This window comes from Winogradskyella schleiferi (genome assembly GCF_013394655.1).
Taxonomy (GTDB): domain Bacteria; phylum Bacteroidota; class Bacteroidia; order Flavobacteriales; family Flavobacteriaceae; genus Winogradskyella; species Winogradskyella schleiferi.
The window spans coordinates 1,642,501-2,103,873 of sequence record NZ_CP053351.1 but is presented as its reverse complement, the minus strand read 5'-3'; the positions used below and the strand labels follow the sequence as shown (position 1 = coordinate 2,103,873).

Here is a 461,373-nt window from a genome sequence, read left to right as displayed (position 1 = left end):
GATTGCCAGCCACGACAGGCTCGCTGATAGAGCTACTGTGAAATTCTGTAACATTATCTAACCAATCTTTACTTTTATTCCATACGTTTTGTTTTCCAGATGTAACTTCATCGCCAGGCATTCCCGGCATTTCTCTGCTAGTGACATTGTCCGCATAAAGCTCGTTGATGCATTCCATGTTTTTACCTTGTTCGCACATTTCTTTCCATTTCTTTGCAACATTCCAAGTGCTCATAATTGTTTTGATTTTAAATTAGTGCTTTAAAGTTAATGAAAAGTTGTTACGATTTTTTATAAATATTGGATAGGTTTACTATTGCAATAATTAAAAAGCCCTGAGGACTACTCAAGGCTTTTAAAATTGTAAGTTGAAATGGTAATTTATCTAAGGCTTTGTAGATCTAATAGTTACTGAAGTAATTAATAGGGTTTTAATGTGAGCTGTACTTAAATTTTTTAAAAATAACTAACTCTTACTGCTAATTCAGTGCGGATTTATAAGTTTCCAAGCAGCGTTCTCTGGCTTCCTTATGGTCAACCATTTTTTCTGGATAGGCATCGGTTCCATATTCTGAAACCCATTTTTTGATGTACTTTTTGTCTTTGTCAAATTTATCAATTTGTGTTGTAGGATTAAAAATCCTGAAATAAGGCGCGGCATCTACACCACAACCAGCAACCCATTGCCAATTGCCCACATTACTTGACATTTCATAATCGTGAAGTTTTTCCGCAAAATAAGCTTCTCCCCATCGCCAGTCTATCAATAGATGCTTGCATAGAAAACTACCAACGAGCATGCGTACTCTGTTGTGCATAAATCCAGATTCGTTGAGTTGACGCATTCCAGCATCAACTAATGGATAACCGGTTTTGCCTTCGTACCACTTTTTAAATTCTTCTTCATTGTTTCGCCATTCAATCCGATCATATTTTGATTTAAAAGCTTTATCTGTAGTCTCTGGAAAGTGCCAAAGGATAGCCATAAAAAATTCACGCCAAATAAGTTCTTGCCAAAAAGTCTCGTTATTTTCAGCAATGGCTTTTTTAATCATTTTCCGAACACTAACCGTTCCAAAACGTAAATGTGGTCCTAATCTCGACGTTGATTCTTTCGCCGGAAAATTTCGGGTGTCTTCATAATTTTGAATCAAAGTTGGTGTCACCTCATAAGGTGTAATTTCTTGACTCGATTTTTCAAAACCTATATCTGATAAGCTTAAATTAGGCAGTCTACTATGTTGAATTAAATTATCTAAATACGAATTGGTATAAAATATTTCTAGATCAATAGCTTTAAAATTCTCTTTCCAAGTGCGCATATATGGTGTGTAAACTAAGTAAGGATCTCCATCTTTTTTTACAACCTCGCTTTTTTCAAAAATGACTTGGTCTTTATAAGTTTTGAATTCGATATCATGCTTTTCCAGGAGTGATTTTATTTGCTCATCCCGTTCTTTAGCATAAGGTTCGTAATCGTGATTAGTAAAAACTGTTTCAATGTCATAGTCTTTAAATAATTGTTGGAATACAGTTTCTGGCTTACCTTTAAATATGGCAATACTACTATCATGTTCGTCTTGTAATGTTTGCCTCATAGTTTGAAGCGTTTCATGAATAAACGTCACGCGAGCATCGTCTATCGGTAAGCTTTCCAGTATTTCAGTATCGAATATAAAAATAGGCATCACAGGAAAATCGCCCTTAAGCGCTTCAAAAAAACCAAGATTATCATCCAATCTTAAATCTCTTCTAAACCAGAAAATGTTTATTTTTTTACTCATTGATAGTTTTAAATTTTTCAGATTAATTGCAATTGGTAAGCTCTTTTTTAATTCCCCTTTGTCCTGCGCACATTTCCCCTAAGTGGAAATGTTGACGGTAGTCAATTTTTGGTTTTTCGTTTATTCAGTGGTTACTCTGACAACTTAATAATAAAAATAACTTTTTACCCATCATACTTCCCGAATAATTCTTCCAATTTTTTGGTTCTGTAATTAAAGATTTCTTCCAATTTTGGCTTTACTAAAATAGGGTGTACGAGTTGCCCTAGGAATCCCATAGGCACTTTATAATCGATAATATCTTCCATTTCAACTCCACCCTCAATTTCCTTTATAAAATGTTTATGATGCCAAAGTGCATAAGGTCCAAATCGTTGTTCATCTACAAAATATTGCTGGTCTTTTACGTGTGTTATTTCTGTTACCCATTTGGTTTTGATGCCTAAAACAGGTGTGACGATGTACTGAATAATTTGTCCTGGAAACATTGGTCTATCTGCACCAGAGAGAATATTAAAACCCATATAATCTGGTGTTATGGTTTTTAAATTAGCTGGACTTGAGAGAAATTCCCATGCTTGTTCAACTGAAATTGGCAAATTTTGCGTTTTATGTAGCGTGTATATTTTCATGTACGTATTATAAATTTAGAATGATGTCAAAACATGGTAGCTGAGCAAAGTCGAAGCTAATTATTGAAAACAATATAACCGTTCAACGATGTAGCAATACAAAGCCAGATTATATAAGGAAGCAGTAAATATTTTAAACTGTGGAGTTTGTCATTTCTAAAAGTGATAAAAAAATAGACAATTACCAAGGTGAGTAAAATGATATTGGCGAATCCCCAATTTATCAAATGCTGATTGAAAAACAAATAGTTCCAACTGACATTTAACAAAACAGCAACAACATAAACAGACATGACGAATTTGGAATTTCGAATTGAGAACAAATAGGTCAAATAGATTGAAAAGCAAAGCATTATAAGTGTCCAAGCGGCACCAAATACCCAACCTGGAGGCGTCCATGGTGCTTTATTTAAGCTGGTGTACCAATCGCCAGTAACAGCATCTCCCATAAACCAGTTTCCTAACGCAAGTCCACCAAAATTGATAATTAGGAACAGTATGAACAGATAGAGTTTTTTCAATTTACTGCTCTTTTAATTTTTCAATTTTATCTATTACTAATTGTGCTTCTGCATATTTTTTATCACTTTCGGCTCTATTAGTAGAGGAAAGCTTATGCCAATCTGCCATTAATTTGTCGTACTTCTTTTGAAGCTTTTCTATTTCTGAAGGTTTTTTAAACAGTCCAAACATAATTCTCTATTTTAAATATTTTGTAATTCTTGAGCTCGTAGGACTTGTGATAGAATAGTAGTAGTTTAAAAATTCACCGTTTTCATCTATTAAGTACTTCTGGAAATTCCATTTTACTTTAGAATCTTGTTTACCATTGATAAACTTCTTAGTCAGCCAAGCATATAAAGGATGTTGATTTTCTCCCTTAACTTCAATTTTCTCCGTAATTAAAAAATTAACACCATAATTCTTTTCACAAAAATCTTGAATTTCCTCAGAGCTTCCTGGCTCCTGCGTACCAAATTGGTTGCATGGCACTCCCAGAATTGCTAGCCTATTTTCGTAGGTATCCTGTAACAATTGTAAATCTCTATACTGAGGTGTAAATCCACACTTCGAAGCGACATTTACAATGAGTAATTTTTTGCCTTTAAATTGATGTAAATCTATAGGTTCTCCTGATAAGCTATTAATTTGAATATCGTAGAACGGTATTGTTGCTTTGTTCTTCACATCTTTGTCTGTTACATTAATAGTGCTGATAAAGGTTTTGAGCGGATTCATTCTTTATAATTTGAAACTCACAATACCACAATCCATTTCAAATATTTGACCGGATAAGGAGGCTGCTTTTTCTGACAATAGAAAACCTGCCATATCTGCAACTTCTTGTGGTTGTAAATATTTTTTAAGAGGGTGTCGTTCATTCATATTTTCAATCATGCGCTCATTACGCAATAACTTTGAAGCCAATTCGGTATCAGTTACCGTGGGTGCAATAGCATTAACTCTTATTGTTGGAGCCAATTCTGCACCTAAGGATTTTGTTAAACCTTCGATGGCAGATTTTGAAACTGCTACACTTGCATGATACGGCATTCCAAGTTTGGCTGCAACGGTACTAAAAAGAACAATGGACGGTTTATTGCCATTTTTTAGTGCTTTTAAATACTTCTGTATTGCTTTAACTGCTCCGATAACATTAATTTCAAAGTCATTTTTAAAATCGTCAATACTTAATCGGTCAATCGGTTTTAAGTTAATGCTTCCAGGACAATATACTAAACCGTCTGCTTCTTCAATATCAGGTAATTCTTCAGTTAGAATATCACAACTGTAATGTTTCAGATTAGGGTGCGATTCTTCCGGTGCTGTTCTACTGATATTAATAATCTCATCATAAGAAGAAAGCAAAGCTTCAACAATAGCTTTGCCAATACCTTTGCTTCCTCCAATAATAATTAATCTGCTCATATATTTAAGATGCTGTTAAGGGACGTCCTTTTAAACGTTTTTCGATTTTTTGCTTAATCAATGTTAAACGCTTCATTAAATCCATGAGTTTAGAATCTTTCTTTTCCTTATACAGTTCGTTGACCTCTAAGATGATATCTTTAGCTTCTCTTGCGGCCAAAATTCTATCACTTGTGGTCTTAAATGAAAACTTTCGGTTTTCAAATTCTATAGCTTTCTCTATTGTCTCCATAGTCTAATTATTTATATAGTTTTGCAATTCTACAATTTTTGAAGCGTCATTAAATTCGCCTCCATAATAAGTTGTTACCGTTGCAGAAGTATCGTCTTTTACGCCTCTAGATGAAACACATAAATGTTTGGCATCTATAATTACGGCAACATCTTCGGTTTCTAAAACCGTTTTAAGTTCATTGGCAATCTGGTTAGTTAATCGTTCCTGTACTTGTGGACGTTTAGCATAATATTGAACTATTCGGTTTAATTTAGAAAGTCCAATAACTTTACCAGATGATTTATAAGCTACATGTGCTTTGCCTATAATAGGCACAAAATGATGCTCACAATTAGAATAGAAAGTTATATTTTTTTCTACTAACATCTGATTGTATTGATATTTATTTTCGAACAATGCCACTTTTGGTTTGTTTTTAGGGTCTAAGCCCGAAAATATTTCTTCAATATACATTTTTGCAACACGGTCTGGTGTGCCTCTTAACGAATCATCATTTAAATCAAGACCAATAACATCCATTATTTCGGAAAATAATAACGCAATGCGTTTTTTCTTTTCCTCATTTGACATTTTGAAAGCGTTTGCTTTCATTGGTGTATCTAAATTTGTGAATAGATGATCGTCTCCAATATCTTCCGGACTAAAGCCGTTTAAATTGTGACCATTTTTTTTGGGAATCGTTTCTGTAGTCATAGAATCTTTTTAATGTGCTGTTTCTAAGTACTCCAAGCTTAAATCAAAGCACGAGTTAGCGTTTTGAAATAGAGTTATTAGTTATTGTTCTTTGTCTTGAGCATTTAAATCTGCCTTTGTCAAATGTTCTTTTTTTACTGTGTTTAGTAGCTCTTCCTTGCACACGCGCTCTCCATAATCTGAAGCTACTTGGTTTTAATTCTCTTCGCATTATAGCAATCACATCTTGCTCTTTCAAACCAAATTGAAATGTAATGGCCTCAAAAGGTGTGCGATCTTCCCATGCCATTTCTATAATACGATCAGTTTCTCTTTCTCCTAAATTCATATCAGATCTTGAGGCATTGCATACTGCATATCATATTTTACTTTTTCGTTCAAAAGCTTATCGAAGAATTTTTTGTTTTCTTTAAATGTCTTACTATTTCTGAACCGAACAAACCGACCTTGTGCATGAATACTAGAACCGCTTGTTTTATAAATTACTAATTGATAATAGGGTATAACCCAAGTAAAATTCTTTAAACCTTTGTTTATCATGACAAGTATACCCTTAGGTCGCATCTCTATATTGGCGTAATTGACATCAGACACCTTGTTCATCATCGATTTCATATTCGGACTTACATCATCAATAATCATCCGTTTAGATCCTACGCCTCCTAATTTCAATTTCTGTACCAAACTAAAGGAATTGCCAATTATATCTTTTATAATTTGCTTATGTTTAGGGTCGTGATATGTAGTTTCTAATAGCATAGTTAATCAAAGTTACAAAATGTTTAACCTTTTACATAGAAAGTTAAACAACTTTAACAGATAATTAGGATTGACAAGTTTTACTCCGTAAAGTTTTATCTCAATCGTCTTTAAGTAAGCGATTTCGTTCACTTATAGTATGTCGTTTTAGAATCCTAAAACTTTCACGTCGTACGTCCGGATCATCTTTCATATTCCATAAAATATCGCTTGCCCTTTTTCGATTTACTTTAATATCCACAATAGGTTCTGGGTAATCTTCGCCTAGCTTGAAGTTATAGAACGCCTGTTCCATCTCTGTCATAAGATAAGGTTCGTGTACAAAAATGGTATCGAGCACTTCAAGTTCTGGAACCCATTTTTTTATAAAAATAGCATCAGGATCGTACTTCAAACTATTTATTGTAGGATTGTAAATCCTTAGATTGTTTATACCTGTTTCTCCCGCTTGCATTTGCAATTGCGGAAAGTGGATGCCTGGCTCAAAATCCAAAAATTGTTGAGAAAGGTGCGTTGTTGCATCTTGCCATGGTTGCCAAAGGATATGGGTAAAAAAAGAGGCCAACATGGCGCGCATTCTAAAATTGACATAACCCGTTTGGACAAGGCAACGCATACTCGCATCCACTAAAGGAAATCCAGTTAAACCTTCTTTCCAAGCTTTTTGGTAGCTTTCTGAAATTGTTTTTTTTAGTTTATGATAGCCCTTATTAACACTTGCTTCTTCCATGGTATGTTCCATTTCAAACTTCTGAATAAAATGGGCTTGCCAGCGTAAACGTGATATAAATGCACCAATGTGCCGTATGTCCTTAGCGTTCGTTTTAAGTTCTTTGGCCTTTTGAAAGACTTGTCTTATTGATAAATTTCCCCAAGCGATGTAAGGCGAAATACGACTGCAACTATGTCTTGATGCTTCTGGTTTGGAAATATTGAGCATGTAATTTTCATGTCGAGTTTGAAAAAAGGTGTTGGCATATTTCCATCCGTTGGTACTTCCTCCTTTTTGAAAAATTGTATTTGCTGACGTTTCTAAATTAGCAACCTTAAAGACGCTTTCCAAGTCTTCAATAGCTTTATCATCCAACAATTGGTTTTCTTTGGGTTGAAAAACTTCTACTGCGCTATTCATATAGGTTTCCCAGTTTTCGAACCAATGATCTCTATTTTTCAAACCGCGTCTAACACCATTGTTTGCGTTTTCTATCCAATCGATAAAATTATTTCTGCAATAACGTGTGAATTCTTTATCCCTATTGTAAGTTACCAATAAACCTGTTTCCATATGGGAATACACCGCGTCTACGCGATAAAATTCTTGTATCTGATTAAATGCGCTGGTAACATCGCTGACGACAGCTAATATTTTTGTGTTGTATGGTTCTAATTGTGTGTTAAGGTCACGTATGGATTCTTTGATGAAATTAAAATGACGCGAGCTGTAATGTTCGTCATTGAGTAGCATATGTTCAAAGACATAGAGCAGAAGGGTAGGTTTGCCTGTTTTTAAGGCGTTCGAAATCGCTTCATTATCCTGAAGTCTTAAATCACGTTTTAACCAAACTACATTTATGTGTGTTCTATTGCTCATTATCTAAATTTTCAAAAAATGCTCGTGCCGCCTCAAAGTGCTTTTCTTTCGTTGCTGTGTCCATCTTGTCAAATGTTCCTATGAGCATCCCTAATCTTGGATTGCTCAAAAAGAAATCTCTATGTTTATCCATAAATGTCCAAAACAAACCGTCCCAAATAGGTTGCCAATCACCTTTTTTATAGTCGCTCATTTTCATAATGTAATTGCTACCGCTTATGTAGGGCTTTGTGGACATTAATCCGCCGTCCGCAAACAAACTCATACCATACACATTTGGTACCATTACCCAATCATAAGCATCAATGAATAGCTCCATAAACCATTGGTAAACCTCGTCTGGATCAAATTCGCACAACACCATAAAATTCCCTAAAAGCATCAAGCGTTCAATATGGTGGGCGTAACCCGTTTTCAATACTTTTTTAATGACATCGTCAATAGGTTGAATTCCTGTAGAGCCCTTATAAAATGAATTTGGAATTTTACGCTTGAATCCCCAAAAATTTCTATTGCGTTCTTCCGTCCCTTTAACTTCGTAAACACCTCGTATAAACTCTCGCCATCCCATTATTTGCCTTACAAATCCTTCGGTTGAGTTGATGGGAATTTCATTTTCCTTTGCATAATCAATTGCTTTGTGTATGACCTGTTCCGGTTGAAGCAAACCAACATTAATCAATGGCGACAATACGCTGTGGTTAAGTATATGTTCGTTTCGTACAATGGCATCTTCATAGATTCCAAATTCATGGAATCTGATGTTTAAAAATTGTTGAAACCAAGCTTCTGAAGTCTCAAAATCATTGGGATAAAGAGCGAACTCCGTTAACTGACCATAATGATTTTTGAAATGTTTATTGACATAAGTTTCGGCTTCTTTATGATAATCTGTTTTATCTGGAAATTGAATGTTTGGTGGTGTTTTGTCTTTCGGATATTTTTTTCTGTTTTCTGAATCATAGGTCCATTTTCCGCCTTCGGGCTCTTTCGCAACCATCAGAATATCACGTTTTTTTCGCTGCTCTTTATAAAATGACGTTTGAAAGAATTTCTTTTTATTAGGTTTAAAGAATGAACTTAAGTCTTCCTTTGTATTAATGAATAATGGATTTTCATACCATTCAATTGTTATTTCTTTAGCAACTGATTTAATATGTTTTTCAAGCCAATTGTCAGTTGGGTCTGTAATATGAAGGGTTTCAATTCCATCTTCAATAAGTGTTGGAATTAATTGTCTCACATCTGAGTGCTTTTCGATAGCTTCAATATAGTGAACAGTTTTATTTTTTGATTTTAAATACGTTTCATAGCATTTCATTGTAGCACGATGAAATGCTATTTTTTGCTTGTGGAATTTATAGTGTTTGAAAAACAGGAATTCTTCAACCAAATAAATGGCGCAGTCTGCATCTAAAATAGCTGCGTTCTTAAATAGTTGATGAGGGAAAATTATTATGATTTCTTTGTCTTTCAATTTCTTTAATAGTTTTAGCGATTAGAATAAAGTGGGTTGCAACCATAGTTTTCTGAACTTTCCGTTTTCGTCATAACGGGCAGCCTGCAATTCCACATTAAATTTGCGATCTCTGGGATCGTTACCAACTCCTGCTACATACAGCCAATTTCCATAATTACTGTGAACATCATAGTCAATTAACAAGGATTCAAAATAGGCTGCACCAATGCGCCAATCCAGTTGTAATTCTTTGGCAAAATAGGACGCTACGTTTTGGCGACCTCTATTGCTCATCCAACCGGTTTTTTTAATTTCTAACATATTGGCATTTACAAAGTCGGAATTTGTTTTTCCTTGGATCCATTTTTCAACCTGAACTTTATCGGTACTCCAATTGTAATTTTTATTCAGAATGCCGTCAATCTTAAAGATTTGATTGCCATATTTTAATGACACATATTTAAAATAGTCACGCCAAATAAGTTCGAAAATTAACCAATATGTGGATTGGTTTTTATAGTGCTCAGCTTCAAATTGTTTTACTTTCCAATAAATGGTTCTAGCAGAAATGGAGCCATTTGCTAACCATGCTGAAAATTTTGAGCTGTAGTCAGATCCAACTAATCCATTTCTTGTTTTTTTATAAAATCCTAATTTCTTAGTGCTAAAAAAGTAATCATTTAGGCGATTTAAAGCTTCGGATTCGCCTCCTTTAAAGGGAAATGCAGTGTTTGGATGGGTTTCAAAATGTTCAAACCCCAAATCTTTTAATGTTGGAATTTCAGTGGTATTCTCAATTCGATTTTCCTCAGCACATTTGTTAATTTTTAATTCTTTTCGAATGTCTATATGCTTTTCAAGTTTCTTTCTAAAAACAGTAAAAACTTGTGGTGTTTTGGCAATCTCAAAATTGATATCCTCAGGATGATATAAAAATTGATTGTAATAGGAATGAAACTCAACGTTGTCGAGTTTTGATTTTAGATGGTTCTCTACATTGACTTCCTCCTGTGTCCATTCCCTTTGAAAATATATAGAATTTATTTCAAAGTGCTCACAAATTTCTGAAATTTTAGCTTCTGGAAAATCATGATAAATCAGTAAATCAATATTTAAATTCCTAAGCTGAAATTTTAAGTTTGTAACGGTTTCGATTAAAAATTGCGCTCTATATTTTTCGGTTTTTTTAAATCCGAACCTATCGAAAGTGAATTGACGTGGATCGAAACAGTAAACAGCAATAAGTTGGTCACAATTTTTTTGAGCTTCAAATAAAACCTCATTATCAATGGTTCTTAAATCATTTCTAAACCATACTAAATTGATGTTGTCTTTTGTCTCCTGCATTTTTCACTACAATATTTTACCTTGTCCCAATCTTTTTTCCATTTCTTCCGCCATATAAAAGATCTACTACAAACTGGACAAATTTTCGTTGGAAGATTCGATTTTTTAACTGCTTTCATTTATTGACCAAAGCATTTATCATTCCGCTAAAAACAAACGCATGAAATGGTAATACGGAATACCAATACAATCGTCCCCAAACGCCTTTCGGTCTAAAAACAGCGCGTTGGTAGAGTTGGCCTTTTACAATTTTGAATTCTAACCACGCTTCGCCTGGTAAACGCATTTCTGCAAAAAGTAAAAGTCGTTTTTCATCTTTATTGGCATATAAAACCCGCCAAAAATCTAAAGCATCGCCTGCCTCTAAATAGGTGTCACTTGTTCGTCCACGTCGTAAACCAACGCCTCCAAAGAGTTTGTCCATATAACCTCTTAGTTTCCATAGTCCGTTAAAACTATACCAACCCGTTCTGCCACCAATAGCCCAAATTTTATTTAGGGTATAGGTTTCATCAGTTACTTTTCGGTGTCTTACGTCTTTAAAACAACCGTATTGTGGTATTTCAACATGCTTCGACAATTGATCTTTAAACCGTCCACTGCTTACTGCATCCTTCCAACTCGATACCACTGTGTTCTGTTCTATTCTTTGAAAGGCTAAATTCACTGCTGTTTTGTAATCCATGGGTTGGATACCAATAATTTTATTGATATCACTTGGCTTACCAATGACTTCCACTTTCATGCTATCTACTAAAGCAGAAGCCAATTGGAAGGATGTTGATGTCACAAAATATAACCAATAAGAGGATAGTTTTGGAGTTAAAACGGGTAGTGTAACAATATATCGTTTTAAGCCTCTTACCTCTGCAAATTGCAATAGCATTTGTTTGTAAGTCAATATTTCTGGTCCATAAATATCGTAAGCGTTGTTGTGCAGTTCTTGTTTTCCCAGTCCACCAGCTAAAAAATTAAGGACATCCCTAATACCGAGCGGTTGGGTTTTAGTATTCAACCATTTTGGTGTGATCATAAAGGGCAACTTTTCTACAATATCCCTTATAATTTCAAAAGAAGCACTTCCGCTACCGACGATAATTCCGGCTCTGAAAGTGGTTAACGCATAGCTATCGGATTGCAATGTGTTTTCAACCTGTAATCTCGATTTTAAGTGTTTTGAAAGCGATTCATCGTTTACAATTCCACTTAAGTAAATCACTTGTTTACAATTAGTCGACTTAACAAGATTTTTAAAATTCTGTGCGCATTGTCGCTCTAAATCTTCGAAATCATCCGAATTCGTGGACATGGAATGTATTAAGTAATACGCAGCATCAATGTCGTCGGGAATTTTATCGGGTTCAGGATCTAGAAAATCGAGTTTTATAAAAGAACAAAGCGGATTGTCTTCTATTTCATCGGGAATACGATTTAAATCACGTACACAGCAAATGAGTTCATGCTCGTCCTCGAGCAGTTGTAGTGCTAATCTTCTGGCAATATAGCCTGTTGTTCCTGTGATTAAAATTCGCATTAGTCATTGGTGTTTACAAATTCTGGTTTTGGTCTTTGGTACTCTAAACGTTCCTTTAACGCTGGTATAGCGTAGCCATCGAGTCCATTAATCGTTGCTATTTTGCCTTTGGATAAGTTCAAGAATCCATCTTTCTCCATTAGCGCATCTTCAATGTAAAGTTTTTCGATTTTCCCTATTACTAAAATTGTATTATTGGCAGCAATAGGATATTCTTCAACATATTGCATTGCTATCTGAACCGGTGAATGTTTCACAAATGGAGCAGAAAATCTATCTTTATAATCTTCTATCAGCTTTGTAACGTCGAATTCAGAAATGTGACCATCATATTTAGCGGAAGTATGATGAGCGTCCTCTAAAATAGCATTGTGAATGTGATTAATAGTGTATTCACCTGTTGCTTTAATATTATGATATGTATTTCGCATTACAGTTGTTGGTCTTAGAAAAAAGCCCAATAATGCAGGATTGGAACCCAAATGCGTCACCGAACTAAACACAGCGACATTGCTAATATCATCTTTACTTTTAGTACCTATTAAATTTGCAGATTTATAACCAGAACAGCTATTAATTAAGTTGATTCTGTACACATGGTGCATCTGATCTAAATCATCACCGCTAAATTCTGCCATCTATAGATTTATAAAATTATTGATTTTTACGTTTTGCGCTTTTAAATCGAACATTAAATTATACAATCCAAAGAAGGTTCTGTTAATATAAATAAAATGTTGTGAACCTCGATTGCCGTTCATGTTTCTTAATTCGGTGCTTTTAGAATAGCGTTGGCCCATTTCTGTAATTTGATTGAAAAATTCAGGATTTGAAAAATCAAATACTTCAGAATGCAATGGTTTTGTAAAAAGACTCAGCAGTTCATGAAACATAGCACTAAAGAATTCAATTTCTTCCTTGGAATCATCTTTTCTAAGGATTTCCAATTCATACATTTTTTCTGAGAATTTCTTAGGATCATTGATACAGTCTTTATTGGCCAATTCAAAATAAGGCACATAAAAATCTTCGGGAATGGTCTTCATACAACCAAAATCAAGTGCAATTAAATCTCCAGAATCAGAAACTAGGAAATTTCCAGGATGTGGATCCGCATGGACTTTTCTCAAATTATGAATTTGAAACATATAAAAATCCCAAAGCGCTTGACCGAGTTTGTTCGATATATCTGTGTCGGTATTATGGGCTACAAATTCCGAAAGATGTTCACCTTTCATATAATCCATAGTGATGATGCGTTCTGAAGAGTATTCCTCGTAATACGTCGGAAATTTCAAATTCGGAATATGTTGACAAGCTTCAGCCACAGTTTTGCTTTGCTCAATTTCCAATATATAATTGGTTTCTTCTGTGAGTTTATTTTCAACTTCCTTAAAATATTTATCAGAATCTTTTCCTTTAATATTAAACATTTTTATGGCAATTGGTTTTACTAAAGCCAAATCAGAAGCAATACTTTCCGCAACTCCAGGATATTGGATTTTCACAGCAAATTTTTTCCCATCCTTCTCTGCCAAGTGGACTTGACCAATACTGGCAGCATTTACTGAAGTTGCGTTGAAAGTATCAAATAGTTCTTCGGGATGTTTCCCAAAATATTTTTTAAATGTTTTTATAACTAAAGGTGGTGATAAAGGTGGCACTGAAAATTGGGATAATGAAAATTTTTCAACATACGCCTGTGGCAAAATGCTCTTCTCCATACTGAGCATTTGTGCAACTTTCAAGGCACTTCCTTTAAGTTTTTTTAAGCTATCATAAATATCCTCTGCATTATTTTCATTAAGTCTATTTTTGGCATCTTCTTTAGAATTTACCATTTTGTCGCCATAATACTTTAAGTAATTGACACCAACTTTTGCACCAGTCGAAACTAATTTAGTGGCTCGCGATATTTTAGTAATTGGAATGCTATCTATGGTTTTCATATCCGTTATACAGGTTTCAGTAATCGTTTAGTTAAAGTGCATTTTTTCTTTGTACAAAAATTTGCCAAAATCTATAATGCTTTTTATAGGTGTGGTGTCCATTAAATCAAAACCTGATTTAAGAGATTTCTCGATAAAAATATCTGTCTTTTCAAAAGAAGCAGAGGTGTCATCCAACCAAAATTTCATAGTGACCAATAATTGGAGCCAAGCGGATTCTTTTAAGGTGCGATTCTGGAACTTTTCCAATTGCTCTTGTTTCAAATCGATAGTCTCTATTCCTAATTGTCCAACGTAATTGGTAAAACTTTTCTTTAAGTGTTTTAATACTTTTAAGGATTCCATTTTATTTCTGTTAGAGTCCAGAACGTGGACAACATAACTTCTGTTTGCGGTTAGAATCTCGAAAAATGTATAATAAAAACTCAACATCTTATTTCTTGCATCAAAAGAATGATAGTCTTCACTTTTTTCTAAAGCAGCTATGGTATGATCGAAAAATATTTTGAAGATGGATTGCTCTAAAGCTTCGAAAGTACCATAAAACTCATAGAATTTTTGCTCATCAAAATTGTTGTCTTTTGCAAATGCATATACTGATTTTGGCTTATGGTTATGTGTCAGAATATAATCCATATAAAAATCTATAAGATCGGATTGTTTGATTGCTTTTTTCTTAGCCATTATTAATTATTTTTAATTATGATGGAAAGATACGAAATGTTTAACCTAAATTAATAATAGTTAAACAAAAATTAACAAGAATTTATTGGTTATAGCTGTTTTGGTTTGGCTGTACTAGTTTTAACACTACAAGTAAAGACTAATAATGCTTTCAAGTTTCACAATTGTTTTGATTTTTAAAACATATGAGGTTCGTTATCATTTTAAGTATTCCTTAACATATATGGTTTGGCTTTAGCCTTAACTTTAAACCAATAAAAACAAACACTTAAAAACTAATCATTATGAAAAAACTAGTACTATTTACATTTGCCTTCACGTTGATGCTTTCGGTAAATGCACAAATTGAAACACCACAGCCAAGTCCTGCGGCGAAGATTGAACAAGTTGTAGGTTTAACGGATGTAACGCTAGAATACTCTCGACCAAGCATGCGAGGTAGAGAAGTTTTTGGAAATTTAGTGCCCTACGATAAAATGTGGAGAGCCGGAGCTAATAAAAATACCATTATTACGTTCAGCAATCCAGTTACTGTGGGAGGGAACGAATTGAAAGCAGGTTCTTACGCTGTATTTATTAAACCTTCAGAGAAAACTTGGGATGTTTATTTTTATTCGGATACCGAAAATTGGGGAACACCACAAAATTGGGATGACTCTAAAGTTGCTGCCAAAGCCACTGTTGACGTCATGGAAATTCCTGCAAATGTTGAAACATGGACTATTAGTTTTGACGATTTAACTAATGATTCCGCTCATTTAGGTATGATGTGGGCTAACACTTATGCTGCTGTAAAATTTGAGGTTCCGACTGATAAAGCAGTAACTTCTGCTATTGAAAAAATAATGGCTGGTCCTTCAGCGAATGACTATTATGCTTCTGCTGTATATTATATGAATGCTGATAAAGATTTGGACAAAGCTAAAGAGTGGATGGACAAAGCCATGTCTATGGTAAAAGAACCAAGATTTTGGCAACTAAGACAACAGTCTTTGTTATATGCAAAAATGGGAGATACTAAAAATGCCATTGCTACTGCCAAAAAATCGCTTGCTAAAGCTGAGGAAGCAGGAAATGCTGATTATGTAAAAATGAACAAAGACTCTTTAAAAGAATGGGGAGCGAAGTAATTATTTAGAACAAAGATTGCTTCAATTCTAAAACTTAGAAATCAATACAGAAAACGCAACTCAGATGAGTTGCGTTTTTTTTATTTATAGTTTAAATCGATTAAGCTTCTGATTTCATCTAAAGTTTTAATCAGTTGTCGGCTGCTTTCAAAAGTCATAATATCACTTTCAGTTTTGCCATCTCTAAGTAATTGATTAAAATGTTCAATTTCATAACTGTAGCCAATAGTTTTATAGTCGAAATCCTTTACTTCTGTATTTCCGTTTTCATCAATTAAGGTAACCGTTGAAGGTTCATGGAAACGACCATTGATTTTTATGATGCCGTTTTCACAATAAAAAATAGCTTCTGTATTCGTTTCTTCTCGTAATGTGCTGTTTAAAATGGCTTTGGTGTTTTCATATTGAAAAACCATGTGACATTCTGAATCGGCTCCAGAATCAAAAAATTTCGCTTTAGCGTCTATAGTATTTGGTTTCCCTAAGGTTGAAAGTGCAGCAAAGACAGGATAAATTCCTATATCCAACAAGCTGCCACCTCCAACGGATTTGTCGAAAAGTCTAGAGCTTTCATCATAAGTAGGATGAAACCCAAAATCGGCTTCAAGTTTTATTATATTACCAAAGTGTTTTTTATTGAATAGATTTTCCACATATTCAAAATGTGGTAGAAAAGCCGTCCATAAGGCTTCCATCAAGAGTGTGTTGTTTGCTTTGGAAACTTCAATCATCTCATTCACTTCATCCAAATTCATAGCGAATGGCTTTTCGCACAATACCGCTTTTTTATGGTTTAGACATAATATAGTATGCGCTTTATGAAAACTATGTGGTGTTGCGATGTAAATGGCATCAATATTTGGATCTGATGCTAGTGCTTCATAGCTTCCGTAAGCGTTATTTGCATGAAATTCATTGGCGAAATCTTGAGCTTTTTCTAGACTTCTCGAAGCAATACCAAATAAATTACAATTAGAAACTGTGCTTAAATCGCTAGCAAATTTTGAAGCTATTTTACCAGCTCCAATAATTCCCCAATTAATTATTTTTGACTTCATTAAACTGTTTTTTTAGGTAATATGGGCTGCAGTATATGAGCAATAAGGATAACAAGTATGCACCCAAATAAATTCAACCATAAATAAGGCATCCATTCTAACCACCAACCAATAACCACAATAGCTTGTGTGATTAGTGCTCCGGTAAATACGGCATTTCCTTTAATATGTTTAAAGAAGAAAGCCAGTAAAAATATACCCAAAACATTGCCGTAAAAAATAGAACCTATAATATTAACGAGTTGGATTAAATTTTCTGCTAAATCTGCAAAACACGCAATAATTATAGCAACGATTCCCCAGCCCAAGGTGAACCATTTCGTCATCTTTACCATGTGGTCCTCGCCTTTATCTTCATTAAGATTTCTACCGTATAAATCCATAGATGTTATGGTAGCCAAAGCATTGATTTCTGAGGCCGTCGAAGACATGGCTGCAGATAAAATTACGGCCAATAGTAAACCAATCAATCCTATAGGAAGATGGTTTAATATAAATCGAATAAACATATAATCCCTGTCATTGGTCTGGGTATCTTTTGCAGCGTCGTTATATAAAGCATCTAGCTCGGCAAATTTCTCATTGTAAGTTTCGCTTTCTGGATTGGATTCTAAATTATTAACTTCGGCTTGAAGTTTATCATAAGCCATTGCATAATCTGGATCAATAGCTTTTTTAATCAAAAATTTAGAGCGTAAACGATAAGATTTTTCTAATATATTTAAGGCCGCTAATCGTTTTCTTGATGCATTGTCATCGCTTTCCGATTTTGCTAATTGTAAGGATACTTTGTTTTTTAAATCGAACAGTTCTGCTTGTTGTTCTTGAAGCGCTCTGTAATCGTCTCCATAATCAGAGGCTAAAACCGTCTCTGTGGATTTATCTATAAAATTTAAAGGGGAAGGGTTAAACTGATAAAACACAAAGACCATCACACCAACCAATAAAATGAAGAACTGCATGGGCACTTTAAGCATCCCGTTGAACATTAGTCCCATTTGCATTTCCTTGACAGATTTCCCAGAAAGGTAACGTTGTACTTGGCTTTGGTCTGTGCCGAAATAGGAGAGCATTAAAAACGTTCCGCCTATTAAACCGGTCCAAACGGTATATCTATTTTCCAAATCGAAAGAGAAATCCAAAACTTGCATTTTGCCGGTTGCTCCAGCAATATCAATAGCATCTTTAAAAGAAACGTCTTCAGGAATTAAGTTGATTATGATTACTAAAGCGGCCACCATTCCTGCAAAAATCACAAACATTTGTTGCTTTTGGGTGACTGTAACGGCTTTGGTGCCTCCTGAAACGGTGTAGATAATGACTAAAACACCAATGATAATATTTAAGGTCACGATGTTCCAGCCTAAAACGACGGATAGAATAATTGCAGGTGCAAAAATGGTAATTCCTGCAGCTAAACCACGTTGGATTAAAAAGAGAATAGCCGTTAAACTTCGGGTTTTGAGGTCGAATCTGTTTTCGAGAAACTCGTAAGCTGTATAAACCTTAAGCCTATGGTAAAGTGGAATAAATACCAGGCAGATGATAACCATGGCAATGGGAAGTCCAAAATAAAATTGGACAAATCCCATACCATCGGAAAATGCTTGACCTGTTGTAGAAAGGAATGTGATTGCACTGGCTTGGGTTGCCATTACAGAAAGCCCAATCGTCCACCATTGTGTGGTGTTTCCGCCTTTTATGTAATCTTCTGCATTTTTTCGACCTCTGGTTTTCCAGGTGCCATAACCAACTATTGTGGCTAAAGTAGCAATCAAAACCGTCCAATCAATCCAATCTAAAGTTTGAGGCATTATATTTTTTTATGCAAATGAGGCGGTTATAAAGTAAAACAAAACAATATAAAGTGCATTGGCGATTAAAACTGCCGTGTACATCTTATTCCATTTTTGTTTTGGTTCTTCTTGATTTTGGTGGTTCATGTTGCTAGCTTTTAGTTAGTTGTTGTTAGTTGCTTTAAGTTATTAGTGAAGAAAAAGTCAATTTTTGAATGACCGTTTATCGGCTTTTTCTGCGGATAGTAAGTTAGTAAATAATCTGAAAGCACCTGAGACTCCAGCAGGAAATTCTCTAAAAAAACTTAATCCTGTATAAATATAGTTGCCTTTTCCGTATTTGGCTACCAACAAAGCGCCTTTTTTTGAAGACTCTCCTTTGTCGTTTGAAGCTAGTAATGGCGTGAATTCTTCAGACCAATTATCTGGAAAATACAAACCACGTTCCTGTACCCAACCTTCAAAGTCAGTACTCGTAATTTTATTCGGAAAATTTAAAATCGGATGATTGGGCTCTAGGATTTTCACTTCTGCATTTTCGTCTGTAACTCGGTCTCGAGATAATTCTAAATTATAAGGCGCTAGGTTATCGACTTTGATTCCTCGACTGGTGTTGTACTGAACGATTAAATTTCCACCATCACTCACATAATCCAACAAGAATTTTTGTTTGAATTTTAAGTCATCCACGATATTATACGCTCTGATGCCAACCACAATCGCATCAAAATTTGAGAGATTTTCAGGTAAAATCTGTTCGGGTTTGATGATGGTGACCTTATAACCAATTTGTCTTAAGCTTTCAGGAACCACATCGCCTGCACCTTCGATATAACCAATATTGGTGCCTCGTTTTTCTATATCCAATCGTACCACTTTGCTTTCACTTGGCATTAAAACCGTCTGGAACGGCATATGTGCATAATCGATTTCTATAAGCTCGTCCGTATAAAATTCGCCATTAATATGAACCATGGGTGTGATTAAACCTTCACTCTGATTTTTTGGAGGAATAACGGTAAATACCACTTTTTGAATATCACCTTTATTAACAATTTCAACTTTTTGCTTTTCAGGATAGACTTCCCAATCGTTAGGGTAAGCCATTTGCACATAACCTTCAATGATATCTTTACCAGCTTTTATGGTAACTTCGATTTCTTTCTGATTATCATTTTCAAAAATATAAACTTCATCACTTAGACTGGCTGAAACCGCAGGAATGATTTCAAATGGACGGTATAATTCGCCTTTTTCGGGTTTAGAATAGCGATAGATGACTGGTTTTCTAATATCGATTGGTGTGCCTTCAATCATTAAATTAAAATCCACATAAACTGCTCTTGGTGTTTCTGGCAGACCAATCAATTCTTGGTTGTTTACGCTGTACATGCCTAAAGTACTTTGCTTGTTTAACCAATATGGTGTCGTGTAATTGCTGTTATTTGGAATTGTAATGCCTTCTTCAAAATTCAACTTTTGGTTAGATGGTAAGGCTATGTTTTTTGAAATACCGTTACTTAATGTCGAAAGTTGATAAGACACTAAATCGATGTTGGCTTCGCTTCGGTTTAAAACTTCCATATCTAGAGTGACCTCAGCATTGGGCGCGGCATTTGGGCTTTTGGCAGAAACTTCCATATACAATCCAGTGCTGGCCTCAATGATGGTTTTTATTTCATTTGTTTTTATTGTTCTCCAATGGTCATTTTTTAAGTTTTGAAGCAATTTATAGGCCTCTAAAAGTTGTGGTAAATGTGACGCAGGATTTTTAAAGTTGAAATTGTTCTCAACGGATTTCAAAATAGTTCCGATAGCATTTCCACCATCAACACGATTCCAAGAGGTGTCAATACCATAAAATATGTCGTTGTTGTCATCCAAAGGTTCGCCTTTTAAAAACTCAATATATTCTTGTTGGGAACCGCGTTGCGATAACCGCCCAAAACCTTGACTTAGATGCTGACTACTGGCCAAAGCAGCAACTTCGTTATTAGACATACCTTTGCTTGGGTAATACTCGCCAATATCAAAATTGAGCATATTACTTTTATCCAGTTTGTCAAACTCTTCTTGACTTCCGTATCTCCACCAAGAGGTGTTGTAAAATAAGCGTTTTGGTTGCCATGTCTTGATAAATTCCAATTGCGATGGATATTTTGAAGCATCATTGGCCAAATCAAAAGCTTCCATACTCAACATCGCAGAAGCCGTGTGATGGCCATGGGTTTGTCCAGCTCTTCTATGGTCAAAACGGTTGATGATAACATCTGGTTTAAATTCTCGGATGGCCCAAACGACATCTGATAATACCTCATCTTTGTTCCAAATCTCTAAAGTTTCATCAGGATGTTTTGAATACCCAAAATCGTTGGCTCTTGTAAAACGTTGTTCGCCACCATCGACACGTCTTGCGGCTAATAATTCCTGTGTTCTTATGACGCCTAAAAGTTCCCTGATTTCTGGCCCAACAAGGTTTTGGCCGCCATCGCCACGAGTTAAAGATAAATAAGCAGTACGCGCTTTAACTTCGTTGGACATGTATGAAATGAGTCGTGTATTTTCATCATCTGGATGTGCGGCAATGTAAAGAACCGAACCCAAAACATTGAGTTTTTGAACCGCTTCATAAATGTCTGAAGCATTGTATTTTTTTGGTTGTTGAGCTTGTATTGAAAGTATAGAGCTTATAAAAAGCAGAAGACAGAGTCTCATGTGATGCATGTGGAAATTAGTTAGTTGTGCTCCAAATATAGGAAAGTTGAATGTTTTTCAAATTTTTTTAGGTTTAGTTTAACGGTTGAGTTTATAGAACTTTTAATGTTAGTTTAGATTGTTTGTTGGGGATTAATTAATCTGAATGCTATTTTGTTCGCTTTATTCTTTTGTATTAGTTGAGAATTAATTTTAGTGAGTGTGAAATTTTTTGTGCTTTACTTGTTTTTTAGCACAGTACTTTGTTGTAGCACGTTTTTATTTATTCAATCGTTTTTTATCCTTTCTCTGATTAACAGAAAACTCATAATTGTAATAATACTTATTCCAACTACTAACAATCCGTATTTAAATAATCCTGTTAAAAAAAATGTTGGAAATCCACCATAGCGTCCTTTTTCCGATATTTGAACAAGTTCAGAAATGATGTTAGAATTCTCTAACAAAAAAAAGCAGGCAATACAGACTAAACTAATTATATAAAGTCTTAAAATTTTAAATTTTTTTTTATTCCGATTTAATGTCATCGTCAGTATGAAATTTTCCATCTGAACCAGCAGACGTTATTAAAATTCCTTTTCCGTTTTCCGTAATCGTAAATTCATATTCTCGATTCCAAGCGTCTTTTTTCCAATCTTGTCTTAAAGGACTATTTCCGATTAGTTTATTCAGTTCCGTTGGATATTTTCCTAAATTTTCTTTCCAATTTTACATTCTGTCGCTCATTTCCAATATTTCTTTTTTCGTTTTTTCTGGAAATACAGATTTTCTTTGATAAGTAAAAAACAGAATAGCACTTATGCTTCCAATTACTATAACAGACAGAAACATCAATGCACTTGGTTGCATAAAATATTTTTGAATCGGTCTTTTAATTCCGTCTTCTTTTTCTTTTTTAGTTATTCGCTTTTGATGTTTATAATCTTCACGAATTAAAATTTATGGGTTTTAAAAAAAGCTATTCTTCCGTTTCTTCCATAGTATGATACACATTCTGTACATCATCATCTTCCTCTAGCTTCTCCAATAATTTTTCAACATCTTCTGCCTGTTCTGGGGTAATCTTTTTGGTCACTTGAGGAATACGTTCAAAACCAGATGAAATAATTTCAATATTATGAGTTTCTAAATACGACTGAATGTTTCCGAAACTTTCAAAAGGTGCATAGATCATAATGCATTTTTGCTCGTCGCCATTTTCATCTTCATCAGTATCCTCGAAAATTTCTTCAACGCCAAAATCAATCAATTCCAGTTCCAATTCTTCCAGATCAAAATCCTTGTCTTCAATTTTAAAATTGCAGGTATGGTCAAACATAAAAACCACAGAGCCAGAGGTTCCTAAACTGCCGTCGGTTTTATTAAAATAAGATCTCACATTGGCAACCGTTCGCGTATTATTGTCAGTCGCCGTTTCTATAAGTACCGCAATGCCGTGTTGGGCATAGCCTTCAAAAACCACTTCTTTATAATCGCCTTGGCTTTTATCACTTGCACGTTTAATGGCACGCTCTACATTGTCTTTGGGCATATTTACGGCCTTGGCATTTTGTATCACTGCCCTTAAACGGGAATTACTATCAGGATCAGGACCACCTTCTTTTACGGCCATTACAATGTCTTTACCAATACGTGTAAAGGCTTTGCTCATCGCAGACCAGCGTTTCATTTTTCTTGCTTTTCTAAATTCGAAAGCTCTTCCCATTTTAAAATTTATTTTTAGTTCCCACGCAAAATGGGAATCATGTTATTGAGTACTTAAAGTGCCTTAAGTTGAATTGTTCTGAAGGCATAGCAAATTTAATAAAATATTGAAAGTGTATGAGCATGATTGATAGTAAATCTTAATCGATTAATTTTCGAAAGAAATGACTTATGAATACCAAGTAAAAAGTAACAAGAATTAAGTATAAATTGGGAAACTAAAAGAAATTACGGACACTCAAAAAATTGAGATTATAATGTTTTGAATGTTAATTGTTGTATTTAATTATTCCAAACTCCAAACACCTAGCTCCAAACTTAGTACTGCCTACTGAACACTGAATACTGAGAACTGATCACTCCTCAACCTCAACAATATCCTCAATAGCTTGTGCCAATTTAAAGTCTTTATCCGTCACACCATCGGCATCATGAGTAGATAATGAAATTTTAAGAACATTATAAACATTGCTCCAATCCGGATGATGGTTTAAAGCTTCACACTCAAAAGCAATACGGCTCATAGCACTAAAGCAATCTTTAAAATTATCGAATTCAAATTCCGCATGGATGGCATTATCATGGTATTCCCAATCTGGAAAATGCAATAATTTTTTTTCTATTGTATCGTCGTCTAATTTCATAGTTGTGTATTAAATGTAATGATTTAGTTTAAAAATAACACAAAATAACTAATTTAGGATTGAAAAGTTTCTGTTTTTCCATAGAGACTGAGACTGAGACTGAGACTGAGACTGAGACTGAGACGAGACTGAAAACTCATATAGAAAGTTCCTCCAAAACCACCTCACTAGTAATCTGCAAATGCTTCGGCAACTTATTAAACTTCGGGAGCACAGCTAAATAACGATCGTCATTTGTAGTAAAAACCTGTTTTAGTACCACTTTTTTTTCAGTGATAATGGCTAAAACCTCTTTTATAAATTCATCATGATGCACCAAATCCGTACTTCCCAAGTGAAAGACACCATACTTATTTCGATTAATGATATAATGGATTTGCTGCGTTATTTTCTTATCGAGCGTTACATTCATTATTAAATTCGGAAATACTTCCACAGTTTCATTTTCTGAAATAGCTTCTTTTAATTCCTGAATTCTCGGCGAACCCGCACCAAAAACCATGGGAAGTCTAATGATGGCGATCTGTTTTTTAGGCATTCGCAAAAGCAAATTTTCAATCTTTATTTTGAAATGACCATAAACACTATGACTCAGCGTTTTGTCCAATTCATAACTAGGATATTGGCTGTAGGCATCAAAAACATTGGCAGAAGACAAAAAGATTAATTTACAGGAAGTAACAGCAACGTATTCTGCAATATGTTGATGGGCGATAACCTGAGCATTAAAATCACCTCGTAATGCTGATATGATTATGGATGGTTTTATAGACTCAAGAATTTCATAAACATCATCTTCTTCAACATTGTACTGAATGAACTGTTGATTTGATTTGTATTCCTTTTTTTCAACACGATACGTACCAAACGTTCTAAAATAAGGGCCTAATTCCTTATAAATCGCATTGCCTATATAACCGCTGGCTCCAAGAATAAGTATGCGATGTTTTTGTTCAGTTTCCTTCTTCATTCAATCAGACTACATTCAAAAAATTATCCTTCTACTCGTTTATAGAAAGGTGGTTTTACAACGGTTGCCGGAATCGCATTTTTACGCACTTGAATAAATATCTTACTATCCACTTTAGAAAATACCTTTGGCACATAACCCATACCAATACCTTTGCCCAAACTCGGACTCATGGTACCTGAAGTGACATTGCCAATGGTGTTTCCGTTGCTATCTACAATATCATAACCTTGACGTGGAATGCCACGCTCGTCTAATTGAAAGGCAACTAATTTTCGTTCTGGTGTACGTTCTTTTTCGGCTTGTAAAGCATCACTATTGGTAAAATCCTTGTTGAATTTACAAACCCAGCCCAAACCAGCTTCAATGGGAGAAGTAGTTTCATCAATATCATTACCGTACAAACAGTAGCCCATTTCCAGACGCAAAGTATCTCTTGCGGCTAAACCAATAGGCTTTATGCCATAATCCGCGCCTGCTTCAAAAACCTTATCCCAAATTTGTTTGACCTCAGAATTTTTACAATAAATTTCGAAACCGCCACTTCCCGTATAGCCAGTTGCAGAAATAATAACGTGATCAATCCCTGCAAAATCACCAACTATGAAATTATAGAATTTTATGTCCGACAAATCATGGCTCGATAAGGACTGCATCGCTTCAATCGCTTTTGGACCTTGAATAGCAAGTAAAGAATAATTTTCACTAAGATCTTTCATCTCGGCACCGACATCGTTTTTAGAAGAAATCCAGTTCCAATCTTTTTCAATATTGCTCGCGTTCACAACCAGTAGATACGTCTCATCTTTCACTTTATAAATGATCAAATCGTCAACAATACCACCATCATCATTTGGTAAACAACTGTATTGTGCTTTTCCGACGTCCAATTTAGAGGCATCATTGCTTGATACTTTCTGAATCAAGGCTAAGGCATTTGGGCCTTCAATTAAAAATTCGCCCATATGGGAGACATCAAAAACGCCAACTGCTTTTCTTACCGTTTCGTGTTCTGCGTTTACACCTTCATACTGAACTGGCATATTGTAACCAGCAAAAGGGACCATTTTTGCATCAAGTGCCTGATGTGTTGCGGATAAAGCTGTATCTTTCATTCTAAGTCGATTTTCAAATTAAAGTTGGGCAAAATTAAGCAAATTTTTAGCTATTGTTCAAAAATCCAATAGCCATTCGTCAATAGCTTTATCATCAGAACCGTGCAAAACCGAAATATCTCCTGTAGATTCAAAAACAACAGCTTTGACTTCGGATAATTGGATGACGTTAGCTTCGCGTAACTTGGCTTTTATGTCGGATTCAGTAACTTTACATTTCTCTAAACTCCCTTCAATAATTTTACCATTTTCCATGAGTAAAGTCGGTTTATTATCCATTATCTTTTGAATTGGTCGCCATTTTCTGGCTGCAGCCACAACCATTTGTAAGAGATATATAATCGCTAAACCTGTAATACCATGTTGCAGTGAGACCGATTTAGAAATTACGGCCGTTGCCAAAACTGAGCCAATAGCGACGGTCATTGCAAAATCGAAACTAGACATTTTTGAAAAACTGCGTTTACCGCTAATTCGTGTTAGAATAACCAAGGCTATATAAATGCCAATTGCTGTAAGTACAATAGCAAAAAAACCATCTATTGAAAATTTAAACCATTCTTTCATATTAATTTTGTTTTAATTGTTCTTCCTTAAATTTTTTAATTTGATCCTCAGCACGTTTCAATTCATCTTTTGTGGGGTAAGGCCGTTGTTGAAGTTCTCGATCTTCAGGTTCATAACTTAAAATGGTCAATAACGGAAAATGATCCGAATTGATATCGTCACAGCGCTTTACTTTTCGGAGTTTAAATTCACTGGAGATAAATATATGATCCAATGGCCATCTCATAATATAACTGTCTGCGCTATACGTATTGTAAAGTCCACGTCCTTTTCTAATATCCAACAACCGACTAACGTTCTGAAATAGTTTTGAGGTTACAGACCAAGCGACATCATTAAAATCGCCTATCACTACTACAGGATATTTAGAGTCTAACGCCAATTTTGCAATCATCATCATCTCAGTATCCCTATCCGACGATGTCGGGTTTTCTTGAGGCATTGGTGGCGTTGGGTGTATGGCAAATAATTGAATAGTGTCGTTACTGGTTAATTTAATTTTAGTGTGAATTGAAGGCACACTATCGCTAACCAAATAATGGACTGTGGGCTCAATTAATTCAAATTTAGAATAGAGTAACATACCATAAGTATTCGCTTTGGGCACTTCTACTTTATCTATATAAGTTGGATTGAGGTCGCCGTTTATGGCTTTCATCCATTTGCTATTGGTTTCGGTATATAACATCACGTCAGCATCAATCGTTTTATGCATGGTCTTCAGCATGTTGTATTTATCATTTTCTTGAAGAACATTGGCCGTAAATAAACTTAATAGAGGTTTTGTCTTTTCAGAATTAAGAACTTCATAATCAGCAAAAGCCGTATATGGAAAAATTTTAGAAAATTGATATATCGCACATAGTATGAGTACTCCCATAAACAGATAATCGCGCCATTGTTTAAAATCGAATTTAATAATGTAAAACAGAATCGCAGAAACCGTTAAAAATGTAAGTTGCAGATGTGGAAAATCAAACATTCGAATCCACCAATAATCCAATGCTACAAAAGGCAATAAGGTAAATAAGATAGCGATAAAACCAAAAACGGTTAACGCAGTTTTAAGTTTGGAATTGGTCATGTTTTGGTCAGTTAAGGTATCAATATAATCTATTTTTAAGAAATAACTTTGGTTTTCTTTAAATGCGTTAATTGTTTTACCTATTGCATTATAAAAGCGTTAAGCTTAGTCTTAAATTTGAAATATTATTAATTGCAAATAGAAAATCTGCTTCAGCTAATGAGTGAGAATACCTTTTCATTCTGAGCTAACTATCAAAGGTATAACAGTAGTTTCTAGGTGCGAAATAGAATAAAAATTTACCTAAAAAGTATAAGTTAATTTAAACCTTATAATATGAATGATCTATATAAAGCATGTTTAGAAGCATGCCAGAATTGTTTAGTCGATTGTCGCATCTGTTTAAGTGAAATGGCAGGACAGGACAGTATGAACGACTGTCCAAATTGCTGCATTGAATGTATGGATGCTTGTGATGTTCTAATTAAAAAGATAGCATCAAATAGTGCTTATGTAAAACAATACGCGTTGTTATGTGCTGAAATATGCGAGTACTGTGCAGACCATTGTGAAGCACACGACCACGAGCATTGTAAAAATTGCGCTGCATCTTGTAAAAGATGCGCAGAAGAATGCAAAAAAATTGCAGCATAACCTAACTTATAAATTACTTATGGAGACTACAGAAGACCTTATTGGCAAAGACGCCATAGATAAAATAGCTAAACTTTTAGACAATAATAAATTAGCCATGATGGCTACAAAATTGGACAGTATGCCCTTTTCGGTATGTCCAATGACTACACAAGAAATTGATAGCACTGGAAAACTTTGGTTTTTTACAGGAAAAGACAGTGAACATTATAGAGAGTTACAAAAAGATGAGCGATTGCATTTAACCTATGCGAATCAAGATGATCAAGAATATTTGTCTATTTATGGCAAGGCAAAAATCACGGAGAATAAGCAAAAAATTGACGAGCTTTGGTCGTCATTTTTAAAAGTGTGGTTCAGTGGAAAGGACGATCCAAATTTGGCGTTGCTATGCGTTACCATCGAAGATGCTTATTATTGGGATCAAAAACATAATAAAGCTGTTACCATTTTCAAAATGGCAAAATCCGCTATTACCGGAGAAAAAAGCGATACAAATGATCAAGGAACACTTAATATAAAATAGAACATGGCTATATTAGGAAATATTATTAAAGGTGTCATCGATTTAAAAGACACCTTTTCTTCTGAGACTATTCATGCAGAAGTACAAGAAAAAGTGTTGAAAGAGTTGTTAGAAAAAGCAAAAGACACACAATTCGGGAAGCATTATAAGTTTGACGACATTTTGGAATCCTCAGACAATCAAAAAACCTTCGCTGAAAAAATACCTTATTTTGATTATAATAAAATTAATGACGAATGGTGGCACAAACTTCATAATGAAGAAACCGATGTCACATGGCCCGGAAATCCATCCTATTTTGCTATAAGTTCTGGAACTACAGGAAAAACAAGCAAACGGATTCCAGTGACTGATGATATGATTGAAGCGATAAGAGACGCTGGAATTAAGCAAGTTTTCGCATTAAAGAATTTTGAACTTCCCGCCGATTTTTTTGAAAAGGAAATCATGATGTTGGGTAGTTCTACCGATTTGGATGAAAAAGACGACCATCTCGAAGGTGAGATTAGCGGTATTTCAGCCAGTAATATTCCAACGTGGTTTAGAGGCTATTATAAACCTGGTATTGAAATTTCCCAAATTGAAGATTGGGACGAACGTGTGCAACGGATTGCAGAACGTGCCGAGGAATGGGACATTGGAGCACTTAGCGGTATTCCGTCGTGGATAGAATTGATGCTTCAAAAAGTAATAGAATATCATAACCTAGATAATATTCATGACATCTGGCCAAATCTTCAAGTTTACACTTCAGGAGGTGTTGCCTTTGGACCTTATAAGAAAAGTTTTAAGGCTTTATTAGGAAAACCCGTTACGGTTATCGATACGTATTTGGCTTCTGAAGGTTACATTGCCACACAAGTTAGACCAGAAACCGATGCCATGCAACTCAATACTGATAATGGTATTTATTTCGAATTTGTGCCTTTCAAACCCGAATATATAAACGAGGATGGCTCATTAAAAAATGAAGCACCAGCCTTAAGCATAAGTGAGGTTGAATTAAATCAAGATTATGTATTAATAATCAGTACGGTCAGTGGTGCTTGGCGATATTTAATAGGAGATACTATAGAATTTACTGATGTGGAACGTGCCGAAATTAAAATTACAGGTCGTACCAAATTCTTTTTAAATACCGTTGGTTCGCAATTATCCGTAAATAAAATGGACGCTGCCATGCGAGAATTGGAAGAAAAATTCGATACCACAATTCCTGAATATACTATATGTGCCAAACGTGGCGAGGATGGTGAATTTTATCATTATTGGTATTTAGGTTCGGAATTGGAAGGTGTTGAGAATTCTGAAGTTGCCAATGCCTTGGATGAAAGTTTAAAGAGTGCAAACAAAAATTATAAAGTCGCTAGAAGTAAAGCTTTACATGGCGTAAAAGTAAAGGTAATTTCTCCGGAACGATTTTATGACTGGAATGAACGCAATAAGAAAAAAGGCGGACAAGTTAAAATGGAACGGGTTATGGGAGAAGATAAATTTGCAGATTGGGAAGCGTTTGTTAACGAGGAATAAAAACAAATAATTGATTAATAGCGTGTTATGGGTAAGGATAAATTTTACGGATTGGGAAGTCTTTATTAACAAAGGTCAAACTTTGAATTTACCTGTTTCGCGCTTTTTTTGTCCATTAAAAGACTTTTTATAATCAATATGAAGAATTGATTTTAAAATGATTTTAAGACATTTAAATCGGAGAAGAGACTTATCCTATAATTTAATTTCTAATTCGCATCACGATGATCCACCAATTCCATAATCTCTTCTGGAGACAGGTAATACTTTTGGATCCTATTTTTATAAGATTGCGTGATTTCGGCATGGTTCAGAATAAAATCCTTCGTTTTTAGGATATAATCTTCCATACCATGCGCAACCGCAAAACTATCCGCACAGCGCTCAGCTTCAACAATTGAATTTTCAGAAAGTACATACTTAATACCAAACCAAATAAGATTTAATTTACTTCGGTGTTGATAATCCATAATATGTCCCAATTCGTGACCAATCCATCCTATAAAAATATCATCAGGAATCTGTCGTGTAGAAAATTCCTTATCGGCAATCTTAAATTTTTCACTTATTAAAATTACATAATTTCTATTTTTTCTACTTCTGAAAAAACTCCCAAAAGTAGGTCTCGCTTGCATCGTTGATTTTTTGATATTTTTTTTAAACCGAAATTCAATTTTAGTACTATCGAGTTGAGGATAGTAAGACATAGCCGTTTTTACGTTGGTTTTAATGTCTTCAGGAATCTTGTGCTGTGCACTCATATTTTGGAATGTAATTAGTAAAGTTAGGACTATGAAATGTTTCATAATTATGAAATGTAAGTGTAATGCTTTGTTTTCCTTAAAGGGTTTGGTAAAAATGTTGACCCATTTAGTTGATGGATAATTCGAATCAATATCATTTTATAAATTTCCGATTCGCTACAAATGGTAGCAGTATAAAACTATTATATATAGTATTTTTGTTCCAATAAATATCATAAACAAAAAGGAGGAAAATTAGTTGTCATTTCAACGTACCCAAGAAAAATTAAAAATACTTGCAGATGCTGCAAAGTATGACGTATCGTGTTCGTCAAGCGGAAGTAAACGATCAAACACCAATAAAGGATTAGGAGATGCCTCAGGTATGGGGATTTGCCATTCTTATACTGAAGACGGTCGCTGTGTGTCCTTACTTAAAATTTTATTGACCAATCATTGTATTTTCGATTGCGCTTATTGTGTCACCCGAAAAAGCAATGATATAAAACGTGCTGCTTTTAAAGTTCAGGAAGTGGTGGATTTAACCATCAATTTTTACCGTAGAAATTATATAGAAGGTCTTTTTCTCAGTTCTGGGATTTTTAAGAGTGCCGACTTTACCATGGAACGTTTGGTTGCCGTGGCTAAAAAATTACGTTTAGAGGAAAACTTCAATGGTTATATCCATCTCAAATCCATTCCTGGAGCTTCCGATGAATTGATGCGTGAAGCCGGACTCTACGCAGACCGATTAAGTGTAAATATTGAAATTCCAACAGAAGCTGGGCTAAAAAAACTGGCTCCAGATAAAAAACGGGAAGACTTTATTAAACCGATGGTTAAAGTTAAAAATGAAATCATTCAATATAAGGCCGAAAAGAAAATCTTAAAAAGCACGCCTAAATTTGCACCTGCTGGTCAAAGTACACAAATGATTATTGGTGCAAGTGGCGAAAATGATTTTCAAATTATGCAAACCTCTAATTTTTTCTACAAAACCTATAATTTGAAACGTGTGTATTACTCTGGTTATGTGCCTATTAGTTATGATAATCGCTTACCGCAAATTGGAAGTGCTGTGCCAATGCTTCGCGAAAATCGTTTATACCAAACCGATTGGTTGATGCGTTTTTACGGCTTCGATGTGAGCGAAATTTTAAACGAGCAACATCAACATTTAGATTTGGAAGTCGATCCAAAATTGGGTTGGGCCTTGCGGAATTTGCATGAATTTCCCGTTGATGTCAATACAGCGGACAAACGTATGCTAGCCAGAATTCCAGGATTGGGTATGAAATCTGTTTATAAAATTTTGAATGCCAGACGTTTTAGAAAACTGAATTGGGAACACCTCAAAAAAATCGGAGTAGCACTTAATAGAGCACAATATTTTATGGTTTGCGATAGCCATCAGTTTGAAAAACGGGATTTAACTTCGGAAAAAATAAAAGGGTTGATTCTTCAAAACTCAACAAGTAAATACCAGAAAAGTTTAAGTAATCAATTGAATTTATTTGGATAAAGAATGAAAAATAAAAACTTGATTTATGATGGTACGTTCGATGGCTTTTTGTCGGCTATTTTTTATGTATTTGAACATAAATTAAAATCCGCTAGCATTCAAAATGAATTTGTGGTGCAGCAAGGTTTATTCTCTGAGGTTGAAAGAATCATTACAGATGAAGGTAAAGCAAATCGGGTTTGGAAAGGCATAAAATCGAAATTATCTTCTCGAGGTAGTTATCAATTATATTATGCATTTTTGAGCGAGCAAAGTGGAGTAGAGGCGTTATTGTTGGATTATATAAGATATGCGTTATCTAAAGTAACACCAGTTGATAAAGATTATGCGCATCCTTCAGTTTTAAAAATAGCCCAAATTGCCAAATCCGTAGGACGGGAAAAACACAGAATGGAAGCCTTTGTAAGGTTTCGTTTAACTAAAGATGATATATACTTCGCCAATATAGAACCAGATTTTAATGTGCTTCCCTTAATTGAAAAGCACTTTAAAAGACGTTACGCAGACCAAAAATGGGTCATTTATGATATTCGACGAGGCTACGGTTTGTATTATGATTTAGAAACCGTCGAAATCGTGAATATGGATTTTCCTGCAAATTTCGATTTTACAAAAACAGATGACGAATTTTTCTCCACCCAAGAATTCGAATTTCAAAAACTATGGCAAGATTATTTTAAAGCTACCAATATCGCATCCCGAAAAAACATGAAACTTCATGTCAGGCATGTACCCAAACGCTATTGGAAATATTTGAGTGAAAAACAACCGAATTAATCTTCCAGTTTAGCAACATAAGCGGTTGCCCAATCTTCAATACGCGGTCCAAAACACTCTAAAATGGCGTCAACACCAATCACACTTCCTTTTGCCAATCGTCCTAAAACAGCAATCGGTACATTAGGTTGATCATTTGGTGTAATCACATAACCATCCTCGGAAGTTTCTATGCCCAATTCTGAATGTATGGGTTGAATTAAATCATTTTGAAGTAAGCTTTTTACTAAGTCCGTGTTTATTTCTAATAATTTTGGAGCGTCCAAAATACTATTAATCATTACTGAACAGCGCACAATTTTGTTTTCTGCGTTTGTCAATAGCCATCCATCGGACTCTAATTCGATATGAGGATCATTCACAAAATCTAGGTTTAGAACATTGGCATCTACCAAAGCTAAAACTTGCTGCATACTTTCAATTGGTGGACCATATGAATATCGCTTACTGCGTTCATCTAAATCGATAACCTTTTTAATAGTTTTACTATTCGATTTCGCATGCGAAAAAGCGGCATATAATGTCGGTTGGCAATGGCGCCATACTTGTCCAATACAAAAATCCAATGAGACAGGAATTTCTCCCAACGCCATATCAATATAGGTTTGAATAAGCTTGTCAATTGGGATATTTTCATCCTGAAGTAATTCATGTTGAAAATCATCATTTTTTAGCCAATTAGTAACTATTGCTTCGAGTTCTATAGCGGAAAACTTGTGAGCAAATGCTTTTTCCTTTAAATCAAGAAATATGCGCGATGCAATTGTGGCCATAGGTTTGGTTAAAAAGTCGATAGTATGAACTTCTTTTTCGGTTTGTGCAACGGCTTCAATTTCAGCTTTAAAAAATCCCAATTCTTTATTGGTAGGTTTGTACCAGTTGTCTATGATTTCATTTAGAGGTTTTGGTACCAATGGTAGGCCATCCAAAGAAAAAGGGATAAGTGTTAAGTGCTGTTTTTTTACTTTATAATAAACCGTCTTTAAAGTGGCATTATCCACAACCTTAAAATTCCCGAAGTTATTGATAACAAGATAACGCATCACGTCAATCATTCCAAGGCCAAAACCTCTAATACCCATAGTGATATCAGTTGTGTTTTTTACAACATTCAAATTTGAAACTGGATACGGATTTTCAAAAACTGATACATTAGTTTTCGATTTAGCATATGATTTCCATGTTTTCATTTGTTCTGAAAGTTCCGTGGGTTGGTGGCCAATAGTGAGAAGTACATCATCGCAAACCCAAGATTCAGTATTAGTGCGAACGATGACTTTACCATTGTCGTTGTAGTCTATGGATTGCACTTCCACACTAATAATCTTAAAAGTGTTTAATATTCCTAAGGATTTTTCAATGGAATCATAACGCTCATTGAGATATCGACCAAGTTTATTCCTTGAAGGAAATGTATCATTTTCTGAAGGTTGTAATGAAAAATTGCACCACTGGTGATAAGATGGAAATCCTTTAACAATTATATTCCCGTACTTTATTTTGGGTCTCTTTTCAATACCACTAAGCGCACGTTCCGTAATGTTAATCCAGTTAGAATCTGGTTGTTCTTCTTTCCATACATGGCCAGCACCAAGCGTTTCTGAAGCTTCAAAAACAACTATTTCAACCGTTCTATTTGATTTTGATAAATCAATTAAAAGGTTCTCTAAAGCGTACAAACCTCTAGGTCCAAAGCCAATTATTGCTAGTGTTTTCATAGTCTATTCAAAGTATCAAAAAAACCACCTTGATTTTTCAAAGTGGTTATTATATGTATTATAGTGTTCAAATCAGAATTGATATCTCACGCCTAAACCAATATCAAAATCCAGATCATCTCTAACATCACCAAAACCAAATTCTGGTCTAAAATCCAATGATAATAAAAGTGGAAAATCAAAATTATATTCAATACCAATATCACCTGCTAAAAACACAAAAGTTTCGTTATAATCTTTATTATTGTTACCGTTATTATCAAAGTAGTAATTGTCGAAACTGTAAGACCCAAGCCCTCCACCAGCTCCAGCATACCAATTAAAACCGCCATCAATATTCCATACCCATTGGTAAAGTCCAGCTAATTTGAAACCATTATAATTTCTTCCACTTCTCCATCCTAAATCCAATTCCAGTCTATTATTGTCTCCTAGAGCACGTTGGTAGGATACCTCTGTCCCAAAACCATCACTATCACCAATTCGCAAGCCAATCGCATTTTTTGAAATGTCTTGTGCGTTAGAAACTGTTATAGATCCAAAGAGTATTGCACTTAATAAAAATAATTTCTTCATAATAAAATTGAGTTTTAATTGTTAGTTTTAGCAATCTTAAAATTGCTTTACAATGTCCCGTCAAAGTTATGAGTATATTGAATAGTTAACTTTAATTTTAAGATAAAATTATAACGTTTTTAAGTCAATTTTTAACCCTTATGCAAAATGTAGATAGTAAGAAGCTCGAAAGCCTGAAAAACAAACTGAAAGGCGAGCTACATTTTGATGATTTGATGCGAAAATTATACGCCACAGATGCATCAGTGTACAGAAAATTGCCCTTGGCTGTTGCTTTGCCTAAGGGCACTGAAGATATCAAGCATTTAATTGACTTTGCCAAGATTTACAACACCTCGTTGATACCAAGAACCGCAGGAACCTCCTTAGCTGGTCAATGTGTAGGAGAAGGTATTGTGGTTGATGTATCTAAATATTTCAATCGAATTTTGGATGTTAACGACACGGAAAAAACAGTAACCATTCAACCTGGCGTGGTAAGGGATGAATTGAATAATTACCTCAAACCTTTTGGCTTATTTTTTGGACCTAATACATCAACGTCTAACCGTTGTATGATTGGTGGAATGGTTGGTAATAATTCTTCAGGAACTACCTCGATTCAATATGGCGTGACTCGTGATAAAGTTTTAAGTCTCAAAACCATCTTGAGCGATGGAAGTGAAGTGGAATTTTCGAGTTTAACTATTGAAGAATTTCAGACGAAAACAAAGTTATCATCACTTGAAGGCACAATTTATAAAACCCTATTTAAAGCCTTAAAGCCTGAATATATACAGCGTCAAATAAAAGAAAATTTCCCAAAGCCAACGATACACAGAAGAAATACAGGCTATGCCATTGATGAATTGATAAATTCTGACGTGTTCACTAGCGCTGAGTCACTGAGCGAAGCCGAAGTGAGTCGAAGTACAGATTTCAACATGTGCCAGCTTTTATCAGGAAGCGAGGGAACTTTGGCATTTACTACTGAAATCACTTTGCAATTAGATGATTTGCCACCAACAGAAAGTGCGATGATAGCGCTTCATTTTGAAAGTATTGAAGCCTGCCTAAAGTCAGTTTTGCATCTTATGCAGCATAATTTGCATACCTGTGAAATGATGGACGATTCCATTCTGAATTTGACCAAACACAACAAAACACAACAAGAAAACAGAGCATTTATACAAGGGAATCCTGTGGCGATTTTAATGTGTGAGCTTAAAGCCAATTCAACGGCGGAACTTCAAATTGAGATTGATGCCTTCTTGACAACCGTAAAAACCTTAAATCTGAGTTACGCAAATCCAGTTTTAAAAGGTGATGATATTAATAAAGCCATAGAATTAAGAAAAGCTGGACTAGGACTTTTGGGTAATCTCATTGGCGATAAAAAAGCGGTAGCGTGCATAGAAGACACAGCAGTTGCGCTTGAGGATTTAGAACATTACATTTCAGAGTTTACGGAATTGATGACCTCCTACAACCAAAATGCGGTTTATTATGCTCACGCTGGAGCAGGAGAGCTACATTTACGTCCCATTTTAGATTTAAAACAATCTGAAGACGTTAAGTTGTTTAGGGAAATAACGACTGCAGTTGCCCAATTAGTAAAGAAATACAATGGTTCAATGTCTGGTGAACATGGTGACGGTATTGTAAGAGCAGAGTTTATCCCAATGATGATTGGTGATGACAATTATCGAATTCTGAAACAAATTAAATCCGCGTTCGACCCAAGTAATATTTTTAATCCACATAAAATAGTAGATGCTTATCCGATGGATAAAAATCTGCGTTATGAGGCTGATAGAATAGAACCTAAAATTGAAACTATTCTGGATTTTTCGAGTTCCGAAGGCATTTTGCGTGAAGCCGAAAAGTGTAATGGTTCTGGTGATTGTAGAAAATTACCCGAATTTGGTGGCACAATGTGTCCAAGCTACCGAGCTACAAAGAATGAAAAAGATACCACAAGAGCGAGAGCAAATGCCTTACGTGAATTTTTGACCATTCCGACAGCTATCGGGACTGACAAAGGAAACAAATTCAACCATAAAGAATTAAAACAAGTTTTCGACTTATGCTTGAGCTGTAAGGCTTGTGCAAGTGAATGTCCAAGTAGTGTGGACGTGGCAAGTTTAAAAGCGGAATTTCAATACCAATATCAAAAAGCTAATGGTATTTCATTCAGGACAAAATTATTTGCTTTTAATAATAGTATAAATGGTTTTGCGAGTCGAGTTCCTAGACTTACAAATTTTATGTTTTCTAATGGATTTACCAGTTCAATTATAAAATCTATAGGAGGAATTGCTAAAGAACGTAGTTTACCTCTATTGTCAATCAAAACTTTAAATGACTTATATGAAAAATCTAAAAACCATTTATATAGCCTTATTCAAATAAAAGAAATATATTTGTTTAATGATGAATTCACAAATCATTTAGAGTCGGAAATTGGTCTTGATGCCATCACACTTCTAACACGTTTAAACTATAAAGTAAACATCATATCACATTCACAATCTGGTCGCGCAATGATCTCTAAAGGTCTACTTGAAGATGCGAAAAAAGTAGCTGATGAAAACGTTTCAATATTCAAAACTATAATATCTAATCATACACCTTTAATCGGTATCGAACCTTCAGCGATATTAACTTTTAAAGATGAATATGTTCGATTGGCAGACGATAAAGAGGCAGTAAAAGAAATTGCAAAACACACTTATTTAATAGAGGAATTTATTCAGCAAGAAATTAAATTGGGAAATATAAATTCAGAACAATTCACAAAAGAGAAGAAAATCATCAAATTCCATGGACATTGTCATCAAAAGGCTATGTCTAATCAGAAATCGAGTTTTGATGTTTTGAATTTACCCGATAACTACAAGGTCACGATTATTCCAAGTGGTTGCTGTGGCATGGCTGGTAGTTTTGGATACGAAAAAGAACATTACGAAGTAAGCATGCAAATTGGAGAACAAACCCTATTTCCAGCAGTAAGAAAGGCATCAGATGAAACAATTATTGCTGCAAACGGAACGAGTTGCCGACATCAGATTAAAGATGGAACAGGTAGAGTAGCGAAGCATCCTATTACGATTTTAAGAGAAGCATTATTAAAAAAATAATGCAATTGTCATTGCGAGGATTTAGAAATTCAATTCTGAATATTATATGGGTTGCATTTATGAGAATTTCTACCTTAGGTTGCCAATAGACGATAACTATTTTTTCTCTTTATTCTTCTTCTTTTCAGTCTTTGGTTGCTCAACAATAGTTATTGCCGCAATCAAATCCTTAAAATTCATATCTTTCAGTTCTTCATCAGCATAAAATGCAGACAATTTATCCTTATTGTAATTGTAAATTTTCCAACGTTTAAACTGATATTCTAAAGCCGTAAAGTTTTCAACCCAATCACCGGAATTTAAATATGTAGTTTTACCGTTTTTCTTTTCTATACTTAAAATTTTTGGTTGATGGATATGACCACAAATAACATAGTCATAACCATTCTCAATAGCTAAGTCAGTCGCTACTTTTTCAAAATCATTGACGTATTTTACAGCACTTTTTACACTATTTTTTATTTTCTTGGATAAGGAGTAGCGCTCATTACCCAATCTATCTGAATACCAATTAGCTATTTGATTAATTCGAATAAGAAAATCATAACCATAGCCTCCGAGTTTCGCCAGCCACTTTGCATTTTGAATGGAAATATCAAAAACGTCACCATGAAAAAACCAAGCCCGTTTTCCATCTAAATTTAAAACCAACTTATTGACAATCGAAATATTTCCAATTTCAGTATCGGCAAACTTGCGTAACATTTCATCATGGTTTCCTGTAATGTAAACTACTTCTGTACCATTAGCTGCAAAATCCATTATTTTTTTAATGACACTGAGGTGAGATTTAGGAAAATAGCGTTTTTTGAATTGCCAAACATCTACAATATCACCATTTAAAATCAGTTTTTTTGGTTCGATACTATTCAAATAAGTTAATAACTGTTTGGCATGGCAACCATGCGTTCCAAGGTGAACGTCAGAGATAACCGCTATTTCAACTTTCCGTTTGAGTTTCATGATATAGAAATCATTAATGCAAATAACTTCAATATTTCTAGGATGCGAGTTAAGTTATAATTAACTAATTATAAGTAAACTGTTATTAAAATATGACCTGAATGTTATGGGATTTAATCACGACTATTTTCGGGCTGTAGGAATGAAATATGGTATGGTATTTTCGTTTTTATAATATTACAATTACATTAGCATAAAATAAATTGCAATGGCAGGAAATTCCTTCGGAAAATTATTTAAACTGACTACATACGGCGAATCGCATGGAAAGGCGATTGGCGGCATTATTGATGGCTGTCCTTCAGGATTGAAACTCGATTTTGAAGCGATTCAAAATGAATTAGACAGAAGAAAACCAGGTCAGTCCAAAATTGTGACCCAACGTAAAGAACCGGATACGGTTGAGTTTTATTCCGGTATTTTTGAAGGGGTGACCACTGGAACACCAATTGGGTTCGTGATTCACAATACCAATCAGAAATCAAAAGACTATTCGCACATCAAAGATGTCTATCGACCAAGTCATGCCGATTATACTTACCATAAAAAATATGGCGTTAGGGATTATAGAGGTGGAGGACGAAGTTCTGCTCGTGAAACGGCCTCTCGAGTGGTTGCTGGTGCGATTGCTAAACAAATGATTAGCGCTATTAAAATAAACGCCTTTACGTCTTCGGTTGGCGATATTTTTATTGATAAACCGTATCAAGATTTGGATTTTGGTAAGATTGAATCTAATGTCATTCGCTGTCCAGACGAAGCTACAGCCGAAAAAATGATTGCAAAAATTGGAGAAATCAAAAAGCAAGGCGATACCATTGGAGGTACCATTACCTGTGTGATTCAAAATGTACCCGTCGGATTGGGAGAGCCCGTTTTTGACAAACTACACGCAGAACTCGGCAAGGCCATGCTTTCCATAAATGCCGTAAAAGGTTTTGAATATGGAAGCGGATTTTGTGGCGCAAAAATGAAAGGTAGTGAACATAACGATTTATTTAACGAAGACGGAAGTACAAAATCCAATTTATCAGGAGGCGTACAAGGTGGTATTTCCAATGGAATGGACATTTATTTCAGAGTGGCTTTTAAACCGGTAGCTACAGTAATTCAAAAACAAGATGCATTGAACAGTTCCGGCGATATCGTTGAAATGCAAGGCAAAGGACGACATGATCCTTGTGTGGTGCCAAGAGCTGTGCCTATAGTAGAGGCTATGGCTGCTTTGGTTATTGCAGATAATTTGCTGCTGCGTAGACAAGAGACTCGTGAATGGTAACCAAATTTCTGCGTATGACTGTCGGCAGACAAGATAGCAGAAATCTCTTTGTATCCATAAAATACCATAAAAGCTTTCAAAACCTTTGAGATTTAGGACATATTCAAAATAAATTTAAGTTAATTAAAAAGATTCCCATTTAGGTAGGAATGAGATACTGAAATAAATTCAGCATAAAATGAAAAAACTAGCACTACACTGGAAAATAATAATTGGAATGGTACTCGGAATCATTTGGGCTTTATTATCGAGCACATTGGGTTGGAGCGAATTTACAATCAATTGGATTGATCCCTTTGGTACGATTTTTATTAATTTATTAAAGCTTATTGCAGTGCCATTAGTACTGTTCTCAATTATTGGTGGTGTTGCAAATATTGGTGATCCGTCTAGTTTAGGTAGAATGGGAGGAAAGACCTTAGGTATTTACTTGATTACCACTATTCTTGCTATTTCATTGGGCTTGCTTTTGGTTAATGTTTTTAAACCTGGAGCTTTAATCGATCAACAAAGCCGAATAGACAATCGTATCAGTTATGAAATTTGGGCAGATGCTGAAGGTTACGAAATTAAGGATGGCATAAATTATCTTCAAGATCCTGAGTTTTTTGAGCGTGCGCAGGAAATCTCAGAATTATCTAAAAGTGAACTCAGGGAAGCTGCTGTTGCCGATAAAATGGAATCAGTTGAAAAACGTAAAGAAACGACACCTTTACAGCCCTTGATAGATATTGTTCCAAGCAATTTTTTCCATTCGCTTTCTGACAATGGATTAATGCTACAAATTATATTTTTTGCGGTTTTCTTTGGGGTTTGCTTATTGTTTATTCCAACAGATAAATCACAGCCTGTACTAAACATAGTCGATGGTATCAATGAAGTCTTTTTAAAAATGGTGGATATCGTAATGCAAGCCGCTCCATTTTTTGTTTTTGCGCTATTAGCTGGTGTGGTTAGTAAAATGGCAGGTGATGATATCGGTAAAGTGGTAGAGATATTTAAAAGTCTTAGTTGGTACTCATTAACCGTTTTGGTTGGCTTATTACTTATGATTTTTGGTGTGTATCCAATGGTACTTAAACTATTCGTGAAAAAAATTCCGTATAAAGGATTTTTTAAGGGAATGGGTCCTGCACAAACTTTAGCATTTTCTACATCGAGTAGTGCAGCAACATTGCCTGTAACCATGGAATGTGTGGAGCAAAATTTAGGCGTTGATAAAAAAGTAACCAGTTTTGTTCTCCCAATTGGCGCGACGGTCAATATGGATGGTACCAGTATGTATCAAGCAATTGCTGTTGTTTTTTTAGCGCAATTGCATATGATTGATTTAACAATAGGGCAACAAATAACAGTTGTGTTAACGGCAACCTTAGCTTCCATTGGATCTGCAGCTGTGCCAAGTGCTGGTTTGGTAATGTTAATTATTGTATTGAGTTCCGTAGGATTAAATCCGGCTTGGATTGCTATTATTTTTCCTGTAGATAGAATTTTGGATATGTTTAGAACCGTTGTGAATGTAACGGGTGATGCCACCGTTTGTTCCATTATTGCAGATGGTGAAGATCTACTGGATTATAAAGAGCATGAAAATCCGTCGGAAACTTTTGATTTGGATTCATGATGATAGAAAAAAATCAAATTTCAAATTTAGTTTCAGTCGATTGGCTTCATACAAATATGAATGCCTCAAATTTAATCATCTTAGATGCTACGATCAATAAAGTAGTGGATGAAATTGCAATAAGAATTCCGAACGCTAGATTCTTCGATATTAAACAAAAATTCAGTGATACTTCTGCACCTTTTCCAAGCACCTTGCCTTCAAAAGAACAATTTGAAAAAGAAGCAAAAAACCTTGGCATAAATAACAATTCCATTATCGTGGTATATGATGATAAAGGTGTTTACTCAAGCGCTAGGGCGTGGTGGTTGTTTAAGGTTTTTGGGTTTAATGATATAGCAGTTTTAGATGGTGGATTGCCAGAATGGAAACTGAATAATTTTCCTGTTGATTATTATACTGACGAAATCTATTCTAAAGGAAATATTGGGATGGATTTAAATTCAAAATTAATGACCAATTTTGAAGGTATACATCATTTTATTGAAGACGAAGAGGCGCAAGTAATAGATGCACGCTCAGAAGCACGTTTTAAATGTCTCGTTGATGAACCTAGAGTTGGGTTGCGACGTGGAACTATTCCTAATTCAATGAATTTGCCTTATACCAAATTGTTTGATGGAAATACTTTCAAATCAATTGATCAATTATCAATTATCTTTAGTAATTTAGAGATGGGAAAAAATAAAAGGACTCTAGTTTTTAGTTGTGGTTCGGGTATTACGGCTTGTATTTTAGCGTTGGCGGCCACACTTTGTAATTATAAAAATTTAGTTGTCTATGACGGTTCATGGACAGAATATGGAAGCTTAATTGAATAAACAATGAAAACAATTGATTGGACGAAGGACGAACTCGTCGCTTATATTTTATTATTTGCTGCCAATGCAGATTTTAATGAATCTGCTGAAGAACGTGAATTAATTATTTCTAAAGTAGATAGGCAAACATTTCAGGAGATTCATGAGGAATTTGAGACTGATAACGACTATCAAGGTCTTAAAAAAATTATGATAAGTTTAAAGCAACATCAATATGATAAAGAAGATATCGATTTGCTCATGGAAGATATTAAAGCTTTATTTTTTGCTGATGGTGATTTCGACATCACAGAACAAAATATGCTGATTTGTCTTAACCGATTATTCAAAACTGTTTAAACAGCGGTTTCTTTTCAATTTGGGCAATTTAGGGTTTATTTCTTTAACTGCATTAGGTTTCATGTTTTCTAATTCATAATTCCCGATTCTAACTCTTACTAGTCTTAACGTAGGAAAACCAACTTTTGCGGTCATTTTACGTACCTGTCTAAACTTACCCTCAGTTAATGTTATAGTTAACCATGATGTTGGCCCATGCTTTTCATCTCTTACAAAACGGTCCACAATGTGAGAAGTGTCTTCTAAAAGCTCGGCTTTACATGGTTTCGTTTTATAAATTTTTCCATCTACTGAAATATCGATTCCATTTTGCAAGTCTAAAATCGCTTTTGATGTTATTATGCCATCAACCATTACATGGTATTCTTTTTCGATTTTAGAACTCGTGATGTAATTACTGAATTTTCCATTGGTAGTCAATAATAATAAACCTTCTGATTTTTCGTCTAAACGACCCACAGCCATAACATCATCAGTAAACTCCTGTAATTCTGATAGAAGTTTCTTGTTTCGCCTTTTATTTTGATGATTAACAAACTGGCTTAAATAGCCGTAGGGTTTATAAATTTTGTAATACCTGTGTTTCATTACCACCAAGTTATGAAACATTTTTTTATATCGGAATTACTATATTTCAGCCAAACCATAGGTGAACGCTTTGAACTAATATGTTCTCCAATAGAAATTATAGCAGTATCATAATCAAGCCAATCGACATTATGATGAGGAATAATTAGCCAATCTAACTTTTTTGGGATATAGAATTCTAGCTTTTCAAAAGTAGAAATAGCTTTAAATGATACATAGAAACCACTTATACATTTTGTGTTAAGTGGTTCTATATTAATTTCGGAATTATTGTGAGGCAAAAATAATTGGGCTTTAAAACACAATTTTTGTTGCATGTGAGTAGTATTGATATTTTGGCTTATAAGTTGTTTTTGGGTTACTTTATTAAAGAGTAGCGGAAATTGTTTGGTTTTTAATTTATCTAATTTGTAGTCCAATGTATCTCTGCGATTCGGACCAATCCAATAGGAGAGGGGATTGCTATAAGTTTGAAGAGTGTCATAGAGATAAAATTTATAAACGATTTCTAAATGAAAAGATTTTTCATTTGAACCATAAATGGCATCAAGCTCGCCAATAGTTCTTTGCTCTTCTTGAATTTGAATATTCTCTATTATCCATTCTACTGACGCATCCTGTCTAAGCTGAAAAAACACAAATTCCTCAACTAACTTTCCTAACCGTTGGTTTTTAAACTCTAAAATTCCAAGACTTAAAGCTTCAAGTTTTGAACTGAGTTTAATCTGTTCAATAGCTTTAAAATAATTGATGTTAAATAACGAAAAAGATTTGTCGTATCCTTGGAATCGTAATAATGTACATTTATCCATTGCACATTAAATATATGCATAAATTAAACAAAATTGTCGTTCTCAGTTGTTTTATCAATGTTAGGATCTTTTGTATGTAAAGTCTTTTCTATTCCTGAACTATCAATATTAAAATAACTAAGAACTTCTGTTACTGTTTTAATATGTTCTGTTTTATTACCATTTACGATAATGGCGCCTTTAAATGATTTTGGATTATTTTCTAATATAGTCACATAATCATTGGTATCAAAATTTGAATCTTTTTCTGCGTTTTCAACTTCCGAAAAATCGATGAATTCCTTAATATCTGTTTTGAGTTCTTTTGCCAATTCTTGCCATTGGGTCGGTGTAGGCATGGTTTTACTAAGGTTAATCATTAAAATATCTTTACCTGATGATTCTAAATAACCTTCTAATTGTTTACCAAAATCAGATTCACTCGCATAAATACAATTTATTTGTCCTTTATCTCTACTTATAACTCCCATATATTTAAAATGTTTTCATTTTGTCATTTCGCTTTTCTAATTGTCGTAAAAGTTCGTTTACAGTTTCAGATATGGCATCATTGAAATTGTCATGCGACGATTCTGCAAACAAACGAGGACCAGGTGCTCTCAATCTAATGCCACACTTTTTTCCTGTTTCATCACTACTTGTGTTTTCTGATTTGAAAAAAACGTCTGCTCTTATTACAAAATCATAGCGTTTAAACAGGTTTTCTAACTTCTCTTTTGCAAAAGCTTCGAGTCTTTCACTCTTAGCAATATCGTGATATTCGAATATTATATTTTTCATATGGGTCTAGTTTTCTTTAATGTTTTATAAAATTAAAGATATCCTTACAGTTGGCTTGACTTAAATCAGATAATATTTGACGTAATAACATTGAATCATAAATTGAAAAGATAAAAAGCGTTTTGACATTTTTCCTAAACATATTTTCTTAGACTGAAGCACTTCCTGAAAATTTATAGAATGTTCCAAAAAATTATAATACTATGCTAACTGCACGTTAAACAATAAAAATATTGAAAACCTAACTTATGTCATATTTTTTCTTTTCAACAAAACCTAACTTTCAGGTGTAATTTTTAAGGAATTCTAACCATATAAAATCTCTTAGTTTATGAAAGTTTTTGATAATAAGCACATTAAGAATGTAGCTTTTGTTGGCACACATCGCGCTGGCAAAACCACACTGTCTGAGACCATGTTGTTTGAAGCAGGTCTAATTAACAGACGAGGCACCGTAGAACAACAAAACACAGTATCTGACTACCATGAATTTGAGCACCAACGCGGTGCTTCTGTTTTTTCAACACCTTTGCATACAGAATGGCGTAACTATAAAATCAATATCATAGATACTCCAGGATTAGATGATTATATTGGCGAAATCATATCTTCTATCCGCGTAGCAGATACTATAGTTACTGTCATCAATGCTAAGCATGGAGCAGATATTGGAACGGAAATTATCTGGAATTATGTTGATCGATACCACAAACCAACGCTTTTCGTCATTAATAAAATTGATAGTGAAAAAGCCAATTTTGAAACGAGCGTTAAGAGCCTTCAGGCACTGGTAGGAAATAATGCAGTATTAGTTCAGTATCCTATTAAACTAGATGGAGCTCAATGTATTGTTGACGTACTTAAAATGAAATGTTACAAATTTGGTCCAGAAGGAGGGAAACCTGAGAAATTAGAGATTCCTGAAGATCAATTGGAATATGCTAAACAACTTCAAAATGAGCTTGTAGAAAAAGCAGCTGAAAACGATGAAGAGTTAATGGAACTCTATTTTGATAAAGGAACACTTAACGAAGATGAATTAAGACAAGGTATTAAAATGGGCATGTTAAATCATGATTTATTTCCTATATTTTGTGTTTCTGCCTTAAATGATATGGGATCAGGTCGTTTAATGGGCTTTATTGATAATGTTGCTCCTTCAGCTTCAGATTTAAACCCAGAACAAACCATAGAAGGTGATCTTATAAAATCTGATGTTAATGCAGATGCCTCACTTTTTGTATTCAAAAATATATATCAACCAAATTTAGGACAAATTACCTTTTTTAAGGTGATGTCTGGTCAAGTGAAGGTAAACGATAAATTATTTAACACAAGGACTGGTGAGTCTGAAACCTTAAACCAACTGTACATTATGGATGGTAGGCAAAAGCATTCGGTACAAAAGTTGAATGCTGGTGATATAGGTGCCACCACTAAATTAAAATATACAGAGACTAACGATACCTTGGCAACACATGCTGAAGCTGGTACTATAAAACCAATTAAATTTCCTCAACCAAGACTCGTAAAAACGGTTTTTGCAGAAACAGCTACTGAAGAAGAAAAACTAAGTGATGCTTTAAGAAGTATTAGCAGTCAAGATTTGACAATAAATTTAAGCTATAACAACGAAACACATCAGACGTTAATTGGTACACAAGGAGAGCTGCATTTAGCTACTTTAAATTGGCTATTAGAGCATGTTTATGACGTAAAAGTAAAGTTTGAAGCTCCTAAGATATCGTATAGAGAAACCATTCAACGCAGTGCAACGGCAAATTACAGACATAAAAAACAGAGTGGTGGATCTGGTCAATTTGGTCAGGTACATTTGAAAATAGAACCTTATTATGAAGGTATGCCAGAACCAGAGGGTTTTTCGCTTAGAGGTAAAGAGGTTGTGGATTTGCCTTGGGATGGCAAGTTGGTATTTTATAACTGTATCGTTGGTGGCGTTATAGATCAACGCTATTTACCTTCTATTATGAAAGGTATTTTAGAAGTTATGGAATCTGGACCATTAACTGATTCCTATATAAGAGATGTGAGAGTGATGGTTTATGATGGCAAAATGCATGCTGTGGATTCTAATGATATATCATTTAAAATTGCAGGTTCTTACGCATTTAAAGACGCATTTTTAAATGCGAATCCTAAGCTTTTAGAGCCAACAGTAAAAATGCAATTGCGCGTGCCAGAACAAATGATTGGTGGTGTAATGACGGAATTACAAAGTAGACGAGCATTAATTCAAGGTATTGAAACAGAAGCACATTTTCAAATACTTAATTGCACAATTCCTTCTGCAGAACTAACCGATTTTTCTAGTCAATTGCGTTCATTAACTCAAGGTAGAGCTACTTATTCTTCGCGATTTGATAGTTATAGTGCTGTACCAAATCATATACAAAAACAATTAGTAAAAGAAAAAGAATTAATAACCACATAAAACACACGAGATATGCTAAGTAAAGTAATGTATTTAAGCGACTTAAAGTTTAATATAGACACGTGGAAACGTGAATTACGCTTTCATTTTAGTGAAATGGATACTTTTCAAGAAAAATTAGAAGAAATTGTACCTAGAGTTGAAGATAATTTTTCTAAAAAGAAACTCGAAGTATTTCAGAACCGCATTATGATAGAAAAGGATGCTATTTCCAAATTGATGCACAGATGCCGAAATAAAATAGCGAATATTAATAATACTGATTTTAATGAAAATATTGATGGTCGTCTTCAAAATGAGCAACACACGCTTAAGGAAGATATGCGCACCTATATTAAACTGCATTATGATTTAAAAGAAGAACTTATGGATTTCTTTCTTGAAGTATTATAGTTTTGTCCTAACTAACTAAATTAAAAAACCACAAGTTTTGAGCTTGTGGTTTTTTATGATTACTATTTAATAATTAATTTTTGTATTCGTTTATTCCCAGAGGTAGTTCTAAGCTCCACAATATAGATGCCAGAACTCAAATGACTAACATCTACAATTTGTAGTGATGATGTTACATCTAACGGTGTCGTTAAAATAACGCGACCATGAATATCGAAAAGTTTTAACGATGTTTCCTCCTCCAATTGTCCTGTCACCTCAACGGTACGATTGGTTTGATTAGAGGAAATTTTCAGGTCTTCGAAAGAAGAATTGTTGATACTTAACACTTCGCCTTCAAATCTTAAATAAAAGCGGCCAGCACCAGATAAGTCTGTGTCTGTAGTGAATGTATAATTTCCAGAGTTTAACAGTGTAAAAGTATTATTAAACGTGTCTTCTAAATAAACGTCTACAGTATCGGGTAAATCCGTCTCAAATATACTAATCGTTATTTCTTGTCCTTGATTTGCACTAATTCCCAATGCAACCGTAATATTACTTAAAGCGGAAGCACTTAATGCTTGAACCGCAAAAGGTGTACCTGAATCGTTCTCAACCAGATAGGAATAAATGGAGAAAGGTGGTGACCCACCGTATAATGCGGCGTCGTATCCAGGATCTAAACCTTGTGTAGCATTACTGTTAAAGTAAAAATCAGTAGAGTATTCATTCGCTGAATTGGTTGTATTAGCTCTTAGCTTAATATGACCATGGTGTGCTGTATTTGTTGATCTCCCAGATATAAAATCATCTGTGGTTCCAGACATACGCATTAGAGGTGTAAATGAAATTTGACCACCTAAATTCTTACTTTTCACTATGAAGCCTTGTCCTGGTGCAATTAATTGTCCTATTGTTGCGCTATTTAAAACAGTCCAGCCGTTGGATGCGTCTCCATCATAACCATAAATTGCTTGATAAGAACCCGTATCTAATTGTGACGAGTTTTGAGCAAAGAACATATCAAAATCAAGATAAGATGTATAAGGATTTCCAACTAAATTCCATCCACCACTCGATGAACCAGAATTTGAAATGCTAACAGGCACTATATCGGTTTCAATACCACCATAAAAAGTCAGTGTTGTTCCATATAGACCGTCTTCTGATGCATCTCTTGCGGCTCTATAACCTTTTCCAGAAACTAAATCTGTATTGGCATTTGTTACCGTAGAGTATATGCCATAGATACCTGTAGGTTCGTCTAAAGGCCCAAATACTTTCTGATTTGAATTATTAGGATTTTCATATAGATTTGGATTTCTTGTTGCAAAATCTCCAAAATCATCGCCATTTACAGGGGAAGAAATAAGATCATTACCATTGAAAGCATTGACATGTCTTTTGTAAAATATATTACCTGTGCTAGTGCCAGTTACGATTAAACTCGAATATTTATTTGAAATAGAATTCAGCACCACTTGACCGTTAACGGTTAGATTACCATTCACAGTTAAGCTTCCTCCTTCAAGAATTTCAATACTACTTCCAGAACCTACTTCGTAATCTCCATTTATAACCATAGTTTCATCTATACCAATAATCATATTTTTACAATCAGATGGTGCCGTAAAAAGAGTTCCAGTACTTTTAAAGTAGGTTTTATAACCATCAGTAAATTCTGCTTCAACTTCCACATCAAGTCCATCAGAATCCAACCCTGTTAACGTAATAGTTTGTGGGCTAGTGGTAATTGGAAACGATTGTCCATTAACAACTAAGGAACCAGTTTCAGGAGGATTGGTATAGCTTACGGTTAATTCTTGTGAATATGTATTGTCAATATTGTTGCAAGCTGTTTGTGTTCCAGCTACAATAGCATCGATTGTTGTTAAGTTATCATAAGGTAGAAACTGCATTAAACTAGCTTTGGGAGTTGTATTTACATCTTGCCCATTACTAAATTGAGTGTTTCCACCTCGACCTCTTAAGTGAATACGAAATAAATCGTGAACACCATCACTAAACAATTGCAATCTGATTGCTTCGGCATATACTGGTGCGTCATTTGTGCCGTCCCATTCATATATTGACGCGCTAGTATAGTTATTTCCTGTACTATTATCAATCCATCCACCTTGATCTTCTTCAATGGTGTGCCAAACCCCATTTCTTAAATAGCTTACACGCCACATTGTATATTGTTGGCGTTGATTTGGATAGGCGCCTCCAAATGTAATGTAATTCACAAATTTTGGTTCAGGCCAATCTACTCTCCAGAAGAATCCATTTTCAGCATCTACTGTACCTAAATTATTACCAGATCCGCTGTAAGGCACTCCATATTCTGAGTAAGGTGTGATAATTTTATAGTCATTTACTGACGGATCATATAGAATATCTAAAGGTGTACCGCGACCATTACTTACAGATCCGCTGAGTTGTGCCGAATGTAGTAAGGCTAAATTACTAACCGGATTTGGACCATTAGGAGTATTTGTACTATTTCCGTCTAACTGATTTATCCAAGTGTCTATGAGATCCACAGCAGGTTGATCTACAATTGATTTAGCTAGAGGAGGCATCATAATAGCTGGATTTACGCTATTCATTCGATGGTGTAGTATAGATTTTGATGCATCGCCTGCGTACACTATTTTTTCATTTGGGTCTATTCCTAAAGGATTTAAGATCGTAGAGGTCAATAATTCGGTAGCTTCAAGACTATTAAAAATTCTTAAATCAAATTCAGCTCTGTTACTATTATCGTGTCTATGGCAATAAGCACAATTTAAATCTAAATAAGACCTTGCCTTTTCATCTAAAGTTGCACTTGTATCTTGAAGGGATTTATTTGATAATATATCTGGAGTATCGATATCAGAAATAGATTCATCGATAATACCTAGATGACTTAAGGTTACTAATTGGTTTCCAACTTGACCATTGGAATCATAGTTTGAGTAATCATAGTCTGTATTTAAATATCTGGCTTTTAGTCCAAGCCCTCCTTTATTTGCATCGTTATGGCAATCGATACATTCCGAAACCGAAGGAAAATGCCATAATTGGGTTCTAGTTCCTCCTGTAGTTGTAGTAATATCAACGGGTTCGTCTAATCTAGCAGTTTGTAGTATAGCATCCGTCTGGGCGTCATTCCAATTATAACTTAAAAAATACATATTACCGTCGTTACCCATAATAGAGAAACGGGTTTCTATTTTTCTTGTAATAGATGGATTATTGTCATCTATTCGTAATTCGAAGTGTTTAATTATAACCGTACCTGCAGGAAATTCCCAATCGCCATATTCAGAATATTTTATTTGCTCATTTGGACCACTGTGTACTCCGTCATTATTTGGTACTGCAATCCAACGTTTTTTTAATGCACCATCGGACCAGAAAGATTCATAAAGTTCATAAGGAACAAAACCATCAATGGGTTCTAATGTAGATAAATTAGAAAAGACACCAGTCTCAGATAGTAATATAGGTGCAGCTCCACCGTCATTAACATCATCATCTATCAGTTTGTATATTGGACCAGAATTGTCGAGTGTTAAAAGAAAAAGCTCTCCATCATTATCCTCTCCAAAAGAAATGACATTTGTCAATGTTGCAATCTCAACATAGTTTCCCGTATTAATATCTACAGAAAATATTTCATCTCCACTTCCATAATCTGCACAAAGGTATTTTCCATATAATTCTGGTATGCCAGTACCACGATAGACAAAACCACCAGTAATGGAGTTAGCATTAGAACTTGTAAAGGCAGTCATTGGTCCTTGATGTGACATCTCATTAAAAAGATTTCCATTAGGATCACAACCAGGTCCATCAATGACTCCTTCATGTTCTGGCCAGCCATAGTTCGCACCAGATTGTAATATATCTATTTCTTCTTGAGAGTCCAGACCTACGTCACCTATATAAAAGGTGCCCGTTAGTCTATCTTTAGTCATCCTAAAAGGATTTCTCAATCCTATGGCATAATATTCTTCATAAAAATCACCAACTTGATAAACATCATTTGGATCTGGTGTAGTCAAATTTAGTTGCCCATATAAGCTTGTTGTAGAACCTGGATTGCTATCTGAAAAAGGGTTGTCATTTGGTATAAAATATTCCTCTCCAGAAATTTCACCAGCTAAATATTCGGGGCAATTTGGGTTGCTAGCATTATAAAGTGGATTAAGTATTGGAGCTGATGGCTTTTTTCTTATTGGAGCATGACTAATTGATCCACCTCTCTTATCAACATCGAGTCTTAAGACGCCACCTGCAAGATTATTTGTAATATTTTGGGCTCTACTCCAAGATCCCATTTCACCTGTAGTGAGATATAAAAAACCATCATCACCAAATTCCAAACCACCTCCATAATGTGTAGTCCCATACATCTTGTTTCTTAAAATTGTTGTTCTTGAATTCGTTACAACTGTCATGGTTGACGGATTGACTTCAAATCTTTCTAATATTAAAAAGTTACCTTGATATTCATTATCACTATAATTACATCCTTGACCAGTATATTGATTGAATGCAGGAAGATCTTGACCACAACCATTTTTTGTTGCATAATAAATATAGAAATAATTCTTTGGATTGGTTGGAGCATCAAATTCTGGATGTATTGTTAAGCCTAAGAATCCACCGTCGGAAACCAAACCTACTTCACCAGAAAGATCAAGTAGCACATTTTTTGTTGTAGTAGATTCGTCATTATCAAATGAAAAAATGACACCATTAAGTTGACCAAGTACAACTGTTTCTTGGTTAGGTACCATATTAAATGTTATGGGATAGAAAAAATCTAAATTAGGAAAGGCAACCCTATAGGTGGCATCTAATTCAGTATCCACAGATTCTGGAAATACACCATTAGCAAATGGAGCAATTGTTTTTGCGGTATTTAGACCAGAGCCCGAAAAATAGGGAATAGCACTAAATAGAAACACTGAAGTAAAAATGACTAAAATAACTCTAACCTTAAAAGATTTGGGTTTCATAAAGGCTTTTAAACTTCCAAAGTGTTCTTTGGAAATATAATTTTTCATAGTATATGGTAGATGTATTGATTAATAGCTATGTAAATGTATCAATTAAAGGCAATATGAAGAGACTAATTAGGGTAAAGTAATGAACATTTCGACAAATGTTCATTATCATCGATTATTGTAAGTGTCACGACTTTAGGATGTTATATTTAAATAAAAAAGTGTGTTTTCATATTTAAAACACACTTTTCTAAACTATTTCAACTCTTTTTATTATTGAATAATCAATTTTTTAATGCGCTTTTGGTTGCCTTCTGAAACTAATTCAACGATATAAATACCAGCACTTAACTGAGCAACATTAATTATTTGCTGCGTAAGTGTAATGTCAAGATTTTCAGAGTTTATAATCCTACCGTTAATATCGTAAAGTTTAAAATCTGTGCTATTTTGTAGTTGCCCATCTATAACTATTGCGTTTATATTGGAATTGGCATAAATACGTAATTCGTCTAAAGACTGTTTAGTAACATTTAGTAAATCAGACTCTATTCGCAAATAAAAGCGACCAACTCCAATAACATCACTTAAAGTAGTGAATGTATAATCTTGATTCGTTAATAGGGTAAAAGTATTTGTTAAAGCATCTTCTAAATATACGTCAATACCATTTGGCAGTGTTGATTCTGATAGGGTAATGGTTACTTCTTGTCCTTGTAATGCACTGATTCCTAAAGGGATTGTGGTATTATCAATTTCAGTTGTTTCTATGGCTTGTATAGCCATAAAGTCACCAGTATCGCCTTCTATTAAATTTGAGTAAATAGAAAATTCTGGTGCATTGCCACCAAATAGGGCTGCATCGTAACCTGGGTCTAAACCTGAGGTTGCATTTTCATTAAAATAAATAGCAGTACTGTATTTTTCTAAAGATGAGTTGGTCATTTCAAGCTTAATATGGCCATTTGATATGCCAGACGATGGACTTCGACCAAGAATAAAATCATCTGTCGCTCCTTTTACGCGCATATCTGGAGTGAATGACAATGTTCCACCACCAGATTTCACTTTCACAAAAAAGCCTTGTCCTGGTGCAATAAGTTCTCCAATACTTAGATTGTTCATTATGGTCCACCCATTAGAGGCATCTCCATCAAAACCATAAATAGCTTGATAAGCTCCCAAATCTAACTGTGCTTTATTAAGATTGAAAAACGTTGTGAAATCCATATAAGAAGGATAAGGATTACCAACTAAATTCCAGCCACTAAAAGACATTAAAGATTCTGTTATTGGCAATGTGAAACTTCCGGTTTCAACAGCGCCTGTAAATGTTATAGTAGTGCCACTAATAGCATCCTCAGTAGCATCTCGTGCTGCTCTATAACCAACACCTTTGTCTAAAATTGTAGCAGCATTGGTGGTTGTTGCGTATATTTGATATGTTCCATTTGGCTCGTCGAATGGTCCGAATAATTTCTGACTTGTATTTCCAGGGTTTTCATAAATATTAGGATTTGCTGTTGCGAAATTTCCAAAATTCTGACCTGCAAATGGTGAAGACACCAAGTCGTTACCAGTAGACCCATTACTAAAAGCATTGATATGCCGTTTGTAAGATACATCGCCTGTACTTGTACCTTCAACAATTAAACTTGAAAATTTAGTAGATATTGATTCTAAAATTAAAGAACCATTATTAATCAGATTACCATTAACTGTTAGGCTTGCACCTTCTTTGACAATAATAGTTGCTCCAGTATTTATTTCTAAATCGTTAACTTCAATATCGGTGTCTACATCAATGATATAGGTTCCGTTAGCAATAATTATATCTTTGCTACCAGATAATTCATCTGGCCCATCGCTATAAATCCAAGATCCGTTACAATATATTGTAGTGTTGACAGGAATGGTAACACCACAGTTATTTCCAGGAGATAGATATTGTATCAATGTCGCCTTTGGCGTAGTTGAACTATCATTGACAACGCTAGACGTACCACCACGGGCTCTTAAATGTATACTAATAACATCATTATAACCATCGCTATACAATTGCACTCTTAAAGCATCTGTCTCGATAGGGTTTTCGGTCGCTCCTCCCCATTCATAAATGCCGCTGTCAATCCAACCGCCTTGGCCTTCATCTAATACAAACCAATTGCCATCTAATCGGTAACTAATTCGCCACATGGTGTTTGGTTGAGGCTGATTTGGGTATGTGCCGCCAAAAGTGATATAATTAATATATTTTACATTAGGCCAATTAACTTGCCATTTATATGCATTATCAACATCTGGTGTACCGATATTTAAATTATGTGAAACACCATATTCGTTGTAACTAGTAGTTAAATGGTAATCATTAATTGAGGGATCATATAAAATATCTAAAGGAGTACCTTTACCGACATCTACACTTCCACTCAACGTAGCTTCAGGAAGTAATGCTAAATTAGAATTATCATCGGGAACGTTATCTGGAATATTACCTAAACTACACTTAGTTGGTGCCTCAAAGAAATCTTCCTCACTATAAGTACAAGTGGCATCGTCTGTAAAAAACACATTCAAATCTACATCAATTCCATCAGCGTTAAGACCTGTTAAGGTAACAGTTTGAGGACTAGTTCCTATTGAAAAAAGCTGTCCGTTAACATTTAAACTTCCTGTTGCTGGCGGATTTGCGTAACTCACTACAATGTCTTGAGAATACGTATCCGTTAATTCGTCGCAGCTGCCTTGCGTACCTAGTGAAACATCTAGAATAGGGCAGTTATGAAGATAGATGATTTGAAGTTTTGCTGGACTACCACCTTCATATGAGCTTGCTGTGCGTCTGCCAGACCCTGAAAACATAAAAGATATAGGGTTGCCAGAAATCCAACCAGGTTGAGCAATGACTTCATCAACTATAGCTTTTAAATTCGGTGTTCTCGCATTAAACACTTCAATATCGTTCGATCCCCATCGTTTTATATCAGTCCAAGGTATTGAGTTTGTTGTGGGTGTCCGGGATGAAATATCATTCGTAGTATTACTAAAAGTGGCACTGTTGATCGCTAATTCGCCATGGACTAATAGACTCGTAGGATCGAGATAACGATTAAAATTATCTGATGTAAACTGAATATAAGCCCGCAAAACTGTAGCTGAGTCTGGTAATGAAAGTTCATTAAATCGAACACCAACAATTTGCTCCTCTGAATCATAAATGAGCTCTAGATCAGAACTGTTTAGATACATGGAACCAGATGCAACGTCTTCTTCTGCATCATCGTTACCAGAACTTACGGCAATAGTTAAATCCTCTATAATATTTATATCTAAACCATTACAGTTACAAGATCCATCTTCAATATCATAAGCCGTTAAAGGATCCCCATCATCACAAGGTGTATTAACTTCTGGACAACTCGTATCTACGGAATTTTGAATTGTAACCACATCTCCTGTTGAAGGATTAAAAACATCTAATAGTGATGGTAAAGTAAAAGGATCTGTATTACTAACTTCGCCAACGGAAACGGCGTTATTAACATTTATGGTTCTCATCTCGATTTTGAGAGGGTCAACGAAAATAAGTTTAAACTGATTGAAAGAACCCGAATTCCTAGTCCAACTTTTATCATCATCATTCGTCCGTAATGGCGCGCCCCAACAACCTTCACCTGTGTAAACCGTACCATTGGTTTGTTCAGTTACAAAGCCTTCATCATTATCTGGTCCGGAAGATGGCATAATTGGCCATGTGGTTTTAGTCATGTGAGAATCGCATTCTACTACCAAACGCACGCCTTCATCATAGAATAATTGTGCCCAGGCATTATATTGATTGTTGTTTTCAGCTTTCCAAGCAGCATGCGGTCGCAATGGTTTATGATATTGCGCCATTTTCCATGTCGTACTTGAATTAGATGATAAATCGCCTTCTAACCACGTTTTTTGATTCCCCAAAACTGAAATTTCAGAGTTAAGCGTATAGGCTCTGATTAAGTCATTTCCGAAAGTTATGGCATAATAAGAATCTGAATTTGGTGTGTCGAATAACTTATAAATCGTTGTAGCATCAGATTCGTGATTTCCTCTTGCGGGAATGATTGGAAACATCCTCCCATCACTGGCGATGGTTGATTGCCAATCCTCAAACCAATTTTGCCATTGGGAAGAAGTATTGTTGTCAGTCATGTCTCCACCAAAAAAGACAGCATGCGGTTTTAACTTTGCGACTAAAAGGTTCGCATTTTCTCGTGGCGTTCTATTGTTTCTAGAATCACCACCAGCAATAAAAGAGAGTCGACTATTATCATCTGGCGCTGTTCTAAACCAAAATCGTTGGCTGGTGCTGTTGCTATCATTAATAACAAAATAATAATTAGTATTTGGTAATAATCCGCTTAAACGAACAAATTGATTATCCATCCCTTGATGGGAAACGGATCTATCTACGGTTTTAGAATTATTGTATAATAAATGATTGGTTCCATGATCCACAGTATCATAATACAAAATAGGAGTGGAGCCAGACACTTGATTCCAACCTATGGTTATGGTCGAAGAGGGATCATCTACAATCATGATACGATACTTGTCCGTATCTGCATAACCTAAGAATACACTTAAGAACAATAAAGCCGAAATAAATTGTTTAGTTTTCATGCAATGCGATTATTTGGGGTTGTTCAGTTCTTTTTAATTCTAGCAAAAGAACTATTAATGGCAATATACCATGTGCCAATCTGTAAACGGTTAAATAGGTTGAACCATGTATGGTACTTGATATAAAATCAATGTTGAAACCAGAAATAAGTCTGGCAAAAGCTGTAGCAAATCCCCAAATTATCATATACCATAGCGCATATTTGGATAATTTTGGAACAAATACCATTAAAGCTAACAAAACATCCAAAAAGCCAACCATAAATAAAAATTGAGTTGCTTGTGTTTCATTAACGCCAAGAATCGTAATGGTCATATCTATGAAATATCCTGGTCTATATGGAAATCCGATAGCTAATAACCCATGTGGAATAAAAGTAAGTGCAATGGCTACCTTTAAACCAAAAATTAGATTCTTGTTTTGTGGATTCATTTTAATATTTTTCCATAGCAAAAAAGGTGCAGTCAATTGAATACTCATCTCAAAAAGTTGAAGAAAATCATAATTCCTATCCTTTACCATACAAATGGCCAACAGAAATAATAACCATAACCCTAATCCAACAAAAAATCGTTTTAATCGTATCCACTTAATTTGATTCCAAAACAAACAAAAAATTGCAGCAATTAAAAAAATGATACTATTCAGTTTTGTCCACCCTTCAATCCAGCTATTTACTGTTGAACTTGTAGCGTATTCAAACCAAGTATAGTTAAAAACACCTTCTACAATGGGAGTGAGTAAACTTTCATCCCAAAGTATTGCTCTGTATGGACCACCAAAAAAATACAACTGGTAGGCTCTACCGATAAATACGGTAAATGCACATAATTTTACAAGCGATATTATTTTAGGTTTATTCATTTAGAGCACTTAAAACTACTCATTTTCTTACCAAAGAAATTTTATAATCGACTAATTGAATAAAAATCCTTTGAATTGAAAAATTTAACATAATTTATACGTTTAAAAGCCTATGAATCATGAGGATCTAGACTAAATACAGATTTCAAAGTGGTCTTTTATTTGACTTTTTTAGAGTCAGAAATTTAAAACTTGTTACATAAAATTTTAAAAAAAGAACGGATATTTTACGACATACGTTTTACAACGTTGAACTCATCACGCCATTATCAAAAATGGGTCAGATTTGCAAATCTAGTATCAGGAATTTAGGTCTCTAAAATTCAATAAAAATAATTTTTGCTTATCATAAAATGTTAATATATAGGTTTTTAAAATTTATTAATTATTGTGATACTTTAAGTAAATTCAAACTTAATTCTATTTGATTATTTAGTCTGGTGTTTTATTAAGATAAATTTGTAAGAGAAAATTTATTCAAGCTAGAGACTGATGCAACGTATGACGCTTTATTATATTTTCAATTTAATAACCATCGTGATGTTTAAATGAAACTTAGAAAACCTAATATTTTATTAACGATCTTCATCATTAAGTTTTATGGATGATATCTCTTATAAGAATCAGTATTAAAACAAAAAAGTGATGGTTGACCATCACTTTTATTTACGTAATCGAAATAATTACGATTTTAAAAAATCTAATAAAATTTTATTTAATTGATTGTGTTGTATAATATTCAATCCATGTGGACCATTTTTTATCACTTCATATGTGTTATTGGCAATTTCTTTGGCAGCTTGATCTCCTGCTGTTGCCTTAGGTACAATATTGTCAGCATCACCATGAACAATTAGAGTAGGTACATCTACATTTTTAAGTTCTGGTCTAAAATCAGTCTCTGCCCAAGCCTTGGCGCATTGTATTGTAGCAATTGGCGATGCATGGGAAGCAATGCTCCAATCGAAATGTAATTGCGCTTCACTTACTGTTTTATCATCGTCTTTAAAGTTATAGAAGTTTTTATGAAATCCTTTAAGAAAGCCAACACGATCGGATTGAAGAGCGTTTAATATATCTTCTAAATCTTTTTGAGGGACACCATTAGGGTTATCATCTTTTTTAGCCACTACAGGAATAATGGAACTTATAAGTGCTGCCTTGGTAATATTATGGGTACCAAAATCTGTACAATAACGAACAACTTCTCCACCTCCCATTGAAAATCCAACAAGAATGACATTTTCTAATTCCAATTGCTGAATTATAGCGTTTAAATCTGAAGCCAAAGTAGAGTAGTCGTAGTCCCTGAATGGTGCTGAGGAATTACCAAAACCACGGCGATCATAAGCAATACATCGATAACCAGCTTCAACAATAGCCCAAATTTGATGTTCCCAAGATTTATGACTTAATGGCCAACCATGAATTAATATCACAGGTTGTCCGTGTCCGTAATCTTCAAAAAATAAATCAATATTTTACGTTTCTGTCTTGTTTGTTAAAAATGGCATAAGTTGTTTATATTATTTTTCGTGATTTTCTGCATCTTCCAAGTGATCATTATGGCCACTACCTTGACTATATAGTTGATTTTCTTCATCTTTTATTTTCGTGGTACGCTTACTTGGAATTGTTCTACCAGGAACATCTAGATTTTTACCAGTAAAGTCTACTGGGCGTTCCCTGTTCTCTAATTGTACATCGTCACCTTTGTGATCTTTGCGTTGGTCAACGTTGCGTTCTCCCAATTTTTCTAAATCTTCTTTTGTAACATCGGCGTTATAGGCCTTATTTTTATTTTCATTTTTCTCCATAGTTCAATTTTTTAGTTTTTTAAAACTAAACATTGATGAAGAATTTAATTAGCTGATATGATTATAATGTTTGCTGGTTTAGTATAAATACACGGCAAATAGAAAGGAATCCTTAACATTATAAATATCTAAGTGAGAAGATTTTAGTATGGAAGATTTCCAAATAGTTTATATAGTGAATATAACAGAAGTACGTAAAGCAATAAACAATACCTTAAACAAGCTATATAATATGAAACCAACATGAATCACAGTATAGGAGAAATATAAACTAATGTTTCTACCGCTAAAAGTAGTGTTCTATTTCAGTATTCAGAAGTTTATTAATTTAAAAAAAGCACTTATCGATAATAGCTCTGACTAGTTCCTCTAGTACAAGCACAATTACTTATACCTTGTAAGAAATCTAGGCCAATAGTGACCATGTGTGTACCGGAATTGTAACCAGATAAATCATTTATGGTTAGCTGATAAGAATAAGCAAAAAAGAACTTATTGAATGTGATTCCGCCCATCGGCCCAACATTTAAGGGTTTAAAAAACTGGTCATTAAGAAAACGATATGAAGCACCAACAAAATAATAATCGCCTTTTCGGTTAAACTTTCGGTATTTAAAATTAACATCTGTACTAGAACGTTTGTCACTATCAAACATTTGAAAAAACACAGATGGTTCGAATTCCACATCTTTGTTTTGCTTACTTTTTATGACGAATCCTGAATACAATTGATAATTTAAAAGCTCAATTGGTTCTGCGCCTTCATAATCATTAAGGTCCTTTTTCATAAGATTATTAGCATTCAAACTCAAATAAAATGATTTCCATCGGTATAAGAATCCTGCGTCAAAATTATTATTGGAAACACCTCTGTCATCCGTTATTGCAGGATCTAATATTGGTATGTCGTAAGTGGTATTAAAATCTTCAATGGCCACTCTGAAATTATTATTGTTATAAGATAATCCAAAGGATAGGTACTGTTTAGACTTATAGTCTAAGGTCAAATGGTGCGCGAAAGAAATCTTAACGCCCTTTTGGTGTGTATTTCCATTTCTATCATTATAAGCCGAAATACCAACTCCAGAACGGTTTCCTAACCTAAAATCGCCATAAAAGGATTGATTGTCAGGTGCGTTTTTAATACCAACCCATTGTGTTAATCCGTTAACCCTTATTTTTAAATTATCTCCAATACCTGCATACGTTGGCGAAATAACAAAATCGTTATCCGCTAAATATTGCGTAAATACAGGTAGGTTCAATTCTTGTCCATAGCCATTTGCAAAGACCAAAAAAAGAATATATAGTGTGAGTTTTTTCATAATGTTATCTTTTTATTGTGCTTTGCTATTATCTATAAAGTGTAAAATGTCCAACAAAATCTTTGTCATGTGAAGCATCATTCGTTTGAACAACAAACCAATAATCTCCCATTGGTAATTCCTTTCCGTTATATTTTCCATCCCAAACCTCACCAACATGGTAAGTCGCAACTTTTCTTCCGTAACGATCAAAAATATCGAAGGTTAGATCAGGATAGTTTTCGGTACAACCAGGTGCCCACGTGTCATACTGTCCATCTCCATTTGGCGTGAACCAATTTGGGATACAGATGTCTTCAAATTCCAATTCTATTTGAGCCGTTGCAAAACAACCACTACTATCAGTTACAGTAACCTCGTACATTCCAGATTCGGTAATGATATATGAGTTCTCATCACCATAATCTTCGCCGTTCATTGTAAATTGATAATTACCGTCACCACCAGAGGCATTGGCAATAAATTCATTTAGTTCTCCTTCGGTTAAGGTTAAAGTTACAGCGTCGGAAGCTTCAATATCAAAGAATTCTGTCGATTGAATACAGCCATTGGTATGTCTTACTTCTATATAATGATCCGTCCCAACAGGTATATTGTAGAAAATGTTACTTTCCTGATACGTTCCACCATTCAGTGAATAATCAAGTTGCGTTAGATCATCGATAGACGCATCGACCGTAACGGTTACTGCATTTCCTTGCGTATTGTTTTCACAAATATTCTCGATAATGATTTCTGGTAGAATACTCACGGATTCTGGGAATGTAATGTTCCATTCCGATTCACAGCCTTCTGCATCCCTAACAAATACAATATGGTCTCCACCAACTAAACCAGTAAAGTCGAATTCACTTTGTGTCGCATTTCCTGTTGTATAAGGACCGTCATAATCATCGAGGCTTACACTATAAGGCAATGTGCCACCAGAAATTTCAATACTAAATTCTCCATCTGCATTTCCTGTACAAACTTCTGGGAAAAATGAATCGGCCACGATACTTAATATCACAGGGTTTGGTTCAGAAATATCGAAATTGAATGTTAAGAAACAGCCCAATTCATCTTGTACAATGATTTCATAATTGCCAGGCTCTAAATTTTCAAACGTATTAGTTTCAAAAAATTGGTTGAGTTGTGGGGAAATAGCATATTTAATGACACCTGTTCCTCCAGTTGCCGTAATTTCAACAGATCCATTATTATTTCCGGCACAACTTACATTGTTGACTACAATAGTCGCATCAATTGGAGCATCTGGTTCTGTAATGCTAATTGGAGCAGAAGTCGCATCACAATCGCCACTTTCTACATACACCACATAGTCACCAGCAAATAGTTCCGTGAAATACCCAGGACTATCTTGAGTCGCAGTAACCGGGTTTCCTAAATTATCTTGAAGTGTGTAGGTGTAGTTTCCTAATCCACCAATTGCTGTTGCTAAAATTGAGCCGTTATTGTCTCCAGCACAGTTAATGGTCGGATTTATAGATTCTAAAGCCACTTCTAATGTTAGTAAAGGGTCAACCGAAATTTCATTAGAAACATTAGTTACACAACCATTAGCATCTTGAACATAATAGGAGTACGTCCCATCTGACACAGGGAATGTAGTGGAAGTAGTAAACGTTCCTAAGATTGGTGCAAAAGAAGCATTTGCACTGTATGAATATAGGCCTGTTCCACCAGTAGCACTAAGTGTTAACGTAGATTCTGTTAAACAGGTTTGAGTTGTTGTTCTTACTAAACTAGCTTCGATAGGTTCCGGTTCGGTAATTACGATGTTTACAGATGAAAATTCACAATCGTAGCCATCAGTAATTCTTACGAAATAAGTTCCAGGTCCTAAGTTTTCAAATACATTAGAGGTTTGTGGACCAGAAACACTTGGTGTTGGTAAAACTGTATTCAACGTGTAGGTGTAGTTTGTGCCTTGACCACCAGTAACATTCGAAATTGTTATACTGGCATCTTGATCTCCAAAACAAGATAAAACCGTTGTGCTCGGCGTAAATGTCGCTGTTATTGGCGTTGGAGTTTCTAATACAATGGTTTCAGAAACAATACAACCTCCAGCATCTCTAACATTAACGGTATAAGTTCCAGCAGATAATGCTGTAAATGAACCGTTAGATGAGTATGCAGCGGTTGCAGCTCCTGTTAATTCATATTCGTAATCACCCCAACCACCTGTAGCGACAGCAGTAATTGTACCTTCGTTGTCATTACAGGTCACATTGGAAGTTTCCGAAACGTTGAGTGTCATGGCTTCTAAAGGCGATGCAATAATCACATTGGAAGTAGCAGAACAGAAAGGAATATCTGTTTCTGTAATCGCTACTGAAAATGTTCCGGCTTCCATTCCTGTTACAATTTCTGGATTTGTGGATGTGTTTGCATTTACAACTCCTGTTACTGAAGCCCCTAAGTCATCAAAGACTTCATAAGTATAAGCACCTGAATAATTGGCAATATCTAAGTCGAATGATCCAGAGTTATCTCCGAAACAAGTAATCTCATTTGGTGTTAATGTAAATGTAGGGAGTATGGCTTCTGACACTGCGATTGAAACTTCTTCAGTACAAGCCGTTACTGAATCTGTAATCGTAATGGTATAACTTCCTGATGGTACACCTGAAAACACATTTCCTGAAATACTTATTGAAGCAGAATTTGGCAAAATACTATATGTATAGGAGCCAGATCCACCAGAGCTAGTAACTGTAATTTCCCCATCATCATTATTACAGGATGGTTGCGCGGTAACTTCTGGAGTAATGGCAATTGGTGCAACAATATCCACTGATACTGTGTTTCCACAACCATTGACATCTTGAATCTCTACAGTATGCGTTCCAGAATATAAATTTGAAAGTGTAAAAGGGAAGGTTTGTGTTTGAAACGCTCCACCATTAATACTCACACTATATGGAGGAATTCCTGCAGTATCTAAATTCACGTCAATTTCATATTCGCCTTCGCCAACCGTACATTGATTGTTAAAACTTGTAGAGATCACAGGAGTCGCATCCATATCCACAACTTGAACAGGACTTGTTACGATACAATTATAGGCGTCAATAACATGAACATAATAACTACCAGCATCCAAATTAAATGTACTTGAAGCATTCCAAGCAGTATCTGATGGGAGTGGAGCAGTAGCGGAAGTTGTAATCTGATATTGATAAGGTGGTGTTCCATTTGAAGCCACCGCACTAATAACTCCAGAGTTAGGATCACAATTAGCGTTGTTGTCAATGGAAACTGCTAACTCTAAGAGAAATGCAGATTCCGTAATATTAAAAGGAACGGTAACCACACCACATCCAGCATTTGGACCAGAAGTTTCGCTAATGGACACAAAATAATTCCCAAATGGTAGTGGTCCCAAATCGGTTACATCTATTGAACCATTGGCTGGCACAGATCCGGTTCCTGAAACGCCAGTTGAAGTTAAACTTAAAGCATCAAATATCTCATAACTAAGATTAACGGCACTTCCATAAACACTATTCACTGTAAATGAAACGTTTCCATCTGCACTTCCTGTACAGGTAATATTATTGGCACTAACAGCTGTTGCGGTTAATGTTGAATTCGTTGGAATTGGCACCGTAGAAGGTTCATAATAACTACAATTTGTAGATTGATCATACACAATAAAGGTATACAGCACACCAGGCGTTAAGCCAGTAAATGTTGCTGATTGACTTCCTGTAGAATCTTCAGCTATCCATGTTCCAACTGGATAAACAGTTGTTGGGCCTTCATAAATAGCAAAGAAGAATGGTCCAGCACTAGCTAAGGAAGAGCCAATACTGACTTCAACAGTTCCTCCCAAGGCACAATCAACCGTTGCCGTGACATCGATATCTAAATCCGTTGGAGGCGAAGCTACCAATACATCTTGAACCAAGATAGAACAACCATTAGCATCGACTACATTGATTTGATATAAACCAAAATCAACAACATCAAAACTTACGGAGGTCGATCCTGTATTGTTAAGTTCAGAGTTTGAATACCCATTAGTTCCAGTAACAAAATAGTTGTATGGCGCTGTTCCACCTGTTACAGAATTAACAATAACTGAACCTTGAGAAATCCCTCCAGCACCACAAGTAATATCAATAGCATCGTAATCTATAGCGATAGCATCAGGTTGATCAATGGTTACTGTTTCGTTTGCCGTACACATTTTCGAATCTGTGACGGTTATTGTATATGTTCCTGCTGGTAAGCTAGTCGTTTGTGTTCCGAAATCTGTTCCTGTGGTATCATTGTTTACGTTAATAACAAAAGGAGGTGTTCCGACTGAAGTATCAATAGTAACATCGATTGCTCCGTTGGTATCTCCATTACACAAAATAGGTTGTGTTTGTGTAACTAAACTTATAGCAGGCAATGATAATGGATTCACGGTAAGTTCTGATGATTCGGCAGTACAGCCGTTGGCATCCGTAATTTGAAACTGGTAGGTTCCAGCAGTTCCTGTTGAATATGTAAATGGCGTTCCTGTAGCGCCTAAAGATGAGTAAGTCCCTCCATTAATAGAAACTGAATAGGTGTATGGCCCAGGACCAGTAATGGCTCCCGTAATCAAAGCATCTGGTGTGGCAGTACAATCTAAATCTTCCGTTAAAACAACAGTTAAGGTTGGTGTAGGAATTGGGTCAATAGTGTAAGATTCACTATACACACAGTCATTTTCATCTTTAACTTGAAACGTATACGTACCAGGTTCTAATCCTGAAAAATCAGTTGAAGTTTGATATGAGGTAACAGCTGAAGCAGGAGCTGTGATTTGATATTCTAAAATTCCTGTACCTCCTGTTGTCCCTATTATGGAAACTGTCGCTGCGTTTGAAGGACAAGTTACTGGTGAATTATCAAACATTAAATCCGTTGGAGGATCTAAGGCTTCAACAGTAATTTGATTCATTGCTGATGAACACCCACTGTCGTCTTTTACAATGATAGTGTATGTCCCTTGTGTTAAATCATCAAATATATTACTCGTTTGAAAATTAATACCATCAATACTATACTCATATGGCGCATTTCCACCTGTAACTCCTGTCACAGTTATCGTTCCATCTGATATACAAGTGAATGGTGCCGTTAAATCCGCAGTTCCTGTAATAACAGTTGCCGAATTAATAGCAATCGTCTGTGGACTGGTTTCACATACATCAGAACCAGACGTATATTGCACTACGATATCATAATTTCCAACACTTAAGCCTGTAAATGCATTTGAATTCACAAAAGTGGCGCCTCCATCAATACTGTAAGCAAGACTATTTCCATTAGCATTGGTCACATTAATCGTTAAAGCTCCGGAATTATCTGCATCAGCACATAAAATATCTGTTGTATTGACGCTGAAATCGGGTTGGGAAATGGCCTCAACTGAAATGGATACATCAGTACTACAATTATTGGAATCAGTCACTAAAATATTGTAAACTCCAGCCGAAGTCACTACAATCTCTGGTACAGACTGGAAATCTGTAGCACCATTTACAAAGTAATAATAAGGCGGTGTTCCTCCGACAGGATAAACAGTAATCTCTCCATCTGTACAATTTAAAGGATTTGTTAAAGCTACTGTTGCTGTTAATAAGTCTGGTTCAACAATAGTGATGTCTTCCGTGAAAGTACAACCATTTTCAGATTCGATGGTTGCCTTATAAGTTCCAGGATTTAAATTTTGGAATGTATAATTATTGTCAACAATAGGTCCTACGCTATTCACGGTAGTCGCACCTTGTGAAATTGAAAAGGTATATTGAGGATCGACGTCATTTGCCGATAAGTGAATACTTCCTTTGTCGCCATGACATAGTGGTTGAGTAATCGTTGTTGTACCAGTAAATTCTCGATCTCTAATTTGAACGTCAGGTACTGTAAATACACATGGGTTAGTTGAAACCCCAACTTGTCTTACGTAAATAGTATAGGTTCCAGCAGTGCTTATCGAAAACACATTAGAATCTTGAAAATTTGTACCGTCGATACTAAATTCATAGTTAGAAGGCACGTTATTTACAATGATACTTCCGTCTGTATCACATATAATATCTGTAGCATTGACCGTTGGATTTAATACATTTTCGTAGACATTGAAGTAGAATTGATTAAAACAACCTCCAGGATAATTGATAGTAATACGATATTGACCTGCTGTATCTACCAAGAAGCCTGCTTCGCTTGGAATGGTATTCCAAATACATGAATCATCTTCATTAGCACAATCAGGATCTGATACGGCATCACAACTCGTTTCATCAAGTACTTCCCATATTACTGATGTTGCATCTGATATGTTGGTTTGAATGAGTCTTGTATCATCTGCGCCACATAAAAATATATTTGGTAATTCCTTTCCATCGTTTGGACAAATGACTACTTCATCTGCATAAGGAATTACAGGATTGGTAGTGTTCGCACCAAAGAGTTGTACATTAAATTGCTGTACAATGGATTGACAAGGCGCAATAGCAGTATTATAGGAATAATAAGTACCAGTTTCTGTAACTGTTATCGTTTGTGAAGTTCCAATTACAGGAGTTCCTGTTGGACTCGTGGACCATGCATAGGAATCATAGCCATTGGCAGCTGTTAGCTCTAGGCTTTCTCCACAAAGAATTTCGCTATATTCAAAAGTACAATCGAGATCAGCTAAAAAGTTAGTAGCCTGTGGCGAAATTAAACAGCCTGTATTGCTACTTAAACTTGGGTCATCTGTAATTGTGAAATTAGGATTTAAAGTACCCTGATAGGTTGCATAAGCTTGGTTGTTTATTATGTTAGAACAAGCATCTTCCAACTGACCACAATCATCAACAACTTGAACTTCAATTCGTATTTCATATACAGGATCATTCTCCTCAACAAGAGAATCATCAATACTTAAAACAAGTTCTCTTGTGGTAGGATCATAACTAACCACCGAAACTCCTGTTGGTAGCACTAGATCTGTAGGATGGTTATAAATGATATTTATAGGAAGGATGTCCCTAATTGTAAAATTTGTAGCATCGTCATTACCTGTGTTTTGAAACCCGATCACATAATTCAAAGACGACCCTAAACCGACTAGTTGTCCGCCAATATCATTGCCCATATCATCTTCAACAATCTTTGTCAATACAATGTTAGGCGCGATAATTTCAATGGCAAATGCACTAAAATAATAATAGTAGATATCTAAATTACTTCCCAAACTAATATCAGCTGAGGTGGCATTATTGGCTATCAGCGAATTGCCAGGATTTGGAATATTTATAATTCCTGCATCAAAACCTAAAGTATTAGAACTGCTTGGCGTTCTGTTGGTAAATAATTCAGACGTGTTGGTAACGGGATTAATATCTGAAACCGAACTATTAAAAAAGTTGTTTCCTGGTCTTATGGTTGTTCCTGCATTATTGGTAACACTAATGGTACTACCATTAAGTCTTAAATAATCTCCAGAATAACCTCTATCGCCTTCAATTGTACTAAATGCAAATTTTGCACGAACTGGACCAGTAGGAATAGTATTAAATCCACTTACAGGAAAGGTTTCATTTATCACACTTGTGATTTTAGTAAATCCATCAAAAGAGGTAATATATTTACTTGGTAACGTTGGATCTTCGTATACTACAAATAATGACCAACCAGCAGAAAGTCCTTCAGAATTGGGTTTTGGACCTACTAATGTCGAAATGTTAGCAACAGAATAACTCCCTTCTGGATCTGGTAATGCCGTAAGCATATCTGTAACATCGTGATAATAAGCGTAAGTATTTGACTGATTATTATTAGAAGCATTTTGATAATAAATCTCTGTACCAGTAATATCGACATATTCTTCACCAGGCACTTTGAATTTTACATCCGAAATGGGTTCATCACCATCAACCACAGCACTCCAATATAGACCAGCGTAGACAATGACATAACAATCGTTATCACTTGGCACTTCTAAGCTAGCACTACTAGAGTTAAATGTACTTCCATCACCATCAATATCTACATAAACCGCAGCGTTCACACCATCATTGGTTGCATTTCCATTGTAGGGATCGGAAACATGTAATCCCACATTACTGTTTCCAATTAATAAAATGTCTCCTTTAATGGCTTGGTCGTACCTTGGAGAAAATGGTACAAGATTTTGAGCAAACATTTGCTGTCCTATTATAAGGAAAAGCGCAAGTATCGCAATTCTAGAAAAAGTAGGTTTTTTCATGGTGTTGGTTTTAATTCTTCACTTTTTTCTCGGGGCAGAGAAGCAAGTAAAGAGAGGCTTAACTCTAATTAATTTTCAATTTTAACAATAGACATTTTCCCATTATATGGTCTGTCTCCTTTTGTTTTTAAGGCTTCATTAGCATTTCCGATATTTTCAAATTTATCATAGAATATGTAATACTTACTTGTGTTGACATCATGGAAAAAATCGACATTAGATCGACCAGACGCAACAACATTGGTCACAAATTCATTTCTTTTGGTTGTGTCGCTATGCACAGCTATGATTAGGTAATAGCCACTTTCAACATTATCAATATTTTTTAGAATTTTAATATTATTACCTAAAACTTCCCCAAAATCGAAGTCTTCAGCTTTTAAAGGTTTATCACTTAGTTTTGTGGTTTGTTTTATGTTTTTCAACATTGCTCTATCTTGGCTATATCTATCTTCTTCATTATTGAAAGCGGCGCGTTTAATACGTCTTCTTTTTTCAAATTCTGTGGCCACTTTGATAGCTTCCAGTTTTTTATCTAATTGAGCTTTTAATTCAATCGCTTTTAATTGTTCGGATTTTAAACGCTTTATTTCTTTTTTGTAAAACAAGTTGACTTCATCTAAAGCATATTCTCCAACTTCGGTTCTTTCTTCGTAAAGCTTATTTAATTCATCAATCTTTTCACTTCTAGTTTTGATGACGTTTTCTAAATCTGATTTAATAGCATTAAGTTTGTTGTTTTCCGCAGTTACACTTTTAAATGGTTTTGGTTGAACTGTAATTCCTTGGTCACTTAAATCATTTTCTTCTTTAAGATCCTTGAGGTCTTGATCTTTTATATCAACGATATCATTAAACTGTTCAAACAATTCATTTTGAATAACTTTAGAGGCCTCTGTAATTTTCGTTATGCCTTGCATAGACTTCGCAAGCTCGTCTGTTGGATTAGAAATAGCATCTTCTTTAGCTCTTTGCTCTGCTAATAATTTTGCTTGTGCATCGGCTTCCGCTTTAGCTTTTTGTTCTGCTATTAATTGAGCTTGGGCGTCGGCTTCTTCTTTAGCCTTTTGCTCTGCTAATAGCTCAGCTTGTGCATCAGCTTCGGCTTTAGCTTTTTGTTCTGCCAATAATTTGGCTTGCGCATCAGCTTTGGCCTTAGCCTTTTGCTCTGCTAATAATTTTGCTTGTGCATCGGCTTCAGCTTTAGCTTTTTGTTCTGCTATTAATTTGGCTTGGGCGTCGGCTTCTGCTTTCGCTTTTTGTTCTGCTAACAGTTTGGCTTGAGCTTCAGCTTCTGCTTTCGCTTTTTGTTCTGCCATTAGTTTAGCTTGCGCATCAGCTTTGGCCTTAGCCTTTTGCTCTGCTAATAGTTTTGCTTGTGCATCAGCTTCTGCTTTTGCTTTTTCTGCTTCGAGTCTTGCTCTTGTTGCCGCTCTTGCTTCAGCCTTTTTTTCTGCTTCAATTTGGTCGAGTTCTGCCTGTACTTCAGCTAATTCTTTTGCTTTCTGTTCTTCAATTATCTTGGCTTTAGCTTCAGCTTCTTGTTGTGCTCTTTGCTGGGCTGCTATAACTTCTGCTTGTTCGTGGGCTTTCGCTTTTGCTTTTTGTTCTGCTACTAATTTTGCCTGCTCATCAGCTTCAGATTTTGCTTTTGAAACGTTAGTTCCAAGTTTCGTGTCATTAGTTGATTTACGACTTGCTGTTCTGGATTTTGAAGATTTAGAAATACGACGTCTTTTGTTTCCTCCCGAAATAATACTGCTTACTTCATCTTCACGACTATAATCATAATAATTATCGTTTTTGAATCGGTAAGCCAAGGTGATTTCATGTGAAGACCCAAAATTGTTTAAATTCCCAAAAGTTCTTTCATAATTATATTCAATTGCAATTTGCTTCGTGATATTAATTCCAACACCTCCAGAAGCTCCATAAAGTGTATTATAGCCGGCTTGTGCCCAGATTCCTTTAGGTACAGTTACCATAGCAACTCCAGAAATGATGGTTTCATCTTTCTGAAAATCGGATCGTACTAAAGCTGTAAACTTACTTTCGTCAAAAAAACCTCTGCTACTCATGTAACCTGTGTACATGACGTGTGCTTGAATACTTTGTTGTGGATTATCTTCAATCATGGCCGAAGTTTCAAAATTATATAAGACCAAATTGTTAAATGATAATCCAAAATCTAAAAACTCCGTGCCGTAATTAATACCAGGATTAATGGTCATTAGAAAGTTCTCTGGTACATTCTGCAGTGAAGGATCATCAAAATTGGTAACTACATTTCCTGTATTTACACCACTTTTATAGGCGCCAATATTAATACCAAACGTAAGATTACTATCCTGACCTAATTTAGCATTATAGGCAAAATTCAAAATACCACCGAAGGTGGTAAGTACGCCATAATTTTGTTGAAACAATCCCAAACCTGCTCCCAAGTTTTCCCCAAAACGCCCTGAATAACTGGCTAAATAGGTGAGTGGTGCGTTATCGAATTGTACCCATTCACGCTTATTGTAAATACTGATGAACTTGGTTTGTTCCCTAACGAAACTGAATGTTGGATTTATAGTATATCTATTAAACGTCAAAGAATTCCTCGTGGGAATTGCAAGCGAAACCACTCCATCATCTTCTTGAGAATAGAACGTCTGTATAGAACAGGTGCATATTATTAATATCAAAAGATATTTTTTCATATCATTTCACTACGGTTATAGAACCTTTTTTTGTTTCGTTATCAGGCGTTGTGATGATGTAATAATACACTTGACTGATATTTGTTAAGTTTAAATCGTTTTCTGGCCAATTGTTTTGATAATCATTGGTTTGTAAAACTACGTTTCCACGATTGGTCATTATAATAACTTCGGTATTAGTGCCACTGACATATGCTGGCGGTATAATCCAAGTATCATTGATTAAATCCCCATTTGGGCTAATGATATTTGGTATTTTTTCGACATCTGGAAAAAGATCTAGGGCTTCTTCAATACTAAATGCATATTCCATAGAGGCTTCACAACCTGTGGTTTCAGAAATGACTACTTTATAATCGCCGAATTCGGTAGCTTCGAAAGACGCATCAGTTGCGCCTGAAATAGTTGAGTTGTTTAAATACCATTCATATGTTGGGTTTTGCGCTGTAGTGGTTACACTCACAACTAATGATTCGTCTGAAAGCATTTCATTATATTCTGGAACATCGATAGTGCTTTCAAATAATTCGCTAACCAACTCTATAGAACCCGAAGCAGAACATTCTCCTAAATCTACTTGAACTGAAAACGTACCAGATTCATTGGTTTGGTACATTTGGGTTGTGGCATCTGGTATAATATTGCCATCCTTAAACCATTGATACGTGTTTCCTCCTATAGTACTTAAAGTGGTAAGCCCTTGTTCAGGACAAAATGGATTTCCTAAACTAGACGCAATAGTAGCATTGGCTTCTCCAGATACAGCTTCGCTAATGGTAACCCGATTAGAAAATGAATTGGAGGTACAAGTGCCGTAATTGGTCTCTACAAAGTAAGTGCCATTAGTATTTACAGATAGTGTTGGCCCTTCTGCCACAAAAACAGAGGTTGTAGGACTCGTTTCTTTATACCAACTAAACGTAAGGTTTGGATAGAGTAGTGGTGAGTCGTTTGATCCATTACCAGGATTGTCAATCGTTAATAAATAACTGCCACCAGTACAGAATGCACCAGTAGATACTAGATTGTTAATAGTAAAAGGTGAATCCTGTGTTTTATAATAAGCTGCAAACGGAACAGATCTAGAACTTGTAGCGGCTGGTGAAGTACTTTTAATTCTAATACGGTAATTCTCTCCTGCCGTTGACTCTGGAAATGAAAAATCAAACGTTGCAGGAGAAACTGTTATCGCTCCTGTCGCAGAAGTATATATAATAGTTGGATCAGTAAACTCACCATCTGAATCAGATAATTCTACAATAAATTGATTTGAAGCATTCAATAATGACTCTGGTGAAAAAATAAAGGTAGCATTAAAGGAGTTAAACGAATCGCTCGCACATGCTTGGCTAAATCCTAAATTTGGTGTACCAATAACCATTTGCGCATTGCCATGTTTTGATAAAACAACGGCAAAAAGGCAAAATCCAATTATGAATTGAGTTAGGGAAGTAGGTTTAAGCATTAGTTTGGGATTGTAAAGTTTTTCGTCTATACGCTATTTAGGGTTGGGTATGTATTATAATTATTAATCAAATTGTATTTATTAATCATCCTCTTCATCATCAAATAAATCATTTGAAGCAATAATTTTATTAATTCTTAATCTAAAATCTGGATACCTGCTGTCATGCGAATCGATAAAAGTTTCGGAATCTGGACCTTTTGAATACACATTATCAAAAGCTCTACTTCCATACCAACTTTCTAAATCATCATTATTGGCATTATTTTTTAGATAAATATTGCCCTTACAATTATTAAAATAAGAGTATTCGAATTTTATCTTAGACAAGTTTTCATTGTTAATAACGATTCTCTCATCAAATATAACCGCTGGTTTAAAGCCAGAAATAACACTCTTACTCATTGTAAAGGACACATCTGGACCAATAAATATAGCTTCTTGCACCAGTCCAACTTTTATATCCGATTTTAAATCGTCACTTACATTGATCAATGTCAGATTTCTAGCAATAACATTGGTTTCTTTCTTTGAACTATCTGCATCCTCTTTTAAATCATAGGAGCTTACGTACAAACAACGCGATCCATCAGGACTTGATATGTAAGGTGATCTAATCGCCAATGAATTTTTAAGATTTGATTGAGCTCCATAATTAAAATTAAAGTCATTTTTATTAGATCTGTAAGAAACAGCTTTTATTAAATCCACTTCACCACCTAAAATATTAAAGGAGTTACCTTGACAGTAGCTAACCATAACTTTATCTATCTCAGTCTTTAGTCCAACTCCTGCTAATGTAAGTCCACTAAAATTACCAAAATCCTTGGTCTTTTTTCCAGCATATTCAATTCTAACATACGATAGCATTCCAGAATTATCATTGGTATTGTCACCACCATAACTAATGTTTTCTGTGGATGAAGGCTTTAGACCATAGTTTAAAGAAGCAACCTTCCCAAATGTATTAATGGGTGCATTACCTAGAATAAAGATGCCTCCCCAATCTCCGGGCTTTTTATCTGCTCTATTAGATGTAAAGATGATAGGATCCGTTGGATTTCCCTCAGCCAAGATTCTAGAACCCTTACTGATTGTTAAAGATCCTTTAGTTTTATAATCACCAAGTATTACAGTGCCAGCCTCTATTGTTAAAGTTGCACATTCTGTAACAAATACATCACCTAATAAAAGGTATGTATTCCTTTTGGTCAATGTCGTACTTTCTGAAATGTTGCCTGTTAATATTTGTGTTGGTTCTTCATAGTTGGCATTATTGGGTTTGAAGTCTGTCCAAGTGTTCAACCAATTATTGTAACCAGTAATTCCTTTTTCTTGTTGGGCAACTAAATTACCGAACACTAAAAGAAAGAAAAGTGACGAGAGTGTAATTTTTTTCATAGTAGGTAAATTTTAAGTTTAGATTAATGAGGGCTTTTAAACTATATGACACCAAACATAACAACAATACCTATGAAACACAAATAATATCGACGAAATACACAATATTATTTTAATAACAGGTATATTCTTACAATAAACTGCTATTTATCGACATTATGTAGTGTTCATTAAAAATGAAGAAAGAAAATGTTGGACTAAAAAAAACCTTGCCAAATTATAGACAAGGTTTAAAACACATATAATAAATAAAACTAACTAATCCTTTTTAAAATCGTCGTAAGTGTGTAAGGCTTTTAAAGTAGATTCATAAAATAATATTGCTGCAATTAAATCTGTGGTGTCGGAATAAGGTAGTATCTTTTTTTGAAATTCTATTGTACTATCGAAATAAGAGACAGAGGCATCAATATTATCTTCTAAAGCCTTTTTATTATCTTTTGTATCCGGTATTCCTAAAGACTGCATAGTAACTCCAGGCTTGGTCGCAAATGCAATATTTGGCAAAATATTTACAATAACTTCAATCCGTTCTATATAAAGAACAAGTAGATCGCCTTTCTTTAGCTTTTTTAGGTCCTCACGACTGTGATATTTTGAAATATTTACTTTGCCACTAATAATACTTTGAGTCTCATTCTTTTTTTGAGCAAAACCCATGCTTATCATTAGAAAAAAAATAGCACAAAATAAAGTAGATTTGGTATTCATATTCACGCTTTTAAATTAATCTTAGTGCAACAAATCTATACAATTTATTAAATAAAACAATTTTATTTTGACATTTTTAGTGAAATATTTTTGCATATGAAATGCATATTTAGGGGTTAAACGGCTTGTTTACTGGATAAAACGCATATTTTATCGGTGAAATACTTTTTTATTTTTTAGACGATTTTTTCAACTTTATAGAGCTAAATCTCAATGAATTTCAGAAAATAGATCTCAATCCTACATGTCATTTTTAACTAAAATCATCAAGAATCTTTAGTATAATATAACCCATGAATTTTATCTTTTAATGAACACTTCATGTTCTCATTTTCAGATGGTAATAACTTACTTTATAGGATTAATTCTTTCTAATTGTTTAAAGTCCTTCGCTTTTACATAGTCATATTATCAGAAGTAGATTCGATAGTATTTCATCGTGAAAATTGGTTTGTTTTTTCGGTTCGTCGTAAAAATGAGGCTTAGAGAAGATTTTTAAGGGTTTCGGTTAAAAAAGCCTGAATTTTGGTTTAATCTAAAGGCTTGTTCCCATGAAAAATCTTATTCTACTTTTTTGTTTCGTTTGTTTTTATAGCGCTTTTAATCCTATTATGGCGCAAGAATCACATACTAATTCAGATTTTAAACTTCCTATATATGATCGTGCGGAAGATCAATTAAGAAATACAGATACGATTCCAGATTTTAGATCTAAAACGAATCAATTGAAATTAACTGGTGTTATTTATCAGAGTGATGGTGTCACTCCAGCTAAAGATGTGATTTTATATATTGAACAACCTGATGAAGATGGTGATTTTGAATTAAGAAATAAAGGTGATGCACGTTACGTTTTACACAGAAGTTGGGTAAAAACTGATGCCGACGGTAGATATACGTTTTACACTTTTGTTCCAGGAGGTGATAGAAGATTCAATCAGCTACAACAAGTACACCCAATTGTAAAAGAAGCATCGAAACAAGCTTATGTCCTTGAAACGTTTCTTTTTGATGAAGACCCTTTGTTAACAAAAACGTGTCGCAAACGTATGGCTAAAAAAGGTGATCCAACCAGAATCTTAACTCCTAAAGAGGTTGATGGAATGTTAGTTGCTGAACGTAATATTGTATTAAAAAGCTAAGCATTAAACAATTTAATATTTATATAGCATCCTAAAGTATTTGGGATGTTTTTTTGTTTTGTATAAGCTAGTCTTCGATAGTTTCCAGCTAAAATCAATTCCTAATATTTCTTAACTATATTTAGGTCGCTTAAGTAGTCTACTTTTAAGACTTAAAATTACCATTCTTGATGTATAACCAATCCTTTTACTTCGCCCTTTCTATGCTGGAGTCCTTTTAGAATGGAAAAAAGCAAAAAAATAGCAGGTGCATAATCCTAATAGTCATATTTCCCAGCCATCACAAGTCGATGAAGTGTGAAAATCCATATGCAATTATCCCAGATTAAAGTAAAATTACCGACAACACCAATTCCACAAATAATGAAGTTGAAGAATTCGCAAAATTAATAAAGACGCTTTTAGGGAAACTGAAATGCTGATGCAAAATGTCGTAACTGATATAAGATAATAGAATCCTGAAGTTTCGGGAAAGAATTTGGCTTAACAACTGATAAAAGAATAATAATCCTTCTGCCATTTTTTTTATTCCAAATGTGGGAATAGTAAGATATCATTTTCAAAACTATTGAAAATTAGATAACACCATTACTTTCAGAGTACACTGGATGGTTTAACCAGACACCAATAATCCTAATCTTTTAAATAGTTTTGATATTCACTTGGAATCTTATCAATAGATTTAATTTCTATATCTTTATAAAAAACTTCGGCGCCTTCACTTTGTATCTGTATTTTCCCTCTAGTTAAGGGCACAAATCCTTCTTCATGTTTTTGTCTAGAATTATATAGCGTCATCATTACCTTACCATTGACAATATGGATACTGGTGCCATTAAAAGTGATTAATTCAATGCTATTCCATTTTCCGTTCTCCTTTTCATTATCTACAGCTATTTTGGTATTACCCGTATAAAATTCTCCGTTTTGATCATAAAACATCATAGTCTTTCCATTTTCTTCAGCCTTTTTTGCGGGTATATCTGCCGCAGCTCCTCCAAGAGCATAATAATCTCCCATATCTCCTTCTTGAATTTGTAACTCTTGGGAACGCATCCAAACATTCCAAAATTTCCGATAAGGACCAACACAATGGTATAATAAACCGCTATCTCTTAAATTTTCCAGTCTAGGCTCCCATTTTTTCTTACCCCATTTCACTTTCAATTTTAAATGGTAATTTTCGTATTCCTGTTTTGTTGTTAAAGCACCATAAATTTCACCCGTAATATGTGCAGTATGTTTTCCGTTTTTATCTGCAATAAAATTGAATACTTTTTTCGGGTCGTTATTCAAACCTAAAGGCTCACCCTTTATACCATTACTATTTGGATCTATAATTGGTAAATCTTTTACTGTTTTATTTGGTACTCCTATGAATATATCCCAAGTGTTATTTGGTTCTCCTGCTAATAATGAAGTCCATTTATCGGAAAGAGTAGTGGCTTGTTCCATTCCAGAAGCCCATTTAATACCAGCCTCTAATTGTTTTAATAGACGCTCATCAGCATAAGATTCTGTGGTATGGCCAAGTCCTGTATAAAAAACTCTAGCTCCATCATAATGGTGATACCAGGTAATAGGATGTGTAATTCCCATTTGTTCACCGGAATAAGAATTTTCGTCTAAAGTTGCCAATACGTTGACATGTTGTGCAACGGGATTTAAAAAATTATACCATTCATCAAAAAACACTTCGCTATCATTGAGATGCTCTACTGCTTTGTGCTTGTGTGACTTATTAATATGTAGCGTAGCTTTTTGTGCTTTTGGGTGACTTCCGAAAGTAGCTCCTAATAAATTCACATACCATTCCCAATCCGCTTCTGTATCAGCAGCAGAATGTATGCCAACAAATCCTTTTCCATTGGTCAAAAATGATTTCATTGCATTTTGCTGTCCATCATTTAAAATATCTCCTGTGGTATTCAGGAAAACCAGAACATCAAAATTTGACAAATTCTTTGGATTAAATAAACTTGCGTCTGCCGAAAAAGTTATGTTCCAATTATTCTCTGTGGCCATTTTATTTAAGGCTTGTTTTCCGGATGCAATGGATTTATGCTTGTAGCCTGCAGTTTTTGAAAACACGAGAATTGAAGTATTTTGAGAGCTCGAAGTATGAAACACCATAAACACGAATAAAAGCATTAGTTTTTTTAACATATTTATATATTGCTACAGTTGAATTGACTAAGATATGAATTTAACTGAGTTCTATAAAAACACTTTTATATTAATTATTTGTGTTCGTATTTGTACGTAATGCGTTAAGTATTCTTTTTGTTTTCACTTACTTTACAGCCTTAAAATCAAGTTCAACATAATGATATATCTAACAACCGCTCAACAATCTGCAACAGAAACTGTAGCAGAGTCTGTTTCCAATTATTACAACACATTTCTTGAGGTTTTACCGCGAATAGCCCTAGGGATTCTTATAATTATTGTAGGAGTCCTCATAGCAAAACTACTCACAAATATTTATAGAAAACGTATTTTAAAAAAAGCCAACGATCCTTTGATGGCAAGGTTTTTAGCGCAATCTATAAAGATCATCTTAACGCTAATTGCAATTTTAATAGCGCTTCAAGTGGCTGGTTTAAGTGGTGTGGCCACAGGTATTTTAACGGCTGCTGGTGGAGCTGCGATTGTATTGGGTTTTGCATTTCAGGATATAGGAAAAAACTTTTTAGCTGGAATTATTTTAGCTTTTAATAGACCATTTAACATTAATGACACTATTAAAGTAGCAGATTTGTTTGGGAAGGTTAAAGCATTAAATTTCAGATATATGCATATGAAAACTTTTGATGGTAGAGATATTTACGTTCCCAATAGTGACGTTCTTACAAAGCCTGTTGAAAACTATACCGCTGACGGCTTCTTTAGAAATGATTTCGTAGTTGGTATTGGTTACGAAGACGATATTGATGCTGCCAAACAAATAATTAATGTCATTTTAGATAATAATAAGGATATTATTCACGATCAAGACCATGAAAATTTTGTGTTTGAGGATGAACTTGCCGCAAGTACTGTAAACTTAAAAGTATTTTTCTGGGTAAATACATTAGACTATAGAAAATCTGCTATTGTCGTAAGAGGTAACCTTATTAGGGAAGTGAAACAAAAACTAGAAGATGAAGGTATTAATTTACCTGCCGATATCAAAGAGCTTAAGTTGTATGGAAATGAGAAAGATATCCCTTTACGAGTAATTCAAGATGCTGGTAATTCAAGTGAACAAGGTAAAACTGTATAATGTTTAAATCATTTTATGGATTGTAAAATACCAATGATTATTTACACAAACGCTTTCATTTATTATCAATGCTTGACTCTAACTGGTTTCAATTTAATAAAACCAAGTGTATCTAAAAATCTTATAATAAGATATGTGACATCAATTTCGTACCATTTGACGCCAAAATTGGCTCTACTCGCATGCTTATGATGATTATTGTGATAACCTTCGCCCATCATTAAAAAATCGAAACGAAACAGATTCTTACTTGTATTTTTCATTTTAAAATTTACATAGCCATAAATATGTCCAAACCAATTAATGATGACGCCATGGATTGGTGCCATTAAAAACGTGATGGGCAATAATAACCATTGCCACCAAGCGGTTGTAAAAAAAGCGAAGAAAAGGATATACAACGCAATCCAAAGCAATCTTGAAACGCGGGAACTTGCGAAACTATCAAATCCTTTCCATTGCGGCACATTTTTCGTAAAACGCTGATCGACAGCAATTCGTTGTTGATTGATATCCTGATAAATTGTTTTCGTTTTCCACATCATGGCAAAAACATTATCGTCATAGGATGGAGAATGTGGGTCTTTTTCTGTATCTGTGTAAGCATGGTGCATGCGATGCATTATACCATATCCGTAAGCACTTAAATAACTGGATCCTTGAAATACCCATGTAAGCACAAACGTTATACGTTCCATGGTTTTGGACATCGTAAACACTTGATGTGCTGCGTAACGATGCAAGAAAAATGATTGAAAGAATAAACCGCCATACCAAAGCACCAAGACAAAAAGAATAATAATCATAACTTTTTTTTTACAAAGTTAAGGGCATAATGTATGCCAAACAATGAACTTAGGTCAATAAAATGGAATTGGATTTAGTTATAACTTTAAATACCAAAACTGATTATCAAGCAGAATTTTAATTAATTATAATATTCAAACACGTTTCCGAATTCGGCTTAAGGCTTGCGCGGTGACACCAATATAGGAACTGACATATTTCAAAGGAATGTCTTTTAAAAGTTCTGGACGCTCTTTGAATAATTTCTTGTAACGTTCCTCTGCTGTAAGGTTCAACAAGTTTTGTTCTCGTTTAGATTTTAATAAGAAAAGACGTTCTGCTGTTAATCTGCCAATGAGATTGCCAATTTGAGTGTTGTTATATACCAATTGCAAATCCTTATAAGTGATGCTTAAAAGCGTTGTTTCGGAAAGTGCTTGCAATTGGTAAGCTGAAGGTTTTTGAGTTAGAAAAGAGTCATAAGCACTTATAAATTCATTTTCAAAACTAAATCCAAAAGTGATTTCTTTCTCAGGGTTTTCTTTGGGAATAAATAATCTAACCATACCAGATTCTATAAATGAGATGTGGTTTTCAATGCTATTGAGTTTTAAAAAAACGGTTTTCTTTTTAATCACGCGACGCTGAAGTTTGGACGTAAAAAAATCCCAATCCGCTTCCGATATTGTTGCTATTTGATCTAAGTATGCTTTTATTTGTTGCACTTTAGTTGAGCTGGCATTATGGTTTAAGTAATGGTTCTAAAGTTTCCCAAACCGTATTCGCAATAATTTTATGACCTTCAACAGTAGGATGTATCCCGTCACTCTGATTAAGTTCTGCAATACCACCAACATCCTTTAAAATAAATGGAATAAATTCTATATTATTTTTTTCAGCCAATTCTGCGTACATGGTTCTAAATTCAGACGTATAGTCTTGTCCCATATTCGGTGGTAATTCCATGCCAGCAAGGATAATAGTTGTTTCTGGACTTGTTTGTTTAACTTCATCTATAATTGCTTGGAGATTAGTACGTGTCTCAGTCAGCGTGACGCCTCGTAAGCCATCATTGGCGCCAAGTTCCAATAAAAATATAGAAATCGGTTGCTTAAGCACCCAACCGATACGGCTTTTGCCTCCAGCTGTGGTTTCTCCGCTTAACCCTGAATTGACTACGGTATAATTCAAGTCTAACGAATCAATTTTTCGCTGTAAAACAGCAGGAAATGCATCTTTACTGTCATCCAATCCCATACCAGCTGTAATACTATCTCCAAAGCATAAAATAGTTTTGGTTTTGGTAGTCTCCGTCGCCAGCTCTTCCGATTGTTCTGTAGAGGAGGTTTCAGGTGTTGTTTTTTCAGATTTATTGTTCCCACAAGCCAAGAGCGAAAAGGCCATGATAAAATAACAAAACTTTAAGATTTTATGGGCATTTGCGATTGGTAAATATGACCGCAATTGTTTATTTTGAGCCTTCAACATAAGTTGTATCTAAATTAAAATATTTATATGCCAAATATATTAAAGATTACTGGGCTAGAAAAGACATATTCTAGTGGTAACAAACAATTAACGGTTTTAAAGGACATCACATTTGAAGTTGAGAAAGGACAAACGTTTTCTATCGTTGGGCCTTCAGGAAGTGGGAAAACCACGTTGTTGGGATTATGTGCGGGACTTGATGAGCCAAATTCTGGAACTGTAGAATTATGCGGACAGGATTTAAGTCGCTTAAACGAAGACCAACGTGCGCAGCTGCGAAATAAGGAAGTTGGATTCATATTTCAAAATTTTCAATTGTTACCAACGCTGACTGCTCTTGAAAATGTAAGTGTTCCGCTAGAATTGCAAGGAAATACCGATGCCATTAAAAAAAGTATGGAACTACTGGATAAAGTGGGCTTGGCAGACCGTTTTCATCATTATCCTTCCCAGCTTTCAGGTGGAGAACAACAGCGTGTGGCTTTAGCAAGGGCTTTTGCCAATTCGCCCTCTATTTTGTTTGCTGATGAGCCTACAGGTAATTTAGATGAAGAAACGGGAGAAAAAGTGATTAAATTATTATTCGACCTTAATAAAGAAGCTGGAACCACTTTAGTCATAATTTCACACGATTTGGATTTAGCCAATCGCACGCAGCAAATTCTTAGACTTAAAGGCGGAAAAATATTAACCAATCTTCGTACTGAAGCCGTTTAAATACATTCCAAATTAATATGAATCAAAAAACTATTTGGCTATTCAAAATGGCATGGAGAGATGCCAAAGCGAGTAGAGTACGTCTGCTCTTATTTATGGCTTCTATTATTTTGGGTATTGCCGCTGTGGTCTCTATTCAACTTTTTAGTACAAATCTTAAGGATAATATCCAATTGCAGTCCAAGGCTTTAATGGGAGCTGATTACATTATTGACTCCAGACAAGTGCCAACCGAAAGAGCCCAAGCCATTATAGACTCCTTACAACCGGATGCTTCCGAAGTTAATTTTGTGTCCATGATTGCCTTCCCAAAAAATGGAGGTACAAAACTAGTAAAGGTTCGTGGTTTAGAAGGCGGCTTTCCGTTTTACGGAACTATTGATACGCAACCTGCTTCAGCGGCAGCTACTTACCAAGAGTCTGGTGGTGCTTTAGTTGATGCTACATTATTATTACAATTTAATATAAAACCAGGCGATTCAATTAAAGTCGGCGAGTTAACCTTGCCTATTACTGGTGCATTAAAAGCTATTCCTGGAAGTACGGCAATATCAACATCTGTGGCGCCTCCAGTTTTAATTCCGTACCGTTTAATTAAGGATACTAAACTTATACAATTTGGAAGTCGAAAAGAGTATCAATACTTCTATAAAGTATCAGATACTTTGAATTTAAAACGTTTTGAAGATAAGATTGATCCTATGTTGAAAGCTGAAAGTGCGGATTTAGATACACACACCAGCACAAGTAGACGTTTAGGGAAACGCTATGACAATGTAGGTAAATTCTTGAATTTGGCGGCTTTTATTGCACTGTTGTTAGGGTGTATAGGTATTGCGAGTTCGGTTCATATTTATATCAAGGAAAAGCTCAAGGCGATTGCAGTTTTAAAATGTATGGGAGCTTCCAGACTACAAAGTTTCCTGATTTTTCTGATTCAGATTTCAGGGATCGGTATTATTGGTGGTTTGTTTGGAGCGCTTATTGGCATTGGGCTCCAAGAATTATTCCCCTATCTGTTAAAGGATTTTTTACCTTTTGATGTGGAAATTAGCATCTCAGCACAACCTATTTTTATGGGTGTTTTTCTTGGGCTTTTTATGTCTGTATTATTTGCACTTTTACCATTATTGAGAACTTGGTATGTATCGCCATTAGAAGTGTTACGTGTAGATGAAAAAGCGGCACAAGAGCCCAAAAAAGTAAGATATTTGGTATTTGCGGCTATTATACTTTTTCTATTTTTATTTTCATTTTGGTTACTTAACGATGCCATTTATGCCCTTGGTTTTGTGGCAGCTACTTTTATAACGTTTAGTATTTTAGCTGGTGCAGCTCTGCTTTGCATTAAAGGAATTCGGAAGTTTTTTCCTAAACGTTGGGGTTTTACATTACGCCAAAGTTTATTGAATTTATTTAGACCCAACAATCAAACCGTTGTTTTGGTCGTTGCCATTGGTTTGGGTACGTTTTTAATAAGTACTTTATATTTCACCAAGGATATTTTATTGACTAAATCCGAAATAGACACTTCTGCGAACGCCAATATGATTATTCTGGATGTGCAAACGGAACAGCGTGAAGCAGTAGAGCAATTGATTACTTCAAAAGGTTTACCCGTAATTGATAATATTCCATTAGTAACTATGCGATTGCACAGCATAAAAGGGGAATTGGTTAATGCCTTGCGACAAGATTCCACGACACAGATAAAGCGCTGGGTGTTAAACCATGAGTTTAGAACCACTTATCGTGATTCTCTAACGAGTTCAGAAGAGTTACAAGAAGGTGTCTGGACTCCTGAACTAAATTCTGATGATCCTGTAGTGATTTCCATTTCAGATAATTTGGCATTGGATTTAAATATTGATGTAGGAGATGCTATTGTGTTTAATGTGCAAGGCGTTCTTATGGAAACGACCATAGGAAGTATTCGCAAGGTTGATTGGCAACAGCTAAAACCAAACTTTTCAGTTGTATTTCCAAAAGGCGTATTGGAAGATGCACCACAATTTAGTGTGATGGCGACTAATGTTCCAAATCAAGAACGTTCAGCAACCTTACAACGTGAATTGGTGGCGAAATTCCCAAATGTTTCTATAATAGATTTAAGACAAGTTTTTACCATTGTAGAAGATATTCTGGATAAAGTGACGTGGATCATTAACTTTATGGCATTCTTTAGTATACTCACAGGTATCATTGTGTTGATAGGTTCAGTACGCACAAGTAAATATCAACGTATTAAGGAAAGTGTATTACTTAGGACCTTGGGAGCAAAGAACACACAGATTTTACAAATTTCAGCATTTGAATATGTATTTTTAGGTTTAATTGGAAGTTTGGTCGGCATATTATTAGCATTATTAAGCAGTCTGTGTTTGGCGTTATTGGTGTTCAAAGAGCCATTCGCACCATCAATGATTCCATTTTTAGTGTTTTTACCTGGTATTACGTTATTGGTTTTAGGAATTGGATTGAGCAATATTCAAACGGTATTGCGAAGTTCACCATTGGAAGTTTTAAGACGTGAAGGGTAACGAATTACCGTAAAAAAGCACACACACCTTTTTGAATTTCTTATATTTGCAGAGCAGATCAAATTTTTTACCAAAGCCAATAATACAAAACCAATGTTTAAAAATTTAATAAATAAATTATTCAATTCAAATAAAACAAATGGAATCCAAGAGGGTACCGTGAAGTTTTTCAATTTCAAAAAAGGATTTGGATTTATAACCCTTAAAGATTCCGAAGAAGAAATCTTTGTACATAAATCTAACCTAGTCGATAAAATCAGGGATAAAAACCGCGTCACCTTTAACATAGAACAAAGTGATAAAGGACCGATTGCAACTAACGTACGCGTCATTAAGAAATAAAGTTTTACAGCATAGATAACATGAGAAAACCATCACCACGATGGTTTTTTTGGTTTATTAATATGGCGTAATGTTTTTTAAAGGATCAAATTATACTATGATTCGATGATAATGCTTGAATTACTTTCCCTTAAATCAGTTCTTATAACTAGAAGTAGTTAAAACTTCCTAAAATTTTTATTTGAACTAATTTATAAATCGATTGCGATAATTATCCTTTAGTATTTCATATAATTTTATAGTAGTAAACCAAAGAGGTTTGCATTAAACAACTAATTAAAACTCAAGAATTATGTCTAAACCATGGCAAGATAAAGCAAAAGGTAATTGGAATATTGCTAAAGGAAAATTAAAACAAGAATGGGGAGAACTTACTGATGATGATCTAGATTATGAAGAAGGTAAGGAAGACGAACTATTAGGTCGAATTCAGAAACGTACTGGAGAATCAAAGGAAACCGTAAATGACTTCCTTGATGATTTAAAGTATTGATTTCTAGAATTTATAAAAAAATTAAAAATCTCGCAGCAGCGGGATTTTTTTATGGCCATCGTTGGTTTAAATCAATTTGGTTACAAAACAAAATTTACCAATAGTATAAAAGAAACAAAGAGAATGAAGATTTTTTAAGTCTTGATTCTCTTTGATATCATAATTTCCTACAGTTGGCATTAACCGACGAAGTACAATGGGTATAATTTCAGCTGTTTAACTTAAGCACCCCAATTATGATGTTACTAAATTAAGGAAAATAATGATAAGTTCCAAATAAAAGAGGCTATAATTTTTGAGGTTTTATGCATTTTAAGCTTATACGCTTGGTGTATTCAAATGTACATATTTAAGAGTGTGGAGGAAAAGAAGGACAGACCAATCTAAAATTTATTATATAACTTAAAAGCGCGTCACACGGTTTGAACATTTAAACTATTTTTATGAAAATAAATACACATTCAAATTTAGAAGTATATTTACTAAACCTTTATACTAGTTTATGCAATCATTACAAGAACTTTTAGATTACGTGATTTTATCAGTGGGTGACTATTCGCTAAAAGTGAGTATGATTGTAAAGATTTTGATAATTATTCTGATCACAAGATTACTATTGTGGATCATTAAAAGAATGCTTTTTAGACGTACAGATGTTAACGAACATGAAAAAGGGAATATCCAGGCGGTTTATCAAATAATACGCTATATCATATGGATCATCACTTTTGGTTTGATATTGGAAACACTAGGGATAAAAGTGACGATTTTACTGGCTGGTTCGGCCGCCTTACTTGTTGGTATTGGGCTTGGGTTGCAACAAACTTTTAATGATATTATTTCTGGAATTATTTTGCTTACAGAACGTTCTATAAAAATCAATGATGTGTTGGAAATTGATGGTATTGTGGTTAAAATACAAACCATAGGGATAAGAACGTCCAAAGGTCTTAATACTGACGATATTTCAATCATTATCCCGAATTCCTTAATAACAACAAGTAAAGTCATCAATTGGAGTCATCAGAATGACAAAACCCGCTTCAGGATTGATGTTGGTGTCGCTTATGGGAGTGATGTGGATAAGGTAATCCGTATTCTCGAAGAAAGTGCATTTGAGCATCCCGATGTCTATGACCGGGAATTAACACAAGGCAGGCTTATGGGTTTTGGCGCTTCGTCATTGGATTTTCAACTGTTATTTTTTAGTAAGAATACCTTTGGGATTGGTTCTATTAAAAGTGATATCAGACGAAATATTGTAAAGAAATTTCAAGAAAATGAGATTATAATAGCCTTTCCTCAACTCGATGTGCATTTCAAGAAAAATGAAGAGGATTCCCAATAACGGCTTATATTACTTAAAACCTAATTTAAATCTTCAACAAAACAGGTTTCAAAATCTTCTGAACATCAACACTGTTTTTCTGTGGAATCAGAAACGTGTTTAAATCGTCAATATGATTGATTTTTTCTTCTTTGTCTATAAAACCATAACCTAAATATTCGCCATCTTTTATCATCACAAAACCTTCTTCATTGTGATTTCTGCCCTTTTCTTTCAGTACGATATTTTTCTTTTGATTGAACATTTCGTGTATTGCGTCAAGAACCCTGTTGTTATAGGCTTCAACCGTTTCTTCATCCCTACAGATGCCTTTACAGTTTTTAATACTATAATGTGAGCATTCTGAAACGGCTTCCTGTAGATGACAATATTTAGGACATAGATTATAACGTTCGCACAACTTTTCCAAATACGACCGTACATCCCGAACATTAAAAAATGTAATGATAGGATTTGGTACCAAACGTGCTTTATTGCTTGCCAAATGCAAAATCCCTTTTCTATCTTCATAAGAAAAAATGGCAAACGATTGAATGGTACGTTTTGCCGAAACATTATAAACAGGAAAGTGATGCTTGATTGCTGCATCTTCCATTAACAAAGCAATTAATTCACTACCTGAAATTTCAAAATCAATGTCTCTGGTTTCCCTCACCATTTGTAGCGACTTTTTAGTTTTGCTATAAAAATGACTGAGCACTCGTTTTTTAATGTTGATAGCTTTACCAACATAAATGACTTTTCCTTTTTTATCCTTAAAATAATAAATACCAGCTGCATTTGGTAAAGCTTCAAAAACTGCCTTGGGAAGGTTAGGAGGTAAGGTCGCTTCTCTAGAATTCTTGTTTAAAAATTCTTTAAAAACGTCATTAGCCTTTTGTTGACTTAATAATATTTCAAATAAAATGACCGTAGCTTCAGCATCGCCTCTAGCTCTGTGTCTATCCACTAAATTGATGTCCAAAGCTTTACATAATTTCCCCAAACTATAAGAACGATGGCCTGGAATTAAACGTCTGGATAAACGAACCGTACACAGTTTCTTTCTGGTAAATTCCATTCCAATACGTTTAAATTCGCCACTTATAATGTTATAATCAAAGTTGACATTGTGGGCCACAAAAATGGTGTCGTCGGTAATGTTCAAAATATCTTGGGCTACTTCTTCAAAGATCGGTGCATCTGCAACCATACCGTTATCAATTCCTGTGAGTGCCGTGATATGGGTAGGAATATAACTTTCTGGATTAATGAGCGATGTAAACTCGTCAATGACCGTTGTACCATCATATTTAAAGATGGAAATCTCGGTCATGCGATTTCCTTGTCCTGTGGTTTCTACATCGATGATGGTATAGATCATAGTCTCATTATTATTCCGCGTTTTTCCAAGTTTCCCTTAGATAGTTTAAATCTTGTTTCATAGAGTTGAAAACAGCTTCTTTGTCCATTGTTAATTTTGAAAGCCCCTTTTCGGCACCTCCTAAATCATACTCTAAGTGTAATGACACAGGCACATTAATTTTATAGGATTTGAGTATTGAAAAATAGCGCTTAAAATCTACCATACCTTCGCCAAGAGGTACGTTTTCAATTTGCCATTTACCGTCTTTATAATCCCATTTAAAATCCTTGATAACTATAGAATTAATATAAGGTCTAATGCGTTGTAAACCCAGTTCCCAACTGCCAGCACCTTCAACAACGGCATGTCTGATATCATATTGACAACCCATATGTTTACCATTGGTAGTTTCCAAAATGGGAAGCAAATCCCAAACAGGTGCACCAACATGTTTTCCTGAATGATTTTGATAACCACCAATTAATCCTAATTCTTCATTCAATTTTTCTAAATCGTAGGCTTGAGCTCCAAACTTTAACTGACTTTCCTGAATGGACCGGTCATCAGGATATTTTAACCAATCCGTGCGGTAATGTGTAAAGCCTAACTGGCTGGCGATTGCCAATACGGTTCTGTTAACGTTATCGTTTATATCCCAAACATTGGTGGACATCATGCTCGTTTTAAGACCATGATTTTTTATAGCTTTTACAGCTTTTGGTAAATCCGTCTTGACATTTTTTGGTAACACATGGCCTTTTCGCCTAACGGTCAAATCCAGTCCATCGAAACCCATTTCTGCAGCTGCTTCGGACATGGCATTATAGTCCAAAAACTGAAGATGTTTCGAAAACAGATGTACTTCGAGTTGGTCCTCAGGAAACAAAATTGTTTTGTCCAATGCATTTTGAAATTTGAATAAAGGCATTGCCGCCAATCCCATGGCAGAAAGTTTGGTAAATTCTCTTCTTGAATATGTATTTTTAAACTTACTCATATAGTATTGAAGTTTATCACTTAATTTACTTGAACAGCAAGTTAATGACTTTAAATGAAATATTGAAAACGATATAATGTTCCAACTTATGTTTTTACATGATTTTACAAGTTTTTAAAACTATAAATAACCTGAATTAAAATTGAAATCGTGGGATATAAAACCCCAGTTAAACTTGTAATAAAGTTATAAGTTTTTTTAGAATATGGTAATTTTCCCATAACCGTTTTTCTATTTTAATATTTTTATTCCCATAAATTATAGGAATCGTAAAGTACACGTTATTATTAGTATTTGAGCAATATTTTTTGTACTTTGTTGAAATACAATGACACCATCCATTAGTATCCTTTATTTTATTAACACTGAATTTATTTCATTTTTTAGATTTCAAACTCACCTCAAACTATTGGGTTTATAACTTTCTAAAAAACACTATTAATTGTAAAACTTATAAAAACCGCTTATGCCAAAATTAGATTTCTCAGCTTATGATACCAAGGGCTTTTACGACGAAATGTTTGATGAAAACAATAATATAAGACCTAATTATCAATTATTTGCAGAACGGCTGCAGAATATGAGTCAGAAAAAATTAAACACACTTCAACATGCCACGGACAGAGCACAGCTCTCATTTGGAATGACTTTTAATGTGTATAGTGACAACCAAGGCATAGAGCGGATACTTCATTTAGACATCATACCCAGAATTATAGCTAATAACGAATGGAATCACCTTGAAAAAGGACTACAGCAACGCATTAAAGCGCTCAACCTTTTCATTCAGGATATATATAATGACCAAAATGTGTTTAAGGATAAAATTATTCCTAAAGAAATGATTCTGTCTAGTGTTTCCTATTTAAAGGAATTAGTCGGTTTTAAACCACCAAAGGATATTTGGTGCCATATTACAGGTTCTGATTTAATCAAAGGTGGAGATGGCATGTATTATGTGCTTGAGGATAATTTAAGATGTCCTTCAGGTGTCTCGTATATGTTAGAAAATCGAGAAATTTTAAAACGAACATTTCCTGAGTTATTCGAAAAACTCGATGTAAAACCAGTTTATAATTACACCCATACTTTAAGGGATACTTTAGAATCGCTAGTTGATATTGATAAACCGACTGTTGCAGTTATGACACCAGGAATTTATAATTCGGCTTATTTTGAGCATTCCTATTTAGCACAACAAATGGGAGCAGAGTTGGTGGAAGGACGCGATTTAATTGTTAAAAATGATATGGTTTACATGATTACGACCAATGGTCTGAAGCGTGTGGATGTAATTTACCGTCGTGTGGATGATGATTTTATTGATCCAGAAGTCTTTAATAAGAAATCTTTATTAGGTACACCTGGTCTTTTTAGGGCCTATCTCAAAGGCAACGTGGTTTTAGTCAATGCACCCGGAACAGGCGTTGTGGATGACAAGGCGGTTTATGCCTATATTCCTAGAATCATTAAATACTATATGGGTGAAGATATGATTTTGCCTAATGTAAAAACGTATATATGTGATGAAAAGGATGATTGCAAATATGTGATTGAAAACATTCATAATTTGGTAGTGAAACAAACTGATGCTTCCGGCGGATATGGGATGCTGATTGGACCAAAATCCACTAAAAAAGAGCAAGAGGAATTCATTGCAAAAATCAAGAACAAACCAAGAAATTATATAGCCCAACCGATGATTAACTTATCAAGGGTGCCAACAATAGCAGACAATACCATCGAAGGACGCCACGTAGATTTAAGACCTTATGCTTTGTATGGAGAGGATATAAAAATTATTCCGGGAGCATTGACACGTGTGGCACTGAAAAAAGGGTCTATAGTGGTCAATTCATCTCAAGGAGGAGGCAGTAAAGATACTTGGGTTTTAAATAGTTAAAAAAAAATTTATGTTAGGAAGAGTCGCAAACACTATATATTGGATGAATAGATATCTTGAACGTGCAGAGAATTACGCACGCTTTATGGATGTGAATTATAATTTGTCATTGGAATTACCACCTAATGAAGTAGAGCAGTGGCAGCCACTAGTTCTTATTACAGGCGATTGGGAATTGTATGAATCGCTATATCCGAATGTTGAAAAAAGCAAGGTTATTTATTTCTTGACCTTCGATAAAGAAAACCCGAATTCTATTTTTAATTGTATCCTCAATTCAAGGGAAAATGCAAGAGCCGTAAGAGCAGAGATAACAAAAGAAGTATGGGAACAAATAAATGCGCTTTATTATTTAGTAAAAAACGCAGCAGCTAAAAAAAATCAATCGGATAAAGAATTGAGGCGTTTGTTTACCGATATAAAAAATGGTTGTCAATTGGTTTACGGAATGTACTATGCCACAATTTCCCGTAACGAAGGTTGGCATTTTGCAAAATTGGGTCAAATAATTGAACGTGCTGATAAAACCTCTCGGGTTTTAGATGCTAAATATCATTTGTTATTAAAGTCACCAAAATTAATTGGGTCTTCATTAGATTTAATTCAATGGGCTGCACTTTTAAAATCGGTTAGTGCTTTTGATATGTACAGAAAAAAGAATGGAAAACTCACGTCTTCAGGAATTGCAGAATTCTTGATTTTAGATACGGAATTTCCACGTTCTATATTAGCTTGTTTATTGAGTGCGGAACGTTGTCTGATTACTCTCTCTGGTAGTTCTGTTGGTTTTAGTAACAATGCACAACGGCAATTGGGTGTTTTAAAATCCCAGTTGGAATATGCAGATATCAATGATATTATAGCCAATGGCATGCATGAATATTTGGATAATATCCAATTGAAATTAAATGATATTTCTTCGGCTATTTATAATTCATTTTTTTCGATAGAACCTTATGTTCAAAATCAGTCTCAGAGTCAGGTGCAATAGAAAATGGTTAGGTTTAGTTTGGTGTGATAAAATTAAAAAGAAGAAAGTTCAAACCAGACCCAGACCTTATTGTGAACTTCTAAAAGAGACACTTCGACTTCGCTCAGTGTGACAGCATTAAAACTATTGAACATAAAGTGTAAATGATATTCAAAATCACACATCAAACCGAATATGTTTTTGATTCAGAAGTATTTCTGGAACCACATTATTTGAGGTTTCAACCAAGGCAAACAGCTTATGTGGATGTCAATGACTTTTCTATTGAAATATCACCAAAGCCCACAGGACAAAAAATCATCTTAGATGAGGAACAAAATGTTTTAAACTTTTGTTGGTTTGAAGATACGACTGATAGGCTAAGTATTACAGCAACAACACTATTGGAAACCAAAGCCTTTAATCCATTTGAATTTCTTATTTATCCGTTATATTATAATCAGCTTCCGCTTCAATATGAAACCCCTCAGAGCAAATTATTGTTTTCAAGTTTAGAAGGTCAACTTATATCAGAAGAACTTTTGGATTATGGAAATGCGATTATAAAAACTTCTAATTTTAGAACCATTCCTTATCTAACCTTACTTACCAAACAATTACATGATGATTTTAAGGTGGAATACAGAGCCGTCGGTTCGCCATTGTTACCCGATGAAACCTTTCAATTAAAAAAAGGATCTTGTCGCGATTTGTCTTGGATGCAAATACACCTTTTAAGACAACAAGGTCTTGCAGCCCGTTTTGTAAGTGGCTATTATTATTTTGATATGGAACACCCTGAATACGAATTACATGCTTGGGTGGAGGTTTTTTTACCAGGAACAGGTTGGCTTGGTTTAGATCCCAGTCATGGTGTTTTAACTGGAAATACGCATTTCCCGATAGCTTCAAGTGCCAATTCCATACAAACTATGCCAGTTTCGGGAGGCATTCGAGGTAGTGCGACTTCCAAACTCATCACTAAATTATTAATTGAAAAATTATAATTTAATGGTGCTTAATTACTAATTTTGCCCGATATTTTAATTAAATACAATAGCGTTTCGTCGTTATCATAACATGAAAATATTTCAATGCGGTAACTGTAAATCCTCTTTGTTTTTTGAAAACTACAGTTGTGACAACTGTGGCCAATTAACAGGTTATAGAGCTTCAGATCGTATGATGCTCAGTTTTTCGCCTGATATAGCGACTCTTATTTCAGATCGAGATCATAAGGAATACAAGTATTGCAAAAATAAGGAATACAATGTATGTAATTGGGTCATTGAAAAAGATGATCTTGAAGATTATTGTAGTGCCTGTCAATTAAATAGAACGATACCAAATCTTTCGAATGCCAATTCAGATAATTTTGACAATTGGAAAAATCTTGAAGTAGCTAAACATCGCCTCATTTATCAACTTCAAAAAATAGGTTTGTCCTTACCGAGTAAATTGCAAAATGAGGATGGCTTATGTTTTGATTTTGTTGAAAAACTCGGTAATCCCAAAATAATGACAGGCCATGCCGATGGCGTTATTACAATTCTGATTAAAGAAGGAAATTCAGTTTCTAGAGAGCAAGCCCGAAAAGATATGACAGAACCCTACAGAACTTTGGTTGGGCATTTAAGACACGAAGTCGGTCATTATTTCTGGGATCGCTTAGTGAGAGATAACCCGAAAGTGCTCGCAGAATTTAGAACTATTTTTGGAAATGAAGAACTAGATTATTCTCAAGCACTTCAAACGTATTACAAGGAAGGTGCACCTAAAGATTGGCAAAAATCATACATAAGTGAGTACGCAACTTCTCATGCGTGGGAAGATTGGGCAGAAACTTGGGCCCATTACTTGCATATTATGGACATGGTGGAAACTGCTTATTTTTTTCGACTTAATGTAAAACCAAAATTTAACAATAAAGCCTTAACTACAAAAGTGTCGTTTGATCCTTATACTAAATACAACTTTGATGTCATTGTCAGAATGTGTGTGCCGTTATCATTGGCCGTAAATAGTATCAATAGAGCTATGGGAATTCCTGATGTCTATCCGTTTGTGATTTCGTCAGTAATTATAGAAAAATTGAGATTTATTCATCAGTTATTGCTTCCTAAACGTTAGGGATTATGAAATAGAAATTACTGTTGCGATTGACTCTGCATTTGATTGAGATGTGATGTTGCCGGTCTCAAATCCACTGAAACTTCCATTTTGTTTTTACCCATACTGTAAATAACGCCTTTTAAAGGTGGTACGTCATAATAATCTCTACCATGCGCCACTACAATATGCTGGTCTTTTGGAATTTGGTTATTTGTTGGATCGAAATCCACCCATCCAAAATTCGGGAGATAAACAGAAAACCATGCGTGGGACGCATCAGTTCCAATTAATTTTTCTTTTCCTTTTGGTGGAACAGTTTCTATATAACCACTAACATATTTAGCAGGCAAACCCATAGATCGAACACAGGCAATGGCTATTTGTGCAAAATCTTGACATACGCCTTTTTTGGCTACCATCACTTCTGTTAATGGTGTTGCAATATTTGTGAATCCTGGTACAAAATCAAAATCGGTGTAAATCCGCTGCATTAGTTCGTACGTCGCTTCATAAAATGAACGTTCTGGTTTAAAAGATATGGATGCATAATTGGCGATATCTTCATTTCCTTTTGAAATTAGAGGCGAAGGCATCACAAATTGTCGTACATCAATACTATCAGCATCTGTTTTTTTTAAATGTTTTAAGGTGTCTTCAATAGTGATTTTTTTTCCTATCGAAAATTGTTCGGCATTAAATTGAGCCTCATAATTTCGTTCTACTTTGCTTCTTGCAATAACCACCAATTCCTTATGATGTTGTTGTATAGAGAAACGCGTGACCGCATTCCCGAAAAAATCCAGTCGTTCTGAGAGGTCTGTTGGCGTAGGAGAGATTTCTAATTTATAATCCAAAAGTGTTTGACCTGGAAAACTTTTAGGTTTTATAGTGGTCATATTATGACAAAATGAAGCTCCATGCTCGTAGGTATATTTCGTTTTGTGCCAAAGATCGAAAATCATATTAAGTCGTTATATTACGATCAACCAACTGTTTTTGTGGTTGTGAATGATTAAAATAAGTATCTGAAATAGACAACGACGTTGTATGTAATAAATCACTTAACTCTGAAAGGGAATGATCTAAGTTGTCACGCATATTGGATTCTGGATTGATCGTTAACAAGTCTGTTATATTTAATCCTTCCATTTTTGAAATAACAATGTTCATGTTCTGCTGGCAAATCGTTAGTTCTGCATTTTTATTTGTTACAGGTAACTTATCAATGTCTTTTTTTAATCGGTGCATTTGATAGGTTAATGATCTAGCATATTCTTTATCTAAAATGATTAAATTCAAAACGTTTTCTAAACTTAGATAGGAGTTATAACTATATCTGTAGATGTTCAAACTTTCATGGCTGTTTAATAAGGATTCTAAAATTTCATATTCTAATTCCTCATCATAATTCACAATCAACAACGCTCGAAACTTTTCTATATTCATAGCACTATTCTCTAGCTGTAAACCAATAAAGTAGAGTAGGAGCCCTTGACGTACTAAAATACTCTCTTCGGTCAGGGCCATAAAAGCGATGAGTCTGGTAATGATTTTATCAAAGAAATTCGTCAGTTTAAAAACGGTGTAACTATCTTCCTTTTTTAAAGTTTTTATATGCTTCTGTATGCCATCAAAAACACGCCACATATCCCTAGACCACAAATTACGTAACGAATAATAGGAGGTGTTGAAACTTTGCATGGATTGCGCAAAACTACCCACTTTATTTTCATCTAAAATAATTGCTTTTATTTCTTTGAGTGGATTATTCAGTACCTCATCATTTTCGGACATAAATCCGGGAAAGGTGGATGTAATTTTTGTTATGGATTGAAATAGTATTTTAAGGCTTTCAGATTCCGGCTTTCGATCATTGTATTGGGCATGTGTCATCTGACTTAAGACCATTCGTAAATATCTGGCAGTTACCAAAGCTCTACCAATATAGCGACCTGACCAAAATAAATTTTCTGCCGTATTACTAGGAACATCATTCAATCCCGTTGATGCACTGGAATTCGATTTGTTCCAAGAATAATTTTGAAGATTTGGCTGTGGCAAGTCATTGACCACCCAAAAATCTTTACTGGTTCCACCTCGTTGATTAGAAACAAACAATTCTTCCCGTTCTGGAGCCACTCTAACCAAACCACCTGGCATCACGGAATAACTAGAATCTTTAGCAATGGCAAATGTTCGACATGAAATTTTACGAGGTTCCAGTTCGCTTTTTACAAAATTTGGTGCGGTGGAAAATGATATTTTTTCCTGTGCCACAAATTTATGTGGATAATTCAAAATTTCTTTTTTAAGATTCTCGAGTGCTTTTTTGTCTAAAAATTCACAAAAATAGATATGCTCTCTATTGGATCTATCAATTCGTTTTACTACAAAGGACGATAAATCTTCCAGCACGTGTTTTCGTTCTTTTTCTTGACCACACCACCATGAGGCTATTTGTGGAAGCATTAAGTCTGCATCTAAAAAATACTTACAAATATTTTTCATGAAAGGATTCAAAGCAGGATTTTCCAATACACCACTACCAATAGGATTTACAATGGTCACATTTTGCAAACGCACGGCTTCCAATAAACCAGCGACACCTAAATAAGAATCTTCTCGTAATTCTAAGGGATCCATAAAGCTGTCGTCAATTCGTCTTAGAATAACATCGACTTGTTTTAACCCTTTTAAGGATTTTAACCAAACTTTGCCGTGTCTTACGACTAAATCATTTCCTTTAACTAGTGGATGCCCTAAAAATGAAGACAGATAGGAATGTTCAAAATAGGTTTCATTATGCGGTCCTGGTGTTAGAATTACAACCATGGGACTTTCTACATTTGTAGTTGCCGAATTGAGTAACAACTCGTTTAGGTCGTTAAAGAAATTAGAAGGTTGGGCAACATTGATATTGGTATATAGCTCTGGAAAAATTTTACTAGTAGAAAATCGGTTTTCCAAAGCATAACCCATACCAGAAGGTGCTTGTGTTCTATCATTTACAACCCACAATCTGCCATCTGGACCTCTCGCTAAATCTGCAGCATATATTAAAAGCTGTTTAGACGTTTTATACTGAATTTTATCGCAAGACCTTAGAAATCCACTATGGGCATAAATGACTTCTGGAGGAATAATACCGTTTTTAAGCAACTCTCTTTTTCCGTATAAATCTTTTAAAACAAGATTTAATAGTTCCGCACGTTGTTGAATGCCTTTTTCAACCTTATTCCACTCATTTTGATGAATAATATAAGGAACAACGTTTAAATCCCAAGGTCTGTTTAATCCTTTTGGGTCGTTGTAAACATTATAAGTAACGCCATTCTCTGCCAAAAGCCAATCGATCTCTGTTTGCTTTAAAGCTAAATTTTCAGGGCCTATTTTAGATAAATTCTGAGACAATACTTTCCAGTTGTCTTTTATGTCCATTTTGGACGTGAGCAATTCATCATAGCGTGTAGATGCCGAAAAATAGTTTTCAAATAAGGTTTTTGTTACGGTCTTCATATAATATGCAACAACGCTATTTATTTTTTACGTAAATCTAAAGTATAAGGAAATTCAAAATTAACTGGTAATTCTTTATAAGAAAAACGTTTTGAGCTACTTTTTTCTTGAACGCTTCTGGACGTCGGTTCTGTATCAAAAGTCATATTTTCAAAAGGACTAATTTCTCCTTGTGTATGTCCAAATTCCCAAAAACGGTTAATTCTTCTCGATTCTGCTTCAAAACTATTCACAGGATGCACATCATAAGATCGACCTCCAGGATGCGAAACAAAATAGGTACAACCACCAATGGAACGCTTGTTCCAAGTATCGACGATATCAAAAACCAAAGGTGTATCTGCTTCAATTGTTGGGTGTAATGCAGAATACGGATTCCATGCCTTGTATCGAATGCCAGAAACATATTCGCCTTTTACACCTGTACTTTTTAATTGCACTTTTACGCCGTTACAGGTTAATACATAACGTTCATCGACAAAATTAGAGACTTTTACTTGCAGTCGTTCCAAAGAAGAATCAACGTATCTGGCTGTTCCACCACCAGTCATTTCTTCTCCTAAAACATTCCAAGGTTCAATGCCTGCTCTTAATTCTAAGTGGATCGTATTGATTTCTACCATGCCATGAAGTGGAAATCTAAATTCGAAAAATGGATTAAACCAATCTTCTTCAAATTGGTAACCTGCTTTATTCAATTGAGAGACAATGTCCTTAATATCTTCACGAACATAATGTTCTATCAAAAATTTATCATGCAATTCCGTTCCCCAACGCACCAAGTTATGTTCATAAGGTTTTTTCCAGAACCAAGATACCAAGGCTCTTACCAATAGCATTTGAACTAAACTCATCTTTGGATGTGGTGGCATATCAAAACCACGCAATTCCAAAATACCCAAACGTCCTGAAGACGAATCTGGCGAATATAATTTATCGATACAGAATTCCGCTCGGTGTGTGTTTCCTGTTAAATCCGTCAATAAGTGTCGGAACAAACGATCTGTTAACCAATACGGCACTTCACCTTTTTTAGGAATTTGACTAAAGGCAATTTCCAATTCATACAAATTATCTTGACGTGCTTCATCTACTCTTGGCGCCTGACTTGTAGGTCCAACAAAAGAACCAGAAAATAAGTAACTTAAACCTGGATGATGTTGCCAAAAAGTTAATAAACTGCGTAACAAACTTGGTTGTCGCAATAGCGGACTATCCGCAGGACTTGTACCTCCCAGCGTCACGTGGTTTCCTCCACCAGTGCCAGTATGCTTACCATCTAGCATAAACTTTTCTGTACCTAATCGGGATAATTTGGCTTGTTCATAGAATGTAAAAGTGTTGTGGCATAAATCTTTCCAATTGGTTACCGGATGCACATTGACTTCAATGACACCTGGATCTGGTGTTATTTTAAGCGATTCCAATCGGTTATCTTTTGGTGGATCGTAACCTTCCATGATTACAGGAATTTTTAGTTCTTTGGCTGTAAATTCGATAGCCGCAATTAGATCCAAAAAGTTCTCAGCCGAGTCCAATGGAGGTAAAAACAAATACAATTTACCGTCTCTTATTTCTGAACAGATAGCCGTTCTTACAAAATAATTAGGTTGATCAGTATCTAATCCTTTTTCTAAAAATTCTTTATGTCGTTTTTTAACAATATCCCTAAAACTTGGTAAACGCTTCTTTTGAGAAAATAAATCGGGTTCATAGGATGGGAAAACTTCGTGTTCTGATTTTTCCAATAATGAATTTAATGGCAATCTTAATCCCATTGGTGAATTTCCTGGTGTTAAGAATAAGTGTTGTCTTCTAAACTCCCATTCACTAGTGAACCATTTTCCTTTTGTACGGTTTAAAGGCAATAAATACCCAACAGGTGTTGACGTGCCATTTTCGAGAATCTCCTTTAATTTGTTTTTTACTAAAGTATTGTCTCGGTCCTTTGTAGGGTCGATGTCTATTGGAAGGTTGCCGTGTTCCCATAAAAAGTAAAACGCATCTTCAAAACCGGGTAAAATATGTGCTTTGGAAACACCTAAATAGGTCGTTAAGGTTTCTAAAAATAATTTATCCGTATCAGGCGGTACTGTGTAGTCATCGGCATAAGTGGCCAAATACTTTTTGTTGTACCAAATAGGTCTTTGATCTTTTCGCCAACAAATTTCTATTTGCCATCGTGGTAAAGGTTCGCCTGGATACCATTTTCCTTGGGCATGGTGTAGCACACCACCTTTTCCAAATGCATGGTGCAATCGCTTGGATAAATCTTTAGCTAGTTGACGTTTGTGCGGTCCATCTGCATCCGTATTCCATTCAGGAGATTCCAGATCATCAATAGAAATAAAAGTCGGTTCGCCACCCATGGTTAGGCGCACGTCATTTTTTTGTAATTGCTTTTCTACTTTATGACCGAGTTTATCAATGGCTTTCCATTGGTCTTCGGTATAAGGTTTTGTAACTCTTGGCGATTCAAAAATTCGTTTTACGGAGTTTTCAAAAAAGAATTCCGTTTCACATTTATCGGTCATACCAGATACAGGTGCAGCACTTTCAAAAGAAGGTGTGCAGGCCAAAGGAATATGACCTTCGCCAGCGAGTAATCCAGACGTGGCATCAAAGCCGATCCAGCCAGCACCTGGCAAATAAACTTCTGCCCAAGCATGTAAATCTGTAAAGTCCTCTTCAGGACCAGATGGCCCATCCAATGATTTTTCATCCGAACTTAACTGTACCAAATAACCCGAGACAAATCGTGCACCAAAACCTAAATGTCGTAAGGTTTGCACAAATAACCACGCATAATCCCTACAAGATCCTGTTTTTGTCTCTAAAGTTTCTTCACAGGTCTGTACACCAGGATCCATTCGGATGTTGTAATTTAAATATTCATAAATCTTTTGATTGACATGAATTAAGAAATAAATGGTTTTTCTAGGTGTATAATCCAGAGTTTTTAAAAATTCTTTTAACAATTTGCCTTTATCCGTAATTTCTAAATAAGGCTGTAATTCCTTTTTAACTGTTTCTGAATATTCAAAAGGAAATTCTTCCGCAGACTCTTCAATAAAGAAATCAAAGGGATTGATGGTTTTTAAATCCGCAATAATTTCAACATCGATTGATAGTTCATCGGTTTTATCTGGAAATACCAAACGCGCCACATAATTACCAAATGGGTCTTGTTGCCAATTGAAGAATTGGTTTTCAGGCTTTATTTTTAAGGAATAGGATTCAATTGGTGTTCTGGAATGAGGCGCAGGACGTAATCTAAACACATGAGGTGATAATGAGACTTTACGATCGTACTTATAGGTGGTTTTGTGGGATATTACAATTTTTAATGCCATAGATTAGAATAGATATTATAAATGAAATAGCTCGGAAGCTACTAAATTCAGAAACAAATTTAAGTTTTTAAAATAAGGAAAAAGTATTGAAATCACACGTTTATTTCACTTTTTACGAAAAAATATGTTAAAAGCAGAATAGACTATTAATTTAGGAATAAAAACATTAAAAAATACTCAATTCAGAATATGTGGTGACATCCTCAAGCAGTTCCATGCCTCTAAAGGAATTGCCGTGCTTATTTAATTTTGGACTCCAAACGGCAATTGCATAATTATTCGGATAGAGCGTTACGATGCCACCACCAACGCCACTTTTACCAGGTAAGCCTACTCGAAAGGCAAACTCGCCAGATTCGTCGTAAAAACCACAGGTTAGCATTAAGGCATTGATACGTTTTGATTTTGTTTTCGAAATAATTTTTGAACCATCTGATATTTTATGACCATTATTGGCTAAAAAGGTAAAGGTCTGTGACAGTTGCTGACATGTCATTTCTAAAGAACACATATCGAAATAGAAATCGAGTACTTCTGCGGGTTCGTTTTTAATATTTCCAAAGGATTTAATAAAATTACAGAGTGCAACATTTCTGTAACCGGTTCTTTTTTCGGAATCGGCTATTTTATAGGAGTAGGTAAGATGTGGTAAGCCACTCAAGTCCCTAACAAAATCCAAAAATTCCTTCTTGGCGTTGTCGAGATGTGACATTAATATGTCGCAAATCACGATGGCACCGGAATTTACAAACGGATTACGTGGAATGCCCTTGTAGGTTTCCAATAATAACAAGGAATCGAATTTAGTGCCAGAAGGTTCCACATCGACGCGTTTCCATAAGTCTTCTCCAATAATTTTATATGCCAAGGCTAATGATAGTACTTTGGCAATACTTTGGATTGAGAATTTTTCCTGATGATCACCAATTCCAAAACTGCTGCCATCGATGTTGGTCATATGGACTCCAAATTTTGTAGGATCTATGTTGGCGAGTTCAGGAATATAGGTCGCTAATTCCCCTTCGTCTTTAAGTAAACGTACTTTATTATAAGCGGTTTCTATGATGTCTTTGTAGTAGGATGTCATGAATTTAATGGTCTATAGAAAATTGAGCGAAGGTAAGATTAAATTTTGGGTCTTATTGGTATAATATTCAAATGGTTTATTGAAATTTTAAGTTACAGGACATATTCCGGGTTTCAATCCCAAGTATTTTCCAATTTTATATTAAATGATTCGCTCATAATTTAATATAAGTGTTAAGGAAGAGTCCTTTAAATGACTTTCTTTATTTACTCGGAAGAAGCTCCAGATGCTGAAATATTTCGTAAAGTTTGCGAAATCATATCAAGAGTGTCATTGTGATCGTTAACATTATGTCTATCTGCCAAATAGAAAGGATCGTTATAGATTATAATGACGTCTCCGTTGCTCTCTTCGTAGATTAACAGTTTTTGAGGTAAATCTAAAGCTATGGTTTTTGACTCGGACATCAAAGGTGTTCCTAAAGCAGGATTTCCAAAAATAATTAGTTTAGCTGGTGTCAATGTCAGGGAAGCGCTTTGTGCATTGGCTTGATGATCTAATTCTGCCATTACAGACACCTTTTCTAGTTTATTTATAGTTTCTACAATTAAATTATAGGTCGTATTAAAGTCATTTTCACTGGCAACGGAAATAATTCCATTGCCCTGTCGTGGAGTTACCGCGTTTAGAATCGCGTCTTTGTTGGTTGCACTATTAACAATATTTGTGAGTGCATTTTCAATCATTTCCGTAGTTGAAATGTTACCTAAATTATATCTCTTAACAAGGTAATTAACAGAATTATAGGCGACCACAGTATCCCCATCTTCCTCAGTATATACCGTAATACGTTGTGGTAAATCTAATCCAGCTTTAATATTATTTTGCATAATAGGTGTTCCTAACTTTGGATTTCCAAAATACACGGTCCGTGTAAAATCTAAAGATAATCCAATGTTTTCAGCATTTTCAGAATGATTGATTTCTGCAACAATCCCAATGTTTTCATTGTCATTTAAAGTTGAAATAATGGCATTGTAAACACTGGCAGGAGACTGGTCAGTTTCTATGTAACCTATGCCATCCGTATCTGGGAAGGTATTCATAGGGTTTTGGTTGTTCTCATTACTATTTTTGCAAGTTGAAGATAATAACAGCAGACTGAACAGGATAGAGGTAAATTTTAAACTTATCATTTCTTTTATTTCATATGGTTAGGTTTCAATATACTGACGATTACATGTTTATTGTATCATTATAGCGTATAATATTGACGTAATTCATTTTATTATTATCAACTAAAATAAAAAGTTTTGATATTAATGAATTGGGTTATGTAATATTTAATCAATAAGTTACGACCAAATACTAAAAATAATATTGGAACGATTGGTAATAAAAAAAACGATATCTTAATCTTGTAAATAATATTTCAGGATATCAATCATTTGTAAACACTTGTGCAGTTTCTTAAATGGTTAATTTCCTTTAGTAATGGGTTAAAATTGTTGTTTTTTAAACCTGATTATCTGTGTAATTTTAGGGTCTAAGTTATTGAATGAAACATAAAGTAATTGACTTTTGAAGTCGCTAAAAAGAAACATTCGGTACGACTAACTCAAATATAAAAGCCCTAGATGTTATCGAGGGCTTTTGTAGTTCTTTATGGTTATCACTTTCTGATGTAAGAATTTTCGATAGCGAACCCGCTTATGATACGCCTATGACCCGCTTTAGACAGAGAGAAGACCCGAGGGAGAAAGTCTATACATATCATATCTCACTTTTGTAAATTATAAGTTATTTTTCAGCTTTCACCATCAGGATGTCGATCGTTCGTTAATGGTCGTGCAGTTCTAGCACCTGGAATATCAAGATTTTCTTTCGCATAATCAGGTTCGTTTTTATGCTTTTTAAGTAATTCGGCTTTATCATAAACCTGATTTTTGGTTTCAGATCTGCTATCTGCATTTGTTGTACTCTTTTTAAAATTTTCAGGTCTGTCTGAAGTGTTATGGTCTTTGCTTTTCATATCTTTAGGTTTTAATCAAATTTATAAATTAAGTATTGTGCTTGTTGACTTTAAACCTTATTATATTAATGCTTTTAATAAAATTGAGGCTATATGAGATCCATGATACTTCCTTCAGAATGAAAACATTGATAAATTACTAATTTGAATACTATTATAAAACCACTTAAAAAAAACAATATCATGAAAACTACAATCCTGATGCTTTGCTTATTAATAGCATTCAATAGTATCGCTCAAAGTGATAACCACACAGATTCCTTAAACCTTAAAACAGTTGATGACCTTGCCTTTATGAAAGGCACATGGAAAGGCGATGGCTGGATTATGATGAACAGGGAGCGTAAAGAATTCACACAGACCGAGACTATTGATTCTAGAGTGGATAACACCATCCTTGTTATTGATGGAATTGGGATTGCGAAAGATAGTAGCGCTGTTGAGCCAAAGGTTGTACATAATGCTTTTGGCGTCATATCTTATAACGAGACCTTAAAATCAATTACTATGCTCTCTTTTTCTTCAACTGGAGGGAAAATGGAAAACGAAATGAGGCTGATTGGAGACATGAAATTGGAATGGTCTTTTAAAGATGAACGTGGAGGTACCGTGAGATTTAGAGAAGATTTTTCTGAAAACGGTTTATGGATTGAAAAAGGGGATTACTCTTTTGATGGCAACCAATGGTTTCCATTTTTTGAGATGAGATTGGAGCGGCAGGATGATAAATGGTAGTTTCCTTATCCGAAATGATAAAAAGTCATGATCGTAAAAAAGATTAGGTTATCGTTTATCAATGTCTTTAAACAGTATAAAAACGCTTCAAAAAAACATTTACTTTGGTGTCTTAACGCATTAGATATCATTTAAAAAAATACAAGAACCAAAACTGATGAAAATCTGTATTGCACAAACAAAATCCTTAAAAGGAAAGGTTCAACACAACATTCATAATCATCTACAATTAATTGAACGCTCAATACCATTTCATTCAGACTTAGTCATATTCCCAGAGTTGTCCATCACAGGTTATGAGCCAGATTTAGCCAAGGAACTGGCGACAACTTTTGAAAATGACATGTTTAATCCATTTCAAGAAGTGTCTGATAAAAACGACATCACTATCGGTATTGGAATGCCTACCAATGGAACAGAAGGTACCTTTATCAGTATGCTTATTTTTCAACCGAGAACACAACGAACGGTCTATTCTAAACAACTATTACATGCGGACGAAAAGCCCTATTTTGTTTGTGGAACCCATCAAACCTACTTACATATTAAGGATAAGAAAATTGCTTTAGGCATTTGCTGTGAAACCTTACAACAAGAGCATATTTTAAATTCCAACAAAAATGGTGCAGACCTTTATATTGCAAGTGTAGCCAAATCAAAAGCTGGTGTTGATAAAGCTTATTCTCACTTTTCAAAAATGGCAAATGAATTTAATACACCTATTCTAATGTCTAATTGTATAGGCATTTGTGATAATTTTTTAAGTGTTGGTCAAAGTGCAGTATGGAATAATAAAGGCGATTTATTAGAGAAACTTGACGACGAAAGTCAAGGACTATTGATCTATGATACTGAATTGGAAACAGTAGAAATTCATCAATTAAAAATCGCGAAAGGTCAATTATCCGATTTAGAAGCCGTATTTCAAATGTATCTCAATGCCAAAGATGAACTGGAAAATAATGGCATTTATCAATGGACAGCTAATTATCCTACACATGCTATCATTGAAAATGATTTAAAAAACGGCACCCTTTTTACATTGAAAAATAGTAACGAGCTAATTGGAGCCATCAGTATTAGTGAAGAACAGGAAAAAGAATATCAATCCGTTAATTGGAAATTTAATGCTTCAAAAGTATTGGTAATTCATAGACTTGTTGTAAATCCAAAACATCAAAATAAAGGTCACGCTAGAACCTTAATGGATTTTGCTGAAAATTTAGCCAAGGAAAATAATTATACGTCCATAAGATTAGATGCTTATTCTCGAAATACAAGCGTCCTTAAATTTTATAAAAAGCGCAATTATATCATTCGAGGAGAGGTCAATTTTCCGGAACGTGAACATGTTTTTTATTGTATGGAAAATGAACTAATAGAACTAAAACCGAAAAAACAATAGTTATGAAAACAGCAATAACCTCAGTCAGCGGACAATTAGGCTCAGCAATAGCAAAGCAACTTATTCAGGAAATAGAAAAAGAAAATGTCATTGGAATTGCATGATCACCTGAAAAAGCGAAACATCTTGGTATTAAAATAATAAAAGGAGATTACAATAATCGTGAAGAATTTGACGAAGCATTTGTTGGAATTGACACGGTTATGTTGCTTTCTGGAATGGACGAACCTCATCAACGAATTCAACAGCATAGAAACGTCATTGAAGCTGCAAAGAACAATGGAGTAAAAAAGATAGTTTACACCAGTATTATTGGAACAGAAGAAGGTAATGCTTTTAGTCCAATTGTACAAAGTAATCGTCAAACTGAAAAAGACATTCAAAATTCAGGATTAGATTGGGCAATTGGTAGAAACGGAATTTACATCGAGCCCGATTTAGAATACATAGATACGTATGTAAAAGAAGGTGAGATTAGAAATTGTGCTGGCGAAGGCAAATGTGCTTATACAAGTAGAACTGAATTAGGATATGCTTATGCTAACATGCTTACAGATGATAAGTATAACGGACAGATTTACAATTTGGTTGGAGAACCAATTACGCAAGCGCAATTAGCAGATTCCATTAATCAAGTTTATGGAACAAATCTCATATTCAATTCGGTTTCTGTTGAAGCTTACACGAAAGAAAGGAAAGCAGAGTTAGGGGATTTTATGGGAACCATTATTGCGGGAATTTATGAAGGTATACGAAATGGAGCTAATAATGTTAATTCAGATTATGAAAAAGCATCTGGAAGATCACATAAAACAGCTTTAGAGATTATAAAGGAATTTAAGCCTAAAATTAATGATTGGAAACCTTAAACCTTAACCACCATTTTTCCCGAATTCTTTCCATCAAATAAATCGATAAACGCTTGTGGAATATTCTCAAAACCTTCAACTATAGTTTCAGAATACGTAAGTTTATCTTCTGCTAACCAATTTGATAGCTCATTGATAGCTTCTGGGAATTTATCTTCATAATTGGAAACTATGAAGCCTTGCATCAGTGCGCTATTCTTAATTAAAAATGGTCTTACACTTACACTTTTAGGCGTTTCGGTATTGTTATAAACGGCTATGGCTCCACAATTAATAGTTCTGGAAAATTTATTGATATTAAATAATACAGCATCGGAAATTTCTCCACCAACATTATCCCAATACACATCCACACCATTTGGTGCGGCTTCTTTGATGGCAGCTCTCATGTCTTCAGTGGCGTTGTAATTGATACCTGCATCAAAGCCAAATTTAGATTTAAGCATTTCAACTTTTTCGTCAGTTCCAGCGATGCCAATAACTCTAAGTCCCTTTATTTTCCCAATTTGCCCAACGACACTACCAACAGCTCCTGCAGCACCGGAAACGACCAAAGTTTCTTCTTTTTCAGGTTTCCCGATTTGGGTCAATCCGCAATAAGCCGTTAAACCTGTCATGCCCAATATACCCAAATAGGCGCTCAAGTCAGCTTTTGAAGGATCTACTTTAGTGAGGCCTTCACCTTTAGAGACCTGTTTTGTTTTCCAATCCAACATCCCTCTAACATCATCACCTACATTAAATTTATCGTTTTTAGAATCGATGACCTTAGCGATAACAAGCGAATGTATAGGTTTTCCTACTTCAAAAGGTTCAACATACGATTTGGCATCGCTCATCCGTCCTCTTAAATACGGATCAACGGAAACGTAAAGCGTTTCTAGAATGAGTTCGCCATCACTGCAACTTAGCTCAGTGTCTTCTTTTTTAAATTCGAAATCTGAAAGTGTTGGTTTTCCTTCTGGTCGGTTTTTTAATAAAATAGTATGAATCATGGTCTCGTTTGTTTTAGAGCTGATATACTTTTACTAATCTAATGGGAATGGTTAATTCGTAGAAGAGGATTTTAAACCAATTTAAAGTTATTTGTGTAGTAATACCTTTATATATCAATTTTAAAGTACCTCTATTCAAAAATATATAAAATTAAACCTCTTTTAGCAGCTTTAACAAAGGTTTAAGCTTGGTTAAATGATGTTCCCATATCATTTACAATAGAATCACTTTATGCGATTACTAGTGATTAAAATGTTAATAGTCAAATTAAAAATCAGAAAACCTTGAGCACTGTATCTTAATGATTGTTTTTTTAGTATATTTATATTCAGTTAGTTACAAACATCAAAAATCTGTATTATGGAAAATTCACCCGTAGTCAATTTTCATTTTCAAGTGGAAATGGAATCTACTGAAATAGGCTTTTCTGAAGTAAGCGGTCTCAAAGCAAAAAACGAAGTCCTAAAATACCGAAGTGGTGCAGATAAGGCTTATAGTTATACTAAAATTCCTGGACTTCGAAAGTATTCGAATATCGTTTTAAAACGTGGCGCGCTAAAAGATGATAACGAAAATTTTATTTGGTTTAATGAGGTTGGATTGGTTGCTGAACGACGCGATGTAACCATAAAATTACTGAACCATCAACATGAACCCACTATTGTATGGCAGGTTAAAAACGCTTGGCCTGTTTGTTTTGAGTTTTCAGAGCTCAACAGTATTAAAAGCGAGATTTTAATTGAAACTTTAGAGCTTGCGCATGAAGGATTTGTAGTTCAACGTTTAGATAGCTAACCATGGCACAAATCGATTATCCACCATTGAATATGCATTTTGTTGTTCATTTCAACAGGAAAGAACTTGTGGCAGATGTAAATTTTCAATCTGTTCAAGGACTTCAGGTTAGAGTGGATAAAACGGACGGTAAAGAGCGTGTTCATTATGGAAACATCATTTTAAAACGTGCTTATGAACCCAGTTCAAAATTGGTCACTTGGTGTATGGACGTCATAAAAAAAAGGCAAAAGCTGCCCGTAAATCTCATTGTAAAACTTCTAAATGCAGAACATGAGATGTTAAGCGGTTGGAAAATAGAAAAAGCCATGCCAGTGGCTTGGAGCGTAGAGGAATTGCATGCCCAAGAAACAAAAATCCTAATTGAAACTATTGAGTTAGAACCACAATACTTTTATGTTCTGGATCATAATGGAAAAATTATCGCACCTTCAAATTCAAAATAATGCATCTTAAATAGCATATTATGGCTGCTAAATATAAAGTTCCAGGTATTTATGTTGAAGAAGTGCCTAAAATTCCAACTTCAATAACCGAAGTTCCAACGGCCATTCCTGTTTTTATAGGTTATACAGAAAAAGCGCTGAACAATGGCAGAAACTTAATAAACGAAGCCTTCAAAATTAATACGTTGTCTGAATACGAGCATTGTTTTGGTGCTGCATTCCATTCAAAATTCGATATTCTCAAACCCGAACCATATGATACTCGACCTACAACACTTCTTAATGGAAAAGATTATGTAATCGATTTTAAGCCCTATACCAAATCGTTTATGTATGCTAGCATCAAATTATTCTTTGCAAACGGCGGACAATCCTGTTATATATTATCTGTTGGAACCTTTGAAGGTAAAACCCAGTTAGATGTTAGTGCTGAAGATCTTTTAGGTAACACGACTGGAGGTGGACTTAAGCGCTTATCAAATGTTCCTGAACCGACCATAGTTGTGATCCCTGATGCTGTAAGCTTAGAAGACGAGTGCTTTCAGGTTTACCAACATGTTTTAACCCATTGTTATACAATGCAAAACCGTTTTGCCATATTGGATATTCATAATGGTTATATGCCAGTATCAAATGGACCTAATTCAAATGACATCATAACCAATTTTAGGACAAAAATAGGAACTAATGCTTTAAGTTTTGGAGCTGCGTATTATCCTTGGTTGCATACCGTTATTTTTGAAAAAAGCGAGGTAACCTTAGCGCATATTAATTTAGATATAAAGCGTCTATCAAATTTATTACCTGAAGCTGATGCACGTGATATGATAAAGACCGCATTAAACTCCACTGATTTAAATGAAAAAGATAAAAAGCTGCATTTGGGACTTTTGGCTTTGAGTCCAACCTACCAAAGTGTTATAGAAGCCATTCTTAATCTAATGAATCTTCTGCCGCCTTCACCTGCTATGGCAGGAATTTACACCAGCGTTGATGTCACAAGAGGTGTATGGAAAGCACCTGCGAACGTTAGTGTGGCTTCCGTAATAAAGCCTGCGGTAAACATAAATAATAACGAACAAGCGTATTTAAACATTGATGCAGTTTCAGGAAAATCTATTAATGCCATTCGGCTTTTTCCTGGCCGTGGAACCTTGGTTTGGGGAAGCCGTACCTTAGATGGTAACCATAACGAATTTAGATATATCAATGTTAAAAGAACGATAATAACATTTCAACAATCCATTTCGCTGGCTTTGCGCGCCTATAGTTATGAACCCAATAATGCCAACACATGGACCAGAATTGAAAGCATGATCACTAACTATCTCAACCAAAAGTGGCGGCAAGGTGCTCTTGCAGGTGCTTCGCCTAATGAAGCGTTTGGCGTTAATGTTGGTTTGGGAAGCAGTATGACCAATACGGATATTTTAGAAGGAAGATTGAATGTAATAGTTTATGTGGCGCTGCTTAGACCTGCTGAATTTATAATTATGAATTTTTCAGAAAACATGCTGGAAGCTTAAGTATGTTATGATATCTTGAAACGATATGATGGTGTCACTTAATGAGGCTTATATTCGCAAAAGTTGACTTCGGAATTACAAAGTGGTATTTATCAAATCTCAGAATACCTGATATTTATTACAATATTCTATAATTTCTGAGGTCGATTTCAATTCCAGTTTTTTAAGAATATTTTTTCGGTGCACACTAACCGTTTGAACACTTAAAAAAAGCTGCAATGCTATATCCTTGGTTGTCCGACTGTTTGCTAATAATTTAACCACTTCCAATTCTCTTTTAGTTAAGAGTTGTTGTAATGATTCAAAAAAATAATTTTTATGAAATAAGGTTTCAAACTTATTATCTGCATTTAAGAATTTACAAGTTCCTATAATGGGCTTAGGTATATTATCGCCTACGACTGAATTATGTGAATAGCCTATGATAGGCTGCCCACTTGGATCAAAAAAAATAGGTGTCTGCTGAACGTACATATTTTTAAACTTATTATTGCCATTTTTAATTCTATAATTCCAAGTGTAAACAACTCTTTGGCGTTGCTCTATACTTAATTGATTCATTGTAAATATCATAAGATCTTCAAAAACCTTTAATAATATAGGCAAATCTTGAGGGTGGTAATGCGATAAGTAATAGTTGAGCCCTTCATTGAGCATTCTATCTCGATCTAATCCCAAGGTTTTTTCAAAATCATTCCCAATATATTCATAGGAGTGCTTAGACGTATTGGTAACAAGTATAAAAGACTCTAAAGGAGGTGTATGGTTATCGAGTTTTTTAAGATTTTCGATGTACTCCATTACCACCTTTCCATCGTATTGGTGGTCTGTATTGAAGATTTTTTTATAAGAAACTATGGCTTCATTCATGAAACTTCAATTTTCATGTAGGCCACAAAATTGGTAGATGTAGTAGTGTAAGATAACCAAAATAAGCCAAATATTCAAAAAATACCCAATTATGGGTATTGTAAATCAATGAATAATTCATGAAATTTAAGAGCTATTAATTTCAAAACTATGGATTATGAGAACTTTCACGAATTCTCTGGCTCTTATTTTTTTATGTTTATGCACCTTAGGGTGCTCTGAAGACGATTGGCTACAAGGGGCTGATTATGAAGTTGACGTCACCTTTACTGGAGATATAGATGAGTTTGATTAGTTTCTGGATATAGATGGTTACGGAGAACAAGCGTCTTTTAATCCTTTTGGAACGTCGTCGTTTACTAGCGAGAACATGGAATTAAATGCTGGACCAACCTATTCTTTTAGTCAAGGAGGATTGGATGAAATGTCTGTTTATTTTTCAGTCAGGCCGCAACCACCAAGTACAGAAGACTATAATCTGTCTATAAATATTGAAATACGCAAATTTGAATTCAATGACGATACAGGTGTTGAATCAGAATTTGAAATTATAAATTTCACAAAAGATTATGCAAGAACACCATCAGCCGAGTCTGATTTGATTCTGTTTAAGATTAGTACAACAAAAGAGGTTAGAACCTATGAATGTGGAGGTAACTGCCAATAAATTCGATTTTTTACTAGTTTAATACTAAGCTATAGACACCTCAAAAACTATTATAGCGACCTATTTTGATTTATGTTTTTAATCCATTTTAAAACCAATGAATCATGCAAAATTTTACAAAATTTATTTTAGTTGCTGTAGTGCTGTTTTTTCCATTAATAATGCTATCACAAACCTCCATTAGCTTAAATGGGTCTTCAGATTATATAACTATACAAAATGAAACTTCATTAGACATAAGTGGTAATTTTACCATTGAAACGTGGATAAAACCAAATGATATTAGTGGTGAAAAAACAATACTGATTAAAGGCAATAATGGACAATGTGGAAACTACGGGCTTTTTATAAAAGATAATAATCTGGCCTTTGTATCTGCAGGAGATTGTAATTGGGCAGTTAGCAGAGGTCCAAATTCAGTACTTCAAATTGGGATATGGCAGCATGTGGCTGCCGTTTCAAACGGGAACAATGTAAATCTTTACATTAACGGAACTCTCACGGACACGTTAGTTAGAAACGCCGCGGCTGGAGCTGTTAATAATGATGACCTATGGATAGGGCGTTCTGTTTTCTCAACAACCAATTTCTTTTTTAATGGGTTTATTGATGAAGTGAGAATTTGGGACGACATAAGAACACTTCCAGAACTTCAAAACAATATGAATACGGAACTTTCTGGTGTAGAACCCAATCTAGTGGCTTATTATAAATTAAATGATATTGAAACAGGCTGCGATGTTGAAGATTGCAGTATAAATGAGAACCATGGCGTTAGAATTAACATTAACGACAACACCAATCCGCCACAATATAACAGTGAGCAACCATCAAATTTAATAAATGTGGCTTGTGGTGTGTCTTTTAATGATTGTATCACATTTCAAGGAGAGTTTCAATTATTTGTTGACGATGTTATGCTGAATTTTCAACAAGGAAATGCAGTTAGTTTTTTGAATGACGAAATACAAGTCACTGAAACAATTCAAACACTTCAATTTTATTATGCAAATAGGATTCAAATTGTAGATGAATATTACGATTTTTTAGAAAGCCTTTGTATAACTTATCCTGAGTTTTTTCAGGTGACTTATACATTTGACGATGTTCTTTACAAATATTTAGGATCTTTTAGAGAACAAATACACATGTACTTAAGGGATTATTTAAGGGAATATCCAGAGAAAGAACCACAATTTTTAGCAGCTTTAGACCTAAATAATCCAAACGCAAGTAGCTACTATAATATTTGGAGTGATTATGGTATTTTAGTCGTGGATAATCATAGCTTAAGTCCATTACAACTGTCCGTTATTGCCAACATACTGGCCACAATACCGGAAGGTATTACCAACTTAGAGGTTATTTTGTTTCGCGAGTTTTATACTGATAATTTCGAAAATGCCATATATATTACTCAGTTTGTAAGTGCCATTAACTCATTTGGAAATCCAATAGGAACTTGGACAGAAAATGGATTTCCAGAGGGTTCAGGATCCTATATATCAGATCAGTTTTCAATTGCCTTAAGTCATGAAATATGCCACACTATTGACTCAGACTATATTTTAAATAATTCCCGACTTTTAAATTGGAAAACAGCATTATTAACTGAAGCAGGTACCAGCTACAATGAGTTTCTAAGAACTAGAGTTTTGGATATTGGCGGTAATGATTTTTTTCAGGTATATCCACAAGAGTTTTTTGCTTCCTTAGCCAATATGTATTTCAGTAATTCATTTTTAACACTTGAGGTAGCAATTGAACGCTTCAATAATGGTTATGAACAACCAATTAATCAATTTCTATTAATGTTAGACGTACTTTCTTCTGAATCAACAAATAGTCAATTTTATACTATAGATGCAAACTCAAACATCGCTATAACATATCATACGATAGAACGAAATGATGATGGTTTTATAACTGAACTTTATATTACTGATGAATGTTCTTTGCAATTTGCTTATGACGCAAATAATTTTGTAGAGAGTATGATTGTTCCAGATTTAAGCAGTAACATCTGCAATCCAAGTTTACATATATCTGATACACCTTCAATAAAAAGTCTGAGCATTTATCCCAATCCTACGAACGGAATTTTGAATTTAAAATCCAATACCGAAAATGAAGATTTTAACATTAAAATATTTGACGTCTACGGCAAAATAATAAATGAATTTGAAGCGGTTAAAGAAGTAAATATCAAACAGCTTCATAGCGGAATTTATTTAATGGAATTAGAAAGTAATCTAAACAGAACCAAAGCAACGAGAAGAATAATAAAAATATAAATAAATGTCTAACCTTAAAAAAATGTAACTTATGGAAGCAAAACTATTTTTTTTCTTGCTCGTACCAGTATTAACTTTTTCACAAATTCAGATAGGTTCTGATATTGATGGCGAAGCTGCTGAAGATTTTTTTGGAGAAAGTATTAGCTTATCTTCAAATGGCACTATTATGGCAGTAGGTGCTTCGGATAATGATGGCGTCAATGGAATTGATTCAGGTCATGTAAGGGTTTTCGAGAATCAAGGAGGCACTTGGGTACAAATAGGCGCAGATATTGATGGAGAGGCAGCAGAAGATTATTCTGGTGTCAGTGTAAGTTTATCGAGCGATGGGAGTATTGTTGCTATTGGTGCTTGGGATAATGATGGCGTCAATGGAACAAATTCCGGTCATGTCAGAGTTTACGAGAATCAAGCTGGCACATGGGTACAAATAGGTGCCGATATTGATGGAGAGGCCACAAATGATTTTTCAGGAATTAGTATCAGCTTATCCAGTGACGGAACAATTTTAGCCATTGGAGCAGACAATAATAATGGCATAAATGGAATAGCCTCTGGCCATGTCAGAATATTTGAAAACCAAGGTGGAAATTGGATTCAGATTGGTGGTGACATAGATGGAGAGGCTGCAGATGATTATTTTGGAAATAGTCTGAGTTTGTCTAGTGATGGCAGTATTGTTGGTATAGGAGCGTTAGCTAATGATGGTATTAATGGCATTGATTCTGGACACGCGCGTGTTTATCAAAACCAAGGCGGCAATTGGGTGCAAATAGGTGCCGATATTGACGGAGAAGCCGCTGATGATTTTTTCGGCTCAAGTGTTAGTTTGTCTTCTGATGGTAGTAGAATTGCTATAGGATCGAATGAAAACGACGGTATAAATGGGACGGATTCAGGTCATGTGAGAGTTTATGAAAATCAAGGTGGCAATTGGATTCAAATTGGTGCTGATATTGATGGTGAAGCTGCAGATGATGGTTCCGGTGTTAGTATAAGCTTGTCTGGTAATGGCGATGTAGTAGCTATTGGTGCTTTTTTTAATGATGGCGTCAATGGCACAGATTCTGGTCATACCAGAATTTATCAATTACAGGCTGGTAATTGGATGCAAATGGGAATGGATATCGATGGTGAAAGTGCTGATAATTTCTCAGGGTATTCCGTAAGTTTGTCATCTAGCGGAACGATACTCGCAGTCTCGGGAGACAGTGACACCAACGGCTTAGATGCTGGACATGTTAGGGTTTTTAATATAGCATCAGTTTTATCAACTCATCAACTAGATTCGTTTAATTTTTCAATCTATCCAAACCCAGTTAAAGATATATTAACCATTGAATTGCATGATCATATTGAATTACAAACTATCAATATTTATAACATGCTAGGTCAAAATGTGGGTATTTACAACACATTAAGAATTAACACTAGTCATTTGCAAAGCGGCATTTATTCATTGGAAATTGTTACTAGCCAAGGCACATATGCGGACCGCATGATTAAAAAGTGAATTCACATTTACAAATTATATATACAATGCCTAAAACTCGATTTGAATAAAATCGAGTTTTCAGTTTCTATTTAAAAATCTAAAAAGACTTAAATTTATAAGAATCATGGATTAAAAAGATAGTATCTTTAGATATTATCAAAGAATTTACTAATTAGATCTTACCATCATGCTAAAAAACGTACTATTAGAACGCGACATCTACGCCTCAGAAGAACATAAAATGATGCAACAAATGATTCAAGATTTCATCCACAATGAAATGATTGATAAAACTGAAGAATGGGAAAAAGCAGGCATGGTAAGTCGTGATATTTGGGAACGTGCAGGTGAGTTGGGTTTACTATGTATTGATATGCCAGAAGCGTATGGTGGCAGCGGACTGGATTTTAGTTTTTGTGCGTTGTTGATTGAAGAAATGAATAAAGAAGGTATTACAGGTCCTGGCTTTTCTTTACATTCTGATATCGTCGCTCCATATCTTTTAAAATATGGAACTGAGGCCCAAAAACAAAAGTACCTTCCAAAAATGGCCACAGGAAAAATGATCACGTCCATCGGAATGACCGAACCCAACTGTGGTAGTGACCTAAAAGCCCTAAGAACAACAGCAGTGGATAAAGGCGATCATTATGTAGTCAATGGACAGAAAACCTTTATTACAAACGGTTATATGTGTGATATGTCCATAGTCGCCGTAAAAACCAATTCTGGAACTGATAATGAAGGTGTGTCATTATTGATTATAGAAACTGCTTTCGAAGGTTTTACCAAAGGTGTCCCTTTCAAAAAAATAGGTTTAAAAGCCCAAGATACTTGCGAGTTGTTTTTCGACAACGTCAAAGTCCCAAAGGAAAACCTGCTGGGAGAAGAAGGTATGGGGTTCAAAATAATGATGACGGAATTGGCACGAGAACGTCTATCAGTTGCAATTGCAGCCATTGGTGGCGCAGAAGGCGCAATTGAAAAAACCATTGAATATACCTCTACTCGAAAAGCGTTTAAGCAAGCCATTGCGGAATTTCAAAATACCCAATTCAAACTCGCCGAATGTGCAGCCCAATTGCAAGTCCACCAAGCATTTATTGATCGCTGTACGTCATTAGTTACTACGCATCAACTTACTGCCGAAAACGCTTCCATTGCAAAATATTCAGCTACAGAAATGCATGGCAAAGTCGTCGATGAATGTTTACAGTTGTTTGGAGGTTATGGTTATATGTGGGATTATCCCATTGCTCGTATGCATACCGATAATAGGGTCGCCAGAATTTATGCTGGCACCAACGAAATCATGAAGGTTTTGATCGCTCGTGGATTGTTTAAAGAATTGTTTCAGGAAATAAAAGCTACTGCAAATCAGTACAAAAAATAATAAATTCCATAATAGAGCAAGTTGTCAAAATATATAGATACCTATCAATTATGGTTTTGCTGTAAATTAGGAGTACTTAAATAGTTATTCGTCAATAAAATAATTTAAATTTTTTAGCTTTAAAAATTACGATAACGTTTTCGTAACTGGCTGTTTTGCAGCTCATTTCTTTGAATTATTTATAATTACGATTTAATTATTTCATTTACCTGAACCAGCACGTTCAAAAATTTCATATTTGTAAGTGTTATAGTATTATTTCTGCATTATTAATAAAAATCAGACCTTCAAAATAGAGACTTCGTAAATCACAGGTCATATTCATTTTAAAATATTTCTTCAAAAACTCAATTATTTCTCGTAAACCACTAATTACGCTACTCTTCACGCTTTGGTGCTATCTCATAAGAGAAAATGGATAATTATACTAAGGTATAATATGATTTCTGTCATAAAATAGAAAACACACCTAAAGTAAATTTGTACAAGAAATAAATATTATCATTATGAATATATCACACATAGAGCACTTAGGAATTGCCGTAGAAAATTTAGATGAAGCCATAAAATACTATGAACAGGTATTAGGAATGAAGTGTTATTCTATAGAAGAGGTTGTCGATCAGAAAGTGAAGACAGCCTTTTTTTTGGTAGGTAACACAAAGATTGAGTTGTTAGAAAGCACCTCGCCAGATGGCCCAATAGGAAAATTTATTGCTAAAAAAGGACAAGGCATACATCATATAGCATTTGCTGTTGATAATACAACAGAAGCACTGAAAACGGTGGAACAACGCGGTGTCACTTTAATTGATAAAACATCTAGAAAAGGAGCAGAAGGCTTAGAAATTGGATTTTTACACCCAAAATCAACCTTAGGCGTACTCACAGAACTATGTTCAAAACCAAAATAATTTGATATAACATTTAGATAAGTAAAGAAAATTATGGCAAATCAAGATAAAATTAACGAGCTCATAGAAAAAAGAGCAAAAGCAAAGTTGGGAGGCGGAGAAAAACGTATAGATTCTCAACATGCTAAAGGTAAACTAACGGCTCGTGAGCGTATCGATATTCTTTTAGACGACGATAGTTTCGAGGAATTTGACATGTTTGTAACTCACAGAACTAAATCTTTTGGATTAGATAAACAAATATTCCTATCGGATGGTGTAGTCACTGGACATGGAACAATTGACGGAAGAGTGGTTTACATTTTTGCACAAGATTTTACAGTATTCGGAGGTTCACTTTCTGAAACTTATGCCTTAAAAATATGTAAGGTCATGGATATGGCCATGAAGATTGGTGTTCCTGTTATAGGATTAAATGATTCTGGTGGCGCACGTATTCAAGAAGGTGTACGATCTTTAGCAGGTTATGCTGAGATTTTTCAACGTAATATTATGGCATCTGGTGTTATTCCTCAGATTTCTTCCATATTAGGGCCTTGTGCAGGTGGTGCAGTGTATTCGCCGGCATTAACCGATTTTACGATTATGACCGAAGAGACGAGTTATATGTTTGTAACAGGTCCTAAAGTTGTGAAATCGGTAACAGGAGAAGAGGTCACTGCAGAACAACTAGGTGGTGCTAAAATTCATTCAACACGATCTGGAGTTTCACACTTCTTAGCAAAAAATGATGAAACGAATTTATTATTGATTCGTAAAATTTTAAGTTATATGCCTTCTAATAATTTAGAAGAAGCACCTATACTATCATGTGATGATCCAATTGATAGACTGGAAGATGCCTTAAATGAAATTATTCCAGAAAATCCAAATCAACCTTATGATATTGTTGATGTAATTTCAATTATTGCGGATAAAGGAGAGTTTACCGAAGTTCATAGAAACTATGCCAGAAATATTTGTGTAGGTTTTGCAAGGTTTAATGGACGTCCTGTTGGAATTGTGGCAAATCAACCTAAATATTATGCAGGTGTTTTAGATATCGATGCCTCTAGAAAAGCGGCGCGGTTTGTTCGTTTTTGTGATGCTTTTAATATTCCTATTGTAACACTGGTTGATGTTCCTGGTTTTTTACCTGGAACAGGTCAGGAATATGGTGGAATTATACTTCATGGCGCTAAATTATTATTTGCCTATGGTGAAGCTACCGTACCTAAAGTAACAATCACGTTGCGTAAATCTTACGGTGGAGCACATGATGTTATGAGCTGTAAACAACTAAGAGGTGATGTGAATTATGCTTGGCCAACTGCAGAAATTGCAGTTATGGGAGCTAAAGGCGCTGTCGAAGTTTTAGAAGGCTCTAATATTAGAAAAATAGAAGATGCCGACGAGAAACAAGAATATATTGACAAAAAAGAAGATGAATATACAGAACGATTTGCCAACCCTTACCAAGCCGCAAAATATGGATTTATTGATGATGTGATTGAGCCACGAAATACACGTTTCAGAATCATTAGAGCATTGCAATTACTACAAAATAAAAAAGATATAAATCCACCTAAAAAACACTCAAATATTCCACTATAATGACACAGTTACTATTATATACAGATCCAATAAGCGAAGGCTACGTTATACTAATTACCGGATTATTAATTGTTTTTAGCGCCTTGGTAACACTTGCGCTTTTCTTCAATTTTGGGTTACCAGTTATGCTATATGTCTATAAGATAATCACCAAAGGCAAAGACAAAAAAATTAGCGAAATAAAGGTAAAAGGCGACAGTAATTTTACGGGAGAACTTTCGGCTGTAATTGGTGCTTCAATTCATATGTACTTAAGTGAGCAGCATGATATTGAAAGTGGGATCCTTACCATAAAAGAAGTTAAAAAAGCATATTCACCTTGGAGTTCTAAGATTTATGGAATTCAAAATAGATTATAAGAAATGAAAAGTTATAAATTCAAAGTCAACGAAAACGGATATACCGTTAATATAAAATCCCACGAAGATAATGTAATCAATTTAGAGGTCAACGGTACATCTTATGATGTGATAATGCAAGCGGAAATCAAGAAATCTAAAACGCCAACTTTAGTTCGTGCCGCTTCAAAACAACCGTCTGTGCCTTTAAAAGTGAATCCAAAATCTACAAAGACTAAAATTGTAGCGCCAATACCTGGTACCATATTATCGCTCAATGTAAAGGTTGGAGATACTATTAAAGAGAACGATTTATTATTAGTGCTAGAAGCCATGAAAATGGAGAATAATATAGTCGCAGAAAAATCTGGAGTTGTATCGTCTATAAAGGTTGAAGTAGGACAACAAGTATTGCAAGATGCTTTATTAATAGAACTCGAATAAAATTTCAATGTCAGGTTATTCAATAAAGAAAACTAATCATTATTTAAAATTAAAAAATGAAGAAACTAATTATAGTATTTAGTGCTATCTCATTGCTTGTTTTTATTAGACCAGTACTTGGCTTAGGCGCAAATACAAACGCAACTAATTCCTCTGTATCAATAGAACAGGTTGATATTACAGAGGAAGAAAGTATATTCGATGAAGCCATAGATGGCATAAAATCGTTTTACAGTTATACAGGATTTGCAAATTCAACTTCTGGAAATGTCATTATGATTATAATAGGTATCGTTTTTATCTATTTAGGTATCAAATTCGATTACGAACCCTTGTTGTTAATTCCAATTGGTATAGGTGTTATATTGGGTAATATTCCTTTTGTAGCTGGTAACCAAACAGGTATATATGAAACAGGATCTGTTTTAAATTATCTTTATTTTGGAGTGGTAAAAGGGGTTTATCCACCACTAATTTTCTTGGGAATTGGAGCTATGACCGATTTTTCATCGCTTATAGCCAATCCAAAATTAATGCTATTGGGAGGTGCTGCACAAATTGGTGTATTCGCAACCTTTTTAGGAGCGTTATATTTAGGGTTTAACCTTCCAGAAGCTGGAGCTATCGGAATTATAGGTGGAGCAGATGGCCCAACAGCTATATTCCTTTCCTCCAAATTAGCAAACGGAATTAACATATTGCCAGATGGTACAACCGTTAAAAACTTAATCGGTCCTATTGCTATTGCGGCATATTCTTATATGGCATTAGTTCCTGTTATTCAACCACCTTTAATGCGTATGTTAATTTCAAAGAAGGACAGAAAGATTAAAATGAAACCACCAAGAGCGGTAACTCAAAAGGAAAAAATGATTTTTCCTGTGGTCGCTTTAATTTTAACCTTGTTTATCTCGCCAAGTGCCTTACCATTATTAGGTATGTTATTCTTTGGTAATTTATTAAAAGAATCCGGAAGAACAGAACGTTTAGCAGACACGGCAAGAACTAAGTTAATTGATATCGTAACGATTCTCTTAGGTGTAACTGTTGGTGCCTCAACCCAAGCCGATATCTTCATCACTAAAGATTCAATGTTAATCTTTGGACTTGGCGCCATATCTTTTGTTATTGCGACTTGTGGAGGTTTGTTATTTGCTAAATTCATGAACCTCTTCCTAAAAGGCGATAATAAGATAAATCCATTAATTGGTGCCGCTGGAGTTTCGGCCGTACCAGATAGTGCAAGAGTGGTTCACCATGAAGGTCTAAAATCGGATCCTCATAATTATTTGCTCATGCATGCCATGGCACCAAACGTTTCTGGGGTTATTGGCTCTGCAATTGCAGCAGGTATTATTTTGAGTTTCTTAGGATGAAATATTAATTAATTATTATAATATATCAGAACACTAAATTTTACATTATGAAAATACCAAATATAAAAACAGCAAGCGAGGCTGTAAAGCTCATAAAATCCAACGATCGTGTATTAATACAAGGCGGTTCTGCAACACCACAGACATTAATAAAAGCCATGGTGGCGAGAGCACCAGAATTAAAAAATGTTGAAATCGTACATCTACATACCGAAGGTGAAAGCGGTTATGCAAATCCCGATTTGCGCGAAAGTTTTCACACCAAAGCTTTTTTCATAGGTGGAAATGTTAGAAAAATGGTTGGTAATACTGTAGATTACATTCCAATTTTCTTAAGTGACATCCCAAGTTTATTCCGTGAAGGGTATATGGATTTAGATGTCGTTTTAGTCAACGTTTCACCACCCGATAAACATGGTTTTTGTTCCTTAGGCGTTTCTGTGGATATTGTCATTGCTGGAATTGAAAAAGGAAAAAAAATCATTGCGCAAATTAATCCCAAAATGCCGCGTACGTTTGGAGATGCATTGGTGCATTTAAACAAATTTGATGCTTGCGTTTTAGTCGATGAAGATATTCATGAAATGAAATTTGTTGCACCTTCTAAACAAGAAGAAGCCATTGGTAAAAATATTGCCGGAATTATTGAAGATGGCGCAACGCTTCAAATGGGAATTGGAGGGATTCCAAATGCGGTTTTAACCTTTCTAACAAATCATAAAAACTTAGGAATTCACACAGAAATGTTCTCTGAAGGCATTGTAGATTTAGTAGAAAAAGGCATTGTCAATGGATCTCAGAAAAAAGTAAATCCTTATAAGATTATTTCTGGTTTTGCTATGGGAACTCGTCGTTTGTATGATTTTATGGATGATAATCCTGAAATTGAAATGAATGATATTGCTTATGTTAACGATACAGCTATTATTCGACAAAATCCTAAAGTAACAGCCATTAATTCAGCTATTGAAATTGATTTCACTGGTCAGGTTTGTGCCGATTCTATTGGTACAAGAATGTTTTCTGGTGTTGGTGGTCAAATGGACTTTATGCGCGGTGCAGCATTATCTAAAGGGGGAAAACCAATTATTGCCATTACATCCACAACTTTAAAAGGTGTTTCAAAAATTGTACCTTCGCTAAAACCGGGAGCAGGTGTTGTAACCACGAGAGCACATGCAAGATACGTCGCAACGGAATATGGTATTGCTGAACTATTTGGTAAAAGTTTAAAAGAACGTGCACAATCGTTACGGGATATTGCACATCCTGACGCTAGGGAAGAATTAGATAAAGCTATTTTCGAAAGATTTGGAAGTAGTTTAATGGTATAATAAAATTGAATAATAGTATATATTATGAACAATAAAACTAAACCACTTTTTTCAGAATTTCCACCAGTTTCAACAGAACAGTGGATGGAAAGAGTGACAGCCGATTTAAAAGGTGCTGATTTTGATAAAAAACTAGTTTGGAAAAACCTCAGTGGTATCAATATACAGCCTTGTTACAATAGTGAAAGTGACATTACACAGCTTAAAAATACAGGAGAAAACTCCCAAACTTTAGTGAATTATCGTACGGTCCCTGTGTGTTGTGCAGAAACTGGAAACGATTTAGCTCAAAAAGCGATTGAAGAAGGTATTACTGGATTGATTTTTCAATTAATAGATAAGGTTCCTGTTGCAGAACTTTTAAAGGATATCGATTTAAACACCATTACGGTTTCTTTTGAGATCTATAATAATGCCATAGATTTTACCAAGGAATTGGTGGCGTTTGCAAAAGGAAAGGATCTTAAAGGTTACATTAACACAAGTATTATTTCCAATTATGTAACCACAGGTACTTTTGATGACAATCAAATTAAAATTGCTGCAGAATTAATAAAGTTAACTAGTGATTTCCCTAAGTTTAGAGCTCTTACCATTTCAGGAACCGAGTATTTAGATTCAGGTGCCAATCAAGTACAAGAAATTGCTTATACCTTAAATTCATTGGTGTTTTTAACTGAAAAACTGAAAGCAAAAGATGTTGAAGTTCAAGATGTATTCAACAACTTAAACGTTCTTTTGGCCATTGGTTTAGAGTATTTTGTTGAAATAGGAAAGTTTAGAGCATTTAATAATTTATTAGCTGAAGTCATTGCAAAATATGGTGTTACAGACTACGATAAGACCATAACGGCGAAAACCTCTATTTGGAGCAAATCCATTACAGATGCCGAAACCAATTTATTACGTTGTACTACAGAAGCTATGTCTGCCATTTTAGGGAATGTAGACGGTGTTTTAATTGATCCTTACGATAAAGAATTCAAAAGTGCTTCTGAGTTTTCAAGCCGTATAGCAGGTAACATCACCACTATTTTAAGAGAAGAATCTTATTTTGGTAAAGTGTCTAATCCGGTTGATGGGTCTTATTACATAGAAGAAGTCAGCACTAAAATAGCTGAAAAAGCATTAGAATTATTCAAATCTATTGAAGCGGCAGGAGGATTTTATAAAGCTTTTGAAGATGAAACCATTCAACAACAAATTGCTGAAATTCGTTTACAAAAACTGAAATTAATCAGTCAACGTAGAACACCATTGGTTGGTGTAAACAAATATCCTAACCTAATGGAAACTGTAGATGCTAGTTTACTTTCTACAGGCACTTCAGCCAATCCGAAAGTGTTAACACCAAGAAGAGCATCTTTGGAAATTGAAGCGATTAGAAGAAAAACTGAAGAATTTGTTTCAGCTACAAATAAACGTCCAATCGTAGAATTGGCTAGCTATGGTAACTTAACCATGCGTAAAGCAAGAGCAGCTTTTGCCTACGATTTTATAGGCGTTAGCGGTTATAACGTCTTACAGGAAAAAAGCTTTGAAAGTGCTGAAAAAGCAGCAGAGTTAAGTGCTAAATCAGATTCAGACGTTGTTGTGATGTGCAGCTCAGATGAAGATTACAATGAAACCGCATTGACTTTTATTAAAACTTTTAGAGCATTAAATAGCACTAAAGTGTTATTAATAGCTGGAGCACCAACGAATATGGACGAATTAACTGAAGCTGGATTAGATGGATGTGTAAATATGAGATCTGATGTCATTACGGCAATTTCTAGCATTCAAAAAAAAGTCCAACAAACCATTAAATCTTAAGACGTATGCAACCCGATTTTTCAGATATAAAATTAAATTCAGCTGTGAAACAAACAGTTGAACCTTCAAAAAGCCAAGACATTTGGAATACACCTGAAGGCATTCCCGTAAAAAAACATTTTACAAAAGATGATATTGCCGATGCAGAGCACTTAAGTTTTTCTGCTGGTGTACCACCTTTTTTAAGAGGTCCTTACAGCGCTATGTATGCGATGCGACCTTGGACAATTAGACAATATGCAGGTTTTTCAACTGCGGAAGAGTCCAATGCATTTTACAGAAGAAATTTAGCAGCAGGACAAAAAGGATTGTCCGTGGCATTCGATTTAGCCACGCACAGAGGTTATGATTCCGATCATCCGCGTGTCACAGGTGATGTTGGTAAAGCTGGTGTTGCCATAGATTCTATTTTAGATATGGAAATTTTGTTTGATCAAATTCCATTAGATAAAATGTCGGTGTCTATGACTATGAATGGCGCAGTACTGCCAATTATGGCCTTCTATATAGCTGCAGCTAAGAAACAAGGCGTTTCATTGGATCAACTTTCAGGAACCATTCAAAATGATATTCTAAAGGAATTTATGGTGCGTAATACCTACATATATCCACCATTACCTTCTATGAAAATTATTGGTGATATCTTTGATTATACCACTAAAAATATGCCGAAGTTTAATTCCATTTCTATTAGTGGTTACCATATGCAAGAAGCTGGTGCTACGGCAGATATTGAATTGGCATACACTTTAGCCGATGGTATGGAATACATCAGAACAGGTTTAAAATCTGGTTTAAAGATTGATGAATTTGCACCACGATTATCGTTCTTCTGGGCTGTTGGTATGAATCACTTTATGGAAATTGCTAAAATGCGTGCCGCACGTATGCTTTGGGCAAAAATCATAAAATCATTTAATCCAAAGAACCCAAAATCAATGGCATTGCGTACGCATAGTCAAACGTCTGGTTGGAGTTTAAGTGAGCAAGACCCTTTTAACAATGTCGCTCGTACGTGCATTGAAGCGATGGCTGCGACCTTAGGAGGCACACAATCATTACACACCAATGCTTTGGATGAAGCGATTGCATTACCAACAGATTTCTCTGCTAGGATTGCACGTAACACCCAAATCTTTATTCAAGATGAAACTCAGATGACGAAATCTGTCGATCCTTGGGCTGGTTCTTATTACGTGGAATATTTAACACAAGAAATAGCGAAGAAAGCTTGGAAATTGATTGAAGAAGTCGAAGAACTAGGTGGTATGGCAAAAGCTATTGAAACTGGAGTTCCTAAATTACGTATTGAAGAAGCTTCTGCTCGCAAACAAGCGCGTTTAGATTCTGGTCAAGATATTTTAGTTGGCGTGAATAAATTTAAAACAACTGAAAAATCGAACATACAAATTTTAGAAGTTGACAATACGGTTGTTAGAAATTCTCAAATTGAACGTTTAAATAAAATGAAAGCTGAGCGTAATTCAGAAGTGGTTGCGGCTAAACTTAAAGCCTTAGAAGCCTGTGCTGGAGGCGCTAAAGGCAATTTACTGGAACTAGCAGTTGAAGCTGCTGAAAATTTTGCCACTTTAGGTGAAATATCTGATGCATTAGAAGTTCATTTTGGAAGACATAAAGCAGATACTAAATTAATAAGTGGTGTGTACGGAAAAGAAGTCGATAACGATAGTACGTTTGCAAAAGCGCAGCAATTAGCTGATAAATTTGCAGAAATCGAAGGTCGAAGACCACGAGTTATGATTGCAAAAATGGGTCAGGATGGACATGATAGAGGCGCCAAAGTTGTGGCTTCTAGTTTTGCAGATTTAGGTTTTGATGTGGATATGGGATCATTATTCCAAACGCCTGAAGAAGTGGCGAAACAAGCCATTGAAAACGATGTTCACTTTGTAGGTGCATCGAGTTTAGCGGCTGGTCATAAAACATTAATTCCTCAATTAATTGGCGAATTAGAAAAATTAGGCCGACCAGATATTATGGTTTTTGCAGGAGGCGTTATTCCTGCACAAGATTATGATTATCTATTAGAAAGAAAAGTTGTTGCTATTTTTGGTCCTGGAACTGTGATTTCAGAAGCAGCAATGACTATTATGGATAAATATTTAGAACAGGATTAGAGAACCTGGTTAATATTAGTAGAAAAGCTCGAACATTGACCTGTTTGGGCTTTTTTTATTTTGAAAATAATTAATGACGTTTAACAGTAAGTCAATTGAATAGAAAGAACAATTTTTAAATCAATACTTTTTCCAATGCGTAGTCGCAGTCGCACATATCTTATCGCTACCGTCAACTTTTATGGTATGCTCAAAAGCATTTGGAAATGACAATACTTTTGTTTGAGACAAAACGGTATCACCATATTGCGCTTCAGCAATAAAACGACCATCTATGGTATGTAAATAATAATGATCAACAATATCTTCTGGTATAGACTCAATAACCCATTGTAAATATCTAATATTATTCACGTGCTTATTCATGTCTGTATCAAATCGGTTAACTTTAAACTCATTGGTATGATCGGCAATGTCTATCGCATTAATCTTTTTCTTAATATCATGCTCAATAGAGGAGGTGTTAAAGTAAGACCACTTTTCTTTAATGTCATTAAAAATAGGGAGTGGTCGTCGTTTTTCAATATCAAAGAAAACCCATAAGCCTTTAGCTCTGCCTATAATATTTTGGTTATCATCAAAAATTATATTTTCTCTATAGCCTTTAATAGAGGAGTAGTGGGATAACCAAGTTCTAATGGTGATTTTTTCTTTATAACTAGGGTAGCGGTCCATTTGTAAAATTCCAGACACTAAAACCCAACCTACTTTTTTTTCGAATAGATCAAACAAACTATGATTAATAGCATAGCAGTGGTCTGCGGCAGTTTCTTCTAATAAGCCTAGCATAATTGTAGGTGTTGCCAAGCCTAGTTCATTCATTTCAAAATATCTCAATTCAAATTGCTGATCAAAATAATTATCAAACTTCATTTTGAACAATTTTATTTTAAAACGATTTTTTAAACTTATCTATGATTTGCTGTGCCGCTTTAACGGGAGAGATTTCTGCAGCAATAACTTCTTTTTCTAAAATGGAAAGTTCACTTTTAATATCTTTTGAATTGTAAAACAGCCGCTTTAATTCTTCATTAATATTATTATACATCCATTTTATTTGTTGATGGTTTCTATTTTTTAAGAAATAACCATTAGCATCAACATGCGCTTTGTACTTCAAAATTTCTTTCCATACATTGGATATGCCAATGTTCTTAACCGAAGAAGCGGTGCTTACCACAGGACTCCATCCAGATTCCGATAAAGGAAAAATATGTAAGGCATTTTGATATTGTCTTTTTGCGATTTTACTCTGGGTAATATTATCGCCATCAGCTTTATTAATCACCAGCATATCTGCCATTTCCATAATGCCTTTTTTAATGCCTTGCAATTCATCACCAGCACCAGCTAACATTAGTAATAAGAAGAAATCCGTCATACCATGAACGGCTGTTTCAGATTGACCAACACCAACCGTTTCAATTAAAATAACATCATATCCTGCAGCTTCGCAAAGTAACATGGTTTCGCCTGTTTTGTTTGCGACACCTCCTAAAGTATCTCCTGAAGCAGAAGGTCTAATATAAGCGTTTTGTAAATTAGCCAATTCTTCCATTCGGGTTTTATCTCCTAAAATGCTACCTTTTGAACGTTGACTACTTGGATCTATGGATAAAATTGCGACTTTATGACCTTCTTTAACTAAATACAACCCAAAAGCTTCTATAAACGTACTTTTTCCAACGCCGGGAACTCCTGTAATACCAATACGAATTGATTTGCCTGAACTTGGTAAAATCTCTTGAACGATTTCTTTAGCCAATAATTTATCACTTTCTAAATTACTTTCTATAATTGTGATTGCTCGAGATAAAATGACACGATCACCACTTAAAATCCCGTCTATGTAGGCCTTTGGACTTAGTCTGTTTTTGGGTTTATAGTTTTTCATTTTTTAGATAGGAAAGCTCACTATATTTTTGAAGTTACGTGCCTCACAAAGATACTCATAATGAAAATTAATACCATAAATTATGGTCAATTTTACACGGATAAATCTGTTTCAATATATAGTAGATATGCACTAGTATATTCATTTTAATTTAACAGTATACGCATACACAATAAATTTATTTTTGGATATGAATACTTTTAGATTATTCGTAAATGAGATATAGATATTAGACAAATAACAAAGCTTAAAAAAATGAATATGAACCACTAAGCATGTAATTTAGTCAGCAAGGACTATAAGATTAAACCATTTTTTCGTTAGGCATTATAAATTTGCATACGGTAGCCAACCATTAATACAACCAAATAATTATTTATCCTTAAAGAGTTTTTTAATAGCATTCAAAAAATGATCTTCCAGTTGATTAAGAGATTTTGGATTTGTCGCTTTCAAAGCGGTTGATGCAATAGGTCTATCTTCAGACGATATGCTAAGGTCATATACAGCAGCCTCTATATTGTAAGTAATTATTACTTTTTTATCGTAAGTTAAGTCGTTTTCATCCTTGCGTTGGCTGGTGAGATTCAAAGGTTCCAAAGAATTCATATAATTATGTAAAGTTTTGGCATTAACAGTATCAATATTCTTTGATTTCTGTGAAGCCAATAAAACCTTATCAATGTTTTTTGATTTACAACGGGTAACAAATTCATTGATTTCGTCCTGTGTGTGATTTTCTTTATATTCAATTTCAGGAAATAGCGCGTTCATTTTCAAAGCCGTAATGTCTTTTTCTGCAAAGAGCTTCGCCATCTTATTTTCAAAACGCCTTTGAAGTTCTTTATCTTCTGTACTGGCATAAACTAATATACGGTCAAATGTTTGTGTTTTAAATTCTTGAGATTGCCATAGAGATGGAATAATCTTGGACGAAGAGCAACCCGTACATATTAATATTAATAGGAGTAATCGAGTAATGATTTTCATGAAATGAGTTTTATGCAAGATACTAAAATTGGTTTTTATTTCTTGTCGCGAATCAATTGAAAAATCACGTTGAAATTATAGTTCATTTGTCAAAACCAAGTCTAAAAAACAATTCAATTACTTCTTACAGATTTTAAACCAAAAATTGGAGCGCGTTATTAGTTCAATTCATTTAAGTAAACCCTTATTCCGCCTCATGTAATAAGTCTAAATCAAGTTCATTAAAATTATGTGCCGCTTTAACCAAAAGGGTAGAACCAATGGATTCAAATAAATGATTGGTTTTTAAAACAAATTCGGCTTGTTTCTCAATATTGTAATCTGGAATACCGATAATAGTCAAATTTGTGGCTTGCGATTCTTCTTCAATAATCTTATAAAATGTTTTTTGCTCCACAGCATTATTGATAATCTTGATGTCCACATTGACACGTAAATCCTCAACCAAAGTCCTGATTTTAGATTCAATAATAGTGACATCAATATTGTTATTGTTTACAAAAAGCACTCTGATATTCGTGTGGTTCCATTTTGGCGAAGCAATAATAAAACGTGCAATATTAAGCATCATCACAGCATTTTTGCTATCGGTTTCTCGCCACCAAAAATCCACAGAACTATAATTCCCGAATTTCGTTTGTTGATCAAAATCCAAATACAATAAATTATAATCGAGATATAATAAGGTTTGAGTCATCTTAGAGTATTCTGTGGAATTCTCAATACCTTTTGGCCATCCCATCATAATTGTGTTGGGTTCAACACCTGAAAAACCAAAGGTGGATGCAATATTGGTAATACCATTATAGATATTATCCACTTTTATCTGTCGTGCAAAAATGCCAAGTTCCTGAAACTTATCATCCCTAATAACTTGATCGGTTTTCCTTAAAGGTGGCAAACTGTTTTCCTTATCTAAAATAAGCTTAAAATTGGTCACAATACCTGTACGCCCAGAAACGGTTTTGCATAATTCCAAAAGATACGACTGATGGTCGCTTTTACCGCTAAACAAAATAATATTAGGGTTCCAATTGGAGTTTTCTTCAATTTGGGCATCAATCTTTTTCAGGCCTTTATTCACTACGTTTTCCCAAACACTTTTCCAAACATCATTCGACTGTAGTTTTACTTCTTTGCGCTGTAATCTAAAATACATTGCACTAATAACAGCCAAAGCCGCTATCATTGCCATGATATCCAATTTGAACATCACGACGAAACAAGCAATAAACCCAATTAAACCAATCCAACGTTTCACTTTAAAAGAGGGTTGAAAATCAGGGTTCGCCCAGCTTTCAAGAAAAAAAGAAATATTTATAAAACCATAAGCGGTTAAATAAAACATGGAAACCACACGTGCAATGATATCCAATTCTCCAATTAGAATTCCAACTTCAGCAATAATAAAAGCAAGAAACAGCGCATTGACAGGGTCGTTATTGATCCCTTTTCCTTTACTGAATAGTTTCGGTGTCACTTTATCCATAGACATAGCCTGCAAAATTCTTGGACCACCAAGAATACCTCCTAAGGCAGAGGATAAGGTCGCGCCCCAAATTCCCGCAACAACCGCAGGAGCAAAGAGTGCTATTTTCATTAAGATATTATAATCTGTTTTTAATAAGTCCGAATCTATAGTAAATGCCATAAAAACGGCAAGCGCGATATAGACCAAAAGTCCAACGCCAATAGCGTATAAGGTACCAAGAGGAATTGATTTTTTTGGATCTTCTAAGTCGCCACTCATGGCAATTCCAGCCGTGAAACCAGTAACTGCAGGAAAAAACACGGCAAATACGACTTCTAAGGGCACTGCGCTTTCAGTTGAAAATAAATTGATGGATTTTGGTGCAAATTCTGTAGAACCTAAAAATATAGAGATTAGAGAAACGATAATGGCAGCTAGAATAATGAATTGGGTTTTTAGTGCTGCCGATGTACTAATAAGCGCTAAAGCGGACAATGACAAAAGGGCAATTGTGCCAGTTAATCTTAAATCATTGATGGCTGTTCCAAATCCGAAATAGGCATTAAAACTTTCGGCAAAACCAATAAGATAAAGGGCGATTGAAAACGCAGTGCCTACAAATATGGCAATACCAATAGAGCCACCAATAGGAACGCCCATACTCCGAGATAACACATAATAAATACCTCCAGCACCAATTTTCTTATCGGTTGCTACCGAAGATACACTAAGACCTGTCGTTACTGCAATAACATGTGCAATGATGATGATGATAATGGCGCCAATGAGACCAGCATTACCAACAACCCAGCCCAAACGCATATACATAATAACACCAAGAATAGTCAAGACAGAAGGCGTGAAGACACCTGCGAAGGTTCCGAATTTCTTTTTTTTTGGCATTATAAGAATTTCATTTTTTGGGGATAATTTCAGGAAGTCAATATAACTATTCTTTTCAGTATTCAAGAAAGGTCTAATAAATAATTTTGATAGGATACTTCCACTTAACAGCTAGTCAGGCTGTTAGAATTTTTGATAATGAACCCTAAATTTAAACGTGTTGAAATCAATTCATAAATGGTAAGCACAAAAAAAGCCCTCAAAATAAAAACAAATATTTTAGTAGGTCTGGGCATCACATATAAAATAAGCTTTAAGTAAAGCGTAGAGCAAAAACAAGTTCCAGTATATTTCTTTTTAAATCATTAGAAACCCTGTTATCTTTGATGTTAGGATATTAATATCTAATACCGTTATGAGCAGAGGTTTTGTAAAAGAGGACGATCAAGAAGAAACGCCCATTATACCGCCTAGGGCTGCGTTGCCCGCTAGTGTCACCAATTACGTGACACCCGAGGGGATGGAACAATTATTAGCTGAAAGAACCGCTCTTGAGGGGCAGCGCGAACTGGATAAAGATATGGACGAACAACAGCGCAGGAGGGAACTCGCTGTCATTGATGGGAAATTTGCGCTATTGCAAGAGCGCATAGCATCTGCCCGAATTCTACAACCTAAGAAACAAAATCAAGATGAAATACGATTTGGAGCTCAGGTCACTTTAAACATGAACAACCAAGAACAAGTATTTCAAATTGTAGGCGTAGATGAAGCAGATGTTGCCCGAAAAAAAATAGCGTTTACCGCACCCATTGCCATGGCGATTACTGGAAAAAAAGTTGGAGATGTGGTAGAATTTAAGTTGGGAAAAGAGAATCGGACGATCAGAATAATAAAAATTAGCTATACTTAAATCTGGTAAAGTTGCTTAGGTAGTTCTGAGAAAATAGAAGTTAACCACGTTTTTCATGCAATCTATCTTTGAAAAATTTTCATTCCGCCTTAAGTCGTCGGATGAATATTCACTCCTTAAGTCATATTGGGTAATACCACAGCATGACTATAGGTGTTAACAAAAGTTTAAAATTTAAGAGAAGCTGACATTGTGGTTTGCTTTTTGCGTTACATCTATTGCAAAAAGAAATACTCATGAAAAAACCAAAAACGGCATTCTCCATTTTAGACCTTGCCTTAGTATCTCAAGATCATTCATTAAAACAAACTTATGACGGCGCACTGCAGTTAGCACAAAATGCTGAGGCTTTTGGCTACACGCGTTATTGGCTTGCCGAACATCATAATGCAACAAACATAGCCAGTAGCGCGACTGCTGTGCTCATGGCTTATATTGCTCAAGGCACTCAAACCATTCGCGTCGGGTCTGGTGGCATTATGCTTCCCAACCATTCACCATTGATTATTGCCGAGCAATTTGGAACCCTCGGCTCCTTATATCTTGGTCGTATAGATTTAGGATTAGGACGAGCACCAGGAACTGACAGAGAGACGGCTCACGCCATAAGGTCAGATTTTATGCAGGCCGCACATTCATTTCCCACTGAATTAGAAAAATTAGAAACTTATTTTTCCGCAGAAAATGCCAATGCTAAAGTAAGAGCCACAGTGGCCGAAGGCGTTGAAGTTCCTATTTATATTTTAGGATCGAGTACCGATAGTGCACATTTGGCAGCAAAAAAAGGATTGCCTTATGCTTTTGCCAGTCATTTTGCAACCACCCATTTATTTGAAGCTATAAAAATTTATAGAGAAGAATTTCAACCTTCAAAAGAATTACAGAAGCCTTATGTAATGGCAGGTGTTAATATTATTGTAGCAGAAACTGACGAAGAAGCCCAACGTTTATCTACATCCTTGATTCGTATGATTGTGGGTATATTCACTGGGAAACGTGATTATGTGCAACCACCAACAGCAATGACAGCCGACCTCAAGGAAATTATGCAACATCCACAGGTGCAGCAGATGCTAAAATACTCATTTATAGGGAGCAAAGCCTCTGTTAAAGAGCAGGTTAAGGCCTTTTTGGAACAAACTAAAGCTGATGAACTCATAGCGGTAACACATATTTATGATATAAACGATAGAATACGTTCCTATAGATTATTCGCGGAGATTATGAATGAATTGAATTAAAATACATGGCGTTTAGCTTTTAAGCCTGAAGCTTAAATCACTAGATTTTAATTTACCAACTAGAATTCCGCTTCGATTTACCTTCTTCAACTCATAATTATATAGTTAAAATTACTTATCTTACCATAAACTCAATATTTAGTCCGTTAATTATAAAGTATGCTTAGTATTTACAGATTATTGCTTACACAAACACCAAAAGGCACGCCTAATCCAGGGGAATCGAAGCCCATAGATTTTTCAGATCCGTTTGAGGTCATTGTGTTTATCATTTTACCCATTCTTATTATTGCCTTCTACTTTCTATGGAGAAAGAAAAATCGCGGAAAGAATAAATAGTGTCATCCCATAATCTTGTGATGACTCAATCTTTGATTTTACGATTTGTAAACTGAACTATGGCGTCTAAAATAGTTGACGTATTGAACACCTTATTTTTTCAATTCATCCGCATCATTTTACAATTCAGAAGTTCATTTTTTCCACATTATCAATCTTTTATGATATTTGTACTGTAAAATTAGAATAACAAAACGCTAGTAATCATGGTAAGCACGAAAAAAAAGCCCTCAAAAGGAAAACAAATCTTTAGAATCGTCTTACTTGTTGGTACGTTGATATCTTTATGGTTCGTCCCATGGATCTTAGTAAAAGCTTGGATACTTCCCTTACCAGATACGGTTCAGGAACAAGTGGACCAGACGTTGAGTTATGGATTTGATGGTGTCATCGTATATGTAGATGAAGCCGGTAAGCCACCAGCATTCTACACGGCTGGTTATCATAATCGAGAAGAAAAAATACCTGCTAAACCAAACGCTTTATTCAAAATCGCAAGTATAAGCAAGCTATATGTCGCAGTTGCGATTACAAAATTAGCACATGAGCAACGTTTATCTTTAGATCAAACGCTCGCTGATTATTTTCCCGAACTCGTAGGAAGAATTGAAAATGCAGATAACATTACCTTGAGAATGATGGTGCAACACCGCAGTGGCATTCCTAATTTCACAGACAGTGCAGATTTTTGGAAAAATCAACCCAACACAGATATAGATGTGCTTCAATATGTTCTTGACTTACCAGCGGACTTTGAACCAGACGATGATTATGGATATTCAAATACCAATTATTTGTTGCTTTCAAGAATCATTGAGAAGGTGGTTGGTTATAGCCGTCAGCAATATTTCAAAGAGGAAATTTTAATCCCTCTTGGACTGAAGCACACGTTCGGGTCGCTTAGTGAAGTCAATTTAGAAGATGTTATGAGTGGTTATTATGTCGGTATTGAAGACGATTTCAAGTCCGAGGAACAAGGCATGATCGCTACCGCAGAAGATGTGGGCCTTTTTTTAAGGGCATTAAACGATGGTTCACTGCTCAATGAAAACGAAATGGAAATCTACAAATCTATTTATGAGTTTAATCATGGCGGATTGGTTCCCGGTTACCAAAGTATGGCCGAATACCATAAAGATATTGATGCTGTTGTCGTTCAGTTTATGAACACCACCGATTTTGAAGGTTATCAATGGAATTTATTGCAGATTACACATAGTCGCGTTGTTAAAATTTTGCGTAAAGCAAAGGGGCTATAAAACATAAAAAATAATTTCAACTTTTAATTAAGTTAAAAATTGAAACAATTTCAGTAATACCTCGTCTTTTATACATATCAATCAATCAACCAAAAATCATATGACAGTTTTAGTAGTAGGCGCAAGTGGTGCCACAGGAAGTAAATTAGTAGAGCAATTACTAATTGAAAATTACAAAGTAAAAGTAATTGTAAGAACACCAAAAAAATTGCCAGAATCATGGAAAACCAATAGTAATCTTGAAATTATTTCAGCAAGTGTTTTAGATTTAAGTGATGCTGAAATGGCCGAAATAGTTCAGGATTGCAATGCGGTCGCCTCTTGTCTTGGTCATAATTTAACCTGGAAAGGTGTTTACGGAAAACCAAGACGGTTAGTAACTGATGCCACACGACGTTTATGTGAAGCCATAAAATCAAACCATCCGCAAGCGCCTATAAAGTTTGTTTTAATGAATACGACAGGTAATCGTAATCGTGATTTAAGCGAACCGATTTCCTTTGCTCAAAAATGCGTTATCGGACTGCTTCGGTTGTTGTTGCCTCCTCATGTAGATAATGAAAAAGCCGCCGATTATTTACGCACTCAAATCGGACAAAATGATAAGTCTATAGAATGGGTTGCTGTTAGACCAGATGGTTTAATTAATGAGGAAGACGTATCCGACTACGAAATCCATGTGTCGCCAATTCGAAGCGCGATCTTTAATGCTGGAAAAGTTAGTCGTATCAATGTGGCACACTTTATGGCCAGTTTAATTAATGATGCCGACTTATGGTCGCAATGGAAAGGGCAGATGCCAGTTATTTACAGCGTTTCAAATCAAGATTAAATTTCTGTCTGCAATTCAAGTTTTAATCGCATCATCGTCATAACGACTAGTATTTGAATGAATAGGGTTAATAAAACCACCTAATTAGCTTGATATTTATAGGGAACAAATAAAAAGCATTCAGATATGGAATATAAGATACAACTAAAAAAGATAGAACACGTCAATCATAATGTCATACACCTTGTTGCGGATAAACCCGATGGATACAGCTTTACTCCTGGTCAAGCTACTGAATTGGCAATTGATAAAGATAACTATCGCGATAAAAAACGGCCGTTCACATTTACGAGTTTACCTGAAGATAAGGAATTGGAATTCACAATTAAAGTATATCCTTCGCACAATGGTGTAACAGAGCAGCTCGAAAAATTAGAAGTTGGTGATACCTTAATTATAGGTGATGCTTGGGGAGCTATAAATTATAAAGGAACCGGATCTTTTATTGCAGGTGGAGCAGGAGTGACGCCTTTTATCGCAATTCTTAAGGATTTGAATAGAAAAGGGCAACTTGAAGGCAACAAACTGTTTTTTAGCAATAAAGAAGAACGCGATATCATTTACAAGAATAATCTCGAAGAGTGGTTGGATAAGGACTTGCATGTCACACTCTCAGATGAAAACCATAAGGATTATAACCATGGCTATATTAATTCAGCGTATTTAAAATCGCATAATTTGGAAGTGTCCAAACCAGTATATTTATGTGGACCACCGCCAATGATGGAAGCTGTAAAATCGGATTTATATAAAATGGGTCTGCCAAAATCACGCTTAATAGAAGAAGCTGAATAACGCCTATACGCTTAAGGTTTTAGGGTTAATTATTAATTTAACAGTATTTTTGTTTAATCTTTTGTTAAATAAGTTAAACATGCATGGTTATGTTATATCTTTATCAAATAATTTAACAAACCAAATATTTAAAACTATGAAAACATTTAAAACATTAAGCATTTTAGCACTAAGTACAGTCGTGTTTTTTTCTTGTGAATCCAATAAAAAAGAAAAGATGGAAACAACACAGTCGAAAGAAATAGCAGAAGCGGTAATAGTGGAAGAGGCTGACCCTAATATTGTGGAAGTCGCCGTAGGTAATGAAAACTTTTCAACTTTAGTGGCTGCCGTAAAAGCAGCGGATTTAGTTGAAACTCTAAGCGGAAAAGGGCCATTTACAGTATTTGCACCGACGAATGATGCCTTTAACAAATTACCAGAAGGCACAGTAGGAACATTGCTAAAGCCAGAGAATAAAGGAAAATTAACAAGTATTTTGACCTATCATGTGGTATCGGGAAAATACGAAGCTTCTGCAGTTATTGACGCCATTAAGAAAAATAATGGATCTTTTACAGTAGCAACTGTACAAGGTGGAGAGATTACCTTGAGTCTTAGTGATGGAAATGTAATGTTAAAAGACGCTAATGGTGGAATGTCTACCGTAATTATGGCGGACGTTGCAGCATCTAACGGTGTAATTCACGCTATTGATTCGGTTGTAATGCCAAAATAAGTATTGATCATTTTTAGATTAATAGCAGAAAAACCATTGTAATTTGTAAATTACAGTGGTTTTTTTTAAATCGTTTTTTCTGTAAGTACTTCGAAATCAGCCATAATATATTGAATAATCTAATTTTAACTTCCATTAATAAAACTCAAAAACATGAATTTAGTTGACTACATCGTAATTGCTTTAAAAGTCATAGTCGCATTTAGTATCCTTAATGTTTGGCTCATTCAACCAAAAAAAGAAACCAAATGGCGTGGAGGTGATGCCAAAACTATCATTGAAGAATTTAAGGTTTACGGCTTATCAAAAACATTTTGTTACGTTATTGGCTTTTTAAAAGTAAGTTTGGCCATAATATTACTCCTTTCCATAAAATATCAAAACCTGACTCTCGTCGGAAGTTTAGGATTAGCGATTTTACTTTTAGGTTCCATAGCAATGCATATCAAAATATAAGATCCTTTGTTCAAATCCTTTCCTGCTTTCTTATTTGTGATATTCAATGTGGTGATTATCCTTTTGACTAAAGAAAATATTTGGTAAATACCTTAAGGGCTATAAAAAGGTTTAAGATGGCAAAAACTAACGATGGTGAGGATTTTATAACATTATCCTTAATCTTTAATCGTACTATAAATCCCAATAGCATTAGAACAAATAGACCTATCGCAGCCAACACATATAGTATCGGACTCCAATAAAGACCAATTAACAAACCAACTGCGCCTGCTAATTGAAGCCAGCCAGTGAGTTTTCTAAAGGTTGGTAAGCCATAGCGCTCAAATTCTAACTTTATAAACTCCGAATAAAAACAATTAATTCCAAAGTAAATAAAAGCTACAGCGGTAAAACAAGTCAATACGGTAAGTAAATCCAAAGTCTTTATTTTAATTCATAGTCTTGCTTCACAAGATTACGACAATAATAGAGATATTAATGACAAATTTCCATATTATACTTTTGATAACATGGGTTACTAGGAGCATTAATTTTTGAAAAAGAGGACTAATCTTAACCTCTCTGTTTAAGTTAAAAGCATATAATACTATACTTTATACCTAACTTCTCAATTTTTTTCTCTTTTCAATTAATCGAACACTTTTTTTACGAAGCGAGGAGAGGAGTGTGGAATGATTTAAACTAATAAGAAGTACAAGTAAATTTTGTTGATTACAATTTTTTCATTTTACCATTTCATCATATTATTGAAAAAACTTAAACCAAGAATTGGCTTATATTTTTTAATCTATAGTGACCCTATGATGCTATAGAAATTTAAAAAAAAAAAGGTTGACCGCAATGGACAACCTTTTTTATAGTTTGATATTTATTTTAAGCTCTCTAATAATTTGTCTGCCACTAATTCAGAAGAAGCTGGATTTTGACCAGTAATTAAATTACCATCTTGAATAGCGTAAGCTGCCCAATCTTCTTTTTTAGAATAGATTCCGCCATTTTCGTTTAACATGTCTTCCACTAAAAATGGAACAACGTCTGATAAACCAACAGCATCTTCTTCAGAGTTTGTAAATCCTGTTACTTTTTTACCTTTTACTAAAGGTTCTCCATCTGTTCCTTTTACATCTTTTAATGCCGCAGGTGCATGGCATACAAATGCTACAGGCTTTTCTTGAGCATTAAACTTTTCAATTAATGCAATTGACGTTTCATCGTTTGCTAAATCCCATAATGGTCCGTGACCTCCTGGATAAAATACGGCATCAAAGTCGTCTGCATTTAAATCAGCTAGTTTATGTGTATTCGCAATTAATGCTTTAGCTTCTTCATCTTTATTGTAACGCTCAGTATCTTCAGTTGCAGCATCTGGTGAGTCACTACTTGGATCTATTGGTGCAGCACCACCATTTGGTGTTGCAATAGTAATTTTAGCACCTTTGTCTAATAATGTGTAATAAGGATTTGCAAATTCTTCAACCCAAAATCCTGTTTTCTTTCCTGTGTCTCCCAATTTATCATGAGATGTTAATACAAATAATACGTTCATTTCTTTTTCTTTTTTGGTTTCTATTTTTTCTTCTGAAACGCTCTCAGAAGGTGTTTCTTTTGTTTGATCTTTACAACTTGAAGATGTAATAATAGTTAGCGCTAAGGCTACCGTTTTTATTATTTTCATTTAAATAATTATAAAATTAGTAAGCCATTTTCACTATTTTCTCTACTTTATCTGGCGATAAACTTTGGTGTTCACCTAATCCTGTCCAACCACGATTTGTAAAACGTTCAGAGATTTTTTCTGCGGTTCCTTCGTAATCTTCTGTGTAGTCTGATAGCTTCGTATCAATACCTAATTCATGGAAAAAAGCAACTGTTTTTTCAATTGCAGCATAGGCTTTATCATCTGTGCCACCTTCAGTTATATTCCAAACACGTTCAGCATATTGTGCTAATTTTTCCTTTTTTGACTCAAAATTAAATTTGTAATGGCTTGGTGCAATTACTGCTAAAGTACGTGCGTGATCAATACCAAATAAAGCAGTTAACTCGTGACCAATAGCGTGTACAGCCCAATCGGTCGGTACACCTTTTTGTATTAAACCATTTAATGCCATTGTACAACTCCACATAAAGTTTGAGGCTGCTTTATAGTCTGTTGGGTCTTTTAAAACTGTTGGTGCTACTTCAATTAACGTTTGTAAAATACTTTCTGCAAAACGATCTTGTAATAATGCTCCAATTGGATACGTCATGTATTGTTCTAAAACGTGTGTAAACGCATCGGTTAATCCGTTTGCTAATTGACGTTGTGGAATAGACGTAATTACTTGCGGATCTAAAATTGAGAACTCAGGAAATAAACCAGGTCCACCCATTGCTAGTTTTTCTTTAGTTTCTTCACGTGTAATTACGGCTCCAGAATTCATCTCAGATCCTGTTGCTGGTAAGGTTAATACAGTTCCAAAAGGCATGCCTTTTTCGGTTCTAATATTTTTAGTTAAAATATCCCAAGGTGTGTCGCCATCGTAAACTGCAGCTGCAGATAAAAATTTAGTTCCGTCAATTACAGATCCACCACCAACTGCTAGTAAATATGTAATGTTTTCATCTTTAATTACTTTTAATGCCTCCATTAAGGTTGCGTACTCTGGATTTGCTGGAATGCCTCCAAACTCAGTCACATCAATATTGGCCAAAGCGGTTTTTACTTGATCGTAAATACCATTTTTCTTAATACTTCCTCCACCATAAAGCAATAATACTTTAGCATCTGCAGGAATCTCTTGGTTTACTTTTTCTATTGTGTCCTTTCCAAAAATAATTTTGGTTGGGTTTTTAAAATCAAAATTGTTCATTTTCTTTTTTGGTTTTACTTGTTATATTTTTACTATCATTTTTCCTTTGTTTTTACCTTCAAATAAATCAATAAAAGCTTGAGGAATATTATCAAAACCTTCAACGATAGTTTCGGTATAGGTTAATTTGTCTTCAGCTAACCAACCTGCTAATTTTTGCATGGCTTCAGGGAATTTTTCAGCATAATTGCTTACTATAAAGCCTTGCATTAATGCACTGTTTTTTACTAAAAATGGTTGTACGCTTATGCTTTTAGGTAATTCAGTTTCATTATAAACCGAAATGGCACCACAAATTATAATTCTGGCGAACTGATTAATACTGAATAAAACAGCATCTGAAATTGGTCCTCCAACATTATCAAAATACACATCTACACCATTTGGCGCAGCTTCTGCAATGGCAGATGTCATGTCCGTTGTAGTATTGTAATTGATACCTTCATCAAAACCGAATTTATTTTTTAGCATCTCGATTTTTTCATCTGTACCAGCAATACCAATAACGCGTAAACCTAATATTTTTGCTATTTGTCCAACAACACTACCAACAGCTCCTGCAGCTCCAGAAATTACTATAGTTTCGCCTTTTTTAGGTTTTCCTATTTCGGTTAAACCTAAATAGGCTGTTAAACCTGTCATACCTAGAACACCTAAGTAGGTACTTAAAGGTGCTTTTTCTGAGTCTACTTTATTTAATCCTTCGCCATTAGACACTTGTTGTGTAGACCAATTCAGCATACCAGAAACGTAATCTCCGGCTTGAAACTTTTCGTTTTTAGACTCTAAAACCTTGGCCACAACACCAGAATGTACAGGCTCGTTTAACTTAAAAGGTGGAACATAAGATTTTGCATCACTCATGCGTCCTCTTAAATATGGATCTACAGAAACATAAGCTGCTTCTAAAAGAATTTCTCCTTCTGAAACAGTTAGTGTTTTATCTGTATCTACAAATTCAAAATTTGAAAGTGTAGGTTTTCCTTCAGGTCTATTATTTAATATAATTGTCTTTGTCATAGTTTTTTCTTTTTTAATCGATAACGGTTATCAAATCTTCCATTGGTTTTCTAACCTTTTCAAGACCAGACAACCAATCTTCATCTGCATTTCTATGTCCTATAGGCAGTAAAACGGTACTTCGCAAGCCTTTGGCACGCAAACCTAAAATCTGATCTACAGCGTCAGCATCAAACCCTTCCATTGGTGTGGCATCTACACTTTCATAGGCTGCCGCAATTAAAGCATGACCAAGTGCAATATAAGCTTGTTTTGATGCGTGATTAAAGTTTTCTTCCGCATCCTTTTGTGGATACGAGTTCAATAATTGCTGACGGTAATTTTCCCAACCTTCATTTTCAAAACCACGAATTTCATTGGTTAAATCGAACATATAATTAATGCGTTCTTCGGTATAGGTATCCCAAGCAGCAAAAACCAGTAGATGAGAACTTTCTGTAATTACAGATTGATTCCAACCCACTTCTCTAATTTTTTCTTTTAGATCTTTATTTTTTACTACAATAATTTCAAAAGGTTGTAAACCACTCGAAGTAGCAGCTAAACGAGCAGCTTCTAAAATGCGTTCCACTTTTTCTTCTGGAACAATATTACCATTCATGGTTTTTGTTGCGTATCTCCAATTTAATTTATCTAATAATTCCATAATAGTTCTTTAGTTGTTTATTGTAATTCTCTTTATATCGTCTGAAGTAATAACTACTTCAGAATAGCTTGTGCTGTTTGCCAGATTTATCATGGCTTTCGCCATATTTTTAGGATCTGTACTTTTATATTTTTTCAACTTCCCAAAGAAAAAGGGCTGAATGACTATAAATACATCTTTACCAATAGCTTCTAACGTGCGACTCTCTTTACGATCTCCACCAATTAATGATGGCTGTAAGATAAAAGTTTTTTTAATGTCTTGTTTTAACACATCGCGCTCCATTTCGCCTTTTGTTTTATTGTAAAATACACTACTTTTTGCATCTGCACCTAAAGCTGAAATGACTAAAAAAGTCTCAATACCATTGGCTTTTGCTAATTTTGCAGCTGAAACCGGAATCCCATGATCTATTTTCTTATATAAATCTTTATCTGGTGTTTTAGATTTGGTGGTACCAATACAGCAGAACACTTGGTCTCCTGTAAAATCGTTTTTAAACTGTTTTAGCTCTAATAAATCACCTATAAACTGTGTGACTTTACTTGGTAAACCTTCAAGCTTTGAACGTGAAAATAACTTAATACTTTCGTAACGATCATCGTTAATCAGTAGGTCTAATAGTAAACCACCTGTTAACCCTGATGCACCTAATATAATGGCTGTTTTCTTCATGTTATTGACAAACTTTTATGCTGCTCCAAGCTGATTCGTAGGCTTCTTTTATATGTGTTCTATCTAATGTAAATGCACCTCGCTTTTGGGATATCATTAAAAATGATAAGGGGTTAATCGCATAAGCATATAAAATATAATCTGATAACGGTTTTATGATGCCTTCTTCTTTACCACGAGTCCAAAGGTCGAGTAGTGGTTGTAAATGTTTTATGCCTTCATTTCTACTTTGCTCATCGATCATTGGAGTATTATCACATTGTGCTAAAAACATGGCATTTTCGCTTTCTTTAAGTTTGAAGTCGGCAATACGATTCCAGATTAATTTAAATCCTTTTTCAACCGGCATGGTTTCATCATAAGTTGCAAAAGCGTATTTTGTGTATTCGGCTTTAACTTCAACGTAAGTTTTATTTACAAGGTCTTGTTTATTCTCAAAATACAAGTAAATAGTAGCAGGCGAAACATTTGCCATTTTAGCAATTTTACTCATAGGAGTTGCGTGAAACCCATTGTTATTGACTAACTCAATAGTTGCTTTAACAAGAGCATTACGCTTATCTATACTTTTCTGAAGTTTTGCCATGCATTACAAATTCTGATACAAAAATATGTAAAAAATGAACGTTCATTCTTTTTTTAACAAAGGTTTATAGATTTCGAAAATGATTGATGAAATTATAAGTACGAAATGTAGAAGATACCGATTATAATTCCTGTTAGCAGTACTAATTTTTTACGCTTATTCAACTCCTTAAAAGCAATACCACCAAAAACCACTCAAATTAGCCTTCAAATACATTATTTATTATAATTTTAGAGGCATAATTAATAGAAGCACTAAAATTAACGTTCCAAAATGCAGACATTAAAGATCATTTTTGGCATCATTTCAATATTCCTTTTTCAAAATAATATTTGGGCTCAAAATTTAGATAGCCTTACTAAGGTGCTAGAAACTAAGATGAGCAATCATAAGGTATTTGAACTTCAAAAAGAAGAACGCATAAAAAACCTTGTAGCGCAAAGCAATAAAACCAATGATCTTAGACAGCAGTAAGACATTACCAATGCCATTTTTGAAGAGTATCAGTTTTATAGTTTCAACGATGCCCTCCATTATATTGAGAAAAACATACAAATAGCAGAGGCTCTTAACGAGAATCTGCTAGTAAATGGAGCCATCCTAAAAATGGGTTTGCTTCTCGTGAATACAGGCCGTTTTAAAGAATCTATTGATGCCTTAAGCGAAATAGACCGAAAGACCCTTCCAGAATCTTTAATAAATAATTACTTCATTGCTTACGAAGAAGGCTATTCTGGACTAGCATACAATGCAGCGGTGAACCAAGTCAATACGGTATGTAAATCCAACGTCATAATTGTAATCTATAGTCTGACTTCACAAGATTACAACATAAATAGAGATATTAATGACAAATTTCCATATTATACTTTTGATAACAAAATTATGGGAATGATCGTGCTAAAAAATGCAAAGCCAACATAAGAACCGTTATTGCTGATTCTAAAAATAGTTTAGTTATTAGTTCTACTATAGATGAGATGCATGAGACTATATTAGCTATAGCAGTAGTTTTGTTGGCATCAATTGCTGCAACAACAACTACAAGCACATAGTATCATTAGTTTGTTACGACACAAAATGGACTATACTTAATATAGGAGGGAAGCATGATGCTATTATTTGTTAAACAGCCTGTTTTCATTGCTCTTGTAGGATTTTGTGATCCTGTATGACTATACGATTTCCTTCAATAAATTTTATTTTATCAATGGCAACGATAAAGGATTTGTGCACGCGTAGAAAATTAGTCGGAGTTAATACCTCTTCATAGTGTGATATTTTTTCATGACTAACAATCATTTCCTCTTTTAAGAACAACTTCGTATTATTTCCATCGGCTTCTATAAATAAAAGATGGTCTAAGAAAATTTGATGGTGTTTTTTGTCTCCTTTTACAAATAGGCTAGAAGGATTGGTTTCGCTGTTTGAAACTTCTTGTATTACTGTTTTAGATACCTGCAAATCTGAAACCTTATTGACGGCTTTTACCAGTCTATCAAAACTAAATGGTTTTAAAAGGTAATCGACCACGTTTAATTCATAACCTTTACGAATCGAATGTAATTAAAAAAGGGATTCAAGAATTTAAAATTATTGTAAAAAAGAAACCAAACTTTATTGCTATTGATCCTTATGGAACAAGGAGTGATGAAAATCTTGTGGATAATATTAGAGATCTATAGTCTAGTAACAAGTGTTCGATATAATCGTCCAAAAAAAGGAGAAGACTAAAAAAAAAGCTATTGCAGATTTTTGTCTGCGCAATCAACTGTTTTGTCTACTAACTTCTAATTTTTCTTTTATTGCCGAGAATTCCTTAATTTCTTAATATATTGAACATCATTAAAATTAAAACACCATAAAATGAAAAAAATCCAACTGACTATAGTGGCACTGATTGCATTTGTTCTCCTTTCCAGTCATGATATGTTTTTAAAATTAGATGTCTACCAATTACAACCGAATACTCAGGCTGTTTTACAACTCTTCAATGGTACTTTCAACAAAAGCGATAATGTAATAGACCGAAATAGAATGCTTGATGTCAGCTTGGTCGGCAATGGAAAACGTACCGCAGTCGATTCATCAGATTGGTTCGAAAAAAACAATATTACCTTCTTAAATTTTAAAACAGGAAACGCAGGCACTTGGGTTGCCGGACTATCCACGACACCAAGCGATATAGCTCTTACGGCAGAAGCGTTCAACACGTATTTAAAGAGCGATGGCGTACGCGACATATTGGAAAACCGTAAACAAACAAATACCTTAAACAAAGATGCCGTTGAAAAATATGCGAAACACGTCAAAACCATTTTTCAGGTAGGCGATAAACTTAGCAACGACTGGAACGTTAATCTAGGCTATCCACTCGAATTTATACCACTTCAAAATCCCTATGAGCTTCACGAAGGGCACAATTTGGAAGTACGTTTGTTATTCAACGGAGCACCGCTTAAAAATCATTTCGTATACGTCGGCACAAATACAGAGGCAAAAGAAGAGGCACCGACACATAGTCACGAGAATGGAGAGGCACACTCGCATTCACATTCGCACGATGATACGGAAACCTCAGAACATCAACATCCTGAAACGAAACAATATCAAACCAATGACGACGGTATTGTTAGTATAGATATCAACCAATCAGGCACTTGGTACTTCCGAACCATTAAGATGGTAGAGTCCAAGGATGAAAAACTGACTCACGAATCCAATTGGGCAACACTTACCTTTGGTATCAGTGATGGGCGTACCGTAGCGCACAATCATGACCAAGACAATAGCGAGCATGCACACGATCATGAAAACGACCAGAACCATGACCATGAACACGGCGAGGCTACACATACCCATGATGACGACACACATTCGCACGACGAACATGACGATGAAGGTTTTCCATCCTACATTTTCTGGATAGCGAGTTTTGTAATCATAGGCCTTTTGTTCTTTTGGTTCAATAAAAAGAAATAAGATGGGCAAACATTTAAAAACTATTGTATTAATCGGCTCTGTTTTGTGTCCAACCCTTTTGTTGGCTCACGACGTCAGCGCAGGTGATCAGGCCATTTTGGATAATGGCGGACTGCTATCTTACATTTGGGTAGGTGCCAAACATATGCTAACGGGCTATGACCATTTGTTGTTTTTAGCCGGAGTCATTTTTTTTCTCAAAGGCTTTAAGGATATCCTAAAATTTATTACGGTATTTACCATTGGCCATAGTATTACTCTTATTGGCGGCACTTTTACGGGCATTCAGGTAAATGAATACCTTATCGATGCCGTCATTGCCCTAAGCGTCCTTTATAAAGGTTTCGAAAATCTTAATGGCTTCCAAAAACTATTTAAGGTCAAACCACCAAATCTATTGCTGATGGTATTTGCGTTTGGGTTGATACATGGCTTGGGCTTATCCACACGATTACAATCCTTTGATATGGGACAGGAACAAATCTTACTTAAGATTATCAGTTTTAACGTTGGTGTGGAGCTTGGGCAAATAGCAGCCTTGATACCCATTATATTTATAATTTCCAAATGGAAGGAACAACCGAGTTATAAAGCTTTTTATAAAGCGTCTAATGTGTATTTGGTCATAGCTGGTGTAGGCCTGTTTCTTTATCAGATAGTACTTTATTTCGGATAGAACAACCATGTCAATTTACGCTACTTTTTCTTCTATAAGGGTTCCACACTAATAATAAAGTTGCAAAATGAAATTATGAGCTGGCTTATTCACAGTTTAGATTGAACTTGAAGTACCGAAAAAATACATTTTTAATGTAAAAAAGAAGGTATTTATTTTTTACATAAATACCTCCTTGTTCTTGAAGTTTAATCACATATCTGTTACATAGTCGTATACAGTTGCTTTTGTTCAGGGTTACTTTTTAATTATAAATCGCTGTAATATGGTTTCGTTTCCAATCTGGACTTTAGCAAAATGTAAGCCATTGCTCAATTCATTCACGGACAAATCGATAACTACTTCAGATTTGCCTATTGTTATACTTTTATGCAATACCACAACACCTAACACATTGTATATAGTTACGACAGCATTTTTATCATGCACGGATTTGATATAAATCTTAATATTATCCACAGCTGGGTTTGGATACAATTTTATTTGCGTTCCGTTAAACGTCAATACCTCATTAACTACTGGTGCATTTCTGCTTCCTAGACTAGGACAAACGACGGAGCCATTGGTAATGGCATTTATAGTCACATTAGCTGCATCAATAAGTATAGTTGCAGTGTTTACCGAAATAACACCATTTAATGCAAGATCTTGAACGTGATTAATAAACGCATTGAATTTGTTCAATGCAGCATTTGTTTTACCATCACAGTATTTATCCAGTCCATCCTGTAATTGCTTAACCAAAGAATTAGTTTGTCCATTATTTAGTCCTAGACCTTCAATGTAATTAATAACATCATCAATAAGAACTCCAATATCAAAAACAGGATCACATACATTACCAATACCATCTCTGTCATCATCAGTTTGATCGGCATTAGAGATCAATGGACAATTATCATCACCATCTAGAACCCCATCATTATCATCGTCAGGATCTACACAGTCTGGTGAATTATCACTATCATTGTCTGGAGATAGACTATTACTATCTAAGGGATCAGATCCGCAAGCAATTTCGTCAGAATCTAACTGACCATCATTATCGTCATCAACGTCTCCAGTATCACAAAGACCATCACCATCCGTATCGGTGCCATCATTGCCAACATCATCGGTGCCGCTAGAACAGTCATCACAACCATCATTATCTGCATCTCTGCATATAAATGGATTCAAGGGCTCTAAATCATCAACATCAACCACACCATCGTTATCATCGTCTATATCGCCAGCATTACAAAGGCCATCACCATCAGTATCGGTACCATCATTTGCTGCATCATCAGTGCCACTAGAACAGTCATCGCAACCATCGCCATCAGCATCTCTGCAGACAAATTGGTTTAATGGGCTTGAATCATCACCATCTGCAACGCCATCATTATCATCATCAAGATCTATACAATCTGCTTTACCATCACCATCGGTATCTGTAAAACCTTCATCAACACCATCATTAAGATCATTATCCACACCATCACAAACCTCACAAGTTGAACTGGCATTTAAGGGGTCAGATCCACAGGCTATTTCGTCTATATCAGTTGTACCATCATTGTCGTCATCCATATCCACACAATCTGCTTTACCATCACTATCAGAATCAGTAAACCCTTCATCAACACCATCATTAAGATCATTGTCCAGACCATCACAAATTTCACAAGTTGAACTGACATTTACAGGATCCGATCCGCAGGCCACTTCATCAGCGTCATCTAAGCCATCATTATCGTCGTCAAAGTCGTTGCAATCTGCTGTACCATCACCATCTGTATCGGTGTCAACCACACCACAGCCACAAGCTCCTGGTGCCGTTTTGTTCGGGTCGTTGGGGCAGGCATCGTTACAATCTGCCGTACCGTCATTGTCAGTATCGGCATCAGGGACACCACAACCACAAATGCCTGGTGCAATTTTGTTTGGATCGTTCGGACAGGCATCAAAACAATCTGCCGAACCGTCGCCATCTGTATCGGTATCAGCAACACCGCAGCCACAATCTCCTGGTGCAATCTTGTTTGCATCATTTGGACAACCGTCATTAACATCACAGACACCATCACCGTCTGAATCCCCACCCAATGCTGCGCAAGGGTCGGTTCCTGTTGAAATAGCTACAACAGTGACGGTCCAATTTGCTCCGGCTGTAGCAAAGCCTACCGTTAAATTGGAACAATAGTTACCTGGGCCAAGCTCTGGACTAAACACATGATTTAGACTTGTACCCGTCGTAGATGGCGTATAAGGTCCGCAAGCATTCCAACCATAGTCAAAAAGGCTACCGCCGCCACCACTAGTTCTGGTGAAGGTCAAATTAGTTAAAGCCACATTTTCTGGTACAACAACGGTGAAGTTGTCTCCAGTATTTGATGTTCCGCCTGTTGGCCCTAATGTTCCTGTCCAAGTGTTGGTGCCTGGCACAACTGTAAATAAGGTTGCAGAAGGGTTGTTTGATAAGTCTCCAGAGATCGCTTCATTGTAATTAATGGCTTGCGACCAAGAGAGTTGTAACGCGCATAGACATAATAGCACGAAGGTCATTTTTTTAAAAAGTGAATTTGTTTTCATTGTTGCTTGTTTTTGGTTAATATTATTATTTTACGGTTATTCTATAAATGGTTATAATTATAGGTGTAAAAAATCAGGAGATACTTAAGTATGGAAATACTTAAATAACCTGAAATACTGGTTAAACAAGACTTGGGTGCTTCGTTTTATGCTATTAATAAATTTTTGCGATCGTTTAAATGCTATTAGAGTAGAATAGGGAATATCTCTAATATGAATAAACGTATTATGTGGAGTAAATGAAGGTTAAATTTAATTTAAAAAAATGATATATTCAAAATTAGTATAAGAAATTTGCGATATACAGCTTCGATTTTAAATACACTTTTATTGCTTTCTCTAGTTTTGTATAGCCTTTTATTGCCCAACACCACTACTATGAAAACTTACATTTTGCAGTCTTACTAAAAGAAATGAGCCATGATTTCTAAGCTTTTCTAAGATGGCTACTGTTATAGTGTTTATTTGAATTTATTAAGTTTGGATACGCAACTAATGATAAAAGTTGGCCAATGAAATGACTTCATAACCAAAATTAGCTGGTACGTTAGCATTAATGATAAGGTAACAGTGCTAAAACAACGAGCCTTTATGAACTGCTTCGGTAATGTGCGGTTGATTGGTGTCAACCCCTTTTTCGTACAGATCCCTACTTACTGGATGTGCATTAAATGCCTTACCTGTAAAGCCAAAATCCATTAACTCCAATATTGTTTGGGAATTTAAACCCGCATCTAGCCAATCTTTAAAAAGGTCATCCGCTAAAACCAAGGGCAAACGTTTAAAAACTATTATATTAATCGGCTCTGTTTTATGTCCAACCCTTTTGTTGGCTCACGACGTCAGCGCAGGCGATCAGGCCATTTTGGATAATGGCGGACTGCTATCTTACATTTGGGTAGGTGCCAAACATATGCTAACGGGCTATGACCATTTGTTGTTTTTAGCCGGAGTCATTTTTTTTCTCAAAGGCTTTAAGGATATCCTAAAATTTATTACAGTATTTACCATTGGCCATAGTATTACCCTAATCGGTGGCACTTTTGCTGGCATTCAGGTTAATGAATACCTTATCGATGCCGTCATTGCCCTAAGCGTCCTCTATAAAGGTTTCGAAAATCTAAATGGCTTCCAAAAACTATTTAAGGTCAAACCACCAAACCTATTGCTCATGGTATTTGCGTTTGGACTCATTCATGGCTTGGGTCTATCCACACGCTTACAATCCTTTGATATGGGACAGGAACAAATCTTACTTAAGATTATCAGTTTTAACGTTGGTGTGGAGCTTGGGCAAATAGCAGCCTTGATACCCATTATATTTATAATTTCCAAATGGAAGGAACAACCGAGTTATAAAGCCTTTTATAAAGCGTCTAATGTGTATTTGGTTATTGCTGGAGTTGGGTTGTTCATTTATCAGATGTATTTTTATTTTGGGTAGGGTAATTTTCAATTATGCCCAACAACAGTGACTTGGCGCAGAGCAAAGACCTAAAACTCCAATGACTTATCCCTTCTTATTGTTTCTAATTACAAAAACAACCAGACCAGTAACAATGATAATCACGATAGCAAAAACCCAATAAAATATAGTAACTATACTTGAGACGACGACATCGGTATCAGTATCAAAGGTGTTATAGATGGGTTTAGTAGTCGCTTCACTTTTAGGAATATAAATATAATAGGATAGGATGTTTTCAACCGCTTTATTTTTGGAGTGATAGTCTTCAAAATCTTCAGGAGCTACATGGTTCTTTTTATTGCGATACTCATAGTTGAGATAAAGCGTCCTTCCTGATCCATCCAGTTTACTCGCCATCGAAAAATCAAAACTTTTAGAACTCACTTTGATATCATCCTTTGCAGCTGCCCAACGCCTTGGTAGCTTAACCGTAATATTGTGTTTTTTATGTGTTGGATAAAATAGTGCAAAAGGTGTTTTTCGGGTCTTTTCATTAGGAGAGAGAAAAACATCTAGAATACCATATGGTGTAAAATTTGCAGCAATATTTTTCTCATTGCCCACCATGGGTTCCCATAGGTCATTGATTTTATAAAATTCTTCGACAATAATTTTATTATAGATACTGTCATCATCAAATATAGGATCTTCTATAACTTCAACACCATTATACAGGTTGTCATAATAGCTTTTAAATTCGTCGCGGATAGTGGATAAGCTGCTCGATTTATATCGTCCTCTCATAGCATCAGCATCAGCACCTTTATAGGTTGTCATAACTCTTAAGGTTGCCGGACCGCCAACGGTTGGTAATTCGAATATATCAAAAACTTCTACTAAACTTTTGTCGTTAGGTATTATTTGTTCCAAGGTTGAAACACCTTCCTTTATCACTAAAGCTTTCCCATAATCTGGAAATGACACGGCCTTATAGTTACCAAACTGATTGCTAAAGGTCGGATCATAAAAGAAAGGCTTATTATCGCTATCAATAACTTTTACAACCACATGATCAAATACATTGGGAGAAGGTAAAAACTGATGCAAGGACTCCCCAAAAAGTGAGTTAACAAGTACAGGATACGCCTCAATATCCATATGACGCAACATGGTGACCATGAGCCAACTTTTATCTTTACAATCACCAAAGCGCTGTTCAAGGACCTTATTGGGCGAAAACGGTTTATAAGCACCAATACCAGATTCTAAACCGAGGTATCTAATTTCATTTTGTACAAATTTTAAGGTTGCCGTAATACGTTCACCTTCATCTTCCGAATGTTTATGAATCTGTTCTATTTTTGCTTTTAAGGCAGCTGATAATTGTAGATCCGTTTCGTATATACCCAAAGCCCAATTGACAACGGCATTCCAATCCTTATAGTCCGAAACAAATAAGTGTTCATATGGTAAATACCAACTGGGCATATTATCTTCAAATAAAGGCTTTTCTGTTAAAGTAGCTTGCCAATTGTACGTTTTATAACCCTTGTAAGTTCCAATATCAGGGGAACTATCGGAATTAACAGTTTTATACTGTAGTGGGTTTTCGGCGATAATATAGTAGTTAACTTTACCCACAGGTTCAAAATCGTTTAGCGTGGTGGAACCCGAAAAATGGTTCCCAACAATGGGATTAAAGCCTTTAATAGAATAGCTGATATCTAAAATATCACCATTGCGGATATCGGTTAAATTATTTACGGCATTGAGACTACCATCGTAAATGTAACTCTCTGCATTAGACTCTTGCCGTATGGTCTGAAAATCATTAACATTTAGCTTGTTGATCGGCTTTCCGTTTCTAATCACAATGACCTTATGCAATAACAGTTGCTGATAGGTGGGATCATAATTAATAGAAACCATAGAGCCATCTTGTACACCGACATGATCCGTAATTTTCCTAACTACACGGATATAACGTTCTTCTTTAGGAATATGAATTTGTTCATCACTTAGAAGCGTCAGTAAACCGAATGAAATTTCCTTTAAATCGATATCTGGATTTTGTTCATAAGACTGATGGACCACCCAATTTGGGGTATTACTGACTTTAATCTGGGCATAACAAGTACTAAAACTACATAAAATAAACAGGACTAATGTAGCGTGTTGGATAGTTTTTCTAAGCATAGGAATAGGTTGGAAAACAAATAAACTAAAAATATAATAGACACCTAAGAAAATGCTTAAATAATTCAAATTCAGTTTCAAACTTATGATTAACATGTACAAAATAATAACCTTAAATTATTTCTGATTATACATAATTATCTTCTCATAATACTTTGTAAATTTAACGCCACTTTTAATTACTAATTAACTTAAGAAACTAAAGTTACAACGACTTTACTAGTTATGGAAACCAACAAAAACAAAGACAAGACTAATAAGGATAGAATTATAGAAAGACAGTTACGTTTTCAAGATTTATTAATTAGTATTTCTACAACCTATATAAATGCCGATCTATCGGATATAGATAAACTTATTCAAGAGTCTTTAAAGCAAATGGGAGAGTTTGTAGAGGCAGACAGAAGTTATATATTTTCTTATGATTTGGTAAACAACACCACATCCAATACGTATGAGTGGTGCGCCGAAGGTATAGCACCAGAAATAAATAATTTACAAAATGTCCCCATTGAATATATACCACAATGGGTAGAGGCACATAAAAAAGGCGAAGTATTTCTTATTGAAGATGTAAGCCTTCTTCCTCATGATGGAGAAAATGGCTTACGTGCAGTTTTAGAGCCTCAAGGTATTAAAAGCTTAATTGCTATTCCAAAAATTAAAAACAAAGAGTTAATTGGGTTTATAGGCTTTGATGCGGTTAAGAAAATTAATAAATATGCCGAAAACGAAAAAGAAATTCTATTTGTGTATGCCAATATGTTGGTTAACGTTATTCAAAGAAAAGAAAATGAAGAACGTTTAAGTGCACAAGATAAAAAGCGAGAAAAACTACTGATAGATTTATCACGTCAAAATGAGCAATTAAATGAATATGCCCATGTGGTATCCCACGATTTAAAAGCACCATTAATAAACATTCATACCTTAATTACATGGTTTATCAATGATCACAAGGACACTAGCGATGAAATGGATATACAACCATTGAATCTTGCCTTATTCAATGTAGAGAAAATGGATAATTTAATAAAAGGTATTTTAGATTATTCTACCGTAGATAGGCTAGAGTCAGAAAATCAGAAGATCGACTTTAACCTTATGTTAGATGAAGTAATACAGACGCTTTTAGTTCCAAAACACATAACCATTACTATTCAAGATAACTTGCCAAGCTTATACGGTAATGCTTGGAGGTTTAAGCAAATATTTCAAAACTTAATACAAAATGCCATAAAGTATTCACATAATGATAAAGGCACAGTCGAAATTGGTTGTACAGAGAAAACGGACGCTTTTGAATTTTTTGTAAAAGACAACGGAATTGGTATTAAATCAGATTATTTCGATAAAATATTTAAAGTGTTTACCAAACTCGAAAGTACCAGCGCCTCTTCAGGTATTGGGCTTTCTATTGTTAAAAAAATCGTTAACTATTACAAGGGTTCTATTTGGTTAGAGAGCCAAGAGGGCTTAGGGACGACCTTCTATTTTACGCTTTTAAAAAAGTAAAACATTAGCTAAATCATCCACCGACCAGATAATCAACTATTAAAAGTGTCCTAGAACCTGCTGGTAGGCAAGTGTAAATCAGTGGTGCTTGCACAGAGTGCTATCGATGTGTCAGACGAGCTTTAGTATCAAGATTTCTTTTTTTAAATTTTAAGTTCAATAAGCGTACATAAGCGATTTGAGGTAAAAGCATAGTTTACGGAATAGAAGCCTATGCCATCTCTAACATAAAAAAATTAGTAGAGGTGTTTTCATGGTATTTTTAAAACTAGCAACAGAAAAATAGTCTAATCGTCGAAGTTCAACAAACCCATATCTCAAAAAGACGATGTATTTTTACTATAATTAATGCAAACATTAATGAAGTACATTTTTATAATTTTACTAACCGCTTGTTTTAATTTGAAAATTATGAGTCAAGAAAATAAGATACAAGTCCAATGCGATTCCATAACGGGACTTTGCGAAATACCAGATTTTGAAGCTAGCAAAAAAACAATAGCATGGAACGATGATGAAGAACTCTTCTATATCGGTGATCCTATGTGCAGCTGGTGTTGGGGAATTTCGCCACAGATAAACGCTTTACAACGCTACGCAACGCAAGAGCACATTCCATTCAATCTCATTATGGGTGGCTTAAGACCTGGTGGAGGAGAAGCATGGGATACCGCCTTTAAGCGTTTTCTAGAACACCACTGGCAGCAAGTCCATGAAAAATCTGGTCAACCTTTTAGTTATAAGCTATTAGAAAAAGACGAATTCAATTACGATACCGAACCAGCCTGTAGAGCCGTAATCACCGCGAGAACCCTAGCACCCGAAAAGACCTTGGCGTTCTATGAACTGGTGCAACATTATTTCTACACCAAATCCAAAGATCCTAAGCAAGTGGATTTCTATCAAGTGATTTGCGAAACACTCGCTATCAATTTTCAAGACTTTAGCGAGAAATTCACCTCTGAGAGCATGAAGTTGGCGACCCAAGAAGATTTTATAAAAAGCAGGGAATTGGGCGTTCGCGGATTTCCCACGGTCATCTATAGACATAAAGATCAATTGTATAACATTGCTAGTGGCTATTCGGAATTTGAGGATCTTAAGGAGGCGATTTTAAAAGTTAAGAGGGAAAAAAAGTAGTAAGCAATAGTAGGATTTGTCCTATTATAATGTATTTGTGTGTTGCTTATGCTTAGGATAGTGAAGAATAAAGATGAGCTTTATTCACAAAGCTTCTATTTTAAATTAATGAGTTCATGAATCCTCGATTTGGATAAAAGCAGGGCAGAGCGTTAGAAATAGTCCTGTGGACTATTTTAGTGAATGAGCCAGCTGGCGCATTGGCATATTACTTTTCTTTATTTCTTTTTTAATGTTTCTCTATTCAGTTAATGAAACCGAGTTAGCGAGGTTCATGAACACCTCTAAAATAAATAAACATTCTTTTTCTGTGAAGGTGGAGTAGTGAGGAAAATGTGTGTGGAATGGATAAGATTAAAATAAATTTTATATATTTACGTAATCGCTTATCCCTTAGTGATTAATATTCCTTATACAAAATTAATAGCTCTTTTCAATAATCAAATTTACCCACTATTGGGTATGTTTTTTTTTATTAAATATCTAATATTAGATAATTTTAAGGCTAGCTTATGAATGATACAAAACAATTTCTCATCTTTTTCATTTTTACTCTTTTAATAAGTTGGACTAACTATGCACAAGGTAAATTTCCAACCATAGATGAAAGCAAAGGATATATCTATACGGAATTTCATGCTCGGTTGGCATATCCAATGAATTCTATGAATAGAGTATGGGTTAAAGGCAACGTTACGCATCCAATTGTAAAACTAATCGACCCGATATCTGATAAAGTATATAAAACAGATATCCTGAAACCACCATTTTATACAGCCGTTCTTGACGTAGAAATGAGCGAAATAAAAGTCGTATTTTGTAATAAAACTGGAGATTGTGAAGGAAATATTGTTCTTTATCCAAATTCAGATTTTGAAAAAGACTCAAATAATTTTTCCATTTTACTTTATGGTTGTTTCGAACCATTTGAAGTCACACAAAAGCGAAGAAATAAGCCTGAAGTAAGCATATATACTGGATTAAAAAATTCTAGCTTTCGTTTGCGAAAATTATTCAGTCAAGTTGCACAACATGAATCCTTAAAGTATGACAAATATGAGCGCCGTGATAAATATTATCTTGATTCAACAAATACTCTAATTAAACCATTATTAACTAGTGCTCCAAAACTTATTATTGGTACGGGAGATCAAGTATATGTGGATGTTGCTTATGCTGCAAAAATAAAAGGTAAACATAAAAACCCTTTAAGCGCTTGGGAGTTTTACGCAAAACCAAAACCTTTACTTGATGTCAAAGACTATACAATTTTTTTAAACAAATTATATAATGCATCGTATTCATTCAATGAGTTAGAAAAGGCTCATAGAAGATTACCTGCGCTATTTGCAATAGATGATCATGAAATTAGAGATGGTTGGGGTTCTCAAGGTGACGAATATTCAAAGGGTAAATTGAATCCAGAATTTGCTCCGTTTTATAATTTAGGCAAAGAAGCTTTTATAAATCATCAACTTTTAATTTCTAAATTTCCACCACAAAATGCCTCTGTAACCTTAAACGAGAATAAAACAATGAACTACGCGTTTAGTGTGCACGGAAAAAACGGCTATATGCTAGACTTAAGAAGTGCTCGTGATCGATTAATTCCGCAGGTATTGGGAGACGAACAATTGACGCATTTTAAAACATGGTTAAACGCACTTGAAGATGGTGAAACCATTATTTTGGTGAGTTCAATTCCTTTATTCTTAAGACCAAATCATAGACTTGAGAGTGCGTTTGCGGCTATTGATTCTGAAGTACGAGACGATATAGCAGATAGCTGGTCTTCGGGTTTTAATAAAGCAGAAAGAGATGAACTATTTAAAATATTAACAAAGCATCGTTTAGAAAGAGATATCAAACCGATCTTTGTTAGTGGTGATATACACAAATCGGCTTTAATAGAGATATGGTTAGATACCAAAAAAAATGATAAAAATGGAAATCCTGAAAAACCAATTGTTTTTGGATATGAAATAATTGCTAGCGGACTCTCGCATGAGTTTATTACATCTAATACAAAAAAAAAGTTGTTTGAAATTACAGAGCAACAAAGAATTGGGGACGCTCATCTATATTTTCAGTACGATCAAACATCTACAAAAGCGACACTATATCCTATGGTTAGAAAATCTACTGCTGAACAAAATTTTGGAGCTATTGAATTTATAAATGGTGAAGTTAGACTTCATACATTTATATTTAGAAGATACAATAAATACAATACCTTAAATCAATACTTTATTGATTTAAACTGGGATAAAACAGAAGAGCAAAGCAACGAATTTAAGTTTCATTATCGTAGAAATGGAGAACATAAAGATTATAATCCTAAGAAGGGCTCTTTCAATGCGCCACTTGCAAATGGAATGAATGTAATAATAGAAAATTAATTATTATGCAAAAAATAATAGACATACATACACATGTATTTAATCTTAATTATCTACCAATTAGAGGAGTATTACAAGCTCATGGTGTGCCAAAAAAAGCAGCAAAAATTCTGGAAATCATACTGCTTAAACTAACCAATTCAAGTTATTTTGAGGATAAATCAAATTATGATTATAAGTTCCTGCTCGATGATACAATTCCTAATTTTTCTCAATCGTTGCTCGATTTGAGTGATAAAGATGTATGTCGAGATTTAATTGAACGTGCAGTGTTACATCCAGACATAGGGTCTAACGTTAAAATTCGTGTAGCTCTTGAAAGCCTGAATTTTGATGATTTCGAATCATCAAGTTTATTCCAAAACAAGTGGTATATAGATTTGCAGGATGCTAACCTAAATTTTACAGTTGGTAATGATAGATGGCTAGTATCAAAACTGGCTTACCTTATTGACAAATTCATGAGTGGATTTTATCATTTGAAATGGTTCAGGTTTATGATGCGCTCTGAAAAATATATCTACAATAACTTAATTCAAAACTACGACAATATTGGGTTGTTTATTTTTCATATGATGGACGCTGATAAATTTTTCCACGGAAAGAGAAAACACTCAGCAACAGCTGGATTTTCAATTGATTATAAAATAGAAAAAATGCAAAAACTAATTAAGCATTCCGAAGGAAAATTAATTGGTTTTGTGCCATTCAATCCTAAGCGAAAAGATGGATTGAAATTAGTTGTAGAAGCACTAAAATTTGATGGGTTCAAAGGCGTGAAATTTTATCCGCCATTGGGTTATAGAGCGACTTTAAATCCCAATAATACCATAGAAAAACGAATAGATAAGTTTTTTAAGTATTGTGAAACAAATAATGTTCCTGTATTTACTCATTGTACTCCAACTGGTTTTGAAGCAGTTCCAAAGGTTTCAGGTTTGAATAGCGATCCATATTATTGGGAGCAATTATTGAAAACATATCCAGATTTAATTTTATGTTTAGGACATGCAGGAGGCGTGGAAGGTTGGTTTGATCCCTTCGAAGAAAATCAACTATTTCCAAGAGAGATAGATGCAAATGGAAATGATATTTTAACCTATGCAGAGAAAGTTTACAATTTATGTATTTCATATAAAAATGTGTATTGCGAAGTCGCCTTTTTGGATCACGTTCATAATACTGAGCAAAAGAAAAATTTTAAAAAAAGATTGAAGTATTTACTTGAATTACAGACACCAAATTATTTATTTAAAAATAAAATCATGTATGGTAGTGATTTCCATATATTATTTAATCATGGTATACAATATAACTATCACGATCAATATCTTGAAATTCTAAAAGATATAGCTCTTCAAGAATTGATTGATAAGTTTTTCTTTAAAAACGCTGAAGCTTACCTTAAAATATAATACTCATATGGAAAATAAGTTCATCGACCTTCATTGTCATTCAACTCTAAAGCCTTTTTCTAAAAGTTTTAGTAGAAAATCAACTCAAGGCATTAACACATTAGATATTAATTTTAAACGGAGTATATGGTATAAAACGCATATTAAATTATTTAAAAAAGTACTAAATGCGCTTATAACTTTAACAAAATTTACTCAAGCTGATTTTACATCTGCAATAGAAGGTGGTGCAAAAATTTTAATGGTATCTGTAGACCCAATGGAACGAGAACTAATTCTTTCCAAAAATAAAACGAAGCAAAGAAAAACCGGTAAATTTATAAAAAATCTAGTACAAGGTATCGGACAAAAACGCATAAATTACCTCTACAATCTCGATAACTATTTTGAAGACCTTCAAAAGAATATTCATTTTCTTAAGCAATTGGAAAATGAGCACAAATCGATTAATGGTAAATCCTCAACATATAAGATAGTAGATTCTTATGAAGATATTGATTTACAAACAGAAAACACAATATATATAGTACTTACTATTGAAGGAGGTCACGCACTAAGAAGTTCTTTATATAAAGGCATTTCTACAATAGAAAATCAGGCTAAAATATTCGATAATATTAGTAAATTGAAGCACACAGGTTCAATTCCAACACCTTTTTTTGTATCACTAGCTCACCATTTTCCAAATGGACTATGCGGTCATGCTAAAAGTCTAACAGGCATTGCAAGTTTAGCATACAATCAAGAAGAAAATGCTGATTTAGGTTTACTACCTCTAGGAAGAAAAGTTATTGATTTATTACTGAAAAATATAAATGAAAAACGCATTTATATTGATTTAAAGCATATGAATCTTAAATCTAGAAAAGAATTTTATGACTATTTAGAAACACCAAGATATGCTAATGAAGATATTCCCATTATAGTAAGTCATGGTGCGACTAACTATTTACCTTGGCCTAGTCAACCAGATAACGAAATCAACTTTTATAAAGAAGAAATTGTAAAAATTGCAGGCTCTGGTGGAATTTTCGGAGTACAGTTAGACGCCAGACGACTTCGTAAAATGAAGTATGGATCTAAACGAAGAGGGATTAGAAATGATGTAGATATAAAAGGTTTATATAAAAAAGCATTTTTTGTTTGGAGACAAATAGAAGTTTTGGCATTACTAATCTACAAAGCAAAAAACGAACAAATGGGATTTGAGCGTATTGATCCATGGGGATTTCAAGTTGTTGGTTCGGATTTTGATGGTATTGTAGACCCTTTAGATGGGTATTGGACATATTCCGAAATGCCTTTATTACAAGAATATCTCATAAAACAGGCTAATGCCTTCTTAAGAACTAAAACAGCAAAAAAATTACCAGATTATAACCAACTTAAAGCTATTAGTATTGTAAATAAATTTTTATTTGATAATGCAAACCGATTTTTAATGAAATACCTAACTCGATAAGTTTTTAAATTTTAAGAAGTTTTAACAGTATATTTAATTTGAAATGAAAGTAGAAGATTTAAAAAAAGATATTGAAGAACATTGTAGATTTTGTAATCCCCCTGATAAAAGTAGAATTTTGTTTGAAACGAAAAATTTCTATGTGATGCTTTCTTTGGGTCCAATTGTTGAAGGATATTTACTAATCAACTCTAAAGAACACATTGAGTCTTGTAGTTTACTTTCTGAAAGCCTTAGCGAAGAATTTGAGTTTGTTACTTTGGTAGTAAAAAATATCTTAATTGAAACGTATGGTGGATGTATTTTTTATGAACATGGACGTACTGGTTCATGTTTAACCTTTACAGATGCAAATAAACATTGTTATCATGCTCATATGCATTGTGTACCTGTAAATATAAATATAAGCGAATCAATAAAAGGGACTTTATTACCTATTATTTGTGACACTTGGGAGGATTTTAGAATTAAGGCTAAAGAGTATAATGAACCTTATTTATTTATTGAGGACGATGGTATAAAAAAAATATATTTTGTAATAAAAGAAGTTAGAAGGCAGTATATCAGATATTTAGTATCACAAAAGATTGACAATAAAGATTCATGGAATTGGGTAGAATATCAAGGTTGGGATAAAATAGAATCAGCGAAAATAAAGTTATTACCGTTTTTTAATAAAATTTTAAATGAGTTCAAATAATATAATTCAAAAAGGAAATATTGAAGAAATTATAGATAGAAGTGTTAAACACTTAATTGGAGAATATCGTGAAATCAATAATGTCTATGGCTGGCATCAATACTTAGGTTCTGGAAAAATAGGTAATATAGCAAATGCTCAAGCCCTCTTAATATTTCAATACTTCGATAAACAGTTTGATAATAAAAATAAAGTAATTGAAACTTTAAAAGACGCTCAATTAAAAGGTGCAAACGATAAAAAAGTTGATGGTGGTTGGACTTATAGAACCAATTATTCTGTAGCACCAACTACTGAATGTACTTGTTGGACATTATACTCATTAGTAAAAGAATTAGATAGGGATAATGAAATAATACTTAATGGTTTAGATTGGCTTCTAAACAATCATCCTGATTCAGATAAAGACTTAGGATGGGGAAGTATAAAAAACGATATTCCAAGAACTTACGCGACTTGTTTAGCTTTAAAAGTACTAAAACGCTATGGCAAGCAAAATACCGAAGAATTCAATAGAGCTTTTAATTGGTTACGTTTCTCTAAAAACTCTGATGGTGGATGGGGAGACACAGCAAGTCATGAATCAACAATTACCCATACAGCTCATGCTATCATAACTTTGATTTTATGTGGTGTTGAAAAGGAATCAGAAATTATACAAAATGCAAGTAGTTGGCTCTTAGCTCAATATGAAGAACATGAAAATTGGATAGATATTCAAAATGGTGGATTATTGGAACTATTAGATTTTGAAGGAAAGCGTATTTCTTACTATCATTATTCTTTACCATGGGTTTTAGTTGCTTTACTAAAATGCGGAAAGATAAATACAAATCAATTTTTCGAAGCTTTTCATGAACTTATTAACTCTGAAAAAAGCGGGAATTGGATTCATCCTTTTTTAGTAGATCAAAAACATTATACTATATGGTCAAAGCACGATTCATTATTAGCAATATACAATCTCAAAAAAAATTGTTCAAATTGGGATTCTCTGAAATCAATTAAGCTAAAAGGCGATGATGTGATTTTTGATTGCGGTAACGAATCTAAATTTAATAAATTGTTGAAAAAGATTACGGCTTTTACAAACCCTATTAAAACTAATGATTCTAAAAGCGCAGAAAGAGTGGGATTAAGATGGTGGATAGTAGCTATTATTTGTGGAAGTTTGGCAATTTTATTAAAAGTAATAATTAATAATCAACCAGATTGGATAGACGAAATTATCATAGGTTTATCTGTTTCGGTCATAGTTATGTTTTTCAATCCAAAACGTAGGTACTATAAAGCATTTTGGACAACAATGACTCTTTTAAGTTCAGTGGCATTAATGCCTGCTTTTAATATTTCTGCTAAACTTAGTAAGGAAGATTTTGGTGAAGGAATTGAAAGAGCTCTTTTTAAATTTATAATCGAAGAACCTAGCCCATTATTGTATTTGGTTTTAGGTCTTATTGCTGGGATTTGTCTTTTTTTAGATTATAGAGAAAGAAATAATTAGAATATGTTCGTTTAATAACGTAGTGGAATGTTGTTTGTTAAAATTTAGAAGAATTAAACTTCAGAAATTAGTTTGTTTGGACTAGGTTTTTTATGTTTTAATTAACATATATAAATGGCTATATTTACCTGTAAAATTATTATTACATTCATGATAGGAATTGAAATTTTTGCTGGAGCAGGAGGAATGGCAACCGGAGCCGTAAATGCAGGTATTAATGTTTTGATGGCAATAGAGAATAATCCTTATGCTGCACAAACTTATCTTGCTAATCATAAAAAAACGGCTGTAGTAATTGACGATATAGAGAATATAAAAGAAATAAAATTTGAAAGAGATAATCAAGAAGTAATTTTATTTGGGGGTCCACCTTGTCAAGGTTACTCTTATTCAAATAGAAAAACTAGATCTTCTAAGAATCCAAAAAATTGGCTTTTTAAAGAATTTATGAGAAGTATAGAAATGGTAAATCCAGATTGGATTGTTATCGAAAATGTACCTGGTTTAAAGAAAATGGATAATGGCTTTTTTTTAAAGGCAATATGTGACGACTTACATAAATTAAACTATACTCCAAGTTTTAAAATTCTTAATGCAGCCGATTTCGGTGTCCCTCAAAAAAGAGAAAGAATTTTTATTGTTGCTTCTAAAAAAGGAATAGCATTTGATTTTCCTATCGGAAAACATGAAAACGAACATATTACGGTAAAAGAAGCACTTTCTGATTTACCAAAATTAAAAAATGGATCTTTAGAACAAAAATTAAAGTATAAATCACAAGCAATATCAGAGTATGCAAAAAAAATGCGAGGAGGTAAAAGAGTTGTAACTCAAAATTATGTTTCTAAAAATTCTGAAATAGTAATTGAAAGATATAAGCATATTAAACAAGGTAATAATTGGAATGATATTCCTGTTAATTTAATGAGTAATTATAAAGACCATACAAGATGCCATAGTAGTATTTATAGAAGATTGAACGAAAATGAGCCAGCGGTTATTATAGCCAATTATAGGAAAAGTATGATGATACATCCACTAGAACATAGAGGTTTATCAGTAAGAGAAGCCGCAAGGTTACAATCTTTTCCAGATCATTATGAATTTATAGGTTCTTTAGACCAAAAACAACAGCAAGTTGGTAATGCTGTGCCTCCAATATTAGCTGAAGCCATTTTTAAAAAAATTAAAACATATTCTATTTTATGAGTTGGGTAGAAACCACATTTGAAAAGGCTATGAAACAACACTTTATTGCTTCATTAGGTGAAACAAAAGGAGAACATTTATATAGTGAATATACTAGTGTTAGAAATGCTATGGAAGGAGATAGTTTCTTAAGAGAAATCAAAGCTCAAGAACCCAATTTATCAGATCATAGTGAACAACATATACAAGATGTTCTTGAAAGAGCATACAAGGTAATAGGAGCAGAAGAATTTTCTAAGTTTTCTCCAAGAGATATATATTGTTTAGCATTGATGATTTTATTTCATGATGTGGGAAATATTTTTGGAAGAAAAGGGCATAACGCAGTTGAAAAAATTGCCGAAGTTTATAATAAATATAGAAGTAATCCTGAGAATTACAGAGATGAAAAAAGAGTACTTACACTTGGAGCTAGTTCTCATTGTGGTAAATCTAAGAGTGGTTCAAGAGATACTCTAAAGACGTTGAAGACTCAAGTATCAAAGGGGAGAAAATAAAATTAAAAGAATTGGCTGCGATTCTTAGGTTTTCAGACGAACTTGCAGAAGGGAAACAAAGAACCTGTTCTTTTTTATTAGAAAAGGACTTAATAGAAGAAGAGAGTAAAGTTTATCATCGCTATGCTCAAGTTACAGATATCGAAATTGATAGGAATTTAGAGCGTATTTCCATTACTTATGATATAAACATACCGAGTGATTTTAACGAAACTGCACAGGCAGAATTTAGAGAACTAATGCTTTTTTCTTATCATAGAGCCGTTAAATTAGATATAGAAAGAAGATATACTAAGTATTATTCTGACGTATTAAAACAATTTAAATATGTTTCAGTACAGTATAATTTTTATATCGATGAAATACCCATACAAGTAGAACTTAATGGTATCACTTTTGAAGATCGATATCCAATTCCAGGAGAAGGTAATGCAGAAACAAAAGAAGAAGCTGAAAAGCATTTTGTCAATATGGATAAATCCTATGAAATTTCAACGTTGATTAAAAGTATAAACTCTGTAAAGGCACAATAATTATGGAAAATCCTTTTGTATTTGATAGACCAAATAATGTAGGTGTTGATCAATTTATAAAATTCTATATTAAAGAGAATATTTATACAAGATTCCTTGAATCAACTCGGAATATTTTATTGATTGGAGTTAGAGGTAGTGGTAAAACTTCCACTCTAAGATATTATTCTTTTCCTGTTCAATATGCCAATCCAGAAGTTAAAAATAAATTTAATGTTATAGGAATTCATATACCTAGTAAGCACCCTCTTTTTAGTAAAAGAGAATATTTATTGTATGAAAATAACAATAAGAAAAATGTAGTAGTAGAGCATTTTTTGTGTATAAATATAATTTCTTGTATTTGCGAGACATTCATAGAAAGTTCAGTTAATCTTGACTTGACTAAAGATATTGAAGATGTTATTTTAAAAAACCTTTCCTATATTTTAGAATCTGATTTTCCTGCAGATATGCCTTTATTTAATAGTATTAAGCTTTTTCTTAATAAAGAGGCTAACGCAAGTCAAAAAAAACTAAATAATGAGAACTTTGAAAGTTTTATAGACTTTGCATTTTCATTTAATAATACAGTTATTCCTTTTTTAGAACAACTTAAAAATATCTCAAAATTAAAAGACTCTCATTTCTCCTTATTTTTTGATGATGTACAAGATTTAGGAAGTATACATCAAGAAATTATTAATTCTTGGATTTCATATAGAGATAATAAATTGTTTAGTTTCAAAGTAGCAACTGCTGATATTAAACCTTCATTTATTACATCCACAGGTGGACTTATATTGGAAGGTCATGACTTTGTCAAAATTGACCTTACCAAAAGGTTATATAACAAGGATTCTGAATTTAATAAATTTGCTAAAGATGTTATATCTAAAAGATTAAGTATTGCAAATATCGATGTTAGTGTTGATGAATTTTTGCCAGAGAGTGAAAGTTTCAAATTAGGTTTACAAGAAGGAAGAGAAAAAGCTCGCGAAAAAGCGAATGAGAAATATCCTAATCCGAAAGGTACTCAAATTAGCGATTATGTTTCCAAATATGGAAGAGCTATTTATTTTAGAGAAAGAAACTCAAAAGCTAATGTCCCAATATATTCTGGATTTGAAACCCTTGTAGATATTTCTACAGGCGTAATTAGAAATTTATTGACACCTGTTTACTTTATGTATGAAAAAGAATCTGCTAATTCTACATCACGCTCGATAACACAAATACCTCCAAATATTCAAAGAGATATAATTTTAAATAGAAGCGAAACTTTCTGGGAAAAAATTAAGGATATAGATTCTGAAATAGATAATTGCTCGGAAGAGTTAGGAAAAAAAATAAATAACTTTTTTAATCAATTAATTATTTATCTTAAAAAAAGACTCAAAAATGAAGATATATCTGAGCCCAGAGCCTTGAACTTTATTATTTCTCAAGTCTCTACTGATGAAGAACAAAAACAAATAGACGAAATAATAAATGCTTCGTTAAGAAGTACTTTATTATATAAAAGAATGGTTGGGCATAAAGCGACTGGAATAAAACTACCTTTGTACGTGCCCAATAGAATTATGTTTCCTTTATATGGATTAGACTCACATGGTCAATACTCACATTTTCCAATTACAGCCAAGGCATTTTTAGATGCTGCTTTAAACAATAAAGAAATACCATTTTTTGCAGATGAGGACGTTAGTGATAATCAACTTGAATTACTTTTTTAAATGAAGAATAAAACTTTAATAACTGTTTTGGGTTGGGAAGATAGATTTTCGTTTGGAACAGACATAATTCTAAAAGAATATAATATAGAAAGGATTTTATTAATTTCTTTTCAAGATTATAATTCTATGAATCTAGAAAATAAATCTAATTTTCTGAAAAAGGTTAAAAAGTCAAATATAAAGGTAGACCAAGTAGAATTAAACTATTCAACTTCGATAAATAATTGGAAAACTTTAGATTTATTTTTTAGTAAGTATTGCGAGACATCGGATAATATATTAATTAATATTACTACTATTCCTCGCGAAACCATATGGACATTGCTATTTTTTCTTAAAAAAGTACACAGCAGAATAAACTATATTTATTTTAAACCTGCAAAATATTGTGACGATTGGTTAACAAAAAATCATAAAAATCCTCGCTTATTATTTAAACATTCAGGACTTTTTGACTTGAGTAAAAATCTTGTATTATTTATAATTACTGGTTTTGATAATAGTCGTTTAAATTCTCTTATAGAATATTACGAACCATCAAAAGTTATAGTTTTTAGTCAAACAGGGAATCAGTTTGATAATGAGGAAAGAAATAATGGATTAAACATTAATAGTCTTTTAGAAATAGAAAAAGTGGAGTTCAATAGTTACGATGTTGATGGCTCAACTAATATATTAAATGATAAAATAGAAGAATATAAAAATTCTAATATTATCATTTCTTCACAAGGGCCAAAACTCTCATCTCTTAGTACCTATAAAAATTATATTATGAACGAAGAAATTGGCTTGTCATATGTACCAGCAAGAGAATTTAATGATAAATATTCAATAGGAATTGACGAGGACTATATCTCTGGAGTGTTTGACTTTAAGGCAGATTAATCTTTACTCGAAAAAATCTGTTCTAAATGAATAAACAAAACATAATACCTGGTTTTGTTAAATCAGAACTAGCAAATCATAGATTAAAATTAATCCCAAAGCAGAGTGGAAGGGAAGGAGTAGATTTTATAATTGGAGATAATGAATTGTTTATACAATCATTAGATTTAGATACTATTGATCGTAGCGCTAAAATTGTAAAAAGGTTTTAGGAGAATTAATATATAACTTAGTTTAATGATTAAATTACTTATGTAAATTATCATGACAACCTTTACAAACAGATTCTAGCCATTTTATAGGTTCCTTACCAAGTTTTCTTTTCGCATAGCGCTTATGGTGTACTTGGGTAGCACGCGAACCACAATGTACACAACGCCATTGGTCACGTCTAAGAACCACATAACGTTTACGCCGCCAAGCATCAGATTTTAAATAAACGTTTCTATAATACCATTGGCGTCTAGTGAGCCGTTTAGTTTTCGGTATATAACTTACTACCACAAAGAAAATGATAATACAAACTAGGAGTAGAATCAGTCGGTAGGTTTCTACACTTAGATTGAATAATTGCGCCATAACAATGCCCTTAGAACTATAAATTTAACTATCAATGATTTAACTACCAACTTTTTTTACTAAATTACAAGCCATAACCATCTCAAAACCAGATGTCCAGACAACAAGGAATCCTAAAACTTGTAGGCACTTTAAATGGAAAATGCTTTTACCAGCTCAATGGCCAATACATTGTTCGTAAGGCCGTTGGGCCATCAAGGGAACGCATTAACAACGATCCGGCCTTTATAAATGTAAAGGGTAACAACCAAGAGTTTGCAGCCGCATCACAACTATCAAAAGCCATTCGCCAAGGTTTAGGAGACAAAGCCCAACAGTTTAAATACAACCATATGGCGAGCCGTTTAACAGGTCGCTGTCGTAAAATTATCCAAAAGGGGAGTGGCCAGTTAGGACAAAGAGAAGCCAATCTATTAAATGCACCATCAGAACTCATAGGCTTTCAACTCAATAGCAATGTAGCGTTTAATCAACTCTATAACTCAAAAATAAACGTCACAGCCAATACACAACGCTCCTTAATTACGGTAAAATGTCCACAAAGCACAGCAAAACAACAGCATAAAATGCCCAAAAACGCCACACATTATCAACTCATAGCAGCTATAAGCTGTATTTCCAAAAGGCAATGGCAACCACATTTAAACGCCTATAAAACAGCCCATCCAGAACAAAACACCTTAGGAGCCGCCGTACAAAGTGAACCATTACCACTAAACACAACGCACAATTATCTCCAGCTACAATGGCATTCACCAACACCAAACGGCATATCAACAGAAGTGGCCATAACGGTATGGTTAGGCATCGCATATCAAAAACAGCAAAACCAAACCTACCAAACGTTCAAAACACCACAGGCCATGGAATGCATAGCCATATTATAAAGGCAAAACACCAAATTCCACCAACCACCTAAATATTATGTAAAATAGAATAAAAGCACCAAAAACACAGCTAAACCCAGTTATAATAGGCGCTCCAAAGCAATGCACAGCCATACCAAACATAAGGTTCACCCGTAGTTACTTCGGGTCTAACTCGGGTAAAACCCGTATCAAATGCAGTATAACATCGGGTAACCCTCAGGTCAAGACCAAAACACAACCAAAACCATTACCAACCAACAAACCACAACATTCAAATCCTATACACTTTTCAAATAAGAAGATCCTGAGGATGTTTTTATTTGAAAACAAATCATAGTTAAGTTGCATGTCAATAGAACTATGAGTAAGTCAAATCTAAATTAAGTTTACTTTTAATTTTCGAACCCACAATTAGCTTGTACATAATCAAAAACGTTATATAACAGCTATGGCTGTCATAGAACTATGATTATGTCAAATATCGCTAAAAAGCGCTATTCCGCTAACTGTTGTAAGTTGTCCTATAATTTATATTATGTAAAATAGTATTTTAAAGAATCCCACCTTCCATTTCAAACTACTTAATAACAACGATGCTCAGACAAACTAAAATAAAACAGCATACACACACACACATATTCGAACAATGAATATATAAATTATACAAACTCACAACTAGTCTAATAATTTATTTCAGCCAAAAATATCGCCAGCATTTCGAAAGCAAAGAAATAAGTCAAACGTCAATACCCAAATTCCGACACCGTCGGAACCAACGATTTTCAGAAATAATGAGCAATGTTTAGTATTGATTTACTAAATCTAGGATTGGAACAAACAATAAAATAAAGTTATAATTCATTAATGTATTAGCGAATGGCGCCTTGGCAAATGCGCAGCATTCACGAATTCCATATTATAAAATAAGAATCCATGAGTAATTCCTAACAAATCGTTATGATTTTTTGGTTCGTTTTGTATCAAGACAAAATGAACATGTAATAAACAGCTATAGATTGTGTTTTGCAAATGCGTAGCATTCACAAATCATTTATTTAAGGAATTAAGATTCACTAGCATTTCGAAAGGACAGAAATAAGTCAAACGTCAACATCCAAATTCCGACACCGTCGGAACCAACGATTTTCAGAAATAATGAGCCACAGAGTTACTTATGTAAAAAAGTCAAGGATTGGAACAAACAATGAAATAAAGTTATAAATCATTAATGTATTAGCGAATGGCGCCTTGGCGATTTCCTAACAAATCGTTATGATTTTTTGGTTCGTTTTGCATCAAGGCAAAATGAACACATTAAAAAAACACAACTGCCACGCACAATATTGATACATTGGCAACTGCACTCACTACTGATTTTTTAAGCACTACGATTCACCAGAGAATTTCTAAAGCAAAGAAATAAGTCAAACTTCAACACCCAAATTCCGACACCGTCGGAACCAACGATTTTCAGAAATAATGAGCAATGAATAGTATTGATTTACTAAATCTAGGATTGGAACAAACAATGAAATAAAGTTATAATTCATTAATGTATTAGCGAATGGCGCCTTGGCGATTTCCTACCAAATCGTTATGATCTTTTGGTTCGTTTTGTATCAAGACAAAATGAACGTGTAAAAACAGGTACGAAAGGTTCATTAGCGAAATGCGAAGTATTCACAAATTCCATATTATAAAATAAGAATCTATGAGTAATTCCTAACAAATCGTTTTGTCCCGATAGCTATCGGGATTGGTTCGTTTTGTATCAAGACAAAATGAACATAATATAAAAACACAACTGCGTTAAGAAATCAAGTCATTCTCCACATACTCATCAGCATATTTCTTAGTAAAATGCGCCCCAAACAACAAAATCAAACTAGAATAAGACACCCAAAGCATAATCAATATAATAGAACCCGCCGCACCATAAGTCGAGCCAGGTTCCATAGTATTAAAATACCAAGCCAACAGATATTTACCAATTAAAAACATAATCGTCGTTAATGCGGCTCCAATCCGAACCGATTTCCATGATATTTTAGCGGAAGGTAAAAATTTAAACATGGTCGCAAATAACAAATAAATAAACGCTACAGAAACCAAAAAATCCACTACAAATATATAATCGAACAGATCATCTGGTAAAAAACGATTCAATTGTTTACTAAACGTACTGAGCAATGAGGTCAACACAAAACTGGTCAGCAATAAAAAACCAAGAATCAATATAAATCCAAAACTCTTTACCCGACTCATCAATGTCGCTACAAGGTCATTTTTATAAGAAGGTTCCATTTCCCAAATATCATCCAATGCCGATTGTAATTGAAAAAACACACCTGTAGAACCATATAATAAGGTACCAATACCAACGATCATAGCAAACACAGAGGTCTTTTCATCACTTTGATTTTCAATCATGGTTCTGATGGCATCTGCAGCATCAGATCCTATAGCCTTAGAAATTTCGGCTAAAATCTCGCCCTGCACAAGCTCTTCTCCCCAAAAACTACCTACCACCTTTAAGATAATGATAATGAGTGCTGGTAACGATAAAATGGCATAATACGCCACAATGGCACTCCGCTGAAAAGGTTGTCCATTAAACCACGATTTAGCAGAGGCTACTAATAGTTTTGGTAAATGCTGAATTTTAAAGGTCACGCGTTATCATATAGGGTTACAAACAGTTTTCGGTTTTTCTAGTAATCGGTATAACCTTCTGGTCCTGGTGTATAAAACAAGTCTGGATTAGGGTCAGTCAAAGCTTTACCGTCTTTTAATTTTTCCACCAAATCAGGATTACTAATATAAGGTCTACCAATATAGGCTAAATCACAACTATTTTTCAATACCTGTTCTGCATCTTCCTTAGAATCCACATCACCACCACTAATAACTGGGCCTTCAAAATTAAGTTTTATGGTTTTCTTGATATCCGTTTTAAAATCTGGCGCACCCATAGTTCCTGTATGATCTACAATATGAATATAAGCCAAACCTATGGTTCGCAATTCACTCGCCAAATACGAATAGAGTTCTACAAGATCATCATAATTGTGCTCAACATCATTCATTGCACCATAAGGTGAAAACCTAATACCTAACTTGTTGCCACCAATAGCACTGGCCACTTTCTTAGCCGTTTCAATCACAAAACGTGCTCTGTTTTTAAAATCGCCACCATAAATATCGGACCTTAAATTAGATTTAGGATTTAAAAATTGATCCATAAGATAACCGTTAGCAGAATGCAGTTCCACACCATCCACTCCTGCACGTTCTATCAACATCATAGCGCTGTCCACATATTCCTGTTGGGCATGTTCAATATCTGAAATGGCCATTGCTCTCGGTGTAACGTGTGGCACTTCGCCTTTTTCATCGGTAAACATGAGTCCATCGGCTAATACCGCACTTGGCGCTAGCACTTCTCCTCCACTCGGCACATTCTCTGCTGCACAGATGCGTCCGCAATGCATTAATTGTACAAAGAATTTTCCACCCTTCTCGTGTATGGTTTTGGCGATTTCCTTCCAACCGTCTATTTGCTCAGGACTGTAGGCGCCCGGAATTCTAGGATAGCCAATACCATTGACGGATGGTGATGTACCCTCAGAGACAATTAAACCTGCCGAAGCACGCTGACCATAATATTTAGCCATAAGGTCATTAGGTACATTATCAATGGCTCGCGAGCGCGTCATTGGCGCCATTACTATTTTATTTTTTAATTCGATATCACCCAATTTAAAAGGTTCAAAAATATCGGTATCATTTTTAAATATACTTTCCATAGTTATTATTTTGTTGTTATACACTGTCTAAAATTTGAATTTTACAATTTAAGCCTCTCCTCTCGCTGGATAATCTTCTTTCTTTACGAATTTTATAGCGTTTAGAATATCATCGAATCCAGGCCGTGCAAATGGCATGCTTTGAATGGATGCGGCATACAACTCTTGATCCGGACGAATTAAAAATAAGCCTGGTTCTATAAACGTTTCAGGTTCGTCTTTAATCCCTTTAGAAACAAATAAACCCCATTCTCTAGCGTCCTCAATCGAAAACTCAAAACCAATGGGTACGTCTCCAATGTCCCATTCGTCATAGGTTTTCTTGGCGATTTCTTCAGTATCACTACTTATGGCAATAACATTAACGCCTAAATCGTTGAATTTAGATAGTTTGGTCTGCAGTTCCTCTAAGTATTTTTTACATACTGGGCAATGAATCCCTCTATAAACGATTAACATCGTAAATGCTTTTGGATCTTGTTTGCTTAAGGTCCATTCGGTATCGTTGACTAGATTAATAGTTAATTCTGGTGTTTTCTGTCTTGGTTTTAACATATCTTCTTTTTAATTAAATTTTTTTAGATAGCACAATCTAATGAATACGAGGTCTAGCACTTAGCCCGTTTACGAATTATTTTAATGCTTATCAATTAATTAAAGCCTTCTATTTTAATTGATTCAATAGGATTAGTAAATCCGTTAATAATTAATACGTTAGCGTCAAACATATTGTCTAAATCACAGCATCTTTAAAACCATATTAATTAAAACAAAAAACTATGAATTTAGACAATAGAACAATTATAATTACTGGAGCATCAAGTGGAATTGGCGAAGCAACCGCTAAAAAATTAGCTAATGATGGCGCTAACGTCGTCTTGATGGCCAGACGTGAAGACAAATTAAATAGCATTAAAGAGGCTATAGAAAGTAATGGTGGAAAAGCATTAGTAGCTTCGGGCGATGTGACCAAAAAAGAAGATTTCGAAAATGTAGTAGCCAAATCCGTTGAAACTTATGGTAAGGTTGACGGATTAATAAATAATGCAGGTCTGATGCCATTGTCATACATCAAGAAACTAAAAACTGATGAATGGGAAAAAATGGTCGATGTCAATATCAAAGGCGTCTTAAACGGTGTAGCGGCAGTTTTACCAAAAATGATCGATAATAAAGGTGGTGATATCATTAATATTTCATCCATGGCAGCACATCGCTATTTCCCTGGAGGCGCTGTGTATTGTGCTACAAAATCTGCAGTTAAAATGTTCTCGGAAGGCTTGCGACAGGAATTAGCACCAAAATATGGAATTAATGTCACGTCTATTGAACCTGGTGCTGTGGCCACAGAATTAACAGATACAATTACAGACGAAGATATCAAGGAAAATATGCAGGACATGATGAGCATGACCACCTTGGAGGCCGAAGACATCGCCAACGCTATTCACTATGCGTTATCACAACCAGAACGTGTGAATATCAATGATGTTTACATTGTACCGAGTGAGCAGAAATAAAAAATACAAACAACTAAAAACTTAAAAAAAATTATGGAAACGACAATTGAAAAAGAAACAATTAAAACTATAAATCCTTCCAACGGAAAAGAATTGAAATCTTACGAATACATGACTTCTGAGGACGTTGAAAACACTATCAAAAAATCACACGAGGCTTTTTTGGACTGGAAAACAAAGTCTTATGAAGAGCGTGGTAAGATCATTAAGGCCATAGGAGAAGAACTTCAGAATCATAAATCTGAATTGGCAAAAATCATGACAGATGAAATGGGCAAACTATTAAAGCAGAGTCATCAGGAAGTTGATTTATGTGCAGGCATTTGTGAATATTCCGCAAAGAAGGCATCAGAGGTTTTAAAAAATGAAGAACGGGAATTGCAAGATGGTGGAAAAGGGATTATCACCTACTCGCCTATTGGTGTTATTTATGGCATTCAGCCATGGAATTATCCAGCTTATCAAGTGATTCGCTATAGTATTTCTAATCTTATGGCTGGAAACAGTGTCCTTTTAAAACACGCAGCTAATGTGACGGGAACGGCAAAATTATTGGAATCTATCTATAAATCTGCAGGTTTACCAGAAGGTTTGTTTAGTGTACTCGTTATTGATCACGACCAATCCAATGATGTCATTAAGAATAAATTAGTTAGAGGAATTACTTTAACTGGTAGCCCTAAGGCAGGAGAAACCATAGGAGAAAAAGCAGGAAAAGCTTTAAAGAAATCGGTTCTTGAATTAGGAAGTAATGATGCCTATATAGTACTCGACGATGCTGATTTAGACCTCGCCGTTAAAACATGTGTACAAGGACGAATCTATAACAATGGAGAAACCTGTATCGCCGCCAAACGTTTTATCGTTGTTGATGCTATTTATGATGACTTTAGAGATGCTTTTGTAAAAGCAATGAAAGATTTAAAGGTTGGAGATCCAACAGAAGAATCTTCAGATATGGGACCTATGGCACGTAAAGATTTACGTGAAAAGCTTCACGATCAAGTTGAAAAAAGTATCGCAAACGGTGCCAAAGTACTATGTGGTGGAGAAATACCAGATGGAGACGGCTACTTTTATCCGGCAACTGTACTTGAGTCCGTTAGTTCTGGCCAACCAGCTTACGATGATGAGCTTTTTGGACCTGTGGCTGCATTGATCAAAGCGAAAGATGAAGATGATGCCATGCGCATTGCCAATGACAGTCGATTTGGACTTGGTGGCGGTATATTTTCAAAAGATATAGAGCACGCTACAAAACTAGCCGAAAATCACTTTGACACAGGAATGGTGTTTATCAATAAATTTGGATTAGCAGAGCCAAATATGCCCTTTGGAGGCGTTAAAGACTCAGGATTTGGAAGAGAACATGGTGGATTTGGCATGAAGGAATTTGTGAATGTAAAATCGATTATGATTGCTAAGTCATAAGAGCAAATAAACTATATTAAGTATTGAAAGAAAACCTATGATTTTATAATTATAGGTTTTTTTTATTTAGAAAAAGGCTTTTCTCTATTATTTAGACGCTTAGAAAATACATTTTTAAAACACCTCTATTTTTAACCGCAATCTCACCTCTGTATTCACAATCGAAATCATGCTTTATAATCTCGTAGGTATGTTCTGAAATATTGATACGTCCTGGTTCAGAATTACTTTCCATACGTGACGCAATATTGACGGTATCTCCCCAAATGTCATAAGCAAACTTTTTGGTGCCCACCACTCCAGCAACAACGGGTCCTGTATTGATGCCAATTCGGATGTCGAAAGTGGCTGTGGTCGTATCATCATTCTTTGCTTGGGCTACAAATTCATTCATTTCTTTAGCCGCCAATACCATTTCTTTGGCTTGGTCAACGTTATCATAACTTAAACCACCAACAGCCATATAGGCATCACCAATGGTTTTAATTTTTTCGAGTCCGTATGTCTCCATAATTAAATCGAATTTAGAAAAATAATAATCTATGGTTTGCACCAATTGTTCTGGAGAAAGGTTCTCTGCATAGCTTGTAAACCCTTTAAAATCTGAAAACAAAACCGTAGCTGAAGGATACTGCTTTGCCTCTACTCTGCCCTTGTCTTTAAGTTCTTGTGCGGTTTCTTCTGGTAGAATATTGAGTAATAATTTATCGGAACGGTCTTTTTCAAAAGCTATGATTTTATTGGTTTTCCTAACAAATTTGTTCTTCTTAAATAAACCATAAGCTAATACACCGATTAGGAAAAGAACACCAAGTGTTGACCATAAAGCGAGACGTTCAGTTTTTCGTTTTTGTTCCGATATCTCAGTTTTTGCTTGTTCTTGAGATACTTCAAAATTAGTGCGCAAATCTGCCGTTTCCTGTACTGATTTAAGGTTGATAACAAGATCACGATATTCTATATGCTCTTTAAAAAATTTATATGCAGTCGCACTATCACCTTTTCTTTCATGAAATTCTGTAAGCTTTAAATTAGCATCGCTTATTTGATCTTTAAGGCCATATTGTTGAGCTAAATTCAAACTTCTATGCAAGTAGGCCAATGCCGTATTAAAATCCTTCTTCCTTGAATAAATATCTGACATATAAGTGAGATACACAGAAATTGGGTAATAGTCTTCCAATTCCTCAAGAATTGCAATCGCTTCATTAATGTTTGACTCGGCCAATTCATCTTTTCCTTGTTCTGCATAGACCATTCCAATATTACCTAAATTATAGGCTGTCCCAATCAAATAATTATCATTCTTAAAAAGAATTCCTGATTCTTCAAAATATTCTAATGCTAAATTATAATTATCAGTATTAAAGGCTTCATCTCCAGCATTCAATAATGCAGTTGCTAAGGATTCAGTATCATTAGTTTTACGTAAAAACTGAATACCCTTATCGTAGTAGGTTGCTGCATTTGTTGAATTTCCCATTTCTGAATAAACATCTGCAATGGCAATATTTGCAGCGCCTTGACCAGCAATATATTCAAACTTCATGGCAACTTCCACACTTTTAAAAAAAGCATTTAAGGCGTTATTCAAATTTCCAGCAAACCGATTTGTGTTTCCTTTTTGAAGATAGCCATGGAATAAATACCTATTGTTATCTTCAATAATTGAAAGTGAGATTAATTCTTCAGCATATTTCAAGGATAATTCAAAATCATATACAGCATTAAAAGATAAATCTCTTAGTAACTCTAATTTTTCGATACCAACTAGATCGTTATTTTCATAAATTTTAGTCAACCTATCTGTAATCTCTTGATTTTGACCAAAACTATATAAGGTTATAAAAAAAAATAAGCCTATTAAATAACAACAGGCTTTTCTATTAAAAAACATAATGACTACTTTGGATTCATTCGAAGTTTTGGATCTACTGTATAAACCTGGCTGTCATTTTTATTAATTATGAAACTGACATTATAAGATTCAGTCCCGGTAATAACGGAGTTTTTTACAGTTGAGATTACATTGGGATCATTTATTGGATCTCCTAAAGTAATTTCTTCTAAAATATCTGCACCACCTCCAACAGGCTTTTTGGCTACAACGGTAATATTTATAGTATCTCTTTTATTCTTTGCAGCTCCTTGCCATGTGCATTTATGACCTTTATTTACAGTAGATACATATTTGTCTGGATGACCTGGATTTTCTGCAGGGTCACTTTGATTGTCCGTAAAAACAACGTTGTCCTTAATACTTTGTTCGTTTGGTTTAATGTTGTCTGTATCCACAGTTAACGTAATGACTGTGTCGGCTGGTTTTCCTCCTCCCATAATTAGTGTGTTTTAAGTTAAAATTTTTTATTAATTGATTTATTTTAAGTTTACAGATACTATTAGTTAATCACAATAGCCTAATCTAAATCTTCAGGCTTTTACCCTCGATTCATATTCAAAATATTTAGAATTACCCACATTACCTTCAGGCTTATACTTTAGTCCTAGAAAACGCAACCAAGACATTTGTTTATCGGTCTCTCTAGATTGAGAATATACCACAAGGGTACAGCCTTTATAATTATAGGATTGCTCTTCTAAAATCTGGCGCATTTCGAAAGTTACTTTTAAGGCTTGCCTATTTTCTTCCATATGCTTACTTGCTACCAAATAGCAATGTAATGCTGTGTAACTAGTTTTAACAGCCATAAGAATAAGTAAGGGTAAATTATTTGCTGTCCTAAATATTTTGCTAAATCCGTCCTTTCTAGATAATTCAAATTGTTCCATTAAAGTGTCAAAGGCTGTTTTCTCATTATGTACATTGTAAAGCTTCCACTCATACGTTGAAAATTTCCTTGGATTCTTAAGAATGTATGAAAGGTCTTCTTCTGTAATTTCATCTTGTAATGTAAACATACCTTCTTATAAATTTGTTTTAAAAACTAATCATAATCAATTTAGGTCGAAATCAACAGAAAATGCAAATAAGGTAAATTAGGGATAACAATCGAAGGAGATGGACTGGTAGGAAATGGTTGATTTAAATTTAGGTCATATTCTCTTCATATCCTAAAGAATTCGTTTAAAACGCATTTATAATCAGCTAAATAACAGGTTTTGTAACTAAAAAAGCCCATCAAATGAATGATGAGCCTTTATAACTGAGGTTAAGCGATATATTAAATAACTTTTACGTTTATGGCGTTTAAGCCTTTTTTGCCTTCTGTAAGATCGAATTCAACTTGGTCGCCTTCGCGAATATCGTCTATCAATCCTGAGATGTGTACAAAATGTTCTTTGTTTGAACCTTCTTCTGTGATAAAACCAAAACCTTTGGTGTCGTTGAAGAATTTTACTGTTCCTTTAATCATTGTATTATATTTTATTTTAATAATTATAAAATAGTATCCAACAATGATGCCAAAAAATAAAAGCGGTAAATAATCGGATTTTCATGTGAAAAAAAACATATAAACGATAAAACAAAGGCCTACAGCATAGAAATTTGAATGGAAATCCATTGACCAATATCTTAGTAATAAGATCTCCCTCAGTCTATTAAACTTATATATTATGGATACAAAATTCTCTTTATTTAACCAGATTAATAGTTTATGCTACTGGTTATTAGTGTCAAGCGATTACAGAACTACGGTAAAATTAGATGCAGAAAATGACACTTATAGCGTTTGTATAAAACATTGTGGTGTAGAGCTCTATTCCAATACCATTAAAGGATTTAGTAAACGAAATGCGAATTTCCTGGAACACGAATTAGATGGTATGGTCGCTGGTTTGTTACATTTAAAACAAAATGTTGAGCACAAATCTGCTTAGTATTTATAAAGCATATCCAAGTATCGGGCTATTAGTGATTGAGGCAATACTCTATACTGATTAATAGCCCGATACTTAAAATATTGAATAATTAAAATTTATCTAGCTAATTTTCTAAGCGCCACCCATTGCTTTAGCATTTCCCTAGAGTCAACCGCAGGATAACCTAATACCGTTTTTCCGGCAGGAACATCGTTCATAACACCAGAACCTGCGCCGACAGTGGCTCCAGAATGAATAGTCGTATGGTCTTTTATTGAAGCGGATCCTCCAATAACAACGCCATCACCTAAGGTAACAGAACCTGCAAGTCCAGAACTTCCCGCCATAATACAAGATCTTCCAAGGACGCAATTATGTGCAATCTGAACTAAATTATCAATTTTACAACCATCACCTAAAATCGTCGAACTAAATTTACCACGATCCACACAAGAATTAGCGCCAATTTCAACCCCATTTCCAATGACCACATTCCCAATATGAGGAATCTTTACCAGGCCTCTGCCATCATCACTCGGACGATAACCAAATCCATCGGCTCCAATACTCACATTATTGTGAAAAATACAATGGCTTCCAATAACAGAGCGCTCTCTAATAATCGTTCCAGACCAAACCGTTGTGTGATCTCCAATGGTGGTTTCATCTAAAATAGTGACATTAGGATATATGGTTACATTAGCGCCTAAAACCACATCTTTGCCAATGTAAGAACCAGCTCCTACTCGACTGCCATTACCGATTTTAGCCGATTTATCTATTGTTGCTGAAGGATGAATGTCAGTTTCAAAATGAGGTGCTTTTGGTGTAAAGGTCTCCAACAATTTAGCCATAGCCAAATCCGCATTTTTTACTTTTATAAACACCCGATTATCGCCTGGTTCAATATCAATATTGTCATTTACAACAGCTAAGCTGGCTTTTGAATCTTTCCATAAACCTGCAAATTTTCGGTTTCCAATAAAAGTAGCTTGGTTTTCATTGGCTTTCTGAATTTGTTCTAAACCGGTTATTTGATTTGTAGTTTCACCTATAACTTCGCCATTGATAATGGCATTAATGTCTTCTATTGAGAATGATTTCATTGCTGTTTTGTTGTATATTTATTAATAAAGACACAAGATAATATTAAAATTTGAAGTAAGCGATTTTGGGTAAGTTTTGTAGTTTTAAAATTTAATTTCGCCCATTGAAATAAGATAAACTATTCCGTCAGTTCCAGTGAATTTTTCTTCTTTTTTAGAAAAATTTGTATCGAGAACCGTTTCAATACATAAGCTTCTCGATATATCCTTACAGAAAAGTAAGGACACTCGAAGTGATGTTATGGAAAATTGAATTTAAACTACATTGTGAGCTCCCTAAACGTAATGCCTAAAGCTTTCTGAATGTCTAGAACTTTTTGCATGTCTCCAGGAATGATTAATGCAATGGATTGGCCTGTTTTACCTGCTCTTGCTGTTCTTCCGCTTCTATGTGTATAATATTCCAATTGTTCTGGAAGTTGATGATGCAATACAAAAGCAAGATTATTCACGTCAATTCCTCTTGCCGACACATCGGTTGAGATCAACACCTGTAAACTTTCGTTTTTAAAAGCACGCATCACTTTATCGCGTTCTTTTTGTTGCATGTCGCCTTCTAAAGCGTCCACCGCAAAACCTTCGTTTTGTAATTGTTGTGCTAAAGTTTTTGTGCCTGCTTTTGTTCTACAGAAAATGATACCTCTTTCGTCTTGACGCTTATCCAAGATTCGGATAATCATATTCACCTTATCTTTTATAGAGGTGTGTATAAAATGATGGGAAATATTCTCGTTTACCAACGCATTTTTATTGACTTCAATTTTAACAGCATTTGGCGACATATAATTTTTTATGATGCTTTTTATTTCATCTGGCATAGTTGCTGAAAAGAGCCAAGTGTTTCTTTTAGACGTATTGAATTTTAATATTTTATTTAAGTCTTCTTTAAAACCCATACTGAGCATTTCATCGGCTTCATCTAAAACTAAGATCTTAACTTTTGAAATATCTACCGCACCACGTTCTACCAAATCCAGCAAACGTCCTGGCGTGGCAACCACAATGTGCGTAGTCCTGCTCAGGTTTTTAATTTGTTTATCTATTTTTTCACCGCCATAAACGCCTTCAGAAAAAATCTTACCGTCAATATATTTAGTGAATCTAAAGAGTTGCCTTTGTATTTGTTGTACCAATTCACGCGTTGGTGCAATGATCAACGCTTGAACTTCATCGGCATTTTGATCAATGGCATGTAAAACCGGTAAGCCAAAAGCAGCCGTTTTTCCTGTTCCTGTTTGTGCCAAACCTATTAAATCGGTTTTGGATTCCAGTAAAATAGGAATTACGGTTTCTTGAATTTCCGTCGGATTGATAATATTAAGTTCTTTTAACCCTTTTATATATGATTTGTGAATGCCTAATTCTGAAAATGTTGTCATAGTATTTATTTTTTTTGACATGAATTCTACGAATTCGCACTAATCCCTTCTAGTTTGAAAATTGATTAATACATTAAATTCTTGGATTTCATTAATGTCACGGATTTTCAGTCCGTTTTATTTTGTGGCAAAGGTAATTTTAACGTTTCACATTATTGCCGTAAAACGGAATAATCTGAAGTAAATAAGAAAAGACGTTCTAAGCATATTTTAGAACGTCTCCAGTTTTTTAAGTTAACAACCTTTATTTATTATCGGTTTTATCGTCAGTATTCACCATAGCTAGTGGTTGAAGTTGTGGTTTAATACGCCTGTATAAATCGAATTGCGGTTGTGTCAATATGTTTCGCATTTCCATCGTTTCCGCTTTTCTTAATTTGTATAATAAATTGAGTTTTTCCTCGCCTTCGAAGTTTTCATGAATATCTTCTTCTTTGATTAAAAATTCTTCAATCTTTTTTTCAAATAAGATAAATTGTTTACCGTCCAAACTTATTTGATCGTCATAGGTTTTTGCGATTTTTGTCGCAGTGGCTTGCAATGCTTCATTGTTCTTTTGCAATATTGGATCTTGTGCAGAAAGATTAAAAGTAAATAATAAGGTCAATATAAATAGTGTTGTTTTCATGATAAAGTAAAAGTTTGATTTACTTTAAAATACAATTCTAATGGACCCAAGCCAAAAAAATTAAGAAATCTTAACTTAATTTCACTAGAATTAACAGTGAATTAGTCATAAAATACGATATCTGTTTATGAATGTTTACATATAAACTCATGTATATTATTGAGATTCGTTTTCAAGCCTTAAATTTCCTGTATATCCCATAGATGTTTTATAAGTTGAATTTATATTAACTACTGCATTTTTACTAGGGAATATCTCGAGGTTCACATCATAACGTTCAGATGATTCCCCAGTTTGACTGATTGAAAATTTAATCTCGAGCTTCCTTTTATTTTTATTTAGGCTTTTCTCGAAATTTTCTGGAAGGCCTTCAAAAGCTATTCCACCATTTCTACCACCATAAGGACCTCCACTTAGTCGTCTTTCGCCAAAAAATGGTAAATCACCTTTTACAGAGTCATTTTTTATTTCGATAAAATGACCATCTCCACCTACATAAACTCTGCTAGCAGTATTCCCAGTTCTTGATAAAAATAAGGCATTAGCGACCTGTTGCGTTGATGCAGTAACGAATGGTAATGCGGCTTCAATATCTATGCTGTATGCTTCTTTTTCCAAAAGCATTTCCAACTTGTTAATGTCGGTAGTATAGTTTTCGTCATCAGTGATGTCGCTGGATTTACAATTCCAAAATATACCTATTATACTTATACAGAATAATAATCCCAGTCTCTTGTAAATTGCTCTTTTAAACATAATACTCTAAGATACTACCAAAAGATTCAAATACCAATGACATTAACAGTCTTTTAAATATAAAATAGTAGTTAGGTGATCTTTAAAAAGATTTTATCTAAGCAATCATCAATTACCAGCTAATAGGACGATAATCCTTTAAGAATTTACCAGACCAATGTTTGCCCGTGTTGATACCATCAAATAAAGGATCCATGACGCGTGCAGCACCATCGACGATATCTAAAGGTGGTTGAAAATCGTGTAGTTCTTGTTTGCGCTTTGCCAATTCAGCAGGATCTTCATCAGTGACCCAACCGGTATCAACTGCATTCATGTAAATCCCTTCTTTGGCTAAACTTCCAGCGGCTGTATGTGTCAACATATTTAAAGCGGCTTTTGCCATATTGGTATGTGGATGACGATCTTCCTTAAAAAACGAATGGAACTTCCCTTCCATTGCAGAAACGTTGATAATATGTTTTTGACCTGTGTGGTCTTTTTTCATGACTTCAGATAAACGATTGCACAATACAAAAGGGGCCACAGAATTCACGAGTTGCACTTCAATCATTTCTGTTGTTTCAATTTCGCCAAGCTTTAATCGCCAACTGTTGGTTTTTCTTAAATCCACTTGTTGCAAATCGGCATCCAATTTCCCTTCTGGAAACACCTCTTGTGATACCAAGGCATTATCGAAACTATAAGGAATTTGGGATAATTTTGCTGAAGCCCTTAAACCAATACCAGGTTCTGGACCATGCCAAGTCACTGGCATATTTTTATTGGATGACGCTCCAGAAGTCAATTGCTTTAGTTCGGTTAAACATTCACTATGATCTCTGAGCAGATCTTGGGCAAATTTTGGTAACTCGTCTATCGGTCGCTCTTCATTTGGCATTAAATGGCTATAGAAACCAGCAGGACGTCTTACGGTCTGCGCTGCATTATTGATGAGTATATCTAACTTTTCATAACGTTGTTCTATAAAATTACAGAAGATTTCCACACTCGGAATATGCCTTAAATCGAGACCATGGATTTTTAAGCGATGTCCCCATTCTGTAAAGTCGTCTTCCTGCGAAAAACGTAACGCAGAATCCACAGGAAAACGTGTGGTTGCAATAACTGTTGCGCCCCCTCTTAGTAGCATTAATGTAATGTGATAACCGATTTTTAATCGTGAACCAGTGATTACAGCGACTTGCCCTTTTACATCTGCCGTTTGAAAACGTTTCGCATAATTAAAATCGCCACATGCTTCACACATCGTATCATAAAAATGATGCAGTTTGGTAAATAAGGTTTTACAGACATAGCAGTTCCGAGGCGATTCCAGCTCTAATTGTTCCTTGGCTTTTAAGTCGGCTTCTGGTAATAATTTTGGAGCCACAAAAACATGTGCCTCTCTTGCGCTTCTTATGCCTGTAATTTTTCGAGCATTTTTATCTCTAGCCGCTTGCTTTCGCTTTGCGGCTTTCTTGGCATCTTTCTTTCGACGTGAAAACTCTTCTCTACTTGGTCGTGATAATTGTCCTGAGGCTTTTATTAAAGCGGTTCGTTGTGATTTTGGGATTTCAAAAATATCGTTAGTATTAGCCACCAAATATTCTAAAATGCTAATGCATTTTTCAATCTCTTCGGAAGAAATGTCTTTGGATTGTTTTTTGGCTTTGTTGCTCATTATGATTTAACGTAATACTTATTTGTTTTATTCAATAACACTACCTCTACTCTAAACTTCTTGAAGCTCCTTCTTAGATTTTCTATATAAATAGGAATTAAAAATACTGCGTCTTGCAAAGCGCATTTGTTTATCTGAATTTAAAAACTTGATAAAAACATTTTTTGGAACGCCAAAGTATTCATAGGTAGAACCATCTAAAAAGGTAATTTCTAGGAGTTGTCCTTTATGTTGAAAATCCAGAATGCTAGAATTCGTAATTGTTACGTTATATTCTTCGAGATTTGAAGCTTTAGTTTCTGGTGCAATACTCACTAAAAAATGATAACCGTCAATAATCTGACGACTTTTATATTCGGCTTCTTCTTGCCCTATATCGCCATCTTGAAACTTATCTGGATGCCATTCTTTTACTAGGTTTCTATAGGATGTCTTTAATACTTTTAAATCGATAGAATCCTCTACAGAAAATAGTTTTTTGTACTCGTTAATGCGCTTCATAAATAGCCTTTTTTCAATTAAGGCGCGAAACTACGCTATTTTTTTAGATGATGCTTTAAATTTATTCTTTATCATCAAGTTTGACTTGAGGTAAATATTATTCCTCTGGTGGAAACCCATGAATTTCTTCAAACTTCTCATCAAAATTGGTACGCAGATACGAATTCAATTTCTTTTGATAATCATCCTTTAACCATTTTAAAAAGTTATAGGTACTTCTGCTTATGCATTTCGCGTAGATTTCAATACGTTGGTTGATGTCGTCTTTAAGCAATTTTGCCAAGGCCAGCGCATCATAAACATCTTCACTGTTTTCTATACAGATTTTTGCGTGTTGTTCTATAGAGCGTTCTAAAACCACTTTTGAAGATTCACCACTATCTACAGCATCTTTGTAGGTTTGTCTGATATCGAAATACGTATCTTCAGATTTAGAGAATTCCTCTTTGACTTCATCTGATAAATCATGTTTAAAATTGGCCTCAATAGCTTCGTCATCCTTAATTCTATCGGCATACCAGTTTGGCGATTTAAAAATCAATTGCCAATCCAAATCTGCGCCCCAAGGTCCAAATCTATATAGGTTGTTTCCTAAATCTATGGTTGTGAATTTCGATTTATTATTCAATATACGAGATCCACGACCAATCATTTGATAATATAAGGTCAAGGATTTTGTGGCTCTGTTTAAAATAATAGTATCAATTGTAGGTTCATCAAAACCAGTGGTTAAGATACTCACGGATGTTAAAATTGCATCTGGTGTTTCGTGAAACCATTGTAAAATCTGTTTACGTTGTTTTTTAGTTGCTGTATTATCCAAGTGCATAATTGGTAAATCGGCTTCTTTAAAAGCATAATATACACTAATAGACGTATTAATACCGTTGTTGAAAATCAAGGTCTTCTTTCCAAGTGAATGTTTTTTATAGGCATCAATTAGCTTTTGCAACATCGCAGGACTCGAGTATAAATCTTCAGAAGATTTTACGGTATAATCACCATTGGAGCCGACTTCCAGAGAAGTTAATCCCATATCATAAGCATAAGTTTCAGCTCTTGCCAAAAACTCATTCTCTATTAGGTTCTCTATAGTTTCCCCTGTAATAAGTTCGTCATAATTGTCCTTCATTGGCAACTCTTTATTGGAACTTAAAGGTGTTGCCGTTACTCCAAGAATAAAGGATTTTTCAAAAAACTTAAAGAGCTTAGTAAAAGAATTGTAATGTGCTTCATCAATAATTACCAATCCAACATCAGAAATATCTAATTTATCATCATTCAGTCTGTTATTCAAGGTTTCAACCATGGCCACAAAACAAGAATACTCGCCTTGGTCATCTAAATTCGCCTTACTATTAACCACTTTGTTGGTCACACCAAAACCATCTAACATTTTTGAGGTTTGGTTACACAATTCCACTCTGTGCGTCATTATTAAAACCTTTTTATCATGGTTTTTTAAGTATTGACGTACCATTTCAGAGAAGATGACTGTTTTTCCACCACCTGTTGGCAGTTGGTATAATAAGTGATAATCGTCACGTTCGTTATCAAACTTTTCGAAAATCTGGCTTATGGCACCATGTTGATAGTCGTATAATTCTTTATCGGTTTTCTTTTCTTGAACAGCTTGATTTGTTTCAGACATAAATTTTATTTCGAAGTTTTAAATGGAATTGCAAATTTACAATACTTTATAGCATAAAAAAAGTATCCTAATTAATTGATTTCAAACAAGGCTCAACATAAAGTTTATAGACCAATTTTTACAAAACAATATTTATTTTATATTTACGTTTCAAATGCTGATAAGATCTTTTTTTTCCTCTATGAAATACATTTTTTTCTGTTTTGCTTTAGTGTGCTTCACATTCAATACGTTCGCACAAAAAGACTCTCTTTCCAATTCCATAAAAATAGAATTACCAATAGCCAAATTCAGCAAAGGTGTATTGACTGAAACCGTTGAAATTCCTTTAGTGGCTCCTATCACAGAACAACTTGATATCACAGCCGAATATTGGGATACAACCATTTACAATCCCTATAGAAATACCATGCAACAATTTCCAATGGTATTAAACTTTAATGATAGTACTTACGCTTCTCCTGTGCCGCGTACCAAAGTGGTCACATCGCATTACGGCTGGCGAAAAGGACGCGCTCATAGAGGCATTGATATTGATTTAATCACAGGTGATTCCGTTGTCTCTGTTTTGGACGGTATTGTCCGCTATGCCAGATATACCAATGGATTTGGAAATACAGTTGTGGTACGTCATTACAATGGTTTGGAATCGACCTATGCGCATTTATCACGAATTGATGTCAAACCTAATGATTCTATCGCTAAAGGTCAATATTTAGGAAAAGGCGGCAATACGGGAAATTCCAGAGGAAGCCACTTACATCTGGAATTAAGCTATAAAGGTCAACCTATCCATCCTGAATATCTTTTCGATTTTTCTCCAAAAAATGCCATTAGAGCAGATCAAGTTTGGGTGACCCAAAAATGGGCACATGCCAGATTTCATAACTCAAGACGTGTGAGTAAAGTAAAGGTTATTAAGTCTGCTGATGAAGCTGCCTTGTTAAGTTTAGCAAAGCAACCCAGATTCTACGTGGTAAAAAAAGGGGATACACTTTATGATATTTCGAGACGTAATAATATGTCAGTTGCCAAGCTGTGTAACACCAATGCCATTAAACAAAACGCTCCGTTAAAAATTGGTCAGAAATTAGTTCTAGAACTTTAGTAAAATAATCTCCACAACTATAAATTTCTGTATTTTCGCATTCCAATAACCCAATTCTTTTGAAAGTCTGTATTGCCGAAAAGCCAAGTGTTGCCAGAGAAATTGCATCTGTATTAGGAGCTACCACAAAACGTGATGGTTACTATGAAGGCAATGGTTATGCGGTTACTTATACGTTTGGGCATCTTTGTACCTTATTTGAACCTGCAGATTATAAACCGTATTGGAAAAGTTGGGACTTAAACAACTTGCCGATGTTGCCTGAAAAATTTGAGGTTAAGGTGGCGAACAATGATGGGATTAAAAAGCAATTCAAAATTGTAAAGAGTCTTTTTGATAAAGCCGACGTTGTGATTAATTGTGGTGATGCTGGCCAAGAAGGAGAGCTGATTCAACGTTGGGTAATCAATAAAGCTAACTATAAAGGTGAAGTGCAACGTTTATGGATTTCGTCTTTAACGACCGAAGCCATCAAAGAAGGTTTCAATAACCTAAAGCCTTCGAAGAATTACGATAACCTTTATTATGCTGGTTTTTCACGCTCTATTGGCGATTGGTTGTTAGGCATTAATGCGACACGACTTTACACCGTAAAACATGGCGGTTACAAACAGGTACTTTCGGTTGGACGTGTTCAAACGCCTACGCTCGCTATGCTTGTGAATCGCTTTAAAGACATTGAAAACTTTGTGCCACAACCGTATTGGGAACTACAAACCCTTTACAGAGACACACTTTTTAGTTATGAAGAAGGCCGTTTTTTGAAGATGGAAGATGGTGAAATTTTAGCCAATAAAGTAAAGGAACATGAATTCGAAATTGTATCCATCACCAAAAAGAAAGGTACAGAATATGCTCCAAAACTGTTCGATTTAACGGGATTACAAGTGTATTGTAATACCAAGTTCGGATTTTCGGCAGACGATACCCTTAAAATCGCCCAAAAATTATACGAGAAAAAAGCCGTAACTTATCCAAGAGTTGATACCACATTTTTACCGAATGATGTGTATCCGAAAGTCAAAGGCATTTTATCTAAATTAACTGATTACTCGAATCTTACGGCTTATATTCTAAACAAAAAGATAAAGAAGTCCTCACGTGTCTTTAATGATAAAAAAGTAACGGATCACCATGCTATCATTCCAACAGGTATGCAAACCCATTTGCAATACAATGAGCAGCAAGTTTATGATATTATTGTAAAACGTTTTATTGCTGTTTTTTATGACGATTGTAAAGTTTCTAACACTACAGTCATTGGAAAAGCGGCAGATGTTAATTTTAAAACTACGGGAAAAGAGATTTTGTCCAAAGGCTGGAGAGTGGTATTTGAGTCTGAAAAGTCCAATAAAAAAGAGGACGCTTTACTGCCTACTTTTGTCAAAGGGGAAAAAGGAACACACGAACCCTCTTTTTTAGAAAAGCAAACCAAACCACCCAAACAATATACGGAAGCATCTCTACTGCGTGCTATGGAAACGGCTGGAAAACAAGTGGAAGACGATGAGCTTAGGGATTTAATGAAAGAAAACGGCATTGGTCGTCCATCGACACGTGCCAATATTATTGAAACTTTATTTAGGCGTAAATACATAAAACGAAATAAAAAACAGATTTTGCCAACGGTTACAGGCATTCAATTGATTGATACGATTCAAAATGAATTGTTGAAATCTGCGGAGCTCACAGGTTCATGGGAAAAGCAACTAAAGGATATAGAAAAAGGCGAATTCAGCGCTAGTGCTTTTATAAAAGGTATGAAACGTATGGTTGATGCTTTGGTTTACGAAGTCCGAAGTGAAAAGGTACAAACCAGAATTTCAGCTGTGAACAACAAACCTGTCGGAAAGTCTAAATCGAAATCAAAAACGAAAACAAAGTCTGAAGCACTAGTCGGAAGTTCCTGTCCAAAATGTAAAACAGGTTCGCTTTTAAAAGGGAATTCTGCTTATGGTTGTAGTCTCTATGGGAAATCATGTGACTTTACCTTACCCTTTAGTTTTGCTGATAAGAAAATTTCTGAAAAGCAATACATACGGTTATTGACTAAAGGCTCTACTGTGAACTTGAAAGGTTTTAAAATAGACGGAAATTCAAAGGAAGGCTTATTGCGATTTGACGATGCCTTTAAGTTGAAATTTGAACCTAAACAGGTTACTAAAAAAGTGACAGTTAAAGCAGGTGAAACTTGCCCTAAATGTAAAACTGGTAAAATTTTAAAAGGGAAATCGGCTTTTGGTTGTAGTAATTATAAGAGCGGTTGTGATTTTCGGGTTGGTTTTTGATCCATAAAACTAATTTTTTTGTAGTTTAACTTACTCATATAATTTCTATCGGTTTTTATAAGTAATTTTCACCATGATAAATAAACTTAAAAACATGGATAAAATTACTGTTATATTAATCATCTTTATTGGTTTAGGTTCAGCTGCTGGTGTAATTTTAACAGTTAAAAAGTTATTAAATACCGAGAAAAATAAAAACGATATTATTGATTCTCAAAGAAATGAAATATCTACTTTAAACAATGACTTAAATTTGGTAAATAAAGAATTACAATTAAAACAAATCGAACTAAAGGCAAAATCCGATAGTATTGAAAATTTAACTAAGGATGTTCTTAACTTCTCAAAGGATATAGATTTTAATACAAAAACCATCGAAGGATTAACCAATGAGATATCAAATATTACAAAAAGTACCAATATAGTGTCTGGAATTATAAAAAACGAGCAAAGACAAAAAGGCATTTTAAAACTAAAAAAATCAAAATTTAAAAAATTTGAAATTGTCTATGGTAATAACATGTTTTTGGAAAAATCTTTGACAGAGCTTGAGAAAGGTATTGAACTTGGTGACAATATGTTAAAAATTAAAAATTTTTCTAAAGAATTTAAATTTTCAGTTAAATTCTCTGGTGATGATATTTTGATTTCAGGAATCTTACATGAAAAAAATGGCACAAGAGTAATCGAATTAAAGGATGGTGAATGGGCCTTAAATAAAGCAAGTGTTTTTTCGATTAATTATGATGATACGGCAATTGAGATAATTGACAATGATGGCTATGTACTTCTTCAAATTGAAGTTATAAAAAATAAAATTTATTTCAAAGGTATATTTTATTCTAACACTATGGCCGTAGTATTTAATGATGGAATACAGTCGGTTAGCTTAGATTCTGAGGATTTCGAACAAAATTTGAAATCAAAAGTTTCAACAATAACAAGAATTTTTAAACATACTGGAGAAAATTATTTAGGTGTAAGAAATCCTGAAGTTGTCAGAGAAAGGAAAAAACGGATAGAAATAATTAATGAAGAATTACTTCAAAATTATAATGAATTATCAAATCTAATATTAATTGATATAACATCAAAATTCGTTAATAAATATAGTTTACTCTTTAATAATACTAGAAATGAAATGATCAATTTAATCAAACAAAATAATATGTCTAAAGCTGACATTGTGCATGAAAAAATGATGACTGAGTATGAATCGTCAATAAGAGCGGAAGCTATTAAGTTGAGGAATACATTATTGAAACGCATACCCGAGGATAGGCTTAAAAGAATAAGAGATCAAAATCCGATGAGTATGACTCTAGAAAATTACATAAATCCAAATGGAAACCCAGAAATTGGTGGAGTAATAGAAGATATAAATATTATGTTACAACTACTTAAAGCTGAATAAATTTAAATATGTAATTCGGCCTTTACGGGCACATAAAACTCTTCTTCAGAATCATCACTTCCATTTTCATAATTCCTTCCCATCATTTGAAAATGTGGTCTATTATCTATTTTAAAATCTGAAGTTGGTAACCATTCGGTCATAATTTTATGGTAGGTCGCAGAAGCGTCCATTCCTTTATGTAAAAAGACAGCGTACTTACCATTAGGGATAGTGAAAACTTCTAAACCTTTAGGAATAGTTTCAAAATTTGAAACTTCAACACAAGCCCAAATATAATATTCGTCAATAATCTCAACCTTTGTACCCTCAGGAAATATTTGCAGCGCTATTAATTCCTCTGAAACAAGATTTTTTATTTCTTTTTTTCTAGGCATAAAACGTTTCCAGAGTTCAGGGATTTTATGATGCTCATTTTGTTTCATTGTTGCAGATAATCCTACTACTTTTCTATCGGAACACTCCTTTATTTCTGGATTCATTGGCTATTTAAATTATGAACTCGTTTAAACTTTTAAATGAGCTAAAAACAAATTCTAAATTTTAAAGGTATAAAAAAAGCACAAGTCAAAAAACTTGTGCTTTCAAGAATTAGTAATTAACACCAATCAACTATTATGGACTAATTCTTTATCCTAACTCAACTAAATATTTTACATACCTGGCAATACCACTGTATCAACAACATGAATAACACCATTCGATTGATTAACATCAGCAATGGTTACCATAGATTTGTTACCTGCATGATCTGCAAGTACTAATGATTTGCCATCCATCATTGCGGTTAACATGCCACCATTTACAGTTTTAAATGTCGCTTTACCACCACCTTTTTTTATGGCTTTCATGATATCTTTTCCACTAAAATTTCCTGCAAGCACATGATAAGTTAATATAGCTTGAAGTTTTTCTTTATTCTCTGGCTTCACTAAAGTTGCCACAGTTCCTTCAGGTAATTTATCGAAAGCCGCATTTGTCGGTGCAAATACCGTAAATGGACCATCTCCTTGTAAAGTTTCTACTAATTCTGCAGCTTTTACAGCAGCTACCAATGTTGTATGGTCTTTAGAATTTACAGCGTTAGACACAATATCTTTAGAGGGATACATTGCTGCACCGCCAACCATCTTTGTATCTTTTTCCATTTTGTTTTGGGCCATTACTGTAGATCCAAAAATTAAGGCTACTGCCAATGTCATTGTTGAAATAATTTTTCTCGTTTTCATAGTTTTAAAGTTTTAAATTAATTGTTACTCTACCTACGACATTTTTAATAGCTTGGTTTTAAAAACTCAAGTATTCTTTAAAATAAAATGATTATCATATTAAGAATCAAACTATTGCCCATAAAAAAAGCCACTATAGTAAAACTATAATGGCTTTAATGAGTATCTAAAATGATTCTATTTATACTTTTTTAACGCGAACAGCATTCATGCCACGCTGTCCTTTTTCAAGTTCAAACGTTACTTTGTCGTTTTCGACAATTTCATCAATGATACCACTGACGTGAGTAAAATGCTTTTCATTAGTTTCGGTATCAATAATAAATCCAAAACCTTTGGAACTATCGTAGAAAGATACTTTTCCATTTCTAATTGGGTCAAACGGATCTTCATCCGACTCTTCCTTTGTAGGAACACCAAGAACAATATTTTTGGCCTTGACTTTAACTTTCATTGAAGGATCTGGTGGTGTATCTGTAAGATTTCCATTATGGTCAACATAAGCCATAGGAATCCCCTCTGATCCATTTTCTTCTTTTTCGAGTTTACGCGCTTCCATTTTCTTGCGCTTGTCTTCTCGTTTTTTTAATCGTTTTTTTTCTTTTTCACTTTTACTAAAAGTCTGTTGTGATTTAGCCATTCGTAGTTTTAAAAATTAATATGTGCGTGTGCTTTTGAAAATATGTATAATGCAGACAAGTTAATTAACTTAACAATGAATAGTATTAAAATCCAGAGAAATAACTTAAGGATAAAGTTATTTGTGTAGAATATTTTCAATAAACTGATTACAAATATACAATATATATGCCAAATATTTAATTTTATAAGTGATAAACAACACCTATCAGTACTCTAGGCATAAGACTTGGCTGTTTTATAGCTTTATTGGCATCACTGTAGGTGAATAGCTCATCATTGTTCTGGTTATCGTTTCTAGGATTGACATTATCATCGTCAGGACTGTATGAGGTATCGTGACCTTTTAAAGTATTATTAAAGAAATAATCGAGTCCAACAGCTGCGACTAACCTAAACTGTTCTGAAATTTTAAAGAGTGTTTCCCCACCCAATCCCAATCCGAATTGTTTAGAGGTCACGTCAAAATCTTCATTACCTCCAATATAATTAAAGTTAGCAGTAAAACTAGAATAACGTGGCCCAAAAACGATATAAGATTCTTCTAAATTAAGTAAGTCGGTTTTCCACATAAAGTCTAATCTGTAATCGAAAGCTTTCGCCTTCTCTTCAGGAACACCATTGGAGCATTATTTATAAAAATGCGTCTAGCGTCTGTAGAATTTCCGGGATTTAAATTGGTATAACCTATACCAAAACGGAAATGCATTGGCAAAGATTCTATAGGTTTTAGAGCGTAACGTTTAAATTAAACCCGAGTCCTCTATTATAGCCACTAGAAAATCCAATGGCGAAATTTGAGTCTTTATTTGTTATGTTTTGCGAAATTGAAAAATTTGAAATACTGATAATTGCAACTAGCAATGTAGTTTTAAGTAGGTTCATAATATAGATTTAGGTTAATAGATTGGGTGCTACGACAAATCATAACAAGTTATTTACTTTAGAAACCCAAGTCGGGATGTTTTTATGCTGAATAACACAAATGGCATCTTTTTATAGTTTCCACATTTTTCTTAAAAGCTGTTAAAACCTGCGTTTATTCATTAATTCTAAAGTACTTTTGCGGAAAATTTAAGATCATGCCAAAATTATTACCTGTTTTTAGGATTATAGCGTTATTGGAAGGTGTTTCGTATATTTTATTATTATTTATTGCGTCACCATTAAAATGGTTTTATAATGATCCTACATATGTTGGATGGTTAGGCATGCCACATGGCATTTTATTTATGGCCTACGTGGTTATCGCTATTTTCATAAGTTCTGACATGAAATGGCCAACGCGAACACTTTGGGTCGTTTTACTGGCTTCAGTTATTCCTTTTGGCACATTTTATATTGATAAAAAATACTTAACAAAATCCCGACGTGCTTAATATAAAACACATTCTTTACGATTTTCTCATAGAAAAAGGCTTATCAAAAGATATAGCGAGTTTTCTGAATATGCTAGTTTTACTAATAGCGGTTATCGTAGTAGCGTTTGCAATAGATTATGTGACAAAACGACTACTTTGGCGATTTTCTTCAGGCGTTGCTAAACGTACAAAAACGGACTTTGATAATATTTTAATTGATAATAAACTACCTAGAAATGTAGCGCATATTGTTCCGCTAATTATACTGATTGAATTTGTACCACAAATTTTCTCTGATTTTCAATATGCTGAAACCATTATAGCCAAAACTTTGAAAGTTATTGGTATTATACTCACATTGAGCATTATACGTAGTATATTAAAATCAATAAAAGATTACCTTAAAACTATTTCGAGCTATAGAGATAAGCCTATAGACAGTTACATTCAAGTCTTTATGATATTCGCTTGGCTTGTAGGTGCGTTTTCTGCTATTGCTATTTTAACAGGTATATCATTCTTCAAATTTGCTACAACATTAGGAGCTGCTTCAGCTATTATAATACTTATTTTTAAGGATACCATTCTCGGATTTGTAGCCAGTATTCAAGTTTCCATCAATGACATGGTGCGTATTGGTGACTGGATTACGTTTGAAAAATATGGTGCCGATGGTGATGTTATAGAAATTAATTTGGCAACCGTAAAAGTTCAGAATTGGGATATGACCATTACCACGATTCCTACGTATGCCTTAATTTCAGATTCGTTTAAAAACTGGCGAGGTATGCAGTCTTCTGGCGGACGACGTATTAAACGCTCGGTCATCATTAAAGTTTCAACTATAAAATTCTTGACTGAAGAAGACATTGAAAAGCTTAAAAAAATTCAATTGGTATCAGCATATATTGAATCTAAATCGAAAGAAATTATTGAATATAACATCGCGCATGGTGCTGACAAATCGATGTTGATTAACGGCATCAATTTGACGAACTTTGGAGTGTTTAGAAAATATCTTCAAACTTATGTTGAAAAACATTCTGCCATTAATGAGAAAATGACTTTAATGGTACGTCAATTAGAACCGACACCTCAAGGCATTCCTATGGAAATTTATTGTTTTAGTAAAGATCAACGTTGGGAAAATTACGAGTTTATCATTGGTGATATTTTTGACCATGTTTTGGCAGCCGTGAAGTATTTTGACCTGGAAATTTACGAATTGGCATTAGGCAACAAAAGTTAATTATTAGCCAATTCAATAAGCATCGTTTAATCTATCTTTTACAAACTCTATTTGCGTTTTTCCGTGAGGCGCTGGTTTTCCATCTGCACCTAAATTAACCATTACAATATTTTCTACGGTTAAAATGGTTTCCCTAGTCATTTTATTTCTGGCTTCACACTTTAATGTAATCGAAGATTTCCCAAATTTAAGTACCTCTATACCTAATTCTACAATATCACCTTGTACTGCAGAACTCATAAAATTGATTTCTGATATATATTTGGTAACGATTTTGGAATTTTCAAATTGAATGATGGTATAAAGCGCTGCTTCTTCATCGATCCAAGCTAAAAGTTGACCGCCAAATAAAGTACCATTTGGATTTAAGTCTTCGGGTTTTACCCATTTTCTGGTATGGAATCTCATTGTTTTAATTTTAAAAAATTAATTCTTCATAGTTTACTTCTTTGGAAATACCCTCCACATTGCCTTGATAATCGTTCCCTCTCAATTTGCTTACGGTATGCGCTTTTAATTCTACTTTAGGCAATCTGGTGATCATATTTTGAATTTCAATTTTATCGATATCATTTTCTAAAGGTTTTAACCATTTATCGGCTAAATCATCAGATAAAATCAACGGCATTCTTGGACCTTTTAATTTTGGATTATTATGAATTTTTGACATTAAATGATTGCCTTCTGTTGTTACAATTGAAAAGGTATTCGTAACACCACCATGTTCTGGATTTTTCCATTCGCTCCAAAGACCTGCCAAAGCCACTGGATTTTCATCTTTACGCTGAATAAAAAACGGATATGTTTTATTATTGAAATGATGATGTTCATAAAATCCATCAATATAAATCAAACACCTATTATGTTTTGCTGAATTTTTAAACGATGGTTTTTCAAAAATTGTTTCTCCTCGCGCGTTCAATGTTTTGTTCCAGATTGATTTTAATTGATTTGCATCCTTAACCCAATTGGGAACAAGTCCCCAAGTTGCAACCATCGGAAAATCATCTGTATCATTTGTATAGATTAGCATTTCAGGATGATTAAAGCCAGACATATGAAAAATTGGTAGATCTGTTAACGGAATTAACTTTTCCATAATTTCTTCAACCGCTCCTAAATCTCCTCGTCTTTTTGCTCTTTTAAGTTGAGCCTCATAACTTGCTTTTATATCGTAGCACATATATTGGAATAACGTCTATCGATGATGACCTTGCATTTTTTTATCATCACCTTAAATAATTTACCCAAAGATAAAATTTAGAAGGTACTATACGCATTGAAATGCATTCGATTTTTGAATCTTAAAATCATTATTGTTAATAAGACCGTTAACAAGATATTGTCACAGAAAATTGAAGTGCTCGCTATTTCATTAATTTTAATTCCGAATTTAAACCTTAATCATATTGTTATGGCTTCAAGATTTAATAACCTACTATCCATTAGACCTCAAATTTTATCTGCAAAAGTGTATGAAGGCATAAGTGCAGAAGAGGCTTTTCAGAATACAACTTTAAGACCTATAATCAAATTGCAACACAATTTATTTGTCGCTGTTTTTGAAAACTACATTGTGAAGCACAAAAATGTATTTTTTGATTTGTCCATGGACGATCAGCTCAACTATATTTCCAATGCTATTCAAAAAGACATTAAATTCAGAAATTCATTAAAAGGAATGATAATTGGTCAGTTTACGGTTGAAGAATATAAACTTTACATTCAAAATTCATCAGCTCTCAATAAACGAATGATGAATATTGTGAAGGAACGTTTAATTCAAAGTGTTCAGCTTTTTATACGACCTGAAACTCTTCAGGAGGTTTAGTCCATTTTCGATGAAAATAAAAACACAGTTATTAGAACTCTGCCAACGCTATGCGGACAAACGTGTATTGGGCTACAAAAATGAAATAGATTTAATAAAGGAATCTATTGAAAACAATGATAAAGTGAGCAATGAGGAAGATGACTCCGGAAATTCCAAATTATTGGATGATCTTGAGAAAAACATGACCTATCTCAATGATGCCCATAAAATGCGCGAACAGTTAAAATTGGTGAGGCCTAACTTGGTCTCTGAAACGGTTGTTTTAGGGAGTTTAGTGAAAACGGATAGCATAACCTTTTTTATTGCCTTAAGTATTGGCAAAGTGGAATTAGAAGGTTCGGAATATTATATTATTTCACTTGCTTCTCCATTAGGACAGCTTTTAAAACATCGTAAAAAAGGCGACGAATTTCAATTTAACGATAAGCGTTATTTGATTAAAGAGGTCTTATAATAAAGATTCGCCATTCAAATTGGTAGTTAGTACGTCGCTCATATAATCAAAAAAGGGTCTCATCTTTTTAAATGATTGATTCACTTCTTCTAGAAAATCATCGGCAAGAACTTCTTCGTCCGTGTATTTCTTTACAAAAATGAATTGTTTCCTTCGTATTAAATCTATGGCTGGATGTTCTTTATCAAAACTTTTTGGTGCTGTTTTTAGCTCATCTCCTGTGAAATCTCCCCAAGTGGATTTAAAGGTTTTATCTTTTAAAATTTCACGTATTTCTGAATCATCCATTTCAAATTCTTTCCTGATACGTAAAAGATCATCCTTATTAGGGTCCCAAAATCCAGTCGCAATAAACGATTCATTATTAGGTTGAATATGTAAGTAATAACCACCTCTTAGCTCTGGTTTTTTTCGAGAAAAAGAACCTCCAAAATGTGTTTTATAGGGTAATTTGTTTTTAGAAAATCTTACATCCCTGTAAATCCTAAATATTTTGATTTTTTCAATTTGATCGTGAACACCCATTAATTCACCCAAATGATTGTAGGCTTTTTTTACTTTTGTTTCAATAGCTTTAAATTCGGGTTTGTGTTCGTTAAACCAATCACGATCATTATTTTTTTCAAGCTTTTTAAAAAACGTCAGTAATTCTTTTGGGATGGTGTGGCTCATAAGGTGTTTGGTAAAATATTAATTCTAGACTTTACAATGTTGTTAGCTGTATTTTTTATAAAAATAAAAAAAAGCCATCGAAGTGATGGCTTATAATTTTTAATATTTTAGATAATCTTACATGTTGTCGTCAACCGCATCTTCAACATCGTCTGCAGCATCTTCAATTGCATCTCCTGCATCATCTACAGCATCTTCAACTTTATCTCCTGTAGATTTTTGTTCTCTACAACTTGTGGTCATTAGGCTTAAACTAAATAAGGCGATAAATAAATAACTTAATTTTTTCATTGTTTTTAGTTTTAATGGTTAATTGTTAGTCACTTTTGATATCTACAAATATCATCAACAAGTTATGATATTATTTGCTCTTAACCTAAGAGTTTTAACTCAATTAAATAGTATTTAATACTAATCGTAACATTATTTATTTCCAAATGCTTCCTTAAAATCGTCCGTATTGACGCCTAATTTATTATCAAATTGTAGCGTTCTAATTGGGAATGGGATATTAATATCTTCTTTATCGTACGCTTTTTTAATTTCGATGATAGCTTTGGTCTTTGCTCTTAATTTTTCAAGCATACTTTCGGCATCAATCCAAAAACGGCATAAATAGTTAATTGAGCTTCCACCAAATTCCGTATAATAAAATTCTACATCGTCTGCAGATTCTACTTGGTCGAATGTTTTGGCAATTGTTTCTTTGGTTAATCGTTCTACTTTTTCTAAATCGGACTCATATCCTACTCCACATTCTAGAAAAATCCTCATTCTCGTAGTTAATGAATAATTTTTTAAAGGGTTATCTAAAATCGTTTTATTTGGAATGACCACAATATTATTATCGGCTTCCTTTAAAGTGAAATCTTTCAGATTAATATCCATGACTTCACCTGAAAACCCAGTAGTTTCTACCCAATGACCAATTTGTATTTTTTTTCTGAAGGACAAAAGAAGTCCTGCAAATGTATTGGCTAAAGTCCCTTGCAACGCTAAGCCTATAGCCAAACCAACGACACCTGCACCAGCAAGTAAGGACGTTAAGGCTTTACCTAAGTTTAGAACGCCGAGTGCTATAAAAAGTCCCAATACAACGACCACTACAGCACTTACTCGAGCAATAGCTCTTTTAATTGAATCTTGTTCAACTCTTTTGTCCACTAAATTCCTAACGAATTTACTGACATATTTAGCAGAAAAATAAGCAGCAACCATGACTAAAATGGCCAAAACTAAATTTGGGATCATCGCAATAATGGCATTGAACCATCCAATTAATTTATCGACGAGATTTTCTAAAGCGGTATTGAATTGATCTTTCATACAGTTAAGATTATTATTTATTTATGATTCTTCTGTTTTGTATAGCCTTAATAATACACTTATAGCAAATATCGGAATGTAACATAGATTGTATTTGCTCGTATCCTATAAGGTTTAGCTCTAACCCCAAACCTAACGATCATATTTCACAAAAAAAATCGCATAAGGTTTGAATAAATTGAAACCTTATGCGAGTCTTATAAAATTATCTTATTGACTTAAACCAAACTTTCATTTAATTGCGAAGTGGTTTTCTTTGAAAATGCATCTAGCATCCAACTGTTTTTCTCCAGTTCCCTAATATATGCGCCGATTAAATCGATGGTTCCTTCGTCACCAATTTCATCTGCCTTGTTTACAACATTAGACATTTGCTTGAGAAGAACGGCGTGGTTGTTTAAAATTGTAGCAACCATTTCCTTATCTGTGAGCTTAGAAGAAACTTCCTTGATAGACGCTGATTTTAAATAATCTTCTAATTTGCTCATGGGATGATAGCGCAGTGTCAAAATACGTTCAGCGATTTCATCGATCTTAATTCGCGCATCATTATATAATTCCTCAAATTTTACATGAAGGTCAAAAAAGTTTTCTCCAAGAATATTCCAATGAAAATTTCTCAGATTTTGATAATAAATATGGTAATCTGCCAATAAGGTATTTAATTCTACAACCGTAGGCATTAATTTATCGTCTTTTATATTTAAATAACTCATAATTTATAAATTTTTAATTGTTAATAATGTTCCCCATAATTTAATTATATATGTCTTTTACCAAAGGGACTTAACAAGGTTTAACAACAGCCCGACTTCATTAACATAAATTTATGATAAGTAATGTGCTGATTCCTAAATAGATTTAACAATTGAATAATTACGTTGAGAAATGTTTTTAAATAAACTTGTGAGTTGTGAGATTTTTTCCTATTATGCACTACTTTTAAAACACACATTACTTTTTATGGGTAGACCAGCAACAAGACCAACTAAACTAAAGGACGGTTACTATATCGAAATCAGAAATAAAGGCTCAAGATCAGGTGTAAAACTTTACAGTGGCACCAAATTACAGATGCATCGCGCTATTAAAATGTATGAACGCTCAAAAGAAGTGATCATTTTAGGTGAATCTGTTGACGGAAAATTTGTAGACAAGGAGCCAAAACTTCACGTTGCTGATTAATTTCCAACTTCATTTTTTATAATTTAATTTCTATTAGAAATTAACGTTTCATAATTTTTTTCATACATTGTTGATTAAAATGGTACTTTCTTGTACCCTATTTAAACTAAACTAATCAACTTTATTATGACAAATTCTATGAACAAACCACCGATTTGGTTCTGGATTGTAAGCGTAATGGCACTATTGTGGAATGGTGCTGGTGTTATGGCGTACATTGGCAGAGCCTTTATGACGGACGACATTGTCGCACAATTACCGGAAGAACAACAAGCCGAATTTTTAATTCAGTATCCTGCGTGGTACACAGCTGCTTTTGCCTTAGCCGTATTTTGTGGTGCACTGGGATGTATTGCTTTGTTGATACGAAAAAAATGGGCACATCCATTATTTATCGTTTCTGCATTAGGCGCCATTGTTCAACATGTTTATCTTTTTACGACTGTTGAAATCACAGGTATGGTATTAGTAATGCCTATAATGGTAATTATTGTATGCCTATTTCTAGTTTGGTTTGCAAGAAATGCTATTGCGAAGCACTGGATTAACTAAATTTTTATAATCAAACAAAAAGGTAATGGTTATTAGTCCATTACCTTTTTAGTTATGTCTGAATTTAGTTTTTAATTAGTTATCAATTTTGATACTAAAGCGTTATATTCTTTATCGATTAAGTCATTATTGTAAACGAAAATTTTTCGTTTGGCCTTCCTTTGCCAACTATTATTTTTATTATAAGATTCTTTGATTAGCGATCCAACTGAAGATAGATTTTGATCCAGATGCTTTAATCTGATATATTTTATATTTTTCAGCAGCGCCGTTTTTCTAGTAAAATCAAAATAATACTCAATGAGTCGTTCAATTATTTGTTCATTATGTTCTGTTTCGATACCAAAATCAAACGAACGAAGATCTACGCCAACTTTCGGTTTCCAGAACAATTCATTTACCATATCAAATGAAAATTCGAGTTCAGGATCATACCAATAGTTTATAACCGAATTTATCCATTTACTTGGTAATCTCAAAACACAGATATATTGCAAATCCTTAGCAATTTCATGATTAGCCAATTCATCCAAGTATACGCTCCAAAAACCCGAGCATTCTAGCTTTAAATTCAAATAATTTAATCGCTTACCAAATAGGGAATCAAAATCTTGATCTAGATGCTTTAACGAAAAATAATGAATTGGCTCATGCTGAGAAATTGTTGAATTGAAACAGCTGGCTAAATATGTGGTCCCAGTTTTATATGGAGAAATACAGTAAACCGTATTATTATTTTTTAATTCTTTATCTGAATTGATAATTTTATATTTTACAACAGTCGCTTGTATTTCCCTCAGCAAAACAGCCAAAGGCGTACCTAATAAATAATTTTTTATTCTGTCAATTTGTCTCATATGAATTATACTTTACATTGAGTCAAAATTAATATGCAACTCAATTAAGCCTGTTTCAATTAATTTATAGTTCTGACTATCAACTTTAAGAAAGAGCAAATAAACAAGATTTGTTTATGCTATGGATTACTAAAGGCGTTCTATGTAAGTCAAAATATAAGTATTTAGATAAAATCATCATATAAATCTCGATAATCTTTAAATATTTCAGGATGAAGTTTTACTTTAAAGATTTTTTTATCTGAAATCTGCGAAGTGCTTTCTAGATTATTGAATGCATCATTTTAGTAAAGAACATCTTTGAAAAGACGCTTCCATAACAAAAAAACAATATTTTTTTTTGCAGTGAAACTATTCAAAATTAACGGCATGTAATATTAAACCTGAAGCTGGTGCAATATAATCCATAACTTCAGTGCTGTCTTTTTTTAAAGTTTCTTCGATATAGTCAAGTGTGATCTCTCCTCTACCCAATTTAATTAAACACCCAAACATCAACCGGATTTGGTTTCTCATAAAACCCTTACCTATTACCTTAAAAACATATGATTCTTCAGGAAAAAAATTAGCCGTATAGATCGTATTATCTATAATTTCAGAAGCATTAATAGTTCTAAAATATTCGCCTTTATCTGTAGCACGATAACAGTAGGTTTTAAAATTATGTGAACCTTCAAATAATTTGGCACCTTGTTTCATTAATTCAACATCTAAAGGCTCAAGAATGGTCGTTAAGATTGGAGCACAAAATGGATGATTTTTTCTCCCTTCAGAAAACACGTAGTGATATTCCTTTAGTTTAGAATCTTGAATAATATTGAATTCTTTATCAACTTCAGCAATAGATAAAGCTCTTATATCTTGTGGTAAATTATGATTGAATAATTCTAAAAAAGCCTCGAAGTCTTTAATAGGTTCATTATAAATAAATAATTCTAAAGCAGCTTCATTGGCAGATACCATGGCATCAGTACGTCCGGCACCTAAAGTTTTAAATTTTGTATCTTGAAAAATGAACTTCAGTGTGCGATCAATCATTAGATGTACCGTTTTAACGTCGGGTTGTTTTTGCCAACCATGAAAACGATAGCCCAAATATTGAATTTTAATAAGATAATAATAACGTTTATTAAACATAATTACAAGAACGCTAATTTCTTTAAGAATCCGAAAGTAATACTTGTTTTTATAAACAATTAATAAAGAAGCTGGGTGTTACTAAGCAAATAGTCTAATATTATTTCTACTAAATAGGCTTTAACAAAAAATAAAACTGCCATAATCATAGACTATGGCAGTTCCGCTTATAAAGTATTATTTCTCCAGATATTAATTGATTATCAGCTTTTCTATTCGCCTTGCGTTCGTTTGACTATCTAATTCAATAATGTAAATACCTGCAGTTAAATGACTAACATCTATAATTTGTCTTGAACTATTAGATTTTAACTCATTTGTAAAAATAAGACGACCATTAACATCATATAATTTTGCTTTTGTTTTGCTTTGTAATTCACCATTAATATGAATTGTTTTAGTCTTGCTAGCTGCATAAATATTAATGGTATCTAGGTTTGATTCAAAAATACTAAGTACATCAACACTAAATCTAAGATAAAAACGACCTGTGCCATTTAAATTATCATCAGCTGTAAATATATAATCGTTAGTATTTAGTAAAGTAAACGAATTATCGGCGGTGTCTTCTAGATATATATTTATGTCATCGGGCATATCAGTTTCAAGAATACTTAATGTTAACTCTTGGCCTTGACTAGCATTTACACCTAGAGGAATCACAACATCATACATTGAATCAGGATCAAAAGCCTGAACAGCAAATGGAATTCCAGAATTATTTTCAACTAAATGGGAATAAATTGAAAACGCAGGAGGGATTTGACTATATAAACCTGTATCATAGCCAGGGTCAAATCCCTGAGTGGCATTACTATTAAAATAAAAATCTGTATTAAAATCTAAATCCTCCGAAGATGAATTCAAAGTTATATGTCCATAATGCGGCGATGATGATGTCGTTCTTCCTAAAATAAAGTCATCGGAAGACCCTGTAGTTCTCATACTCGTTGTAAAATCAACTAGTCCTCCACCAGATTTTGATTTTACAAAAAAGGCCTGACCTGGAGCGATTAACTCTTCCATAGCTGGAGAATCAATTGTTGCCTGGTTCCAAACTGTCCAACCATTTGAAGCATCACCATCATATCCATATATAGCTTGGTATAAGGTATTATTTAGTTGTGTTTTATTTTGAGTAAAAAATTCTTCAAAATCGAGATATGAAGGATATGGATTCCCAATTAAATTCCAAGCTCCTCCGCCAGCATCATCAGAAATTACGACATCTAAAACGTCATCAGTTCTAGGGGCACCTGTAAAGGTTAATGTACTTCCATCGATTGTTGCTGCTCTGTATCCCATGCCTGCATCAATCGAAGTTGTCTCCTGTGAAAGGATGTCATAGTTTTGGTAAGCTCCAGATGATGTATCATAAGGGGCGAAGGCTCTTAATGTACCTGAAGCTGCTAAATTTACGTTTAAACCTGCAAAATCAGGAAAAAGTTGCCCTGAAATTGGTGCAGAAATTAAATCGTTTGTGCCTAATTGAGATGTATATCTCTTATAAGTTACAGTTCCCACAATAGTTCCATCGGAGATCAAACTTGAATATTGTTGGGAATTGGAATTTAAGTTTATAGCGTCTGTAGTCAAAGTAACACCAGAATCAATAACTATAGCAGCGCCGGGATCTACAGTTAAAATATTACATAACGTGTTTGCCGAGATGTTTGCCGTACCAGACTCAATTATAATATCATCAAGGGAAGTCGCTGCATTAAGCGGGCTGCTGGGCGACCAACCATTATTATAAGTATAGGTTATTCCTGAGGTTTCTGCTCTTGCACTAGCTGAATAATTACCATCAGTACTTCGGTTTTGGCTATCGAATCCAGATTTTTCTTGTGCTATCAATGGATTTGAAATGCACGAAATAAGTAAAAAAAACAAAGTAGGTTTTAAGTTTTTCATAAGATTTGGGTTTTTATGATTTGGGTTAAACATTTAGTTATAGCAAACTTATAAAATCCTTAATATTAACCGATTAAATGCAAATATAATCGATTAAAAAAAATAAAGAATCGATAAAATTCATATAAAATCGACTAAAAGTATATTATTCCGACAAAATGTTTTTGAGGTGTTTTCTTAAATCATTTGTAAATTTATTTACATAATGTATAGGTTTAGAATTTCTAATACCAATTAATAAATGAGATAATAAACGGCAGATTGTTTTCTGAATAATAATCTATGTTATTGTCTCTGTAATAATTTTAAACTTGGTCAGTCGCTTAAGTCATTTTAGAATGGGTATAAAAAAACAGCTATAATCGATGATTATAGCTGCTTTTAAATTCTATTATCTTAAAATTTTATTTTATAATCAATTTTTGTGTTTTCGATTTATTATCACTAAATATTGATATAACGTAAATTCCTGAGCTCAAAGAAGAAACATCAATACGATTTGAAGTATTTAAAACATCTAGGCATTCATTTAATACTAATCGGCCTTGAATATCGTATAAGTTAGCTTTGCTTTTACCCACCAATAAACCTTTAACTACAATTTCCTTTGGTGTAGAAGTCGCATAAATATTTAAATTGTTCAGTTCATCATTATTAACAGATAGCGTTTGTGTTGCATATTGAATATAAAATCGACCTGTTCCTGTAAGGTCATTCGATGCCGTAAAGGTATAATCCGAAGTATTTAATAATGTAAATGCATTTTCTACGGTATCATTCAAATAGACATTAACACCTGAAGGTAAATAAGAAACATCATCAATGGATATGGTTAACTGCTCATTAGCCTGTGCCTTAATTCCTATAGGAATAATAACGTCATTCAAATCATTAAACGGTAGCGCTTGAATGGCCATATCCAAACCAGAATTATCTTCCACAAGGTTGGAGAAAATTGAATATTCCGCCGTACTCCCTGAGTAAGAACCTGCATCATAACCAAAGTCTAATCCTCTGGTTGTTCCTTCAATAAAGTAAATTTTAGTTGATGCATTATTTGAGGAACTATTTAAATTCAATTGGCATAAAGCAACAGTTGTCGAACTATCTCTTCCTGCAATAAAATCATCAGAAGTACCAGTAGTTCGCATATTTGTTGTAAAATCCACTAAACCGCCTCCCGATTTTGCTTTCACGAAAAATGCTTGGCCAGGTGCAAGGTATTCATCAGCTGATATATCAACTATAGAAGAAAAATTCCAAACGGTCCATCCTCCATTGCCATCATAGCCGTAAATAGCTTGGAATGCATTGTTTGGGTCAAATTCGCCCGCATTAGTCGTAAAGAAAGTTTCAAAATTCATATACGAAGGGTAAGGATTTCCAATAAGGTTCCATGCAGAACCAGCAGTAGCATCAGAAATGGGAACATCGAGAACATCATTAGTTCGAACCGTTCCTGTAAATGTTAGTGTACTTCCATCTGTTGTTGCGGCTTTATAACCAGTACCAGCATTGATTATCGTTGAAGCATTTGTACTTGTATCGTAATTTTGAAATGCTCCTGCGCTTGTAACATAAGGCGCAAATGCCCTTAATGTTCCTGATGTAGCCAAATTTGGATTTGCAGTTTCAAAGGAGCCAAATGTCTGATCAACTACAGGTGCTGAAATTAGGTCATTTGTTCCAATCTGCGCTGTATGTCTATTATAATTTACGGTTCCTGTGATCGTACCATCTACTATTAAACTCGAAAATATTTGCGACGTAGAATTTAAATTTGATTCATTAGTAGTTAGTGTAATACCGGAATTAACAGTCAATGCTGCTCCAGGATCAACAGTTAAAGAATTACAAGTGGTATTAGTTGAGATTAAAGCACTACCAGTTTCAACTATTATATCATCACTTGCGCCTGAAATACCATTGGGATCATTTGGCAACCATCCATTATTATAGGTATATGTTGTTGAACCGCTTGGCTTAACATAAATGGTGTAATCTTCGGATTGGCCGTAACTCAACAATGAATAGCAAGCTGAATTTAACACTCCAGACCCATGTCTGTCATCTAATTCTGTAATAAATCGAACCCTTACATAATCTCCATAAGGTATCGTTGTTGGGTAGACTAAATTAACAGAAACTGTACTTTCACCAGGTATGTCTTGAGATAAATGTTGCTGTTCTGCCCCATCATTAAAATCTCCATCGTCATTCCAATCTATCCAAACGCCTAATTGCTGATAATTTACAGGAAACATACCAACGTTTAAGGTATTAGTTAGGGATGCATCTATTTCAAAGTAATTAGAACAATTAGAACTATTATCAATATTGCCTCCATCACTTGCAGAAGAATATGAGGTAAAGGAAACACCATTCAATTCAACGCTTATAATTCCTGCACTGTTTGTCGAAGTTGTATTATTGCTACAAACAGCAACTGGTGCTACGTAAGTTGGATCCAATGGTTGAGAACCTTTAGAATTAGCAAGCGAAGTTCCTTCCATGGCTGCACGAACCCTTGTTTTTTGATCATTGGTAAGTCGGTCAGCACAACTATAATAACTCATAATATTATTTATGGTATTATTATTTATCCAAGGATTGCCTGTACAATCGTTTGTTACAGGACAAGTACTTGTTTCTCTTTTGTGTGGAACAGTATCTGCACAGCCATCGCTATCTGTACCTATTGTTGTGTCTGCAGGACAATCACTACCAGTACCATCACCTTGAAATGTATGATACAAATGAAAATAATGACCAGCTTCATGTCCTACTGTACTATTATCTCTACTAAAGCTTAATGGCCAAGACGGATTTGAATTACTAGGATCATAGCCAAAAACGGTGTACATCATAACAGAACCTTCTCTTGTATTTCCATAGTAAAAGTTTGCATAACCTTGATAGCCAGAACCTCCATTATTTCCATTGATCTCTGTTACAATCCAAATATTAAAATAATCAGTCTCTGGCCAGCGGCTTAAATCTTTTAAAGTATCTTGGTCGGCACCAGAACCTCCATAAAGAGATACTCCGCTTGCAGTGTAATTGGTTACACCAGAAGCATCTATTCTATTGATCCCAGTCGTAGCATTACAGTCAGGATCTCTTTGAGCAAGCACAAATTCAATTTCAAAATCTATTGGACTTGTCCCAACCTGTCCTCTGTAATAATCATTTAAATTATCGATACTACTCTGTATTTGAGCATCGGAAATATTACTTCCTGTACCTTCTGCTTCGCCCAAATGCAATACATGAATTACTACAGGTATAGTTAGTATTTCACCTGCCATTCTAGAAAAACTCCTATTCGCAATGGCTTTCTGTAATCTTTTTTCAGCTGCTCTTTCCAAGGAAACAAAGTTAGGATCTTGACGTTGTTGTTCTCTTTGGGCATCAAAACCACATTGATTTTGTGCGAAAGACAGTGTAAAAGACAACATAACTAAAAGAGATAAAAATGGGTATTTAGTAGGTTTCATAAGTTTAGGATCTAATATTGAAACGGTAAAATACATATTTCAAAGATGAAATGCCTAAAAATATAATAATAATCGACAAGAAGTAGCAATCATGAATTTTCAAAGACAGAAGAAAAAGGATAAGACCGAAAGAGATTACATAAAAAAACCCTAATGATTTCTCAAAAGGGCTTTAAAAATTTCTGTCTGAGTTTAAACTACTAATTACCCAATATAATAGGCATTCCACTATCACCAGAACCAATTACAACCACTTTACTATTTGTGGATTCTGATAATTTAATCGTTGCCTCAATACCTTTATCCTGTAGGATTTTATCAGTTAAAGAGGCACTTAAAATTTTATTGGCATCCGCTTTACCCTGGGCTTCAATAATTTGGCGCTGTGCTTCTTTGTCTGCAGTGACCAATCTGAATTCATATTCCAAAGATTCCTGTTCTTGCTTCAACTTGCGTTCAATGGCATCTTTTATGGTTGGTGGCAAGGTGACGTCCCTAACTAAAATCTCGTCAATAACGATAAATTGGCCATTCACGATTTTTTTAGTCTCCTCAAAAATCTCTTCTTGAATGGCATCACGTTTACTGGAATACAATTGTTCGGGTGTATAACGACCGACTACACTACGCGCTGCCGACCTTATAGTAGGCAGTATGATACGATTTAGATAGTTATCTCCTATTTCCTGATGTAATTTGCCCAAATTAGCTTGATCTGGTTGGTACCAGACTGAAGCATCCAATTGAATATCCAATCCATTTGAAGACAACACTTTCATTTTTTCAAAAATCTCCTGTCTTCTCACTTCATAAACAAACACCTTATTCCAAGGTGCAACAATATGAAACCCTTCACCCATTGGTGGTTCATCGGTAACAACACCTTCCCCAAATGTTTTAAACAAAACTCCAGCTTCACCTGAGTCAATTGTTACAGCTGATTTAGCTATTACAATTATTAATATTATTATTCCTATTAAAATCGGCAATCCAATCTTTGGTAATTTTTCCATTATTTTTATTTTAAATTAATCCGTTATATTTTCTGATAAACCACTCCGCAAAAAGACTCAAAGCTATTAAACCAAGTAGATATTTCCAATCTATCAAAGGTACGATATTTTTAGTGCTTTTCTGTATGGTTCTGTACCGATTGTCATTTAGCAAATTATCAATCAACTGCTCGACATCAGTTGTAAAGTAAGCTTCTCCTCCACTGTTTCCAGCTAATGATCTCAATTTAGTAATATCGGCATTTAGGAATTGTTGCTCTACATTATATTCCAAAACTTGAAAACTTCCGGATGCAGCAACGGATTCCGAATTATGTTTTACCCTAAAATCATACAAGCCAGCCTTAATGCCACTTAAATCTACAGTGAAATTCCCATTGTTAAGTAATAATGGAACCTCTCTTATGCTTTCATTTTCCTTATTTTTCAATACGATACTTAGCGAAGCCGAATTATCGAACTCAAAGTTTTTGTTGAAATATTGTGCCGTTATAATCACATCATCATTACCATTATAAAAAGATTTGTAATCGATGTTGATGCGTTTTCTTTTTTTGTTGGAACTTAAATATTGAACCAGTTTATTTATAAATTCGTCAAAATTATTGAAACTATTGGTATTGAGAAATGATTGTGCTCGCCATCGCCAAATGTCTTCTCCATTTAAAATGGCATGTTTTGTACCATCCGCTTCAAAGGTTGCCAATAAAATATCTTCAGTTGTAATTCCGTTGACACTTTTAAATAATAGAGTTTCATGTGGTACTGAAATTTGAAGCGCCCCAAACTCAGCAATTAAAGGTGGAAAACTATTGAAATCGAGATTTTCTACAATGAAAGTGCTATAGTTTCTGTTCAAACTTGGTTGGTAGTTTTCTGTTTGATTAGTTATCTTTTGTTTGAAATACTCTTGACTTTGATTTAAAATACTCCAGTTGGTTGTTGCTCCTGTTATAATAAAAGTATTGATTTTCTGTTCTTTAATCGCTTTTAAAATTGTATTAAAGTTATTATTTGGCTGATACAATACAACCAGTTGAAAATCATTAATTTTACTTAATAAATCTTTTGGATTTATAATGGAGACACTTCGTTGTTCATTACTTTCAATCGCCTTTTTAAAAGCCCCTAAATCGGGATGCATACGATCATAAACTAAAGCAATATTTGTTTTTTGGTCAATAACTTCTACTCCAAAATTCTTATAATTATTGATTTTATTCTTTTCGCTATCTAAAGGGACCAATTCAACTCTATACGTTTTTACGCCAACACTATTTGCCGTTAATGCTGTTGACACAATTTCCGAAGTCTTGGAGGCATTAAATTGTAGCGTTTTTCTATATACTACAGAATTGCCAGACCAAATTTTAAGTTCCGAAGTTATTGCTTCATTTCCACTATAATTCGTAATAATTTCAACCGGAAATTTATTCTTGAGATAGACATAACGATTAACATTCAGTTGCTTAATACTTAAATCTGAATGTACTGTTGAATCTCCAAGAATCACTGGGTAAATAGGTTGTTTAATACCTTTTGCCATATAACTGTAATCTGAGCCATAGGTTTGGTTGCCATCACTTAGCACCACAAGTGGAGCGGTTTGATTGGCATAAACTTCGCCAAACTGTTTTAACGCCAAAGCTAAATTAGATTGGCGTTCGTTAAAATTTAAACTATCTAAGGACTTAACCGTTTTCCCAAAACTATAGGTTTGAATATTAAAACGATTATTAAGTTCTGAAGTATTAGTTAAAGCATCTGCCACTTCCCTAGCCTTTTCATCTTGTTTTAAATACGAAACGGACTCTGAATTATCCACAGCAATTACTAGCGTTGGTTTTTCATCAAAATAGGTGAAGGATTCGAACTTGGGATTAATAAGTAATAATAAAATTCCAAATATTGAAATCGCTCTCAGTGCTGTGAACAGATATTTTAAATTATTTTTAAATTTCGATTTATATAAATACTGAAACAGCGCTAATAAAAGCGCTGTTATGGCAGCAATAGTTATATATATTATTGTTTCCTTTTGCATTAAAAGATTTTAGATCTACAAATTAGGTAAGCATTCCGCCATCAACATTAAGCGTCTGTCCGGTAACATAAGCGCTTAAATCACTAGCTAAAAATACACAAGCATTAGCAATATCTTCTGGTGTACCTCCGCGTTTTAATGGAATACCTGCTCTCCATCCTTTTACAGTTTCCTCATCCAATTTTGCTGTCATTTCAGTTTCTATAAAACCAGGTGCAATGACGTTACTTCTTATATTTCGTGAGCCTAATTCTAAGGCTACGGACTTAGAAAATCCAATAATTCCGGCTTTAGATGCTGCATAATTAGTTTGTCCTGCGTTACCTTTAACTCCAACAACAGAACTCATATTAATTATAGACCCTTTTCGTTGCTTTAACATGGTACGCTGAACCGCCTTAGTCATGTTAAAAACCGATTTTAAGTTTACTTCAATGACCTTATCAAAATCTTCTTCTCCCATTCGCATAAGGAGATTATCTTTTGTGATTCCTGCATTATTCACAAGAATATCAATAGAACCGAATTCTGCTAAAACTTCTTCAGCCAATTTTTGGGATTCATCAAAATTTGCAGCATTACTTTGGTAGCCTTTAGCTTTCACACCTTTGGCATTTAATTCTTTTTCAAGTGCATTAGCAGCTTCAACGGATGAGCTGTATGTGAACGCCACATTTGCGCCATGCTCTGCAAAAATTTCAGCGATTCCTTTTCCAATGCCTCTACTCGCACCTGTTATTATGGCTGTTTTTCCTTCTAAAAGTTTCATAATTTTAATGTTAAGTTTATAAGCCATCCAAGCCTTCCTACTTCGAATGCGATCAGTAAAGGCACTTAGAAGTAGATTTGGCAATTGCCTATGATTGATTGTCAGTAATCTATAGTTAATCTATTATTATATCCGAGTATACCATTTGAGTGTCTTCCCTTAACGAAGAGTCAGATGGGACTTTATTTCAAATATACCAATTTCAATTTGCATCAAATAAAAAAACCTCACAAGATTTTGTAAGGTTTTTAACAGTAATTTGAAAATAATTCAAAAATTTTTCTTCGAACTAAACTGAATTTATTTCAGAATCTCTTCAGTTTAAGATTACCCTAAAACTTCAGCTACTTTCTTTCCTATTTCAGCAGGTGAATCCACGACATGGATTCCACATGCTCTCATAATTTTCTTTTTGGCTTGTGCAGTATCATCACTTCCGCCTACAATAGCGCCAGCATGACCCATTGTACGACCAGCAGGAGCAGTTTCACCAGCAATAAAACCAATAACAGGTTTTTTACTTCCACTTTCTTTATACCAATGTGCAGCATCGGCTTCCAACTGACCTCCAATTTCGCCAATCATTACTACAGCTTCAGTTTCCGGATCATTGATTAATAATTCAACCGCTTCCTTAGTTGTGGTTCCAATAATTGGATCACCGCCAATACCTATGGCTGTTGTAATTCCTAAACCTTGTTTTACGACTTGATCAGCCGCTTCATACGTTAATGTTCCAGATTTAGAAACGATTCCAACATTCCCTTTTTTGAAAACAAAACCTGGCATAATACCAACTTTAGCTTCGCCAGGTGTAATAACACCAGGACAGTTAGGGCCAATTAAACGACAGTCTTTATCTTTTATGTAGTTAGAGGCTTTAATCATATCTGCAACCGGAATACCTTCAGTTATTGTAATAATAACTTTAATTCCTGCATCTGCAGCTTCCATAATAGCATCAGCAGCAAAAGCTGGTGGTACAAAAATAATTGTAGTATCGGCTCCCACTTTTTCAACAGCTTCAGAAACTGTATTAAAAACAGGTTTGTCTAGATGTGTTTGACCACCTTTTCCGGGTGTAACACCTCCAACAACGTTTGTGCCATATTCAATCATTTGCTCAGCGTGAAATGTACCTTCACTACCTGTAAAACCTTGAACTATAATATTGGAATTCTTATTAACTAAAACGCTCATTTGATATTGTTGATTTTAAGTTTTATTAATTGTACTGCACAAAAATAAGAGATTTAAAACGCAAAAGCGACCTCTTTTTTAAATTTATTTACATGTATGATGCCATGCTAATATCGTCGGATTCGTCAGCTTGCTGACTGATTTCATAACCACGATATAACTTGCCGTCTTTTACCTCCCAAATCGTTGTAAAATGTGCTAAGGTAGTTTCTGTTTCTGGGTTTTCTATGGTGTGTCCAAAGAGTGTATGTCTTGACGTGACAAAATTCCCAGCTTCTATGAAATGGGTAAATTCGAAACGAAGACTGTTATATGATTTACGTGTCCCTTTAAAAAAATCTTTCAAATCACTATAATCCAACAATACAAATCCTTGACTATTGGTCCAGTGTAATTCACAATCTTTATGAAAAAACTGTTCCACAACCTTTGGATCATTAGCCAAATCAGATTCATAAAATGCCTTAACTACTTCTTTTGCAGTCATGATAAGTTTTTTAATTTTTGAAGAATTTCTGGAATTTTTTTAATGTAAGCCATCTCTTTAAACATGGCTCTAGCGTCTTGTGCTGGTGAACCGAAGTATGTTTTCCCTTCTTCTGTGGAATGCCCTAAACCAGATTGTGCATACAAAACAGTTCCTTTTGCCAATGTAATGCCACTTTTTATGCCAACTTGCCCCCAAATGGTCACATTATCCTCAATAACAACACATCCGGCAATTCCCGTTTGTGAAGCTATTAAACATTTTTTACCAATGACAGTATCATGTCCAACCTGAATTTGATTATCCAATTTTGAACCTTCACCAATAGTTGTATCTCCAGTGACACCTCTATCTATTGTACAAAGCGCACCAATATCTACGTTGTTTTTTATAATAACACGACCTCCGGATTTTAACTGATCGTACCCTTCCGGTCTATTTTTATAGTAGAATGCACTCGCGCCTAAAACGGTTCCTGCATGAATGGTAACATCATCTCCAATTATAGTATCATCATAAATGCTTACGTTAGCATGAATGATGCAGTTTTTACCAATGGTTACATTATTACCTATAAAACAGTTGGGCTGAATCACAGTGCCTTCACCTATTATAGCATCACTCGCAATGGCTGAATTCGATGCTCTAAATGGTTTAAAATGTTCTGTTAGTTTATTAAAATCCCGAAAAGGATCATCTGAAATTAAAAGTGCTTTTCCATCAGGACAATCAACATCTTTGTTGATTAAAACAATAGTTGCAGCAGATTCTAAAGCTTTATCATAATATTTTGGATGATCTACAAACACTATGTCTCCAGGTTCCACCACATGAATTTCGTTGATGCCTAAAATTTCAAAATCTTCCGCACCTTTATATTCGCAATCAATTAATGCTGCGATTTGTTTTAAAGTATATGGTTTTGGGAATTTCATGTTTCAGCCTTCAGTAATCAGTCTTCAGTAATCAGTTTGCAGTACTGAAAACAGAAGACTAGCTTAACTTATTTATTCTTTGATTCGTTCTTTGTAAGTTCCTTTTTCAGTTTCAACTTTAATCTTATCACCTTCATTGATGAACAATGGTACATTGACTTCGGCTCCAGATTCGACAGTGGCTGGTTTAGTTGCATTGGTTGCTGTATTTCCTTTAACACCTGGCTCTGTTGCAGTGACTTCTAAAATTACCGAAGCTGGTAAATCTACAGAAAGTGGCATATTGTCCTCAGTGTTAATTTGAATGGTGACTACTTCACCTTCTTTCATTAAGTCGGTTCTATCTATAGCGGATTCCAATAATCGTATTTGCGTGTAATCGGCTTCATTCATAAAATGATAAAATTCACCATCATTATATAAATATTGAAATTTATGCGTTTCAACACGTACGTCTTCAATTTTATGTCCAGCTGAAAATGTATTATCCAAAACCTTACCTGTTGTGACACTTTTCATTTTAGTTCTTACAAAAGCTGGTCCCTTACCTGGTTTTACATGAAGAAACTCTATGATCTTATAAATATCGTTATTGTATCTTATACATAATCCGTTTCTAATATCTGATGTGCTTGCCATAATATTGCCCACGAAAGTGGGTGTCTTTTAATAATTAATAAATAGTTGTTTACTTTTTCTCGAGCTCATACAGTCTTCAAAATTTCTTCTTTAGACCTTACTCGTATCATAACTAATAGACTTAAATCTACTAGTTCGATTTGAAATACCCTTTCATAATTCCACGATGCGAATTCTTTATAAACTGAAGAATCTCATCACGTTCTGGTGTGGCTTCCATTTCCGCTTCAATTAAATCTGAAGCTTGGGTATTATTATAATTTTTTTGATAGAGTATTCTGTAAATATTCTGAATCTCCCTTATTTTTTCTGTACTGTAGCCTCTACGCCTTAAGCCTACGGAGTTAATTCCGACATACGACAAAGGTTCTCTGGCTGCTTTAACATATGGTGGAACGTCTTTACGCACTAGTGACCCACCAGTTACAAAAGCATGGTTTCCTATGGAGCAAAATTGATGAACAGCTGTCATTCCGGCTAAGACCACATAGTCACCGACACTAATATGACCTGCAAGCGTACTGTTGTTTGAAAAAATACAATTGTTACCCACAATACAATCGTGAGCAATATGGCAATAGGCCATTATCAAACAATTATCACCTATGACTGTTTTCATTTTGTCTGTTGTACCGCGATTAATAGTTACACATTCCCTTATGGTGACATTATCTCCTATTTCTACGGTAGTGTCTTCATCATTATATTTTAAATCTTGAGGTACGGCAGAAATTACCGCTCCTGGGAAAATATTACAATTTTTTCCTATACGAGCACCTTCCATAATAGTTACATTACTTCCAATCCAAGTACCTTCTCCAATTTTTACATTATTATGTATGGTTGTAAAAGGTTCTATGACGACATTCTTAGCAATTTTTGCTCCTGGATGTACGTATGCTAAAGGTTGGTTCATTTTTAAATTATTTGTTGTTGAGTTGTGATGTTTAGTTCATAGATAAAACTACAATCACCTTTACTTTAATTCAACGTGTTTATTTTACTTTTGATATTTGTGCCATCAATTCAGCCTCTGCACATAATTTACCATTGGCATATGCATAACCTTGCATGTGGCAAATACCACGTCTTATTGGTGTAATTAATGAACATTTGAATATTAAGGTGTCACCAGGCACTACTTTTTGTTTGAATTTCACATTATCCATTTTCATGAAAAATGTTAAATAATTTTCAGGATCTGGAACTGTGCTCAAAACTAAAATCCCTCCGGTTTGTGCCATAGCTTCCACAATTAAAACACCTGGCATTACTGGTGCTCCTGGAAAATGTCCTTTAAAGAACTCTTCGTTCATAGTCACATTTTTCATACCAATAACATGGTTGTCCGTGAGCTCATAAACTTTATCCAGCAACAAAAATGGTTGTCTGTGCGGTAACATATCCATAATTTGATTCACATCCATTAGAGGTGGTGTATTCAAATCTACTTGAGGAACATTATTTCTTCTTTCGTTTTTTATAAGCTTAGACATCTTTTTTGCAAATTGAGTATTTACAAAATGACCTGGCTTGTTAGCAATGACTTTTCCTCTTAATCGTGTACCAATCAATGCTAAATCGCCAACCACATCCAATAGTTTATGACGTGCTGCCTCGTTTGGATGATGTAATGTTAGATTATCCAAGATGCCATTTGGCTTTACTGCTATGTTATCTTTTTTGAAAGCGACTCTCAATTTTTCCATAGTTTTTGGAGAGAGTTCTTTATCTACATAAACAATAGCATTGTTGAGATCACCACCTTTAATCAATCCATGTTCTAACAGCATTTCAATCTCATGCAAAAAACTAAACGTTCTGGCATTTGCTATTTCAGATTTAAAATCTGAAACATTATTTAAAGTTGCATTTTGAGTTCCTAAAACTTTAGTTCCAAAATCAACCATGGTTGTAATTTGATAAGAATTAGAAGGCATTAAAATAATCTCACTACCAGATTCTTCATCTGTGTAAGATACCACTTGGGTTACTTCATATTCTTCTCTAAATGCATCTTGCTCAACTATACCAGCCTTTTCGATGGCCTCTACAAAATATTTCGAAGACCCATCCATTATGGGTGGCTCTGAAGCATCTAATTCTAAAATTGCATTATCGATATCTAAACCAACCAAAGCAGCCAATACATGCTCGCAAGTTTGAATGGTTACTCCATTTCTTTCCAAACATGTTCCTCGCTGTGTACTGGTAACGTAATTGGCATCCGCTTCGATTTTAGGACTACCTTCCAAATCTACGCGTACAAACACAAATCCAGAATTTTCTGCACCTGGTTTAAACACCAACTTTACTTCTGCACCAGTATGAAGTCCGACTCCTGTTAGCGTAACTTCCTTTTCAATGGTTTTTTGTTTTGTCTCCGTTTTAATTATGGCCATCTACTCTTTTTTCTATTTCGTTTATATTTTTTACAATCTTAGGCAAATTTTTAAAATAAACATAAGATTTATTATAGTCACCGTAACCTAATGCTGGCGAACCTTGTAATACTTCGTTGTCTTTTACATTTCTACCAATGCCAGATTGGGCTTGTATTTTCACATTATTACCAATCAATAAATGACCAGCGATACCCACTTGGCCTCCAATTTGGCAGTGTTCCCCAATTTTGGTAGAACCCGCAACACCTGTTTGGGCTGCGATTACAGTATTCTTTCCAATCTCTACGTTGTGGGCAATCTGTATTTGGTTATCTAATTTTACACCATATCTCAATATTGTAGATCCCATGGTAGCGCGATCTATAGTTGTACCTGCACCAATATCTACAAAATCTTCCAATATCACATTTCCTATTTGAGGGATTTTAGAATATCCACCTTCTTTATTTGGTGCAAAACCAAAACCATCTGCTCCTATTATAACTCCAGAATTAATAACACAACTTTTACCAATAACACAATCTGAATATATCTTGCCTCCGGAAAACACAATGCTGTTATCTCCAATTGTAACGTTATCTCCAATATAAGCATTCGGAAATATCTTAACATTATCGCCAAGAATCACGTTGTCTCCAATATAAGAAAACGCTCCTATATATATGTCAGCACCAACTTTCGCGGAATCTGAAATAAAGCTTGGTTGCTCTATACCAGATTTGTTTAACTTAATTTGATTGTAATATTCCAACAATTTTGAAAAGCCCTCGTAAGCATCTTCAACCTTTATGAGCGTTGTGAAAATTGGTTTTTCTGGTTCAAAATCTGCATTTACAATAGTTATAGACGCTTCTGTCTTATATATATAAGGTGTGTATTTTAGATTGGATAGAAAAGTCAATGAGCCTTTTGTTCCTTCTTCGATTTTTGAAAGCTTGAAAACTTCAACATTAGGGTCGCCAATAACAGTTCCTTCTAAAATACCTGCGATTTGTTCTGCTGTAAATTTCATGTGTCTATATCTATTGTTTTACAACGGTCATACTTCGACTTCGCTCAGTACAGGCATGGAACATTCCAATTAATGATTCTCCTATTGCATTTCGTTTTAGATATGAATGTTTCAATTATTAGATTTTAAAGTCATGGTTGGTTTCCACAAAAATAGAAAAAAAGGATTACATTTTCTTTTTAGGATAGCACATATAATATTTAGTGATGGGTTTGCTCAATGCTTTTAGGTTTAATTGGTCCGATGCCTTAACAATATCCTTTATTTTTCCAGATTTAAATAAGATATTAATCTTTTGAAATTTATTTTGATATGCTTGATTGATTAATTCACCATGAAACACAAAATAAGAAGCTTCATGCTTTGTAACGTTATGTTTTTTAATCAAAGCTTCAACATGCATTTTTAAGTCTGAAGTCTTGATAGGCTTATTCTTCAACTTCACTTTTAACAAATTTCTATCCAAAATCATTTGACAAAGATTGCTCAATACAAAATCTTCATGATTTTGCCACTCTTTCATGGCTGCAATAATATCATAATCGTCTAGTTTAGAAAAAACAGCCAAGGTTTCTGAATTAAAATTTTCGGCATTTATTTCTGAAAACAAAAAATAATATAAAGCGTCGCTGCAATTCAACTTTATCCCTTCCTGCACCACTTCTTTGGCTCGTTTTAAAGTCCCTACTAATAATTGCTCGGCAACTACACCTGTTTTGTGCATATATACTTGCCAATACATAAAACGTCTGGCAATTAAAAATTTCTCAACGCTCAAAATGCCTTTTTCCTCAACTACTAATTGGTCGTCTACAACGTTGAGCATCGTAATTAAGCGTTCGCTATTAATGTTCCCTTCCGCGACTCCTGTATAAAAACTATCGCGTTTAAGATAATCGGCCCTGTCCATATCCAATTGGCTAGAAATGAGCTCGCACATAAACTGTCTTGGATACTCGCCTTTAAAAATGGAGATGGCTAACGTTAAACTTCCGTTAAACTCTGTATTGAGTTCTTCCATAAAACGAAGCGAAATTTCTTCATGTGAAACGTCATTTACAATGCTATGTTCCATGGCATGCGAAAATGGACCGTGGCCAATATCGTGCAAAAGAATAGCTATTAACAAACCGTTTTCTTCATCTTCAGATATCGCAACCCCTTTAAAACTAAGCACATTGATAGCTTTTTGCATTAAGTGCATACAACCTAACGCATGATGAAAACGTGTATGATGCGCACCAGGATATACCAAATAGGACAATCCCATTTGACTAATGCGACGTAACCTTTGAAAGTATTTATGCTGAATGATATCGAAAATCAACGAATTGGGAATCGTAATAAATCCGTAAATTGGATCGTTAAAGATTTTAAGCTTATTATTTGTAGGCAAAATTTATAGAATTCAAAAATTAATAAACAAATATACCATAACATGATAAATATTCTCTGGGTTGACGATGAAATCGACTTACTAAAGCCTCATATTATTTTTTTAGAACAAAAAGGCTATAATGTTACCAAATGCCAAAGTGGTACGGAAGCTTTAGAAATTATTACTGATACTAATTTCGATATTGTCTTTTTGGATGAGAATATGCCAGGTCTTACAGGTCTGGAAACGTTAAACGAAATAAAGGAACGACGTGCCAATTTACCTATTGTAATGATTACAAAAAGTGAAGAGGAATATATTATGGAAGAAGCCATTGGTAATAAGATTGCAGATTATTTGATAAAACCCGTAAACCCGAATCAGATTTTATTGAGCTTGAAGAAGAATTTGGACCATTCTCGTTTGGTATCTGAAAAAACAACCTCTAATTATCAACAGGAATTTAGGAAGATTGCCATGGATTTGTCCATGGTCAATTCTTTTGAAGAATGGGTGGATTTATATCAAAAACTAATTTACTGGGAATTACAACTTGAAGGGATTGAAGATGTGGGAATGACAGACATTCTCGAATCCCAAAAAACCGAAGCCAATATGCAATTCGGTAAGTTTATTGAGAAAAATTACGAAGATTGGTTCCAACCGAATACTGATGCACCTGTGATGTCTCATACGCTATTTAAGGATAAAGTGGTACCAGAATTAAGCGATAAGCAACCCACACTTTTGGTTGTTATTGATAATTTGCGCTACGACCAATGGAAAGCCTTTGAACCTATTGTTAACAATTACTACAAAAAAGCTTCAGAATTAGCATTTTATAGCATCTTGCCAACGGCGACGCAATATGCCAGAAATGCCATTTTCTCTGGATTAATGCCAGCAGATATGGAAAGCTTGTTTCCGCAGTATTGGAAAAACGATACTGACGAAGGCGGAAAAAACATGCACGAAGGCGATTTTTTAAGAGAACAATTAAAACGTTTGGGATTAGGACATATCAAACATGAATACCATAAAATTACCAATCTGAAATCGGGTAAAAAGCTGGTTGAAAACTTTAGATCGCTAAAGGAAAATGACCTCAATGTAATTGTCTATAATTTTGTGGATATGCTCTCTCACTCTAAAACCGAAATGGAAGTGGTTAAAGAATTGGCGTCAAATGATAAGGCGTATCGTTCGCTGACAGTAAGTTGGTTCAAAAACTCGCCTTTATTGGAAATGATTCAGCTATCGCAACAATTGGGTTTCAAACTCATATTGACCACCGATCATGGCACCATAAATGTAAAAGCGCCTTCTAAAGTTATTGGAGATAGAGACACCAGTTTAAATCTACGTTATAAAACAGGTCGAAGTCTTACTTATCAAGACAAAGATGTATTGGCAGTTAAAGACCCTAAGTCCATTCATTTACCTTCCTTAAATATGAGCAGTTCTTTTATTTTTGCTAAAGGCGATTTGTTTTTGGCGTATCCAAATAATTTTAACCATTATGTGAGTTATTACAGAAACACTTATCAGCATGGCGGTGTGTCTTTGGAAGAAATGATTATACCTTTTGTGGTAATGGATCCTAAGTAGCATGGAAAGAAACTAAACCGCTTTTCTTTTAGATATTAGAATTTAGACAAAAGTTTCATTGAAAACTTTTAGGTTTTGAGATAAATACTATTAAGAAGAGGTTTCTCAAAGGCCGTCGAAGAAAAAAAAGTTGACAAGGATTATCAGGATTGCCATCGATTAAAACCAAAAAGACAAGAATTTCACAAATTGGCACTAATCAATATGCACAAATTAACGGCTTGGCTGCCGAAAACTTTTTTCTTTCTACTTCGTATATGGAGACAAAAGGGAAATATAAGCATTATATTGGTGGTAAGATAAACTAAAATTAGTCACCTTAAGCTTGAAATAAAATCCTTAAACGGCACAATTAATCGATGAAATACACTTTTTTTTAGGTTATTTGATTTTTTTTTATTAATCTTGTACCAATTACTACTTTAACCAATTTTGAAAACGATAGAGTTTACATACCATTTAAAGGATATAGACGCCATTGCAGCCAGTGTGTTGGAACATGTAGACTCAAAAACTCTACTTTTTAATGGTGGTATGGGAGCAGGTAAAACCACCTTTATTAATGCACTATTAAAAGCAATGCAAAGTAGCGATGTTGCTACCAGCCCAACGTTTTCAATTGTAAATGAGTACGCCTTACCAGACGATAAAGTCTATCATTTTGATTTTTACAGAATAGAATCTATAGATGAAGCTTATAACTTTGGAATCGAAGATTATTTAAATAACAACCATTGGTTGTTTATGGAATGGCCAGAACGTATTGAAGAACTCATCCCAGAAGATTCTCAAACCATTACCATTACTATCTTAAAGGACCATATAAGATCCCTCAAATTAACTATAAACACGAAACATTTAACCAAAAAAACAGACTTAAAAACAGTGAAGTATTAAATAAAATATTAGTAATATTCCTACAATAATACACTAGTATTACGGAAAAACCGTAATTGAAGCCTCAAAATTTCTTGGATTTTAACAGTTTCCCATTTGTAAGCAGCCCGCAATGCCCTTACTTTTGTTACAATTAATTAATTAAATCCCTTAAATTATGAAAACTAAAAAAAATTTAGTACTAGCTATTGCCATCTTTGGAGGAATGTTATTTACTGTACAAGCTACTAACATTATTGACTTAGATGGACAAACAACAACACAAATTGAGAAACACAAGTTTAAAGTACCTACCAAAGGTTAAATCAGGCTTTAAATTAGGCACTGTGGTTGCAATAATATTAGCAATTACGCCTTACTTATTCTCTTTATATGAAGGTGTTCCAAGTACAGAAACTTGGAACACTTTTTTATTTAGTTATGATAGTAAAGTTTGGGGAAACGCCAATCTTGTAATGTGGATATTAACTGGAAAAGCTGTACCCTTACTATTGCTTTTTCTCTGGTTTTTCACCTGTCGTCATTGGTGGTATCATGCATTGTTGGTTCCAATAATCATGTATATATATCAAATATTTAATCTTTTCAATGAAGATCAAAATAATCTAGATGAATCTCAAATAATTTATTTGCTACCTATTATGGCAATAGTGATACCCTCAATCTATTTAATCAGAGCCAAAATGTTTAACAAGATTAATAATGCGGATAAAACATTAGAAGAAATGGAAGAAGAGTTTATGATTAAGCCTAAAGGTCTTTGGAGCAAGGTTAAGCAGTATTTTTAGATTTACTTAACAATCTTAATATTTATTCGTAATTTGAAGTTCGATTAATACAACCAATTATATAGCCTAATTCGTTATATTGCAATGGTAAACCAAAGTCATCAACTTCAATGAGCATATCGCTATCGCCATTTACTAAAGCCCAATTATTACCTCAAGAAGAAACTTTAGAGATTCTTAAGCAGAAAGGAGAACTCTTTATTGGGATTCCCAAAGAAGCCCATTTTCAAGAGCGTCGTATTTGCCTTACACCAGATGCTGTTTCGGCATTGACGGCAAATGGCCACAGAGTTTTGTTCGAGTCTGGTGCTGGCGAAGGTGCGAACTTTAAAGATAAAAATTATAGCGAAGCTGGTGCCGAAGTGACCAAGGATAAGGCAAAAGTGTACTCCTGCCCTATTATTCTGAAAGTGGAACCGCCATCTTTAGATGAAATAAAATTAATCAATCCACAAACACTTTTAATTTCTGCGCTTCAAATAAAAACCCAAAATAAATCCTATTTTGAAGCTTTAGCGAAAAAGCGGATTACCGCATTAGCATTTGAGTATATAAAGGATGATGATGGCGCATATCCTGCTGTAAGTTCCTTAAGTGAAATCGCGGGTACGGCTTCCATATTAATTGCTTCAGAATTGCTCTCCAACGTTAATGGCGGCAATGGCTTAATGCTAGGTAATATTAATGGTGTGCCGCCCACAGAAGTTGTAATTTTGGGTGCTGGTACTGTTGGTGAGTTTGCCGCTAGATCTGCTATTGGTTTAGGTGCCAATATTAAAGTATTTGATAGTTCCATTACAAAATTACGTCGTCTTCAAAATAATCTTGGTCGTACTATTTATACTTCCACTATGCAACCCAAAAACCTTTTAAAAGCCCTGAAACGCTGCGATGTAGCCATTGGTGCCGTTAGAGGCACTAATCGTGCGCCAATTGTAGTTACTGAAAGTATGATGAGCCATATGAAATCTGGTTCGGTAATTATCGACGTGAGTATAGATATGGGAGGTTGCTTTGAAACCAGCGAAGTTACCACACACGACAAACCTACCTTTGAATATAATGGCGTAACACACTACTGTGTGCCCAATATTCCTGCGCGCTACTCAAGAACAGCTTCGGTTTCCATTAGCAATTTTTGTACACCATACCTCTTGGAAATTGGAGACTATGGAGGAATAGAAAATGCACTTAGATTTGATCGCGGTTTAAAAAATGGGTTGTATTTTTACCACGGCATTTTAACTAACAAATCGGTTGCAGAATGGTTTGGCTTAGAATTTAGCGATGCCAATTTATTGATTTTCTAACTATGAAATTTATACACCGTTTAGGCTACTATCTTGGTGGCTTTGCTATAGGCTTAATCCTTCTCATGTTTTTTCTTAACGGGAAAGATGCATCTTGTGATTACAGTCCCAATGCCAGAACAGTTAAAAACATTAGTTCTAAACCATTGTTTTATTCAATGAACGCTTCAGAATTCATTAAATATAATCAATTAGACAGTTTAACAGTTTCCAATTTGATAAAATTTGGAAGTGTGGATTTTTCTAAAAGCAACACGGAATTAGATACATGCAAGATATATCATATCGATAATAGCTATAAAAAGCAAAATATGGAGCTTACCGTTAAGAATTGTGATTCCATAGCGACACTCCTCGATATAAATTATACAAACATCTAATAATTTTAAATTGTTGATGTAAGAATTTAGTGGTGTCATTTGAAATAGTCATCTTTGGGAATTATTTTTCAAAATAGCAAAAAGCATTTAGCATGAAAATATTAGTAACAGGAGCTGCGGGTTTTATAGGATTTTATGTTTCAAAAGTTCTTTTATCTAAAGGGCATCAAGTTGTTGGTTTAGATAACATCAATGATTATTATGATATTAATTTAAAATTTGCAAGACTTAACGAATTAGGTATTGACAAAATTGAAGCTTCAAAATTTGATACACTAAGTAAAAGTAAATCGGGAGAATTCAGCTTTGTTAGAATGAATCTTGAAAACAGAGAAGAACTTCCAATATTATTCAAAAAAGAACAATTCGATATCGTCTGCAACCTTGCTGCTCAAGCAGGAGTTCGCTATAGTTTGGAAAATCCTGACGCCTATGTAGATTCAAATTTGGTAGGATTTTTGAATGTTTTGGAATGTTGCAGGAACAATGCAATTAAACATTTAGTCTATGCCAGTAGCTCTAGTGTTTATGGTATGAATAAAAAAATCCCATTCTCTACTGATGATAATGTAGACCATCCTATTAGTTTGTATGCAGCAACTAAAAAGAGTAACGAACTTATGGCTCATACCTATAGTCATCTCTTTAAGATACCCACTACTGGACTGAGGTTCTTTACCGTTTATGGTCCTTGGGGTCGACCGGATATGGCCATGTTTCTGTTTACTGACGCTATTGTAAATGATAGACCGATTAAAGTGTTTAACCATGGTAATATGGAACGTGATTTTACATATATAGATGATATCGTAGAAGGTGTAGTCAGAATCATTGAAAAATCTCCAGCAAAGAGAATTGAAGCCAATAACCTTTACAAAGTCTATAACATTGGAAATAATAACTCAGTAAAATTATTGGACTTTATTAAAGAAATTGAACTAAACCTAGATAAAGTAGCAACTAAAAATATGATGGAAATGCAGCCAGGTGATGTGGAACGTACATGGGCAGATGTAGATGAATTGATAAAGGATTACGATTACAGTCCAAATACCTCTATAAAACACGGTGTCAAATCCTTTATCGATTGGTTTAAACGCTATTATAATTAACCGAAAATCTTTACTAAATGTCTTTTTTTCGTGATGTTATGAAACTTATCGTAAAAAGAGGTCGTTGGTATAAAATATTATTTGAATTAAATTATTTACGTCAAATTTGTGCACATTCTAAAATTTGACTCAAATCATTATAAACTTAAAAAATGAAAATCACAAAAATTTGTTGTATTGGAGCTGGTTATGTAGGTGGACCTACAATGGCAGTTATTGCAAAAAAGAATCCGAATATAAAAGTTACTATCGTTGATATAAATGCAGAACGCATTGCCGCTTGGAACGACAAAGACGTATCAAAATTACCTATTTACGAACCAGGTCTGGCAGAGATTGTTGAAGAAACTAGAGGAAAAAACTTATTTTTTTCCACTGAAATAGACAAGACAATTAAGGAATCTGAAATGATTTTTATTTCTGTTAACACGCCAACCAAGACTTATGGTAAAGGAAAAGGTATGGCTGCTGATTTGAAGTATGTAGAATTATGTGCTAGAAATATTGCTGAAGTGGCTACAACTGATAAAATTGTAGTGGAAAAATCTACATTACCTGTGAGGACAGCTCAAGCGATAAAAAGTATCTTGCACAATACAGGAAGTGATGTGAATTTTAGCATCTTATCCAATCCAGAATTTTTGGCCGAAGGAACGGCGATTCAAGATTTATTGAATCCTGATCGTGTTTTGATTGGTGGAGAATCTGAAGAAGCCATAGAGAGTTTAGCAAATGTTTATGGAAGTTGGGTTCCCCAAGAAAGAATTTTGAGAACCAATGTTTGGTCTTCTGAATTATCCAAATTAACAGCCAACGCCTTTTTAGCACAAAGGATTTCGTCAATCAATGCCATTTCAGAATTATGTGAACATACAGAAGCCGACGTGAACGAAGTTGCTAGGGCAATTGGTATGGATTCTAGAATTGGACCAAAATTTTTAAACGCTTCTATTGGTTTTGGTGGTTCTTGTTTTCAGAAAGATATCTTGAACCTTGTTTACATTGCTAGAAGTTATGGTCTTAACGCCGTTGCCGACTATTGGGAACAAGTTATTATTTTAAACGATCATCAAAAACGACGTTTTTCGGATAATCTAATAAGCACATTATACAATACTGTTTCTGGTAAAAAAATTGCAATGTTAGGTTGGGCTTTTAAGAAAGATACAAATGACACCAGGGAATCTGCTGCAATTTATGTAGCAGATCATTTACTGAATGAACAAGCACATATCGCTGTTTACGATCCAAAAGTAAACGATAAAAAGGTACAAGCCGACCTTAATTATCTTAACTCAAGATCTGAGGAAGAAAATGAGGAGCTTGTCACTTCTTTTGAGAATCCATATGAAGCCACAAAAGATGCTCATGCTATAGCGATTATGACAGAATGGGATGAGTTTAAAACTTTTGATTGGCAAAAAATATACGCTAGTATGAAGAAACCAGCCTTTATATTTGATGGTAGAAATATATTGGACAAAACTGAAATGGAAAATATTGGATTTGAATATTCTTCAATTGGGAAGTAACAACGAATTTCAGGTAAACCAAAAGCACCAAATTATGAATTTGGTGCTTTTTTGATTGTTATTACTTTTATTATCGTTATTTAACGAGTAACTTCTCGGTAATGTCCTTTTCTTCTCCAATTAATTTTACAAAATAAACACCGGATTGAAGCGAACTAATATCAATTTGTTTTGTTGCACTTGTACTAATATTCTCATTAAGCACTTTAGTGCGCTGCACTAATTTTCCTGTAACATTATAGATATAAACATCTGATACCACTAGTACACCAGAATATTTAATATTAACAATATCTGAAGCTGGATTTGGATACAACTTAAATTTAAAATCTTTTGGAATACCAGTTGGACTAGAAATTTGCTCATTACATTCTGTATCTACTTCTACCCTAACTGTATCTTCAGCAAAATCTAAAGCATTAAATACGGTAACAACATAATCCGTTGTTTCTTCAGGAGACACTTCTATAGTTTGGGTCGTTTCACCTGTACTCCATAAATATTCTTCACCTCCATTTGCAGTTAATGTTGCTACCTCATCTAAACAAATAATTTGATCTTCACCTGCCTCTGCTATAACGGGCTGTATGACATTTACAGTAACTTGTTTGTCGTCATAACAATCACCAATATAACCTCTAACCTCATACGTAGTCGTAATAGAAGGGCTAACTGCAATATTGGGTTGTGTCGCACCATTATTCCATTCGTATGAATTTGCTCCAGAAGCAGATAATGTGATAAAATCACCATTCAAAATTTCTATACTATCTCCATTGGCAATTTCTACATTTGGACTAGGATCAACATGTACCACCACATTATCAGAAGCTTCTTGTTCACCAATAGTTACAGTAACACTATACGATGTGGTAGACAATGGATTGACTTCAATACTCTGTGTTGTTTCTCCAGTACTCCAAATATAACTATCGCCTTCACTTGCCGTTAATACCACACTATTGGTTTGATTGTCGCATACATACTCATCAGTACCTGCAGAAGCTACAAATAATGGAGTAACAGTTACTGTGACCTGAGCTTCCTCACTAGTACAAGAGTTTGTCAAACCCAAAACTGTATAAGTAGTTGTTACAGTTGGGCTAACGTTAATGACATCTGAAGTTTCTCCTGTACTCCAAAGATAAGTCTCTGCTCCATTTACATTTAAAGTCGCACTTTCTCCTTCAAATATTGTTATATTTTCACTAACATCTATTTCAGGTAAATCATTTACGGTAACTGTAACACTATCTGAATCCGAATTTCCAAAATCATCAGAAACCGTTACTGAGTAAGTAGTTGTTACTGTTGGACTCATTGTAATAGATGCCGATGTTTCCCCTGTATTCCAAGAATAATTAGTGCCACCTGAAGCATTTAAATTAACGCTCTCTCCTGCACAAATAACAACATCGTTACCTGCATTAGCATTTACTTCTGGAATTACCGTAACTGTCACTTCTTCTGTAATTTCACAATTACCAGACGAAGAGCCAGTAACGTTGTATGTAGTCGTTTCTGTTGGATTAACAATTATGGTTTCAGTGGTCTCGCCCGTATTCCATAAATAAGTTGCTGCACCAGTTGCAGTTAAGTTGGCACTTTCCCCTTCATAAATTGTAACGTTTTCACTAACATCAAATTCAATTAAAGAATTGACTATTACAGTTACACTATCTGAATCTGAGTTTCCAAAATCATCTGACACAGTGACTGTAAAGGTTGTGGTTTCTGTGAGAAATATTGTTATTGATGGGCTAGTTTGTCCAGTATTCCATAAATAATTTGTACCACCTCCACCTGAAGCATTCAAAGTAACACTATCGCCGAAACAAATGGAAACGTCATTACCTGCATTTGCTATGACCTCAGGTATTACAGTAACTGTAACTTCTTCTATGGTTTCACAACCACTGGTTGAAAAACCTACAACATTATAGGTGGTTGTTTCTATAGGACTAACAGTAATTGAATTAGAAGTTTCACCTGTATCCCAAAGGTAAGAAACTGCACCATTTGCGGTCAAAGTAGTACTTTGACCTTCGATAATTGATATATCGTTACTTAAAGTTATACTCGGCAATTCATTTACAGTAACGCTTACACTATCTGTATCGGAGTTACCAAAATCATCACTGATTGTAACAGTATATGCTGTAGTCACTGTTGGACTCACTGATATTGAAGCGCTCGTTTCTCCCGTATTCCAAGAATAATTTGTACCACCTCCGCCTGTAGCATTTAAAGTAACACTCTCTCCTTCACAGATAGTAAAATCTTCGCCAGCATTTGCAATGACTTCTGGTATTACGGTAACTGTAACTTCATCTGTAATTTGGCAATCATTAACTGAATATCCTGTAACACTATATGTTGTGGTTTCTAAAGGGGCAATAACAATTGATTCCGTCGTTTCTCCTGTATTCCATAGATAAGTAACTGCACCAGTTACGTTTAAAGTTGTACTTTCTCCTTCAAATATTGTAATGTCGTCACTCAAGCTTATATTAGGCAACTCATTTACCGTAACGGTAACGCTATCTGTATCGGAGTTGCCAAAATCATCACTGATTGTAACAGTATATGTTGAAGTCACTGTTGGACTCACTGATATTGAAGCGCTCGTTTCTCCGGTATTCCAAGAATAGTTTGTACCACCTCCGCCTATAGCATTTAAAGTAACACTCTCTCCTTCACAAATAGTAAAATCTTCGCCAGCATTTGCAATGACTTCTGGTATTACGGTAACTGTAACTTCATCTGTAATTTGGCAATCATTAACTGAATATCCTGTAACACTATATGTTGTGGTTTCTAAAGGGTTAACAACAATTGATTCCGTCGTTTCACTTGTATTCCATAGATAAGTGGCTGCACCAGTTACGTTTAAAGTTGTGCTTTCCCCTTCAAATATAGTAATGTTGTCACTCAAGTTTATATTAGGCAACTCATTAACTGTAACAGTCACGCTATCGGAATCTGAGTTTCCATAATTATCACTTACCGTAACAGTATATGTTGTAGAAATAGTTGGGGTCAAAATTATTGATTCACTCGTTTCTCCCGTATTCCAAGAGTAATTACCACCACCATTGGCATCTAAGGTTACACTTTCTCCACTACATATTGTAACATCTTCACCAGCATCTGCAACGACTTGTGGAACTACCGTAACTATGACCTGAGCTGTACTTTCACAACCATTACTTAAAAATCCAGTAATAGTATAAGTTGTAGTTTCTGTTGGATTCACTAATATTGAAGTTGTTGTTTCACCGGTACTCCATAAATAAGTGTCAGCACCAGAGGCTTCAAGGGTTGTTGTATTACCAGTAACTAAAACAATATCTTCACTTAAAATGATTTCTGGTGTAGGTAAAACAAATACTGACACATCATCATTATGTGAACAGAAACCATTGGAAACCTCAACGGTATAAACAGTATCTTCATTCGGGTTTACAACAATCGAAGCCGTAGTCTCACCAGTGCTCCATAAATAGGAATCTCCACCTTCTGCTGTCGCTGTCAATGTAACCGCTTCACCTTGACAAATCGTTTGATTCTCACCAGCTTGAGCTGTTGGAACAGAGTTGACAGTAACCGTTACATCATCGGAATCAGAATTACCAAATCCATCTTCAACGGTAACTGTATATGTTGTAGTTTCAGTAGGTGTCAATGTTGGCGTTGCACCTGTTTCGCCTGTATTCCATGTATAAGTTATTCCACCTGATGCGTTTAATGTTATGCTTTCTCCTAAACAAATTGAAACATCCTCACCAGCATTTGCATTTAATTGTTCTACTACAGTTACAATAACTTCAGCAGTAGATTGACAACCATTTTCTCCTTCACCAATAACAGTATAAGTTGTAGTAACATCTGGAGTTACGGTTATTTCGTCCGAAGTTTCTCCTGTATTCCAAGAATAGGTACTTGCACCACTAGCTGTAAGTATAGCCGAGTTTCCTATCATGACAAAAACAGCATCACTAACAGTCATTTCAGGTGCTTCATTTACAAAAATGGTAACATCATCTGTAGCGGTATATCCATAATTATCTTCTGCAATAACTGAATAAGTTGTAGTTTCCGTTGGAATAACGACTATTTCAGAACTTACATCTCCAGTATTCCACGTGTAAGCAGAGCCTCCTGTAGCTAATAATGTTACTGATTCCCCATTACAAATGGTGACGTCATCCCCTGCACTGGCAACTACTTCAGGAATTACAGTCACTGTAACCTCAGCATTATTGGAACAACCGTTAACACCGGTAGTGGTAACTGTATATGTTTCAGTAACTGTTGGGTTTACAGTAATAGAATCCGTAGTTTCTCCTGTACTCCATGCATAATTGTCGCTTCCTGTTACGTTGAGGGTTGTAGATTCACCTTCAACAATTACCAAATCTTCTGTTACTATTAGTTCTGGGGCTTCATTTACAAAAATGGTAACTTCATCTGTATCGGTATAACCGTAATCATCTTCGACAGTAACTGTAAAAGTTGTAGTTTCCGATGGATTGATAATTAGCTCAGATCCGACATCGCCAGTATCCCAGGCATAAGTAGAACCACCTGAAGCCGTTAAAGTAACTGACTCTCCATTACATATAGTTATGTCCTCACCTGCATTGGCTACAACCTCTGGGATTACCGTTACAGTAACCTCAGCATTACTTGGACAATCTCCAACACCTGTTGTTGAGACTGTATATGTTGTGGTAATCGTAGGATTTACAGTAACGGAATCTGTGGTTTCTCCAGTATTCCATTCGTAATTATCGCTTCCACTAGCTGTAAGAGTAGTAGATTCTCCTTCAACAATTACTACATCTTCCGTTATTGTTAATTCTGGAGCTTCATTCACAAAAATGGTGACTTCATCAGTGCTTGAACAATTCTCATCACTTACTTCTACGCTATAAACAGTCTCCTCTATTGGACTCACTTCAATGGTAGCGGTGATTTCACCTGTATTCCATAAAAAGGACGTGCCACCACTGGCAGTTAGTGTAGTCGTTTCACCTTGACATATCGATTGATCTTCACCTGCGACAGCAACAGGCAATTCATTGACAGTAATTGTTACAGAAACTTCTTCTGATTGACCGTAATCGTCAGCAACATTTACACTATATGTTGTAGTAGCCTCTGGGGTTACATCTATTGTAGCCGTTGTTTCTCCTGTGCTCCAAACGTAATTTGTCCCTCCACTGGCTTCGAGTGTGGTGCTTTCGCCTAGACAAATTTGTTGGTCAATACCTGCGCTCGCCTCGAGCGCTCCGGCAAAAACCGTTATTTCGGATGTGTCGTTTATGCTATCATTAAAATTACTGGTAAATGTAATCTCTACTATTCCTAAAGAAACAGGAGACACCAAACCATTGGCATCTACGGTAGCGATAGTCTCATCACTTGAGGTCCATGTTCCTTCTAAATTGGTGGCATTTGATGGAAGAAAAGTTGTAGCTAATTGCAGTGTGTCTGTTATTTCAAGATCCTCAGTTGCCGGAGTAACTTCAACACTCTCAACTCCAATAGAATTCGTAGGACTATCAACTTGATTTAAATATTCTTCTAACCAAGTATAACCGCTAGGAGCTATATCATTATGGTTTTGACCAGAGGGTACGTTAGCATTAAACCAAATTTCTGGGATGTGTGGGTTACTTGCGTAAAAATTGTCTGGTCTGGTTACTGATGGTATTGGATTTAGTGAATAGTTGTCAATAGGTGTTACCATGACATTATTCAATATATTTTGTAAATATTCAGCATCATAACTATCTAAATTAGGACTTACACTCCCGTCTGCATTAAGTCTTGCATTACATCCAACATCATTAGGTAATGTTAATCTCAATTCACTTGCATCTAGTATAGGTTGTGATATACCTCTAATTGGATACGGCGTGCTCATAAAAAAACTTTCTGGTAATTGGACACCATAATTCGAACCAACAAAGTATTTCCAAGTTAAAGTGTTATCAGCATTCATCTCATCAAGAGTGTTTGATAACGTACTATGGATATTAGGAGCATTTATTATATTTCCACTGGTGTATATCTTAGGATTCCAGCCCTCGGAATATAGATTCAAATTTTTATCTCCAAGTGGCAAGGATCCTTGATATGTCGCATTATTTAACTGATTTATATTTGTATCTCCAGATGATCTTGTTATCCGACCTTGTGCTTGCCACGTTAAATTGTTTATAACATCAAACGAATTCCCTGGGCCATGATTACCCGTAATGTTGGGAGTTCTATATCTTACATTATAAAAAACATTCTTTGAGAATGTCATGTCTCCTGATAAGTAGTAAGGCGTATTATCAACATCCTGACCTATTAAAGCACCTTTGACTGTCTCAGAAAAAAAGCATCTATGAATTGTCGTTTTATCTACAAGTCCTACTTGACTACCTTGTTTAACCCAATTAGGCATTGTTTTAGCAAAACCAAATGAACAGTGATCTATTATAGATTCATATATATCACTGACTGCTGAGAAAGACGCTGAACCTAAATTATCTCCTGTATTAGGTACCCAATCTGCCTCAAAACCACCTTTAAACCTAATATGACGCATTATATAGTTGGTGACACCTGCAAAATAAACTCTTCCTCCTGCAATTGTGATTCCTCCTTCTGGGGCTGTTTGTCCAGCGAGTGTAAAATCGCCGCTCTCTGGTCCTATATAAAGTAATTTATCTATTGAAATAATCCCACTTACATCAAACACTATGGTTCTAGGCACGGTCATTGTCAAGGCCGCTTTTAAGCTACCTGGCCCGCTTGCATTAAGGTTAGTTACATGGACAACTATACCTCCGCGACCACCTGTTGTGTAGGCGCCAGCTCCTTTTGCGCTGGGAAATGCAGGCAGCTGAGCCTGTATTGATAAATTTGAGAAAAAAAATAAAAAAACAAAAATTACTTTTATAAAAGCGTTAGTAGGCTTAGTAAAAAAAATCATAAGGGTTATTAGTTTTAGAGAAACTTGGGGCTACTCAATTATATTCTAAGGGCTAATCTAGAAATTAAATTATATATACGGGTTTAAAAACAATATTATTCGATAAAGCGTATATTAATGCAATAAATTACTTACTTTTTTATATAATTGCAATAGTGAAATACATATCGCAAACAATATTTAAAAGGAGTCAAATGCAAAAATATCCGATTAACAGTTATAATTACGTCATGGATTTAGATTTGGATTATAGAAAATTAAATTTAACTTATCAAAGTAAAATATTACATATAATAAATGGTTGAATGTCAATATATAACTACTTATTTACAAGCGATTAGGCAGGATTACTATGTATTTTATCGACGTTTTAAAATCTTTGATATCTAAAAAATGAATTTAAACGTAAAAAACTATGCTTTGTCAAGATTATTACTGTTACTCAAAAAAAATATCAATATTTGCGAATAACAACTTAGCTGATATATTTAATAATGTTTATACATCATAATTTGATTAATCAATTTTTTTAAATCTATTTTTTATTAGATAAAATTAGCGTATTAGCCTGTTATTAAGTAATGTTAACCCAAATCGAAAAAATGAACATTTTAATATCTATAATTGTTCCTGTTTATAATGTTGAGTCATACCTAGACCGATGTATTGAATCCCTCATTCAACAAACACATAAAAATATAGAAGTCATTCTAGTTAATGATGGGTCAACAGATTTGAGCGGTAGTATATGTGATAAGCATGCGTTAAAAGACAAACGCATCAGGGTTTATCATATTAGTAATGGTGGGTCTAGTATTGCAAGAAATTACGGACTTAAAAAAAGCAAAGGCGACTTTATTGGATTTGTAGATAGTGATGATTGGGTAAAGCCAAATATGTTTTACGAACTAATTAAATTCGCTACCGCTAATGATTTAAAAGTTGTTGAGACCAGTTCTACGCATTCTCATTTAGTACAAGCAGGTGAACCAGAAGAAAGCGTAATAAATGCAAGAATTGAAGACAGACATTCAGCTTTAAGAAGAATAATTAGTAATGCAGAATTTGCCGTTTGGAGAAGAATATACCATAAATCGATACTAAAAGATCGATTTTTTATTGAAGGCATTTTGCATCAAGATGTTTATTATACCATTGATATTTTAAATGAAATTTCTAATATCGGTTATTTTGAAAATCAATTTTATGTTTACAATATTCAAAACCTGACCAGTATTATTAGAAGTGATTATTCAATAAAAAAATTAAATTCTATAAATGCAGGAGCTTATGTTGTGGAACATACAGCTCATTACGGTAAAGACATACAAGATTTAGCAAAACAATATTTGTGCAAATTTTTGACCTATCACTATGATTCGTTGTACTTTAATACTGACCTCGATCAGGACGGTGTACATCGTAAAAATATTCGAAATACTATCAAAAAACACTATAAGGTAGAAAACAGTCAGTTTTATAGTTATGCCATCGTGTTTTTACCACCTTTGCTGTACAAAATATTTCTGACTCTTAACAAGGAACGGATTAAAATTCAGCGTAAAACATTACAACTTTTTCAAAATGTCTAGAGTAAACCATGCCCTGAAAAACATGAAGTTTAGCATGTTTTTCTATCTTACGTTTTTGATTCTACAATTTGTTTCGAGAAAATTATTTTTAGATAATTTAGGAGATGAATTCATGGGACTTTCAGGAACGCTGAGAAGTTTCCTGGGCTTTTTGAATTTAGCAGAATTGGGTATCGGTGCGGCTGTTGGTTTTAGTCTCTATAAACCAATTTTCAATAAAGAACATCATAAAATTAATGAACTAATCAGTCTATTTGGCCATCTATACAAAAAAATAGGGCTATTTATCATAATTGCTGGAGTCGTAATTTCATGTTTTTTTCCTATTATATTTGATTCGCTTAATGCACCGTTAACGGTTGTCTATTATACCTATTACACATTCTTATTTGGTATGTGTTTAAATTTTTTCTTCAACTACCATATTATTCTTCTTCAGGCGGATCAAAAAGACTATGTTATAACTTCAAGTTCACAATCCATAAACTTGATAAAAATCTTACTCCAATGCATCATAGTGTATTATTATCAAAGTGTTTATGGATGGATTACCTTAGAATTGATATACTATATAGTTAATAGTTATATTTTAAGAAGGAAAGTAAAACAAATTTATCCATGGTTAGGGATCAATCAAAAGACAACAAATTCGATCTTAAAGACCAACCCTGAAATTATCAAAAAAGTTAAGCAAATCTCTTTGCACAAGTTAGGAACGTTTGTCACAGGTGGCACAGACCAAATATTGATTTTTGTTTTCATAAGTATTGAAACGGTAGCATTTTTTGGTAATTATGAGTTAGTATTTAGCAGACTATTGCAATTAGTAAATACAGCTTTTGCGGGTACAGCTGCCGGAATAGGCAATTTAGTAGCAGAGAACAACAAAAAGAATATTAACAAAGTTTTTTGGGAAATGATGGCGCTTCGATTTTATATAGGTGGTTTAGCCATAATAGTTCTTTATTTTGTAACGGAACCTTTTATTTTAGTTTGGTTATCCGATAAGACCTACATTTTAAGTAAATATGTCTTAATATTGTTTCTTTTGAATATGTTCATAATGCAAATTAGAGTTCCTGTAGATCACTTCAAAGATGCCTATGGATTATACCAAGATATTTGGGCACCAGTTGCACAAAGCATCATAAATTTAGGGATGTCCATAATCTTACTTCATTATTTTGATCTTGCTGGTATTCTTATGGGAACAACAATCGCATTTTCAATTGTTATATTATTGTGGAGACCTTATTTTTTATATAAACATGGCTTTAAGGAAAACCTATGGCATTATTGGAAAAGATTTTTGATTTTAGTATTGTCGTTGATTTTACCATTTTATATTTGCTATGAAATTCAGAAATTCTTAATCTTGGGAGACATAAACCTCTTTAATTTAATCATTTATGCTTTCAAAATATTACTACTTGCGTTTGTAGCATATACACCTATTATTTACATATCGAGTCTTGGATTTAGAAATGTTTCTAAAAGAATATTTACCCTAGTAAAACTGAAATAATGAAAATAGATTTTATCATATCAGCTTTAAGTAGCGGAGGAGCTGAACGCGTAGTTGCATTGGTTGCAAATCATTTAGCTAAGAACAAAGCACACCAGATTTCTATTATAACTTTTTATGATGAAATGGATACAGATTATCCACTTGACCCATCTATCAATAGAATAAAGTTAAATCCGCCAAAAATTATTACGAATTACACTTTGAAAAATATTACTGGTCTAATTAATTATTATAAAATTAAAGCTAATAGACCTGACATAATTATATCTTATATTACACTCACAAATCTTTTAGCTATAACCGTAGCTAAATTATTTTCGATAAAAATTATTGCGCAAGAACACAATTCCTATCTACGATTTATGGAAGGAAGAAAGAGAATTTCAAATTTCACTAAAAGGTATGTTTACAGATTAGCTAATACGGTCACTGTTTTGACTTCATTTGATATTGATTTTTATAAGAAAAATGGTGTAAAAACATATGTTATGCCAAATCCTTGCAGCTTTTCTCCTATTAAAGATAATTCACATGTTCGGGAAAAATCAATTTTAGCGGTTGGAAATTTAACGCGTTACCATCATAAAGGGCTCGATAATTTAATTGAATTAATAGCTCCCGTGCTTAAAGAGAATCCCGATTGGAAATTAAAAATTGCTGGAACTGGAGATGGGGATATAGGGTTAAATCATTTAACCCAATTGGCTAAGGATAATAATATATTAGATAAAGTCGAATTCATTGGTTTTATAACGGATATCTCTAAGGTCATGCACCAATCTTCAATATTTATATTGCCTTCAAGATTTGAGGGATTACCTATGGTATTATTAGAAGCTATGTCCCAAGGAATGGCATGTATTTCTTACGATTGTAAAACTGGGCCTTCCGATATTATAGAAAATAATGTGAACGGCTTACTGATTGAAGATCAAAACATGACCAGAATGCAAGAAGGTCTAAGAGAACTTATAAATAGCGAGAGTTTAAGAAATAGACTTTCTGAAAATGGTATTAACTCACTCAATAAATATAGCATTTCAAGTATTTCGGAGCGTTACGAAAATTTAATTACTAACATAGTTAAATAATTAATGTATAAAATTATAATTATAATATGCTTTTATGTACCTCTGGTGATTAGTTGCCTTAATATACAGGGTCTAATATCTCAATTTATTTCACCAAGTGCTTCGCAGTTAGTCGCTTATTTAAATTTGATGCTTTTAATACTTGGAACTATTTTATTTCGTCAAAATATAATGTCCTTATCCAATACTAATAAATTATGGTTTATTTTCTATATTTTATATTATAGTTTTGGTTTACTGGCATCAGGAGTTTCTGGTTTTCAAACCTCTATAATTGCAACCTTTGTTCCAGTCATATATTTTATAGGATTTTATTTTCTCTTAAGTAATACGGAACAGTTCAAAGTTTTTTTTAAAGTAATAACAACCTGTTTCGTTATATCTTCTTTTGTTACCATTATATTAATCAAACTTAATATTAATGCCTATACAGGAGAAGAACATGGATGGGCATTGGATCGTGCAGGCGGTATAACAGGAGACCCGAATGCTGCCGCTTATACTAGTATTTTTGCTTATATCTTGTTTAATCAATTATTCCAACCAAAAACGTTTTTATTTAGACTTATAAAAGTACTAATTTTAGCTACTTTGTTCTATAGCTTATTTTTAACCTATTCTACAACGGGTTTATTTGTATTCACTATTGTATTCTTTCTTATAAATCATAAGTTTTTTACAGGTATCAAGCTAGTTTTAATTGCCGTTATAATACCATTATTTTATACCGCAATTTTCGCTCTTAAATCTCAAGTTAATAGTCTGGGCTTGTCTGCTGCACAAACAGGAAAAGTCAATAATATAATTAATCTACTAACTTTTAATCTCGAAGACGTGGATAGTTCTGGACGTTCGAATTTGATAGAACGGGCACTTTATTACCTATACGAAAATCCAATTTTAGGTAATGGTGTAGATTTTGCGATCGACCAGCATGTTCATAATACTTATATTGTTATATGGGTCGATGCAGGTTTATTTACTTTTCTGTTCTTTATTTTTATGCTAGGTTATTTTTTCTTAAAAACACTAACCTTAAGTCCTGAAATTCGATATTTTGGAATGTCTATTTTAATTGTACTATACATATTTATGGTCAGTCTGCAAAGTGTTATTAATCAACCTAATTTAATCGTTTTCTTTGTATTTGTTGGCTATTTGATAGACCATAATACATCTAAAGAATCTTTAAACACTTTAAAAACATTAGAGACATGAAAAAAATATCAACTGTTTTTATTGGATATAGGTTAAAAAACTAAATAATCTTATTTAAAATTATTTAGAAATTAAAATATTAAAAACCAACATATTATGAATTTTATTGATTTTATACCAACCTTCAATACTGAAGACATTATAGAAAATTCCGAGTATAGATTTTCTATTTTCACTCCAGTGTATAATAGAGCAGATACTATTCATCGTGTTTTTGATTCATTGAATAGTCAAACCTTCACGGACTTCGAATTGATATTGATCAATGATGGTTCTACTGACAATTCCCACCAAACGATATTGGAACTTTTAAAAACTGCTAAATTCAAGGTCAATTATATTAATAATGCCAAAAACCAACATAAAATGGCTTGTTACTTTCAAGCCATAGATCTAGCCCAAGGTGAATTTTTAATCATATTAGATTCTGACGACGAATGTGTAGAAAATGCCTTAGAAGTTTTTAGTAATTCTTATGATTCTATTCCTGAAAATAAAAAGAAGATGATTAGTGGCATTACTGCAATGTGCAAAGACGAGTCAGGACAAGTGATTGGAGAAAAATTTCCGGAGTACCCTTATTACAGTAGTACTTTTAGACAAAACCTTTATCATCCTGTTGTTATGGAAAGATGGGGTTTTACAAAGACCGAAATATTGAAAAGGATAAAAATAAATCCAGATATGTTTGCAAAAGGACTTATTCCTGAAGGTTTAATCTGGGAATTTATCTCTAGCCTAGGTTATGAGACATTATACATTAATGAAGTCTTAAGAATCTATTATCTCGATACCCATAACAGATTGTCTAATAGAGATCACGAAAAGAATTCTTTTGGTATGGCTGTCTATTCATTATCTGTTATCAATTGGTTCTCAAAAGATTATTTTTTAAAAAAGCCAACATACTTTTTAAAACGAACGTATACACTTTTGAGAGCCGCACATTATTTAAATTTTAAAAAGCAAGATTACTTACGCGAACTTCCAAATATAACGTTGAGATTTTTATTTAATATAGGATGGCATTTTAAACATTTATTAAGATAAAATCCGTTTTATGCAAATAATATAGTAATTGATAGATGGCACGTATCACAATAGCAGTTGTATTTTAATGTTCAGACGTAATTTCAATCAATTTGTGTAATCGATAAATTAAAAAAATGAAAGAAATAATCAAAGCAGATCTATTCCGCTACGGTGGCTTAACAAAAATATATAAAGGAAAAAGAAATCCAGGTTTTCATTATATGTACTACCTACGTAAAGCATCGAAATACAAAAGGTTCTCTTTATTAGGAATTTACTTTGGACTTATTGTAAAAAGACTTAGCTACAAATATGGGTTTCAAATCCCTGTTTCAACTTCAATTGGAGAAGGGTTTTATATTGGGCATTTTGGCACAATCGTCATTAACAAAGATGCTATAATTGGAAAGCATTGCAATATCTCTCATTTAACTACCATAGGTCAAGCAAATAGAGGTAAAAATAAGGGTTGTCCTACTTTAGGAAATAATGTATGGATTGGTACAGGTTCTGTGATTGCTGGCAAAATAACTATAGGAAATAATGTATTAATAGCGCCCAATTCTTTTGTGAATTTTGATGTTCCCGATAAGTCTTTAGTTATTGGTAACCCTGCGAAAATTATAGCAAAGGAAAACCCAACAGAAGGATATATAAACAATATCTTAGAATAAAATTATATCCAAGCTGTTTTAAAAGCAAATTATTGGTTAATAAAAATAGAATAAATAATAAGAGTTATGAAAACAAGAAAAATTAATATCACATTTGCGCTTCCCAATCTTCTACCAGGTGGTGCAGAACGCGTGTTTTCTTACATTGCTCAAAATATTGATCCAGAAAAGTTTGAAGTTACGTTATTAATAGTAGGTTATTCAAAAGATGCTTCTTACGATGTAAAAGATATAAAACTCGTCTTCTTAGAAAAAGCCAGAGTTTTGAATGGCGTTACCGCACTGTTTAAATATGTTAGAAAAAACAAACCAGACATATTAGTAAGTGCTGTTGGTCATCTTAATACAGTTACGGCATACATGTCTGTCTTTTTTCCTAAAACAAAATTCATATCCAGGGAAGTTACCGTGCTTAGTTTGGACACTGATTTTTTTAAAACAAAGGAGTTTAACCCTCTTTCTTTTATAGGGAATAAACGATTTAATCGCTTTGATAAGATTATATGTCAATCTCAAGATATGCTAGATGACATAAAAGACAATTACAATATAAGTGCTGAAAAAATGATTGTAATTAACAATCCTATTACAGACAGTTTTAAATTAAAAGAGCAAAAAACCAAAAACAACCCTATTCAATATATTACCGTAGGAAGATTAAGCAAAGAAAAAGGCTATGAGAGGATTTTAAAAATCCTATCGAAACTTGATTTTCCATTTCACTACACAATAATTGGCAATGGCAGTGAGAAAGACACTATTTTTTCTTTAATAGAGCAATTTGGCTTAACAGATAAAATTACACATATCAATTTTACCAAGGAGGTTTCAAAATACCTTGCTAAAAGTGATTTTTTTCTGCAAGGTTCTTATTTCGAAGGTTTTCCAAATTGCTTAATTGAATCTTGTTCTGTAGGAACACCTGTCTTGGCATTTAATGTTCCTGGCGGTACTAAAGAAATCATTGAAGATGGTATAAATGGCTATATGGTTGAAAATGAAGAAGGTTATATCGAAAAATTGAAGGATACTCGTCAATGGAATCCAATTGATGTCAGGGAATCTGTAAACAAAAAGTTTAATAAAGACGTAATTCTTCAACAGTATGAAGACTTATTCATCAATATAATAAAGTAATAAGATTAGTATGAAATTAGGTTTTTTAATTTACTCATTATCTGGCGGAGGAGCCGAAAGACAGTGTTCTTATATATTATCTTATTGCACTAAACATAATATAGACGTTCATTTGATCTTAATGAATACCATTATTAAATATGAATTACCCGAAGGATTACCAATTCATTATTTAGAAAAATCAGAAGCAAACGAAAATGGTATAATTAAAGCATTAAAAATTCCTTTTCTTGCTTATAAATACGCCAAATTATTAAAAAAATTAAAGATTACCCATAGCGTAAGCCTTTTAACCAGACCCAATTTTATTAATATTATTGCCAGTAAATTAACGCGTTACAAATTTAAAACGATAGCAAATGAATTAGCTTTTCCTACGCTACAGTATAGCTACAAGGGTTTTCAATCTAGTTTTAATAAAACGATGATTCGATTATTATATAAAAAATCGGATATGATAATTGGTAACTCTATAGGCAATGCCAAAGACCTAATTGATAATTTTGGAGTACCTCCTAAAATTATGGAAGTTGTTCACAACCCTATTGATTTGGAAAAGATAAATAAGATTGAACCTATAGACTCGTTTTTTGATAAGAATAAATTCAACATGATTACTCTAGGACGCTTGGATGTTGGCAAAAACCATATAATGCTCATTGAGGCGATTCACAAACTAAACAACCCGTTATTAAGATTGTATATTTTTGGTGTAGGAGACATGCAGGATGAACTTGAGGAACTTATAAAAAAGTTAAATGTTGGAGAGCAAGTTTTTTTAATGGGTTTTGATGCCAACCCTTATAAATATCTAAAGTCCGCAGACATATTTATCTTTGGATCAAACCATGAAGGATTTCCTAATGTAATATTAGAAGCTATGGCATGTAAACTTCCTATATTAACAACTAATTGCAAGTCAGGACCAGATGAAATAATGGAATTGGAATCAGCTAAAGATGATTTAATGATCACTGATTATGGAATTCTAGTTCCAATTAAAAATGTTGATCTAATGGCTAAAGGAATTAATTATTTTGTTAATAATAAAGATTATTTAGCGGATTGCAAAAACCATGGCAAAAAACGAATTATGATTTATGAAAAAAATCATATTTTGAAACAATATACAGATCTAATAATTGAAATGGATTAATAGGATTAGAAAAACGAATTAAAGTATGTGTGGAATTAACGGCATTATAGCTAAAACCAATCGAAATAAGGACGAAATATCGTCTATCCTTAATACTATGAATAATTTAATTATTCACAGAGGTCCAGATGAAGATGGTCTATTTTCTGAAGAAAACGACCAATTTACCGTTGGTATGGGAATGCGAAGACTATCTATTATAGATTTATCTTCTGGTAAGCAACCTATTTTTTCAGATGATAAACAAATCGTTATAGTTTTTAATGGAGAAATCTATAATTATAAGGTATTAAGGGCAAAGTTAGAAGCAGAAGGTGTCACTTTCAAAACATCGAGTGATACTGAAGTCATACTGAAAGCTTACGAAAAATATGGAGTAGAATCTTTTCAGTGGTTAGATGGCATGTACGGTTTTAGCATTTATGATAAAAATATCAATAAACTATTTATTGCTCGTGATTTTTTTGGCGAAAAACCCTTGTATTACATCCATACGGATAAGGAATTTATTTGGGCTTCAGAATTAAAATCCATTATAAATACTATTGATTTTACACCCAACATTTCGAAAAAAGGATTGAATCTTTATTTTAGATTGACTTATATTCCTGCGCCACATACCATATATGAAAACATTTTAAAGTTAGAAGCTAATCATTATATTGAATATGATTTAGCCTCGCATAATACAACTATAAATAAAATAAACGCTGAACCAATACCGAAAACTATTGATATTTCTTTTGACGATGCAAAAGCAAAAACCAAAGATTTAGTTTATAAGAGTGTAGATAGCCGATCTATTGCAGATGTTGGTTTAGGAACATTTTTATCTGGTGGTGTAGATTCTTCAATTATTTCACTCTGTTTAGCACAAACCACGGATAAGAAAATCGATACATTTTCTATCGGATTTAAAAAAGCATCGTATGATGAGACCGATAAATCGAGGGTGGTTGCTAAAATGTTAAATAGTAATCATCATGAGTTTATAATAGATGAAGACGATCTTAAAAATAATATTCACGAAATTTTAGTCAATTTTGATGAACCTTTTTCAGATACAGCAGCCTTACCTACACACCTACTCTCCGAAAAGACAAGAGAACACGTAACAGTTGCATTAACTGGTGATGGTGGCGACGAAGTATTTGGTGGTTATAATAAATACTATATTGGAAAAATGAACAAAAGGTACTCTAGTATTGTACCAAAAGCACTTCATAAAACTATTGCCGGTCTTAGTAACAAATATCTGATTGACAAAGATGATTCTCGTGGACGAAAATTTCAAATTAATAAATTACTAAATGCTATAGATTATGATGGAGATTTCTATTGGGATATTATTTCTTTAGCAAACACAAGTAATCAACTAGCAGAGATAATGTCGCCTGATTATTTTGATGCTAATATTTTTCAAGAATACAAAGAAGTTCTTGGAAAGCAAAAAATAGAAACGCTAACAGATTTTAGACTTGTAGATAAAATATTAAGTTTAGAAGGTGGTATGTTGGCAAAAGTCGATAGAACCAGTATGCTCACTTCTCTAGAATGTAGAGCTCCATTTTTAAATAGGGATTTATGGGAGTTTACCAATACGCTACCAGAAAACTATTTAATGAAAGGTTGGAACAAAAAACACATTTTAAAAGAAGCCTTTAGAGATCAGTTTCCTGAAGAATTTTTAGAAAAAGGTAAAAGTGGGTTCGGCAGCCCAACTGGAGATTGGTTAAGACAGAGCCTTAGAAAAGAATTAGAAAGCTACATAGAACCAGAATTACTTAAATCACAAGGTATTTTTAATGTAGAGGTTATTTCTAAATTAGTAAAAGACCATTTAGAGAGTAGAAAAGATAGTACATTTAGGGTGTGGTCTTTTTACTGTTTTCAAAAATGGTATAAATATAATTTCCTTAAACACAATTAATAAGAGATGGAAAATAAAAACATAATGATTGTAGCATCTCTATCTGCTTCATTAATAAATTTTAGAGGAGATTTTATTAAGAGTTTAGTGGATAATGGATGTAAGGTTTTTGCAGCAGCACCAGACCATCCTAGCAATATTCGTTCAAAACTTGTTGCGCTGGGAGCTACACCATTACAATTTAATTTAAATAGAACTGGTCTCAACCCCTTTAAGGATATGACCTCTATTAGCGAATTAAAAGCATTAATTAAAGACAATAATATAGATTTAGTATTTCCATATACTGTAAAACCAGTTATTTATAGTTCGATTGCTGCAAACCAGTGCAAAGTGCCAGTGGTTTCATTAATTACCGGCTTAGGTTATGCCTTCACTGGTTTATCTACTAAGGCTAGATTATTACAGCGGTTTAACGAAACCTTGTATAAATTATCGATTCGAAAAAATAAAGTCATCGTTTTTCAAAATAAAGATGACCATCAATTATTCTTAGATCGTAATGTTATTTCTAAACAACAGAGCGTTGCTTTTGTGAGTGGTTCTGGTGTTAATCTTAATCAATTTACATTTAAAGAAAAAAATACTTCAGACAAAGTGAGTTTTCTTTTAGTGGCAAGATTGATTAAAGAAAAAGGAATTGCATTATATATGGAAGCTGCCAAAATATTGAAAGCTAAGTATCCAAAAGCAGAATTTCATTTAATTGGTGCAACAGAAACCTCCCCTTCTGCCATTAGTGAAAATGAAATAAACGAATTGCATAAAGAAGGAATTATTGTATTTCATGGTAAACAAAGAAATATTGAAGAGCACCTTCACAAAAGAGATGTTTTTGTACTACCAAGTTATTACAGAGAGGGCTTACCAAGAACTACTTTAGAAGCTTGTGCTTGTGGCAACCCAATTATAACAACAGATTCTGTTGGCTGCAGAGAATCAGTCAAAGAAGGGATAAATGGTTTCTTAATCGAACCACAAGATCTAGAAGCCCTTGTAAAACCTATGGAATATTTTATAAACAATCCAGAAAAAATAAGAGAGATGGGCATAAACAGTAGAAAATATGCTGAAGAACGTTTTGATGTTGATATAATAAATAACGATTTAATAGCTATAATCAACAGTGTTCTTAATTAATCTTCTTAATATTACCCACTTATAATTTCATAACATGAAACTATACCCAATCATAAAACGTTTATTTGATTTTTTAGCAGCATTGGTAGGACTTATAATTGTTTTTCCGCTATTACTGACATTAATTATTGTATTGGCGATTTCTAATAATGGAAAACCTTTTTTCTATCAAATGCGAACTGGCTTAAACGGGAAACTCTTTACCATTATTAAGTTAAAAACCATGAACGATAAAACGGATAAAGACGGTAATCTATTGCCAGTAATTTATCGCATTACTAAGATGGGAAACTTTTGTAGAAAATATTCTTTAGACGAAATTCCACAGTTAATAAATATTTTAAAAGGAGATATGAGCTTAGTAGGTCCTCGCCCACTTTTGCCTAAGTATTTACCACTTTATAATAAACGACAAAATAGAAGACATGAAGTTATTCCTGGCATTACAGGTTGGGCTCAGGTTAATGGTAGAAATGCGATTAGTTGGGAAGAAAAGTTTGAGCTTGATGTTTACTATGTTGATAACCAGTCTTTTTTATTGGATCTAAAAATAATATTTAAAACAATAGATAAAGTTATTAGTAGAAAAGATGTCAATAATTCTGATAGTGACGATATGCCAATATTCACAGGTACAAAGGACTGATATTTGAATTTTTATTGCAGTTAAATAATCTTTAGTTCATTGTATGCGCAAATGAATTGTTGAGGTTGGTGTGCATTATCCAAGTAGTTATGAGCTTCACAATGAATATTCATGCCATTGTCTATCAACCCCACACTTTTCCATCCTAAGGAATTTGGTGCAATAAAATCTTTCTTTAAGTTGTCAGCTATATAAAAATATTCTAATGCCGGTAGAGCTTTTTCAATCGCTTCAAAATTCGCTAAACTAGGCTTTTCAGAACCTATTTCTTCTGATATTATAATCTTATCAAGATATTTAATAATATTCAAACTCTCAAGCTTGGCGCGCTGGGTTTTAGTACGACCATCAGTTATAATTCCAATTTTTCCGTTGTTGGATTTTATAGCTTCAAATACGTTTTTAACGCCATCAAACAATTGAATTTCTGGTTGGTGGTTTCTATACATATCAATTAATAACGAAATGTCTATTTTATATGTATTAGAAATAAATTTAAAAACATTAACCTTACTTCTGTATAAAGAAAACATTTCAGAATAAAGCCGTTTCCAAAGCTTAGGTTCAATATGTATTGCAATAGACTTATATGCAGATTTTAGATAATCCAGCTCGTTATATAAAGTATCGTCTAAGTCAAAAACGATAACAGTTTGATTATTAACCTTTATATCCATGCACTAAAATTTCATCATCATATCTAATCATTAATAAATTGTTTTCCCAAATATCAAATTGTTCTGCTATCGATTTATCTAGCATGTATTCTTCTATAATCCATCGAGAATAATTTGCTCCAGACAAATAAGTTAATGGATAACCACCTCCAAATCTAGGATTGATTTCAATAGCAAAAATCTTTTGTTCATCGTTTTTATGTAAAAAAAACTGAGCCGTTAGGCACCCAACAGCTCCATCAATGAAATTTAAGTTCTTCTTTAGGTAAGGGACTAAAATATTCCTAACTGTCAACGCTTTATAGACTTCTCCGTCTCGCACTTCAACTCTTTTTCTTGGGACGACACACTTCAAATAATGATCTTTTCCATAATATAAATCACACGTATATTCATCATACTCATCATGATCTAAATACTCCAAAAACATTAATTTTTCGTTACTAAAATGATATTCTGTTAAATCTTCTTGGGACTTAATAATGTATGTGTCAACACTCCTACTGCCATCCGTGGGTTTAATAAAAAGTGGTAATTTGTAATCTTCTTTAGCATATTCTTTAGCCACATTTACATTATGTTCTTCAAAAAATCGATGAATAATTCTTTTGTCCCTGCATTTAGAAATAAAATCTAGTGATGATATTACTACAGAAATTCCTTCTTGCTTCAGACGCTCTTTATATTTGGCGAGATCATGTAATTCGGTGTCAATAGTTGGAATGATTAAACTTATATCATGGGTTTTACAATATTTTAGTAATTTATCAATATAACCTGGTTCATCCAAATAGGGTACTTTAAAAAAACCATCAGCTATTTGGCAAGCAGCAGACATTATGGGATCTGCATCTGTTGCAAACACTTTACCAAGTGGATTTAATTTTTTTAATTCTGTTTGGAATGACCTCACAAGCGATACTCTCCGTCCTGCTGATGTAATTAATATATTCATAAGTGGCTTGATTTTGGTTTAGCACCAAATTATCTTAAAACGCTAAATATAATATAGTTGAAAACATCCACACTATAGTTACGATATAAAGCTAAAATTTAAGTTAAATAAATAATTCTCATGAATGAATATTCTTTCAAAGAAATATACATTATTCATAAATTTTTATATAACAGGTATTAATTTTCCTTTGTAAAATCATAAAAAGACCCTAAAAGCAATTTCATTGTATTAAGATTACCGTTATCAACGTAAATATTTACATTTAAACGTTTTAATTTGGGGTGTTCCCACATAATGACGCATATTTATCCCATAATTTGATCGTGTCCCAGATCCCTCTATATGACATGAAATTGAATAGTAATACTAATCATTACTTAACAATTTTACCTATGAAACCTAAAATATGGCTATCATCACCACATATGAGTGGTAATGAACAATCTTATATAAAAGAAGCTTTCGATTCTAACTGGGTAGCACCTTTGGGACCAAACGTTAACGGTTTCGAAAGCGATTTACAGTCTTATCTTAACAATAACATCCATGTTGCAGCTCTAGCATCAGGCACTTCTGCCCTGCACTTAAGTCTTATTCTATTAGGAGTTGAACATAGAGATGAAGTGATCTGCCAGAGCAAAACATTTTCTGCTTCAGCTAACCCTATAGTGTATCTAGGCGCTACTCCTATATTTGTAGATAGCGAAAAAGACACATGGAATATGTGTCCCGAACAGTTAGAAATCGCAATAAAAGATCGGATAGCCAAAGGAAGTAAACCAAAAGCCATTATCGCTGTTCATTTATATGGTATGCCTTATAAAGTTGATGAAATAAGTGAAGTGGCATCAAGATACAATATCCCAATCATTGAAGATAGTGCAGAATCCTTGGGCAGCCGCTATAAAGAAAAAAAATGCGGAACTTTTGGAGATTTTTCTATATTATCATTTAATGGTAACAAAATAATAACCACTTCAGGCGGAGGCGCAATAGTTACAAAAACTAAAGAAGATAAGGAAAAGGCCGTTTTCTTAGCTACTCAAGCTAGAGACAATGCTCCACATTACTTACACTCACATATCGGATATAATTACAGAATGTCTAATATAGTTGCAGGTATTGGTCGTGGACAAATGACTATTTTAGATAGCCATGTAGCCAAACGTCGTTCTAATCATGAATTTTACTTGAATGCCCTTAGACATAATAACAAAATCACTTTTTTACAAGAACCAGATGGTTATTTCTCAAACCGATGGTTATCTTGTATTCTTTTAGATTCCAAAAGTACAAGAGAAGGATTAAGACTGGCCCTAGAAAAAGAAAATATTGAGTCAAGACCACTATGGAAACCAATGCATCAACAACCTGTATTTAAAGATGCCCCAAGGTATCTTAATGGTGTGTCAGACGAGTTATTTGAAAAAGGCTTATGTTTACCTAGTGGGTCAAACTTAACTGATAAAGAAATAGATAGGGTTGTTTCCGCAATAAATACGTATTTTGTGTCATGATAGTTAAATTTCTAAATAAAATATCGGAGAAATACGCCTCGAAATGGCTAGTGTTGTTATTTGATATCGCTATCATCGTCGCTACGTTTTTTATGGCGTATTTAATTAGATTCAACTTTGTTATTGAGTTCGATTTTTTTACACTTTTTAAACAAATCCCTTATGTTATTGCTGTTTCAGCTATAAGTCTCATAGCTGTAGGCTCTTACAAAGGTGTTGTTAGATTTACAGGTTTTAAGGATATTGTTAATCTGATCATTGGGGCAAACATACTTGCAACTATACTTATATGTTGTACATTTTTGAGTAGAAAATTTTTAGGTGAATCCAGTATTTTAAATATATCTGGCTCTATAATCTATATTCATTTATTGCTTAATATTTTATTTCTCATTGGAGCAAAATTATTCATAAAATCTCTTTATAACCATATTACACAAGATTTTAAATCTATTTCTAATGTTTTAATATTTGGCGCAGGTAATTCAGGAATGTTAACCTATGATGCCATTAGAAATGATACCAAAAATGGAGTCGAAGTTGTTGGTTTTATTGATGATGATGAGCGTAAAATAGGTAAGAAAATAAACCTATTGAATGTTTATAGTATTGATTCTATTGATGCAGATTTCATTGAAAAGAATAAGGTTGAAGAGGTTATAATTTCAATCCAAAATATAGATCCGGCAAGATTACTGCAAATTACAGGTAGTCTTTTTTCACTTGGTCTTAAAGTGAAGATTGTTCCTCCTGTTCAAAGTTGGATTGATGGCGATTTAAGCGTAGGGCAAATAAAAGAAGTAAAGATTGAAGATCTTTTAGGAAGAGATCCTATCAGCATCAAAAACCCAGATTTAGAAGAACAATACGATAACAAAGTCATAATAGTTACTGGAGCCGCTGGGTCTATAGGAAGCGAAATCTGTAGAAAAGTGAGCTTATATAATTATAAAAAATTAATCCTAGTAGATAATGCTGAGTCTGCTCTCTATGATATTCAACAAGAATTTAAACAACAAGGTTTAGAGAATATCGATGTCATTGTTGCTGATGTGCGCAATAGAACTAGAATAGACCAAATATTCAACCTATACAAACCAAAAATTGTCTTTCACGCAGCAGCATATAAGCACGTTCCTTTGATGGAAAACAATCCTTTTGAAGCTGTTAGTGTAAATATTGGAGGCACTAAAAATGTAGCCGATATAGCCGTAAAGCATAGTGTAGATAAATTCGTGTTAATTTCTACAGATAAAGCTGTAAACCCAACAAACGTCATGGGAGCTACTAAGCGAATAGCCGAACTTTATGTGACTTGTCTCAAAGGAAAAGGTCACACAAAGTTTATTACCACAAGATTCGGAAATGTTTTAGGCTCTAACGGTTCCGTAATACCATTATTTAAAAAGCAAATTGAAAAAGGAGGCCCATTAACTGTTACACACAAGGATATAACACGATATTTTATGACTATCCCAGAAGCATGCCAGCTAGTTATCGAAGCTGCTGCAATGGGTAATGGTGGAGAAATCTATGTTTTTGACATGGGAGAACCTATTAAGATTTTCAATTTAGCTACCAATATGATCATTCTTTCCGGATTGCGCTATCCCGAAGACATTGATATTAAAATTACTGGATTAAGACCTGGCGAGAAAATATATGAAGAACTTTTGGCGGATGGAGAAAATACCAAGAAAACTTATCATGAAAAAATAATGATTGCTAAATCAAGACATGTAGATATCATCAACGTTGAAAAACAGATTAATAAACTTACGACAGTAAATTCTTTAACACAGCCATTAGAAATTGTATCTTCGATAAAATTTTTAATACCTGAATACATTTCTAATAACTCTACTTACGAAGTTTTAGATCAAAAAAAATAAGCCCTTTTTAACCTATAAATTAACTCCAATGAAAATACGTATCCTTATCATTTCAGTATTAGCGATTATTACAGCTAGCTCATGTGCATCAAGAAAAAAAATAGTTTACTTCCAGGATGAACCAATAGAAGAAGGTCAGTTAACAACAGAACCGACTCAATTGACTTATAAGCCGGACGATATATTAACAATAAATGTGTCTGCTCTTGATCCAGATACGGTAAGACCTTTTAATTTACCAACGGTATCAAACAACACTAACGATTTAATTACCGCAAGAAATTCTACACAACAACAAACCTACCTAGTAGATTATAATGGTAATATTGAATTTCCAGTTCTAGGAACCATTAAAGTCGAAGGGCTAACACGTTCTGACTTAACCGCTTTACTTACCGAGCGAATTAAAGTTATGGTAAATGATCCTATTGTTAATGTTAGGTTGGCCAATTTTACCATAACAGTTATCGGTGAGGTTACTAGTCCGGGTACTTTTACCATACAAGACGAAAGTATTACTTTATTAGAGGCTTTAGGTTATGCTAAGGATTTAACTATATTTGGCAAACGAAAAAACGTGTTACTTATTAGAGAAGTCGATGGAAAAAAGAAGTTTGCAAACATTGACTTAACCTCAATAAATACAGTAAACTCCCCTTTTTACTATCTACAACAAAACGACGTTATTTATGTAGAACCCAATAAAGCCAAAGTAAGGTCTTCTACCTTTAACCAAAACAATGGAGTTTTAATCTCGGCTATTGGAACACTGACTACAATCATCGCCGTTTTTTTAGTAAAATAATTTTAGATTTTAATAATAGTCAAAGTTTATGAAAAGCAAGTCTAAATTAGCTAATAACGAATTAAGGCAACAATTAGAATTGATATTGTCTTATTGGAAGGTGATTTCTTTAAGTCTAATCATAGCCATCTTTTTAGCTTATACATTTTTACGATATGAAACACCTAAATATAAAGCTAACGCCACAATTAAAATTAAGGACGACAAACAATCCCAAAAAATACCGAGCCTAGAAGCCTTTACTAGTAAAGGCTTGTTTTCTAATGGGACAAATCAAATTATTGATGAAATTGAGGTTATTCAATCAAGGTCTTTAATGAATAAGGTTATAAAAAAGTTAAATCTTAATATTCAATTTTTTTCGCAAGGTCAGATCAAAGAATTGGAAATTTATAAAAACCCGCCTCTTAAATTAAATTTTTTTGCTAGTGACTCTGTAATTCATAAAGTGGACACTACACTCTATATTAAGGTAGTTTCCCCAACGAAATATTTGATGTTCAAAGATAATGGGAAATCACTATTGGATAGAGACCAGTCTCTAGGTAAGTCCTATAACTTTGGAGATAGAATTAAAACCGGTTTCGGCGACATGGTCATTGTTCCAAATATAGGTAAACATGCGCCAATGGTCGGTAGTAATTTGAGAGTTTCTATCATTCCGGTAAGAAATTTGGTGAACAGTTATCAAGCACGATTAAAAATTTCATCAGAATCCGAATCTAGCATATTAAAACTAGAATTTAGTGACAATATACCTGATAGAGCTATCGATATTTTAAATCAAGTCATTAGAGAATACAACACTGATGTGATTTTAGATAAGGAATCGGTAATTCAGGTCACTTCAGATTTTATTGACAGCAGGCTCCAAGCAGTTTCAAAAGAGTTAAAAGAAGTCGATTTTACAGCAGAACAACTTCAAAAGAACAATAAACTTACAGCTTTAAGTTCTCAAGCAAATTTATATTTGGAAAGTGAAAAAGCAACGGAAAATAAAATCAATACTACGGCCAATACTATAGAACTTATAGGTTATTTAAAGAATGAAATAAGCCAAAAGAATAAAAGCTCAGATTTATTGCCTCCAAATATTATATCTGACGCAAATATTTCCCAAGTAACTAAAACTCATAATGAATTAGTGGCGCAACGTGATAAGCTTCTCAAAAATTCTAGTGAGCAAAATCCTATTGTCATCAACCTTAATAGTCAAATAGATGCTTTAAAAGACAATCTTACTAACTCCTTGGATAATATGGAAAGAACCAGTAAGATAACCTTAAATAATCTAAATAGAGAGGAAGCTAGAATAAGAGGTCAAATATATAGTGCGCCGACAAAAGAAAGACAGTTTAGAAGTATTGAACGTCAACAAGGTATTAAAGAATCCCTTTATCTATATCTTTTACAAAAAAGAGAAGAATCTGCTATAAGTTTAGGAATGTTTTCTCCTAATGCAAAAACTATAGATAAAGGCTATTCTTCTTATAGTCCTATATCTCCAAATACCATGTTAACTTATTTGGGTGCTATGTTATTTGGATTGGCAATACCAATTGGATCTATTTATTTCTTAAGCTTATTAGACAATAAAATTCATAAGAAGGAAGATTTAGTTAAAATTTTAGACATTCCATATTTAGGAGATATACCAAAAACAAACAAGAAAACTAAAATAGTCAAAAAAGTAGATTACTCTCCTAAAGCAGAGGCATTTAGGATTATTAGATCTAATGTAGATTTTATGCTTGGCAAAACACCTGGTGGAGATTCCAAGAAACTTTTTGTGACTTCTACTACAGCTCAAGAAGGAAAGTCGCATACAAGCACCAATCTTGCGATGTCAATTTCTTACTCGGAAAAATCTGTTCTACTACTAGAAACTGATATTAGAATGCCTAAAATAATGGACTATCTAAACAGGAAAGAGAAAGTTGAAAAAGGATTAACAGATTTTATTGCAGACAAATCCATAAAACCACAGGATATAGTAATTAAAAGTGAAGACAATCCTTTTCTAGACGTTGTAGCTTCGGGAACCATACCACCTAATCCTTCTGAATTATTGATGAGTGATAGGTTGATTGAATTATTTGAGTATTTCGATAAAAAATATGATTACATTATTGTAGATACTTCTGCCGTAGGTCTAGTGAGTGATACATTGTTAATCTCTAAATATGCAGACATGTTCATCTATGTCGTAAGTGCAGATAATATTGACAAAAGACAACTGGTTCGAATAGCACAGCCTCTGTATGACGAAAATAGGTTACCAAAAATGGCGTTACTATTAAACGGTGTAAAAACAGGTAGCAAGGGTTATGGTTATGGTTACGGTTATGGCAATCATCCTCAAAAAGTCAAAAAATCTTAATTTTATCCGGATTTAAAATTAAATTAGAAACTTTAACTTAAACCTTGTAGATCAATTTCGCATTGTACTTTTTTTTATGCACCATTGAGTTAAGTATAAGTTTTATGATATAGAGAACCCTAATAAAAAATGTTTTTATTAGGGTTTCCTTTGTGATTATTTTATGAGCTTTTAATAATGTACTTTCAAAAATACAATAATCATGTTTAAATCAATGGTCTAAATAATACTTTAGATATAATAGTCAGTTAACTATAATTTCCGTCGTCGTCTCTCTGCCTTTAATAAAGATAATTCTCTAGTCGTTTGTCCTGAAACAGATGTATTCTCCTCTGCCCTTCTAATGAGATAAGGCATGACATCTTTAACAGGTCCGAACGGAATATACTTAGCTACATTATAACCTTGGGCAGCCAAATTGAAACTTATATGATCGCTCATTCCGTAAAGTTGTCCAAACCACACATTATTATCTTGTTTAGAAATATTATGGGTTTCCATAAGTTCCATGGCCAAATAACAACTGGCTTCATTATGCGTACCAATAAAAACTGAAATGGTATTTAAATTTTTAAGAATATAATTTAAGGTTTCATTAAAATTATCATCCGTAGCTTTCTTGTTTTCGCAAATTGGTGAATCATAACCCTTTTCTAACGCTCTTTCGCGCTCCTTTTCCATATAAGCGCCACGAACGATTTTCATTCCAATTTTAAATCCTTCCGATTTAGCGCGTTGATGTAATTGTTTTAAATAATCTAAACGATCCCAACGGTATAGCTGCAGCGTATTATAGACTATGGTGACATCCTTGTTATAACGACGCATCATTTCCTCCACCAAATCATCAGCAGCATCTTGCATCCAACTTTCTTCGCCGTCAATAAGGACTTCTACATCTTTTTCTTTAGCGAACTTACAAACGGCATCAAATCGATTCTCAATTCTATTCCATTCAGCCATTTCTTCAGATGTCAAGGTAACGCCTTCGGTCTTTTTTTGATACAATTTAAATCGCCCAAAACCTGAAGGTTTAAAAACCACAATTGGCATTGCTTCCCTATCATCGCAGAAACGAATAATTTTTAAGATCTTTTCTAATGCGTTATCAAATTGATTTTCTTCAGCTTTGCCTTCAACCGAATAATCCAAAACTGAACTTACACCTTCGGTATATAATTTATCAATTACAGGTAAACAATCTTCCTCGTTAACACCACCACAAAAATGGTCAAATACGGTTGCACGTATCAATTTCTCTACAGGTAAATGTGCTTTCAACGCAAAATTAGTGGCCGCAGTTCCTATACGAACCAAGGGTTCCGACGAAATCATTTTAAATAAAAAATAAGCACGTTCGAGCTCAGAATCAGACTTTAAAGTAAAAGCCGTACCTGTGTTCTCAAAGAGTGAGCGATCTATCATAGGCTAAATAATATATGCAAATATATTTATTCTGATTGTAGTATTTTCAAAAAAGGAAGTATTTTCACAGCATCAATTAAGATTATATATAATGGATTCCATTTCGACAAAAAATGCCACTGTTTATTTTAATTCTGAAGTCTATTCAGCTCTGAATAACTATTTGAAAACTACAAAACCCTCTAAGATATTTATTCTTGTAGATACCAATACGCATGATTATTGTTTGCCTAAATTCTTAGAACGTGTTGAATCTGGAGATATAGCTGTTGAAGTCATGGAAATACCAAATGGCGAAGAGCATAAAAGCATAGATATTTGCACAGGAGTCTGGGAAGCACTATCAGAATATAACGCAGATCGAAAGAGTTTATTAATCAATTTAGGTGGCGGTGTTGTCACGGATTTAGGCGGATTTGTAGCTAGTACTTATATGCGTGGCATTCCCTATATAAATATCCCAACTTCACTGTTAGCTATGGTTGATGCTTCCGTAGGTGGGAAAACAGGGGTTGATTTAGGAGCCTTGAAAAATCAGATTGGCGTTATTAACGAAGGCAAAATAGTGGGTATTGACACCTCTTTTTTAGATACACTTCCGCAAAACGAAATGGTTTCTGGCTTTGCTGAAATGCTAAAACACGGCTTAATCTACAATAAGGAATATTGGAATATTTTAACGCACCTAGAAAATTTAGACATTTCGGATTTGGACCGTTTAATTTATGATTCTGTCATTATTAAGAATAAAGTGGTAACAGAAGATCCTGAGGAACAAGGTTTAAGAAAAATATTGAATTTCGGACATACTCTAGGTCATGCCATAGAAAGTCATTTCTTAGAAAATGCAGATAAGACGCCTCTCCTTCATGGCGAAGCGATTGCGATTGGAATGCTATTAGAAACTTATTTATCTACCAAAATATGTGGTCTGAGCCAAGAGGAATTAGACATAATCCATACAGGTATTTTGAAAACGTTCTCTAAAGTAGAAATAACCGAACAAGACCAAAAAGTCATTATAGATTTATTACAATACGACAAAAAGAACAGTCATGGCGTTGTAAACTTTGTGTTGCTTGAAGCTATAGGTAAACCAAAATTAGACTGTGTAGTCAGCAATGCGCTTATACTTAAAGCTTTTGAATATTATGGGAGTTAGATATAACGTTCCTTAATAATTTGAATATGATGGTTCTCATGACCAATAGTGATATAACCAAGCACTCTTACTGAAAAAGCGGCACCACTAGCCTCTCCTATTTGAAGCAAGGTGGAAGCTTCGAAACTATTAAATAATGCAATTGTTGCTTGTCGTACAGCTTTGTATTCTTCAATAAGATTTTCTAAGGTTCGTTTAACTGCATATCCATTCGCCACATAATCATCTTGTTCAAAACCCACCATTGGACTTTTATCTCGCCTAGCAATTCGTAAAGCTCTATAAGCAAAAATGCGTTCTGTATCTATGATATGAAGTAAAATATCCTTCACTGTCCACTTTCCTTCAGCATAGGCATAATTTTGTTTTTCTTCCGGAATATCAGAAAAAAACGATACTAAGACATTTAAATTTTCCTTTAATCCTTCAACAATAGGTCCATCTGTATTTGCCTTTTCCAGATAGGTTTTATAGTAAGAATGGTATTCTTTTGCTTCAATGGGATTCGAGTTCATAACATAAACGTAAAAAAAAAGCCCTATGTCTAAATATCATAGGGCTTTTAGGAATATTGTTTTATTTAATCTAATTCATTAAAAATAGTATGCATCAAACGTTTTTTATCATTCAGACTTTCTTCCAAGGAAATCATGGTTTCAGTTCTATAAACGCCATCAATATCATCTAACATGAAAATAATCTCTTTAGCATGCATGGTATTCTTTGCTCTAATTTTACAGAAAATATTAAATTTTCCTGTGGTAATATGTGCAACAGTTACATAAGGAATATCGTAAATGCGCTCTAGAACAAATTTTGTTTGTGATGTATTCTGGAGGTAAACGCCAACATAAGCAATAAACGAATAATCGAGTTTTTGATAATCTAATGTCAATGAAGAACCTTTTATAATACCTGCTTCTTCCATTTTCTTTACGCGAACATGGACTGTACCAGCAGAAATCAATAATTTCTTTGCAATATCGGTAAATGGAATTCTAGTATTATCGATAAGCATATCGAGTATTTGGTGGTCAACTTCGTCTAATTTAAATTTAGCCATATTTTATACAATCTTTAAAGTAAAGACAAAAATAGAACATTTAATTTAGGAATTCTATATTATATTTGAATTATTTTAAGGTTTTAGTGATATTTTCTCATTATTCAATAATACGAAATCGATTTCGCCACCTATTATTAAATCAGAATTTTCTTCAGTTTTTAACAATTTACCTTTTGCATCGATTTCTTTATGACCAAATTTATTCTTCAATTTTTCAATAGCTTCAACAATCGGCACAAAATGTAATTTGCTATTAATCAGTGTTTCTTTAAATTGAATCGCGATATCAACAAGCTCATTCTCCATATTGTCTTGCTTAGCATTTCGTATAATGATATCATAAAAACACTTTGCATTTTCAGGAATGTTAAAATAAGTATCATAGTTCTCATTCCTGACGCCGTTAGTTATAACATCGAGACCTTTTAAAATTGCAATGAACATTAAACGTCTTACGGCTTCCCTTGCATAATCATTAGCATAATGACCCGCTTCATATAAAATAGTTGGCACACCAAAATTCTGAAAGGTATCTCCAACACAATTAAGATTGAAACCATCATCATAGCGACCAATACCGTTTGGAATTTCGGGTTGTAATAAATTATTGATCTCTACGATAATAGACATGGCGGTTTTCCTGTTCGTAGTTATAGAGCGCGCTTCATCTTGTGAAGGCGACAAAAACGAAAGTGTAGCTACATTATTGGTTTCTCCAGCACTAAAAATGGTGCGTTGTCCATGAAGATTAAAACAAAAATCAGGTTTAAAGTCCTTATAAACTTGTCGTAATAATCTACTTTCTGGTTGCGACAAGTCTTGCGCATCCCTATTTAAATCAACCAGATTGGCATTTAAGCGTGAATATTTTTCTGCACCATCTGGATTTAATATTGGAATAACAACCAAAGTACAACGCTCTAAAATATCTTTTGACAGTTTGTGCTCGGTTTCAAACAGATTAAAACAATCAAAAAGGGCTTTTGTCGATGTGGATTCGTTGCCATGCATTTGTGACCATAATAAGATGTTGATTGGTCCATGGCCATATGTCAAACTATATATTGGTCGTTTTTCAACCGAATATCCGAGCGTTGAAATTCTCGAATGCGGTAATTTTTCCAAGCACTTTTCAATGTGGGAATTTGTTATATATCGACCAAATAATTCAGGATTCTTTACAGCAGGAAATATAGTATTTAACAACTCTAAATTCATAAGACTTTTTTAGTGGTTACAAATGTAATCATTTGAAAATTTACATTTGTAAACAGTGTAAACTCACAAAATAGTTACAATATTAAACAAATAGTGTTTCGTTCATAAGTAGGTTTCAATCACATAATACAAATAATAGAATTGAAAATATATTTATAGTATATAAATCATATTATCAGTCTCTTAAATAGATATATTAAAGTATATGTTTAATACTAAAATTTAAAACGAACAATCTTTGATAAAAATACAAATACTATTCGTTACATTTGTAACGTTAAATACTGAAATCGTAAGTTTACAATGATAAACTCTGCTGAATTTACAGACCGACTACAAAAAGTCATTGATTTCTACGGTGAAACCGCTTCAAGTTTTGCCGAAAAAATTGGTGTGCAACGCTCAAGTATTTCACATATTTTGTCGGGCAGGAATAAGCCAAGTTTAGACTTTGTAATGAAGGTGCTACACGCCTATCCAGAAGTAGAATTATATTGGCTGATGAATGGCAAAGGCAATTTTCCGAGCAAACAAAAAATTTCAGAATCACCTAATTCCAATCTTCCAAAAGCTAGCGCAAATGCAAAGCTTCCTATTGGCGTTTCGAATTCCCATAGCAATACCGATTCAGAAATCGATAAAATAGTCATCTTTTACAAAGACGGCACATTTAAAAGTTACACACCTTAATTTACATTTCAACACAAAAGTTTAAACGAGTTGATTACCTTTGCTAAAAGACTAAAATGAAAGTATTTTCAGCACTTCTATTATTGGTATTATTAACAAACTGTTACTCTATAGAGCGCAACTGTACCGATTTTAAGACAGGAACTTTTGAGTTTACTTATACCATTGATGGCATTGAGCAAACTTCACGTTTTAAACGCACCGAGAAATTTAATATCGATTACCGGGAAGGAGAAGCAGATTCTTCCTCTGTTCGATGGATAAACGATTGTGAATTCGTGCTTAAAAAATTGCAACCCACAAGTAACTCTGAAAAAGATGCTATTCACATGAAAATATTGTCTACAACAGAAGACTCATACACATTTGAATATAAGCTTGCCGTAAAACGACCAAACAAACCCTTGAACGTTGAAAAAGGCGTAGCGTTTAAAATAAATTAAGTCTTTAAAGACTGAAAATTTACAGTTTCAAAAATTACAAATAGTTATTGCGCTAAAAAATTAATTATATAGAGTATAAATGACCTAATTAATCATTTAATTTTATAATGTCTATCGCAAAAATTATTAGTTAGACCAACTATTTTTTTTGACAAGTAAACGCTTAACTATTTAATTGACTATTAACCATGCTCGATTTTCTTCTCACTTCCGAAGCCATAATGGCATTGATCACATTAACCTTTTTAGAGATTATATTGGGTATAGACAATATCGTTTTCATTTCTATTGCAGCTAACAAGCTACCAGAGCATCAACGCAGCAAAGCCACTAATATTGGACTTTTGCTTGCAATGTTACAACGTATCATTCTGCTGTTCTTTGTATCTTTCCTGGTTGGACTAAGCGAACCTTTTTATACAATTAATACGAGCTGGCTATCGATAGGCATTAGCTGGCAGGCCATTATATTATTTGCAGGTGGTTTATTTTTGATCTATAAAAGTACCTCTGAGATTCGAGAAAAAGTAGAACATCCCTCTCATGACGAAGACCAAGTTAAGTCCAAACGCATAAAATCACTCAGCAACGCTATTGTACAAATAATTATTATCGATTTTATTTTTTCAATAGACTCTATTCTAACTGCGGTAGGAATGACCAATGGACTGCATCCAAACCACAACTACACCTTAGTTTTAATGATTATTGCAGTTATGATCTCTATTGGAATTATGATTGGTTTTGCGAACCCAATTAGAAAATTTATAGAAAAACATCCAAGTATTCAGATTTTAGGCTTAGCATTTTTAATTCTTATTGGCTTTATGCTTATTACAGAAGCGGCTCACTTATCAGAAACAGAATTCTTTGGTAAAACCGTTGGCGCTATACCAAAAGGATACTTGTATTTTGCTATAGCATTTTCACTTTTTGTAGAGTTTCTAAATTTTAAAGCCATTAAAAAGCAAAAAACATAAAAACCGATTTAATAGCAAGATTAAGGCGGTAGAACGTTAATTTATTCCACTTAACTAAAAATATGAGTTTTTTTAGGTTACGCAATTTGGGTTTCACTATATTTCGACAAAATTAACCTGTTTTTTAAAAAGGACCCAAATCTATAAAACTCTCAGTTAATGCTATTTAATTCAATAGACTTTGCAGTATTCCTACCTGTTGTTTTTATTTTGTATTGGTTTTTTTGCCAAAAGAATCTAAAGCTTCAGAACTTGCTCATCGTAGTGGCAAGTTATGTGTTTTACGGTTGGTGGGATTGGCGCTTTTTGTCGCTTATCATTTTCAGCACCATCGTAGATTACTCCATTGGAGTTGCACTTTCAAAGGGTGGCAGCCATAAAAAGCGTAAACTTCTTTTATGGGTTAGTATCCTCGTAAACCTTGGATTCCTTGGGTTTTTCAAATATTACAACTTCTTTTTAGACAATTTAATTACGGCATTCACATTTTTTGGAACCGAATTACAGGCCAGTTCATTAAAAATTATATTACCAGTTGGAATAAGCTTCTATACATTTCAAACTTTAAGTTATACCATAGATGTGTACAGGGAAAAATTGACTCCTACCAAGAATTTTATAGCATTTTCTGCTTTTGTTAGTTTCTTCCCTCAGTTAGTTGCTGGACCGATTGAACGCGCCACAAACTTATTACCTCAATTTTATACTAAGCGCAAATTTGAATACAGTAAGGCTGTAGACGGATTGCGTCAGATCCTTTGGGGCATGTTCAAAAAGGTGGTTATTGCCGATAACTGTGCCGAATTTGCAAATGAATTTTTTAATAACCACACTGAATATGGCGGAAGCGGGCTATTACTGGGCGCTTTATTCTTTACATTCCAGATTTATGGGGATTTTTCTGGTTATTCGGATATCGCTATCGGAACATCTCGATTATTTGGATTTGACTTAAAACAAAATTTCGCTTTTCCTTATTTTTCGAGGGACATTGCTGAATTTTGGAGACGTTGGCACATATCATTATCGACCTGGTTTAGAGACTACCTCTATATTCCTTTAGGAGGAAGTAAAGGTGGTACAGCCATGAAAGTTCGCAACACGTTTATAATATTTATTGTGAGTGGGTTTTGGCATGGTTCCAATTGGACTTTTATTGTTTGGGGAGCTTTGAATGCCATTTATTTTCTACCGCTATTATTAGCAAAAAAGAACAGATCAAATATTGGGGCTGTCGCAGAAGGCCGATTCTTACCTTCGATAAAGGACATTATAAACATTGGCTCCACTTTTTTGTTGACTGTTCTCGCTTGGGTGTTTTTCAGGGCAGATTCCGTCAATCATGCTATAGAATATTTAATTGGTATTTTCTCGAAAAGCTTATTTTCAATACCAGAGTTCGAAAATAGAACACATGCTATTGAGGTCTTAATACTCATAGGTTTTCTATTGCTGATAGAGTGGCTAGGAAGAGAGTCCCAATATGGTATAGAGAAATTAGGACTACATTGGAATAGAAACATAAGAATGGCTTTTTATTTGGGCATTGTATGTTTAATATTCTTATTTATTGGCAAGGAACAAGAATTCATTTATTTCCAGTTTTAGTATGAAGGGTTTTATCAAAAAAATAATCATCTTTTCAGTTTTAGCTATATTAGTGGTAATAGCCATAGTAATAGGTTCTAATTATATAGTAAAAACCCAATCGCGTTTTGACATTAGTAAAGATATATCAACATTAGTACTCGGTCATTCACATTCGCAGTGCTCTATAAATGATTCTATTCTTCACAATAGCATTAATCTATCAGCTTCTGGCGAATCGTATTTTTACAACTACCAAAAATTAAAAAAAGTTGTAAAAGCGAACGGTTACATAAAAAAGGTATTCATAGAATTTGCCAATAACCATGTCGATAGTGTTATGGACGACTGGACTTGGGGATATGAGAAAATGTCTTATTACCTTCCATACTACAGTCCCTATATGGATTTTGAAGATTTTAATCTATTATTCGAGCACAATTCTACCGATCTTCTCGCTAGTTATTCAATAGCTACCCGCAAACATTTGTACCGCATACTTGGAGGCAATTTTGATTTGATAGATGACATTGGCGGCTTTTTGGGCTCAAAACATAGCAAAGTTGATGAATTGATTGCCAAGAATAATTTTAATTCTTCCATATCCAAAAGTCATACGCTTTCTGAAACCAATCTTAATTATTTAAGAAAAATGATTGAGTTTTGTAGAGAAAATAATGTGCGTGTTTTTCTTATAAGAAGCCCTCAGCATCCATTATATGCAGACTTGAGCAATGAAGCCATATATCAAAATGTGAAGCACACCAGATTCAATGATGTTGATTTATTGGATTTCGATGCTATGCAATTTCCTAATAAGTATTATTTGGATTTGCATCATTTAAACTATAAAGGCGCTAATCAATTTACCACACTATTCAATGATTTGCTTAAATCCAACCTTCTAAATGCAGACGATAAGCAAGCCATTATAGATGCACGTATTAAAGATTTCAATACAAAACAGATTAAACCCAACTTTTAAAATAAGGTGACTTGACCTTTATCATCAATATCTAAATCATCATCATCGCTTTTATTTTCAGAAGCTTTAGTTGGCGTTTTTTTTTCAGAATCTGAATCCTTTTCATTTGAATTTTTAACTGTTTCTTCATCCACTACTTCTAAATCATCAGCGTGTATTTCTTCGGGTGCTTCATAAGGTAAGGAAGCCAACAAACTTACTTGATTAATTTTTTCTTTAGTCAATTGATTTCCAAGCGCATTAATCCCTTTTACTGAAATGAATTCTTCAAGATTAACTTCCATATTATCTTTACGATCCTTACCTCGTTCTTTTTTGAATTCAACCTCTGCCATTGGTCGCCAATCTGTAGAAACAATTTCCAATTGCGAATCGGCATGGTCCGAGATAAAATACTCTTCTTTACCTTCTTGTTCTATTAAAAAACGCTTGACGTAGTAACGCTCTTTTTCGCCATCGTAATAGATGGCAGAAATAGGTTTTTTAGGAATCCATTTTTCCAAGACAATCATATCACTGTCAAAATGGGTGGTCAATTCTGGAATAATGGTTTTTGCCATTCCAGATTGATTAATAATAAGAAGCCTGTCTTCGCCTCTAAACTCACCTATCAACTCACCTCTTTCATCAACATTAAGTCGCTGAACAGCATCATCGAACCAAATTTTCCGAGGCTTTAAGGTTGAAACTCCTTTTTCTTTTAACTCCACACGTTTAATGGCATGCTTAGTAACACGATTACCTTTTGAAGACCTCCCTTTTATAAGAATATCTGAAAAGTCCAGATCCCACTTTAATTTTTTGATACTACCTACCTGGCGCAACATAATAGTAACGACTTCAGCCTCTCCATTTGGATTGGCCGAAAAATACCAAACCTCAGAACCTTTGTTTCCATTGGCTAAATCATATTCACGATCCCTAGTCATACTGGTTACTGCAAAACGTTTTACATATGATGGTCCTTTTTTACCGTCGCGATAAATCATGTTATAAATGGTACGCTTATCTTTTTTCTTAAATACAGCGACATGGATAATATTTTTCCCAACAAAGATTTTAGAATCCACTTTAGAAACCATCATTTTACCTTCTTTTGTAAATACAATGATGTCATCGATATCACTACAATCACAAACGTATTCATCACGTTTTAAAGATGTGCCCACAAAACCTTCAGCTCTGTTAACGTAAAGCTTCGTGTTTCTAATGACCACTTTTGTAGCATCAACATCTTCAAAAATTCGTATTTCAGTTTTGCGCTCCTTACCTTCTCCGTATTCTATTTTAAGTCTTTCAAAATACGCTATAGCATAGTCGATTAGATGCGCTAAGTGATGTTTTACTTCAGCAATTTGATCTTCTAAAGCATCTATTTTTTGTTGTGCTTTATCAATATCGAATTTGGAAATACGCTTAATTCTAATTTCTGTCAAACGTGTAATGTCTTCAACTGTAATGGCGCGTTTCAAATGTGTGATATGTGGTTGAAGCCCTTTGTCAATAGCATTGATCACACCTTCCCAAGTTTCTTCTTCCTCAATATCGCGATAGATGCGTTTTTCAATGAAGATACGTTCCAAGGATGCAAAATGCCATTGTTCGTGAAATTCTCCCAATCTTATTTCCAATTCTTGCTTTAAAAGCTGAACTGTATTATCGGTGGAACGACGTAACATCTCTGTAACACCAACAAAATATGGCTTGTTGTCTTCAATAACACAACCTAGTGGCGAAATGGAGGTTTCACAATTGGTAAATGCGTAAAGTGCATCAATGGTTTTGTCTGGCGATAATCCTGAAGGTAAATGAATTAAAATCTCAACTTCAGCAGCTGTATTATCTTCAATTTTCTTGATCTTAATTTTACCTTTATCATTTGCCTTTAAGATCGAATCTATAAGTGAAGACGTCGTTGTTCCAAAAGGAATTTCAGTAATTGCCAAGGTGTTTTTATCTTGTTGCGCAATTTTTGCACGAACCCTAACCTTTCCGCCGCGCATGCCATCATTATAGTTGGTAAAGTCTGCTATTCCAGCGGTTGGGAAATCCGGTAAAATTGTAAAACGCTTCCCTTTAAGGTGTTTTACGGAAGCGTCAATTAGTTCAATAAAATTATGAGGTAATATTTTTGTGGATAAACCAACAGCAATTCCTTCGCCGCCTTGTGCCAAAAGCAAAGGAAACATCACTGGTAAATTTATAGGTTCTTTTCGCCTGCCATCATAAGATGCTTGCCATTCCGTAATTTTTGGATTATAAACAACATCTAAAGCAAATTTTGAAAGTCGTGCTTCAATATAACGCGATGCAGCAGCACGATCGCCTGTTAATATATTTCCCCAGTTTCCTTGGGTATCTATCAACAAATCTTTCTGACCGATTTGAACCATCGCATCTGCAATACTTGCATCACCATGCGGATGATATTGCATAGTGTGACCAACAATGTTTGCTACTTTATTGTAGCGTCCATCATCCAAATCTTTTATGGAATGCATAATCCGACGTTGCACAGGTTTAAAACCGTCTTCAATGGCTGGTACAGCACGTTCCAAGATTACATAAGAGGCGTAATCCAAGAACCATTCTTTGTACATTCCGGTAACCTTGGTTATCGTTTCCTGATTACCACTATCTTCATTTAACAACTCCTCATGTTCTTCTGCCATGTATGCTTATTTATTTTCTTTTATAATCTTTCTTAAAGATTGCTTGACGTACCTTAATTTTTTCCGCTTTAAAAGGGTGATATTAAATCGCTTTTTGGAAAGTTTTCCCTCGCTGTTTTTAATGGTAACGATCAAAATTTTATATACCAATAATTTGCGGATTTTAAAACCGACTAAATTATGTTTATCTATTTCAACTTTTTCTTCTCTATAATTGAGATAATCCGTCAGTATTAAACCACTATTGGTTATCACCAGTTTTGAACCATCACTATCATATTCAAAATATCTGGCCACAAAATGAACAGCAACAACTGCAAGTGCCAAGCCAATAATTACATACAATGAACTCCCCTCGAAAATTCGAAACGATTTGAATACCGTTGTCAACAAAATAGCCGCTACCACCAATAAAAAATAAATAGAAATTATGGTGCTCTTGATATTTCTGTTATCTGTTCTCATATGGATTCTTCAACCACATCTAATTCAACTTTAAGATTGTCAATAATAAACTCTTGACGTGTCGGTGTATTTTTTCCCATATAGAAAGACAATAACTCCTCAATGGACATGTCCTTATCTAACATCACAGGATCCAAACGCATATCTTCCCCAATAAAATGCACAAATTCATCAGGCGAAATCTCACCTAAACCTTTGAATCGGGTAATTTCGGGTTTTGGCTTTAGTTTTTCCAAAGCCTCTCTGCGTTCCTCTTCAGAATAACAATAAATGGTCTCCTTTTTATTTCGGACCCTAAATAAAGGTGTCTGCAGAATATATAAATGCCCTTCTTTAATCACCTCCGGAAAGAATTGTAGAAAAAATGTAATCAACAATAATCGAATATGCATACCATCAACATCAGCATCTGTGGCAATAACGACATTGTTATATCGTAAATCTTCAAGGGATTCTTCAATATTTAAAGCGGCTTGAAGCAGATTGAATTCTTCATTTTCATAAACAATCTTTTTACTTAAACCATAACAATTCAAAGGCTTTCCTTTTAAACTAAAAACAGCTTGTGTATTGACATCCCGAGACTTTGTGATACTACCGGAAGCTGAATCTCCCTCAGTAATAAACAAAGTAGTATCTAAGTAACGTTCATTTTTAGTATCGCCAAAATGCACTCGGCAGTCGCGCAGTTTCTTATTGTGAAGACTGGCTTTCTTGGCTCTGTCTTTTGCTAATTTTCGTATGCCTGATAATTCTTTACGTTCACGTTCGGCTTGAAGAATTTTCCGTTGGATTTTTTCTGCTGTATCTGGATTTTTATGTAAAAAATTGTCAAGATATTTTTTTACAAAATCATTAATATAAGTTCTTACCGTCGGCAAATCGCCTCCCATATCCGTTGAACCTAATTTGGTTTTGGTCTGACTTTCAAAGACAGGTTCCATAACTTTGATGGCAATGGCAGAAACGACCGATTTTCTTACATCAGAAGCATCATAGTTTTTACCATAAAATTCCCGAATCGTCTTAACCAAAGATTCCCTGAAAGCGGCTAAATGCGTTCCGCCCTGAGTGGTGTTTTGACCATTGACAAAGGAATGGTATTCTTCGCTATATTGTGTTTTACTATGCGTAATGGCAACTTCAATATCATCACCTTTAAGATGTATAATGGGATACAGCATATCGGATTCATTGATATTTTCAGATAATAAATCCTTTAAACCATTTTCACTAAAATATTTTTCGCCATTAAAAACTATGGTTAATCCTGGATTTAAATAGACATAATTTTTAAGCATTTTAACGATGTATTCGTTTCTATACTTATAATTTTTGAAAATGACTTCATCTGGAACAAAAGACACCTTGGTTCCTTTTCGTCGAGATGTGTCATCCAATAACTCTTCATTGGTAAGATTTCCTTGTTCAAATTCAGCTGAAGCCGATTTATTATCTCTTGTAGATTCCACTCTAAAATACGAGGACAAGGCATTGACTGCCTTTGTACCCACACCATTTAAACCTACCGATTTTTTAAAGGCTTTGGAGTCGTACTTTCCGCCTGTATTCATCTTGGATACGACATCGACCACTTTTCCCAGAGGAATTCCACGACCGTAATCCCGAACAATAACCCGTTCGCCATGTACAGAGATTTCAATGGTCTTGCCAGCTCCCATGACGTATTCATCAATAGAGTTATCCAGAACTTCTTTTAAAAGAATATAAATGCCATCATCTGGAGAAGATCCATCACCTAATTTCCCGATATACATTCCTGGTCGCATTCGGATGTGTTCTTTCCAATCGAGTGAACGTATATTATCTTCGGTATAGTTAGACTGTTCTGACATAAAAATAGATGAGATTATTGCTGAAAGGCTAATATAAGACTATAGCTTAAAAAATGAAATATGCTTTGAACAAAGTAATTAACAATAGCACTTAATAACTGCCTTAAAACCCTAAACAGTGTAAAAGCGTTAATATCTATCGCTTTTGGACACTTATTATTCTACCTAATCGATAATTTTGCCAAAAAAATATACATGAAAATTATAATTGCCTCTCTTTTTATAACTTTATTGAACCTACCGAGTTTAGCACAGCAAAAATCCACATCGCCATACGAGTGGAAATGGAAACGCGATGGTATTTGGACAGCAGCTGGATTAGGAGCCAGTTACTATGGACTATCCCTTATTAGAAACAAAGACGATCTTACTCCAGCCGAATTGCAAAGCGTGATGGAAAAACAAGATGATATTAATTTTATAGACCGTTGGGTCGCAGGAAATAATTCAGACAATGCAAGAAGCATAAGTGATATTCCTTTTGCACTATCTTTTGCAGCCCCTTTTGCACTTTTATTCGATGATGAAGTGAATGACCATACGGCTCAAGTTCTCGGCATTTATCTAGAAAGTATGGCGACAACTGGTGCATTGTATACTATAACAGCAGGATTGGCCAATAGATCCAGACCTTATGTTTATAATACTGAAAACTCAGACTTTAGGAGACTTTCCAAAAATGGGCAACGTTCTTTTTATTCAGGTCATGTGGCTGCAACGGCAACAGCAACATTTTTTTCGGCGAAGGCATTTCAAGATTTTAATCCGGATTCTGCTGGCATTCCTTATGTTTGGGCAGGCGCTGCTATTTTGCCAGCAGCCGTTGGTTATTTAAGACTACAAGCTGGAGAACACTTTTTAACTGATGTACTCTTGGGCTATGGGTTAGGTGCTCTGGCTGGTTATTACATTCCTGAATTACATAAGCGAAAAGATGAGATGAATTTAGGACTGACTCCTGTTATGGGCAGAACACGTTTTGGAGACACTTACCAAGCGCTAAGTTTGAATTATACGTTTTAACAATGTTGTTTTATAAAAGACGATAAATCGCTTACTGAAACAAGTTCAGCACAAGTCGCTTATAGAATCAAGAGCATAGACCAAGTTTTAACTGGCTGAAAAACAGGATTAAAATCATTATTCAATTTTTGTTCTTCATGAATTGTAAAAATATTAAAGCATCTTAAGTTCAATATACTTAAAACCCAACAAAACAAAATCTTAAAGAAATATTGAAAATTTCAACAGGACACTACGTGTTTTAAGACTATTGTTTCTTACTTTTTGAAACCAATAGAATTCCTGAAATAACAATTAAAGTTCCTAAAACCTGAAGCATCGTAAGACTTTCATTTAAAAAAATTACTGCCAGAACAATGGTAGAAATCGGACCAATACCTGCTATAACGGCGAAATTTGAAGAATTGATTAATTTGATGGACATTGACACCAAAAATGAAGGAATTACAGTAGCAAAAACCGCAATGGCCAAGCCTAACATATAAACCTGCCAAGGAAAATTGAAAATATCGTTTTTTGCAACCATTCCGAAATGAATAAATACGCAGACACAAGATACCAACATGGCATAAGCTGTAAATCGCATGACGCCGAATTTAGGAATTAACCAGCCGCTTCCCACTAAGTACGAGGCATAAGTTATAGCACTAAGCAACACAAAAAAGCCGCCTAAAAATGCTTTATTACCAGAGATTGACACTTCACTACCAAATGTGATAAGAATTCCAATGTAGGTTATCAATATAGCTAATTTCTGTACGGCAGTTATCGGTTTTTTAAGAAACCATTTATTGAACACTAACACAATGGTTGGATAAATAAAAAGAATAATGCGTTCTAAACTCGCTTTGATAAATGTTAAACCCACAAAATCAAAATAGCTCGCCAAATAATAACCAACGAACCCAAAAAACACCAACCATAGATAATCCTTAGGTTGCGTTGTGTCTTTCTCTTCGTTTCTGTAGAAATAAGCTATGGCTATATAAAATGGAAACGCAAACAACATTCTTAACAACAAAATACTAATTGCATCAATTTCGTAGCGATACGCTAATTTTACCATTACGGCTTTTGAAGAAAATAAGACAATGCCTAAAATGCCTATTAAAATCCCGTAAACGAACGTTGGCTTCGATTTCATGTTGTGAAAATAAGCAGATTCGTTTTAAAATAGATTGAAATTTTTAGGAATTACGATGTTCAAGTGTGGTGATTTCCTCAGCTTTAAGTCGTAAGTAGTCGTTTCTTACGGTCAGTAACTTTTTCATGTACCGTTCAAGAAAAAGAAAATTTACGAATCGTCCCAAAATTCCAAAAGGCGACTGAAAATGAAATATATCAACCATTAAGGTTTGATCATTCTGATTCTTAAAAATATGTTCATGCTTAAATGACTTGAACGCACCTGATACCATTTCGTCAACAAAATAAGTTGGAGATTCAAATTCAGTAATCTTTGAGGTAAGTTTTTGCTTAATACCAAAATGAGTCGCTTCCCAAGTCACCGTTTCATTCAGTCCTATTAATCCTGACGTTTTACCTGCAATAGCTTTTTCTTTAGAATGAATTAAAGACGCTTGGTGGAAATCGATATTACGTGCTAAATCAAAACAGGTTTTTATATCTGCCTTGATTAGGGTTTTGATTACGATTTTTGGCATTTTATTTTAAATATGAGATTGCCACCTCCTTCGTCACTTCGACAGCGCTCAGTGTGACAACTCGCAATTAAAGCGTGTGTCTTTATTCTTGATTCTTGATTCTATTTGCAACGCGGTATTGATTCTATTTACACATTAAACAAGAAATGCATCACATCACCATCCTTAACTACATAGTTCTTCCCTTCTACTCGCATTTTTCCAGCTTCTTTTACTTTGGCTTCGCTTCCATATTGCACGTAATCATCGTAAGCAATAACCTCTGCTCTAATAAATCCTTTTTCAAAATCAGTATGAATTACGCCTGCCGCTTGAGGTCCTGTGGCACCAACATTTACTGTCCATGCTCTTACTTCTTTAACGCCTGCGGTAAAATAGGTTTGTTGGTTTAATAACTTATAAGCTGATCTGATTAATTTTGCCGAGCCTGGTTCCTCCAATCCAATATCTGCCAAGAACATTTGGCGCTCTTCGTAATCATCCAATTCATTGATATCGGCTTCTGTACCAACTGCCAAAACCAACACTTCTGCGTTTTCGTCTTTAACAGCGTCACGCACTTTTTCTACATAGTCATTTCCAGTTGTTGCCGCACCTTCATCGACATTACAAACATACATAACTGGTTTGTCCGTAATAAACTGCGATGGTTTTACATAATCTTCATAATCTTCTTCTGAAAATTCCAAAGCTCTTACCGAAATCCCTGCCTCTAAGTTTTCTTTTATTTTTAAAAGAATGGCTTCCTCTTTCTGTGCTTCCTTATTACCGGTTTTGGCAGCACGCTTAACTTTGTCTAACTTCTTTTCAGTCGTTTCCAAATCTTTAAGCTGCAATTCCATATCAATAGTTTCCTTATCTCTAATAGGGTTTATAGAACCATCAACATGTACAATGTTCTCATTATCAAAACAACGCAACACATGCAAAATAGCATCGGTTTCCCTAATATTAGCCAAGAATTGATTTCCTAAACCTTCACCTTTAGAAGCGCCTTTTACCAAACCTGCAATATCCACAATCTCTACCGTTGCTGGCATCACACGTTCTGGTTTTACCAATTCCTCTAATTTCTGCAATCTTGGATCTGGTACATTGACCACTCCAATATTAGGTTCTATAGTACAAAACGGAAAGTTGGCACTTTGCGCTTTAGCATTGGATAAACAGTTAAATAAGGTTGACTTTCCTACGTTTGGTAATCCTACGATTCCTGCTTTCATATCTATTTCCCGCGAACGCGGGAATCTTTTTAATTAAACTTAATTCCTCTTTTTTTAAGAGAGTGCAAATGTAGGGAATTAGTGGAATAGTTGAATTATATTTTTTTGGAATAATCAATACCATACATTGTGACGCTCATAGTGTTTTTGCGTGTAAGCACCTAATTTAGCAAATACAAACCGAATAGTGTCTAACTTTTTGGGTGCAGTTCAAAATCCGCGAGTCCCGATAGCTATCGGGATTCGTAAGTAGGCTAGAAACTAGCAAATAATTTTATACGGTGTTGTACAACGTTATTAATCACAATATATATTCAAGAATTCATAAATTCCACTTTTAAGACTTTTACGAAGATTCCCTTTTTTAGTACCGTGAACATAAGTCGTATTTGTTCCAGTTGTTTTAATCTCTTTATCTTCAAATTTAAAATTCAGCTCAGTAGTCATTATCGCATCTGTAGTTCTAAAATCCCATATTATTTTCTCAATTCTAACTTCTACTTTAAGAACAGAATCAGATGGGAAACCAAGAGTTTGAGTCGCTTTTAATTCCGTATTCATATTTTCATTCAATTCATTTACAGCTCTAATAAATGTAAGTTCGTAGTTAGGAATTTTTGATTCGCCAATACTTGGACCTACTTTTTCGATTTTAACAGCATTACTTTGTTTGTCAAAAATGAATTCAATAGGTTTAGTGCATTCTAATGTAGAAGCGAGTTTATTAATTTCTTTATGCGATTTACAATTAAGCATCACAATGGATGAAATCAGTATTATATTCAAGAGTTTAATTTTCAATTTGAAGCGTTTTTTAATGTTGTACAACGGTTTTGTGTGGTTAGTTGCGTGTTTAAGCAACTAATTTAGTAAACAAAAACGAACGCGAGAAAATTCCGAAGGAATTTTCCAAATAAGCACTTGCCAAAGCAATTAATTATACACGGCTTAAGTTTACAATTCATTAAATTAGAGCATAAATCAGAAAAGACAAAAGAGAGGAATAAGGTTAATATACACGCAGAGACTTTAGATCTCGTCAACATTGAAAATCCCCTCTCTTTTCTACACAGATTTCGTACATCCCGATAACTATCGGGACTATGAGGCCTTTTGGACCTCGATTTCAAGTCGTTGAAACTCGCGTAGATTGTCCTTTCATAAAAACATTTTCTTATGAATAAAGATATTAAATATTTTGGGATTGACATCAGTCATTTGGTTTTTGATGTTACAGACTCTGATGGTAATTATCATCAGTTCAAGAACAAATTATCGGGCTTTAAGAAGTTTGCAAAACTCTTGAATTCGAACAGCCATTGTGTGAAGGAAGCTACAGGTTATAACCATTATCAGTTAGCATACTATTTACTCGAAAATGGTATAAATGTATCTGTAGAAAATCCATTGTCTGTAAAACGATTTATCCAGATGAGGCTGTCCAAGATCAAAACGGACAAGAGCGATTCCAAACTTATATGTGCTTATGCTGAGCAAGTAGAATTAAAGCTTCGGAAAGGCAATTCCAAGAATGAGATAGAATGTCTCCAAATCGTCAGAACCCTTTCTGTGTATACAAAACAAAGTACTATGCTAAAAAACAAAATACACGGTGAAGCTGTTTTGGGCAATCCAAGTAAGATTGTTGTAACGTCTTTAAAACGTAGCTTAAGGCAACTGACAAAAGAGATAAAAACCTTAGAGGAAATGCTTTTGGTTTTAGTAAAACAATCGCATCAGGATCTGTTTACACGTTTAAAGACCATTCCAGGTATTGGGCCAAAAACAGCTATTATGTTGGTGTTTTTAACAGGAGGTTTTGATCGTTTTACAAGCGCAAGTGAGCTGTGCAGTTACGCAGGTCTGACTCCAGTAATTAGCCAAAGCGGAAGTAGTGTAAAAGGCCGACCGAGGATAAGTAAAATAGGAAACCAGAAACTGAGAAATTTATTATTTATGTGCAGTTTTAATGCATGTAAATACAACAAGGCTTGCCGAGATCTTTACGAGCGAATTGTGGCCAAAGGAAAGAGCAAAAAATTAGCATTAATCGCAGTGTGTAATAAATTACTAAAACAGGCCTTTGCAATCGCAAAATCAGGCTTGATATATGATGCAGAATATAAAAGTACTTTAGTGAAAAATTAATGAGATTTTACTTGTTTTTTACCACAGTACTTTGTTGTAGCACGTTTTTAAATAATTTTATTTTATTAATCGATTTACATTAAGCTTATACATTTTACCTATTGGAATTTTATGATCCTGAATAAGTATTCTATTGCCTTCAATCAATTCAATTTTATCTATTGAAATAATAAAAGATTTATGTACTCTTATAAATTGATTTACAGGCAAATTATGAGTAAAGGATGTTAAGGTTTGATGTGAAACGATTATTCTGTCAACCATATTAATTTTCACATAATTTCCATAGGCTTCTATAAATAGAATGTCATTAAGCTTAATCTGATAGTATTTTTTATCTTCTTTTATAAATATTTTAGCGTCTTCATTATTTTCAGAATTTTGTATTGATATGGATTTATTAGCCAATGCATCAGAAATTTTACTAACAGATTTTACAAAACGGCTAAAATTAAATGGCTTTAATAAATAATCGTCAATATTCAACTCATAACCTTCTAAAGCAAATTCTTCATAGGCTGTGGTAATGATTATCTTTGGCTGATTAGAAAGTGTTTTTAAAAACTCTAAACCAGAAAGTTTAGGCATATTAATATCTAAAAAGATAAGGTCAATAGAATGTTTATTTAAATAGTCAAGAGCTTCAAAAGCATTATAACAACTTTTTTGAAAGGATAAATACGACAGATTACTTGCATAATCTTTAATATTATCATGTGAGGCTGTCTCATCGTCTACAATTATATATTTTATCATTACTTAATTATTTCTAATGTTGTTGTATAGATGTTTTCTTCCATACTATTACACAGTTTATGACTATTTGGATATAATAAATTTAAGCGATCTTTTAAGTTTTTCAGTCCAATGCCTTCATTTTCTGAAGTATCTTCAGCATCATAATTATTTTTGACAGTAAAACTTATTTTAGCATCATCTTCAATAAGTTTTATATGAACAAATACATTATCAGTTGCTTTTTCAACTCCGTGTTTAAAAGCATTTTCTAATAAATTGATAAATAATAAAGGAGCTACACTAGCATCTGAATTCTTAATCGTTTTTTCAAAGTTAAGATCAATTTCTTTATGGTATCTAGCCGTTTGTAAGTCAATAAAATTAATTAAATAACTAACTTCATCTTTTAACATTACGCTTTCTTTACCACTATCGTAAATAGTAAATCGCATTAAATCAGATAGCTTTAAAACGTAGTCTTGTGCTGCATCAGCATCTTTCTTTATTAGGGAATATAAATTATTTAAGGTGTTAAAGAAAAAATGAGGATTTATTTGATTTTTTAAGAGCATTAATTCTGCTTCTAGTTTATCACTTTTTAATTGCTGAATACCTCTTCGATATTTATAAACCCAATAGAAAATTAAATATGCAATTTCAATAAATAAGGCAATTTTAATGATGTTTTTAAAAAACCCATCCGTTCCTGTAGTTACTTGTACGCCGTAAACTAATAAGGGAATGCTAATTCCGAAGAAAAGATATTTTAGGGTTGGATTAGTCGCTCCAAATTTTATTTTTTCAGTTTGAAAAAGGTAATATAAAAGTGTATAAAAGATCACTAAGCCTAATGATCCTGAAAGTACTGTAAAAATTTCGCTTTGCGCGTTTCTTAAGATCAGCATCAATACAAGGATGATCCCTGATACAATTGCCGATGTTTTAAATAGTTTTTTGTGTGTCATGATATATTTATTTATGATTTTGACACAAATCTATGTTGCGAATTCAAGGGTACAGCTTTTATTTTATGAACGGCTCTTTTCATATTGCAAACGGATCATGTTAGATGATAAAGGTACTTTAAATATCAGAAAGAGACGTATAACATTTAGTACTTGTACTTCATCAAAATAGTTCTAAATCACAAATATTCAGTTCTAGGTTTGCATCAAATTTAAAACATAAAACATATGAAAACTTTAATTACAATTATTACAATGGCATTATCGACCTTATTCGTAAATGCACAAATGACAGCTGAAAAGGAGCTACAAAAAACTTTAGATGAATCTACAGCTATTGCTTTGAAAGAACATAATGTTCCTGGTATGGCAATCGCAATTATTAAAAATGATCAAGTGATTATTAAAAAAGGATATGGATTTTCTGATATAAAAAGCGGAGAAGCAGTTAACAGTACAACAGGATTTAATATTGGATCTATATCAAAAATGTTTACCGCTTGGGGAATTATGAAATTAGTAGAAGAAGGAACACTTAATTTAGACACTCCTGCTTCAAATTATATTTCAGGATGGAACTTGCCTACTAGTGAGTTTGATGCTAATAAAGTAACCATTAGAAATTTATTACAGCATACAGCAGGTTTATCTGTACATGGTTATAATGGGTATGAATCTAAAAATGAATTAACATCAATTAGGCAATCGCTATCTGGAACTTCCAATCCAGATGAAGCCGTAAAGCTTATTATGGAGCCTGAAAGTAAATGGCAATATTCTGGTGGAGGTTATTCTATATTGCAACTTGTCATAGAAGAGGTGAGTGGTAAATCGTTTGCAGACTATATGCAAAAAAACATATTTAAACCTTTAAAAATGAAGCATACGAGTTTCGATATCAATAAAAAGATATTAAAAAACTCTGCTAAAGCGTATGATGAAGAAGCAAAGGAAATACCGTTGCGTCTTTTTAATGCTCAAGCAGCAGCGGGTTTGCATACAACCATAGATGATCTTATTCTCTTTGCAAAAGCATCATTTTCAAGAAATCCTGTATTGTCTAAAAAAAGTATTTCACTTTTAACTGCACCAACTGAAATATCAAAAAGAAATTACGGAATGGGTTATATGGAGATGAATCGTTTTGGAGATTTCACATTGAACGGTCATGGAGGTTCTAACGAAGGTTGGCATTCTGGTTTCATGCTCGATTTTAAATCAAAATCTGGTATTATTATACTTACCAATGGCTCTAATGGAAGGAATGTCTTATTTGGAAGTATGAAAGATTGGGCTCAATGGCATGGAAGTAACTAATTGTATTTCTTTTATTTTAACAGTGAATGACTAATCTAGAGGCATTCACTGTTTTTGCGCGTAATGTGCTACAACACCCGTATAACGTTACCAAAGCCATAAAAGTAACGTTATTTCGCTTAAGTCTATCAATCGGTTGTCAGTAGTAAAGGTATTTATATTTAGCAACTTCACAAATGGCCTGCCCGTTTTTAATCTTGACTTTATTGGTTTTCATACAGATTCGTATGGTCTTAAGCTTGGCATGCCGCACTTTGGATTTTGTTTCTTTGCCTTATTACTAAAATCAATGTGCTGTTTACCTTCAAATAGCCTCTATCTGTTGTTACTTAAAAAATTTCAGCACAGTTGAGCGAAGTTAGTATTAAAAACAGTACTATCTATACGTAACTTTACGTATATTTCTATCCTACTTCAAACTATCATAAGATTTCACCAATCTCATAAATTCAGCTCTATAACCGTCTGAATCAGCTCCTCTCCCACTTTCGGCCAATTCAATCACTTTAGAGGTTGAAGCGTTGTTGACATATTTTGAATTTCGTAATTGCATACCGAATAAGGCCACAGCTGAAGCGAAATTCATGTCCTCAGAAGCTTCTGTGAGTTGTGTATTTTGAATATGAACCATTTCAATACTGGTATCTTCATTCGGCTTTTTATATCTGAATTTTACCGTGAACAATTCATCTTCGTAATTTGCGGACACTTTTGATTGGGTATATTTTAAATCTGGAATGGCGTTAAGATAGTCACTTTTTATGCCGACTGGAATGACTTCATACAATGCCGTAACCGTATGTCCACTACCCAATTCACCAGCATCTTTGGAGTCATCTATAAAATCTTCATCAGCTAGCAATCTGTTTTCATAGCCTATTAAACGATAAGCTTGCACTTTTTTAGGATTGAATTCCACTTGAATCTTTACATCTTTAGCAATTGTAAAAAGTGTACCGCCAAATTCCTTTCCAAATACCTTTTGTGCTTCTTGCATATTATCGATATAGGCATGATTTCCGTTGCCTTTATCAGCAAGCGTTTCTAGTTTCGAATCTTTATAGTTCCCATAGCCGAAACCTAAAACCGATAAAAATACGCCAGATTTACGTTTCTCTTCAATTAAGGTTTGCATCGCTTTATCACTCGAAGCGCCAACATTAAAATCGCCATCTGTGGCCAAAACCACACGATTGTTGCCGTTCTTTTTAAAATTCTTTTCCGCTAGTTTATAAGCCAACTCAATGCCTGCACCTCCAGCTGTAGAACCGCCAGAATTTAAATGATCCAAAGCTGACAAGATGCTTTCTTTTTCGTTTCCAGAGGTTGGTTCTAAAACCACGCCTGCTGCTCCAGCATACACCACAATAGACACCTTGTCCTTTTCCCGTAATTGATTTACCAAAAGTTTAAAAGCACTTTTTAACAACGGCAATTTATTTTGCGAACCCATAGAGCCCGACACATCAATTAAGAAGGTTAAGTTAGATGCTGGCAACTGATCGTTTTCATAGCTTTTGCCTTGTAGTCCGATTCTAACCAACTGCGTGTCTTTGTGCCATGGTGTTTCAACTACTTCTGTATGAATGGAAAAAGGATGTTGGTCGGTAGGTTGCGGATACTTATAGTTAAAATAATTTACCATTTCTTCAAGTTTAACGGCATCTGGCGGAATGGTTTCGCCATTGTTAATCATGCGTCTTACATTTGAGTAACCTGCTTTATCTACGTCAATTGAGAAGGTTGATAACGGCGACATCGCTGTGCTTTCAAAATTATTTTCAGTAATATTCGCATAATCTTCATCATTCTGAATACGATAATTTCCGCTTTTGGTGGTAATAACAATACAACCATATTTCGCTGAGTTTCCAAATTTGTTAATGGCTTCAGAAGACTTATAAATATTGACACTATCAATGGTATCAGGATCTAATTGCTCTATTAAGGTATTATAACTTTTCTGAACTGGGATTCCATCTACAATATATAATAAGTTTGAAATGTTAGACTTGGTAGTGCCTTTAATTTTAATACCAGCAACCTGACCAGCAAGTTGATTAGTGATTTTATTGTGGACTCGTTTTCGCGCTTGATTTCTTAATTGTGATTTACTGGTTTGATGGGATTCCACACTGACCACAGAAACTGCACCTGTAAAAGCTCTTTTTTTGCTTACAGAATATGCCGTAACAACAACTTCATCCAGACTATTGCTATCACTTTCCAAAGCCACATTAATTCTTGAAACGCTTCCAACTTTAACCTCTGTGGTTATATAGCCTATATAACTAAAAACCAGAATATCTCCCGAATTTACCTGAATGCTGTATTTGCCATCAAAATCCGTTTGAGTTCCTTTGGAATTCCCTTTGATAATAACATTTACGCCTGGTAATGGCAAGGCATCATCTGCTGTTGTTACAATTCCTGAGATTGTTTTTTCTTGGGCTTGTATCTGCCATGAGGACAAAACAAGAGCTAAAATAAGTACTAGATTTTTCATAATAGTTGATTTATAAGTTTACGTAAACCTATAAACAACTACCGTAATGTAAAACCCACAATGAGTGAAGTGTCTGTTTGAATGAGTTAACTACCCAAAACCGCCTTTATCGTTTTTTTACGTTGAATTTTTCCGTTTACGGTTTCAGAGAATTTATCCACGCTATAGATTTTCTTAGGCACTTCAAACTTGTCTAACGTCTTTAAGTCTTGAATAGCTTTTAGAATATCATCGGTAGAACCTGTTGGTTTTTCAACAATAAGAATTAATTTTTCGCCTAAAGTAGCATCGTCTTCGCCAGCAACAATAAAGCGTTGCTTAATGGCTGGCTGTAGCTTATCCTCTATTTGTTCTGGGAATAATTTTACACCACCAGAATTTACAACGTTATCAAAACGCCCTAAAAGTTTAAAGCTAGTTTCTGACTTTAAATCGACGATATCGTTAGTAATCAATGCTTGCTTGACCAATTTTGGGGCATGTATGACTAAGCAATTTCTGTCGTCTTTCTCAAATTTAATATTCTGCAATGCACTAAAATACGGCTCTCGTTCTCCAGATTTGGATTCTAACCGCCTTATGGCCACATGTGTTACGGTTTCCGTCATGCCGTAGGTTTCATAGAATTTAGACTCACAGCCTTTTATTTTTTCTATTAAAGGTTTGGTGACCTTAGAACCACCAACAATGATGGTTTTTATATTCTGAATATAATTAATGGTATGTTTTAATTGCAACGGAATCATCGCACAGAAGTCGTACGTTTTCTCGTAATCGAAAGCAGGTTGTGCGTCTGGCTCTACAAAATCGATTTCCAAACCTAAGACCAACGCACGGACAAACATCATCTTACCAGCAATAAAATGACTTGGTAAACAATGCAAGGCTTTATCACCTGGTTCCAGTCCAAAGAAATTACCAGTGGCAATGGCAGAATTCACCATCGCTTGTTTCTTAAGTTTAACTTGCTTAGGATAACCTGTAGAACCAGAAGTGTTTACGATTAAAAAATCTTTGCTGTTTAACCAATCTATTAAGAAATCACCCGTTACTTTTTCATAAGGTTTTCCTTCTTTTATAAGACTATACGCTACTTCTTTTAATTCTTCATGGCTAAAATGAAGTCCATTAAATTTAAACTTGTTATGTACTTTGTCGTAAGTTGGTGTCATAATTATCCTATTATTTTATAATCTTCTTTTGGTGGTTCGGTGACTTTTCCTACTAATTTTTCTTTCCAATTAGTCCAGCCGTATTTTTTTGATAGTATGAGTAGCATGATTGGATAAACGACCAATATTGGCACTATGATATCTGAAATTGCTCCTAATTCAGGTTCAGACGTATCTTTAAAAATTGCATCAGTTTGCAAGGCTGTCCAATCTGCAGTGACCAATAACGACGCAATAAGATTATTCCCTAAGTGAAAGCCCAAGGCTAACTCTAAACCTTCATCCATCAAAGTCATAATACCCAATAACAAACCAGTTCCTACATAAAAAGTCATCATTTGCCAGAAGCCAATGGCTCCAACTTCTGGATTTGCACTGTGTGCTATACCAAATAGAACAGAAGTTAAAATTAGCGGAAACCATTTATTTTTCACCAATATACCTACATTTTGCATTAAATAACCTCTAAATAAGTATTCTTCCAAACCTATTTGAAATGGAAATAGAATAATACTAATCACAAAAAGCACCGCAAATTTAACAGCATCAAATTGAAATACAAGATTCGATGAATCAATGGCATACATAATGAAAAATGTAGCAATAGTATATATGGTTATCATTAAAAACGAAAACAAAATCCGTCCAAAATCGACTTTAGGTCGTGTTGTTGTTAGTGACAATATGCTCCTTTGATGCACAAACTTTACTAAAATGAATAAAAGCCCTAATAAGAAGGCAAAAGGCAAGAGATTCATTATTAAAGATAGATTTGGCGGAATCTGTTTCATTAAATCATAAGCCATTTCCAAATCTGCAGGATCCGCAAATAAAAAGTAAATAAAATTGCCAATAAAAATACCTGCAACCAGAATTGTGGTTAAGATAAACATCCAAAGTTCGCGCTGTCCTTTGTAGGCTTGTTGTATGTAATTCATTTATAAATTAAATTTCCAGGGTTGTTTTAAATCGTATCGCAAAGTACCATTTTTTACTTTTAATGGCGAAGGAAAATTATTAGTATATAAACTTCCTGTGCCTAAACCTTGTGGCATTTTGTTCTTTAAGGTGTATGTCCATTGTGAAATAGCATTTAAGCCCACGTTACTTTCTAATGCACTTGTTATCCACCAGTTGATATTAAAGTTTTCCGCAATCTCTATCCATTGCTGACTTCCAAAAAACCCACCAACTAAACTTGGTTTTAAAATAATATAATGTGGTTTAATAGATTGAAGTACATCTTGTCTATCACTTTTAGAAAACACACCAATCAATTCTTCGTCTAACGCAATTGGAAGCGGTGTGATGTCACAAAGTTTTGCCATTTCCTCAAATTGCTTTGGCTTAATGGGTTGTTCTATGGAATGTAATTGGTAATCTGACAGTAGTTTTAATTTTTCCAAAGCATCTTCCGGCGAAAATGCACCATTGGCATCTACGCGTAATTCTATATCTGAAACTGAAAACTCCTTACGTATTGATTTTAAAATATTTAATTCCGTTTGAAAATCAATAGCTCCAATTTTTAATTTGATGCAATCGAATCCGGCTTCAATCTTTTCTTTGATTTGAATTCGCATAAAATCTTCATTTCCCATCCAAACCAGTCCATTAATAGGAATGGAGCCTTTTCCTTTGGTGAAATCTGAAGGGAATAATTGAAATTGATCTTCATTTTCTAGAGATTTAAAGGCTGTTTCCAATCCAAATTGAATACTTGGAAATTCTATCAATGCATTTAAAAGATGATCTAGACCAGAATCTATATTTTCGCATACCCACTTCAATTTCGCTTCGTAATCTGGTCTGTCATCAATGGACAATCCTCTTAAAATACCACATTCGCCTACACCAACTTTATCATCGTTATTCAGCTTTATAAACCATGTTTCCTTTATCGTCATTACACCTCTCGATGTGCCACTTGGTCGCTTAAAGTCTAAAATATATTTTTGGTAAGTTGCTTTCATAATTTCAACCAAAAATAGTCATTTATTTTTGTAAATTAGAGCCCAAACAACAACTCATAATGCCAGATTTCCCTAATATTATTCTTTATGCGATACCATTTTTTATACTGGCCATGTTGTTAGAATTGTATGTTACAGCAAAACAGCACATTAAAACTTACGAAACTAAAGATGCGTTCTCTTCTATTGCTATGGGTTTGGGTAATGTATTTTTAGGTTTTGCGAGCAAAGCTTTAGTCCTATTAATCTTTTTTTGGCTTTATGATAATTTTAGGCTGTTTACAATTCCTATAGCTTGGTGGTCATTTGTAATTCTGTTTTTTTTAGATGACTTTTCTTATTATTGGTTTCATAGAGTGTCGCACGAATGTCGTTTGTTTTGGGCATCGCACGTGGTACATCATTCTTCTCAGCACTATAATTTGAGTACAGCGCTTCGGCAGACTTGGTCTGGTGGTTTTTACACCTTTATTTTTTGGCTGTGGCTCCCGATTCTTGGCTTTCATCCTGCCATGATTTTATTGCAAATGTCTATTAGTTTGCTATATCAATTTTGGATTCATACCGAAGCTATAAATAAAATGCCCAAATGGTTTGAAGCTGTTTTCAATACACCTTCCCATCACAGAGTGCATCATGGTAGTAATCCTATTTATTTAGATCGAAATCATGCTGGAATTTTAATTATTTGGGATAAACTATTTGGCACATTTCAACCCGAATTAGACGACGAAAAAGTGAAATACGGCTTGGTTACCAATATTAAAACCTACAATCCCATTAAGATTGCCTTTATTGAATGGTGGCATATGATTACGGATGCTTTTACAGGACGCAAATCCTTGAAAAGCAGAATTCTTTATCTCTTTAAACCTCCTGGTTGGAAACATGATGGCAGCGGTAAGGTAAGTGATGATTTAAGAAATGAATGGATGAAAATTAAGAATCGTAAAAAGTAATACTAAAACATTTGTACAATGCGTACAAACTTTAAGATTCCTAGAAAGCTTTTATTATCCGTTATTAGAATCTCTTGTTAACCAAATTTGAAGAATGGCTTGAATCACTGATTATAATTTCGAAATCAATAACACCAATTATCAATTCCTCCTCGGTAATCACTTCTACTTTCCATAAGCCATTCTTCACATTGCTTTTATAAGTGTAACCACGATAACCATCATCTCGCCCTCCAGCGATTTCATAACCTATATCCTCCACAACTTCCCATTCCTTTAAATCAACATTATACCAATTCCAGCGATGAAGGATTGATTTTTCTATTTCTGTTGGCGCAAAAATGGATGTGAAAATATATACGGCTTCGTTTGGTTTGGCATTAAACTTTAGTTCATGTTCTCTCCAAAACATATACCATTCGTTTTTTTCATAACTAACAACATAGGTATTGTTTTCAACTGTTACATGATGTGCTACAATACCATTTTGAAGTGCAAGCGGTACAGGTGGAATAAGATTAAAAATATAAAACAAATTAATGATCACGTACAATCCAAGGACGATTCCGATAATTTTACCAAATTTTACTTCGGCTCTTGTACTTGGACTTTTAACATAAACGACTATTATTAATAATAAGGTTAAAACCAAACTTACAATACCTGATAAAATAAATACTCGAGTACTCATTTGTTTAATAATGACAGGAATCATGAATGAAAAGAACGTAAAGCTGATGAAAAAGTATACGCTAAATTGTAAGTACTTATTAGATATTCTTTTTTTGAGCAACTCATTGGCAAAAAGTAAGACCAACAAGATGATAAAAAAGGACATCGTTTTTGATAGGGAAACACTTCTTGAAAAATAAATGACATAAGCACTAGACAATGCACCAAAGAAAAACTGGATGGCTAAAGGAAAATAAATTTTATAGCGATCTATAAATCCTATTCTGAATTTTGCATCATCGGCTATATTGTAGAGATAAAGTGTGATGGTCATTAGTGTCATATGAGAACACAGAACAACCATATCATATAAGCGATCTACACGACCAAGCGTTAAGGTATCGAAAATAAACCCACTAATAAAGAACAAAACTGGTGCATATTTTTCATGTTTTCGAATGAATCTCCGGAATGCACTATTCCTAAATTTAACTAAGGTCCTTTTCATATAAGGTTGTGTAGGGCTTAAGAATTAAGAATTAAGAATTAAGAATTAAGAATTAAGAATTAAGAATTAAGAAAAGCTAAAAATCTTTTTTAAAAACTCTTGATGAAATTTTAATTTTTTTCAACATTCAATATCCAAGTTAGGGCTTTTTCCTTAGTAGCTCTAAAAATGGCGTTGTGTTTTTCTTTGGGTTCGTCCGAGTATTTCCAGATTAATTCCTGTGCCGCTTCGTTTTCTAAAGTTTTTGCGAGATTATTGGTGTGCACAGAAATATCCTCAACCCCAGAACCGGCAAACCAAAGCTTGATTTTTTTATCCGGAAAATTTTCCAAATAACGCTTCGCATTGCGTTCTAAATAATGATTATTCCACCATAACGATGGATCCATAGCGACGTAAAAATCGAATGTATCTGGTTTTAGAAAAAAGGTTTCCATAACGAATAAACCCGCTAAGGATTCGCCAATAATACCTTTTTCATTGGTGGTTCTATATTTTTCATTGATTTCAGCCATTAATTCATCAGTAATAAAAGCACGGAAATTTTTTGCGCCATCGGTTAAAGGACAATATTGTTCATCTTCCTTGACCTCAGACGGTCCTGATAAATCTTTTCTTCGATCTGTATTCTCGATACCAACTAAGATTATTGGTGGAATACTTTTATTTTCGACCAATTTAGCAACTGTATTGGCAATGTGCGGAAAATCCTCTTGCACAATACCTCCATCTGGCATATACAAAACCGGAAAGGCATCATTACTGGATTTATAATTTGGTGGTGTCCAAACATTAATGACCCTTGTTTCATTTACTATTTTTGAATCTATTGTAAAATCGTCGTGTGGTGGGACTGGATCATTGTATTGTGGAGTGGTTTTGCAGCTTAGCAAACAAAGAAACAATATTATAAAACCAAGTGCTTTTTGCATGTTATTTGTTTTAAAAATTTAGTGATTGATTTATAATTCCATATTCGCACCAATCTCCAATAACATCAGGTCCTTGCCTTTATCATAGAATTTTCGCTTGGCTTCTTCATGGTCGATTTCAATATAGCCAAAAGTATCATAATGACAACCCAATATTTTATCGCAATCTATAAAATCGCTTGCTATAATAGCATCGTCTATTCCCATGGTAAAATTATCGCCAATTGGTAAGATCGCTAAATCGAGTTTGGTTTGCATGGGAATCAGTTTCATATCCATAGTCAAAGCCGTATCGCCAGCAATATAGATCGTTTTGTGCTCGCCTTCAATAATGAAGCCGCCTGGTTGTCCACCATAACTGCCATCTGGAAATGAAGACGTGTGAATCGCATTAACGTATTTCACATTGCCAAATTCGAAATCCCAAGAACCGCCATGATTCATCGGATGACCTTCCAAATCTTTATTTTGAAAATGGGTTACGATTTCATAATTAGAAACAATAACAGCTCCTGTACGTTTAGCAATGGCCTCCACATCGAGAATATGATCTTGATGGGCATGCGTTACCAAAATATAATCAGCTTTTAAAGTCTCAATGTCTATTTCTGACGCTTTTTCGTTTCCTGTGATAAACGGATCTACTAAAATATTGATATCCTTGATTTGAATACCAAATGTGGCATGGCCATAGAATGTGATTTTCATATTGAATTAATTTTAAAACGTTAATACCTTTTAAAATTAATACAAAATATAACCAATACCTAATAGGATTGAAAACAGAAATGTGGAAAGTGCTAAAACCTTTAGTTGACTGTCAAAATCATTGGGCTGAACAGCTGCTTTTATCTTTTTAATATGAATAATTAAAGGGACAAATGCCAATACATACATAAAATTGTACGGTTCAACATAATATAATATTGAAAATACAACCGTAAATACCATGGCTCCTAATATAAGAGTAAAGTGATAGTTCTTCGCTCTTGCCATGCCTAACTTTACGGCTAATGTTATTTTACCAGCATTAGTGTCGGATTGGATGTCTCTCATGTTATTTAAATTCAACACACCAACACTCAACAATCCCAAAGCTATGGCTGGAAGAATAACCACATGATCTAAAGTGTGCATATATAGAAAGTAACTTCCCACAGTACTTAGCAACCCAAAAAAGATGAATACAAATACATCGCCAAGTGCGCGATAGCCATAGGGCGAATCTCCCATCGTATAATTTAAAGCGGCATAAATAGAAAACCCTCCAAGAATCATGAATAGTAAAATATAAAGAAAGTTACCTGTGCCAAAGGCTGCCCAAAGAAGTGCTAAAGTCAATACGATTACAATAAGAATATTATGCCTTATGGCGTTAAACATCTCATCTGGTGTAATCTCACCACTTTGTATCGCTCGTTGTGGACCGACCCGTTCGTCATTGTCCGTCCCCTTTATGCCGTCACCATAATCATTGGCTAAATTAGACAACACCTGTAAACTTATGGTAGTTAATATAGCCAAAACCAAAACCCAAGGATTAAAGCGACCATTATAATAAGCGAAACAACTACCAAGAATGATTCCGGAAACAGAAAGCGGCAGCGTTCTTAAGCGCATGGCAGATAGCCACGGTTTAATTTTCTTCATTTAAATGCCTTTAAATTATGGAATCCATTTTTTAGGAAAATTAGGCTTTCTTTTTTCTAGAAAAGCATCTCTACCTTCTTTAGCTTCATCTGTCATGTATGCTAAACGCGTGGCTTCACCTGCAAATACTTGTTGCCCGACCATACCATCATCGGTAAGATTCATAGCAAATTTCAGCATTTTTATAGAGGTCGGTGATTTTGCCAATATTTCTTGAGCCCATTCATAAGCAGTATCTTCTAATTCCGCATGAGGAACCACAGCATTGACCATTCCCATATCAAAAGCTTCTTGAGCCGAATAGTTTCTTCCCAAGAAAAATATTTCCCTTGCTTTTTTCTGTCCCACCATTTTTGCCAAATAAGCAGATCCGTAACCACCATCAAAACTGGTAACATCGGCATCTGTTTGCTTAAAAATCGCATGTTCCTTACTGGCTAAGGTAAGATCGCAAACCACATGTAAACTATGGCCTCCACCAACTGCCCAACCTGGAACCACAGCAATCACTGCTTTTGGCATAAATCGGATGAGGCGTTGTACTTCTAAAATATTTAAGCGATGGTAACCATCTTCTCCAACATACCCTTGGTGTCCTCTCGCCTTTTGATCACCTCCAGAACAAAAGCTCCAAATACCATCTTTGGTCGAAGGACCTTCAGCACTTAAAAGCACCACGCCAATATTCACATCTTCACCTGCATCATAAAACGCATCATAAAGTTCTGATGTTGTTTTTGGCCTAAATGCATTTCTTATTTCTGGTCTATTAAATGCAATTCTAGCAACGCCATTGCATTTTTGGTATGTTATATCTTCATAAGATTTAGCAACCTTCCAATCTATAGAGCTCATTCTTTAATATTTTGAGCACAAAAATAAGGAATTAATAGTAATGCCCTAAACGTAATTTTTTGTTTGATTATCTTATATGAAAGTCTATATTTGCCCTCTTATTTTAAGCCCTAAATTAAAATGACTAATTTCATTGACTCATTAAATAATGCGTACCATTCATATCAAACTAATATCGGTAAAATCTATTTTTTCGAAAACTACGTCATCACAAACTTTGATGAAGGTGTTGATATAGACTATGAAAACTTTGATGAAGTTGAAGGTCTTATAAAACGCCATTTTAAAGAAAAACCATTTGGTTTTATTGCTAACAGAAGCCATTCATATTCAATTAATTTAACTGATGCAAGATCATTTAATAAGGCATTTCCAAACTTGAAGGCCTACGCTATAGTTGTTTATAACTCATTGACTGAAAGAGTATTTGAGATAGAAAATCATTTCTTCACGTACAATAGAAAAGCATTTAAAGATATTGGTCATGCTATATGTTGGGTGGAAGAAAACCTACAGGTGAATAAGTAATCTAAACCACACATCATTAAACAAAGCAAATCGGAAATTGGCGTTACCAGCTCCGTTAAACACGTTATACTTAAAAAATTTGTGAAGGTCTAGATACAAATACGATTTATCATAGAGTAAAAATTATTTGTATCTTTAAACCAAACGAATACCATCCGCTTCAATTGTGATTTGGCGCTCTTTATAAAGGGTGCCAATTGCTTTTTTGAAACTTTTTTTACTCATTTGAAGTTGATTCTTTATATCGTCAGGATTAGATTTATCATGAAGCGGAATAAAGCCACCATTATCATGCAATTCATTTAAGATATGTTCTGCATTCGGTTCAATATTTCTGTAACCGATTTGATTGAGAGAAATATCCAATTTATTATCTGGTCGTACTTTTTTAACGATGCCCTTAAGTCGGTCTCCAACACTAATATCTTTATAAATATCATCGTTAAAAACGAGGCCCAAATGTGTTTTGTTGACAATCACATTCATTCCCAATTCTGATGGATGCGACACAATTAAATCAACTTCGTCAAATTGGGCAACGGTTAATTCCTTATTATCCAAAAACTGATTGGTTTTACTCGACGCCACTAAACGTTCAGTTTCTTCATCCAAATAGCAATAGACCAAATACCATCCTCCTGCTTTCATTTTAAACGCCTGTTCCTTAAAAGGACAGAACAACTCCTTTACCAAACCCCAATCTAAAAATGCACCATAATCCGTAACTTGGTTACAGCGTAATAAAGCAAAATCACCTTTTTTAATATAGGGCTGGTCAGTAGTTGCTACAGGACGTTCTTCATTATCCAAATACACAAAAACCTCAATTTTATCGCCAATTTCAAAGACCTTTGGCACATAACGATTAGGCAAAAGCACTTCTCCTTCGTTGCCGTCACCTAAAAACAAGCCAGGTTCTGTATCTCTTAAAATTTCCAGTGTATTATATTCGCCTAAGTTTATCATGTTGCAAAGGTAGGAATAAGTTATAAGTTGTAAGTTAGATTCATTAAAAAAGACCCTTCGTAATTAGAAAGGGCCTTGTCTTTTTATTGAATTAAATATGCCTCTATGAGTAAACAGATTCTTTATTGAAGTGCTTTGTCAACAAGTAATATACTACGACTCTATATTTAGTTCTGTTAGATCTGCCATATTTTTCTATAACCGCATCAATGGCTTTGTCTAAATCAGCACCCTCTTTTAAGCCTAATTTCTTAATTAAAAAATTATTTTTTACGGTCGCTAATTCTTTCTCATCTGAACCAGAAACTGTAGCAGAATCTGCATTGTAAATGGAAGGTCCTAAACCAATCGCTACTTTAGTCAATAAATCCATATCTGCAGTTACACCACATTTCTCTTCTAAATCTGCTGCATACTTGGCTATTAAATCGTCTCTTTTACTCATGTTTATTATTATTTTTAAGTTAATATATTTGTTTCCTTAAAGGTATGTAATTTTTAGAAACACTAAAAACGAAAAAGTCACATATTTGCAAGAATTATTGCTAAAAAGAGATTTAAACTCAACTATATTTATTTAATATATTTAAAATAATCCAACAGAATTTGGTCGTTGCTGCGAGATGGTGTAAAAATCTCTAATAATTTTGGCCTTTCTGATAGTTTATAAAATGGATCTAATTGCTGTTCTAATTCTTTTTGGTCTTTGGCTACTGAATACTCAAAACCATACATGTCACATAATTGCTTAGCAGTCAATTCATGTTTAGTCTCAAAAAAAGTATCAAAATTTTCCGTGTTTTTGTGTCCTGGAAGAATTCGGAAAATACCACCACCTTCATTGTTGACCACTACAATTCTAAATGAATTTGGGATATAATTATTCCAAAGGGCATTACTATCGTAAAAGAAACTTAAATCACCTGTAATAAATGTGGTTTGCTTTTCATTGGCAACCGCAGCTCCAATGGCTGTGCTTGTACTTCCATCGATACCGCTTGTTCCTCTATTGCAAAAGACTTCGATACTTTTTGGTATTTTAAATAGCTGTGTGTAGCGTATCGTAGAACTATTTCCAACTTGCAATTGGCTTTGTTTCGGAATATATTTTAAAACCATATGAAATACCATAAAATCCGAAAATGGAAGTGATTCTATATATTCGGCTTGTAGCTTTCTTCTTTTTTGTCGAACCGTCAACCAGGTCGCTTTATAATTACTTTTTGTATGATGGGTGACTTGTGGTAAAAAAGCACCCAAAAATGTGTTAGGACGCAATTTTATATGTTTGTCCAAACAGAAAAAAGTGTCGTTTGCTTTAGACAAACCAACATGCCAATGATGTTCAGGTTTATAAGTTCTTAGAAATGCTTTGATTTTTTTTGAAACAACCATACCACCAAAAGTGAGTAGAACCTCTGGTTGAAGCGCTTTAAAACCAGCTTCATCTAAAGGTGCGATAATTTCATCAATGCCAGGAAAAAAATCTTTGTGGTGCAGATTTGATGTTGTTTCAGTAAAAACAATAATGCTGTCATCATCCGCTATTTCTTGTATCCATTTTTTTTCAATAGTATTGGGCTGTAACACACCGACCAAAATCAGTTTTCGCTTAGCACTATGCCAAACATCGATTAAACTCTTTATTTCAAATTCATCCACTTTTTCTTGCCGTGTTTGAATTTTGTACGGTTTCGGGTTTATGGCCAACTCTTCTACGGTTTCATACAAGGGTTCATCAAATGGGCAATTAATATGAACCGGTCCTAAATTTAATTTTGCAATGGTAAGTGCATCATGAATTTCAGATTCATTATAAGTTTGAATATCCTTTTGAAGCCCTAAAAACCGTTCCAATTTATTTTCAATACTTTTAATAATCGGTAATTCGCTTGCTAAATGTGCACTTTCGGTTTCCTTTAAATCGAGTTTTAAATTGGTGCTGTACAGCACATGTTCGCCATAAACATTCTTTTGTTTAATGGTTTGTCCATCGCCAATTTCTATTAAATGTTTTGGTCTATCTGCAGACAAAACCACTACTGGAATATGACTATAATAAGCTTCCGCTATTGCAGGATAATAATTCAATAATGCGCTACCAGACGTACAAACTACAGCAACTGGTTCTTGGAGTTGTTGGGCTATTCCTAAAGCGAAAAATGCAGCACAACGTTCATCTACAATACTGTAACAATTAAAAAAATCATCATGAGTAAAACCAATGGTCAATGGTGCGTTTCTGCTTCCAGGCGATATAACAATGTGCTTTACATTATGCGTTTTACATAGCGTAACTACAGTTTGTGACAAAGGTATTTTTGAGTGCTTCATATAAGTACAAAACTACCTAATAAATTGGGCTAAAAAAAATATGATTATATCAAAAATTGAGTCCCTTAAAATTGCTTTTCCATCTAATTATTTTAACTAACTTTCAAGACCTATAATTAATCCATTTTAAAATGAAAATTTTCGCTCTTCTCGTTACCATCTTTACATGCTTTACTTTTCAATTAACGTATGCACAAGACAACGACAATTTATGGTTTAGAAACACAGCCATTTCTCCAAACGGTCAACAGATTGCATTTACCTATAATGCAGATATATATGTGGTTTCTGTTACAGGTGGAAAAGCTAGACGACTAACATCCCACAGTGCTTACGACACCAAACCTGTGTGGTCACACGATGGATCCAACATTGCATTTTCATCTAACAGACACGGCAATTTTGACATTTTTGTAATGAACATAAATGTTGGGAATTTAAAGCGATTAACCTACCATTCTGCAGATGATTGGGCCTCAGATTTTTCACAAAACGACAATGCAGTTTGGTTCAATTCTATACGTTTAGATGACGCTAAGTCGCTCCTTTTTCATGATTTAGGGGAATTGTACAGTGTGTCTTTAAATGCTGAAATGCCAATACAATTATTAAGCATTCCTGCTTACAAAGCTAGAAATAATGCTAATGGAGATATTCTGTTCGAAGAAATAAAAGGCTACGAAGATCAATGGCGAAAACATCACAACTCTTCTGTAACACGGGATATATGGATTAAAAAAGAAACTGGAACATTCGAAAAACTATCCAGCTTTAATGGTGAAGATAGAAATCCTGTTTTTGGTCCTGATGAAATCATTTATTATTTGTCTGAAAAATACGGAACTATGAATGTCATTCAATCATCGCTTTCCAGTCCTGATGAAACGACTCAAATTTCTGACTTTACAATGCATCCTGTGCGTCATTTATCGGTTTCAAACACAGATATCCTTTGTTATAATTTTAACGGTCAGATTTATACACAAAAACCAAACGCCTCACCAAAATTAATTAGCGTTGATGTTTCTGGAGACACATCGCTATTAAAAAACGAATTGCTTTTTGTGAACGACGATGTGGAGGAAATGGTGCCCTCTCCAAACGGAAAAGAATTGCTCTTTATATATCGAGGCGATATTTTTGCAACTTCTGTAGATGGTAGTTTAACCCGGAGAATAACCAGCACTCCTGAACAAGAACGCCATATCGATATCAGCTCAGATGGTCGCACCATTGTTTATGCTGGCGAACGCAACAATAGTTGGAACCTTTACACACAAACCCTTCCTAATAAAGATGAAAAATATTTTACCATAGCCTTAGAGCTCAAAGAAGAGATTTTACTAGAAAATGAAGCCGAAACCTTCCAACCTAAATTTTCTCCAGACGGTGAAGTTGTTGGTTACCTAGAAGACCGTACTAAGCTTAAAACCATAAATTTAAAATCAAAAGAAATTACAACTATTCACAATGGCGAAAAGCATTTTTCCTATGCCGATGGTGACCAAGATTTTGAATGGAGTCCTGATGGAAAATGGTTTGCCGTCACCTTTTATCCAAATCGTTATTGGGTAGGCGAAATAGGTATTATTAGTGCCAATGGCGACCAAAAGTTAGTGAATGTCTCTAAAAGCGGTTTTAGTGATTTCAACCCAAAATGGTCTAAAGATGGCAGTATTTTATATTGGGCTTCAGACCGAAATGGCATGCATAGTGTCGCAAAAACGGGTCCTTCGGAAAGTGATATCTACGGCGTATTTTTAACGCAAAACGCCTATGATAAATTCAAGCTTAAGAAAGATGAATTTGAATTATTAAATGACGACGAAGAAGAAAACGAAGAGAAAGATGATAATTCAAAAAAGAAGAAAAAAGAGGAGAAAGAAAGAAAAGAAGAAAAAGTAATACAACCGATTACGATTGACTTTGATAATCTTAGTAAGCGAAAAGAAAAGCTTACCTTATTCTCTACACGTTTATCTTCTGCCCTTTTATCCAAAGATCTTAAACAGCTTTACTATTTGGGCAGTTCAGACCGTAAAGCCGATTTATGGAATCTGGATTTAAGAACCAAAGAAATAAAATCTCTTGGTAAATTCGGAAATGGAGGACGAGTAGCTTTTGATGATGAGCAGGAAAATCTCTTTGTTTTAAGTGGCGGAACAATTTCCAAAGTAGAAATTAAAACAGGTAAGAAGGAGGCCGTTGATATTGATTCTGAAATGGCATTCGATTTGTCTGCTGAGCGCGCATACTTAATGGACCACGTATCTCGACAAGTGAAAAAGAAATTCTTAGATCCAAATCTGCACGGCGCACCATGGGATTCGCTAACCACCAATTACAAAAAGTTTGTGCCCTACCTAAATAACGACTTTGACTTTAAAGATATTTTAGGCGAACTTTTGGGTGAATTAAACGCATCGCATACAGGAGCACGTTTTAAAAATGAAGATAAAAAAGGAGACCAAACCGCATCATTAGGCGTATTCTACGATACTAGTCATAAAGGAAAAGGACTAAAAATTTTAGAAATTATGAATGGTAGTCCATTGATTCAAGGCGATAAGAAAGTGGTTTCGGGCACTATTATCGAAGCGATTGATGGAATCGAAATAACGGAGAACATGAACTTTTACAGCGCCTTAAATCGCAAAGCTGGTAATTCAACCATTATTTCTTACTTCAACCCTGAAACCAAAACCAGATGGAAAGAACGCGTAAAGCCAATTTCATTACGAGCTGAAGAAGAATTGTATTATCAGCGTTGGATAGAAACCAATAGAAAAATAGTGCATAAATTATCGGATGGCAAATTGGGTTATATGCACGTCAGGAATATGAATGATGGTAGTTATCGCGAATTTTTAGAAGAGGTAATGGGCGAAGAAGTCAACAAAAAAGCCTTAGTTGTAGATACGCGATTTAATGGTGGAGGTGATTTAGTAGATGATTTAACCACTTTTTTAAGTGGTAAAAAGTATATGGAATTTAGATCTGGCGGCAAGGTGGTTGGTACCGAATCGCAACGTCGTTGGACCAAGCCAAGTATTATGCTTATTGGAGAATCCAATTACTCAGATGCGCATTGTACGCCTGCTGCCTATAAGGATTTAAATATCGGAAAATTAGTTGGCATGCCAGTGCCTGGAACTTGCAGTTTTGTTTGGTGGGAACAAATCCAGAATGGTATTGTTTTCGGAATTCCTAATATGCAAGTAACTGATATCGCTGGAGATGTTTTAGAAAACAAACAACTAGAACCAGACATTAAGGTTAAAAATGATTTTGACAATATTACTAACGGTAAAGACGAACAAATTGAAGCCGCTGTTACTGAACTATTAAAGCAAATTAACTAAGTACGGCGGTTATAGTTGCAGATTTATTAACAGTTTCCTCCCATTCTCTTTCTGGGTTGGAATCTTTAGTTACTCCGCCACCAACATAGATTAAGGCTTTTGAAGCTTGTAGTTGCATACAACGCAAATTCACATAAAAGTTAGACTGCGTTTTTACAACCGAGTAGGCATTGTTTTCCACATTGCGTCTGTTGTTATTTCTAGTTTTGACCTGAGTGAGATTCAATTCTCCTAAAAAACCGGTGTAATACTCGCGATTATAGTTTTCATGTTGAAGAATGAATTCTGTAGCTTCAGCTTTAGGAAACCCACAAACAGCTGGAGTTGGGTGTAAGGCTTCAATGATTGATTTTAATTCTGAGTTATCCTTAATTAAGCTAATTACTCTGGTTTTAAGATGTAAAAGATTACCTGCTCTAACCGTTTCAACGTCAGAGACGTTAATTTGTTTCGTGTACGGTTTTATCTGCTCAGTAATATAATTCGTTACAATTTGTTGTTCTTCAAACTCTTTATTTGTCCAAGTTGGTTTCGAGATTTGTCTATACGGTTGTGTTCCTGCCAAAGAGATGGTGGTCAATTGTTTGCCTTCCACTTTAAATAATAATTCTGGTGTGGCTCCAATCCAAAGTCCTACTTTAGGATGGTACCAACAATAAACCATCGCATTTTTATAGGTGTTGAATAGACGTTTAAAAATAGTAATCGGATCAATATTTTGAATGGGCTTTGATTCACATCTTGATAGCACTACTTTTTCCAAATTGCTATTTTTGATGCGCTTTATACCTTCGGAAACTAAATTAATATGTTGAAATCTTTCGGTTTCATTCTGAAAAATCTTGGTAGGTTCAACAACTTCAGTGCCTAAAATTTCAATATCAATTTCAGAATACAAACAAGCTTCTTTCGGGAATAGAATGCTTTTTTCGTTGAGATTAAATGGTGCAAATACAAAACCACTTTCGGTAAAAGTTTCCGTTTTGTGTAAGTCATCGTCTTTCTGCAACCAGCATTGGATTTTAGAATTTATAGGTCTACTATAAACTACAAAAGGCAATTGATTGGCGTAGTGGGTTTCTAAAGCTTCAAAAAATGAATCTTCGTGCATTCGCTATGATTTTTTGGGAAGTGAAATGGTAGATAAACGACAAATTGAAATCAAATTATCAGCTTCGTCCGTTACTCTAATATCCAGAAGTTGTGTCGTTCTTCCTTTGTGCAAAAATGTGGCTTTTGCATATACGTAACCTTCACTAATACTCTTTAAATGGTTCGCTGTAATTTCCAATCCACGGACAAAAAACTTTTCCGTGTCTATAAAAACGTGGGAAGCAAAACTACCAACACTTTCGGCTAATGCTGCTGTTGCTCCGCCATGCAAAACGCCATCTGGTTGGTGTACTTTTGAGGTTACAGGCATTCTTGCAATTAAGAAATCATCGCCAAAGTCCATAAAATCAATACTTAAGGTTTCCATTAATGTATTTTTGCTTGCGGCATTGGCCTTTGCCAAAACGGCATCCTTAGATAATTGCATAGAAAACGTTATTTTTAATGTTTAATTGAAACGACACAAAAATACTGAAACTACCTAGAAAAATGAATTCAGAAGAGAAAGAAATCACATATACAACGAGCAACTCCTACTCTACTTTAAATACACTAACGGAACGCACCAAAACCGTTTGGATGGTTTTTCATGGTATGGGTTATTTAAGTCGCTATTTTATGAGATATTTTAAGGGTTTGAATGCTGAAGTAAACTATATCATAGCACCACAAGCTCCGAGTAAATATTACATTCAACCAAAAATGCATGTCGGTGCTAATTGGTTGACACGTGATAATACCGAAACTGGAATGGAAAACATCCAGAATTATTTTGACGCTGTTTTAGAAGCTGAAAAGATTCCCGATAACATCAATCTTATCGTTTTTGGCTATTCCCAGGGTGTGAGCGTTGCCATGCGCTATTTGGCGAAACGTCAATTACAATGCGGTCAGTTGGTGCTGCATTCTGGTGGTATTCCGAAAGAATTAACTGCGAAGGATTTTGAGTATTTACCTGAAACTACCCAAGTAAAAATGATTTATGGTACTCAAGATGAGTATTTGGACGAGAATAGAATTCAATTAGAATCTGAAAAGGCTGAATCGCTTTTTGGTAAACGATTGATTGTGATGCCATTTGAAGGAAAACATGTGGTCAATGTGGATTTTATAAATGATTTGGTTTAGTGTAAAAAACACAACTTATTATGAACGTACCAATCCTAGAAAACAAGAGAGTAAAACTTGAGCCATTAAACCTCAATAATTACGAATTCTTAGAGTCAATAGCCCAAGAAAAGAATCTTTTGGCCTACTCGCCTTCCGATATTTCGGCTCCTGAAAAATTGAAAAACTATGTACAAGTCGCCGTTGAAGGGCTTAATTATAAAGTCACGGTTCCATTTATAATTTATGATAAACAAAAACAAGTCTATGCTGGCTCAACACGTTTTGGCTTAATCAACTGGAAAAATAAAGTCCTGCATATTGGTTGGACGTGGATTGGACACCAATTTCAAGGTTCAGGTCTAAATGCTAATATGAAATTTTTAATGCTTCAATATGCTTTTGAAACACTAGAGTTTGAAAAGGTAGAGTTTAGAATAGATGAACGTAATCACAAATCGCGAAAAGCAATTGAAAAATTGGGAGCCAAACTTGAAGGAATTCTGAGACAAGATGTACTCATGAAAGATGGTTTTAGACGAAGCACCTGCTGTTATGGTATTTTGAGAACAGAATGGGCCGACCTTAAAACTACGATTTTCGAAGATTGCCTTTAACGTAAAAGCGACTGATTTTTAAAATAGTGAAGCAAAACGTGCAATCTCTATAATGCCATTTGAACATTTAAAAAATTGCACGTTAAGCTTGTAATGACAGTTTATTTAAACGTCTTAACTCGTTTTTTGAAGTGTTTTATTCTTCTCTTTAAGTATCGCCAGTTGTTTTTCAATAAACGTAATCGCTTGTTCTGTTTTGTGACTTGATTTTGACGTAAAGTCTTCCAAATCTTGCTTAAACTTTTCTTTACCAGAAGTTGCTGCTTTAGATAAATCCTCTTTTACTTCTGCAAAATCTGAAGTTAATTGATCTTTGATGTCTTTACCTTCTTTCTTAAGCTTAGCTCTCGTAACGCTTCCTTTGTCTGTTGCTAACAATACGCCTGCGGCTGCGCCTATTAATGCGCCTAATACTAATGTTCCTTTATGAATCATAACTTTTTCTATTTTAAATTAAATTTGTGTTCTACTAATACGTCGTAGAACTTACCGTTTTGTTACAAACAAATTTAGTGCCAAGTCTTTAGATAAAAATATCATAGGAATATAAAAACAGATAGCTTAATCCTGACAACAAATAAATGGTGTACTTCTCAACCTTTCTTCTAATTGCAAATTGTCCATTTATGGACAAAATATGGGTAAAAGCTTAAATTTTTGCCAACAATGCCTTTAGGTATTGAATCTGGTGTACCTAAAGGCACACTTGAAAATGGACATTACATGTTCTTACCTATAGAAAGTCCCTAGCGGAACGAATATTGAGAAATAAATGATTTTTGTTATAGACGAAGAAATATGTGATTATTTTATCTCTTTGATTCGTTATTCAGCTACAATGTTAAATTCTCCAATATGCCAAAGGATTCCAGACGGATCGTGCAGAAAAAACTCATTTCCCCAATCATTGTAAACAACCTCTGAACATCTCACATGGTCATACTTTTGGATTATGCCACTTTGCTTTAGATTTTCTAAATGGTTTTCAACATTTACCACTTCAAGAAAAACCATGGTATTATCGACCCAATCTTTTACGTAAGCATTCTGTAAATAGAAGGTGAATTCTCCAGTTCTGAATACAGACATATTATGGGAAATAATAAATTCCTCAAATCCTAGGTCTTTATAGAATTGTCTTGAAATTGCATAGTCTTTTGCACCTATAAATGGCCGGATGGATTTTGGTTTTAGTTTCATAAATTAGTCTTTAGGAAATAATTTAAATTATAAATGAGTGAAGTTAGAGTTTTTATTACTAAAAATTAAACAGAATTCAAACTCAACCACATTCAAAACAACCCATAAATTTAGAACTTATTTCGAGATCTTCCGAGCCTTTTAGGGGCTCCTTAACTTTCCCTCTTTCTTGAATGATAGTATAAAATTGGAGCGCATAGGCTTTTAAATCCTCTCGACGTTCTTTGATTTTTCTAATGATGTCGCCGCCATCTATATCCCTAATGTTTTTTGGCCAAACCTGCAATGAGGCTTCTATAACCGAATCTGTGAGGAGTGCTTGTAAATTTTCAGCTTCTTCGATGAATACATTTTTTGATGTTTGCGATAAAAAATACTTATCAAAAGGATATACCAAGCCTTCCATAAAATCGATATCTTTTTCAAAAGATTGTAATTCTTTAACCACATGTCGATTGGCAATTAAGGTTGGAATTAAACCATCGGTCTTAAAAAAAGCATTATCTCGATCGCCAGCAATCGGAATTGCATTATAACCCTTACTCGTTTTTTGAATGGCCCAACCCCATTGTTTGGTATGTCTGTCCCAATCACCAATGAGCAAATCAAATAGTCTGCTTCTGACCAAAGCACGAACATCGATATGTAAGGAATCTTTCATTTCAAGTTTTAATTCCTGTAAATTATCAGTATCAATAATCTCTTTGACGTTTTTGTGCTGCGTATAATTGACATCACTTTTAGTTTCGTATTCCAGAAGATATAATCGATTACCGAAAGCCGCATTATAGTTTCCCAAACGTTTTTGTTTCGGAATAAAAAACAATTGCGGGTTGGTGTGCAACACATTGGCTTTTTCGGCCAGTTCTGCCGTCAAAATTGCAGCAAATGGATGTTGGGCAGAAATCCCATCGACCACAATATTTTCTAGGTTTAAGGTTTTTAGAAATTCAGGAATCAATTTTTTCGGATCTTTATTAACACTTCGTAAGGTATAAGAGATTCCATCTTCGCCAAGCATCTCTAAGGAATGAGTTTGTTTGCCTCCTCCTTCTTCCACCATAGTCATACCGCCTTTTAATGTATCTAAAAAAACAATCGGTACCTTAACCTTTGCAGACCAAGCAGCACGATACTGCTCTCCTTGAATCATTTTTTTCATGTCGTCCGCCTTATATAAATCACTTGGCGATAACTCAACAGAATCATAAACTCTAAAATTGGCTGTTTCTATATTGTCTATGTTATATAGAATGGATTTGGAAGTGATTTTATCGGTACTGCTGACAGACCAATAAATGGAGAACACTACTACCAATAGAATTAAAAAAACTGAGATAATTAAGCTGCGCTTTGACATAGATTGGTTACGAAAATTTAAGAGTTGACTATTAGAGTTACGAAAATAAGATATACAAACGAGGAATTTTAACTGAAATAGAGGAATTTGGAACTGATATGGAACCTTTCTGCTACTATCAAAGATTTAGCTTAAATACTGTGTATATTTTAGAAACAATAGGAGAATCATTTTTTCCTTTTTATACTCATCAATGAAATTAGGTATCATAAATCTAAAACACCAAAAATCTTAAATCAGTTTAGTCAGCTCCCGTAAAAATCATCATAAATTGTTTTATAAGTTCTAAAATTTAATTTTTAATACCTCTGAGATGTATGTCAAATAGTAAAAGGGGACAATTCTTCCGAAAAAAATTCTTTATGGTAAAGCACGCAACTATTTATGTTGTGAACTCATTTTGACTATGGATTTTAAGTGTTTAGAGTTTTAATATAAAACGCAGCTTAACGATTAAAAACGAGCATTTTAACATTTCATCGTAAAAATGACTATCCAGACAGATATAATTGATTTTTAAGTCTTTAAAATAATATTTTGCAGAACCAACCAACCAACCAACCAACCAACCAACCAACCAACCAACCAACCAACCAACCAATCATGAAAACTTTATTAACCTTACTAACTATTTCAATAATGACTGTCAGTAATGCGCAGTTTGTATCTGAAGACGATATGTTGCATGCCACAATAGGTGCCGGAATTTCTGCTACAAGTTATACACTGATTTATGCTAAGACCAAAAATTCAAAAAAAGCGTTTTGGTATAGTTTAGGACTTTCGGCTTTGGCTGGACTTTCTAAAGAAATTTACGATGGCTACATTATAAAAGCACGTTTTGATACTGGCGAAGCTATAGCCACAGCTGCAGGCGGCTTTGTAGCAAGTTACACGCTGAACATATTCACTGGAAAGCAAAAAAGAAAGAAACGAAAAATAAAAAAGAAAATAGAGGAAGAAGAAATTGTTTTGGTTTCTTACTGAAAATGGATTTGGAGAGTATTATTGATTAATTTAAATTTTTTATAAATTCTATGGTTTTACTATTCGCCATACCATTTGGATTACATCCTGGTTTACCTTCTGGAATCGCAATTCCTAAGTTTTCGTAATGTTCAATCCATCCCTTATGAAAGCTATTTGTTTCTGCATCTTTAAACGTCATTGGTTCTAACTCAAACACCGAATCCTTCTTAATAATTTCATAGATGTATTCAGAGCAATAATACCCTTCATCTTCTAAAATATATGTGGTATTATATGGGTTACCAACTAGCAATTTCGCTTTAGAAATTACTTCTTCTATTTGTTTTGGAGCCATGTTTTTGATACGATATAAATCTACACTTTGACTTACAGAATCTTCAGCTCCAATGAACGAATCTAACGGTTCTTTTACAACCCCTTTCCCCAAATCTGAATGATATACAAAAACAGTCCCGTCTTCAACATCACAAATTCCCATGTGTGTATAACTTGTTGACTTCGAAGTTTGAGTGACCTCATTTATAGCTTCAGATAGCTCACTATTAAGTGCGCCTCTAAATACAATATCACCAGATTTAATATCTAATGTGTTTGCACAAGAAACAGATAGAATTAAGATCAGAAAAAACGAAACTGACTTCAAGAACTAATGTGTTAATTTATCTACAATCGCTTTGACTGGAAGGATTTCTGTGGTATGCTCAATACTCGGACCTGCAACCCAAACGGTTTTGTAAGTTGCTTTTTTGGCAGCATTTTCCGTAGCTTTCATTCCTATTGAAAAACGGATCATTTTTACCCATTTTTTTAAGGTTTTATTTTTGTTCAAAAGGTTTTCGATCCAAGTCGCTTTAGTACCTATTTTTTGAACATAAGGTGTATTGATCACCGTACATGGCGTTCCTGAAATACGTTCGGTCATTATGATATCTTTTTCGCCATAATCGACACAAGCTTGTTTATACTCATCGGTCACTCCAGCTTCAATCGAAGCAATAAAAGGACTTCCGACCGAAACTCCAGCTGCTCCATAACTCAACATCTTATCAATGTCTGCTTTGCAACCTACGCCTCCAGCAGAGATTACAGGAATATCCAATTCCTTATTTAAAAGATTCGTGAATTCTTCTGGCGACAATTTTCCCCTGTGGCCACCAGCTTCATTATTTACGGCGATCGCTGCATCTGCTCCCAAATCTTCTACTTTTTTGGCAAACCTTAAATCGGTCACATCACAAAACACTTTTATACCAACAGCATGTGCTTGTCTTATAGTTTCCTCAGGACTTCCCAAAGATGTAATGATGAAATCGCAGCCTTCTTCGCATATCGCCTCCAATTGTCCTTTGTATTTAACATTGGATTTATTCACAATTAAATTGAATCCAAATGAACCGCCTTCAACTTTATTCGCCTTTAATTCTTTTATGGCTGCTCTTAATTCTTCAATAGTTCTGTAGTTTAATGCTGGAATACAACCTGCAATGCCTGCTTTCATGGCTTCTGTTACCATGGCAACGTTAGAGACCAAAAACATAGGTGCTTGAATAATTGGGTATTTTATCTTGAGGAGTTGTATTAGTTTGGTTTGCATATCACTTCCCACATAAGGGCATCTTATTAATTAGGTTTCAATTGGAATTGCAAATATACCTTTTTTTATTATGCACGCATAATACCTTTATTCTAAAAACCGATAATAGCCACATTTCAGATAAGCGCCTTCGGGAAATGCAATAGGATGGTCAATATCGTGTTTTGTTTTAAGTTCAGTTTCAAAAAGTCTGGCTTGGGCGTTCAAAACGCTATCATTCAAGTCAAAAAAAGATTGTGCTATTACACGCGATGAGCACGAAGCTAAAACCAAAATACCGTTTTTTGCAGTCAACTTCTCTCCTAGTTCTGCTAATTGCGCATATTTCTTTTTGGCTAATTCAATTTCAGATTGTTGCTTGGCAAAACTCGGTGGATCGATAACCACAACATCATAGGTTTTACCTTTTTGTATTAAAGCCTTCATTTCAACAAAAGCATCGCCAGAAATGGTTTTGTGCTTGCCAGAATACGCATTTAATTTTCCATTTTCCCTAGCCATATCCAAAGCCTGTTTGCTTATATCTAAACTTGTGACTTCGGTTGCACCATTGGCTAAAGCGTGTACTGAGAAACCACCGGCATAAGAAAACACGTCCAAAACGGTTTTTCCTTGACTCAATTCCCCTACCCGTTTTCTATTCGCTCTATGGTCTAAAAAATAACCTGTTTTATGGCCTTTGATGACGTTTGCCGAAAATTTTACCCCATGTTCAACAAACGCTACCACTTCATTTTCAAGCGTTCCGAAAATCACCTCACCATCTGTATAGTTATGATTTTTACTGTTTTTTAAACTTCTACTTAAGCGCATCACAACACTTTCAGCCTTTGAAATTTGCTGTAAACTTTCTAAAATGGAATCTAAATAGGGCAACCATATTTCAGAATATAATTTTACGACCAACACCTTATCATATACATCGGCAATCAAACCCGGAAAACCATCATTCTCGCCAAACAATAATCGGTAACTATTGGTATGGGTTTTTAATAATTCTGAACGTTTTACAAAAGCCAATTTAATTTTATGATGAAAGAAATCAGCATCAACTTTCACTTTGGTTTCAGCGTTGTGAATAATTTTAATTCGGATTGGAGAATTAGCATCATATAAACCTAAACCAATGACTTTGTTTTTGTTTTTACTAAAAATAATGGCTAAATCGCCTGTTTCAGCATCGTCATTAATTTTTACAATACTTTTAGAAAACACCCACGGATGACCTTTGACAACGAATTGTTCGCCTTTGGCATTGAGCTTTACAGCGAGATTTTTAGGTTTAAGATTTTGCTTCAAATTATATAAGTCATCATTAGAGATGCCAAGGCTTCAAAAATATGCAATCTAGAAGTTATATTCAATCTATTTTTAAAATAGAACATATTTAAAGAATAGATTAGGCAATTCTTGAAACTAACAAAGTTTTATAAAAATTTTAAAATATGCATTGCGATATAATGCCTATGTTTGCAATCGAAAAAAATAAATGACACATGAAACAATTATTAATACTTTGCCTAGCAATCAGTATATTAGCTTGTAAAGAAGAGCCTAAAGATTACGCAACAATTTCTGGTAAGATTGAAAACCCTGATGAGAGTAAAACCTTAAAGATTTTTCAAGGTAGAAATTACGAAAAAACCATAACGCTTAATGATGACGGGACATTTAAAGATACTTTAAAAGTTGAAGCCGGTGATTATAACTTTCAGCATGGAAAGGAATATGGTCAGATTTATTTAAAGAACGATAATGAGTCTTCTTTTGAAACTGACAATAATTCATTTGCGGATTCAATGGTATTTAAAGGTGATGCGTCCGATATCAATAACTTTTCCGTTCAATCTTTTTTAGTTGCTAAAAATCATTTTAGTGAAGACCTTATTTCATCTGGTACTAAAGAAGAGGTTGAAAAAGCATTGGAATCGTACAAAGCAGCCTATGAAGATATTAAGAACAAATATGCTGATGTCGATTCTACACATATAGCAAGGATGAATCAGAGTGTTGAAAATACAGTTCAGCAAATCAATAGATTTATGGCGGCTAAATTAGCCACAAGAGAAGCGCTACCAAAAGGGTCACCATCACCATCTTTTGAAAATTATGAAAATTTTGCAGGTGGAGAACTGTCACTTTCAGACCTAAAAGGAAAATATGTCTATTTTGATATCTGGGCAACTTGGTGTGGTCCTTGTATAAAGGAAATCCCTTCACTTAAAAAAGTAGAAGAACAATATGAAGGTAAAAATATTGCGTTTGTAAGCATTTCCGTAGATGAAGGAAGAGGTTATAAAGGAGACAAAGCGGCAGCTCACGCAGGCTGGAAAAAAATGGTTGCCGACAAAGATTTAGGTGGCATACAACTCATAGCAGATAATGGATTTCAATCTGAATTTGTTAAAAACTACCAAATTAATGGTATCCCAAGATTTATATTGGTAGATCCAGAAGGCAATATTGTGAATGCAGATGCACCACGACCATCAAGTTCTGCTTTAGTGGAATTATTTGATGAATTAGGAATATAATCTTAAATAAGATTAACTTTAAAAGCCTGTTTAAACTAGATTTAAACAGGCTTTTTTTTATTAAGTTAATTAAACATTATAATGTTTTATTTCTTTCCTTGACCATCTTTTCGCCGCTTACTTTTTTGATGTTTTGGTTCTGGTTGCTGTTCTTCTTTCTGTGGTTGTTCTGGTTTTTTAAACAAATCAATATAGGCGTCTCCCAAAGTTTCAATAATATGACTGGCAATTAAACTTTGATATCCATAATCTTCTAAAGCAATATCTGCAGATTTTCCATGAAGATAAATTCCAAAAATGGCAGCTGATAGAGCTTCATAACCCTGAGCTACCAATCCAGAAATAATGCCGGTTAAAACATCACCAGTTCCTCCTGTTGCCATGCCAGGATTTCCAGTGGTATTTATATAGAGTTTATCTTGGTAAACGGTAATCGTTTTGGCGCCTTTAACTACAACTATTAGATTATACTTTTTTGAAAACGCTTTTGCTTTGTCTAACTTTTCAAAATCGTCAGACCACTTCCCTATTAATCGTTCCAGCTCTTTAGGGTGTGGTGTTAAAATGGTAAAATCTGGTAACAATTTTAGCAAGACTTTCTTTTTCGACAATAAATTTAAACCATCAGCATCAATGACTAATGGTGTTTTGTTAGTTTTTAGAAAAGCTTCAAAAGTTTTTGCGGTTCGTGCTGAAGTTCCTAAACCTACTCCAATTCCAATAACTGTGGGCTCTATTTCAAAATCAATATTGGTAATATGGGTTTCATCGCTATCGGTAATGACCATGACTTCAGGAATAGCAATTTGCAAACTTTGATAACCACATTTAGGCACATAGGCTGTGACCAAACCTGCACCAGAACCCAACGCTGCTCTACTCGCTAAATTAGCAGCACCAATTTTTCCATAACTTCCACCAATAATCAACACGTGACCAAAATCGCCTTTGTGTGAAAATTTTTGCCTTGGTTTATAAAGTGGTAAAACTTCATTTTTAGAAATGAGTTCGACTTCAGTTTCGGTTTGCATTAAGTATTCGCGGTCAATACCAATATCCAAAGCTTCCCATTGTGTGGTATATTTTACAGTTTCGGGTAAAAAGAACACCAATTTTGGCGTTTGAAAACTCAAGGTGTAATTGGCGTGAACCACGTTGTTTTCATCTTCAACAGCTTTATCTGTATATAATCCAGAAGGAATATCTATAGACAATGTAAACGCTTTTGATGCTTTAAATTTTTGAAATAAGGCTTGTACCCAATCATTTGGCGGACGGTTCAGGCCGATGCCAAAGACGGCATCTACAATAATATCATCCACGCCAATATCAATCTCTTCAAAATCGCCTTTACAGCTCAACATTATCGGCCATTTTTTTGTCACAGTTTTGATATGGTCGTAGTTAATTAAGAAATCCTTGGAACGTTTGTCACTACAATTCACAATATAGGTTGCTACATTATAGCCATGCGTAATTAAATGTCTTGCTAAAACCAAACCGTCTCCACCATTATTACCAATACCACAAAACACATGAATTGGTACTTGAGCACCTTGCATACGTGCGTGCATCCAATTAAAAATTTGGGTACCAGCACGCTCCATCAATTCAGTTGAGGATATATTTTGACGTTCAGTTGTTAGTTTATCACCTTCGTAAATCTGTTCTTTTGAAAATAATTTCATTTTATCTTAATAGTTTTAATCGCTAGCAAATTTGATACACTTTTAAATGATTCCCATTTAATATGAACTATTCTAAAATAATGCTCCTGTGAATAATTTAATGCCTGATGCAATTTGTTAGTTATCTTTCATTTTTTTTATAAAGATTCGCCCTTTTTTACTAATTCCCTAAAAAGGTCAGATTAGTTTTTTTCATTGTTATAAAAATAATACTTTTGGTATGTAATGAAGAAAAAAATCAAAATATCATCACATCAAATAGGTAACGCTAACCACATGACGATTTCTATGTTTTTCATTTCAACTATTATTACCCGTTTGGGTAATCTTTAATATGTTCTCCGTCCCTTTAGTCTATTTAGACATTTTTATTCCTTTAAAATTAATTAATATATGAAAGTTCTCAAATTTGGTGGAACATCAGTAGGTTCAGCCGAAAATATAAATAAAGTGATTTCAATTTTAGACCAACAATCTAAAAATTCTAAAATCGCCGTTGTCGTTTCTGCAGTAGGCGGAATTACAGATAAATTATTAGAAGCTGCAAATTTGGCCTGCCAAAAAGATTTGGAATACAAACAGGTCTATAATGCTATTTGGTCAAGACATAATAAAGTAGTTGAAGGCCTTTTTGAAAATTCTGAAAACGACCAAAGTCTTCAGAAATATCATGAAAAGTTACATGATTTGGTATCGGAAAAATTAAATGACCTAAGAAGTCTTTTAGATGGCATATATCTAATTAACGAATTATCGCCAAAAACAAAAGACAAACTGTTGAGTTTTGGAGAGGCCTTGTCTTCTATAATAATTTATCATACGCTCAAATCTAGAAATTTAGATGCGTCATTAAAAAACTCACAAGAATTAATTGTGACAGATTTAAATTATAACAATGCCGCCGTAAATTTTGACTTGACCAATACTAATATTCAGTCATTTTTTCAATCAGATGCACACGCCATAGTTTTGTTACCAGGATTTGTATCAAAATCTGCAAGTGGAGAAATCACCACCTTAGGTCGTGGAGGTTCAGATTATACAGCAGCCATTGTTGCTGCGGCTTTAGATGCCAAAGAATTACAAATCTGGACAGACGTTAGCGGCATGTTTACCACTAATCCTAAATTGGTAAAGCAAGCAGCTCCAATTGTCCAGTTATCGTATCAAGAAGCTGTGGAATTATCGCATTTTGGTGCGAAAGTATTATATCCGCCAACAGTAATGCCTGTCCTCAAAAAGAAGATTCCTATTGTCATAAAAAACACCATGGATCCAGAAGCCGTTGGTACTACAATTAGTCAAGAAGTGACCTCAAATGGCTCACCAGTAAAAGGACTTAGTAATATTGATAATATTGCCCTATTAACCTTACAAGGCAATGGTATGGTGGGCGTGCCAGGTTTTAGTAAACGTCTGTTTGAAACGCTCGCACAGGAAAAAATCAATATTATTTTAATTACACAATCATCCTCGGAACATTCCATCTGTTTCGGGATTTCGGATAACGATGCGGCACGTGCCAAGGAAGTTATAGATATCGTTTTTGAGTATGAAATTGCACTTCAAAAAATTGACCCATTAGTTGTAGAAACGGATTTATCGATTATAGCCGTTATAGGCGATAAAATGAAAAGCCACCAAGGTATAAGTGGTAAAATGTTTAGTACATTGGGCAAAAATAATGTGAATATAAGAGCGATTGCGCAAGGCGCTTCGGAACGTAATATTTCTGCAGTAATTCATAAAAATGATGTAAAAAAGGCTTTAAACAGTTTGCATGAGCAGTTTTTTGAAATCAAAACCAAACAAATCAACTTGTTTATTACTGGTGTTGGAAATGTAGGCGAACGATTGATTGAGCAAATCAAACAACAGAAAGCTTATGTTAAGGAGAACTTCAAAATTAGTTTGAGAGTTGCCGGTTTATCCAACTCACGACACATGATCGTTAATGATGAAGGCATTAATTTAAAAGACTGGAAACAACAATTAGAGGCTGGAGAAAAAGCAAGTTTAGAAGGTTTCTTTGAACATGCAAAACACCTGAATTTAAGAAATTCCGTTTTTGTGGATATCACGGCTAACGAAGCCGTTTCAAATATTTATGGCGACTATCTAAAGCAGAGTATTTCTGTAGTTGCTTGTAATAAAATTGCCTGTTCAGGAAATATTGAATACTATAATGAACTTAAAGCTTTATCACGACAATACAACGCCTCATTTTTGTTTGAAACTAATGTTGGTGCTGGATTACCGGTTATCGACACACTCAGCCATTTAATTACTTCGGGAGATAAAGTGAATACGATTCAAGCGGTTTTATCGGGAAGTCTTAATTTCATATTTAATAATTTTAATGCTGAAACGACTTTTCACGATGTCGTAAAACAAGCACAAGAAGAAGGATATACCGAACCAGATCCAAGAATCGATTTGAGCGGCATAGATGTCGCCAGAAAAGTTTTGATTCTAGCAAGGGAAAGTGGTCATTCCATAGAATTATCGGATTTAGAAAGCGATAACTTCTTAACGGAAGCTGCCATGAAAGCTGATACCGTTGATGATTTTTTCGATACCTTAAAAAATGATGAAGGTTATTATCAAGATTTGTTCAAATCGGCTGAAGAAAAGAATTGCCAGTTAAAATTTGTTGCCGAGTTTGATAAGGGAAAAGCCAAAGTCGGACTCCAAGAAATTCCAGAAGGACATCCGTTTTACAATCTTAAAGGGAAAGACAATATCGTTATGTTTTATACGCAACGTTATCCTGAACAGCCAATGATCATTAAAGGTGCTGGAGCTGGTGCTGATGTTACGGCCTCTGGTTTGTTTGCCGATATTATACGAATTGCTAATAACTAATATAAAAGTTATTGTATTATTTATATGCTCTGAATAACTCAATAATATAAGATTAACCCCTTTCGCGGGAAATACATATGAATGAAATCAAAATATTTTCACCTGCAACCGTAGCCAATGTCGCTTGTGGATTTGATGTCCTCGGCTTCTGCTTGGATACTATTGGAGATGAAATGGTCATTAGAAAAACCAAAGAAAAAGGCATCCGAATCACCAAGATTGAAGGTTACGACTTACCCTTGGAAGCTGAAAAAAATGTAGCTGGTGTTTCAGCTTTAGCGATGTACAATGACCTACAACCCGATTGTGGATTTGAAATTGAAATCTATAAGAATATAAAACCTGGAAGCGGTATTGGTAGTAGTTCGGCAAGTGCAGCAGGAAGTGTTTTTGGTATGAATGAACTATTGGGAAGACCTTTAAACAAAACCAAACTAACCTATTTTGCCATGAAAGGCGAAGCCTTGGCAAGTAAATGTGAGCACGCGGATAACTTGGCACCTGCCATTTTTGGCGGTTTTACCTTGGTGAAAAGTGCTTGTCCATTGCAAGTTTTAGAATTGCCTACACCTTCGGATTTATATGCAACATTGATACATCCACAAATTGAAATTAAAACCTCAGAATCTAGAGCAATTTTACCAAAAGAAATTCCCTTACAAAATGCAATTACACAATGGGCAAATGTTGGGAGTTTGGTGCATGCACTACATACTTCCGATTATGATTTGATGAAAGATGCACTTAATGATGTCGTTATCGAACCACATAGAAAACAATTGATTCCGCATTTTGATGACGTAAAGTCTGCTGCATTAAATGCGGGAGCTTTGGGTTGTGCTATTTCTGGTTCTGGACCTTCGATTTTTATGTTGAGCAAAGGGGAGAAAACTGCTAAAGCTGTTGAAGAAGTAATTAGAGAGGTGTATTCAAAAACAGATATAGCGTTCGAGACTTATGTTTCTAAGATTAATACTGAAGGGATTAAAAAAATGACGGAAGACTGATGACGGAAGATGAAAATGGCAGCGAGTAAAAAATAGAAATTATGAATAAATTTAAATTTGAAAAGTTGATTATCTGGCAAGACGCTATGGATTACGGCGAAGTTATAAATGACGTTTCTCAACGATTTCCAGATAAAGAAAAATTTAATTTAACGTCACAAATTATGAGAGCTGTGGATTCTGTTGCTCTTAATATTTCCGAAGGGTCAATTGGTCAATCCAATCCTGAACAACGCAAATTTATTGGATATTCAATTCGTTCATTAGCAGAGGTCGTAACCTGCTTGTTTAAAGCAAAAAGACGAAATTATATTCCAGAAGAAACTTTCATAGAATTATACAATTCAGCTTTCCATTTAATGAATAAAATGGCGGCATTTAAAAGAAATATTCACTAAATACAAACATCGGCATTCGGTCATCCGTCTTCCGTCTTCTGTCCAAAATAACCATGAAATACTACAGTTTAAACAAAAAAGCACCTAATACAACCTTTGAAGAAGCCGTTGTCAGAGGATTGGCTCCAGACAAAGGTTTATATTTTCCTGAATCGATAACACCTTTAGAGGCTTCGTTTTTTGAAAATATCGAAGATAAATCGAATGCAGAAATTGCATTGGAAGCCATCAGACAATTCATTGTTCCAGAAATTCCAGAGGACATTCTAAAAACTATTGTTGAAGGAACCTTAAGTTTCGATTTTCCTGTGGTAGAAATAAATAAGAACATTTCTACGCTCGAATTATTTCACGGTCCAACCATGGCATTCAAAGATGTTGGTGCGCGTTTTATGGCAAGATGTTTAGGCTATTTCAACAAAACAAATACCAATGATATTACAGTTTTAGTGGCCACTTCTGGCGATACAGGAGGTGCAGTCGCTAATGGGTTTTTAGGTGTAAAAGGTGTGAATGTGGTTATCCTCTATCCTAGTGGAAAAGTGAGTGACATCCAAGAAAAGCAATTGACCACCTTAGGACAAAACATTACTGCTCTGGAAGTTGATGGTGTTTTTGACGATTGCCAAGACATGGTAAAACAAGCTTTTATGGATAAAGAATTGACGAGCAAAATGCAATTAACCTCTGCGAATTCCATAAATATTGCACGTTGGCTGCCACAGCTTTTTTATTTTATTTTTACCTACAAGCAACTAAAATCTAAGTATAAAGACATTGCGTTTTCGGTGCCAAGTGGTAACTTCGGCAACATTTGTGCTGGTATGGTCGCTCAAAAATTAGGTTTGCCTGTTAAGCATTTTATTGCTTCCAACAATGCCAATGCTACTGTGGTTAATTATATGCTTTCCCAAACCTACAGTCCTAAACCATCCATCCAAACCATTAGTAATGCGATGGATGTTGGAAATCCAAGTAATTTTATTAGAATCCAGGAATTGCACAATAATGATTTTGAGACTTTAAAATCGAATTTATCATCGTTTAGTTATACAGACAATGAAACCAGGGAAGCACTATTGGAGCTCTATAGCGACTTCAATTATGTGGCAGATCCGCATGGAGCCGTTGGTTATTTAGGCGCAAAAGACTATTTAAAGAACAACGAAGCTCATGTGGTGTTTTTAGAAACGGCACATCCAACAAAATTTTTGGATGTGGTAGAAGACGTTATTAAAGAGAATATAGATTTACCTCCTCAAATTGAAGCGGTTATGGATAAGGAAAAAGTGGCAACAAAGATTGGTACTTATGAGGAATTGAAGGGTTTTTTGTTGAAGTAAGTTTTATTTTTTTTATTAGTAATCTTGATTTATCCTTTAAAATAATTGTGTAAATCTTAAAATTACTTGACCTATAAATATTTATTGAACATTACTCACACATGCCAATAAATTAGCAATTCTCAAGAATATCAAAATTTGACAGAGTGCATTGACGAAAATTCCGATGAAACTATAAAAAGTAGTATTGGAATCGTAATGTTAAAATGGATTGAGAGCTTAAATTCTGAATGGCCAACACAATTCTAACAACGAAGTAAGAAACTTAAAGTAAAAACCATAAAAAAAAGCTCTACCAATATTCCTAAAATGGACATAGAATTAGAAAACCTAGAATTTGAAATAAAAAGAAAATACAGTTTTAAATACAAACCCGAATTCTCTGAATCTTTTAAAACAGATATTAAAGAAAGTCAAATAATACCATTAACTATAGCGGTTTTTGAAAAATTGGAATGGCCAATTGTTTTTACAAATAAAAATTCTGTAGAGGCAAAACGTAAAGGGTCTTGGAACAAGCTAACCGAGAAACTAACGATTACAAAAGAAGCAACAGGTAAGATAAACGTTCATAGCAAAACAATCGAAGGAAATTTTATAGATTTTGGAAAAAACTCAAAACGAACCGGTTTATTTATTGCTCTTTTCAAAAAGTTAGAATCTGAATATAAAGAAAGTGGAAAACTCGTTGAATTAGAAACTGAATATGAAAAACAAAACAGTTGGGCAGATTATGTTATTCCAACTGAATTACCACAACCAAAGAAAACTGCCAAACCTAATTTAATACTCTCAATTGTTGGCGGATTGGTCATTGCAATATTATTTGGGTTATTAATTGCCTTCCTAACTCACAATTTTATCTATTTCATTGGGCTTTATGAACTAGGAATTGGAATTGGAATTGGCTATTTATTTAGTCAAGTTTTAAAGACTGCTAATTTTCTAGAACTTAGAACAACTCAGTTTATGATTGTAGGAATAATGCTTGTTATGTTTATAACTAATCATTTTACTCAATATCAATTTATAATTGCAGAAAATAATATTTTCGATCTTGGATTTTTTGAATTTATGAAAATACGATTTGAACATGGGTTAACAATTAAGGAATTAAACACAGGCTGGATTGGTTTGACTCTAAGTTGGATTTTTCAAATGGTTTTCCCGTATTTTATTGCGATTGGCACGGTTGCAATAAATACTGCGAAATATACTATCGATAAAATCCCAGGAGAAGTTCTTGAATATGCCATTTATCTTTTCGAGATGGGCAAATTTGAAAGTGAAGTTAGAGCTGAATTAGCGCAAAAAGGTTGGAATAAAAAGTCAGATCAAGATGATGTTTTTAATGCAATTGCTGAAATTAGTGGTTTCCAGCAACTCAGACGAGAATAAAAAATCTATAATTTGAATTTATTAAAAGAAATTTTTAGCGCATCAGTGGTTTTAATTTTATAAGATCCAAAATTCATTTCAATTCAATTCTAATTTTATTTATTAAATTAGTTACTTTAAGCTAAGTGCTAATCTCTTTTAAAAAATAATTTATTGTTAAACTCAAAAAACCAATCGAATTCCTAATTATCTAAAATTTGCCAAAACACAAACCATTACAGACCAAAAGACTAACCATAAGACCAGTCGCTCCTAAAGATTCCAAATTTATCCTAGAGTTAATGAACACACCAAAATGGATTAAAAACATTGGCGATAGAAACGTGAGAACAGTTGAGGAAGCAGCAAACTACGTCAAAGAAAAAGCATTGCCTCAGCTCGAAACTTATGGTTATGGCAACAACGTTATCATTAGAAAAGCAGACCAAATAAAACTTGGCACTTGTGGTTTATACCATCGAGAAGGTAAAACGGATCCTGATATAGGTTTTGCATTTCTGCCCGCTTATGAAGGCAATGGTTATGCGTTTGAAGCTGCCAATGAATTAATGATGGCCGCAAAAAACGAGTATAGTTTAAAAGAATTAAGCGCTTATACACTTGAAGCTAATTTGGCATCAAGAAAACTTTTAGAACGCTTAGGCTTTAAAATCATAGGAAAGGGCACACTTCCAAACAATGATGAGGAGCTATTGCATTACTACCGAACTTTAGATGTTGATTTTAAAGGTTCAACTTTTAGGCAAAAACCAATTCAGCACCCATAAACCAATATGCCCAAAACCCTCTACACCATTTACGTCATAGAACTTTCCAAACGTGTTTATACCGAAAACACAAAGTTCAGAAATGCAAATCCACAGTTTAATGGTGTGTTGGAATGTTTATATGTTGGTATGACCAGTAAAACACCTAAAGAGCGCTTCCTCCAGCATAAAACAGGCCATCGTAACAAAAAAGGTCATAAAATATCATCGAATATTGTTGAGAAATATGGTACCTATTTGCGTCCAAGTCTTTTCAATCATATTGATCCCTTTTTTACACGAGCCGAAGCCATGACGGCTGAAGAACAAATTGCATTGGAATTGAGACGTGAAGGCTATGCGGTTTGGTTTAATTAAATTCTAGAACCGTTCACATATATTTATTTCGTATAATTTTTAGCAATAATCTTATGAAAAATTGGATTATTAATCGTAATATTGCAATGAACAAATAAAAAGCAACATGGGATTAGCAAAAACCGAAATGTTTACCGATTTACAAAACGAAATTGCACTATTTGCCAAAGTATTTGGGCATCCTGCGAGAGTTTCTATTTTACAACATTTATTTAAAATTAACACTTGTGTTTGTGGCGATTTAGTAAACGAAATCGGATTGGCACAACCAACCATATCCCAACATCTTAAAGAATTGAAGCATTTAGGTCTCATAAAAGGTAACGTAGAAGGCACAAGTGTTTGCTATTGCATCGATACCGAAAATTGGACCAAAATGAAAGCAGTGATGCATCAGTTTTTGGATCAGGATATTTCTGAAAAAGGAAGTTGCTGTTAAAAATTACCATAAACATATTAAATACATAAAAAATGAAATTATCAGAAGTAAAAAACAAACTGAACCAACTGGAAACGATTTCGTTTCAATTGCCAAATGGCGAATTAGTCCCTAACCATTTTCACGTGACAGAAGTTGGAAAAATCACAAAACACTTCATTGATTGTGGTGGCACGGTAAGAAACGAAGAAGTCGTGAACTTTCAACTATGGAATGCCAACGACTATGACCACCGATTACATCCTGAAAAATTAGTAGATATTATTGAGTTATCAGAAAAGGTTTTGGGTATCGAAGATTTAGAAATCGAAGTAGAATATCAAGGCGATACCATTGGAAAGTTCGGATTGGACTTTGACGGCAAACATTTCCTATTAACCAATAAACAAACCGATTGTTTGGCAAAAGACCAATGCGGTGTTCCCGTTGAAAAACCAAAAGTAAAATTAGCGGAACTTAACGATGAACCTTGTTGCTCACCAAGCGGAAATTGCTGCTAAACTTATAACATTCAAAAAATGATAGCCACACCATCAACCTTGTTTTCAGGAATAGCATCTATAATTAAGGCACTAAATCCTGAGACTATTTCAGAAGACCGAAAAGCAGTTTTACAACATTTGACTGAATTTATTCAGTCCAAAGTTTCAAATGATGCGGAAATCCGTCTCAATTTCATATGCACGCACAATTCGCGACGCAGTCATTTGTCTCAAGTTTGGGCACAAACCATGGCACATTACTTTAATATTAAAAATGTGTTCTGTTATTCTGGAGGAACGGAAGCCACAGCACTTTTTCCGATGGCGGCTGAAACTTTACAGAATTCCGGTTTCGAAATTAAAACACTTTCCGAAGGTGAAAATCCGGTTTACAGTATTAAATACGCCGAAAATGAACATCCTGTTATCGGATTTTCAAAAAAATTGGATGATGACTTTAATCCAAAATCTAGGTTTGCAGCCATTATGACCTGTGATTCTGCCAACGAAGCTTGTCCTCTTGTTTTGGGAGCTGAAAAACGAATTCCAATTACTTTTGAAGATCCAAAGGCTTTCGATAACACACCACAACAAGCTGAAAAATATAGGGAAAGAAGTCTACAAATCGCCACTGAATTATTTTACGTTTTCTCTCAAATCAATTCCTAAAAAAATGGCCACTAAAAAACTCAGTTTCCTAGATAGTTATTTAACACTTTGGATATTTGCCGCAATGGCTATTGGCGTAGGTATTGGCTATTTCTTTCCATCATTTCCAGAAATCGTGAATTCTTATAGCAGCGGAAGTACCAACATTCCCATTGCTATTGGGTTGATCGTCATGATGTATCCACCATTGGCCAAAGTTAATTTTGCTTTATTGCCTAAAGTATTTAGAAACACAAAAATACTTTCCATTTCATTAATCCTCAATTGGATTATTGGTCCGGTGTTGATGTTCTTTTTAGCGATTATATTTTTACGTGATTATCCGGAATATATGGTCGGACTGATATTAATTGGTCTGGCACGTTGCATTGCCATGGTTTTGGTTTGGAACGATTTAGCCGATGGCAGTAGCGAATATGGCGCTGGCTTGGTTGCTTTGAACAGTATTTTCCAAGTATTCGCCTATAGCTTTTACGCCTGGATTTTCATCACAGTACTTCCACCCTATTTTGGATTTGAAGGTGCCATCGTAGATATTTCTATAGCCACGATTGCCGAAAGTGTTGCCATATATTTAGGTATTCCTTTTGCTTTGGGCATTTTGAGCCGGCTTATTTTGGTAAAACTTAAAGGTGAAGTGTGGTACACTGAGAAATTCATACCGACTATTTCACCGTTAACTTTGATAGCATTGTTATTTACAATCGTGATTATGTTTTCTTTGAAAGGCGAATTAATTGTTGAAATCCCACTGGATGTTTTAATCATTGCAGTGCCATTATTGGTCTATTTCACCGTAATGTTTATCATTGGCTTTTTCTTTACCAAAGCCACAGGAGCGGAATATGATAAAACTACAGCAGTTGCATTCACTGCAGCAGGAAACAATTTTGAATTGGCTATTGCCGTTGCTATAGCTGTTTTCGGACTGAATTCAGGCCAGGCATTTGCAGGCGTTATTGGGCCTTTGGTTGAAGTGCCAGCGTTGATTTTATTGGTTCGTGTTTCGTTTTGGTTGAAAAAGAAGTATTATGATAAGCCTGAAATCGCTGGAAAGTAGTCGACTCTTTGTTTATTATCAATTTAAAGTTTAAAACCCAATAATGTCATTTCATTTACTCTAGCTTTTATAAGCTTTTACAATTATTTTGTCATTTCAATAGAGTGATTCGTATAGCAATTGGGAGAGTGAGGAGAAATCTTAAAACAGTGAGATTCCTCTTCGTACCTCATTCGGAATGACAGAATTGACTTTAATAAAAACAGAACTGATTTTATTAAAATTTAATTCTTTTGTTTAAAATTATATGTCTATCGTTCAAAACGCCCAGAAATATTCCCTTCAATAATTTTAACCACATCATTAACATCACTATGGTTTACGTCGCCTTCGTAGGTATGTTTTAAGGCGCAGGCAGCACTTGCAAAAAGCATAGCTTTATAATCGTCATAATGTTGTAAACCATGAATTAATCCTGCGGCAAAGGCATCACCAGTTCCAATACGATCTACGATGTGCGTAATTTCTAAATCTTCTGTTTCACGGAATTCTTTTCCGTTCCACATTCGTGCTCTAATTTTATGCCATGATGAATTTAAGGAAGTTCTAATTTTGTCAAATACTTTTTCGATTGTTGGAAAAGTTTCCATGAGTTGTTTACTTGCTTTCAGGAAATCGTCGTTAGAATAACTGTAATTGGTACCCAAAACTTCATTGATTTCATTAATACCACCAATAAAAATATTGGAATAGTGCAATAATTCAGTTAATGCTCCCTTGGCATCTTGGCCATATTTCCATAGACCACTACGATAGGTCGGATCTGCAGAAACGGTCAACCCTTTTTCCCTGGCTAATTTTAGACCTTCTTTTAAGGTATCGTAAGCACCTTGGGTCAATGCAGGCGTTATACCTGTCCAATGCATCCAATTGCCTTTTCTTAACGCCTTTTCCCAATCGACCATAGCAGGTAAAATTTCAGAAAATGAGGAATGGGATCTATTATAAGAAATTTTGCTTGGTCGCATTACAGCTCCAACTTCCAAAAAGTAAACACCCAAAGGTCGTTTAGAACGCACTATGGAAGAAGTGCTTACACCAAACTTCCGAATATATGAAATAGCCGTATCTCCAATAAAATCTTCAGAAACAGCACTAATATGCTTTACGCTTCCACCAAAATTAGCAATGGAAATGCTGACATTTAATTCCGTACCTCCAAAATAAAATTCAACATTATTGGATTGCATAAATGTTTTGTTACCTCTCGGTGAAATACGCAGTAACACCTCACCAAATGTTATAATCTGTTGCTTCTCCATATACTTTTAAGACTTGTTAATAATTTGTTGTCATACGATTTTGAGATAAAAGATACAGACTTAATTCTATATGACTAAATTTTTGCTATATTTTGTTGAAAATAATTAGAACAATGGATTGATGCACCTTTGGTTTTCTTACCTAATTAGTCTTGAATTTGAAAAGTTTAGTGAAGAAAAAATTGAAACCGTATATTTTAAAAAAGAATGACTATTAAACTAGAAACCAAACGTCTTATTCTAAGACCTGTTACAGAAGCTGATGCCAATGATTTTTTTGAGTTAGATTCTAACCCTAAAGTTCATGTATTCCTAGGGAATCAACCTGTAAAAACGATTTCAGAATCTGAAGCCATGATTGCTAATATTTTAGAACAATACAAAAACAATGGCTTAGGTCGTTTAGCCATGGTAGAAAAATCTACCAATGCTTTTATTGGTTGGGCCGGACTTAAATACGAAGACCAATTGAGAAAAGAATTTAACTATTATGATTTAGGTTACAGGCTTAAAGAACAGTTCTGGGGAAAAGGTTATGCCACAGAAGCATCATTTGCTTCTTTAGATTATGGCTTTAAAGATTTAAAATTAAAAGAAATTGGCGCAGCAGCTGATGTCAACCATAGTGCCTCTAACAGCATTCTTAAAAAAATTGGTATGCAACCTTCTGGTACTTTTGTATATGATGATGAATTGTGCAATTGGTACAAACTAAAAAATCCATATTTATAAAAAACAAAATCCCTTTTCAGGGATTTTGTTTTCTTAGTAAGGGAAATAAATAGTTATTGTGTTTGTAATTTAAAGTTTATAGGAATACTGTAAGGCACGCTCACACTTCTATCCCGTTGTTTACCAGGCTTCATTTTAGGCAACAAACTTATAATTCGTTCTGCTTCAGTTTCTAAAAGTTGATCTGGTCCTCTACTTTTAATTTTAGTAACCATTCCATTTTTATCAATTAAAAAGAAAACGAACACTCTACCTTGTATATTAAGCTCCGCCGCGGCATTAGGATATCTAAAATTTTTCTGTAAATGCTCTTGGATTTTTCGCTCAAAACAAGCTCTTAACTCTGTATTATTACCAGTACAACCTGGAAATTGTGGTACTTTTTCAATGACTGCAAAAGGCACTTCAATGTCTTCTTCCACTTCTGTTACTTCGACATCCTCTACTCCAACTTCGCGATCGTCAATAATATCATCTTGCCCTACCTCTGTGCTTTCTATCAAGCTTTCTTCAACATCTTCAACATCTTCAACAACTTCTATAATCTCAGTAACAATTTGTTTTTGAGCAGGTGGTGGAGGAGGCGGAACAATATCTATTGTGGTTATCGGAATGTCTTCATCGATCTGATCGTCTAACATTAAGATATCAATCTTTGTTGCTTCTGTCTCGTAAGTCTTATGTTCTAGTCCTAAATATGTAAGGAGTAACATTACGTTTAAGCCAACAGCAAAATACAAACTGCTGTTTCGACCTACATTGGCTTTTGGGTTTTTCTTGAGTTCCATGACGTTTAATTTAATAGTATAAAGTTAAATATCATTGAGCGTAAAAATTATGATAAAAGTCATATCAAATGGATTCTGACTGTTTTTAACATTTCAAATTATAATTGATTTTTCAAGATTATACGACTCAATTATTATGAAGAAAGACATCACTAACGGTCGAAATCCGTCAAAAAATTATGTTGTTATAATTAAGCAAGAACTACAGAATTTTAAAAAAATCCCTAAAATCTGGAATCTGAATTCTACAAATTATCCAATTGATTATCTGTACCATCTTCACTAATGGTCCAAAAGAAACCAACAAAAAAGAACTGGTCTGCTGCAGGCGTTAAGGCACGTCTATTAAACTGTCCGTTAAAATCTGGAGAATCTGCATATTGATAACCATTTATGTTTTTGATTCCTAAGACATTATTTATCGAGAAATACAAGATCTTTTGTGGACTGAGTAAATAAGCCCAATTCACACTTAAACTATTAAACGATTTTGTACGTTCGGCTAAAAACTCATTGGTATTTGGATTGGTGTACGGACGACCTGAAGAAAAACCATAAGAAACGCCAACTTGACTTTTCCAACTGTCTATCCAATATTTACCTACTATTGATAAGTTATGTTTGGTGGCATAACTCGGTTGAGCCGCGGTTTCATAGTTTCGATAATCTCGTTCGGTATCCAAATACGAATAACTTACCCAATAATCGACGTTTTTGACACCTGTATTATCTCTCCAAAATAAATCGATTCCTTGGGCATAACCATCTCCTGAAGACTTAAAATTACTCTCAAAACTTTCAAATTCAGAATCGAACTTTACCAAATTATCGTAATCTTTTCTGTACGCTTCAGCCCTAAAAATTTTGCCGTTATTTACATACTGATAATTCAAAATATAATGCGAGGTTTGTTCAGCCTTTAAATCTTGATTAAACTTTAAGATAGCGCTATTCGGGTTTTGGAAAAAGTTACCATAAGCCAAAGAAAATTGACCATTCTTTGAGCTTTTATAAGCTATAGCTGCTCTTGGCGCTACATCTGTTGTACTAAAAATTGAACTATGATCCGCTCTCAACCCCACTTTTAAAGCCAGTTTTTTAGAGAATATCAAATCTGCTTCTGCAAATGCGGCTGTGATGTTATTGTTATAACCATAAGTCGCATCAAATGTGCCTTCCTTGAAGTTTTCTTCAAAATCCGTTATAAATTGTTCCGCACCAAAACTAAGTTTGAATCGACTGCTGAAGCGTTTTCTTAACTTTAACTTTAAATGGGCCGAATTCTCTATATCGCTAATTTCGCTCGACTGAATTCCCAGGTCTGTATCTGCTAACGTATAACTCAATCCGGTTTGGATGCTCCAGCTATTTCCCAAACTTCCTTTATAGGATGTGTTTAAATAGAAGTTATTGTTATTTAGCTTATAGTCCAACCCTTCACTTAAGTTAATATCGTCTTGGGTTAATTCGAATTTAGACGTATCAAAAGCGGCATAAAATTTCAATAAACCATTATTCAACTTTTGTCTAAAAACAGTTTCGCCTTGTGCGCCTTGATAAGGTTTATGCCAATCGTTTCTATCTTCAAAAAGCTCTAGATATGGTGCGAGATTTATATAAGAAGCGTTGAAACTCAGCGATGATTTTTCCCATTTTTGGGTGTTTCCTAGCGCAGCACCAACCGTCATTATTCCAATATCCGTTTTTTCTTGATCGGGTTCGTCAATAGTATTTAAAAGTAAAACACTTGATAAGGCTTGTCCAAATTCTGAAGAATAACCACCAGTTGAAAATGTAATTCCATCAAATAAAAATGGGGAATATCGTCCACGCGTCGGAATATTATTTGCTGTTGGTGTATATGGCGTAAAAACACGTATGCCATCTATAAATATTTGCGTTTCATCAGCATTTCCGCCTCTCACAAACAGACGGCCATCTTCTGACACATTGGACGTTCCTGGTAACGTTTGTAACGCACCAACAAAATCGCCTAAAGCACTTGCTGTAGTGACAACATCCAAAGGTTTTAAAACAGAGACTTTACTGTTATCGCTGGCTTCAAAAGTTCCTGCGCTAATAACCACTGCATCTAAAGACTCTACACTTTCCCTTAATTTAATTATGAGATTATTCATCTCCGAAACCTCTTTTATAATGGACTTAGTTTCATAAGACAGAAACGAAATGACTAAAGTTTGTGTCCCTTTTTCATCTGTTGTAAATGTAAAGCTGCCTTGATCGTCAGTGGTTGCACCATCATAAGTGCCTTCTAAATAGATATTAACACCGTTCATGGATTTGTCTTTTGTGTCTGTAACTTTTCCTGAAATGGTGGTCTGTGAATATGCTAAACCGGTAAAAAGTAAAATTAGAATGGTGATTAGCTTGTTCATGGTTTGATTGATTAAAAGTTCGTTTTTCTTGTGCTGAATTTACTTCAGTATGATACTCAATGAAGTTCGACATAAATTGATGAGACAAACTTCCACATTTTTACGCTATAAAAGAATTGTAATTTACCGAACTGTGTATTTTCAATGACGAATTGAATATATTTGGACTGTGGGTATAATTAAAAATTTAGCATTCAGATTTATAATAAGTATGGCTGTAGCCTATCAGATTTCACTGCAATTTGAGAGCTTTGAGAATTTAATCTTAATATTTAGTTTTATCATTTTGTTTGCCTTGTTCACTTATATGTCTAATAAATTTTAATTCAAACTTAATTTAATGCTAACTAAAACTGAGAAACAATTCAGCATTTTATTCTTTATTATTGTTCTATTTGAACTCTTATCGGGAAGTACTGCAGCTTTACAATATGCACATTATATAGCCAAACCTGCCATAGTTATCAGTCTTATTTTTTTGTTTGTAAAAACCTCTTATTCCCTTCCAAAAACCATAAAAAACTTAACTCTTTTTGCTTTGTTTTTTTCTTTGCTTGGTGATATACTATTAATGTTTGTAGATACATCCCAACACTTTTTTACGTTGGGTTTAGTCGCATTTTTAACGGCACATATCATGTATGTCTTAGTGTTTATAAAACATCTCAACAAGTCAAAATCGCCATTCGGTTTTATTGCTTTGCTACTCCTCTATGCATCTTGCTTATTCTATTTTCTAAAGGATAATTTGGGTGTGATGCTGATTCCGGTTGTTATATATATGCTCGTTATTTTAAGTATGGCAACTTCTGCTTATTTAAGGAAAGGCAGCGTAAACATACTAAGTTATGGACTTGTTTTTTTAGGGGCTTTACTATTTATGATTTCCGATAGCATTCTGGCACTTAACAAGTTTTATCAACCTATAATATATTCAAATATTAGCATAATGGTAACATATGCTCTGGCCCAATATTTAATTGTGATTGGAATTTTAAAACTTCAGGATTCTTAAATCTTACTTTTTAAAAGGCCTAATAATTAATCGTGCAGCCTTATCAAAATTGATATAATTGTAGGTCCAGTTGAAGAGTACAATCACACGATTTCTAAAACCAACTAAAGACATTAAGTGCACAAACATCCAAACAAACCAAGCAAAAAAGCCTCCGAATTTGTAATGTTTTAAATCCACAACGGCTTTATTTCTACCAATAGTCGCCATTGAGCCTCTATCTTTATAAACAAATGGTTGTAGTGGTTTATTATCAATTAATCGCAATAAATTCTTGCCTAATAATTTTCCTTGCTGAATAGCAGGTTGTGCCACTTGTGGATGACCTTTTGGGTAATCCTCAGAAGTCATTATTGCAATATCGCCAACGGCAAAAATATTAGTATAGTCTTCCACTTGGTTGAATTGGTTCACCTTATAACGATTTGTGTTATCCATTAAAGCTTCAGCTTTTAAACCCTGTACTGGAGCTCCTGTAACTCCTGCAGCCCAAATTAAGGTCTCCGATTCCATTTTTAAGTCAGAATTTGTGGTCACCGTAGATCCATCATAATGTTTAACGACGGTATTGCATCGCACTTTCACGCCTAAATTTGTTAAAAACTCTTCTGCTTTTTTTGAGGCATATTCACTCATTGGTGGCAATACACGCTCTGCTCCTTCCAATAAATAAATATGCATATCGTCAGGATCCAAATCATGATAATCCCTTGGCAAAATATTATTTTTAAGTTCTGCTATAGCGCCTGCGAGCTCCACACCTGTTGGTCCCGCACCAACAATTACAAAATTTAAATAGGCCTCCCGTTCTTCTTTTGTATCTGCAACCGCTGCCTTTTCAAAATTCTGTAAAATAAGACTTCTTATATTTAATGCCTGAGGAACAGACTTCATTGGCATACTGTTGGATTGAATCGCTTTGTTGCCAAAATAGTTGGTTTTTGTTCCTGTGGCAAGTACGAGATAATCGTAAGACAAATGTCCAATTGAGGTAATGATTTCATTATTTTTAGGGACAATTTGCTCCACTTCTGCCAAACGGAAAAAAGAAGTTCTATGCTTTTTTATAATTTTTCGTAAAGGATAAGCTATGGAATCCGGTTCTAATCCAGAACTCGAAACTTGGTACAATAAAGGTTGAAATGTGTGATAGTTGTGCTTGTCAATGAGAACGACTTGTGCATTTTTATTTGCTAAAGTTTTGGCTAAATTTACTCCAGCAAAGCCACCTCCTACAATGACGATTCTTGGTAGGTTGGACTGAGGAATGTTCATCACATATAGGATTGAAATTTCACTTGCAAAAATACGAATTATCGAGGCAAAAATTCCCTTTTAAAACATTAGTTGAATAAATTTGTAACAAAACCTAAACTGATACTACTAATTAGACAACTAACCAATTTCATCAATTGAACAAAGAACTAGAACATAGCTTTGTAGAACAGTTGCAAAAGCATCAAAACATTGTACACAAGGTGTGCCGATTATACACCAACAATGCCGATGCTCACAACGATCTGTTTCAAGAAATCACTATACAACTGTGGAAAGCATTTCCAAAATTTAGAGGGGATGCAAAATTTAGTACATGGATGTACAGAGTAGGATTGAATACTGCAATTACGCTATACCGGAAATCGAAAAGACGCATTAACACCCAAGCATTTGATGCTGTAGAATTTAAAATAAAAGCTGAAGAATATGACGATACCGAAGAACAACAATTAAAACTTTTATACCAAGGCGTACATCAATTAAATGATATTGAAAAAGCCTTAGTTTTCTTGTACCTAGAAGACAAAGATTACAGAGAAATTAGCGCGACTCTAGGTATAACAGAAGTCAATGCACGCGTAAAAATGAATCGTGTGAAAAAGAAATTAAGAACCATACTAAATCCGTAAGATTATGGATGAATTAGAATTATTAAAGAAAAATTGGAATAAAGATACAGCTGAATTTAAAAACTATTCCGATTCTGATATCTACCCAATGTTGCATAAAAAATCATCTTCTATTGTAAAGACTTTGTTTTACGTAAGTGTTGCAGAACTAGGGTTTTGGATATTGATGAATTTCTTACCCTTTGTGGTTTCAGATAAATTGAAGGCCCAATTAGAAGAGATGAGTCATAGCTGGATTTATATGGCATTGAATATTCTCAGCTATGCAGTTATTATTGTATTTGTATATCTTTTATGGAAAGCGCACAAAGCAATTTCTGTTACCGACAATGCGAAAAAATTAATGGAGAGTATACTAAAAACAAGAAAGGTCATTAAATATTACGTGATCTATAATTTATCCATTGCTTTAATTAGTATTCCTGTTTCGCTTTATTTTTCCATTAATGAACATCCAGAAATTTCAGAACAACTAGAAGCTGCGTCATCTACACAATTAGTTTTTATGGCTTTCGTTGCTATAGGAATTACAGCCTTATTTTTAGGATTGATATGGTTGTTTTATAAGTTGATTTATGGCATTTTAATTAAGCGATTGAATAGAAATTATCAGGAATTGAAGAAGTTGGAAGTTTAAGTTTTATATCGAAATTAATTCGTTTTAGCATTTAGGAGCACATGAACATCATACATGTTTTTAAATATGATTTTTAATTCAGCAAATGGCAACATATGAATGGAAAATGGATACAAAAAGAGGTGGATTTGGAAAATTACGAAAGGCTGAAAATGTAAAATCGTTCAACAAATAAAAATATCACTAAATGCCAGAATTGAAGACCAATACCTTCTCTGTTCCCCTATGGAGAAGATAACTATACTAAGTAATTCTTATGCTGAGAGAAAGGGGCTTTTTTTTACATATCCCGCAACTCCCTATTTAACCGCTCATTTTCTTCAAGTACGTCTTGCGGAATCACTTTTAAGAACGATGGATGTTGCTCGATGGCATATTCAATTTTTTCAACGATATCCGCAATAGATTCATTTTCGTAGTCTATTTCCAAAGGTTCTTTGATCTCAAAGGATTGAAAAATATTCTTCTTTTTAATTCGTAGTCCTTTTTTATCAAACGAACGTCTAAAACCGTCAATAACAATAGGTACAACAATGGGTTTATAGGTTTTGATAATATGAGCTGTTCCTTTTCTAATAGGTTTAAATGGTGTGGTCGTCCCTTGTGGAAATGTAATTACCCAACCATCATCTAACGCTGTTTTTATCATGGTAATATCACTCATCTTCACTTGTCGGTTCACCTCTTTACCTTGTGAACGCCAAGTACGTTCAATACTGATTGAACCTGTATAGGCGAATATCTTTGGAAGCAAACCAGATTTCATGGTTTCCTTTGCCGCTACGTAGTACATGTTCAATTTCGGGTTCCAAAGATAACCGACGTTTTTTATATTGTCTAATCTCCCGCTTAAACTTGCATTAAACACATGAAACATCGCAATAACATCTGCGAAATACGTCTGATGGTTAGAAATGAACAACACATTAGTATCTGGCAAATCTTTAATAATTTCTGAACCTTCAATCTGTAAGTCATTAAAACCTCTAAAACGCTGATGTGTTAGAGCGCCCAAGATTCTAATGAGCCATTTTTTAATCCAAAGTATATGTCCGAAAGGATTTCTTTTGAATAATCCCATAGTTAATTTTCAAATTTTAGTCGATTACAAATGTAACCATAAAGTTATAAAACCTGTTTTAGCAAGTCTTTTATTTCGCCTAGCATCATTGCTGTTGCTCCCCAAACAATATGACCATTAAATTTAAAAGCTGGAACATCTACTTCTACATCAAAAGAGGTTGGTACTCTTGCGGTTAAGGTATTACTATCGCTTAAAAAATCGCTAAGCTTTACCTCTATAACTGCTTCCACCTCTTCATCTTGTTTTGTAAAAATTAAATATTCCTTCGAAATTCCGATATATGGATGCACCATAAAATTACTTGGCGGTATATATAAAGGAGACATTTTTTTTAAAACGTCAATGTGCGTACCAGACACACCTATTTCTTCTTCGGTTTCCCTAATAGCAGTTTTCATTAAATCGTTTTGGTCTTCATCTTCGTATTTTCCACCAGGAAATCCAACTTGTGCAGAATGTACACCTCTATACGTTTTTCTCAGAATAAGAACTAAATAAGTTTCATCATTGGTATTTGGGTAAAACAATGCCATAACACCTGCTTTTCTAGCGGTTTCATATTTCGATTTCATTTTTTCTGCAAGTTCCAATCGATAAGGCGGAGACATTTTTGCATGCGAGTCTTCGCCAGAAAGTTCTAGTTTTTTTATTTTTACTACAGATTCTAAAAACTTACTAAATAGCATTTATGAAATTTCAATTAGTGTTTACAATGGTTATCGGAATTGGATTGTTACTTCTGAATTGTGAAGATAAACAAACTTCAAAAAAAACAGATACAACAGTCGTAAAAGATTCAACGATAACCAAAACTAAAAATAAACCCAAAAAGAAGTCAAAAACAGAATTCCCAAAACTTACTGATGAAAACGCGATGGAATTCTTTTTGGAATATGAGAAAGAAAACAAAGAAGATAAAGTACGGATAACAACCGATTTCGGTACAATTGATATTCAACTGTATGATAAAACCAAATTCCACAGAGCCAATTTTGTTTACCTAACCAAAAGAAATTATTTTGATAACACACAGTTTTACAGAGTGGTAAATAACTTTGTGATCCAAGGAGGAAGTGGTGATGGCATGAATTTATATAAAAAAAGACAAAATATAGGACGGTATCTTTTACCACCAGATACCAAACGCGGTTACACGCACAAAAGAGGCGCTGTTTCCATGCCTAGTAGCGAAATTGAAAATGCCTATAAATTGGCCTCACCTTATCAGTTCTTTATTGTTCAAAAACCAGATGGTGCCTATCATCTGGATGGTGACTATACCGTTTTTGGTGAAGTTATTTCCGGAATGGATGTCGTTGATAAAATCGCTGCCGTAGAAACCGATGAAGGCGAATGGCCTTTGAAAAATGTATATATTAAGAAAGTGGAGTTGATTGATTAAGCTAGTGCACAGAGATTCACGGAGTAATTCTGTAATCCTTTAAATAATCCCTACGCATTTAGTTATATATTTTACTCCCACAATCCCGAAAATATTTCAGGATGAAAGTAACATAAAACAGAAAGTGCAATCCATCCGATAAAATCGGTGTTACTCTTTTTCTTCGTGCATTTCAGTGAAAACTCTGCGAATCTCTGTGTGATTTTTTATTATTTCTGGCCTGTATCGATTCGTAATAATTAGTGTTAATCGTGTCAACATTTATCAAGTCAATATTTAATTACCAACCTCCAAGAATTATAAAAAATTTAAGATTCTTCTACCCTATTTTAAGTACCTTGTTCGCTTAATAAATCCCTAGCTGTTTTCACCAAATAAAACCTAATAACCATGATTTCCAAGTCCATTAAAGCTGCTTTAATTTGTTGTATAATTCTATTCTCAAGCTGTAAAGAAGAAACCAAAGAAACAACCGAAAAAACCATGAGTGATAACATACTAATCCAAAAATGGACAGGCCCTTATGAAGGTGTTCCAGCATTCGATAAAATTTCCGTTGAAGCCATAAAACCTGCTATGGAAGAAGCCATGAAGCTAAATTTAGCCGAAATAGAAGCCATAGCGAACAATCCAGAACCGCCAACTTTTGATAATACCATTGTTGCCATGGAAAAAGCTGGTAAAGCACTGGACCGTGTATCTGCGTATTATGGCGTCATGGGAAGCAATGTCTCCTCACCAGAATTCAGGGATGTACAAGCAGAATTAGCACCTAAACTTTCAGATTTTAGATCTCAAATTTCCCAAAACGAAAAATTATTCAAACGCATTAAAACGGTTTATGAAGCCTCTCAAAAAACGCCTTTAGAACCGCAAGCACAACGCGTGGTAGATTTAACCTATAAACGCTTTGAAATGAATGGAGCCAACTTGAATGCCGAAAAGAAAAAGCGTTATGCCGAAATTAATAAAGAACTTTCTACGCTTTATACGGACTTTGCCAATAATGTTTTGCACGACGAAGAAAACTACATTACTTATTTAAACGAAGATCAATTGGGTGGTTTATCTGATGGATTTATAAAATCGGCCGCAAAAATTGCCACTGATAAAGGGCAAGAAGGTAAATATGCCATTACTAACACACGCTCTTCAATGGATCCATTCCTCACCTATTCTACCAATCGCGAGTTACGAAAGCAAGTTTGGGAAAATTATTATTCGAGAGGAGATAATGCAGATGACTATGATAATAATGAAATCATTGCCGAAATCTTAAGATTGCGTAAAGAACGGGTTGGGCTTATGGGTTATGATAACTATGCTGAATGGCGATTACAGGACCGCATGGCAAAAACACCTGAAAACGCAATGGATTTAATGATGGCCGTTTGGCCAGCTGCAAAACAAAGAGTACAGGAAGAAGTATCAGATATGCAAAGCGTAGCCAACGAACTTGGCGACAACATTACCATCGAACCATGGGATTATAGGTATTATGCTGAAAAAGTCCGCAAAAAGTTATATGATTTAGATAGCGACGAGGTAAAGCAATATTTGCAATTAGATAAACTAACAGAAGCTATGTTTTATGTTGCCGGAGAATTGTTCAATTATAAGTTTTCACCTGTTGAAGAAGGTTCAGTTCCTGTGTTTCACGACGATGTAAAAGTTTGGGAAGTTACCGATAAAGATTCTGGAAAGAATATTGGCTTATGGTATTTAGATCCATATGCACGTCAAGGAAAACGGTCTGGAGCCTGGGCAACCACTTATAGAAGTTCAGATTCTTTTGAAGGCGAAAAAAATATCTTGGCATCAAACAATTCCAATTTTGTAAAACCTGCTCCAGGCGAAGCTGTTTTGATATCTTGGGATGATGCCACCACGTTTTTTCATGAGTTTGGTCACGCGCTTCACTTCTTTTCTGCCGATGTAAAATATCCAACCTTAAACGGAGGCGTTCGAGATTATACCGAATTCCAGTCTCAATTATTAGAACGTTGGTTATCTACAGATAGAGTGATTGACCAATTTTTGGTACATTATAAAACAGGAGAACCAATACCTAACTCATTGGTTGAAAAAATCAAGAAAGCTTCCACATTTAACCAAGGCTTTGGAACTACAGAATATTTAGCCTCTGCATTAATTGACATGAAACTACATTTAGCAGATCCAACAGGTATTGATATCGATAAGTTTGAACGTGAAACATTAGACGAATTAGGCATGCCGAAAGAATTGCCAATGCGCCATAGAACGCCACATTTTGGTCATGTGTTTTCTGGCGAAGGGTATGCAACGGCTTATTATGGTTACATGTGGGCAGATGTCTTAACGAGTGATGCTTCTGAAGCTTTTAGAGAAGCCGAAGGTGGATTTTATGATAAAACGGTTGCAGATAAACTTGTGAAATATTTATTCGCACCACGAAATGCCATGGATCCTGCTGAAGCTTATAGAAAGTTTAGAGGTCGTGATGCTAAGATTGAAGCTTTGATGAAAGATCGTGGGTTTCCTATTTCTGAGTAGGGTTGATAGGATAAAAAAAATTAATTTATTATGAAATGTTTTTAGTAATTTGATAAATTCAATTAAAGGCTAAAATAGTTGTGACCATAGTTTCATAATAATCCCTAAAATCTGAATGAGAGAATAAAGAATTTACTAGATTTAATTCTGTAAGAGAGATTAATAATATTTTATTGAATTATAAGTCGGAAAAATAAACAATTCTAAAATAATACACCATATACTCTTGGTCACATATGAGTACATTAAAATAACCCTCAAATAACCATACCTAATTATACTTAGGTTTACAAAAATTCACAAAACCTATATGAAACTATTTTTATGGCTATCGTTTTTTATTTTATTTATGAGTTGTACTGACAAATACAATAATTTTAAAAAAACTCCAGACTATATAGAAAAAGCCACCGCTTCTGATAAGGCTTATTATGAGGCATACGACGAATCATTAAAATTATGGAATGTCAATTTTGAAGAATTATACATTACCACAACTAACGGAATTGCGCATGTTATTGTAAGTGGTCCTAAAAATGGAGAACCAGTGGTCTTACTTCACGGTATGAATGCAAGTTCTACCATGTGGTATCCAAATATCGAAGCAATAACTGAAAACCATCGCGTGTTTGCCATTGACTTTATTTTAGAACCAGGAAAATCCTATTTGTATAAGGATATTGAAAGTGTAGAAAAAGCAATCGATTGGTACAAGGAAGTTTTGTTCGTTTTAGAATTGGATAACTTTCATGTCATTGGCGCTTCAAAAGGTGGTTGGCTAGCCGTTAATTTAGCACTAAACCACCAGGAAAAAATAAAAAGCTTGATATTATTAAGTCCTGCGCAAACCTTTACATGGATTAGACCAAGTACAGAATTATTTAAAAATATAGTATCCCTATTTTCTTCAAAAGAAAAACAAATTGAGCAAAGTTTAGAAAGTATGTCAAGCGATGCTGCTAATATTAGTGAGGTGTACTTAAAGCAATATAAAATTGGGATCAAAAAAGATTCGGAAAACAAATTCATGACGAGTATGAAGCCTTTCTCTGATAGCGAACTAAAATCCTTAAAAATGCCTATTTTAGTTTTAATTGGTGATGACGATATGATCAATGTAGAGAAAACGGTTAAAATCGCCAACGAACTTCCAAAAGGAAAAGGAGAAATGATTACAAATGCAGGCCATTTTTTATCCATAGATCAAGCTGAGTTGGTCAATAAAAAAATGCAAGACTTTTTAAAGGACGCATCAAATGAATAGATTTTAAGTTTCACTCACGCGGCTCATCCGATTAACCAAGCCCAATTTCTTTATCTTTGTCGGAAATTAAACCAAGAACACCTTATGATTTTTATTGACAATGAGGGCCATACTAATCCAAAATTAAACTTAGCCTTAGAAGAATATGCACTAAGACATTTTGATACTTCCACAGATTACTTGTTATTCTATATCAACGAGCCATCCATTATTATTGGACGTAACCAAAATACTTTGGAAGAAATCAACCAAGACTACATAGAAACCAATCACATCCATGTGGTTCGACGTATTTCTGGTGGTGGCGCGGTTTATCACGATTTAGGAAATCTGAATTTTAGTTTTATAACCAATCACGATGGAAAGAGCATCAGCAATTTCAAAAAGTTTACAGCTCCAGTAATCCGTGTATTAAATGACATGGGAGTTGCCGCCGAACTAAAAGGACGAAATGATATTTTAGTAGATGAGAAGAAAATCTCTGGAACGGCACAATTTTCTACTGGAAAACGAATGATTAGCCATGGTACATTATTATTCGATACCGAGATGAGTGAAGTAGCAAAAGCACTTCAGGTAAAAATGAGCAAAATTCAATCTAAAGGTCATAAATCCGTGAGAAGTCGTGTAGCAAATATCAGTGATTTTTTAGAGAGACCAATTTCAATGTCCGACTTTAAAAAACAATTACTAATTGGACTATACGAAGCCAGCGAACCCTTTGAAACCTATAAGTTAACTGAAGCCGAATGGAAAGCCGTCCATGAATTAAAAGCCGAAAAGTATGATTTATGGGACTGGAATTTTGGTCGTTCGCCTAAATTCAATATTCAACGCAATAAACGTTTTTCGATAGGAGAAATTGACCTTCGTATTTTTGTGGAAAAAGGCCATATTTCAGACTTTAAAATCTTTGGTGATTTTTTTGGAAGGCAACCCGTTTCAGAAATAGAAAATTTACTCATTGGTGTGCCTTATGACAAACATGAAATCAATAAGAAACTAGAAAATGTATCAGTTCAAAACTATTTCGGAAAATTAGAGAAGTCCGATTTTCTAGACCTAGTTTATGGGAATGATTAATTGCTTCTTCAACGGCATCTAAATTAAAGCCAATAAAGCCTATCTTTGCACTCAATTTTGACGACACATGCGCATAGACATCATCACCGTATTACCAGAACTTTTAAAAAGTCCGTTTGAAGCCTCTATTTTAAAACGTGCCATAGAAGCTGAATTGGTGGAAGTATATTTTCACAATTTAAGGGATTTTGCAACTGGAGGTTACAAATCGGTTGATGATACCCAATTCGGAGGAGGCGCAGGTATGGTTATGAGTATTGCACCGATTGATAAGTGTATTTCTAAATTACAAAAGGAGCGTCATTACGACGAGATTATATATATGACACCAGATGGCGAGCAATTAAACCAAAGCATTGCGAACCAAACCTCTTTAAAGAAAAACATTATTATTCTCTGCGGACATTATAAAGGTGTAGACCAACGTGTGCGCGATAAATTCATCACACGCGAAATTTCTATTGGCGATTATGTGCTTTCTGGAGGCGAATTGGGCGCAGCTGTTTTATGTGATGCTGTAATTCGATTAATTCCTGGCGTTTTGGGTAATGAGACCTCTGCCCTAACCGATTCGTTTCAAGATGGTTTATTGGCACCACCAATTTATACCAAACCAAGGGAATACGACGGTATGAAAGTCCCAGAAGTGTTATTCAGTGGTAACTTTGCCAAAATTGAAAAATGGAGAGAGGAAGAAGCCTATAAAAGAACTAAGGAACGACGACCAGATCTTTTGGACGAATGACAAAGATGACGAAAGACGGATGAAAGAAGAATAAACCTGAGTTTTCAAGTTAAAAGTTTATACCAAAAATAAAGAATAAAGTATTGTGAATATGCAAAAAAGTACTACTTTTGCAAACCAATTTGGACCAACCTCTGGCGAGAATCGTGAATGTTGCTTTGAATCAACTATTATAAATAAAAGAAAATGAATTCTTTAGTAAAATTTGTACAAGACGAATTTGTAACCCGTAAAGACTTTCCAGAATTTGGAGCTGGTGATACTATCACAGTTTACTACGAAATTAGAGAAGGTGAAAAAGTACGTACCCAGTTTTTTAGAGGTGTCGTATTACAACGTAAAGGAACTGGATCTTCTGAAACGTTTACCATCCGTAAAATGTCAGGAACAATTGGTGTAGAACGTATCTTCCCAGTTAATTTACCTGCGTTGCAAAAAGTAGAAGTTAACAAACGTGGTAAAGTACGTAGAGCTAGAATTTACTACTTTAGAGGTCTTACTGGTAAAAAAGCAAGAATCAAAGAAGTTAGAAGATAATTCCAACTTATATATTACAATAAAGAGCCTTCTGTTTAAGAAGGCTCTTCTTGTTATAAACAATTGTTAATAACTACGGTTTATAATCTGTTGATATCTAAAATGTTAAAACATTGCCGTTTCTCGAAATAATTTTTTAATTTAGTAAAACAATTAACAACAAACCTCGTTTGTTTTTGAAATTCTTTTCAAATTAATGTTAAATTGTTACTAGAGATTCGTTCTTTATGTATTGAGGTTGTTTTTTGAGGTTATGTAGCAACTTATGAAAGCAAATGTTTGTGAAATAATCATGAAGCTTTAAAAATATAACATGTTTCGGCAGGTTATATGGCTAAAGTGAAAAGCTCCGAAGAAGTAGTGGAATCGAAAGTGAACACGAAAAGGACGAGCAATGTTTTAAACCTAATCTTCGTTCATGCGAGTATTTTAGGAAAAACATCAAGAAAAACAGACCTAAGAAACAAAGTAATATCAGGTCAATACATTTTGAAAGGTATGAACTGTTTCGAACTTGAAACAGAAACCCTTGAACCGAAAAACTGTTGACGTAGGTCATTCAGTCGAGTTAGTGCAAGCTAAGTAGGTCACGTTAGTACTGTTTCTATGAAAGCCATGTCAGCGCAGATTTTATCTGAGTGATATGGCTTTTTTTTTGACTAAATTTCTAATTTTGTCATCTTGAACTTATTTCATGATCTCAAACAGATCAATTCATTTAGTACGCTACCAACATGAACCTGCCACTAACAGACAATCAAACTTTAAACTCAAAAGATTACACTAAAAATTCGCTCCCAAAAGCAGATTACATAGAATGCACATTTACCAATTGTAATTTTGAAAACTCCGACCTCTCAAATATTAACTTTTTGGAATGTGATTTTGTGGATTGTAATTTTAGCAATGCTAATGTGATGCATACCACTTTTAACGCTGTTACATTTAAAGATTGTAAAATTCTAGGTGTTTTATTTCACAATTGTAATGCCTTTTTGTTATCCTTCAAGTTTACAAATTGCACCTTGAATCTTAGTAGTTTCTACCAACTAAAAATTAATCATACCCAATTTTCAAATTGCATAATGCATCAAGTAGATTTCACAGAAAGCGAAGCCAAACAGGTGGTCTTTAAGGACTGTGATTTACGGGATTCCACATTCGACAGAACCAACATTGAACATACTGATTTTACTTCGGCCATTAACTTCAGCATCAACCCTTCGATGAATCAAATTAAGAATGCTTCCTTTTCAAAAGAAAGTATTTCAGGACTGCTAGAATGCTTCAAAATAAAGATAAAATAATATTTTAATCGATTTCTTCTGTAATTTATAGATTCCTTAAAAATTAGTACTGTTTAGTATTAATCTACCACTTGTAAAATCAAACGTTTTCGTATATTTGCTCAGCTTAATTTTAAGCAAAATATTATTCAAATTATTAACAAGACTTATGACAAAAACAGCAAAGATAGTTTATACAAAAACGGATGAAGCACCAGCTTTAGCAACACGTTCATTCTTACCGATTGTTAAAGCATTTACAAAGTCTTCTGGCATTACTATTGAAACAAAGGATATATCATTAGCAGCTAGGATTTTAGCAGCTTTTCCAGATTTTTTAACGGAAGACCAAAAAGTGGCTGATGCGCTTGCAGAATTGGGCGAATTGGCTAAAAAGCCAGAAGCTAATATTATAAAATTACCTAATATAAGTGCTTCCGTACCACAACTTACTGCTGCAATTGAAGAGTTACAAAATAAAGGCTATAAACTTCCTGATTATCCTGACGAACCAAAAAATGATGCCGAAAAGGAAATTAAGTCACGTTACGATAAAATAAAAGGAAGTGCCGTTAACCCAGTTCTTAGGGAAGGAAATTCAGACAGACGTGCACCGAAAGCCGTTAAGAATTATGCCAAGAAAAATCCTCATAGTATGGGAGCTTGGAGTAAAGATTCCAAAACCCACGTGGCAACGATGTCTAAAGGAGATTTTGCGCACAACGAAAAATCAGTTACACTTGATGTTGCCAACACTGTAAAGATTGTTCATACGGACACTAAAGGCAATAAAACCAATCTAAAAGAGCGCTTAGATTTGTTAAAAGGTGAAATTATCGATGCTACGATAATGAGCAAAAAAGCTTTGCTCGAATTTTTGGAGGAGCAAGTTGAAGATGCTCTAGACAAAAGTGTATTGTTCTCATTACATATGAAAGCCACTATGATGAAGGTTTCAGACCCAATCATATTCGGGCATGCTGTACGCGTATTCTTTAGTGATTTGTTTGAAAAGCATGGCAAAACATTTGAGAAAATCGGTGTGGATGTCAACAATGGTTTTGGGAACTTACTTGAAAAATTACACGATTTGCCAGAAGATAAACGCGACGCGATTAGAGACGATATTCGTTTTGCCTTAGACCATAGTGCGGATTTAGCGATGGTAAATTCTGATAGAGGCATTACCAATCTTCATGTTCCAAGTGATGTTATTATCGATGCATCTATGCCAGCAATGATCAGAACATCTGGTCAAATGTGGAATGCGGAAGGCAAGCAACAAGATACAAAAGCAGTCATTCCAGACAGTAGCTATGCTGGAGTTTATATTGCAACGATTGATTTTTGTAAAAAGCATGGCGCTTTTGATCCTACAACTATGGGAACCGTTCCTAATGTTGGACTTATGGCTCAAAAAGCTGAAGAATACGGATCTCACGATAAAACTTTTGAAATAGCATCTAAAGGAAAGGTTGAAGTAATTGATGCTAACGGCAACGTTTTAACCAGTCATAAAGTTGAAGCTGGAGATATATGGAGAATGTGCCAAACTAAAGATGCACCAATACAGGATTGGGTAAAATTAGCGGTGACAAGAGCGAGAGCTTCTGAAACACCTGCTATTTTCTGGTTAGACAAGAAAAGAGCGCATGATGCAGAATTGATTAAAAAGGTAAATACCTATCTTAAAGATCATGATACTGAAGGATTGGATATTAGAATTTTATCACCAATTGACGCGACTAATTTCACATTAAAACGTCTTAAAGCAGGAGAAGATACCATCTCAGTTACAGGAAATGTTCTAAGAGATTATTTAACGGATTTATTCCCAATATTAGAAGTTGGAACGAGTGCAAAAATGTTATCAATTGTACCTTTAATGAATGGTGGCGGTTTATTTGAAACTGGAGCTGGTGGTTCTGCACCAAAACACGTGCAGCAATTTGTGGAAGAAAACCATTTACGTTGGGATTCTTTAGGAGAATTTTTAGCATTAGCAGTTTCATTAGAGCATTTTTCGCAGGTAAATGATAATAAAAAAGCAAGCATTTTAGGGGAAACTTTAGATGATGCTTCAGATAAATTACTGGAAAACAAAAAAGGGCCATCAAGAAAAGTTAATGAATTAGACAATAGAGGAAGCCATTTTTACTTGGCACTGTATTGGGCTGAAGCTTTGGCTAATCAAGATAAAGATGCGGAACTCAAAGCTGAGTTTTCTAAAATTCACAAATCATTATCTTCAAATGAAGAGGCTATTGTTAAGGAATTAATAGATTGTCAAGGCAAACCTGTAAATATTGAAGGTTATTATCTTCCTAATGAAAATTTAGTAACTAATGCTATGCGGCCAAGCAAATCATTGAATACTATTGTAAATGATTAACCTTTAGATTAAGGTTATGTTAAAAAAGCTTCCTTCGGGAAGCTTTTTTTATGTTTTAATTTACTTTTAGTGTAACAACAGTATAGGTTAATCGTTTTTAATAGAAACACATTACCAATCAAACTACAATATTAATTGCATATGAAATTACTTCTTAGAGGTTTTATCCTCTGCTTATTGCTCAATGTATTCGGACTTCAAGCTCAAGAAAAATTTACACTTAGCGGCACCATAACCGATGTGCTTAGTAATGAAACCCTTATTGGTGTGAACATTATAATTCCAGAGTTAGAAACAGGTACAGTGACCAATGAATACGGCTTCTACTCTATTACGTTACCATCAGGCACTTATAACATTCAAATAAGTTATTTAGGTTTTAAAACCATTTCAAAGACCTTAGAACTTAACAATGATGTGACAAAAAACTATAAACTTGAGGAAGCTGCTGAAAGTTTGGATGAAGTTGTTGTGACTGAAAATATTGAAAAGCTCAATATTAAAAAACCACAAATGAGCGTAAATTCCTTATCTATTAAAACCATAAAGAATATGCCTGTCGTTTTGGGTGAAGTTGATGTCATAAAGTCCATAACATTGTTACCAGGCGTGACCAATGCTGGCGAAGGTTCTTCTGGCTTTAATGTAAGAGGTGGAGCGGCCGACCAAAATTTAATTCTCTTAGATGAAGCTACCATATTCAACTCGTCCCATCTTTTTGGTTTCTTCTCGGTTTTTAATCCAGATGCGATAAAAGATCTTAAATTATATAAAGGAGGAATACCTGCAAAATATGGAGGTCGCGTATCTTCTGTTTTGGATATTTACCAGAAAGAAGGAAACAGCAATACCTTCCACATGAATGGTGGGATCGGTTTAATTTCTAGTCGTTTATTGGCAGAAGGTCCTATTGTAAAGGAGAAGGGTTCCTTTTTAGTTGGTGGTCGAAGTAGTTATGCGCATTTGTTTCTGCCACTTTTCGATATTGATAGTAAAGCTTATTTCTATGATTTAAATACCAAACTAAGCTACAATATTAATAAAAACAACAATGTTTACTTATCAGGATATTTTGGAAGGGATGTCTTTAAAATCTCTGATAGTTTTGAAAATACATTTGGGAATACGGTTCTTAATTTTAGATGGAACCATCTGTTTTCGGATAAATTATTTTCCAATCTATCCTTAATTTATTCCGATTATTATTACGGTTTAGAATTGAGTTTTGTTGAATTTGATTGGGTGTCTGGTATTAGAAACTTTAATTTGAAATACGATTTCAAGCATTACCTCAACAATAATTTTAAACTTGAATATGGACTAAACAGTATCTACTATAAGTTTAACCCTGGTGATATCAATCCGACAACTGAAAGTTCAGGGATTAACCCTTATAAATTAATTGATAAATATGCGTTTGAAAATGCCATATATCTAGATGCAGAGCACAAACTGAGCAATAAGCTTTCTGTAAGTTATGGTGCACGTTTCAGTACATTTCATCGTTTGGGACAAGATGAATTAAATATCTATGAAAACAATTCAGCTTTAACATTTAATGAAGCCATTGGCATCTATGAAAAAGCAGAACCAATCGGTACAGAAACTTTTAACAGAAGCGATGTTATAGAATCGTTTTCGAATATTGAACCAAGATTGGCAATTGCCTATCAGCTTAACGATAACTCTTCGGTAAAAGCGAGTTACAACCGAATGAGTCAATATTTACATTTATTGTCCAATACCAACTCTCCTACACCTTTAGATGTGTGGTCGCCTAGTGGTAAATATGTAAAACCACAATTGTTGGATCAAGTTGCTGTTGGATACTTTAGAACCTTTAAAGACAATGCATTTTCCTTAGAGGTTGAAAGCTTCTATAAAACCATTAAAAACCGAATCGATTATGTGGATGGTGCCAACCTAATAGCCAATGATGCCATAGAACAGGTTATCTTGAATGGTGAAGCAAGAGCATACGGATTGGAAGTTCTGTTTAGAAAAAATGAAGGCAGGTTTACTGGCTGGTTGGCATATACTTTGTCTAAGTCCGAACAGAGAACGCCAGGAAGAACTCCCGTGGAAACAGGAATCAGTAATGGCCAATGGTATAATACGGCATATGATAAAACCCACGATATTTCCTTGACAGGAAGTTATGAATTGAACAAAAAGTGGTCATTTAGTTCAAATTTCTTATTTCAAACAGGGCAGCCTACCACCTATCCCAACGGTCAATACGAGTACAATGGTTTGGTAATCCCAAATTACGAAGCCAGAAATTCCAGTAGATTACCAACATATCATCGCTTGGATATTTCTGCAAATTTTAACCCAAAACCAGAGCGTACCAAAAGATTTAAAGGCGAATGGGTGTTTGGAATTTACAACGTTTATGGTCGTAAAAATGCAGCCAGTATATCCTTTAGGGAAAACAGGGATTCTGGAACGAATGAAGCCGTACGATTAGCCATTTTTGGTATGGTACCTTCCATTTCCTATAATTTTAAATTTTAAATCATGAAAAAATCAATCTATCTACTCCTCGTCTTTTCAATATTTTATACTTGCGAAGATGTCATTGACGTCGACCTCAATGAAGCAGAACCAAGATTAGTTATTGAGGCTTCCATCAACTGGTTAAAAAATACGACAGGCAACGAACAAAGTATAAAATTATCATTGTCAGCACCATTTTTTGATGATGATACTCCACCTGCAAATGGAGCCACAGTCCAAATTACAGATTCCAACGACAATACGTTTAATTTTGTTGAGGAAGGTGATACTGGTATCTATAGAACCAATAATTTCATTCCAGTCATTGACCGTATCTATAATTTAACCATTAATTATAATGGAGCCATTTATACCGCCTCAGAAACTTTAAAGTCAGTAGTTCCTATAGAATTTGTAGAACAAAACAATGAAGGTGGTTTTACGGGTGAAGATATTGAATTAAAAACTTATTTTACTGATCCTGTGGATATCGATAATTTTTATTTCTTTGAATATATAAGTGATATTCCAGTGGTTCCAACTTTAGACGTTTTAGATGATGAATTTATTGATGGCAATCAAATTTTTGCTTTTTATACTGAAGAAGATTTAGAACCTGGCGATGAAGTAATCATGCGCCATTTTGGAGTTTCAGAACAATTTTATGAATTTATGTTTATTCTTTTGCAACAAGGAAGTGAACAAGGTGGCGGACCATTTGAAACACAACCAGCAACGGTAAGAGGCAATTGCATTAATACCACCAATTCAGACAACTATCCTTTTGGATATTTTAGGCTATCTGAAATGGTGGAATTGGTTTATGTGGTGAATTAAGTTAGAGTCCACTATTAAAGTATATGTAGAATTAATTAACGCGTATTGAATAGGATTTCATTTGAATGAAAAATTGATATAATTTTATATGAAATTTTATCAAAGTAATTTTTTTTGAACAGAATTATCCTCAAATAGTACTACTACCATAGTAAAGTCAATCTATCTCCACAATGAAATCAATGATATAATTCCATTTATAAATCTAATACTTTATAACAATGATTGATATCATATGAAATTCAGAAATTAATATCTAATTTTAGACTTAATTGTGATGTGATGAAACATATACTCTTGTTAACCGACTTCTCTGAAAATTCTTTAAATGCTATTGACTATTCAATGCATTTATTTAAAGGGGATTCCTGTGATTTCTTTGTACTTCATGTCAAAAGTTCGGACTCCTATACAACTGATGATCTTATGGCTATAGGAAATGAAAGTATCTATAATACAATTGTCAAAGATGGAAAAGAGGAGTTGGATCGTATGGTATTGGATTTGAAAACAAGGCTGAATTCTGAAAACTTTACATTTAATACTATTGTTGACTTTGATAATTTAACTGATGCTATTAATCAGGTCATAAAAACAAAATCTATAGATTTAATTGTCATGGGAACAAATGGCGTTACTGGTGCTAAAGAAGTAGTTTTTGGCAGTAATACTATAAATGTTATTAGAACTATTGATTGTCCAACCTTGGTGGTTCCTAAAGGATTTGATTTTAGAAAAGCAAATGAAATTCTTTTACCATTAGATGTTGAAGACACCTTGAGTGGTAATGCCTTTAATAAGGCTTCTAAATTCACTGATAGGTTCAGTAAAAAAGTACATCTTCTGCGAATTATACCCAATAGTGACAACTTACTAGAAGACCAGAAGGATAAAAAAGATTTAGGTAATTTTCTTAAAAATACAGATTCCGAATACCACATAGTAAATGATATACCAATGAACTACGTTGTTGATTGCTATATACAGACCCACCAAATTGATCTTATGATATTATTAGTGCAACCAGAAAGTCTTTTAGAGCGCTTTTTTATGGGTTCAGCAACAACTAAAATTAGTAATTCTATTCGCGTTCCTCTTTTGGTATTCCATACTTAGCTTTACCAAAGTTTCTATTAAAGTTTTTTTGAAATGAAACCCTCTTTTTCCAAAGATTTTATGACCACTTTTACATATTTATCTGTGGTTTTTTTGATATTTTTCGGATCAATGATGTCATAAGTACAAGACCATATTCTAGATTTGTCTGAGTCGTTTTTAAGACTGTACAGTGACGTTTCTATAGTATAAACATTGTATCTATCAAAATGTGTTTGATTGAAGTAGGTATCTTGATTTGCTAAGTAATAACCAATGAATTTTCGTAATCTGTAATCTAATTTGGAAGATTTTCCGCTGTACGATACGTTATTCTCAACACCTTTTACAACAGATATCAGTATGGCATCGTATCCAGTAGAAATTAGTTTATTTAGCTCTGCTTCAATTTCAGCTTCGGTTTTTTTGGAATTTTGAAACGATTTCTCAAAAACAACATGGCTTTGCAAAGCATTGATTTGCCTCGCGTTTAGCTCTTTTATAAATTGAAATTCAAAGTCTTTACGAACATTTAAATCTGGCGTTACTCCTATGACCAAAATGTTTTTGGGCACAAATGATTTGTAATTAGGATTTGTCCAACGCTTTGTCAATGAGGTGGAGGAACAATTAAAAATTAGCAACCCAATCCATACAAGACTAAATGTTCTCATACTATTTATTTTCTGTCCAGCAGATGTCGGTTTTTATCTTCTTTCTTAATGGTTTTAATAATATCAAAAAGTTGTGTCTTGAGTGATTTGTAGTCCTTTAAGAATTCGGTCATAGCAATGATTAAATCGCTATGCTCTTTGACATAAGCCTTTTCTTCTTTTACTTGATTAATGCCATCAACCATAATTTGTAATTCATTTTCATGGAGTTTAACAGCCTCTATAAGTGTATTATTTTGTTTTTGGGACCTGTTAATCGTATCGATAATTTCCTTGATACTGGAAAAATTACCAAATGCTATCAATTGGGATGTAAATTGAGTTACCAAATCTTCAAAGAATAGATGTTCGTCTTTAATAAAATTCAATTCAGATAACCATTCTTTAGAAGTGTCGTGCATTTCCTCAGGACTTAGCCATTCTACGTAGCGCAAATGTGTTCGTGTGGTTTTCATGGTGTTTGTGTGAATAGGAAAGCAGAACGTAATCCCTCTAACCACGCCCTGCTTTCTCAGTGATTACAAAACTTCAATTACTTTTTTCGGTTTTGCTTTAGCTTCGGCTTTCTTTTGAAGATTTAACTTAAGAATTCCATCTTTGTAAGTCGCTTTTACATCTTGATCTGCATTCACTGTTTTTGGCAGTTGCAATGATCTTCTAAATGAATTGTAACTAAACTCCTTACGTGTGTAATCTTCCTGTTTTTCTTCAGTTTCTTTCTTTTTTTCACCACAAACATTAAGCATGTTATCATTTATGGTGACTTCAAAATCCTTTTTAGAAAATCCAGGTGCTGCAAATTCAATTTCAAACTCTTTTTCATGTTCTTGTACATTCATTGCTGGCATTAAGCTATCTTCTTCAAAAAAGTCATTGTTAAAAAAATCGTCGCTGCTTAAAAAACTTTTTAAGCTGTCATTATTCCAAGAAGGGAATAATCTATTTCTGTTGTTAAATTTAATGAGTGACATAATATACTATGATTTTAGTTAAACATTATTTCTATCACTAATTTAATACTTAAGGTTGCATATTGAAATGATAAATATCAGTTTGGGAGACTTAGTTTTAAACCAACACTTTGCATACATCGGTAAGCTTTGGTATAGTAACATCCCAATGGTATTTATCTTTTAATTTTACTCTAAAAGCATCTAAAGCTATAGGTTCACCATGGATTAGATAGACTTTTTCAGGTACGTTTTTAATATGGCTAACCCAATCCAACAAATCTTGCTGGTCTGCATGGGCTGATAAGCTTTCTATACTTTTTATATTGGCTTTTACGGGATAGTATTTCCCGAAAAATTTAATTTCGTGAGTACCTTCTAAAAGTTGTCTGCCACGAGTACCTTCTGCTTGATAACCAACTAATAAAACGGTGGTCATAGGCTCATCAATAAGTTGTTGCAAATAAGTCAACACCCTTCCACCTGTAACCATACCACTTCCAGCAATAATGATTTTAGATCGTTTATCGTCAATGGTTTCCCAAGTTTCTTTATAGGATTGAATGATATTAACATGATTGCACATGGCATTATAGTCTTCAGTGGATAGTTTGTGCCATTTTGGAAAACGCTTAAAGACATCCAACACGTTATTGCCCATAGGACTATCGATAAAAATTGGAATGTTCGGAATTTTGTTTTTTTGATATAACCTCCAAATAATAAACATCAGTGTTTGTAATCGCTCGACAGCAAAGCTCGGAATAATGAGATTGCCCTTTTTATGGATGGTGTCTAAAACGATTTCCGTTAAAACTTCTTCAACATTGTCTTCAGGATGTAATTTGTTGCCATACGTACTTTCCATGAATAAAAAATCTGCCCATTCAGGTCTTTTAGGATCGTTTAATAGATAATCGTTTCTTCTGCCAATATCTCCCGAAAAGACAAATCGCTTTCCGTTAATATCCAATTCTATAAAGGTGGCACCTATAATATGTCCATTATATTGAAAGCGGAAAGCGATGTGTTCTGATAATTGAATCCATTGGTCTTCATTTTCGCCTTCAAATTGTTTGATGGTGTTTTCGGCATCTTTAATGGTGTAAAAAGATAGAGCGGGATTGTGTTTAGTGTAATTTTCCTCATTTGCTTTTTTGGCCTCTTCTTCATGGATTTTAGCGCTATCCTTTAATATGATTTCTGCTATAGCTAAAGTTGGTGCCGTACCGATAACTTTGCCTTTAAAACCTTGTTTTAGTAAACGAGGTAGATAACCAACATGGTCTAAATGGCCATGCGTTAATAAAACGACATCAATGGATGGCACATCGATAGGCAGATCTTCCCAATTAAGTAGTCGAAGCTCTTTTAAACCTTGAAACATCCCACAATCTATCAGGATGTTTTTTTCTGAAGTTTCAATTAAAAATTTTGAACCTGTAACAACACCTGCTGCTCCTAAAAAATTGATTTTTACAAACTTTTCCATATTAATATTAGATTAGTCACATAATTGAGAAATTTCATCAAGAATTTTGTTCTTACGTGTTTCTGAAATACCAAGATGATCTAAATAAAATTTATCATTAATTAAATCTCTGCACAGCACAACAGACCGACTTAAAAGAAACTGTTTTTCACGTTGTGAGAGTAATGTGGATACCGTTATTGGGTATAATCCCAAGCGGTCAATCCTATCTTTTAATCCATCGTTTGATGGATAATCCCAACTCAATAAGTACAATCCACAGCAATTACCATATTTTATGGCATCTTTTGTAAATCTTGTATTGGTCACAACCCAGCCTTTAGCTAGTGAGGCATCCTGTTTTTTTAGAGTCTGCCAATTATCTTTAATGTCCCGATATCTTGAATTGATATACAAGGGAATTTTAACATTACAATTTAGACCTTGGTCACTATGAAATTTACATTCTATTATAGTGGTTTTAGAATTCTTGTGTGCTATAACGTCTATTTCATGAGATACGCATTTACCCTTTAAAATGGTACCAACTTCGGTTTTGTAACCTGAATAATTCAAAATAGCGCTTATAAAATGCTCAAAAGGGAAACCCGTAGGCCCTAACTCGTAAATGGCTTTTTTGAGTTTATATTTTGAAGCGAAATAGCTTTTATTCTTTTTCAATAACGCAAATGCTCTGTTGTAAATTTCTTTTGTAGAAATACCTTGGTAGAGTTCATCACGAACTTTATCTAATATCTGTTTCACGATTTTATCATCTGCACCAGATCTTTTTAGGGATGCTCGTAATTTTTCCATAGAAAACTTTACTTTTTCACCAGAAGATTTAATAACATCTATGTTTGAAATTTTCATATTGATAATTTAACGTCCCTAACTTCAGCAACAATCGTATTTTAGCACTACGATAAATAGCCATTAATAAATTTTTTAATTTCTTAAATCATGCATTACCAGTATCGGAACTTTAGAATGAAATGAAATATGTTTCACTAATGGATCTGTTAATATACTTCCAAAAAAAACATGCTTTTTATTTATAAAAGCAACCATATCACTATCTCTACTTTCAATAAAAATGTTGATAGCAGTTTCTACCGAACTGTGCGATAAGAAATGAGGTTTGTGGTTTGTGTCTTCTATTATGTTTTCCAGTAACTGTCTGTTTTCATTCTGTTCTTTACTTAGCTCATTTTCTTCAGATATATGAAGTACTATAATAGTTGCTTCAAATTTTTTAGCTATATCTACGAGGTAATTTAATTCTCTTTTTTTATAATGTGTTTTGTAGCTGGTGGGAAATACTATTTCTTTTGGCATCACCGATTTTGCATTCAGTGGCACCACAATAACTGGGCAGTTGCGTACTTTTTCCATGACGTAAATCGCAGTACTCCCAAAAGCAGTTTTTCTGGAATTAGTTTCCCCTTTTGTTCCCATAACTATAATTTCAATATCATTTTTTTCTACCGCATCTTTAATAGCTTCAATAGGATTGTTGAAAACAGAGATGACGTTAAAATGATGTTTAGGGTTATCGTATTCTGTCATGGCAATCATATCGTAAATTTTTGCTAAACCATTTTCAGAATCTATCTTTTTTCTTTCGTACGATTCAGTTCCTGGTTCCATGTTCAGCAAGTCTTCTAAGATGTTACCACCTGCAGTAAATACGTTCAGCAAATAAAAGTCACAAGGAACATCTTTATAGAGTTCTATAGCGTAACGCAATGCTTTTGTTGCATTTTTGGAAAAGTCTGTTGGTACTAATATTCTATGTCTCATTATTGACCTATTTATAGCGTTATTATAAATATAGTCTAACAGTCTATAACATTAAATGATATATATCAGATCACACAAGGAATAGCCAAAAAAGGAATTTTAGGATGAAACCCAATTTTATGCACCACGGGTTCGTTCATTACTTTTTCGATAAAGCTATGTTGATAATTTATCATCACTAGAATGTTGATATCGAGTTCTTCGATAAAATCATTTATTTCCTGAACCTTATTGGCGTAATCCGGCATCCAATGAAATGTGTGTGGATGGTTTTCCAAGTAGACTTTTAACATCGCCAGATTATAATCTTGCATGCTCGTTAAATTACTATTTTTAGTAATATGAACTATTCTAATTTTAGAATTATTCATATCTGCTAGGTGTTTTATTGGTAGTAATTCCTCGCCGTAAAACCTGTTGAAGTCAGTAGGAAAAGCAATTTGTTTAGGGGTCACAAAATCATATTCATCTGGAACTACAAATATGGGACACAACTTTGATTTTATAGTATTGACCGTATTACTGCCAAAAAACAGTTCTCTTGTTTTTGAGGCGCCTTTAGTTCCCATAACAATGAGATCTATCTTATGTTTTTCTACCGCTGTTGTTATTGCTTTTTGCAATTTTTCTTTACTTAAAATAATCTCAAAACTATGATTAGCATTAACATTAGCATTTTCTGCGGTGTGCTTTAAATCGGCTAATTGTTGCAAGGCCTTTTCTTTTACGGTATTGACATATTTTGAGGTAATGTAAGTTCTAGCAGTGTTAGATAAAACCGACCAACTATGTAAAAAATAGAAATCACATTCAACATTAGCATATAATTTAAGTGCATACACAGCTGCACACCATGCATTATCTGAAAAATCTGTAGGTAATAGGATGTTTTTTTTCATGGTTTTGTCTAATTATTATAACGAGTTCATCATATAAGAGCTTAAGAAATGGTATAAATCATATAGCAATTATTGTTCGGTAGGAATTACTAAAAACGGCACGTTCAAATGAAACCCGATCTGGTTAATAACGTTCTTAAAAAACAGGTTTTCAAAGAACGAATGCTTGTTGTTTATCATAACCAATAGATTAATTTTATGCTTAACTTGAAATTCATTGATAGCATGGGTAACTTCCATGGTTTTGATATCATGAAACAAAAATGCCGAGTCCTTAAACATGGATTCCAATAAGTCTTTATTTCGCTCTTGTTTTTCGGTCAGTTCATAACCTGTTGAGACGTGCATGGCATTTAGCCTAGCCTGATTTGAAGAAACAATGTCTTTTAAAATTTTAAGGTTTGAATGTTTATAGATAGCATCCAAATCGGTAGGAAACAATATCTCATGTGGTGCCTTATAGGCAAAACCTGACGGAATAGCTAATACAGGACATTTCATTTCGTTGAACACCTGTACTGTATTAGAACCAAATAGGATTTCCTTTGCGCCAGTTGCACCTTTGGTTCCCATTACAATAAGGTCGATGTCGAATTCTTCTATAGCGTCTCTAACACCAGACAACATGGTGTCAAATTTAGCGTGGGTCTGAAAAGTATGATTTTTAGTTTTTATGAACTCAGAAGAAATTCTTGAAACCACTTTGAATAAGTTTTGTCTCGAAGTATCTCTTACGGCATCCACTAAACCAAATTGTTCTGGATATCCGATAACATATTCAAGATTGTATATTACTGGTATGTAAGTATTCAATAAATGAAACGTGCATTCTTCATCTTTAAATAATTGTATGGCATATGCAATGGCATTCCATGAATTTTCTGAAAAATCGGTGGGTAAGAGTATCTGTTTCATGGTGTTGGAATTTAAGTTTTAATAGCGTGTGGTATTCTGCATAGCAAGTAACGGTATTTTTAAGTCAATGCTGACTTTATCTATATTAGAAGGAAATAGCATGTCTTCTAAAAATGAATGTTGGCTATTAACCATGGTAATGATATCAATGTCTTTTTCTTTTATATAGGTCTTAATAGCATCTGTTACTTGTCGACTCTCCTCTTGGCAAAAATTCACTTCATTTTCACATAATGCATCTGCAATAAACGCTTTGTTGTCTTCTTGTCTTATGGATAATTTGTGACTTGTGGAAACATACAGAACATCAATATGGCTTCTGTAAGATTTTGCCAAAATGGATAGTAGTTTCAGTTCGCGACGCTTATAAGGCATCATATAATTTGTTGGGAACAATATACGTTTGGGTTGTGTATTAGTATAATTTGATGGTATGGCCAAAACCGGACATTGTACATATTTTAGAACCTGAAAGGTTTGACTACCAAATACAATATGTCGTGCATCTGATTTGCCTTTAGTGCCCATGACTATCAAATCTATATTTTTGTCATCTGCAATAAAATTTGCTTCTTCTACTAATGTATTATATGCTGAAATGGAATGATATGTAAATCTGGGATTTGGTGCTATTTTTTTTACTTCACTTATCAGATTTTCTAAGTTGGTTTGCGATTCATTTTTTATGGTATCTAAAACATCATCAAATACGTCACGAGAGGTTAACCCTTCATGGTCATAAAACTCATTTTGATACGCATGCATAAAATAGAAAGTGGTTTTTTGGTATTTGAAGAACTCTAGTGCGTACTTTATGGCGTTCATAGCGTTTTCTGAAAAGTCAGTAGGAAGCAGAATAGATAGCATAGTAATTGTTTTTTAGATTTCCTTTATAAAATTAAAGTGTAAAAAGTCTAAAAACAATGATATTTATCAGATGTATTTATATAAAAAAACATCCAACAAAAATTGCCAGATGTTTTTCAGATTAATAGCAAGAAGAATTTTAATCCCTCATAATTATCAAATCAAATTATTTTTTTAATTCATGAGTTTATACTGGTACAATGCCATATACTTCGTTCAACAAATAAATACCGACTAGAAACAATAGTGTGTAAATGATTTGTACCATCTTAATATTTGTTATTATTAACCATTTAACCGTTTGCTTTGGAAACATGAATAAGGCCAATCCTAAGAATAATGATGCCCAACCTATAAGCGTGATAATTATTGTATAATTTGGTTCCCAGATATTATGAAACAAAATATTTAACAAGCCTACTATAATAGCGATAAAAGAAAAAATGATCAAGAACTTTTCATCTTTTAAATCATTAAATATTTGCTTGATACGTTTTGGGTTTAGACTCAATATCAAAAAGAAAATGATAAGATACCATCCCCAAAATTTTGCTAAGAATATAGAATTGTCCATAATTTAAGTGATTTATTCGTGTAATACTAAGAATGGTATATCAGTGTGATACGTTATTTTTTCAACTTTGGTATGAAATAAAATATTTTGGAAATAATTGAGGTTCTTTGCGACCATGACAATCATATCTACAGCCCTACTTTCTACAAAGCACTGTATGGCATCTTCAACTTTTTTATTGGTTAGAAAATGAAAGGTTAGATTAAACTCTTCAAAATAATCATTGAGCAATTCCTTATTATTATTTTGTTCAGTATTTAATTGGGTATCTCTTTTATGTATATGTACAATCCTAAGTTTACTTTCAAAGTTCTTTAAAATTTCAGTTAATGGTTGTAGGATATTAATATCGTAGGATAGATTGAAATCTGATGGAAATGCAATTTCCTTTAATCTGCTATATTTAGCATGTTCTGGTACGACCAAGGTGGTACATTTTACTTTTGTGATAACATCGCCAGTATTACTACCTATGATGTATTCCCTAAGACCTGACGCACCTTTTGTACCCATAACAATTGTTTCTATTTTCTTTTCATCTACATATTTTCTTATGGATTCTAAAAAGAAATCGTTATCCGTAAGTGCATAAAAACGGTGCTTTTTGTTTGGTCTGTTATTCGCGCTTATTTCTTTGAGCAATTGTCTTAATTTTGTTCTCGATGGTTTTGTATAAACCGCTTCTATAACTTCTTCCGTAGGCATATAAGGTTCTACTCCAGCGACCATGCCTTCAATCCTGTTGACATGAAGCACGTAAAAATTACACTCCCTAGATTCAAAAAAATCAATGGCATACGAAATGGCGTTCTTTGCGTTTTCAGAAAAGTCTGTTGGTAATAAAACATTCATCGTTTAAAATCTTAGTTCCTACAAATTTAAAACGATGCGCTTTTTTATAAAATGATATCCATCATATTGAAAAATATGACGAATTCTAGTCAATATCCTTTAGCTTCTCTAGGTCGATAACTTTTATATTTCTCCCGTCCATTTCTATGAGTCCTTGCTTTTTAAAATCGGACATGGTTCTTATAAAAGTTTCAGTGGCAATGCCTGCAACACTTGCCAAATCGTAACGGGATATTTTTATGGGATCATCTGGTTTTGAATTAATTTTTTCTGCAAATCTCAGGATGGTCGATGCTGTTTTTCGTTTTACAGAACTGTAAGCCATTTGCAATAACTGGTCTTTAACACCTGTAATATCATCAGTCAATAACTGAATGACTTCTAAGGTCACTTTGTGATTTTTATCCAAAACATCTTTTAATTCGGCTTTAGAAACCCCAACCATTTCTAAATCTTCCAAGGCTGCTGCTGTTTCTCTATAAGGAATGTTCTGAGTAAAGGATGTATAACCAAAAAGGTCGTCTTCTTTGTGAAGCGCTGTGGTAAGTTCCTTTCCTTTTTCATCAAATTTATAACACCTAACAATACCTTTTAAAATTAAATAGATATAGTTGGAATTATGTCCTTCCTTATATATTATATCATCTTTATGGTAGCTAAAAACAGTACCGTTATCATCAAAGAAGTTTTTTAAATCATTTAAAGTTCTCAACTCATCTTCATTGGTTTCATTAATGCGTTTATCAGATTCGCGTTCCTCTTTAAATAGATTGGCTTTTGCAATTCTGCTCTCTATGGCACTTACAATTTCATCTTCAGTAAAAGGCTTTGTAATATAATCGTCTGCACCAAAATCCATGCCTTTTCTCACATCTTTATGTTCTGTTTTAGCAGATAAGAAGATGAAAGGAATGAATTTTGTTTCGTTATGTTTTGATAAGCCTTCCAAAACGCCATAGCCATCAAGTATGGGCATCATTATATCGCAAACTATTATGTCTGGTTTCTCACGTAATGCCTTTTCTAATCCTATTTCGCCATTGGTAGCTGTAATAACGTCGTAATTAGAAAGTTCTAATAATTCGGCAGTATTTTCCCGTAATACGGTATCATCCTCTATCAATAATACTGTTTTCATAATTGTGCTTTATTGGGAAGTTCTATGGTAAAGGTTGAACCTTTATGTTCTCTGCTTTCAAAAGTAATGCTGCCATTTAAGTTTTCTAAATGGTCTTTTACGATATTCAAACCAATACCTGTGCCTTGCATGAGCAAAACATTTTCGGCTCTAAAGTAACGATTGAAAATGTTTTTTTGATCTTTCTCGGGAATGCCAATGCCATTGTCCTTGATTTTAAAAATAGTACTCGTTTCATTTTGGCAAATGTTGATATCAACCATGGTGTTTTCAGACGAATATTTAATGGCATTATAAATAAGATTTGACAAGATCAGTTCTAAAATTTTTTCATCTTGAAATAAGGAAATATCATCTATGTTTTCGGGATAATTGATTTTTTGCCCATTTTTTAAGAGCATATTAGCATTGTAGATGACTTCATTTAAAACTTTGCTTAATTTGAAATTGGTAAATTTATAATTGACTTTACCTTTTTCCAGTTTCTCTACGGAAAGAAAATCATTGAGAATAGTATTGAGATAGTGTACTTTATCTGAAATGGTATTTATGTGTTTGTTGCGTTTATCTTGCTGTTCGGTTAATTCGTATTTTTTGAGTAACATGGTAGACGTTAAAATACCACTTAGAGGTGTTTTAAACTCATGCGAAACCATAGACAGGAATTTTGTTTTTAATTCGTTGAGTTCTTTTTCGGCGGCTAATGCGATCTGTAACTCTTCTGTGCGTATTTTAACTGTTTGCTCTAATTTTGCTGTGTAGTTTTTTTGTTCGGTTATGTCTAAAATAATGGCTACATAAACATCTTTATTGCCAAGTTTAGAACGTTGTAAATGTACATTTACGGGATAGGTCGTTCCTGATTTTCGTCGATGAATTGTTTCAAATTCAATTTTTTCTATACTGTCCTTCTCAAGGTTTCCTATTTCTTTTCTAAACTTTGATTCTGTAAAATTAGGTTTTATATCCAAAGGTGTCATGGAAATAAGTTCTTCCATACTATAACCTATATTTAATTGAGCACCATGATTAACGTTGATAAATTTTAGACTTTGAGCATCAAAAACATAAATCTCATTAAGAGACTCTTCAAATATCTTAGCTAAATGATTTTTTTCCTGTTCTAACTTTTTTCGCTCGGTAATATCATTTTGTATCCCAATAAAGTTAGTAATAGTGCCATCTTTATCCTTGATAGGTGTGATACTTAAATCATTCCAAAATAGTGTGCCATCTTTTTTGTAATTGCGAATAATGGTTTGGTAGCTTCTACCTTCTTTTATTGCTTGACGAATCTCCTTTATGCTATCTTGACTTCTATCATCAGCCTGCAGAAATCTACAATTTTTGTTTAAGATTTCTTCTTTTGAATAGCCTGTTAATTTTGCAAATGCTGGATTAAAATAAATTATGGGATTGTCTTTTTTTAGCGCATCCGTAATTATAATTCCATTACTTGAAGATTGCAATGCTTTACTTTTCATTGCTAATGTGTGTTCGTGCTCTTTACGCTTAGTAATATCAACAATTAAAGTCATTATATAATTTCTGCCATAAATCTTAAACGGATTTAAACTTGCTTCAATAGGAAAAATAGTACCGTCTTTCCTAGAACCATAAACATCACTTCCGTGTCCCATTGGTCGTTGCTTCCGCTCTTTAACGAAATCTTTAAAATAGCGACTATGTTTGACATGATAAGTTTGAGGAATCAAAGTTTTTAATGGTTCCTTCAATAATTCTTTTCTACCATATCCAAACATTACCGCAGCAGACTTATTAATCTCCACTATTTTCTGATTTTCATCGACCACAATAACACCTTCTAATACAGAATCTAATAGAGTATTTAAAATCTCATGGACTTGTTTAAACATACTAAGGTTGAATTGATAGCTTAAATATAAATATTCATCTCTAATTATTAGCACTGAGTTTGTTAAGGTTTAAGAAATCATTTTTAGCTGATAAATATCATTCCGTGCCTCAAATTAGAAATTTAAATTTACTGTATATATTAAATTGGAACTGATGATGACTAAAAAGAAAATGACATTAAAGTTTTACCAAAATCTCGGTAAATTATTTTATGCCATAGCAGCAACCGATGGAACCGTAAAGCCTATAGAAATTAAAAAACTCAAAACATTTGTTAAAGAAAATTGGCTTGATGTAGATGATATTGAAGATGTATTTGGTGTTGATGCTGCTTACCAAATAGAAGCTGTTTTTGATTGGCTCAATTATGACAAAGAAATTGATATTAATGCCTGTTACAATGATTTTGTATCTTATAAAAATGCGCAGAGCCATCTATTTACCGAAGAAGTAAAAAAGTTGATTTTAAAAACAGGTACAGCCATTGCCTATGCTTTTTCTGGTATTAATAAATCAGAATTAATACTAATGGCCAAATTGAATATGGAATTAAAAAAGTCATAATACATGGGTTATTATTTCTCCTAAATGGTATCTGTATCATTTTAAAAAGTAGAACAATAATTCATTTTAATTTCGAAAAAATAATGTTTTGGAATGCTTACTCAACTAAATATGAAAACACTTGGAATATAAACCATTGCTGTAAAATAAAATGAAGGCTCTTTCTATTTAAACGCATGAGAAGCTTTAGCTATAAATGAACGCACTTTTCTAAATGTTGCAGGAATATGGTTGAGATTCTATAAATGACTACATCAGTAGATTAATCTTAATAATTTAAGACAATGAAAGCTAATTTAAATTTAGGTAGTATTTCTGGTATTAAAATTAAAATTCATTGGACGTTTTTCCTATTAATTGCTTGGATTGTATTTTATGAATTAAAACATGGAGGTAACACCAAAAGTATTTTATTTAATATTGCCTTTGTATTTGCAGTATTTCTATGTGTTGTATTGCATGAATTAGGACACGCATTAACAGCTAAACGTTTTGGAGTTAAGACAGAAAAAATTACGCTTCTACCAATTGGTGGGATGGCGAGTTTTAATAAAATCCCTGAATCGCCAAAACAAGAGCTTTATATCGTTATTGCGGGACCTTTAGTGAATGTAGCAATAGCTATTTTACTTTATTTTAGTATTCCTTTTAAAGATTTGTTTAATCAGAATTTTACAGATGCTTACGACGTATTTGCAAGCCTCTCCTTTCAAAATTTTTTATTCTTTTTATTGATTGTCAATGTTGGTTTAGCTCTGTTTAATATGATACCAGCTTTTCCGATGGATGGTGGTCGACTATTAAGGGCCTTATTAGCACTGAAAATGGATCGTAGCAAAGCCACACAAATAGCTGCAAGTTTTGGACAATTTATTGCAGTTGTATTTTTATTGATTGGCCTACTCTATAAGCCCTTACTTATTCTGATTGCTTTATTTATTTTTTTGGGAGCCTATGGAGAAAACCATATGGTTCAACAGTTAACATTGCTTAAAGGTCATACTGTTGAAGAAGCGATGTTACTCGATATAACAACGTTTAGACCCAAAGACTCTATAGATTGTGTTGTGAACAAGATAATTTCTGGAACTGAAATTAATTTTACCGTCGTAGAAGATGGAATAGTTAAAGGCATATTGATTCATAAAGCGATAATTGAAAATTCCAATAAAAATGTTTTGGTCGAGGATATTATGGATACAACGTTTAAAACCGTTCAAAATACTGACGATCTTAAATCAATTTATCATCTCATTTACAATGAAAAACAAGTTATTGTTCCAGTTATTAATGAGAATCGACTCATTGGAGCTATAGATGCAATTAACTTAAATGAATACATTTTATTACAATCGAAATTGGCGTATTAGACATGAAAGATATATTTTTTATTAGTGTTTTACTACTAACAGTATCTTGCTTAGATAAACAAGTTAAAATTTTACCTAAAGAACAGTCGTTAACGGAATCTGTTTATGCTTCGGCTACGATTCAACCAGATAGCCTTTATCAGGTTTATGCCATTGTTTCAGGGATTTTGGACGAAGTTTTTGTAGAAGAAGGAGACTTGGTTACTAAGAACAAACCCTTATTTCAAATCATTAACAAGAGGCCAACGTTGAATAGTCAAAATGCCAAGTTCGCTTTAGAACTTGCTAAAGAAAATTATAATGGTAGTGCTGCGATTTTGAGCAGTATAAAAGATGAGATTGATGCAGCTAGACTAAAGTTAAAAAATGATTCCATTAATTATTACAGGCAAAAAAACCTTTGGAAACAGCACATAGGTTCTAGATTACAATACGACACTAAAAAACTTACTTATGAATTGGCTTCGAATCAGTTGAAACTTTTAAAAAATAAATATAACCGAACTAAAAACGAACTTAAGACAACGGTAAAACAAGCACAAAACAATTATCATACTGCTACTATCGCAACTAATGACTTTACAGTTACTAGCAAAATGGATGGAAAAATTTATGCCCTATTTAAAGAACCAGGAGAAATTATAACGAGCATTGAGCCTATAGCTGCTATTGGAAGTGCCAATCGTTTCGTAATAAAACTATTAGTAGATGAAGTTGATATTGTTAGAATACTTAATGCGCAACGAGTATTAATCAATCTAGAAGCTTATTCAGATTCGATATTTAAAGCTCAAGTATCTAAAATTTACCCAAAAAAAGATGAACGCAATCAAACTTTTACCGTAGAAGCTATTTTTGAAAACCAACCTGAAGTATTGTATCCAGGACTTTCTGGAGAAGCCAATATTATTATAGCCAAAAAAGACAAAGTATTGACTATTCCTAAATCATATTTGATAGATAAGGATAAAGTGAAAACCGACGAAGGGATTGTAAGTGTAAAGATAGGTTTGCAAAATATGGATACAATTGAAATCCTTTCGGGTATTAATAAAAACAACTATATCTACAAACCAAATAAATGACCAATTGGAGCATCATATTAGGTATTGCAAAAACGCATTTGCTCACTAAGATAAAGCAAACTTCGATTGCTGCATTAGGTGTGACATTCGGTATTGGTTCCTACATTACCTTAGTGTGTTTTATGACTGGTTTAAATACCATGTTAGACGATTTAATTTTAAATCAAACACCACACATTCATGTTTATAACGAAATTGAACCTTCCAAAAAGCAACCTGTGTCATTGTATAGTGATCTTAATGAAAGTTTTAAAGTCATTCATTCCATAAAACCGAAATTAAGCCAGAAAAAAATTCATAATGCCTTACCTATTATTAATTACTTAGAAAAAGATGATAACGTGCGAGGAGCACTCCCGCAGGTAAAAACGCAGATTTTCTACATCGCTGGATCAATAGAAATTGGAGGAAATCTCACAGGTATCAACCCAATTGACGAAGCTATATATTTTAATATGGGAGATTACATTGTAGAAGGTTCTGAGGAAGCTTTGCAAAATACAGATAATGGTATTTTATTGGGTATTGGAATTGCAAAAAAAATGGCTTTAAAAATTGGAGATCGGGTTCAAGTAAGCCCAATAAATGGTGGTATTTTTCCATTAAAGATTGTAGGTTTTTACCAAAGTGGTATAGCAGATTTAGATGCTATTCAAAGTTTTACCAACATTAAAACGGTACAGCGTATTTTAGGAGAAGCCAATAATTATATCACAGATATTAACGTGAAATTATTCGATATAGAGAAAGCTGGACCGCTTGCTGAAAAAATAGAGCAACAATTTCAGCTCAGAGCCATTGATATAAAAACTGCAAATGCACAGTTTGAAACAGGAACAACAATCAGAAACCTCATTACTTATGCAGTATCTATAACACTTCTCATAGTTGCAGGTTTTGGTATTTATAATATATTGAATATGCTAATTTATGAGAAAATGAATGATATTGCTATTCTTAAAGCTACAGGATTTTCTGGTAAAGATGTTCAACTCATTTTTATGAGTCAAGCCATGATTATTGGTTTTGTTGGAGGTGTTTTAGGTTTGCTCATTGGTTTTGGATTGACAAGCTTTATTGATACAATTCCATTCAAAACTGAGGCTTTACCAACTGTAGAAACGTATCCCATAAATAGAGATCCGTTATTCTTTGTCATTGGGTTTTCTTTTGCGATGGTTTCAACCTTTCTTGCAGGTTATTTACCATCTAATAAAGCAAAAAGAATAGATCCTGTTAAAATTATAAGAGGTCAGTAATATGAGTGTTGTTTTAGAAGCTAAACATATTAATAAATATTTTAACAAACCTGTGAAGTTTCATGTGTTGAAGGATATCAGTTTTCAAATTAAAAAAGGAGAATTTGCATCTATTATGGGGAAATCAGGTTGTGGAAAATCGACCTTGCTTTATATTCTTTCTACCATGGATACTGATTATGAAGGCGAGTTATTTCTAAATAATCAACTTATTACAGGACAAGAACGTATGTATTTATCTTTTTTACGTAACAAGCATATTGGTTTCGTTTTTCAGTTTCATTATTTACTTTCAGAGTTTTCGGTTCTTGAAAACGTCATGCTTCCTGCGAAAAAATTGGCTGAAAAACCACTGCTGGAAATTGAACAAAATGCCATCGAAAAACTTAAAATTCTAAATATTGAACATTTAGCTCATAAAAAAGCGTCACAAGTATCTGGAGGTGAAAAACAGCGTGTTGCTATTGCTCGTGCACTAATCAACAATCCTTCTATAATTATGGGAGATGAGCCAACTGGAAATTTGGATAGCCACAATGCAGAAAATGTATTTAACATTTTTAAAAAATTGAGTGAAGAACAAGGGTTATCACTTTTAGTAGTGACACACGATGAGGATTTTGCAAAAAAAACAAATAGAATTATTCAAATGGAAGATGGCAAAATATTACCATAACAATGGCTGATATATATGATAATAATCATCTTTATTAATTCAATTTACAGATAACTTTATATTACTATTTTAAGACAAATGTTATGACAACACTTCAAGACATCGAAGATCAACTAACAACTTTAACCACAAGTATAGACGTAAATTACCTTTAGCTCTATGCTACGCTAGATGAAAATCCATTAACGATTTCAGATGAAATTCATCCAGATATGACCATTAGTGTTATGGAAGATTATTTAGAAAATCTAAAAGAGATACTAATACAGTATACAAATACACACAATAAAGTGTAAGAGCTAGTATGATTTTTACCAAATGTTTTGTCTTAAAAGCGTGCGGAAATTATAGAATCAATCGAAATTCATTAGGATTTCTAATAACCTAATCATGACTGTAATAGAACAAATAAAAGAGTGGTTATATACGAACCCTTTTATGTGGAGTGTCATCAAATTTCTTTTCATATTAGTCCTTATTTTATTCGTGATTCAGTTGCTAAGACGATATTTAAAAAAGCGGATTTCAAATACTGTAATACGTTATAAAGCACAAAAAGGCATAGAGATAATAGGTTACGTGTTATTAGTTTTTTTAGCCATCACTTATTTTTCTGGAACGATTAAGGATTTTACCATAATCATCGGGTTATTTACAGCAGGTTTGGCATTTACGCTACAAGAACTCATATTAAGCATTGCTGGTTCCATTTATATCTTTTTAGTAAAAGTTTATAAGCCAGGTGATCGTATTGAAATCAATGGTATTAAAGGCGATGTTATTGATGTGGATAGTATTTATACCACCATGATGGAAATAGGAAAATGGGTAGAAAGTGATAATTATAGCGGGCGCATTGTGAAGTTGAGCAATGCCTTCGTTTTTAAAGGACCAATCTATAACTATTCGCAGGATTTCCCCTTTATATGGGATCAATTCAATTTACCGATTCGTTATGGTTCTGATATGGAATTGGCAAAATCTATTGTTATTAAGATGGCTTCAGAAATACTTTCAGAATACACAATAGCATCTAAATCGCAATGGGAAGACGTAGTGAACAAATTTTACATTGAAGATGCTGAAGTTGAACCCACACTTGCTATTAGACTAACGGATAATTGGGTAGAATTTAATTTAAGATATATTGTAGATTACAAAAAAAGACGGTTGACCAAACATCTTCTTCACGATAGCATTCGTAAAGCTTTTGAAAAAACCAATGGAGAAGTAGTATTGGCATCGACAACTTTTGAGCTTATAAAAATTCCTGAATTGAAAATAAGGTCAGAAAAATCTAAAAATCCACAATAGTCTTTTAGAATATAATTGGTATTGATAAGCTCAAGTGCTTACTGACCATTAATTATTGTTAATTTTGAATCAAGAACGCATCATTTTTAATGGCAAATAAAAAACCGACCTTGCACCTAAATCATCAAATTATAGGCAAAAAAACTGAACTCTACTTCGCCATCTTATGTGGCGTATTTCTATTTATAGGCTTTTTAATTGAAAAATTAACTGGCTTAGCAGATTGGATGTCTTTGTTGAGCTATATAATATCCTATTTTTTCGGTGGTGTTTTCATCTCTGTTGAAGCTTCAAAAAAAATCCCCAAGGGCGAGTTTGATATTGATTTTTTAATGATTGCTGCCGCAGTTGGCGCAGCCTATATAGGCAGTTGGGCAGAAGGTGCGTTACTTCTATTTTTATTTAGTTTAGGCCATGCGTTAGAGCATCATGCCATGAACAAGGCTAAAAAATCAATTAAAGCTTTGGGAAATCTCTCACCAAAAACAGCGCTGGTTAAGAGGAACGGAACATTGGAAGACATACCAATTGAAGACCTAAAAATAAACGACGTCATCGTTATTAAAACCAATACAAAAATTGCTGCAGATGGAGTTATCATTAGTGGTAGCAGTAGTGTCAATCAAGCACCAATTACAGGCGAAAGCATCCCTATTGATAAAACCTTTAGAGAATCTACACATAATTTACCAGATTTTAAACACATAGATAAAAAACATATCGTATTTGCTGGTACCATTAATGGTGATAGCAGCCTTGAAGTTCTGGTACTTAAATTAAGTAAAGATTCTACCGTATCACGGTTAGTTCAAATGGTTAGTGAGGTTGAGGCCCAAAAATCCCCTACACAACGAATCACTAAAAAGTTTGAAAAATGGTATGTACCCATAGTTATTTTAGTGGTCTTTCTGCTGTGTTTTGTATTCTTGATTAGAGATGAAAGTTTTGATACGAGTTTATACCGAGCAATTACGGTATTGGTAGCAGCTAGTCCTTGTGCGTTGGCAATTTCTACACCAAGTGCCGTTTTGAGTGGAATAGCTAGAGCGGCACAAAATGGAGTGCTCATCAAAGGAGGTAAAGCTTTGGAGGATTTAGGAGAAATCACAACAATCGCATTTGATAAAACAGGCACATTAACTGAAGGCAAGCCAAAACTTACAAATTTGATTCCTCTAGGCGATTTAGGAGAAAGCGATTTAGCACAATTAGTAGTGGATGTTGAGAGTTTAAGCAACCATCCGTTAGCTAAAGCCATAACTAATGATTTAAAATTAAAATACAATTTAGAGTCTCAACATAAAGCGTCTAACGTTAATGCTGTTCAGGGAAAAGGTATAAATGCATTCTATGCTGATGATAGGGTTTTTATAGGCAATATAAAACTCATGGAAGATTCAAGGATAAAAGTAGATGATACCATTCGCCCTAAAATGGATCAGCTTTTAAAAAATGGCCATACGGTAATGCTAGTAGCTTATAAAACTAAAATTGTAGGACTAATTAGTGTCATGGATTTACCTCGTAAAACTGCGGCTTCGACCTTAAAGCGATTAAAAGAAATTGGCATTAAATACATGATCATGCTCACAGGAGACCATCAAAATGTCGGAGATGCTATTGCAAAACAAATCGGACTCACAGAAGCCAAAGGAAACTTACTGCCAGAAGACAAAGTTTCAGCAATTAAACAATTAATTAAACGAGACAAGAAAATAGCAATGGTTGGTGATGGTGTTAACGATGCACCAGCAATGGCATTAAGTACAGTTAGTGTTGCGATGGGAGCAGCAGGAAGCGATGTGGCATTAGAAACTGCGGATGTGGCTTTAATGTCCGATAAAATTGAAAACTTACCTTTTGTTATTGGTTTGAGTCGCGCATCAAAGCGTATCATCAAACAAAACATTTTTATAAGTCTTGGTGTTGTGGTTCTATTAGTTCCGGTGACTATTTTAGGGTTAACAAATATTGGTGTAGCAGTAGCATTTCATGAAGGCTCTACGATTGTTGTCGTATTGAACGCCTTAAGATTACTTCGGTATAGCATGAAATGATTGCAGTTTTTTCACGCTTTGGGTTTCTCCATATTTAACTGATATTTCTCATTTTAAATTCAATAGCAATGTGATAATTTTACCTAAAGTGTTACAACAATGCTCACGTTCAAAAATTTCAACATTGCAGATTGGTTTTCATTCTACAGAATTTTTTCGGCACCATTTCTATTAGCTCTAGTCTGGTTCGACCAACGCTTAATTTTTACATGGCTCCTACTCGTAAGCTATTCAACAGATGCTATTGACGGCTATTTAGCACGAAAATTGAAGATTACAAGTCCTAGAGGTTCTCAATTGGACTCTTTTGGCGACCAAATCACCCTTATTTTAGGATTAATAGGGTTATTCTATTATGAAACCGATTTTATTAAAACCAATCTTGTTTTAATTCTTATTGCTTTTGTCCCCTATATTTTACAAATGATTATCGCTTATTCCAAATATGGAAAAGCCACTGCTTTCCACACCTATTTGGCTAAGCTTTCTGCTATAATGCAGAGTGCTTTTATTTTATGGTCTCTGTTTTTCTCACCTAATTACCCACTATTCTATATCATGATTGGCATTGGCTTATTGGAAACCTTTGAGGAAATCTCGCTCATTTTTATGTACGATAATTGGGCTTCAGATGTCAAAGGAATTTATTGGGCATTAAGGGATAAAAGACGATTAAAGAAAAAATAAAAATGTAATTTAAAGACACTGACTAATATCATAATCTAAATAAAACATTTTCAATAATTTAGGTGTAACTCTAAAAACAACGCCATGATCAGAAATTTGAATCAAAAAGAAAGCACAAAAATCCTGGCATCAAACTATATAGGAAATATATCCTATATCTATAGAGGCAGACCATACGTAGTGCCAATAACTTATTTTTATGATAATAAAGATAGTGTCATTATTGGGTACTCAGCAGAAGGGCATAAAATTAGAGCTATGCGTAAAAACGAAAACGTATCTCTAGGAGTATCTGAAGTGGATTCCGTTAATTCATGGAATTCGGTTCTTGCCCATGGCACGTTTAAGGAGCTTTCCGGAAGCCATGCCAAAGCGCAATTGCACATCTTTTCTTTAGGTGTCAAAGATCTAATCATTGGCCAAGAACATAGAAAGCTGGATTTTATAAGTGAATTTTCGAGTAAAATATATAAAGACGATCTACCAATTGTTTTCCAGATTAAAGTTGATGAGATTACAGGTAAAATGAGACACAATTAATTCAAAATAAAGGACTATGAAATTTATATATATTATTGTACTAATTGTAATGTTTTCAGCTTGTAAAGATGACAATCGTGAAGAAAACAGCTTTGACAATGAAGTGATTGAGGAGGATATTCAAGTTTCAAATGATACCATTCAAATTGATGATGTTGATATTGAAACTTTGGATAAGTCTATAACGATTGAATTAAAGCAAAAACAACTCATAGAGAAAAAAGATGAAAGTGAAGAGCTTCAAAAACTGATTTTGGATAAACATTATCTCGTTGAAAAAAAAGATTATACCATTAATTTTAAGTACCCTTTGCTCAATGAATCATATAAGCCAACGAACAGAAATTTTAATGATTTTATTAATGACTATTACGTTAACATCACCAAAACCGAGGCAGATATTTTAGAAAGTAAATTATTATGTGATAGTATTACTGCCAAAACGTTCAGAGAGGAACGATTAATAGATTATAAAATTTATAATGTTAATGACCGGCTTATAAGCGTGTTGTTTTACAAAGAGAATTTTTACAATGGAGCGGTGCATCCCAGTTATGCTTTCGACTGTTTTAACTTCGATTTAGAAAACGGCGTGTTTATGGCTTATGAGGATTTTTTTAATCAAGGTTCAGAAGAAGAGTTAGTAGAAATCATAAACGAAAACATTAATAAAGAAATTGGTAAAGGCGAAATGTACTATGAGTGTTGGGACATTTCTTCAGAAGATTTCTTCGCCAGCAAAAACAACTTTGTACTCAACGAAACCTATGTTGAATTCTACTTTGACGATTGCGTGATTTGTCCATCTTATACAGGTGTGTACGCTATTGAGCTTCCTTTGACGGATTTACTATCTGTTTTAAAGAAATACGATTCTAATCCGTTGGTTTTTTAATCACCTCAATACCGCACCAATCATGTTAACTAAAACACAATTACTGCTAGACCTTTGGATAGAAGCAAGAACACGCTTTACAAATCAGTTGCACCATCTTACTGAAGAGGATTTGACAAAAAAACTATTGCCCTCTCCCAATAGTATCGGTTTCTTAATCCGTCATATTGGTGATGTTGAATTGCTTTTTGCCAAAAATGTATTTGGAGCTAGCCATACCAAAGTAATAGCGAAAACAGTTATTGCTCAAAAAGACTCTGGAGAATGGACAAACCTTAATGAGTTGTTAGACTATGTGAATCATTCCTATAAAGTGTTACAGTCTATTGTAAAAAAACAGCAAGATTCAGACTGGGAAACTACAGTTGTAACTAAAGAATTTGGTACGAAAAGTAAAGCAGAAGCTTTTGGTAGAATTATTTCGCATACCACGTATCATGCAGGACAAATAGGTATTATAATTAAATATGGAAAGACATAACAACTTTTAAATTTTGGATTAAAGTCAATTCATTAAATTGTTAAAAAAAAGTGATGTGAGATACGTATTCGCCATACTTTTAGGTTTTCATGGACTAATCCACTTAATGGGTTTTATAAGTGCCTTTTTTTCAACTTCAATGGAAAAACAATTGTTGGGCATTTCAAAATCCATGGGTTTATTATGGTTAGTGGCCTTCATTCTATTTTTTGTTTCTGCAATTCAGTTCTTAGGACATAAAAAATGGTTTTATCTAGCTTTTATAGCGGTCTTATTTTCTCAAATTTTGATTATGCTCGCCTGGAAAGATGCTAAGTTCGGAACACTAATAAATGTAATAATTGTATTAGTTGCAATTTCTGCTTTTGGTAACTATCAGTTCAAAATTATGGTGCAAAAAGAATCAGAGGTTATAATTCTCGAAAACAGGCACTTTGTTAATAGTACAATAACTAAGGCAGACCTTATAGACCTACCTGAAATAGTACAACTTTGGTTAATAAATTCTGGAACACTCGGACATGAAGTATCAGAAACAGTTCAATTAAAACAAACTGGAACGATGCGCACCAAACCCAATGGTAAATGGATGTCTTTTAAAGCGCAGCAGTATTTTAATGTGACTGAACCATCATTCGTATGGGCAACAACTGTAGATGCTATGCCTTTGATTTCTATGATCGGTCGTGATAAATTGGTTAATGGAAAGGGCGCAATGCTTATAAAACTAGCAGGATTGTTTCCCATAGTCAATGTCTCAGATAATGATAAAGTTAATTCCGGTTCCATGATTCGGTATTTAAGTGAAATGTGCTGGTTTCCATCAGCAGCGCTAAATGATTATATAAGTTGGGAATTAATGGATTCAAGTTCGGCAAAAGCAACATTCAAATATAATAATGAAACAGTTTCTGGGCTATTCACTTTTACAGAAAATGGTGAATTGCTAAACTTTGAAGCAAAACGCTATTATGGTGGAGATGAAGATTCAACTTTGGAATCATGGTTGGTAGAAACGCAATCCTTCAAAGAATTTAACGGAATTAAAATTCCTAATAAAAGCACAGTTACCTGGAAACTTAAAGACTGCGATTTCCATTGGTTAACCGTTGAGATAATAGATTTGGAATACAACGTTATATAATATTGAGTAAATAGCTTAAAGACTATTGTCCTCTTTGCTAAAAATGATCCGACTGTTGACGGTAAAATAAATGATTTGGAACAAGCAAAAAAGCTATGACATTTAAAAGCAAGTTTTGGTGTTTTCTGAAAACAAAAAACCCATAACTTCCGTTATGGGTTTGCTTTTGCGGAGAAAGAGGAACTATCCAAAATCTCATTTTTATAGGTTTTTAGAGGCTTAGAAGCGACCTCGAATTTTAGTGACACCGAATTAGTCCCTTTTTAACAAAAGTTTAAGAGTCCAACAATGTTTGTTTTGTTTTGAAGAGAAACGATGTCATTATGAGTCATAATATATCATAGAATAAAAATGTCGACCATAACAAATCTTCAAACGTTCTAAGTCCAGTTTTCAGGATATGGTTATTATAAAGTAAAAATATGAATAATGTAACTTGTGGAGGTGCAACACTCGAATAATTACTGTGATATTTTTGAATCACGGTCGAGAGACAACGTTCTGAAACAAAATGAAAAATAAATATAATAGCTTGAAAACTTTACTAATTTTAAAAGCTGAACATGTTTGTAAACCATTTACTGCCATTATTCTAAGCATCAATACTTAAGTGGCATAAAAAATATTTTTTGCCTACAGGCAAATTAATTCTGGACCGAAATTTCTCAATATGTATCCAAAATAAAAGGAACCCTTAAACGTTTAAAAAGTTATATTTGAAAATGGCCAAAAAAATTTTACTAAAAGACATCGCAAAAAAGGCAAATGTTTCGGTAGCAACTGTTTCATATGTATTGTCTAAAGGTAGTGATAGCGGTATAAGCCCTAAGGTTTCTGAGAAAATAAAAAAAATTGCAAAAGCACTTAATTACCGTCCCAATCAAATTGCCAAAAGTTTGCAAAGCGGAAAATCCTACACCATTGGGTTAATAGTTGCGGACATATCCAATCCGTTTTTCGCCAATATTGCAAGAATAATTGAGGATGAGGCTAAAAAGCATAATTATACGGTAGTCTTTGGAAGCTCTGATGAGAATGAAACCAAATCATCAGACTTGATCACTTTTTTAGTAAATCGTCAGGTAGATGGTTTTATTATTGCGCCAGCAGAAAATACCCAAGAACAGATCAAGTCACTAAAAAAACAAAATATCCCGTTTGTATTGATTGATCGTTATTTTCCCGAAATAGATACCAATTATGTAGCAATCAATAATCATAAGGCCACTTTTGATGCTACAAAAAAATTGCTTGCATCCGGCCACAATGCTATTGGCCTCATTGCTTATGAAAGTGAATTGCACCACATGAAGGAAAGAATTAGGGGTTATAGAGAAGCGATTGAAAATAAGGGATTGGAAACACATGACAATTACATTAAAAAAGTAAAATTTTCAAATCTAGTTGATGACATCAATGCTAAAGTTGATGAACTACTGATTTCAGAAAATCCTGTAAGTGCCATATTATATACAACCAATACTCTTGCGATCCATGGACTAAAACGGATTGACGCCCTAAAATTGAAAGTCCCAAAAGACGTTTCAGTTATTGTTTTCGATGCCGCAGAAGCTTTCGATTTTTATTATTGTCCATTAACATATGTCAAGCAGCCACTTATGGAGATTGGGAAGAATGCGGTGACCATCTTATTAGATCAAATTGCGAATCCAAACCATGAACTGTCTAAAATGACTCTAGAAACAACTTTGGTCAACAGAGAATCCAGTAATTAAGGCTCTCATTAATTCCCATAATCTAATTTTAAATACTAAAAAATTGTTTTTTTTTAATTATATTTTTTACTTAAACGTTTAAATTATATATTTGAAATCCTTAAATCTTAATTTTATATAAAAACGCTTAAACGTTTAAATTTATAATTATGAAACTTGCTACGCTCGCTTCAGCTCTGATACTTATCTGTTCCACAGGAACTCTAATTGCCCAAAAATCTAAGAATGATGGTCTAAACCCAACATTGGGCAATATCTTTTTGCTTTCTGATGCCAAAACAAGATCCATTAGCCCTGAAAATTTTACTGGTGAACCTGGGAAAGGTGGAATGGCAGAATTAGGTAACAGTACCGGAAGTCATGCTGCACGTGATTTAGGACAGGAGTGGAAAGTAAGTCCATCGGTCAAAATTGAAGCTGGACAAACCTTTATCTTAGCTGAAATTACCGATAGTGGATGAATACAACACATATGGATGACAAAACATATGGATGACAAATCTTAAGATTCTATTGGGATGATGAAAAAGAACCCTCTATTGAAGTCCCTGTTGGCGATTTTTCGGCATGGGCTGGGGCGATGATGCACCGTTAAACTCGATGCCAATTACCGTGAATCCTGGGAGTGCTTTCAATTCGTATTGGCCAATGCCTTTTCGTAAAAAATGTAAAATAACGATGGAGAATTTAGATACACGAGAAATGTTTCTCTATTACCAAATAAATTACCCGCTTACTGAAATTCCTGAGGATGCGGCTTATTTTCATGTACAATTCAGACGCAGTAACTCAACAGAAGATGCATTGCATACCTTGGTTGATAGCATCCAAAGGGAAAGGTCAATATGTTGGCACATTTATGGCGTGGCAAGTCAACAACAAAGGTTGGTGGGGTGAAGGCGAAATCAAATTCTTTTTGGATGACGATAAAAAGTTTCCAACAATAGCCGGGACTGGAACTGAAGATTATTTTTTAGGATCCTACAATTTTGAGAACAAAAAAGAAAAGAAATACGAAAGTTACACAAAGGCCTATGCTGGATTGCATCAAATTATACAACCTGACGGACTTTACAATTCGCAGCAACGCTTTGGAATGTACAGATGGCATATTGAGGACCCCATCAGGTTCGAAAAAGAAATGAAAGTGACCATCCAAGATTTGGGCTGGCGTAGTGATCATCGCTACCTGCAACAAAAGTCGGACATTAGTTCCGTGGTCAATTGATACCAAGCCGAACCTCATTCTTCATTTCCAAAATTACCATCAAAAAACGATTTAGCAGTCAACTAAACATTAAAAAAAATGAAAAATATTTTAATTTTTACAGTTACATTAACCATGGTGCTTGCCTGCAAAGAAGCGCCTAAACAACCCTCCCAAATGGAAGCTAAAACTTATGAAAAAGGCAGTTTTGCCTATGACGAAACATTCTTGAAAAAACAGGACGCTGGTTTGATTGTTTTACAACAGGATAGCTCAAAGGTCATTGTTTCGGCAAAATACCAAGCCAAGGTGTTTACTTCAACCGTTGATGGAAACGAGGGTAAGACTTTGGGATGGGTAAATTATGATGCCTTTGGTAAGCAAAATGCACACATGAATGCGTATGGTGGCGAAAATAGGTTTTGGTTAGGGCCGGAAGGCAATGTGTTTTCCCTTTATTTTAAGCCTAAAGCCGAAATGACCTTTGAAAATTGGAAAACCCCTGCACCTATCGATACGGAACCTTGGACTGTAAATAGTTCTAACAACATTTCAGTAACGCTGGAAAAACAAATGCAGTTAAAAAATTATGCTGACTCTGATTTTAATATAAAAGCGGTAAGGGAAATTTCAATATTAGATAAAAGCAATATCGAAAGGCTTTTAAAAATCAATTTGAAAGACACCAAAGTAGTTGCCTATCAAACAAAAAATTCGATAGAAAACATTGGAGATACCGCTTGGACAGAAACCACAGGTGCACCGTGTATTTGGATGTTGGATATGTTTCCACCTTCCGAAGAAACGACCATTGTCATTCCGTACAACACAAAAACCGAAGGCAATGTTGCCACAACGGATTATTTTGGCCAAATTCCCGAAGATCGTGTGACATTGAACGAAGGTGTTTTATACTTTAAAGCGGATGGGAAATCCCGTGGAAAATTGGGAATTAACCCAGTAAGGGCAACTAATGTAGCAGGCAGTTATGATGCCATCAATAGCATCCTAACAATTACCTTATTTGATGTGGATCCAGAAGCAACTTACCTCAATCAAGAATGGAAATTAGAAGGCGATCCATTAATTGGAGATGCCATTAACGCTTATAATGATGGCCCATTGGAAGATGGCTCACAAATGGGACCATTTTACGAAATTGAAAGTGTATCACCTGCAGCATTTCTAAAACCTGGGGAAACATTGACACATGACCATGCTGTTTTTCATTTTATTGGAAAAGCCGAAGCATTAAACGCAATTTCAGAATCCGTATTAGGTGTTTCATTGGAAAAAATAAACAACGCATTATAAAAAAATCAAAACTTAAAAATATGGCAACTAAAACAACTTATCCAAAAATAGGAATTCGTCCCATCATCGATGGAAGATTGGGAGGTGTAAGGGAATCCTTAGAAACCACTACCATGAATATGGCTAAAAACGTGGCCAAATTATTTGAGAAAGAATTGCGATATCCAGATGGTTCGCCTGTAAAATGCATTATTCCAGATTTTTGTATAGGCGGTGTCAAGGAAGCTGTGGATTGTCAAGCGTTGTTTTCTGTAAATAATGTTGGAGTGTCACTTTCAGTAACCCCTTGTTGGTGTTATGGCACGGAAACCATGGACATGGATCCGCAATTGCCAAAAGCCATTTGGGGTTTTAATGGTACAGAACGTCCTGGGGCCGTGTATTTGGCAGCGACATTGGCAGCACATAACCAAAAAGGATTGCCGTCTTTTGGTATTTATGGAGAAGATGTGCAAGATTTAAACGATACCGAAATCACCGCTGACGTTAAGAACAAACTCTTGACCTTTGCAAAGGCAGGTTTGGCGGTATCCTTAATGAAAAACAGAAGCTATTTATCCATCGGTAGCGTATCCATGGGAATCGCTGGTTCTATGATCAATCCAGACTTTTTCCAAGATTTTCTTGGGATGCGGAATGAATATGTAGACTCATCAGAAGTGTTTAGACGTATTGAGCACGAAATCTATGATAAGTCGGAATTTAAAAAAGCATTAAAATGGACTAAAGATAATTGTAAGGAAGGACAGGATTTTAACGATAAAAAGAATCAACGTTCTAGAAAACAGAAAGATGCCGATTGGGAATTTGTTGTTAAAATGACCTTGATCATTCGTGATTTAATGGAAGGCAATCCAAAACTCAAGGACATGGGTTATGGCGAAGAAGCCATGGGTCACGACGCTATCGTTTCTGGCTTTCAGGGCCAACGCCAATGGACGGACTTTTTGCCAAATGGCGATTTCCCAGAGGCCATTCTCAATTCATCCTTTGACTGGAATGGGATTCGAGCACCTTATATGATTGCCACGGAAAACGATGCGCTTAATGGTGTGTCCATGCTTTTCAATTATTTATTGACCAACACCGCACAAATTTTCGCAGATGTCAGAACGTATTGGAGTCCAGATTCGGTGAAACGCGTTACCAAATGGAAACCTACTGGTGCAGCTGCCAATGGATTTATCCATTTGATAAATTCTGGTTCCGCAACTTTGGACGGAACCGGGCAACAGACCAAGAACGGCACCCCTGTAATGAAACCGTTTTGGGATATTTCAAAAAAAGAAGCTCAGGATTGTTTGGATGCGACCACTTGGTATCCAGCAAACGTTGGCTATTTTAGAGGAGGTGGCTATTCATCCAATTACCTTACGAAAGGCAAAATGCCTGTCACCATGTGCCGATTGAATTTGATAAAAGGTTTGGGCCCAAGCCTTCAAATTGCGGAAGGTTATACAATTGATTTACCCGAAAAGGTGCATCAAACGTTGGATGAGCGTACCGATAAAACCTGGCCAACAACCTGGTTTGTACCAAATTTAACTGGCAAAGGGGCTTTTGCGGATGTCTATTCGGTAATGAACAATTGGGGTGCGAACCATGGCGCTATCAGTTATGGCCATATTGGCGATCAACTGATTACCTTGGCATCAATGCTTCGTATTCCCGTGTGTATGCATAATGTGGATGAAGCGAAAATTTTCAGGCCTTCAGCTTGGAATGGCTTTGGAATGGACAAAGAAGGCTCAGATTATCGTGCCTGCGATACTTACGGACCACTTTACGGAAAAAATTAATCAGCAGCAACGCACTATAAATCATGGAAAACGACTCTAAAATTCCAGTTATCAGACCTGGCAACAAGTGGCCTTTTATTCTCATTACCAGTCTCTTCTTTTTATGGGGATTGGCCAATAACATGACAGATACCTTGTTGGCAGCCTTTAAGCGAATCATGAGTATGACCGATTTTCAGACCTCATGGATTCAGATGGCGTTTTATGGATCCTACTTTTTGTTGGCGCTGCCTGCAGCGATTCTTATAAAAAGATATACCTATAAAATGGGTGTTTTGTTTGGTTTGGGTCTGTTTATATTGGGTGCATTGTTGTTTTACCCAGCAAGTATCACAATGGTTTATGGTCATTTTTTAGCAGCACTTTTTATTCTCGCTGGCGGCTTGTCCATTTTGGAAACTGCCGCAAACCCTTACATTATCTCAATGGGTGCTGAAGAAACAGCAACAAGACGGCTCAATCTCGCTCAGTCTTTCAATCCCATTGGTTCCATTACAGGAATTTTATTGAGTAAGTTTTTCATCCTTTCAAATCTAAATTTATTAGATGCTGACCAACGTGCTAGTATCGACGTAACGGAGCTAAAAGCCATTCAGTCCGAAGAATTAACGTCGGTCATGGGCACTTATGTTGGCGTTGCTTTTTTTCTGTTATTGGTTTGGTTGTTGGTGAAATTCACGAAAATGCCGGCGGTCAATGATAAAGTCAAAAATTTGGAAATAGGCGCCACCTTAAAACGTTTATTGAAAAACAAAAACTACGTTTGGGCAGTCGTCGCACAATTTTTTTACATGGGTGCCCAAATTGGTTTGTGGTCATATACCATTCGTTATGTCATGCAGGAATTGGGCAAAAATGAAGATGACGCCTCAGTATATTATTTGGCATCCATCATCTTATTTTCAGCATGCCGTTTCATGTTCACGGCTTTGATGAAATATATCACACCACGTAAACTCTTATTGTTTTCGGCACTTGTAGGTGTAGTATGTACTTTTGTAGTCATTTATGGTCATGGAATGGTTGGCGTCATCGCTTTGGTTTTGGCATCGGGTTGTATGTCCTTAATGTTCCCTACCATCTATGGTTTGGGGATGGCAAAATTGGGCAACGACTCAAAAATTGGCGGTTCAGGATTGATTATGGCCATTTTAGGTGGCGCAGTGTTAACAGCCATTCAAGGTATGATCTCTGATGCAACCAATAGCATCAATTTCTCGTTTTATATGCCAATGTTCTGTTTGGCAGTAGTTGCGGTGTATGCTGTTGTTCAAAGGAAAATTCAACCAAAAACGTTAGAATCCTAAAGTTATGGGCAATGAAAAAAATGAAGCTTATGTAATTGGTGTCGATTATGGCACAGCGTCTGTCCGTTCGTTATTAGTCAATGCCCACGATGGAACTATTGTTGCTGAAGCTGAATATGAATATCCACGCTGGAAAAAAGGCCTGTTTTGTGATCCATCCAAAAACCAATTTCGCCAGCATCCATTGGATTATTTGGAAGGCCTTGAATATACAGTTAAAACTGTGGTGGTTAACACTTCAAAAGAAATCGTTCAAAATATAAAAGCAATGACCATAGACACAACGGGTTCTACACCAGGCCCTGTTGATGAAAATGGCATGCCATTGGCTTTAAAAGAAGCGTTTGAAGACAATCCAAACGCTATGTTTTTCCTCTGGAAAGACCATACCGCAATAAAAGAAGCCGATGAAATCAACAATCAAGCTAAAAATTTTGAACCCAATTATATCAAATATTCAGGGGGTATTTATTCGTCTGAATGGTTTTGGGCTAAATTATTGCGTGCATTAAGAATAGATCCAAAAGTAAGGGATGCTACTGTTTCTTGGGTAGAACATTGCGATTGGATGCCTTTTTTATTGACGGGAGGTACCGATTATAAAAACATAAAACGAAGTGTTTGTGCTGCAGGGCATAAAGGGTTGTGGGCAGATGAATACGGTGGTTTGCCACCAAAAGAATTTTTTACCTCATTAGATCCACTTTTCAATGGCCTTGAACATCCATTATTTTCTGAAGTTTTTACGTCAGATACGGCTGCGGGAAATTTATGTGCCGAATGGGCATCAAAATTGGGCTTGTCCGAAACTGTAAAAATCGGAATTGGTGCTTTGGACGCACACCTTGGTGCCGTTGGAGGCCAAATAGAACCTTATTATTTGAGTAAGGTCATGGGCACATCAACTTGTGATATGCTAGTGATTCCAAAAAGTAAAAAAGAACAGATTGTCGTTCCGGGAATCAGCGGACAGGTGGACGGATCGATCATTCCCGGAATGATTGGTTTTGAAGCAGGCCAATCCGCATTTGGAGATGTTTACGATTGGTTCAAACAATTGTTGACCAAAACAAGCATAGACTATATTCTGAAATCTGATATTGAAACTAACGTAAAACAACAGCTTATCAACAGCATTGAAACCAATGTGTTGCTGGATTTAAGCAAGGCCGCAAAACAATTACCCTTTGATGAACATTCAGAGTTGGCCATCGATTGGTTTAATGGACGTAGAACACCAAATGCCAATTACTATCTAAAAGCCGGGGTTTTCAATCTCGATCTTGCAAGTGATGGCCCAAGTATTTTTAGAAGTTTGGTGGAAACCACATGTTTTGGTTCAAGAAAAATTGTGGAGCATTTTATTGAAAAAGGCGTTTCAATCAAAGGTATTATTGCTTTAGGCGGCGTCGCCAGAAAATCTGATTTTGTTATGCAAATGATGGCAGATATCATTAAAATGCCCATAAAAGTGAATTCAGCAGAGCAAACCTGTGCGCTTGGTTCAGCAATGTTTGCTGCTGTGGTTGCAGGTGTTTATGACACTGTTGAAAATTCCGTTTCTGCGTTGGGGCAAGGTTTTGATAAAACCTATCAACCCAATTTGGAGCGCTCAAAAATATATGACAAACGCTACAAAGTATATCAAGAAATTGGCAATTTTTTAGAAGCCAAACTATAGATTTTACTGCCCCAAGTTATTAGATTTTAAGAAGTTTAAATATCACGTAAAACACAAAAAAATGAAAAAATCAACACACACAAAAGTCATGCATTCCCTTTTAATAGGTTTTTTTATTGTATGCTCAAACCTTGTTTTGGGACAAAATGAAATCTGGCAGGCCAGAGATTACAGTACGGAACGTATCTCAAGCTATGACAAAACAGGTGCTAATGACGATGGTAATTGGAAAGACAAGATCAAACCCAATGAAACCCGAACTATTGGTGATGTTTCAGGACCTGGGATCATCAAACATATTTGGATGACCATCGCCAGTAATGAACCTTATCATTTAAAGAAAATTACCCTAAGAATGTATTGGGATGGTGAAGATACACCAAGTGTGGAAACCCCAATTGGCGATTTTTTCGGGCTTGGTCTGGGCAAATATAACCTTTATGAATCCAAATTCACATCCGTAGGTTCCCAACGTGCGTTGAACGCCTATTTTCCAATGCCTTTTAATAAATCGGCGAAAATTACCATTACTAACGAAGGGGACATTGCCATAGGTGCTTTTTATTACAATATTGATTGGGAAAAGCACATATCACTTCCTGAAAATACACTCTATTTTCATGCGCAGTACCGCCAACAAACCTCAACGGATGGCTGGACTGATGATTGGTCTTTGAATGGTGATACCTTGGTGAACAACCATAAAAATCTAAAAGGAGAAGGCAATTACGTGATTATGGAAGCCAAGGGTAAAGGGCATTTTCTTGGTGTGACCCACAGTTTGATACAAAATCAAGGCGATTGGTGGGGTGAAGGCGATGAAATGATTTTTATTGATGGCAATGAAAGCCCTAAAATTACGGGCACAGGAGCAGAAGATTATTATTTGGGTGCTTGGTGTTATGGTGGCTGTGGTATAGACCCTTTTGGAAATTCAAAACCTGAATTTGATTATAAAGATTATGGCAATCCCATCAATGGTGGCGATGATGTTGGTGCGCAATGGACTGTTTATCGGTTTCATGATGAATCGCCAGTGACTTTTAATACTTCTATTAAAATGACCATTGAGCATGGCCATGCTAACCATAGATCAGACAATTATTATACTGTCGGGTATTGGTATCAATCAGAGCCTCACATGGCTTTCCCTGAAATGCCCAAAGTAGCAGATCGCTTACCTTCGGTAAAAGATATCGATGGTCCAAACATTGGGAAGAATTAAAGAAATTCATCCATATAAATAGAAAAATGATAATTATTTTGATATATAATGAGTTAACATCAATTTAAACGTTTAAATATTGCACAATTGAATATTATGTTATATGTTCGTTGTGTTTCATACAAAACAATAGAAGTAGCTAGTGAAAAATAATATATTAAACTATTGTATATTGAATGCTCTAAAGTACTGAAAGGACTTTAGGGTAAAATCATTAAATTATAAAAAATGAGAAAGCATATAACTTTAATTCTTATTACAGCTTTGTTTACAATGTGTAATCAAGCTCAAGGGCAAAATAAAGAAACACCAAACGTTATTATAGTTTTTATAGATGATGAAGGTTACGGTGATGTCGGCTGTTATGGTGCTACAGGGTTTGAAACACCAAACATTGACCAATTGGCAAGTAAAGGTATGAGATTTACAAATTTCTACTCTGCTCAACCCGTATGTAGTGCTTCTCGTGCCGGACTTTTAACAGGTTGCTACCCTAATAGGATTGGTTTTTCAAGAGCTTTGTTTCCTTATCATAAGATTGGCCTAAACACAGATGAATATACAATAGCAGAAATGTTTAAAGAACAAGGCTATGCAACTGCCTGTTTTGGTAAATGGCATTTGGGTTGGCAAAAAGAGTTCCTGCCTTTGCAACATGGCTTTGATGAATATGTAGGACTACCCTATTCAAACGATATGTGGCCACGTAGCGATATTACAGGCGAGAAATTGCCTGAAGATAATGGACGGGGCAAATATCCTGAGCTACCGCTAATTGAAGGAAATGATGTAAAAGAGAGAATCACTAGTCTTGAAGATCAGGATAAACTTACCACCATCTACACCGAAAAAGCTGTTGATTTTATAAACCGAAATGCAAAAAAACCTTTCTTTTTATATGTGCCGCACACAATGGGGCATATTCCTTTGGGAGTTTCAGATAAATTCAGAGGAAAAAGCGAGCAAGGACTTTATGGTGATGTTATGATGGAAATTGATTGGTCCGTTGGCGAGATTATAAAAACGCTTGAGAGAAACAATATTTTAGATAAAACAATGGTAATTTTCACAAGTGATAATGGGCCTTGGTTAAATTTTGGGAATAATGCAGGTTCAGCAGGTGGACTTCGAGAAGGAAAAACAACAAGCTGGGAAGGAGGACAAAGAGTGCCATTTATTATTCAATGGCCAAATGAAGTTCCGGTAGGCACTGTTTGCAATAAATTGGCTTGTGCCATTGACCTGTTACCAACATTTGCAGCAATCACAAATGGCAAATTGTCTAAGAATAAAATTGATGGGGTTGACATTAGTTCTCTTTTGAAAGGTGATTTTAAATCGGAACCCCGAAAGACTATCCTGTATTATTTTGGTAAAAACAATCTAAACGGAATACGAAAAGGCAATTGGAAACTTGTCCTACCACACTCTTATGGTTCTTACAACGCAAAACCTGGTAATGATGGTCACGGAGGGATAAGAATAGAAACGGTAATTGAAAAATCAGAACTTTACAATATGATGCGGGATCCAGGTGAACAATATAATGTAATTGAATATTATCCCGAAAAAGTGGAAGAACTCATGATAGAGGTAGTAAAAGCCCGTAAAGAATTAGGCGACCTAAATGTTGGAGTTGCAAAAGGAAGTGAAAACAGAGAAATTGGAAATTTGAGTAATTAAAAAGTACGAAAACACAACAATGGTAACTGATGCACAAGTCAAAATTTCTAAGAAAAGATGATTTTCCTAATTTTTAAGAATATGTAATCTTATGATTATTAAGTGTTTGGTATTCCTAAAAACTGGTAATAATTCGTAATTTGATGAAAAAGGAGGTTGTGCAACAGCCACAATGGGTATAGTTCATTGGTGGGATAGTGATTTTCGAGCATTCGCATTTCAATTTTTCTAATCTTGAAAACTGATAAGTTTGTGCTATGAAATCGCCAACGAAACCATACCCAAACCGTAACTTTAGAATCCACTTTTAAGCTGTTTTTAAAATGAATACGTACTCAACTTTTGTTTTTTCGATTTTTATATGTTTATCAGTAAGCGCATCGTATGCGCAAGAGCTGTATGATGCGCCTAAAGACCAACAGTCGAAATGGTTCAGTTTTGAAAATAAAACTGGAGTCAAAGGTGCTGGCGGACAAGAAAACGAAAAAGCAAAAGGACATGCTTTTAACAGTATAAAAGCTGGAACTACTGAAACCTTATTGGAAGCTACCGGTTCGGGAATCATACAGAGAATATGGTTAACGTTTAACGACAGAAGCCCTGAAATGCTGCGTTCGCTCAGATTGAACATGTATTGGGACGGTGCCGATAAACCTGCCGTTTCAGTTCCGATTGGTGACTTTTTTGGCGTCGGACTTGGAAAACGCGTGGCTTTTGAAAGTAGTGTTTTTTCCGATCCAGAAGGGCGTTCTTTTAATTGCGTCATCCCAATGCCTTTCAGAAAAGGTGCTAAAATCACTTTAAGCAATGATTCGGATAAAGATTTGATAGCACTTTTTTATGACATCAATATGGTGGAGAAAGAACATGGCTCAACTGCACCATTATATTTTCATGCCCATTGGAACAGGGAATTGCTAACCAATTTAGAGGAAGATTTTGAAATTTTACCCAAAGTAAATGGGAAAGGCAGATTTTTGGGTACCAATATTGGCATCAAGACCAACCCCCTTTACGGAAAAAGTTGGAGGGGTGAAGGTGAGGTTAAAATGTATATTGATGGCGATAAGGAATACCCCACTCTAATTGGTACAGGTACGGAAGATTATATTGGGACCGCTTATGGACAAGGTGCTTTTTCACATCAATTTCAAGGTTCACCAATTGTTGATGAAGAAAAAGGTTTGTATGCCTTTTACCGCTATCATATTCCAGATCCCGTTTATTTTTACGATGATATTAAAGTCGACATCCAACAAATGGGGGGAGCGGATATTAAAAACGTTATTTCTTATGTCGATAATGGCGCGGAACTGAAATGGGTAACCGTGCATGACAAAATGGACTTTTATAAGCTATTGGAAATGGATAAAACGCCTGATATCAAAGATGAGGACTTCCCAAAGGGATGGGTCAACTTTTACCGTCGTGATGATGTTTCTGCCACCGCTTATTTTTATTTGGACAGTCCTGTAAGCAATTTACCGGAAATCCAGTCTTTACAAATACGCACAGCAAATTTAACTAATAAATCAAATTAAATAGGATGGAACATTCAAAATCAGCAAATTCAAAATTAAGATGGATCATTGTACTCATGTTGTTTACATTTTCTTTTGGGTATTCACAAACCGAAAAACCCAATATCATCATTATCAATGTTGACGATTTGGGATATGGTGATATTGGTGTTCAAGGCGCCACTAAGGTCAAGACACCAAACATCAATAAACTAGCTGTCCAAGGTAAGCGTTTTACTGATTTTCATTCGGCCTCAGCCGTATGCTCCCCTTCAAGATATGCGTTGATTACAGGGCGTTATCCTGCAAGAAGCAATTTGTATTATCCCATTTTCCTCAAAACACCTATACAAATCGAAACGGATCGAATGACCTTGGGAAGTTTGATGAAAAAAGCAGACTACCAAACTGCCATCATAGGTAAATGGCATTTAGGTTTTGGCAATGAAAGTCCCGTTGACTGGAACAAACCCTTAAAACCCGGGCCATTGGAACTTGGCTTTGATTACTATTTTGGCGTGCCTATCCTAAACAGCCATCCTCCTTTTGTTTATGTAGAAAACCATGATGTGGTGGGTCTTGTACCCGAAGATCCTTTTGTGTATGGGAAAAAGGCCGAAACACGCTTTTTTGATGAAAAAATGGGCATTGACGAAATTGGCGGTGCCAAGGCAGCGCATCAAAATTACAATGATAGAATGGTCGGCACGACTTTAAAGGAAAAGGCTGTGGAATGGATAAAAGCGCATAAGGAAAAACCATTCTTCCTGTATTTCGCTACAACCAATATCCACCATCCATTTACGCCTGCACCACGTTTTATCGGTACAAGTGAAGCGGGACCTTATGGCGATTTTATCCACGAATTGGATTGGATGCTTTCTGAAATTATGAACACTTTAGATGAAGAAGGCATTTCAGATAATACCTTAGTGATTTTCACAAGTGATAATGGCGGTATGCTTAATAGAGGTGGTCAATTTGCTCGTGAAGCAGGTCATCACGCGAATGGTGCTTATTTAGGTTTTAAATTTGACGCTTGGGAAGGCGGCCACAGAGTACCTTTTATTGCACGATGGCCGGGAAAAATTGTTCCGGGATCGACCTCAGATCAAATGTTTTCAAATGTGGATCTGTTTGCTACTTTGGCTGCGGTTATTGGCTATCAACCTAAAAAAGATGAAGGTCCAGATAGTGTGAATATGTTACCCGCACTTATAGGAGATCCTAAGGAACCTATTCGTGAAAACATGGTTATTGCTGCAGGTTCTCGAAATCATTTATCACTTCGTAAGGGTAAATGGATGTTCATTCCTGCGCAAGGTGGAGGTGGTTTTGGTGCCAAACATTTGGGAGACCATGATTTTGGTGGTGCTGCGGCATTTCCTTTTACGGAAGAAATCAATAGTGATATTGAAGATGGACAAATAAAGGAAACAGCTGCTATGGCACAATTGTACAATTTGGAGACTGATCCTTATGAAAGTACAAATGTGTATAACCAAAACCCGAAAGTGGTTGCAGAAATGGAAGCACTCTTAAAGGAAATAATAACAAAAAAACAATAATAATGAAGCCATCAATAGTTAGTAAACTGAGTTTTAGAGTAAGTGTATTTTTCATAGTATTTATCATTTCCTGTAAAGACGAAAATGTAACAAAAACAGATAAAAACATCACGTACACATCATTGGTCAATAGGTTAACCGATTTAAAAGCTTTGGCAACATTACCAAATGAAGATGAAAAAAGTGAAATGTGGGCAAGTTATGACCGTAAAAGTAAAGTGGATTCCATAACAGGTAAGTTTATTAATTGGTCAGCAAATAACGATGGCTTCAGTCCGCAGTTTATTAGAAAAGAAGCCGATAATGAGGTATTGGCGGAAATGACCGGACCAGGCGCTATTGTCCGTATCTGGTCAGCAAACCCTAGCCAAGGTAAAGTCAACATTTATATAGATGGCAGTGAAACACCAATAGTGAGCGAGTCATTCATTGATTATTTTAGTCCAAGTATCCCAGCCTTTGACTTTTCTGAATTGGTCTATGAAACCGATGCTAAGGGCTTCAATAATTATGTGCCTATAACGTATCAAAAAAGTTGCAAAGTGGTTGCTGAACCGGGTTGGGGTCAGTATTACCATTTTAATTATATTACCTTTCAGGATGATGCAATTGTTGAGAAGTTCAATCCAAATTTGAATGACGAAGCTAAAAATGCGTTATCTTTGGTAAACACCTTCTTCGGACAAAAAATGGGCGAAAACCCTTATAATTCAAAATTGAATATTTCTACAAAAGAATTGACTTTAGAAAGTGGCGCAAGAGAAATCGCTTTTGATTTGAATGGTAAAGGTGCTATTGGAAGCTTAAAAGCAAAGATTGAAGGTGCTAATAAAGACAATTTAGATGAAGTGTTAAGAAAAACTATTTTAGAGATTTCTTGGGATGGTGAAGTAAACCCTTCGGTATGGTCGCCAATTGGTGATTTCTTTGGCTCTGCACCGGGTTATAATATTTACAAAACCTTGCCTATGGGAATGACCTATGAATGGATGTACAGTTATTGGTACATGCCGTTTTTAGATGGCGCAAAAATTAGTGTGCACAATTATTCCGGATTTCCAGTCACCGTTTCCTTGGAAATTGGACAGGAAGAACTCATGGGTGATGAAGACAATTATGCCAGATTTCATGCCAAATGGCACCGTGATCTTGAACCTATTAAAAAGGAACGTTGGCCAGATTGGTTAATGTTAAAAACACAAGGCAAAGGTCGATTTTTAGGAGCTTCTTTATCGCTTTGGAATCCAAAAGGAGGCGGTAACACTAATGCTGGAGAAGGCCATCATTGGTGGGGAGAAGGTGATGAAAAGTTTTTCATTGATGGTGAGACTTTTCCATCGACGTTTGGAACGGGAACCGAAGATTACTTTGGCTATGCTTGGGGCAATCCGTCTCTATTTGAGCAGGCATTCCATAGTCAGTCCATAGATAGCGATAATATGGGCTATCAAGCGGTCAACAGATGGCAGGTGATTGATAATATTCCTTTCCAAAAGTCATTTGAGGGCTATATGGAGAAATATTTTGCCAATGATTGGCCAACGCAATACGCCACTGTGGTGTATTGGTATTTGGATGCGAATGGAAAAGATCCCATTAAAGCTACACCTGCTGATGAACTTTATGGTTATGAAATTCCATTTGAAGTATTTAGGGAGCCCAATGTTTTAGAGGCAGAAACCTTAAAGATTGCAGAAAATTTTGGTGGTTGGGGCTCGATTGATGTGTTTGCCCATGAATCTCTTTATAAAACTGTGAGTGGGCATAAGGTTCTGTTTTGGGCGGCTCAGAAAGATAAAGAGAACAAGTTAAAAACAGAATTTGACTCGGACAAATCAGGACAATTTGAAGTCTATGCAAATATCATAAAACAACCAGAAGGTGGTATTTTTGAGATCAGTATCAACAATCAAAAACTAAAAAGTATAGATTTTAAATCTTCAAAAGATACTAAATACACAGAGAGGATAAAGTTAGGAACCGTGAATTTAGATAATGGAACACAAGTTATTGATTTCAATCTAAGAAAAAATGATATGTTCCCTCAAAATTTATGGATTGATTATTTTGAATTTAAAAAGTTATAATAATTAAGTTAGCCAATACATCATTTCTACTTTGTAATGTTTATTGCGAAGGAAGATGTGATGTGTTCTTTTATGTGACACGAAAGAATTTCCAATTACAATTTTGGTTTGGGAGTTTCTTTTAATACTAAATTTTTGAAAGTTTTGAATGAGTGCTTCATTCTCAAAATGCGATTTATTGTACTATTTTTAATCGAGTTGACTTTTTAATTGAGCATTTATTTTATATTAATACTTAATCTTGAGCCGATAAATTAACTTAATCAACTCAAAAAATCAATATATTTGAGCTGAATAAATATTTTAATCGGCTCATAATGATTTATAACTGGCAGAAACCGGAATGGCCCAACTTCACGTATTCGTTAGAAAACGTAGAAGGATTATTATTTGACTATATGTCCCGAACAGGGCAATTAGAAGGATATTTAGAAGGCTTAAACCGAGGTGAACAACTTGAAACGGTTATACAAACAATTGTCGATGAAGCGATTAAGTCATCAGAAATTGAAGGAGAATATCTTGAGCGTGAGGATGTAAAATCTTCTGTAAGAAACAATCTTGGACTCAATATACCAAAGAATGATGTTTCAGACCAGCGGGCAACAGGAATGGCGGCTTTACTAATGGATGTTCGAGAGACTTTTTCAGAGCCGTTGACACAAGAAAAACTTTTTGCTTGGCATGCATCCCTCATGATGGGAGCAAATGATGTCCTAGTAGGAACTTGGCGAACCCATAAAGAGCCGATGCAGGTAATTTCTGGAGCTCTTGGAAAACAGAAAATACATTTTGAAGCACCACCATCCGATTCGGTACCAATTGAAGTGAAGCAATTTCTTCAATGGTTCAATGATAGTAGTCCATCGGGAAAGCACCCTATTAAAAAACCAATTATAAGGTCGGCAATTGCCCATTTATATTTTGAGAGCATTCACCCCTTTGAAGATGGAAATGGGCGTTTGGGAAGATGTATTTCTGAAAAAGCATTGTCCCAATATTTAAACAGACCCATTTTAATAAGTCTGTCGAGAGGTATTGAAGCCGACAAAAAATCGTATTACTTCCATCTTGAAAAAGCGCAACAATCAAATGACATATCGGAGTGGATGTCCTATTTCGTTAAAACTGTTCTTATTGCCCAATGGCAAACCACACAAGAAGTTGCTTTTACTTTAAAAAAAGCTCGCTTTTTCGATCGATTTAATGAGCAATTGAATGAAAGACAATTGCGTGTAGTTCAACGCATGTTTGAAGAAGGTCCAAAAGGTTTTGAAGGTGGTATGAATGCTCGTAAATATATAGGTATCACAAAAACCTCAAAGGCTACTGCCACTCGTGATCTTCAAGATTTAGTAGGTAAGGGTGTATTTATTCCAACTAGAGGAGGAAGAAGTACACATTATGAATTGGTTTTAGATGTGAAATAGTATCATGTCATTACAACCCGTTCCACCACATTCCTCTTCATTTTGCGAAAAGCTGCATTCCGAGAAAAGCGGTTCACTAAATCAATCTTGAACCCCGTCGCAGAAAAAGTGACAGCGTTCGCTTTAGAAACAAATCACTTCACCCTTTCAATTCACAAAGTTTCAAAATTAAGAACGAGACAGACTGCATAACCGGTCGCAAACTCCCTTTTATAAGTCCTTACTCATCCTGAATTTTAATGTTTGTTACTGAAAAGGTAACAGCGAGGCTCTATGGGAAGTAAGTGGAATTAAAATAATCTAATAGTCATTGTTTTCGCTGTTTTCCTACAAAATGGTATTGATTTAAAATTTTGCTTAATCAAGTTCATTTGAAAAGGAAAACGCTCTGGATATAATAAGTATATGGATATATGCCATTATGGCAACCAATTGACAGCATTTTGAACCAAATAATATGGCTTAACTATTGTTCTATTCTAACTAAATGTCAGCTCTTTAAAAAACGATTCTTGGTTGGTATCATTGAGAATAGTTTAAATATTTCAACTTACCACTGTTAAAGATCGTTAGCTAGGGATAATGAAGAAGGAGCTTTTTAGCTTTCGGTAAAAAGTATGAAAGTACCGAAATGAAATGTAGGAATGGAATAGCAAGAGGGTAACACGCGCTGCGATGTTACATATTCCATTTTGTTTTCAAACAGTTGGTAATCAGTGATTTATAATTATTTTAATTTACTGATAATCACCAATTTGCGTCAAACGAGCTTCAAATGTGCATTTTTAGGGAATAATTTGCGACAAACCAGACAATTATGGACACATTTACAGGGATCAGATTTAAAAAGGAAACTGCAAAACGTTTCCAGACATTTTCACGCACTCACTTCAAATCTCATACCGAGGCAATGTCCACAATGCTCGATTTTTTCTTCTATAATGAAATATCGCCAAAGGAGAAATTAGGTCCGACCGGAAGAACCATCGAAGCCAAGTTGCTCAAAAGAATCAATGCGGTCATCGCAATAATGAGAGATATGGAAAAATCCCAGACCAAACCAACTACTGCAATGTTACAATCGCTATTTGTAGAAATAAAACCTGTTAAAAAACAACTTCTGACAGCAAAAAGTCCTGAAGAGGTTAAAGCGAAATTTGAAAATAGAAACAAGGAAACACAATCTAAAAAAGGGTTTAAATGGAAAAGGTGAATTATATCGTCCAACTCAATAGGGCGTTTGAGCGGTTTCATAATGACACTCGCATAAAACAGGGGCACATTACATTGTATTTGGCGTTCTTCCGAAAGTGGAACAAGGAGTTTTTCAAAACAACAATCACGATTAATCGAGAACTTATAATGGAGCGGGCAAAAATTAAGTCAAAGACAACCTATCACAACTTCGTCAAGGATTTAAACGATTGGAACTATTTACAATACTTTCCATCGTACCATCCTACAAGAGGATCCATAATTAAGATGTCCATTTTTTGTGACCTACCAGTCCAAAATTTGGCCATGACCGTCCCAGGACCACGCCAAAATTTGGTATCTTCTTATAAACATAAAATAAATAAAAACTATAATAAACTGGCAAGGCCAAAAAATGAACTGGTTGTTTTAAATTTTTTTAAAGAAAACAATTGGCCGGAAATAGAGGGCAGAAAATTCTTTGCCTATTATCAAATCAAAAACTGGAAATTGAGCAATGGTCTAAACATAAAAAACTGGAAAACGGCAGCCACAAATTTTGTAAAAAATGGTTTTATGGCAGAAAAAGAAAAATTGACCAGTCCAATAAATGGCTATGTGGATATAATATTGCGCAAAAACAACAAAGATTATGGAAAGCCACTTTAGATCCTTACTGAAATTTTGATCTTAAAAGAGCCATATCCTTGCTAACTTTCATATCTAAAATCTTAGCATAATGTTGTGTTGTTTTAAGGTTGGTATGCCCTAACATTTTACTAACTGACTCTATTGGAACACCATTGGTTAGAGTTACTGTAGTCGCAAAAGTATGTCGTGCTAAATGAAAGGTAAGATTCTTCGTAATGCCCGCCAATGTGGCAATCTCTTTGATATAGGCGTTCATTTTTTGATTGCTAAGAACTGGTAGAACCAAATCTTTTTCTTTCAGTAGCTCGTTGTCTTTATATTTGTCAACGATAACTTTAGCAATGGGTAGAATTGGTATATTGCTTCGAGTATCCGTCTTTGATCTTTTCGTTTTCACCCACTCTACACCATCTGTACCCACACTAATATCGCCTCTATTCAGTTTTTTGACATCTGCATATGCTAGACCAGTAAAACAACAGAATATAAAAATATCACGTACTTGGTCGAGCCGTTCCATTTTCAAATCGAGATCTATAATTTTTTGAATTTCTTCCTCAGTTAGAAATTCACGTTCCACAATTTTCAGTTTAGCTTTCCAATGCAAGAAAGGATCTTTATCTATCCAATCATTAGCGTGAGCAATTCGAATAATCTTTTTAAAGTTAGTTATATACTTAATGGCTGAGTTGTGTGCACACTTGCGAGTCGTCTTGAGATAGTATTCTAACCCCGTAATGAATTGATGGTCTACATCCTGTACAGGAATATCATTTTTGTTGTATTTCTTCTTTATATAATCTGCTACGTGTTTTTTGCAAGTGCGATACCGTTCAGCAGTTCCTGTAGCAAAATCTTTTCCGATTAAACTTTCAACTTCATCGTTATGTTCCTGGAATATCTCAAGTACCAATTTTTTGGATTTGTCTTTTCCGATTAATACATCTCTAATATCTGTCGCTGAATAAGTCTCATTATCTCTTTCAAAATTCTGTTGAATTGAGTAAACTTTATTACGTAGAATACTCAAATGTTGATTGATATTTTGGGCTTCTGGCGAATTACCCATTGCTAATTGAGTTCTGGAATTCCACCAATCTATCCTAATTTTGCGGTGTACACTGAATTCTGTCCGACAGCCGTCAAGCGTTATTCTTAAGTATATATTCGTCTTTCCAGTGACATCTGCCTTGCTTTTTTTGATATAAAATAAAAGTGAAATTGATAGTGACATAATTAATTGTTTCCCGATTTCCACCAATATACTAAAATAAATCAACTTTAAATCAAAGTTAAAATACTTATATTCAATTGTTTATATGCTTCTGGTGGAACTTTTTTTAGACATCCAAGTTACACCGAATTAGCCCCTTTTTAACTGATATTATTTGATATCAAATGAAATCATGTAAAATAAAAAACCCTCTAAATCAATTGTTTAGAGGGTTTTTGGTGCCATTTGTAGGACTTTTCGCGGAGAAAGAGGGATTCGAACCCCCGGAGGTGTGACCCTCAACAGTTTTCAAGACTGCCGCATTCGACCACTCTGCCATTTCTCCTTTAGCGGGTGCAAATATAGAATCCTTTTTGTTGTTCCCAAAAGTTTTTAAGTAGTTTTTTTGAAAAAAAATGGACTCCATTTTTTCAATGTTAAAATCAATCCCATTTTAATCCAAATTGTATTTTTCGGCACAATAAATGCTGACATAATTATTGAACGCATTAAATTAGCACAAAACTTAAAGGGCATGAAAAAAATAGTAATCATAGTTGGACTTATTTCAGCATTAGCAGCAACCATATTAGCGACTACTAAATTCTCTAATTTCTCTATTATACCAATAATTATTGCTTTTATAAGTGGTTTGATACTACTGTTTCTTTCAAAAAAAGAGCAATCCAAAATAAAACCTATTCAATATATTTTTCTTTTAGTCATAATTTCATTGGGTTTAACCATATATAAAAGTGTAAACACTACTTCAGAAATTGAGGAGACTGAACCATTAGAGCAAACAGATCAAGAGATTCAAGATAAACCTAAAGCAATTATTGACAGTGCTATAATTGATGAAAAAATATAAAATTTCAATCTTATTGTAAGAAAAATTTCAAGCTATTTATCTTATTTTTGCTAAAATCAATTAGTTACAACCTTTTTCATGAAAATATTCATTGCTTCTGCCCTCCTTTTTGTTGGCTCATGTGCCACTTTAAGACATAGCGAAAAAGTCAACAACCTTAAAAATAGTATTACTTATAAAGATAAAGCCATTGTTGAAAATTATCTCAGTACCATAAAAATAGACGAATTAAAATCCCATGTTGTTGAAGTCTCTTCAGATAAATACATGGGAAGAATGACCGGTGAGGAAGGACATAATCAGGTTTGTGATTATATTAGACAGTACTACAAAAGTCTTAATATAATGGCACCAGAGTCATATCCAAATTACTATCAAATCGTCCCAAAAGAGGCACTACCGGACAATCTTAACGACTCACAGAATATTATAGCCTATATAAAAGGTGCTGAGTTTCCGAATGAATATGTTTACATTGCTGCGCATTCTGACCACGAAGGTATCGTTAATGGAGAAATATATAATGGTGCAGATGATAACGGCTCGGGTACGTCAGCCGTTTTGGAAATGGCAGAAGCATTTAGCCAAGCCGTTAAAGATGGTTATGGACCAAAACGAAGCATCGTTTTTTTGCATGTTACTGCTGAGGAAGTTGGTTTACATGGCTCAAGATATTATACCGAAAACCCCATATTTCCACTCGATGATACTGTGGCGACATTGAATATCGATATGATTGGACGCGTTGATGACAGGCATAAAGACAGTGAAAATTATATTTACCTTATAGGTTCAGATAAAATGAGTACGGAATTGGATTTTATAGCCCAAAAAGCTAACGCCACATTTACCAATCTCAATCTAGATTATAAATATAATGACGATAGAGATCCTAATCGCTATTATTACAGATCCGATCATTATAATTTTGCTCTTAAAGGGGTTCCCGTAATTTTCTTTTTCAACGGCGAGCATGAGGATTATACGAAACCAACTGATACAGCTGACAAAATCAATTTTCCACTTTTACAAGAACGCACAAAATTAATTTTTGCCACAGCTTGGTATCTGGCAAACGCTAAAGTGCGACTAAAGGAGGAAATTCTCTGATGTTAAAGTTTGTTAAAAGACTTTAAACCCAAACTCAAAACCTCTTCAAATATTGTAATTTTATGGGTTGATTCTTTTGAAAAAATTTCAATGGATTCTTAATATAACCCTTTTAACCTTTTACCCTTCATGAAAAACTTACTGCTATTATATTGTACGGCATTTTTATTTGTAAGCTGTGGAAGCTCCTCTGGAACAAAATCGATTACAGTCGAAAATATTGACCCTGTAGAATATGCTTCAACAATCACTTCCGATGAATTAAAAACCATGTTATACACCTATGCTTCTGATGAATTTGAAGGTAGAAATACTGGTGAAAAAGGCCAGAAATTAGCGGTAGAATATTTAAGAGACCAATACAAAGCCATGGCAATACCAACGCCATTAGGTGACGAAGATTATTTTCAAGAAGTACCTTTGGAAAAGCACAAAGTCGCTGACGGAAAATTAACCATTAACGGAAAAGACTATTTAAATTTCGAAGACCATGTGGTTTTAGCAGCTCCTCATACTATAAATATGTCCATTGACGATATCGTTTATGTGGGCTATGGTATTTATGATGAAAACTATTCAGATTACCAAAATATAGATGTTAAAGGCAAATTTGTTTTGGCAAAATCTGGAGAGCCAAAAGATGCTGAAGGTAATTTTATAACTTCGGGAAAGACCGATAATACTAAATGGACCAATGGTCGTCAATCAATTTCGAGCAAAAGGGAAGCGGCAAACGAAAATGGAGCTAAAGGACTAATATTTATTAATAATGAACAATTTTCAAAATATGCACCAAACTACCAAAGACGAGCGGCATCTGGTTCAACGGGTCGCTTAAGTTTAAAGAGCAATACCGATGGAATGATTATGCTTTTGGCAAATGAGGATCTAGGAAAAGCAATTTATTCCTCTATAGCTAAAGACAACACTCCAAAACTAATACCTACAGCTATTCATATTGAAATTGAAAATAAATCTGAAACTATAATTTCCGAAAATGTTGTCGCTTATATTAAAGGTTCTGAAAAACCAGAAGAAATTGTGGTCATCTCAGCACATTTGGATCACGAGGGCATAAAAGATGGCAAAATATACAATGGCGCAGATGATGACGGCTCTGGTACCGTTGCTATATTGGAGATTGCTGAAGCATTCAAAGCTGCCGAGAAAGCAGGTCATGGTCCAAAACGCTCAATTCTATTTCTTCATGTTACAGGCGAAGAAAAAGGCCTTTTAGGATCTAAACATTATACCGACAATGATCCTATATTTCCGTTGGAAAATACCGTTGCTGATCTCAATATCGATATGATTGGAAGAACAGATACCAAACGAACGATAGGAACAAGAAATTATATTTACTTAATTGGTAGTGATAAATTGAGTACGGAACTTCACAATATTTCGGAGGAAGCCAATACAAAATATATAAATATGGAATTGGATTACACATTTAATGACGCCAATGACCCTAACCGTTTCTATTACAGATCTGACCATTATAATTTTGCAAAAAATAATATTCCAGTGATATTCTATTTCAATGGTACACATGATGATTACCACAAACCAACAGACACACCAGATAAGATTCAATACGATTTACTGGAAACCAGAACGCGTTTAGTGTTTTATACAGCTTGGGAAGTTGCCAATAGAGCTGAAAGAATTGTAGTTGACAAAGCCACTGAATAAATTGTCAAAATTACACCATTATAAAAGCCTTTTAACACAACGTTGAAAGGCTTCTTTAATTTAATAAATACCACATCAAAGCTTTTATAGCTTTAAAGCTTCATTCCAAAACCGAATTGTATCACATTGTTTTTAGCTTCCAATGTTTTCAAGTCCTGATCAATCACATTTGTAAGTCCATATGATAAACGAGCATCTACAAAGAATTCATCTGTTATCATATATTCCAATCCAGCAACACCAGAAAAAGCAGCAGTTGAAAATAAGTCGTTAGCCTCCCATGTTTTCAAACCAATTTTTGGCCCGAATCCTAAAATCATACGATCAGATAAGGAAAACCTCAACAAAATTGGTAAATGGATATAATCAGCTCTAAGCTCTTCTTCCTTACCGCCTTCTGCAGACCATTGTAATTCTACCAATAATGATGTTTTTTCAGAAAAACCAAAATCTACATACCCACCAAATGCAAACCCATTTCGGTGCTGGTTGTCAAAATCAGCATCTGGTTCAAAATCTATATTAGATATATTAAGCGCACCTCTTGCAGCATAAGTAATGTCTTGAGATAGACAAACTGTTGTGAAAGAAACTAATATCAAAGCGAGTAAATAATTTTTCATAATTTTCAATTTGAGATAGCGAATATATATTAAATTCTAAAATGCATAATAAATTAATGGATTTTAATCGGTAAAAATCAGGTAAATGGGTGTTTTATGATCTCAATATTATAAAACTACACTAGAAACAGTTTCATAATACATACTTTTTATAATACCATCTGAGAGTCCTATTTTTGGTACATAGACATCTTTTGCACCACTCCATTTCATGGCTGACAAATAAATCCGTGTTGCAGGAATAATAACATCGGCCCTATCTTGGTTTAAGTTCAATTTGGTAATTCGCTCTTCGTAAGAGTAATTTTGAAGCATTTTGTAATAACTTGTCAAGTAAAAATAAGTCAACGGTTTACCTATGGCTTTTCCAGAGATTTTAAAAATCTTATTAATGTTACCACCAGAACCTATTAATTCTATTTTATCGTATTGTTTGGAATGGTTCTTTATCCACATTTCCAATTCTTGCCAAGTTTCATTCTTAACGATATCATTGAGCAATCTTACGGTTCCTATTTTAAACGATTTGGATTGTTTTTTCTCACCATTATGTATGATGGAAAACTCTGTACTTCCACCACCAACATCTACGTAAAGATATGTTTTATTCGGGTTTATGAAAGATTGCAAATCCGTTGCCGCAATAATAGCTGCTTCTTCCTCGCCATCAATAATTTCAATATGTATACCACAGGTTTCTAGTATTTTTTCAGCTAAAGGCGCACTATTCTTTGCTTCCCTCATCGCAGATGTTGCACAGGCTTTGTATCGGGACACACCATGGGATTTTATAATGAGGCTAAAAGCTTTCATGGTGTCAATCATTCGTTCTTGGTTATATTCTGATATTTCGCCTTTTAAAAAAACATCTGCACCTAACCTAATAGGGACACGAACCAAGGAGTTCTTTTTAAACACAACGGGTTCATCATCTAATTCTATAATGTTTGATATTAATAACCGTACAGCATTTGAACCTATATCTATAGCTGCATATTTCTGTATCTTCAGCATAATTAACCTTCTAAATTGTTTAAGTAATACTTATATGTATCAAATTGTGCTCTCACTTTAGGATTGTCGTTCCGGCGATAGGTATTGTCCTGCTTGTCGTTAATGATTCTTGCTTTAACATTATCATTCCAACAGATATCATATAAATGTTGTAATTCATGTTTTATATCTTCATTATAAATTGGACAACTCACTTCTACTCTAGTATCAATGTTTCTGGTCATCCAATCCGCAGATGATATGTAAATTTTTGGATTATTTTGATTCGAAAATATATATAATCGTGTATGCTCCAGGAATTTATCGATAATACTGATGATTTCAATATTCTCGCTCATACCTTTAATTCCAGGCACTAAACAACAAAGTCCCCTTACTATCATTTGTATTTTTACGCCTGCTCTACTTGCCTCGTATAACTTATCTATCATTTTATAGCTACTGATGCTATTCATTTTTAATTTTATATACGCTGGTTTTCCGTTTTTAGCATTTACAATTTCATTATCGATTAAAGCAAAGATCTTGCTTTTAGTATAGTGAGGAGATGTAATGATGTGCTTATATCGATTTACTTTGTAATTAACTTCAAAAAAATCAAAGACTTTATTGACGTCTTTAAGGATTTTTGAATTTGAGGTCATCAATGTAAAATCCGTATATATCTTTGCTGTAGATTCATTGAAGTTACCTGTACTTATGAATCCATATCTCACCAGTTTATCATTTTCTTCACGTTCAATCACGCACATTTTACAATGCACTTTTAAACCAGCAACACCAAAAAGCATCTTAATGCCTTCATCTTGCATCTGCTCTGCATAGTTGATATTTGCGGCTTCATCAAAACGTGCTCTCAGTTCGATTGAAACCGTTACTTTTTTACCATTTTTGGCCGCATTAATTAAAGAGCTTGCGACATGTGAAATCTGAGCCAGTCTATAAATTGTGATTTTTATGGATTTGACTTTCGGATCTAAAGCTGCTTCCCTTAAAAACTTAACGATATAAGAGAAGGTATGATAAGGCGTATAAACTAAGTAATCTTTTTTCGCAATAGTTTTAAAAATACTTTCTTCTAGGCTAAGTCCTTTTACTGGTAATGGCTTAATTTTATCGTAAAGTAAATCTGTTCTTCCCAAACTCGGAAAACTCATATAATCCCTTCGATTATGGTAACGGCCACCTGGAATAATACTTTCTTTTTCGTCAATTGACATAAGTTTTAAAAGAAACTCTAAAGTCGTTTGTTTAATATTTTTATCATAAACAAAACGCACTGGCGCTCCACTTTGTCGGTCTTTTACACTTTCGGAAAGCTTATCAATAAAACTCTTACTAAGATCGCTGTCAAAATCCAATTCACCGTCTCGTGTAATTTTAATCATGTAGGCGCTAATGCTTTCATAATTAAATATATTGAAGATATCATCTAAACAATATCTTAATATATCATCCAGCATGATTATATAGTTGTTCTTTCCTTTACTAGGAAGTACTATAAAGCGATCCATCGTTGAAGATATTTCTATCAAAGCCACCTGATCTTTGTCTTTAGAACTCGACATTGTGACGCTTAAATACGCCGAAATATCTTCGAGTTCTGGTAAGGCCACATCTTCGTTGAGCATTATGACCACTAAAGCAGGACTAATTTCCTGATAAAAATAATTCATAATAAACTCATGATGATCTGTATCTATTTCAGTCTCTTTGATGATATAAATATTCTCGTTTTCAAGTTCTTTATTAATTTCATCTAATATCTCTAAGCTATAACTTTGATGTTCTATGACAATCTGAGTGATTTCTTCTAAAAGATCGCCAGCTTTTATGCCACCTAATTCACTTTTACCACCTTTTCCAGCTTCATAAATTCGTTTAACAGTGGCATATCTCACTTTAAAGAATTCATCTAAATTATTCGAAAAAATACCTAAGAAACGCAAGCGTTCAATCAACGGAACATTTTTATCTGCAGCCTCTTGCAATACACGTTCATTAAATTTTAACCAACTTAGCTCTCTGTTGATATAAATATTTTTGTCTTTAGTCATTATTTTAATTCCTTAGGAATAATTATAAATTCCGTTGTTCCTTGTTTGAGATTTTTCCAATTATCATTCTCAAAATTGATCTTAACCAAACCACTTGTTGGGAGATTATCTATAAAATTGTCCCCAAATATATTAGAAATTGATGTGAAAGCATGATTGTGACCAAAAATCATAACCTCATTTAAATTATTTGGCAACTGTTTAATAAAATTGATAACACTTTCCCCACTAAAATCATATAAATCATCAATTACGGTAATATCATTTTCTGGAATTTTCAAGGTTTTAGTAAAGATTTTACAAGTGCTAAGTGCTCTATTTGCCGGACTGGAAAAAATAACTTCGGGACAGTCGTTTTTTTTAATAAATTCCTCCGCAACCAATTTAGCATCATTTTTACCTCTGGTTTTTAAGGGTCTTTCTCGGTCCGAAACGTTATGCCTCCATGACGACTTACCATGTCTCATTAGAATAATTGTTTTCATAAAGTCATTTTTTTTTTAACAAAAGTTATACATCGATTGTGTTCTTAGTATACATGGAACATCCATATAATCAAAATTTTAGATGTAAAAATTTCTTTCAAACCACACATTAAATATCGATTAAACGCATTTTTTTTCGACAAAAGGTTGTGTATTTCCGTTTTAACGATTAAATTGCCGCCTTAACTCTAATGTTTGATTATCATTTTAGTTATAAGTTCTTTTGTAGGTAAATTTAATGTAAATGATCCCAAATCAAAAATATATTAATCCATACTATTTTTCATTTGCATTAACAGTACTTCCCTCTTTTATACATAGAACACATAATAATGTAGTTAGCATCTGCATGTCTTTAATATAGCGTCCGACTATTTTTAAAGTCTATTCTGGATATAATTGCATCATTGAGATTATTAGTTATATACAATATGAAAAACAAATACAATTGTATTTCTGTCGTAAATTTAACAAAGGCTATTGTTATAGCTTTATTTGTTGTTTTACCTAATCTGCTCACCGCTCAGCAAGCTCCATCTATTCAATCTGGTGCAACTTTTCAATGGGCAGATACCCAAGCAAATAACAGAAGTTCGGCCACTATCGAATCGATAACGATAAATGGTCAGGTATATAGCACCTTTGTTGTGCCTACCGATTATGAACTGACAAGATTAGGACCAGATGGACATAGTGCAAATAAAATTTTAGAAAATGGCACCACAAGAGCAGGTAATAGTAACATCCCTCAATGGCACGATAGGGCTTTGTCTGCTTTTCAAGACAAAAATTTAAATCATTATTTTACCGCAAATCCAAACGGAAGAGATATTTGTTTAGATTTTGCTGCCGTCGAAACCACTGACGCGCAAAAACAAACTATATTTTATAGTCCTAGCATACCAGCTAACGAAGGTGGAATTTTAGCAGTTACGGAACGAAATATCAATAACTGTTATCATGTTGCACTTTACGGGACGCCTGTAGGTGGAGGAGCAGACCAACTATTGGGTCAGACTTTTGTTAGACAGAACAACAACGCCTTATCAGGCCCATACTTTTCCCCAAATCAAGAACCTAATGCAAATACGGATTATTGGAAAACAGAACGCGTTGTTGAAAATAACGGAACTATAGGAATCGCACTTTTTTATTTAAGTGATATTGTTCCTATTGGATCTAAAATTTCAAGAATAGAATTTAATGCATCCACTAGAGATCATGGTGATGGCAAAATTTTCTTAGTACAAAAATATGCTATTGATAAGCATCAAACCAATTGTATTAATGACAAATATTATGGTGATTTAGCTTTGTCCAATAACGTTCCTGCCAATTCCACTTATGAAATTGTGTCGGGACCTACACCTGTTGGTCAATTTTTTGAATTAAACCAAGATGGCACCTATAGTTATGTGCCAATGGATGATTTTACAGGTGATGTTACTTTTGATTATAGAGTATGTTTACCTGCACCCAACGACTTGGTTTGTGATACGGCTACAGTAACCATGAATTTTGTGGACTTGCCAGATGCGCCTGAAGTCTTGATTAGTTGTGATCCAATTAATGATTATTTTAATATAGAAGTCACAAATCCGTTAGGACCAGAAATTGAGTATAAATTAAATAATGGAGCCTTTCAAAGTTCACCAGAATTCTCTGTTCCTGCAGGTTCATACAATGTATTTGTAAGAAATATTTATACCAATTGCGAAATCTCTTATATTAGTAACCCTTTTGTGTTATCTAGTTTAGAAATATCAGGAAACATCGAAGATGCGACTTGTAAACTAGAAGATGATGGTGCAATAGACATTACTGTTTCTGGTGGTACTGCACCATATATTTATAATTGGAGTAACTCAGCTACTACTGAAGATTTAGCTAATATCAATGCAGGAACATATACCGTTACGGTTACCGATGCCAATGGATGTTCGATAACTGAAGTATTTGAAGTTGAAGAACCAAGTCAAGAATTATCCATAGGAATTGACTGGATTAATCATGTGGATTGTAACGGGAACGCTTCTGGTGAGTTTAAAGTCATTAGTTCAGGCGGAACAACTCCATACAGATATTCGATAGACGGAGGAACAACGACCCAAACGAATCCTGTATTTTCAAATAAGGCTGCTGACGCTTATACGGTTACTGTTATTGACAGTAATGATTGTACAGCTTCTGTTGACGTAACAATAAATCAACCAATTGCTTTAAGGATATCTGGCGCAGCAGTAACAAATGTGCTTTGCAGAGGTAATTCTACTGGCAGAATAAATATTACAGTTTCAGGTGGAACTTCTCCCTTTACTTATTTGTGGAATAACGGAGAGACAACTGAAGACTTAAACAATATACCTGCTGGTAATTATGCTTTAACAGTTACAGATGCAAACGGATGTACGGTTACCCATAATTGTATCGTGCGTCAACCTAGTCAAGAATTATCTGCTAATTTTATTGACAACTTAAGTGTAAAATGTCACGGAGAATCAAATGGAGGTATAGAATACCAAGGTGTTGGTGGAACGTCGCCATACCGCTATTCTTTAGATGGTGGCACCACAACACAATCAGAACGGAATTTTACAGGTTTAGCTGCTGGTAATTACGTATATACCATACTTGATGCTAATGATTGTACTATATCAATTGATTTTTCAATAGCACAACCCGAACCATTAATTCTTAATCTAAACAAAATAGATGCAACTTCTATTCAAGGTTGTACGAATGGAACGGCTACTGCTGCCGCTTCTGGTGGTATTGCACCTTATACATACCAATGGTCAGCTTCCGCTAATAATCAAACAGCAGCTTCTGCAACTGACTTACCTGTCGGCAATCATTCAGTAACTGTTACTGATACTAATGATTGCTCTACGACCCAAAATATTGAAATTACCTGTACAGATAATTGTGATACAGAACTATCAGTTGGTACAACTACCAATGTGCTTTGTTTTGGTAATGCAACAGGATCAACTTCGGTATCGGCAAGTTCGGTCATAAACCCAACTGCTTTATTTACATTTAATTGGTCTAATGGCCAAACCGATGCTGGTGTGACTTCAAGTTCTATTTCTGACCTTACTGCTGGCAATTATACCGTAAGTGTAACAATGGACGGATCCGTTTGTGATCCTGTAACACAATCGATCACGATCTCTCAACCCAATGCGGCTTTAAATCTTACAATTAATCAAGTAAACGCCACTTCTATTCTAGGCTGTACGGATGGAACGGCAATTGCTGTAGTATCTGGTGGTACATCGCCTTATACTTATGAATGGTCGGCTTCTGCTAATAACCAAACTACGGCGACGGCTACTGACTTACCTGTTGGAATTCATTCAGTTGTTGTAACTGATGCCAATGGTTGTAAAACTGTTGAAAGTGTTGAAATCACATGTACGGATGATTGTGACATCGCCTTGACCGTCGGTACAACAACTAACGTTTTATGTTTTGGTGACGCGACTGGTGCAACTTCAGTATCCGCGAGTTCGGTTATCAATCCAACAGCTACGTTTACATTTACATGGTCTAATGGCCAAACGGATTCTGGTGTAACTTCGAGCTCCATTTCTAACCTTACTGCTGGCAATTATACAGTTAGCGTAACTCTGGATGGTTCGGTTTGTGATCCTGTAACACAATCAATCACGATCTCTCAACCCAATGCGGCTTTAGATTTTACAATCAATAAAGTAAACACCACTTCTATTCAAGGCTGTACCGATGGAACGGCCACTGCTGTAGTTTCTGGTGGCACATCGCCTTATACTTATGAATGGTCGGCTTCTGCTAATAACCAAACTACGGCAACGGCTACTGACTTACCTGTTGGAATTCATTCAGTTGTTGTAACTGATGCCAATGGTTGTAAAACTGTTGAAAGTGTTGAAATCACATGTACGGATGATTGTGACATCGCCTTGACCGTCGGTACAACAACTAACGTTTTATGTTTTGGTGACGCGACTGGTGCAACTTCAGTATCCGCGAGTTCGGTTATCAATCCAACAGCTACGTTTACGTTTACATGGTCTAATGGCCAAACGGATTCTGGTGTAACTTCGAGCTCCATTTCTAACCTAACTGCTGGTAATTATACCGTAAGTGTAACAATGGACGGATCCGTTTGTGATCCTGTAACACAATCAATCACGATCTCTCAACCCAATGCGGCTTTAGATTTTACAATTAATAAAGTAAACGCCACTTCTATTCAAGGCTGTACCGATGGAACGGCCACTGCTGTAGTATCTGGTGGTACTTCACCTTATACTTATGAATGGTCGGCTTCTGCCAATAACCAAACTACGGCGACGGCTACTGACTTACCTGTTGGTATTCATTCAGTTGTTGTAACAGATGCTAATGGTTGTAAAACTGTTGAAAATATTGAAATTACATGTACGGATGATTGTGACACCGCCTTAACGACCGGAACTACAACTAACGTTTTATGTTTTGGTGACGCGACTGGTGCAACTTCAGTATCCGCGAGTTCGGTTATCAATCCAACAGCTACGTTTACGTTTACATGGTCTAATGGCCAAACGGATTCTGGTGTAACTTCGAGCTCCATTTCTAACCTTACTGCTGGCAATTATACCGTAAGTGTAACAATGGACGGATCGGTTTGTGATCCTGTAACACAATCAATCACGATCTCTCAACCCAATGCGGCTTTAGATTTTACAATTAATAAAGTAAACGCCACTTCTATTCAAGGCTGTACCGATGGAACGGCCACTGCTGTAGTATCTGGTGGTACTTCACCTTATACTTATAAATGGTCGGCTTCTGCCAATAACCAAACTACGGCGACGGCTACTGACTTACCTGTTGGTATTCATTCAGTTGTTGTAACAGATGCCAATGGTTGTAAAACTGTTGAAAGTGTTGAAATCACATGTACGGATGATTGTGACATCGCCTTGACCGTTGGAACCACAACTAACGTTTTATGTTTTGGTGACGCGACTGGTGCAACTTCAGTATCCGCGAGTTCGGTTATCAATCCAACAGCTACGTTTACGTTTACATGGTCCAATGGCCAAACCGATTCTGGTGTAACTTCGAGCTCTATTTCTAACCTAACTGCTGGTAATTATACCGTAAGTGTAACAATGGACGGATCCGTTTGTGATCCTGTAGTACAATCAATCACGATCTCTCAACCCAATGCGGCTTTAGATCTTACAATTAATAAAGTAAACGCCACTTCTATACAAGGCTGTACCGATGGAACGGCCACTGCTGTAGTATCTGGTGGTACTTCACCTTATACTTATGAATGGTCGGCTTCTGCCAATAACCAAACTACGGCGACGGCAACTGACTTACCTGTTGGTATTCATTCAGTTGTTGTAACAGATGCTAATGGTTGTAAAACTGTTGAAAATATTGAAATCACATGTACCAATGATTGTGACACTGCCTTAACGACCGGAACTACAACTAACGTTTTATGTTTTGGCGAAGCGACAGGTGCAACTTCAGTATCCGCGAGTTCGGTTATCAATCCAACAGCTACGTTTACGTTTACATGGTCCAATGGCCAAACCGATTCTGGTGTAACTTCGAGCTCTATTTCTAACCTAACTGCTGGTAATTATACCGTAAGTGTAACTATGGACGGATCCGTTTGTGATCCTGTAGTACAATCAATCACGATCTCTCAACCCAATGCGGCTTTAGATCTTACAATCAATAAAGTAAACGCGACTTCTATACAAGGCTGTACGGATGGAACGGCCATTGCTGTAGTATCTGGTGGTACTACACCTTATACTTATGAATGGTCTGCTTCTGCTAATAACCAAACTACGTCGACGGCTATTGACTTACCTGTTGGTATTCATTCTGTTGTTGTAACAGATGCCAATGGTTGTAAAACTGTTGAAAATATTGAAATCACATGTACCAATGATTGTGACACCGCCTTAACGACCGGAACTACAACTAACGTTTTATGTTTTGGCGAGGCGACAGGTGCAACATCAGTATCTGCGAGTTCCGTTATTAATCCAACAGCTACGTTTACCTTTACATGGTCCAATGGGCAAACGGATTCTGGTGTAACTTCGAGCTCTATTTCAAACCTTACTGCTGGCAATTACACCGTAAGTGTAACTCTGGATGGTTCGGTTTGTGATCCTGTTGAACAAACAATATCTATTTTAGAACCTAGTACTAGCCTTTCAGCTTCCATTACCACTCAAAATGATATAGTATGTGTGGATTTGGGTTCATTCACAGTAGAGGCTATTGGTGGAACGGCTCCATACTCATACTCTATCGATGGCGGAATTAATTACCAAACCAATGGAACATTTGATGATTTAGCTCACGGTAATTACACGATTTCTGTGTTAGATGCTAATGCATGTTCAACTTCAGTGACAACTGAAATTCTTATAAATTGTACTGATGCTATAGCAGACATCAACAACACCTACGTTGGTCAACCGGTCTCTGGTAATGTTTTAACGAATGACGAAGATTTTGAAGACGATAACCAAACGGTTACGGCCAACACCAATCCCGCAAACGGAACAGTAACCGTAAATCCTGATGGATCTTACACCTACACACCTAATCCTGGATTTATAGGTGAAGATACTTTTGAGTACACCATCTGCGACGATGGCAATCCACAAGCATGTGATACGGCTACCGTTTATATTGAAGTATTGCCTGAAGGTAGTCCTGAAAACGAAGCGCCTATCGCCAATGCCGATACGGCCACGACTCCAGAGGGAACTTCGATCAACATCGTGGTTCTTTCAAATGATTTCGATCCTGATGGCGATCCAATCACAATTACGGCTACTACAGATCCTGCAAATGGTTCTGTAACATTGAATCCTGATGGAACGATAACCTATATTTCTGATGCTGGATTCATCGGTGAAGACACATTCACGTATACCATCTGTGATGACGGTAATCCACAACTTTGCGATACAGCAACAGTGACCGTAACGGTTCAACCTAATGCTTACCCAAATACGACCAATGCTAACGATGATGCCTATAACACAACACCTAGTGCTGACGTTACTGGTAACGTTCTGGCTAATGATAACGATATTGAAGGTGATACACAGATAGTAACAACAACTACGGTGACAACTAATAATGGCGTTACGGTTAACATTGATCCTAATACTGGTGTGTTTACTTATACGCCTAATGCTGGATTTACAGGAACGGATTCATTCGTATACTCGATTTGCGACGATGGAACCCCTGTGGCATGTGATGAAGCTACTGTATACATTACAGTTGGTGGCCTTGCCAATACAACCGATGCCATAGCAGACATCAACAACACCTACGTTGGTCAACCGGTCTCTGGTAATGTTTTAACGAATGACGAAGATTTTGAAGGCGATAACCAAACGGTTACGGCCAACACCAATCCCGCAAACGGAACAGTAACCGTAAATCCTGATGGATCTTACACCTACACACCTAATCCTGGATTTATAGGTGAAGATACTTTTGAGTACACCATCTGTGACGATGGCAATCCACAAGCATGTGATACGGCTACCGTTTATATTGAAGTATTGCCTGAAGGTAGTCCTGAAAACGAAGCGCCTATTGCCAATGCCGATACAGCCACGACTCCAGAGGGCAGTCCAATAAACATCGTAGTTCTTTCAAATGATTTCGATCCTGATGGCGATCCAATCACAATTACGGCTACTACAGATCCTGCAAATGGTTCGGTAACATTGAATCCTGATGGAACGATAACCTATATTCCTGATACTGGATTCATTGGTGAAGATGCATTCACGTATACCATCTGTGATGACGGTAACCCACAACTTTGTGATACAGCAACAGTGACCGTAACGGTTCAACCTAATGCTTACCCAAATACGACCAATGCGAATGATGATGCTTATAATGTAACACCAACTAGTGTTTTAAATGGAAATGTATTAGCAAATGACAACGATATTGAAGGTGATACACAAACTGTTACAACGACTACAGTTATTACTTCCGAAGGTGTTACAGTGAATATCAATCCTAATACAGGTGCATTTACTTATACGCCTAATGCTGGGTTTACAGGTACGGATTCTTTCATTTACACGATTTGTGATAATGGAATTCCAGTTGCATGTGATCAAGCTACGGTTTATATTACTGTAGAAGGCGTTGCAGGTCTTAGTATCGTCAAATCAGCAATGAGTTCTGCAACGGACTGTGCAGGAGCTGGCGATAATGTCATCTATATATTTACGATTACCAACTCTGGTGATGTGTTGATTAATAGCATTACTATTAATGATAATTTATTAGGAGGAGATATTACTTCTACGCTTACTCTTACTGGAGATAATGGTGATGGTATCCTCGATCCTACTGAAACATGGGTATATACAGCACCAGATTATACCATCACACAAGCTGAAGTCGATGCTGGTAACATTACCAATAATGTAACAGCTAATGGATTTGAACCTGATGGAACGACTCCTGTAATTGCAACAGACACCTATGTTATCGATGCTAACAATCCTGATGTGACATTATGTGATGAAGGAGCAATAGCTGTTGTAAAAGCTGCTTCTAGTACAACTGCTGGTTGTGTTGGTGAAGATGATTTAGTTACCTATACGTTTACAGTAACAAATACTGGTGACGTATCAATTAATTCAATTACTATTACTGATGATTTATTAGGTGGTGATATTACGTCAACACTTACACTTGTAGGAGACACAAATACCAATAATATTTTAGAGCCTACTGAAACATGGGTACTTACAGCACCTGATTATACAATCACACAAGCTGATGTTGATGCAGGAAATATTACTAATAACGTTATAATTAATGGTTTAGAACCTGATGGAACAACTTCTGTTCAAGCGACTGACACTTATATCATCGATGCTAATAATCCTGATGTAACACTTTGTAGTGAATCTGGTATTGCATTGACTAAATCAGGTGTATTCAATAATGAAAACGGAAACAGCTGTACTGAAATAAATGAGACTATCACATATACATTTACAGTTACCAACAATGGTGATATCGCCTTAGCAAATGTAACTATTGCGGATTCACTTTTAGAAGGTGCAACACCTGCAGTTAGTATTATTTTTGTATCTGGAGATATCGATGGAGATAATCAATTGGATCCAACAGAAAATTGGATTTACAGTGCAACCTATTTAGTGACTCAATTAGATATTGATGCTACCGAAGTGACCAACTCAGCAACTGTAACTGCTACAGAAGTTGTAAATAACACAACCGTATCTGCAACAACTCAAACAACAACAGATTTAATTGAGGATACGACGCCTCCTGACACTTCTAATTGTACTGTTTTAGATGAAACTTTTGAATGTAACGGTTCAGACAACGAAACAGTTGCCAACGATTGGAATGCAGCTAATATTTTAGCTTTAGAAAATTGTGCTACAGATGCCTGTGGCAATAATTTTACAGTAACTTCAGATTACGCATTTGGCAACCTCGTTTCTACTTGCGGAGCTGGTGGTTCAATATCTGTAACTTACAACTTGACAGACGCAACAGGTAATGCAAGTACTTTCACTGCTACACTTACACTCGAAGATACAACTGGTCCTGATCTATCAGCTTGTACTGCCCTAGATGTAACGATAGAGTGTAGTTCTGAGAACGAAACAAATGCTATAGCATGGAATGCGGCAAATATTGCTGCGCTCGAAACCTGTGGTACAGATACTTGTGATGTTATTCCATCTAACGTGGTAACCTCAGATTATGACTTTAATAACTTAGTTTCTACTTGTGGTGCTAGCGGTACAATTACAGTTGTATATACGGTAGCAGATGATTGTGGCAACACAAACGACTTAACTGCAATATTAACTATTGAAGATACAACACCACCAACATTTTCAGTGCCAGCAAATATCACAATAGAATGTGATGATGATGCTACAGACTTAACACTGACTGGTGATGTAACTGATGAATCCGATAACTGTGCTTCGGGACTTAATGCTATTTATACGGATAGTGTTTCTGATGGAAGTTGCACAAGTGCTTCCATAATTGCAAGAACCTGGTCATTGACAGACGATTGTGATAATAACACCACATTTGTTCAAACGATCACAATTCAAGATACGACGGCTCCTACTATTGATGATTCAACTTTAGAAAATATTAATATCGAATGTGGAATTACGCCTGACGGAACTCTCGAAGATTGGTTAGCAAATAATGGCGGAGCAACAGCAACTGATAACTGTGGATCCATCACTTGGACAAACGATTTTGGGGCTAATACCGATATTGATTGTGACAACGGAGCGATTTCAGTAACATTTACGGCGACTGATGATTGTGGAAATGCCGCAACAGTTTCCGCAAGTTATTCTATTATCGATACCGTTGCTCCAACATTAACAATTCCTGCTAATCTTACTATTGAATGTAATGAAGGTACTGATCCAACAAATACAGGAATGGCTACGGCAACTGATGATTGTGCAACACCTAACGTTTCTTTTGCAGATTCTGAAGTGGCTGCTTGTGGAAACACAAAAATAATCACAAGAACTTGGACAGCGACTGATGCCTGTGGCAATTCAGTATCTGAAGATCAAACGATCACAATTCAAGATACAACAGCGCCTACGTTCTCTGTCCCTGCTGATATCACTGTTGAATGTGATGTCGATGTTTCAGATGTTACTTTAACTGGAGATGTGACTGATGAAGCAGATAACTGTTCAACTGACCTTGACGCTATTTTTACAGATAGCATTGCGGAAGATGATTGCTCTAGTGCTTCCATAATTACTAGAACTTGGTCCTTAACTGATGATTGTAATAATACCACAACTTTTGTTCAAACTATAACAGTTCAAGACACTACTGCTCCAACATTTTCTGTTCCTGCCGACATAACTATTGAATGTGATGTTGACGTGACAAATTTAACCGTGACAGGAGATGTGATTGATGAAGCGGATAATTGTGCAACTAATCTTGAAGCTATATTTACAGATAGCGTTGTCGAAGGCAATTGCCCAAGTGCTTTAATAATTGCAAGAACCTGGTCATTGACTGACGATTGTGATAATAATACCTCATTTGTTCAAACGATCACAATTCAAGATACGACGGCTCCTACTATTGATGATTCAACTTTAGAAAATATTAATATCGAATGTGGAATTACGCCTGACGGAACTCTCGAAGATTGGTTAGCGAATAATGCTGGAGCAACTGCAACTGATAACTGTGGATCCATCACTTGGACAAACGATTTTGGGGCTAATACTGATATTGATTGCGACAACGGAGCGATTTCAGTAACATTTACGGCGACTGATGATTGTGGAAATGCCGCAACAGTTTCCGCAAGTTATTCTATTATCGATACCGTTGCACCGACGTTAACAATTCCTGCTAATCTTACTATTGAATGTGATGAAGATACAGATCCAACAAATACAGGAATGGCTACGGCAACTGATGATTGTGCAACACCTAACGTTTCTTTTGCAGATTCTGAAGTGGCTGCTTGTGGAAACACAAAAACAATCACAAGAACTTGGACAGCGACTGATGCCTGTGGCAATTCAGTATCTGAAGAACAAACTATAACTGTTCAAGATATAACACCTCCTACATTCTCTGTTCCTATGGATATTACTGTTGAATGTGATGTCGATGTTTCAGATGTTACTTTAACTGGAGATGTGACTGATGAAGCAGATAACTGTACAATTGACCTTGACGCTATTTTTACAGATAGCGTTGCGGAAGGTGATTGCCCTAGTGCTTCCATAATTACTAGAACTTGGTCCTTAACTGATGATTGTAATAATACCACAACTTTTGATCAAACCATAACAGTTCAAGACACAACTGCTCCAACATTCTCTGTTCCTGCCGACATAACTATTGAATGTGATGTTGACGTGACTAATTTAACCGTGACAGGAGATGTGATTGATGAAGCGGATAATTGTGCAACTAATCTTGAAGCTATATTTACAGATAGTATTATTGATGGTGATTGCCCTAGTGCTTCAATAATTACTAGAACTTGGTCATTGACTGACGATTGTAATAACACAACAACATCTGTTCAAACGATAACAGTTCAAGATACAACGGCTCCAACATTCTCTGTTCCTGCTGACATAACTATTGAATGTGATGTTGACGTGACTGATTTAACTTTAACTGGAGACGTAACTGATGAAGCTGATAATTGTGCAGCCGCTCTTGATGCTATTTTTACGGATAGCGTAGCGGATGATGATTGCCCTAGTGCTTCCATAATTACAAGAACTTGGTCATTGACTGATGATTGTAATAACACAACAACATCTATTCAAACTATAACAATTCAAGATACAACGGCTCCAACATTTTCTGTTCCTGCCGACATAACTATTGAATGTGACGTTGATGTTTCAGATGCAACAATAACTGGAGACGTAACTGATGAAGCCGATAATTGTGCTACGGATCTTGATGCTATTTATACAGATAGCGTTATTGAGGGCGATTGTCCAGGCAGTTCAATAATAACCAGAACTTGGTCATTAACTGATGATTGTGACAATAACACAACATTTGTTCAAACCATAACAGTTCAAGATACTACAGCTCCAACATTCTCTGTTCCTGCAGATATAACTATTGAATGCGATGTTGATGTTTCAGATGTAACTTTAACTGGAGACGTAACTGATGAAGCCGATAATTGTGCTACGGATCTTGATGCTATTTATACAGATAGTATTACAGATGGTGATTGTCCTGGTGATTTTATGATTACACGTACTTGGTCATTAACTGACGATTGTGATAATACGACAACATTTATTCAATCCATAACAGTTCAAGATACAACGGCACCAGCCTTTAATGAAACCTTGCCAGCAGATATCTCTGTTGAATGTGGAGATGTACCAGCTGCTGAATCCTTAACTGCTTCAGATAATTGTGGTACTGTTGAAGTGAATTTTAGCGAAACAACTATAAACGGTTTGTGTGATGGTGATTTTATTATTGAACGTATTTGGACGGCAACAGACAGTTGTGATAATGTAGCTGAACATTTGCAACTTATAACTGTTGAAGACACAACGGCTCCAACGCTTTCTACTAATACACCTTTAGAAACACCTCTTACTGTAGCTTGTGATGATATTCCTGTAAAACCAGATTTAGTATTTGAAGATTTATGCTCGAGCAATATGAGCGTCGTTTACAATGAATCCTCGACACAAATTAATGATTTTGAAGATTATACCATTACTAGAACTTGGGAAGTAGAAGATCACTGTGGCAATGAAACCTTATTTACTCAAAACATTACCGTAGAAATAAGTAATGTTATTAATGTAGAAGAAGGTTTCCGATGTGTCCTTGATATTGAATTCGATTTATTCGACTTACTATCCGGTGACTTTAACATGGATGGAACTTGGAGTGTAATAAGTGGAGATACAACCCTTGATGGTAGTTTCTTTGATCCATCAACGGCTGAAGTTGGTACATATACCTTCCTATATTCTATTACGGAAGGGCCTTGTCCAAGAGAAGTAGAAGTTAATGTTACAATTGACGATGACTGTTTGGTGTTACCATGTAGCTCAGCCGACAATATTCTAATTTCTAAAACCGTGACCGCAAATGGCGATAACGTGAATGATTATTTTACGGTACAATCTATTGAACAGTGTGGTTTTGAAATAGAATTACAAATATTCAATCGTTGGGGAGCTGAGATATATAAGTCTTACAATTACCAAAACGATTGGAATGGCGAGGCGCATAGTTCTTCTGTGGGAAGTTCAGGAACAGTTCCAACCGGTACATATTATTATATTATTAATGTGAAAAATAGTGGATTAAAACCATTTACAGGTCCTATCTACGTGGCAACAAATTAAAACTTAACCGATGAAGTTATCAAAAATTATAAGTATTGTGGTACTTTTCTTGAGTGTTTCTGCTGCCTTTTCGCAGCAGTTACCTCAGTTTACGCAATACATGTTTAACACCATCTCTATTAATCCGGCATATGCTGGCAGTAGGGAAACGCTAAGCATAGTGGGTTTACATAGAAGTCAATGGGTTGGTTTCGACGGTGGACCGGAAACACAAACTTTATCCGTACATGCACCTCTGCGAAACGAAAACATGGGTTTAGGTATTTCCTTTATTAATGACCAATTAGGTTACGAAAATTTTTCATACCTCTATGCAGATTATTCATATACCATTAAAACTAGTGAAAATACCAAATTAGCTTTTGGGTTGAAAGCTGGTATGACGCATTACTTTATAGATCAAGAGTTACTTACAGATCCCTCTGTGATTAGCGATCAATATTTCAATGATGTCTCTAACCGATGGAGTCCTAATGTTGGTGCCGGTTTATATTTACACTCGCAACGTTGGTATGCAGGTGTCTCTGCTCCTAGAATTTTAAATACAGATTACAACAAAGGTCGTCAAGGTGCTTTAGATTATGTAGCACTAGAACGAATCAGTTATTATCTTACAGCAGGTTATGTGTTTGACCTAAGCGAGAGCACAAAATTAAAACCATCGGTGTTATTAAAAGCAACCAATGGAGCACCACTATCCTTTGACGTTTCAGCAAACTTTTTATTTAATGAAAAATTATGGCTCGGAGCAGCATACAGAGCTAACCAATATGCAGCTGCACTTGGTGGTATCGCAGACTTTCAGGTCTCAAAACAATTTAGAGTTGGTTATGCCTATGAATATCCACTATCAGATATTGCTCCTTACACTAGTGGTACTCACGAGATTTTGCTAATGTTTGAAGTGTTTAAAAGCAAACGAATTAAATCGCCAAGATATTTCTAAACAGAACCAGATTATGAAAATCAAAATAGTAGCTATCATATTAGTTTTTTTCAGTTCGTTGTCTTTTTCCCAAACGAAATTGGCCGATAAATTTTTTGAAAATTTTGGCTATGTAAAAGCAATTGAATTATATGAAAAAGTCGTTGAGAAAGGAAAAGCTGACGCTCACGTATTAACACGATTAGGCGATGCTTATTATAATAATTCCAATTCAGAAAAGGCGGTTTACTGGTATAAAAAAGCATTGGACGAATACAAAGATATTGAAGCTGAATATATCTATAAGTATATACAATCACTCAGAAGTATAGGCAACTATAAAGAAGCAGATGTTTGGTTTAAAAAGCTAATTGAAGCGCAACGTGGCGATAGTCGACTTAAAGGTTATGATCCAGATGAAGTTGATATTTATGATAAACTGACTTCCAAAAATAAAGATTTAGTGGTGACGATTGAAAATCTATCCTTCAATTCTGAAAATTCAGATTTTGGTTCGTTTATAAAGGACAGTACGCTTTATTTTGCTTCAGCGAGAGGCGATGACGAAAAGGTTTATAGTTGGAACAAAGAACCTTTTCTTGATATATTCAAAATTAAATTGTCCGATAATAAAATAGATGGCACCCAAACTTACGGAGCTCCAACTCAAATTAATTCTGAAGACGTAAATACCGAATACCATGAAGCGTCCGTTGCAATCACCAATGATGGTAAAACCATGTATTTTACAAGAGACAACATCAATAAACGCAATAGATTAAATTACGACAAAGAAGGAACAACATACCTCAAAATCTATAAAGCGACACTTGTAAGTAATACTTGGACGAATGTCATAGATTTACCTTTTAATGATGATGTGTTCTCAACAGGTCATCCTGTATTGAGTCCAGATAATAAAACATTATTCTTTGTTTCTGATCGTGAAGGTGGCATCGGACAGACTGATATTTATTCGGTTTCTATCAATGATGATGGAACCTATGGTACGCCTGAAAATCTTGGTGAAAAAATTAACACTGAAGGTCGGGAAATGTTTCCTTATGTTGCTAAGGATAGCACATTCTATTTTTCTTCAGATGGTCATTTGAATTTAGGATTACTGGATATATTTAAATCCAATATCTTAAAAGAAGAACCAACGGCAGAACCGGAAAATATCGGAGCGCCTTTTAATAGTGGTTATGACGATTTTGCATATTTTGTAAATAGTGATATACATCATGGCTATTTCTCTTCAAACCGACCAGATGGAAAAGGCGGCGATGATATTTATAGTTTTAACGTAATAGAATGTAATCAACAAATAACAGGTATAGCCAGAGAACACAGAACTGAGATTATTTTAAGTGATGTCACTGTGCAACTTATTAACGAAAGCGGTAAAATTCTAGCAGAAGTAGTGACTACTTCAGATGGATCATATACGTTTGATGTAGAATGCAACACCACTTACACTATTCTTGGTACAAAACCAGATTACAAAGAAGATCAGCATACCATAACAACATCCAATGAAAACAAAAAAACAAATACGGTTGATTTAACACTTAAACCATTAATCCTAGACAGCCAGATTGTTATAAATCCTATTTTCTTTGATTTCGATAAAGCTGAGATCAGAACAGATGCCCAATACGAATTGGAAAATATTGTGGATGTATTGCGTAAACACCCTGAAATGATTATTAAAATTCAATCACATACAGATAGTCGAGGTCGTGATAAATACAATTTAAAATTATCGGATAGACGTGCTAAATCTACGGCAGAGTATATTATCTCTAGAGGTATCGCAGCCCATAGAATTGAAAGTGCTAGAGGTTTTGGAGAAACCCAACTATTAAATGAATGTGCTAATGGCGTGAAATGTTCTGAGGAAGAACACCAATTAAACAGACGTTCTTATTTCTATATCGTAGATGGTGATAAAGAAAGAGAATAAAAAATAGCCCAACTAAACTGAGGTGAAAAGAGCAAGCTTATAATGAGCTTGCTTTTTTTATATTCATAATCCAGTTAATTAAAATATATGATAAACATTAAGTTTGACAATACAGATGATAATGATTTTAAGGAGATCGTAGAGTCGATTATTAGAAATTTGATTTTATCATTAAATCCAATGGAAATTGCCATTGTTAGAATTAAAAATTGGTTTGACCATAAATGGCTTAACTATTCCGGTAAGGCAATTTATAAATATGAAACGGGAAGAAGTGCCATGATTCCGTTAGTCTTAGAGCCATGTTGGAGCAAGGAAATTAAAATACCTCCATTCAATCCTAATCGAGTTCTTTCAGAAACCATATATAAATTGTTTGAAACTGAAAATCCAAAATTTGAAGAGTTACTACATGTATCTCAAAATAGTAACGACAATGTGAAAAGAAATATTTCTGAATTAACGGAAAATGGAATATGTATATGGATTTCCTCTAACTCAGAAACCAATAAACAAGGGAGTGTGATGGTTTATCAAATTCAGAATTCCGAAGTAAGTACCTGGTATGTTAATATTGAAGATAAAAATGGGTGGAACATAACGCAATCGAAAGGCATTGACAAAAACACAGTTCAATCCATGTTGACTGCATAAGGAATAAATCTAAGTTGCTAGAAATATGATTTAGCGCTTAATAAACATATTAGTAAAATACCACTTCCCTTCGGCATTCTTTTCTGCTGATACATCAAAATCCGTGAAATCACCTTCTATGTTGTCTCTGTGGCCTGGGCTATTTAACCACGCATTTACAACTGATGCCGCTGAATTAAAACCATAAGCCACGTTTTCTGAAACGACATTAGCACTTGCATTAGCTTGTAAGCTCTGTTGTCTTAAAAAGAAGTTATCGTGAGATACATTATTCACTTCAATCATATAGTCGGTATGTGTAAATGCTACAGCTTTAACGGTATTATGATTTTGTAAAGGATTTAATCCTTCATTGATTCGATAAGCGTTAATAAGTTCCATGATTTCTATTTCAATCTGTTTTGCTTGAGGTGCAACCGGAACCTCGATAGCGTTCAATACCTCATCTTCCATAGAATCTGTTGAACAAGATGTAAAACTAAAAATAGCAATAATCGCCAAAAATGGCAAGAGTTTAGTAGCCTTCATAAGTAGGTATTTAGGTTTGGGACTTCTAAATTAGTTACCTACTTAATAAAAAAAAAGAATTATTTTATAAATTCGATGAAATACATGTATTTTATCGTGTTTTTATGTAAAACATCGATGAAATACACTTTTGGACACAAAAAAATGTATTTCAACTTTAAATAATTACCGTTTATCGGTTATTTTAAGTTTTAGATTTTGAAAGATAAGGGGGTTAGAGTTGAGAATTGAAATTCGTAAAAATTGATTAACTCATCATGTACATCACTCTGAACTCTGAACTCCGAACTCATTCACGGTGCCAAACGCTCAATCTTCCAGTTGTAATCGTCTTGAAGTTGATAACGGATTCTATCGTGAAGTCTATTGGGTCTGCCTTGCCAGAATTCCAACGCTACAGGTTTTATAATATAGCCTCCCCAATTTTTAGGTCGTTCGATTTCTTTGCCTTCTAATTTCGATTCTAATTCTTTTAGTTTGGATTCTAATTCCGCTCTATCTTTCACAACTTCACTTTGATTGGAAACCACAGCGCCTAATTGGCTTCCTCTTGGTCTGGATTCAAAGTAACCATCGCTTAGGTTTTCTGAAACTTTTTCGGCTTTGCCTTTAATTATAATTTGGCGTTCTGCAGCGTGCCAAAAAAATGATAAACAGACATTTGGATTTTCTGTAATGGCCTTGCCTTTTTCACTATCGTAGTTGGTGTAGAAAATAAAACCTTCGTGCGTATATTTTTTGAGCAGCACTACCCTATTCTTTGGATAACCATCTAAACCAAATGTTGAGATGGTCATGGCATTGGTCTCGTCAACTTCAAAATGGGTATCCACTTCGATAAACCAATTTCTGAATAACTCAATAGGGTTTTCTGGAACATTATCTAATAACAATTCTCCTTTTTCGTATGATTTTCTGTAGTTGCTTAGGTCTTTTTCCATGGTTATACGAAGTTAATTCAATATTTTGGTTTTGTAAAAAAAAGTGTAGCTTTAACGTTTAATGACCCTAATAAATAATTCCCTTACATGCATTTTGAAAATTCCCATTTGTCAAAATCTTTGTCTTATGAAAAATTAACGTTAGATTTTTGCACAAACTATTTTTTTGACAACTTTTTTATCATGGAAGTTAACGAAGGTGTTCATTTTAATTTCGACAAGTTAAATCAGTTATTAACAGAAATTACAGAACATTATGGTTATCATAAAAAACTAGCTTACATTGCTAACCGTGTCAACTCTTATTCAATTGATCCGATCTTATGGTCATATTTTGATAAAGACGACACTCTTTTAGTTGCTGCTTCAATTGTTAGTTATAGCGAATCATCTTTTATGAATGCTAATATTGAAAAGCAGTTAGCCTCAATAAGTTTAAAACGTTCATCAAGTTTAGAAGAAGCCATTGGATGGGTCCAGCGATTGTCTGAATTGAATTAAAACTCAAATGATTTTCCATCCTTAGCCAAATGCACATTCTCGAACACGGTTTGTGCTTCGGTCTTAAAATCCTCATAACCATTATAACGCGTAGAATAATGGCCAAGTATCAAGGTCTCTACATTTGCTTTTTTGGCTATGGTTGCTGCATGTTTTGCTGTACTGTGCTTTGTAGTCTTACAAAGTGATTCGTTTTTATCTAAAAAAGTCGATTCGTGATATAAAACTGTTGCGTCTTTAATCAGTGGAATCATCGCTTCATTATAAACCGTATCGCTACAGTAGACATAACTTTTTGCGGGAATTGGGTCTTTAGTTACTTTTTCATTGGCAATTAAAACACCATCTTCATTTTTTACGTCAAATCCTTGTTTTAGTTTTCTAAAATAGGCGACATTGATATTGGCTTCATTGACTAAATTAATGTCCAGTTTACGTTCATTTTTTTTCTCTTTGAATAGAAATCCATTAGTGTAAATCCGATGTTTTAAAGGAATCGTATGCACCTCAACTTTATCATCTTCATAAATTAATTCTGAAATTTTAGAAGTTAACTCATGAAAAATAAGTGGGTATTTTGTCCAACTCTCAGACAATTTCATTTGAAGCGTTATGACTTCCTTTAAACCTTTAGGTGCATAAATATGAAGTTCCGTTTCCCTTGTTAAAAGACTAAACGTATTAACCAAGCCAACCAAACCAAAATAATGGTCACCATGAAGGTGTGAAATAAAAATATGTTTTATCCTAGAAAACTTGACCTTATTCCGTCTCAACTCCACCTGTGTACCTTCGCCACAATCAATCAAAAACATGTGGTTTTTTATCTCTAAAACCTGAGATGTCGGATTGGTATTGGTACGTGGTGTTGCGCTATGGCAGCCGAGAATGGTTAATTTCATTAATTATTAAGTTGTTTGTTGTTAAGTGGTTGAGTCGTTACAACTAAACGACGAACGCCTTAACGACTAAACGCAATTTAAAATCCTAAATCGCGTTCCATATCTTCCATTTCAATGATGTCGTAAGCCTCTTGAATGGTTGGGACAACGACAATTTCATCTGGCATTTGATCTAAATCCACTTTTTCAGATACCACTACAAAACTTTTTTTAGCACTGCGGTGATTATTACTTAATCGTAAAAATTCAATAACATCTTCTAACGTAATTTTGTCTAAACTTGACAATCTCACAATGAGATGATAGTTTTTATATTTGTCGTAAGCTTGCTCTATGTTGTTAACCAAAGTTTTTACTGAGGCTTTTTCTTGAGCGATTATGGTAATATTTCCGTCTCTATCTATAATCATGATTTATTGTTTTATTTTAGACGCTAACAGATAAATGACTGCCATTCTAACTGCAACACCATTTTCTACTTGGTTTAAGATAATGGCCTGTTTAGAATCGGCAACATCGCTTGTAATTTCCACACCTCTGTTTATTGGTCCAGGATGCATAATTACAATCTCTTTATCTAAGCTATCTAATAGTTCTTTATTAACTCCAAATTGTTGCGTGTATTCTCTAGTTGAAGGAAAGTAACTAATATCCATGCGCTCGTTCTGAACTCTTAACATATTAGCAACATCACACCATTCCAAGGCTTTTTTTAGATTGGTTTCTACTTTAACACCCAAATCTTTAATATACTTAGGTAATAACGTTTTTGGGCCGCACACCATTACATTGGCACCTAGTAATTGTAAAGCATAAATGTTTGAAAGCGCTACTCTACTGTGTAAAATATCGCCAACGATAACGACATTTTTCCCCTTTACGGTTCCTAGTTTCTCTCTTATGGAATAAGAATCCAACAAAGCTTGCGTCGGATGCTCATGCGCACCATCACCAGCATTTATGATACTTGCATTCACATGCTTGGACAAAAACACGCCTGCTCCAGGATTGGGATGACGCATAACCACCATATCTACTTTCATTGAAAGTATGTTGTTAACGGTATCAATAAGGGTTTCTCCTTTTTTAACTGAAGATTGCGACGCTGAAAAATTTATTACATCCGCAGACAATCGTTTTTCAGCGAGTTCAAAAGAGAGTTTGGTACGTGTAGAGTTTTCAAAAAATAAATTGGCGATCGTAATATCCCGAAGTGATGGTACTTTTTTAATTGGTCTATTGATGACCTCCTTAAACTGATCAGCAGTTTCAAAAATAAGGTTGATATCCTGTTTGGTCAGATATTTTATTCCCAGTAAGTGATTGACACTTAATTCGCTCATTTTTTATAATCTTCAGTTGGCAGTCCTCAGTCTTCAGTCTAAACTGCTAGTTGTTTTAATTATTTTTTTAACATTTAGAAACGTAAATTTAATATTTCATTTTAAACCTATACGTCTCAAATTTCGTTCTCTGATCATCCTTCGAGCTTCCAACTTCATGCTTCAATCTTACTAACCCTTAACTTTTAATTCGTAATTCGTAATTAAATAAATTACTTATCCACTAAATAAACTGCATCCTCTCCTTCATTCTCAACCCACTTTACCTTCACTTTCTGATTATCAATCGCATCGACTTGACGTCCTTTATAGTTGGGTTGAATTGGTAAATGTCTGCTAAATCGTCTATCAATTAAGGTTAACAACTCTATATCTTTTGGTCTTCCGAAGGATTGAATTGCTGTTAATGCAGACCTTATGCTTCGACCTGTATATAAAACATCGTCAATAAAGACAACGTTTTTGTCTTCGACTATAAAATCTATGATAGTGGTGTTGGCTTCCAAGGGTTTATCACCTCTTCTGAAATCGTCCCTAAAAAACGTGATGTCTAAATGGCCGAGTTGGATATTTTTAATCTTATAATCTTCGCTGAGAATTTTTGCCAATCTATCGGCTAAATACTTTCCTCTTGGTTGAATGCCGATCAAAACAGTTTCAGAAAAATCGTCATGGTTCTCAATGAGTTGACAAGCCAATCTGTGAAGGGTAATATTGACTTCTTTAGAGTTAAGTAGTACTTTTTGACTCATATAGTTTCCAAACGTTGTTGGTTTACAAAGTTAGGATAAAATTTGTGGTTTGCAATAAGTTTTCTTGTAAAGGCGTACAGTTGCAAATACCTCAAATCAGGAACATAAAAAAAGCCTTTCATTTCTGAAAGGCTTTAGTTTATTTAAAATTCAACGGAATTATTTCTTCCCGTCCATTTTATCTTTAAGTGCTTGTAAAGCATCGTTTGCATCACCTAAAGTTGGTTTAGCTTCAGCCGCTTGAGCTTCCTGTTTTCTAACAGCTTGCTTAACGATTTTTGCTTCCTCTTCTCTAAATACTGCGGTATGAGATGCTACCACACGTTTGAATTCTTTATTAAATTCAATGATCTTAAATTCTGCTTCTTCACCTTTTTTAAGTTTAGAACCATCTTCTTTCTCTAAGTGACGTGCTGGTACAAAGGCAACGATATCTTCGTTAAAATCAATGGTTGCGCCTTTATCTACCATCTCTGTGATAGCTGCTTTATGTACAGTATCTAAAGCGAACTCAGTTTCGTACTTATCCCAAGGGTTTTCAGTCGTTTGTTTGTGTCCTAAAGATAATTTACGACCTTCAACATCTAACTCCAATACCACAACGTCTAAGTTATCACCTACGTTACAGAACTCAGAAGGGTGCTTAATTTTCTTAGTCCAAGATAAATCCGAGATATAAATCAATCCGTCGATACCTTCTTCCAATTCAACAAAAACACCAAAGTTTGTAAAGTTACGTACAATACCTGTGTGCTTAGAACCAACAGGATACTTAGAAGTAATATCTGTCCATGGGTCTGGCGTTAATTGCTTTATACCAAGAGACATTTTACGATCTTCTCTATCTAAAGTTAAGATAACCGCATCGATTTCATCACCAACGTTAACGAAATCTTGTGCTGAACGTAAATGCGTTGACCAAGACATTTCACTAACGTGAACTAAGCCTTCAACACCTTCTTCTACTTCAACAAAAGCACCGTAATCAGCAATAACTACTACTTTACCTTTTACTTTATCTCCAACTTTTACATTGTCACCTAAAGCTTCCCATGGATGCTTAGATAATTGCTTAAGACCTAATTGGATTCTTGATTTGTTCTCATCAAAATCAAGGATTACAACATTTAATTTCTGATCTAACTCAACAATCTCATTTGGATGGTTGATACGTGACCAAGATAAATCTGTGATATGAACTAAACCATCTACACCACCAAGATCGATAAAGACACCATAAGAGGTAATGTTCTTCACAATACCTTCTAATACTTGTCCTTTTTCTAGTTGGCCAATGATTTCTTTCTTTTGTTCTTCTATATCGGCTTCAATAAGCGCTTTATGAGAAACAACTATGTTTTTGAATTCGTGGTTGATCTTCACAACTTTAAATTCCATAGTTTTATTAACGTACTGATCGTAATCTCTAATTGGCTTCACATCGATTTGTGAACCTGGTAAGAACGCTTCTATACCAAATACATCTACGATCATTCCACCTTTAGTTCTACATTTTACAAAACCGTTAACGATTTCGCCAGTATCATGTGCATTGTTTACACGATCCCATGCTTTGATTACTCTCGCTTTTCTGTGAGATAATACTAATTGTCCTGTTGCATCTTCACGCACATCAATTAATACTTCAACTTTGTCACCAACTTTAAGATCTGGGTTGTAACGGAACTCATTAAGAGAAATTACACCTTCAGACTTAGCGTTAATGTCAATAATCGCATCACGATCTGTAATTGTGATAACAGTACCTTCCACAACTTCGTCATCTAAAGTGTCAACGAAATTTTCTGATACTAATTTTTCGAACTCTTCTAATTTTTTGTCCGCAACCTGCTCAATTCCTTCTTCGTAATTGTGCCAATCGAACTCTTCTAAGAATTTTTCTGGGTTTTTTTGAGCCTCAGATATTTGAGGTGCTTCAGCTGTTACAGCTTCGTTTGCTTCAGTTGCTTCAACTTCTGCTTGATTTGTTTCTTTTTCAGACATGTGCTGAATTAAAATTTGTATTCTACTAACTCACTTGAAAACAATGCGGTAAAAGCTGTAGAAGTGTTTGTTTTGATTTGTAATTCCTTTTTATTTTCTATAAACCGCTAAAAAGGTGTGCAAAAGTACGACATATTTCTAGTTTTTCCAAAAACATTGTTAAAAATAAAGTACTGAAAATCACGCCATTATTTTAAATATAAAATTAAATCGAAAGCCATAAAACTTTCGCACGCAATTGGTATCTTTACGACACTATTAACAATTTAAAACTTACAAAAAATGGTAAAAGCAAAATATCAAGATGTATTGGACTTGGGAGAAAAGTTAAATATCCAAAACGGTAAAGTTGAAGAAGAAAACGGAAAACTGAAAGTTTGGGGAACGGCGTCTACGCAATACGAAAAAGATTTAATGTGGGATAAAATCAAAGAAGTCGGAGGCGAAAACCCTTCTGATATTATGGCGGACATTAAAGTGGCGGACGAATCTGTTTATGCCAGACATACTGTAGAATCTGGAGAAACACTAGGAAAAATAGCCAAACAATATTATGGCGAGCCAGGAAAGTACCAAAAGATATTCCAAGCGAATACAGATATTCTTAAGAATCCAGATCTGATTCATCCTGGACAGGAATTGATTATTCCTAAGCTTTAGTAAAACTTTTTATTTAATTTTTAAAAGCGATAAACTGTATGTTTATCGCTTTTTTAATTTAAAATAATTTGATTAGCCAAACCAATCAACGTCTCCAACTGCTCCTCAATAGTCAAGTTTGAATTATCAATTTCAATGGCATCATCCGCTTTTACTAAAGGCGAATCCTCTCTTGTAGAATCTATACGATCTCGTGTTGTTACATTTTCCAACACGTCATCATAACTTAAATTATGGCCACGATCCAACAATTCGTTGTAACGTCGTTTGGCTCTGGTTTCCGCCGATGCGGTCATAAAAATTTTTAATTCAGCATCAGGAAAAACAACCGTTCCAATATCACGACCGTCCATAACGATACCTTTATCTTTTCCCATGAGCTGTTGTTGTTCCACCAACTTGCGTCGTACTGCAGACAATGTTGCTACAGGACTCACGTATTTTGAAACCCTTAAGGTTCTGATATCGGCTTCAATATTTTTTCCGTTTAAATAGACTTCAGCAAAACCGGCTGCTTCATTAAACTTAAACGTAATGCTGATATCCCCTAATCTATCGATCAAAGCTTCTTCGTTAAAAAAATCTTCGCCAATAAAATCATTATCAAGTGCAAAATAAGTGACCGCTCTGTACATCGCTCCCGTATCCACATAAATATAATTGAGACGCTTTGCTAACTGTTTAGCAACCGTACTTTTTCCTGTGGATGAAAATCCGTCTATAGCGATGACAATCTTATTCATAGTAGTTTCTCGTGAAAACGGGATTCTCGTATTTTGATGAATTCAAATTTAATTAAACTAAATATTAAAACTTATAATGAAGCGTTTAAATTTTTTTTTTTGACACCAATTTCACTAATTTTCACAAATCTCATTATTCGTGTTAATTAGTGAAATTCGTGTCTTCTTTTTTGAACATATATAACCTCACACTTACAACAGGAATTTAATCTGATTAAAAAATCAAATCATCTACCAACGTCTTCGCGAATCCAAATCTATCTGAAGTCCGAAAAAACTAGTATTTGAAGCACTTGTAAATCTTGCATGTGTATAACTAAAACGCATTCTGTTTAATTTTATACCGACGCCAACTGAAAGTCCTGAAAAGTTTCTCTGATCTACAATTCGTAATTCTTCTGCACGTCTAAAATTATAGCCTAAACGAATATTGAAACCACCTTCGGGAAATAATTCCGCTCCTAAAATAAGATGTCGTAAGCCTTTATTAAAGAAACTGACTTTTTCTTCGGTTTGGTTACCATCTAAATCTGTTGTTGTTCTCGCAGGATTGGATACTCCAATGGGCCATTTTTGCAAATTTTCTAAGGTTAAATGCCAACGCAATGGCACATTCTCTAGAGTCTGGGACATCCCGAAGTTAACTTCGAGTGGCAAAGGTTCTTGTCGGCCTGCGTAAGTTGAAAATTGTGTACCTAAATTTCTAACGGTTAATGCGGCATGAAAATCGAGTTTTTCATTGATATACATGGCACCTAAATCTACAGCACCACCAATGGAATTGTATTGTTCTAAAAGCGAGGTTATTAGCTTTACATTAGCACCTATATAAAAATCCGTATTTGGAATCTTGTAATTATAGCCAAAGGAAAGTGCGGCTTCGTTTCCGCTAAACGTTCCTGTGGAATTTCCATTAACATCATACCCATCAAACGACCCATAATTGATATAAGTCATTCCAATATGCAATGTTTGCACACGTCGATCCCAAGTGTAGCCATAAGCAGCCGTTCCGTAGGTTATACCTCCTAAATAATTGGAAACATTTACGGCCAACTGATTGTTCATCTTCCAATTAATCGAAGCTGGATTGTAAAGTGCTTCGGTAACATCGTGATCGAAATTTGTTATGATTTTTCCACCTAAAGCGGCTTGTCTTGGTGATGATACCAAATTGAGGAATTGATAGGTAGATTCTCCACCCAATTGCGCAAACGCAGGTAATGCCAAAAGCAGAATACATAAGGTAGAAATCCTCTTAATCATAAACGATGCAATATTATATAATTTTTCTCTTATTATTATTATTCAGGAAAAATTATACAATGAACTCGCTTAAACTTTTTCAATTAGCTAAAAAATTGCCATTTTGAACCCAATTTTTGCCTTTTTTTCGTCCCGTAGCGGTGCTATGCATCTCTAAAAAGTCTTCAATTGGTCCCAAAATGACTAATTTTCGCTTGAATACAAAAAGTATAAACAAGTTCAACTAAATCTATCTTAAAAACGAGTATAAAGTTTTTTTATTTTCAAGAAGAGTTGTTTTCTATTTTAACTTCAACTTTTGGCCTATATTGATAATATTGCTTTTTAGTCCATTCAATTTTTTAATCGCATCAATTGTGGTTCCGTTTTCCAATGCAATTCGATAAAGATTATCTCCCTTTTTAACGACATAAATGGTCAGGCTTTTATCGTCCCTTGAAGTTTGAAAATCATTAACACGAAGTTTTTGACCAATCTTAATGATATTAGAATTCAAATTATTTAAACGCTTTAATTCTTCTACACTTAAATTATAGCGCCTAGATAAACTAAACAACGTATTGCCTTTTTCTACACTATGAAAATTGGAATTGGTGGCTACAAAATTGCTACCGTTTGAAGAAATTGAGTTGGTTTCTGTATCAAAATTTTTAATGCGAAGCTTTTGTCCTGCATTGACCAAAGTGGTTTCCAAATTATTGGCTTGCTTTAATTCTGAAAGGGTCACTTTATATGTTCTAGAGATATCGAGTAAAGTCTCGCCGTCTTCAACCACATGAAAATCTGAAGTCGTATCCACTTCAGATACACTCGAACCTATAACACTAGCATCAGTTACCAACAGAGGCTTTGTGTTAACAGTATCTATTTTAGTCTCTACAACTTTATCCTTTATGGTAACCAGTGTTATTTCGCCAGTAACAACATTCAGTTTAGCAGGCTTTCCATCTAATAGCACATTTTTAAATTCTCCTTGATCTTGGGCATAAGCTACCGTTCCCACAGTAAGATATATTAAAAATGCAACTATTAAATTAAAGCTTTTTGGCATTATGTACTTTTTGTTTGGTTAAGGCTAACTTTAAAACTTCGCTCATATCCTTAACATAATGAAACGTTAAGCCTTTCAAATATTCTGGTTTAATCTCGTCAATATCCCGTTTGTTATCCTCACAAAGCAATATCTCTTTAATACGAGCTCGTTTGGCGGCTAGGATTTTTTCTTTAATACCACCAACAGGCAGTACTTTTCCACGCAATGTAATTTCGCCTGTCATCGCTATGCTCTTCTTAACTTTACGTTGGGTAAACAATGATACTAAAGACGTTAACATTGTGACACCTGCACTTGGACCATCTTTTGGCGTCGCGCCTTCCGGTACGTGAATGTGCACATTATATTTCTCAAAAACTTCAGGATCAATCCCAAATTCATCTGCATTGGCTTTTATGTATTCCATAGCTATAGTGGCCGATTCTTTCATCACTTTACCTATATTTCCAGTAATGGACAATGTGCCTTTTCCTTTAGATAAAATAGATTCTATAAACAGAATATCACCTCCTACTTTGGTCCATGCCAATCCGGTAACAACACCTGCAACATCGTTGTTTTCGTATTTGTCGCGTTCCATTCTTGGACTTCCTAAAACTTCAATAATGTCCTCGTTAGAAATCTTAATGTTATATTTTTCTTCCATTGCAATGTTCTTGGCCGCATAACGTACCATTTTTGCAATTTGTTTTTCCAAGCCTCTTACACCAGATTCGCGCGTATAACCTTCAACTATTTTTTCCAGTTGTGGCTTTGCAATTTTTAATGACGAACTATCCAAACCATGTTCCTTTAATTGCTTTGGCAACAAGTGTCGTTTCGCGATTTCTACTTTTTCTTCAATGGTATAACCCGTTACATTAATGATTTCCATTCGATCTCTTAATGCGGGCTGAATGGTATTCATGCTATTGGACGTTGCAATGAACATCACCTTAGACAAGTCATAACCCATTTCCAAGAAGTTGTCATAGAACTCATTGTTTTGCTCAGGATCTAAAACCTCTAACATCGCAGAAGATGGATCACCTTGATTTCCTGTGGATAATTTATCGATTTCATCTAAAACGAATACAGGATTTGAGGTGCCTGCTTTCTTTAAACTCTGAATGATTCGGCCAGGCATAGCACCAATATAGGTTTTTCTATGGCCACGGATTTCAGCTTCGTCACGCAATCCACCTAATGAAATACGTACATATTCCCTACCCAAAGCTTCAGCGATCGACTTTCCTAATGAGGTTTTACCAACACCTGGAGGGCCATAAAGACAAAGGATTGGCGACTTCATATCATTTCTCAGTTTTAAAACCGCTAAATATTCAATAATTCGTTTTTTAACATCTTCAAGTCCAAAATGATCGCGATCGAGAATTTTTTCGGCGCGTTTTAGGTCGAATTTATCCTTGCTGAATTCATTCCAAGGCAAATCCAGAAACAGGTCTAAATAATTGCGTTGAATGGAATACTCAGCCACTTGAGGATTCATACGTTGCATTTTCGATAATTCCTTATCAAAATGCTCCTTTACTTTTTCGTCCCATTTCTTTTTCTTGGCACGCGCTTTCATGTCTTCAATTTCCTCTCCTGAAGACACACCTCCACCCAATTCTTCTTGAATGGTTTTCATTTGTTGGTGTAAGAAATACTCACGTTGCTGTTGGTTCATATCGCTCTGAACCTTTGACTGGATATCATTTTTAAGCTCTAGCTTCTGATATTCCATGTTCATATACTTCAAGGTCTGAAGCGCACGTTCCTTAAGATCATTAATTTTTAAAAGTTCTTGTTTTTCCTCAACCCTAAGATTCATGTTAGAAGACACAAAATTGATTAAGAACGAATTACTTTCAATATTCTTAATCGCAAAACTCGCTTCGGACGGAATGTTTGGACTTTGCTTTATAATATCTAAAGACAATTCCTTAATGGAATCTATAATCGCTTTAAATTCTTCATTATCTGGAGCTGGTTTTGCTTCGGCAATGTCAGAAATTGAAGCCGTTAAATACGGTTTTTCAGAAATCACCTCGTTAATCACAAAGCGTTTTTTACCTTGAATAATAACTGTTGTGTTACCATCTGGCATTTTCAGCACTTTCAAGATTCGTGCAACCGTTCCTGTTTTATAGATGTCCTTAGCAGACGGATTTTCAACCGATTCATCCTTTTGTGATACCACACCAATTACTTTTCCACCTTTATTGGCATCGTTAATCAGTTTTATAGAGGTATCTCGTCCGGCCGTAATCGGAATAACTACACCAGGAAATAAAACCGTATTTCGCAAGGGTAAAATTGGTAAGGATTCTGGTAAGGATTCGCTGTTTATTAATTCTTCATCTTCAGGCGTCATCAATGGAATTAATTCTGAATTCTCATCGAAATCCTGAAATGACAGATTGTCTAAATTTAAAAAATTTGATTTTCCCATATATATTTTTGAGCCATTCTGTCATTAATAAAGACAGAGCAACATAGTTTTAAATGTATTAATAATTAACTTATGGTTGAATACCAATACTTTAGAAGATATTCAAAGTTATTCACATTACCTTAAATTCAATAGTTATGCCATTACCTTAGATTGACATAAAAGGTTTTGGAATTTAAATGAAATTCCTCAACTCGTATGGATTTAAATGATCACAATCCTTTAAATTAGTATCGAAAAGCTATGAAGAAAATGTTCTCAATACATTTTATTCGTTCCTTACAAAACACTCGGACTAACGAAAAGTTTTATTAATTATAACTTTTTTTCAATTAAACTGTAACAATATAAAATAGAACGCCTCTTTAAATAAAAGCAATTGTTTTTTTGACATCAACCAATCAAGATATCGAACAGTTATTATGGCTTTGTAAATCTGGAAACCAACGTGCACAGTTGGAAATTTACAACAGATATAACAAAGCCATGTACAACACAGCCCTGAGAATTGTAAAAGATTCCTATAAGGCTGAGGACATTATGCAAGAGTCTTTTTTAACGGGCTTCACAAAACTGAACACTTTGGAAGACACTAAAATGTTTGGCGCATGGTTGAAAAGGATTGTGATTAATAATAGTATTGGGCATTATAACAAAACAATGAAACAAAATGAAGTGCCTTTAGATACTGTTATTTATAAAGTTGAAGACGATGGCGGCATTGTAGAACATGAACAGACTAGCGAAAAAGTGAAACAAGTTTTAGACACTATGAAAACCTTGAAACCCAATTATAATGTGAGTTTAACATTGCATTTAATTGAAGGTTACGATTACGAAGAGATCTGCGAGATTATGAACATTTCTTACGCCAATTGCAGAACTTTAATATCAAGGGCCAAAGAGAGTTTGCGTAAAAAACTAGTATTAAATTAATTATGAAAAAAGATAATTTGGATAGTTTATTTGACGATTTGAAAGGTCAGTTTGACATTGAAACACCTCAAAACAATCACGAACAGCGATTTTTAGAAATGCTGAAAGCAAACAATTTGACTTCAAACGAAGTTAAAACACCTTCTGGATTTCACTGGAAACCCCTTTTGGCCGTTGCAGCTGCAGTAGTGATTTGTTTTAGTGTTTTTACAACCTTACAGAATCAGCCTGAAACCTTGGATTTAGCGAGCGTATCGCAAGAAATGTCCGAAACCCAAGACTTTTTCACGGTTACTATTGAAAACGAATTAAAGAAACTAAACAAGGAACGTTCGCCATTAACCGAAGCGATAATTTTGGATGCCTTGGCGCAAATTCAAATATTAGAAAAGGATTATCAAAAATTAAAAACAGATTTAACTGAAAGCGGAAAAGACCAACGCGTTATCTATGCGATGATTTCCAATTTTCAAAATAGAATAGACATTCTGAATACTGTTCTAGAGCAAATCGAAGATGTAAAACAAATTAAAATCAACACCAATGAACCTAAGAATACAATTTAATCTTGCAATTTTATTGTTGTTAATACCTGCTATGGTATTTGCAAATAGTGAAATAGACTTAAAATCAACTAAAGAAAAGAGCATTAAAAAATCGTTTGATGTTTCTGCTTACAACACCCTAAAAGTAAACAATAGTTATGGCAATTTAGATGTAGTCACATGGAATGAAAACCGCATCGCTTTTGATATTACCATTAAAGTGACAGGAAATGATTCTGAAAAAGTACAGGAAAGACTTAATGAAATAAACATAGAATTTTCAAATTCTGACAATATTGTTTCTGGGGTTACAAAATTCGGCAACGAGAAGAGATCTTGGTGGAATTGGGGAAGCAACAACAAGTTAAAAGTTGAAGTTAATTACCGTATAAAAATGCCTATAACCAATAATGTTGAACTTAATAATGATTATGGTTCCATTAACTTAGATAGGCTTGAAGGCACTGCCAAATTAGTATGCGATTACGGTAAGATTACAACCAAGGAATTGATGGCAGATAACAACTTTATTCGGTTTGATTACAGTAAGAATTGTTATTTTGAATACATCAAAAGTGGCGAAATAAAGGCAGATTATAGTGGTTTTACGGTTGCTAAAACTGAAGAATTGGTTCTAAAAGCAGATTACACGGAATCTATTATCGAAGCCGCGGAAAACGTCAACTACACTTGTGATTACGGGTCCTTAAAAATAGATAACCTCAACAATTTAGATGGACAAGGCGATTACCTTTCCTTGCGATTAGGCAACATATATAAAACTGTAAATCTTAAAGCGAATTACGGTTCCATAAAAATAGAACGTATGGCTTCTAAAGCGAAAAGTGTAAACATAACATCCGATTATGTTGGCATAACCATTGGTCATGATGCGAGTTTTAATTTCGATTTCGATATCGATTTGGAGTATGGTTCCTTACGTGAATCTGAGGGTTTCAGCTTTACAAATAAAGAAGTTGACTATTCTGATAAAAAATATGATGGTTATTATGGTGCACAAAATTCAGGTAACTTCGTGAAAATAGATTCTGAATATGGAAGTGTAACTTTTAAGAAACTTTGAGTTAGTTTTCAGTCTCAGTCTCAGACTTTATAAAAAATAAGTAATCAATTAAAAAATAAACTTTATGAAATCATTACAATCAATTACAGCATTAATATTCCTTTTAAGTACCACATTATCTTGTGCGCAATGGGGAAATGGCAAAAAAATTAAGGGCGACAACAGCATTACGACGACATCTAGAACTACAAGTTCTTACGAAAGCATAAAAGCTGCCGGACCAATGGACTTTAAGCTGGTTAAAGGCAATGAAGGTCAGATTTTCATTCAAGGAGACGCTAACCTAATGGAATATATTATCGTAGAAGTAAAAGGTAAGCATCTTGTGGTTAAGGTGAAAGATGGCTATAATTTAGAACCAAGTCAAAATATTGTGGTTACCATTCCGTTTGAATCCATTGATTCTGTTTCATTGTCTGGTTATGGTGATATTGAAAGTGGTGACACTATTGAAGCAAAGAACTTTAAGGTATCTCTGGCAGGTTCGGGAGATATAAATTTAAATGTTGAAGCGCAAGATATACAGAGTAGCATTGCAGGTTCTGGGGATATTGAGCTAGAAGGTTCTACCAAAGATTTAACCGTAAAAGTTACAGGTTCTGGAGATTTTGATGGGAAGGAATTAAACAGTACCAACGTTACGGCTAAAATCACAGGTTCTGGTTCAGCAGATGTGGTGTGCAATGGTGAACTTGTAGCAAGAATTACAGGTTCTGGAGATGTGAAGTATTCTGGAAAACCAACTAATAAAGATACCAAAATTACCGGGTCTGGTAGTGTTAGTAATTAACGTTTATCACCCAATCAAAAATTGAAAAAAAGGACTGGCTTTGCTGGTCTTTTTTTTTGATAAATAATGGACTAACTAGTCTTCTCCTGAGCGTGTACTCATAATTAATTCCTTAAATTCGTTTGAATCATAAGCCTTTATTAAACTTGTATAAGATTTATCCTCATCGATTTTTATACGTTTTGGTATGGACTCTCTTGGACCGTAATCCCAAGTCACTTTGTTGATTACATCGCTAATGACTTTATAATTCCCTTCGATGGTCATCCCAATAAACGACACTTTTTTATTCGTCAATTTCGATGCATAAGAATCTTGAAACCTTTTAGGTCCATAATATTCATCAGATAATAAATACTCTGATAATGATGGGTTAATCATATATGCCTCATCTGTGAAGTTATACTTTATGATACTGTCATTTTCTAAAGTGAGTTGGTGCTCTCCTTTTAGTATTTCTAAACGAACCACATCTTTAGGAGGTACTGCATACTTCAGCGTATCTATAACAACTTCTATCGAAAATTCAGTTGGATTGTCTATCGTTAAATGAACGTTATCATCACAAGACATTAATAATACAACAGATAAAATTGAAAGTAAAACATATTTTTTCATGAAAGAAGATTTCTTGAATGTAAACTAATGATATTGGAAAATTATATGATCGTATATTGGTAAGTTAGCTAAAAATTAGTCATTATAATGAACTTCGTTATCTGATGCTATTCTTGGCACTCTAAATAACAGCAGAATTCCAGCTAGAAAAAAGATAACCAAAAACAAAATGGCATTCCGCATACTACCTGTAACTTGATCAATAGTGGCAAAAATTCCCATTCCGATGACAATACCTATCTTTTCAGCCACGTCATAAAAACTGAAATATGAAGTCGTATCTTCAGTCTCTGGCAAAAATTTGGAATAAGTAGATCGTGCTAAAGACTGTACGCCTCCCATGACCAAACCAACAAAACCAGCCGCGACATAAAATTGAAATGGCGTTACCATAAAAAACGCATAGAAACACAAAGTCATCCAGAAAAAATTGATAACAATAAGGGTTTTAATATTTCCGAATTTTGAAGATGCACGAGAGGTTAAAAAGGCACCCAGAATCGCAACTAATTGTATAATTAAAATACTAACAATAAGCCCAAATGTTTTGGCTTCGTCATCTCCCCAAGCAATCTCTTCTTCCCCAAAATAAACAGCGACCAACATAATAGTTTGAACTGCCATACTAAAAACAAAAAAGGCAACTAGGTAACGTTTTAAACGTAGATTCTGTTTCAATTGAATCCATACTTGTTTCAATTCTTTTAAACCATTGAAAACAACATCTTTCGTTACTTTTCCGCCTTTTGATACCCCTTTAGGTAAAATATAAAAAGTGTATTGGCTAAAAAGAATCCACCACAGGCCCACCATTATAAAAGAATATCTCATTCCTACTTGTGCAGCAGTTTCTATGATTTCCCCATTCTCACTTATATTATCAGATATATAAAAAACATTCGGATACATTACCATAGCAAGGTTAATAACCAATAAGAGGACACTTCCAATATAACCCATACTAAATCCTTGAGCACTAACGCTATCTTGTTGCTCTGGATAGGCAATGTCTGGTAAGTACGAGTTATAGAACACCAAACTTCCCCAATAGCCAATTAATCCCATAAAATAAAACATGAGACTGATATGAATACTTTCCAAACTAAACCAGTACAGACCAATACAACCTGCACCACCAACATAACAGAAGAATTTCATAAAATTCTTTTTGTTACCAACATAATCCGCAATACCAGATAGAATAGGCGATGTAAAGGCTACAACCAAAAATGTGAATGCCGTGACATAGGTAATTAAGGCTGTACTTTTGAAAACCATTCCAAAGGCAGGAACGTATTTTTCAACTTGACCGAGAAATAGAGCCGAATAGAATATCGGAAATATCGAAGACGCAATTGTTAAGGTGTAAACCGAATTTGCCCAATCGTAAAATGCCCAAGCATTAAGCAGTTTTTTACTTCCTTTTTTATGCTGATTCATACATTTAATATCATTAACTATTACCTTTAGATTGCAAAGAGCTCAATCTTCTTTGGGATTATTGCATCATTTCATTAAAATGATTCAACAAAAAAAAGCTGCTCATCCCGAAATTTCGGAAGAGCAGCTTCTAAAGTAATCAAATATTTATAAATACCAGATTAATTTATAGGTCTGAAATCCGTTATACCAAATTTCTGAGCTTCTGCTTTCGCTTTTGGTGCCAAAGCCTGTAAATTCTGTATTCTAGAATCATTGCTTGGGTGTGTACTCAAAAATTCTGGTGGTGCTTGTCCTCCACTATTCGCTTTCATGCGCTTCCATAGTTCTGCGGCTTCATCTGGATTATAGCCAGCAATTGCCATTAAGTATAAACCTATTTTATCTGCTTCTGTTTCGTGACTTCTACTGAAAGGTAACATACCTGCTACGTTAGATACCACGCCATAGGATTGATTGAAAATCCCTAAAGCTTGTTCATCATTTGCCAGAGCCACATTACCTGCAACAGCTAAACCTTGTTGAATGTATGCCGCGCTCATTCTTTGTTGTCCATGATTTGCCAAGGCATGCGCAACTTCATGTCCCATAATGGCTGCGACGCCAGTTTCATTAGCTGCGATTGGAAGAATTCCCGTATAAAACGCAATTTTTCCTCCAGGCATACACCAAGCATTTACTTGGTCAGATTCTATGAGTTTATATTCCCATTTATAATCGTCTAAATACCCTTGAAAGCCATTGGCATTCAAATAACGCTCTGCTGCTACTGCTATTCGTTGTCCAACACGTTTTATCATTTCTGCATCTGACGTCCCAGTTACTACTTTGTTTTCAGTCAAAACTTGATTGTATTGTGCAAATGCAGCTGGAAATAACTGATCATTACTTACAAAAGCTAAAGTCTTTTTCTTTGTGAAGGGATTTGTTGCACATGAAAACACTACTGCAACAATCACAAGACCTAATATTGTTTTATTAAATTTCATAATTAAAATTTTTTTTAAGAGTGATTAAAATACAAAATTGATTTGTATTTACTAGGACACTAAATTAGTCAATTAGTCACTATGCTTTTGACTTTATACCTAGTATATGTAACTCAGAAAAATCCTTTTCAACTACGATTGATGTTACACCATTAACTTTCAGGCTTTTAAGTGTTACCTTTTCATTATCAAGTTGAACCTCCACCACATCAAATGGTAATCCATGAAATTTAATTTTGAAGGTATCATAAGGCGTTACAAATTTCCCTTCTTTGTATTGATTAATTATCAATTCATTAGACTTTCCTCTTAATGTAAAGTTTCTTAAACTATAACGTCCTTTTGTGTAATCGAAACCATCGTTAGCATCACTATACAATTCACTTTCTTCCTTACCTTCTTTGTAATAAACATCTAAAGTGATTTCAGTAATTTCTTTTTCACCTACATATTGTTGAACTGGATATTTCGGAATAATTGCTCCTTCTTTTACAAAAATTGGCATACTGTCAATATCGGCATCCACCCACATTTCCTTGCCACCTTTAACAATTTCATCGGTCCAGAAATTATACCATTTTCCTTGAGGCACATACATTCGTCGTCCTTTAGCATTTGGTTCTAAAATAGGACAGGCTAAAATCTGTTCACCAAAAATAAATTCATCAGTTCTGTAGTGTGTTTGTGAATCATCTTGATCGTATAACACTAAAGATTTTAACAATGGTGTTCCATGATCTACATAATTCCAAAATGACGTATATAAATACGGTAATAATTGATAACGAATTTCTATAAATTTTCTAACGATATCAGTCACCTCTTCATCAAAAGCCCAAGGTTCTTGATCACCATGGTCTCCAGAAGAATGCACTCTAAAAAATGGATGAAAAATTCCTAATTGAATCCAACGCGTGAATAATTCGCCTTGTGGTTGTTCCGCAAAGCCGCCAATATCACTACCTGCGAAAGAAAAACCAGACATGGCCATACGTTGCGCTTGCATGTTGGCAATCCATAAATGCTCCCAAGTGGCCACATTATCACCTGTCCAAGTAGACGTATAACGCTGCGTACCAGAATATGCCGAACGCGTTATCACAAAAGGACGTTTTGGATATGAATATTTCTTTAAACCTTGATACGTTGCTCTTGCCATTTGCATCCCATAAATGTTATGGGCTTTTCTATGGCTACAAGGATTTCCATCATAATCATGACGAACATCATCTGGAAACGTTTTATTTGGCACTTCCATAACGGCAGGTTCATTCATGTCATTCCAAACTCCCTTTACGCCGATGTCTTCTATCAATTCTTTAAACAAACTAGACCACCAATCCCTAACTTCTGGGTTCGTATAATCTGGAAAATAACATTCTCCAGGCCATACTTTTCCTTTCATATAATCACCATCTGCACGTTTACAGAAATAATCTTTTTCTAAACCTTCTTTAAAGACAGCATACTCTTTATCAATTTTAATTCCAGGATCGATAATAGCAACTGTTTTAAAACCATCGTCCAATAACTCTTTTACCATTCGTTTTGGATCTGGAAAATACTCCTTGTTCCATGTAAAACAGCGAAATCCTTCCATATAATCGATGTCCAAATAAATAGCATCACACGGAATTTTAAGTTTTCTAAAGGTTGACGTAATTTCTTTGACCTTGGTTTCTGGATAGTAACTCCATTTACATTGATGGAAACCTAATGCCCAAAGTGGTGGTAAATGATGTGGTTTACCAGTTAAATCTGTATAACTTTCTACAACATCGCTCATTTTTGGACCATAGAAGAAATAATAATTCATCTCACCTCCTTGTGCCCAAAAACTTGTGACATTTCTACGTTCGTGCGCAAAATCGAAAGTGGACATAAAGGTATTATCAAAGAAAATACCATAGGCTTTTCCATGGTGCAAGCCTGTATAGAACGGAATAGCTTTGTATATTGGGTCTGTATCTTTGCCATATGCATAAGAATCCGTTGCCCAATTACTGTAGCGTTTTCCTTTTAAGTTCAAATGATTTGGCTTGTCACCAAGGCCGTAATAACTTTCTCCATCATTAGACGTTTTACTCATCTTTACAATGTTTCCGCCATATTGGTAGCTTTCTTCCCAATGGAAACCGCCTTCATCTTGGTTGATAAGAACGCCATCTTTAGCATCATAAATAGATACTCTCATATCATCTTTAGAAATCTCGCAACGTAATTTTGAAGTGGTTATTTCGAAATATTCCTTGTGTTCTTCAATTTCTAATTTATTATAACCAATACTTGCATATTTGGTTATGGCATAAGAAAAGTCATTGTCAAAATTGCCAGTCGTGGCATATCTGAAGCGTAATAAACTATCCCTTACTACCGTTAATTCCAAAATAACATCGTTAGCCGCTATAAAGTATAGCTTATCGACATCTTTTCTAAAGTCTATTATGTTGAGAGGAAATAAATTCCCCTTATTTTCTAATTCTGTATTTACAATCATAGATCAATCTTTTGTCAAAAACGACAAAAAAACGGAAAAAATCCAACTTCTGAAAGGCTTCGCAAAGGTTATTAGGAATTGTTATGAACTATATCGTTATCGGGTTATGTTTTTACGATTATGAGAATTTAAAGGAGATATTTTATGGAATTTATATTTAAATGTATAAAAATTGAATTATTTCATTCTAATGATACCCAAGTTTAGTAACTACTAATGTAATGCAACCCATGACAATCATAACATACAGCAATCTCAGCTTCATGTTTTTACACAAAAAGATACCTGAGATAGCCAACAATGCCATAAAACCTGTTTCAAGCCTAGCGCAAAGAATGCCGATTATCATTGTTGTTAAAAGTAGATGAGCCCATGTACTTCTTGGTTTCCATAATATAGCCAATGCCACTAAACATTCTAGAGCGACTGTAACCCAAGCGAAAATTAAACTAATTTTCCCAATGTTCGGAAACATATTATTTAACACAATACGCTGTCCACCATTTGGATCTAAATCATACAAAGCTATAATACTTTCTTTATTGCTTTTGGTCACTTCTAAACTTTCTGGAAAGAAGTTAAGAAAATTGTTAAAAATAAAACCTCTATTCATCATATAATAATAGAAATCACCACTCATAAATTGTCTAGACATAAGTTTATGCATTACCGAAGCCAATACCACTATTCCCAAAAGCACCTGAATGTTTTTCAGTAGAATATCTTTTCGTTGATGATAACTATAAAATATAATCGGAAGCACCATAAACATCAGCATAAAATGATGGTTGGCTACTCGAAAGTAAAAGTGATAAAAATCGAAAAGGAGTAACGCAAAAAAACCAATCCAGATGATGGGATGCTTGATTTTATTATAAAAGAAATACCAAATTAACAATCCGAAAAAAAGAACCGGAATTTTACCTGTACGGTATTTTTCAGCCATAATGAAAACATAGATTCCTAATACAATGAGCAGCAATTGTAAAGCAACCTTAATGGGATCATTTAGTTTGTCTTTTATTTCTGACCAATAGTTCACAGTTCTCTATTTTTTAAATGAATTTCATTGATCAAAGCTCTTGAATAGACACCGTTTTTTGAATTGACAATGGGTTTCCAAATTTGGATATGGATACTATCTTTTTGTGTTGTCTTAAGAACTAGTTTTGCTACTTTTTTAAGATTGTTGTCATTAGGCATTAGTTTTAAACGGCGAAAAATAGTTTCAATTTCATGGTTTTCTGCTATCAAGGAATCAACAGACAAGCCTGGAATATATATTTGGTCATAGTAATAATGAATTCCTGTGTACATGCCGTAACCACCTCCTTTCCACTTATTGAGTTTATGTGTATTTACAAAAAAGAGCTGTATGGCAATGACTATTACCGCAATACTGGGAATACCGTATTTTAATAAGAGCTCTTTTATAGCGTTGGGCATGCCTTATGTTTGAATTACTAAAATATGGAAATTATTATTGTAACCGATTAATACAATATTTAGGTCTATTAAATTAAAAAGAAAACTTCTTTAGATTTTTTCAATATCTTCGAATTTATGAATAACATAATCGTTTTTTCAATTTATTAAACCTCCCATTGTATCTGTTTTTAAGCAAGATACTGATTTTTTTTGCAAAGCTTTTCGCTAATGTCAATACGAATTTTTACTTGAATTTTATAAATTGTCAACGCTAATAACATTTCATATCTGTTTTATTATTTCAAGTTACTGCTAGAGAACGCCAAAAAACTAAAAGACATTAATCAACTAAAAAGAATTTATGCTTAACATAATGGATACTCTCAACAACCTTACCATCCATTGTTGCTATTTCAAATTTCATCTTTTTTAGGTTAGATTCAACTTGTTCTGAAATCCACATATTATCTGCTATTGAAAATTTAACTTCGTTTACGTTACCTTTTTTATCAACAAAAACAACATAGGAATACTGAATCACATAATCATCTCCATAAGGTTCGAACATTGAAACTTCAGCTATGAAATTATTGGCTAATTCTGTAGCGTTTGTTGGCTTAGGAACATTCTCTGGCAATACATATGCCTCTTTTTCTTGATAGCAATAATTACAAAGTTCAGAAACTATGACAGTTTTGACTTTAGGGTTTTCAAATTTTGAGAAATCTTTTTCTGATATTACTTTATCATTATCATAAACAGTCCGCTTTTCAAGATTTCCGTTATTGTAATAAGTCTCCATTATGCCATCACGTTTTCCATTGTTATAATTAACAAGCCTTCTTAAAATATCATTCTTGGTTTCCTTCCACACGCCATGTGCTTCATAATTTTTATATTCTCTATAATGAAGTTCTGGTTCACTAGTTTTAAAAAGTGGTTTTGAGTAAAATTCACTATATCCTGTACCATTTTTCAATGTTTGTATTCCTTGTTCGTTCCAATGGTTTCTAAGTTTGTATTTACCATTAATATACTCAGCCTCGTCTTTTTTATTTCCATTTTTATAGAATTCTACCCACTCGCCTTCTCTCTCATAATTTGATTTGTCAGTTCCCATTTCGGCAAGTTGTCCGTTTTCGTACCATTCCTTATAAGGTCCAAAACTTTCATTGTCATCAATTCGTTTCGATTCGATTTTCTTAGGGTTTCCATTTTCATAATACCATTTGTGCTGAAACATTTGCTTTGTGGGTTCTTTGACAACTTGATATTTTAAATTACCGTTTTCATAATATTCTTCTAATACTCCAGTTTGTTCTCCTCTTATATAAGATATTTTTTCTTTTGGATTACCATTTTGATAATACGACCTAAACTCTCCATCAATTAAATCCTGTCTTAGATTAAATTCTTGATTTACCTTACCATCAGGATAATATGTTTTGCAAGTACCTGAAAATGAAACTTCAAATTCCTTTCCTTGTTCATCAAGACCTATTTCACTTGGATTTTTACGAATATAATTTTCCAGCAATAACATCGTCTTTTCATTTATGTCATAATATTCATCGTCAAGAAAAGACAATTCATCAAGTCTATCATATATGTCACTCCCGAACAAATCACTCTCTTGCGCTTTGTCCACAAGCTTTTTGTTTTTTTGATAAATTTTATCCGCTCTTTTTACCAAATCGGCCATCTTCTTATCTCCGATATATTCCATGCCTTTAATTATTGTAGGAACATAAGACTCATAACCATTATAGTAAAATTGAACAAATCCTCCATTAGTAACTTGTGCGTCCAAATACCACCAATAATAAAGTGCTTTTTGTCCATAAGAAAAAGATTTTGTCTTTTCAATTTCGTGTTCTTTATCTTCAACAAAATTCGAAAGTGGTTCGAGAACAAACCAACCAAAATCATAACCACTTAATTTATAAAAATCACCTTTATTCAACTGAGGACGAAAATGATTGTTTTCATTGAACTCCCAATAGGGATCATTTTCATTTTGCGCCTTGCAATTAAAAAGATTTAAAAAGTTCATAATAACTATTATTAAGATGGATAGTCTTTTCATATGTATAATTTATTCTTTGACAATCATTTCAAATCATAATGATTCAGAAACAACTCTTCGATTTCAATATCAACATTTTTTAAAAATTGAATAGAGGCTTCAATAGAATCATGCAACACTTCATCTGCTTTAATAAATGGCACCACTTTTCGGTATTGTTCTAAAAACGACTCTAGTAAAGGAGAGGTTTTTAAAGGTCTTCTAAATTCTAAGGCTTGAGACGCATTCATCAATTCTATAGCAATAACACGATCAACATTTTTAACCAAAGTGTAAGCTTGCGTCGCTGCATTGGCTCCCATACTGACATGATCTTCCTGGCCATTACTAGACACAATACTATCTACACTTGCTGGAGTTGCCATTTGTTTATTGGCACTAACAATACTTGCAGCCGTATATTGTGGAATCATGAATCCTGAATTTAATCCTGGATTATCCACTAAGAACGCTGGTAAACCTCTTAAACCTGAGACTAATTGAAAAACACGACGTTCAGATATGTTTCCAATTTCGGCCATAGCAATCTTTAAATAATCTAAAGCCAATGCTAAGGGTTGTCCGTGAAAATTACCTCCAGAGATAATTAAATCGTCTTCTGGAAAAATATTGGGATTGTCCGTTACGGAATTGATTTCAGTTAAAATTACCTTTTCTACAAAATCCAAAGTATCCTTTGTTGCACCATGAACTTGGGGAATACAACGAAACGAATAGGGATCTTGTACATGTTCTTTTTCTCGGGCAATAAGTTCACTTCCTTTTAGAAATTCATTAAAGCGTCGTGCTACTTTTCGCTGTCCAGGATGCGGTCTTACAGCATGCACTAAATCGTGAAATGGATCTAAACGGCCATCAAAAGCGTCTAAAGAAATACTGGCAATGATATCTGCTAAATAGGATGTTTTGTGGGACATCAGCAACAAATAAACACCATAGGCGCTCATAAATTGTGTACCATTCAATAAAGCCAAACCTTCTTTTGCTTCTAGCTTTACGGGTTTCCAATTAAACTCTTTTAATAGCGTAGCTGCTTCGTATTCTTTATTATTATGAACAACCTTTCCTTTTCCTAATAAAGGCAAAGCCAAGTGTGCCAAAGGTGCCAAATCGCCTGAAGCTCCCAAAGACCCTTGGGTAAAAACAAAAGGGAAAATATCATTGTTGAAAAAATCAATCAGTCGGTTTACAGTTTCAAGCTGAACGCCACTATGCCCATAACTCAAGGACTGAATCTTCAAAAGGAGCATGACTTTCACAATGGATTCTGGTACGCGCTCTCCTGTTCCACAGGCATGAGACATTACTAAATTTTCTTGAAGCTGACTTAGATCAGCATCAGAAATTTTTACATTATACAAAGATCCAAAGCCTGTATTAATGCCATACATTGGTTTTTTTTCATTCGCCAATTTATTGTCTAAATACGTTTTACATTTCTGTATGTTATTGGCTGAAGCTTCTGAAAGTTTTAGTTTTTTGTTTTTATAAAAAATATTATAAATCGTAACAATATCTAAAGCATCAGAAGAAATGATATGATAGTTGTCCATGAAGAAAAAATTTAGAATTCAAAATTGAGATTTTTTTTGGACACTGCAAGGTTTTGTTGATAGTTTGTTGATTGGTTTTGATAATCTTAAACGTTTAATTTTAATTAAAACAAAAAAACGCAACCAAATTAATGGTTGCGTTTTTTATGATAGAAAGAAGTCTGTTTTTAATATTTAGCTAATTACATTTTGCTTTTTAACTGCTAGTGCATAAATCACTAATCCGAACCCAATTTTGTTAATGGCATCTGCAATATTGTAAACCACATCTACACTACCCGTCCCTAATATACTAGTATACCAACCTTCTGTACCTAACATATACCCTAAAGGATATATTGCCCAACCAACAAGTACAAACCAACATAAAAGTTTGTGTGATTTTAATATATCATCACCTGCAGCTACTGCTAGTTTTTTAGCACTACCAAACCATATTTCATAAACAATATAGAAGTAAGCTATACCAGAAATTCCTCCCCATAGAGCCGCATCATCTGTAAAAACAGCCTCTCCAAAATATCCAGTAACCAGCATGATTACCGATGCAAAAATAAGTTTCCACATTAAAGAAGGCTTAGCACCTGCAACCTTGAGAATAAGATAAAATTCAACACACATCAACGGCACAGTCAATAGCCAATCTACATATCGAAAAAATGTTGGAGAATCAACATTAGCGAACCAATAATCTCGCATATAAAAATAATGGACAGCAGCAATAAAGGTAATCAGTCCAGATACAAGAATTGACGTACGCCATTTTCTATCAAATTGGCTTAGAGATAAAAAGAAAAATGCAGATGCTGCCATCATGGCCATACTGCCTACAAAAAAGGTAAATCCAACATAATCCGATGGATCTAACTTTGTTGTAACTTCGGCAAATAAAAGTAACGAATTCATAATATTTAGTTTAAATTAGTTTTGTTTAAGTAATTTTACAATTAGTTAAACAAAGTAATTTCATATTTAACAATATTTTTAGTTTTAATTAATAATATAGTAAGTATTTATGGCTAAGATTTACAATATAATAATACCGCTCAGCTTTTTGGGATTGTGGATCTCATCTATGGTATCGAAAGATATTGAGATATTTTTTGGTTTTATCTTAATTTTTACGTTTGGAATATTACATGGGTCTAATGACATATTGCTTATTGACACCATCTCAAATAACAAAAAGACATATCCTTTTATACGGGTTATTACCACCTATTTACTTACAGTTTTTATCTCTGTATTTGTTTTTTATTTTATGCCGTTGTTAGCACTAATATTGTTTATTGCCTTTAGTGCTTTTCATTTTGGACAACAGCATTGGGAACATCACAACTTAGAAGTTTCGGAAATACTTAAACGTATCTACTATTTTTTATATGGAATGCTAATTCTTAACCTTTTATTCATATTTAATACAACAGAAGTTATAGAAATCGTAATTTCTATAACGAATTATGAAATTAAAAATAATAGTATATTTTTTTTATTAACTGTTTTTGGAGTTTTATACTTGTTGATAGCATCATTTATTGCCTATAAATCCAATTCTTTTAAATCTAAAATTTTAATTGAGTTGTTTTATTTAATTGTATTTAGCATTATTTTTAAAGTATCAAGTCTTATTTGGGGCTTTACATTATATTTTATTTTATGGCACAGTATTCCTTCGCTTTATGAACAAATATTATTTATTTATGGCAATTTTAATTCTAAAAATTTATTAAAATATTGTAAGACTGCTCTGCCATATTGGATCATCTCTATAATTGGTATTGTCATAGTATATTTTATTTTGAAGAATGAGAAGTTATTTTTCGCTATTTTCTTTTCTTTTATAGCAGCAGTTACTTTTCCACATACTATTGTAATAAATAAACTGTTTTCGAATAAAAAAACGCAACCAAATAAATGATTGCGTTTTCTTATTTATTAAGCTGTCCACATCTTCATGCTTCCAACTTCAAGCTTCGTGCTTTGACGAGATTCCGAATCAAGTTCGGAATAAGCGATTCACACAACTTTCGCAAAAGCGAAAATTGGTTCTCTGCTTACTTCACCTCTTCAAAGTCCACATCTTCAACATCGCTACTTTCATCACCAGCAGCTTGTCCTTTAGCTCCAGCTCCTGCATCAGTTGGTCCACCTTCTGGTGCTCCTCCTTGTTCTGCTTGCGCTTTGTACATTTCTTCACTTGCTACTTTCCATGCTTCATTAATTTTCTCTAAAGCTGGATCGATAACTGCGATATCCTTAGTTTCGTATGCTTTCTTCAATTCTTCAAGTGCATCTTCAATTGGCTTTTTCTTATCATCAGATAATTTGTCACCAAATTCTTTTAATTGACTTTCCGTTTGGAAAATCATCGCATCAGCACTATTCAATTTATCAGCCGTTTCTTTTGCTTTAGCATCCGATTCCGCATTGGCTTCGGCTTCTTGCTTCATTTTCGCAATTTCCTCTTCTGTTAATCCAGAAGAAGCTTCAATTCTGATATCTTGAGATTTGTTTGTCGCTTTATCTGTGGCAGATACTTTGATAATACCGTTGGCATCAATATCAAACGTCACTTCAATTTGAGGTGTTCCTCGTCTTGCTGGTGGAATGCCATCTAAGTGGAAACGACCAATCGTTTTGTTATCTGCTGCCATTGGACGTTCACCTTGTAATACGTGAATTTCTACCGATGGCTGATTGTCTGCTGCTGTTGAGAATACTTGCGATTTTTTAGTTGGAATCGTAGTATTGGCTTCAATCAACTTCGTCATTACGTTACCCATAGTTTCAATACCAAGAGATAATGGCGTCACATCCAATAAAAGAACGTCTTTTACATCACCTGTTAATACACCACCTTGGATTCCTGCTCCTAAAGAAACGACTTCATCAGGATTTACACCTTTACTTGGTGCTTTTCCGAAGAATTTCTCTACAGCTTCCTGTACTGCTGGAATACGCGTAGAACCACCAACTAGGATAATTTCATCAATATCAGACTTAGACAAACCTGCTGCTTTTAAAGCAGTTTGACAAGGTTCAATTGTTCTTTTAATTAAATCGTCAATTAACTGCTCAAATTTTGAACGTGTCAATGTACGTACCAAGTGCTTTGGTCCACTAGCCGTAGCTGTTACGTAAGGTAAGTTGATTTCTGTTTGTGCAGAAGATGATAATTCAATCTTCGCTTTTTCAGCTGCTTCTTTCAAACGTTGCAAAGCCATAGGATCTTTACGTAAGTCCATATCTTCGTCTTTCATGAATTCATCAGCTAACCAATCGATGATTCTTTCATCAATATCATCACCACCTAAGTGTGTATCACCATCTGTAGATAATACTTCAAATACGCCATCACCTAATTCAAGAATAGAGACATCATGTGTACCACCACCAAAATCGAACACTACGATTTTTTGGTCAGTTCCTTTTTTGTCCATTCCGTAAGCTAATGCTGCAGCTGTAGGCTCATTAATAATACGTTCCACTTTTAAACCTGCAATCTCACCTGCTTCTTTAGTCGCCTGACGTTGTGCATCGTTAAAATATGCAGGAACCGTAATTACAGCTCTGGTTACATCTGATCCTAAGTAATCCTCAGCCGTTTTCTTCATTTTTTGAAGAATCATAGCTGACAATTCTTGAGGTGTATATAAACGACCATCGATATCTACTCTTGGAGTATCGTTGTCACCTTTTACTACTTTATAAGGTACCCGCTCTGCTTCTTTTTTAGACTCAGAATACTTATTACCCATAAAACGCTTAATAGAATAAACCGTTTTTGTTGGGTTAGTTACTGCTTGCCTTTTTGCTGGATCACCAACTTTAATTTCACCACCTTCCACGAAAGCGATAACCGAAGGTGTAGTTCTCTTACCTTCAGCGTTTGGGATTACAACTGGTTCGTTACCTTCCATTACAGAAACGCAAGAGTTGGTTGTACCTAAATCAATTCCAATAATCTTACTCATAATATATGTGTGTTTTTTGTTTTATTTAATTTTTAAACTCGTTAACAATAAGTCAATGATTATGCCATGACAAAAAATATGACATGATGGCAGATTTGATTACATGGAACAAATTTTTAAAAACAGTACTTTGGTACATGATTTGATACTAATTAAAAAAACTTTAGAATTATGAAACGTATACTTACATTTATTTTTGCCATTTCTTTATTTAGCAGCTGCACTACCGAAGAAATTGTGCAAGTTCAAGAAAACTTTTTTGCTGGACAATCTTTTGAAAGAACCACGGATTTAATTGCACCTAACTATGAAGCCACATTTGAAATACCTTTAAATATAGATCTTCTTGAGTCTGATATGGTGCTTGTTTATCATTTAGTCGGAGTCGATAACGATGGCTTTGATATTTGGAGACTTATGCCAGATACTGTATATACCAATGACGGTCAGGAATTTCAATATAATTTTGAACATAATTTTGATTTCGTAACTGTTTTTATTGAAGCGCCATCAACTTTTGACTTTAATTCCCTCTTAGATGGTGATTTATTTGACCAAACGTTTAGAACTGTAATATTGCCTGTAGACTTTGTTAATAGCAGCAATTTAGATATTACTAATTATAACGACGTTATGGAATATGTCCAATAATATTGGAAATTCCAAATTAAAACAATCTTAAAGCCTGAAATTAATTTCAGGCTTTTTTATTTCTAAAATTATCTTCATTGCTGAAACAACTTCTATATTTGCAATTCAACTAAAAGGATTTCGTGAATGGAATGTATTTCTGTCTTTGACATGCTTAAAATCGGAGTTGGTCCTTCAAGTTCTCACACTTTGGGACCTTGGCGTGCTGCCGAACGTTGGATTAAAGAATTGAAAGGTAAAAATCGGTTTGATAAGGTGGAAAAAATTACTGTCGATTTATATGGGTCTTTGTCTTTAACGGGAAAAGGCCATGCCACAGATTATGCTGTAATTTTAGGATTAACTGGTGCTGACCCAGAACGTATTCCTGTTGATAGTATTAGCACTATAATTGATGATGTAAAGACAAACGAGGTCTTAAAATTTAACAACGAAAAAGCAATTCCTTTCGATTTTAAATCTCATATTATTTTCAATCGTAAATTTTTACCATTTCATTCTAACGGAATGATATTTACTGCCACAATTAATGGTCGAAATTACAAATCGACCTACTACTCTATTGGTGGTGGTTTTGTAGTGCAGGAAGAACGAAAAATATCGAAAGCCAATAAAATTATTTTCTACTGTACCTTTCCTTATCCTGTAGAAAAAGGAGAAGAGTTATTAAAGTTTTGTAACCAATTACAACTTCCTATTTCTGGGGTAGTTTTAGAAAATGAAAAATCGATTAGAGAAGAATCTTCAATTGATTTTGAATTAAAACGGATTTGGAATACCATGTTAGAATGCATGTACGTTGGCTGTCATACCGAAGGCAATTTACCAGGAGGACTAAACGTAAGACGACGTGCATATGATATTCATAAAAATTTAATCGGTGATTACAAATATGAAAATCCTCAAGAATGGCTTGAAACCATTAGGAAAACGGAAGTTAAATTTCGACAGATTTTAAAATGGGTAAGTTGTTTTGCGTTGGGAGTAAACGAAGTTAACGCATCACTAGGCCGTGTAGTAACTGCACCTACAAATGGTAGTGCTGGAGTTATTCCTTCTGTATTGATGTATTATATGGTTATAGAAAACCATGATGCCGATTTTGAACATGTAAAAAAATTCCTTTTAGTGGCTGGGGAAATTGGCAGTATCTTTAAAAAAGGGGCGACGATTAGCGCCGCAATGGGTGGTTGCCAAGCAGAAATCGGAGTATCTTCTGCTATGGCAGCTGGAGCATTGTGCGAATTATTAGGTGGAACACCTGAGCAAGCATTAGTAGCTGCAGAAATTGCCATGGAGCATCATTTAGGTCTAACATGTGATCCTATTGGTGGTTTGGTTCAGATTCCGTGTATAGAACGAAACTCTATGGGAGCCATTAAAGCGATAAGCGCTGCGGAATTAGCTCTGGATACCGATCCCAAAAATGTCAAAGTCCCTTTAGACAAAGTTGTGAATACGATGTGGGAAACAGCAAAAGATATGAATACGAAATATAAGGAAACGTCGGAAGGTGGATTGGCAGTTGGAGTACATTTGACGGATTGTTAAAAAGATGAAAGTCCGTAAATATCAATTTACTTTGATGTGTTCGAAAGCATGATTCAACCTGTTAGCTTTTAGTAAAAACACAAATTCAAAAGTTTTTATCAAATCACGGTTTTAATTCAAAATATCGATTCAATATTATTTGTGACTTTAATTAAAGAAAAGTTTAACAATTCTCATTATTTTTACATTTAACTAATAAAAGCACAATGTCAACAGCGAAAAAGGACTATAAAAGAATTACGGTAAAGACTTTAGTAGATATGAAGTCTAAAGGTGAAAAAATATCGATGCTAACAGCTTACGATTATACGATGGCAAAAATAGTAGATGGTGCAGGTGTTGATGTTATTTTAGTTGGTGATTCTGCTAGTAATGTTATGGCAGGCCATGAAACGACACTGCCTATCACACTAGATCAAATGATTTATCATGCCTCTTCTGTAGTTAGAGCAATTGATCGCAGTTTAGTGATTGTTGATTTACCTTTTGGTAGTTACCAAAGTGATCCTAAGGAAGCGTTACGTTCTGCTATAAGAATCATGAAAGAATCGGGAGGGCATGCCGTAAAAATGGAAGGTGGAAAAGAAGTCAAAGATTCTATAAAACGTATTTTGAATGCAGGAATTCCTGTCATGGGACATTTAGGTTTGACTCCTCAATCTATATATAAATTTGGTACATATACGGTTAGAGCTAAAGAAGAACAAGAAGCGCAACAATTAAAAGAAGATGCCTTGATGCTCGAAAAATTAGGTTGTTTTGGAATAGTTGTTGAAAAAATTCCAGCCGCGTTGGCCAAAGAAGTTGCTGAGAGTGTTTCAATTCCGGTAATTGGCATTGGTGCTGGTGATGGTGTTGATGGCCAAGTTTTAGTTTTACATGACATGTTAGGAATGACACATGAGTTTAATCCACGCTTTTTACGTCGCTATATGCACCTTTTTGAAGAAATGACAAAGGCTATAGGCCAGTATGTTAATGATGTGAAATCCGAGGATTTCCCAAATGATGAAGAGCAATATTAAAAAGCCCCTTTGTCTAAGGTCATTTACCTAGAGGAGAAAAGTCAGTTCTCAGTAGCAGTATATAGCAATAATGAGGTAAATTTCAGAATCTGTGAAAATCCGTGAAATCCGTGTCAAACAAAATTCTTTCAAATAAAACAAATCTTCAAGTGCTACATGAGGACAATCACATAATTGTCGTTAATAAACGTGCTGGAGATATTGTACAGGGTGACAAAACTGGTGACAAGCCTTTGAGTGAAATCGTTAAATCTTATTTAAAAGATAAATATAATAAAGAGGGTAATGTCTACCTTGGTGTTGTACATCGTTTAGATAGACCAACAACAGGTATAGTGCTTTTTTCTAAAACAAGTAAGGCATTACCAAGACTGAACAAACTTTTTGCAGAAAAATCTGCGAAGAAAACGTATGTGGCTTTGGTGAAAAATGCACCTCCAAAAACTGAGGATACTTTAGTTCATTGGCTCAAAAAGAATCCTAAAAACAATAAATCTACAGCCTATAATAAAAAAGTTGACGGGACTAAGAAAGCTATTCTCCGTTATAAAGTGATTCAAAAACTTGATAATTTTTATCTAATAGAAGTTGATTTAGAAACGGGAAGACACCATCAAATTAGAGTGCAATTATCATCTATTGGATGTCCCATAAAAGGGGATTTAAAATACGGCTTCGATCGTAGCAATAAAGACGCTAGTATTAGTTTGCATGCGAGAACACTATGTTTTATTCATCCTGTTAAAAAGGTAGAAGTCATAATTACTGCGCCACTTCCAAATGATTCCCTTTGGAACGCTTGTTTTTCGTAAAATCATCTAATAAACTACTTGCCATCAACATTCCCTGAATTCTATAGTCTTATTTATATTTACTTCTGTTTGGTTCTTTCATCAGCTCAAAATTTTAGTCTGAGATTGAAAGTTTTTTGAAGAATATTCATTAAATGATAAAATTGCCTTCTGTATTCTAGAAATAGGTCAAAACAAAAAACCCTCACTAAATAAATAGCAAGGGTCTTCAAAAAAGGCGGCGACCTACTCTTCCACAGTAAAGCAGTACCATCGGCGCAAACGGGCTTAACTACTCTGTTCGGAATGGTAAGAGGTGAGCCCCGTCGCTATAACCACCTTAAGTCTTTATCCCGGTCTTGGCCGGGACTTTGGCTGTTATAAAATAATCAACACTAATATTGTTGACATATTGAAAAGACGATAAATCGTCAAGAGATACATTAGATAAAATAATTATTGTAATTCATAAAAAAACAGACCCGCCCGGTAAACTGGTCACCGGGCGAAGTCGAAGTGACAATAAGCCTATGGGTTATTAGTACTACTCGGCTATGACATTACTGCCTTTACACCTGTAGCCTATCGACGTGGTCATCTACCACGACCCTTTAAAGAAATCTCATCTTGTGGTGGGTTTCGCGCTTATATGCTTTCAGCGCTTATCCCTTCCGAACGTAGCTACCCTGCAATGCTCCTGGCGGAACAACAGGTACACCAGAGGTTCGTCCAACTCGGTCCTCTCGTACTAGAGTCAGATCCACTCAAATTTCTAACGCCCACAGTAGATAGAGACCGAACTGTCTCACGACGTTCTGAACCCAGCTCGCGTGCCACTTTAATGGGCGAACAGCCCAACCCTTGGGACCTTCTCCAGCCCCAGGATGTGACGAGCCGACATCGAGGTGCCAAACCCCCCCGTCGATATGAGCTCTTGGGGGAGATCAGCCTGTTATCCCCGGAGTACCTTTTATCCTTTGAGCGATGGCCCTTCCATGCGGAACCACCGGATCACTATGCTCTACTTTCGTACCTGATCGACCTGTATGTCTCTCAGTCAAGCTCCCTTATGCCATTGCACTCTGCGCACGGTTACCAAGCGTGCTGAGGGAACCTTTAGAAGCCTCCGTTACTCTTTTGGAGGCGACCACCCCAGTCAAACTACCCACCAAGCACTGTCCCCGGTTAGGGGTTAGACTCTAGATAAGCAAAGGGTGGTATTTCAACAATGACTCCACGACGCCTGGCGACGCCGCTTCGAAGTCTCCCACCTATCCTACACATTACTTATCCAAAGCCAATACTAAGCTATAGTAAAGGTTCACGGGGTCTTTTCGTCCCACTGCGGGTAATCGGCATCTTCACCGATACTACAATTTCACCGAGCTCATGGCTGAGACAGTGTCCAGATCGTTACACCATTCGTGCAGGTCGGAACTTACCCGACAAGGAATTTCGCTACCTTAGGACCGTTATAGTTACGGCCGCCGTTTACTGGGGCTTCATTTGAGATCTTCGAAGTAAACTTCTAAACCCTCCACTTAACCTTCCAGCACCGGGCAGGTGTCAGGCCCTATACATCATCTTTCGATTTAGCAGAGCCCTGTGTTTTTGATAAACAGTCGCCTGGACTTTTTCACTGCGGCCCCCCAAAAGGGGGCGACGCTTCTCCCGAAGTTACGCGTCCATTTTGCCTAGTTCCTTAGCCATGAATCTCTCGAGCACCTTAGAATTCTCATCCCAACTACCTGTGTCGGTTTAGGGTACGGGCTGCTTCACTCGCTTTTCTTGGAAGTCGATTTGCTAGATTATCACCTTGACCGTAGTCTCAGTGTACTATCGCCGTGTTGCCACTGGCTTCAACGTACTATTCCGTCAGTACGCACTAACTTTTCGCCTCCGTCACTTTTAGTGTGAGCAGGTACAGGAATATTAACCTGTTGTCCATCCACTACCCCTTTCGGGTTCGCGTTAGGTCCCGACTAACCCTCAGCTGATTAGCATAGCTGAGGAAACCTTAGTCTTTCGGTGTGCGGGTTTCTCGCCCGCATTATCGTTACTTATGCCTACATTTTCTTTTGTAGCTTCTCCAGCATGCCTCACAGCACACCTTCGACGACACTACAATGCTCCCCTACCACTTTTACAAGTCCATAGCTTCGGTAGTATGTTTATGCCCGATTATTATCCATGCCGGATCGCTCGACTAGTGAGCTGTTACGCACTCTTTAAATGAATGGCTGCTTCCAAGCCAACATCCTAGCTGTCTGTGCAATCCAACCTCGTTTATTCAACTTAACATACATTTGGGGACCTTAGCTGATGGTCTGGGTTCTTTCCCTCTCGGACATGGACCTTAGCACCCATGCCCTCACTGCTGATCAACATTTTATAGCATTCGGAGTTTGTCAGGAATTGGTAGGCGGTGAAGCCCCCGCATCCAATCAGTAGCTCTACCTCTATAAAACTATAAATCAACGCTGCACCTAAATGCATTTCGGGGAGTACG

General features: G+C 34.5%; 386 protein-coding genes, 1 tRNA gene, 2 rRNA genes and 3 pseudogenes (2 of these 392 cut by a window edge). 191 read left to right on the top strand and 201 right to left on the bottom strand.

What is annotated here, in order from left to right; all coding sequences use genetic code 11:
• The 19 genes and pseudogenes from HM990_RS09070 to HM990_RS08980 form a co-directional block, all read right to left on the bottom strand.
• Nucleotides 1–178 (bottom strand): annotated as a pseudogene (locus HM990_RS09070) (SnoaL-like domain-containing protein); it reaches 131 nt to the left of the window's first position.
• A gap of 301 nt (nucleotides 179–479) precedes the next feature.
• The gene (locus tag HM990_RS09065) at nucleotides 480–1,784 is read right to left on the bottom strand and encodes a cryptochrome/photolyase family protein (protein ID WP_178988628.1); all 1,305 of its coding nucleotides are present in this window, start codon (nucleotides 1,782–1,784) and stop codon (nucleotides 480–482) included.
• A 164-nt stretch (nucleotides 1,785–1,948) separates the two neighbouring features.
• Nucleotides 1,949–2,416 carry an SRPBCC family protein gene (locus HM990_RS09060; protein ID WP_178988627.1) on the bottom strand — a complete coding sequence of 156 codons (468 nt, stop codon included), beginning with the start codon at nucleotides 2,414–2,416 and terminating at the stop codon, nucleotides 1,949–1,951.
• A 56-nt stretch (nucleotides 2,417–2,472) separates the two neighbouring features.
• Nucleotides 2,473–2,937, bottom strand: coding sequence for a TspO/MBR family protein (locus HM990_RS09055; protein ID WP_178988626.1), 465 nt, complete (start codon nucleotides 2,935–2,937; stop codon nucleotides 2,473–2,475).
• Nucleotide 2,938: 1 nt separating this feature from the next.
• Complete coding sequence (locus HM990_RS09050) at nucleotides 2,939–3,109, bottom strand: Lacal_2735 family protein (RefSeq protein WP_178988625.1); 171 nt, start codon at nucleotides 3,107–3,109, stop codon at nucleotides 2,939–2,941.
• Between the two features lie 6 nt (nucleotides 3,110–3,115).
• Nucleotides 3,116–3,655, bottom strand: coding sequence for a glutathione peroxidase (locus HM990_RS09045; RefSeq protein WP_178988624.1), 540 nt, complete (start codon nucleotides 3,653–3,655; stop codon nucleotides 3,116–3,118).
• 3 nt (nucleotides 3,656–3,658) lie between these two features.
• A complete protein-coding gene (locus tag HM990_RS09040) occupies nucleotides 3,659–4,345 on the bottom strand; it encodes an SDR family NAD(P)-dependent oxidoreductase (RefSeq protein ID WP_178988623.1) in 687 nt (228 codons plus the stop codon).
• 4 nt (nucleotides 4,346–4,349) lie between these two features.
• Nucleotides 4,350–4,577, bottom strand: a complete 228-nt coding sequence (locus tag HM990_RS09035; protein WP_178988622.1) for a hypothetical protein — start codon at nucleotides 4,575–4,577, stop codon at nucleotides 4,350–4,352.
• Nucleotides 4,578–4,580: 3 nt separating this feature from the next.
• Nucleotides 4,581–5,273: a GTP cyclohydrolase I FolE gene (gene folE / locus HM990_RS09030; protein ID WP_178988621.1), complete on the bottom strand. Its 693-nt coding sequence runs from the start codon at nucleotides 5,271–5,273 to the stop codon at nucleotides 4,581–4,583.
• Nucleotides 5,274–5,328: 55 nt separating this feature from the next.
• Nucleotides 5,329–5,601 carry a TIGR03643 family protein gene (locus HM990_RS09025; RefSeq protein WP_178988620.1) on the bottom strand — a complete coding sequence of 91 codons (273 nt, stop codon included), beginning with the start codon at nucleotides 5,599–5,601 and terminating at the stop codon, nucleotides 5,329–5,331.
• Nucleotides 5,598–6,032 (bottom strand): hypothetical protein, encoded by a 435-nt coding sequence (locus tag HM990_RS09020; RefSeq protein ID WP_178988619.1) that lies wholly within the window; start codon nucleotides 6,030–6,032, stop codon nucleotides 5,598–5,600. Before HM990_RS09020 ends, HM990_RS09025 begins: the two co-directional genes overlap by 4 nt.
• 100 nt (nucleotides 6,033–6,132) lie before the next feature.
• The gene (locus HM990_RS09015; RefSeq protein ID WP_178988618.1) at nucleotides 6,133–7,623 is read right to left on the bottom strand and encodes a cryptochrome/deoxyribodipyrimidine photo-lyase family protein; all 1,491 of its coding nucleotides are present in this window, start codon (nucleotides 7,621–7,623) and stop codon (nucleotides 6,133–6,135) included.
• On the bottom strand, nucleotides 7,613–9,100 hold the full coding sequence (locus HM990_RS09010) for a cryptochrome/photolyase family protein (RefSeq protein WP_178988617.1): 1,488 nt from the start codon (nucleotides 9,098–9,100) through the stop codon (nucleotides 7,613–7,615). Before HM990_RS09010 ends, HM990_RS09015 begins: the two co-directional genes overlap by 11 nt.
• A 21-nt stretch (nucleotides 9,101–9,121) precedes the next feature.
• Nucleotides 9,122–10,429 carry a DASH family cryptochrome gene (locus tag HM990_RS09005; protein ID WP_178988616.1) on the bottom strand — a complete coding sequence of 436 codons (1,308 nt, stop codon included), beginning with the start codon at nucleotides 10,427–10,429 and terminating at the stop codon, nucleotides 9,122–9,124.
• A complete protein-coding gene (locus HM990_RS09000) occupies nucleotides 10,399–10,548 on the bottom strand; it encodes a DUF2256 domain-containing protein (RefSeq protein ID WP_178988615.1) in 150 nt (49 codons plus the stop codon). The genes HM990_RS09005 and HM990_RS09000 overlap by 31 nt, the downstream gene beginning before the upstream one ends.
• The gene (locus tag HM990_RS08995) at nucleotides 10,545–11,963 is read right to left on the bottom strand and encodes an SDR family oxidoreductase (RefSeq protein WP_178988614.1); all 1,419 of its coding nucleotides are present in this window, start codon (nucleotides 11,961–11,963) and stop codon (nucleotides 10,545–10,547) included. The genes HM990_RS09000 and HM990_RS08995 overlap by 4 nt, the downstream gene beginning before the upstream one ends.
• Entirely contained in the window at nucleotides 11,963–12,601 is a 639-nt protein-coding gene (locus HM990_RS08990; protein WP_178988613.1) for a flavin reductase family protein, read from the bottom strand. The genes HM990_RS08995 and HM990_RS08990 overlap by 1 nt, the downstream gene beginning before the upstream one ends.
• Nucleotides 12,602–13,912, bottom strand: a complete 1,311-nt coding sequence (locus tag HM990_RS08985) for an ABC1 kinase family protein (RefSeq protein ID WP_178988612.1) — start codon at nucleotides 13,910–13,912, stop codon at nucleotides 12,602–12,604. It lies immediately after the preceding gene.
• Nucleotides 13,913–13,939: 27 nt separating this feature from the next.
• Complete coding sequence (locus HM990_RS08980) at nucleotides 13,940–14,596, bottom strand: TetR family transcriptional regulator C-terminal domain-containing protein (RefSeq protein ID WP_178988611.1); 657 nt, start codon at nucleotides 14,594–14,596, stop codon at nucleotides 13,940–13,942.
• Nucleotides 14,597–14,880: 284 nt separating this feature from the next.
• On the opposite strand from HM990_RS08980, the gene HM990_RS08975 reads away from it, so the two are divergent.
• The gene (locus HM990_RS08975) at nucleotides 14,881–15,726 is read left to right on the top strand and encodes a DUF2911 domain-containing protein (protein WP_178988610.1); all 846 of its coding nucleotides are present in this window, start codon (nucleotides 14,881–14,883) and stop codon (nucleotides 15,724–15,726) included.
• Nucleotides 15,727–15,806: 80 nt separating this feature from the next.
• Here HM990_RS08975 and HM990_RS08970 read toward each other — a convergent pair whose 3' ends face one another.
• From HM990_RS08970 to HM990_RS08925, 9 genes are all read right to left on the bottom strand, one after another.
• Nucleotides 15,807–16,784 carry a Gfo/Idh/MocA family protein gene (locus HM990_RS08970; RefSeq protein WP_178988609.1) on the bottom strand — a complete coding sequence of 326 codons (978 nt, stop codon included), beginning with the start codon at nucleotides 16,782–16,784 and terminating at the stop codon, nucleotides 15,807–15,809.
• The gene (locus tag HM990_RS08965) at nucleotides 16,784–18,598 is read right to left on the bottom strand and encodes a sodium:solute symporter (protein ID WP_178988608.1); all 1,815 of its coding nucleotides are present in this window, start codon (nucleotides 18,596–18,598) and stop codon (nucleotides 16,784–16,786) included. Before HM990_RS08965 ends, HM990_RS08970 begins: the two co-directional genes overlap by 1 nt.
• A gap of 186 nt (nucleotides 18,599–18,784) precedes the next feature.
• A complete protein-coding gene (locus HM990_RS08960; protein WP_178988607.1) occupies nucleotides 18,785–21,304 on the bottom strand; it encodes a PIG-L family deacetylase in 2,520 nt (839 codons plus the stop codon).
• A 949-nt stretch (nucleotides 21,305–22,253) separates the two neighbouring features.
• A complete protein-coding gene (locus HM990_RS08950; protein WP_178988606.1) occupies nucleotides 22,254–23,000 on the bottom strand; it encodes a YebC/PmpR family DNA-binding transcriptional regulator in 747 nt (248 codons plus the stop codon).
• A 355-nt stretch (nucleotides 23,001–23,355) separates the two neighbouring features.
• Nucleotides 23,356–23,643: a 4a-hydroxytetrahydrobiopterin dehydratase gene (locus tag HM990_RS08945; protein ID WP_178988605.1), complete on the bottom strand. Its 288-nt coding sequence runs from the start codon at nucleotides 23,641–23,643 to the stop codon at nucleotides 23,356–23,358.
• A 136-nt stretch (nucleotides 23,644–23,779) separates the two neighbouring features.
• On the bottom strand, nucleotides 23,780–24,613 hold the full coding sequence (locus HM990_RS08940; protein ID WP_178988604.1) for a sugar nucleotide-binding protein: 834 nt from the start codon (nucleotides 24,611–24,613) through the stop codon (nucleotides 23,780–23,782).
• Nucleotides 24,614–24,636: 23 nt separating this feature from the next.
• Nucleotides 24,637–25,728 (bottom strand): glycine cleavage system aminomethyltransferase GcvT, encoded by a 1,092-nt coding sequence (gene gcvT, locus HM990_RS08935; protein ID WP_178988603.1) that lies wholly within the window; start codon nucleotides 25,726–25,728, stop codon nucleotides 24,637–24,639.
• 57 nt (nucleotides 25,729–25,785) lie between these two features.
• Nucleotides 25,786–26,295, bottom strand: coding sequence for a DUF421 domain-containing protein (locus HM990_RS08930; RefSeq protein ID WP_178988602.1), 510 nt, complete (start codon nucleotides 26,293–26,295; stop codon nucleotides 25,786–25,788).
• A gap of 1 nt (nucleotide 26,296) precedes the next feature.
• Nucleotides 26,297–27,379, bottom strand: coding sequence for an endonuclease/exonuclease/phosphatase family protein (locus HM990_RS08925; protein WP_178988601.1), 1,083 nt, complete (start codon nucleotides 27,377–27,379; stop codon nucleotides 26,297–26,299).
• 475 nt (nucleotides 27,380–27,854) lie between these two features.
• On the opposite strand from HM990_RS08925, the gene HM990_RS08915 reads away from it, so the two are divergent.
• Nucleotides 27,855–28,499, top strand: a complete 645-nt coding sequence (locus tag HM990_RS08915) for a pyridoxamine 5'-phosphate oxidase family protein (protein ID WP_229719421.1) — start codon at nucleotides 27,855–27,857, stop codon at nucleotides 28,497–28,499.
• A 3-nt stretch (nucleotides 28,500–28,502) separates the two neighbouring features.
• Nucleotides 28,503–30,029, top strand: coding sequence for a GH3 family domain-containing protein (locus HM990_RS08910; protein WP_178988598.1), 1,527 nt, complete (start codon nucleotides 28,503–28,505; stop codon nucleotides 30,027–30,029).
• A 209-nt stretch (nucleotides 30,030–30,238) separates the two neighbouring features.
• Here HM990_RS08910 and HM990_RS08905 read toward each other — a convergent pair whose 3' ends face one another.
• Nucleotides 30,239–30,790, bottom strand: a complete 552-nt coding sequence (locus tag HM990_RS08905) for a hypothetical protein (protein ID WP_178988597.1) — start codon at nucleotides 30,788–30,790, stop codon at nucleotides 30,239–30,241.
• A 241-nt stretch (nucleotides 30,791–31,031) separates the two neighbouring features.
• On the opposite strand from HM990_RS08905, the gene HM990_RS08900 reads away from it, so the two are divergent.
• Complete coding sequence (locus HM990_RS08900; protein WP_178988596.1) at nucleotides 31,032–32,294, top strand: putative DNA modification/repair radical SAM protein; 1,263 nt, start codon at nucleotides 31,032–31,034, stop codon at nucleotides 32,292–32,294.
• A 3-nt stretch (nucleotides 32,295–32,297) separates the two neighbouring features.
• Nucleotides 32,298–33,071 carry a TIGR03915 family putative DNA repair protein gene (locus HM990_RS08895; RefSeq protein WP_178988595.1) on the top strand — a complete coding sequence of 258 codons (774 nt, stop codon included), beginning with the start codon at nucleotides 32,298–32,300 and terminating at the stop codon, nucleotides 33,069–33,071.
• Here the strand turns inward: HM990_RS08895 and HM990_RS08890 are convergent.
• Together HM990_RS08890 and HM990_RS08885 are read right to left on the bottom strand one after the other, a co-directional pair.
• Nucleotides 33,068–34,789, bottom strand: coding sequence for an FAD/NAD(P)-binding protein (locus tag HM990_RS08890; RefSeq protein WP_178988594.1), 1,722 nt, complete (start codon nucleotides 34,787–34,789; stop codon nucleotides 33,068–33,070). The genes HM990_RS08895 and HM990_RS08890 overlap by 4 nt on opposite strands.
• A 72-nt stretch (nucleotides 34,790–34,861) precedes the next feature.
• Nucleotides 34,862–35,365 (bottom strand): hypothetical protein, encoded by a 504-nt coding sequence (locus tag HM990_RS08885; RefSeq protein ID WP_178988593.1) that lies wholly within the window; start codon nucleotides 35,363–35,365, stop codon nucleotides 34,862–34,864.
• A 140-nt stretch (nucleotides 35,366–35,505) separates the two neighbouring features.
• Here HM990_RS08885 and HM990_RS08880 point away from each other — a divergent pair, with 140 nt between their 5' ends.
• Nucleotides 35,506–38,484, top strand: coding sequence for an FAD-binding and (Fe-S)-binding domain-containing protein (locus tag HM990_RS08880; RefSeq protein WP_178988592.1), 2,979 nt, complete (start codon nucleotides 35,506–35,508; stop codon nucleotides 38,482–38,484).
• Between the two features lie 96 nt (nucleotides 38,485–38,580).
• Here the strand turns inward: HM990_RS08880 and HM990_RS08875 are convergent, their stop codons facing one another.
• The gene (locus tag HM990_RS08875; protein ID WP_178988591.1) at nucleotides 38,581–39,447 is read right to left on the bottom strand and encodes a UDP-2,3-diacylglucosamine diphosphatase; all 867 of its coding nucleotides are present in this window, start codon (nucleotides 39,445–39,447) and stop codon (nucleotides 38,581–38,583) included.
• 208 nt (nucleotides 39,448–39,655) lie between these two features.
• Here HM990_RS08875 and aroC point away from each other — a divergent pair, with 208 nt between their 5' ends.
• From aroC to HM990_RS08855, 4 genes are all read left to right on the top strand, one after another.
• A complete protein-coding gene (gene aroC, locus HM990_RS08870) occupies nucleotides 39,656–40,726 on the top strand; it encodes a chorismate synthase (RefSeq protein WP_178988590.1) in 1,071 nt (356 codons plus the stop codon).
• Between the two features lie 178 nt (nucleotides 40,727–40,904).
• On the top strand, nucleotides 40,905–42,350 hold the full coding sequence (locus HM990_RS08865; protein ID WP_178988589.1) for a dicarboxylate/amino acid:cation symporter: 1,446 nt from the start codon (nucleotides 40,905–40,907) through the stop codon (nucleotides 42,348–42,350).
• Nucleotides 42,347–43,171 (top strand): sulfurtransferase, encoded by an 825-nt coding sequence (locus tag HM990_RS08860; protein WP_229719420.1) that lies wholly within the window; start codon nucleotides 42,347–42,349, stop codon nucleotides 43,169–43,171. Before HM990_RS08865 ends, HM990_RS08860 begins: the two co-directional genes overlap by 4 nt.
• A gap of 3 nt (nucleotides 43,172–43,174) precedes the next feature.
• Nucleotides 43,175–43,510 carry a hypothetical protein gene (locus tag HM990_RS08855; RefSeq protein ID WP_178988588.1) on the top strand — a complete coding sequence of 112 codons (336 nt, stop codon included), beginning with the start codon at nucleotides 43,175–43,177 and terminating at the stop codon, nucleotides 43,508–43,510.
• On the opposite strand, the gene HM990_RS08850 is transcribed toward HM990_RS08855, so the two are convergent.
• From HM990_RS08850 to hpf, 4 genes are read right to left on the bottom strand one after another with little or no spacing between them, the layout of a single operon-like run.
• The gene (locus HM990_RS08850; protein ID WP_178988587.1) at nucleotides 43,493–44,098 is read right to left on the bottom strand and encodes a pseudouridine synthase; all 606 of its coding nucleotides are present in this window, start codon (nucleotides 44,096–44,098) and stop codon (nucleotides 43,493–43,495) included. The two genes, HM990_RS08855 and HM990_RS08850, sit on opposite strands and share 18 nt — an antisense overlap.
• Complete coding sequence (locus HM990_RS08845) at nucleotides 44,098–44,910, bottom strand: DUF1853 family protein (RefSeq protein WP_178988586.1); 813 nt, start codon at nucleotides 44,908–44,910, stop codon at nucleotides 44,098–44,100. The genes HM990_RS08850 and HM990_RS08845 overlap by 1 nt, the downstream gene beginning before the upstream one ends.
• A gap of 23 nt (nucleotides 44,911–44,933) precedes the next feature.
• Nucleotides 44,934–45,380, bottom strand: a complete 447-nt coding sequence (locus tag HM990_RS08840) for an arsenate reductase family protein (protein ID WP_178988585.1) — start codon at nucleotides 45,378–45,380, stop codon at nucleotides 44,934–44,936.
• Between the two features lie 4 nt (nucleotides 45,381–45,384).
• Nucleotides 45,385–45,690 (bottom strand): ribosome hibernation-promoting factor, HPF/YfiA family, encoded by a 306-nt coding sequence (hpf, locus tag HM990_RS08835; RefSeq protein WP_178988584.1) that lies wholly within the window; start codon nucleotides 45,688–45,690, stop codon nucleotides 45,385–45,387.
• Nucleotides 45,691–46,021: 331 nt separating this feature from the next.
• Here hpf and HM990_RS08830 point away from each other — a divergent pair, with 331 nt between their 5' ends.
• Entirely contained in the window at nucleotides 46,022–48,142 is a 2,121-nt protein-coding gene (locus tag HM990_RS08830; RefSeq protein ID WP_178988583.1) for an elongation factor G, read from the top strand.
• A gap of 12 nt (nucleotides 48,143–48,154) precedes the next feature.
• Entirely contained in the window at nucleotides 48,155–48,535 is a 381-nt protein-coding gene (locus HM990_RS08825) for a hypothetical protein (protein ID WP_178988582.1), read from the top strand.
• Between the two features lie 62 nt (nucleotides 48,536–48,597).
• On the opposite strand, the gene HM990_RS08820 is transcribed toward HM990_RS08825, so the two are convergent.
• The 11 genes from HM990_RS08820 to HM990_RS08770 form a co-directional block, all read right to left on the bottom strand.
• A complete protein-coding gene (locus HM990_RS08820) occupies nucleotides 48,598–53,580 on the bottom strand; it encodes a PQQ-dependent sugar dehydrogenase (protein WP_178988581.1) in 4,983 nt (1,660 codons plus the stop codon).
• A gap of 213 nt (nucleotides 53,581–53,793) precedes the next feature.
• Nucleotides 53,794–58,182 (bottom strand): fibronectin type III domain-containing protein, encoded by a 4,389-nt coding sequence (locus HM990_RS08815; RefSeq protein WP_178988580.1) that lies wholly within the window; start codon nucleotides 58,180–58,182, stop codon nucleotides 53,794–53,796.
• Entirely contained in the window at nucleotides 58,172–59,047 is an 876-nt protein-coding gene (locus tag HM990_RS08810; protein WP_178988579.1) for a hypothetical protein, read from the bottom strand. The genes HM990_RS08815 and HM990_RS08810 overlap by 11 nt, the downstream gene beginning before the upstream one ends.
• Nucleotides 59,048–59,730: 683 nt before the next feature.
• Nucleotides 59,731–60,486 carry an alpha/beta fold hydrolase gene (locus HM990_RS08805; RefSeq protein WP_229719419.1) on the bottom strand — a complete coding sequence of 252 codons (756 nt, stop codon included), beginning with the start codon at nucleotides 60,484–60,486 and terminating at the stop codon, nucleotides 59,731–59,733.
• An 87-nt stretch (nucleotides 60,487–60,573) separates the two neighbouring features.
• Nucleotides 60,574–60,864 (bottom strand): hypothetical protein, encoded by a 291-nt coding sequence (locus tag HM990_RS08800; protein WP_178988578.1) that lies wholly within the window; start codon nucleotides 60,862–60,864, stop codon nucleotides 60,574–60,576.
• A gap of 341 nt (nucleotides 60,865–61,205) precedes the next feature.
• Nucleotides 61,206–62,189, bottom strand: coding sequence for a PorP/SprF family type IX secretion system membrane protein (locus tag HM990_RS08795; protein ID WP_178988577.1), 984 nt, complete (start codon nucleotides 62,187–62,189; stop codon nucleotides 61,206–61,208).
• 28 nt (nucleotides 62,190–62,217) lie between these two features.
• Nucleotides 62,218–70,431 (bottom strand): T9SS type B sorting domain-containing protein, encoded by an 8,214-nt coding sequence (locus HM990_RS08790; protein ID WP_178988576.1) that lies wholly within the window; start codon nucleotides 70,429–70,431, stop codon nucleotides 62,218–62,220.
• 68 nt (nucleotides 70,432–70,499) lie between these two features.
• Nucleotides 70,500–73,136: a PorP/SprF family type IX secretion system membrane protein gene (locus HM990_RS08785; RefSeq protein ID WP_178988575.1), complete on the bottom strand. Its 2,637-nt coding sequence runs from the start codon at nucleotides 73,134–73,136 to the stop codon at nucleotides 70,500–70,502.
• A 1-nt stretch (nucleotide 73,137) separates the two neighbouring features.
• Nucleotides 73,138–74,601 (bottom strand): T9SS type B sorting domain-containing protein, encoded by a 1,464-nt coding sequence (locus tag HM990_RS08780; protein WP_178988574.1) that lies wholly within the window; start codon nucleotides 74,599–74,601, stop codon nucleotides 73,138–73,140.
• An 81-nt stretch (nucleotides 74,602–74,682) separates the two neighbouring features.
• On the bottom strand, nucleotides 74,683–76,002 hold the full coding sequence (locus tag HM990_RS08775) for a hypothetical protein (RefSeq protein ID WP_178988573.1): 1,320 nt from the start codon (nucleotides 76,000–76,002) through the stop codon (nucleotides 74,683–74,685).
• A 258-nt stretch (nucleotides 76,003–76,260) separates the two neighbouring features.
• Nucleotides 76,261–76,713, bottom strand: a complete 453-nt coding sequence (locus HM990_RS08770) for a hypothetical protein (protein ID WP_178988572.1) — start codon at nucleotides 76,711–76,713, stop codon at nucleotides 76,261–76,263.
• Between the two features lie 611 nt (nucleotides 76,714–77,324).
• Here HM990_RS08770 and HM990_RS08765 point away from each other — a divergent pair.
• Nucleotides 77,325–77,855 (top strand): peptidase associated/transthyretin-like domain-containing protein, encoded by a 531-nt coding sequence (locus tag HM990_RS08765; protein ID WP_229719418.1) that lies wholly within the window; start codon nucleotides 77,325–77,327, stop codon nucleotides 77,853–77,855.
• 633 nt (nucleotides 77,856–78,488) lie between these two features.
• Here HM990_RS08765 and HM990_RS08760 read toward each other — a convergent pair.
• Nucleotides 78,489–80,021, bottom strand: a complete 1,533-nt coding sequence (locus HM990_RS08760) for a ThuA domain-containing protein (RefSeq protein WP_178988570.1) — start codon at nucleotides 80,019–80,021, stop codon at nucleotides 78,489–78,491.
• Between the two features lie 160 nt (nucleotides 80,022–80,181).
• Here HM990_RS08760 and HM990_RS08755 point away from each other — a divergent pair, with 160 nt between their 5' ends.
• On the top strand, nucleotides 80,182–81,120 hold the full coding sequence (locus HM990_RS08755) for a mechanosensitive ion channel family protein (RefSeq protein WP_178988569.1): 939 nt from the start codon (nucleotides 80,182–80,184) through the stop codon (nucleotides 81,118–81,120).
• A 65-nt stretch (nucleotides 81,121–81,185) separates the two neighbouring features.
• Here the strand turns inward: HM990_RS08755 and HM990_RS08750 are convergent, their stop codons facing one another.
• The 3 genes from HM990_RS08750 to HM990_RS08740 form a co-directional block, all read right to left on the bottom strand.
• Nucleotides 81,186–81,926, bottom strand: a complete 741-nt coding sequence (locus HM990_RS08750) for an acyl-CoA desaturase (protein WP_178988568.1) — start codon at nucleotides 81,924–81,926, stop codon at nucleotides 81,186–81,188.
• A gap of 135 nt (nucleotides 81,927–82,061) precedes the next feature.
• A complete protein-coding gene (locus HM990_RS08745) occupies nucleotides 82,062–82,631 on the bottom strand; it encodes a Crp/Fnr family transcriptional regulator (protein WP_178988567.1) in 570 nt (189 codons plus the stop codon).
• A 16-nt stretch (nucleotides 82,632–82,647) separates the two neighbouring features.
• Entirely contained in the window at nucleotides 82,648–83,394 is a 747-nt protein-coding gene (locus tag HM990_RS08740) for an arylesterase (protein WP_178988566.1), read from the bottom strand.
• Nucleotides 83,395–83,421: 27 nt separating this feature from the next.
• On the opposite strand from HM990_RS08740, the gene HM990_RS08735 reads away from it, so the two are divergent.
• The 5 genes from HM990_RS08735 (at nucleotide 83,422) to HM990_RS08715 (ending at nucleotide 88,834) form a co-directional block, all read left to right on the top strand.
• A complete protein-coding gene (locus HM990_RS08735) occupies nucleotides 83,422–84,111 on the top strand; it encodes an ABC transporter ATP-binding protein (RefSeq protein ID WP_178988565.1) in 690 nt (229 codons plus the stop codon).
• Between the two features lie 47 nt (nucleotides 84,112–84,158).
• Nucleotides 84,159–86,651, top strand: a complete 2,493-nt coding sequence (locus HM990_RS08730; RefSeq protein ID WP_178991916.1) for an ABC transporter permease — start codon at nucleotides 84,159–84,161, stop codon at nucleotides 86,649–86,651.
• A 93-nt stretch (nucleotides 86,652–86,744) separates the two neighbouring features.
• Nucleotides 86,745–86,993 carry a cold shock domain-containing protein gene (locus HM990_RS08725; RefSeq protein ID WP_317166926.1) on the top strand — a complete coding sequence of 83 codons (249 nt, stop codon included), beginning with the start codon at nucleotides 86,745–86,747 and terminating at the stop codon, nucleotides 86,991–86,993.
• 292 nt (nucleotides 86,994–87,285) lie between these two features.
• The gene (locus tag HM990_RS08720; protein ID WP_178988564.1) at nucleotides 87,286–87,486 is read left to right on the top strand and encodes a CsbD family protein; all 201 of its coding nucleotides are present in this window, start codon (nucleotides 87,286–87,288) and stop codon (nucleotides 87,484–87,486) included.
• Between the two features lie 502 nt (nucleotides 87,487–87,988).
• Complete coding sequence (locus HM990_RS08715; RefSeq protein ID WP_178988563.1) at nucleotides 87,989–88,834, top strand: mechanosensitive ion channel family protein; 846 nt, start codon at nucleotides 87,989–87,991, stop codon at nucleotides 88,832–88,834.
• Between the two features lie 25 nt (nucleotides 88,835–88,859).
• Here HM990_RS08715 and HM990_RS08710 read toward each other — a convergent pair whose 3' ends face one another.
• Together HM990_RS08710 and HM990_RS08705 are read right to left on the bottom strand one after the other, a co-directional pair.
• Nucleotides 88,860–90,197 (bottom strand): exonuclease domain-containing protein, encoded by a 1,338-nt coding sequence (locus HM990_RS08710; RefSeq protein ID WP_178988562.1) that lies wholly within the window; start codon nucleotides 90,195–90,197, stop codon nucleotides 88,860–88,862.
• 10 nt (nucleotides 90,198–90,207) lie between these two features.
• The gene (locus HM990_RS08705; RefSeq protein ID WP_178988561.1) at nucleotides 90,208–91,176 is read right to left on the bottom strand and encodes a sugar phosphate isomerase/epimerase family protein; all 969 of its coding nucleotides are present in this window, start codon (nucleotides 91,174–91,176) and stop codon (nucleotides 90,208–90,210) included.
• Nucleotides 91,177–91,642: 466 nt separating this feature from the next.
• On the opposite strand from HM990_RS08705, the gene HM990_RS08700 reads away from it, so the two are divergent.
• The 4 genes from HM990_RS08700 to HM990_RS08685 all read left to right on the top strand — a co-directional run bounded on the left by HM990_RS08700 (nucleotide 91,643) and on the right by HM990_RS08685 (nucleotide 96,179).
• Nucleotides 91,643–93,079: a circularly permuted type 2 ATP-grasp protein gene (locus HM990_RS08700; RefSeq protein ID WP_178988560.1), complete on the top strand. Its 1,437-nt coding sequence runs from the start codon at nucleotides 91,643–91,645 to the stop codon at nucleotides 93,077–93,079.
• 10 nt (nucleotides 93,080–93,089) lie between these two features.
• Nucleotides 93,090–94,070: an alpha-E domain-containing protein gene (locus HM990_RS08695; RefSeq protein WP_178988559.1), complete on the top strand. Its 981-nt coding sequence runs from the start codon at nucleotides 93,090–93,092 to the stop codon at nucleotides 94,068–94,070.
• A 143-nt stretch (nucleotides 94,071–94,213) separates the two neighbouring features.
• On the top strand, nucleotides 94,214–95,056 hold the full coding sequence (locus HM990_RS08690; RefSeq protein ID WP_178988558.1) for a transglutaminase family protein: 843 nt from the start codon (nucleotides 94,214–94,216) through the stop codon (nucleotides 95,054–95,056).
• Between the two features lie 73 nt (nucleotides 95,057–95,129).
• Nucleotides 95,130–96,179, top strand: coding sequence for a zinc-binding metallopeptidase family protein (locus tag HM990_RS08685; RefSeq protein WP_178988557.1), 1,050 nt, complete (start codon nucleotides 95,130–95,132; stop codon nucleotides 96,177–96,179).
• A 17-nt stretch (nucleotides 96,180–96,196) separates the two neighbouring features.
• On the opposite strand, the gene HM990_RS08680 is transcribed toward HM990_RS08685, so the two are convergent.
• From HM990_RS08680 to HM990_RS08655, 6 genes are all read right to left on the bottom strand, one after another.
• Complete coding sequence (locus HM990_RS08680; protein WP_178988556.1) at nucleotides 96,197–97,123, bottom strand: transglutaminase family protein; 927 nt, start codon at nucleotides 97,121–97,123, stop codon at nucleotides 96,197–96,199.
• A 1-nt stretch (nucleotide 97,124) separates the two neighbouring features.
• Complete coding sequence (locus HM990_RS08675) at nucleotides 97,125–99,677, bottom strand: circularly permuted type 2 ATP-grasp protein (RefSeq protein ID WP_178988555.1); 2,553 nt, start codon at nucleotides 99,675–99,677, stop codon at nucleotides 97,125–97,127.
• Nucleotides 99,678–99,697: 20 nt separating this feature from the next.
• Nucleotides 99,698–103,030, bottom strand: a complete 3,333-nt coding sequence (locus HM990_RS08670; protein WP_178988554.1) for a transglutaminase family protein — start codon at nucleotides 103,028–103,030, stop codon at nucleotides 99,698–99,700.
• Nucleotides 103,031–103,196: 166 nt separating this feature from the next.
• A complete protein-coding gene (locus tag HM990_RS08665) occupies nucleotides 103,197–104,117 on the bottom strand; it encodes a glutaminase (RefSeq protein WP_178988553.1) in 921 nt (306 codons plus the stop codon).
• A 206-nt stretch (nucleotides 104,118–104,323) separates the two neighbouring features.
• A complete protein-coding gene (locus tag HM990_RS08660; RefSeq protein WP_178988552.1) occupies nucleotides 104,324–105,163 on the bottom strand; it encodes a DUF302 domain-containing protein in 840 nt (279 codons plus the stop codon).
• A gap of 701 nt (nucleotides 105,164–105,864) precedes the next feature.
• Nucleotides 105,865–106,089, bottom strand: a complete 225-nt coding sequence (locus HM990_RS08655; protein ID WP_178988551.1) for a hypothetical protein — start codon at nucleotides 106,087–106,089, stop codon at nucleotides 105,865–105,867.
• Nucleotides 106,090–106,272: 183 nt separating this feature from the next.
• Between HM990_RS08655 and HM990_RS08650 the strand changes: the two genes are divergently transcribed.
• From HM990_RS08650 to HM990_RS08640, 3 genes are all read left to right on the top strand, one after another.
• On the top strand, nucleotides 106,273–106,824 hold the full coding sequence (locus tag HM990_RS08650) for a hypothetical protein (protein ID WP_178988550.1): 552 nt from the start codon (nucleotides 106,273–106,275) through the stop codon (nucleotides 106,822–106,824).
• A 157-nt stretch (nucleotides 106,825–106,981) separates the two neighbouring features.
• Nucleotides 106,982–108,229, top strand: a complete 1,248-nt coding sequence (locus tag HM990_RS08645) for a GNAT family N-acetyltransferase (protein ID WP_178988549.1) — start codon at nucleotides 106,982–106,984, stop codon at nucleotides 108,227–108,229.
• A gap of 131 nt (nucleotides 108,230–108,360) precedes the next feature.
• Nucleotides 108,361–109,098 (top strand): NAD(P)H-binding protein, encoded by a 738-nt coding sequence (locus HM990_RS08640; RefSeq protein WP_394351755.1) that lies wholly within the window; start codon nucleotides 108,361–108,363, stop codon nucleotides 109,096–109,098.
• On the opposite strand, the gene HM990_RS08635 is transcribed toward HM990_RS08640, so the two are convergent.
• Nucleotides 109,095–110,093 (bottom strand): NADP-dependent oxidoreductase, encoded by a 999-nt coding sequence (locus HM990_RS08635; protein WP_178988548.1) that lies wholly within the window; start codon nucleotides 110,091–110,093, stop codon nucleotides 109,095–109,097. The genes HM990_RS08640 and HM990_RS08635 overlap by 4 nt on opposite strands.
• Nucleotides 110,094–110,454: 361 nt before the next feature.
• Between HM990_RS08635 and HM990_RS08630 the strand changes: the two genes are divergently transcribed.
• The 3 genes from HM990_RS08630 to HM990_RS08620 are packed head-to-tail and all read left to right on the top strand — an operon-like array spanning nucleotide 110,455 to nucleotide 112,861.
• Nucleotides 110,455–110,889 carry a phage tail protein gene (locus HM990_RS08630; protein WP_178988547.1) on the top strand — a complete coding sequence of 145 codons (435 nt, stop codon included), beginning with the start codon at nucleotides 110,455–110,457 and terminating at the stop codon, nucleotides 110,887–110,889.
• Nucleotides 110,890–110,891: 2 nt separating this feature from the next.
• On the top strand, nucleotides 110,892–111,335 hold the full coding sequence (locus tag HM990_RS08625) for a phage tail protein (RefSeq protein ID WP_178988546.1): 444 nt from the start codon (nucleotides 110,892–110,894) through the stop codon (nucleotides 111,333–111,335).
• Nucleotides 111,336–111,355: 20 nt separating this feature from the next.
• Nucleotides 111,356–112,861, top strand: a complete 1,506-nt coding sequence (locus tag HM990_RS08620) for a phage tail sheath family protein (RefSeq protein WP_178988545.1) — start codon at nucleotides 111,356–111,358, stop codon at nucleotides 112,859–112,861.
• A 99-nt stretch (nucleotides 112,862–112,960) separates the two neighbouring features.
• On the opposite strand, the gene HM990_RS08615 is transcribed toward HM990_RS08620, so the two are convergent.
• Nucleotides 112,961–113,731 (bottom strand): LuxR C-terminal-related transcriptional regulator, encoded by a 771-nt coding sequence (locus HM990_RS08615; protein ID WP_178988544.1) that lies wholly within the window; start codon nucleotides 113,729–113,731, stop codon nucleotides 112,961–112,963.
• A 157-nt stretch (nucleotides 113,732–113,888) separates the two neighbouring features.
• Here HM990_RS08615 and HM990_RS08610 point away from each other — a divergent pair, with 157 nt between their 5' ends.
• From HM990_RS08610 to scpA, 13 genes are all read left to right on the top strand, one after another.
• Nucleotides 113,889–114,026 carry a hypothetical protein gene (locus tag HM990_RS08610; RefSeq protein WP_178988543.1) on the top strand — a complete coding sequence of 46 codons (138 nt, stop codon included), beginning with the start codon at nucleotides 113,889–113,891 and terminating at the stop codon, nucleotides 114,024–114,026.
• A gap of 75 nt (nucleotides 114,027–114,101) precedes the next feature.
• Nucleotides 114,102–114,398, top strand: coding sequence for a hypothetical protein (locus tag HM990_RS08605; RefSeq protein ID WP_178988542.1), 297 nt, complete (start codon nucleotides 114,102–114,104; stop codon nucleotides 114,396–114,398).
• 104 nt (nucleotides 114,399–114,502) lie between these two features.
• A complete protein-coding gene (locus HM990_RS08600) occupies nucleotides 114,503–116,692 on the top strand; it encodes a LamG-like jellyroll fold domain-containing protein (protein WP_178988541.1) in 2,190 nt (729 codons plus the stop codon).
• A 31-nt stretch (nucleotides 116,693–116,723) separates the two neighbouring features.
• Nucleotides 116,724–118,208, top strand: a complete 1,485-nt coding sequence (locus HM990_RS08595; RefSeq protein ID WP_178988540.1) for a T9SS type A sorting domain-containing protein — start codon at nucleotides 116,724–116,726, stop codon at nucleotides 118,206–118,208.
• 169 nt (nucleotides 118,209–118,377) lie between these two features.
• Complete coding sequence (locus HM990_RS08590; protein WP_178988539.1) at nucleotides 118,378–119,583, top strand: acyl-CoA dehydrogenase family protein; 1,206 nt, start codon at nucleotides 118,378–118,380, stop codon at nucleotides 119,581–119,583.
• A gap of 506 nt (nucleotides 119,584–120,089) precedes the next feature.
• Complete coding sequence (gene mce / locus HM990_RS08585; protein WP_178988538.1) at nucleotides 120,090–120,497, top strand: methylmalonyl-CoA epimerase; 408 nt, start codon at nucleotides 120,090–120,092, stop codon at nucleotides 120,495–120,497.
• A gap of 33 nt (nucleotides 120,498–120,530) precedes the next feature.
• On the top strand, nucleotides 120,531–122,090 hold the full coding sequence (locus HM990_RS08580) for an acyl-CoA carboxylase subunit beta (RefSeq protein ID WP_178988537.1): 1,560 nt from the start codon (nucleotides 120,531–120,533) through the stop codon (nucleotides 122,088–122,090).
• Nucleotides 122,090–122,449: an OadG family protein gene (locus HM990_RS08575; RefSeq protein WP_178988536.1), complete on the top strand. Its 360-nt coding sequence runs from the start codon at nucleotides 122,090–122,092 to the stop codon at nucleotides 122,447–122,449. The genes HM990_RS08580 and HM990_RS08575 overlap by 1 nt, the downstream gene beginning before the upstream one ends.
• Before the next feature lie 3 nt (nucleotides 122,450–122,452).
• Complete coding sequence (locus HM990_RS08570; protein ID WP_178988535.1) at nucleotides 122,453–122,872, top strand: biotin/lipoyl-containing protein; 420 nt, start codon at nucleotides 122,453–122,455, stop codon at nucleotides 122,870–122,872.
• Nucleotides 122,873–122,928: 56 nt separating this feature from the next.
• Nucleotides 122,929–124,248: a sodium ion-translocating decarboxylase subunit beta gene (locus HM990_RS08565; RefSeq protein WP_229719417.1), complete on the top strand. Its 1,320-nt coding sequence runs from the start codon at nucleotides 122,929–122,931 to the stop codon at nucleotides 124,246–124,248.
• A 47-nt stretch (nucleotides 124,249–124,295) separates the two neighbouring features.
• Nucleotides 124,296–125,582 carry an acetyl-CoA hydrolase/transferase family protein gene (locus tag HM990_RS08560; protein ID WP_178988534.1) on the top strand — a complete coding sequence of 429 codons (1,287 nt, stop codon included), beginning with the start codon at nucleotides 124,296–124,298 and terminating at the stop codon, nucleotides 125,580–125,582.
• Nucleotides 125,583–125,606: 24 nt separating this feature from the next.
• Entirely contained in the window at nucleotides 125,607–127,397 is a 1,791-nt protein-coding gene (locus tag HM990_RS08555; protein ID WP_178988533.1) for a methylmalonyl-CoA mutase family protein, read from the top strand.
• Nucleotides 127,398–127,402: 5 nt separating this feature from the next.
• The gene (gene scpA, locus HM990_RS08550; RefSeq protein ID WP_178988532.1) at nucleotides 127,403–129,535 is read left to right on the top strand and encodes a methylmalonyl-CoA mutase; all 2,133 of its coding nucleotides are present in this window, start codon (nucleotides 127,403–127,405) and stop codon (nucleotides 129,533–129,535) included.
• 120 nt (nucleotides 129,536–129,655) lie between these two features.
• Here scpA and HM990_RS08545 read toward each other — a convergent pair whose 3' ends face one another.
• The 4 genes from HM990_RS08545 to HM990_RS08530 all read right to left on the bottom strand — a co-directional run bounded on the left by HM990_RS08545 (nucleotide 129,656) and on the right by HM990_RS08530 (nucleotide 134,793).
• Nucleotides 129,656–130,408 carry an acyl-[acyl-carrier-protein] thioesterase gene (locus HM990_RS08545; protein WP_178988531.1) on the bottom strand — a complete coding sequence of 251 codons (753 nt, stop codon included), beginning with the start codon at nucleotides 130,406–130,408 and terminating at the stop codon, nucleotides 129,656–129,658.
• Between the two features lie 16 nt (nucleotides 130,409–130,424).
• Complete coding sequence (gene meaB / locus HM990_RS08540; protein ID WP_178988530.1) at nucleotides 130,425–131,429, bottom strand: methylmalonyl Co-A mutase-associated GTPase MeaB; 1,005 nt, start codon at nucleotides 131,427–131,429, stop codon at nucleotides 130,425–130,427.
• A gap of 372 nt (nucleotides 131,430–131,801) precedes the next feature.
• Nucleotides 131,802–132,419, bottom strand: a complete 618-nt coding sequence (locus HM990_RS08535; protein WP_178988529.1) for a hypothetical protein — start codon at nucleotides 132,417–132,419, stop codon at nucleotides 131,802–131,804.
• A 184-nt stretch (nucleotides 132,420–132,603) separates the two neighbouring features.
• On the bottom strand, nucleotides 132,604–134,793 hold the full coding sequence (locus HM990_RS08530; protein ID WP_178988528.1) for an amino acid permease: 2,190 nt from the start codon (nucleotides 134,791–134,793) through the stop codon (nucleotides 132,604–132,606).
• 445 nt (nucleotides 134,794–135,238) lie between these two features.
• Here HM990_RS08530 and HM990_RS08525 point away from each other — a divergent pair, with 445 nt between their 5' ends.
• The 8 genes and pseudogenes from HM990_RS08525 (at nucleotide 135,239) to HM990_RS08490 (ending at nucleotide 141,373) form a co-directional block, all read left to right on the top strand.
• The gene (locus tag HM990_RS08525) at nucleotides 135,239–135,646 is read left to right on the top strand and encodes a GreA/GreB family elongation factor (protein WP_317166925.1); all 408 of its coding nucleotides are present in this window, start codon (nucleotides 135,239–135,241) and stop codon (nucleotides 135,644–135,646) included.
• A gap of 236 nt (nucleotides 135,647–135,882) precedes the next feature.
• Entirely contained in the window at nucleotides 135,883–136,887 is a 1,005-nt protein-coding gene (locus HM990_RS08520; RefSeq protein ID WP_178988526.1) for an LLM class flavin-dependent oxidoreductase, read from the top strand.
• A 159-nt stretch (nucleotides 136,888–137,046) separates the two neighbouring features.
• Nucleotides 137,047–137,226 carry an adenylosuccinate synthetase gene (locus HM990_RS08515; protein WP_178988525.1) on the top strand — a complete coding sequence of 60 codons (180 nt, stop codon included), beginning with the start codon at nucleotides 137,047–137,049 and terminating at the stop codon, nucleotides 137,224–137,226.
• A gap of 206 nt (nucleotides 137,227–137,432) precedes the next feature.
• On the top strand, nucleotides 137,433–138,485 hold the full coding sequence (locus HM990_RS08510; protein WP_178988524.1) for a serine hydrolase domain-containing protein: 1,053 nt from the start codon (nucleotides 137,433–137,435) through the stop codon (nucleotides 138,483–138,485).
• A gap of 100 nt (nucleotides 138,486–138,585) precedes the next feature.
• Nucleotides 138,586–139,317: an NAD(P)-dependent oxidoreductase gene (locus tag HM990_RS08505; protein WP_178988523.1), complete on the top strand. Its 732-nt coding sequence runs from the start codon at nucleotides 138,586–138,588 to the stop codon at nucleotides 139,315–139,317.
• A gap of 126 nt (nucleotides 139,318–139,443) precedes the next feature.
• On the top strand, nucleotides 139,444–140,112 hold the full coding sequence (locus tag HM990_RS08500) for an FAD-binding oxidoreductase (RefSeq protein WP_178988522.1): 669 nt from the start codon (nucleotides 139,444–139,446) through the stop codon (nucleotides 140,110–140,112).
• A 217-nt stretch (nucleotides 140,113–140,329) separates the two neighbouring features.
• Nucleotides 140,330–140,830, top strand: coding sequence for a fasciclin domain-containing protein (locus HM990_RS08495; RefSeq protein ID WP_394351754.1), 501 nt, complete (start codon nucleotides 140,330–140,332; stop codon nucleotides 140,828–140,830).
• 153 nt (nucleotides 140,831–140,983) lie between these two features.
• Nucleotides 140,984–141,373: pseudogene (locus tag HM990_RS08490) on the top strand (DoxX family protein).
• Here the strand turns inward: HM990_RS08490 and HM990_RS08485 are convergent.
• From HM990_RS08485 to HM990_RS08455, 7 genes are all read right to left on the bottom strand, one after another.
• Entirely contained in the window at nucleotides 141,354–141,707 is a 354-nt protein-coding gene (locus HM990_RS08485; protein ID WP_178988519.1) for a DoxX family protein, read from the bottom strand. The pseudogene HM990_RS08490 and the gene HM990_RS08485 overlap by 20 nt on opposite strands.
• A gap of 450 nt (nucleotides 141,708–142,157) precedes the next feature.
• Nucleotides 142,158–142,964, bottom strand: coding sequence for a type 1 glutamine amidotransferase domain-containing protein (locus HM990_RS08480; protein ID WP_178988518.1), 807 nt, complete (start codon nucleotides 142,962–142,964; stop codon nucleotides 142,158–142,160).
• Between the two features lie 16 nt (nucleotides 142,965–142,980).
• Nucleotides 142,981–144,141: an iron-containing alcohol dehydrogenase gene (locus tag HM990_RS08475; protein ID WP_178988517.1), complete on the bottom strand. Its 1,161-nt coding sequence runs from the start codon at nucleotides 144,139–144,141 to the stop codon at nucleotides 142,981–142,983.
• 21 nt (nucleotides 144,142–144,162) lie between these two features.
• Nucleotides 144,163–145,161, bottom strand: coding sequence for an NADP-dependent oxidoreductase (locus HM990_RS08470; RefSeq protein ID WP_178988516.1), 999 nt, complete (start codon nucleotides 145,159–145,161; stop codon nucleotides 144,163–144,165).
• Between the two features lie 13 nt (nucleotides 145,162–145,174).
• Nucleotides 145,175–145,807, bottom strand: a complete 633-nt coding sequence (locus HM990_RS08465) for an NAD(P)H-dependent oxidoreductase (protein WP_178988515.1) — start codon at nucleotides 145,805–145,807, stop codon at nucleotides 145,175–145,177.
• A gap of 9 nt (nucleotides 145,808–145,816) precedes the next feature.
• On the bottom strand, nucleotides 145,817–146,482 hold the full coding sequence (locus tag HM990_RS08460) for an NAD(P)H-binding protein (protein ID WP_178988514.1): 666 nt from the start codon (nucleotides 146,480–146,482) through the stop codon (nucleotides 145,817–145,819).
• 1 nt (nucleotide 146,483) lies between these two features.
• The gene (locus HM990_RS08455; RefSeq protein ID WP_178988513.1) at nucleotides 146,484–147,068 is read right to left on the bottom strand and encodes a TetR/AcrR family transcriptional regulator; all 585 of its coding nucleotides are present in this window, start codon (nucleotides 147,066–147,068) and stop codon (nucleotides 146,484–146,486) included.
• Nucleotides 147,069–147,341: 273 nt separating this feature from the next.
• Between HM990_RS08455 and HM990_RS08450 the strand changes: the two genes are divergently transcribed.
• Entirely contained in the window at nucleotides 147,342–147,542 is a 201-nt protein-coding gene (locus HM990_RS08450) for a hypothetical protein (protein WP_178988512.1), read from the top strand.
• A 132-nt stretch (nucleotides 147,543–147,674) separates the two neighbouring features.
• Nucleotides 147,675–147,992, top strand: a complete 318-nt coding sequence (locus tag HM990_RS08445; protein WP_178988511.1) for a hypothetical protein — start codon at nucleotides 147,675–147,677, stop codon at nucleotides 147,990–147,992.
• 216 nt (nucleotides 147,993–148,208) lie between these two features.
• Here HM990_RS08445 and HM990_RS08440 read toward each other — a convergent pair whose 3' ends face one another.
• Nucleotides 148,209–148,601 (bottom strand): LytR/AlgR family response regulator transcription factor, encoded by a 393-nt coding sequence (locus HM990_RS08440; RefSeq protein ID WP_229719416.1) that lies wholly within the window; start codon nucleotides 148,599–148,601, stop codon nucleotides 148,209–148,211.
• Between the two features lie 333 nt (nucleotides 148,602–148,934).
• Here HM990_RS08440 and HM990_RS08435 point away from each other — a divergent pair, with 333 nt between their 5' ends.
• Entirely contained in the window at nucleotides 148,935–150,050 is a 1,116-nt protein-coding gene (locus tag HM990_RS08435; RefSeq protein WP_178988510.1) for a DUF4198 domain-containing protein, read from the top strand.
• Nucleotide 150,051: 1 nt separating this feature from the next.
• Entirely contained in the window at nucleotides 150,052–150,726 is a 675-nt protein-coding gene (locus tag HM990_RS08430; protein WP_178988509.1) for a HupE/UreJ family protein, read from the top strand.
• A 237-nt stretch (nucleotides 150,727–150,963) separates the two neighbouring features.
• On the opposite strand, the gene HM990_RS08425 is transcribed toward HM990_RS08430, so the two are convergent.
• On the bottom strand, nucleotides 150,964–153,300 hold the full coding sequence (locus tag HM990_RS08425; protein WP_178988508.1) for a T9SS type A sorting domain-containing protein: 2,337 nt from the start codon (nucleotides 153,298–153,300) through the stop codon (nucleotides 150,964–150,966).
• Nucleotides 153,301–153,873: 573 nt separating this feature from the next.
• On the bottom strand, nucleotides 153,874–154,071 hold the full coding sequence (locus HM990_RS08420; RefSeq protein WP_178986997.1) for an SOS response-associated peptidase family protein: 198 nt from the start codon (nucleotides 154,069–154,071) through the stop codon (nucleotides 153,874–153,876).
• 58 nt (nucleotides 154,072–154,129) lie between these two features.
• On the opposite strand from HM990_RS08420, the gene HM990_RS08415 reads away from it, so the two are divergent.
• Nucleotides 154,130–154,744 carry a HupE/UreJ family protein gene (locus HM990_RS08415; RefSeq protein ID WP_229719415.1) on the top strand — a complete coding sequence of 205 codons (615 nt, stop codon included), beginning with the start codon at nucleotides 154,130–154,132 and terminating at the stop codon, nucleotides 154,742–154,744.
• 66 nt (nucleotides 154,745–154,810) lie between these two features.
• On the opposite strand, the gene HM990_RS08410 is transcribed toward HM990_RS08415, so the two are convergent.
• The gene (locus HM990_RS08410; RefSeq protein ID WP_178988507.1) at nucleotides 154,811–156,904 is read right to left on the bottom strand and encodes a DUF3857 domain-containing transglutaminase family protein; all 2,094 of its coding nucleotides are present in this window, start codon (nucleotides 156,902–156,904) and stop codon (nucleotides 154,811–154,813) included.
• Nucleotides 156,905–157,129: 225 nt separating this feature from the next.
• Between HM990_RS08410 and HM990_RS08405 the strand changes: the two genes are divergently transcribed.
• The 13 genes from HM990_RS08405 to HM990_RS08345 all read left to right on the top strand — a co-directional run bounded on the left by HM990_RS08405 (nucleotide 157,130) and on the right by HM990_RS08345 (nucleotide 172,090).
• Nucleotides 157,130–158,419 (top strand): sensor histidine kinase, encoded by a 1,290-nt coding sequence (locus HM990_RS08405; RefSeq protein WP_178988506.1) that lies wholly within the window; start codon nucleotides 157,130–157,132, stop codon nucleotides 158,417–158,419.
• A gap of 411 nt (nucleotides 158,420–158,830) precedes the next feature.
• Nucleotides 158,831–159,559, top strand: coding sequence for a DsbA family protein (locus HM990_RS08400; protein ID WP_178988505.1), 729 nt, complete (start codon nucleotides 158,831–158,833; stop codon nucleotides 159,557–159,559).
• A gap of 512 nt (nucleotides 159,560–160,071) precedes the next feature.
• Nucleotides 160,072–161,958: an alkaline phosphatase D family protein gene (locus HM990_RS08395; protein WP_178988504.1), complete on the top strand. Its 1,887-nt coding sequence runs from the start codon at nucleotides 160,072–160,074 to the stop codon at nucleotides 161,956–161,958.
• Nucleotides 161,959–161,963: 5 nt separating this feature from the next.
• Nucleotides 161,964–163,373 (top strand): amidohydrolase family protein, encoded by a 1,410-nt coding sequence (locus HM990_RS08390; RefSeq protein ID WP_178988503.1) that lies wholly within the window; start codon nucleotides 161,964–161,966, stop codon nucleotides 163,371–163,373.
• 7 nt (nucleotides 163,374–163,380) lie between these two features.
• Nucleotides 163,381–164,835 (top strand): membrane dipeptidase, encoded by a 1,455-nt coding sequence (locus HM990_RS08385; RefSeq protein ID WP_178988502.1) that lies wholly within the window; start codon nucleotides 163,381–163,383, stop codon nucleotides 164,833–164,835.
• A gap of 43 nt (nucleotides 164,836–164,878) precedes the next feature.
• Nucleotides 164,879–165,535, top strand: a complete 657-nt coding sequence (locus tag HM990_RS08380) for an HIT domain-containing protein (protein WP_178988501.1) — start codon at nucleotides 164,879–164,881, stop codon at nucleotides 165,533–165,535.
• Nucleotides 165,522–167,039 carry a prenyltransferase/squalene oxidase repeat-containing protein gene (locus HM990_RS08375; protein ID WP_178988500.1) on the top strand — a complete coding sequence of 506 codons (1,518 nt, stop codon included), beginning with the start codon at nucleotides 165,522–165,524 and terminating at the stop codon, nucleotides 167,037–167,039. Before HM990_RS08380 ends, HM990_RS08375 begins: the two co-directional genes overlap by 14 nt.
• A 150-nt stretch (nucleotides 167,040–167,189) precedes the next feature.
• Nucleotides 167,190–168,248: a DNA cytosine methyltransferase gene (locus tag HM990_RS08370; protein ID WP_178988499.1), complete on the top strand. Its 1,059-nt coding sequence runs from the start codon at nucleotides 167,190–167,192 to the stop codon at nucleotides 168,246–168,248.
• Nucleotides 168,245–168,745 carry an HD domain-containing protein gene (locus tag HM990_RS08365; RefSeq protein WP_178988498.1) on the top strand — a complete coding sequence of 167 codons (501 nt, stop codon included), beginning with the start codon at nucleotides 168,245–168,247 and terminating at the stop codon, nucleotides 168,743–168,745. Before HM990_RS08370 ends, HM990_RS08365 begins: the two co-directional genes overlap by 4 nt.
• Nucleotides 168,746–168,756: 11 nt before the next feature.
• Nucleotides 168,757–169,278: a hypothetical protein gene (locus tag HM990_RS08360; protein ID WP_178988497.1), complete on the top strand. Its 522-nt coding sequence runs from the start codon at nucleotides 168,757–168,759 to the stop codon at nucleotides 169,276–169,278.
• Nucleotides 169,279–169,280: 2 nt separating this feature from the next.
• Nucleotides 169,281–170,993 (top strand): ORC-CDC6 family AAA ATPase, encoded by a 1,713-nt coding sequence (locus HM990_RS08355; RefSeq protein WP_178988496.1) that lies wholly within the window; start codon nucleotides 169,281–169,283, stop codon nucleotides 170,991–170,993.
• The gene (locus HM990_RS08350) at nucleotides 170,994–171,878 is read left to right on the top strand and encodes a hypothetical protein (RefSeq protein ID WP_178988495.1); all 885 of its coding nucleotides are present in this window, start codon (nucleotides 170,994–170,996) and stop codon (nucleotides 171,876–171,878) included.
• Nucleotides 171,879–171,904: 26 nt separating this feature from the next.
• The gene (locus HM990_RS08345; protein WP_178988494.1) at nucleotides 171,905–172,090 is read left to right on the top strand and encodes a hypothetical protein; all 186 of its coding nucleotides are present in this window, start codon (nucleotides 171,905–171,907) and stop codon (nucleotides 172,088–172,090) included.
• Nucleotides 172,091–172,124: 34 nt separating this feature from the next.
• Here HM990_RS08345 and HM990_RS08340 read toward each other — a convergent pair whose 3' ends face one another.
• Complete coding sequence (locus tag HM990_RS08340; RefSeq protein ID WP_178988493.1) at nucleotides 172,125–172,457, bottom strand: HNH endonuclease; 333 nt, start codon at nucleotides 172,455–172,457, stop codon at nucleotides 172,125–172,127.
• A gap of 92 nt (nucleotides 172,458–172,549) precedes the next feature.
• Here HM990_RS08340 and HM990_RS08335 point away from each other — a divergent pair, with 92 nt between their 5' ends.
• The gene (locus HM990_RS08335) at nucleotides 172,550–173,344 is read left to right on the top strand and encodes a hypothetical protein (RefSeq protein WP_178988492.1); all 795 of its coding nucleotides are present in this window, start codon (nucleotides 172,550–172,552) and stop codon (nucleotides 173,342–173,344) included.
• Nucleotides 173,345–175,135: 1,791 nt separating this feature from the next.
• Here the strand turns inward: HM990_RS08335 and HM990_RS08330 are convergent.
• Genes HM990_RS08330 through HM990_RS08320 form a run of 3 tightly spaced genes read right to left on the bottom strand, consistent with a single transcriptional unit; the run spans nucleotide 175,136 to nucleotide 177,687 of the window.
• On the bottom strand, nucleotides 175,136–175,999 hold the full coding sequence (locus HM990_RS08330) for a YihY/virulence factor BrkB family protein (protein ID WP_178988491.1): 864 nt from the start codon (nucleotides 175,997–175,999) through the stop codon (nucleotides 175,136–175,138).
• A 38-nt stretch (nucleotides 176,000–176,037) separates the two neighbouring features.
• On the bottom strand, nucleotides 176,038–177,132 hold the full coding sequence (locus HM990_RS08325; RefSeq protein ID WP_178988490.1) for an alkene reductase: 1,095 nt from the start codon (nucleotides 177,130–177,132) through the stop codon (nucleotides 176,038–176,040).
• Between the two features lie 48 nt (nucleotides 177,133–177,180).
• Complete coding sequence (locus tag HM990_RS08320; RefSeq protein WP_178988489.1) at nucleotides 177,181–177,687, bottom strand: redoxin domain-containing protein; 507 nt, start codon at nucleotides 177,685–177,687, stop codon at nucleotides 177,181–177,183.
• 224 nt (nucleotides 177,688–177,911) lie between these two features.
• Between HM990_RS08320 and HM990_RS08315 the strand changes: the two genes are divergently transcribed.
• Both HM990_RS08315 and HM990_RS08310 read left to right on the top strand, forming a co-directional pair.
• A complete protein-coding gene (locus tag HM990_RS08315; RefSeq protein ID WP_178988488.1) occupies nucleotides 177,912–178,652 on the top strand; it encodes an SDR family oxidoreductase in 741 nt (246 codons plus the stop codon).
• A 33-nt stretch (nucleotides 178,653–178,685) separates the two neighbouring features.
• Complete coding sequence (locus HM990_RS08310; protein ID WP_178988487.1) at nucleotides 178,686–180,083, top strand: NAD-dependent succinate-semialdehyde dehydrogenase; 1,398 nt, start codon at nucleotides 178,686–178,688, stop codon at nucleotides 180,081–180,083.
• Between the two features lie 91 nt (nucleotides 180,084–180,174).
• On the opposite strand, the gene HM990_RS08305 is transcribed toward HM990_RS08310, so the two are convergent.
• From HM990_RS08305 to HM990_RS08290, 4 genes are all read right to left on the bottom strand, one after another.
• Nucleotides 180,175–181,980 (bottom strand): adenylate/guanylate cyclase domain-containing protein, encoded by a 1,806-nt coding sequence (locus HM990_RS08305; RefSeq protein ID WP_178988486.1) that lies wholly within the window; start codon nucleotides 181,978–181,980, stop codon nucleotides 180,175–180,177.
• A gap of 5 nt (nucleotides 181,981–181,985) precedes the next feature.
• Nucleotides 181,986–182,420, bottom strand: coding sequence for a hypothetical protein (locus HM990_RS08300; protein ID WP_178988485.1), 435 nt, complete (start codon nucleotides 182,418–182,420; stop codon nucleotides 181,986–181,988).
• Nucleotides 182,421–182,513: 93 nt separating this feature from the next.
• The gene (locus HM990_RS08295) at nucleotides 182,514–183,002 is read right to left on the bottom strand and encodes a hypothetical protein (protein ID WP_178988484.1); all 489 of its coding nucleotides are present in this window, start codon (nucleotides 183,000–183,002) and stop codon (nucleotides 182,514–182,516) included.
• A gap of 263 nt (nucleotides 183,003–183,265) precedes the next feature.
• A complete protein-coding gene (locus tag HM990_RS08290) occupies nucleotides 183,266–183,457 on the bottom strand; it encodes a cold-shock protein (protein ID WP_178988483.1) in 192 nt (63 codons plus the stop codon).
• A 202-nt stretch (nucleotides 183,458–183,659) separates the two neighbouring features.
• Here HM990_RS08290 and HM990_RS08285 point away from each other — a divergent pair, with 202 nt between their 5' ends.
• Nucleotides 183,660–183,923: a hypothetical protein gene (locus tag HM990_RS08285; RefSeq protein WP_178988482.1), complete on the top strand. Its 264-nt coding sequence runs from the start codon at nucleotides 183,660–183,662 to the stop codon at nucleotides 183,921–183,923.
• A gap of 98 nt (nucleotides 183,924–184,021) precedes the next feature.
• Here the strand turns inward: HM990_RS08285 and lpxD (HM990_RS08280) are convergent, their stop codons facing one another.
• The 7 genes from lpxD (HM990_RS08280) to HM990_RS08250 form a co-directional block, all read right to left on the bottom strand.
• A complete protein-coding gene (lpxD, locus tag HM990_RS08280; RefSeq protein ID WP_178988481.1) occupies nucleotides 184,022–185,011 on the bottom strand; it encodes a UDP-3-O-(3-hydroxymyristoyl)glucosamine N-acyltransferase in 990 nt (329 codons plus the stop codon).
• Between the two features lie 260 nt (nucleotides 185,012–185,271).
• The gene (locus HM990_RS08275) at nucleotides 185,272–186,390 is read right to left on the bottom strand and encodes a DEAD/DEAH box helicase (RefSeq protein ID WP_178988480.1); all 1,119 of its coding nucleotides are present in this window, start codon (nucleotides 186,388–186,390) and stop codon (nucleotides 185,272–185,274) included.
• Nucleotides 186,391–186,634: 244 nt separating this feature from the next.
• Nucleotides 186,635–187,018: a hypothetical protein gene (locus tag HM990_RS08270; protein WP_178988479.1), complete on the bottom strand. Its 384-nt coding sequence runs from the start codon at nucleotides 187,016–187,018 to the stop codon at nucleotides 186,635–186,637.
• Between the two features lie 156 nt (nucleotides 187,019–187,174).
• Nucleotides 187,175–187,774: a DUF4251 domain-containing protein gene (locus HM990_RS08265; RefSeq protein ID WP_178988478.1), complete on the bottom strand. Its 600-nt coding sequence runs from the start codon at nucleotides 187,772–187,774 to the stop codon at nucleotides 187,175–187,177.
• A gap of 112 nt (nucleotides 187,775–187,886) precedes the next feature.
• Nucleotides 187,887–189,437, bottom strand: a complete 1,551-nt coding sequence (locus HM990_RS08260; protein WP_178988477.1) for an SDR family NAD(P)-dependent oxidoreductase — start codon at nucleotides 189,435–189,437, stop codon at nucleotides 187,887–187,889.
• Between the two features lie 51 nt (nucleotides 189,438–189,488).
• Nucleotides 189,489–189,938, bottom strand: a complete 450-nt coding sequence (locus tag HM990_RS08255; protein WP_178988476.1) for a KTSC domain-containing protein — start codon at nucleotides 189,936–189,938, stop codon at nucleotides 189,489–189,491.
• A gap of 97 nt (nucleotides 189,939–190,035) precedes the next feature.
• A complete protein-coding gene (locus HM990_RS08250; RefSeq protein ID WP_178988475.1) occupies nucleotides 190,036–191,589 on the bottom strand; it encodes a DEAD/DEAH box helicase in 1,554 nt (517 codons plus the stop codon).
• 181 nt (nucleotides 191,590–191,770) lie between these two features.
• On the opposite strand from HM990_RS08250, the gene HM990_RS08245 reads away from it, so the two are divergent.
• The 3 genes from HM990_RS08245 (at nucleotide 191,771) to HM990_RS08235 (ending at nucleotide 196,399) form a co-directional block, all read left to right on the top strand.
• On the top strand, nucleotides 191,771–192,697 hold the full coding sequence (locus HM990_RS08245; protein ID WP_178988474.1) for a peptidoglycan DD-metalloendopeptidase family protein: 927 nt from the start codon (nucleotides 191,771–191,773) through the stop codon (nucleotides 192,695–192,697).
• Nucleotides 192,698–192,756: 59 nt separating this feature from the next.
• Nucleotides 192,757–194,985: a type IA DNA topoisomerase gene (locus HM990_RS08240; protein ID WP_178988473.1), complete on the top strand. Its 2,229-nt coding sequence runs from the start codon at nucleotides 192,757–192,759 to the stop codon at nucleotides 194,983–194,985.
• A gap of 94 nt (nucleotides 194,986–195,079) precedes the next feature.
• Complete coding sequence (locus HM990_RS08235) at nucleotides 195,080–196,399, top strand: hypothetical protein (protein WP_178988472.1); 1,320 nt, start codon at nucleotides 195,080–195,082, stop codon at nucleotides 196,397–196,399.
• A 2-nt stretch (nucleotides 196,400–196,401) separates the two neighbouring features.
• Here the strand turns inward: HM990_RS08235 and HM990_RS08230 are convergent, their stop codons facing one another.
• From HM990_RS08230 to HM990_RS08215, 4 genes are all read right to left on the bottom strand, one after another.
• On the bottom strand, nucleotides 196,402–196,881 hold the full coding sequence (locus HM990_RS08230; RefSeq protein WP_178988471.1) for a GyrI-like domain-containing protein: 480 nt from the start codon (nucleotides 196,879–196,881) through the stop codon (nucleotides 196,402–196,404).
• Nucleotides 196,882–197,052: 171 nt separating this feature from the next.
• Nucleotides 197,053–197,628 carry a fasciclin domain-containing protein gene (locus HM990_RS08225; protein WP_178988470.1) on the bottom strand — a complete coding sequence of 192 codons (576 nt, stop codon included), beginning with the start codon at nucleotides 197,626–197,628 and terminating at the stop codon, nucleotides 197,053–197,055.
• 181 nt (nucleotides 197,629–197,809) lie between these two features.
• Nucleotides 197,810–198,268 carry a cold-shock protein gene (locus tag HM990_RS19845; RefSeq protein ID WP_229719414.1) on the bottom strand — a complete coding sequence of 153 codons (459 nt, stop codon included), beginning with the start codon at nucleotides 198,266–198,268 and terminating at the stop codon, nucleotides 197,810–197,812.
• Nucleotides 198,269–198,452: 184 nt separating this feature from the next.
• Nucleotides 198,453–198,839, bottom strand: a complete 387-nt coding sequence (locus HM990_RS08215; RefSeq protein ID WP_178988469.1) for a hypothetical protein — start codon at nucleotides 198,837–198,839, stop codon at nucleotides 198,453–198,455.
• 510 nt (nucleotides 198,840–199,349) lie between these two features.
• Here HM990_RS08215 and HM990_RS08210 point away from each other — a divergent pair.
• Both HM990_RS08210 and HM990_RS08205 read left to right on the top strand, forming a co-directional pair.
• On the top strand, nucleotides 199,350–199,646 hold the full coding sequence (locus tag HM990_RS08210) for a DUF3817 domain-containing protein (RefSeq protein ID WP_178988468.1): 297 nt from the start codon (nucleotides 199,350–199,352) through the stop codon (nucleotides 199,644–199,646).
• A 70-nt stretch (nucleotides 199,647–199,716) separates the two neighbouring features.
• Nucleotides 199,717–200,877 carry a mechanosensitive ion channel family protein gene (locus HM990_RS08205; RefSeq protein ID WP_178988467.1) on the top strand — a complete coding sequence of 387 codons (1,161 nt, stop codon included), beginning with the start codon at nucleotides 199,717–199,719 and terminating at the stop codon, nucleotides 200,875–200,877.
• 12 nt (nucleotides 200,878–200,889) lie between these two features.
• Here HM990_RS08205 and HM990_RS08200 read toward each other — a convergent pair whose 3' ends face one another.
• Both HM990_RS08200 and HM990_RS08195 read right to left on the bottom strand, forming a co-directional pair.
• On the bottom strand, nucleotides 200,890–201,285 hold the full coding sequence (locus HM990_RS08200) for an acyl-CoA thioesterase (RefSeq protein ID WP_178988466.1): 396 nt from the start codon (nucleotides 201,283–201,285) through the stop codon (nucleotides 200,890–200,892).
• A 10-nt stretch (nucleotides 201,286–201,295) separates the two neighbouring features.
• On the bottom strand, nucleotides 201,296–202,060 hold the full coding sequence (locus HM990_RS08195; RefSeq protein ID WP_178988465.1) for an SOS response-associated peptidase: 765 nt from the start codon (nucleotides 202,058–202,060) through the stop codon (nucleotides 201,296–201,298).
• Between the two features lie 231 nt (nucleotides 202,061–202,291).
• Here HM990_RS08195 and HM990_RS08190 point away from each other — a divergent pair, with 231 nt between their 5' ends.
• Together HM990_RS08190 and HM990_RS08185 are read left to right on the top strand one after the other, a co-directional pair.
• Nucleotides 202,292–202,708: a glyoxalase gene (locus HM990_RS08190; protein ID WP_178988464.1), complete on the top strand. Its 417-nt coding sequence runs from the start codon at nucleotides 202,292–202,294 to the stop codon at nucleotides 202,706–202,708.
• A gap of 10 nt (nucleotides 202,709–202,718) precedes the next feature.
• Nucleotides 202,719–203,165 carry a hypothetical protein gene (locus HM990_RS08185; protein ID WP_178988463.1) on the top strand — a complete coding sequence of 149 codons (447 nt, stop codon included), beginning with the start codon at nucleotides 202,719–202,721 and terminating at the stop codon, nucleotides 203,163–203,165.
• On the opposite strand, the gene HM990_RS08180 is transcribed toward HM990_RS08185, so the two are convergent.
• From HM990_RS08180 to HM990_RS08165, 4 genes are all read right to left on the bottom strand, one after another.
• Nucleotides 203,160–203,837 carry a DUF2461 domain-containing protein gene (locus HM990_RS08180; RefSeq protein ID WP_178988462.1) on the bottom strand — a complete coding sequence of 226 codons (678 nt, stop codon included), beginning with the start codon at nucleotides 203,835–203,837 and terminating at the stop codon, nucleotides 203,160–203,162. The two genes, HM990_RS08185 and HM990_RS08180, sit on opposite strands and share 6 nt — an antisense overlap.
• A gap of 117 nt (nucleotides 203,838–203,954) precedes the next feature.
• On the bottom strand, nucleotides 203,955–204,128 hold the full coding sequence (locus HM990_RS08175; RefSeq protein ID WP_178988461.1) for a hypothetical protein: 174 nt from the start codon (nucleotides 204,126–204,128) through the stop codon (nucleotides 203,955–203,957).
• Nucleotides 204,129–204,260: 132 nt separating this feature from the next.
• Nucleotides 204,261–205,163, bottom strand: a complete 903-nt coding sequence (locus tag HM990_RS08170) for a mechanosensitive ion channel family protein (RefSeq protein WP_178988460.1) — start codon at nucleotides 205,161–205,163, stop codon at nucleotides 204,261–204,263.
• A gap of 218 nt (nucleotides 205,164–205,381) precedes the next feature.
• Complete coding sequence (locus HM990_RS08165; RefSeq protein WP_178988459.1) at nucleotides 205,382–205,879, bottom strand: Dps family protein; 498 nt, start codon at nucleotides 205,877–205,879, stop codon at nucleotides 205,382–205,384.
• 247 nt (nucleotides 205,880–206,126) lie between these two features.
• Here HM990_RS08165 and HM990_RS08160 point away from each other — a divergent pair, with 247 nt between their 5' ends.
• Both HM990_RS08160 and HM990_RS08155 read left to right on the top strand, forming a co-directional pair.
• Nucleotides 206,127–206,348: a hypothetical protein gene (locus tag HM990_RS08160; RefSeq protein WP_178988458.1), complete on the top strand. Its 222-nt coding sequence runs from the start codon at nucleotides 206,127–206,129 to the stop codon at nucleotides 206,346–206,348.
• Between the two features lie 126 nt (nucleotides 206,349–206,474).
• Complete coding sequence (locus tag HM990_RS08155; RefSeq protein WP_178988457.1) at nucleotides 206,475–206,900, top strand: hypothetical protein; 426 nt, start codon at nucleotides 206,475–206,477, stop codon at nucleotides 206,898–206,900.
• Nucleotides 206,901–206,971: 71 nt separating this feature from the next.
• Here HM990_RS08155 and HM990_RS08150 read toward each other — a convergent pair whose 3' ends face one another.
• The 15 genes from HM990_RS08150 to HM990_RS08080 all read right to left on the bottom strand — a co-directional run bounded on the left by HM990_RS08150 (nucleotide 206,972) and on the right by HM990_RS08080 (nucleotide 226,205).
• A complete protein-coding gene (locus HM990_RS08150; RefSeq protein WP_178988456.1) occupies nucleotides 206,972–207,757 on the bottom strand; it encodes a hypothetical protein in 786 nt (261 codons plus the stop codon).
• Nucleotides 207,758–208,108: 351 nt separating this feature from the next.
• The gene (gene truA / locus HM990_RS08145) at nucleotides 208,109–208,894 is read right to left on the bottom strand and encodes a tRNA pseudouridine(38-40) synthase TruA (protein ID WP_178988455.1); all 786 of its coding nucleotides are present in this window, start codon (nucleotides 208,892–208,894) and stop codon (nucleotides 208,109–208,111) included.
• A gap of 192 nt (nucleotides 208,895–209,086) precedes the next feature.
• Nucleotides 209,087–210,808, bottom strand: coding sequence for a T9SS type A sorting domain-containing protein (locus tag HM990_RS08140; RefSeq protein ID WP_178988454.1), 1,722 nt, complete (start codon nucleotides 210,806–210,808; stop codon nucleotides 209,087–209,089).
• A gap of 404 nt (nucleotides 210,809–211,212) precedes the next feature.
• Complete coding sequence (locus tag HM990_RS08135; protein ID WP_178988453.1) at nucleotides 211,213–214,305, bottom strand: zinc-dependent metalloprotease; 3,093 nt, start codon at nucleotides 214,303–214,305, stop codon at nucleotides 211,213–211,215.
• Between the two features lie 200 nt (nucleotides 214,306–214,505).
• Nucleotides 214,506–215,318 carry a prohibitin family protein gene (locus HM990_RS08130; protein ID WP_178988452.1) on the bottom strand — a complete coding sequence of 271 codons (813 nt, stop codon included), beginning with the start codon at nucleotides 215,316–215,318 and terminating at the stop codon, nucleotides 214,506–214,508.
• A gap of 10 nt (nucleotides 215,319–215,328) precedes the next feature.
• Nucleotides 215,329–217,362, bottom strand: coding sequence for a VWA domain-containing protein (locus HM990_RS08125; protein ID WP_178988451.1), 2,034 nt, complete (start codon nucleotides 217,360–217,362; stop codon nucleotides 215,329–215,331).
• Between the two features lie 22 nt (nucleotides 217,363–217,384).
• The gene (fabG, locus tag HM990_RS08120) at nucleotides 217,385–218,131 is read right to left on the bottom strand and encodes a 3-oxoacyl-[acyl-carrier-protein] reductase (protein ID WP_178988450.1); all 747 of its coding nucleotides are present in this window, start codon (nucleotides 218,129–218,131) and stop codon (nucleotides 217,385–217,387) included.
• 327 nt (nucleotides 218,132–218,458) lie between these two features.
• A complete protein-coding gene (gene sucD, locus HM990_RS08115; protein ID WP_178988449.1) occupies nucleotides 218,459–219,331 on the bottom strand; it encodes a succinate--CoA ligase subunit alpha in 873 nt (290 codons plus the stop codon).
• An 88-nt stretch (nucleotides 219,332–219,419) separates the two neighbouring features.
• Nucleotides 219,420–219,818, bottom strand: coding sequence for a nuclear transport factor 2 family protein (locus tag HM990_RS08110; protein WP_178988448.1), 399 nt, complete (start codon nucleotides 219,816–219,818; stop codon nucleotides 219,420–219,422).
• Nucleotides 219,815–220,753 (bottom strand): UDP-3-O-(3-hydroxymyristoyl)glucosamine N-acyltransferase, encoded by a 939-nt coding sequence (locus HM990_RS08105; RefSeq protein WP_178988447.1) that lies wholly within the window; start codon nucleotides 220,751–220,753, stop codon nucleotides 219,815–219,817. The genes HM990_RS08110 and HM990_RS08105 overlap by 4 nt, the downstream gene beginning before the upstream one ends.
• Before the next feature lie 72 nt (nucleotides 220,754–220,825).
• Nucleotides 220,826–221,392: an elongation factor P gene (efp, locus tag HM990_RS08100; protein WP_178988446.1), complete on the bottom strand. Its 567-nt coding sequence runs from the start codon at nucleotides 221,390–221,392 to the stop codon at nucleotides 220,826–220,828.
• Nucleotides 221,393–221,522: 130 nt separating this feature from the next.
• Entirely contained in the window at nucleotides 221,523–222,308 is a 786-nt protein-coding gene (gene lpxA, locus HM990_RS08095) for an acyl-ACP--UDP-N-acetylglucosamine O-acyltransferase (RefSeq protein WP_178988445.1), read from the bottom strand.
• Between the two features lie 79 nt (nucleotides 222,309–222,387).
• A complete protein-coding gene (locus tag HM990_RS08090; protein WP_178988444.1) occupies nucleotides 222,388–223,794 on the bottom strand; it encodes a bifunctional UDP-3-O-[3-hydroxymyristoyl] N-acetylglucosamine deacetylase/3-hydroxyacyl-ACP dehydratase in 1,407 nt (468 codons plus the stop codon).
• Nucleotides 223,781–224,809, bottom strand: a complete 1,029-nt coding sequence (lpxD, locus tag HM990_RS08085; RefSeq protein WP_178988443.1) for a UDP-3-O-(3-hydroxymyristoyl)glucosamine N-acyltransferase — start codon at nucleotides 224,807–224,809, stop codon at nucleotides 223,781–223,783. The genes HM990_RS08090 and lpxD (HM990_RS08085) overlap by 14 nt, the downstream gene beginning before the upstream one ends.
• Before the next feature lie 166 nt (nucleotides 224,810–224,975).
• The gene (locus tag HM990_RS08080; protein WP_178988442.1) at nucleotides 224,976–226,205 is read right to left on the bottom strand and encodes an HD domain-containing protein; all 1,230 of its coding nucleotides are present in this window, start codon (nucleotides 226,203–226,205) and stop codon (nucleotides 224,976–224,978) included.
• A gap of 42 nt (nucleotides 226,206–226,247) precedes the next feature.
• Here HM990_RS08080 and porX point away from each other — a divergent pair, with 42 nt between their 5' ends.
• The 8 genes from porX (at nucleotide 226,248) to HM990_RS08040 (ending at nucleotide 233,814) form a co-directional block, all read left to right on the top strand.
• Nucleotides 226,248–227,795: a T9SS response regulator signal transducer PorX gene (porX, locus tag HM990_RS08075; RefSeq protein WP_178988441.1), complete on the top strand. Its 1,548-nt coding sequence runs from the start codon at nucleotides 226,248–226,250 to the stop codon at nucleotides 227,793–227,795.
• A gap of 432 nt (nucleotides 227,796–228,227) precedes the next feature.
• Nucleotides 228,228–228,692, top strand: a complete 465-nt coding sequence (gene tsaE / locus HM990_RS08070) for a tRNA (adenosine(37)-N6)-threonylcarbamoyltransferase complex ATPase subunit type 1 TsaE (protein WP_229719413.1) — start codon at nucleotides 228,228–228,230, stop codon at nucleotides 228,690–228,692.
• A gap of 157 nt (nucleotides 228,693–228,849) precedes the next feature.
• A complete protein-coding gene (locus HM990_RS08065) occupies nucleotides 228,850–228,996 on the top strand; it encodes a hypothetical protein (RefSeq protein ID WP_178988440.1) in 147 nt (48 codons plus the stop codon).
• A 22-nt stretch (nucleotides 228,997–229,018) separates the two neighbouring features.
• A complete protein-coding gene (locus tag HM990_RS08060) occupies nucleotides 229,019–229,480 on the top strand; it encodes a hypothetical protein (RefSeq protein ID WP_229719412.1) in 462 nt (153 codons plus the stop codon).
• A 110-nt stretch (nucleotides 229,481–229,590) separates the two neighbouring features.
• A complete protein-coding gene (locus tag HM990_RS08055) occupies nucleotides 229,591–230,790 on the top strand; it encodes an alanine dehydrogenase (RefSeq protein WP_178988438.1) in 1,200 nt (399 codons plus the stop codon).
• A 2-nt stretch (nucleotides 230,791–230,792) separates the two neighbouring features.
• A complete protein-coding gene (locus tag HM990_RS08050) occupies nucleotides 230,793–231,170 on the top strand; it encodes a hypothetical protein (RefSeq protein WP_178988437.1) in 378 nt (125 codons plus the stop codon).
• A 92-nt stretch (nucleotides 231,171–231,262) separates the two neighbouring features.
• Nucleotides 231,263–232,282 carry an NAD-dependent epimerase gene (locus HM990_RS08045; RefSeq protein ID WP_178988436.1) on the top strand — a complete coding sequence of 340 codons (1,020 nt, stop codon included), beginning with the start codon at nucleotides 231,263–231,265 and terminating at the stop codon, nucleotides 232,280–232,282.
• Nucleotides 232,283–232,434: 152 nt separating this feature from the next.
• Nucleotides 232,435–233,814, top strand: coding sequence for a nucleotide sugar dehydrogenase (locus HM990_RS08040; RefSeq protein WP_178988435.1), 1,380 nt, complete (start codon nucleotides 232,435–232,437; stop codon nucleotides 233,812–233,814).
• 76 nt (nucleotides 233,815–233,890) lie between these two features.
• Here the strand turns inward: HM990_RS08040 and HM990_RS08035 are convergent, their stop codons facing one another.
• Nucleotides 233,891–240,805 (bottom strand): T9SS type A sorting domain-containing protein, encoded by a 6,915-nt coding sequence (locus HM990_RS08035; RefSeq protein ID WP_178988434.1) that lies wholly within the window; start codon nucleotides 240,803–240,805, stop codon nucleotides 233,891–233,893.
• A 602-nt stretch (nucleotides 240,806–241,407) separates the two neighbouring features.
• On the opposite strand from HM990_RS08035, the gene HM990_RS08030 reads away from it, so the two are divergent.
• The 11 genes from HM990_RS08030 to HM990_RS07980 all read left to right on the top strand — a co-directional run bounded on the left by HM990_RS08030 (nucleotide 241,408) and on the right by HM990_RS07980 (nucleotide 253,949).
• Nucleotides 241,408–242,397 carry a glycosyltransferase gene (locus HM990_RS08030; protein WP_178988433.1) on the top strand — a complete coding sequence of 330 codons (990 nt, stop codon included), beginning with the start codon at nucleotides 241,408–241,410 and terminating at the stop codon, nucleotides 242,395–242,397.
• Nucleotides 242,390–243,922, top strand: a complete 1,533-nt coding sequence (locus tag HM990_RS08025) for a polysaccharide biosynthesis protein (RefSeq protein ID WP_178988432.1) — start codon at nucleotides 242,390–242,392, stop codon at nucleotides 243,920–243,922. The genes HM990_RS08030 and HM990_RS08025 overlap by 8 nt, the downstream gene beginning before the upstream one ends.
• Complete coding sequence (locus HM990_RS08020; RefSeq protein WP_178988431.1) at nucleotides 243,922–245,016, top strand: glycosyltransferase family 4 protein; 1,095 nt, start codon at nucleotides 243,922–243,924, stop codon at nucleotides 245,014–245,016. Before HM990_RS08025 ends, HM990_RS08020 begins: the two co-directional genes overlap by 1 nt.
• 129 nt (nucleotides 245,017–245,145) lie before the next feature.
• Nucleotides 245,146–246,234 carry an O-antigen ligase family protein gene (locus HM990_RS08015; protein WP_178988430.1) on the top strand — a complete coding sequence of 363 codons (1,089 nt, stop codon included), beginning with the start codon at nucleotides 245,146–245,148 and terminating at the stop codon, nucleotides 246,232–246,234.
• A 96-nt stretch (nucleotides 246,235–246,330) separates the two neighbouring features.
• Nucleotides 246,331–247,284 carry a glycosyltransferase family 2 protein gene (locus tag HM990_RS08010; RefSeq protein WP_178988429.1) on the top strand — a complete coding sequence of 318 codons (954 nt, stop codon included), beginning with the start codon at nucleotides 246,331–246,333 and terminating at the stop codon, nucleotides 247,282–247,284.
• Between the two features lie 116 nt (nucleotides 247,285–247,400).
• On the top strand, nucleotides 247,401–247,940 hold the full coding sequence (locus HM990_RS08005) for a serine O-acetyltransferase (protein WP_178988428.1): 540 nt from the start codon (nucleotides 247,401–247,403) through the stop codon (nucleotides 247,938–247,940).
• 66 nt (nucleotides 247,941–248,006) lie between these two features.
• Entirely contained in the window at nucleotides 248,007–249,077 is a 1,071-nt protein-coding gene (locus HM990_RS08000) for a glycosyltransferase (RefSeq protein ID WP_178988427.1), read from the top strand.
• Nucleotides 249,078–249,087: 10 nt separating this feature from the next.
• The gene (locus tag HM990_RS07995) at nucleotides 249,088–250,233 is read left to right on the top strand and encodes a glycosyltransferase (RefSeq protein WP_178988426.1); all 1,146 of its coding nucleotides are present in this window, start codon (nucleotides 249,088–249,090) and stop codon (nucleotides 250,231–250,233) included.
• 25 nt (nucleotides 250,234–250,258) lie between these two features.
• Complete coding sequence (gene asnB / locus HM990_RS07990) at nucleotides 250,259–252,163, top strand: asparagine synthase (glutamine-hydrolyzing) (RefSeq protein ID WP_178988425.1); 1,905 nt, start codon at nucleotides 250,259–250,261, stop codon at nucleotides 252,161–252,163.
• A gap of 6 nt (nucleotides 252,164–252,169) precedes the next feature.
• Nucleotides 252,170–253,303: a glycosyltransferase family 4 protein gene (locus tag HM990_RS07985; protein WP_178988424.1), complete on the top strand. Its 1,134-nt coding sequence runs from the start codon at nucleotides 252,170–252,172 to the stop codon at nucleotides 253,301–253,303.
• 34 nt (nucleotides 253,304–253,337) lie between these two features.
• Nucleotides 253,338–253,949 carry a sugar transferase gene (locus HM990_RS07980; protein WP_178988423.1) on the top strand — a complete coding sequence of 204 codons (612 nt, stop codon included), beginning with the start codon at nucleotides 253,338–253,340 and terminating at the stop codon, nucleotides 253,947–253,949.
• Between the two features lie 20 nt (nucleotides 253,950–253,969).
• Here the strand turns inward: HM990_RS07980 and HM990_RS07975 are convergent, their stop codons facing one another.
• Complete coding sequence (locus HM990_RS07975; RefSeq protein WP_178988422.1) at nucleotides 253,970–254,626, bottom strand: HAD family hydrolase; 657 nt, start codon at nucleotides 254,624–254,626, stop codon at nucleotides 253,970–253,972.
• Nucleotides 254,610–255,581, bottom strand: a complete 972-nt coding sequence (locus tag HM990_RS07970; RefSeq protein WP_178988421.1) for an ATP-grasp domain-containing protein — start codon at nucleotides 255,579–255,581, stop codon at nucleotides 254,610–254,612. The genes HM990_RS07975 and HM990_RS07970 overlap by 17 nt, the downstream gene beginning before the upstream one ends.
• A 395-nt stretch (nucleotides 255,582–255,976) precedes the next feature.
• On the opposite strand from HM990_RS07970, the gene HM990_RS07965 reads away from it, so the two are divergent.
• From HM990_RS07965 to HM990_RS07950, 4 genes are read left to right on the top strand one after another with little or no spacing between them, the layout of a single operon-like run.
• Nucleotides 255,977–257,101: a DegT/DnrJ/EryC1/StrS family aminotransferase gene (locus tag HM990_RS07965; RefSeq protein WP_178988420.1), complete on the top strand. Its 1,125-nt coding sequence runs from the start codon at nucleotides 255,977–255,979 to the stop codon at nucleotides 257,099–257,101.
• Nucleotides 257,098–258,993, top strand: a complete 1,896-nt coding sequence (locus HM990_RS07960) for a polysaccharide biosynthesis protein (RefSeq protein ID WP_178988419.1) — start codon at nucleotides 257,098–257,100, stop codon at nucleotides 258,991–258,993. The genes HM990_RS07965 and HM990_RS07960 overlap by 4 nt, the downstream gene beginning before the upstream one ends.
• Nucleotides 258,994–259,021: 28 nt before the next feature.
• Nucleotides 259,022–259,798 carry a polysaccharide biosynthesis/export family protein gene (locus tag HM990_RS07955; RefSeq protein ID WP_178988418.1) on the top strand — a complete coding sequence of 259 codons (777 nt, stop codon included), beginning with the start codon at nucleotides 259,022–259,024 and terminating at the stop codon, nucleotides 259,796–259,798.
• 28 nt (nucleotides 259,799–259,826) lie between these two features.
• The gene (locus HM990_RS07950; protein WP_178988417.1) at nucleotides 259,827–262,178 is read left to right on the top strand and encodes a GumC family protein; all 2,352 of its coding nucleotides are present in this window, start codon (nucleotides 259,827–259,829) and stop codon (nucleotides 262,176–262,178) included.
• Between the two features lie 252 nt (nucleotides 262,179–262,430).
• On the opposite strand, the gene HM990_RS07945 is transcribed toward HM990_RS07950, so the two are convergent.
• Complete coding sequence (locus tag HM990_RS07945) at nucleotides 262,431–263,603, bottom strand: proline dehydrogenase family protein (protein ID WP_178988416.1); 1,173 nt, start codon at nucleotides 263,601–263,603, stop codon at nucleotides 262,431–262,433.
• Between the two features lie 91 nt (nucleotides 263,604–263,694).
• Between HM990_RS07945 and aroB the strand changes: the two genes are divergently transcribed.
• Complete coding sequence (aroB, locus tag HM990_RS07940) at nucleotides 263,695–264,765, top strand: 3-dehydroquinate synthase (protein WP_178988415.1); 1,071 nt, start codon at nucleotides 263,695–263,697, stop codon at nucleotides 264,763–264,765.
• On the opposite strand, the gene HM990_RS07935 is transcribed toward aroB, so the two are convergent.
• The 3 genes from HM990_RS07935 to HM990_RS07925 all read right to left on the bottom strand — a co-directional run bounded on the left by HM990_RS07935 (nucleotide 264,762) and on the right by HM990_RS07925 (nucleotide 267,049).
• Nucleotides 264,762–265,280: a DinB family protein gene (locus HM990_RS07935; protein WP_178988414.1), complete on the bottom strand. Its 519-nt coding sequence runs from the start codon at nucleotides 265,278–265,280 to the stop codon at nucleotides 264,762–264,764. The genes aroB and HM990_RS07935 overlap by 4 nt on opposite strands.
• A gap of 65 nt (nucleotides 265,281–265,345) precedes the next feature.
• Nucleotides 265,346–265,828 carry an Lrp/AsnC family transcriptional regulator gene (locus HM990_RS07930; protein WP_178988413.1) on the bottom strand — a complete coding sequence of 161 codons (483 nt, stop codon included), beginning with the start codon at nucleotides 265,826–265,828 and terminating at the stop codon, nucleotides 265,346–265,348.
• Between the two features lie 75 nt (nucleotides 265,829–265,903).
• On the bottom strand, nucleotides 265,904–267,049 hold the full coding sequence (locus HM990_RS07925; RefSeq protein WP_178988412.1) for a M14 family metallopeptidase: 1,146 nt from the start codon (nucleotides 267,047–267,049) through the stop codon (nucleotides 265,904–265,906).
• A 303-nt stretch (nucleotides 267,050–267,352) separates the two neighbouring features.
• Here HM990_RS07925 and HM990_RS07920 point away from each other — a divergent pair, with 303 nt between their 5' ends.
• The 5 genes from HM990_RS07920 (at nucleotide 267,353) to HM990_RS07900 (ending at nucleotide 271,734) form a co-directional block, all read left to right on the top strand.
• A complete protein-coding gene (locus HM990_RS07920) occupies nucleotides 267,353–267,739 on the top strand; it encodes a helix-turn-helix domain-containing protein (protein WP_178988411.1) in 387 nt (128 codons plus the stop codon).
• 56 nt (nucleotides 267,740–267,795) lie between these two features.
• On the top strand, nucleotides 267,796–268,182 hold the full coding sequence (locus HM990_RS07915) for a hypothetical protein (protein ID WP_178988410.1): 387 nt from the start codon (nucleotides 267,796–267,798) through the stop codon (nucleotides 268,180–268,182).
• A 188-nt stretch (nucleotides 268,183–268,370) separates the two neighbouring features.
• Nucleotides 268,371–269,162 (top strand): TerC family protein, encoded by a 792-nt coding sequence (locus tag HM990_RS07910; RefSeq protein ID WP_178988409.1) that lies wholly within the window; start codon nucleotides 268,371–268,373, stop codon nucleotides 269,160–269,162.
• A 159-nt stretch (nucleotides 269,163–269,321) separates the two neighbouring features.
• Nucleotides 269,322–270,770: an MBOAT family O-acyltransferase gene (locus HM990_RS07905; protein ID WP_178988408.1), complete on the top strand. Its 1,449-nt coding sequence runs from the start codon at nucleotides 269,322–269,324 to the stop codon at nucleotides 270,768–270,770.
• 1 nt (nucleotide 270,771) lies between these two features.
• Complete coding sequence (locus tag HM990_RS07900) at nucleotides 270,772–271,734, top strand: hypothetical protein (protein WP_178988407.1); 963 nt, start codon at nucleotides 270,772–270,774, stop codon at nucleotides 271,732–271,734.
• On the opposite strand, the gene HM990_RS07895 is transcribed toward HM990_RS07900, so the two are convergent.
• Genes HM990_RS07895 through HM990_RS07885 form a run of 3 tightly spaced genes read right to left on the bottom strand, consistent with a single transcriptional unit; the run spans nucleotide 271,731 to nucleotide 276,727 of the window.
• A complete protein-coding gene (locus HM990_RS07895) occupies nucleotides 271,731–274,406 on the bottom strand; it encodes a DNA gyrase/topoisomerase IV subunit A (protein ID WP_178988406.1) in 2,676 nt (891 codons plus the stop codon). The genes HM990_RS07900 and HM990_RS07895 overlap by 4 nt on opposite strands.
• 6 nt (nucleotides 274,407–274,412) lie before the next feature.
• Complete coding sequence (locus tag HM990_RS07890; protein WP_178988405.1) at nucleotides 274,413–274,871, bottom strand: hypothetical protein; 459 nt, start codon at nucleotides 274,869–274,871, stop codon at nucleotides 274,413–274,415.
• Nucleotides 274,868–276,727, bottom strand: a complete 1,860-nt coding sequence (locus HM990_RS07885) for a DNA topoisomerase IV subunit B (RefSeq protein ID WP_178988404.1) — start codon at nucleotides 276,725–276,727, stop codon at nucleotides 274,868–274,870. Before HM990_RS07885 ends, HM990_RS07890 begins: the two co-directional genes overlap by 4 nt.
• A gap of 195 nt (nucleotides 276,728–276,922) precedes the next feature.
• Between HM990_RS07885 and HM990_RS07880 the strand changes: the two genes are divergently transcribed.
• Entirely contained in the window at nucleotides 276,923–277,750 is an 828-nt protein-coding gene (locus HM990_RS07880; RefSeq protein ID WP_178988403.1) for a phosphatase PAP2 family protein, read from the top strand.
• A 247-nt stretch (nucleotides 277,751–277,997) separates the two neighbouring features.
• Here HM990_RS07880 and HM990_RS07875 read toward each other — a convergent pair whose 3' ends face one another.
• The 4 genes from HM990_RS07875 to HM990_RS07860 form a co-directional block, all read right to left on the bottom strand.
• Nucleotides 277,998–278,894 (bottom strand): DMT family transporter, encoded by an 897-nt coding sequence (locus tag HM990_RS07875; RefSeq protein ID WP_178988402.1) that lies wholly within the window; start codon nucleotides 278,892–278,894, stop codon nucleotides 277,998–278,000.
• Between the two features lie 43 nt (nucleotides 278,895–278,937).
• Entirely contained in the window at nucleotides 278,938–279,414 is a 477-nt protein-coding gene (locus HM990_RS07870) for an SRPBCC family protein (RefSeq protein ID WP_178988401.1), read from the bottom strand.
• A gap of 128 nt (nucleotides 279,415–279,542) precedes the next feature.
• The gene (gene ychF / locus HM990_RS07865; RefSeq protein ID WP_178988400.1) at nucleotides 279,543–280,637 is read right to left on the bottom strand and encodes a redox-regulated ATPase YchF; all 1,095 of its coding nucleotides are present in this window, start codon (nucleotides 280,635–280,637) and stop codon (nucleotides 279,543–279,545) included.
• A 297-nt stretch (nucleotides 280,638–280,934) separates the two neighbouring features.
• On the bottom strand, nucleotides 280,935–281,438 hold the full coding sequence (locus tag HM990_RS07860; RefSeq protein WP_178988399.1) for a hypothetical protein: 504 nt from the start codon (nucleotides 281,436–281,438) through the stop codon (nucleotides 280,935–280,937).
• Nucleotides 281,439–281,813: 375 nt separating this feature from the next.
• Between HM990_RS07860 and HM990_RS07855 the strand changes: the two genes are divergently transcribed.
• Complete coding sequence (locus tag HM990_RS07855) at nucleotides 281,814–282,785, top strand: IS110 family RNA-guided transposase (RefSeq protein WP_178988398.1); 972 nt, start codon at nucleotides 281,814–281,816, stop codon at nucleotides 282,783–282,785.
• A 57-nt stretch (nucleotides 282,786–282,842) separates the two neighbouring features.
• Here the strand turns inward: HM990_RS07855 and HM990_RS07850 are convergent, their stop codons facing one another.
• Nucleotides 282,843–283,541 (bottom strand): LytR/AlgR family response regulator transcription factor, encoded by a 699-nt coding sequence (locus HM990_RS07850; protein ID WP_178988397.1) that lies wholly within the window; start codon nucleotides 283,539–283,541, stop codon nucleotides 282,843–282,845.
• A complete protein-coding gene (locus tag HM990_RS07845) occupies nucleotides 283,541–284,488 on the bottom strand; it encodes a sensor histidine kinase (RefSeq protein WP_178988396.1) in 948 nt (315 codons plus the stop codon). Before HM990_RS07845 ends, HM990_RS07850 begins: the two co-directional genes overlap by 1 nt.
• Nucleotides 284,489–284,716: 228 nt before the next feature.
• On the opposite strand from HM990_RS07845, the gene HM990_RS07840 reads away from it, so the two are divergent.
• A complete protein-coding gene (locus HM990_RS07840) occupies nucleotides 284,717–285,805 on the top strand; it encodes a serine hydrolase domain-containing protein (protein ID WP_178988395.1) in 1,089 nt (362 codons plus the stop codon).
• A gap of 409 nt (nucleotides 285,806–286,214) precedes the next feature.
• Here HM990_RS07840 and HM990_RS07835 read toward each other — a convergent pair whose 3' ends face one another.
• The 4 genes from HM990_RS07835 to HM990_RS07820 all read right to left on the bottom strand — a co-directional run bounded on the left by HM990_RS07835 (nucleotide 286,215) and on the right by HM990_RS07820 (nucleotide 291,456).
• The gene (locus HM990_RS07835; RefSeq protein WP_178988394.1) at nucleotides 286,215–288,311 is read right to left on the bottom strand and encodes a vWA domain-containing protein; all 2,097 of its coding nucleotides are present in this window, start codon (nucleotides 288,309–288,311) and stop codon (nucleotides 286,215–286,217) included.
• 86 nt (nucleotides 288,312–288,397) lie between these two features.
• Nucleotides 288,398–289,483: an AMP-binding protein gene (locus tag HM990_RS07830; RefSeq protein ID WP_178988393.1), complete on the bottom strand. Its 1,086-nt coding sequence runs from the start codon at nucleotides 289,481–289,483 to the stop codon at nucleotides 288,398–288,400.
• Nucleotides 289,484–289,485: 2 nt separating this feature from the next.
• Entirely contained in the window at nucleotides 289,486–290,421 is a 936-nt protein-coding gene (locus HM990_RS07825; RefSeq protein WP_178988392.1) for a CPBP family intramembrane glutamic endopeptidase, read from the bottom strand.
• A complete protein-coding gene (locus HM990_RS07820) occupies nucleotides 290,422–291,456 on the bottom strand; it encodes an o-succinylbenzoate synthase (protein ID WP_178988391.1) in 1,035 nt (344 codons plus the stop codon).
• Nucleotides 291,457–291,515: 59 nt separating this feature from the next.
• Here HM990_RS07820 and HM990_RS07815 point away from each other — a divergent pair, with 59 nt between their 5' ends.
• Nucleotides 291,516–292,415 (top strand): sterol desaturase family protein, encoded by a 900-nt coding sequence (locus HM990_RS07815; RefSeq protein ID WP_178988390.1) that lies wholly within the window; start codon nucleotides 291,516–291,518, stop codon nucleotides 292,413–292,415.
• 64 nt (nucleotides 292,416–292,479) lie between these two features.
• On the opposite strand, the gene HM990_RS07810 is transcribed toward HM990_RS07815, so the two are convergent.
• From HM990_RS07810 to HM990_RS07790, 5 genes are all read right to left on the bottom strand, one after another.
• Nucleotides 292,480–293,595, bottom strand: a complete 1,116-nt coding sequence (locus HM990_RS07810) for a DUF2914 domain-containing protein (protein WP_178988389.1) — start codon at nucleotides 293,593–293,595, stop codon at nucleotides 292,480–292,482.
• Between the two features lie 110 nt (nucleotides 293,596–293,705).
• The gene (locus HM990_RS07805) at nucleotides 293,706–294,527 is read right to left on the bottom strand and encodes an alpha/beta hydrolase (protein WP_178988388.1); all 822 of its coding nucleotides are present in this window, start codon (nucleotides 294,525–294,527) and stop codon (nucleotides 293,706–293,708) included.
• A 30-nt stretch (nucleotides 294,528–294,557) separates the two neighbouring features.
• Entirely contained in the window at nucleotides 294,558–295,235 is a 678-nt protein-coding gene (locus tag HM990_RS07800) for a metal-dependent hydrolase (protein WP_178988387.1), read from the bottom strand.
• A gap of 36 nt (nucleotides 295,236–295,271) precedes the next feature.
• Nucleotides 295,272–296,177, bottom strand: coding sequence for a 1,4-dihydroxy-2-naphthoate octaprenyltransferase (menA, locus tag HM990_RS07795; protein ID WP_178988386.1), 906 nt, complete (start codon nucleotides 296,175–296,177; stop codon nucleotides 295,272–295,274).
• Between the two features lie 15 nt (nucleotides 296,178–296,192).
• Nucleotides 296,193–297,032 (bottom strand): 1,4-dihydroxy-2-naphthoyl-CoA synthase, encoded by an 840-nt coding sequence (locus HM990_RS07790; RefSeq protein ID WP_178988385.1) that lies wholly within the window; start codon nucleotides 297,030–297,032, stop codon nucleotides 296,193–296,195.
• A 120-nt stretch (nucleotides 297,033–297,152) separates the two neighbouring features.
• Between HM990_RS07790 and HM990_RS07785 the strand changes: the two genes are divergently transcribed.
• Nucleotides 297,153–297,560, top strand: a complete 408-nt coding sequence (locus HM990_RS07785) for a hypothetical protein (protein WP_178988384.1) — start codon at nucleotides 297,153–297,155, stop codon at nucleotides 297,558–297,560.
• Between the two features lie 135 nt (nucleotides 297,561–297,695).
• Here the strand turns inward: HM990_RS07785 and HM990_RS07780 are convergent, their stop codons facing one another.
• The 3 genes from HM990_RS07780 to menD all read right to left on the bottom strand — a co-directional run bounded on the left by HM990_RS07780 (nucleotide 297,696) and on the right by menD (nucleotide 300,860).
• Nucleotides 297,696–298,526 carry a CvfB family protein gene (locus tag HM990_RS07780; protein ID WP_178988383.1) on the bottom strand — a complete coding sequence of 277 codons (831 nt, stop codon included), beginning with the start codon at nucleotides 298,524–298,526 and terminating at the stop codon, nucleotides 297,696–297,698.
• Nucleotides 298,527–298,629: 103 nt separating this feature from the next.
• Nucleotides 298,630–298,971, bottom strand: coding sequence for a DUF2853 family protein (locus HM990_RS07775; protein WP_178988382.1), 342 nt, complete (start codon nucleotides 298,969–298,971; stop codon nucleotides 298,630–298,632).
• 128 nt (nucleotides 298,972–299,099) lie between these two features.
• Nucleotides 299,100–300,860: a 2-succinyl-5-enolpyruvyl-6-hydroxy-3-cyclohexene-1-carboxylate synthase gene (gene menD / locus HM990_RS07770; protein ID WP_178988381.1), complete on the bottom strand. Its 1,761-nt coding sequence runs from the start codon at nucleotides 300,858–300,860 to the stop codon at nucleotides 299,100–299,102.
• A 131-nt stretch (nucleotides 300,861–300,991) separates the two neighbouring features.
• On the opposite strand from menD, the gene HM990_RS07765 reads away from it, so the two are divergent.
• Nucleotides 300,992–304,222 carry a S41 family peptidase gene (locus HM990_RS07765; protein WP_178988380.1) on the top strand — a complete coding sequence of 1,077 codons (3,231 nt, stop codon included), beginning with the start codon at nucleotides 300,992–300,994 and terminating at the stop codon, nucleotides 304,220–304,222.
• Here HM990_RS07765 and HM990_RS07760 read toward each other — a convergent pair.
• Both HM990_RS07760 and HM990_RS07755 read right to left on the bottom strand, forming a co-directional pair.
• The gene (locus HM990_RS07760; RefSeq protein WP_178988379.1) at nucleotides 304,215–305,333 is read right to left on the bottom strand and encodes a chorismate-binding protein; all 1,119 of its coding nucleotides are present in this window, start codon (nucleotides 305,331–305,333) and stop codon (nucleotides 304,215–304,217) included. The genes HM990_RS07765 and HM990_RS07760 overlap by 8 nt on opposite strands.
• A gap of 3 nt (nucleotides 305,334–305,336) precedes the next feature.
• Nucleotides 305,337–305,762: a PaaI family thioesterase gene (locus tag HM990_RS07755; RefSeq protein WP_178988378.1), complete on the bottom strand. Its 426-nt coding sequence runs from the start codon at nucleotides 305,760–305,762 to the stop codon at nucleotides 305,337–305,339.
• 62 nt (nucleotides 305,763–305,824) lie between these two features.
• Between HM990_RS07755 and HM990_RS07750 the strand changes: the two genes are divergently transcribed.
• On the top strand, nucleotides 305,825–306,463 hold the full coding sequence (locus HM990_RS07750; RefSeq protein ID WP_178988377.1) for an alpha/beta hydrolase: 639 nt from the start codon (nucleotides 305,825–305,827) through the stop codon (nucleotides 306,461–306,463).
• A 20-nt stretch (nucleotides 306,464–306,483) separates the two neighbouring features.
• Complete coding sequence (locus tag HM990_RS07745; protein ID WP_178988376.1) at nucleotides 306,484–307,059, top strand: GNAT family N-acetyltransferase; 576 nt, start codon at nucleotides 306,484–306,486, stop codon at nucleotides 307,057–307,059.
• Nucleotides 307,060–307,173: 114 nt separating this feature from the next.
• Here the strand turns inward: HM990_RS07745 and HM990_RS07740 are convergent, their stop codons facing one another.
• The 3 genes from HM990_RS07740 to HM990_RS07730 form a co-directional block, all read right to left on the bottom strand.
• Nucleotides 307,174–307,494 (bottom strand): YtxH domain-containing protein, encoded by a 321-nt coding sequence (locus tag HM990_RS07740; RefSeq protein ID WP_178988375.1) that lies wholly within the window; start codon nucleotides 307,492–307,494, stop codon nucleotides 307,174–307,176.
• 390 nt (nucleotides 307,495–307,884) lie between these two features.
• Nucleotides 307,885–308,259 carry a VOC family protein gene (locus tag HM990_RS07735; protein ID WP_178988374.1) on the bottom strand — a complete coding sequence of 125 codons (375 nt, stop codon included), beginning with the start codon at nucleotides 308,257–308,259 and terminating at the stop codon, nucleotides 307,885–307,887.
• Between the two features lie 82 nt (nucleotides 308,260–308,341).
• A complete protein-coding gene (locus HM990_RS07730) occupies nucleotides 308,342–309,619 on the bottom strand; it encodes a hypothetical protein (RefSeq protein ID WP_178988373.1) in 1,278 nt (425 codons plus the stop codon).
• 603 nt (nucleotides 309,620–310,222) lie between these two features.
• On the opposite strand from HM990_RS07730, the gene HM990_RS07720 reads away from it, so the two are divergent.
• Nucleotides 310,223–310,606: a hypothetical protein gene (locus tag HM990_RS07720; protein ID WP_178991896.1), complete on the top strand. Its 384-nt coding sequence runs from the start codon at nucleotides 310,223–310,225 to the stop codon at nucleotides 310,604–310,606.
• A 25-nt stretch (nucleotides 310,607–310,631) separates the two neighbouring features.
• Here the strand turns inward: HM990_RS07720 and HM990_RS07715 are convergent, their stop codons facing one another.
• From HM990_RS07715 to HM990_RS07705, 3 genes are all read right to left on the bottom strand, one after another.
• On the bottom strand, nucleotides 310,632–311,252 hold the full coding sequence (locus tag HM990_RS07715; RefSeq protein WP_178988372.1) for a YiiX/YebB-like N1pC/P60 family cysteine hydrolase: 621 nt from the start codon (nucleotides 311,250–311,252) through the stop codon (nucleotides 310,632–310,634).
• Nucleotides 311,253–311,255: 3 nt separating this feature from the next.
• On the bottom strand, nucleotides 311,256–312,203 hold the full coding sequence (locus tag HM990_RS07710) for an NAD(P)H-dependent flavin oxidoreductase (protein WP_178988371.1): 948 nt from the start codon (nucleotides 312,201–312,203) through the stop codon (nucleotides 311,256–311,258).
• Nucleotides 312,204–312,290: 87 nt separating this feature from the next.
• Nucleotides 312,291–313,502, bottom strand: a complete 1,212-nt coding sequence (locus tag HM990_RS07705; RefSeq protein ID WP_178988370.1) for a class I SAM-dependent rRNA methyltransferase — start codon at nucleotides 313,500–313,502, stop codon at nucleotides 312,291–312,293.
• Between the two features lie 197 nt (nucleotides 313,503–313,699).
• Between HM990_RS07705 and HM990_RS07700 the strand changes: the two genes are divergently transcribed.
• Nucleotides 313,700–314,737, top strand: coding sequence for a TlpA disulfide reductase family protein (locus tag HM990_RS07700; RefSeq protein WP_178988369.1), 1,038 nt, complete (start codon nucleotides 313,700–313,702; stop codon nucleotides 314,735–314,737).
• Nucleotides 314,738–314,823: 86 nt separating this feature from the next.
• Here HM990_RS07700 and HM990_RS07695 read toward each other — a convergent pair whose 3' ends face one another.
• On the bottom strand, nucleotides 314,824–316,425 hold the full coding sequence (locus HM990_RS07695; protein WP_178988368.1) for an NAD(P)H-hydrate dehydratase: 1,602 nt from the start codon (nucleotides 316,423–316,425) through the stop codon (nucleotides 314,824–314,826).
• A 393-nt stretch (nucleotides 316,426–316,818) separates the two neighbouring features.
• Here HM990_RS07695 and thrA point away from each other — a divergent pair, with 393 nt between their 5' ends.
• The 11 genes from thrA (at nucleotide 316,819) to arsB (ending at nucleotide 327,210) form a co-directional block, all read left to right on the top strand.
• Entirely contained in the window at nucleotides 316,819–319,290 is a 2,472-nt protein-coding gene (gene thrA / locus HM990_RS07690; RefSeq protein WP_178988367.1) for a bifunctional aspartate kinase/homoserine dehydrogenase I, read from the top strand.
• A 77-nt stretch (nucleotides 319,291–319,367) separates the two neighbouring features.
• Complete coding sequence (locus HM990_RS07685; RefSeq protein WP_178988366.1) at nucleotides 319,368–320,297, top strand: homoserine kinase; 930 nt, start codon at nucleotides 319,368–319,370, stop codon at nucleotides 320,295–320,297.
• Between the two features lie 41 nt (nucleotides 320,298–320,338).
• Entirely contained in the window at nucleotides 320,339–320,695 is a 357-nt protein-coding gene (locus tag HM990_RS07680; protein ID WP_178988365.1) for a four helix bundle protein, read from the top strand.
• Between the two features lie 53 nt (nucleotides 320,696–320,748).
• Nucleotides 320,749–322,038, top strand: coding sequence for a threonine synthase (gene thrC / locus HM990_RS07675; RefSeq protein WP_178988364.1), 1,290 nt, complete (start codon nucleotides 320,749–320,751; stop codon nucleotides 322,036–322,038).
• A 309-nt stretch (nucleotides 322,039–322,347) separates the two neighbouring features.
• Nucleotides 322,348–323,436, top strand: coding sequence for a hypothetical protein (locus tag HM990_RS07670; RefSeq protein ID WP_178988363.1), 1,089 nt, complete (start codon nucleotides 322,348–322,350; stop codon nucleotides 323,434–323,436).
• A 197-nt stretch (nucleotides 323,437–323,633) separates the two neighbouring features.
• Complete coding sequence (locus tag HM990_RS07665; RefSeq protein WP_178988362.1) at nucleotides 323,634–324,203, top strand: GNAT family N-acetyltransferase; 570 nt, start codon at nucleotides 323,634–323,636, stop codon at nucleotides 324,201–324,203.
• A gap of 6 nt (nucleotides 324,204–324,209) precedes the next feature.
• Nucleotides 324,210–324,560 (top strand): GIY-YIG nuclease family protein, encoded by a 351-nt coding sequence (locus HM990_RS07660; protein WP_178988361.1) that lies wholly within the window; start codon nucleotides 324,210–324,212, stop codon nucleotides 324,558–324,560.
• A gap of 106 nt (nucleotides 324,561–324,666) precedes the next feature.
• Nucleotides 324,667–324,999, top strand: a complete 333-nt coding sequence (locus tag HM990_RS07655; RefSeq protein WP_178988360.1) for an ArsR/SmtB family transcription factor — start codon at nucleotides 324,667–324,669, stop codon at nucleotides 324,997–324,999.
• A gap of 32 nt (nucleotides 325,000–325,031) precedes the next feature.
• Nucleotides 325,032–325,499, top strand: a complete 468-nt coding sequence (locus tag HM990_RS07650) for a DUF6428 family protein (RefSeq protein ID WP_178988359.1) — start codon at nucleotides 325,032–325,034, stop codon at nucleotides 325,497–325,499.
• Between the two features lie 18 nt (nucleotides 325,500–325,517).
• A complete protein-coding gene (locus HM990_RS07645) occupies nucleotides 325,518–326,150 on the top strand; it encodes an arsenate-mycothiol transferase ArsC (protein WP_178988358.1) in 633 nt (210 codons plus the stop codon).
• 4 nt (nucleotides 326,151–326,154) lie between these two features.
• Nucleotides 326,155–327,210 (top strand): ACR3 family arsenite efflux transporter, encoded by a 1,056-nt coding sequence (gene arsB / locus HM990_RS07640; RefSeq protein WP_178988357.1) that lies wholly within the window; start codon nucleotides 326,155–326,157, stop codon nucleotides 327,208–327,210.
• Between the two features lie 251 nt (nucleotides 327,211–327,461).
• On the opposite strand, the gene HM990_RS07635 is transcribed toward arsB, so the two are convergent.
• Nucleotides 327,462–328,472 (bottom strand): sugar kinase, encoded by a 1,011-nt coding sequence (locus HM990_RS07635; protein WP_178988356.1) that lies wholly within the window; start codon nucleotides 328,470–328,472, stop codon nucleotides 327,462–327,464.
• A 207-nt stretch (nucleotides 328,473–328,679) separates the two neighbouring features.
• Between HM990_RS07635 and HM990_RS07630 the strand changes: the two genes are divergently transcribed.
• A complete protein-coding gene (locus HM990_RS07630) occupies nucleotides 328,680–329,204 on the top strand; it encodes a GNAT family N-acetyltransferase (protein ID WP_229719411.1) in 525 nt (174 codons plus the stop codon).
• 53 nt (nucleotides 329,205–329,257) lie between these two features.
• Here HM990_RS07630 and HM990_RS07625 read toward each other — a convergent pair whose 3' ends face one another.
• Both HM990_RS07625 and HM990_RS07620 read right to left on the bottom strand, forming a co-directional pair.
• Complete coding sequence (locus HM990_RS07625; RefSeq protein WP_178988355.1) at nucleotides 329,258–329,992, bottom strand: energy transducer TonB; 735 nt, start codon at nucleotides 329,990–329,992, stop codon at nucleotides 329,258–329,260.
• A gap of 245 nt (nucleotides 329,993–330,237) precedes the next feature.
• Nucleotides 330,238–332,388, bottom strand: a complete 2,151-nt coding sequence (locus HM990_RS07620) for a TonB-dependent receptor (protein ID WP_178988354.1) — start codon at nucleotides 332,386–332,388, stop codon at nucleotides 330,238–330,240.
• A 340-nt stretch (nucleotides 332,389–332,728) separates the two neighbouring features.
• On the opposite strand from HM990_RS07620, the gene HM990_RS07615 reads away from it, so the two are divergent.
• Nucleotides 332,729–333,403, top strand: coding sequence for a lysoplasmalogenase (locus HM990_RS07615; protein WP_178988353.1), 675 nt, complete (start codon nucleotides 332,729–332,731; stop codon nucleotides 333,401–333,403).
• Between the two features lie 3 nt (nucleotides 333,404–333,406).
• Here the strand turns inward: HM990_RS07615 and HM990_RS07610 are convergent, their stop codons facing one another.
• A complete protein-coding gene (locus tag HM990_RS07610; protein ID WP_178988352.1) occupies nucleotides 333,407–334,678 on the bottom strand; it encodes an NAD(P)/FAD-dependent oxidoreductase in 1,272 nt (423 codons plus the stop codon).
• Nucleotides 334,679–334,815: 137 nt separating this feature from the next.
• On the opposite strand from HM990_RS07610, the gene HM990_RS07605 reads away from it, so the two are divergent.
• Both HM990_RS07605 and HM990_RS07600 read left to right on the top strand, forming a co-directional pair.
• Nucleotides 334,816–335,310: an RNA polymerase sigma factor gene (locus HM990_RS07605; protein ID WP_178988351.1), complete on the top strand. Its 495-nt coding sequence runs from the start codon at nucleotides 334,816–334,818 to the stop codon at nucleotides 335,308–335,310.
• Nucleotides 335,311–335,314: 4 nt separating this feature from the next.
• Complete coding sequence (locus tag HM990_RS07600) at nucleotides 335,315–335,947, top strand: hypothetical protein (protein WP_178988350.1); 633 nt, start codon at nucleotides 335,315–335,317, stop codon at nucleotides 335,945–335,947.
• 280 nt (nucleotides 335,948–336,227) lie between these two features.
• Here HM990_RS07600 and HM990_RS07595 read toward each other — a convergent pair whose 3' ends face one another.
• Nucleotides 336,228–337,028: a lysophospholipid acyltransferase family protein gene (locus HM990_RS07595; RefSeq protein WP_178988349.1), complete on the bottom strand. Its 801-nt coding sequence runs from the start codon at nucleotides 337,026–337,028 to the stop codon at nucleotides 336,228–336,230.
• Between the two features lie 44 nt (nucleotides 337,029–337,072).
• Complete coding sequence (locus HM990_RS07590; RefSeq protein ID WP_178988348.1) at nucleotides 337,073–337,717, bottom strand: NUDIX hydrolase; 645 nt, start codon at nucleotides 337,715–337,717, stop codon at nucleotides 337,073–337,075.
• A 2-nt stretch (nucleotides 337,718–337,719) separates the two neighbouring features.
• Between HM990_RS07590 and HM990_RS07585 the strand changes: the two genes are divergently transcribed.
• The 11 genes from HM990_RS07585 to HM990_RS07535 all read left to right on the top strand — a co-directional run bounded on the left by HM990_RS07585 (nucleotide 337,720) and on the right by HM990_RS07535 (nucleotide 352,727).
• Entirely contained in the window at nucleotides 337,720–338,433 is a 714-nt protein-coding gene (locus HM990_RS07585) for a peptidylprolyl isomerase (RefSeq protein ID WP_178988347.1), read from the top strand.
• A gap of 390 nt (nucleotides 338,434–338,823) precedes the next feature.
• Entirely contained in the window at nucleotides 338,824–340,968 is a 2,145-nt protein-coding gene (locus HM990_RS07580; RefSeq protein WP_178988346.1) for a M3 family metallopeptidase, read from the top strand.
• A 310-nt stretch (nucleotides 340,969–341,278) separates the two neighbouring features.
• Nucleotides 341,279–342,232 carry an alpha/beta fold hydrolase gene (locus HM990_RS07575; protein ID WP_178988345.1) on the top strand — a complete coding sequence of 318 codons (954 nt, stop codon included), beginning with the start codon at nucleotides 341,279–341,281 and terminating at the stop codon, nucleotides 342,230–342,232.
• Between the two features lie 84 nt (nucleotides 342,233–342,316).
• Nucleotides 342,317–343,315 carry a lipoate--protein ligase gene (locus tag HM990_RS07570; RefSeq protein WP_178988344.1) on the top strand — a complete coding sequence of 333 codons (999 nt, stop codon included), beginning with the start codon at nucleotides 342,317–342,319 and terminating at the stop codon, nucleotides 343,313–343,315.
• A 67-nt stretch (nucleotides 343,316–343,382) separates the two neighbouring features.
• Nucleotides 343,383–344,060, top strand: coding sequence for a tRNA (guanosine(37)-N1)-methyltransferase TrmD (gene trmD, locus HM990_RS07565; protein WP_178988343.1), 678 nt, complete (start codon nucleotides 343,383–343,385; stop codon nucleotides 344,058–344,060).
• A 186-nt stretch (nucleotides 344,061–344,246) separates the two neighbouring features.
• A complete protein-coding gene (gene rplS / locus HM990_RS07560) occupies nucleotides 344,247–344,597 on the top strand; it encodes a 50S ribosomal protein L19 (protein WP_178988342.1) in 351 nt (116 codons plus the stop codon).
• Between the two features lie 734 nt (nucleotides 344,598–345,331).
• Nucleotides 345,332–345,904 carry a pentapeptide repeat-containing protein gene (locus tag HM990_RS07555; RefSeq protein WP_178988341.1) on the top strand — a complete coding sequence of 191 codons (573 nt, stop codon included), beginning with the start codon at nucleotides 345,332–345,334 and terminating at the stop codon, nucleotides 345,902–345,904.
• 148 nt (nucleotides 345,905–346,052) lie between these two features.
• Nucleotides 346,053–348,275, top strand: coding sequence for an NADP-dependent isocitrate dehydrogenase (locus HM990_RS07550; protein WP_178988340.1), 2,223 nt, complete (start codon nucleotides 346,053–346,055; stop codon nucleotides 348,273–348,275).
• Nucleotides 348,276–348,416: 141 nt separating this feature from the next.
• The gene (locus HM990_RS07545) at nucleotides 348,417–350,792 is read left to right on the top strand and encodes a TonB-dependent receptor (RefSeq protein ID WP_178988339.1); all 2,376 of its coding nucleotides are present in this window, start codon (nucleotides 348,417–348,419) and stop codon (nucleotides 350,790–350,792) included.
• Between the two features lie 3 nt (nucleotides 350,793–350,795).
• Nucleotides 350,796–351,611, top strand: coding sequence for a DUF4249 family protein (locus tag HM990_RS07540; RefSeq protein ID WP_178988338.1), 816 nt, complete (start codon nucleotides 350,796–350,798; stop codon nucleotides 351,609–351,611).
• A 282-nt stretch (nucleotides 351,612–351,893) separates the two neighbouring features.
• Entirely contained in the window at nucleotides 351,894–352,727 is an 834-nt protein-coding gene (locus tag HM990_RS07535; RefSeq protein ID WP_178988337.1) for a universal stress protein, read from the top strand.
• A gap of 17 nt (nucleotides 352,728–352,744) precedes the next feature.
• Here the strand turns inward: HM990_RS07535 and HM990_RS07530 are convergent, their stop codons facing one another.
• From HM990_RS07530 to HM990_RS07470, 13 genes are all read right to left on the bottom strand, one after another.
• Nucleotides 352,745–353,380 carry a hypothetical protein gene (locus tag HM990_RS07530; RefSeq protein ID WP_178988336.1) on the bottom strand — a complete coding sequence of 212 codons (636 nt, stop codon included), beginning with the start codon at nucleotides 353,378–353,380 and terminating at the stop codon, nucleotides 352,745–352,747.
• A 5-nt stretch (nucleotides 353,381–353,385) separates the two neighbouring features.
• Entirely contained in the window at nucleotides 353,386–353,835 is a 450-nt protein-coding gene (locus HM990_RS07525; protein ID WP_178988335.1) for a hypothetical protein, read from the bottom strand.
• Between the two features lie 63 nt (nucleotides 353,836–353,898).
• The gene (locus HM990_RS07520) at nucleotides 353,899–354,351 is read right to left on the bottom strand and encodes an Hsp20/alpha crystallin family protein (protein ID WP_178988334.1); all 453 of its coding nucleotides are present in this window, start codon (nucleotides 354,349–354,351) and stop codon (nucleotides 353,899–353,901) included.
• Between the two features lie 97 nt (nucleotides 354,352–354,448).
• Nucleotides 354,449–355,822 (bottom strand): MBL fold metallo-hydrolase RNA specificity domain-containing protein, encoded by a 1,374-nt coding sequence (locus tag HM990_RS07515; RefSeq protein ID WP_178988333.1) that lies wholly within the window; start codon nucleotides 355,820–355,822, stop codon nucleotides 354,449–354,451.
• Nucleotides 355,823–355,834: 12 nt separating this feature from the next.
• Nucleotides 355,835–356,674, bottom strand: a complete 840-nt coding sequence (locus HM990_RS07510) for an ATP cone domain-containing protein (protein WP_178988332.1) — start codon at nucleotides 356,672–356,674, stop codon at nucleotides 355,835–355,837.
• A 75-nt stretch (nucleotides 356,675–356,749) separates the two neighbouring features.
• Nucleotides 356,750–357,604, bottom strand: a complete 855-nt coding sequence (locus tag HM990_RS07505; protein WP_178988331.1) for a universal stress protein — start codon at nucleotides 357,602–357,604, stop codon at nucleotides 356,750–356,752.
• Between the two features lie 65 nt (nucleotides 357,605–357,669).
• Nucleotides 357,670–358,503, bottom strand: coding sequence for a universal stress protein (locus tag HM990_RS07500; protein WP_178988330.1), 834 nt, complete (start codon nucleotides 358,501–358,503; stop codon nucleotides 357,670–357,672).
• 69 nt (nucleotides 358,504–358,572) lie between these two features.
• Nucleotides 358,573–359,418 (bottom strand): universal stress protein, encoded by an 846-nt coding sequence (locus HM990_RS07495; protein ID WP_178988329.1) that lies wholly within the window; start codon nucleotides 359,416–359,418, stop codon nucleotides 358,573–358,575.
• Between the two features lie 18 nt (nucleotides 359,419–359,436).
• Entirely contained in the window at nucleotides 359,437–360,285 is an 849-nt protein-coding gene (locus tag HM990_RS07490; protein ID WP_178988328.1) for a universal stress protein, read from the bottom strand.
• 187 nt (nucleotides 360,286–360,472) lie between these two features.
• Entirely contained in the window at nucleotides 360,473–360,859 is a 387-nt protein-coding gene (locus HM990_RS07485) for a hypothetical protein (protein ID WP_178988327.1), read from the bottom strand.
• Between the two features lie 12 nt (nucleotides 360,860–360,871).
• Nucleotides 360,872–361,711: a universal stress protein gene (locus HM990_RS07480; RefSeq protein ID WP_178988326.1), complete on the bottom strand. Its 840-nt coding sequence runs from the start codon at nucleotides 361,709–361,711 to the stop codon at nucleotides 360,872–360,874.
• A gap of 85 nt (nucleotides 361,712–361,796) precedes the next feature.
• On the bottom strand, nucleotides 361,797–362,849 hold the full coding sequence (locus HM990_RS07475; protein ID WP_178988325.1) for a response regulator: 1,053 nt from the start codon (nucleotides 362,847–362,849) through the stop codon (nucleotides 361,797–361,799).
• Complete coding sequence (locus HM990_RS07470) at nucleotides 362,846–364,726, bottom strand: sensor histidine kinase (RefSeq protein ID WP_178988324.1); 1,881 nt, start codon at nucleotides 364,724–364,726, stop codon at nucleotides 362,846–362,848. The genes HM990_RS07475 and HM990_RS07470 overlap by 4 nt, the downstream gene beginning before the upstream one ends.
• A gap of 154 nt (nucleotides 364,727–364,880) precedes the next feature.
• Between HM990_RS07470 and HM990_RS07465 the strand changes: the two genes are divergently transcribed.
• The 27 genes and pseudogenes from HM990_RS07465 to HM990_RS07340 all read left to right on the top strand — a co-directional run bounded on the left by HM990_RS07465 (nucleotide 364,881) and on the right by HM990_RS07340 (nucleotide 397,219).
• Nucleotides 364,881–365,291, top strand: coding sequence for a hypothetical protein (locus tag HM990_RS07465; protein WP_178988323.1), 411 nt, complete (start codon nucleotides 364,881–364,883; stop codon nucleotides 365,289–365,291).
• A 284-nt stretch (nucleotides 365,292–365,575) separates the two neighbouring features.
• Nucleotides 365,576–366,661: a site-2 protease family protein gene (locus tag HM990_RS07460; RefSeq protein WP_178988322.1), complete on the top strand. Its 1,086-nt coding sequence runs from the start codon at nucleotides 365,576–365,578 to the stop codon at nucleotides 366,659–366,661.
• Nucleotides 366,662–366,663: 2 nt separating this feature from the next.
• Nucleotides 366,664–367,746 carry an efflux RND transporter periplasmic adaptor subunit gene (locus HM990_RS07455; RefSeq protein WP_178988321.1) on the top strand — a complete coding sequence of 361 codons (1,083 nt, stop codon included), beginning with the start codon at nucleotides 366,664–366,666 and terminating at the stop codon, nucleotides 367,744–367,746.
• Complete coding sequence (locus HM990_RS07450) at nucleotides 367,743–369,005, top strand: ABC transporter permease (RefSeq protein WP_178988320.1); 1,263 nt, start codon at nucleotides 367,743–367,745, stop codon at nucleotides 369,003–369,005. Before HM990_RS07455 ends, HM990_RS07450 begins: the two co-directional genes overlap by 4 nt.
• A 1-nt stretch (nucleotide 369,006) precedes the next feature.
• Nucleotides 369,007–369,681 carry an ABC transporter ATP-binding protein gene (locus tag HM990_RS07445; RefSeq protein WP_178988319.1) on the top strand — a complete coding sequence of 225 codons (675 nt, stop codon included), beginning with the start codon at nucleotides 369,007–369,009 and terminating at the stop codon, nucleotides 369,679–369,681.
• A gap of 390 nt (nucleotides 369,682–370,071) precedes the next feature.
• The gene (locus tag HM990_RS07440; RefSeq protein ID WP_178988318.1) at nucleotides 370,072–370,995 is read left to right on the top strand and encodes a mechanosensitive ion channel family protein; all 924 of its coding nucleotides are present in this window, start codon (nucleotides 370,072–370,074) and stop codon (nucleotides 370,993–370,995) included.
• 89 nt (nucleotides 370,996–371,084) lie between these two features.
• Nucleotides 371,085–373,052, top strand: a complete 1,968-nt coding sequence (locus tag HM990_RS07435) for a heavy metal translocating P-type ATPase (RefSeq protein WP_178988317.1) — start codon at nucleotides 371,085–371,087, stop codon at nucleotides 373,050–373,052.
• 99 nt (nucleotides 373,053–373,151) lie between these two features.
• Nucleotides 373,152–373,739: a CDP-alcohol phosphatidyltransferase family protein gene (locus tag HM990_RS07430; protein WP_178988316.1), complete on the top strand. Its 588-nt coding sequence runs from the start codon at nucleotides 373,152–373,154 to the stop codon at nucleotides 373,737–373,739.
• Between the two features lie 84 nt (nucleotides 373,740–373,823).
• On the top strand, nucleotides 373,824–374,279 hold the full coding sequence (locus HM990_RS07425; RefSeq protein ID WP_178988315.1) for a pyridoxamine 5'-phosphate oxidase family protein: 456 nt from the start codon (nucleotides 373,824–373,826) through the stop codon (nucleotides 374,277–374,279).
• 16 nt (nucleotides 374,280–374,295) lie between these two features.
• The gene (locus tag HM990_RS07420; protein ID WP_178988314.1) at nucleotides 374,296–375,174 is read left to right on the top strand and encodes an RsiV family protein; all 879 of its coding nucleotides are present in this window, start codon (nucleotides 374,296–374,298) and stop codon (nucleotides 375,172–375,174) included.
• Between the two features lie 22 nt (nucleotides 375,175–375,196).
• Nucleotides 375,197–375,655, top strand: a complete 459-nt coding sequence (locus tag HM990_RS07415; RefSeq protein WP_178988313.1) for a DinB family protein — start codon at nucleotides 375,197–375,199, stop codon at nucleotides 375,653–375,655.
• A 55-nt stretch (nucleotides 375,656–375,710) separates the two neighbouring features.
• A complete protein-coding gene (locus HM990_RS07410; RefSeq protein WP_178988312.1) occupies nucleotides 375,711–376,799 on the top strand; it encodes a DUF6544 family protein in 1,089 nt (362 codons plus the stop codon).
• A gap of 722 nt (nucleotides 376,800–377,521) precedes the next feature.
• Complete coding sequence (locus HM990_RS07405) at nucleotides 377,522–378,535, top strand: LacI family DNA-binding transcriptional regulator (RefSeq protein ID WP_178988311.1); 1,014 nt, start codon at nucleotides 377,522–377,524, stop codon at nucleotides 378,533–378,535.
• A gap of 149 nt (nucleotides 378,536–378,684) precedes the next feature.
• Nucleotides 378,685–378,996 (top strand): hypothetical protein, encoded by a 312-nt coding sequence (locus HM990_RS19840; RefSeq protein ID WP_229719410.1) that lies wholly within the window; start codon nucleotides 378,685–378,687, stop codon nucleotides 378,994–378,996.
• Nucleotides 378,997–379,034: 38 nt separating this feature from the next.
• Nucleotides 379,035–379,763 (top strand): annotated as a pseudogene (locus HM990_RS19970) (glycoside hydrolase family 172 protein).
• A gap of 78 nt (nucleotides 379,764–379,841) precedes the next feature.
• The gene (locus tag HM990_RS07395) at nucleotides 379,842–381,056 is read left to right on the top strand and encodes a DUF6786 family protein (RefSeq protein ID WP_178988310.1); all 1,215 of its coding nucleotides are present in this window, start codon (nucleotides 379,842–379,844) and stop codon (nucleotides 381,054–381,056) included.
• Nucleotides 381,057–381,076: 20 nt separating this feature from the next.
• The gene (locus HM990_RS07390; protein ID WP_178988309.1) at nucleotides 381,077–382,855 is read left to right on the top strand and encodes an L-fucose isomerase; all 1,779 of its coding nucleotides are present in this window, start codon (nucleotides 381,077–381,079) and stop codon (nucleotides 382,853–382,855) included.
• A gap of 23 nt (nucleotides 382,856–382,878) precedes the next feature.
• A complete protein-coding gene (fucP, locus tag HM990_RS07385) occupies nucleotides 382,879–384,162 on the top strand; it encodes an L-fucose:H+ symporter permease (protein ID WP_178988308.1) in 1,284 nt (427 codons plus the stop codon).
• A 4-nt stretch (nucleotides 384,163–384,166) separates the two neighbouring features.
• Nucleotides 384,167–385,843: a ribulokinase gene (locus HM990_RS07380; RefSeq protein WP_178988307.1), complete on the top strand. Its 1,677-nt coding sequence runs from the start codon at nucleotides 384,167–384,169 to the stop codon at nucleotides 385,841–385,843.
• Between the two features lie 61 nt (nucleotides 385,844–385,904).
• Complete coding sequence (locus HM990_RS07375) at nucleotides 385,905–387,068, top strand: glycoside hydrolase family 172 protein (protein WP_178988306.1); 1,164 nt, start codon at nucleotides 385,905–385,907, stop codon at nucleotides 387,066–387,068.
• 228 nt (nucleotides 387,069–387,296) lie between these two features.
• Nucleotides 387,297–388,751 (top strand): sulfatase family protein, encoded by a 1,455-nt coding sequence (locus HM990_RS07370; protein ID WP_178988305.1) that lies wholly within the window; start codon nucleotides 387,297–387,299, stop codon nucleotides 388,749–388,751.
• Nucleotides 388,752–389,074: 323 nt separating this feature from the next.
• Complete coding sequence (locus HM990_RS07365; protein ID WP_178988304.1) at nucleotides 389,075–390,292, top strand: glycoside hydrolase family 172 protein; 1,218 nt, start codon at nucleotides 389,075–389,077, stop codon at nucleotides 390,290–390,292.
• A gap of 5 nt (nucleotides 390,293–390,297) precedes the next feature.
• Complete coding sequence (locus HM990_RS07360) at nucleotides 390,298–391,839, top strand: sulfatase family protein (RefSeq protein WP_229719408.1); 1,542 nt, start codon at nucleotides 390,298–390,300, stop codon at nucleotides 391,837–391,839.
• Between the two features lie 2 nt (nucleotides 391,840–391,841).
• Entirely contained in the window at nucleotides 391,842–393,926 is a 2,085-nt protein-coding gene (locus HM990_RS07355; RefSeq protein WP_178988303.1) for a glycoside hydrolase family 172 protein, read from the top strand.
• 317 nt (nucleotides 393,927–394,243) lie between these two features.
• On the top strand, nucleotides 394,244–395,356 hold the full coding sequence (locus HM990_RS07350; protein ID WP_178988302.1) for a Fic family protein: 1,113 nt from the start codon (nucleotides 394,244–394,246) through the stop codon (nucleotides 395,354–395,356).
• Nucleotides 395,357–396,173: 817 nt separating this feature from the next.
• On the top strand, nucleotides 396,174–396,569 hold the full coding sequence (locus HM990_RS07345; protein ID WP_229719407.1) for a BfmA/BtgA family mobilization protein: 396 nt from the start codon (nucleotides 396,174–396,176) through the stop codon (nucleotides 396,567–396,569).
• 149 nt (nucleotides 396,570–396,718) lie between these two features.
• Complete coding sequence (locus tag HM990_RS07340; protein WP_178988301.1) at nucleotides 396,719–397,219, top strand: hypothetical protein; 501 nt, start codon at nucleotides 396,719–396,721, stop codon at nucleotides 397,217–397,219.
• A gap of 4 nt (nucleotides 397,220–397,223) precedes the next feature.
• Here the strand turns inward: HM990_RS07340 and HM990_RS07335 are convergent, their stop codons facing one another.
• Both HM990_RS07335 and HM990_RS07330 read right to left on the bottom strand, forming a co-directional pair.
• Nucleotides 397,224–398,435 (bottom strand): site-specific integrase, encoded by a 1,212-nt coding sequence (locus HM990_RS07335; protein ID WP_178988300.1) that lies wholly within the window; start codon nucleotides 398,433–398,435, stop codon nucleotides 397,224–397,226.
• Nucleotides 398,436–398,675: 240 nt separating this feature from the next.
• Nucleotides 398,676–398,760: transfer RNA gene (locus tag HM990_RS07330), tRNA-Ser, on the bottom strand.
• A gap of 189 nt (nucleotides 398,761–398,949) precedes the next feature.
• On the opposite strand from HM990_RS07330, the gene HM990_RS07325 reads away from it, so the two are divergent.
• The 3 genes from HM990_RS07325 to HM990_RS07315 all read left to right on the top strand — a co-directional run bounded on the left by HM990_RS07325 (nucleotide 398,950) and on the right by HM990_RS07315 (nucleotide 402,090).
• Nucleotides 398,950–399,285 carry an FUSC family protein gene (locus HM990_RS07325; RefSeq protein ID WP_178988299.1) on the top strand — a complete coding sequence of 112 codons (336 nt, stop codon included), beginning with the start codon at nucleotides 398,950–398,952 and terminating at the stop codon, nucleotides 399,283–399,285.
• 78 nt (nucleotides 399,286–399,363) lie between these two features.
• Nucleotides 399,364–400,395 (top strand): M28 family metallopeptidase, encoded by a 1,032-nt coding sequence (locus HM990_RS07320; protein ID WP_178988298.1) that lies wholly within the window; start codon nucleotides 399,364–399,366, stop codon nucleotides 400,393–400,395.
• Nucleotides 400,396–400,524: 129 nt separating this feature from the next.
• Complete coding sequence (locus tag HM990_RS07315; RefSeq protein ID WP_178988297.1) at nucleotides 400,525–402,090, top strand: M28 family peptidase; 1,566 nt, start codon at nucleotides 400,525–400,527, stop codon at nucleotides 402,088–402,090.
• Nucleotides 402,091–402,182: 92 nt separating this feature from the next.
• Here the strand turns inward: HM990_RS07315 and HM990_RS07310 are convergent, their stop codons facing one another.
• From HM990_RS07310 to HM990_RS07295, 4 genes are all read right to left on the bottom strand, one after another.
• Complete coding sequence (locus HM990_RS07310) at nucleotides 402,183–402,713, bottom strand: porin family protein (protein ID WP_178988296.1); 531 nt, start codon at nucleotides 402,711–402,713, stop codon at nucleotides 402,183–402,185.
• Between the two features lie 108 nt (nucleotides 402,714–402,821).
• Entirely contained in the window at nucleotides 402,822–403,727 is a 906-nt protein-coding gene (locus HM990_RS07305) for a Ppx/GppA phosphatase family protein (protein ID WP_178988295.1), read from the bottom strand.
• Nucleotides 403,728–403,729: 2 nt separating this feature from the next.
• The gene (gene ppk1 / locus HM990_RS07300; RefSeq protein WP_178988294.1) at nucleotides 403,730–405,784 is read right to left on the bottom strand and encodes a polyphosphate kinase 1; all 2,055 of its coding nucleotides are present in this window, start codon (nucleotides 405,782–405,784) and stop codon (nucleotides 403,730–403,732) included.
• Nucleotides 405,784–406,269, bottom strand: coding sequence for a SixA phosphatase family protein (locus HM990_RS07295; RefSeq protein WP_178988293.1), 486 nt, complete (start codon nucleotides 406,267–406,269; stop codon nucleotides 405,784–405,786). The genes ppk1 and HM990_RS07295 overlap by 1 nt, the downstream gene beginning before the upstream one ends.
• A gap of 431 nt (nucleotides 406,270–406,700) precedes the next feature.
• Between HM990_RS07295 and HM990_RS07290 the strand changes: the two genes are divergently transcribed.
• From HM990_RS07290 to HM990_RS07275, 4 genes are all read left to right on the top strand, one after another.
• Nucleotides 406,701–420,233, top strand: coding sequence for an Ig-like domain-containing protein (locus HM990_RS07290; RefSeq protein WP_178988292.1), 13,533 nt, complete (start codon nucleotides 406,701–406,703; stop codon nucleotides 420,231–420,233).
• A gap of 10 nt (nucleotides 420,234–420,243) precedes the next feature.
• The gene (locus HM990_RS07285) at nucleotides 420,244–421,179 is read left to right on the top strand and encodes a PorP/SprF family type IX secretion system membrane protein (protein WP_178988291.1); all 936 of its coding nucleotides are present in this window, start codon (nucleotides 420,244–420,246) and stop codon (nucleotides 421,177–421,179) included.
• Between the two features lie 13 nt (nucleotides 421,180–421,192).
• Complete coding sequence (locus HM990_RS07280; protein ID WP_178988290.1) at nucleotides 421,193–423,124, top strand: OmpA family protein; 1,932 nt, start codon at nucleotides 421,193–421,195, stop codon at nucleotides 423,122–423,124.
• Between the two features lie 87 nt (nucleotides 423,125–423,211).
• Nucleotides 423,212–423,778 carry a hypothetical protein gene (locus HM990_RS07275; protein WP_178988289.1) on the top strand — a complete coding sequence of 189 codons (567 nt, stop codon included), beginning with the start codon at nucleotides 423,212–423,214 and terminating at the stop codon, nucleotides 423,776–423,778.
• Nucleotides 423,779–423,808: 30 nt separating this feature from the next.
• Here HM990_RS07275 and HM990_RS07270 read toward each other — a convergent pair whose 3' ends face one another.
• Together HM990_RS07270 and pdxH are read right to left on the bottom strand one after the other, a co-directional pair.
• Entirely contained in the window at nucleotides 423,809–424,306 is a 498-nt protein-coding gene (locus HM990_RS07270; RefSeq protein ID WP_178988288.1) for a CAP domain-containing protein, read from the bottom strand.
• A gap of 293 nt (nucleotides 424,307–424,599) precedes the next feature.
• Complete coding sequence (pdxH, locus tag HM990_RS07265) at nucleotides 424,600–425,247, bottom strand: pyridoxamine 5'-phosphate oxidase (RefSeq protein ID WP_178988287.1); 648 nt, start codon at nucleotides 425,245–425,247, stop codon at nucleotides 424,600–424,602.
• 183 nt (nucleotides 425,248–425,430) lie between these two features.
• Between pdxH and HM990_RS07260 the strand changes: the two genes are divergently transcribed.
• Nucleotides 425,431–425,748 (top strand): hypothetical protein, encoded by a 318-nt coding sequence (locus tag HM990_RS07260; protein ID WP_178988286.1) that lies wholly within the window; start codon nucleotides 425,431–425,433, stop codon nucleotides 425,746–425,748.
• Here HM990_RS07260 and HM990_RS07255 read toward each other — a convergent pair.
• The 5 genes from HM990_RS07255 to rpsA all read right to left on the bottom strand — a co-directional run bounded on the left by HM990_RS07255 (nucleotide 425,745) and on the right by rpsA (nucleotide 430,749).
• Complete coding sequence (locus HM990_RS07255; protein WP_178988285.1) at nucleotides 425,745–426,650, bottom strand: ribonuclease Z; 906 nt, start codon at nucleotides 426,648–426,650, stop codon at nucleotides 425,745–425,747. The genes HM990_RS07260 and HM990_RS07255 overlap by 4 nt on opposite strands.
• Before the next feature lie 77 nt (nucleotides 426,651–426,727).
• Complete coding sequence (locus HM990_RS07250) at nucleotides 426,728–427,060, bottom strand: ribonuclease Z (RefSeq protein ID WP_178988284.1); 333 nt, start codon at nucleotides 427,058–427,060, stop codon at nucleotides 426,728–426,730.
• A 3-nt stretch (nucleotides 427,061–427,063) separates the two neighbouring features.
• Nucleotides 427,064–427,993 carry an aspartate carbamoyltransferase catalytic subunit gene (locus HM990_RS07245; RefSeq protein WP_178988283.1) on the bottom strand — a complete coding sequence of 310 codons (930 nt, stop codon included), beginning with the start codon at nucleotides 427,991–427,993 and terminating at the stop codon, nucleotides 427,064–427,066.
• Nucleotides 427,994–428,205: 212 nt separating this feature from the next.
• Nucleotides 428,206–428,745 (bottom strand): bifunctional pyr operon transcriptional regulator/uracil phosphoribosyltransferase PyrR, encoded by a 540-nt coding sequence (gene pyrR, locus HM990_RS07240; protein ID WP_178988282.1) that lies wholly within the window; start codon nucleotides 428,743–428,745, stop codon nucleotides 428,206–428,208.
• A gap of 159 nt (nucleotides 428,746–428,904) precedes the next feature.
• A complete protein-coding gene (gene rpsA / locus HM990_RS07235; protein WP_178988281.1) occupies nucleotides 428,905–430,749 on the bottom strand; it encodes a 30S ribosomal protein S1 in 1,845 nt (614 codons plus the stop codon).
• A 282-nt stretch (nucleotides 430,750–431,031) separates the two neighbouring features.
• Here rpsA and HM990_RS07230 point away from each other — a divergent pair, with 282 nt between their 5' ends.
• On the top strand, nucleotides 431,032–431,409 hold the full coding sequence (locus HM990_RS07230; RefSeq protein WP_178988280.1) for a LysM peptidoglycan-binding domain-containing protein: 378 nt from the start codon (nucleotides 431,032–431,034) through the stop codon (nucleotides 431,407–431,409).
• Between the two features lie 53 nt (nucleotides 431,410–431,462).
• Here HM990_RS07230 and cmk read toward each other — a convergent pair whose 3' ends face one another.
• From cmk to lon, 4 genes are all read right to left on the bottom strand, one after another.
• The gene (cmk, locus tag HM990_RS07225; RefSeq protein WP_178988279.1) at nucleotides 431,463–432,152 is read right to left on the bottom strand and encodes a (d)CMP kinase; all 690 of its coding nucleotides are present in this window, start codon (nucleotides 432,150–432,152) and stop codon (nucleotides 431,463–431,465) included.
• A gap of 231 nt (nucleotides 432,153–432,383) precedes the next feature.
• Nucleotides 432,384–433,418, bottom strand: coding sequence for a type IX secretion system protein PorQ (gene porQ, locus HM990_RS07220; protein ID WP_178988278.1), 1,035 nt, complete (start codon nucleotides 433,416–433,418; stop codon nucleotides 432,384–432,386).
• Between the two features lie 280 nt (nucleotides 433,419–433,698).
• Entirely contained in the window at nucleotides 433,699–434,469 is a 771-nt protein-coding gene (locus tag HM990_RS07215; protein ID WP_178988277.1) for a LysM peptidoglycan-binding domain-containing protein, read from the bottom strand.
• On the bottom strand, nucleotides 434,453–436,906 hold the full coding sequence (lon, locus tag HM990_RS07210; protein ID WP_178988276.1) for an endopeptidase La: 2,454 nt from the start codon (nucleotides 436,904–436,906) through the stop codon (nucleotides 434,453–434,455). The genes HM990_RS07215 and lon overlap by 17 nt, the downstream gene beginning before the upstream one ends.
• 387 nt (nucleotides 436,907–437,293) lie before the next feature.
• On the opposite strand from lon, the gene HM990_RS07205 reads away from it, so the two are divergent.
• The 4 genes from HM990_RS07205 (at nucleotide 437,294) to HM990_RS07190 (ending at nucleotide 440,261) form a co-directional block, all read left to right on the top strand.
• Nucleotides 437,294–437,842, top strand: a complete 549-nt coding sequence (locus HM990_RS07205; protein ID WP_178988275.1) for an RNA polymerase sigma factor — start codon at nucleotides 437,294–437,296, stop codon at nucleotides 437,840–437,842.
• Nucleotides 437,843–437,844: 2 nt separating this feature from the next.
• Nucleotides 437,845–438,408: a hypothetical protein gene (locus HM990_RS07200; RefSeq protein ID WP_178988274.1), complete on the top strand. Its 564-nt coding sequence runs from the start codon at nucleotides 437,845–437,847 to the stop codon at nucleotides 438,406–438,408.
• Nucleotides 438,386–439,471: a hypothetical protein gene (locus tag HM990_RS07195; protein WP_178988273.1), complete on the top strand. Its 1,086-nt coding sequence runs from the start codon at nucleotides 438,386–438,388 to the stop codon at nucleotides 439,469–439,471. The genes HM990_RS07200 and HM990_RS07195 overlap by 23 nt, the downstream gene beginning before the upstream one ends.
• Nucleotides 439,472–439,535: 64 nt before the next feature.
• Nucleotides 439,536–440,261: a head GIN domain-containing protein gene (locus tag HM990_RS07190; RefSeq protein ID WP_178988272.1), complete on the top strand. Its 726-nt coding sequence runs from the start codon at nucleotides 439,536–439,538 to the stop codon at nucleotides 440,259–440,261.
• Between the two features lie 75 nt (nucleotides 440,262–440,336).
• Here HM990_RS07190 and HM990_RS07185 read toward each other — a convergent pair whose 3' ends face one another.
• The 9 genes from HM990_RS07185 to HM990_RS07145 form a co-directional block, all read right to left on the bottom strand.
• Nucleotides 440,337–440,879: a hypothetical protein gene (locus HM990_RS07185; protein ID WP_178988271.1), complete on the bottom strand. Its 543-nt coding sequence runs from the start codon at nucleotides 440,877–440,879 to the stop codon at nucleotides 440,337–440,339.
• A 75-nt stretch (nucleotides 440,880–440,954) separates the two neighbouring features.
• Entirely contained in the window at nucleotides 440,955–442,319 is a 1,365-nt protein-coding gene (locus tag HM990_RS07180) for an MFS transporter (protein ID WP_178988270.1), read from the bottom strand.
• A 161-nt stretch (nucleotides 442,320–442,480) separates the two neighbouring features.
• Nucleotides 442,481–443,308, bottom strand: coding sequence for a M48 family metallopeptidase (locus HM990_RS07175; protein ID WP_178988269.1), 828 nt, complete (start codon nucleotides 443,306–443,308; stop codon nucleotides 442,481–442,483).
• Between the two features lie 79 nt (nucleotides 443,309–443,387).
• The gene (locus tag HM990_RS07170) at nucleotides 443,388–445,805 is read right to left on the bottom strand and encodes a glycoside hydrolase family 31 protein (protein ID WP_178988268.1); all 2,418 of its coding nucleotides are present in this window, start codon (nucleotides 445,803–445,805) and stop codon (nucleotides 443,388–443,390) included.
• Nucleotides 445,806–445,992: 187 nt separating this feature from the next.
• Complete coding sequence (locus HM990_RS07165; protein ID WP_178988267.1) at nucleotides 445,993–446,847, bottom strand: hypothetical protein; 855 nt, start codon at nucleotides 446,845–446,847, stop codon at nucleotides 445,993–445,995.
• Entirely contained in the window at nucleotides 446,844–447,251 is a 408-nt protein-coding gene (locus HM990_RS07160; protein WP_178988266.1) for a hypothetical protein, read from the bottom strand. Before HM990_RS07160 ends, HM990_RS07165 begins: the two co-directional genes overlap by 4 nt.
• A gap of 322 nt (nucleotides 447,252–447,573) precedes the next feature.
• Nucleotides 447,574–449,286 carry a DMP19 family protein gene (locus HM990_RS07155; RefSeq protein WP_178988265.1) on the bottom strand — a complete coding sequence of 571 codons (1,713 nt, stop codon included), beginning with the start codon at nucleotides 449,284–449,286 and terminating at the stop codon, nucleotides 447,574–447,576.
• 56 nt (nucleotides 449,287–449,342) lie between these two features.
• Entirely contained in the window at nucleotides 449,343–450,872 is a 1,530-nt protein-coding gene (hutH, locus tag HM990_RS07150; RefSeq protein ID WP_178988264.1) for a histidine ammonia-lyase, read from the bottom strand.
• 174 nt (nucleotides 450,873–451,046) lie between these two features.
• On the bottom strand, nucleotides 451,047–451,778 hold the full coding sequence (locus tag HM990_RS07145; RefSeq protein ID WP_178988263.1) for a bacteriorhodopsin-like: 732 nt from the start codon (nucleotides 451,776–451,778) through the stop codon (nucleotides 451,047–451,049).
• A 109-nt stretch (nucleotides 451,779–451,887) separates the two neighbouring features.
• Between HM990_RS07145 and HM990_RS07140 the strand changes: the two genes are divergently transcribed.
• Nucleotides 451,888–452,790: a Brp/Blh family beta-carotene 15,15'-dioxygenase gene (locus HM990_RS07140; RefSeq protein WP_178988262.1), complete on the top strand. Its 903-nt coding sequence runs from the start codon at nucleotides 451,888–451,890 to the stop codon at nucleotides 452,788–452,790.
• A gap of 136 nt (nucleotides 452,791–452,926) precedes the next feature.
• On the opposite strand, the gene dnaK is transcribed toward HM990_RS07140, so the two are convergent.
• Nucleotides 452,927–454,846: a molecular chaperone DnaK gene (gene dnaK, locus HM990_RS07135; RefSeq protein WP_178988261.1), complete on the bottom strand. Its 1,920-nt coding sequence runs from the start codon at nucleotides 454,844–454,846 to the stop codon at nucleotides 452,927–452,929.
• 171 nt (nucleotides 454,847–455,017) lie between these two features.
• Between dnaK and HM990_RS07130 the strand changes: the two genes are divergently transcribed.
• From HM990_RS07130 to HM990_RS07115, 4 genes are all read left to right on the top strand, one after another.
• Nucleotides 455,018–455,497, top strand: coding sequence for a hypothetical protein (locus HM990_RS07130; protein WP_178988260.1), 480 nt, complete (start codon nucleotides 455,018–455,020; stop codon nucleotides 455,495–455,497).
• 126 nt (nucleotides 455,498–455,623) lie between these two features.
• Nucleotides 455,624–457,048, top strand: coding sequence for an L-serine ammonia-lyase (locus HM990_RS07125; RefSeq protein WP_178988259.1), 1,425 nt, complete (start codon nucleotides 455,624–455,626; stop codon nucleotides 457,046–457,048).
• Between the two features lie 206 nt (nucleotides 457,049–457,254).
• Complete coding sequence (panB, locus tag HM990_RS07120) at nucleotides 457,255–458,073, top strand: 3-methyl-2-oxobutanoate hydroxymethyltransferase (protein ID WP_178988258.1); 819 nt, start codon at nucleotides 457,255–457,257, stop codon at nucleotides 458,071–458,073.
• Between the two features lie 110 nt (nucleotides 458,074–458,183).
• Nucleotides 458,184–458,885, top strand: a complete 702-nt coding sequence (locus tag HM990_RS07115; RefSeq protein ID WP_229719406.1) for an RluA family pseudouridine synthase — start codon at nucleotides 458,184–458,186, stop codon at nucleotides 458,883–458,885.
• A gap of 212 nt (nucleotides 458,886–459,097) precedes the next feature.
• Here HM990_RS07115 and rrf read toward each other — a convergent pair.
• Together rrf and HM990_RS07105 are read right to left on the bottom strand one after the other, a co-directional pair.
• Nucleotides 459,098–459,207: ribosomal RNA gene (gene rrf, locus HM990_RS07110) — 5S ribosomal RNA — on the bottom strand.
• A gap of 175 nt (nucleotides 459,208–459,382) precedes the next feature.
• Nucleotides 459,383–461,373 (bottom strand): 23S ribosomal RNA (locus tag HM990_RS07105); it runs 832 nt beyond the window's last position.

What these genes read in the sequence shown, in the direction of transcription:
- HM990_RS08175 (WP_178988461.1), bottom strand. Translation starts at nt 204,128, where the DNA reads ATGAAAAAATTAAGTTATTTATTTATCGCCTTATTTAGTTTAAGCCTA.
- HM990_RS07215 (WP_178988277.1), bottom strand. Translation starts at nt 434,469, where the DNA reads ATGCCAAAAAGCTTTAATTTAATAGTTGCATTTTTAATATATCTTACT.
- lpxA (WP_178988445.1), bottom strand. Translation starts at nt 222,308, where the DNA reads ATGAACCAACCTTTAGCATACGTACATCCAGGAGCAAAAATTGCTAAG.
- HM990_RS07845 (WP_178988396.1), bottom strand. Translation starts at nt 284,488, where the DNA reads ATGACACACAAAAAACTATTTAAAACATCGGCAATTGTATCAGGGATC.
- HM990_RS08165 (WP_178988459.1), bottom strand. Translation starts at nt 205,879, where the DNA reads ATGAGTTATTTAAATATAAAAGACGATAAATTAATGCCTACGGTTGTA.
- HM990_RS08995 (WP_178988614.1), bottom strand. Translation starts at nt 11,963, where the DNA reads ATGCGAATTTTAATCACAGGAACAACAGGCTATATTGCCAGAAGATTA.
- HM990_RS08500 (WP_178988522.1), top strand. Translation starts at nt 139,444, where the DNA reads ATGGAATATAAGATACAACTAAAAAAGATAGAACACGTCAATCATAAT.
- HM990_RS07500 (WP_178988330.1), bottom strand. Translation starts at nt 358,503, where the DNA reads ATGAAAAAAAACATCCTATTACCTACAGATTTTTCAGATAATGCATGG.
- HM990_RS08985 (WP_178988612.1), bottom strand. Translation starts at nt 13,912, where the DNA reads ATGAAAACCATAGATAGCATTCCAATTACTAAAATATCGCGAGCCACT.
- HM990_RS08515 (WP_178988525.1), top strand. Translation starts at nt 137,047, where the DNA reads ATGCTTAGTATTTACAGATTATTGCTTACACAAACACCAAAAGGCACG.
- HM990_RS08405 (WP_178988506.1), top strand. Translation starts at nt 157,130, where the DNA reads ATGGAAACCAACAAAAACAAAGACAAGACTAATAAGGATAGAATTATA.
- HM990_RS07310 (WP_178988296.1), bottom strand. Translation starts at nt 402,713, where the DNA reads ATGAAAAATTATTTACTCGCTTTGATATTAGTTTCTTTCACAACAGTT.
- porX (WP_178988441.1), top strand. Translation starts at nt 226,248, where the DNA reads ATGATAAATATTCTCTGGGTTGACGATGAAATCGACTTACTAAAGCCT.
- HM990_RS08740 (WP_178988566.1), bottom strand. Translation starts at nt 83,394, where the DNA reads ATGTTGAAGGCTCAAAATAAACAATTGCGGTCATATTTACCAATCGCA.
- HM990_RS07975 (WP_178988422.1), bottom strand. Translation starts at nt 254,626, where the DNA reads ATGGATATAAAGGTTAATAATCAAACTGTTATCGTTTTTGACTTAGAC.
- cmk (WP_178988279.1), bottom strand. Translation starts at nt 432,152, where the DNA reads ATGAATAAGATTGTCATCGCTATAGACGGATTTTCATCCACAGGAAAA.
- HM990_RS07685 (WP_178988366.1), top strand. Translation starts at nt 319,368, where the DNA reads ATGAATGAAATCAAAATATTTTCACCTGCAACCGTAGCCAATGTCGCT.
- HM990_RS08905 (WP_178988597.1), bottom strand. Translation starts at nt 30,790, where the DNA reads ATGAGTGCACAGCACAAGATTCCTGAAGACATTAAAACCAACGTAAAA.
- hpf (WP_178988584.1), bottom strand. Translation starts at nt 45,690, where the DNA reads ATGAAAAATATAATATTCGAATATCACGATATTGCTAAGAGTGAAAGA.
- HM990_RS08000 (WP_178988427.1), top strand. Translation starts at nt 248,007, where the DNA reads ATGAAAACAAGAAAAATTAATATCACATTTGCGCTTCCCAATCTTCTA.
- HM990_RS08570 (WP_178988535.1), top strand. Translation starts at nt 122,453, where the DNA reads ATGAAAAGTTATAAATTCAAAGTCAACGAAAACGGATATACCGTTAAT.
- HM990_RS07890 (WP_178988405.1), bottom strand. Translation starts at nt 274,871, where the DNA reads ATGAGAACAGATAACAGAAATATCAAGAGCACCATAATTTCTATTTAT.
- HM990_RS08110 (WP_178988448.1), bottom strand. Translation starts at nt 219,818, where the DNA reads ATGACTGCAAAAGAAGTAGTTAAGGCATTTTATGAATCTGATTTGGCT.
- HM990_RS07350 (WP_178988302.1), top strand. Translation starts at nt 394,244, where the DNA reads ATGATTTATAACTGGCAGAAACCGGAATGGCCCAACTTCACGTATTCG.
- HM990_RS08395 (WP_178988504.1), top strand. Translation starts at nt 160,072, where the DNA reads ATGAATGATACAAAACAATTTCTCATCTTTTTCATTTTTACTCTTTTA.
- HM990_RS07280 (WP_178988290.1), top strand. Translation starts at nt 421,193, where the DNA reads ATGAAAATCAAAATAGTAGCTATCATATTAGTTTTTTTCAGTTCGTTG.
- HM990_RS07155 (WP_178988265.1), bottom strand. Translation starts at nt 449,286, where the DNA reads ATGAACTTTTTAAATCTTTTTAATTGCAAGGCGCAAAATGAAAATGAT.
- HM990_RS07365 (WP_178988304.1), top strand. Translation starts at nt 389,075, where the DNA reads ATGAATACGTACTCAACTTTTGTTTTTTCGATTTTTATATGTTTATCA.
- HM990_RS07380 (WP_178988307.1), top strand. Translation starts at nt 384,167, where the DNA reads ATGGGCAATGAAAAAAATGAAGCTTATGTAATTGGTGTCGATTATGGC.
- HM990_RS08605 (WP_178988542.1), top strand. Translation starts at nt 114,102, where the DNA reads ATGGAATTAAATGCTGGACCAACCTATTCTTTTAGTCAAGGAGGATTG.
- HM990_RS07505 (WP_178988331.1), bottom strand. Translation starts at nt 357,604, where the DNA reads ATGAGACATAGAATATTAGTACCAACAGACTTTTCCAAAAATGCAACA.
- lon (WP_178988276.1), bottom strand. Translation starts at nt 436,906, where the DNA reads ATGGGAAAATCAAATTTTTTAAATTTAGACAATCTGTCATTTCAGGAT.
- HM990_RS07900 (WP_178988407.1), top strand. Translation starts at nt 270,772, where the DNA reads ATGAAGGGTTTTATCAAAAAAATAATCATCTTTTCAGTTTTAGCTATA.
- HM990_RS07835 (WP_178988394.1), bottom strand. Translation starts at nt 288,311, where the DNA reads ATGAAAAATCTAGTACTTATTTTAGCTCTTGTTTTGTCCTCATGGCAG.
- HM990_RS07680 (WP_178988365.1), top strand. Translation starts at nt 320,339, where the DNA reads ATGAATAAATTTAAATTTGAAAAGTTGATTATCTGGCAAGACGCTATG.
- HM990_RS08300 (WP_178988485.1), bottom strand. Translation starts at nt 182,420, where the DNA reads ATGGGAGGAGGAAAACCAGCCGACACAGTCATTACGTTAACTGTGGAT.
- HM990_RS08255 (WP_178988476.1), bottom strand. Translation starts at nt 189,938, where the DNA reads ATGAAGCGCATTAACGAGTACAAAAAACTATTTTCTGTAGAGGATTCT.
- mce (WP_178988538.1), top strand. Translation starts at nt 120,090, where the DNA reads ATGAATATATCACACATAGAGCACTTAGGAATTGCCGTAGAAAATTTA.
- fabG (WP_178988450.1), bottom strand. Translation starts at nt 218,131, where the DNA reads ATGAAACTTTTAGAAGGAAAAACAGCCATAATAACAGGTGCGAGTAGA.
- HM990_RS08210 (WP_178988468.1), top strand. Translation starts at nt 199,350, where the DNA reads ATGCCAAAATTATTACCTGTTTTTAGGATTATAGCGTTATTGGAAGGT.
- HM990_RS07360 (WP_229719408.1), top strand. Translation starts at nt 390,298, where the DNA reads ATGGAACATTCAAAATCAGCAAATTCAAAATTAAGATGGATCATTGTA.
- HM990_RS08690 (WP_178988558.1), top strand. Translation starts at nt 94,214, where the DNA reads ATGATATTCAAAATCACACATCAAACCGAATATGTTTTTGATTCAGAA.
- HM990_RS07270 (WP_178988288.1), bottom strand. Translation starts at nt 424,306, where the DNA reads ATGAAGGCTACTAAACTCTTGCCATTTTTGGCGATTATTGCTATTTTT.
- HM990_RS08610 (WP_178988543.1), top strand. Translation starts at nt 113,889, where the DNA reads ATGAGAACTTTCACGAATTCTCTGGCTCTTATTTTTTTATGTTTATGC.
- HM990_RS07745 (WP_178988376.1), top strand. Translation starts at nt 306,484, where the DNA reads ATGAACGTACCAATCCTAGAAAACAAGAGAGTAAAACTTGAGCCATTA.
- HM990_RS08305 (WP_178988486.1), bottom strand. Translation starts at nt 181,980, where the DNA reads ATGTTTTTTAATAGAAAAGCCTGTTGTTATTTAATAGGCTTATTTTTT.
- HM990_RS08770 (WP_178988572.1), bottom strand. Translation starts at nt 76,713, where the DNA reads ATGAATACCAAATCTACTTTATTTTGTGCTATTTTTTTTCTAATGATA.
- HM990_RS08455 (WP_178988513.1), bottom strand. Translation starts at nt 147,068, where the DNA reads ATGGCAAAACTTCAGAAAAGTATAGATAAGCGTAATGCTCTTGTTAAA.
- HM990_RS08615 (WP_178988544.1), bottom strand. Translation starts at nt 113,731, where the DNA reads ATGAATGAAGCCATAGTTTCTTATAAAAAAATCTTCAATACAGACCAC.
- HM990_RS07830 (WP_178988393.1), bottom strand. Translation starts at nt 289,483, where the DNA reads ATGACACCAACTTACGACAAAGTACATAACAAGTTTAAATTTAATGGA.
- HM990_RS08810 (WP_178988579.1), bottom strand. Translation starts at nt 59,047, where the DNA reads ATGAATAAACCTAAAATAATATCGCTTGTAAAATTATGTGCATTTACC.
- HM990_RS07355 (WP_178988303.1), top strand. Translation starts at nt 391,842, where the DNA reads ATGAAGCCATCAATAGTTAGTAAACTGAGTTTTAGAGTAAGTGTATTT.
- HM990_RS07840 (WP_178988395.1), top strand. Translation starts at nt 284,717, where the DNA reads ATGAAAACTTTAATTACAATTATTACAATGGCATTATCGACCTTATTC.
- lpxD (WP_178988481.1), bottom strand. Translation starts at nt 185,011, where the DNA reads ATGAAATCATTCTCAATAGAAGACATTAATGCCATTATCAATGGCGAA.
- HM990_RS07895 (WP_178988406.1), bottom strand. Translation starts at nt 274,406, where the DNA reads ATGGCAGAAGAACATGAGGAGTTGTTAAATGAAGATAGTGGTAATCAG.
- HM990_RS08595 (WP_178988540.1), top strand. Translation starts at nt 116,724, where the DNA reads ATGGAAGCAAAACTATTTTTTTTCTTGCTCGTACCAGTATTAACTTTT.
- HM990_RS08860 (WP_229719420.1), top strand. Translation starts at nt 42,347, where the DNA reads ATGATGATAGAAAAAAATCAAATTTCAAATTTAGTTTCAGTCGATTGG.
- HM990_RS08630 (WP_178988547.1), top strand. Translation starts at nt 110,455, where the DNA reads ATGGAAAATTCACCCGTAGTCAATTTTCATTTTCAAGTGGAAATGGAA.
- HM990_RS19840 (WP_229719410.1), top strand. Translation starts at nt 378,685, where the DNA reads ATGAAACTTGCTACGCTCGCTTCAGCTCTGATACTTATCTGTTCCACA.
- HM990_RS07600 (WP_178988350.1), top strand. Translation starts at nt 335,315, where the DNA reads ATGGATGAATTAGAATTATTAAAGAAAAATTGGAATAAAGATACAGCT.
- ppk1 (WP_178988294.1), bottom strand. Translation starts at nt 405,784, where the DNA reads ATGACTAAAGACAAAAATATTTATATCAACAGAGAGCTAAGTTGGTTA.
- HM990_RS07570 (WP_178988344.1), top strand. Translation starts at nt 342,317, where the DNA reads ATGATTTTTATTGACAATGAGGGCCATACTAATCCAAAATTAAACTTA.
- HM990_RS07585 (WP_178988347.1), top strand. Translation starts at nt 337,720, where the DNA reads ATGAAATTTCAATTAGTGTTTACAATGGTTATCGGAATTGGATTGTTA.
- HM990_RS08895 (WP_178988595.1), top strand. Translation starts at nt 32,298, where the DNA reads ATGAAAAATAAAAACTTGATTTATGATGGTACGTTCGATGGCTTTTTG.
- HM990_RS08265 (WP_178988478.1), bottom strand. Translation starts at nt 187,774, where the DNA reads ATGTTTAAAAGAGCAATTTACAAGAGACTGGGATTATTATTCTGTATA.
- aroC (WP_178988590.1), top strand. Translation starts at nt 39,656, where the DNA reads ATGGCAGGAAATTCCTTCGGAAAATTATTTAAACTGACTACATACGGC.
- HM990_RS08020 (WP_178988431.1), top strand. Translation starts at nt 243,922, where the DNA reads ATGAAAATAGATTTTATCATATCAGCTTTAAGTAGCGGAGGAGCTGAA.
- HM990_RS08090 (WP_178988444.1), bottom strand. Translation starts at nt 223,794, where the DNA reads ATGGCCATAATTAAAACGGAGACAAAACAAAAAACCATTGAAAAGGAA.
- HM990_RS08230 (WP_178988471.1), bottom strand. Translation starts at nt 196,881, where the DNA reads ATGAATCCAGAAATAAAGGAGTGTTCCGATAGAAAAGTAGTAGGATTA.
- HM990_RS08765 (WP_229719418.1), top strand. Translation starts at nt 77,325, where the DNA reads ATGGCGCAAGAATCACATACTAATTCAGATTTTAAACTTCCTATATAT.
- HM990_RS07405 (WP_178988311.1), top strand. Translation starts at nt 377,522, where the DNA reads ATGGCCAAAAAAATTTTACTAAAAGACATCGCAAAAAAGGCAAATGTT.
- porQ (WP_178988278.1), bottom strand. Translation starts at nt 433,418, where the DNA reads ATGATTAAGAGGATTTCTACCTTATGTATTCTGCTTTTGGCATTACCT.
- HM990_RS08665 (WP_178988553.1), bottom strand. Translation starts at nt 104,117, where the DNA reads ATGACATCCTACTACAAAGACATCATAGAAACCGCTTATAATAAAGTA.
- HM990_RS08685 (WP_178988557.1), top strand. Translation starts at nt 95,130, where the DNA reads ATGAAAATATTTCAATGCGGTAACTGTAAATCCTCTTTGTTTTTTGAA.
- HM990_RS08225 (WP_178988470.1), bottom strand. Translation starts at nt 197,628, where the DNA reads ATGAAAACGAGAAAAATTATTTCAACAATGACATTGGCAGTAGCCTTA.
- HM990_RS08800 (WP_178988578.1), bottom strand. Translation starts at nt 60,864, where the DNA reads ATGGAGAAAAATGAAAATAAAAATAAGGCCTATAACGCCGATGTTACA.
- HM990_RS07935 (WP_178988414.1), bottom strand. Translation starts at nt 265,280, where the DNA reads ATGAACTCGAATCCCATTGAAGCAAAAGAATACCATTCTTACTATAAA.
- HM990_RS07520 (WP_178988334.1), bottom strand. Translation starts at nt 354,351, where the DNA reads ATGTCACTCATTAAATTTAACAACAGAAATAGATTATTCCCTTCTTGG.
- HM990_RS08730 (WP_178991916.1), top strand. Translation starts at nt 84,159, where the DNA reads ATGGCATGGAGAGATGCCAAAGCGAGTAGAGTACGTCTGCTCTTATTT.
- HM990_RS08285 (WP_178988482.1), top strand. Translation starts at nt 183,660, where the DNA reads ATGGATACAAAATTCTCTTTATTTAACCAGATTAATAGTTTATGCTAC.
- HM990_RS08410 (WP_178988507.1), bottom strand. Translation starts at nt 156,904, where the DNA reads ATGCTTAGAAAAACTATCCAACACGCTACATTAGTCCTGTTTATTTTA.
- HM990_RS08625 (WP_178988546.1), top strand. Translation starts at nt 110,892, where the DNA reads ATGGCACAAATCGATTATCCACCATTGAATATGCATTTTGTTGTTCAT.
- HM990_RS08975 (WP_178988610.1), top strand. Translation starts at nt 14,881, where the DNA reads ATGAAAAAACTAGTACTATTTACATTTGCCTTCACGTTGATGCTTTCG.
- HM990_RS07190 (WP_178988272.1), top strand. Translation starts at nt 439,536, where the DNA reads ATGAAATCATTACAATCAATTACAGCATTAATATTCCTTTTAAGTACC.
- HM990_RS08170 (WP_178988460.1), bottom strand. Translation starts at nt 205,163, where the DNA reads ATGAAAGATCAATTCAATACCGCTTTAGAAAATCTCGTCGATAAATTA.
- HM990_RS07260 (WP_178988286.1), top strand. Translation starts at nt 425,431, where the DNA reads ATGGAAGTTAACGAAGGTGTTCATTTTAATTTCGACAAGTTAAATCAG.
- HM990_RS07200 (WP_178988274.1), top strand. Translation starts at nt 437,845, where the DNA reads ATGAAAAAAGATAATTTGGATAGTTTATTTGACGATTTGAAAGGTCAG.
- thrA (WP_178988367.1), top strand. Translation starts at nt 316,819, where the DNA reads ATGAAAGTTCTCAAATTTGGTGGAACATCAGTAGGTTCAGCCGAAAAT.
- HM990_RS07965 (WP_178988420.1), top strand. Translation starts at nt 255,977, where the DNA reads ATGAAACCTAAAATATGGCTATCATCACCACATATGAGTGGTAATGAA.
- asnB (WP_178988425.1), top strand. Translation starts at nt 250,259, where the DNA reads ATGTGTGGAATTAACGGCATTATAGCTAAAACCAATCGAAATAAGGAC.
- HM990_RS07925 (WP_178988412.1), bottom strand. Translation starts at nt 267,049, where the DNA reads ATGAATTTAGAGTTGTTAAATACTATATTTCCTGCTGTAAAGAATCCT.
- HM990_RS07510 (WP_178988332.1), bottom strand. Translation starts at nt 356,674, where the DNA reads ATGAAAATTTCAAACATAGATGTTATTAAATCTTCTGGTGAAAAAGTA.
- fucP (WP_178988308.1), top strand. Translation starts at nt 382,879, where the DNA reads ATGGAAAACGACTCTAAAATTCCAGTTATCAGACCTGGCAACAAGTGG.
- HM990_RS07450 (WP_178988320.1), top strand. Translation starts at nt 367,743, where the DNA reads ATGACCAATTGGAGCATCATATTAGGTATTGCAAAAACGCATTTGCTC.
- scpA (WP_178988532.1), top strand. Translation starts at nt 127,403, where the DNA reads ATGCAACCCGATTTTTCAGATATAAAATTAAATTCAGCTGTGAAACAA.
- HM990_RS08460 (WP_178988514.1), bottom strand. Translation starts at nt 146,482, where the DNA reads ATGAAGAAAACAGCCATTATATTAGGTGCATCAGGGTTAACAGGTGGT.
- HM990_RS19845 (WP_229719414.1), bottom strand. Translation starts at nt 198,268, where the DNA reads ATGGCTAAATCACAACAGACTTTTAGTAAAAGTGAAAAAGAAAAAAAA.
- HM990_RS07375 (WP_178988306.1), top strand. Translation starts at nt 385,905, where the DNA reads ATGAAAAAATCAACACACACAAAAGTCATGCATTCCCTTTTAATAGGT.
- HM990_RS07370 (WP_178988305.1), top strand. Translation starts at nt 387,297, where the DNA reads ATGAGAAAGCATATAACTTTAATTCTTATTACAGCTTTGTTTACAATG.
- HM990_RS09065 (WP_178988628.1), bottom strand. Translation starts at nt 1,784, where the DNA reads ATGAGTAAAAAAATAAACATTTTCTGGTTTAGAAGAGATTTAAGATTG.
- menD (WP_178988381.1), bottom strand. Translation starts at nt 300,860, where the DNA reads ATGAAGCACTCAAAAATACCTTTGTCACAAACTGTAGTTACGCTATGT.
- HM990_RS08680 (WP_178988556.1), bottom strand. Translation starts at nt 97,123, where the DNA reads ATGATTTTCGATCTTTGGCACAAAACGAAATATACCTACGAGCATGGA.
- HM990_RS08715 (WP_178988563.1), top strand. Translation starts at nt 87,989, where the DNA reads ATGCAATCATTACAAGAACTTTTAGATTACGTGATTTTATCAGTGGGT.
- HM990_RS07740 (WP_178988375.1), bottom strand. Translation starts at nt 307,494, where the DNA reads ATGATTCATAAAGGAACATTAGTATTAGGCGCATTAATAGGCGCAGCC.
- HM990_RS08335 (WP_178988492.1), top strand. Translation starts at nt 172,550, where the DNA reads ATGTCCAGACAACAAGGAATCCTAAAACTTGTAGGCACTTTAAATGGA.
- HM990_RS08520 (WP_178988526.1), top strand. Translation starts at nt 135,883, where the DNA reads ATGAAAAAACCAAAAACGGCATTCTCCATTTTAGACCTTGCCTTAGTA.
- HM990_RS08065 (WP_178988440.1), top strand. Translation starts at nt 228,850, where the DNA reads ATGAAAACTAAAAAAAATTTAGTACTAGCTATTGCCATCTTTGGAGGA.
- HM990_RS09050 (WP_178988625.1), bottom strand. Translation starts at nt 3,109, where the DNA reads ATGTTTGGACTGTTTAAAAAACCTTCAGAAATAGAAAAGCTTCAAAAG.
- HM990_RS07320 (WP_178988298.1), top strand. Translation starts at nt 399,364, where the DNA reads ATGAAAATATTCATTGCTTCTGCCCTCCTTTTTGTTGGCTCATGTGCC.
- HM990_RS08340 (WP_178988493.1), bottom strand. Translation starts at nt 172,457, where the DNA reads ATGGCGCAATTATTCAATCTAAGTGTAGAAACCTACCGACTGATTCTA.
- HM990_RS07315 (WP_178988297.1), top strand. Translation starts at nt 400,525, where the DNA reads ATGAAAAACTTACTGCTATTATATTGTACGGCATTTTTATTTGTAAGC.
- HM990_RS08275 (WP_178988480.1), bottom strand. Translation starts at nt 186,390, where the DNA reads ATGACAACATTTTCAGAATTAGGCATTCACAAATCATATATAAAAGGG.
- HM990_RS07660 (WP_178988361.1), top strand. Translation starts at nt 324,210, where the DNA reads ATGCCCAAAACCCTCTACACCATTTACGTCATAGAACTTTCCAAACGT.
- HM990_RS07465 (WP_178988323.1), top strand. Translation starts at nt 364,881, where the DNA reads ATGATGACTAAAAAGAAAATGACATTAAAGTTTTACCAAAATCTCGGT.
- HM990_RS07305 (WP_178988295.1), bottom strand. Translation starts at nt 403,727, where the DNA reads ATGCTGAAGATACAGAAATATGCAGCTATAGATATAGGTTCAAATGCT.
- HM990_RS08180 (WP_178988462.1), bottom strand. Translation starts at nt 203,837, where the DNA reads ATGAGCCACACCATCCCAAAAGAATTACTGACGTTTTTTAAAAAGCTT.
- HM990_RS08040 (WP_178988435.1), top strand. Translation starts at nt 232,435, where the DNA reads ATGAAAATCACAAAAATTTGTTGTATTGGAGCTGGTTATGTAGGTGGA.
- HM990_RS08560 (WP_178988534.1), top strand. Translation starts at nt 124,296, where the DNA reads ATGAAAATACCAAATATAAAAACAGCAAGCGAGGCTGTAAAGCTCATA.
- HM990_RS08865 (WP_178988589.1), top strand. Translation starts at nt 40,905, where the DNA reads ATGAAAAAACTAGCACTACACTGGAAAATAATAATTGGAATGGTACTC.
- HM990_RS07885 (WP_178988404.1), bottom strand. Translation starts at nt 276,727, where the DNA reads ATGTCAGAACAGTCTAACTATACCGAAGATAATATACGTTCACTCGAT.
- HM990_RS08970 (WP_178988609.1), bottom strand. Translation starts at nt 16,784, where the DNA reads ATGAAGTCAAAAATAATTAATTGGGGAATTATTGGAGCTGGTAAAATA.
- HM990_RS07760 (WP_178988379.1), bottom strand. Translation starts at nt 305,333, where the DNA reads ATGCACGAAGATTCATTTTTTGAAGCTTTAGAAACCCACTACGCCAAT.
- HM990_RS08290 (WP_178988483.1), bottom strand. Translation starts at nt 183,457, where the DNA reads ATGATTAAAGGAACAGTAAAATTCTTCAACGACACCAAAGGTTTTGGT.
- HM990_RS08910 (WP_178988598.1), top strand. Translation starts at nt 28,503, where the DNA reads ATGGCTATATTAGGAAATATTATTAAAGGTGTCATCGATTTAAAAGAC.
- HM990_RS07610 (WP_178988352.1), bottom strand. Translation starts at nt 334,678, where the DNA reads ATGAACATTCCTCAGTCCAACCTACCAAGAATCGTCATTGTAGGAGGT.
- HM990_RS07930 (WP_178988413.1), bottom strand. Translation starts at nt 265,828, where the DNA reads ATGGCTAAATTTAAATTAGACGAAGTTGACCACCAAATACTCGATATG.
- HM990_RS08215 (WP_178988469.1), bottom strand. Translation starts at nt 198,839, where the DNA reads ATGTGGAAAACCGACTTACTTAATTTAGAAGAATCTTATATCGTTTTT.
- HM990_RS08345 (WP_178988494.1), top strand. Translation starts at nt 171,905, where the DNA reads ATGAATAAACAAAACATAATACCTGGTTTTGTTAAATCAGAACTAGCA.
- HM990_RS08635 (WP_178988548.1), bottom strand. Translation starts at nt 110,093, where the DNA reads ATGATTCATACTATTTTATTAAAAAACCGACCAGAAGGAAAACCAACA.
- HM990_RS07550 (WP_178988340.1), top strand. Translation starts at nt 346,053, where the DNA reads ATGACAAAAACAGCAAAGATAGTTTATACAAAAACGGATGAAGCACCA.
- HM990_RS07595 (WP_178988349.1), bottom strand. Translation starts at nt 337,028, where the DNA reads ATGGGATTATTCAAAAGAAATCCTTTCGGACATATACTTTGGATTAAA.
- aroB (WP_178988415.1), top strand. Translation starts at nt 263,695, where the DNA reads ATGGATTCCATTTCGACAAAAAATGCCACTGTTTATTTTAATTCTGAA.
- HM990_RS08325 (WP_178988490.1), bottom strand. Translation starts at nt 177,132, where the DNA reads ATGGAAAGTATATTTAAAAATGATACCGATATTTTTGAACCTTTTAAA.
- HM990_RS07960 (WP_178988419.1), top strand. Translation starts at nt 257,098, where the DNA reads ATGATAGTTAAATTTCTAAATAAAATATCGGAGAAATACGCCTCGAAA.
- HM990_RS08030 (WP_178988433.1), top strand. Translation starts at nt 241,408, where the DNA reads ATGAACATTTTAATATCTATAATTGTTCCTGTTTATAATGTTGAGTCA.
- HM990_RS08725 (WP_317166926.1), top strand. Translation starts at nt 86,745, where the DNA reads ATGTTTAAAAATTTAATAAATAAATTATTCAATTCAAATAAAACAAAT.
- HM990_RS08890 (WP_178988594.1), bottom strand. Translation starts at nt 34,789, where the DNA reads ATGAAAACACTAGCAATAATTGGCTTTGGACCTAGAGGTTTGTACGCT.
- HM990_RS07460 (WP_178988322.1), top strand. Translation starts at nt 365,576, where the DNA reads ATGAAAGCTAATTTAAATTTAGGTAGTATTTCTGGTATTAAAATTAAA.
- truA (WP_178988455.1), bottom strand. Translation starts at nt 208,894, where the DNA reads ATGTTTAATAAACGTTATTATTATCTTATTAAAATTCAATATTTGGGC.
- HM990_RS08885 (WP_178988593.1), bottom strand. Translation starts at nt 35,365, where the DNA reads ATGAAGAAATTATTTTTATTAAGTGCAATACTCTTTGGATCTATAACA.
- HM990_RS08660 (WP_178988552.1), bottom strand. Translation starts at nt 105,163, where the DNA reads ATGAATACCTTCCCAGATACGGATGGCATAGGTTACATAGAAACTGAC.
- HM990_RS07390 (WP_178988309.1), top strand. Translation starts at nt 381,077, where the DNA reads ATGGCAACTAAAACAACTTATCCAAAAATAGGAATTCGTCCCATCATC.
- HM990_RS07720 (WP_178991896.1), top strand. Translation starts at nt 310,223, where the DNA reads ATGAAAACTTTATTAACCTTACTAACTATTTCAATAATGACTGTCAGT.
- HM990_RS08875 (WP_178988591.1), bottom strand. Translation starts at nt 39,447, where the DNA reads ATGAAACTCAAACGGAAAGTTGAAATAGCGGTTATCTCTGACGTTCAC.
- HM990_RS08480 (WP_178988518.1), bottom strand. Translation starts at nt 142,964, where the DNA reads ATGAAAATAATAAAAACGGTAGCCTTAGCGCTAACTATTATTACATCT.
- HM990_RS07130 (WP_178988260.1), top strand. Translation starts at nt 455,018, where the DNA reads ATGAAACGTATACTTACATTTATTTTTGCCATTTCTTTATTTAGCAGC.
- HM990_RS07625 (WP_178988355.1), bottom strand. Translation starts at nt 329,992, where the DNA reads ATGGAACTCAAGAAAAACCCAAAAGCCAATGTAGGTCGAAACAGCAGT.
- HM990_RS07655 (WP_178988360.1), top strand. Translation starts at nt 324,667, where the DNA reads ATGGGATTAGCAAAAACCGAAATGTTTACCGATTTACAAAACGAAATT.
- HM990_RS08470 (WP_178988516.1), bottom strand. Translation starts at nt 145,161, where the DNA reads ATGACAAAGACAATTATATTAAATAATAGACCTGAAGGAAAACCTACA.
- HM990_RS08855 (WP_178988588.1), top strand. Translation starts at nt 43,175, where the DNA reads ATGAAAACAATTGATTGGACGAAGGACGAACTCGTCGCTTATATTTTA.
- HM990_RS07805 (WP_178988388.1), bottom strand. Translation starts at nt 294,527, where the DNA reads ATGCAAAAAGCACTTGGTTTTATAATATTGTTTCTTTGTTTGCTAAGC.
- HM990_RS07615 (WP_178988353.1), top strand. Translation starts at nt 332,729, where the DNA reads ATGCTAACTAAAACTGAGAAACAATTCAGCATTTTATTCTTTATTATT.
- HM990_RS08945 (WP_178988605.1), bottom strand. Translation starts at nt 23,643, where the DNA reads ATGAAATTAGACGACGATACAATAGAAAAAAAATTATTGCATTTTCCA.
- HM990_RS07515 (WP_178988333.1), bottom strand. Translation starts at nt 355,822, where the DNA reads ATGGAAAAGTTTGTAAAAATCAATTTTTTAGGAGCAGCAGGTGTTGTT.
- HM990_RS07875 (WP_178988402.1), bottom strand. Translation starts at nt 278,894, where the DNA reads ATGAAATCGAAGCCAACGTTCGTTTACGGGATTTTAATAGGCATTTTA.
- HM990_RS08155 (WP_178988457.1), top strand. Translation starts at nt 206,475, where the DNA reads ATGACAAATTCTATGAACAAACCACCGATTTGGTTCTGGATTGTAAGC.
- HM990_RS08965 (WP_178988608.1), bottom strand. Translation starts at nt 18,598, where the DNA reads ATGCCTCAAACTTTAGATTGGATTGATTGGACGGTTTTGATTGCTACT.
- HM990_RS07440 (WP_178988318.1), top strand. Translation starts at nt 370,072, where the DNA reads ATGACTGTAATAGAACAAATAAAAGAGTGGTTATATACGAACCCTTTT.
- HM990_RS08125 (WP_178988451.1), bottom strand. Translation starts at nt 217,362, where the DNA reads ATGCAAAAGGAAACAATAATATATATAACTATTGCTGCCATAACAGCG.
- HM990_RS07755 (WP_178988378.1), bottom strand. Translation starts at nt 305,762, where the DNA reads ATGCAATTATCTAAGGATGCCGTTTTGGCAAAGGCCAATGCCGCAAGC.
- HM990_RS07285 (WP_178988291.1), top strand. Translation starts at nt 420,244, where the DNA reads ATGAAGTTATCAAAAATTATAAGTATTGTGGTACTTTTCTTGAGTGTT.
- HM990_RS08600 (WP_178988541.1), top strand. Translation starts at nt 114,503, where the DNA reads ATGCAAAATTTTACAAAATTTATTTTAGTTGCTGTAGTGCTGTTTTTT.
- HM990_RS08830 (WP_178988583.1), top strand. Translation starts at nt 46,022, where the DNA reads ATGAAAGTTTTTGATAATAAGCACATTAAGAATGTAGCTTTTGTTGGC.
- HM990_RS08980 (WP_178988611.1), bottom strand. Translation starts at nt 14,596, where the DNA reads ATGGCTAAGAAAAAAGCAATCAAACAATCCGATCTTATAGATTTTTAT.
- HM990_RS08445 (WP_178988511.1), top strand. Translation starts at nt 147,675, where the DNA reads ATGGGTTTGCTTCTCGTGAATACAGGCCGTTTTAAAGAATCTATTGAT.
- HM990_RS08825 (WP_178988582.1), top strand. Translation starts at nt 48,155, where the DNA reads ATGCTAAGTAAAGTAATGTATTTAAGCGACTTAAAGTTTAATATAGAC.
- HM990_RS08245 (WP_178988474.1), top strand. Translation starts at nt 191,771, where the DNA reads ATGAAATACATTTTTTTCTGTTTTGCTTTAGTGTGCTTCACATTCAAT.
- HM990_RS07750 (WP_178988377.1), top strand. Translation starts at nt 305,825, where the DNA reads ATGAATTCAGAAGAGAAAGAAATCACATATACAACGAGCAACTCCTAC.
- HM990_RS07575 (WP_178988345.1), top strand. Translation starts at nt 341,279, where the DNA reads ATGAAACTATTTTTATGGCTATCGTTTTTTATTTTATTTATGAGTTGT.
- HM990_RS08760 (WP_178988570.1), bottom strand. Translation starts at nt 80,021, where the DNA reads ATGTTAAAAAAACTAATGCTTTTATTCGTGTTTATGGTGTTTCATACT.
- HM990_RS07445 (WP_178988319.1), top strand. Translation starts at nt 369,007, where the DNA reads ATGAGTGTTGTTTTAGAAGCTAAACATATTAATAAATATTTTAACAAA.
- HM990_RS08940 (WP_178988604.1), bottom strand. Translation starts at nt 24,613, where the DNA reads ATGAAGAAGGAAACTGAACAAAAACATCGCATACTTATTCTTGGAGCC.
- HM990_RS09035 (WP_178988622.1), bottom strand. Translation starts at nt 4,577, where the DNA reads ATGGAGACAATAGAGAAAGCTATAGAATTTGAAAACCGAAAGTTTTCA.
- HM990_RS09005 (WP_178988616.1), bottom strand. Translation starts at nt 10,429, where the DNA reads ATGCAGGAGACAAAAGACAACATCAATTTAGTATGGTTTAGAAATGAT.
- HM990_RS08785 (WP_178988575.1), bottom strand. Translation starts at nt 73,136, where the DNA reads ATGAAAAAATATCTTTTGATATTAATAATATGCACCTGTTCTATACAG.
- HM990_RS08530 (WP_178988528.1), bottom strand. Translation starts at nt 134,793, where the DNA reads ATGCCAAAAAAAAAGAAATTCGGAACCTTCGCAGGTGTCTTCACGCCT.
- HM990_RS08580 (WP_178988537.1), top strand. Translation starts at nt 120,531, where the DNA reads ATGGCAAATCAAGATAAAATTAACGAGCTCATAGAAAAAAGAGCAAAA.
- efp (WP_178988446.1), bottom strand. Translation starts at nt 221,392, where the DNA reads ATGGCAAGCACATCAGATATTAGAAACGGATTATGTATAAGATACAAT.
- HM990_RS08350 (WP_178988495.1), top strand. Translation starts at nt 170,994, where the DNA reads ATGAAGAATAAAACTTTAATAACTGTTTTGGGTTGGGAAGATAGATTT.
- HM990_RS08675 (WP_178988555.1), bottom strand. Translation starts at nt 99,677, where the DNA reads ATGAAGACCGTAACAAAAACCTTATTTGAAAACTATTTTTCGGCATCT.
- HM990_RS08840 (WP_178988585.1), bottom strand. Translation starts at nt 45,380, where the DNA reads ATGGGAGTTATAAGTAGAGATAAAGGACAAATAAATTGTATTTATGCG.
- HM990_RS07160 (WP_178988266.1), bottom strand. Translation starts at nt 447,251, where the DNA reads ATGCCCAACGCTATAAAAGAGCTCTTATTAAAATACGGTATTCCCAGT.
- HM990_RS07125 (WP_178988259.1), top strand. Translation starts at nt 455,624, where the DNA reads ATGGAATGTATTTCTGTCTTTGACATGCTTAAAATCGGAGTTGGTCCT.
- HM990_RS07670 (WP_178988363.1), top strand. Translation starts at nt 322,348, where the DNA reads ATGGACATAGAATTAGAAAACCTAGAATTTGAAATAAAAAGAAAATAC.
- HM990_RS07620 (WP_178988354.1), bottom strand. Translation starts at nt 332,388, where the DNA reads ATGAACAAGCTAATCACCATTCTAATTTTACTTTTTACCGGTTTAGCA.
- HM990_RS07945 (WP_178988416.1), bottom strand. Translation starts at nt 263,603, where the DNA reads ATGATAGATCGCTCACTCTTTGAGAACACAGGTACGGCTTTTACTTTA.
- HM990_RS07495 (WP_178988329.1), bottom strand. Translation starts at nt 359,418, where the DNA reads ATGAAACAGATACTCTTACCCACCGATTTTTCAGAAAATTCATGGAAT.
- HM990_RS08575 (WP_178988536.1), top strand. Translation starts at nt 122,090, where the DNA reads ATGACACAGTTACTATTATATACAGATCCAATAAGCGAAGGCTACGTT.
- HM990_RS07995 (WP_178988426.1), top strand. Translation starts at nt 249,088, where the DNA reads ATGAAATTAGGTTTTTTAATTTACTCATTATCTGGCGGAGGAGCCGAA.
- menA (WP_178988386.1), bottom strand. Translation starts at nt 296,177, where the DNA reads ATGAAGAAAATTAAACCGTGGCTATCTGCCATGCGCTTAAGAACGCTG.
- HM990_RS07540 (WP_178988338.1), top strand. Translation starts at nt 350,796, where the DNA reads ATGAAAAAATCAATCTATCTACTCCTCGTCTTTTCAATATTTTATACT.
- meaB (WP_178988530.1), bottom strand. Translation starts at nt 131,429, where the DNA reads ATGAAAAACTATAAACCCAAAAACAGACTAAGTCCAAAGGCCTACATA.
- HM990_RS08465 (WP_178988515.1), bottom strand. Translation starts at nt 145,807, where the DNA reads ATGGAATTATTAGATAAATTAAATTGGAGATACGCAACAAAAACCATG.
- HM990_RS08035 (WP_178988434.1), bottom strand. Translation starts at nt 240,805, where the DNA reads ATGATTTTTTTTACTAAGCCTACTAACGCTTTTATAAAAGTAATTTTT.
- HM990_RS07985 (WP_178988424.1), top strand. Translation starts at nt 252,170, where the DNA reads ATGGAAAATAAAAACATAATGATTGTAGCATCTCTATCTGCTTCATTA.
- HM990_RS08750 (WP_178988568.1), bottom strand. Translation starts at nt 81,926, where the DNA reads ATGATTATTATTCTTTTTGTCTTGGTGCTTTGGTATGGCGGTTTATTC.
- HM990_RS07590 (WP_178988348.1), bottom strand. Translation starts at nt 337,717, where the DNA reads ATGCTATTTAGTAAGTTTTTAGAATCTGTAGTAAAAATAAAAAAACTA.
- dnaK (WP_178988261.1), bottom strand. Translation starts at nt 454,846, where the DNA reads ATGAGTAAGATTATTGGAATTGATTTAGGTACAACCAACTCTTGCGTT.
- HM990_RS08755 (WP_178988569.1), top strand. Translation starts at nt 80,182, where the DNA reads ATGATATATCTAACAACCGCTCAACAATCTGCAACAGAAACTGTAGCA.
- HM990_RS07915 (WP_178988410.1), top strand. Translation starts at nt 267,796, where the DNA reads ATGAAAGTATTTTCAGCACTTCTATTATTGGTATTATTAACAAACTGT.
- gcvT (WP_178988603.1), bottom strand. Translation starts at nt 25,728, where the DNA reads ATGAAAGATACAGCTTTATCCGCAACACATCAGGCACTTGATGCAAAA.
- HM990_RS07695 (WP_178988368.1), bottom strand. Translation starts at nt 316,425, where the DNA reads ATGAAATTATTTTCAAAAGAACAGATTTACGAAGGTGATAAACTAACA.
- HM990_RS08650 (WP_178988550.1), top strand. Translation starts at nt 106,273, where the DNA reads ATGAAAACTACAATCCTGATGCTTTGCTTATTAATAGCATTCAATAGT.
- HM990_RS08545 (WP_178988531.1), bottom strand. Translation starts at nt 130,408, where the DNA reads ATGAAGTTTGATAATTATTTTGATCAGCAATTTGAATTGAGATATTTT.
- HM990_RS08495 (WP_394351754.1), top strand. Translation starts at nt 140,330, where the DNA reads ATGGAAACAACACAGTCGAAAGAAATAGCAGAAGCGGTAATAGTGGAA.
- HM990_RS07700 (WP_178988369.1), top strand. Translation starts at nt 313,700, where the DNA reads ATGAAACAATTATTAATACTTTGCCTAGCAATCAGTATATTAGCTTGT.
- HM990_RS09000 (WP_178988615.1), bottom strand. Translation starts at nt 10,548, where the DNA reads ATGAAAGCAGTTAAAAAATCGAATCTTCCAACGAAAATTTGTCCAGTT.
- HM990_RS07820 (WP_178988391.1), bottom strand. Translation starts at nt 291,456, where the DNA reads ATGAAAGCAACTTACCAAAAATATATTTTAGACTTTAAGCGACCAAGT.
- HM990_RS08780 (WP_178988574.1), bottom strand. Translation starts at nt 74,601, where the DNA reads ATGCTTAAACCTACTTCCCTAACTCAATTCATAATTGGATTTTGCCTT.
- HM990_RS07955 (WP_178988418.1), top strand. Translation starts at nt 259,022, where the DNA reads ATGAAAATACGTATCCTTATCATTTCAGTATTAGCGATTATTACAGCT.
- HM990_RS07180 (WP_178988270.1), bottom strand. Translation starts at nt 442,319, where the DNA reads ATGAATCAGCATAAAAAAGGAAGTAAAAAACTGCTTAATGCTTGGGCA.
- HM990_RS07920 (WP_178988411.1), top strand. Translation starts at nt 267,353, where the DNA reads ATGATAAACTCTGCTGAATTTACAGACCGACTACAAAAAGTCATTGAT.
- HM990_RS07635 (WP_178988356.1), bottom strand. Translation starts at nt 328,472, where the DNA reads ATGGAGAAGCAACAGATTATAACATTTGGTGAGGTGTTACTGCGTATT.
- HM990_RS08205 (WP_178988467.1), top strand. Translation starts at nt 199,717, where the DNA reads ATGCTAGTTTTACTAATAGCGGTTATCGTAGTAGCGTTTGCAATAGAT.
- HM990_RS07825 (WP_178988392.1), bottom strand. Translation starts at nt 290,421, where the DNA reads ATGAATTACATACAACAAGCCTACAAAGGACAGCGCGAACTTTGGATG.
- HM990_RS08315 (WP_178988488.1), top strand. Translation starts at nt 177,912, where the DNA reads ATGAATTTAGACAATAGAACAATTATAATTACTGGAGCATCAAGTGGA.
- HM990_RS07395 (WP_178988310.1), top strand. Translation starts at nt 379,842, where the DNA reads ATGAAAAATATTTTAATTTTTACAGTTACATTAACCATGGTGCTTGCC.
- HM990_RS07530 (WP_178988336.1), bottom strand. Translation starts at nt 353,380, where the DNA reads ATGAGAACATTTAGTCTTGTATGGATTGGGTTGCTAATTTTTAATTGT.
- HM990_RS08735 (WP_178988565.1), top strand. Translation starts at nt 83,422, where the DNA reads ATGCCAAATATATTAAAGATTACTGGGCTAGAAAAGACATATTCTAGT.
- pyrR (WP_178988282.1), bottom strand. Translation starts at nt 428,745, where the DNA reads ATGAGTCAAAAAGTACTACTTAACTCTAAAGAAGTCAATATTACCCTT.
- HM990_RS07815 (WP_178988390.1), top strand. Translation starts at nt 291,516, where the DNA reads ATGCCAGATTTCCCTAATATTATTCTTTATGCGATACCATTTTTTATA.
- HM990_RS08055 (WP_178988438.1), top strand. Translation starts at nt 229,591, where the DNA reads ATGAGCATATCGCTATCGCCATTTACTAAAGCCCAATTATTACCTCAA.
- HM990_RS08430 (WP_178988509.1), top strand. Translation starts at nt 150,052, where the DNA reads ATGGGCAAACATTTAAAAACTATTGTATTAATCGGCTCTGTTTTGTGT.
- HM990_RS07140 (WP_178988262.1), top strand. Translation starts at nt 451,888, where the DNA reads ATGGCTAAGATTTACAATATAATAATACCGCTCAGCTTTTTGGGATTG.
- HM990_RS08475 (WP_178988517.1), bottom strand. Translation starts at nt 144,141, where the DNA reads ATGAACAATTTTGATTTTAAAAACCCAACCAAAATTATTTTTGGAAAG.
- HM990_RS07470 (WP_178988324.1), bottom strand. Translation starts at nt 364,726, where the DNA reads ATGTTTAAACAAGTCCATGAGATTTTAAATACTCTATTAGATTCTGTA.
- HM990_RS07790 (WP_178988385.1), bottom strand. Translation starts at nt 297,032, where the DNA reads ATGAGCTCTATAGATTGGAAGGTTGCTAAATCTTATGAAGATATAACA.
- HM990_RS07340 (WP_178988301.1), top strand. Translation starts at nt 396,719, where the DNA reads ATGGAGCGGGCAAAAATTAAGTCAAAGACAACCTATCACAACTTCGTC.
- HM990_RS08950 (WP_178988606.1), bottom strand. Translation starts at nt 23,000, where the DNA reads ATGGGAAGAGCTTTCGAATTTAGAAAAGCAAGAAAAATGAAACGCTGG.
- HM990_RS08380 (WP_178988501.1), top strand. Translation starts at nt 164,879, where the DNA reads ATGAAAGTAGAAGATTTAAAAAAAGATATTGAAGAACATTGTAGATTT.
- HM990_RS08150 (WP_178988456.1), bottom strand. Translation starts at nt 207,757, where the DNA reads ATGAGACAAATTGACAGAATAAAAAATTATTTATTAGGTACGCCTTTG.
- HM990_RS08815 (WP_178988580.1), bottom strand. Translation starts at nt 58,182, where the DNA reads ATGAAAACTAAACAATTTATTTCGGCTTTATTGTTCTTAAGTGTATTC.
- HM990_RS07420 (WP_178988314.1), top strand. Translation starts at nt 374,296, where the DNA reads ATGAAATTTATATATATTATTGTACTAATTGTAATGTTTTCAGCTTGT.
- HM990_RS08925 (WP_178988601.1), bottom strand. Translation starts at nt 27,379, where the DNA reads ATGACCAATTCCAAACTTAAAACTGCGTTAACCGTTTTTGGTTTTATC.
- HM990_RS08590 (WP_178988539.1), top strand. Translation starts at nt 118,378, where the DNA reads ATGCTAAAAAACGTACTATTAGAACGCGACATCTACGCCTCAGAAGAA.
- HM990_RS07775 (WP_178988382.1), bottom strand. Translation starts at nt 298,971, where the DNA reads ATGAGTAAAAGAGACGATTTAATAGCCAAGTATGCAGCAGATTTAGAA.
- HM990_RS08185 (WP_178988463.1), top strand. Translation starts at nt 202,719, where the DNA reads ATGAAAATAAAAACACAGTTATTAGAACTCTGCCAACGCTATGCGGAC.
- HM990_RS08005 (WP_178988428.1), top strand. Translation starts at nt 247,401, where the DNA reads ATGAAAGAAATAATCAAAGCAGATCTATTCCGCTACGGTGGCTTAACA.
- HM990_RS07855 (WP_178988398.1), top strand. Translation starts at nt 281,814, where the DNA reads ATGAATAAAGATATTAAATATTTTGGGATTGACATCAGTCATTTGGTT.
- HM990_RS07230 (WP_178988280.1), top strand. Translation starts at nt 431,032, where the DNA reads ATGGTAAAAGCAAAATATCAAGATGTATTGGACTTGGGAGAAAAGTTA.
- HM990_RS07645 (WP_178988358.1), top strand. Translation starts at nt 325,518, where the DNA reads ATGATAGCCACACCATCAACCTTGTTTTCAGGAATAGCATCTATAATT.
- HM990_RS08795 (WP_178988577.1), bottom strand. Translation starts at nt 62,189, where the DNA reads ATGAAAAAACTCACACTATATATTCTTTTTTTGGTCTTTGCAAATGGC.
- HM990_RS07435 (WP_178988317.1), top strand. Translation starts at nt 371,085, where the DNA reads ATGGCAAATAAAAAACCGACCTTGCACCTAAATCATCAAATTATAGGC.
- HM990_RS08045 (WP_178988436.1), top strand. Translation starts at nt 231,263, where the DNA reads ATGAAAATATTAGTAACAGGAGCTGCGGGTTTTATAGGATTTTATGTT.
- HM990_RS08140 (WP_178988454.1), bottom strand. Translation starts at nt 210,808, where the DNA reads ATGAAAAACTTAAAACCTACTTTGTTTTTTTTACTTATTTCGTGCATT.
- HM990_RS08390 (WP_178988503.1), top strand. Translation starts at nt 161,964, where the DNA reads ATGCAAAAAATAATAGACATACATACACATGTATTTAATCTTAATTAT.
- hutH (WP_178988264.1), bottom strand. Translation starts at nt 450,872, where the DNA reads ATGGACAACTATCATATCATTTCTTCTGATGCTTTAGATATTGTTACG.
- HM990_RS07910 (WP_178988409.1), top strand. Translation starts at nt 268,371, where the DNA reads ATGCTCGATTTTCTTCTCACTTCCGAAGCCATAATGGCATTGATCACA.
- HM990_RS08010 (WP_178988429.1), top strand. Translation starts at nt 246,331, where the DNA reads ATGAATTTTATTGATTTTATACCAACCTTCAATACTGAAGACATTATA.
- HM990_RS08930 (WP_178988602.1), bottom strand. Translation starts at nt 26,295, where the DNA reads ATGAAAGAATGGTTTAAATTTTCAATAGATGGTTTTTTTGCTATTGTA.
- HM990_RS07850 (WP_178988397.1), bottom strand. Translation starts at nt 283,541, where the DNA reads ATGATAAAATATATAATTGTAGACGATGAGACAGCCTCACATGATAAT.
- HM990_RS07490 (WP_178988328.1), bottom strand. Translation starts at nt 360,285, where the DNA reads ATGCTATCTATTCTGCTTCCTACTGACTTTTCAGAAAACGCTATGAAC.
- HM990_RS07580 (WP_178988346.1), top strand. Translation starts at nt 338,824, where the DNA reads ATGATTTCCAAGTCCATTAAAGCTGCTTTAATTTGTTGTATAATTCTA.
- HM990_RS08960 (WP_178988607.1), bottom strand. Translation starts at nt 21,304, where the DNA reads ATGCATCACATGAGACTCTGTCTTCTGCTTTTTATAAGCTCTATACTT.
- HM990_RS07185 (WP_178988271.1), bottom strand. Translation starts at nt 440,879, where the DNA reads ATGAAAAAATATGTTTTACTTTCAATTTTATCTGTTGTATTATTAATG.
- HM990_RS08270 (WP_178988479.1), bottom strand. Translation starts at nt 187,018, where the DNA reads ATGAAAACAACACTATTTATATTGACCTTATTATTTACTTTTAATCTT.
- HM990_RS07630 (WP_229719411.1), top strand. Translation starts at nt 328,680, where the DNA reads ATGACTATTAAACTAGAAACCAAACGTCTTATTCTAAGACCTGTTACA.
- HM990_RS07335 (WP_178988300.1), bottom strand. Translation starts at nt 398,435, where the DNA reads ATGTCACTATCAATTTCACTTTTATTTTATATCAAAAAAAGCAAGGCA.
- HM990_RS08425 (WP_178988508.1), bottom strand. Translation starts at nt 153,300, where the DNA reads ATGAAAACAAATTCACTTTTTAAAAAAATGACCTTCGTGCTATTATGT.
- HM990_RS07785 (WP_178988384.1), top strand. Translation starts at nt 297,153, where the DNA reads ATGACTAATTTCATTGACTCATTAAATAATGCGTACCATTCATATCAA.
- HM990_RS07950 (WP_178988417.1), top strand. Translation starts at nt 259,827, where the DNA reads ATGAAAAGCAAGTCTAAATTAGCTAATAACGAATTAAGGCAACAATTA.
- HM990_RS08655 (WP_178988551.1), bottom strand. Translation starts at nt 106,089, where the DNA reads ATGAAAAGCAAAGACCATAACACTTCAGACAGACCTGAAAATTTTAAA.
- HM990_RS08295 (WP_178988484.1), bottom strand. Translation starts at nt 183,002, where the DNA reads ATGTTTACATTACAAGATGAAATTACAGAAGAAGACCTTTCATACATT.
- HM990_RS07430 (WP_178988316.1), top strand. Translation starts at nt 373,152, where the DNA reads ATGCTCACGTTCAAAAATTTCAACATTGCAGATTGGTTTTCATTCTAC.
- HM990_RS07535 (WP_178988337.1), top strand. Translation starts at nt 351,894, where the DNA reads ATGAAACATATACTCTTGTTAACCGACTTCTCTGAAAATTCTTTAAAT.
- HM990_RS07765 (WP_178988380.1), top strand. Translation starts at nt 300,992, where the DNA reads ATGAAAATTTTCGCTCTTCTCGTTACCATCTTTACATGCTTTACTTTT.
- HM990_RS08260 (WP_178988477.1), bottom strand. Translation starts at nt 189,437, where the DNA reads ATGAGCAACAAAGCCAAAAAACAATCCAAAGACATTTCTTCCGAAGAG.
- HM990_RS08190 (WP_178988464.1), top strand. Translation starts at nt 202,292, where the DNA reads ATGGCTTCAAGATTTAATAACCTACTATCCATTAGACCTCAAATTTTA.
- HM990_RS08025 (WP_178988432.1), top strand. Translation starts at nt 242,390, where the DNA reads ATGTCTAGAGTAAACCATGCCCTGAAAAACATGAAGTTTAGCATGTTT.
- HM990_RS08850 (WP_178988587.1), bottom strand. Translation starts at nt 44,098, where the DNA reads ATGAAACACAGGTATTACAAAATTTATAAACCCTACGGCTATTTAAGC.
- HM990_RS07250 (WP_178988284.1), bottom strand. Translation starts at nt 427,060, where the DNA reads ATGATTATAGATAGAGACGGAAATATTACCATAATCGCTCAAGAAAAA.
- HM990_RS08790 (WP_178988576.1), bottom strand. Translation starts at nt 70,431, where the DNA reads ATGAAAAAACCTACTTTTTCTAGAATTGCGATACTTGCGCTTTTCCTT.
- HM990_RS08200 (WP_178988466.1), bottom strand. Translation starts at nt 201,285, where the DNA reads ATGAGATTCCATACCAGAAAATGGGTAAAACCCGAAGACTTAAATCCA.
- HM990_RS07170 (WP_178988268.1), bottom strand. Translation starts at nt 445,805, where the DNA reads ATGATTGTAAATACAGAATTAGAAAATAAGGGGAATTTATTTCCTCTC.
- HM990_RS07650 (WP_178988359.1), top strand. Translation starts at nt 325,032, where the DNA reads ATGAAATTATCAGAAGTAAAAAACAAACTGAACCAACTGGAAACGATT.
- HM990_RS07195 (WP_178988273.1), top strand. Translation starts at nt 438,386, where the DNA reads ATGAACCTAAGAATACAATTTAATCTTGCAATTTTATTGTTGTTAATA.
- HM990_RS07970 (WP_178988421.1), bottom strand. Translation starts at nt 255,581, where the DNA reads ATGAATATATTAATTACATCAGCAGGACGGAGAGTATCGCTTGTGAGG.
- HM990_RS09025 (WP_178988620.1), bottom strand. Translation starts at nt 5,601, where the DNA reads ATGAATTTAGGAGAAAGAGAAACTGATCGTATTATAGAAATGGCATGG.
- lpxD (WP_178988443.1), bottom strand. Translation starts at nt 224,809, where the DNA reads ATGAAATTTACAGCAGAACAAATCGCAGGTATTTTAGAAGGAACTGTT.
- HM990_RS08310 (WP_178988487.1), top strand. Translation starts at nt 178,686, where the DNA reads ATGGAAACGACAATTGAAAAAGAAACAATTAAAACTATAAATCCTTCC.
- arsB (WP_178988357.1), top strand. Translation starts at nt 326,155, where the DNA reads ATGGCCACTAAAAAACTCAGTTTCCTAGATAGTTATTTAACACTTTGG.
- HM990_RS07870 (WP_178988401.1), bottom strand. Translation starts at nt 279,414, where the DNA reads ATGCCAAAAATCGTAATCAAAACCCTAATCAAGGCAGATATAAAAACC.
- HM990_RS08235 (WP_178988472.1), top strand. Translation starts at nt 195,080, where the DNA reads ATGGATAAAATTACTGTTATATTAATCATCTTTATTGGTTTAGGTTCA.
- HM990_RS08505 (WP_178988523.1), top strand. Translation starts at nt 138,586, where the DNA reads ATGACAGTTTTAGTAGTAGGCGCAAGTGGTGCCACAGGAAGTAAATTA.
- HM990_RS08375 (WP_178988500.1), top strand. Translation starts at nt 165,522, where the DNA reads ATGAGTTCAAATAATATAATTCAAAAAGGAAATATTGAAGAAATTATA.
- HM990_RS08250 (WP_178988475.1), bottom strand. Translation starts at nt 191,589, where the DNA reads ATGTCTGAAACAAATCAAGCTGTTCAAGAAAAGAAAACCGATAAAGAA.
- HM990_RS09015 (WP_178988618.1), bottom strand. Translation starts at nt 7,623, where the DNA reads ATGAGCAATAGAACACACATAAATGTAGTTTGGTTAAAACGTGATTTA.
- HM990_RS07810 (WP_178988389.1), bottom strand. Translation starts at nt 293,595, where the DNA reads ATGAAAAGGACCTTAGTTAAATTTAGGAATAGTGCATTCCGGAGATTC.
- HM990_RS08400 (WP_178988505.1), top strand. Translation starts at nt 158,831, where the DNA reads ATGAGTCAAGAAAATAAGATACAAGTCCAATGCGATTCCATAACGGGA.
- HM990_RS08645 (WP_178988549.1), top strand. Translation starts at nt 106,982, where the DNA reads ATGAAAATCTGTATTGCACAAACAAAATCCTTAAAAGGAAAGGTTCAA.
- folE (WP_178988621.1), bottom strand. Translation starts at nt 5,273, where the DNA reads ATGACTACAGAAACGATTCCCAAAAAAAATGGTCACAATTTAAACGGC.
- HM990_RS08555 (WP_178988533.1), top strand. Translation starts at nt 125,607, where the DNA reads ATGAACAATAAAACTAAACCACTTTTTTCAGAATTTCCACCAGTTTCA.
- HM990_RS07730 (WP_178988373.1), bottom strand. Translation starts at nt 309,619, where the DNA reads ATGTCAAAGCGCAGCTTAATTATCTCAGTTTTTTTAATTCTATTGGTA.
- sucD (WP_178988449.1), bottom strand. Translation starts at nt 219,331, where the DNA reads ATGAGCGTTTTAGTTAATAAGAATTCCAATATTATAGTTCAAGGTTTT.
- HM990_RS08845 (WP_178988586.1), bottom strand. Translation starts at nt 44,910, where the DNA reads ATGGATAAATGTACATTATTACGATTCCAAGGATACGACAAATCTTTT.
- HM990_RS09040 (WP_178988623.1), bottom strand. Translation starts at nt 4,345, where the DNA reads ATGAGCAGATTAATTATTATTGGAGGAAGCAAAGGTATTGGCAAAGCT.
- HM990_RS07780 (WP_178988383.1), bottom strand. Translation starts at nt 298,526, where the DNA reads ATGATAAACTTAGGCGAATATAATACACTGGAAATTTTAAGAGATACA.
- trmD (WP_178988343.1), top strand. Translation starts at nt 343,383, where the DNA reads ATGCGCATAGACATCATCACCGTATTACCAGAACTTTTAAAAAGTCCG.
- HM990_RS07800 (WP_178988387.1), bottom strand. Translation starts at nt 295,235, where the DNA reads ATGAAAATCACATTCTATGGCCATGCCACATTTGGTATTCAAATCAAG.
- HM990_RS08015 (WP_178988430.1), top strand. Translation starts at nt 245,146, where the DNA reads ATGCTTTTAATACTTGGAACTATTTTATTTCGTCAAAATATAATGTCC.
- HM990_RS08435 (WP_178988510.1), top strand. Translation starts at nt 148,935, where the DNA reads ATGAAAAAAATCCAACTGACTATAGTGGCACTGATTGCATTTGTTCTC.
- HM990_RS08355 (WP_178988496.1), top strand. Translation starts at nt 169,281, where the DNA reads ATGGAAAATCCTTTTGTATTTGATAGACCAAATAATGTAGGTGTTGAT.
- HM990_RS07545 (WP_178988339.1), top strand. Translation starts at nt 348,417, where the DNA reads ATGAAATTACTTCTTAGAGGTTTTATCCTCTGCTTATTGCTCAATGTA.
- HM990_RS08510 (WP_178988524.1), top strand. Translation starts at nt 137,433, where the DNA reads ATGGTAAGCACGAAAAAAAAGCCCTCAAAAGGAAAACAAATCTTTAGA.
- HM990_RS07480 (WP_178988326.1), bottom strand. Translation starts at nt 361,711, where the DNA reads ATGAATGTTTTATTACCAACAGACTTTTCTGAAAACGCAAAGAACGCC.
- HM990_RS08700 (WP_178988560.1), top strand. Translation starts at nt 91,643, where the DNA reads ATGCCAAAATTAGATTTCTCAGCTTATGATACCAAGGGCTTTTACGAC.
- HM990_RS07255 (WP_178988285.1), bottom strand. Translation starts at nt 426,650, where the DNA reads ATGAAATTAACCATTCTCGGCTGCCATAGCGCAACACCACGTACCAAT.
- HM990_RS07905 (WP_178988408.1), top strand. Translation starts at nt 269,322, where the DNA reads ATGCTATTTAATTCAATAGACTTTGCAGTATTCCTACCTGTTGTTTTT.
- HM990_RS08135 (WP_178988453.1), bottom strand. Translation starts at nt 214,305, where the DNA reads ATGAAACCTACTAAATACCCATTTTTATCTCTTTTAGTTATGTTGTCT.
- HM990_RS08160 (WP_178988458.1), top strand. Translation starts at nt 206,127, where the DNA reads ATGGGTAGACCAGCAACAAGACCAACTAAACTAAAGGACGGTTACTAT.
- HM990_RS07425 (WP_178988315.1), top strand. Translation starts at nt 373,824, where the DNA reads ATGATCAGAAATTTGAATCAAAAAGAAAGCACAAAAATCCTGGCATCA.
- HM990_RS08370 (WP_178988499.1), top strand. Translation starts at nt 167,190, where the DNA reads ATGATAGGAATTGAAATTTTTGCTGGAGCAGGAGGAATGGCAACCGGA.
- HM990_RS07245 (WP_178988283.1), bottom strand. Translation starts at nt 427,993, where the DNA reads ATGAGCGAATTAAGTGTCAATCACTTACTGGGAATAAAATATCTGACC.
- HM990_RS07290 (WP_178988292.1), top strand. Translation starts at nt 406,701, where the DNA reads ATGAAAAACAAATACAATTGTATTTCTGTCGTAAATTTAACAAAGGCT.
- HM990_RS08710 (WP_178988562.1), bottom strand. Translation starts at nt 90,197, where the DNA reads ATGATCTATACCATCATCGATGTAGAAACCACAGGACAAGGAAATCGC.
- rplS (WP_178988342.1), top strand. Translation starts at nt 344,247, where the DNA reads ATGAATTCTTTAGTAAAATTTGTACAAGACGAATTTGTAACCCGTAAA.
- HM990_RS08130 (WP_178988452.1), bottom strand. Translation starts at nt 215,318, where the DNA reads ATGGAAAAATTACCAAAGATTGGATTGCCGATTTTAATAGGAATAATA.
- thrC (WP_178988364.1), top strand. Translation starts at nt 320,749, where the DNA reads ATGAAATACTACAGTTTAAACAAAAAAGCACCTAATACAACCTTTGAA.
- HM990_RS08050 (WP_178988437.1), top strand. Translation starts at nt 230,793, where the DNA reads ATGAAATTTATACACCGTTTAGGCTACTATCTTGGTGGCTTTGCTATA.
- HM990_RS08450 (WP_178988512.1), top strand. Translation starts at nt 147,342, where the DNA reads ATGCAGACATTAAAGATCATTTTTGGCATCATTTCAATATTCCTTTTT.
- HM990_RS08365 (WP_178988498.1), top strand. Translation starts at nt 168,245, where the DNA reads ATGAGTTGGGTAGAAACCACATTTGAAAAGGCTATGAAACAACACTTT.
- HM990_RS09020 (WP_178988619.1), bottom strand. Translation starts at nt 6,032, where the DNA reads ATGCTATTAGAAACTACATATCACGACCCTAAACATAAGCAAATTATA.
- rpsA (WP_178988281.1), bottom strand. Translation starts at nt 430,749, where the DNA reads ATGTCTGAAAAAGAAACAAATCAAGCAGAAGTTGAAGCAACTGAAGCA.
- pdxH (WP_178988287.1), bottom strand. Translation starts at nt 425,247, where the DNA reads ATGGAAAAAGACCTAAGCAACTACAGAAAATCATACGAAAAAGGAGAA.
- HM990_RS08385 (WP_178988502.1), top strand. Translation starts at nt 163,381, where the DNA reads ATGGAAAATAAGTTCATCGACCTTCATTGTCATTCAACTCTAAAGCCT.
- HM990_RS07555 (WP_178988341.1), top strand. Translation starts at nt 345,332, where the DNA reads ATGAACCTGCCACTAACAGACAATCAAACTTTAAACTCAAAAGATTAC.
- HM990_RS07415 (WP_178988313.1), top strand. Translation starts at nt 375,197, where the DNA reads ATGTTAACTAAAACACAATTACTGCTAGACCTTTGGATAGAAGCAAGA.
- HM990_RS08195 (WP_178988465.1), bottom strand. Translation starts at nt 202,060, where the DNA reads ATGTGCTACGATATAAAAGCAAGTTATGAGGCTCAACTTAAAAGAGCA.
- HM990_RS08880 (WP_178988592.1), top strand. Translation starts at nt 35,506, where the DNA reads ATGCAAAATGTAGATAGTAAGAAGCTCGAAAGCCTGAAAAACAAACTG.
- HM990_RS07455 (WP_178988321.1), top strand. Translation starts at nt 366,664, where the DNA reads ATGAAAGATATATTTTTTATTAGTGTTTTACTACTAACAGTATCTTGC.
- HM990_RS07525 (WP_178988335.1), bottom strand. Translation starts at nt 353,835, where the DNA reads ATGAAAACCACACGAACACATTTGCGCTACGTAGAATGGCTAAGTCCT.
- HM990_RS07735 (WP_178988374.1), bottom strand. Translation starts at nt 308,259, where the DNA reads ATGAAACTAAAACCAAAATCCATCCGGCCATTTATAGGTGCAAAAGAC.
- HM990_RS07275 (WP_178988289.1), top strand. Translation starts at nt 423,212, where the DNA reads ATGATAAACATTAAGTTTGACAATACAGATGATAATGATTTTAAGGAG.
- HM990_RS08620 (WP_178988545.1), top strand. Translation starts at nt 111,356, where the DNA reads ATGGCTGCTAAATATAAAGTTCCAGGTATTTATGTTGAAGAAGTGCCT.
- HM990_RS07485 (WP_178988327.1), bottom strand. Translation starts at nt 360,859, where the DNA reads ATGGACAATTCTATATTCTTAGCAAAATTTTGGGGATGGTATCTTATC.
- HM990_RS08820 (WP_178988581.1), bottom strand. Translation starts at nt 53,580, where the DNA reads ATGAAAAATTATATTTCCAAAGAACACTTTGGAAGTTTAAAAGCCTTT.
- HM990_RS07980 (WP_178988423.1), top strand. Translation starts at nt 253,338, where the DNA reads ATGAAACTATACCCAATCATAAAACGTTTATTTGATTTTTTAGCAGCA.
- HM990_RS08695 (WP_178988559.1), top strand. Translation starts at nt 93,090, where the DNA reads ATGTTAGGAAGAGTCGCAAACACTATATATTGGATGAATAGATATCTT.
- HM990_RS08105 (WP_178988447.1), bottom strand. Translation starts at nt 220,753, where the DNA reads ATGAAATTCCCAAAACCATATACTTTAAAACAAATCGCAGCATTAATT.
- HM990_RS07880 (WP_178988403.1), top strand. Translation starts at nt 276,923, where the DNA reads ATGAAAATTATAATTGCCTCTCTTTTTATAACTTTATTGAACCTACCG.
- HM990_RS07710 (WP_178988371.1), bottom strand. Translation starts at nt 312,203, where the DNA reads ATGCAAACCAAACTAATACAACTCCTCAAGATAAAATACCCAATTATT.
- HM990_RS07175 (WP_178988269.1), bottom strand. Translation starts at nt 443,308, where the DNA reads ATGAAATTTAATAAAACAATATTAGGTCTTGTGATTGTTGCAGTAGTG.
- HM990_RS07325 (WP_178988299.1), top strand. Translation starts at nt 398,950, where the DNA reads ATGAAAAAAATAGTAATCATAGTTGGACTTATTTCAGCATTAGCAGCA.
- HM990_RS07295 (WP_178988293.1), bottom strand. Translation starts at nt 406,269, where the DNA reads ATGAAAACAATTATTCTAATGAGACATGGTAAGTCGTCATGGAGGCAT.
- HM990_RS07475 (WP_178988325.1), bottom strand. Translation starts at nt 362,849, where the DNA reads ATGAAAACAGTATTATTGATAGAGGATGATACCGTATTACGGGAAAAT.
- HM990_RS09045 (WP_178988624.1), bottom strand. Translation starts at nt 3,655, where the DNA reads ATGAATCCGCTCAAAACCTTTATCAGCACTATTAATGTAACAGACAAA.
- HM990_RS09060 (WP_178988627.1), bottom strand. Translation starts at nt 2,416, where the DNA reads ATGAAAATATACACGCTACATAAAACGCAAAATTTGCCAATTTCAGTT.
- HM990_RS07345 (WP_229719407.1), top strand. Translation starts at nt 396,174, where the DNA reads ATGGACACATTTACAGGGATCAGATTTAAAAAGGAAACTGCAAAACGT.
- HM990_RS08775 (WP_178988573.1), bottom strand. Translation starts at nt 76,002, where the DNA reads ATGAAAAAAATTACACTCTCGTCACTTTTCTTTCTTTTAGTGTTCGGT.
- HM990_RS08320 (WP_178988489.1), bottom strand. Translation starts at nt 177,687, where the DNA reads ATGTTAAAACCAAGACAGAAAACACCAGAATTAACTATTAATCTAGTC.
- HM990_RS08705 (WP_178988561.1), bottom strand. Translation starts at nt 91,176, where the DNA reads ATGAGTAAGTTTAAAAATACATATTCAAGAAGAGAATTTACCAAACTT.
- ychF (WP_178988400.1), bottom strand. Translation starts at nt 280,637, where the DNA reads ATGAAAGCAGGAATCGTAGGATTACCAAACGTAGGAAAGTCAACCTTA.
- HM990_RS08990 (WP_178988613.1), bottom strand. Translation starts at nt 12,601, where the DNA reads ATGGCAGAATTTAGCGGTGATGATTTAGATCAGATGCACCATGTGTAC.
- HM990_RS08670 (WP_178988554.1), bottom strand. Translation starts at nt 103,030, where the DNA reads ATGGCATTAAAAATTGTAATATCCCACAAAACCACCTATAAGTACGAT.
- HM990_RS08720 (WP_178988564.1), top strand. Translation starts at nt 87,286, where the DNA reads ATGTCTAAACCATGGCAAGATAAAGCAAAAGGTAATTGGAATATTGCT.
- HM990_RS08565 (WP_229719417.1), top strand. Translation starts at nt 122,929, where the DNA reads ATGAAGAAACTAATTATAGTATTTAGTGCTATCTCATTGCTTGTTTTT.
- HM990_RS08535 (WP_178988529.1), bottom strand. Translation starts at nt 132,419, where the DNA reads ATGAAAATCATTACTCGATTACTCCTATTAATATTAATATGTACGGGT.
- HM990_RS07145 (WP_178988263.1), bottom strand. Translation starts at nt 451,778, where the DNA reads ATGAATTCGTTACTTTTATTTGCCGAAGTTACAACAAAGTTAGATCCA.
- panB (WP_178988258.1), top strand. Translation starts at nt 457,255, where the DNA reads ATGTCAACAGCGAAAAAGGACTATAAAAGAATTACGGTAAAGACTTTA.